Origin of the sequence: Halobacillus sp. KGW1 (assembly GCF_001592845.1) — a bacterium.
Lineage (GTDB): Bacteria > Bacillota > Bacilli > Bacillales > Halobacillaceae > Halobacillus.
Genome location: NZ_LSOC01000002.1, coordinates 1,264,286 through 1,597,475 on the forward strand (window position 1 = coordinate 1,264,286; position 333,190 = coordinate 1,597,475).

The 333,190-nt window shown below is 45.7% G+C and carries 356 protein-coding genes, 2 tRNA genes, 1 rRNA gene, 1 other RNA gene, 3 pseudogenes and 5 other annotated features; of the genes and pseudogenes, 54 read left to right on the top strand and 309 right to left on the bottom strand.

Annotated features, from left to right (window positions below):
- Window positions 1–156 precede the first annotated feature (156 nt).
- Window positions 157–1,113 (top strand): 4-hydroxy-3-methylbut-2-enyl diphosphate reductase, encoded by a 957-nt coding sequence (locus AXG56_RS07200; protein WP_008638233.1) that lies wholly within the window; start codon window positions 157–159, stop codon window positions 1,111–1,113.
- Window positions 1,114–1,248: 135 nt separating this feature from the next.
- Here AXG56_RS07200 and AXG56_RS07205 read toward each other — a convergent pair whose 3' ends face one another.
- From AXG56_RS07205 to gpr, 37 genes are all read right to left on the bottom strand, one after another.
- Window positions 1,249–2,367 (bottom strand): Nif3-like dinuclear metal center hexameric protein, encoded by a 1,119-nt coding sequence (locus AXG56_RS07205; protein ID WP_062513801.1) that lies wholly within the window; start codon window positions 2,365–2,367, stop codon window positions 1,249–1,251.
- Entirely contained in the window at window positions 2,364–3,083 is a 720-nt protein-coding gene (locus AXG56_RS07210) for a tRNA (adenine(22)-N(1))-methyltransferase TrmK (protein WP_235601472.1), read from the bottom strand. Before AXG56_RS07210 ends, AXG56_RS07205 begins: the two co-directional genes overlap by 4 nt.
- A 62-nt stretch (window positions 3,084–3,145) precedes the next feature.
- A complete protein-coding gene (gene cccA / locus AXG56_RS07215) occupies window positions 3,146–3,514 on the bottom strand; it encodes a cytochrome c550 (protein WP_062513803.1) in 369 nt (122 codons plus the stop codon).
- Between the two features lie 109 nt (window positions 3,515–3,623).
- Complete coding sequence (locus tag AXG56_RS07220) at window positions 3,624–4,160, bottom strand: hypothetical protein (RefSeq protein WP_008638242.1); 537 nt, start codon at window positions 4,158–4,160, stop codon at window positions 3,624–3,626.
- 72 nt (window positions 4,161–4,232) lie between these two features.
- On the bottom strand, window positions 4,233–5,366 hold the full coding sequence (rpoD, locus tag AXG56_RS07225) for an RNA polymerase sigma factor RpoD (protein ID WP_008638243.1): 1,134 nt from the start codon (window positions 5,364–5,366) through the stop codon (window positions 4,233–4,235).
- Between the two features lie 38 nt (window positions 5,367–5,404).
- Window positions 5,405–7,219: a DNA primase gene (dnaG, locus tag AXG56_RS07230; RefSeq protein ID WP_008638245.1), complete on the bottom strand. Its 1,815-nt coding sequence runs from the start codon at window positions 7,217–7,219 to the stop codon at window positions 5,405–5,407.
- Window positions 7,220–7,256: 37 nt separating this feature from the next.
- Entirely contained in the window at window positions 7,257–7,718 is a 462-nt protein-coding gene (locus tag AXG56_RS07235; RefSeq protein WP_008638248.1) for a DUF188 domain-containing protein, read from the bottom strand.
- Window positions 7,719–7,972: 254 nt separating this feature from the next.
- Complete coding sequence (locus tag AXG56_RS07240) at window positions 7,973–8,794, bottom strand: pyruvate, water dikinase regulatory protein (RefSeq protein ID WP_035387971.1); 822 nt, start codon at window positions 8,792–8,794, stop codon at window positions 7,973–7,975.
- 16 nt (window positions 8,795–8,810) lie between these two features.
- Window positions 8,811–9,440 carry a helix-turn-helix transcriptional regulator gene (locus AXG56_RS07245; RefSeq protein WP_026577201.1) on the bottom strand — a complete coding sequence of 210 codons (630 nt, stop codon included), beginning with the start codon at window positions 9,438–9,440 and terminating at the stop codon, window positions 8,811–8,813.
- 81 nt (window positions 9,441–9,521) lie between these two features.
- Window positions 9,522–11,609, bottom strand: coding sequence for a glycine--tRNA ligase subunit beta (gene glyS / locus AXG56_RS07250; protein WP_062513807.1), 2,088 nt, complete (start codon window positions 11,607–11,609; stop codon window positions 9,522–9,524).
- Window positions 11,602–12,489, bottom strand: coding sequence for a glycine--tRNA ligase subunit alpha (gene glyQ / locus AXG56_RS07255; RefSeq protein WP_008638258.1), 888 nt, complete (start codon window positions 12,487–12,489; stop codon window positions 11,602–11,604). Before glyQ ends, glyS begins: the two co-directional genes overlap by 8 nt.
- 283 nt (window positions 12,490–12,772) lie before the next feature.
- Window positions 12,773–13,516, bottom strand: a complete 744-nt coding sequence (gene recO, locus AXG56_RS07260) for a DNA repair protein RecO (RefSeq protein ID WP_062513809.1) — start codon at window positions 13,514–13,516, stop codon at window positions 12,773–12,775.
- Window positions 13,517–13,533: 17 nt separating this feature from the next.
- Window positions 13,534–13,686 carry a YqzL family protein gene (locus AXG56_RS19110; RefSeq protein ID WP_008638267.1) on the bottom strand — a complete coding sequence of 51 codons (153 nt, stop codon included), beginning with the start codon at window positions 13,684–13,686 and terminating at the stop codon, window positions 13,534–13,536.
- Between the two features lie 96 nt (window positions 13,687–13,782).
- A complete protein-coding gene (gene era, locus AXG56_RS07265; RefSeq protein ID WP_008638268.1) occupies window positions 13,783–14,688 on the bottom strand; it encodes a GTPase Era in 906 nt (301 codons plus the stop codon).
- Between the two features lie 72 nt (window positions 14,689–14,760).
- The gene (locus AXG56_RS07270; RefSeq protein WP_062513811.1) at window positions 14,761–15,141 is read right to left on the bottom strand and encodes a diacylglycerol kinase family protein; all 381 of its coding nucleotides are present in this window, start codon (window positions 15,139–15,141) and stop codon (window positions 14,761–14,763) included.
- Complete coding sequence (ybeY, locus tag AXG56_RS07275) at window positions 15,116–15,595, bottom strand: rRNA maturation RNase YbeY (RefSeq protein ID WP_062513813.1); 480 nt, start codon at window positions 15,593–15,595, stop codon at window positions 15,116–15,118. The genes AXG56_RS07270 and ybeY overlap by 26 nt, the downstream gene beginning before the upstream one ends.
- On the bottom strand, window positions 15,592–17,712 hold the full coding sequence (locus AXG56_RS07280) for an HD family phosphohydrolase (protein WP_062513814.1): 2,121 nt from the start codon (window positions 17,710–17,712) through the stop codon (window positions 15,592–15,594). Before AXG56_RS07280 ends, ybeY begins: the two co-directional genes overlap by 4 nt.
- 62 nt (window positions 17,713–17,774) lie before the next feature.
- Window positions 17,775–18,737 carry a PhoH family protein gene (locus AXG56_RS07285; protein ID WP_062513816.1) on the bottom strand — a complete coding sequence of 321 codons (963 nt, stop codon included), beginning with the start codon at window positions 18,735–18,737 and terminating at the stop codon, window positions 17,775–17,777.
- A 2-nt stretch (window positions 18,738–18,739) separates the two neighbouring features.
- Window positions 18,740–19,921 carry a sporulation protein YqfD gene (gene yqfD / locus AXG56_RS07290; protein ID WP_062513818.1) on the bottom strand — a complete coding sequence of 394 codons (1,182 nt, stop codon included), beginning with the start codon at window positions 19,919–19,921 and terminating at the stop codon, window positions 18,740–18,742.
- On the bottom strand, window positions 19,918–20,220 hold the full coding sequence (yqfC, locus tag AXG56_RS07295; protein WP_008638275.1) for a sporulation protein YqfC: 303 nt from the start codon (window positions 20,218–20,220) through the stop codon (window positions 19,918–19,920). Before yqfC ends, yqfD begins: the two co-directional genes overlap by 4 nt.
- 72 nt (window positions 20,221–20,292) lie before the next feature.
- Window positions 20,293–20,769 carry a hypothetical protein gene (locus AXG56_RS07300; RefSeq protein ID WP_062513820.1) on the bottom strand — a complete coding sequence of 159 codons (477 nt, stop codon included), beginning with the start codon at window positions 20,767–20,769 and terminating at the stop codon, window positions 20,293–20,295.
- A 29-nt stretch (window positions 20,770–20,798) separates the two neighbouring features.
- The gene (floA, locus tag AXG56_RS07305; protein ID WP_062514134.1) at window positions 20,799–21,773 is read right to left on the bottom strand and encodes a flotillin-like protein FloA; all 975 of its coding nucleotides are present in this window, start codon (window positions 21,771–21,773) and stop codon (window positions 20,799–20,801) included.
- A 32-nt stretch (window positions 21,774–21,805) separates the two neighbouring features.
- Window positions 21,806–23,146 (bottom strand): nodulation protein NfeD, encoded by a 1,341-nt coding sequence (locus tag AXG56_RS07310; protein WP_062513822.1) that lies wholly within the window; start codon window positions 23,144–23,146, stop codon window positions 21,806–21,808.
- A 123-nt stretch (window positions 23,147–23,269) separates the two neighbouring features.
- Complete coding sequence (locus AXG56_RS07315; protein ID WP_008638282.1) at window positions 23,270–23,716, bottom strand: GatB/YqeY domain-containing protein; 447 nt, start codon at window positions 23,714–23,716, stop codon at window positions 23,270–23,272.
- Window positions 23,717–23,736: 20 nt separating this feature from the next.
- Window positions 23,737–23,910 carry a 30S ribosomal protein S21 gene (gene rpsU, locus AXG56_RS07320; protein WP_008638284.1) on the bottom strand — a complete coding sequence of 58 codons (174 nt, stop codon included), beginning with the start codon at window positions 23,908–23,910 and terminating at the stop codon, window positions 23,737–23,739.
- 165 nt (window positions 23,911–24,075) lie between these two features.
- Window positions 24,076–24,747: a deoxyribose-phosphate aldolase gene (gene deoC / locus AXG56_RS07325; RefSeq protein WP_008638285.1), complete on the bottom strand. Its 672-nt coding sequence runs from the start codon at window positions 24,745–24,747 to the stop codon at window positions 24,076–24,078.
- 86 nt (window positions 24,748–24,833) lie between these two features.
- Complete coding sequence (locus AXG56_RS07330; protein ID WP_062513824.1) at window positions 24,834–25,586, bottom strand: 16S rRNA (uracil(1498)-N(3))-methyltransferase; 753 nt, start codon at window positions 25,584–25,586, stop codon at window positions 24,834–24,836.
- Between the two features lie 6 nt (window positions 25,587–25,592).
- A complete protein-coding gene (gene prmA, locus AXG56_RS07335) occupies window positions 25,593–26,531 on the bottom strand; it encodes a 50S ribosomal protein L11 methyltransferase (RefSeq protein ID WP_008638290.1) in 939 nt (312 codons plus the stop codon).
- A gap of 118 nt (window positions 26,532–26,649) precedes the next feature.
- On the bottom strand, window positions 26,650–27,777 hold the full coding sequence (gene dnaJ / locus AXG56_RS07340; RefSeq protein WP_026577197.1) for a molecular chaperone DnaJ: 1,128 nt from the start codon (window positions 27,775–27,777) through the stop codon (window positions 26,650–26,652).
- A 160-nt stretch (window positions 27,778–27,937) separates the two neighbouring features.
- Window positions 27,938–29,758 (bottom strand): molecular chaperone DnaK, encoded by a 1,821-nt coding sequence (dnaK, locus tag AXG56_RS07345; RefSeq protein ID WP_008638293.1) that lies wholly within the window; start codon window positions 29,756–29,758, stop codon window positions 27,938–27,940.
- A gap of 35 nt (window positions 29,759–29,793) precedes the next feature.
- Window positions 29,794–30,327 carry a nucleotide exchange factor GrpE gene (gene grpE, locus AXG56_RS07350; protein ID WP_008638295.1) on the bottom strand — a complete coding sequence of 178 codons (534 nt, stop codon included), beginning with the start codon at window positions 30,325–30,327 and terminating at the stop codon, window positions 29,794–29,796.
- Window positions 30,328–30,451: 124 nt separating this feature from the next.
- Complete coding sequence (hrcA, locus tag AXG56_RS07355) at window positions 30,452–31,474, bottom strand: heat-inducible transcriptional repressor HrcA (protein WP_008638297.1); 1,023 nt, start codon at window positions 31,472–31,474, stop codon at window positions 30,452–30,454.
- Window positions 31,475–31,573: 99 nt separating this feature from the next.
- Window positions 31,574–32,713: a radical SAM family heme chaperone HemW gene (gene hemW / locus AXG56_RS07360; protein ID WP_008638298.1), complete on the bottom strand. Its 1,140-nt coding sequence runs from the start codon at window positions 32,711–32,713 to the stop codon at window positions 31,574–31,576.
- A gap of 73 nt (window positions 32,714–32,786) precedes the next feature.
- Window positions 32,787–34,604 (bottom strand): translation elongation factor 4, encoded by a 1,818-nt coding sequence (lepA, locus tag AXG56_RS07365; protein WP_008638299.1) that lies wholly within the window; start codon window positions 34,602–34,604, stop codon window positions 32,787–32,789.
- 101 nt (window positions 34,605–34,705) lie between these two features.
- Window positions 34,706–34,990, bottom strand: coding sequence for a hypothetical protein (locus tag AXG56_RS07370; protein WP_062513826.1), 285 nt, complete (start codon window positions 34,988–34,990; stop codon window positions 34,706–34,708).
- Window positions 34,991–35,006: 16 nt separating this feature from the next.
- Complete coding sequence (gene spoIIP, locus AXG56_RS07375; RefSeq protein WP_026577195.1) at window positions 35,007–36,170, bottom strand: stage II sporulation protein P; 1,164 nt, start codon at window positions 36,168–36,170, stop codon at window positions 35,007–35,009.
- 77 nt (window positions 36,171–36,247) lie between these two features.
- The gene (gene gpr / locus AXG56_RS07380; protein ID WP_008638302.1) at window positions 36,248–37,339 is read right to left on the bottom strand and encodes a GPR endopeptidase; all 1,092 of its coding nucleotides are present in this window, start codon (window positions 37,337–37,339) and stop codon (window positions 36,248–36,250) included.
- 161 nt (window positions 37,340–37,500) lie between these two features.
- Here gpr and rpsT point away from each other — a divergent pair, with 161 nt between their 5' ends.
- Entirely contained in the window at window positions 37,501–37,761 is a 261-nt protein-coding gene (rpsT, locus tag AXG56_RS07385) for a 30S ribosomal protein S20 (protein ID WP_008638309.1), read from the top strand.
- Between the two features lie 245 nt (window positions 37,762–38,006).
- Here rpsT and holA read toward each other — a convergent pair whose 3' ends face one another.
- Entirely contained in the window at window positions 38,007–39,020 is a 1,014-nt protein-coding gene (gene holA, locus AXG56_RS07390; protein ID WP_026577193.1) for a DNA polymerase III subunit delta, read from the bottom strand.
- 343 nt (window positions 39,021–39,363) lie between these two features.
- On the opposite strand from holA, the gene AXG56_RS19115 reads away from it, so the two are divergent.
- A complete protein-coding gene (locus tag AXG56_RS19115) occupies window positions 39,364–39,498 on the top strand; it encodes a YqzM family protein (protein ID WP_008638311.1) in 135 nt (44 codons plus the stop codon).
- Between the two features lie 40 nt (window positions 39,499–39,538).
- Here AXG56_RS19115 and AXG56_RS07395 read toward each other — a convergent pair whose 3' ends face one another.
- From AXG56_RS07395 to AXG56_RS07410, 3 genes are all read right to left on the bottom strand, one after another.
- On the bottom strand, window positions 39,539–41,791 hold the full coding sequence (locus tag AXG56_RS07395) for a DNA internalization-related competence protein ComEC/Rec2 (RefSeq protein ID WP_161484899.1): 2,253 nt from the start codon (window positions 41,789–41,791) through the stop codon (window positions 39,539–39,541).
- Window positions 41,791–42,345 carry a ComE operon protein 2 gene (locus tag AXG56_RS07405; protein ID WP_008638315.1) on the bottom strand — a complete coding sequence of 185 codons (555 nt, stop codon included), beginning with the start codon at window positions 42,343–42,345 and terminating at the stop codon, window positions 41,791–41,793. Before AXG56_RS07405 ends, AXG56_RS07395 begins: the two co-directional genes overlap by 1 nt.
- Before the next feature lie 64 nt (window positions 42,346–42,409).
- Window positions 42,410–42,985, bottom strand: a complete 576-nt coding sequence (locus tag AXG56_RS07410) for a helix-hairpin-helix domain-containing protein (RefSeq protein WP_008638319.1) — start codon at window positions 42,983–42,985, stop codon at window positions 42,410–42,412.
- A gap of 76 nt (window positions 42,986–43,061) precedes the next feature.
- On the opposite strand from AXG56_RS07410, the gene comER reads away from it, so the two are divergent.
- The gene (gene comER, locus AXG56_RS07415; protein WP_008638321.1) at window positions 43,062–43,874 is read left to right on the top strand and encodes a late competence protein ComER; all 813 of its coding nucleotides are present in this window, start codon (window positions 43,062–43,064) and stop codon (window positions 43,872–43,874) included.
- 229 nt (window positions 43,875–44,103) lie between these two features.
- Here comER and AXG56_RS07420 read toward each other — a convergent pair whose 3' ends face one another.
- Genes AXG56_RS07420 through AXG56_RS07455 form a run of 8 tightly spaced genes read right to left on the bottom strand, consistent with a single transcriptional unit; the run spans window position 44,104 to window position 49,140 of the window.
- Window positions 44,104–44,826, bottom strand: coding sequence for a class I SAM-dependent methyltransferase (locus AXG56_RS07420; RefSeq protein WP_062513829.1), 723 nt, complete (start codon window positions 44,824–44,826; stop codon window positions 44,104–44,106).
- A gap of 16 nt (window positions 44,827–44,842) precedes the next feature.
- Window positions 44,843–45,196: a ribosome silencing factor gene (gene rsfS, locus AXG56_RS07425; protein ID WP_008638324.1), complete on the bottom strand. Its 354-nt coding sequence runs from the start codon at window positions 45,194–45,196 to the stop codon at window positions 44,843–44,845.
- A gap of 50 nt (window positions 45,197–45,246) precedes the next feature.
- The gene (gene yqeK / locus AXG56_RS07430) at window positions 45,247–45,807 is read right to left on the bottom strand and encodes a bis(5'-nucleosyl)-tetraphosphatase (symmetrical) YqeK (RefSeq protein ID WP_008638327.1); all 561 of its coding nucleotides are present in this window, start codon (window positions 45,805–45,807) and stop codon (window positions 45,247–45,249) included.
- A complete protein-coding gene (locus tag AXG56_RS07435; protein ID WP_026577190.1) occupies window positions 45,791–46,363 on the bottom strand; it encodes a nicotinate-nucleotide adenylyltransferase in 573 nt (190 codons plus the stop codon). The genes yqeK and AXG56_RS07435 overlap by 17 nt, the downstream gene beginning before the upstream one ends.
- 12 nt (window positions 46,364–46,375) lie before the next feature.
- Window positions 46,376–46,666, bottom strand: coding sequence for a ribosome assembly RNA-binding protein YhbY (yhbY, locus tag AXG56_RS07440; RefSeq protein WP_026577189.1), 291 nt, complete (start codon window positions 46,664–46,666; stop codon window positions 46,376–46,378).
- A 1-nt stretch (window position 46,667) separates the two neighbouring features.
- Complete coding sequence (aroE, locus tag AXG56_RS07445; RefSeq protein WP_062513831.1) at window positions 46,668–47,504, bottom strand: shikimate dehydrogenase; 837 nt, start codon at window positions 47,502–47,504, stop codon at window positions 46,668–46,670.
- Window positions 47,505–47,515: 11 nt separating this feature from the next.
- Entirely contained in the window at window positions 47,516–48,616 is a 1,101-nt protein-coding gene (gene yqeH / locus AXG56_RS07450) for a ribosome biogenesis GTPase YqeH (RefSeq protein ID WP_026577188.1), read from the bottom strand.
- Entirely contained in the window at window positions 48,616–49,140 is a 525-nt protein-coding gene (locus AXG56_RS07455; protein WP_008638337.1) for a YqeG family HAD IIIA-type phosphatase, read from the bottom strand. Before AXG56_RS07455 ends, yqeH begins: the two co-directional genes overlap by 1 nt.
- Window positions 49,141–49,482: 342 nt before the next feature.
- On the opposite strand from AXG56_RS07455, the gene AXG56_RS19120 reads away from it, so the two are divergent.
- From AXG56_RS19120 to sigK, 8 genes are all read left to right on the top strand, one after another.
- Window positions 49,483–49,635, top strand: coding sequence for a sporulation histidine kinase inhibitor Sda (locus tag AXG56_RS19120; RefSeq protein ID WP_081594838.1), 153 nt, complete (start codon window positions 49,483–49,485; stop codon window positions 49,633–49,635).
- A gap of 268 nt (window positions 49,636–49,903) precedes the next feature.
- Window positions 49,904–52,237 carry a Na+/H+ antiporter subunit A gene (locus AXG56_RS07460; RefSeq protein ID WP_008638341.1) on the top strand — a complete coding sequence of 778 codons (2,334 nt, stop codon included), beginning with the start codon at window positions 49,904–49,906 and terminating at the stop codon, window positions 52,235–52,237.
- 3 nt (window positions 52,238–52,240) lie between these two features.
- Window positions 52,241–52,579 (top strand): Na(+)/H(+) antiporter subunit C, encoded by a 339-nt coding sequence (locus AXG56_RS07465; protein ID WP_008638344.1) that lies wholly within the window; start codon window positions 52,241–52,243, stop codon window positions 52,577–52,579.
- A complete protein-coding gene (locus tag AXG56_RS07470) occupies window positions 52,572–54,056 on the top strand; it encodes a Na+/H+ antiporter subunit D (protein ID WP_008638347.1) in 1,485 nt (494 codons plus the stop codon). Before AXG56_RS07465 ends, AXG56_RS07470 begins: the two co-directional genes overlap by 8 nt.
- Window positions 54,057–54,062: 6 nt before the next feature.
- Window positions 54,063–54,539 carry a Na+/H+ antiporter subunit E gene (locus AXG56_RS07475; RefSeq protein WP_008638349.1) on the top strand — a complete coding sequence of 159 codons (477 nt, stop codon included), beginning with the start codon at window positions 54,063–54,065 and terminating at the stop codon, window positions 54,537–54,539.
- A complete protein-coding gene (locus tag AXG56_RS07480) occupies window positions 54,539–54,850 on the top strand; it encodes a Na(+)/H(+) antiporter subunit F1 (RefSeq protein ID WP_008638352.1) in 312 nt (103 codons plus the stop codon). The genes AXG56_RS07475 and AXG56_RS07480 overlap by 1 nt, the downstream gene beginning before the upstream one ends.
- Entirely contained in the window at window positions 54,831–55,217 is a 387-nt protein-coding gene (gene mnhG, locus AXG56_RS07485) for a monovalent cation/H(+) antiporter subunit G (RefSeq protein ID WP_008638354.1), read from the top strand. The genes AXG56_RS07480 and mnhG overlap by 20 nt, the downstream gene beginning before the upstream one ends.
- A 136-nt stretch (window positions 55,218–55,353) precedes the next feature.
- Window positions 55,354–56,064, top strand: coding sequence for an RNA polymerase sporulation sigma factor SigK (gene sigK, locus AXG56_RS07490; protein ID WP_008638357.1), 711 nt, complete (start codon window positions 55,354–55,356; stop codon window positions 56,062–56,064).
- A gap of 43 nt (window positions 56,065–56,107) precedes the next feature.
- On the opposite strand, the gene AXG56_RS07495 is transcribed toward sigK, so the two are convergent.
- The 20 genes from AXG56_RS07495 to AXG56_RS07585 form a co-directional block, all read right to left on the bottom strand.
- Complete coding sequence (locus AXG56_RS07495) at window positions 56,108–56,332, bottom strand: YrhC family protein (protein WP_008638358.1); 225 nt, start codon at window positions 56,330–56,332, stop codon at window positions 56,108–56,110.
- Window positions 56,333–56,400: 68 nt separating this feature from the next.
- Window positions 56,401–57,093, bottom strand: coding sequence for a 5'-methylthioadenosine/S-adenosylhomocysteine nucleosidase (gene mtnN, locus AXG56_RS07500; RefSeq protein WP_062513834.1), 693 nt, complete (start codon window positions 57,091–57,093; stop codon window positions 56,401–56,403).
- Between the two features lie 16 nt (window positions 57,094–57,109).
- On the bottom strand, window positions 57,110–57,772 hold the full coding sequence (locus AXG56_RS07505) for a YrrS family protein (RefSeq protein WP_026577185.1): 663 nt from the start codon (window positions 57,770–57,772) through the stop codon (window positions 57,110–57,112).
- A gap of 144 nt (window positions 57,773–57,916) precedes the next feature.
- Window positions 57,917–58,393, bottom strand: coding sequence for a transcription elongation factor GreA (gene greA / locus AXG56_RS07510; RefSeq protein WP_008638365.1), 477 nt, complete (start codon window positions 58,391–58,393; stop codon window positions 57,917–57,919).
- Window positions 58,394–58,548: 155 nt separating this feature from the next.
- Window positions 58,549–59,202 (bottom strand): uridine kinase, encoded by a 654-nt coding sequence (gene udk, locus AXG56_RS07515; protein WP_008638367.1) that lies wholly within the window; start codon window positions 59,200–59,202, stop codon window positions 58,549–58,551.
- 51 nt (window positions 59,203–59,253) lie between these two features.
- Window positions 59,254–59,883, bottom strand: a complete 630-nt coding sequence (locus tag AXG56_RS07520; RefSeq protein ID WP_008638369.1) for an O-methyltransferase — start codon at window positions 59,881–59,883, stop codon at window positions 59,254–59,256.
- Between the two features lie 95 nt (window positions 59,884–59,978).
- A complete protein-coding gene (gene mltG, locus AXG56_RS07525) occupies window positions 59,979–61,109 on the bottom strand; it encodes an endolytic transglycosylase MltG (protein WP_201029302.1) in 1,131 nt (376 codons plus the stop codon).
- Window positions 61,110–61,353: 244 nt separating this feature from the next.
- Window positions 61,354–61,638 carry a DUF1292 domain-containing protein gene (locus tag AXG56_RS07530; protein ID WP_008640320.1) on the bottom strand — a complete coding sequence of 95 codons (285 nt, stop codon included), beginning with the start codon at window positions 61,636–61,638 and terminating at the stop codon, window positions 61,354–61,356.
- A gap of 15 nt (window positions 61,639–61,653) precedes the next feature.
- Window positions 61,654–62,070 (bottom strand): Holliday junction resolvase RuvX, encoded by a 417-nt coding sequence (ruvX, locus tag AXG56_RS07535; RefSeq protein WP_008640319.1) that lies wholly within the window; start codon window positions 62,068–62,070, stop codon window positions 61,654–61,656.
- Window positions 62,067–62,339 (bottom strand): IreB family regulatory phosphoprotein, encoded by a 273-nt coding sequence (locus AXG56_RS07540; protein WP_008640318.1) that lies wholly within the window; start codon window positions 62,337–62,339, stop codon window positions 62,067–62,069. The genes ruvX and AXG56_RS07540 overlap by 4 nt, the downstream gene beginning before the upstream one ends.
- A 64-nt stretch (window positions 62,340–62,403) precedes the next feature.
- On the bottom strand, window positions 62,404–65,040 hold the full coding sequence (gene alaS, locus AXG56_RS07545) for an alanine--tRNA ligase (protein WP_062513837.1): 2,637 nt from the start codon (window positions 65,038–65,040) through the stop codon (window positions 62,404–62,406).
- A 362-nt stretch (window positions 65,041–65,402) separates the two neighbouring features.
- A complete protein-coding gene (locus AXG56_RS07550; RefSeq protein ID WP_062513839.1) occupies window positions 65,403–66,464 on the bottom strand; it encodes an AI-2E family transporter in 1,062 nt (353 codons plus the stop codon).
- Window positions 66,461–66,637 carry a hypothetical protein gene (locus tag AXG56_RS19640; protein WP_201029303.1) on the bottom strand — a complete coding sequence of 59 codons (177 nt, stop codon included), beginning with the start codon at window positions 66,635–66,637 and terminating at the stop codon, window positions 66,461–66,463. The genes AXG56_RS07550 and AXG56_RS19640 overlap by 4 nt, the downstream gene beginning before the upstream one ends.
- A 49-nt stretch (window positions 66,638–66,686) precedes the next feature.
- On the bottom strand, window positions 66,687–67,505 hold the full coding sequence (locus tag AXG56_RS07555) for a sugar phosphate isomerase/epimerase (protein WP_235601473.1): 819 nt from the start codon (window positions 67,503–67,505) through the stop codon (window positions 66,687–66,689).
- A gap of 13 nt (window positions 67,506–67,518) precedes the next feature.
- Window positions 67,519–69,846 carry an ATP-dependent RecD-like DNA helicase gene (locus AXG56_RS07560; protein WP_026577180.1) on the bottom strand — a complete coding sequence of 776 codons (2,328 nt, stop codon included), beginning with the start codon at window positions 69,844–69,846 and terminating at the stop codon, window positions 67,519–67,521.
- 20 nt (window positions 69,847–69,866) lie between these two features.
- Complete coding sequence (locus AXG56_RS07565) at window positions 69,867–70,586, bottom strand: tetratricopeptide repeat protein (protein ID WP_153017407.1); 720 nt, start codon at window positions 70,584–70,586, stop codon at window positions 69,867–69,869.
- 9 nt (window positions 70,587–70,595) lie between these two features.
- The gene (gene mnmA / locus AXG56_RS07570) at window positions 70,596–71,708 is read right to left on the bottom strand and encodes a tRNA 2-thiouridine(34) synthase MnmA (RefSeq protein WP_062513842.1); all 1,113 of its coding nucleotides are present in this window, start codon (window positions 71,706–71,708) and stop codon (window positions 70,596–70,598) included.
- A 15-nt stretch (window positions 71,709–71,723) separates the two neighbouring features.
- A complete protein-coding gene (locus tag AXG56_RS07575; RefSeq protein ID WP_008639509.1) occupies window positions 71,724–72,866 on the bottom strand; it encodes a cysteine desulfurase family protein in 1,143 nt (380 codons plus the stop codon).
- A 22-nt stretch (window positions 72,867–72,888) separates the two neighbouring features.
- Window positions 72,889–73,308: a cysteine metabolism transcriptional regulator CymR gene (gene cymR, locus AXG56_RS07580; protein WP_008639507.1), complete on the bottom strand. Its 420-nt coding sequence runs from the start codon at window positions 73,306–73,308 to the stop codon at window positions 72,889–72,891.
- Window positions 73,262–73,945, bottom strand: a complete 684-nt coding sequence (locus AXG56_RS07585) for a YitT family protein (protein WP_008639503.1) — start codon at window positions 73,943–73,945, stop codon at window positions 73,262–73,264. The genes cymR and AXG56_RS07585 overlap by 47 nt, the downstream gene beginning before the upstream one ends.
- A 119-nt stretch (window positions 73,946–74,064) precedes the next feature.
- Between AXG56_RS07585 and AXG56_RS07590 the strand changes: the two genes are divergently transcribed.
- Entirely contained in the window at window positions 74,065–75,342 is a 1,278-nt protein-coding gene (locus AXG56_RS07590) for a replication-associated recombination protein A (RefSeq protein WP_026577178.1), read from the top strand.
- An 82-nt stretch (window positions 75,343–75,424) separates the two neighbouring features.
- A complete protein-coding gene (locus AXG56_RS07595; RefSeq protein WP_008639500.1) occupies window positions 75,425–76,078 on the top strand; it encodes an RsfA family transcriptional regulator in 654 nt (217 codons plus the stop codon).
- Between the two features lie 89 nt (window positions 76,079–76,167).
- Here AXG56_RS07595 and ssrS read toward each other — a convergent pair.
- The 3 genes from ssrS to hisS form a co-directional block, all read right to left on the bottom strand.
- A non-coding RNA gene (gene ssrS / locus AXG56_RS07600) (6S RNA) lies at window positions 76,168–76,360 on the bottom strand.
- A 73-nt stretch (window positions 76,361–76,433) separates the two neighbouring features.
- The gene (aspS, locus tag AXG56_RS07605) at window positions 76,434–78,206 is read right to left on the bottom strand and encodes an aspartate--tRNA ligase (protein ID WP_062513844.1); all 1,773 of its coding nucleotides are present in this window, start codon (window positions 78,204–78,206) and stop codon (window positions 76,434–76,436) included.
- Window position 78,207: 1 nt separating this feature from the next.
- On the bottom strand, window positions 78,208–79,488 hold the full coding sequence (gene hisS, locus AXG56_RS07610; protein WP_008639496.1) for a histidine--tRNA ligase: 1,281 nt from the start codon (window positions 79,486–79,488) through the stop codon (window positions 78,208–78,210).
- A gap of 72 nt (window positions 79,489–79,560) precedes the next feature.
- Window positions 79,561–79,778, bottom strand: a binding site (T-box leader).
- A gap of 160 nt (window positions 79,779–79,938) precedes the next feature.
- Here hisS and AXG56_RS07615 point away from each other — a divergent pair.
- Window positions 79,939–81,438, top strand: coding sequence for an SH3 domain-containing protein (locus tag AXG56_RS07615; protein ID WP_062513846.1), 1,500 nt, complete (start codon window positions 79,939–79,941; stop codon window positions 81,436–81,438).
- A 46-nt stretch (window positions 81,439–81,484) separates the two neighbouring features.
- Here the strand turns inward: AXG56_RS07615 and dtd are convergent, their stop codons facing one another.
- The 7 genes from dtd to AXG56_RS07650 all read right to left on the bottom strand — a co-directional run bounded on the left by dtd (window position 81,485) and on the right by AXG56_RS07650 (window position 90,374).
- Window positions 81,485–81,931, bottom strand: a complete 447-nt coding sequence (dtd, locus tag AXG56_RS07620) for a D-aminoacyl-tRNA deacylase (RefSeq protein ID WP_026577174.1) — start codon at window positions 81,929–81,931, stop codon at window positions 81,485–81,487.
- A gap of 20 nt (window positions 81,932–81,951) precedes the next feature.
- Window positions 81,952–84,156, bottom strand: a complete 2,205-nt coding sequence (locus AXG56_RS07625) for a bifunctional (p)ppGpp synthetase/guanosine-3',5'-bis(diphosphate) 3'-pyrophosphohydrolase (RefSeq protein ID WP_008639490.1) — start codon at window positions 84,154–84,156, stop codon at window positions 81,952–81,954.
- Between the two features lie 138 nt (window positions 84,157–84,294).
- On the bottom strand, window positions 84,295–84,807 hold the full coding sequence (locus AXG56_RS07630) for an adenine phosphoribosyltransferase (protein WP_008639488.1): 513 nt from the start codon (window positions 84,805–84,807) through the stop codon (window positions 84,295–84,297).
- The gene (gene recJ, locus AXG56_RS07635) at window positions 84,797–87,124 is read right to left on the bottom strand and encodes a single-stranded-DNA-specific exonuclease RecJ (RefSeq protein WP_062513848.1); all 2,328 of its coding nucleotides are present in this window, start codon (window positions 87,122–87,124) and stop codon (window positions 84,797–84,799) included. The genes AXG56_RS07630 and recJ overlap by 11 nt, the downstream gene beginning before the upstream one ends.
- A 56-nt stretch (window positions 87,125–87,180) precedes the next feature.
- On the bottom strand, window positions 87,181–87,507 hold the full coding sequence (locus tag AXG56_RS07640) for a lipopolysaccharide assembly LapA domain-containing protein (RefSeq protein WP_008639483.1): 327 nt from the start codon (window positions 87,505–87,507) through the stop codon (window positions 87,181–87,183).
- A 155-nt stretch (window positions 87,508–87,662) separates the two neighbouring features.
- Window positions 87,663–89,945, bottom strand: coding sequence for a protein translocase subunit SecDF (secDF, locus tag AXG56_RS07645; RefSeq protein WP_062513850.1), 2,283 nt, complete (start codon window positions 89,943–89,945; stop codon window positions 87,663–87,665).
- Window positions 89,946–90,089: 144 nt separating this feature from the next.
- The gene (locus AXG56_RS07650) at window positions 90,090–90,374 is read right to left on the bottom strand and encodes a post-transcriptional regulator (protein WP_026577171.1); all 285 of its coding nucleotides are present in this window, start codon (window positions 90,372–90,374) and stop codon (window positions 90,090–90,092) included.
- 109 nt (window positions 90,375–90,483) lie between these two features.
- On the opposite strand from AXG56_RS07650, the gene spoVB reads away from it, so the two are divergent.
- A complete protein-coding gene (spoVB, locus tag AXG56_RS07655) occupies window positions 90,484–92,040 on the top strand; it encodes a stage V sporulation protein B (protein WP_062513852.1) in 1,557 nt (518 codons plus the stop codon).
- 37 nt (window positions 92,041–92,077) lie between these two features.
- Here spoVB and AXG56_RS07660 read toward each other — a convergent pair whose 3' ends face one another.
- Window positions 92,078–92,734, bottom strand: coding sequence for a DUF421 domain-containing protein (locus tag AXG56_RS07660; RefSeq protein ID WP_008637979.1), 657 nt, complete (start codon window positions 92,732–92,734; stop codon window positions 92,078–92,080).
- 58 nt (window positions 92,735–92,792) lie between these two features.
- The gene (locus AXG56_RS07665) at window positions 92,793–94,082 is read right to left on the bottom strand and encodes an ArsB/NhaD family transporter (RefSeq protein ID WP_008637978.1); all 1,290 of its coding nucleotides are present in this window, start codon (window positions 94,080–94,082) and stop codon (window positions 92,793–92,795) included.
- Between the two features lie 127 nt (window positions 94,083–94,209).
- Here AXG56_RS07665 and AXG56_RS07670 point away from each other — a divergent pair, with 127 nt between their 5' ends.
- Window positions 94,210–94,590, top strand: a complete 381-nt coding sequence (locus AXG56_RS07670; protein ID WP_008637977.1) for a TIGR04086 family membrane protein — start codon at window positions 94,210–94,212, stop codon at window positions 94,588–94,590.
- 53 nt (window positions 94,591–94,643) lie between these two features.
- Here the strand turns inward: AXG56_RS07670 and yajC are convergent, their stop codons facing one another.
- The 48 genes from yajC to hemA form a co-directional block, all read right to left on the bottom strand.
- Window positions 94,644–94,901 (bottom strand): preprotein translocase subunit YajC, encoded by a 258-nt coding sequence (gene yajC, locus AXG56_RS07675; RefSeq protein ID WP_008637976.1) that lies wholly within the window; start codon window positions 94,899–94,901, stop codon window positions 94,644–94,646.
- Window positions 94,902–94,916: 15 nt separating this feature from the next.
- A complete protein-coding gene (tgt, locus tag AXG56_RS07680; RefSeq protein ID WP_008637974.1) occupies window positions 94,917–96,053 on the bottom strand; it encodes a tRNA guanosine(34) transglycosylase Tgt in 1,137 nt (378 codons plus the stop codon).
- 34 nt (window positions 96,054–96,087) lie between these two features.
- Window positions 96,088–97,113, bottom strand: coding sequence for a tRNA preQ1(34) S-adenosylmethionine ribosyltransferase-isomerase QueA (gene queA, locus AXG56_RS07685; protein WP_062513854.1), 1,026 nt, complete (start codon window positions 97,111–97,113; stop codon window positions 96,088–96,090).
- 31 nt (window positions 97,114–97,144) lie between these two features.
- A complete protein-coding gene (locus tag AXG56_RS07690; RefSeq protein ID WP_008637970.1) occupies window positions 97,145–97,342 on the bottom strand; it encodes a DUF2905 domain-containing protein in 198 nt (65 codons plus the stop codon).
- Window positions 97,339–98,340, bottom strand: coding sequence for a Holliday junction branch migration DNA helicase RuvB (gene ruvB / locus AXG56_RS07695; protein ID WP_008637968.1), 1,002 nt, complete (start codon window positions 98,338–98,340; stop codon window positions 97,339–97,341). The genes AXG56_RS07690 and ruvB overlap by 4 nt, the downstream gene beginning before the upstream one ends.
- Before the next feature lie 13 nt (window positions 98,341–98,353).
- Window positions 98,354–98,971, bottom strand: a complete 618-nt coding sequence (gene ruvA, locus AXG56_RS07700; protein WP_008637967.1) for a Holliday junction branch migration protein RuvA — start codon at window positions 98,969–98,971, stop codon at window positions 98,354–98,356.
- Between the two features lie 200 nt (window positions 98,972–99,171).
- On the bottom strand, window positions 99,172–99,741 hold the full coding sequence (locus AXG56_RS07705) for a BofC C-terminal domain-containing protein (RefSeq protein WP_062513856.1): 570 nt from the start codon (window positions 99,739–99,741) through the stop codon (window positions 99,172–99,174).
- Window positions 99,742–99,819: 78 nt separating this feature from the next.
- On the bottom strand, window positions 99,820–100,572 hold the full coding sequence (locus AXG56_RS07710) for a YebC/PmpR family DNA-binding transcriptional regulator (protein WP_026577168.1): 753 nt from the start codon (window positions 100,570–100,572) through the stop codon (window positions 99,820–99,822).
- Window positions 100,573–100,650: 78 nt separating this feature from the next.
- Window positions 100,651–101,205: a YhcN/YlaJ family sporulation lipoprotein gene (locus AXG56_RS07715; protein ID WP_008637964.1), complete on the bottom strand. Its 555-nt coding sequence runs from the start codon at window positions 101,203–101,205 to the stop codon at window positions 100,651–100,653.
- Window positions 101,206–101,275: 70 nt separating this feature from the next.
- Window positions 101,276–102,013, bottom strand: coding sequence for an NAD(+) synthase (gene nadE, locus AXG56_RS07720; RefSeq protein WP_062513858.1), 738 nt, complete (start codon window positions 102,011–102,013; stop codon window positions 101,276–101,278).
- Between the two features lie 35 nt (window positions 102,014–102,048).
- Window positions 102,049–103,008, bottom strand: a complete 960-nt coding sequence (locus AXG56_RS07725; protein WP_008637960.1) for an aminoglycoside phosphotransferase family protein — start codon at window positions 103,006–103,008, stop codon at window positions 102,049–102,051.
- Window positions 102,998–103,897, bottom strand: coding sequence for a SafA/ExsA family spore coat assembly protein (safA, locus tag AXG56_RS19845; protein ID WP_062513860.1), 900 nt, complete (start codon window positions 103,895–103,897; stop codon window positions 102,998–103,000). The genes AXG56_RS07725 and safA overlap by 11 nt, the downstream gene beginning before the upstream one ends.
- Before the next feature lie 174 nt (window positions 103,898–104,071).
- Entirely contained in the window at window positions 104,072–104,947 is an 876-nt protein-coding gene (gene pheA / locus AXG56_RS07735; RefSeq protein WP_008637956.1) for a prephenate dehydratase, read from the bottom strand.
- 15 nt (window positions 104,948–104,962) lie between these two features.
- Complete coding sequence (locus AXG56_RS07740) at window positions 104,963–105,412, bottom strand: ACT domain-containing protein (RefSeq protein ID WP_008637949.1); 450 nt, start codon at window positions 105,410–105,412, stop codon at window positions 104,963–104,965.
- 14 nt (window positions 105,413–105,426) lie between these two features.
- The gene (obgE, locus tag AXG56_RS07745) at window positions 105,427–106,710 is read right to left on the bottom strand and encodes a GTPase ObgE (protein ID WP_008637947.1); all 1,284 of its coding nucleotides are present in this window, start codon (window positions 106,708–106,710) and stop codon (window positions 105,427–105,429) included.
- Window positions 106,711–106,723: 13 nt separating this feature from the next.
- The gene (locus AXG56_RS07750) at window positions 106,724–107,239 is read right to left on the bottom strand and encodes a Spo0B domain-containing protein (protein WP_008637945.1); all 516 of its coding nucleotides are present in this window, start codon (window positions 107,237–107,239) and stop codon (window positions 106,724–106,726) included.
- 154 nt (window positions 107,240–107,393) lie between these two features.
- A complete protein-coding gene (gene rpmA, locus AXG56_RS07755) occupies window positions 107,394–107,684 on the bottom strand; it encodes a 50S ribosomal protein L27 (RefSeq protein WP_026577166.1) in 291 nt (96 codons plus the stop codon).
- A 14-nt stretch (window positions 107,685–107,698) separates the two neighbouring features.
- A complete protein-coding gene (locus AXG56_RS07760; RefSeq protein ID WP_008637939.1) occupies window positions 107,699–108,028 on the bottom strand; it encodes a ribosomal-processing cysteine protease Prp in 330 nt (109 codons plus the stop codon).
- 11 nt (window positions 108,029–108,039) lie between these two features.
- Window positions 108,040–108,348, bottom strand: a complete 309-nt coding sequence (gene rplU, locus AXG56_RS07765; protein ID WP_008637938.1) for a 50S ribosomal protein L21 — start codon at window positions 108,346–108,348, stop codon at window positions 108,040–108,042.
- A 13-nt stretch (window positions 108,349–108,361) separates the two neighbouring features.
- Window positions 108,362–108,433, bottom strand: a sequence feature (ribosomal protein L21 leader region).
- Window positions 108,434–108,469: 36 nt separating this feature from the next.
- Window positions 108,470–109,900, bottom strand: a complete 1,431-nt coding sequence (locus AXG56_RS07770) for a ribonuclease E/G (protein WP_161484900.1) — start codon at window positions 109,898–109,900, stop codon at window positions 108,470–108,472.
- A gap of 17 nt (window positions 109,901–109,917) precedes the next feature.
- Complete coding sequence (locus AXG56_RS07775; protein WP_062513863.1) at window positions 109,918–110,775, bottom strand: site-2 protease family protein; 858 nt, start codon at window positions 110,773–110,775, stop codon at window positions 109,918–109,920.
- Window positions 110,762–111,532, bottom strand: a complete 771-nt coding sequence (locus AXG56_RS07780) for a M23 family metallopeptidase (protein ID WP_062513865.1) — start codon at window positions 111,530–111,532, stop codon at window positions 110,762–110,764. The genes AXG56_RS07775 and AXG56_RS07780 overlap by 14 nt, the downstream gene beginning before the upstream one ends.
- A 111-nt stretch (window positions 111,533–111,643) precedes the next feature.
- Window positions 111,644–112,441, bottom strand: coding sequence for a septum site-determining protein MinD (gene minD, locus AXG56_RS07785; protein WP_008637934.1), 798 nt, complete (start codon window positions 112,439–112,441; stop codon window positions 111,644–111,646).
- Complete coding sequence (gene minC / locus AXG56_RS07790; RefSeq protein ID WP_026577165.1) at window positions 112,434–113,120, bottom strand: septum site-determining protein MinC; 687 nt, start codon at window positions 113,118–113,120, stop codon at window positions 112,434–112,436. Before minC ends, minD begins: the two co-directional genes overlap by 8 nt.
- Before the next feature lie 35 nt (window positions 113,121–113,155).
- Complete coding sequence (gene mreD / locus AXG56_RS07795; RefSeq protein WP_008637932.1) at window positions 113,156–113,683, bottom strand: rod shape-determining protein MreD; 528 nt, start codon at window positions 113,681–113,683, stop codon at window positions 113,156–113,158.
- Window positions 113,680–114,561, bottom strand: a complete 882-nt coding sequence (gene mreC / locus AXG56_RS07800) for a rod shape-determining protein MreC (RefSeq protein WP_008637931.1) — start codon at window positions 114,559–114,561, stop codon at window positions 113,680–113,682. Before mreC ends, mreD begins: the two co-directional genes overlap by 4 nt.
- Before the next feature lie 10 nt (window positions 114,562–114,571).
- Window positions 114,572–115,612, bottom strand: coding sequence for a rod shape-determining protein (locus AXG56_RS07805; RefSeq protein WP_008637929.1), 1,041 nt, complete (start codon window positions 115,610–115,612; stop codon window positions 114,572–114,574).
- Window positions 115,613–115,776: 164 nt separating this feature from the next.
- Entirely contained in the window at window positions 115,777–116,466 is a 690-nt protein-coding gene (radC, locus tag AXG56_RS07810; RefSeq protein WP_026577163.1) for a DNA repair protein RadC, read from the bottom strand.
- 41 nt (window positions 116,467–116,507) lie between these two features.
- Window positions 116,508–117,074 (bottom strand): nucleoside triphosphate pyrophosphatase, encoded by a 567-nt coding sequence (locus AXG56_RS07815; protein WP_152413391.1) that lies wholly within the window; start codon window positions 117,072–117,074, stop codon window positions 116,508–116,510.
- Window positions 117,075–117,238: 164 nt separating this feature from the next.
- On the bottom strand, window positions 117,239–118,039 hold the full coding sequence (locus AXG56_RS07820) for an SPOR domain-containing protein (protein WP_026577161.1): 801 nt from the start codon (window positions 118,037–118,039) through the stop codon (window positions 117,239–117,241).
- 93 nt (window positions 118,040–118,132) lie between these two features.
- Window positions 118,133–118,909: a hypothetical protein gene (locus AXG56_RS07825; RefSeq protein WP_026577160.1), complete on the bottom strand. Its 777-nt coding sequence runs from the start codon at window positions 118,907–118,909 to the stop codon at window positions 118,133–118,135.
- Window positions 118,906–119,478 (bottom strand): PilN domain-containing protein, encoded by a 573-nt coding sequence (locus AXG56_RS07830; protein ID WP_062513867.1) that lies wholly within the window; start codon window positions 119,476–119,478, stop codon window positions 118,906–118,908. The genes AXG56_RS07825 and AXG56_RS07830 overlap by 4 nt, the downstream gene beginning before the upstream one ends.
- Before the next feature lie 17 nt (window positions 119,479–119,495).
- On the bottom strand, window positions 119,496–120,449 hold the full coding sequence (gene pilM / locus AXG56_RS07835; RefSeq protein WP_062513870.1) for a type IV pilus biogenesis protein PilM: 954 nt from the start codon (window positions 120,447–120,449) through the stop codon (window positions 119,496–119,498).
- A gap of 18 nt (window positions 120,450–120,467) precedes the next feature.
- Window positions 120,468–121,220, bottom strand: a complete 753-nt coding sequence (locus tag AXG56_RS07840; protein WP_008637916.1) for an A24 family peptidase — start codon at window positions 121,218–121,220, stop codon at window positions 120,468–120,470.
- A gap of 72 nt (window positions 121,221–121,292) precedes the next feature.
- The gene (locus AXG56_RS07845; RefSeq protein WP_008637915.1) at window positions 121,293–121,682 is read right to left on the bottom strand and encodes a competence type IV pilus major pilin ComGC; all 390 of its coding nucleotides are present in this window, start codon (window positions 121,680–121,682) and stop codon (window positions 121,293–121,295) included.
- Between the two features lie 134 nt (window positions 121,683–121,816).
- Window positions 121,817–123,022 (bottom strand): type II secretion system F family protein, encoded by a 1,206-nt coding sequence (locus AXG56_RS07850; RefSeq protein ID WP_008637914.1) that lies wholly within the window; start codon window positions 123,020–123,022, stop codon window positions 121,817–121,819.
- A gap of 3 nt (window positions 123,023–123,025) precedes the next feature.
- Window positions 123,026–124,066, bottom strand: coding sequence for a type IV pilus twitching motility protein PilT (locus AXG56_RS07855; RefSeq protein ID WP_062513872.1), 1,041 nt, complete (start codon window positions 124,064–124,066; stop codon window positions 123,026–123,028).
- Window positions 124,063–125,697 (bottom strand): GspE/PulE family protein, encoded by a 1,635-nt coding sequence (locus AXG56_RS07860; RefSeq protein ID WP_062513874.1) that lies wholly within the window; start codon window positions 125,695–125,697, stop codon window positions 124,063–124,065. The genes AXG56_RS07855 and AXG56_RS07860 overlap by 4 nt, the downstream gene beginning before the upstream one ends.
- Window positions 125,698–125,725: 28 nt before the next feature.
- Entirely contained in the window at window positions 125,726–127,006 is a 1,281-nt protein-coding gene (locus AXG56_RS07865) for a VanW family protein (RefSeq protein ID WP_062513876.1), read from the bottom strand.
- Between the two features lie 169 nt (window positions 127,007–127,175).
- Window positions 127,176–128,471, bottom strand: coding sequence for a folylpolyglutamate synthase/dihydrofolate synthase family protein (locus AXG56_RS07870; protein WP_062513878.1), 1,296 nt, complete (start codon window positions 128,469–128,471; stop codon window positions 127,176–127,178).
- Between the two features lie 64 nt (window positions 128,472–128,535).
- On the bottom strand, window positions 128,536–131,178 hold the full coding sequence (locus AXG56_RS07875; RefSeq protein ID WP_026577153.1) for a valine--tRNA ligase: 2,643 nt from the start codon (window positions 131,176–131,178) through the stop codon (window positions 128,536–128,538).
- 53 nt (window positions 131,179–131,231) lie between these two features.
- Window positions 131,232–131,465, bottom strand: a binding site (T-box leader).
- Window positions 131,466–131,776: 311 nt separating this feature from the next.
- On the bottom strand, window positions 131,777–132,781 hold the full coding sequence (spoVID, locus tag AXG56_RS07885) for a stage VI sporulation protein D (protein WP_062513879.1): 1,005 nt from the start codon (window positions 132,779–132,781) through the stop codon (window positions 131,777–131,779).
- A 231-nt stretch (window positions 132,782–133,012) separates the two neighbouring features.
- Window positions 133,013–134,299, bottom strand: coding sequence for a glutamate-1-semialdehyde 2,1-aminomutase (hemL, locus tag AXG56_RS07890; RefSeq protein WP_026577151.1), 1,287 nt, complete (start codon window positions 134,297–134,299; stop codon window positions 133,013–133,015).
- Window positions 134,300–134,324: 25 nt separating this feature from the next.
- Window positions 134,325–135,302 carry a porphobilinogen synthase gene (gene hemB / locus AXG56_RS07895; RefSeq protein ID WP_008635070.1) on the bottom strand — a complete coding sequence of 326 codons (978 nt, stop codon included), beginning with the start codon at window positions 135,300–135,302 and terminating at the stop codon, window positions 134,325–134,327.
- Window positions 135,303–135,304: 2 nt separating this feature from the next.
- Window positions 135,305–136,078: a uroporphyrinogen-III synthase gene (locus AXG56_RS07900; protein WP_062513881.1), complete on the bottom strand. Its 774-nt coding sequence runs from the start codon at window positions 136,076–136,078 to the stop codon at window positions 135,305–135,307.
- Window positions 136,078–137,007, bottom strand: a complete 930-nt coding sequence (hemC, locus tag AXG56_RS07905) for a hydroxymethylbilane synthase (protein WP_062513883.1) — start codon at window positions 137,005–137,007, stop codon at window positions 136,078–136,080. The genes AXG56_RS07900 and hemC overlap by 1 nt, the downstream gene beginning before the upstream one ends.
- An 18-nt stretch (window positions 137,008–137,025) precedes the next feature.
- Window positions 137,026–137,844 (bottom strand): cytochrome c biogenesis protein, encoded by an 819-nt coding sequence (locus AXG56_RS07910; RefSeq protein ID WP_008635073.1) that lies wholly within the window; start codon window positions 137,842–137,844, stop codon window positions 137,026–137,028.
- Between the two features lie 12 nt (window positions 137,845–137,856).
- Complete coding sequence (gene hemA / locus AXG56_RS07915; protein ID WP_062513884.1) at window positions 137,857–139,230, bottom strand: glutamyl-tRNA reductase; 1,374 nt, start codon at window positions 139,228–139,230, stop codon at window positions 137,857–137,859.
- Window positions 139,231–139,479: 249 nt separating this feature from the next.
- On the opposite strand from hemA, the gene AXG56_RS07920 reads away from it, so the two are divergent.
- On the top strand, window positions 139,480–139,959 hold the full coding sequence (locus tag AXG56_RS07920; RefSeq protein WP_062513885.1) for a LiaI-LiaF-like domain-containing protein: 480 nt from the start codon (window positions 139,480–139,482) through the stop codon (window positions 139,957–139,959).
- Between the two features lie 35 nt (window positions 139,960–139,994).
- Here the strand turns inward: AXG56_RS07920 and AXG56_RS07925 are convergent, their stop codons facing one another.
- The 8 genes from AXG56_RS07925 to AXG56_RS07960 form a co-directional block, all read right to left on the bottom strand.
- The gene (locus AXG56_RS07925) at window positions 139,995–140,729 is read right to left on the bottom strand and encodes an amino acid ABC transporter ATP-binding protein (RefSeq protein ID WP_026577147.1); all 735 of its coding nucleotides are present in this window, start codon (window positions 140,727–140,729) and stop codon (window positions 139,995–139,997) included.
- A 16-nt stretch (window positions 140,730–140,745) separates the two neighbouring features.
- Window positions 140,746–141,360, bottom strand: a complete 615-nt coding sequence (locus AXG56_RS07930; protein ID WP_051348872.1) for an amino acid ABC transporter permease — start codon at window positions 141,358–141,360, stop codon at window positions 140,746–140,748.
- 115 nt (window positions 141,361–141,475) lie between these two features.
- Complete coding sequence (locus AXG56_RS07935; protein WP_026577146.1) at window positions 141,476–142,291, bottom strand: transporter substrate-binding domain-containing protein; 816 nt, start codon at window positions 142,289–142,291, stop codon at window positions 141,476–141,478.
- A gap of 236 nt (window positions 142,292–142,527) precedes the next feature.
- A complete protein-coding gene (gene yihA, locus AXG56_RS07940; RefSeq protein WP_008635084.1) occupies window positions 142,528–143,115 on the bottom strand; it encodes a ribosome biogenesis GTP-binding protein YihA/YsxC in 588 nt (195 codons plus the stop codon).
- The gene (gene lon / locus AXG56_RS07945) at window positions 143,105–145,435 is read right to left on the bottom strand and encodes an endopeptidase La (protein WP_008635091.1); all 2,331 of its coding nucleotides are present in this window, start codon (window positions 145,433–145,435) and stop codon (window positions 143,105–143,107) included. The genes yihA and lon overlap by 11 nt, the downstream gene beginning before the upstream one ends.
- 276 nt (window positions 145,436–145,711) lie before the next feature.
- The gene (gene clpX, locus AXG56_RS07950) at window positions 145,712–146,989 is read right to left on the bottom strand and encodes an ATP-dependent protease ATP-binding subunit ClpX (RefSeq protein ID WP_008635093.1); all 1,278 of its coding nucleotides are present in this window, start codon (window positions 146,987–146,989) and stop codon (window positions 145,712–145,714) included.
- Window positions 146,990–147,313: 324 nt separating this feature from the next.
- Entirely contained in the window at window positions 147,314–148,600 is a 1,287-nt protein-coding gene (gene tig, locus AXG56_RS07955; protein ID WP_008635094.1) for a trigger factor, read from the bottom strand.
- A gap of 160 nt (window positions 148,601–148,760) precedes the next feature.
- Entirely contained in the window at window positions 148,761–149,741 is a 981-nt protein-coding gene (locus AXG56_RS07960; RefSeq protein ID WP_062513887.1) for a tetratricopeptide repeat protein, read from the bottom strand.
- A 358-nt stretch (window positions 149,742–150,099) separates the two neighbouring features.
- Here AXG56_RS07960 and sda point away from each other — a divergent pair, with 358 nt between their 5' ends.
- The gene (gene sda / locus AXG56_RS19125; protein ID WP_008635096.1) at window positions 150,100–150,243 is read left to right on the top strand and encodes a sporulation histidine kinase inhibitor Sda; all 144 of its coding nucleotides are present in this window, start codon (window positions 150,100–150,102) and stop codon (window positions 150,241–150,243) included.
- 96 nt (window positions 150,244–150,339) lie between these two features.
- Here sda and AXG56_RS19645 read toward each other — a convergent pair whose 3' ends face one another.
- Window positions 150,340–150,504 (bottom strand): hypothetical protein, encoded by a 165-nt coding sequence (locus AXG56_RS19645; RefSeq protein ID WP_193743873.1) that lies wholly within the window; start codon window positions 150,502–150,504, stop codon window positions 150,340–150,342.
- Between the two features lie 93 nt (window positions 150,505–150,597).
- Entirely contained in the window at window positions 150,598–150,762 is a 165-nt protein-coding gene (locus tag AXG56_RS19410) for a hypothetical protein (RefSeq protein ID WP_161484901.1), read from the bottom strand.
- Window positions 150,763–150,889: 127 nt separating this feature from the next.
- Between AXG56_RS19410 and AXG56_RS07965 the strand changes: the two genes are divergently transcribed.
- The gene (locus AXG56_RS07965; RefSeq protein ID WP_153017413.1) at window positions 150,890–151,279 is read left to right on the top strand and encodes a thiol-disulfide oxidoreductase DCC family protein; all 390 of its coding nucleotides are present in this window, start codon (window positions 150,890–150,892) and stop codon (window positions 151,277–151,279) included.
- A 178-nt stretch (window positions 151,280–151,457) separates the two neighbouring features.
- Here AXG56_RS07965 and AXG56_RS07970 read toward each other — a convergent pair whose 3' ends face one another.
- A complete protein-coding gene (locus tag AXG56_RS07970) occupies window positions 151,458–151,649 on the bottom strand; it encodes a hypothetical protein (RefSeq protein ID WP_008635098.1) in 192 nt (63 codons plus the stop codon).
- Between the two features lie 1,108 nt (window positions 151,650–152,757).
- Here AXG56_RS07970 and AXG56_RS07975 point away from each other — a divergent pair.
- Both AXG56_RS07975 and AXG56_RS07980 read left to right on the top strand, forming a co-directional pair.
- Window positions 152,758–153,348 carry a DUF4352 domain-containing protein gene (locus tag AXG56_RS07975; protein ID WP_064503476.1) on the top strand — a complete coding sequence of 197 codons (591 nt, stop codon included), beginning with the start codon at window positions 152,758–152,760 and terminating at the stop codon, window positions 153,346–153,348.
- Between the two features lie 149 nt (window positions 153,349–153,497).
- Entirely contained in the window at window positions 153,498–154,223 is a 726-nt protein-coding gene (locus AXG56_RS07980) for a DUF4145 domain-containing protein (protein WP_062513888.1), read from the top strand.
- 62 nt (window positions 154,224–154,285) lie between these two features.
- Here the strand turns inward: AXG56_RS07980 and AXG56_RS07985 are convergent, their stop codons facing one another.
- The 23 genes and pseudogenes from AXG56_RS07985 to AXG56_RS08105 all read right to left on the bottom strand — a co-directional run bounded on the left by AXG56_RS07985 (window position 154,286) and on the right by AXG56_RS08105 (window position 173,724).
- Complete coding sequence (locus tag AXG56_RS07985; protein WP_062513889.1) at window positions 154,286–155,467, bottom strand: SAP domain-containing protein; 1,182 nt, start codon at window positions 155,465–155,467, stop codon at window positions 154,286–154,288.
- A 182-nt stretch (window positions 155,468–155,649) separates the two neighbouring features.
- Window positions 155,650–156,315: a DUF4145 domain-containing protein gene (locus tag AXG56_RS07990; protein ID WP_062513891.1), complete on the bottom strand. Its 666-nt coding sequence runs from the start codon at window positions 156,313–156,315 to the stop codon at window positions 155,650–155,652.
- A 240-nt stretch (window positions 156,316–156,555) separates the two neighbouring features.
- The gene (locus AXG56_RS07995) at window positions 156,556–156,936 is read right to left on the bottom strand and encodes a hypothetical protein (RefSeq protein ID WP_153017408.1); all 381 of its coding nucleotides are present in this window, start codon (window positions 156,934–156,936) and stop codon (window positions 156,556–156,558) included.
- Between the two features lie 392 nt (window positions 156,937–157,328).
- The gene (locus AXG56_RS08000; RefSeq protein WP_062513895.1) at window positions 157,329–158,372 is read right to left on the bottom strand and encodes a hypothetical protein; all 1,044 of its coding nucleotides are present in this window, start codon (window positions 158,370–158,372) and stop codon (window positions 157,329–157,331) included.
- A gap of 1,166 nt (window positions 158,373–159,538) precedes the next feature.
- Window positions 159,539–160,530 (bottom strand): annotated as a pseudogene (locus tag AXG56_RS08010) (tyrosine-type recombinase/integrase).
- A gap of 76 nt (window positions 160,531–160,606) precedes the next feature.
- Window positions 160,607–160,680: transfer RNA gene (locus tag AXG56_RS08015), tRNA-Arg, on the bottom strand.
- Between the two features lie 18 nt (window positions 160,681–160,698).
- Window positions 160,699–160,772, bottom strand: a tRNA-Gly gene (locus AXG56_RS08020).
- A 90-nt stretch (window positions 160,773–160,862) separates the two neighbouring features.
- Complete coding sequence (locus AXG56_RS08025) at window positions 160,863–161,387, bottom strand: metallophosphoesterase (RefSeq protein ID WP_008635203.1); 525 nt, start codon at window positions 161,385–161,387, stop codon at window positions 160,863–160,865.
- A 15-nt stretch (window positions 161,388–161,402) separates the two neighbouring features.
- Window positions 161,403–161,996: an XTP/dITP diphosphatase gene (locus AXG56_RS08030; RefSeq protein ID WP_062513897.1), complete on the bottom strand. Its 594-nt coding sequence runs from the start codon at window positions 161,994–161,996 to the stop codon at window positions 161,403–161,405.
- Window positions 161,996–162,754, bottom strand: coding sequence for a ribonuclease PH (gene rph, locus AXG56_RS08035; RefSeq protein ID WP_026577131.1), 759 nt, complete (start codon window positions 162,752–162,754; stop codon window positions 161,996–161,998). Before rph ends, AXG56_RS08030 begins: the two co-directional genes overlap by 1 nt.
- A 137-nt stretch (window positions 162,755–162,891) precedes the next feature.
- Window positions 162,892–163,983, bottom strand: coding sequence for a GerMN domain-containing protein (locus tag AXG56_RS08040; RefSeq protein WP_062513898.1), 1,092 nt, complete (start codon window positions 163,981–163,983; stop codon window positions 162,892–162,894).
- 98 nt (window positions 163,984–164,081) lie between these two features.
- Complete coding sequence (gene racE, locus AXG56_RS08045; protein WP_008635209.1) at window positions 164,082–164,903, bottom strand: glutamate racemase; 822 nt, start codon at window positions 164,901–164,903, stop codon at window positions 164,082–164,084.
- A gap of 19 nt (window positions 164,904–164,922) precedes the next feature.
- Window positions 164,923–165,384: a MarR family winged helix-turn-helix transcriptional regulator gene (locus tag AXG56_RS08050; protein WP_008635210.1), complete on the bottom strand. Its 462-nt coding sequence runs from the start codon at window positions 165,382–165,384 to the stop codon at window positions 164,923–164,925.
- Window positions 165,385–165,560: 176 nt separating this feature from the next.
- Window positions 165,561–165,647 (bottom strand): annotated as a pseudogene (gene gerE / locus AXG56_RS19130) (spore germination transcription factor GerE); the annotation flags it as partial.
- Window positions 165,648–165,677: 30 nt separating this feature from the next.
- Window positions 165,678–167,213: a recombinase family protein gene (locus tag AXG56_RS08055; RefSeq protein ID WP_235601475.1), complete on the bottom strand. Its 1,536-nt coding sequence runs from the start codon at window positions 167,211–167,213 to the stop codon at window positions 165,678–165,680.
- Window positions 167,214–167,392: 179 nt separating this feature from the next.
- Complete coding sequence (locus AXG56_RS08060; RefSeq protein WP_062513900.1) at window positions 167,393–167,812, bottom strand: hypothetical protein; 420 nt, start codon at window positions 167,810–167,812, stop codon at window positions 167,393–167,395.
- A gap of 87 nt (window positions 167,813–167,899) precedes the next feature.
- Window positions 167,900–168,241, bottom strand: a complete 342-nt coding sequence (locus AXG56_RS08065; RefSeq protein ID WP_062513902.1) for a YolD-like family protein — start codon at window positions 168,239–168,241, stop codon at window positions 167,900–167,902.
- A gap of 555 nt (window positions 168,242–168,796) precedes the next feature.
- Window positions 168,797–169,105, bottom strand: coding sequence for a hypothetical protein (locus tag AXG56_RS08080; RefSeq protein ID WP_062513908.1), 309 nt, complete (start codon window positions 169,103–169,105; stop codon window positions 168,797–168,799).
- A gap of 164 nt (window positions 169,106–169,269) precedes the next feature.
- On the bottom strand, window positions 169,270–170,232 hold the full coding sequence (locus AXG56_RS08085; protein ID WP_062513910.1) for a M15 family metallopeptidase: 963 nt from the start codon (window positions 170,230–170,232) through the stop codon (window positions 169,270–169,272).
- Window positions 170,233–170,273: 41 nt separating this feature from the next.
- A complete protein-coding gene (locus AXG56_RS08090; RefSeq protein ID WP_062513912.1) occupies window positions 170,274–170,723 on the bottom strand; it encodes a holin family protein in 450 nt (149 codons plus the stop codon).
- Window positions 170,724–170,760: 37 nt separating this feature from the next.
- Complete coding sequence (locus AXG56_RS08095; RefSeq protein WP_062513913.1) at window positions 170,761–170,964, bottom strand: hypothetical protein; 204 nt, start codon at window positions 170,962–170,964, stop codon at window positions 170,761–170,763.
- A 5-nt stretch (window positions 170,965–170,969) separates the two neighbouring features.
- Complete coding sequence (locus tag AXG56_RS08100; protein WP_062513915.1) at window positions 170,970–172,829, bottom strand: phage tail protein; 1,860 nt, start codon at window positions 172,827–172,829, stop codon at window positions 170,970–170,972.
- A 37-nt stretch (window positions 172,830–172,866) separates the two neighbouring features.
- Window positions 172,867–173,724, bottom strand: a complete 858-nt coding sequence (locus AXG56_RS08105; protein ID WP_062513916.1) for a tyrosine-type recombinase/integrase — start codon at window positions 173,722–173,724, stop codon at window positions 172,867–172,869.
- 105 nt (window positions 173,725–173,829) lie between these two features.
- Between AXG56_RS08105 and AXG56_RS08110 the strand changes: the two genes are divergently transcribed.
- Window positions 173,830–174,042, top strand: a complete 213-nt coding sequence (locus tag AXG56_RS08110) for a helix-turn-helix transcriptional regulator (RefSeq protein WP_062513919.1) — start codon at window positions 173,830–173,832, stop codon at window positions 174,040–174,042.
- Between the two features lie 31 nt (window positions 174,043–174,073).
- Here the strand turns inward: AXG56_RS08110 and AXG56_RS08115 are convergent, their stop codons facing one another.
- Window positions 174,074–174,283 carry a hypothetical protein gene (locus AXG56_RS08115; protein ID WP_062513921.1) on the bottom strand — a complete coding sequence of 70 codons (210 nt, stop codon included), beginning with the start codon at window positions 174,281–174,283 and terminating at the stop codon, window positions 174,074–174,076.
- Window positions 174,284–174,447: 164 nt separating this feature from the next.
- On the opposite strand from AXG56_RS08115, the gene AXG56_RS08120 reads away from it, so the two are divergent.
- Together AXG56_RS08120 and AXG56_RS08125 are read left to right on the top strand one after the other, a co-directional pair.
- A complete protein-coding gene (locus AXG56_RS08120; protein WP_062513923.1) occupies window positions 174,448–174,879 on the top strand; it encodes a hypothetical protein in 432 nt (143 codons plus the stop codon).
- Window positions 174,869–175,135, top strand: coding sequence for a hypothetical protein (locus tag AXG56_RS08125; RefSeq protein ID WP_062513925.1), 267 nt, complete (start codon window positions 174,869–174,871; stop codon window positions 175,133–175,135). The genes AXG56_RS08120 and AXG56_RS08125 overlap by 11 nt, the downstream gene beginning before the upstream one ends.
- Window positions 175,136–175,319: 184 nt before the next feature.
- Here AXG56_RS08125 and AXG56_RS08130 read toward each other — a convergent pair whose 3' ends face one another.
- From AXG56_RS08130 to AXG56_RS08285, 38 genes are all read right to left on the bottom strand, one after another.
- Window positions 175,320–176,972, bottom strand: coding sequence for a right-handed parallel beta-helix repeat-containing protein (locus AXG56_RS08130; protein WP_062513927.1), 1,653 nt, complete (start codon window positions 176,970–176,972; stop codon window positions 175,320–175,322).
- 3 nt (window positions 176,973–176,975) lie between these two features.
- Window positions 176,976–177,410: a hypothetical protein gene (locus AXG56_RS08135; RefSeq protein WP_062513929.1), complete on the bottom strand. Its 435-nt coding sequence runs from the start codon at window positions 177,408–177,410 to the stop codon at window positions 176,976–176,978.
- A gap of 3 nt (window positions 177,411–177,413) precedes the next feature.
- On the bottom strand, window positions 177,414–177,635 hold the full coding sequence (locus tag AXG56_RS08140) for a hypothetical protein (protein WP_062513931.1): 222 nt from the start codon (window positions 177,633–177,635) through the stop codon (window positions 177,414–177,416).
- A 9-nt stretch (window positions 177,636–177,644) separates the two neighbouring features.
- Window positions 177,645–178,475, bottom strand: coding sequence for a phage tail domain-containing protein (locus AXG56_RS08145; RefSeq protein WP_062513933.1), 831 nt, complete (start codon window positions 178,473–178,475; stop codon window positions 177,645–177,647).
- 14 nt (window positions 178,476–178,489) lie between these two features.
- Window positions 178,490–180,988, bottom strand: a complete 2,499-nt coding sequence (locus AXG56_RS08150) for a hypothetical protein (RefSeq protein WP_062513935.1) — start codon at window positions 180,986–180,988, stop codon at window positions 178,490–178,492.
- A 235-nt stretch (window positions 180,989–181,223) separates the two neighbouring features.
- Window positions 181,224–181,616 carry a hypothetical protein gene (locus AXG56_RS08155; protein WP_062513937.1) on the bottom strand — a complete coding sequence of 131 codons (393 nt, stop codon included), beginning with the start codon at window positions 181,614–181,616 and terminating at the stop codon, window positions 181,224–181,226.
- A gap of 17 nt (window positions 181,617–181,633) precedes the next feature.
- Window positions 181,634–182,209: a major tail protein gene (locus AXG56_RS08160; RefSeq protein ID WP_062513939.1), complete on the bottom strand. Its 576-nt coding sequence runs from the start codon at window positions 182,207–182,209 to the stop codon at window positions 181,634–181,636.
- A gap of 1 nt (window position 182,210) precedes the next feature.
- A complete protein-coding gene (locus AXG56_RS08165) occupies window positions 182,211–182,540 on the bottom strand; it encodes a hypothetical protein (protein WP_062513941.1) in 330 nt (109 codons plus the stop codon).
- Window positions 182,537–182,884, bottom strand: coding sequence for an HK97 gp10 family phage protein (locus AXG56_RS08170; RefSeq protein ID WP_235601476.1), 348 nt, complete (start codon window positions 182,882–182,884; stop codon window positions 182,537–182,539). Before AXG56_RS08170 ends, AXG56_RS08165 begins: the two co-directional genes overlap by 4 nt.
- A complete protein-coding gene (locus AXG56_RS08175) occupies window positions 182,884–183,180 on the bottom strand; it encodes a phage head closure protein (protein ID WP_062513945.1) in 297 nt (98 codons plus the stop codon). The genes AXG56_RS08170 and AXG56_RS08175 overlap by 1 nt, the downstream gene beginning before the upstream one ends.
- Window positions 183,170–183,466, bottom strand: coding sequence for a hypothetical protein (locus AXG56_RS08180; RefSeq protein ID WP_062513947.1), 297 nt, complete (start codon window positions 183,464–183,466; stop codon window positions 183,170–183,172). Before AXG56_RS08180 ends, AXG56_RS08175 begins: the two co-directional genes overlap by 11 nt.
- Window positions 183,463–183,741, bottom strand: coding sequence for a hypothetical protein (locus AXG56_RS08185; RefSeq protein ID WP_062513950.1), 279 nt, complete (start codon window positions 183,739–183,741; stop codon window positions 183,463–183,465). Before AXG56_RS08185 ends, AXG56_RS08180 begins: the two co-directional genes overlap by 4 nt.
- A gap of 12 nt (window positions 183,742–183,753) precedes the next feature.
- Entirely contained in the window at window positions 183,754–184,938 is a 1,185-nt protein-coding gene (locus AXG56_RS08190; RefSeq protein WP_062513951.1) for a phage major capsid protein, read from the bottom strand.
- 13 nt (window positions 184,939–184,951) lie between these two features.
- Complete coding sequence (locus AXG56_RS08195; RefSeq protein WP_062513954.1) at window positions 184,952–185,542, bottom strand: HK97 family phage prohead protease; 591 nt, start codon at window positions 185,540–185,542, stop codon at window positions 184,952–184,954.
- Complete coding sequence (locus AXG56_RS08200; protein WP_062513956.1) at window positions 185,499–186,710, bottom strand: phage portal protein; 1,212 nt, start codon at window positions 186,708–186,710, stop codon at window positions 185,499–185,501. Before AXG56_RS08200 ends, AXG56_RS08195 begins: the two co-directional genes overlap by 44 nt.
- A gap of 14 nt (window positions 186,711–186,724) precedes the next feature.
- Complete coding sequence (locus AXG56_RS08205) at window positions 186,725–188,407, bottom strand: terminase large subunit (protein WP_062513958.1); 1,683 nt, start codon at window positions 188,405–188,407, stop codon at window positions 186,725–186,727.
- The gene (locus AXG56_RS08210) at window positions 188,404–188,763 is read right to left on the bottom strand and encodes a hypothetical protein (protein WP_062513960.1); all 360 of its coding nucleotides are present in this window, start codon (window positions 188,761–188,763) and stop codon (window positions 188,404–188,406) included. The genes AXG56_RS08205 and AXG56_RS08210 overlap by 4 nt, the downstream gene beginning before the upstream one ends.
- Window positions 188,764–188,863: 100 nt before the next feature.
- Window positions 188,864–189,010 (bottom strand): hypothetical protein, encoded by a 147-nt coding sequence (locus tag AXG56_RS19415; protein ID WP_161484902.1) that lies wholly within the window; start codon window positions 189,008–189,010, stop codon window positions 188,864–188,866.
- Window positions 189,010–189,309, bottom strand: coding sequence for an HNH endonuclease (locus AXG56_RS19135; RefSeq protein ID WP_082794450.1), 300 nt, complete (start codon window positions 189,307–189,309; stop codon window positions 189,010–189,012). The genes AXG56_RS19415 and AXG56_RS19135 overlap by 1 nt, the downstream gene beginning before the upstream one ends.
- 121 nt (window positions 189,310–189,430) lie before the next feature.
- Window positions 189,431–189,910 carry a hypothetical protein gene (locus tag AXG56_RS08215; RefSeq protein ID WP_062513962.1) on the bottom strand — a complete coding sequence of 160 codons (480 nt, stop codon included), beginning with the start codon at window positions 189,908–189,910 and terminating at the stop codon, window positions 189,431–189,433.
- Complete coding sequence (locus tag AXG56_RS08220) at window positions 189,879–190,475, bottom strand: DUF3990 domain-containing protein (protein ID WP_062513964.1); 597 nt, start codon at window positions 190,473–190,475, stop codon at window positions 189,879–189,881. Before AXG56_RS08220 ends, AXG56_RS08215 begins: the two co-directional genes overlap by 32 nt.
- Before the next feature lie 230 nt (window positions 190,476–190,705).
- Window positions 190,706–191,248 carry a tyrosine-type recombinase/integrase gene (locus AXG56_RS08225; RefSeq protein ID WP_062513966.1) on the bottom strand — a complete coding sequence of 181 codons (543 nt, stop codon included), beginning with the start codon at window positions 191,246–191,248 and terminating at the stop codon, window positions 190,706–190,708.
- Entirely contained in the window at window positions 191,245–191,694 is a 450-nt protein-coding gene (locus AXG56_RS08230; protein WP_062513969.1) for an ArpU family phage packaging/lysis transcriptional regulator, read from the bottom strand. The genes AXG56_RS08225 and AXG56_RS08230 overlap by 4 nt, the downstream gene beginning before the upstream one ends.
- Before the next feature lie 13 nt (window positions 191,695–191,707).
- The gene (locus AXG56_RS08235; protein WP_062513971.1) at window positions 191,708–191,893 is read right to left on the bottom strand and encodes a hypothetical protein; all 186 of its coding nucleotides are present in this window, start codon (window positions 191,891–191,893) and stop codon (window positions 191,708–191,710) included.
- A 238-nt stretch (window positions 191,894–192,131) separates the two neighbouring features.
- The gene (locus AXG56_RS08240) at window positions 192,132–192,308 is read right to left on the bottom strand and encodes a DUF3954 domain-containing protein (protein ID WP_082794457.1); all 177 of its coding nucleotides are present in this window, start codon (window positions 192,306–192,308) and stop codon (window positions 192,132–192,134) included.
- 426 nt (window positions 192,309–192,734) lie between these two features.
- Entirely contained in the window at window positions 192,735–192,920 is a 186-nt protein-coding gene (locus tag AXG56_RS08245) for a hypothetical protein (protein ID WP_062513975.1), read from the bottom strand.
- An 11-nt stretch (window positions 192,921–192,931) separates the two neighbouring features.
- Window positions 192,932–193,099: a hypothetical protein gene (locus AXG56_RS19420; RefSeq protein WP_161484903.1), complete on the bottom strand. Its 168-nt coding sequence runs from the start codon at window positions 193,097–193,099 to the stop codon at window positions 192,932–192,934.
- Window positions 193,099–193,341 (bottom strand): hypothetical protein, encoded by a 243-nt coding sequence (locus tag AXG56_RS08250; protein ID WP_062513977.1) that lies wholly within the window; start codon window positions 193,339–193,341, stop codon window positions 193,099–193,101. The genes AXG56_RS19420 and AXG56_RS08250 overlap by 1 nt, the downstream gene beginning before the upstream one ends.
- Complete coding sequence (locus AXG56_RS19425) at window positions 193,338–193,508, bottom strand: hypothetical protein (protein WP_161484904.1); 171 nt, start codon at window positions 193,506–193,508, stop codon at window positions 193,338–193,340. Before AXG56_RS19425 ends, AXG56_RS08250 begins: the two co-directional genes overlap by 4 nt.
- A gap of 11 nt (window positions 193,509–193,519) precedes the next feature.
- Window positions 193,520–194,344 (bottom strand): ATP-binding protein, encoded by an 825-nt coding sequence (locus tag AXG56_RS08255; RefSeq protein ID WP_062513979.1) that lies wholly within the window; start codon window positions 194,342–194,344, stop codon window positions 193,520–193,522.
- A gap of 15 nt (window positions 194,345–194,359) precedes the next feature.
- A complete protein-coding gene (locus AXG56_RS19140; protein WP_082794451.1) occupies window positions 194,360–195,055 on the bottom strand; it encodes a DnaD domain protein in 696 nt (231 codons plus the stop codon).
- 227 nt (window positions 195,056–195,282) lie between these two features.
- Complete coding sequence (locus tag AXG56_RS19430) at window positions 195,283–195,456, bottom strand: hypothetical protein (protein ID WP_161484905.1); 174 nt, start codon at window positions 195,454–195,456, stop codon at window positions 195,283–195,285.
- Complete coding sequence (locus tag AXG56_RS08265) at window positions 195,446–195,625, bottom strand: hypothetical protein (protein ID WP_062513981.1); 180 nt, start codon at window positions 195,623–195,625, stop codon at window positions 195,446–195,448. The genes AXG56_RS19430 and AXG56_RS08265 overlap by 11 nt, the downstream gene beginning before the upstream one ends.
- 331 nt (window positions 195,626–195,956) lie before the next feature.
- A complete protein-coding gene (locus AXG56_RS08270) occupies window positions 195,957–196,244 on the bottom strand; it encodes a hypothetical protein (RefSeq protein ID WP_062513983.1) in 288 nt (95 codons plus the stop codon).
- An 11-nt stretch (window positions 196,245–196,255) separates the two neighbouring features.
- Window positions 196,256–196,768, bottom strand: coding sequence for a helix-turn-helix transcriptional regulator (locus tag AXG56_RS08275; RefSeq protein ID WP_062513985.1), 513 nt, complete (start codon window positions 196,766–196,768; stop codon window positions 196,256–196,258).
- 77 nt (window positions 196,769–196,845) lie between these two features.
- A complete protein-coding gene (locus AXG56_RS19650) occupies window positions 196,846–196,992 on the bottom strand; it encodes a hypothetical protein (RefSeq protein ID WP_201029304.1) in 147 nt (48 codons plus the stop codon).
- A gap of 273 nt (window positions 196,993–197,265) precedes the next feature.
- Entirely contained in the window at window positions 197,266–197,856 is a 591-nt protein-coding gene (locus tag AXG56_RS08280; protein ID WP_062513987.1) for a hypothetical protein, read from the bottom strand.
- Entirely contained in the window at window positions 197,857–198,090 is a 234-nt protein-coding gene (locus AXG56_RS08285; protein ID WP_062513989.1) for a helix-turn-helix transcriptional regulator, read from the bottom strand.
- Window positions 198,091–198,252: 162 nt separating this feature from the next.
- Between AXG56_RS08285 and AXG56_RS08290 the strand changes: the two genes are divergently transcribed.
- Both AXG56_RS08290 and AXG56_RS08295 read left to right on the top strand, forming a co-directional pair.
- Window positions 198,253–198,678, top strand: coding sequence for a helix-turn-helix domain-containing protein (locus AXG56_RS08290; RefSeq protein ID WP_062513991.1), 426 nt, complete (start codon window positions 198,253–198,255; stop codon window positions 198,676–198,678).
- A 76-nt stretch (window positions 198,679–198,754) separates the two neighbouring features.
- A complete protein-coding gene (locus tag AXG56_RS08295) occupies window positions 198,755–199,729 on the top strand; it encodes a hypothetical protein (RefSeq protein WP_062513993.1) in 975 nt (324 codons plus the stop codon).
- On the opposite strand, the gene AXG56_RS19435 is transcribed toward AXG56_RS08295, so the two are convergent.
- A complete protein-coding gene (locus AXG56_RS19435; RefSeq protein ID WP_161484906.1) occupies window positions 199,707–199,877 on the bottom strand; it encodes a hypothetical protein in 171 nt (56 codons plus the stop codon). The genes AXG56_RS08295 and AXG56_RS19435 overlap by 23 nt on opposite strands.
- Before the next feature lie 249 nt (window positions 199,878–200,126).
- Between AXG56_RS19435 and AXG56_RS08300 the strand changes: the two genes are divergently transcribed.
- The 3 genes from AXG56_RS08300 to AXG56_RS08310 all read left to right on the top strand — a co-directional run bounded on the left by AXG56_RS08300 (window position 200,127) and on the right by AXG56_RS08310 (window position 201,427).
- A complete protein-coding gene (locus tag AXG56_RS08300; RefSeq protein ID WP_369815266.1) occupies window positions 200,127–200,540 on the top strand; it encodes an ImmA/IrrE family metallo-endopeptidase in 414 nt (137 codons plus the stop codon).
- 84 nt (window positions 200,541–200,624) lie between these two features.
- The gene (locus tag AXG56_RS08305; protein WP_062513996.1) at window positions 200,625–201,161 is read left to right on the top strand and encodes a hypothetical protein; all 537 of its coding nucleotides are present in this window, start codon (window positions 200,625–200,627) and stop codon (window positions 201,159–201,161) included.
- 74 nt (window positions 201,162–201,235) lie between these two features.
- A complete protein-coding gene (locus tag AXG56_RS08310) occupies window positions 201,236–201,427 on the top strand; it encodes a hypothetical protein (protein WP_062513998.1) in 192 nt (63 codons plus the stop codon).
- A 64-nt stretch (window positions 201,428–201,491) separates the two neighbouring features.
- Here the strand turns inward: AXG56_RS08310 and AXG56_RS08315 are convergent, their stop codons facing one another.
- The 6 genes from AXG56_RS08315 to AXG56_RS08340 all read right to left on the bottom strand — a co-directional run bounded on the left by AXG56_RS08315 (window position 201,492) and on the right by AXG56_RS08340 (window position 208,094).
- Entirely contained in the window at window positions 201,492–201,680 is a 189-nt protein-coding gene (locus tag AXG56_RS08315) for a LuxR C-terminal-related transcriptional regulator (protein ID WP_062514000.1), read from the bottom strand.
- Between the two features lie 94 nt (window positions 201,681–201,774).
- Window positions 201,775–202,428 (bottom strand): response regulator transcription factor, encoded by a 654-nt coding sequence (locus AXG56_RS08320; RefSeq protein WP_008635212.1) that lies wholly within the window; start codon window positions 202,426–202,428, stop codon window positions 201,775–201,777.
- The gene (locus tag AXG56_RS08325; protein WP_008635213.1) at window positions 202,425–204,749 is read right to left on the bottom strand and encodes a sensor histidine kinase; all 2,325 of its coding nucleotides are present in this window, start codon (window positions 204,747–204,749) and stop codon (window positions 202,425–202,427) included. Before AXG56_RS08325 ends, AXG56_RS08320 begins: the two co-directional genes overlap by 4 nt.
- A gap of 129 nt (window positions 204,750–204,878) precedes the next feature.
- Window positions 204,879–205,643 carry a succinate dehydrogenase iron-sulfur subunit gene (gene sdhB, locus AXG56_RS08330; RefSeq protein ID WP_008635214.1) on the bottom strand — a complete coding sequence of 255 codons (765 nt, stop codon included), beginning with the start codon at window positions 205,641–205,643 and terminating at the stop codon, window positions 204,879–204,881.
- 18 nt (window positions 205,644–205,661) lie between these two features.
- Window positions 205,662–207,413: a succinate dehydrogenase flavoprotein subunit gene (sdhA, locus tag AXG56_RS08335; protein WP_026577128.1), complete on the bottom strand. Its 1,752-nt coding sequence runs from the start codon at window positions 207,411–207,413 to the stop codon at window positions 205,662–205,664.
- 60 nt (window positions 207,414–207,473) lie between these two features.
- Window positions 207,474–208,094, bottom strand: coding sequence for a succinate dehydrogenase cytochrome b558 subunit (locus tag AXG56_RS08340; protein ID WP_008635225.1), 621 nt, complete (start codon window positions 208,092–208,094; stop codon window positions 207,474–207,476).
- Between the two features lie 323 nt (window positions 208,095–208,417).
- On the opposite strand from AXG56_RS08340, the gene AXG56_RS08345 reads away from it, so the two are divergent.
- Window positions 208,418–208,861 carry a YslB family protein gene (locus AXG56_RS08345; RefSeq protein ID WP_026577126.1) on the top strand — a complete coding sequence of 148 codons (444 nt, stop codon included), beginning with the start codon at window positions 208,418–208,420 and terminating at the stop codon, window positions 208,859–208,861.
- Between the two features lie 38 nt (window positions 208,862–208,899).
- Here AXG56_RS08345 and uvrC read toward each other — a convergent pair whose 3' ends face one another.
- The 12 genes and pseudogenes from uvrC to zapA form a co-directional block, all read right to left on the bottom strand.
- Window positions 208,900–210,687: an excinuclease ABC subunit UvrC gene (uvrC, locus tag AXG56_RS08350; RefSeq protein ID WP_008635229.1), complete on the bottom strand. Its 1,788-nt coding sequence runs from the start codon at window positions 210,685–210,687 to the stop codon at window positions 208,900–208,902.
- Between the two features lie 117 nt (window positions 210,688–210,804).
- A pseudogene (gene trxA, locus AXG56_RS08355) lies at window positions 210,805–211,128 on the bottom strand (thioredoxin); the annotation flags it as partial.
- 131 nt (window positions 211,129–211,259) lie between these two features.
- Window positions 211,260–212,240, bottom strand: a complete 981-nt coding sequence (locus AXG56_RS08360) for an electron transfer flavoprotein subunit alpha/FixB family protein (RefSeq protein WP_008635233.1) — start codon at window positions 212,238–212,240, stop codon at window positions 211,260–211,262.
- 25 nt (window positions 212,241–212,265) lie between these two features.
- Entirely contained in the window at window positions 212,266–213,039 is a 774-nt protein-coding gene (locus AXG56_RS08365; protein WP_008635234.1) for an electron transfer flavoprotein subunit beta/FixA family protein, read from the bottom strand.
- Window positions 213,040–213,057: 18 nt separating this feature from the next.
- Window positions 213,058–213,831 (bottom strand): enoyl-CoA hydratase, encoded by a 774-nt coding sequence (locus tag AXG56_RS08370; RefSeq protein WP_008635238.1) that lies wholly within the window; start codon window positions 213,829–213,831, stop codon window positions 213,058–213,060.
- 14 nt (window positions 213,832–213,845) lie between these two features.
- Entirely contained in the window at window positions 213,846–214,439 is a 594-nt protein-coding gene (locus AXG56_RS08375) for a TetR/AcrR family transcriptional regulator (protein WP_026577123.1), read from the bottom strand.
- A 97-nt stretch (window positions 214,440–214,536) separates the two neighbouring features.
- Entirely contained in the window at window positions 214,537–216,237 is a 1,701-nt protein-coding gene (locus tag AXG56_RS08380) for an AMP-binding protein (RefSeq protein ID WP_026577122.1), read from the bottom strand.
- 235 nt (window positions 216,238–216,472) lie between these two features.
- Entirely contained in the window at window positions 216,473–216,880 is a 408-nt protein-coding gene (locus AXG56_RS08385) for a DUF350 domain-containing protein (protein ID WP_008635244.1), read from the bottom strand.
- Window positions 216,881–216,907: 27 nt separating this feature from the next.
- Entirely contained in the window at window positions 216,908–219,256 is a 2,349-nt protein-coding gene (locus tag AXG56_RS08390; RefSeq protein ID WP_008635249.1) for an endonuclease MutS2, read from the bottom strand.
- 21 nt (window positions 219,257–219,277) lie between these two features.
- On the bottom strand, window positions 219,278–220,996 hold the full coding sequence (gene polX, locus AXG56_RS08395) for a DNA polymerase/3'-5' exonuclease PolX (RefSeq protein WP_062514002.1): 1,719 nt from the start codon (window positions 220,994–220,996) through the stop codon (window positions 219,278–219,280).
- Window positions 220,997–221,097: 101 nt separating this feature from the next.
- Window positions 221,098–221,640: a CvpA family protein gene (locus AXG56_RS08400; RefSeq protein ID WP_026577119.1), complete on the bottom strand. Its 543-nt coding sequence runs from the start codon at window positions 221,638–221,640 to the stop codon at window positions 221,098–221,100.
- On the bottom strand, window positions 221,633–221,920 hold the full coding sequence (gene zapA, locus AXG56_RS08405) for a cell division protein ZapA (protein ID WP_008635251.1): 288 nt from the start codon (window positions 221,918–221,920) through the stop codon (window positions 221,633–221,635). Before zapA ends, AXG56_RS08400 begins: the two co-directional genes overlap by 8 nt.
- Window positions 221,921–222,069: 149 nt before the next feature.
- Between zapA and rnhC the strand changes: the two genes are divergently transcribed.
- Window positions 222,070–223,005, top strand: coding sequence for a ribonuclease HIII (gene rnhC, locus AXG56_RS08410; protein ID WP_026577117.1), 936 nt, complete (start codon window positions 222,070–222,072; stop codon window positions 223,003–223,005).
- Window positions 223,006–223,054: 49 nt separating this feature from the next.
- Here rnhC and pheT read toward each other — a convergent pair whose 3' ends face one another.
- From pheT to AXG56_RS08425, 3 genes are all read right to left on the bottom strand, one after another.
- On the bottom strand, window positions 223,055–225,481 hold the full coding sequence (pheT, locus tag AXG56_RS08415; RefSeq protein WP_008635254.1) for a phenylalanine--tRNA ligase subunit beta: 2,427 nt from the start codon (window positions 225,479–225,481) through the stop codon (window positions 223,055–223,057).
- Window positions 225,482–225,497: 16 nt separating this feature from the next.
- The gene (gene pheS, locus AXG56_RS08420) at window positions 225,498–226,532 is read right to left on the bottom strand and encodes a phenylalanine--tRNA ligase subunit alpha (protein WP_008635255.1); all 1,035 of its coding nucleotides are present in this window, start codon (window positions 226,530–226,532) and stop codon (window positions 225,498–225,500) included.
- Window positions 226,533–226,858: 326 nt separating this feature from the next.
- Window positions 226,859–227,593 carry an RNA methyltransferase gene (locus AXG56_RS08425; RefSeq protein WP_062514004.1) on the bottom strand — a complete coding sequence of 245 codons (735 nt, stop codon included), beginning with the start codon at window positions 227,591–227,593 and terminating at the stop codon, window positions 226,859–226,861.
- A 104-nt stretch (window positions 227,594–227,697) separates the two neighbouring features.
- Between AXG56_RS08425 and sspI the strand changes: the two genes are divergently transcribed.
- Complete coding sequence (gene sspI, locus AXG56_RS08430; RefSeq protein ID WP_008635257.1) at window positions 227,698–227,913, top strand: small acid-soluble spore protein SspI; 216 nt, start codon at window positions 227,698–227,700, stop codon at window positions 227,911–227,913.
- A gap of 40 nt (window positions 227,914–227,953) precedes the next feature.
- On the opposite strand, the gene AXG56_RS08435 is transcribed toward sspI, so the two are convergent.
- The gene (locus tag AXG56_RS08435) at window positions 227,954–229,039 is read right to left on the bottom strand and encodes a M42 family metallopeptidase (RefSeq protein ID WP_062514006.1); all 1,086 of its coding nucleotides are present in this window, start codon (window positions 229,037–229,039) and stop codon (window positions 227,954–227,956) included.
- 84 nt (window positions 229,040–229,123) lie between these two features.
- Complete coding sequence (locus tag AXG56_RS08440; protein WP_062514008.1) at window positions 229,124–229,606, bottom strand: dUTP diphosphatase; 483 nt, start codon at window positions 229,604–229,606, stop codon at window positions 229,124–229,126.
- 113 nt (window positions 229,607–229,719) lie between these two features.
- Here AXG56_RS08440 and AXG56_RS08445 point away from each other — a divergent pair, with 113 nt between their 5' ends.
- The gene (locus AXG56_RS08445) at window positions 229,720–230,127 is read left to right on the top strand and encodes a hypothetical protein (protein ID WP_008635260.1); all 408 of its coding nucleotides are present in this window, start codon (window positions 229,720–229,722) and stop codon (window positions 230,125–230,127) included.
- A 103-nt stretch (window positions 230,128–230,230) separates the two neighbouring features.
- Here AXG56_RS08445 and AXG56_RS08450 read toward each other — a convergent pair whose 3' ends face one another.
- The 25 genes from AXG56_RS08450 to citZ form a co-directional block, all read right to left on the bottom strand.
- The gene (locus tag AXG56_RS08450; protein ID WP_008635262.1) at window positions 230,231–230,803 is read right to left on the bottom strand and encodes a TVP38/TMEM64 family protein; all 573 of its coding nucleotides are present in this window, start codon (window positions 230,801–230,803) and stop codon (window positions 230,231–230,233) included.
- Between the two features lie 35 nt (window positions 230,804–230,838).
- The gene (locus AXG56_RS08455) at window positions 230,839–231,120 is read right to left on the bottom strand and encodes a DUF1294 domain-containing protein (protein WP_008635263.1); all 282 of its coding nucleotides are present in this window, start codon (window positions 231,118–231,120) and stop codon (window positions 230,839–230,841) included.
- Window positions 231,121–231,197: 77 nt separating this feature from the next.
- A complete protein-coding gene (gene rplT, locus AXG56_RS08460) occupies window positions 231,198–231,554 on the bottom strand; it encodes a 50S ribosomal protein L20 (RefSeq protein WP_008635265.1) in 357 nt (118 codons plus the stop codon).
- A 32-nt stretch (window positions 231,555–231,586) separates the two neighbouring features.
- On the bottom strand, window positions 231,587–231,784 hold the full coding sequence (gene rpmI / locus AXG56_RS08465) for a 50S ribosomal protein L35 (protein WP_008635267.1): 198 nt from the start codon (window positions 231,782–231,784) through the stop codon (window positions 231,587–231,589).
- A gap of 32 nt (window positions 231,785–231,816) precedes the next feature.
- Window positions 231,817–232,320: a translation initiation factor IF-3 gene (gene infC, locus AXG56_RS08470; RefSeq protein ID WP_026577113.1), complete on the bottom strand. Its 504-nt coding sequence runs from the start codon at window positions 232,318–232,320 to the stop codon at window positions 231,817–231,819.
- Window positions 232,321–232,404: 84 nt separating this feature from the next.
- Window positions 232,405–232,525: a sequence feature (ribosomal protein L20 leader region), on the bottom strand.
- 182 nt (window positions 232,526–232,707) lie between these two features.
- Window positions 232,708–234,651: a threonine--tRNA ligase gene (gene thrS, locus AXG56_RS08475; protein ID WP_026577112.1), complete on the bottom strand. Its 1,944-nt coding sequence runs from the start codon at window positions 234,649–234,651 to the stop codon at window positions 232,708–232,710.
- 347 nt (window positions 234,652–234,998) lie between these two features.
- A complete protein-coding gene (ytxC, locus tag AXG56_RS08480) occupies window positions 234,999–235,817 on the bottom strand; it encodes a sporulation protein YtxC (protein WP_008635272.1) in 819 nt (272 codons plus the stop codon).
- 128 nt (window positions 235,818–235,945) lie between these two features.
- Window positions 235,946–236,878, bottom strand: coding sequence for a primosomal protein DnaI (gene dnaI, locus AXG56_RS08485; protein WP_008635274.1), 933 nt, complete (start codon window positions 236,876–236,878; stop codon window positions 235,946–235,948).
- Window positions 236,879–236,894: 16 nt separating this feature from the next.
- Window positions 236,895–238,250, bottom strand: coding sequence for a replication initiation and membrane attachment family protein (locus tag AXG56_RS08490; protein ID WP_026577111.1), 1,356 nt, complete (start codon window positions 238,248–238,250; stop codon window positions 236,895–236,897).
- 68 nt (window positions 238,251–238,318) lie between these two features.
- The gene (gene nrdR / locus AXG56_RS08495; RefSeq protein ID WP_008635281.1) at window positions 238,319–238,783 is read right to left on the bottom strand and encodes a transcriptional regulator NrdR; all 465 of its coding nucleotides are present in this window, start codon (window positions 238,781–238,783) and stop codon (window positions 238,319–238,321) included.
- A 38-nt stretch (window positions 238,784–238,821) separates the two neighbouring features.
- A complete protein-coding gene (locus AXG56_RS08500) occupies window positions 238,822–239,196 on the bottom strand; it encodes a hypothetical protein (protein ID WP_008635282.1) in 375 nt (124 codons plus the stop codon).
- Window positions 239,197–239,349: 153 nt separating this feature from the next.
- Window positions 239,350–239,727 (bottom strand): adenosylmethionine decarboxylase, encoded by a 378-nt coding sequence (gene speD, locus AXG56_RS08505; RefSeq protein WP_008635283.1) that lies wholly within the window; start codon window positions 239,725–239,727, stop codon window positions 239,350–239,352.
- A 246-nt stretch (window positions 239,728–239,973) separates the two neighbouring features.
- Window positions 239,974–241,008, bottom strand: coding sequence for a glyceraldehyde-3-phosphate dehydrogenase (locus AXG56_RS08510; protein WP_008635284.1), 1,035 nt, complete (start codon window positions 241,006–241,008; stop codon window positions 239,974–239,976).
- Between the two features lie 131 nt (window positions 241,009–241,139).
- Window positions 241,140–241,739 (bottom strand): dephospho-CoA kinase, encoded by a 600-nt coding sequence (gene coaE / locus AXG56_RS08515; RefSeq protein WP_008635285.1) that lies wholly within the window; start codon window positions 241,737–241,739, stop codon window positions 241,140–241,142.
- Window positions 241,740–241,795: 56 nt separating this feature from the next.
- Window positions 241,796–242,395 carry a sporulation membrane protein YtaF gene (ytaF, locus tag AXG56_RS08520; RefSeq protein ID WP_008635295.1) on the bottom strand — a complete coding sequence of 200 codons (600 nt, stop codon included), beginning with the start codon at window positions 242,393–242,395 and terminating at the stop codon, window positions 241,796–241,798.
- A gap of 48 nt (window positions 242,396–242,443) precedes the next feature.
- Complete coding sequence (gene mutM / locus AXG56_RS08525; RefSeq protein ID WP_008635297.1) at window positions 242,444–243,283, bottom strand: DNA-formamidopyrimidine glycosylase; 840 nt, start codon at window positions 243,281–243,283, stop codon at window positions 242,444–242,446.
- Window positions 243,284–243,300: 17 nt separating this feature from the next.
- On the bottom strand, window positions 243,301–245,940 hold the full coding sequence (gene polA, locus AXG56_RS08530) for a DNA polymerase I (protein WP_062514010.1): 2,640 nt from the start codon (window positions 245,938–245,940) through the stop codon (window positions 243,301–243,303).
- A 161-nt stretch (window positions 245,941–246,101) separates the two neighbouring features.
- Window positions 246,102–247,028 (bottom strand): protease modulator HflC, encoded by a 927-nt coding sequence (gene hflC / locus AXG56_RS08535; RefSeq protein WP_062514012.1) that lies wholly within the window; start codon window positions 247,026–247,028, stop codon window positions 246,102–246,104.
- Entirely contained in the window at window positions 247,025–248,008 is a 984-nt protein-coding gene (gene hflK, locus AXG56_RS08540) for an FtsH protease activity modulator HflK (RefSeq protein WP_062514014.1), read from the bottom strand. Before hflK ends, hflC begins: the two co-directional genes overlap by 4 nt.
- 196 nt (window positions 248,009–248,204) lie before the next feature.
- Complete coding sequence (gene pnpS, locus AXG56_RS08545; protein ID WP_008635303.1) at window positions 248,205–249,959, bottom strand: two-component system histidine kinase PnpS; 1,755 nt, start codon at window positions 249,957–249,959, stop codon at window positions 248,205–248,207.
- Window positions 249,960–250,655, bottom strand: coding sequence for a response regulator transcription factor (locus tag AXG56_RS08550; RefSeq protein ID WP_008635304.1), 696 nt, complete (start codon window positions 250,653–250,655; stop codon window positions 249,960–249,962). It abuts the gene before it with no gap.
- A 194-nt stretch (window positions 250,656–250,849) separates the two neighbouring features.
- Window positions 250,850–251,326: a MaoC/PaaZ C-terminal domain-containing protein gene (locus tag AXG56_RS08555; RefSeq protein WP_008635316.1), complete on the bottom strand. Its 477-nt coding sequence runs from the start codon at window positions 251,324–251,326 to the stop codon at window positions 250,850–250,852.
- 76 nt (window positions 251,327–251,402) lie between these two features.
- The gene (gene mdh, locus AXG56_RS08560; RefSeq protein WP_026577106.1) at window positions 251,403–252,341 is read right to left on the bottom strand and encodes a malate dehydrogenase; all 939 of its coding nucleotides are present in this window, start codon (window positions 252,339–252,341) and stop codon (window positions 251,403–251,405) included.
- A gap of 25 nt (window positions 252,342–252,366) precedes the next feature.
- A complete protein-coding gene (icd, locus tag AXG56_RS08565) occupies window positions 252,367–253,641 on the bottom strand; it encodes an NADP-dependent isocitrate dehydrogenase (RefSeq protein ID WP_008635318.1) in 1,275 nt (424 codons plus the stop codon).
- A 116-nt stretch (window positions 253,642–253,757) separates the two neighbouring features.
- Window positions 253,758–254,876, bottom strand: a complete 1,119-nt coding sequence (gene citZ, locus AXG56_RS08570; RefSeq protein ID WP_026577105.1) for a citrate synthase — start codon at window positions 254,874–254,876, stop codon at window positions 253,758–253,760.
- Between the two features lie 247 nt (window positions 254,877–255,123).
- On the opposite strand from citZ, the gene ytvI reads away from it, so the two are divergent.
- On the top strand, window positions 255,124–256,251 hold the full coding sequence (gene ytvI / locus AXG56_RS08575) for a sporulation integral membrane protein YtvI (RefSeq protein ID WP_026577104.1): 1,128 nt from the start codon (window positions 255,124–255,126) through the stop codon (window positions 256,249–256,251).
- An 85-nt stretch (window positions 256,252–256,336) separates the two neighbouring features.
- Here ytvI and AXG56_RS08580 read toward each other — a convergent pair whose 3' ends face one another.
- The 8 genes from AXG56_RS08580 to dnaE all read right to left on the bottom strand — a co-directional run bounded on the left by AXG56_RS08580 (window position 256,337) and on the right by dnaE (window position 267,106).
- Window positions 256,337–256,729 (bottom strand): FxsA family protein, encoded by a 393-nt coding sequence (locus AXG56_RS08580; RefSeq protein WP_008635321.1) that lies wholly within the window; start codon window positions 256,727–256,729, stop codon window positions 256,337–256,339.
- Window positions 256,730–256,834: 105 nt separating this feature from the next.
- Window positions 256,835–258,598, bottom strand: a complete 1,764-nt coding sequence (pyk, locus tag AXG56_RS08585) for a pyruvate kinase (RefSeq protein ID WP_008635323.1) — start codon at window positions 258,596–258,598, stop codon at window positions 256,835–256,837.
- A 31-nt stretch (window positions 258,599–258,629) separates the two neighbouring features.
- Complete coding sequence (pfkA, locus tag AXG56_RS08590; protein ID WP_008635324.1) at window positions 258,630–259,589, bottom strand: 6-phosphofructokinase; 960 nt, start codon at window positions 259,587–259,589, stop codon at window positions 258,630–258,632.
- 215 nt (window positions 259,590–259,804) lie between these two features.
- Window positions 259,805–260,767 (bottom strand): acetyl-CoA carboxylase carboxyl transferase subunit alpha, encoded by a 963-nt coding sequence (gene accA, locus AXG56_RS08595; RefSeq protein ID WP_062514020.1) that lies wholly within the window; start codon window positions 260,765–260,767, stop codon window positions 259,805–259,807.
- Window positions 260,764–261,624, bottom strand: coding sequence for an acetyl-CoA carboxylase, carboxyltransferase subunit beta (gene accD / locus AXG56_RS08600; protein ID WP_008635329.1), 861 nt, complete (start codon window positions 261,622–261,624; stop codon window positions 260,764–260,766). The genes accA and accD overlap by 4 nt, the downstream gene beginning before the upstream one ends.
- 98 nt (window positions 261,625–261,722) lie before the next feature.
- Window positions 261,723–262,319 (bottom strand): FadR/GntR family transcriptional regulator, encoded by a 597-nt coding sequence (locus AXG56_RS08605; RefSeq protein WP_008635331.1) that lies wholly within the window; start codon window positions 262,317–262,319, stop codon window positions 261,723–261,725.
- A gap of 80 nt (window positions 262,320–262,399) precedes the next feature.
- On the bottom strand, window positions 262,400–263,638 hold the full coding sequence (locus AXG56_RS08610) for an NADP-dependent malic enzyme (protein ID WP_008635333.1): 1,239 nt from the start codon (window positions 263,636–263,638) through the stop codon (window positions 262,400–262,402).
- 120 nt (window positions 263,639–263,758) lie between these two features.
- Window positions 263,759–267,106 (bottom strand): DNA polymerase III subunit alpha, encoded by a 3,348-nt coding sequence (gene dnaE, locus AXG56_RS08615; protein ID WP_062514022.1) that lies wholly within the window; start codon window positions 267,104–267,106, stop codon window positions 263,759–263,761.
- A 131-nt stretch (window positions 267,107–267,237) separates the two neighbouring features.
- Between dnaE and AXG56_RS08620 the strand changes: the two genes are divergently transcribed.
- Both AXG56_RS08620 and ytrI read left to right on the top strand, forming a co-directional pair.
- Window positions 267,238–267,570 carry a YtrH family sporulation protein gene (locus tag AXG56_RS08620; RefSeq protein ID WP_008635344.1) on the top strand — a complete coding sequence of 111 codons (333 nt, stop codon included), beginning with the start codon at window positions 267,238–267,240 and terminating at the stop codon, window positions 267,568–267,570.
- A complete protein-coding gene (gene ytrI, locus AXG56_RS08625) occupies window positions 267,571–268,068 on the top strand; it encodes a sporulation membrane protein YtrI (protein WP_008635346.1) in 498 nt (165 codons plus the stop codon). It begins immediately after the preceding gene.
- Window positions 268,069–268,100: 32 nt separating this feature from the next.
- On the opposite strand, the gene AXG56_RS08630 is transcribed toward ytrI, so the two are convergent.
- Complete coding sequence (locus AXG56_RS08630; protein ID WP_008635347.1) at window positions 268,101–269,060, bottom strand: bifunctional oligoribonuclease/PAP phosphatase NrnA; 960 nt, start codon at window positions 269,058–269,060, stop codon at window positions 268,101–268,103.
- Window positions 269,061–269,180: 120 nt separating this feature from the next.
- On the opposite strand from AXG56_RS08630, the gene AXG56_RS08635 reads away from it, so the two are divergent.
- A complete protein-coding gene (locus tag AXG56_RS08635; RefSeq protein ID WP_008635349.1) occupies window positions 269,181–269,483 on the top strand; it encodes a YtpI family protein in 303 nt (100 codons plus the stop codon).
- Window positions 269,484–269,517: 34 nt separating this feature from the next.
- Here AXG56_RS08635 and AXG56_RS08640 read toward each other — a convergent pair whose 3' ends face one another.
- From AXG56_RS08640 to AXG56_RS08665, 6 genes are all read right to left on the bottom strand, one after another.
- Complete coding sequence (locus tag AXG56_RS08640; RefSeq protein ID WP_008635351.1) at window positions 269,518–270,831, bottom strand: CBS domain-containing protein; 1,314 nt, start codon at window positions 270,829–270,831, stop codon at window positions 269,518–269,520.
- Window positions 270,832–271,005: 174 nt separating this feature from the next.
- Entirely contained in the window at window positions 271,006–271,686 is a 681-nt protein-coding gene (locus AXG56_RS08645) for a metal-dependent hydrolase (RefSeq protein ID WP_008635352.1), read from the bottom strand.
- Between the two features lie 127 nt (window positions 271,687–271,813).
- Entirely contained in the window at window positions 271,814–272,209 is a 396-nt protein-coding gene (locus AXG56_RS08650) for a DUF350 domain-containing protein (RefSeq protein WP_008635354.1), read from the bottom strand.
- Window positions 272,210–272,225: 16 nt separating this feature from the next.
- Window positions 272,226–272,891, bottom strand: coding sequence for a DUF4247 domain-containing protein (locus AXG56_RS08655; RefSeq protein ID WP_062514024.1), 666 nt, complete (start codon window positions 272,889–272,891; stop codon window positions 272,226–272,228).
- Window positions 272,892–272,955: 64 nt separating this feature from the next.
- On the bottom strand, window positions 272,956–273,627 hold the full coding sequence (locus AXG56_RS08660) for a PspA/IM30 family protein (protein WP_008635361.1): 672 nt from the start codon (window positions 273,625–273,627) through the stop codon (window positions 272,956–272,958).
- Window positions 273,628–273,642: 15 nt separating this feature from the next.
- Window positions 273,643–274,155 (bottom strand): DUF4178 domain-containing protein, encoded by a 513-nt coding sequence (locus AXG56_RS08665; protein WP_008635362.1) that lies wholly within the window; start codon window positions 274,153–274,155, stop codon window positions 273,643–273,645.
- 222 nt (window positions 274,156–274,377) lie between these two features.
- On the opposite strand from AXG56_RS08665, the gene AXG56_RS08670 reads away from it, so the two are divergent.
- Window positions 274,378–275,343, top strand: a complete 966-nt coding sequence (locus AXG56_RS08670; protein WP_026577100.1) for a bile acid:sodium symporter family protein — start codon at window positions 274,378–274,380, stop codon at window positions 275,341–275,343.
- Between the two features lie 41 nt (window positions 275,344–275,384).
- Here the strand turns inward: AXG56_RS08670 and ald are convergent, their stop codons facing one another.
- Together ald and AXG56_RS08680 are read right to left on the bottom strand one after the other, a co-directional pair.
- Window positions 275,385–276,503 (bottom strand): alanine dehydrogenase, encoded by a 1,119-nt coding sequence (gene ald, locus AXG56_RS08675; protein WP_026577099.1) that lies wholly within the window; start codon window positions 276,501–276,503, stop codon window positions 275,385–275,387.
- A gap of 41 nt (window positions 276,504–276,544) precedes the next feature.
- Complete coding sequence (locus AXG56_RS08680; RefSeq protein ID WP_008635379.1) at window positions 276,545–277,309, bottom strand: SDR family oxidoreductase; 765 nt, start codon at window positions 277,307–277,309, stop codon at window positions 276,545–276,547.
- A 525-nt stretch (window positions 277,310–277,834) separates the two neighbouring features.
- Between AXG56_RS08680 and AXG56_RS08685 the strand changes: the two genes are divergently transcribed.
- Window positions 277,835–278,287 (top strand): universal stress protein, encoded by a 453-nt coding sequence (locus AXG56_RS08685; RefSeq protein WP_008635381.1) that lies wholly within the window; start codon window positions 277,835–277,837, stop codon window positions 278,285–278,287.
- 35 nt (window positions 278,288–278,322) lie between these two features.
- Here AXG56_RS08685 and AXG56_RS08690 read toward each other — a convergent pair whose 3' ends face one another.
- The 4 genes from AXG56_RS08690 to AXG56_RS08705 form a co-directional block, all read right to left on the bottom strand.
- Window positions 278,323–278,835: a molybdenum cofactor biosynthesis protein B gene (locus AXG56_RS08690; RefSeq protein WP_062514026.1), complete on the bottom strand. Its 513-nt coding sequence runs from the start codon at window positions 278,833–278,835 to the stop codon at window positions 278,323–278,325.
- A 2-nt stretch (window positions 278,836–278,837) separates the two neighbouring features.
- Window positions 278,838–279,665 (bottom strand): EcsC family protein, encoded by an 828-nt coding sequence (locus tag AXG56_RS08695; protein WP_008635388.1) that lies wholly within the window; start codon window positions 279,663–279,665, stop codon window positions 278,838–278,840.
- A 104-nt stretch (window positions 279,666–279,769) separates the two neighbouring features.
- Window positions 279,770–280,957 (bottom strand): acetate kinase, encoded by a 1,188-nt coding sequence (locus tag AXG56_RS08700; RefSeq protein ID WP_026577097.1) that lies wholly within the window; start codon window positions 280,955–280,957, stop codon window positions 279,770–279,772.
- A 122-nt stretch (window positions 280,958–281,079) separates the two neighbouring features.
- Window positions 281,080–282,072: a class I SAM-dependent methyltransferase gene (locus AXG56_RS08705; RefSeq protein ID WP_008635392.1), complete on the bottom strand. Its 993-nt coding sequence runs from the start codon at window positions 282,070–282,072 to the stop codon at window positions 281,080–281,082.
- Between the two features lie 246 nt (window positions 282,073–282,318).
- Here AXG56_RS08705 and AXG56_RS08710 point away from each other — a divergent pair, with 246 nt between their 5' ends.
- Window positions 282,319–283,125 (top strand): NAD kinase, encoded by an 807-nt coding sequence (locus AXG56_RS08710; RefSeq protein WP_008635394.1) that lies wholly within the window; start codon window positions 282,319–282,321, stop codon window positions 283,123–283,125.
- A gap of 63 nt (window positions 283,126–283,188) precedes the next feature.
- Here the strand turns inward: AXG56_RS08710 and AXG56_RS08715 are convergent, their stop codons facing one another.
- The 5 genes from AXG56_RS08715 to ezrA all read right to left on the bottom strand — a co-directional run bounded on the left by AXG56_RS08715 (window position 283,189) and on the right by ezrA (window position 289,405).
- Window positions 283,189–284,775 (bottom strand): amidohydrolase, encoded by a 1,587-nt coding sequence (locus tag AXG56_RS08715; RefSeq protein WP_062514028.1) that lies wholly within the window; start codon window positions 284,773–284,775, stop codon window positions 283,189–283,191.
- 106 nt (window positions 284,776–284,881) lie between these two features.
- Complete coding sequence (gene thiI / locus AXG56_RS08720) at window positions 284,882–286,087, bottom strand: tRNA uracil 4-sulfurtransferase ThiI (protein WP_008635398.1); 1,206 nt, start codon at window positions 286,085–286,087, stop codon at window positions 284,882–284,884.
- A 6-nt stretch (window positions 286,088–286,093) separates the two neighbouring features.
- Entirely contained in the window at window positions 286,094–287,233 is a 1,140-nt protein-coding gene (locus AXG56_RS08725; RefSeq protein ID WP_008635399.1) for a cysteine desulfurase family protein, read from the bottom strand.
- Window positions 287,234–287,359: 126 nt separating this feature from the next.
- A complete protein-coding gene (locus AXG56_RS08730) occupies window positions 287,360–287,701 on the bottom strand; it encodes a hypothetical protein (RefSeq protein WP_062514030.1) in 342 nt (113 codons plus the stop codon).
- Window positions 287,702–287,713: 12 nt separating this feature from the next.
- The gene (gene ezrA / locus AXG56_RS08735; RefSeq protein ID WP_008635401.1) at window positions 287,714–289,405 is read right to left on the bottom strand and encodes a septation ring formation regulator EzrA; all 1,692 of its coding nucleotides are present in this window, start codon (window positions 289,403–289,405) and stop codon (window positions 287,714–287,716) included.
- Between the two features lie 158 nt (window positions 289,406–289,563).
- Between ezrA and hisJ the strand changes: the two genes are divergently transcribed.
- On the top strand, window positions 289,564–290,367 hold the full coding sequence (hisJ, locus tag AXG56_RS08740; RefSeq protein ID WP_062514032.1) for a histidinol-phosphatase HisJ: 804 nt from the start codon (window positions 289,564–289,566) through the stop codon (window positions 290,365–290,367).
- On the opposite strand, the gene refZ is transcribed toward hisJ, so the two are convergent.
- Window positions 290,357–290,956, bottom strand: a complete 600-nt coding sequence (gene refZ, locus AXG56_RS08745) for a forespore capture DNA-binding protein RefZ (RefSeq protein ID WP_026577094.1) — start codon at window positions 290,954–290,956, stop codon at window positions 290,357–290,359. The genes hisJ and refZ overlap by 11 nt on opposite strands.
- 123 nt (window positions 290,957–291,079) lie before the next feature.
- Here refZ and AXG56_RS08750 point away from each other — a divergent pair, with 123 nt between their 5' ends.
- A complete protein-coding gene (locus AXG56_RS08750; protein ID WP_008635418.1) occupies window positions 291,080–291,559 on the top strand; it encodes a GAF domain-containing protein in 480 nt (159 codons plus the stop codon).
- 44 nt (window positions 291,560–291,603) lie between these two features.
- Here AXG56_RS08750 and AXG56_RS08755 read toward each other — a convergent pair whose 3' ends face one another.
- Entirely contained in the window at window positions 291,604–293,484 is a 1,881-nt protein-coding gene (locus tag AXG56_RS08755) for a sensor domain-containing diguanylate cyclase (RefSeq protein WP_026577093.1), read from the bottom strand.
- Between the two features lie 366 nt (window positions 293,485–293,850).
- Between AXG56_RS08755 and rpsD the strand changes: the two genes are divergently transcribed.
- The gene (gene rpsD / locus AXG56_RS08760) at window positions 293,851–294,453 is read left to right on the top strand and encodes a 30S ribosomal protein S4 (protein ID WP_008635420.1); all 603 of its coding nucleotides are present in this window, start codon (window positions 293,851–293,853) and stop codon (window positions 294,451–294,453) included.
- Window positions 294,454–294,573: 120 nt separating this feature from the next.
- Here the strand turns inward: rpsD and tyrS are convergent, their stop codons facing one another.
- Entirely contained in the window at window positions 294,574–295,845 is a 1,272-nt protein-coding gene (gene tyrS / locus AXG56_RS08765; protein ID WP_008635421.1) for a tyrosine--tRNA ligase, read from the bottom strand.
- A gap of 75 nt (window positions 295,846–295,920) precedes the next feature.
- Window positions 295,921–296,130, bottom strand: a binding site (T-box leader).
- A gap of 124 nt (window positions 296,131–296,254) precedes the next feature.
- Here tyrS and AXG56_RS08770 point away from each other — a divergent pair.
- From AXG56_RS08770 to AXG56_RS08785, 4 genes are all read left to right on the top strand, one after another.
- Entirely contained in the window at window positions 296,255–299,248 is a 2,994-nt protein-coding gene (locus AXG56_RS08770; protein WP_062514034.1) for a transglycosylase domain-containing protein, read from the top strand.
- 129 nt (window positions 299,249–299,377) lie between these two features.
- The gene (locus AXG56_RS08775; protein WP_008635429.1) at window positions 299,378–300,025 is read left to right on the top strand and encodes a GNAT family N-acetyltransferase; all 648 of its coding nucleotides are present in this window, start codon (window positions 299,378–299,380) and stop codon (window positions 300,023–300,025) included.
- Between the two features lie 4 nt (window positions 300,026–300,029).
- Entirely contained in the window at window positions 300,030–300,677 is a 648-nt protein-coding gene (locus AXG56_RS08780) for an acetoin utilization AcuB family protein (protein ID WP_008635431.1), read from the top strand.
- Window positions 300,674–301,846 (top strand): acetoin utilization protein AcuC, encoded by a 1,173-nt coding sequence (locus tag AXG56_RS08785; protein ID WP_062514038.1) that lies wholly within the window; start codon window positions 300,674–300,676, stop codon window positions 301,844–301,846. Before AXG56_RS08780 ends, AXG56_RS08785 begins: the two co-directional genes overlap by 4 nt.
- Window positions 301,847–302,091: 245 nt before the next feature.
- On the opposite strand, the gene motS is transcribed toward AXG56_RS08785, so the two are convergent.
- From motS to AXG56_RS08855, 14 genes are all read right to left on the bottom strand, one after another.
- Window positions 302,092–302,874, bottom strand: a complete 783-nt coding sequence (gene motS / locus AXG56_RS08790; RefSeq protein WP_062514047.1) for a flagellar motor protein MotS — start codon at window positions 302,872–302,874, stop codon at window positions 302,092–302,094.
- Window positions 302,864–303,688 (bottom strand): flagellar motor protein MotP, encoded by an 825-nt coding sequence (gene motP / locus AXG56_RS08795; RefSeq protein WP_008635438.1) that lies wholly within the window; start codon window positions 303,686–303,688, stop codon window positions 302,864–302,866. Before motP ends, motS begins: the two co-directional genes overlap by 11 nt.
- A gap of 52 nt (window positions 303,689–303,740) precedes the next feature.
- Window positions 303,741–304,742, bottom strand: a complete 1,002-nt coding sequence (gene ccpA / locus AXG56_RS08800; RefSeq protein ID WP_008635440.1) for a catabolite control protein A — start codon at window positions 304,740–304,742, stop codon at window positions 303,741–303,743.
- Between the two features lie 211 nt (window positions 304,743–304,953).
- The gene (locus AXG56_RS08805; protein ID WP_026577088.1) at window positions 304,954–306,012 is read right to left on the bottom strand and encodes a bifunctional 3-deoxy-7-phosphoheptulonate synthase/chorismate mutase; all 1,059 of its coding nucleotides are present in this window, start codon (window positions 306,010–306,012) and stop codon (window positions 304,954–304,956) included.
- A gap of 211 nt (window positions 306,013–306,223) precedes the next feature.
- A complete protein-coding gene (gene ytxJ, locus AXG56_RS08810) occupies window positions 306,224–306,541 on the bottom strand; it encodes a bacillithiol system redox-active protein YtxJ (protein WP_008635442.1) in 318 nt (105 codons plus the stop codon).
- A 62-nt stretch (window positions 306,542–306,603) separates the two neighbouring features.
- Complete coding sequence (locus AXG56_RS08815; RefSeq protein WP_008635443.1) at window positions 306,604–307,029, bottom strand: YtxH domain-containing protein; 426 nt, start codon at window positions 307,027–307,029, stop codon at window positions 306,604–306,606.
- 14 nt (window positions 307,030–307,043) lie between these two features.
- Window positions 307,044–307,463 (bottom strand): DUF948 domain-containing protein, encoded by a 420-nt coding sequence (locus AXG56_RS08820; protein WP_008635444.1) that lies wholly within the window; start codon window positions 307,461–307,463, stop codon window positions 307,044–307,046.
- Between the two features lie 179 nt (window positions 307,464–307,642).
- On the bottom strand, window positions 307,643–308,938 hold the full coding sequence (murC, locus tag AXG56_RS08825) for a UDP-N-acetylmuramate--L-alanine ligase (RefSeq protein WP_008635445.1): 1,296 nt from the start codon (window positions 308,936–308,938) through the stop codon (window positions 307,643–307,645).
- A gap of 194 nt (window positions 308,939–309,132) precedes the next feature.
- Window positions 309,133–310,248, bottom strand: coding sequence for a nicotinate phosphoribosyltransferase (locus AXG56_RS08830; RefSeq protein ID WP_008635446.1), 1,116 nt, complete (start codon window positions 310,246–310,248; stop codon window positions 309,133–309,135).
- Window positions 310,249–310,354: 106 nt separating this feature from the next.
- The gene (locus AXG56_RS08835) at window positions 310,355–313,171 is read right to left on the bottom strand and encodes a DNA translocase FtsK (RefSeq protein ID WP_062514049.1); all 2,817 of its coding nucleotides are present in this window, start codon (window positions 313,169–313,171) and stop codon (window positions 310,355–310,357) included.
- Window positions 313,172–313,319: 148 nt separating this feature from the next.
- Window positions 313,320–313,925 (bottom strand): YtpR family tRNA-binding protein, encoded by a 606-nt coding sequence (gene ytpR / locus AXG56_RS08840; RefSeq protein WP_008635448.1) that lies wholly within the window; start codon window positions 313,923–313,925, stop codon window positions 313,320–313,322.
- A gap of 1 nt (window position 313,926) precedes the next feature.
- Window positions 313,927–314,742, bottom strand: coding sequence for a DUF1444 domain-containing protein (locus tag AXG56_RS08845; RefSeq protein WP_035387962.1), 816 nt, complete (start codon window positions 314,740–314,742; stop codon window positions 313,927–313,929).
- A gap of 212 nt (window positions 314,743–314,954) precedes the next feature.
- Window positions 314,955–315,272, bottom strand: a complete 318-nt coding sequence (locus AXG56_RS08850; protein ID WP_008635452.1) for a thioredoxin family protein — start codon at window positions 315,270–315,272, stop codon at window positions 314,955–314,957.
- A gap of 34 nt (window positions 315,273–315,306) precedes the next feature.
- On the bottom strand, window positions 315,307–316,335 hold the full coding sequence (locus AXG56_RS08855) for a PTS transporter subunit IIC (RefSeq protein ID WP_026577086.1): 1,029 nt from the start codon (window positions 316,333–316,335) through the stop codon (window positions 315,307–315,309).
- 197 nt (window positions 316,336–316,532) lie between these two features.
- On the opposite strand from AXG56_RS08855, the gene AXG56_RS08860 reads away from it, so the two are divergent.
- Window positions 316,533–316,973 (top strand): YtoQ family protein, encoded by a 441-nt coding sequence (locus AXG56_RS08860; RefSeq protein WP_026577085.1) that lies wholly within the window; start codon window positions 316,533–316,535, stop codon window positions 316,971–316,973.
- 35 nt (window positions 316,974–317,008) lie between these two features.
- Here AXG56_RS08860 and AXG56_RS08865 read toward each other — a convergent pair whose 3' ends face one another.
- Window positions 317,009–317,521 carry a DUF84 family protein gene (locus AXG56_RS08865; RefSeq protein ID WP_008635459.1) on the bottom strand — a complete coding sequence of 171 codons (513 nt, stop codon included), beginning with the start codon at window positions 317,519–317,521 and terminating at the stop codon, window positions 317,009–317,011.
- A 120-nt stretch (window positions 317,522–317,641) separates the two neighbouring features.
- Window positions 317,642–318,709: a M42 family metallopeptidase gene (locus tag AXG56_RS08870; protein ID WP_062514051.1), complete on the bottom strand. Its 1,068-nt coding sequence runs from the start codon at window positions 318,707–318,709 to the stop codon at window positions 317,642–317,644.
- A 152-nt stretch (window positions 318,710–318,861) separates the two neighbouring features.
- On the opposite strand from AXG56_RS08870, the gene AXG56_RS08875 reads away from it, so the two are divergent.
- Window positions 318,862–319,179, top strand: a complete 318-nt coding sequence (locus AXG56_RS08875; RefSeq protein WP_008635462.1) for a PepSY domain-containing protein — start codon at window positions 318,862–318,864, stop codon at window positions 319,177–319,179.
- A gap of 41 nt (window positions 319,180–319,220) precedes the next feature.
- On the opposite strand, the gene AXG56_RS08880 is transcribed toward AXG56_RS08875, so the two are convergent.
- Both AXG56_RS08880 and trmB read right to left on the bottom strand, forming a co-directional pair.
- A complete protein-coding gene (locus AXG56_RS08880) occupies window positions 319,221–320,081 on the bottom strand; it encodes an MBL fold metallo-hydrolase (protein ID WP_062514053.1) in 861 nt (286 codons plus the stop codon).
- A 67-nt stretch (window positions 320,082–320,148) separates the two neighbouring features.
- On the bottom strand, window positions 320,149–320,793 hold the full coding sequence (gene trmB / locus AXG56_RS08885) for a tRNA (guanosine(46)-N7)-methyltransferase TrmB (RefSeq protein WP_008635467.1): 645 nt from the start codon (window positions 320,791–320,793) through the stop codon (window positions 320,149–320,151).
- Between the two features lie 264 nt (window positions 320,794–321,057).
- Here trmB and AXG56_RS19440 point away from each other — a divergent pair, with 264 nt between their 5' ends.
- Window positions 321,058–321,228: a hypothetical protein gene (locus tag AXG56_RS19440; RefSeq protein WP_008635471.1), complete on the top strand. Its 171-nt coding sequence runs from the start codon at window positions 321,058–321,060 to the stop codon at window positions 321,226–321,228.
- Between the two features lie 83 nt (window positions 321,229–321,311).
- Here the strand turns inward: AXG56_RS19440 and AXG56_RS08890 are convergent, their stop codons facing one another.
- The 3 genes from AXG56_RS08890 to AXG56_RS08900 form a co-directional block, all read right to left on the bottom strand.
- Window positions 321,312–322,124, bottom strand: a complete 813-nt coding sequence (locus AXG56_RS08890; RefSeq protein WP_008635479.1) for a phosphotransferase family protein — start codon at window positions 322,122–322,124, stop codon at window positions 321,312–321,314.
- Window positions 322,125–322,278: 154 nt separating this feature from the next.
- Complete coding sequence (locus AXG56_RS08895) at window positions 322,279–322,548, bottom strand: diacylglycerol kinase family protein (RefSeq protein WP_062514055.1); 270 nt, start codon at window positions 322,546–322,548, stop codon at window positions 322,279–322,281.
- Window positions 322,505–323,203 carry a diacylglycerol kinase family protein gene (locus AXG56_RS08900; RefSeq protein ID WP_062514057.1) on the bottom strand — a complete coding sequence of 233 codons (699 nt, stop codon included), beginning with the start codon at window positions 323,201–323,203 and terminating at the stop codon, window positions 322,505–322,507. Before AXG56_RS08900 ends, AXG56_RS08895 begins: the two co-directional genes overlap by 44 nt.
- 86 nt (window positions 323,204–323,289) lie before the next feature.
- Between AXG56_RS08900 and AXG56_RS08905 the strand changes: the two genes are divergently transcribed.
- A complete protein-coding gene (locus AXG56_RS08905; RefSeq protein ID WP_062514059.1) occupies window positions 323,290–324,294 on the top strand; it encodes an EAL domain-containing protein in 1,005 nt (334 codons plus the stop codon).
- Here the strand turns inward: AXG56_RS08905 and AXG56_RS08910 are convergent.
- From AXG56_RS08910 to AXG56_RS08925, 4 genes are read right to left on the bottom strand one after another with little or no spacing between them, the layout of a single operon-like run.
- Window positions 324,281–325,189 carry a nuclease-related domain-containing protein gene (locus tag AXG56_RS08910; protein WP_062514061.1) on the bottom strand — a complete coding sequence of 303 codons (909 nt, stop codon included), beginning with the start codon at window positions 325,187–325,189 and terminating at the stop codon, window positions 324,281–324,283. The two genes, AXG56_RS08905 and AXG56_RS08910, sit on opposite strands and share 14 nt — an antisense overlap.
- Before the next feature lie 2 nt (window positions 325,190–325,191).
- Window positions 325,192–325,752, bottom strand: a complete 561-nt coding sequence (gene thpR / locus AXG56_RS08915; protein WP_008635487.1) for an RNA 2',3'-cyclic phosphodiesterase — start codon at window positions 325,750–325,752, stop codon at window positions 325,192–325,194.
- An 18-nt stretch (window positions 325,753–325,770) separates the two neighbouring features.
- The gene (gene pepV, locus AXG56_RS08920) at window positions 325,771–327,150 is read right to left on the bottom strand and encodes a dipeptidase PepV (protein ID WP_062514066.1); all 1,380 of its coding nucleotides are present in this window, start codon (window positions 327,148–327,150) and stop codon (window positions 325,771–325,773) included.
- A gap of 2 nt (window positions 327,151–327,152) precedes the next feature.
- Window positions 327,153–328,169, bottom strand: coding sequence for a potassium channel family protein (locus AXG56_RS08925; RefSeq protein WP_008635491.1), 1,017 nt, complete (start codon window positions 328,167–328,169; stop codon window positions 327,153–327,155).
- Between the two features lie 161 nt (window positions 328,170–328,330).
- Here AXG56_RS08925 and AXG56_RS08930 point away from each other — a divergent pair, with 161 nt between their 5' ends.
- Entirely contained in the window at window positions 328,331–328,549 is a 219-nt protein-coding gene (locus AXG56_RS08930; protein ID WP_008635493.1) for a DeoR family transcriptional regulator, read from the top strand.
- A 64-nt stretch (window positions 328,550–328,613) separates the two neighbouring features.
- Here the strand turns inward: AXG56_RS08930 and AXG56_RS08935 are convergent, their stop codons facing one another.
- A complete protein-coding gene (locus tag AXG56_RS08935) occupies window positions 328,614–329,336 on the bottom strand; it encodes a pseudouridine synthase (RefSeq protein WP_062514069.1) in 723 nt (240 codons plus the stop codon).
- Window positions 329,337–329,350: 14 nt separating this feature from the next.
- The gene (locus tag AXG56_RS08940) at window positions 329,351–330,958 is read right to left on the bottom strand and encodes a polysaccharide biosynthesis protein (protein WP_008635502.1); all 1,608 of its coding nucleotides are present in this window, start codon (window positions 330,956–330,958) and stop codon (window positions 329,351–329,353) included.
- 104 nt (window positions 330,959–331,062) lie between these two features.
- Between AXG56_RS08940 and AXG56_RS08945 the strand changes: the two genes are divergently transcribed.
- Window positions 331,063–332,325: an NAD(P)/FAD-dependent oxidoreductase gene (locus AXG56_RS08945; protein WP_008635503.1), complete on the top strand. Its 1,263-nt coding sequence runs from the start codon at window positions 331,063–331,065 to the stop codon at window positions 332,323–332,325.
- 325 nt (window positions 332,326–332,650) lie between these two features.
- On the opposite strand, the gene AXG56_RS19310 is transcribed toward AXG56_RS08945, so the two are convergent.
- Both AXG56_RS19310 and rrf read right to left on the bottom strand, forming a co-directional pair.
- Entirely contained in the window at window positions 332,651–332,920 is a 270-nt protein-coding gene (locus AXG56_RS19310; protein WP_008635505.1) for a hypothetical protein, read from the bottom strand.
- Between the two features lie 181 nt (window positions 332,921–333,101).
- A 5S ribosomal RNA gene (gene rrf / locus AXG56_RS08960) occupies window positions 333,102–333,190 on the bottom strand; the annotation flags it as partial.

The window sequence follows — 333,190 nt, forward strand, 5'->3', positions numbered from 1 at the left end:
GTAAAATGTTCCTTCCCTATTATAAGGGAGTGGGAGCCAAAATGCACGATAACGTTCTATTGCGACAACTTTCTTTGTCATCTTTCACTTTACCCTTTATAATGAAAATGGTACTTTAATAGTCACTGGATTGTATAAAGAGGAGGACGCTAACAAATGGAAGTCATTAAAATCGCCCCTCGCGGTTATTGTTATGGCGTAGTAGATGCCATGGTCATTGCACAGAATGCTGCCAAAGACCCTAATCTGCCTCGCCCTATTCATATATTAGGGATGATCGTCCACAATTCCCACGTCACGGATGCCTTCAAAGAAGAAGGAATTATCACCGTCGACGGGAAGAACCGGATGGATCTCTTGGAAGGAATCAATGAAGGCACTGTTATCTTCACGGCTCACGGAGTATCCCCGGAAGTGAAAGAGCGCGCGAAAGCGAAAGGGCTGGTCACGCTGGATGCAACCTGTCCGGACGTAACGAACACACATAATCTGATCCGTAAGAAGGTCGCTGAAGGTTATGAAATCATTTATGTCGGGAAGAAGGGACACCCGGAGCCTGAAGGAGCCATGGGCGTTGCCCCCGGAAAAGTGCATCTCGTACAGACAGAAGAAGATGTCGAAAACCTCACGCTGACACATGACAAGCTGATGATTACCAACCAGACGACGATGAGTCAATGGGATGTGTATGATGTCATGGAAAAAGCAAAAGAAAAGTATCCACAGCTCGAGAAACAACAGGAGATCTGCATGGCTACGCAAGTAAGGCAGGAGGCTGTTTCCGAACAGGCAGGAGCTGCAGATCTCACACTTGTCGTCGGTGACCCTAAGAGTAATAACTCCAACCGTCTCGCGCAGGTTTCCATGGAGAAGGCCGGGACAACCGCTTACCGGATCGCCGATGTAACGGAAATCCAGTTGGAATGGCTGGAAGGAGTAGAGAAGGTAGCCGTTACTGCCGGTGCCTCCACACCGACACCGATTACGAAAGAAGTCATTAAATTCATTGAACAATACGATAGAAATAATGAAGAAACATGGATCCGCGAATCCAAAGTGGAGCAGAAAAAGATCCTGCCCCGCGTCAAGGTTAAGAACCGCGAACGTAAATAAAGGAAAGCAGGGAGCACATCGTGCCCCCTGCTTTTTTTGTATGTTGGAGAAACATAAACCAACGCCGGTCCCTTGAATCCTGAGGACTACTTTTATGGTGCCGGACAGCTAAGGATAGATTGTTCACCCTTCTTTTTACTGGAAAGTGAACGGTTCTGTTACCGCCTCGGATACCATAATGTTCATCCCTTCATCCTTATTACACTCCTGCTCAAGGAAATCTTTAATGACCGGACAGATGAGCTTTTCGACATGGTGACCGGGATCAATGACAGCAAGCCCTATTTCCAAAGCGTCCTGCGCTGCGTGTAACGTCATATCGCCTGTTATATAGACATCTGCGCCCATGCGCTTCGCTGCATGAATGTATTTCTCTCCACTTCCTCCGAGAACAGCAACCTTTTTCACTTGCTTGTCCATTCTGCCTGTAACACGTAAAGCCGGAATCTCATAGGCAACCTTCACTTTTTCAGCGAACAGTTCCAGTGCTTCAGGAGCATCCAGCTCCCCAATCCGGCCAAGCCCATAAGAGGCACCTTCATTCAATAGTGGATAGATGTCATAGGCGACTTCCTCATAAGGATGCGCCTCTTCCATAGACCGGAGCACATCTTTGAGCTTACGCTTTTCCACAATCGTCTCCAACCGCACCTCATCGACGGTTTCCAGTTTTCCGCTTTCCCCGAGATAAGGGTCCGTACCTTCCAGAGGGAGAAAAGCTCCATGCCCTTTACTTTGGTAAGAGCAGTGGCTGTAATTGCCGATATGGCCCGCGCCGGCGGACCCCAGGGCTGCCTGGACGTTAGACGCATGTGTCTCCGGGACGAAAACAACAAGCTTTACAAGCTCTTCTTTCCCTGTTTCCATCAATGGTCTCGTGTCCTTCAACCCGAGGGCATCTGCCATCACATCGTTTACACCGCCACTTGCAATATCCAGATTGGTATGGGCGGCATAGACGGTGATATCATGTTGGATCAGTTTGCGAACGACCCGCCCCTTCGGCGTATCAAAGTTAATTTGATGAAGCTTGACGAATAGTAGCGGATGATGGGCAATAATTAAATCGACGTTCTTTTCAACGGCTTCATCCACGACGTTCTCTAACACATCCAGCGTCACCATAACGTTACGGACCGGTTTATTTAATGATCCCACCTGAAGACCGACATTATCCCAATCGTAGGCCAACGTTTTAGGTGACCACTCTTCCAACCGTTTAATAATCTGTTGTGCTGTCATGGTTGCATTCATGACCCCAATTCCTCCTTCAGCCAATCGATTTCTTGCTGCAATCGGGCTATTTTCTCTTCATCGAATCGCGCCGCCTGCTTCACCTGGCTGAGCACGTATTCCTTCTTTTGCTTTTCCTCTTTACATTTCTGTATAAACGCATCATTTCTTTCAGACAGAAGAAACGGTCCGAGCCACAATTCCTTCTCTTTGTTCGATGTATAAGGTCTTTCCGGTTCTCCTTTTTCTGCAACGAGCACTTCATAGATGTGACCGTTCTCTTCGAGTATCTGTTCTTCGATGAGCTCGTACCCGTTAGCGATGTACCAAAGGCGAAGTGCCTTAGCATCGATGTTCGGCTGTGTAATGATCCTTTCGACTGAATCAAGTTTATCTTTGCCCTGATCGAGGATATCCCGGATCAAGGGACCGCCCATTCCCGCTATCGTGATTTGTTGGATGCCGTCTTCTGGCTGGATCACTTCGAGCCCATTTCCAAGCCGAACATCAATCCGTGCCTCCAGGTTATGTGTCTGCACTTCGTCTACTGCACTTTGAAACGGTCCTTGATTTACTTCCCCGGCAACAGCACTCGCCGCTTCATCTTTAAGGCAGACATAGCAAGGCAGATAGGCATGGTCGGAACCGATATCCGCAAAGCGGGCCCCTTTCGGCAAATAGTCGGCTACAACAGCCAGACGGTCAGATAATTGGTTAACATTCATAGTTTTCTTCATTCCCTCTCTCATAAAAAGAAAAGCTTTCTGAAACAGCCCAGAAAGCTTTTCTTACCTGTTACTTATTTTTTCTCTGCCAGCCATTCGGCCAGCTGTGTAGCTTGCTCTCCGGTGTAAAGCCCAGGAGGCATCGCGGAACCTTTTCCGTTTACAATGATATCCTCAATTTCTTCAGCGGAATAGCGGCTGCCTACTTCCTGCAGGTTAGGACCTGCGCCACCGCTTAAGTCGCCTCCGTGACAGCTGGAACATTTGCTTTGGAACATCTCTTCAGGGTTAGCATCTACCGTTTCTTCTTGCTGCTCTCCGCCGCCTTCTTCTTCGTTCTGAATGGCTTCGCGTTGATTGTTACCTGCTGTGGATACAATGATCATAGCGATGATCCCCAGAACAGCAATCACTGCGAATGGAATCACAGGGTTTCTTCTCATCGGTTGCAACCTCCTTATGTATTCCCACTTATTAAATTTTTCACGTCTGTCCGACTATCTTTATTCTACTTGAAAACTGTTTCATATAAAAGAGTAAACCTGTGAAATTTTACAAATTCACAAGTACTGCGAGTAGTAAAAATCCCGCCAAACCAGAAATCGTAAGGGTTTTCACGCTGAGACGGTGTCCGATGGCTACCCAAAGAAAGCAATGAAAAGCGGCCGTCCACGCCAAACTGGATGAACCAGGGAAATAATACCCCACCGCTGTTATCGAAAGAACGAAGAAGATAAGCAGACCGACAATCAGAGGAAGCGGAAACCAAATCGATTTTCTATATTTTAACCAACCCGAATGAATCCATGCAGTGATTACAAAACTCGACAAAAGCCCTGTTTGCATTATGATTCCCATTTGAGTAAAATAAATGACAAGAAATGAAAGGGGTAACAAAATCAGGGTAACAGCTAAAAAGCTGTAGAACAGGAGACTGCTCCACTTCAGCCGGGAACCTCTTTTTTCCTCCTGACCGTCTCCCTGAGTATAGAGAGCCAACAGGAAATCACAGTACGTAGCAGGCAGTAGACGATTTTGCTTCCAGTAATGGATCTCATTGATTATGACCTTCGTACGCTCATCTCTCATAGCATCCTCCTGAAGCCAAAATAAAAACCCAGAACCCGTTTTCTGCAAGAAAAGGGTCCTGAGTCTGTGGGCTTATTCCATGAAGTCTTTCAAACGTTTGCTTCGGCTCGGATGTCTCAGCTTACGCAGAGCTTTAGCTTCGATTTGACGGATCCTTTCGCGGGTGACACCGAACACTTTCCCTACTTCTTCAAGCGTGCGTGTGCGGCCATCATCCAGACCGAAACGAAGGCGGAGGACGTTTTCCTCACGGTCCGTCAATGTGTCAAGCACGTCTTCGAGCTGCTCTTTTAATAGTTCATAGGCTGCATGGTCAGAAGGAGATGTCGCTTCCTGATCCTCAATGAAGTCTCCCAGATGAGAATCATCCTCTTCCCCGATAGGCGTTTCCAAAGATACAGGCTCCTGAGCAATCTTCAGAATCTCTCTTACTTTATCCGGGGTAAGATCCATGTCCTGTGCGATTTCTTCCGGTGTAGGCTCTCGGCCAAGATCCTGCAGAAGCTGACGCTGGACGCGAATCAATTTGTTGATCGTTTCCACCATGTGAACAGGAATACGAATCGTACGAGCCTGGTCAGCAATGGCGCGGGTAATCGCCTGTCTGATCCACCACGTTGCGTACGTGCTGAACTTGTACCCTTTTCGGTAATCAAATTTCTCAACCGCTTTGATCAGGCCCATGTTCCCTTCTTGAATGAGATCAAGGAACAGCATGCCGCGACCTACATAACGCTTGGCGATACTGACGACCAAACGAAGGTTTGCTTCCGCCAAGTCCCGCTTCGCTTCTTCATCTCCACTTTCAATCCGCTGTGCCAGACTGATTTCATCTTTAGCAGAAAGAAGGTTGACGCGCCCGATTTCTTTCAAGTACATACGGACTGGGTCATTGATTTTCACACCGGGAGGTACACTTAAATCGTTGAGGTCGAATTCCTCTTCTTTGTCGAGCTGTTTCATACTTGGATCCGATTCAGAGTCACCGATTACCTCGATTCCCTGCTCACTTAAGTGCTCGTAGAATTCATCCATCTGATCCGAATCCAATTCAAAATTGGAGAGCTTTTCAGCGATTTCCTCGTATGCAAGCACCCCTCTTTTCTTACCTATTTCCACTACCTGCTCTTTTGCCTGCTCAAGGGTCAATTCTGTCTGATTTTCCGTTTCTTTAGAACGTGATGGCTGTTGTTTCTTATTTGCCATGTGTCCCCCTCCTTCCAACAATCTATACAAACTAAAACCTAGTTGTGTTTTAAGGCTTGTTTTCTTTTAATGAGATCCATTGCAATCTGGGCTGCTTTAATTGGATCATTTTGCTGTTCTGCTTTTTTCAGTTCGGCTTCTAATCCTTTAATGTCCGTCCGATCCGTCTGTTCTGATCGTATCCTTACGATATAATCCTGGATTTCCTGATCGGAGATTTCTTCTCCGTTCGGTGCCATCGCCAGCTCAACGGCCAGATTCTTAATAGAAGGATCCTCAATTCGTTCCACAAACTGGCTGACATCTGATTCATTGCCGTCTTCATAATATGCGTAAAGATGGGTCACAATGACCTGATGATCTTCAATATTGAAAGCTCCCCCTATTTCCTCCTGAACTTTATCAGCAATATAAGGATCGTTCAACATATACGCAATCAGCTTTCTCTCCGCATTATGAAAAGCAGGAAGCAGCTTCTTCTGCACCGATGACTGTCTCGTTGTAGTGTTAGTATATCGGTTATTGCTTTCCTTATCCTTGGGAGCTTCCCTGCCCCTGATCGACTGTACTTCCTCTTTCAGCGTGTCGATCGATAATCCAAACTCCGACGCGATATCATTAAGGTAGTGCTCTCTTTCAATCGCACGGTCCAACGTGGAAATCTCTTGTAATACCTTTTCGATATAAGCAATTTGATCTCCTTCTAATTGGAGGTTATAATCGCGCCTGAGATAGCTCATCATGAACGAAATATACGTTTCGCTCGTGTCCAGCACTTCTTTCCGGAAACGTTCACCGCCGTGTTTTTGAATAAAGTCATCCGGATCAAGTCCATCGGGCACTCGGGCCACATACGTTTGACAGCCTACGCTTTTCACAAGTTTAGCCGCCTTTACGGCTGCCTCTATACCCGGCTTGTCCCCGTCATAACAGACAATAATCTGATCCACATATTTTTTGAGAAGGTTTGCCTGAGCACTTGAAATGGCAGTTCCCATGGTCGCTACACCATTATGAACCCCGGCTTGATCTGCGGAAATAACGTCCCCGAACCCTTCAAAAAGGATAACCGATTTTTCTTTTCGAATCGACGCCCTCGCCTGGTCGAAATTGTATAAGAGTCTTCCTTTGTGAAACAGTTCGGTCTCCGGGCTGTTTAAATATTTCGGCTCCTGCTTCCCAAGAGAACGGCCGGCAAATGCGACTGTCTTTCCAAGGTGATTGCGCAGGGGGAATATGACTCTCCCTCGAAAACGGTCGGCGTAATCTCCCTGATCGTTAACACTCAGCAAACCCGCCTTCACCATTGTCTGCGGATGAAAACCTTTCTTCTCAAGAAACGTGACCACAAAGTCCTTCGATTCCGGGGAGTAGCCCATTTGGTACTTTTGTATCGTCTCATCGGTAAACCCCCGATCAATCAGATACTGATAGGCTTCCCGGCCTTCTTTGGAATTCTTTAACAAATGATGATATAATTTGGTAAGCCACTTATGTGCTTCCAACATTGCTTGGGCTTCTGTACTCTTTTCGGATGGCCGCTCATTTGTCACCTGATCAGGCAGATCAATGCCGGCCTGCTCGGCGAGCTGCTTAAGCGCCTGTATAAAGCTGAAGCCCTCCATTTCCATCAGAAAGGTATAAACATTCCCTCCCTTTCCACAACCAAAGCAGTGAAATATCTGCTTATCCTGAGAAACGGAAAAAGAAGGAGTGCTTTCTCCATGAAAAGGACAAAGACCAAAGTAGTTTCTTCCTTGCTTCTTTAAGTCGATATAATTACCGATAACATCGACGATATCTATCGACTTTCTAATCTGATCGACAGTTTCTTCTGGGATATGTCCAGCCATATTATCACCATACAACTCCATTATTCTTGCTCTTCCTTCAAAATCCTTCTTGCTCTCTCAACAGCGCTGAAAAAACTTCGCGAAACTTGTCCCGGTCTTCCATTGTAAAGGAAGAAGGGCCTTTCCATCGTTTCCTCTGTTTCATCGTCTGCTGACGGAGAAACTTCTGATTCATAATATGATCGGCATCGCCTTCTCTAATCAGTTTACCTCTAGGCGTCATGACATAAACCCTTTTGGGCGTAAGCAGGACGGCCAGAGACAAGTCCTGTGTAATGACGACATCGTACTTTTTTACATGATTGAGAATGTATAAATCGACAGACTGCGATCCGTGATCTACAAACGTCCATTCCATCATCGATTTGTTCATGCTGTAATGATTGACGGTCGCGATGAATTGAGGAGTTAGTTCATACTGGCTGCATACTTCGACTATTTCATCCTGGACCGGGCAGCTGTCTGCATCCACCCATACGGTTACATTATGTTTTGGCATAGTATCAGTATTTCTACAATAAGCGGTAGAATCCTCCTAAATTACGAATGTTTTATTATTCTGAAAAGTTCACAGGGGTGTTAAGCAGCGTTCCCTGTTGGAAGATAAGGGAAAAGCGCTTCTCCCTTAAGGATTTTTACCACAAATAGATATTATAATACATTCCTCCTGTTTATGCCATGTCCAATTTTACCTAAATTCATTCTTCCCAACAAAAGTCGCGCTTAATCAAAGCGCGACTTCCTTCATCTTTACTATTGCTGAGCATCTTTGCGGAGTTTGTTCAAAATAACGTTAGCTGTCTCTTCCACTGCTTTGTTGGAAACATCGATGACCGGGCAGCCGATCCGCTCTACGATCTTGTTGAAATGATTAAGTTCCTGATTAATTCTGTCCATATTCGCATAGCTCGCCTGCGCCCCAAGACCAAGCGACTTCAGACGTTCTTTACGGATATCGTTCAGCTTCTCCGCACTGATCTTCAAGCCGATGCATTTCTCCGGATCAACCCGGAACAACTCAGAAGGAGGCTGGACTTCCGGAACAATTGGAACGTTCGCTACCTTTAAACGCTTATGAGCCAGGTATTGCGATAGCGGAGTTTTAGATGTCCTTGATACGCCGATCAAAACGATGTCCGCTTTGGTAATCCCTCTTGGATCCCTGCCGTCATCGTAACGGACGGCGAACTCTATCGCTTCCACCCGCTTGAAGTAATCTGCATCCAGTTTGTGAACAAGACCCGGTTCAAGCCGTGGTTTGATATGCAGATGGTCTTCCATTAACTCCATCATAGGTCCCATGATGTCTACACACTTAACACCCAGCTTGTCGGCTTCTTTCATAAGATGATCCCTGAATTCCGGAACAACAAGAGTGAAACCGATCATAGCGCCCTGCTCCTTTGCCTGCTGGACCGCCTCGTTAATGGTCCCCTTATCTTCTACATACGGAATGCGCTGCAAATCGAACGGTCCATCATCGAATTGGCTGAGACAGGCTTTCACGACCAATTCCGCTGTTTCACCGACGGAATCCGAGAGTACATATATCAATGGTTTATCCACGATTCCCATCCCTACCTTCCTCGACTCATAAATGTTGATCCCGGGCAAGCTCAACGAGAGCCTTCGTAATATTTGTTTTCGTCAACCTTCCGACTACGACCTGCCCACTTTCCTCGGGTGTAACGACAGGAAGTCCGTCGATCTGCTTCTCAATCAATTTTTGTGCGGCATCCAAAAGAAGGTCTTCGGGTTGACATACGGTTATATTCGGCATACGTGTCATGATGATGTGGACGGGTACAGAGGTCAAATCTTGATTGCCGATGCTTGCACGCAGCAAATCTTTCCTCGAAAGAACACCGACGAGGTGCGTGTGCTCATTGATTACGAAAAGGGTCCCTACATCTTCCAGGAACATTGTGCAGATCGCATCATATGCAGACACGTTTTCGTCGACGACAATCGGTATCGATTGGTATTCCTCTACTTTGAATTTCTTCAACTTTTCAGTGAAGAGCTCGGACCCCGTCTTGCCGGTGAAGAAGTATCCGACACGGGGCCTGGCATCCAAGTAACCGGCCATAGTCAAAATGGCCAGGTCCGGACGCAGGGTAGCCCGCGTCAAATTCAAGCGCTCCGCTATGTTCTCCCCGGTGATCGGTCCATTGTCTTTCACGATTTGTATGATTTGTTCCTGTCGATTAGATAATTCCAATCCATCACCACCCTGATCACTCAATGTGACATACTATTTACTATTATAGCTCATATTCTTCTTCGGGTAAAAGGGGGTGACTCAGAACTGCTGCTTCCACTCGATTGCATTCAAGTCTGCAAACAGATAAACATCTTCAGCAATGGCTTTCAGCATGCTTAAACGATTAAGGCGTACGTTCTTGTCTTCGGCCATGACCATGGTGTGTTCAAAGAATGCGTGAATAGGTTCAGCAAGTCCGGACAACTTATTCAGTGCATCCTCCCACTGCTCCTGTTGCAGAAGTGCCACATACGCTTCGTGTATGGATTGATGTGCTTGATGAAGTTTTTCTTCTTCCGCGTTTTCAAACAAGGCTGGATCGACTGTTCCTGCATCCTCAGCCTTTTTAGCAAGATTCAGTACACGCCCCAGTGCTTCGTGGACTGGTTTAAATGCCTGATCCTGTCTTTTCTCAACGAGGATACGTCCTTTAGCAGAAGCGGAAGGAAAGACACCGATGCCGTTTGCAAGCACCGCTTCGACGATATCCGGATCGATATGGTCTTCTCTTAACAAATACGCGGCACGAACACGGAAAAATTCGTGAAGATCTTCATGAACTTCTTCTTTCGTGCGGGTCGGCAGGCTCAGTTCTATGTAGAACTGGTGCACAAGGTCAATGAGGTTTTCCACTGGCACGTTCCACTTTCTCTCATTCAAAGTCTGTAAGATTCCAAGCGCTTGACGACGTAAGCTGTATGGGTCTTGAGAACCGGTTGGAATAATGCCGATAGAGATACTTCCGACAATGGTATCGAGTTTGTCAGCTATACTTACGATGGAGCCGATGACGCTTGCCGGCACCTCTCCATTTGCCTGACGAGGCATGTAGTGCTCATTAATTGCGACAGCAACTTCTTCCGGTTCTCCGAAGATGCGGGCGTACTTCTCCCCCATCACGCCCTGAAGTTCCGTGAACTCATCCACCATTTGTGTAACCAAGTCGAATTTGCTGATTTCTGCTGCGCGTACCGCATGTTTTCCAGTCGTTTCATCCAGGTCAAGCCACTCACTCAATTTCTTTGTAATGGCAACGATCCGCTGCACTTTATCAGCAAGCGTCCCGAGCTCTTCCTGGTAGACCATCCGGGACAGCTTCTCCATTTTCTGATCGATGCTGCCTTTTTGATCTTCCTCGTAGAAGAATTGAGCGTCTTTCAAACGGGCCTTTAGAACCTTTTCGTTCCCTCGTGCAACATTCTCTATATGCTTTTCATTCCCGTTCCTTACTCCTACGAAATAGGAGAGGAGCGTTCCTTCTTTAGAACGAACAGGGAAATATCGCTGATGCTCCTTCATAGAAGTAATCAATGCTTCTTCCGGAATGGCGAGGAATTCATCGGAGAAGCTTCCACTGAACACTGTTGGATATTCCACAAGATGGGTAACTTCATTCAACAGGTCTTCATCAATGATGAGTTTCCAGCCTTTTGATGCTTCCAAAGCTTTTAACTGACGATGGATTTCCTGTTTCCTCTCCTCGGCTGAAGCAAGAACGTTTTGATCCTTCATTATTTGTTCGTACTGGTCAGCAGAAGGGATCGTCGTCTTTCCACCGAGGAAGCGATGACCGAATGTTGTTTTACCGGCTTCTACATTCTCAATGGTGAAAGGAATGACTTCTTCTCCGAAAAGTGCTGCAATCCAGCGAATCGGGCGGACATAGCGAAGATCACGATCTCCCCAGCGCATGTTTTTCGGGAACGAGAGACTAAGGAAGACTTCACGAAACTGTTTCAGCAGTTCGAAAGTTTCCTGGCCCTCGATATACTTGTTGACATGGACATATTCCGTTCCGCCGATTTCTTTGAAGTAGATGTCATCGACACCTTTTCCCTGCCCCTTGGAAAAACCGATGGCAGCTTTCGTCCAGTTGCCTTCTTCATCCAATGCGATTTTCTTGGCCGGTCCTTTTGCTTCTTCCTCGACATCCGGCTGTTTTTCCGCTACGTCCGTAATTTGTACAGCGAGACGACGTGGGGTGGCGAAGTCTTTCACAGCCCCGTAAGGAATGCGGTTCTCTTCCAACCAAGCGATGGTCTTCTCTTTTAATTGACCGATGGCATCATCGATAAATCGTGCCGGTAATTCTTCAACTCCAAGTTCAAACAATACGGTTTTACTCATTGGTATCCTTCTCCTCCTTCAGCATCGGGAATCCGAGGCGCTCGCGTTCTTCCACATAAGTCTTGGCAATTTTCCTTGCAAGGTTACGAACTCTTGAGATGTAACCGGTACGCTCTGTCACACTGATGACTCCTTTAGCGTCAAGCAGGTTGAACGTATGGGAACACTTCAATACGTAATCATAGGCAGGGAAAACAAGGCCTTGTTCCATAATGCGCTTTGCCTCCTGCTCGTAAGTATTAAAGAGATCGAAAAGCATTTGTTCATCCGATGCTTCGAACGTATAGACCGAATGTTCATATTCCGGCTGTGTGAAAATATCTCCGACCGTAACTCCATTCGTCCATTCCAGTTCGAAAACATTCTCCTTATCCTGAATATAAGAGGCAAGTCTCTCCAAGCCATACGTAATTTCAGCAGAAACCGGGCGTGCTTCCAATCCACCGATTTGTTGGAAATAAGTGAACTGCGTAATTTCCATACCGTCGAGCCATACTTCCCAGCCCAGCCCGGCAGCTCCAAGCGTCGGGTTCTCCCAGTTATCTTCCACGAAACGGATATCGTGCTTATCCGGGTCGATACCGAGTGCGCGGAGAGAATCCAAGTAGAGTTCCTGGATATTATCCGGGGAAGGCTTCATGATCACTTGAAATTGATGGTGCTGATAAAGACGGTTCGGGTTCTTGCCGTATCGACCATCCGCAGGGCGACGTGATGGTTCCACGTATGCCACGTTCCAAGGCTCAGGTCCAAGGCTCCGGAGCAGTGTCATCGGGGACATCGTCCCTGCCCCTTTCTCTGTGTCGTATGCCTGCATGAGCAGACACCCCTGGTCGGACCAGTGTTTTTGTAATGTTAAGATCATATCTTGTATGTTCATTGTTTCCCTCCTCGAATTATAGGTAGATAAAAAAGACCCCGTCCCTATGCCTGTTTCAGGCATAGGGACGGGGTCTCCGCGGTTCCACCCTAATTGCTTTCTCCATAAGAAAGCCACTTTTAAAGAATTTGCTCCGGAACGCCTTCACCAAACCGCATGATGCCTGACTCTCACCCCCACAGGCTCGCTTTAACCAGCATTGTTCAGCTACTACTTTCCTTCAACGCAAAACGATATTTTGTATTCAAATCATACTCTACTGACTGATGTCTGTCAAATAACATCAGGAGAACTGATCAAGCTGTCTGAGGAACTTTTTTGATTTCAAAAAATAACCGCCGTATCGTTCGTAATAATCATCCATCAACTGCCTGAGCAGTTTCTTATTTTCTTCCTTCATCGTGATGGTACCCAAACGCTTGACATCCATATGTAGAAATACACGCAACAGCTTAGGCAGCGGTTCCGGCAGTCCATAGGCTTCCGGATCGCGCCCTTTACAACGAAAGCACAAGACGCCTCCTTCCACGATGGAGAAAGAGAACGGTCCTTCCTGACTGCCGCAGTGAATGCACTGATCTACGACCGGAGCAAAGCCCGCTTTCTTGAACATCTTCAGTTCGTACATCATCGAAAGGATGTTCGGATCCTTGCCTTCGTTCATCCAGGTCAGTGTCTGCAGGAGCTGTTCAAAAAGAAAAGGATCCGGCTGCTTTTCTTCCATGAGTTTGTCCGTCAATTCAGCAATATAAGAAGCGTACGCTGTTTTAACGATATCTTCGCGGATCGATCGCAGCGAAGAGAGCATTTCGCCCTGACTCATAGAACCTAATCCGGACCCCGAATGAATGAGGTACATCCCATGGATGAAAGGCTGCGTCACCGATGACATCCGGCTTTTCGGCTTTTTAGCCCCGCGCGCCATCACAGCAATTTTACCTTTTTCTCTAGTCATCAGGGTTACGACCTTATGAGTCTCCCCGTAATCGTTCGTCCGGATGACCAAGCCTTCCACTTTGTCTAACAAATGGCTCACCTGCTTCGTTAGTGTCTCCACTCATCTGTTGATAAAAATTCAGGAGAAGAAGCATGTTTCTCTTCAGACTGTTGATCTTGAGACTCCAACTCTTTCATTAACAAATACGTCTCCACGCTTCCAGTCATACTGAAAACATTCCATGAAAGTTTGTCGCGCACAAGAAACACCGCCTTTCATAATCATTGTTAAACAAATACACAATATTAGAATGCGTTCTTCTCCTTGAAACCATAAGGCTTAATTTTTTCCAAGTATCAATATTCGTCTTCCCGATAGCCGAAATCGCTGAGCTGGATCTGCTTGTTGCGCCAGTCTTTCTGCACCTTGACCCAAAGCTCCAGGAACACCTTACTGCCAAGCAGCGCTTCAATATCCTTCCTGGCACGCTTTCCGACTTCCTTCAACATACTGCCCTGCTTGCCGATGATGATGCCTTTCTGTGATTTCCGCTCTACAATGATGGCAGCCTGGATATAAACGGCATTAGAGTTTTTCCGCTTTTCAATTCCCTCGATAACCACCGCGATGGAGTGCGGAACTTCCTCTCTTGTCAGATGCAGTACTTTTTCCCTGATGAATTCACTGATAACAAAGCGCTCCGGGTGATCGGTGATTTGATCTTCCGGATAAAACTGAGGACCTTCCGGAAGATGATTCTTCAGGACGGAGACAAGGTGGTTCACATTGTTCCCCTCAAGGGCGGAAATAGGAATGATTTCTTCAAAGTCGAACATGCCTTTGTACTGCTCAATTAAAGGGAGCAATTCATCCGGATGCACCTTATCAATCTTATTGATGATCAGAAATACCGGTTGGTCGACGCGTTGGAGACGATCAATGATGAATTGGTCTCCCCGGCCGTATCCTTCCTCCGCATTGATCATAAACAAGACGGCATCCACTTCATTCAGCGTATTCTCAGCAACATTGACCATATAGTCCCCGAGACGGTGCTTCGGTTTATGGATACCGGGTGTATCAATAAATATCATTTGTGCTTCTTTATCTGTATAGACCCCTTGAATTTTGTTTCTCGTTGTTTGCGGCTTATCACTCATAATTGCGATTTTTTCCCCGATGACGCGGTTCATAAATGTCGATTTCCCGACATTCGGACGACCTACGATCGTGATGAAACCGGACTTGAAATTGTCTGTCATAGCTGTTCCTCCAATAATTACTTAAACGTTACTCTCTATATTCTACTATACATTGCCCATACTTTCATGAAGTTAGAGCAACGGAATGAGTTTCGGCAGGAAAATGATCAATCCGATCACGATCGATCCGGCGCTCGCGACGAGCACCGCACCTGCCGCTATATCTTTAACTTCCCCCACCGCAGGATGCCGCTCTGGAGCGAGATGATCCAGGATCCGTTCAATCGCGGAGTTCACCATCTCCAGTGTCATTACAAGAGCGATGATCCCCACAACAACCGCCCATTCCAAAGCGGAAATCGAGAACACAGCACCCGCGATACATACGATGGAAGCGACGGAGAGATGGATTCGAAAGTTTCGCTCAGAGTTTATGACACGAACAAGACCGTGCCAAGCATATCGAAATCCAATTCCCCGTTTCTTTTTACGACCTTTCGAGTCCGAACTCATGGAGGATTTCCTCTTGACGGCCAAACATCTTCTTCTCATCCTCAGTATTCATATGGTCATATCCCAGGAGATGCAGGAAACCGTGCAAAGCAAGGAAACCGAGCTCTCTTTCAAGGGAATGCCCATATTCTTCCGCCTGCACCTTCGCTGTATCAACAGAAATAATGATGTCTCCGAGAATCATCGGCATATTCTCATCCAGCACGTTCACTTCTTCTTCTCCTTCTCCCAATTCCTGCATAGCGAAGGAAATTACATCCGTCGGTGTATCTTTTTGTCGGTAATTTCGGTTAATCTCCTGAATTTCTTTATCATCCACGAAACTAACAGACACTTCTGCTTCCGCTTCAATTCCCTCTTTCTCTCCTGCAAAACTAATGATGCGGTGGATCAGGTCAACGAACGCTTCGTCGACGGAATTCGTTTCATCATGAAAATCAATGGTAATCATTATTTAGCCTCCCTGACTAATTGTTTCGTATCCGGATATTCAATTCTTGAATGGTAGATCCCTTGAAGCGTCTCACATATGGCATATTCCAACTTCTTAAGGTCATTAAACGTCAAATGGCTGTCGTCTAACTGCCCATCAAGCAAGCGGCTTTCCATAATGGAGCGGACGATGGAGCGAATTTTATCTGCTGTCGGATGGTCCAAAGAACGAACAGCAGCCTCAACGGAATCGCAGATATTGATAATCGCAGCTTCTTTTGTTTGAGGTTTGGGCCCCGGGTAACGGAACTCTTCCTCCTTCACGCTCTCTCTACGTTCCTGTGCCTTATGGAAGAAATATTTGAGCAGAGTCGTTCCGTGATGCTGTTCCGCAATTGCAATAATCTCGGGCGGAAAGTTTTCCTTTTCCAGCATGGCCGCTCCTGCATAAGGGTGATCGATAATGATTTCGGCACTCTCTTCCGGTTCCATATAATCATGAGGGTTCTTCATCCCCATTTGATTCTCGATAAAAAAGTGCGGTTTTACCGTTTTTCCTAAATCATGATAATAAGCAGCTACTCTTGCCAAAAGTCCGTTGGCACCAATGGACTCGCATGCCGCTTCACTTAAGTTAGCGACCATAACACTGTGATGGTACGTCCCGGGTGCTTCTATCAATATTTTCCGCAGGACCGGGTGATTGGGACTTGCCAAGGCTAACAGTTTCTGGTCGGACAGTATACCGAAACCTGTCTCGAAGAAAGGAAGGAGACCAAGGGTAAGAACCGCCGCAATCATGGCAGCAGCAAAGCCGTACCCGCAATAAAGGAGCACTTCCGACCAGGTGTATTTCTCAAAAGAAATGAATAGGAAGAACAAGATGGTACATATATTGGTGATAGCAACACCGGCACTTGCCTTCACGATGGACAACCTTTCTTTCTTCCTTGTAAGAAAGAAGATACCGGCCAACTGGGATAAGAGCAGGTACATACCGGCAGCAGCATTCAGCGTACCGGACAATTGTCCGTTGAACAATACACAGCCCATAAGCGCATAGAGGATCGCCATGACAAGAGCCAGTCTCTCCCGACAAAGGACTTTGATCAACACCGCCCCTGTCGCTGCCGGAACTAAATAAAAGATAGGCTGATCCATACTATCATAAAGACTGATCATCTTCATCAAAAAAACCATAAAGATGGATATGAGCGCCGTAATCGCCAGATGACTTAGTGAAAGGCCGTAATGATGCACAGCACGGAAACTTTCCATATACATAATCGTCCCCAAAAGAAGCGCAAAACATGCCAGTCCCAAAAACGGCAAAAGGTTTCTCTGCTCTTTCAACACACCCGTTAAACGAAGGTCTTCGTAAATATCATTGGTAATGGTTGACCCTTTTTGGACCAGCACCTCCCCTGCACGGATCATGACGGGTTCGACCTGGGAGGCTGCTGACTTAATTGCTTCTTCCGTCCTCCTCGGATCGTAAAGCGAATTTTCCACGAGCCCAAACGCTGCAATGTCGGAAACCACTTGCTTTAAAGAAGCAGGCACGCTGGAGTATTCTGCTTTGAGATGAATGTTCCGCTCGGCATCCGGCAGACCTTCCGCACGGATTCCATCTTCTAAAGCAGTATGTACGGAGGGGATAAGAAATTGTTCCGCCGTTTCCCTTTCCTCTTTGTCTGCCTGTAGCAGCGGCAGAAAAATCTCCGTCGGAAGCTCTGAAGTAATTTCATCAGAAAGAAGAGCCTGCACTTTCCTAAGCTGCTCTTCCTTCCCAGCGGCATCGTCTCCTTCAGCGCCCGTTTCTTCCACTACATCAAAAATTTCTTCGATCATGGATATCCGCTCTTCCGTTATATCCTCAGAAACCGTGTAGCGGTCATCTACCGCTCTCGTGACTTCCCTTATCTGCTGGTCCGTTTTCTGTTCGTTTTCGATCGTAATCGGGGACCGGATCGTCTCCGGAGCCGTTCCGTATTTCTCCAAATTATAGGTCTGAGTCTGTATGTTCGGTATCGCCAGTATAAAGAAAAAGGCTGCAACGACCAAGGCCAACAATCCGATGATCGGCTTCGATGTACGCCATTCGCCCTTAAAGAATCTTTCACGCATCCTATCGAACATCACGCCACTCCCTTACATAATTTTCCTTGCAGAACAGAAAATAAGACCCTTTTCTCAGGGCCTTATTTGTCTTCCCTTTCGTACGCATCTATGATCCGTTGAACGAGCGGGTGTCTGACTACATCGGATTGCTCCAGGTGGATGAATGCCGAGCCTTTCACTTTCCCTAAGCGTTCTTCCGCCACTCTTAGTCCGGACTTCACGCCTTTAGGAAGATCGACCTGGGTGATATCACCCGTTATGATCATCTTGGATCCGAATCCTAGTCGAGTCAAAAACATTTTCATTTGTTCAGGTGTCGTGTTCTGTGCTTCATCCAAAATTGCGAAAGCGTCATCCAGAGTCCGCCCGCGCATGTAGGCCAGAGGGGCAATTTCAATCGTTCCTCTATCAATGAGCCTCGCCGTGTGCTCGGCACCGAACACATCGTGCAGGGAGTCGTATAGCGGACGAAGATACGGGTCTACCTTTTCCTTCAGGTCTCCAGGCAGGAAACCTAAACTTTCGCCTGCTTCAACCGCTGGCCTTGTCAGGACAATCCGTTTAACATCTCCGTTCTTCAGTGCATTTACCGCCATGACGACAGCCAAATACGTCTTACCTGTTCCCGCAGGGCCGATACCGAAGACTAGGTCATTCTTCTTAATAGCAGCAATATAATTCCGCTGCCCAAGCGTCTTAACACGGATCGACTTACCTTTGGCGTTTTTGGTGATCTCATCTTCATATAATGCTTCAAATTGATTTATTTTCCCTTTTTTAGCAAGTTCCACCGCGTAGACAATATCACGTTCTGTTACAGTCAGTCCCTTTCTGATAATAGCGAGTACACTCATCAGGATGTCCTCTACTATCTTCACATGCTCAGCCGGGCCGGACACACGCACTTTCTCCCCACGGGTGATGATCGTCACTTTCAACTGCTCTTCAATCTGTTTTAAATTGCGGTCTTCTGTACCGAACAGAGCTAATGCTTCTGTCGTATTATCTAATTGAATGTCCATGTTCTTCAAGTCTTCTGGCATACTCAATCTCCTTGGCTTAAATACTTTGTGACTGCAATATTTTCATGTACTTTATACAATAGGATTAATTTTACTTTACCATGCTCCTCACCCAGGTGCAAAACTTTTTCCTCCTTGATTTCTGCATCTTTAGGGATCTCCTGCTGCAAGCTTCGTCTTCCCGATGCAAGACCCAGTTTCTCTAACTCATCCCTTGAGGACGCATATGCTTTCGGGTCAATAGAATAGTGATCCGTCGTCTTCATTCCAAACGGACTTTCCCAACCGAACAAGTCCCAGCCATCCCTGTGGTTCTCTTCTCGAAAATTTCCGTCCTCCCCTTTCCACCATCCCCAGAAGGGAACTTCCCACTCCCCAAGGCGGAAGTGATACTCCGACTCCACTTGACCGTCTGTAAGCGTCAGCACCTGTTTCATAGGCAGGTTCTGCTCCACTTTATACCATGTCTCTGCAATTACTTCCCCGTCCGAATGAATGACAGTTTCTTTGTCTTCTACAAGTTTTCCGGTCGCCAGCACTTGTCCTTTTTTAACGACGTCGTACACGGAAACAAGTGGACGGCCTTTCTTAATAAACGTCTCCACTATCATCCCTTTCTTTGCAGCAACCAGGTTTGAGGGACGGTTGTCCATTTTCGTATCATAGCGAGTTTTCTCCACACCATAAAGGTGATAACTCGTCCCCTGCTTCTTGACCCCTATCCAAAGCAGATCAGGTACATCATCAAGCAGCTTCTGCTGAATCTCGATTGGATCACTCATTCCGATGGTCAACTTACCCGGCTTGATTCCATAATCCTTCAAATGTGTCTCCACATCCGCTTCTAATTCCGGCGTCAGCCCGTCCACTTTGATGGACCAAAGGGTGTTAGCGAGGAGAAATATGACGACGACTGCAGCAAGGAAGGCGAAGACTAAATACAACCGCCCCAGCATTTGATTAATAAAAAACGGCAGCCCGTTTCCACCTTTAATAGATATTTTACATCGATACTTTTTCCGTAATTGACGAAGTATCTGCCAGTCTTTCAACCGGATCGTAAGGAGGACCTTCCCCTCCTCCGTGCGCTTCATATCCGATATATGGCACCCGCGTTTAACACACGCCTGCAGAAACGGCTCCATCAATGCCCCCTGAACTTCCACCGTCATCCTGCCATGAAAAAAGTCACGCTGGTTCCTCAAGTTTTCACCCCCCCGGCCGAGTCAGGCAAGAATTCCACCGACTGCAGTTCTCCTTCCAGTAGCAGCTCTTCCTTCAACATCATTTTCACGCCAAGGTCCTTACCTAAAATGCGAACCTGCCCCTTTTTATATTGAATCCTGATCTCATGATCCGAGAAATGCAGGAGGCCTGTATGATTCTCTATGTACAAATGAATCGAGCCGATCGTCGTGATCCTTGGCAAATCCAGCATGACATCAGAAGGTAAATCAAAGTAACGACCGATCCATGTACGGATATGCTGCTGCCATTTTGACATGCGCCCGCCCTCCTCTCTCTTTATTTATACGAAAAACGCACGAATTGTATCACTACAATTCGTGCGTTTCGGTTATCTTTTTCGCGGATGAGAGGAATGAGGCTTGTGTGCCCGGGGAGGACCAAGCACCTCCGCCATCAAAATTCCTTCCGCAAGCTTCTTTTTATTCCAGCTCTTCGGATTTGCAACACTAACTTCTTTGCGCCCTGTTCCTGCTGACTGCGCAGAAGTTACTTCCACCTGGGGGCCGGGACCGGACGACCGTCGCTCCGACCCGCGCATTCTCTCTCTGGATTGCTGCACTTCATTTAAGCGCTGCTGTTTCTCTTCATAGTAACGCTTCAGACGATCTTCTCCACTCGTCTTGTCTGCTTCCACCTTCTGTTCCGGCACCTTCTCAGGAGCCGGGCTGGAAGACGGCATCGGCCGGGCTGGTTTGTCTGCCTGCTGCTCTTTCTTCCCTGCTCCACTGAAAAAGCTGATGATTCCACCGATGATTGCAGCGACGACGAGGAAGTTACTGAATATCAGATCAAGAAGATCTCCCATATCCATTCTCCTTTTCGTCCATCATTGAATTATTTATCTTCACCTTCGGAATCTTCGTCAGATCCTTTGCCGAGTGTATTCCTCATATCTGTGTCGGCATTGATATTCTGATAGTTCATATAATCCATCACACCCATTTTTCCTGAACGGAGAGCCGCAGCAAGGGCTTGTGGAACTTCCGCCTCTGCTTCAACAACCTTCGCCTGCATTTCTTGAACACGGGCGCGCATTTCTTGTTCCTGGGCAATTGCCATAGCGCGGCGTTCTTCCGCTTTCGCCTGGGCAATGTTTTTATCTGCTTCCGCCTGATCGGTTTGAAGGATGGCACCGATGTTCTTCCCGATATCAATGTCTGCAATATCAATCGATAGAATTTCAAATGCAGTCCCCGCGTCCAACCCTTTGCCTAAAACATTCTGCGAAATACGATCCGGATTCTCCAGCACTTGACCATGACTGGAGCTGGAACCGATAGTAGAGACGATACCTTCACCTACACGGGCAATAACGGTATCTTCCCCTGCACCACCGACGAGGCGGTCAATGTTGGCACGCACAGTAATCCGCGCCTTCGCTTTCACTTCAATCCCGTCCATCGCTACACCGGCGATAAACGGCGTTTCAATAACTTTAGGGTTAACACTCATCTGCACAGCTTCCAGTACATCACGGCCGGCAAGATCAATGGCCGCACACCGCTCGAAGCTTAGTTCGATATTTGCACGCTGCGCTGCAATCAAGGCATTAACAACGCGGTCTACGTTACCTCCCGCCAAGTAGTGACTCTCCAACTGGTTTGTATCGACGTTTACCCCCGCTTTGTGGGCCTTGATCAACGGGTTAATGACTCTGGATGGAATAACCCTTCTCAAACGCATACCGACCAGTGTAAAGATATTGATCTTCACTCCCGCAGCCAAGGCACTGATCCACAGCATAACGGGTATAAACGTGAACAGAACTGCTAATACGATAATAATGATACCGATGATAATTAACGGCATTAATTCCTGAAGTGTCAAAATACTTCCTCCTCTTATTCGTCTGTTTTTAAGGCCCTGACAACTATTCTGGACCCTTCTGTCTTCACAACTTTCACTTTTTCTCCTATTCCGATGAAACCACCTTCCGTGACTACATCAAGCCTTTCTCCATCGAAATCAGCGGTTCCGGATGGGCGAAGCGGGGTGATGGCGCTTCCTTCCAAACCTATAAGCTCCAGCCTGCTTACCGACGACACGTATCCTTTATCACTGGAGGTGGAGTCATTTAAAATAATGTGGCGGAAAAATCCCTTTTCGAGTCCGATCGTCTTGAAAAGAATGACGGACACGATAATGGTAACAATCAGAGCAATTCCGATACTCATCGCCATGTGCCCCATATCCGCGGAGGACATCATAAGGGCGGCGACAATAGCTACAACCCCAATCACCCCGGCTATCCCTCCCGGAAGGAACAACTCCGCTATCACCAGGCCTACACCAAGAATTAACAGAATGATCGCCTCATATCCCGCAAGTCCTGCGACAATATGTCCGTAGAAGAACAGGACGAGTGCCAACGCTCCCATAATTCCAGGTATACCGAAACCAGGTGAATAAAGCTCCACTACAAGCCCTATACTTGCGATTGAAAGCAAGATCGGAATGACGACAGGATCCGTTAAAAATCTGGCCACGTTCTCTGAAAGCGTGGGGTTCTCTTCAACTATCTCTGCATCCGATAAACCAAGCGCATTCAACAGTTCATTACGATCTTCTACGATTCCTTCTGCATAACCGACTTCCTCTGCTTCTTTCGGACCCAACGTAAGGAATTCTCCTTCCGGCGCACCATAGTCGGGGAGGTCTACATTACTATCCGCCATGGCTCTTGCGTACTGTGGATCTCTTCCATTCGCTTCAGCGGCTGCCACCATAGCTGAAATCCAGGCAGACTGTGCTTTTTTGTCGGCCGCTGTCCCATCAGAATTGATTACTCCGGAAGCTCCCATCGTCGCCTGTGGTTTCATGTATATAGTATCTGCATTCAATGCTATATAAGAACCGGCTGAATACGCTCTGCTTGTGACAAATGCTGTGTTGGGAATGTCGAGATCCTGAAAGATCTCGCCGATGTCACCGGCCGCATCTACCCTTCCGCCGGGAGTATCAATTTCAAAAATGATGTGGTCGACACCGTTTTCCTCGGCATCAGACGTTACCCTTTCAAGAAAGGCTGCCATTCCCCTTTCCACCGTATCCCTTACAGGAACGATATATACAGTCTCTCCTTCACCATCTGCTTGAGTTATGATATCTCCAGGACTGATTGCTAAGTATAAGGCGAAGATAAGGATTGCCGCATAGAGCGAAACGCGAACCGATTTCTTCATTCCTCCATCACCTCCCTCCAGATAGTTTTCCCATCGTACCATTCCTATACGAACGAATGCGGTTTCAGGTTTCAAAAATATAAAAAGGCCTCTCTTACTTAATAAGAGAGGCCTTTATATTGTTTAAGATAATTGCTGAAGAACGAGTTTATTGACCTTGGTTCCGTCGGCCTTGCCCTTAACTTTAGGCATGACGGCGCTCATGACTTTACCCATGTCACTCTTGGAAGCAGCTCCTACTTCCGCAATCGCTTCATCAACGATTTGCTTGAGTTCTTCATCTGTCAGCTGTTTCGGCATATATACTTGTAAAATCTCAAGTTCACGTTCGAGTCCTTCTACAAGATCTTCACGTCCAGCTTCTCTGAATTCATGGAGGGAATCATTTCTCTGTTTTACCTCACGGGTTAAAACAGTCAATTCTTCTTCTTCAGATAATGAGTCTTTCCCCAGTTTAATCGCTTCATTCTGCATAGAAGCTCTGACCATGCGGATCGTTGACAAACGTTCCTTGTCACGTGCCTTCATGGCCGTTTTCATATCCTGGGCTAGACGGTCTGTAATAGTCATCTCTTCAACACCCTCTACAATTACTTACGCTTTCTAGCCGCCTCAGACTTTTTCTTACGGCGTACGCTAGGCTTATCGTAATATTCACGCTTACGATATTCCGCTAATGTACCACTTTTTGATACATCACGCTTAAAGCGACGAAGAGCATCTTCAAGAGACTCGTTTTTACGAACGCGAGTTGTTTTTGACATGCTAATTTCCCTCCCTCCGAAGCAAACAAAACTGTTTCTCTTGTATGGGAACCCCCCATACCTTTGACAATTATATTATAAGGAGCACATATGGTCAACTTTTTTTGCGGAATAACCGATCTTTATTACCGTTTTCTTCCACGTTAACCAGCTGCTAATCCTTGATTAGTAATCAGAGGTACCCTGTCCTCCATTAATGATGGAAATCCCGGCACTTGCACCGATCCGGGTCGCACCCGCTTCAATCATCGCTTTTGCTCCATCATAGTCGCGGACACCGCCGGATGCTTTGACACCCATTTCCGGGCCTACGGTTTTGCGCATCAGGCTGATATCTTCAACCGTTGCACCGCCGCCGGAGAAACCTGTTGATGTTTTAACATAATCAGCCTCTGCTGCTTTGGCAAGTTTGCATGCCGTTACTTTTTCTTCGTCTGTCAGAAGAGATGTTTCAATAATAACTTTTACAAGAGCTTGATCTTTGGCAGCGTTAACGACAGCTTCGATATCTTCCTGTACAAGAGCACTGTTCCCTGATTTAAGCTCTCCGATGTTAATAACCATGTCCACTTCTGTAGCACCGTTCTCGATTGCCTGCTTCGTTTCAAAAGCTTTCGTTTCTTTTGAAGTGGCTCCAAGCGGGAAACCAATAACGGTACAAACCTTCACATCTGTATCCTTCAACAGACTATAGCAATACTCGACCCAGTGTGGGTTTACACAAACAGAAGCGAAATGGTTCTCTTTCGCTTCTTCACAAATCTGAGTGATTTTTTCTTTTGGTGTATCCGGCTTCAGTTGCGTGTGGTCTATCATTTTAGCTAAGTTTTGTTCCATGGATGATTCGTCCTTTCACGGTTTAGTTGTTCGTACATCTTATTGTAGCACAGCATGAAAGCGATTCAAATATAAAAACCGCACACTTATTCCTGTTCCTCGAACAGAAAAGAAATACTGGACAAGAAGTAAAGAGGGGCTGTCTCCATACGAAGGATCCGGGGTCCTAAGCGGATAGATAAAAATCCATCCCCATCCAGCGTCTGCACTTCCTGGTCAGAAAAGCCGCCCTCGGGACCAAAGACCACGAGAACCTTCTCTCCCGGAGATGCTTCTGCCAATCGTGTGTGCAGTGCATACGAACTTCCTCTTCTTGCCTCGTCTGCGTATGCAAAAAAGCACCGGTCGAAAGCTTTTTTTCTGGTTCTTAATTCTGATAATGATACGGGTGGATAAATGTCAGGGACGTGAGACCGCTCTGACTGCTCCGCCGCTTCCTTAGCGATTTTCTCGAGCCTGTTGATTTTTTTATCCACTTTTTTATTCTCCCATTTCGCGACACAACGCTCCGCTTTAAACGGGATGAAGGCATGGGCACCGAGCTCCGTTCCTTTCTGAACAACTTGCTCAAGCTTGTCGCCTTTGCCGATTGCGGACACGATCGTCACCTGTACCGGAAGTTCCCTGTCTTCCTTCCGCCATTCACCAAACTTACATACAACGGTGTCGTCCGATATATCCGTAATTTCACAAAGAGCCGGTCCCTTATCGGGATGGATGGCTATGATTTCATCACCGGTTCCCATTCTCATCACACGCGTTATATGATGTACGTCATTACCAACTATGGTGATATGGTTATCCCGCCACTGTTCTCGATCAATGAAATATCGCTGCATCGTCCATCACTCCGGTTTTCTTGCAATAATGCTGACCCAGTCTTCCATCATGTTTGTTTCGACGATCTCAAAACCAGATTCCACCAGACGATCTCTGACCATTTCTTTCCTGGCTGAAATAATACCACATGTGATGAAATAGCCACCCGGTTTCACCACGTTATACGCGTCATCAGTAAACTTAACAATGATTTCTGCAAGGATGTTGGAAACGATCAGATCCGCTTCCCAGTCCACCCCTTGAAGAAGATCATTGACCTGAACCGTCACTTTATCATCGACCTTATTTAGAGCGGCATTATTTTTTGAGCTGGACACAGCAACGTCGTCCAAATCGTAAGCATACGCGTGTTCCGCTCCCAGAAGAATGGATGCTACGCTTAAAATGCCGGACCCTGCTCCTACATCGATCACGTTGTCTCCCGGAACAAGGTACTGTTCCAGTGCCTGAATGCTGAGAACCGTCGTTGGGTGAGTCCCCGTACCGAATGCCATTCCTGGATCCATTTCAATAATGATTTCGTCACTGGATACCGGCGTGTAGTCCTCCCACGTAGGGATAATGGTAATTTTCTCGGAAATCTTCACCGGTTTATAATATTTCTTCCACGATGTTGCCCAATCTTCTTCATGTACCTCTTGGATCGTGACTTCATTTCTCCCGATATCGATACCGAATTCGGTTAGGTTGTTAACCGAACGTTTAATGCCGTCCACGGTTTCCCCAAGAAAACTAGTCATCGGCATATAAGCTTTGACATATACTCCATCTTTCGGATAGTCATCCGGATTAAGCTCATAGATTTCTCCAAGCTTAGTCTTATATCGTTTCATATCTTCCGGATCTTCGATGACGACTCCGCTCGCTCCAGACTCATGGAGAATATTCGATACCGGTTCAACTGCTTCACTGGTCGTATGGATACAGACTTCAGACCACTTCATAGGTTCCCACCCTTTTCATTATATTGAATTCTTCTCATACAAAAAGTGCCTGTACGACAGGACAGGGAAATCCTGTCAGAAGACCCTTTAGACCTTTTCGTACAGACACGTACATCTGTTATTCTCCTTTAAACGCGCGCTTCATACGCTCGAAGAAATTCCCATGCTGCTCTTCTGTCGCTTCATTTCCACTAATATCATTGAATTCACGCAACAGTTCCTTTTGACGCTCTGTCAGGTTCTTCGGTGTGATCACTTTCATCTTGACATGCTGGTCGCCATGACCACGGCCATGAACATTCGGAGACCCTTTTTCCTTTAAGCGGAAGGTTTTTCCCGTTTGTGTACCCGCAGGCACTTTCAGCTTCACATTGCCGTGAACAGTCGGAACTTCGATTTCATCGCCAAGTGCCGCCTGTGCATACGTGAGCGGAATTTCACAGAAAATGTGATCGCCGTCTCTGCGGAAGAACTCGTGCTGCTGGACACGGATAACGACGAACAAGTCTCCTGCCGGTCCTCCATTGACACCGTCTTCGCCTTTGCCCTGAACGCGGATCTGCTGACCATCGTCAATGCCGGCAGGAATGTCGATGTGGATGGTTCTGCGTTTCTTCACACGACCATCGCCACCGCAGGTCTGGCATTTTTCTTTGACAAGGTTACCAGTCCCCTGGCAGTGATGGCAGACGCGGCGATTCACGACACGGCCGAATGGTGTATTCTGCTCCTGGTTAATTTGACCGCTTCCTTGACAATGCGGGCAGGTTTCAGGACTCGTGCCGGGCTTCGCACCGGAACCGTCGCAGGTATCACATTCTTCTTCCGTCGGAATTTGAATATCTGCACTTTTACCAAAAATCGCTTCTTCAAATTGCAGGGTCATCGTGTATTGAAGGTCCTGACCTTTTTGCGGAGCGTTCGGGTCACGACGACGACCGCCGCCGCCGAAGAACATGTCAAAGATGTCACCGAAGCCGCCGAAGTCTTCTCCTCCGCCGCCGAAACCACCAAAGCCGCCCTGATTTGGACCGGCATGGCCGAATTGATCGTATTGTGCACGTTTCTGTTGATCACTCAGCGTTTCGTAGGCTTCTTTCGCTTCCTTGAACTTATCTGATGCATTTTCTTCCTGACTGACATCAGGGTGATACTTACGTGCCAGTTTACGATAAGCTTTCTTGATTTCTTCCTTGGAGGCGTCTTTGGAAACTCCTAGAACCTCATAATAGTCACGTTTACTCACTTGTCGATCACTCTCCCGGACGCTATTACATAACGTTTATATTAACATTGAAGAAGGAGGCAGGCAAATGGTTCTCTTGCCGAAACCATCGTCCTTCCTCTTCAAGAAAAAAGCCAAAGTCAAGAAGAACCTGACTTTGACTTTTGAATTCTACCTTCTCTTACTTTTTATCGTCTTCGTTGACTTCTTCGTAATCTGCATCAACGACATCATCATCTCCAGAAGCACCCTGCGCTTCTTGAGCCTGCTGCTGCGCCTGCTCATAAAGTTTTACAGAAAGAGCCTGTACGTGCTCTTGAAGAGCTTCTTTCTTCTCTTTGATCACTTCAAGATCTTCTCCTTGAAGCGCCGTTTGAAGTTCTTCTTTCGCTGCTTCCGCTTTTTGCTTATCTTCTTCACTTACCTGCTCGCCAAGATCTTTGATAGTCTTATCTGTTGTGAAGATTAGCTGGTCTGCTTCGTTACGAAGTTCGATAGCTTCCCGCTTCTTCTTATCTTCTTCGGCGTTTTCTTCCGCTTGACGTACCATATCTTCTACTTCTTCATCAGAAAGGCCTGAAGAAGATTTAATCGTGATGGATTGCTCTTTATTGGTACCCATATCTTTCGCACGCACGTTTACAATACCGTTCGCATCGATATCAAAGCTAACTTCGATTTGCGGAACACCACGTGGTGCAGGCGGGATATCCGTCAATTGGAAACGGCCGAGTGTTTTGTTATCCTGAGCCATTTCACGTTCCCCTTGAAGGACATGAATATCAACCGCTGTCTGATTATCTGCAGCAGTAGAGAACACCTGGGAGTGGCTTGTCGGAATCGTCGTATTTCTTTCGATCAATTTCGTTGTTACTCCGCCCATTGTTTCAATACCCAGGGAAAGTGGTGTCACGTCAAGAAGAACAACGTCTTTAACATCTCCCTGCAATACGCCGCCTTGGATGGATGCACCCAGCGCAACTACCTCATCAGGGTTAACACCTTTAGACGGTTCTTTACCGATTTCTTTCTTAATGGCTTCCTGTACAGCAGGAATACGTGTGGAACCACCGACAAGAATAACTTTATCGATTTCGCTTGCGCTCATACCGGCATCTTTCATCGCTTGACGAGTCGGCTTCATAGAGCGTTCTACAAGGTCAGATGCAAGCTCTTCGAATTTTGCACGAGTCAAGTTCATTTCCAAGTGAAGTGGACCAGCTTCGCCAGCCGTAATAAACGGAAGGGAAATCTGCGTCTGAGCTACACCAGAAAGGTCTTTTTTCGCTTTTTCTGCTGCATCTTTCAGGCGTTGTTTCGCCATTTTATCTTGAGACAAATCAATGCCGTTCTCTTTCTTGAATTCAGCTACCATGTGATCGATGATAACCTGGTCGAAGTCATCTCCGCCAAGGCGGTTATCTCCGGCAGTAGAAACTACTTCAAAGGTACCTTCACCGATATCAAGGATAGAGACGTCGAATGTACCGCCACCAAGGTCGTATACAAGAATTGTTTGATCTTCATTCTCTTTGTCAATGCCGTAAGCAAGTGCTGCGGCCGTAGGCTCGTTAATAATACGCTCTACCTGAAGTCCTGCGATCTTCCCTGCATCCTTCGTTGCCTGACGCTCTGCATCGTTGAAGTATGCTGGAACAGTGATAACAGCTTTATCCACTGTTTCTCCAAGATAGTCCTCTGCATAGCTCTTGATATATTGAAGGATGATGGCAGACACTTCCTGTGGTGTGTACTCTTTGCCTTCTACTTCAACTTTGTGGTCTGTACCCATGTAACGTTTCACAGAAAGGATTGTATTCGGGTTTGTGATCGCTTGACGCTTAGCGACTTCCCCTACTTGACGTTCCCCATTTTTGAAGGCTACAGCGGATGGAGTCGTGCGGTTTCCTTCCGGGTTGGGAATAACTTTCGCTTCTCCACCTTCCATAACTGCAACACAAGAGTTTGTTGTACCTAAATCAATACCGATGATCTTACCCATTGGTTTGTGTCCTCCTTTAACATACTCTTCTAATATTATTGATTTACTTTAACCATAGACGGGCGAATAACCCTGTCTTTCAAGCGATAACCTTTTTGCAACTCTTCTACTACGACATTGGATTCGTAGTTTTCATCTTCCACCTGCATGATAGCCTGGTGCAAGTGAGGATCGAATTCTTCTCCTTCGGCAGGGATTGCTTCCACCCCTTCTTTCTCCAAAGCAGTCTTGAACTGGTTATACACCATCTTCATACCCTCAGAGAAGTTTTTGGCAGAATCTCCGTCTACTTGAACCGCCAAGGCACGTTCAAAGTTATCCAATGCCGGAATCAACTCTTCCACCAAGCTTTGGGATCTATATTTCCGATCCGCTTCTTTCTCTTTCTGAGTACGGCGGCGGAAATTATCATAATCTGCCTGCAGACGAAGCAGACGATTATTAATTTCTTCTTTCTCCTGTCGCAGTTGTTCCAGCTCGTCGTTGCTTTCTTCTACAACTTCCTGGTCTGCATCTTGTTCGTTTTCTAATTCTTTGTCATCAATGATTTCCTGTTTGTTCTCTTCCATGACTTCCACCTCCTACTTTCCATTAGCCGTTACTGACTATAACATGAATTCCTATCCATAAAAAAGCATTAGACAAAAAGAAGCGATGGGAATCATGCACCCATCTGAAGTTTTCTCACACGATTCAATACCAATCGCGGAAGGTCCTGGTCATATGCTTGGATAACACGTTCATAAGGGAAAACATTCGATTATACTCCATACGCGTAGGACCTAGCAGTGCAATCGTTCCTACTTGATCATTTCCCAAATGATAACTTGCTGTAATCAAACTGCAGTTTTGCATGCTGTCAAAAGGATTTTCCTGTCCGATTCTCACATGGATGCCCTCTGGATCAGAACGGAGGAGATCTGCCATTTCTGCCTCTTTTTCCATAGTGGCATAAAGAGAGCGGACTTTATCCAGATCCCTGAATTCAGGCTGCATGAGAATATTGGTCTTCCCTCCGATATACAGTTTGGACGGATGATCGTCAATAAGGGCAGCCCTCAAATAAGTGAAAGCTTCCTCATGCTGGGAAGTGTGTTTACGGATCAGTTCATCAATCTCTGTGAAAAGCTTCTCATGAAGCTTCACTAACGGTACACCCTGCAGCCGACTGTTCAGGATATTCATCATCTTCTCCAGATCCGCACCAGAGATTTCGGATGGAACGTTGAAAGCTCTGTGCTCCACATGGCCGGTGTCCGTGACGAGGATGGCTATAGCTGATTGTTCGGATAAAGGAACAATTTGCAGCTGCTTCAATTTCGTCTCGAATATTTCCGGCCCGAGTACAATGGAAGTGTAGTTCGTCAAATCGGAAAGTATGCTTGCCGATTTCTGAACCACCCGTTCGAATTCCATCATTTGTTCAGCGAATGCTCCCCGAATAGTGGTTATCTCTGAACCGGATAATCGAAGTGGTGACAGCAGATGATCGACGTAGAAACGGTAGCCTTTCTCGGAGGGCACTCTACCGGAAGAAGAGTGTGTCTTCTCAATAAAGCCCATTTCCTCCAAGTCGGCCATTTCATTCCGTATAGTCGCCGAGCTGAATGTCACAGAGTCCTTCTTTGATATGGACCGCGAGCCGACCGGCTGCGCAGTCGAAATGAAATCATCAACAATGACTTGCAGTATCAGCAATTGTCTATCTGTTAACATCGATGATCACCTCTGTTAGCACTCCTATACAGCGAGTGCTAAATCTAATAATAAATTATCAAAAGGACTTTCCCATGTCAACGGTTAAGCTCGGTTTTTTCAGTCATCTAATAAAAATTCCTGGAATACTTCATTGCCGAGGATGCGACCTTTTGGAGTCAGGCGGAGGTATCCTTGTTCTTCCTCCATTAACCGGCGGTCCTTCATCGCTGAAATCGCCTGCCCGAACACATCGACTATTGGCTGATCATACTTTTCTTTGAAACGTTCCACTTTTACCCCCTGCGTTTTCCTAAGGCCGAGAAACATCTCTTCTTCCATCATTTCTTTCCTCGTTATCGGTTCCTCGTGAAGGACAGGTTTCCCATTTTCCATCGCCTGCTTAACATAGGCAGGAAGCGGACGAATATTGATGGTACGCTTGCCGGGCATGTATCCATGTGCCCCGGCACCTATTCCGTAATAATAAGCATTATCCCAGTATGTCAAGTTATGCTTGCTTTCAAACCCCGGCTTTGCGAAGTTGCTGATCTCATATTGGACTGCTCCTGCATCAGCAAGCCTGCGCTGCAGCAGCTCATACATTTCAGCTTCGCGTTCCTCCGGAGCCTTGGAGAGCTTACCCTTTTTGTACCTTTGATAAAACACCGTTTTCGGTTCAATTTGCAACGAATAAGAGGAGTAATGCGGAAGCCCAAACTGCAGGGCTTCGTCAATGGTTTTATTAAAATCCTCGACCGTCTGACCCGGCAGGGCGTACATGAGGTCGATGCTTATATTCGACAACCCGCCGCTCAAAAGTCTGTCGATGTTTGTATAGACATCTTTCACTTTATGGACACGGCCGATCTTTTCCAGCATATCATCATCGAACACTTGAACACCGAGGGAAATGCGGTTGACTCCATAGGCTTTCAAGAGCCGGACTTTCTCCATATCCAAATCGCCCGGGTTCGCCTCAAATGTATATTCCTCACAACCGGCGACATCGAAATGGGCGTCGATCATTTTCAATAACTTTTCCAATTGCTGATGGTTTACCGCCGTCGGGGTCCCGCCTCCGACGAAAATGGTACGCACACTTGCCTTTCCGCTCGGAATGTATGTGTGAATCTCTTTTTCAAGAGCAATAAGATATTCATCAGCTAAACGCTCATTATAGAAAAACTTCGTAAAATCACAGTAGTGGCAGATCTGCTGGCAGAACGGGATGTGTATATAAGCGGATGATATAGTCATTGGATGTGTTTCCACCTTTCATAAGGAAAACCGCAAGAGAAAATCTCCTGCGGTTTGCTTCTTTCGCACCTTTTTAGTCTTCATTCAAATCAAGGACGGACATAAACGCTTCCTGCGGCACTTCTACAGAGCCGACCATCTTCATGCGCTTTTTCCCTTCCTTCTGTTTCTCAAGGAGCTTACGCTTCCTTGAAATGTCTCCCCCGTAACACTTGGACAAAACGTTTTTGCGCATGGCCTTGATTGTCGTACGCGCAACGACTTTGTTGCCGATAGCAGCCTGAACAGGGACTTCAAACTGTTGTCTCGGAATAAGTTTCTTCAGTTTATCGGCAATCAGCTTCCCTCGCTCATAAGCGAAGTCGCGGTGGACGATAAAGGACAAGGCATCGATTGTGTCCCCGTTAAGAAGAATATCCATCTTCACAAGGTTGGAAGAACGATAACCGATCAATTCATAGTCAAAAGATGCATAACCTTTCGTCTGGGATTTCAAGGAATCGAAGAAGTCATAAACGATTTCTGACAACGGAATCTCATAGACGACATTGACACGATTATCATCGAGATACTGCATATCCATGAAATTCCCGCGTTTTCTCTGACAGATCTCCATGACAGGACCTACGTAATCATTCGGCACCATGATGCTCGCCTTCACATAGGGCTCCTGCACTTCCTCTAATTTCTGGTTATCCGGCATCATGGATGGGTTGTCCACGTCCATTTCGGAGCCATCCGTCATGCGGACTTTATAGATAACGCTCGGAGCAGTCGTTATTAAATCGATTTTATATTCTCTTTCAATCCGTTCCTGAATGATTTCCATATGGAGCATACCAAGGAAACCACACCGGAAACCGAAACCGAGTGCCTGGGAGGTCTCCGGCTCGAACTGGAGGGAAGAATCATTCAACTCCAGACGCTCAAGTGCGTCACGGAGATCGTTGTATTTACTGGCATCCACCGGGTACATCCCGCAGAACACCATCGGGTTCATCTTTTTATATCCCGGCAGCGGATTGGCAGCAGGATTGTTGGCTAAAGTAATCGTGTCACCGACGCGGCTGTCGCCGATGTTTTTGATGGATGCAGAGAGGTACCCGACGTCCCCGACATTCAATTCTTTCAATGGCGTCGGTGTAGGGCGGAAAACACCGAGTTCATTAACTTCGAACTCTTTACCAGTAGCCATCATTTTAATCTTATCACCAAGCTTAATAGATCCTTCCCGCACACATGTGTACGCAACGACTCCACGATAAGAGTCATATAAAGAATCAAAGATAAGCGCCTTCGTCGGGTCGTTCGCATTACCTTCCGGAGCAGGAATATCCGTTACGATCCGTTCCAGAATTTCATCAATCCCGATTCCTTCTTTTGCAGAAGCGAGGATTGCATCCGACGCATCAATGCCGATAACGTCTTCGATTTCTTGTTTTATCCGTTCCGGGTCCGCACCTGGAAGGTCGATTTTGTTGATGACCGGGATAATTTCCAGATCGTTCTCCAATGCAAGGTAGACGTTTGCAAGCGTCTGCGCTTCAATCCCTTGTGCGGCATCTACTACAAGAATGGCACCTTCACAGGCAGCAAGGCTTCTTGACACTTCGTATGTAAAGTCGACGTGTCCTGGTGTATCGATTAAATGAAAGGTATAGTCAAGCCCGTCATTAGCATTATAGTTCAGCTGAACGGCATTCAGCTTAATCGTAATTCCGCGTTCCCTTTCCAGATCCATCGCATCAAGGAACTGTTCTTTCATTTCCCTTTGGGTAAGGGCGTTTGTTTTTTCTAAAATTCGGTCAGCAAGCGTCGATTTCCCGTGGTCAATATGGGCGATGATCGAAAAGTTGCGTACCCTTTCTTGTTTCGATTGTGTTGTCAACATAAATCACTCCTACTGAAATTCGGCACAAATATCTAGCTTGATTATAGCAATACAAAGGGCATTATTCAATCTAAACCATAAAGCTGTTCCCTTTTAAAGAGCTAACCGCTTTGAATGATTCCTGAAAAAACAAGAATGACAGCATGGAAACAAATCGCTACACCCTCCCCTATAGCTCCTGCAAGTTTGGCAATCCAAGGAATATCCGTCTCTTGGGGGTCGACTTCACAGGAGAGCCCGGCAGAAGAGACGGCGGACGCCGATTCTGCCTGCTCACTGGTTACGATTTTCTCTTCCGGTTCCTTAAGATTGTTACGATCGATCCCTGTCAAAGCCCCGAACAAGAAGGAAGCAGCTATCAAGATCACAGCTAATATCGCCTTCACACTAGGACCTCCTTGTTCAAGATGGTGTGTCCACTTTCTGATCTTCGAAATAATATTCACCGAACACCTCTGCCAGAATATCTGCAGACCGGTATAATTCCTCCAAGTGATTATCCACTCCTCCAAACTCAATTAAAATAGCGTTCGGGTTAAGGTCCTGGTTATACACACCGTCCACTCCTGATCCCTTCTTCGTAATTACACCACGGCTGATTCCCGGGTATTCTTTTTCGAGGCGTTGGTGGAGGGCGGAGGCAAATTTCAAGTTCTGTTCATAATTAGGGTGTTCGGCTCCGATCACGAAAGCGAACCTTGCATATTTTTTCCCTTCGATCGTCGTTGTCGTATGCTCCCCTCCGATACTGTCCCTGTGAAGATCGAAGAAATACGTGAGGCCCTTATTTTGACCGATGGCTTCCTCCACTACAGGGCGGACAGCGTCGTAAGATTGATAATACTCCAACCCTTTTTCACTTCTTATTGCTGCAACGTCCGTTTTATCTACTATGGTGCCAATCCCTTGTTTTTCAAGGCTCTCTCCAAGCCTGTCTCCGATCAGTGTAATGTTGACTTTGCCATCGTAGCTGGTTGATTCATCAGGCAGGTGAGGATAGAAAGACTCTGTATTATGCGTATGATAGATGTAAACCTTATCCTCGCCTACCGGGGTTTCCTCCTGTTCTTCCTGCTGCTGGTCCTTTCCTTGATCCTCCTCGACCACACCTTCTTCGCCCCGTTCCTTCACTTCATCCGGCGGCTCGGATTCGATCGGCAGGTTGGAAAAATCGGTTCCTTCCCCCGCTATGATAATCTGACTGTTATAAGAAGACAGGCCGGGTATCTCTCTTCCGAGCAGGCTGCGTGGATCGTTAGGAGTGAGACTGGTGAACAATTGAAAAGAAAGGGTTCCAAGCCCGGGAATCCTGTTCCCTTCCGGATGCGCTTCTTTATACGATTTGTTCTCCATCTCAAATAGATAAAGAAAAGAACTCCCTTCCAACTTAGTCGTCCATTCCTGGATTGTATCGGAATACAAACGGTAAGTCGTCTTCGCTCCTGTCAGAATTCCAATACCAATAAAGAGTAAAATCAAGACCGTGATGGAGACGATCGTCCACCTTGTTACCTGTTTCATATAGCCCGGTTCTTTCCCTTTCCACTTCTTCGGGTATTGAGACATTAAAAATCCTCTCCTCATACTCTATCTAGTAGATGGTATGAATGAGAGGGATTTAATAGAACCTGTCTCTATTGAATTTATCTGGAAAAAGATTCTGCTTCTCCATCCTCTATCCCGGCATGGAGGGCGCCGTTGATACCGGTGGCAATGACGTGAGCCATGTCCACAATGAAACTGTCCACCTCTTTCGGAGTGACCATCAAGTTGTGACCAAGAGGGGTTAGAACTTCTTTAATCAACTGCTTTTTCTCTTCATGCTCCAGCTCTCCAAACATGCCGAGGAGTGCTTTGCTCTGTTCTTCATTCGGATGGTCTTCGTCCGTCAGCGATTTTCTCTCGAATGGATTCATTGCAGGGGACAAAGCGTTAGAAGGTCTGTCTTTCTCTTTCCATTCTCTTCCGAAATGTTTCAATACATAATCAATCGTATCGTTTGTGATGGTAACCGCGTCCACAACGGTTGGTACACCAATAGATAAGACAGGAATACCGTACGTTTCCTTACTGATTTCCTTTCGTTTGTTTCCTACACCGGAACCCGGATGAATACCCGTATCAGATAATTGGATGGTAGCATTGATTCGGTTAATGGATCTGGATGCGAGAGCATCAATGACCAGCACGAAATCCGGTTTAATTTCTTCAATGATTCCGTGTACCATATCACTCGTTTCGATCCCGGTCACACCCATGACTCCCGGTGTAACGGCTGAAACAGGTCTGTATCCTTCAGAAACCGTTTCGGGATGAAGTTCGAACAGATGACTCGTTACGAGCACCTCCTCTGTGACAAGCGGTCCGAGAGCATCCGGCGTGACATTATGGTTGCCAAGACCGACAATTAAACCTCTGTCCATTTCACTAATGCCGCATTCAAGGAGCAGTTGTCTGATCTGGGCAGAAAGCGTCTTAGCCAGGCGCACCTGCATAGCCGTATCCTGCTTACGAATCGCCAGCGATTCAAGGGTGACGTAGTGCCCTGCTTTCTTTCCGATTCGATCCGCTCCTTTTTGATCAATGGTGACGTAGGTGATTTTAATATCATCCGCTTCTTCTTCTTTGACCTGAACACCATCATCATCCGTCGATGAGGGGTCATTATCTACGTTCATTTCGTGGGCTTCCAAAGCTAAATCGGTACGCAGTGTATAAGGTATTTGTTCATCCATTACGCTTCAACCTCCTTATATCCATGTTCTCCCAATGGACGGGATCCTATGCAAATCCTCCAACAGATGCATATAAGTATTGAAAAGCACGTCCCGCTCTGGTAAAATGTCTCTTGTTCGATATGAATGAGTCTTTTTGTTTTTACCTAGGAGGTGAAACTATGCCTAACATTAAATCAGCGAAAAAACGTGTACGTGTTAACAGCGATGCTCGTGCTTTGAACGCAGCTTTCAAATCTGACATGCGTACTGCTGTCAAGCGTGTTGAAACGCTTGTACAAGCGAAAGATACTGACAACGCGAAAACAGCACTTCCTACAGCTGTCAAGAAAATTGACAAAGCAGTGCAACGCGGTGCCCTTCATAAAAACACAGGAAACCGTAAGAAATCTCGCCTAACTAAATTAGTTAACGCATTATAATTAATTTGTTATTTATGACCAACACAAACGATCCTTCTTATGAACGGATCGTTTTTCTCATGAAGAAGCCCTCCCGGTATTCCGGGAGGGCTTCTTCAAACTACATATTTAAGAGAACCAGTGATTTTTTTAACTCCTACCACATAAATAAAGATCTCCCGCTTCAGCAAAAGCTGTAACAGCTATACGATGCAACCATTTCCCGGAGACGGCTGCCTTTCCCCTTAATCACAATTTCCCCTATTTTATACAGCATGACCTTGTTTGATGTTAATCATCTTATATAGGAGCATCTCAAAGGCCAGAGATTTGTCCATCATTCCCTGTTTAAGCGTATGATCCGTTTCCGCAAGCTGCTCCATTATTTGATTTAATTCCTCATTTGTGAAGAACTTCTCCCGCTTCAAAGCCATTTTAAGTACATATGGATGCGCCTTGATGTAAGATTTCATTTGGTTTTGGGCGTATCCTTTCTGCTTCAATACTTTTGCCTGGTTGATGATCCGAAACTGGGAAGCAAGAAGCGCCGTCAATGCAATAGGCTCCTCGTTCAACTTCTCCAAATCCTTATAAATACGGATCGCCCTTCCAAGGTCTCGTTCCATTACCGCATCCACCAGCTTTAATCCTGATGCTTCGGCACTGTGGGATAAGAGCTCTTCCGCCAATTCTTTGGTTACGACGCCGCCCTCCCCGACATTCAATGCGAGCTTCTCCATTTCCATTCGCAGCGCCATCAAATTTGCTCCGATTTCCTGTGTGAAAAGCTCGTGGATCGATTCCGGTACGGTAATATGTAATTCCCCGGCTAGTGTTTGAATCCATTTATCCATGTCCCACTCTTTAACCGGCTGACAAGAGATAACCTCGCCGTGCTTCTTCAGCTGCTTAAAGATTTTTTTACGTTCATCCAGTTTTTCATAAGGAGCAATCAAGATCAACACCGAGTAATCCGCGGGGTTTTCAATATAGGACAACAGCGTATCCACATCATGTTCAAAAGGCAGTTTATCCGGTTTTGCCTTTAGAAATCCGGGATGATTGGCAATGACAACTTTGCCGTCTCCGAGGAAAGGAAACGTTTCTGCATCTGTGACCGCATCCTCAATCGGTGTCTCTTCCAGATCGTATTGCGAAATATTGAATTCCTGATCTTCCTTTTTCAGTGTCTGTCCAATGATTTTATTCTTATATTCCTGAATGAGGTAGGATTCTTCTCCATATAATAAATATACCTGTGATTGTTTTACTTTGACCATAATAGTGGCTAACCTTCCTTTTATGTTTCCATTTCCATGAAAAAAAGATACGGCGACCCCTGTCGGGTGCCGGTGTCACCATTTTATGCCCGTTTCGGACATCTGTCAAAACAGTGAACCGTATCGCCGTATGTTCCATCTATATAAACGCCATTCCAAAAGCCCCGGGCGCTTTTGAAGAGGACGATGTTGTTCCTCTCTTGCGTTTAGTTTGACCGCTTCCAAAAGAATTATCTGTGACAAGTCTTGCTAGCTGTGGGAATGATTCTTGACTGTTTTCAAGGAATGTAGATTTTTTCCTTATCTTGGACTATACTGGATGTAGATAAGAGGAGGGGTAACAATGAACGAATTTAAGAACGACATACAATCTAAGACGAACGACGTCATTGATTCTGGATTAGGGTTTGTGTTTTCCTTTGTTTTCTTCTTCGTCATCTTCTTCATAGGTGTGGTATTTTCCATCCTCGGACAATGACCATTTGTGTCAGGAAGGCTGCTGTAACGGCAGTCTTTTTTTATTCTCTGCTCGCATTATACGGAAGATAGGTCCTAAATGTTCCACTTTGCCCGGAAAAAATATAGCTTACCGCTCCATGAAGGTCCGTACGGAAGATCACCGTTCCTCTCTCCTCCAGCCTCTGCGTCACTTCCTCATGGGGATGGCCGTAGCGATTATTCCGTCCGACGGAAATCCATGCATATTCCACGGATAGTTGTTCTAGAAAGGATTCGGAAGTAGATGTACGACTTCCATGATGACCAACTTTCAATACGTCCGTATGAATATCGGGATGACCGGACAGAATTTCGTCCTCTACCTCCAGCGGAACATCTCCTGTAAAAAGCCACCGCTTACCACCCATTTCGGAAGCAAGAACTAAAGAGTTATGATTCGCATCGTTCTGATCCTCATTCGGGTGAAGCACTTCAAAACGATACGATCCGATTTCCAACACGTCACCCGCTTCTATCACCTCTGTCTTATCAGCTATCGTCTCCCCTTCATAAAAAGGACTGACCACAAGCTGTCCAATCTGCATTTCTCGAAACAACGGGAAAACACTACCACTATGATCCTGATCCTCATGAGTAACAATCAACGCATCCAGCTGATGGATGCCCCGGGATTTAAGAAAAGGCAGGATAATCTGCTTGGCTGTTTCATCCCCTGCTTTTTGAAAAGTCGGCGGACCAGCTGCATCAATCATCAATACACCGCTTCTGTAGGGAAGCTCTATGATAAAAGAGTCCCCCTGGCCGACATCCAGCATGGTTACAGCACCCTTGTCAGAGAAATAAGGAATCGCACTGTATATCATCAGCACGCCCACCGCTCCACAAGCAGCCAGAAAGGCTGTAATCCGTTTCTTTTTCGACCAGCATATAACCATAAGGATGAAGCATGTGCTATAGAGCAGGATCACAGAAGAAGGAACAGCACCGATTACCCAGGGGATATCCATATAGAAAGTCACTCCTTTGGACACGTCCATAACGTTTTCATGCAACTGAAAGACAAAAGAAGAGAAGGGTCCAGCTGTTTGCGGCAGCAGAAAACTGCAGGCAAAGACGAGAAAAAGAAGTGGAATAAATACAAAAGAGAAGTAGGGAACCAAGACGGTATTCACAAATAAGGAGAGCGGCTGGAATTCGTAGAAGTAGTGTACTTGAAGGGATAGGATCGATAATTGACTGATGAGGCTGATAACGGCTGATTGGAGAACAGCATTCGAGTATTGTTTAAGAATGGGCAACGACAGAATGAGACTGAATGTAACCAGAAAGGAAAATTGAAAACCGATATGGTGGAAGTAGGAAGGATTAAGGAGAAGAAGAACGAACGCCGTCACGGACAGGAGGTCTGATAACGGAATCCGTATTTTTAAAAAGGAAAAAAGAAGAAGAACGAGTGCCATCGATCCTGCTCGGATGACCGAGGGCGCCGATCCAGCAAAAACGATATAGAAAGGCAGGAAGAACATAAGGAACAGAGAGGCTTGACGTCGTGTTGCCACCCCGCTTCGGAAAAGAACGAGATACATGCCCCCGACGGTCAATCCGACATGCAGGCCGGAAATCGCGAGAACATGAGCGAGGTTAAATTTCCGAAACCAGAACAAGGTATCCTCCGGAAGCTCCCCTGAATCCCCGAAGAGAAGCGCCCTCATCCAAGGATATAACGAAGGTTCTACCTGCTCCTCTAAAGCATCCATCATATTTTTTCTGAATTCAAACAAATAACTGAGAAAAGATCGCCCTTCACACTCCAGATCACTAGGCGAGGCAAGTGTGATTTGTTGATATATCCCTTTGGAAGCCATGTAATTCTTATAATCAAAATTACCGGGATTTCTAGCTCCTTCTATTTGTTCAACATCACCGACACCAACACACGAGGCTCCATGCGGCCAATCAGGTACTGGCCCTTCCTCCTCTTTAAACAGACGGAGAATAAATCCGGTACCATCGGAAGTTTTAATTATTGTCTGATAGGTATGGCTCGTTTCTGTTCTATTTGAGGAGAGCGTCCCTTGAAAACTCCGCGCTTTTTCCGTTTCAAAGGGAGGAGACTCATGGAGAGGGAGGTAGGACCAGCCGAGGATAAAAAAAGAGGCGAGGATAAAACACCAGTAGGTTTGTTTTCTATGGATGAACAGCCACACCACAACAAGGAAACCCATTACAAGTTGAATCGCGATGCTTTGTATAGCAGTTACCCCGCCAAGCACGAAGGCCAGGACGGGGACATGCCATATCCCCTTCCACATCATTCAGAATAACGGAAGAGTTCGTCCGCCTTTTTTCTCAAATGTTGGACGTCAGGATCTTCATAATGTTCCAGTTTGTCGAGAAGTTCAACCATGAGCTGTTGATGCTCCACGTGCATCGGCTCCCGTTCAATAGCGACTTTCTGAATGCGTACACCTGCCTGCTGAAGCATTTCGACCGCATAAGGATCATTCTTATAGTCTTCACTATAATACACAGCTTGAATACCAGCTTGAATGATGGCTTTTGTACAGTGAAGGCACGGAAAGTGAGTGACGTAAATTTCTGCATTTTCCGTTGCAACACCGAACTTGGCACATTGAAGAAGGGCGTTCATTTCTGCATGAATGGTACGTACACAATGGCCGTCCACCACATAGCACCCTTCATCGATACAATGGACACCGCCTGAGACGCTGCCGTTATATCCTCCTGCGATCATTCGTTTATCTCTAACAATGACTGCCCCGACGGCGAGCCGCTGACAAGTGCTTCGAGACTTCAGCAAGTAACTCTGGGACATGAAATATTGATTCCAAGTAATCCGTTCCATTTTATGTACTCCTCCTATTTATTCTCCTTCAGTTTACTCTCCCGAAACACCGGTCGTCAAACGATCAAGGAGCCCTTATACTGTCCCTCATATTCTCAAGGGTCTTCTCTCCTATCCCGGGTACATTCACTAGATCATCAACAGATGCAAAGGGGCCGTTCTCTTCCCTGTATTGGATGATCGCCTCAGCCTTAGAAGGACCAATTCCCGGTAGTGTCTCCATTTCCGCCGCAGTCGCTTGATTGACGGCCAGCTTCTCTCCCACCGCTGAAGCACTCGGACCGGGTACGGCCGCTTCTTCAGCAGCACTCGGTACCAAAACGACCATCTCGTCCTGGAGGATCTGTGCTAAATTCACCTGAAGCGGGTCTGCAAATTCCGTCATACCGCCCGCCTCACGAATTACATCGTCCACCCGCATTCCCGGGCGGACGACATATACGCCCGGCTTGCTCACTTCTCCCTTTACATCCACACGGAACGTTGCAGTCTCTTCTTGCTTCGCCTCTGCTTCCTCTTCGTGTTTAGCTTCCACTTTCTCTACCGCTGCCGGTGTAGGTGACGTCGATTCCCGCCAGTAAAGAAGAAGAATGATCAAGAGAGGGGCTCCCAGCCATAGGTACCTTTTCCATTTGGTCATGGCAGTGGACCTCCTTTCATATATTTGATTTTGGAGAATATGGATAATTAGATAAGGATAAAGGGAGGGATTCCATTTGAATATAGGAATCATCGGAACTGGAAACATGGGAAATCTGCTGGTAACCAGTTTTATTAGAAGTGGTGCGGTCGCAGAAAAAGACATTACCATATTCAACCGGACGCCGGCAAAAGCGGACGCATTAAAAGATCAATTCCCAACCATTCAGGTGGCGGAAAATTTAGCGGCCCTTCAGAAGAACAGCGATATCGTATTCCTTTGTGTGAAACCGCATAACTACAAGGATGTGTTGGATGCCTTAAAAGCAGGATGGAGCGAACAGCAATGCCTCATTTCCATTACAAGCCCGGTCTCTGTTTCACAGCTGGAAGAGGTGACTCCGTGTCAGGTCGCAAGAATCGTCCCTTCGATCACAAATCACGCACTGGCAGGAGTAAGTCTGTTCACATTCAGCGACAGAGTGACAGCATCCAACCGTGCTCTGTTAGAAAAATTATTTGAAAACATTTCCACGCCGATAGATATCCAAGAAGAACATATCAGAGTCTCTTCCGATATCGTTTCGTGCGGTCCAGCCTTCATCAGTTATTTACTTAGTAATTGGATTAAGGCAGCAGGAGAAGTTGCCGGCCTGCCGGAAGATAAAGCGACGGCATTGACCGAAGAAATGGTGGTGGGACTTGGAGAGCTGCTCTCCCAAAAGGTGATGACCCTTGAAGAGCTGATGGCCAAAGTGACCGTGAAGGGCGGAGTTACCGGAGAAGGACTTCAGGCGTTGGAAGACAATATAGGTCCTTTGTTTCAAAAGATGTTTGAAGCAACCCAGAAGAAGCATAAAGAGGATAAAGCAACAATTGATTTAAGCTAAATAACGTATTCGACAAAAGCTGCCTGTTTCCTGCAAAAAAAAGAGTCCGACTAAAAATCGGACTCTTTGCAGGCTGTGGAGCAACTTCAACTTCCAATCATATATGATCAACAGACTTAGCTTGCTTCACATAGAACGTTTTTTTCAGAAAAAACGCCTCAGCTAAAATTTATTAAGGCAGATGCCTCAGTGGAATAGGCCCCATTTAGAGGAGTCCCTCCTATAGATATCATTTGCTTTCCTTTTGACAAACGAACAGAAGCCTATCTCCTTCTTGTGAAGGCTGTTCACGAAAGTCGGCATAAATGCCTTTCAAAAGAAAGCCTGCAGCTTTGAGCCAGGTTGCCAAATCTTCTGTCTGGTACCCCTGTTGGTAGTGAACTTCATCAAAACGATTATACAAACCATTCGTCTGAACGAAGAACGTCAAATCATGGACGAAGCTGTTCTCTTTTTCACCAGGATCACAAAACCATACATAAGATAAATCGTCATACACTTCGGCAAATGTGGCACCTAAAAGGTCTTGTTGAATATGGTCTATAGAATGAACATCAAACAAGAATAGACCACCCTTACCAAGAGCTTCGTGAATATGGCGGAAAGAATCCTTTACCGCATCCTCTTCTGTTACGTAGTTGATAACATCACAGTAACTGATGATACAATCTGCATCATGGAAGCCACTCAAGGATGTCATATCCTGCCTATGCCAGGCAATCGGAGCCTTTGGATCCTTTTGCTGAGCAATGGTCAGCATATCGGAAGAAAGATCGATGCCCGTCATATGGTATCCACGTTTGTGAAGGCGATGGGTGATTTCACCGGTTCCACAACCCAGATCAATAATGGCTGCAGCTTTCGGATGGAATTTCTTCAGCATACGATCCGTGAATTCAACCCAGCGGTCATAAGGAGCATCCTCCATCAGACGATCATATACTTGCGCCATCTCCCTATAGCTCACTTTAACTGCCGATCCCTTCTACAGGAACAGTATCCGCATCTCCCCATAGTCTTTCGAGGTTATAATAGTGGCGTTCATCTTTATGGAAAATGTGACAAACAACGTCATTCAGATCCACCAGTATCCAACGCGCCTGCTCAAAACCTTCCATTCTTTTCACTTCGATCCCTTGCTCTTCGGCCTGGTTTTTCAATTCCCTTGCAATCGCCTGCACTTGACGTTCATTTGATCCCTCACAGATCAGAAAATAATCGGCAATCAACGATACTTCGGCCATATCTAGTACGACAATGTCGTTTGCTCTTTTTTCGTCACAGGCCTGTGCGGCCAGTGTCACTAGTTCTTTGCTTTCCAATGAGTTTCCTCCCTTAATCCTCCATAACTTTTATCCTTTAAGAATAAAAGTTAGATTAAATCATTATATGCATGAAACGTGTCCGGATAAACGGTCCTTTCCTTACTAATTAGAAATACGATGGTATTCTTCAAGGCAAGGGCACATGCTTGCTCCAGATTAGTTTCTGCAATTTCCCGCACTTCATCAACCCCGGGGAAGTTACGGCCAGGTTCTATATAATCAGCCAGAAATACGACCTTGTCTAATGGAGACATGTGTTTCTTTCCTGTGGTATGGTAAGTGATCGCCGAAAGAACCGCCTCATCTTCGAGTCCCAGCTCCTGTTCCAGCATCAATGCCCCTACAGGTCCGTGCCACAATTCGTGGTGGTAATGCAGCAGGTCTTTCGGCAGGCGCCTGTCCTGCTTAATCCAGCGCTCCATCAAGTTTCTGGGCATATACTTTGCATAATCGTGGAGGGCTGCAGCAAGCTCCGCCTGCGATTTATCCACTCCGAAACGGGAAGCAAGCTCAATCGCAGTGTCCGCCACCCTTACTGTGTGTTCATACCGCTCCGGCTTTAAATACGGTTTCACATATGCCAGCGCTTGTTCACGAGTCAGTTTCATATAGACCATACTCCTTCATGTATTGTGTGACGGATTCGGGGACTATATAGCGGATACTCTTTCCGGCAGCGACCCTCTCCCTGATCACAGTCGAAGAAATGTCTACAGATGGGATATCGACGAATTCGACGGGTATTTCATGGCTGCGTTCATACCCAGGGCGGTTCACCCCTACAAACTGGACGATATCCACCAACTCCTCAATCCTGTTCCACTTCGGCAGATGTTCTACCATGTCTCCGCCGATAATGAAATAGAAAATGACTTCCGGATACAGCCGCTTTAAATCACGCATGGTATCGACTGTATAAGACGTGCCTTCCCGCTTTCTTTCAATATCACACACTCGGAAGTCCGGATGGCCGCTGATGGCACGTTCCACCATGGCCACCCGCTTATCGGCATCCGTAGAAGCCTCTTCCTTGTGCGGTGGAATATAAGAAGGCATGAACCAAACCTCGTCGAGGCCCATTTCTTCATACACATACTCGGCCATCGTTAAGTGTCCGAGGTGGGGTGGATCGAAGGTTCCGCCGAGTATTCCAATCCTCTTCATATCTAAACTCCTTTAAGGTAGTTCGATTTGTTTGTTTTCTTCGGATTCTTTATACAAAATAATCGTGTTTCCAATCAGTTGAACGAGCTCAGCTCCTGTTGCTTCTACAATTTCGTCAGCCACCTGACGATTATCCTCAAAGCAGTTTTGGAGAATACTCACTTTAATTAACTCCCGTTTCTCCAGCGCTTCACTGATTTGAACGGTCATATTTTCATTAACACCCGCTTTACCTACTTGAAAAATAGGCTGAATCGGATGAGATATTGTTCTCAGATGCTTTTTCTGTTTACTTGTTAACATTCTATACCCCTTTCAACTTTTGTTCGAACTCTTGAAGCAGCAGCTTGGACTCGGGACTGGTCCCTGTCCAAATGGAAAATGCATAAACTGCTTGCTGCAAAAGCATTTCATGGCCAAAATGGAGACGAGCTCCCCTCTTATCTGCTTCTGCCAGCAGTTTCGTCTTCATAGGACGATAAACAATATCGCTCACAACCGTCCCTTTTGTCAAGCGTTCCATAGCTATTATAAGGCTGTCTTCCTCAGGACTCATTCCTACAGTAGTTGTCTGGATAACCAGATCATACATGCCGAGTGTCTGCTCTGCGTCCGCTAAAGTAACAGCATCTGCTTTCCCATCAAACGGCAGCTCCTTGATCAGTTTCTCCGCGCGTTCTACGGTACGGTTAGATACGTTGACCTCCTGTATCCCTTCGCGTATTAATGCTTCGAATATACCACGCGCTGCGCCGCCGCTCCCGAGAAGAAGAGCTTTTGCACTGCCGTTGAATAAATCAGGATAGCGCTGCTTCAAAGAATAGACGAATCCGATTCCGTCTGTGTTATATCCGATCCAGCCCTCTTCCGTACACTTTACCGTATTGACCGCTCCAAGGTGGCGGGCGCTCGTGTCCAAGCCGTCCAGGTGTGCTATTATTTTCTCTTTATAAGGAACGGTTACATTAAACCCGTCAAGATTTTGCGTCTTCAGCCATGCCATTCGCTCATCAAATTGTTCCGGATCTATATCATAAAGTTTATATTCGCCGTTTAAACCCTGCTGTTGCATAAGCTGGTTATGAATCCAAGGCGACAAAGAGTGTCCGACCGGATGTCCAATCAATCCTAAGTTCAACAAAGGAACCCCTCCTATATCAAAGACTCTCTTAAGGATACCTTCACACCCTCAGGAGCATACGCCTGAACGGTCACTCCGCCTTCAGGAACGGTTATCCATCCAAGACCTGAAAAGACGATATCCGTCTTATCCTCTTTGATCTTTAATGTGTGCCCTTTTAACGGCGGGAGTTTTTCCTTCGTTGCAGCATCTGGTGGAGAAAGCAGCTCTCCCAGGTGGTTCTGATACAAATCATCAGCCTTTTCCAACTTTGTCCTATGGATGGAGAGTTCATTGGAAACGTAACATATAAATGAACTTCTGGAGCCGGTCTCAAAGTCAAGTCTGGCAAGTCCACCAATGAACAATGTCTGCTCTTCGTTTAATTGGTACACCTTCGGCTTAACTTCTTTACGCGGTGTAATTAACTTTAGATCCTTATCTGATACATAATGAGCCATTTGATGACGGTGGATGACACCAGGCGTATCATAGAGTGAACTGTCATTATCCAGAGGAATATCAATAAAGCCGAGTGTTGTGCCAGGGAAATAGGAAGTTGTAATAGCGTCTTTCACTCCAGATGTATTTGAGATCAATGTATTAATAAACGTCGATTTACCAACGTTCGTCGTTCCGACCACATAAACATCTCCGCCATTTCGGTAACGGTCGATTGCCGCTGAGAGGGTCTCTATGCCTTCGTTTTTCTCCGCGGAAATTAGATAAACATCTTCGACTTCCAAACCATTCTCTCTTGCCGACCGCTTCAACCAATGTTTAACCTTACCGTGGTTGACCGACTTTGGAAGGACATCCATCTTATTACCAACAAGCAGAACCGGATTGTTACCCGTCAGACGTTTCAATCCTGGAATAAAGCTTCCGTTAAAGTCGAAGATATCAACAAGCTGGACAATTAATCCGTCTGTTGCGCTTATTTGATTAAGCATTTCCAGAAAATCATCATCCTGATATGGAACGTCCTGCACTTCATTGTAATGTTTGAGGCGGAAGCATCGTTTACAGATGATGTCTTCCCTCTCAAGGGCAGAAGCAGGCGCATAGCCTGCTTCTGCCGGATTTGTTGTCTGTATCTCTACTCCGCAACCCTGGCATTGTATCACCGCCATCATGTATCTCTCCTGTCCCATGTAATTTTTCCTTTTCTTCTCATCCAATTAAGGATTCTCCGCTCAATTTTTCGATTAAACCTCGTGAAGAAGCCGTCTGTTTCAACGATCGGTACTACCAGAATGGTATGAAGCCCGGCTGAATTACCGCCCAGTACATCCGTAAGCAGCTGATCTCCGATGACAACGACTTCGTCCTTTTTCAATCCCATTCGTTTACAAGCTTTACGGAAGGCTTTGGACAGTGGTTTTCTGGCACTGTAAATAAATTCTGCATCCAAAGGTTCCGAAAACAATTTCACACGCGCTTCCTTATTATTGGAGGCGATCATTACCTGAATTCCATGATCTCTCATCATTTGGAACCAGTTTCTGATGTCCTCTGTGGCATCCGGTACATCCCATGCAACCAAGGTATTATCCAGATCTGTAATGACTCCTTTTATCCCTTTGTTCTTCAATTCGACTGGATCGATATCAAAGACGCTCGCAACGTGCTCGCCCGGCAAAAAATTCTTTAACATATCACATACTCACTCCATCTCTTATACAACGGCAAAAAATAGTCCTTCACCATCATATACAAAAATTCGTCATGTTTCAAAAAGACTCTTGTAAAGAACAAAAATCGTTCGACAAATACTGACAACTTCAGGCTGTGGATAAGTTTATACACAGTTTCCACACAGTTACTTCTTTGTTATCACTCATTTGTGCAGACGTGTTCAAAAGTTATCTACATTTTGTTGTAGATAACTTCCATATTGTGGCGATTTTGAGGTCATGGTAAGGTAAGAATACATTAAAAATGACTCGTCGAGCCATCTACTCATTCGGGAGGTGACTGTCACATGTGTGACAGCGGTATGAAACAGTTATCTGATTCCCTACTCATACAATCTTACCACAAAGCCATTGAACTCAATCTCTCAGAAGAATTCATACAACAAATTGAAGCAGAAATGAAAAAACGGTCCCTCAACCACCGCCTCAGAAAGCAAATATCCCAAGTAGGTTAACATCAACGAGGCAGATAAAGGCAAATCCCATTGATTTTAAACTCGATCCCATCAAAGGACGGGTTTTTTTTTTATGAATTTTTATTTACGAAATGATGACTCTCTTCTTATTTAAGAGGGAATAATAAAACCATGCGTCCATTCACAACGCCCGATATACGAGAGTTGAACAAACCTGCTTTTTTTGATTACAATTGAGTGAATACTTTGTTACGATCATCCAAATCATTTGATAGATGAAACATATGTCAAGGGAGGAACAAACCACATGCTGGTGGCTGTATTATTGCCTTTTATCATTGCTATTTTCATTCCATTTCTCAGTAAATGGAAAGACAAAATCCACACAGGCTATTTTGTAACAATCGTGCCTGTCCTCATCTTCATCTTCTTCATCCGTTATATCGGATCAGGTTTTGAACCTGTTATTTCGGAGTACAGCTGGATACCATCTCTTGATATGAATATGGTCTTCCATCTGGATGGACTGAGTCTGCTCTTCGTACTTTTGATTAGTGGTATCGGTTCCCTGGTTGCTTTCTATTCCATCTTCTACTTAAGCAAGACGGAGCAACTGGGTCATTTTTATGTGTACTTTCTAATCTTTATGGGATCGATGCTTGGAGTTGTCCTTTCGGATAACGTGTTCGCCCTCTACAGTTTCTGGGAATTCACATCGCTTTCCTCATTCTTGTTGATCGGTTTCTGGAACTTTAAGAAAGAGTCCAGATATGGTGCATTAAAATCCATGCTGATCACTGTATTCGGGGGGTTAAGCCTGCTGGGTGCGCTTGTGTTCATGACGATACTTACGAATACGACGAGTATTCGCGGAATGATCGAGCAGCAGGATCTGATTTTGAACAGCGAATTTTTTCCGCTGATTTTAGTATTGCTTCTTTTGGGCGCCTTTACTAAATCCGCTCAGTTCCCTTTCCACATCTGGCTCCCGGATGCGATGGAAGCGCCGACACCTGTCAGTGCCTACCTGCACTCCGCTACGATGGTTAAGGCAGGTATTTACTTGGTGGCACGGTATTCACCGATGCTTTCTGCCAATGAGTGGTTTTTCATTATCGTATCCACAGCGGGTATTGTAACTTTGTGCTGGGGATCTTATATGGCTGTAAGACAGACAGACTTGAAGGGTATTCTGGCCTTCTCCACGATCAGCCAGCTCGGTATGATTATGGCTATGCTCGGATTCGGTACGAAAGTAGCCGTATTCGCAGCGGTATTCCATATTTTAAACCACGCGACATTTAAAGGAAGTCTATTTATGATTGCCGGTATCGTAGACCACGAAACCGGTACAAGGGACATTCGGAAACTTGGCGGCTTGATGACCTACCTGCCGATGACCGCAACGCTTGCCGTATTTGCATCCTTCTCCATGGCCGGTGTTCCTTTACCATTTTTAAACGGGTTCTATAGTAAAGAAATGTTTTTCGATGCTTCCTTGGAGCTGGAAGCTGCAACGACAGGTTTTGCAGGATTCCTCCAGATGGTTATCCCTTATTTGGCGGTTTTCGGAAGCATATTCACCTTCGTCTATTCCATGTATTTCTTCTTCGGAACATTCCGTGGCAAGGCGAAACTAGAGGAGCTTCCTAAAAAGCCGCACGAAGCACCGGTCGGGATGCTTGTATCACCATTCATTCTCGTAGCTGGCGTCATCATTATTGGTCTGTTTCCGGGGCTGATTAATGAATCGTTTATCGCCCATGCTGCAGAAGCAGTGAAAGGAACAGCCATCGAGAAAGAGATTTACTTCTGGCACGGCTTGATTCCACCATTCATTATGTCTCTTGCCGTTGTCGTATTCGGTACGATTTTAGCACTGTCCATTAAAGTATGGCAGCCGGTGTACCGCTTCCTTCCAGGGGTACTGAGTGCAAATAAAGTTTATGATGGAGCAGTCGCTCGTTTAGAGAGCTACTCCACTACAGTTACAAAAGGATACATGAACGGATCTTTGGGAAGATACGTACGTCTGATCCTATCAGCGATCATTATTGTAACGTTTGTCATGATGGCTATTACAGGAGGATTCTCCATCGACACCTCCAACCTGGCCGACATCACAGCGCCCGAAATTCTCGTCGCTGTAACAATGGTCATTGCCGCGCTTGGAACGGCGCTAACGAATAACCGGATAGCAGCGATTCTCATTCTTGGTGTCGTCGGTTACGGGTTAGCTATGCTGTTTGTCCTTTACCGTGCTCCAGACCTTGCTCTGACCCAGCTTATCGTAGAGACGGTAACAGTAGCTCTCTTCCTGCTCGTCTTCTACCATCTTCCGAAGCTTAAGAAGAAAGACGATGCATTAAGTACGAAAGTATTGAATTTAATCATTTCCATCGGATTCGGAGCGATGATGACGATGGTTGCCATCAGTTCCCACAGCAGTAAGTGGTTCGAAACCATTTCTCAATACTTCGTCGATAACTCCTATAAGCTGGGCGGGGGAGACAACATTGTCAACGTCATTCTTGTCGACTTCCGTGGACTGGATACATTATTCGAAGTGGTCGTATTAGGCATTGCTGCAATGGCGATTTTCGCATTAATCCGATTTAGAAAAGATAAGGGGGAGGAGTAATAGATGGAACTCATCATGGCCGTACTTGCCGGACTATTATTCGCAACAGGAATCTATAACCTCCTTCAAAAACAACTGTTGCGCATCATTATCGGGACCGCACTGATTTCACACGGAGCCCACCTCTTCATCCTAACCATGGGTGAACTGAAACGCGGGGCTCCACCGGTGTTGACCGAAGGAGTAGAAAATTATGCAGATCCGCTGCCGCAAGCATTAATTTTGACATCCATCGTCATAAGCTTCGGTGTCACAAGTCTACTACTCGTATTAGCTTATCGGGCCGCTAAGATCAACGGCACCGATAATATGGAGCAATTGAGGGGTAACGATTATGAGTAACTTAGCTGTACTACCTATCATCCTGCCGCTTTTAGCCGGCATTATCGTCGCATTCATCCACAAAAAGACAGCACTTGCCAGGAACATATCTAAACTATTCGCTGTCTTTAATCTTGCTGTCGTCATCTACGCCTTCTGGCAGGTAAAAAGCAACGGCACTCTCGTTCTTGAATTAGGGGATTGGCAGGCTCCGTTCGGAATTGTACTCGTCGGCGACCTGTTATCCATGACCCTTGTTTTAACAACAAACGTCGTCGCTGTCGCGTGCGTATTTTTCGCCCCGCAGTCACTCTCTGAGAAAGAAGAATCCTTTTACTTCTATACATTCTTCTTTATGCTGATTGCAGGCGTCAGCGGGGCTTTTCTTACAGGTGACTTGTTCAACCTCTTCGTATTCTTTGAAGTACTGTTGATGGCGTCTTACGGCCTCATTGTTTTAGGAAATGGAAAAGCTCAGCTTCGTGAATCCATTAAGTATGTATTGATCAACCTGTTTTCTTCCATGTTGTTCGTTACGACCATCTCTTTCCTTTACTCTGTTGTCGGAACCGTAAACATGGCTCAAATAGCAGAGCGTGTACAGGAAGTGAATCAGGATGGAATCTTGACGACAATCGGGATCCTGCTTTTCTTCGTTTTCGCAACGAAGGCAGCTGTATTCCCTCTTTACTATTGGCTGCCAAGACCTTATATTTCACCCAATCCTGTAGTATCTGCCCTTTTCGGTGCATTGCTTACAAAAGTCGGAATCTATTCGATCCTACGAACATTCACTTTGATGTTTAATCAGGAAGTTCAGCTTACCCACTCCCTGTTTATCATCCTCGCAGGTTTGACGATGATTTTCGGAGTGGTCGGAGCGCTCTCCACGAACAATGTTAAATTGATTGTCGCCTATAACATCATTCCTGCTGTTGGATTTATGTTAATGGGCATTGGAATCTTCACGGAAGTTTCCATCAGCGGAACGGTGTACTATCTGGTTCATGATATGATCATCAAGAGTGTACTCTTCCTCCTTGTCGGCGCTGTGGTTTACGTAGCAGGAACTTCCGACCTCAGAAAAATGGGAGGATTGATTCACCACTACCCTGTCCTCGGCTGGTTATTTTTTGTCGCTACCCTTGTACTTGCGGGTATCCCACCGTTCAGCGGCTTTATCGGTAAACTTCAGCTGCTGCGCGGAGGGCTTGCAGAGGAAGAAATCGGAATCGTGATCATCGCTCTGCTTTCCAGTTTGATGATCCTCTTCTCCATGATCCGCATTTTCATTCGTGGTTTTTGGGGAGAAAAAACAGATATTCCAATTCCTGAACGTAAAAAGAAAGGCACACGTATGGCTTGGCCGGCCGCCGGTCTGCTTACTCTATCCGTTCTTTTGGGAGTCGGTGCAGAATTATTCTACCCGACGATCCAGTCCATCGCCCAGTATTTGATGGATCCGCAAATCTATATTGATTCTGTGTTAAAGGAGTAGAAGCTGATGCCTTTACAAATCGTTATAAACATCATTATTGCTATCATGTGGATGTTCCTTAGTGAAACGTACAATTTCTCTTCCTTTCTTGTTGGATATATTCTCGGTATCGTTTTATTGTTCGTTCTGCGAAGGTTCATCCCTGATTCTTTCTACATGAAACGTGCCTGGAAGTTCCTTCAGCTCATCCTCTTATTCATAAGAGAATTGATTTTATCTAACATTGATATCGTCAAACACGTGTACAAGCCCAAGCTGAATGTTCAACCAGGGATTTTCGCGCTGCCGGTAGATGTCAAGACAAATTTTGAAATTACGCTGCTGGCTAATTTAATATCCCTGACACCCGGTACCCTGTCGGTCATCGTGAGCGAAGACCATACAAAAATTTATATCCATGCAATGGATATGCCGGACGTTGAGAAGTCTGTGAATGATATTAAAGAGACATTTGAACGTATGATCTTGGAGGTGACGAGATAATGGACAGCGTAGCAAGTTTCACAAAAACCCTCGTGGATATTTCGGCAACCATTGCTATTATCGCCGTTGCCGTTTCCGTCATCATGCTCCTTTATCGTGCCATCACCGGTCCTACGAACCCGGACAGGGCGGTTGCGCTTGATATTATAGGCATCAACTTGATGGCATTGGCAGGATTACTCGCCATCCTGCTTGTGACAACCAAATTTAATGATGTCGTCTTATTGATTGGGATCCTGCTGTTTATAGGTACGGTTGCCCTGGCGAAATTCCTAGAAAAGGGTGTTATCATTGAGCGGGACATGGATTAACATCATATTTGACATCATCATCTGCCTTTCACTGCTCAGCGGTGCTTTCTTCCTCATATCGGGATCCATCGGTATTTTAAGATTTCCGGACGTATATACAAGGCTGCATGCGGCCACGAAGAGTTCGACTCTGGGTGTGGCAGGTATTATGATCGGAGCATTTCTTTTCCTGTATGTGGAACACGACATCGTAAGTGGAAAATTACTGCTCGGCATCGTATTCGTACTGTTGAGCGCACCGGTTTCCGGACATATGATTTCACGTGCTGCTTACCGCAGCGGCGTCCCTTTATGGGAAAACAGCATTAAAGATGAATACGCTGAAGTTTTGAAGGAAGAACAAAAGCGGCAGATGCCGGATAAATAAAAGCTCCCCCAGCGAATATCGCTGGGGGATTTTCTTTATCATGACAACTATATTTTAAGGGGTACAAGCACAGACCTTCCCACAGGCACATAAGTATGTGATAGGCGTTTGCCTAATCCACGAGGAGGTGCATCCTGTGAGCAGTCTGATCGCTTCTATCCTATACTTTTTTAAAGAGTCCCTCTTCTTCATGTCCTACGTTAAGAACCAGGCCTTTCCGAACCCGCTGTCCTCCGAAGAAGAAGCGGAGCAGTTGAAATTGATGCAGGAAGGCAGTCATGAGGCAAGGAACAAACTAATCGAACATAACCTTCGTCTCGTTGCTCATATCGTTAAAAAATTCGAAAACACGAAAGAGGATTTCGAAGATTTAATTTCTATTGGAACGATCGGCCTTATCAAAGGAATCGAAAGCTATTCGACAGGCAAAGGAACGAAACTCGCCACCTATGCTGCGAGATGTATCGAAAATGAGATTCTAATGCACCTCAGATCGACGAAAAAGACAAATAAGGACGTTTCCCTTCAAGACCCCATCGGACACGACAAAGAGGGTAATGAGCTTAATTTGCTCGATATCCTGCAGGCGGACGTAACGGATATCGTCGAAGAAATCCAACTTCATATGGAATTAGAGAAAATCAAGGATTTTATTACTATTCTCGATGAGCGGGAAAAAGAAGTGATCATTTTCCGCTATGGATTAAATTCCACGGAAGAAAAGACTCAGAGGGAAATAGCAAAGGAACTCGGCATCTCAAGAAGTTATGTCTCTCGCATTGAAAAGAGAGCCCTTATGAAGATATTCCACGAATTCTATAAACAGAGTAAACAAGGAAAGAAATAAATAAAAGAACCGGGTCCCCAAATGAGGAACCCGGTTCATTTATTTATTTATCTGCCGACAGCCGCTGCCATTTTCTTATTTTCATAGTCATGAGGAAGGCAGTGATCAGCGCCGCGCCGATTAATGGGTACAGATACATATAGGTGGCCGTTCCATACTCATAAAGGCTGATTAAAGTTCCAATATATAAATAACTGCTGAATATCAGTAAAGTCATGATAAACCGCTTATAGTCGGCTATCTTCTTTTTCCATTCGGTAGATTCCATAAAACTTCCACCTCCTGATCTATAGATATCGTATCATATCCATATCCATTTGTCGGTGGAAATTACTGTTATTTATAAGACTGGATCATCGTCATAATCATTTGTGCCGCGTTTTCTGCCGCCTTCGGAAGGAACTCATCGAAAGAAATTGATGATTCTTTGCCGGCAATATCCGAGAGCGCACGGATGACCACAAAAGGTGTCCCGTATTTATGACAAACCTGAGCAATGGCCGCTGCTTCCATCTCTGCTGCGATCATATCCGGGAACTTCCCTCTTACAAAATCCACTCGGACGGGATCCTGCATGAAAGAATCGCCTGTAGCAATGATTCCTTTAGCTGCACGTGCATCCGTCTTAGCAATGGCTTCCATCGCTTTCTCCATTAATTGTTCATCGGCATCGAACATAGCCGGCATTCCAGGTACCTGCCCGTACGCATAATCAAAAGCGGTAACATCGACATCATGATGGGTGACGGAGGTTGATACGACGACGTCCCCCACCTCCAGATCTTTGGCAAATCCGCCCGCCGAACCTGTGTTTATAACCGCGTCTATTTCGTACTGCTCATGAAGAATCGTAGCGGACACCGCTGCATTGACCTTCCCTATCCCTGATAACAGCAATACTACCGGCACGTCGTAAAGCGTACCCTCGATATATTTACTTCCAGCCACTTCTTTCTCCGCAGTCACTTCCATTTCCGACTGCAGGCGTTCGATTTCTTCATCCATTGCACCAATAATTCCGATAGTCATATTTAAACTTCCCCTTTTAACGATTGATTTCTTTCTCTTTCAACACTTCCAGCTTCGTCGGCTTATAGCCTTGGCCGTCGACCCATTCAACAGAAACACGAAGATAGCCGGTTTCACTTTTATCCGATACAGTAGCGACCGCTTTGTTCGGACCTCCGCCGTTGCCGATCCACCAATAGATGATATCGTCTTCAGCAAGTCCTACCCCTTTTCTAATCGCCTGCTTCAACTCTTCATAGTCTTGAGAGCCTTCCTGATAGGTTATGCTGTGGTTCCCGCCTGTATCCTGCTCTGTCGGTACAGAGGACCAATCTTTCGTTACCACACGTTCTACGTTAGGATCTTCACTCTCTTCCACTTTCAATCCTTCCTCATCCTCAATAGGCTTCAGCTCTTCAAAACCTTCGAGTGAGACTTGTGTGCCTTCGCTTTCTTCTTTCTGTTTGGAATCGTCTTTGGACTTACTGGATTGCTCTTTATCCTGCTTTGCTTTCTCAATTAACGATGCCTCGGTGCTTTTCGCTTTACCGGGTTCGTCATTAGTGCTGAATACCATAACCGAGATGAATACGGCAACAACGAGGACGCCTACCCCTGATAACCACGTGACCCACTTGAAGCTGCGTCTCTTCTTCTCATTGCGCGATGAACGGGAATTCGATGTATGTTTTTCTGACATTGTCCTTCTCCTCCTTTTGACTCGTGTATATTATACATGATGTCAATGCGCCAACCAATACTTCCATGGTCCTCCCTGCTATTGCCCGGGAAATGTAGAAAAAAAAGGCAGGGAGAATAAGCCCTGCCTTTACGATTCATAGAATTATTTAACGGTAACGATCTTCACGTCTATTTCTCCACCTGGTGTAGCGACTTTGACCTGATCGCCTACTACATGTCCGATCAGACTTTGAGCCATAGGAGAATCGTTGGAGATTTTCCCTTCAAACGGATCTGCTTCTGCACTACCTACGATCGTGTATGTTTCTTCTTCACCATCAGGAAGTTCCTGGAATGTAACAGATTTACCCATTGTAACCGTATCCGGGTTTTCAGTATCGTTTTCAATGATGACAGCATTGCGGATCATGTTCTCCACCTGCGTAATACGGGCTTCAACGAAAGCCTGCTCGTCCTTCGCTGCATCGTACTCAGAGTTCTCAGACAAATCGCCGAATCCGCGGGCGATCTTGATGCGTTCCACTACTTCTTTACGACGCTCCGTGCGAAGGTGCTCCAATTCATCTTCGAGCTTCTGTTTACCTTCTTCAGTCATGTAATAGCTTTTATCTTCTGCCATGGTCGAACACTCCTTTAATACAAGAAAAAATGATAGTCCTTAATATAGGAAATGAGCAGTACACCGGTACGCTCATTTGCAAATTACTATACTTTACCCGAGGACATGATGATTTAGAACTACTATTGAAACTATGCCAGATTTCTGCCAGTATTTCAACTATTTTCTTTGCTTACCGCTTGTCCCTTTTCGTACAACACCGTTTGTATCTTCGTAGCCATCAAATCAATCGCCACGTGGTTCTGTCCGCCTTCCGGGATAATGATGTCCGCATAGCGTTTCGTCGGTTCTACAAACTGCAGATGCATCGGGCGTACAACGTTAATATATTGGTCGATGACCGAATCGAGCGTGCGGCCCCTCTCGTTGATATCCCTCATCATACGGCGGATAATGCGTACATCAGCGTCCGTATCAACGAATACTTTGATATCCATCATATCTCTTAAACGCTCATCTTCCAGGACCAGGATCCCTTCGACGATAATGACTTCCTTAGGGTCTACGTGAATCGTTTCTTCAGACCTCGTGTGTCTTGTATAATCATATACGGGCTTCTCCACAGGCTTCTGATCAATCAACTGTTCCAATTGTTCAATCAATAGATCATTGTCGAAAGCCAGCGGGTGGTCATAGTTCGTCTCCAGCCGTTCCTCAAACGGAAGGTGGCTCTGATCCTTATAATAATAATCTTGTTCTAACATCAATAACGTCTTGTCCGTAAAGCGCTGGATGATGGATTTGGTGACAGATGTCTTACCTGACCCGGTTCCTCCTGCAACGCCGATAACTACTGGTTTGTCGTGCATGCTTCTGGCTTCTCCTTTCATCCAATTCCTTGGATATCTATGACCTTTTATTTATTTCTTCTTCGTAATCGCTACTCCGTCCCCGATCGGAACAATCGTCGTATGATAGTCCGGATGACGAACCAGCCATTCATTGAAACCGCGGATCTTGCGTGCGATCTTTGCCATACGCGGACCGGCATCCGTATCGTCCGCTACATATCCCTTAAAGAGGACGTTATCGGAAATGATCATTCCGTCCTGCTTCACTAACGGGGAATAGAGATGGAAAAATTCCTCATACTTCCCTTTCGCAGCGTCGATGAACAGCATATCGAATGGTCCATGACCGCTTACCACTTCTTTCACGTCCAAAGCATCTCCATGAATGACGCGAATCTGATTTTCTTTATGCATGTTGCGAATATTGGACAGTGCCTCGTTATAACGTTCTTCATCCCTTTCGATCGTCGTAACGGTGCAGTCCGGATTAGCTTCTACCATTCTAAGCGCAGAATATCCGATCGCCGCTCCGATTTCCAGGATGGCTGTTGGTTTCTGGATCCGTATGAGCTGCATGAGAAATTCAATACCTAATGGCTCCATGATGGGAACATGATTTTCCTTGGCATACGTTTCCATTTCTTTGACAGGTCTGGAAGGCTCTGAAAGCAATGATTGTAAATATTGCTCTTGCTCCATCAAGTTTCATCCCTTCACAATAATTTTACAACCACACTATTTTAACACAAAAAAAAGAAGGAATGCGAGTGTTCCCGTCATTCCTTCTAAAAAATTCACTGGCCGGTTATATGTTCTTCTTTATATATATTATGCTGCTTCAAGGTTTCAGAATAATGAATGTCTCCATCACTGTCTGCAAGGAAGTAAAGATAATCGTTATCATTCGGTTCCGCTGCAGCTTTTAAAGAGTTTTCATTGAAATTGGATATCGGGCCGACCGGAAGTCCTTTCACCTGATACGTGTTATAAGGAGAGTCTACTTCCAAATCTTCATACAGCACTCTGTCCTTATGTTCTCCAAGGGCATAAAGGACGGTAGGATCGGTTTGCAGGGGCATTTCTTCTTCCAGTCGGTTCTGGAACACACCAGAAATCTCCTCCCTGCTTTCTGCCGTCCTTGCTTCGTTCTCAAGAAGGGATGCCATGGTTACGAGATCATGGACGTTTTCTATACCTTTTAATCCATCCACCTCATCCATATATGGAAGAACGACGGACTGGGTGCGGTCGAGCATACTCTCAATGATTTGATCAATGCTTGGGTCCTCTACATTAAAAGGATAAGTAGAAGCAAATAAGTAGCCTTCCAAAGGATAACGAATATCCTCGTTCAGGATGTCTTCCGTAAGTAAATCCGGATACTTCTCCATTAACGTCTTGACATATTCCTCGTCATTGGCCCGTTTCAGAAATTCCTCTTTTGTAAAGTCCATTTTCTCAGCATAAGCTCCCGCGATCTCTTCCAAATCCCTTCCCTCTGGAATGGTTACGGTAACTGCTGCATCCTTGACAAGCTTTCCTTCTTTCAAGGATTCAATAACTTCATCAATGCTCATGGATGAAGTGAACTGATAATCTCCAGCCTGAAAATCGGACTCATTCTTGAATTTCGTATAGAAACGGAAGATCATGCCGTTCTTGATGATATCATTCTCTTCCAATATCGATGCGATTTGCGAAGTGGAAGAACCGAGGGGGATTTCAACATTTTTCTGCTTTTCGTTTCCCGGATCCACCGGTTGAAGAGCGGAGCGGACGTACAAATAGCCCGAAAGCCCTCCAATCAACAGGATGAGGACGAGTGCCGTCAATATACCGGCTACAATCTTTCTTACGGTACTTGCTTCTTCTATTCTATTTTTCAGCTTTTTCTTATACTGTGTATTAAAGTCAGATTTAGACAACAGCCTTCCTCCTTTCATCCGGTACATTATACTATAAATTGAAAGAACCTTTCTACAAATTGCCCGGATTTTCTACAAATGCCGCCGAGACAGCTCCTTTTCAGAACCTTTATTTAAATAAACCTGCCCTTTATACATGCTGTGATTTTCAGGGAATGAGAGCCAAGGTCTCTTCACCGCCCGATCTTCTTAACAACATAAAAAAACCTGCAGCAGAGCTGCAGGCTTTTGGGCGTGACTATAATCAGGTAAGGTCTTCATCAGTCAATGTATTCAGCATTTCTTCGACCATTTCCCACTCATCTTCTGATTCGATTTGGAATAGAGCAAGATCATCCTCTTCGTTCCCTTTTTCCTCATAACGGAAAGCGAAAACTTCGACTTCGTCGCCTTCCTTCTGCTCCGCAGGGATGACGGCAATGTAGGAATGTCCGGTCTGCTCGACGTCGAACGTGAACAACACCTCAAATAGATGCTCTTCTCCGTTCTCGTCCGGTATAATGATGCGTTCTTCTTTTGCTAATGCCATATCAGACATCCTCCTTTATTGTTTCGAGTCCAAATATCCTTGTAAAATCATAACGGCAGCCATCTTATCGATGACCTTCTTCCTTTTCTTACGACTGACATCAGCGTCGATCAACACTCGTTCAGCAGCCATTGTCGTAAGTCGCTCGTCCCACAAATGGGTTTGGAGACGAAATTCCTCTTCAAGCCAAGCAGCGAATTTTTGACTGGCTTCTCCACGTGGACCGACGGTCCCGTTCATGTTCTTCGGAAAACCGACCACCGCTTCCGTCACCTCATGGTCTCTGATGACCTCGGCCAGATTGTCTTTCGCTGTGTTGAAGTCCTTCTCGTCCCATCGGAGCGTCGTAAGCCCCTGGGCGGTCCAGCCGAAGGCATCAGAAATTGCGATGCCTATCGTCTTTTCCCCCACATCTAATCCTATTTTCTTCATTCCATGCCCTCTTTATTCTCTTTGATGTAAAACTTTACCAACTCTTCGATCAGCTCATCTCTTTCGATTTTTCTGATCAGGTTTCTTGCATCCTGGTGACGAGGAATATAAGCAGGGTCTCCGGAAAGGAGGTAGCCTACGATTTGATTAATCGGGTTATACCCTTTCTCCTCCAGTGCACTGTGCACAGATAGCAGTACGGATCGGACATCTTGATCAAACGGTTCTTCCGAGAAGTTAAACCTCATCGTCTTATCCATTGAACTCATTACAGTCACCTCGCACATTTATTGTATTTACTCCATTATATACCTATTTGCAGGATTAGAAAAACTAGGCTTTCTGTCCCGCATATTCTTTGGCATACGTAAGAGCATCCGGGATTTTGGAAGCATCTTTGCCGCCTGCCTGCGCCATATCCGGACGGCCTCCGCCGCCGCCGCCGCAGATAGCAGCTGCTTCTTTAATCAATTGACCGGCATGATACCCTTCTTCTACTAAATCCTTGGATACTCCTGCAATTAATTGAACTTTCTCGCCGTTAGGTGCAGCCAGCAGAATAATGCCGGATCCAAGCTTCTGCTTCAAGTCATCCACCATGGAACGAAGGCTGTTCATATCCTTGACATCCACTTTCTTCGCAAGGACCTTCACGCCTGCTACTTCCTCTACATCATCAAGGATGCTGGAAGCTTCCAGGTTGGATAGTTTAGCGCTGAGTGAATCCTTCTCTTTCTGAAGCTCTTTCATTTCTTTATGAAGAGCATCGATCCGGTCCGGCACCTGTTCCGGCTTCGTTTTAAGAAGCGCTCCCGCTTCTCTCAGGACGTTTTCCTTTTTATTCATATACAGATAAGCATCTTTGGCAGTCACAGCTTCTATCCTGCGCGTCCCTGCACCGATACCGGATTCGGAAACGATCTTGAACAGGCCGATTTCCGCTGTGTTCTGCACGTGACAGCCGCCGCAAAGCTCAAGGCTGTAATCGCCGACTTGAACGACTCTTACAGTGTTTCCGTATTTTTCTCCGAAAAGTGCCATTGCTCCCTTTTCTTTTGCTTCTTCGATAGAGCTCAGCTCGATCGTTACAGGGATCGACTGCCACACCTTCTCGTTTACGATGGATTCAATCTGCTCCATTTCTTCGTCGGATACAGAGCCGAAATGGGAGAAGTCAAAGCGGAGGCGATCCGGTTCAACGAGGGATCCCGCCTGATTAACATGATCTCCAAGGACATCCTTCAATGCCTGATGAAGGAGATGGGTCGCTGTGTGGTTCTTGACGATAAAGGAACGGCTTCCCGGATCCACCTCGGCAACCACTTTCGTACCCTTCTCCATGGATCCTTCCCGGACGATTGCTTCGTGCATATGTTGTCCATTAGGAGCTTTCTTTACATCCGTCACTTCCAAAAGAGCCGCTTCCGAGCGCAGGAACCCTTTATCTGATACCTGACCTCCGCTTTCCGCATAGAAAGTCGTTTGATCGAGGAAGAGATACACCGTATCCCCCGCTTCGGCATGCGCAGCGAAATCTTTTCCTTTTATCATTTCAACAACCACCGCTTCTGTCCGCAGGTGATCATACCCGATAAAGGAGCTTTCCACATGGACATCTCCAAGTACTCCGTCCTGTACCTGCATGGAGTCCGTCTTCTGGCGGGCGTTGCGGGCACGCTCCCGCTGTTTCTCCATTTCTTCACGGAAACCTGCTTCATCAATGGTGAATCCAGCTTCTGCTACATATTCTTCTGTGAGCTCTTTTGGAAACCCATACGTATCATAAAGGCGGAAAACTTCCGTTCCAGGAAAGACGCTGCTTCCTTTCTCTGATTCCTGCTTCATAATAGTAGAGAGGATTTGCAGTCCGTCATTCAGCGTTTCGTGGAAACGTTCTTCTTCGGTCTTGATGACGTTTTTAATGAATGCTTCCTTCTCTTTCACTTCTGGATAGAAATCGACCATGATATTAGATACTTGCGGGACAAGTTTATACATAAACGGTTTATCGATTCCAATCTGCTTAGCAAAGCGAACCGCTCTTCTCAGCAGACGGCGCAGGACATACCCGCGTCCTTCGTTGGAAGGCAGGGCTCCATCACTGACAGCGAACGTTACGGTTCTCATGTGATCGGCGATGACTTTAAATGCTGCATCTCCATCGACACTGTCTCCATAGGCTGCTTCGGCAATTTCTTCTGTTGCTCTAATGATTGGAATAAACAAATCTGTTTCAAAGTTCGTTTCCGTCTCCTGGATGACACATACCATCCGCTCCAAGCCCATTCCTGTATCGATATTCTTCTTCGGAAGCGGTGTGTACGTATCGTCAGGGTTATGGTTGAACTGCGAGAACACAAGGTTCCAGATTTCCAAATACCGTTCATTCTCGCCGCCTGGATATAATTCCGGGTCGTTGGAGTCGCTGCCGTATTTCTCGCCGCGATCATAGAAAATTTCGGTGTTCGGTCCGCTCGGCCCTTCTCCGATGTCCCAGAAGTTCTCTTCAATTCGGATGATCCTCTCGACAGGAAGACCGATCTTTTTCTCCCAGATTTGATAAGCCTCATCATCTTCCGGATGGACAGTCACAGAGAGCTTCTCCGGATCGAAGCCGATCCATTTCTCGCTTGTTAGAAACTCCCACGCCCATTCCATAGCCTCTTCTTTGAAATAATCTCCAATAGAGAAATTCCCCAGCATTTCGAAGAAGGTATGGTGTCTTGCCGTAAAACCGACATTCTCAATATCGTTGGTTCGAATCGACTTCTGGGCATTGACGATTCTCGGGTTTTCCGGAACCACCCGTCCGTCAAAATACTTCTTCAATGTCGCTACACCACTGTTGATCCATAAAAGCGTCGGATCCTCATGAGGAACGAGGGATGCACTTGGTTCCACACGGTGGCCTTTCTCCTTGAAAAAATCAAGGAACATTTGTCGAACATCTGCGGATGTCAATTTCTTCATAACAGAAACCTCCTTGAATTATATACAATTTAGACGGTACTGGACGAAGCTTCATCTTTGACAGACACAGAAAAAACTCCCGTCTCTGCCTGATGATTCGGCAGGGACGGGAGTTTTTCCGCGGTACCACCCTGATTATAGACCTGTTGCATCTATCATCTCGAATGCTGATAACGTAGCATGAATCCGGCGGGGATTAGCCGCACTCCGGAATAGCGTTCAGCAACGATCATGGAGCACGTCTTTCAGCCAGGGACGTACCTCTCTATCCATAAACAATGTCGCTTACTCGGTTCCTTCTTCGTGTTCTTCGTCCAAATAGTCTTCGCTATGCGTAATTATAGATAACTGTCCTTCATCTGTCAATGCCCGAGCCTTCCCGCCCTGATTTCATCAACGACGACCTTGAGGCAGGTGAGGACAGGTACAGCAAGAATCATTCCTGGTATGCCGGCAAGTTCCCCACCTGCCAGGAGGGCGAGAATAATCAAAAGCGGGTGGATATGGATACTTCTCCCCATAATGTAAGGGGATAATAGATTCCCCTCCAGCACCTGAATGACAACTACGACGGCAAGAGTAAACAGCAAGGCCTGAAAAGAAACCGTCAAAGCCACAATCAGAGCCGGTCCTGCTCCTAGGAGCGGACCGAAATAAGGGATAATATTCGTGACCCCCGCGACCAATCCAAGTACGAGCGGGTATGGCAGATCGATCAGCCAGAATCCAATTGTCGCAAATACACCGACAAATAAACTGATCAACAACTGTCCTCTGATATATCCGCCAAGAGAATGATTTAACTGAATAACCAGCCTTTGTGCTTCCTGGTGCCAGCTTCGGGGCAGGAGGTGGAGAAAGGCAAGACCGATTCTTTTATAATCTTTCAGGAAATAAAACGTCATAACCGGGATGACCGCCAGCAGGATGATCATATTGAAGATGCCGCTCAAACCCGTGAATACGGCCATCAGTCTGGCGCTCAATCCTTCTTCGAAGGTTGTGATGGCTTGATCCATCTTATGGTGCATCCCATCGGGAAGTCGTTCCGTATGGGCATAGTATTCCTTCGTCCATGCCTGGTATGACGCAGCAAGATCAGGCAGTTGGTCATTAAGAAGCTTTACTTGCTCCAAAAGACGGGGATACCCCTTGTAGATGCCCCAGCTCGTAAGGGAAAAGAACAGCAGGAATATAAGCAGAATTGCAATTGCCCTCCGCACTCCAACACCTTCCAGCGTTTTCACCAGTGGATGAAGTAAAAGCGAGAGTACAAGAGCAAGAACAAATGGTAACAGCACTCGTCCAACCATTACGAGTACATGATCGTAGTATGGAAACAGCCAGGCAAGAAGCAGCAGCGTAAGCAGGATGATGAATAGTATAGAGAGACGACGCAGCCATTTGGAAGAGCGGTCCGTCATGAACCTTGCTGATAGAAAATATCATTTAGCGAGCTGAGACTGCCGTCCTCTTCGATTTGGTTGATGTTCATCTTCCCGTCCTCCATTGTCAGTTCAAGACAACAAGTCCAGCAATAATACTGGTCGTTACCGATTTTGCCCAGCTGTTTTTCTTTGCAGTTCGGACACCTCATTGGTACAAACCCCTTTTTTTACCAATCAGTATGCCCGACTCTCTCTTATTCATACATTCAGCAGATTACGTACCCATTGGATCCCCTCTTCTACCTGCTTTTCTGATGGATGTGTGTGTGGTGTATGTTCAAAAATAAAAAACTTCTCTCTTCCCTGACATAAAACCTGCAGCAAATCTTTCATGTCAAAACCTCCCTGCCACTGATGATAGTCAGGGTGAATGGGCGCCCAGAAGTATGTTTCGCGTAAAGAAGTGACATTGTGCATGTGGACCACACGAATGTATGGAAGCAGCGGTTCTATGTACGTTCTCCAGTCGTTTTTGCATGCCATCATGTAATCACCGATATCAACACAGATATCCAGAGGACTAAACGTCCGGCCAGACATAAAAAACTCATGGAGATAGCGGATGCCGTCCACGGACATGTCCTGTCCAAGCTTAGGCTCACAAACGATTGGGATATCATAGGTCTTCTGAAGTTCTGCAAGGTAGGAGATCCCTTCCTCCATCGCTTGCATCGGGCTATTGTGGCTCCCTTTAAAATAAGGGAAATGGACCAGGATGTAGGAGGCTCCCGCTTCCTTTACCATTTCGACATCGCTCTTAAACCGATTCCTTCCGTCTTTCGGATCCATGGCTACTTTTTCAATCAGGTCGTATTTGCTTCCTCCGCGAAGAAGAGGTGCATGAACGCCGAACGTGCCACCCTGTTCTTTCTGTATGCATAAAAACTGTTTCATCGATGCCCGGTCCCGAAACTCTCCGATCTCCACATGAGCGTGTCCCCATTTAAACAATTCATCGAACTTATCCGGATCCGACATGATGGTACTGCCGGACATACCAAGTGTATGACCCATCATCAATCCCGCCTTTCTACATGAAATCGTACGGGGAGAGCTGTTCCTCTTCTTCCTCTCCATTTACGTCCTGAGGTTCCTCGGACTGCAGCTTCTCTTTGAGCATGGTGTATCGGGTGTTGGTATCCGTCGTCCCGATGCCGTCCAGAAATGCTTCTTTATCTCCACAGATGATCAATGACTGCTTCGAACGAGTGATAGCCGTATAAAGTAAGTTTTTCCTGAGCATCCTCCGGTAACTTCTTACAACAGGAAGAACAACGATCGCAAACTCACTCCCCTGTGACTTGTGAATTGACGTGCAGTAGGCGTGCATGACGTTATTCAAATCCTTCTTCGGGTAGACTACCTCTTTCCCATCGAAGTCAATGACCAGCTGCTCGACACCGTCCGTATTCTCTTCTTCACGGAAAATGGCGACCACCTCTCCAATGTCCCCATTGTACACTCCGTCTTCCGGTTGGTTGACCAATTGGATCACTTTGTCCCCTTTTCTATAGGTGACGTCAAAATAAGTCAAATCCCGTTTCTGCTTATGCTTGGGATTGACCGATTCCTGAATGCTTCGATTAAGCTGATGAATCCCTACTTCTGTCCGGTACATCGGTGCCAGGACCTGAAGATCCTTCATCTCGATCCCTTTCTCCTGCGCTTTCTTCACGATGTTTGTAACGAGGTCGCTCAGCTGGTGTTCTTTAGCGGGGATGAAATTAAAATCATGCTCCTTCACAAGCGAGCGGATCGAGCAGGTATCGTTTTTGATCTCGTGCGCGAGCTGAATGATTTTCGAACCCTCTTTCTGGCGGTACACCTCCGTCAATTTAGTGGAAGGGATGACTCCTGATGCCAATAAATCCGCGAGCACCTGGCCGGGGCCGACAGACGGCAGCTGGTCTTCATCCCCGACGAGAAGCACCTGCATATTAGACGGAACAGCCCGGAACAGCTGATTCGCAAGCCAAACATCCACCATAGAGAATTCATCCACGATCAAAACATTGCCTTCCAATGGATTATTTTGATTCCTTTCAAACGAGTCGTGACCGTCCCAGCCGAGAAGACGGTGGATCGTACTCGCCGGCAGCCCTGTCGATTCGGTCATACGTTTCGCGGCACGACCGGTCGGAGCTGCTAAAACGAACGGAAACGGCTTATCACTTCCATAGTCTTCCGGATCCATAGAAAGCTCGTTCAGGCCGGCATATGTTTGGAGAATCCCTTTAATGACGGTCGTTTTCCCTGTCCCCGGTCCACCGGTAAGAATCATTAGTTTGGACTGAAGAGCTTGTTCAATCGCCTTATACTGCTCTTCTCCGTAACTGATGGCTTCCTCTTCCTCCAACTTGCCGATGAGCTTTAACAAATCCGCCTGCGTGTGTTCCGCTTCCACTTCTTCTATTTGAATGCGGTCCAAGTGCGTGCGAACCCCGTTTTCCGCAAAATAAAGCGAAGGCAGATACACACGATTTTCTTCGATGTAGACATATTTCTCTTCACCAAGATTGATGATCTGTTCAGAAAGCTGTTCAAAGGAGATGGACCCGTTCTCTCCCTGATTAAGCAGTTGTTCTACCTGTAACAGGCACTCTTCTGTCGGAAGGTACACGTGTCCCGCTCCCATGCTTTTCTGCATGATATAGAGGCAGGCAGCCCGGATCCTTGTCGGATGATCCAGAGACAGATTCTGGGCTTTGGCGATCTCATCCGCGCGATGGAAACCGAATCCTTCTACATGAAAGACGAGTTGATAAGGATCTTCCTCGATGATGGCCATCGTTTGATCTTGGAACGCCTGATAAATTTTCTGAGCAAGTTTCAAACCGAATCCATATTGGGACAGATGTACCATCACATGCTCGAATCCTTGATGCTCTTTCAGTGCGTAGTAAAGCTGCTCTGCTTTTTCTTCAGGCAGCTTCGGTACTTCCTTCAACACATCGCGATCGGAAAGGATTTTGGAAACGGCCTTCTCTCCAAGATGCTCCACGATACGCTCTGCCGTTTTCTTTCCGATTCCATGAAAGAGATCACTGGACAAATACAGAACCAACCCGTCTTTCGTTTCCGGAAGTACACGATGATACATCTGAACCTCGTACTGCTTCCCGAACTTCTTATGATTTTTAAATTCTCCATGAAAGATATACGTCTCCCCTTCTTCGAGGGGGGAGAAATGACCTTTGATCACAAGATTCTTATCATCGAAGTCTTCGTTCGTTTCTGTCACCTTGATCGAAGCGATGGAGAACTGCTCCGTCTCCTTATGGAAGATCATCCGGGCCAGTTCCCCTTTGACATAAGGGCGTTCTTCTTCCGTTTCATTAAAAAGGGATGGTTGCATCATATGCGTCGTTCTCCTTCGTTCTACTCGTTTAGCGCTTGTTCCACTTGTCCTTTGGCGTGGGCGGCAAGCATATGCTCGGGGTTTATTTCCAAGGCTTTGGAGAAGTGTTCCAAAGCTTTTTCCGCTTCTTCTTTATGAAGAGCCACCACACCAAGATTGTAATGGGCGTCACTATGCTGTTCTTCCAATTGTAGCACATGATGCATGACCTGTTCAGCCTGTTCAATCGCTCCATTTTGGGCGAGACACAGGCCGTATTGAAACTGAATATCCACATCTTCTGGAGCGAGTTCGGAAGCCGTTAACAAATATGGAAGCGCCATTTTCACTTGATCTTGATGCAGGAAGGTCAGGCCGAGCATGAAATGGACATCAGCTTCATTCAGGCCCTTCTTTATGGCAGTAAGGAACTGTGTTTGTGCCTTATTATAATCTTCCTGTTCATAATAGACATTCCCCAAACCGTAAAATGCCGTCGCTGCTGTCTCATCTAACTCTATAGCTCGATGGTAAAACCGTTCTGCCCGTTCATAGTCGTTCATATGTGTGAGCAGGTTACCAAAGTTGATATACCCCACAGGCTCTTTAGGATTTTCGTCAATTGCTTCGGTAAACAGTTTTGCGGCTTCCTCGTAATCATGGTTCTGCATGCGTTCAATTCCCTGTTTCAATTTATCCATCGTTTTTCCCCTTTCCGTTCTTTGTTTCCCATAAAAAAGCCATGTCCGTTGATGGGACATGGCCTGGTTTTATCCTACATAGGTGATGGCTGCATTTTGCTTTAATACAACATCGATAGTAGCTCCGCCGAGGCAGACATCGCCATCATACAAAACAACTGCTTGTCCTGGTGTAATTGCACGTTCCGGCTCATGGAACATGACCTTCCACGTTCCATCATCCAGCGGATATACCGTGACCGCACTGTCATCTTGACGATAACGGAATTTAGCCGTACACTCAAACGGCTCCTGAGGGACTTCCCCTCTTGTCCAATTTGCTTCAGAAGCAATCAGACCGTCGGAATACAAAGCTTCGTGATGGAAGCCCTGGCCCACATAAAGGACGTTCTTCTCTACATTCTTCCCGACAACGAACCACGGATCCCCCGCACCCCCGATGCCGAGACCTTGACGTTGTCCAAGTGTATAATACATAAGTCCGTCATGCCGGCCTTTCACTTCCCCGTCCAACGTCTCCATATTGCCGGGCTGGGCAGGCAGATACTCACTTAAGAATTCCTTGAAGTTACGTTCACCTATGAAGCAGATTCCTGTGGAATCCTTCTTCTTAGCCGTTGCAAGGCCGTGTTCTTCTGCGATTCTGCGGACTTCTTTCTTTTCCATATGTCCGAGTGGGAACAGGACTTTCTCAAGGACATCCTGAGAAAGTTGGTTAAGAAAATACGTCTGGTCTTTATTGTTATCGACACCTCGCAGCATTTCGTATGTGCCTTCGTTTTCACGCACCTGCGCGTAATGACCTGTAGCGAGATAGTCTGCACCAAGGGACATGGCATGGTCCATGAATGCTTTGAATTTAATTTCTTTGTTACACATCACATCCGGGTTCGGTGTTCTTCCTTTCTTATATTCCTCAAGGAAGTAGGTGAACACTTTATCCCAATATTGTTTCTCGAAGTTGACGGCATAGTACGGGATATCCAGCTGGTTGCAGACACGGATGACATCTTCATAGTCTTCCGTTGCTGTACATACCCCGTTCTCGTCTGTATCGTCCCAATTCTTCATAAAGATTCCTACGACATCGTAACCCTGCTCCTTTAAAAGGAGAGCGGCAACGGAGGAATCGACACCCCCGCTCATTCCTACGACGACGCGTGTATCTTTCGATTCTTTCATTACTCTCACCTTCCTTTAGACAGTCAAACGTTTAATGATTCGACTGACTCGTCTTGCTGCTTCTACTATATTTTCTTCATCGTTCGCCAAGCCGAAACTAAAACGAATCGAATTTGTGGTTCTTGGGTCATTTTTTCCGAACATTTCCGTCAGTACATGAGAAGGCTCTACGGACCCGGCAGTGCAGGCACTTCCGCTGGATGCGGCGATGCCGTCCAGATCAAAGTTTGTCAGAAGTGCTTCTACGTTCATCCCCGGAAAACTGATGTTTACGATCGATTCCACTGTCCATTCTTCCGGACTGTTCACATGGAAATCAACCGCTCCTTCTTTCAGTGTCTCTAGAAACAGCCGTTTAAATCCTGCATATTTTTCTTTCGTAGAGCTTCTCTCCGCCTGCATGATCTCCACGGCTTTCTCCAAGCCTTTGACGGCAGGGATGTTCTCTGTACCGGCACGACGCTTCCGTTCCTGTTCTCCTCCATGTTGAAGAGACTCAAGCGGCGTTCCTTCCCTGGCATATAAAAATCCGATACCCTTCGGACCATTAATTTTATGACCGGAGACAGCAAGCAGGTCTACCGGAAGCTCGGACACATCAATATCGATCAATCCATACGCCTGGACGATATCCGAATGGAACAAAGCCTGATGATCAGCTAAAAGTGCTGCTGCCTTCTCAATAGGCTGGACAGCTCCCGTCTCGTTATTGACCATCATAATCGAGACAAGAATGGTTTCTTCTCTCAATGCTTCTTCCAAATCCTTCATCCTGATGATTCCTTGTTCATCGACAGGAAGGTAAGTCACTTCAAACCCCTGCTTTTCCAAGTGTTCGACTGCATGTAATGTAGCATGATGTTCGACCGAGGTGGTAATGATATGCTTACCCTTACCGGAATTTGCTAAAGCAGATCCGATGACTGCAAGGTTATCCGCTTCCGTACCTCCACTTGTAAAGATAATCTCTTTCTCATCTGCCTGGATGCTCTTTGCAATAGTTCGTCTCGCCTCATCGAGAATCCGGCGTGCTTTCCGCCCGAATTGATGGACGCTGGACGGGTTCCCGAACACCTCTTCAAATACGGGAACCATCGTCTTGACAACATCCGGATGAACCGGTGACGTCGCAGCATGATCTAAATAGATAGGTTTCATTTCGTTCACTCCATCAAAGGTATTAAATATAGAACATATAGGCGTCCTGCGTCTGATCTTCCACGTGATCTTTCAAATCCTCAAGCGTTGTCGTATCGAGCACGTCTTTCACCGCATCCCTTACACGCTTCCATAACGCCTGTTTGGCCGGCTCTTCATTTTCAATGCCTTCGACGGGCGTAATCGGCCCTTCCAACACACGAATAACGTCTCCGGCAGTTATTTCATGTGGAGCCCTTGTCAACATGTAACCGCCATATGCCCCGCGGACACTTTTGACGAGACTTGCATTCCGCAGTGGCGCAATAAGTTGCTCCAAATAGTGCTCGGACAAATCATTATCCCTGGCAATCTGCTTGAGGGATATGGGCCCGTCCCCATACTTGCGTGCAAGTTCAATCATAATGGTCAGCCCGTAGCGGCCTTTGGTAGATATCTTCATAGGAATCACCTTTCATTATAAGAAACTGTAACCACTTCTTCGCTTGAGGAAGGGTATAACCGACAAATGTACCTAATAATAACGCGATGAATACGGTACCCAATCCTACAGGTCCGCCGAGGGCGAAACCGAGGACAGCGACTGTAATCTCAATTCCATTCCTTACGGTTGAAACTTTCCAGCCGGTGGCATTTGTAAGGAGCAGCATAAGGCTGTCCCTCGGTCCTGCACCTATCTCGGAAGATACATATACACCGACCCCGAGGGCCGTGATGAACGTACCACCGGCAAAAACGATAAGCTGGAAAAGTAAAGACTCGGGCTCAGGCAGAACCCAGTTGAAAAAATCAATAAATACGCCGATCAACACCATGTTCAACACGGTACCGATCTGCGGCAATTTCTTTTGGGCGACAGCGCTCAATAAAACAATGATAAGTCCGGCAATGATTGACCATGTCCCCACAGTTAATCCGAACTGTAAAAACAGACCATAGTGAAATACGTCCCATGGTCCGATTCCAAAGTCCTTGACTTGCATCGTCATAGAGATACCGAGGCCCAGGATGACTAATCCGATTGCGAAGAAACTCCAGCGGAGAACCGCTTCGTACTTCGTCTTTTTCTTGTTGCTCACACGTCATCCTCCTCTCTCTATTATACCAAACGCTATTATAGCATGGATGGCAACCCTCTTGCATTTTATACGGAATCATTCTACGCTTACCATTACAATGAGAAGAAGGAGACTGAACAATGAGTCAACAACCACTCGCATTCCGCATGCGTCCATCTAATATCAATGAAATTATCGGTCAGCAGCATCTGGTAGCCGAAGGTAAAACGATCCACCGCATGGTAACGGCAGGAAGACTCGCTTCGATGATCCTCTTCGGTCCGCCTGGTACAGGGAAGACGTCCATGGCAACAGCATTGGCCAAGAGCTTACGCATTCCGCATAAATTATTGAATGCTGTGACAGATAAGAAGAAAGACATGGAGATTGCTGTTGAGGAAGCCAAAATGCACGGACAGCTCGTGCTGATCCTCGATGAAGTACACCGTCTGGATAAAGCGAAGCAGGATTTTCTCCTTCCTCACCTGGAGAGTAACCGTTTAACACTGATCGGCTGCACAACGAGCAACCCATACCATTCGATCAACCCGGCAATCAGGAGCAGATGCCACCTTTTCGAACTTCATTCCTTAACAGAGGAAGATGTGAAAACCGCTCTGGAAAGGTCCATCAACGACGAAAACCAAGGACTCGGTCATATGAACATCTCTGTCACCGATCAAGCCCTTGATCATTTTGCTGCTGCGTCGAACGGGGATCTGAGGTCCGCTTTAAACGGTTTGGAGCTTGCCGCCTTTTCTACACCGGAAGACGAAGCAGAAACCGTACAGATCACGCTGGAAGTGGCGGAAGAATGCATGCAGAAAAAGAGCTTCTCTCACGATAAAGACGGGGACGCCCATTATGATGTCCTGTCCGCCTTTCAGAAATCGATACGCGGGAGTGATGTAGATGCATCCCTTCATTATTTAGGCCGTCTCATTGAAGCCGGTGATCTAGACAGTATAGCCAGACGTCTCGTGGTCATCGCCTATGAAGATATCGGTCTCGCAAACCCCCAGGCAGGGCCGCGCGCACTCGCTGCCGTAGAAGCCGCTGAACGAATCGGATTTCCCGAAGCAAGAATACCGCTGGCGGTAGCTGTAACGGAGCTTGCTCTTTCCCCGAAATCCAACAGTGCTTATAAAGCGCTGGATGCAGCTTTGGCAGATATCCGGGCCGGCAAGAGCGGGGACGTACCTGCCCACCTGAAAGACTCCCACTATAAAGGGGCACAAACGCTCGGGCGGGGAATCGACTACAAATACCCGCACAACTATGAAAACAGCTGGGTCAATCAGCAGTATCTACCAGACAAATTGAAAAACCGTACCTATTACGAAGCGAAACGGACAGGGAAATTCGAACAGGCACTGGAGCAAGTCAATAATAAAATAAAGAAACAAAAATCCACGTGAGTATAAACGGCTGCCTTGTTGGCTACACTACTATTAAATCTGACAAACTATCAGCTTACCGATAAAGTTAGGAGTGGTGTAGATGCCTAAAGTAAGGCAGGATGCCTGGTCTCATGAAGATGATTTATTATTAGCAGAAACGGTGCTTCGTCATATCCGTGAAGGAAGCACTCAGTTACGTGCCTTTGATGAAGTCGGCGACCTTTTAAACCGTACGTCTGCCGCCTGTGGTTTCCGTTGGAATGCAGAAGTACGCCAAAAGTATGAACAAGCAGTAGAACTAGCGAAGAAACAGCGGAAAGAAAAGAAACGGAATGAAGCGAAGCAGCAAGTGGAATACCCGCAGCCTTCCCGTTCTGTTCCGGAAGAGAAAGAAGTGGCCGAACACCATGCCTACACCTATACAGAACCGCTGGAACAAGCGATTCCCGGCCCACGTAAAGACGACCTTAACCTAACAGATGTTATCCGTTTCCTGGATACTCTTCAAAAAGAAACGTCCGCTTCCGGACCAGTTCAACAACAGTTGAATCAATTGGAGGCACAGAACGAAGAATTGATGGAACGGAACAATCAACTGTCACGTCAACTAGAATCGATGTCAGAGGATTACCAGGCATTGATACAGATCATGGACCGCGCAAGAAAAATGGTTCTATTCGACGAGCAGGATGCTACTTTCAAACCGCAGTTCCGAATGGAGAAGAATGGAAATCTGGAGAATGTAGCCCGCTAGGATAATAAAAAAGGCTCCGAGCATTTAAATGCCCGAAGCCTTTTTATTATGTAAAAATTCTCTCGTAAATCCTATAACACAATAAAAAAATCAATCCCAATCGTGCCGTCGCATCATGAGTTTTGAACCTGCTCCTGGCAGGTGGGTGCCCTGCTCCACATTTCTTGCGTCCTCCCATCAGTGATGGTTATGAGGCTTGCATTCCATGTGGAAACGCCAGGCTCCCGATTCAAAAATGTTAGGTCAAAACGTACATTAGAGCAACGTACACATCAGGATTGATCTCTTTAATTGTAATGTTATCTTAGCATATATCCATTAGCTAAGCAAGAAGGAAGAAACAGTTTTACTCAGCTCATTTATCCGAGCCGGATTCTTTCAGCTGCAGATGAAGTTCTTCCAATTGCTGGGTGCTTACTGCCCCTGGTGCATCTGTCAATGGATCTTGAGCAGATGCCGTTTTAGGGAATAGAATCGTGTCACGGAGATTGGTGCGTCCGGCAAGAAGCATGATGAGTCTGTCCAATCCAAAAGCGATTCCCCCGTGTGGAGGAGTCCCGTACTCTAAGGCTTCCATAAGGAATCCGAACTGTTCATCCGCTTCTTCTTTCGTGAATCCTAGTACTTCAAACATTTTTTCCTGCATTTCCTTCTGATAAATACGAAGGGAGCCGCCGCCTAGTTCGTATCCGTTCAGTACGATATCATATGCTTCCGCTTTGACGTCCTGCGGATGCCCCTGCAATCGATCCACGTCTCCGTTTTCAGGCATCGTGAACGGGTGATGGGCTGCATAGTAACGACCATCCTCTTCATCGTACTCGAACAGCGGCCAATCTGTTACCCAAAGGAAGTGGAACTTGCTTTCATCAATTAAGTTCAAGGAACGTCCCAATTTCAAGCGGAGCGCACCGAGGCTGTCTTGAACAACCGATGTTTTGTCCGCTACGAACAAAAGAAGATCTCCTTCTTCTGCTTCCAGCGCTGCGCTTAGGGCATCTGCTTCCTCATCACCAAAGAATTTGGCGATCGGCCCGTTGAACGCACCTTCTTTCACTTTTAACCAAGCAAGCCCTTTAGCGCCGTATACTTTGACGTCCTCTGTCAACTTATCAATGTCCTTGCGGGAGAAATCGTCCGTTTTTCCTTTCACATTGATTGCGCTGACTTGTCCTCCGGAAGCTACAGCACTGCTGAATACTTTGAAACCGGAATCTTTCACAAGTTCAGAGATATTGACCAGCTCCAGGCCGAAACGTGTATCCGGCTTGTCGGAACCAAAGCGCTCCATTGCTTCATCAAACGGCATGCGCAGGAAAGGCGTCTCTATATCCAATCCCTTTACTTCTTTCATGACGTGCTTCATCATGCGCTCCGTCATACTCATTATTTCATCTTTGGACATGAACGAAGTTTCGATATCGACTTGGGTGAATTCGGGCTGGCGGTCCGCTCTTAAATCTTCATCACGGAAACAGCGGGCAATCTGATAATACTTTTCAAAACCAGCCATCATCAGCATCTGTTTAAACAGCTGTGGAGATTGAGGCAGCGCATAAAACTGCCCTTCATGAACACGACTTGGAACGAGATAATCACGTGCTCCTTCCGGTGTACTCTTCGTCAACATCGGCGTTTCCATATCCAGGAACTCTTCCCCGTCCAGGAAGTTCCGGATGGCATTCGTTGTCTGAGAACGAAGACGGAAAGTATCCTGCATTTCCTTACGACGAAGATCTAAGTAGCGGTATTTCAAGCGAAGATCTTCCGATACATCCGTTTCATCTTCAATCATGAACGGTGGGGTTTTCGCTTTATTTAAAATGTTGACCTCTTGAACCGCCACTTCCACTTCTCCGGTTCCAAGATTTTTATTGACGGTTGCTGACTCACGGGCGACGACCTGTCCTTTCACTTCCAGGACGAATTCACTGCGTACTTCTTCTGCCGTCTTCAGCGCCCTCTCTGAAGTTGCCGGATTGAAGACGACTTGAACGATACCGGACCTGTCGCGGAGATCGATGAAAATCAATCCACCTAAATCTCTTCGTTTCTGTACCCATCCTTTTAACGTAACTTCCTGACCTATATGATCTTTCCTTAATTTACCGCCATTCGTTCTTTCCATGTCATTTCCCTCCAGCCAGTTTGGATTGCATATAACGGACGACTTCCTCAAGCGCTATTTCTTTCTGCTCGCCGGTCTCCATGTCTTTCACATTGATGACTTGCTTTTCCAGCTCCTGATCACCGATGACTAATACATAACGGCTCCCAAGACGATCGGCAGCTTTAAACTGCCCTTTCATTTTCTTCCCTAGATAATCTTTGTCCGCCTGTATACCGTTCAAGCGCAGCTCATTCGTAATTCGAACGGATTCCTTTTCGGCCTCTTCTCCCATAGCGACAACGAAGCAATCCATCCCCTGCTCCACCGGAAGTTCCACCCCTTCTGCATCCAACGCCATAAGAAGGCGCTCGATACTCATAGCAAAACCGATTCCGGAAGTTTCAGGACCTCCTACTTCCTGAACAAGTCCCGTGTAACGGCCTCCTCCACTGAGGGTGGTGATCGCACCGAAACCGTCAGCCTCACTCATGATTTCAAAGGCTGTATGATTATAATAATCAAGACCACGAACAAGATTCGGATCGATCACATATTCAATCCCCATAGTATCCAGGTGTCCTTTAACACGTTGGAAATAATCTTTCGAATAATCGTTTAAATAATCCAGGATGGATGGTGCCGTGGCCATCGCCGGATGATCTCTGTCCTTTTTGCAGTCCAATACGCGGAGAGGATTCTGATCTAACCGAAGTTGGCAATCCGAACATAGTTCTTCTTTGTGAGGTTCGAAGTGCTCCACCAGTGCTTGTCTGTGAGCTTCTCTGCTTTCTTTATCTCCGAGACTGTTCAAGACGAGTTTCAACGACTTCAAGCCAAGCGTCTTATAGGAGTTCAAAGCAAGGGAAAGGACTTCTGCATCTATGGCCGGGTCGTCAGAGCCGAGTGCTTCAATGCCGAACTGAACGAATTGACGCTGTCTCCCCTGCTGCGGACGCTCATAACGGAACATCGGTCCCATATAGAAGTATTTCGTCGGCTGGTTCGGAAGACCGTACACTTTGTTCTGGACGAAGGAACGCACGACGGAGGCTGTCCCTTCCGGTCTCAGTGTGATACTCCTGTCGCCTCTGTCCTGGAAGGTGTACATTTCTTTCTGTACGATATCCGTGCTGTCCCCGACACCTCTTTGAAACAACTCCGTGTGTTCGAAAATAGGTGTCCGGATTTCTTTATAATTAAAGCGTCTGCATAGTTCTGTCAGCTGTTGTTCAACAAACTGCCATTTTTCTACGACACCAGGCAAAATATCCTGGGTGCCTCGTGGGGCATTGATAGCCATGAAAATTCCTCCTTCATACGTTACAAACCATTTTTAACCATTAAAAAACCCGTCCCTTTTTCCGATATAGGAAAAAGGGACGGGTTAATACCCGCGTTGCCACCCTGATTGAAGCATGAAGCTTCCACTCAAAACAGTTAACGCCTGTGTACGTCTGTACCTACTTGGTCTTTCGATACAGCACCTAGGAAACGTCTTTCATCCGATCATAACGGGGGTGTTCTTTCAGCCTAGGGAACACCTTCTCTGTCCGCATGGGAAAGGGTTACTCTTTTCCTCAATGGTTTTACGATTCGCTTTTGAATTGATTACTATCATATAGTTTCCTTCATTCCAATGTCAAGTTATCTGTGGCAAATAATTTGTTTAAATCTATCGAAAGACGGAAGGATAATCCAATTCACTGTCGAATAATGTGTGATGTATACTTTTAACAGGAGGTGTAAGTATTTGAAGAAATGGCTATTTGTCATGGTTGTTATCCTGACAGCGGCCCTATTTCAGGGAAATGAAACTGTCTTTGCAGATCAGGCCGTCATTCAAACGGATAATATGAATGTACGATCCGGACCTGGAACCAACCATGATTCCATAGGAAAAGTCCATACCAATGAATCCTACACCATCGTCGATAAAAAAGGCGATTGGTTGAAGATCAAATGGAATGGCAAAACAGGATGGGTCGCAGCATGGCTCACAAAAGTGAAAACGGATAGTGCTTCTCCCGGAGGTACCGTCTACACCACCAAGTATGACTACTTGAGGATACGTTCCGATGCAGGTTTAAGCGGAACGATCAAAGGTCACTTGATGAAGGGGGATCAGGTACAGGCACAGGATAAGACCGGAAAATGGGTCCTTATCACTCACAGTGGAATCAAAGGCTGGGTCCACAGCGATTACCTGACGACCAAATCCGTTAAGAAAGAGTCCTCAAGCGCGACTGGTTCAAACAGCTCCGACCAAACTGTCAAAGGAAAAGTGAAGGTCGGCACGGACGTTTTGAACGTAAGGAGTCAGGGCTCCCTGCAAGGAAAAGTTTTAACCCAGATTCAAAGAGGTCAGACATATGAATACATAGGCGAACAAAATCGTTGGATTCATATTAAATGGGGAAACGGAAAGACAGGATGGGTAGCAGGGTGGCTGGTTAACAAAGTAGAGGACAACTCCAGTACGAAAGCCGATACCTCTATTACATTGTCTTATAACGGGACAAATATCCGCAGCGGTCCTTCAACAAATGACAAGATTCTTGGAAGGGCTCATAAAGGGGATCAATTCCAGGTTCTTTCCAAAGAAGGACAGTGGTACAAGATCAGCTACAGCGGAAAAACCGCCTACGTAGCCGGTTGGATTGTCGAAGAAAGCGGTAAAGAAAGCCAAACAGCAACACCAGTCTCCTCCGGCAGCCTGAACGGCAAAACTATCATGATCGATGCTGGTCACGGCGGAAGAGACCCCGGCGCTATCGGGAGAAACAACAGCTTGGAGAAAAACCTTACATTAAGCACAGCTCAAAAATTGAAGAACCAGTTGGAGAGTAAAGGGGCAAAAGTATTAATGACACGGACGAAGGATGAATATATTTCCTTGTCCATCCGTTCCTATTATGCAAAACGTTCCGACGCTGATGCATTTGTAAGCCTGCATTTAAACAGTGCGCCATCCGGAGTAACGGCGAGGGGAATCAACACGTTCTACTATCATTCGAAAGATAAGGGACTGGCTACCTCCGTACAAAACTCTGTCGTAGATTTTACCGGTTTAAACAACAGGGGAATTTTGAACGGGAACTTCCACGTACTTAGAGAGAATAATAAACCTGCCGTTTTGGTAGAATTGGGATTCATCTCTGATGCCCGCGAAGAACAGACCGTGCGCACCAATCAATACCAGGAGAAAGCAAGTCAAGGAATCACTCAAGGCCTTATCAATTATTTTAAATAAGCAAGGTCAAAAAAGCGCCGGAGCATCTAGCTCCGGCGCTTTTTCCTCATCTTTCTTTACTGTCGATAATCAAGGTTACCGGCCCGTCATTCGTAAGCTGGACATTCATCATTGCTCCGAATTCGCCTGTCTCAACCGGAATGCCCTCCTGTGTGACCATCTCATTAAAGGTTTTATATAACGGTTCTGCCAACTCCGGTTTTGCAGCACCCATAAAATTAGGTCTCCGTCCTTTGCGGCAGTCACCATATAAAGTAAATTGGGAAATCGACAACATTTTCCCCTCTACATCCATTAATGAATGATTCATCTTCCCATTCTCATCTTCGAAAATCCGGAGATAAGGAATTTTCTTCGCCAAATACCTGGCATCTTCCTCTGTATCCTCCTGAGTAACGCCCAAGAGGACGACAATTCCCTGTCCTACTTGTCCGATCGTCTCTCCAGCCACTTCCACAGAAGCTCCGGAGGTACGTTGTATAACTGCCCGCACTCCATTCACCTCATCTTCTTTTACTGCATAACACGACGCACTGTATATACTTCCTGTATCTGCTTAATCCGTTCAACAATTTTTCTTAAGTGATTCGTATTTTGTATCAAGATGGTGATATGGATCGTAGCCATCTTGTTGCGGTCCGATTTCCCGGAAACGGCTGTTATGTTCGTTTTCGTTTCGTTGACAGCCTGAAGCACTTCATTTAGAAGCCCTCTGCGATCATAGCCCCAAATTTCAAGGTCAACGTGATACTGTTTCGAATCGGTAACCGACATTTCCCATTTGACAGGAAGCAGCCTAGGCTGTGCTTCTTCCGTCTGCACATTCGGACAATCCGTCCGGTGCACAGATACACCACGGCCTTTCGTTATATATCCGATAATTTCATCACCGGGTACCGGGTTACAGCACTTGGATAATCGAACAAGGAGGTTGTCCACACCTTCCACACGTACGCCTGAATCACGCTTTCCGACTTTCGGTGGTGTTTTAATCTCCGTGGTACTAACGTCCGCAAGGGTCTGTTCCAGGTCCTGTTCCTTCTGCTGACGTTTTCTGATTTTCTCCGTCAGGCGTGTAGCTATTTGAGCTGCTGTGATTCCCTGATAACCGACAGCGGCGAACATGTCTTCCTCGTTTGCAAAGTTAAACTTCTCAGAGACACGCATCAGGTTCTCCTGTGTGTAGACGTCTTTTGGCTGGATACCGAAATTACGGATTTCTTTATCGACAAGCTCTTTCCCTTTAGCTATATTTTCATCCTTCTGCTGTTTCTTGAAGAATTGTTTAATCTTATTTTTAGCTTGGGAGGTCTGTGCTAGCTTAATCCAGTCTTTAGACGGGCCGTAGGCATGCTTGGATGTCATGACATCGACAATATCTCCTGTTTTCAATTCATAGTCAAGCGGCTCCATTTTACCGTTAACCTTCGCCCCTATTGTCTGATTGCCGACTTCCGTGTGGATGCGATAGGCAAAATCAACAGGTACAGAACCCGACGGGAGTTCAATAACATCTCCCTTCGGTGTGAACACATAAACCATATCCGAAAATAGATCGACTTTCAGAGATTCCATAAATTCTTCTGCATCATGCGTTTCATTCTGCCATTCCAGAATCTCACGGAACCAAGTCAACTTCTCTTCAAATGACTGTTCTGCCGCACTTTGTTTGCCTTCTTTGTATGCCCAGTGAGCCGCAATTCCGTATTCGGCTATCTCATGCATGTCATGTGTGCGGATCTGCACTTCCAAAGGATCGCCTTTTGGACCAATTACCGTCGTATGCAGAGACTGGTACAAGTTCGGTTTAGGCATAGCGATATAATCTTTGAACCTTCCCGGCATCGGTTTCCAACACGTATGGATGATACCTAAGACGGCATAGCAATCCTTAATGCTTTCTACGGTAATTCTAACGGCTAACAAGTCATAGATTTCGTTGAACTGCTTATTCTGCAGAACCATTTTCCTATAGATGCTGTACAAATGCTTCGGTCTTCCGTTTAAATCCGCTTGGATGTTCACATCATCCAACTGTGTCTGGATTTCGTTAATTACTTCCTCAATATAATGTTCGCGTTCATTACGCTTTTGCTTCATCAAGTGAACGATTCGATAATACTGCTGCGGGTTCAAATAACGGAGGGCCGTGTCTTCCAGCTCCCACTTAATTGTAGAAATTCCTAAACGATGCGCAAGCGGTGCAAAAATCTCCAATGTCTCATTCGAGATCCTGCGCTGCTTCTCCGCAGGGAGATGCTTCAATGTCCGCATATTATGAAGGCGGTCGGCTAGTTTGATCAGAATAACACGGATGTCCTTCGCCATCGCGACGAACATCTTCCTGTGATTCTCTGCCTGCTGCGCTTCCTTGGACTTATATTTGATTTTACCAAGCTTTGTGACTCCGTCCACCAGCATAGCCACTTCAGTGTTAAATGCATCGCCGATTTCTTCCAAGGTAATATCCGTATCCTCCACCACGTCGTGAAGAAACCCACCAGCAACAGTTTCCGGATCCATTTCCAGATTAACTAATATCCCTGCTACCTGAATCGGGTGGATAATATAAGGTTCTCCGGATTTCCTGAATTGATTGCTGTGGGCTTTCTCGGCGAATTCGTACGCACGACGAATAAATGCCAGATCTGACTCATTCAAATACTGACTTGCTTGCTCTATGACTTCTTCTGCAGTTAGAACTGTATCTTTGGCCATTCCATCACCCTAGTTTCTTTAAAACTTTCTTTATTTTCTATTTGGTATCATTATCAAAAAAAGCGCGGCTTTTGTAAAGGAAAAGCTTACTTAATTGTAAAACAAAGAGCGCCCCAACAAGGGCACTCTTTCTTTTTATTAGTATTGCATTAGCGTACAGACATCATGGCCTTTCAGCTTGCTGCGGCCGTTCAGGTAAGTAAGTTCAATTAAGAACGCACATCCCGCAACTTCTCCACCGAGCTGCTCAACAAGGTTAATCGTTGCTTCGATTGTTCCTCCTGTAGCAAGAAGGTCATCGATAATCAAGACACGCTGACCCGGTTTGATCGCATCTTTATGAATAGTCAATACGTCCTTACCATACTCGAGGCCGTAATCGACTTTGATTGTTTCACGAGGCAGTTTTCCTTCTTTACGTACCGGTGCAAAACCGATTTCGAGTGCATAAGACACAGGACAGCCTACGATAAACCCGCGTGCTTCCGGTCCTACGACGATGTCGATGTCCTTGTCTTTGGCATATTCCACGATTTCGTCAACCGCTTGTTTGAATGCAGGCCCATTATCCATAAGTGGGGTGATGTCCTTAAACTGCACTCCCTCTTTCGGCCAGTCCTGTACGATTGCGATATGTTCTTTAAAATCCATTAAATACTTCCTCCTTGACGTGCTTAGACCCTTGGTTCATATATTGGTCAAACCAATCTTTCAACTCATGATAAGTGGAATAGTAGAGCGTTTGTTCCATCTGAAGTTGTTCTTCGCGTCTGCGATAGAGCTGTGACTCTTTCAAGTCCTTCTGTGAAGGTTGTGATTCAACCGTAATAATCCCATTCTCTATTCTAACAAAGTCCAGTTCAAAAAACACCTCTGAAATAAATTCCACCATGGAACGGTCCCAGCCTTTACGGTTGGCAAGCAATTCCGTTTCTTTACGAAGATCAAAACGCCCGCGTTTTAAAAGCATACCATAAAACCATTTGAAATGATCCCTCGTCGGCCATCTCTTAAGAAAAGCGCCATCTTCAAGCTGATAACAGACATACACTTTACGCGCATCCACTATTTCTAAAACCTTTTTCAACTGATCGATTTCAGAAGGAAGATCGAGGAGCAGGAGCCCGTCCAGATGAAGCTCTTCGGTAAGATCGTTTGAACCGTATACAGGTATGTCAAACGGGGCCTTCGTCTTCTCTAGAAAACGGATAGCCGCATATGTTTCCCCTTCCGGTATATCGATGCTCTTTTCCAAATGTTTCGAGCCGCGCAGGTCAAAAAGCTGCTGCTCCTTTACAGCCAGATCCTTGACCATGACCTGCACATTTTTCCGACCGTTCCATTCATTTATCCCGAGCTCACCAACGATGTCTAAAGGGGTATGTGGAGCAATCTGCGGATACAAATTCCCCATATGAAAAGCGATCCCGTCCACCTTGGCTTTATTTTGTAGAAACTGGAACTTCAGATGATTTTTCTTGCTTCCAATCAAACGTATTTCCTTCGGCGTATGCTTCAGGTGAAACAGCGGCTTCGGGTTGCCCATACCAAAAGGACGCAACCTGTTCACTTCTTCAATCTGCTTTAATGAGATTTCTTCGATTTCCACCGTAGATTCAATATCAAGTACCTGGTGGTAGTCTTCTTCGGTCAGCTTTTCTTCTGCCTTTTGGATCAGGTCTTCCCGCAGGTTATTCACTTCTCCTGTTTCAAGAGTCATACCCGCTGCCTGCGCATGTCCACCGAAGTGAATAAATCGATCCCTGACTTCCATGCAGTTCGTAAATAAATCAAAAGCAGCGATGCTTCTTGCCGAACCTTTCGCTTGCTGCTTTTCCGGATCAATGGCAAGAACGATGGCAGGACGGTCAAATTGACGCACGAGTTTCGATGCTACAATTCCCAGGACTCCGGGGTTCCAGCCTTCCTTGGCGACGACAATAACCTTGTCTGCTTCACCTTTTTCATTCTTGACCATCGCTTCCGCTTCTTTCGCGATGGAGGCGACGATTTTCTGCCGTTCTATATTCAACTGGTTGATAAAAGCGGCGATCTCCTGCGCCTCATCCAGACTGTCTGATATCAATAAGTCCACGGCCGGTGTCGCATCTTGAAGTCGACCGACTGCATTCAAACGCGGCCCAATCGTAAAACCAATGGTTTCTTCCTCCATATCCCCCTCGATTCCACAAACCTGTCTAAGTGCCTGAATACCTGGACGAGTAGAACGGGAAATCGCTTCTAGACCGGCGGAGGCCAGAACACGATTTTCCCCTCTCAGAGGGACGAGATCGGCGATCGTACCTATGACCACCAAATCAAGGAATTCCGTCGGAAAATGCCCCAGGAGAGCTTCGGCAAATTTAAATGCGACGCCGACACCTGCCAGCTCCTGAAACGGATAGTCCGCCGAAGTCTTCGGGTGAATGATGCTGTAGGCGTCGGGCAGGCGTTCCTGCACTTCGTGGTGATCGGTAATGATCAAGTCAATGCCGAGCTCTTTTGCAAAGGCGGCCTCTTCGATAGCGGCAATGCCGGTGTCAACCGTAATGATTACCTTGAAGCCGGAATCACTCGCAAACTGGAAGGCTTCTTTATTCGGACCATATCCTTCCGTAAAACGGTTGGGAATGTAGAAATCACAGTCAGCACCCGTTTTGCGGATTGCTTCTACCATAAGAGTTGTCGACGTGACACCGTCTGCATCATAATCTCCGAAAACAAGAATCGGCTCCCCTTTTTCAACCGCTTCTTTTACACGGTTGACCGCCTTCTCCATCCCATCCATCAGGAAAGGGTCGTGAAGTTGTGTGACAGATGGGTTCAAAAATGTCCGCACATCTTCCGGTGAGACGATTCCGCGCTTCTCCAGCAGCTGTTGTGTAAGGGGGGTAATCCCCTGTACAGCCTCAATGGTTGCCGCGGCTTCTCTATATGTAAAATTCCATTTCATCTTACTTTGTATCATAAGTTCACCCCTGACCCGTCTATTATACTAGAGCGGACCAGGGGTAGCAAACCGGATTATGTGAGTTTGGAGTTTTCCTCCTGCTCATCATTTACAGCAGGATCATGGACAGGTTCATCTGTATGAGTATGGACATCAGCAGGCGCATCCAGTTGAGCGCGCAGCGACTTGTTTTCCCGTTTGAGCCTGTAATAGCGAATGGCTCCTACAGAAGCTGTTGCCAGTCCACCCAGCAGTACAGATATCAGAATAACGAGAATCAATGGTGCTTCTCCGGTGCCGAATAAATAATTGACCTGCACGGCATCCACGTTGATCACGGCGAAGATCGCAATGAGTAAAGCGAATATAAGTGCAAGGATAATGTAAGTTTGCCCTTTCACATTCCCACTCCTTTCTTTTTGTCTTTATTGATATACCCCGAACACTATAATAATAATCAAAAATGCCCGTTATCACCAGAAAGCTGCAGCTATCCTATCACAACAAGCTGAAAAAATCCCCGCCTTCAGGGCGGGGATTTTTTCTTTCTCTATTCTTAGACTTGTGGTCCATCCACTTTTTTCTTTTTCACGTAGTTAATTGGCTTTTCTTTGATGTTGCGTCCACGCCATATCAGCCACAGCTGAGAAGCAATGAACAGGGACGAATACGTACCTGCGAGCAAACCAATTACCAGCGCAAAGGAAAAATTCGTGATGGAAGAAGCACCGAAGAACAAGAGCATAACAGCCGCAAAAATAACGGTAAGTACCGTATTAATACTCCTCGTCAATGTCTGCATCAAGCTGTCGTTGACGATTTTAGCAAGTTCTTTGAAGGACTTGACCTTTTTCTTCTGCTTCAGGTTCTCTCTGATTCGGTCAAACGTAACGATTGTATCGTTGACGGAATACCCGACAATTGTCAGGATCGCCGCAATGATAGTGACGTCAAATTCAAGCCTTGTGATACTGAACAAGGCGATGATGAAGAATGCATCATGCAGCAAAGCAATGATTGCTGTGAGGGCGAAGAAAATTTCAAATCGGATAGTCACGTAAATGATAATCCCGATGGATGCATATAACACAGCAAGTGCCGCATTCTTCGCAAGCTCCTGTCCGACAACAGGAGACACCGTGCTGACGTTCGGTGTGTTCCCGTATTCTTCTTCATAGTAGGCCTGAATCTCAGACACCTTGTCTTTGCTTAGTTCCTTATCGAAACGAGCTACAGCTATTTCGTTATTATCTCCGGAAATAACGACTTTTTTCGGTGACAGATCGAATTCATCTTCCATTGTCTGTTCGATCTGTTCTGAAGAGACATTCTCGTCAGCAAGGATGGAAACCCGCGAACCACTCGTGAAGTCAATCCCCAGATTCAAGCGGAAGATCGCGATGGCTATGATTCCCGCTACTACCAGGGCAATAGAAACTGTAAAGAACCGTTTTCTTAGACCCACGAAGTCAAATTGACGTTTGGCGAACGTTGCTTCAACTTCCTGTCCATCCTCAATATTTTGAATATCCTCAGGCTTCACCCCAAACCATTTCGGTCGCTTGTTCAGGAATCTGCTCTTCACCCAGAGGCCCATAAACAGGCGTGTACCGTAAACTGCAGTGATGAAGCTGACAAGGATACTTACAATCAGCATCGTCGCAAACCCTTTGACGGAACTTGTACCGAAAATGAACAATACTGCTGCAGCAATCAAGGTAGTGATGTTGGCATCCAATATTGTGGAAAGCGATCGTTTATTCCCTGCTTTGTAGGCAGACATGAGTGATTTACCTGATTTCAATTCTTCTTTAATCCGTTCATATGTGATGATATTGGCATCGACAGCCATTCCCACCCCGAGAATCAGGGCAGCGATACCCGGTAAGGTCAGGACACCATTCATCCATTCGAACACAAGCAGAATTAAATAAATGTAAGTCGTCAATGTAATCGTTGCGATGACACCCGGGAACCGGTAATAAGCGATCATGAACAAGAAGATAACAGCTACTCCTATAAATCCGGCAAGGATCGTTTTGTTCATTGCTTGTTCCCCGAATTGAGCACCTACAGAAGTCGAGTACGTCTCTTCCAAGTTAACCGGAAGGGATCCCGCATTGAGAACATCCGCCAGCTGTTTAGCCGACTCAACAGTGAAATCACCGCTGATCATGATGGAGTTACTTCGGATCGGACCATTCTGTCTGAATGACGGAGCAGAAATATAACCAGGATCCTCTTTCCCATACTCCTCTGCAAAGGATGTATCCTCATTGTAATCAAGCCAGATGACTAATAAATCATCCGGATAAGGCGTTTCCGGATCGTCCGGTGTTTCATAAATCTCCTTGGATACATCATAGAATTTAGAAGCATCTTTCACTTTCAACGTGACAACCGGCTCGTTTGTATCCGGATTGAAGGTCTGCTGAGCACTTCCTTCCACCAAGTCCGAACCGTTTAAGTATTCTTTCCCGTCCGTGCCTCTCATAGAGAGCTGCGCGGATGTCGATAAAAGCTCCCGAGCCGTTTGTTGGTCTTCTACACCTGCAAGTTGAACACGAATCCTTCCTCCGTCTTCAATGGAGATATTCGTCTCACTGATACCTAGTGTATTGACACGCTGGTTCAATGACTCAGCAGTCGCTTCCAACACTTGATCATTGACTTCCTGGTCTTCGTTCAACGGTTCGACATCGTATAAGATTTCGAATCCTCCTTGAAGATCCAGTCCGAGTTTTATGTCTTTTGTAATTCCCGTGATGGTCGTCCCGATTGCAGCCGCTATCAACAAGACCACAAGGAAAAAGGCGACGATCCGCCCTCTTTTTACCATATATACCGCTCCTTCTACTCTGTTTCACACAGGCGGTTGTTGAACCACTTGTTATGTATTATGTATCAAAATCTGACAAATTAGAATCACTCGTTCTCCATTCTACTACTTTTTTTAAAAATGGCAACTGTACCGGAGAGCGTTTCAGGAACCTTCCAAGGCTTCGATCGAAGCAAGCAGGTCGTCGCTTTCGTATGCTTCAGCCGTCAAATAACCGGTGTATGTATGACTCGAGAGGCGAAAGATGTCCTGAACGATTTCATGAAGCCTCTTCTCCGGTTCTCCGTTCCAGACCTTCTTGATCAAGCAGTTCCAAACTTCTTCCTTTGTCGCTTGTTCATAGCCTAACAAATGCAGTTCTTCCACTTTGCTCTGCAACACCGGAGACACGCGCCTTCTCCATTCTCCGACCGTTTTCATTTGATCCATATCCATTCGCCTCTCTCCGCTATTTAATCTATTGTCATGGCTTGTCCAACCATACGCATATACTTCATTGTAGCGGAAATTCAATACTTTGAGAAGGCGGATCAATGTTATGTCTAAACAAACTTTTCTTCATGGAGCTCTCATTCTCGTAGCTGCAGGACTAATCACGAGATTGCTTGGCTTCATTAACCGGATCGTTGTAGCCAGGGTCATGGGGGCGGAAGGGGTGGGCCTTTACATGATGGCACTGCCTACACTCATTCTCGCCATTACGATCACTCAGTTCGGACTCCCCGTTGCTATCTCAAAGAGGGTATCAGAAGCGGAAGCAGGCGGAGATGAACGGAAAATCAAGCGGATTCTGGCCGTATCTCTCTCCGTAACAGGTACACTCAGTGTCTTATTCACAGTGCTGCTGTTCATCATGGCTCCCGTCATTGCCAATCACTTTCTGACGGATTCCAGAGCCCTCTATCCACTGCTTGTCGTTACACCAATCATTCCAATCATCGCTGTTTCCTCTGTAATAAGAGGCTACTTCCAAGGCCGTCAGAATATGAAACCTCAGGCGATGTCTCAAGTGATCGAACAGGTCGTGCGAATAGGTGCTGTCGTCCTTCTTACAAAACTGCTCTATCCTTACGGTGTCCAATTCGCAGCCGCAGGGGCCATGGCATCAGCTGTCCTCGGAGAACTTGCTTCTCTTTTCTATATGCTTAGACAATTCAACGTACACAAGCGGTTCCGTTTGAGGAAGACATGGAAAAGTCATATCGGTGAGGGACGAAAAACGTTGAATGAGTTGATGACCATTGCCCTTCCGACAACCGGCAGCCGATTTATTGGGTCGCTGACGTATTTCTTTGAACCCATTCTCGTCGCACAAAGTCTCGCCATTGCGGGAATCGCAGCCGTTGAATCAACGAAACAGTATGGAGAGCTTACCGGGTATGTGCTGCCGTTATTGTTCCTGCCCACCTTTTTGACGCATGCTTTGTCTATATCTCTCGTTCCGTCCATCAGTGAAGCTCAAGCTCAAGGAAAAACAGAGACGATTCAGTACCGCATCATGCAGTCCATCAGACTCTCCATAGCTTCCGGTGGTGTCATCACCATTATTTTTATGATCTTCCCCGCCGTCATTCTCATGACTATTTACGGGACAAGCAGCGCCGCTTTTATGCTGCAGTTCATGGCACCATTCTTTCTGCTGCACTATATACAAACACCTCTTCAGGCGACTCTCCAGGCACTTGATTTAGCCAAGCCGGCTATGTGGAACACACTCATAGGCTCGGTCGTAAAATTTGTCGTCCTTGTCGGTTTAAGTTCACGACCTGAATTCGGTATACACGGAGTCGCGCTGGCAATCGTTGTAGGGGTGGTCGTCGTAACCCTGCTGCACATGGCTGTATTAATCAAGTACAAAATCATCACCTTCCCTGTTTCCATGTTCCTTAAGTTTGCTGCTGTAATCGGCATCACAGGATATGCAGGAATGACCTGGAAACACGCATGGCTGGATGCCAGCAAGCCGGTCTCTCAACTCTTGACGATGGGCGTAACGCTTACTGTCTTCTACCTTTTCTTATTATTCTTCTTCCAGCTTCTCCGCGTGGAAGAGTGGAAGATGATCCCATGGAAACGATTATTCCATAAAAAATAACCGCAGCAATCGCGGTTATTTTTTTATAAACAAATTCCTATTGAAAGGCATCGTTGCTGTCAAATAAAAGCTCCCCCTGATCGTTGATCGTACATAAGGATACTTCCTCGACGGATGAAAAACCGTTCTTCTTAACCTCGTTCAAAAGCCAGCTCTTATTCTTGCGGACCGTCCTCAGTCCACTATACTGTATCAAGCCGTCAGCAATGAGAACAACAGCGTAATCGGAAGTACCATCTTTCTTCTTTTCAAAGACGGAAAGTTTTCCGGACGGTTCCAAAATAGCATAGGAAACATCCTGCACCTGCTGAATACCATGTTCTCTTAACTGCAGTAGTAAATCATTGAAATTATAACGTTGCCGTCTCATTTCATGTTCATCCACGTGACCATGCTTAATGATGATGGAGGGTTTCCCATCGAACCAGTTTCGGAAGCGTTGGTTTTTCAAAGAAAGCCAGGCACTTGCCAGTTGAATTAACAGCAGCACTCCCATTGGAACGAGGGCGTGCCATAATCCGGAATCCGGCTTTTCGATTAAAAAGACAGCGATTTCCGCAAGCATGATATAGACGACGAGGTCCATGATACTCAACTCTCCAATCTCCCGTTTACCCATGAAACGGAAGACAAGCAGAATAAGGAAATAGGTGAGCAGTGTTCGACCTATAACGGAAACGACGACGAAATCCATCGATCCACGCCCTTTCTTGTAGGTTCTCCTCTACTTAACATCACCTATTTCCCCGAATTTATGAGAGAAATGGAAGCAAATATCGCACCCATATATAAATGGATGAGATGATAAGCGACAAGAACAATACCGGCACCCCGTAAAAAGAAAACTTCAGAAAAGGAATCGGTTGATTATGACTGGCAGCAAGCCCTGCCACCACTACATTGGCAGAAGCACCCACCAAGGTCCCATTACCTCCGAGGCAGGCTCCAAGCGCCAGGGACCACCAAACAGGGTCAACATCCATCATCCCGTATCCCTGCAGCTCCTGAACGACAGGGATCATGGCAGCGACAAAAGGAATATTATCGACAACGCCGGAGAGCAGTCCGGCACTCCACAACATGACGGTCGCCGTGATCGGCATGTCTCCACCGGATATCCATACCATCCCTCTTGCCAGTTCATCGATAATTCCTACCGTCTCAAGACCTCCGACAAGCATAAAAAGTCCAATGAAGAAAAATAAAGTCACCCATTCCACCTCTTGAAAGACATGTTCCACCTCGACTTCTTTTTCAGACAGGAAGAGGAGAAGCAGGGCACCGGAAACAGCAATGGTTGTTATATCCATATGAATGAATGGATGAAGCATAAAACCTGCTATGGTAAGAACCATCACGGAGATGGATTGGATAAGCAACCGGGAAATCGTCAAGTGTTCCTTTGCATCCATCTGCATCAATTCTTCTGCCAGCGCTTTATTATAAACAAGCCCTTTCCGGAAGAGGAGAAGTATGCCGGTGATGACCACGGTGAATATGATCAATACTACTGGACCCAGATGATACAGAAACGATACGAAGCTGAAATGATCTACCGCTTGTCCGATCATGATATTCGGCGGATCTCCGATCAAGGTTGCCGTCCCCCCGATATTGGAGCTGAAGATGGTCGTAATTAAATATGGAAAAGCCGGCAGCTTTAAACGGTCCACTAATGACAATAATACCGGAACAAATAAAAGTACCGTCGTAACATTATCCAGAAAAGCGGACCCGACAGCTGTGAACAAAGCCGTCATGAATAACAGCGGGACAGGACGGCCACGGACCACCTGTGCAAGCCGAATAGCCATGTACGTAAAAATTCCAGTTTTTTTCGTGATGGAAACAAGGACCATCATCGAAAACAACAGAGCAACTGTCTCCCAATCAATGAATCCGAAAGCCTGTTCCCACTCATACACATTTGCCATCAGCAGCAAAACCCCTCCGGCAATGGCCACAAGAGCACGGTTCAATTTCTCCGTCATGATCAATACATAACTAGCCACGAATATAAGCAATGCAAGTACAGTTGTCATAGACCTTCCCCTTTACGTGGACTTTTACTTATACCTATTCATATGGAAGGGGAAATATCTACTTCTATCCCTGTATAAAACATGCATATAGATAGAAAAGACAGGCGTTATAGAGAGGAGGGATGGGATGAAGAAATTACTACAGGGAGTACTTGGGTATGGTGTCGGTTCTATCTTCCTTTTGATGATTACAGCAGCTGGTGTACTGGCTCTGCTCCTTCGCTTTACATCCATGGAATACGGCACGTTGAACCAGATTGCTCTGGTGACTGGTTTAACGATCCTCGCCGTGGGTGGAATGCTTGCCGCTTATAAAGGCGAACAAAAAGGATGGCTGTCAGGCGGGATGACGGGAGTAATATTTGTTAGTGCCATGATACTGTTTCAAATCATCTTTGAAAACACGTTAATCTCCCTGCCACAGCTTAGTTATTTCGGCGGCCTTGTCCTGGCTGCATGGCTGGGAGGCATGATCGGAGTAAACCTGCCGAGAAAAGCGGCCAGGTGAAAGAATGCATAAAAAATCCCGCTACACGGTGTGTAACGGGATTTTTTGTCTCATCAGCTGAGTTTTTCACGAACAGAAGAACGATCAAACTTAAGCTGTGTACCATCTTGAACAGTGACAACCAGCGTACCTTCATCTATAGCATGAATCGTACCGTGTAGTCCTCCAATTGTTATGATTCTATCACCCTTTTGTAAGTCCGACTGCATCTGCTGCACTTGTTTCTGTTTCTTTTGCTGCGGTCGGATCAATAGGAAATAGAAAATGACAAACATTAGAATAATCGGCAATAATCCTACTAATGTCTCCATTTATTTCCCCCCTTTCTAAAAGTTCTTTGCGTTTGGTTTGTTGAAACCATACATTTCAAAGAATTCTTCTCTAAAGTCACCGAGTCGATCTTCTCGAATGGCTTCACGCACTTGCCCCATTAAGTTTAACAGAAAATAAAGGTTATGATAAGTCGTAAGTCTGAATCCGAATGTTTCATTCGCTTTAACCAGGTGACGGATGTATGCACGGCTGTAATTCCGGCACGTATGGCAATCGCAATTCTCATCAATTGGTCGGAAATCGCGCGCATATTTAGCATTTCTCACGACCAATCGGCCTTCCGATGTCATCAATGTACCGTTCCTCGCAATCCTTGTTGGAAGGACACAGTCGAACATGTCGATTCCACGGATGGAACCGTCAATGAGCGAGTCGGGGGAGCCGACTCCCATTAAATAGCGGGGCTTCTCGGAAGGAAGCAGAGGAGTCGTAAATTCAAGTACGCGGTTCATGACGTCCTTCGGTTCCCCAACAGACAAACCTCCTACAGCGTACCCCGGGAAGTCCATAGACGTTAGATCCATCGCACTCTGCCGGCGCAGGTCTTCGTACTCTCCACCTTGGATGATTCCGAACAGCCCTTGGTCGTTAGGTCGCTTATGTGCCTCCAGACAGCGTTCCGCCCAGCGGCTTGTCCGTTCGACGGACTTTTTCATATACTCATGTTCTGCGGGATAAGGAGGGCATTCGTCGAAGGCCATCATAATATCCGCTCCCAGTGAGTTCTGAATACGCATGGCTTTCTCTGGAGAAAGGAAAAGTTTTTCTCCGCTGATATGATTGCGGAAATGGACGCCCTCTTCTTCAATTCTTCTTAAGTCACTCAGGCTGAATACCTGGAACCCGCCGGAATCTGTCAGGATAGAGCCGTCCCAGTTCATAAATTTGTGGAGGCCGCCTGCTTCTTCGACGATATCCTCCCCCGGGCGGAGCCACAGATGATACGTATTGGAAAGGATGATTTGTGCGCCCATTCTTTCCAGTTCTTCCGGACTCATCGTTTTAACGGTAGCAAGCGTCCCTACCGGCATAAACATCGGAGTTTCAAAAGAACCGTGAGGCGTGTGTACTTTCCCAAGCCGCGCCCCAGTCTGTTTACAAGTTTTTATTAATTCATAAGTGATTGCCATGTTTTCTTCCCTTTCTTACTCTTAAGATACAAAATCATGTAAGGAACATCGCGTCTCCGAAGCTGAAGAAACGATAGCGCTCTTCGACGGCTTTATGATAGGCTTCCATAACGAAATCCGTACCGGCAAATGCACTGACGAGCATAATCAATGTCGATTTAGGCAGGTGAAAATTCGTTATTAACCCGTCGATCGCCTGCAACTTCTGTGGCGGGTAAATGAAGATATCCGTCCATCCACTTGCTGCTTTGAAGTCCCCGTGGTCTCTAACTATCGTTTCAAGTGTTCGTGTCGAGGTCGTACCGACAGAAATGATACGGCCTCCCTTCGCTCTTACATTACGAAGATGCGCAGCTGTTTCTTCATTTAAACGATAAAATTCTGCATGCATATCGTGTTCTTCTATATTATCAACACTGACCGGGCGGAATGTGCCTAGTCCTACATGAAGAGTCAGATAAGCAATCTCGACTCCTTTTTCCTGAAGCTCTGTCAACAGCTCCTCTGTGAAATGGAGGCCTGCCGTCGGTGCGGCCGCAGATCCTTCTTCTTTCGCATAGACGGTTTGGTAACGTTCACGGTCGGATAACTGTTCCTTGATATAAGGAGGCAGAGGCATTTCCCCCAACGATTCCAAAACCTCAAGGAAGATCCCTTCATAATGAAACTTGACTTTACGACCGCCATGCTCCTGTATCTCCGTACATTCCGCGGCGAGCTGACCTTCGCCGAAGACGATTCGTGTCCCCAGCTTGATTTTCTTGGCAGGCTTCACAAGCACTTCCCATTCATCCGCCTCTGTCTGATGAAGAAGAAGAACTTCCACCTTGCCGCCTGTGTCCTCCCTGGCCCCATACAACCGCGCAGGAAGCACACGTGTATTGTTCAATACAAGGCAGTCTCCTTCGTTAAGATGGTCGGTAATTTTGGAAAAGCGCGTATGTTCAATAGATTGGTCCTCGCGGTTGCAAACCATCAAACGGGACGAAGAACGATCCTCCAAAGGCACTTGGGCAATCAGTTCTTCCGGCAGTTCAAAATCATATTGCTTAATATCCATGCTAATCCCCTATTCTTGCTATGTTTTTAATTCACCATTTGTTTATCAAATAGAAAAGGAAGGAAAGGACGATACTCACGACAATCGAGGTCACAATAGGAAAATAGAAGGTCATGTTTCCTTTCCTGAAGCTGATGTCTCCTGGAAGCTTGCCAAAGATACTCCACAGTAGACCGATGACGATAAACACAATCCCTATAACAATAAAGATTTTACCGAACCCAGTCAAGAGCCGGGCACCTCCCTGTTGAAGTGAGCATAAGCTTTCGGTGTCACAACCCGGCCCCTCGGCGTACGTTGGATATAACCGATTTGAAGGAGATAAGGTTCGTACACGTCTTCGATCGTCTGTGGTTCTTCCCCGATCGTAGCAGCGATTGTATCCAGCCCGACCGGACCTCCTTGAAAACCGTCCATAATTCCTTCCAAAAGCTTATGATCGATGAAATCCAGTCCTTCCGCATCCACTTGCAGCATTCGAAGAGCTTCTTTCGTCGTTTGCTTGGAAATGACGGATTCTCCCTTCACTTGCGCAATATCACGCACCCGCTTCAAGAGCCGGTTGGCGATACGCGGTGTTCCACGAGAACGCCGTGCCACTTCAGATGCCGCTTCTTTATCGATGTCCACGTGGAAAATTTCAGCCGTCCTTTCCACAATGGAGCATAACGCCTGGGTATCATAATATTCCAAGCGGCTGTGGACCCCGAAACGATCTCTCAGCGGTGCGGAGAGCAGCCCGGCCCGAGTCGTTGCTCCTACAAGCGTGAAAGGCGGGAGGTCAAGACGGACAGAACGGGCGCTCGGACCTGTACCAACGACGATATCGAGGCAAAAGTCCTCCATGGCAGGATACAGTACTTCTTCCACCGATCTCGGGAGTCGGTGAATCTCATCAATAAATAAAACATCCCCGGGTTCCAGCGAAGATAAGATAGCTGCCAAATCTCCAGCCCTTTCAATGGCAGGACCAGCAGTTGTACGGAATTGAACACCCATTTCATTGGCTATGATAGAAGCGAGCGTCGTTTTCCCCAATCCCGGCGGCCCGTACAAAAGAGCATGGTCCAGCGGTTCGTTTCTCATTCGCGCTGCCTCAATGAATATTTTCAAATTACCCTTCACCTGGTCCTGGCCGATATACTGCCTAAGCGTTTCAGGACGGAGACTCAGCTCTATATCCTGATCTACCTCCTGCTGTTCTCCAGATATCATACGATCTTCCACCAGTCATCCTCCTTCAAGCTTTCATCAATAGCTGCAGACCCTGGCGGACATAATCGTCCACACTCCCCTGCTTCGTTTTCTCCAGTTCTTTACGAACAAACTTCACTTCTTTCTCTGTATAACCGAGCGCCTTGAGTGCCTCAATAGCATCATCCAGACGTTCTCTGCGTTCTACGGAGGTCAAATCTTCTTTGTAGAACAGCGTATTTTCGTTCTCTTCATCCGGAAGCCAGACGATAAGTTTGCCTTTAAGATCAAGAATCATTTGGCGGGCTGTCTTCTTCCCGACACCGGGAAACTTAGTCAAGTACTTCTCATCTTCCTGCTCAATCGCGGATACGAATTCCGGAACACTTACCGTCCCCAGAATGGCGAGTGCGCCCTTCGGTCCAATTCCTGACACGTTCAGCAGCTGGGCAAACAACTGTTTATCCTCTTTCTTGCGGAAACCGAACAGCGATTGGTTATCTTCCCTGATGTAATGATACGTATGTACTTTCACTTCCTGATTCATTTCATCTTGAAAATGAAAGGGGTTGGCACATAAAATCTCATACCCTATCCCGTTCGTTTCTATAGTCATCGACCCTTCATCAAGCGTCGTAACGATTCCTCTGACATAACTGATCATGTAACTAATCCTCTCCAACCTTTAATAACTAATACTGTTATTGTAACATAGAAGCACATGTTCGCCCATCCTTCAAGCCTTGCAACACGGATCCTTTTCTCCGAAAAAAAAAGAGGAGACAACTTTTCACAAAAAAACGAATGCTTCCTTAATTAACAAAGGGTCGGCATTCGTTTTTTCTATAATTTCTTATGCATGGATCAGGCATGCTCTTCCTCCGTCACCCTCTGCACCACTTGTTCAAAATGGCGGAAATCTTTTATTTTTATCCCCGTCTTCAATTTATTTTTATACTTGGATTCCAGCGGCTTCACAGGTACGGGCTTGAATGATTCTATCACTTCCCCATGATCCGGAAGCCCTTGAAAGACCGCAAGCTCCCCATCCTTATTTAAACCGAAATATCCTTGGCTCTTCGTCAATGGAGAGATATCTTCCACTTGTCGTTGAAACACGATTTTCCCGACTTCCTGCTCTTCTACTGTCCAACCAGCGTATTCCGCCCAAAAATCCGGCATGGACCAGATTGTTTCTTCTTCCTGAGTCGTTTCTGTGACTCCATCCCTATAATGCTTCTTCAACACGACTATAAGTGTCAGAGGTTCCACCTGCACACGCGTCTCTTCTGTGCTGCTTTCTGACACCTTCCCGTCAATGTTTCGTTGGAAAGGATGGTCTTCTGCCTTCAAAGGTCGGTCGCTACTGTTTTCCATCCCCTGCCAGCCAACAAGAAGGAGACTGATGCCGATAGCCCACCACAAGCGTTTCATACTCGGTTCCCCCCATAAACTAAAATAACTTCCATTCCTAGTGTGTCCGGGAATGAAAGTTATTATGATAGAAAAGGGTCAGGACAATTTCGCCAGAACAGATTCATCTGCATCCAGGTTATGATAAACTTCCTGGACATCATCATTATCCTCGAGCATATCAATCAGTTTGAGCATTTTCTCTACTCCTGATTCATCAAGGTCTGTGTATGTTTCCGGTATCATCGTCACTTCATTGGTAAGAAATTGGTATCCGCTGTCCTTTAGGGCATCTTTGACAGTTGAGAACGACTCCGGCGCAGTATATATTTCAAACCGGTCTTCATATGTTTCCATTTCTTCCGCTCCGGCTTCGATCGCTTCCAACATCATGTCTTCTTCATCTGCATCTGTCAAAGAACGATCAATCACTAAATAACCAGAACGTTGAAACATAAAGGAAACACATCCATTTTCACCGAGGTTCCCATCATTTTTGTTGAACGCATGTCGTACATCCGCCGCCGTGCGATTCTTATTATCTGTCAATACTTTCACCATAACCGCCACACCACCAGGGCCGTAGCCTTCATACGTATATTCTTCATAATGGACGCCATCCAGGTCCCCTGTAGCTTTCTTGATGGCACGATCAACGTTATCTTTGGGCATGTTGTTGGCACGTGCTTTATCCATAGCTAAGCGTAGAGGCGGGTTCGTCTCAGGATCTCCGCCTCCCTGCTTGGCAGCCATAAATATTTCCCGGGCCAGTTTCATGAACAGTTTGCCGCGTTTTGCGTCCTGCGCCCCTTTGCGATGCTTAATGTTACTCCATTTTGAATGACCAGCCATGGACATTCTCCTCTCCCATGCAAATCTTTTCCTTTATAAATATATCATAATCCCCAAAATGCTTGAAAGTCTGCCGAATTAGTTCTGATTAAAGAAACTTTGGAAGCGGTTTTTCCACTTATCCGGCATGTCAGACGCTTTTAATCTGGAATTTAAATCTTTCATGTGATCCCAGTTATTGTTGTTCGTATATATCGTGACTTTCTTATCTGAAACCTCTGCTACTTTCTCTTCAATTTTGTCCGGTATCGATTGATTTCTCCGGTCATAAGGGTTAATCATGACAGCGACGTACATACGGTCATCGGTTGAAAACGCCTGGGCCATGGTCACTTCATCCAGCTCATTGACCTTTTCGACGACACGCATCGCATCTTCGTTATTGAAGTCGTTATCGTGGGAACGATTTGTTTCTTGATATTTGGACTGCCGGAACTCTTCGTCTGCCGTCCGCTTGAAGTAGCTGTCTTTCCCTGTAGGGATCTTTCCTCTTCGCTCGGTTCCTTCGTCTGCTTGATATTCCATCGGTTCATAAATGGACTCTTTCGGTTCGGGAACCGTTTCTTCCTTTCCTGTCTGGCAGGCTGCGAGCACCCCCGGTATGAGGATGAAGACGATGAATAATTTCCACATAAAAACATTCTCCTTTTTCCCTTACTATGGGTCCAAGAAGAATGTTTTAATCTGACAATATTCGCCAAGCTTATTGAGGCGGTGCAGGCGGCAGCTGACGCTTATGAGCGGAACGTTTGTGTAAAGCTTCAATGATTTGACGGTCTTTCTCAGGGATTTCTTCCCCCTTCAAGTGACGATCGATCATCTCATAGCTGGTTCCCATTTCATTTTCGTCTGTCTGTCCTTCCCATAGGCCGGCACTCGGCTGTTTATGGATGACTTCTTTCGGAACTCCAAGGTATTCTGCCATTTCCCGGACTTCTCCTTTTGTCAAGTTCACAAGTGGAACGAGGTCTACCCCGCCGTCCCCGAACTTAGTGAAGTAACCTGTGTACCATTCGGCAGCATTGTCTGTTCCTACAACAAGGTATTTGTGGTTTGTAGCAACTGTGTAAAGCGTACTCATTCTCAAACGGGCACGAAGGTTGGCATCTGCGAGCTGGGATTGCTCTTCATTCCACTGCCCCTCGCTCTCCAGCTGTTCTTTAATGGTGGAGAACATGACATTATGCGTTTCGGTCAAGTCTACGACGATGGAAGACAGGTCGCATGCATCAATTACGCTCTGGGCATGCGTTTGATCGTCCGATTGGCTCTTACAAGGCATAATTACGCCTAAAGAGCGTTCAGGAAAGGCTTTCTTGATTAGGTTGGCAACAACTGCAGAGTCGATTCCTCCACTTACCCCGACAAGCAAACCTTCTACATTTGCTTTTTCTACTTGTTCCTGCAACCATGCTACGATTTGATTTACTTTTTGTTCCACCGGATTGTTCATCCTTTCACACATATGATATACAATCATAGCATATGTTCTGCATATCGGACAAACATCTTTCTACTTTCCCAGGCTTTTTCCAGCTTCCGCATCGGCCGCTGCATCGTCGATCCTTCCCTCACACCGCTTCTGTACCCGTAAAGCCATTCGCGCAGCAGGTCAGCAGGAACGAGGACCCCTTTCCACCAGATTTCCTTCTCCTTCACATGCGGGAAGTAAGAAATCAATGCTGTACGGTCTTTTTCTAAACAGGGGAGAAAGCGTTGAGCTAATTGAATGTGGTCGTATAAATGGGGTCCGGTATGAAGAAGATCGAAATCGATCAATTTGATCTGCTTATCCTTTGTCACCATGAAATTATGGTGGGCGACATCTCCATGCAGCCATTCATGATGATTCCACGCCCGTTCTTCGATTTCCCCCCATGGATGTTCAGAAAAATCCTCCAGGCGCTGCAGCATGGAAGAACGAATTTCTTCATACATATGTTTCTTTCCTAAATCAAGGAAGGTGTCTCTCGTCTCTTCAAATTGTTCCAGACGCCGCTCCCATTTGACGTAAAGCGGGTCTTTGGGAACCGAAAGCACCCCGATCCCTTTCGTAGTTCGGTGGAAATGGTGAAGGATGCGTACTGCCTGCTTACGGTCATGGTGCTTGTTGAAATCTGCGTGGTGTCCGTTCACATGTTCAAAAAGCGCCCACTCACATCCAAGCCTTCCTTTCGTTTCTTTTCTATCGGGAAACGGCACCGGACGCGCTGCTATTCTGTAAGCGTAATTCCAATGCTTAAAAAATTCCAGCTGCTGGTCAATGACACGGGGCCTGCGATACCCTTTCAAGATGAACGATTGATCCTTGTAGTTGACCTGGTACACTTTTGGTTTAATATGCCGCTCGAAAGTGATCGGCAGACCTTCCTCTGCCTGGAGCCAATGAAAAAGGCGATCCGTATATGAATCGCCCTTCCTCTTGTCAGCTCTCATCTAAATCATCTTCCCGCCAAGGTTGCTGATAACCCGGCCACATCGGCTGCCCCCAGCCCTGCTGTCCCTGCGGCATATATGGTCCTTGTTGACCCCAACCAGGATAACCCTGCTGCCAGCCCCCGTGATGGTACGGCATCGGTGCGCCATAGCCCATCTGTCCTTGCGGCAGTGACTGGCCGCCCCCACAGCCACAGCCACCGGACTGTGTACCGGGACTCATCATGTTATTGGACTCTTCTTCCCACATCTGCTGCTGCATTGGCATGTGCATCGGCATCGGCTGCTGCATTGGCATTGGCTGCTGCATCGGCAGGTGCATCGGCATCATGACCGGATGCGGAGGACAGCAATAGAAGTCGGTATGAACGAGTTGGGGACCCTGTGGAGGGCAATACGGCTGCTGTGGCATAGGTGCCGGTACGAACTGTTCCCCTTTCACTTCCGGAGCCTTCACTTCTTCCGGAGACTCTTCCTCTTTCGGCTGCGGCGCGGGCATCTGCGGCAGGTGGAAGGTCGTATAATAATTTTGCATCTGCTGATCGATGCTCGGCATGGTGATCGGCATATTCATGTTAATTGGCTGCATCGGCATCATCGGTTTTTCCATGACACCCTTGACCGGTTTTTTCTCATCTTCCTTCATTGCCGGCGGAGGAGAAGGCATCGGCATTTCCTTCTTCGGTGCAGGCGCTGGAGCCATTTGCTGCTTGGGTGCTTCCTTTTTCACCTGCTTCGTACCTTGAGGGACTTTGATCTTCATACCCGGCATGATCATATCAGGATTGGATAGCTGGGTATTTACGGATTTCAACTCTTCAAAGTTAACCCCATATTTCTTGGCAATGTTCCAGAGTGTATCTCCTTTTTGTACAATGTGAATTCTCACATCTGCAACTCCCTTCCTGTCAATCTAAAAAACGATAAGACAATAATAGCTCAATAACACTCTATGCAAGACAACCCGAAAGATTGATGAAAAAGCCTACAATAAATTCGAAAAAAATATAAACAAACCCCCGGAACCCTATGTTTATAGGATTCCGGGGGTTTGTGTTTTTTTTTATGCTTTTTGTACCGGAGTAGGAATGTCCAACTGATAGGTCGGATAGGTCCCAAGAACGCGAAGCTGACAGCCTAACGCTTCCAACTCTGCCTGCACACCTGGAAACAGCACCTGATCGTAAGGCTGATCCACATCTATCAGGAAGAAATAGTTGCCGAGCCCGGTCTTCATCGGACGGGATTCGATCTTGGATAAGTTCATCTTCCTCCAAGCAAAGGCAGCAAGCACCTGATGGAGCGCCCCTACATAATCTTTCGGCAGTGTTACCATCACTGTCGTCTTATGGCTTGACACCGGATGGTCCTTCACTTTCAGCGTATGCGGCGTCTTCTGGACGACGGCAAAACGGGTATGGTTATTATCATAATCATGGATATCCGAAGCCAGCATCCGCAGACCATTCTGTTCAGCAGCCAGATGATTGGCAATCGCTGCAACCCCGGGACCGATTTCAGAAACCATTTCAGCCGCTCTGCCCGTGGAAGTTGTCGATTCCAATTGCGCATCCGGATAATGGCTGTGCAGATATTGGTGACACTGGGCAATGGCATGACTGTGTGAATACACTTTTTCAATTTCCTGCCCGTGATGATCAGGATGGACAAGCAGGTGTTGTTTGATCGGCACCGTAAGCTCTGCAATAATCGATTGATCCACTTGGTGGACCAGGTAATCGATCGTCAAATGCACCGATCCCTCGATAGCATTTTCCAACGGTACGACTGCTGTCGCTATCTCTCCCTTTTCAACGGCATCCAGACAGGAGGGAATGGTTTCAAAACTTACATACGTCCCTCCATCAAACATAGCGTCCACGGCCATTTTCGTAAATGTTCCTTTAGGTCCTAAGTATCCGATCCGTTGTTCCGACATGATTTCCCCTCCAAATTATGCTCCCGAACTGAGAATCTCTACACGATCCACAAAGTCCAGCTTATGCAGTTGCTGCAGTAATTTCTCAATTGATCCTGTCATTCCTGACGTATTCAGGGACAACGTGACGTTTGCTTTCCCCTGTAACGGAATCGTCTGATGGATCGTCAAAACGTTACAACCTGACCTCGCTACGATCATCAGCAGATCAGAAAGTGTCCCTTTCCTGTCTTCTAAATGGAAGAACAACGTGATCATCTGTTCTTTGACCATTGCCTGAAAAGGGAACACGGCATCTCTATATTTGTAAAAAGCGCTTCTGGAAAGTCCCACCTTCTGGACGGCATCGAAAATCGACTCCACTTTCCCCCGCTCCAGCAGGGCTTTCGCATCAATCGTTTTCTTCATCGCTTCCGGGAGGATGTCACTACGGACTAAATAAAACTTCTCATTATAATCCGCCATCGGCTCTGCCTCCCTTAATCGACGAATTCAAATTCGTAGTCAAGCAGACGGACAGTATCTCCGTTCTCCGCACCACGTTTACGCAATTCTTCATCTACCCCCATGCTCCGCATTTGACGCGCGAATCGGTTGATCGACTGATCACGCGAGAAGTCGGTCCTGCGGAACAGGGATTCAATTTTATCGCCATACAATACGTATGCTCCGTCATCATCACGACGGACTTTGAACGCTGCTTCTTCTTTCTCGTACTTATAGATCACACGCTCGTCGACTTCTTCAATCTCTTCTTCCTGCTTAGGAATCTGATCTAATTTGTCGGCGACTGCATAAAGAAGCTCCTCTAACCCTTCTCTCGTTACCGTAGATATGGAATAAATGTCTGCTTCCGTATCACCCAGCTGCTCTTTAAAAGCCTCTAGGTTCTCCGCAGATTCCGGCATATCCATCTTGTTTGCCACGATGATTTGCGGGCGGTTTTCCAATCGTTTATCATACGACGACAATTCATTGTTAATCGTCACATAATCGTCATATGGGTCCCGTCCTTCCACGCCGGACATGTCAATGACATGCAGAAGCAGACGAGTCCGTTCGACATGACGAAGGAACTGATGGCCAAGGCCTACTCCCTCGTGCGCCCCTTCAATCAGACCAGGAAGATCGGCAAGAACGAAACTACGATGATCCTGACTCTCCACGACACCTAAGTTTGGAGACAGCGTCGTAAAGTGATAATCGGCAATTTTCGGTTTTGCTGCCGTCACTACGGAAAGGAAGGTGGATTTCCCGACACTTGGGAACCCGACAAGACCGACGTCAGCAAGAAGCTTCAGCTCAACGATGACATCTAATTCCTGGCCCTGCTCTCCATTTTCAGCAATTTCCGGTGCAGGGTTGCGTGCCGTAGCGAATCGGGCATTCCCACGCCCTCCCCGGCCTCCTTTAGCGATGACTGAGCGCTGCTTATGTTCCGTTAAATCGGCGATCACCTTGCCTGTTTCTGCTACTTTAACCGTTGTTCCAGGAGGCACACTCACGACGAGCGGCTCCGCATTCTTGCCGTGCTGTTTCTGGTTCATACCGTTTTGTCCGCGGGTCGCCTTGAAATGGTGCTGATACCGGAAGTCCATTAATGTATTGAGTCCTTCATCCACTTCAAATACGACATCTCCACCGTTTCCGCCGTCACCGCCGGCAGGACCGCCCATTGGAACGTACTTTTCACGTCTGTATGCGACGAGACCGTTCCCTCCGTCGCCACCTTTAACGAATACTTTGACCTGATCGACAAACATTCTATTCACCTCTTCATTCTATCGTCATTTCGATAGAAAGTTCTTTGTTATCAAATAATGTTACGATGAACCCTTCATGATTCAGCTTCTGCTTTAAATCGTCCCCGTTAATGAAAGGTCCTTCCCATTCCCAACTCAATCCTAAAGCATTCTGGCCGCCCACATAAATCGTAAGCACCCCTTCATACAACTCACCCGGTACTGTATGCTCGTCCATGAGCTGTATCATCCGTATCCCATAAGCGGTCAACCTCTGATCATGACGGGATAAATCAACATCGTCCACAAAGGAGAATTTCACTCGATAGGAATCGTGCGTCCAATTGAACGTCAACAGCCAGATGGAGAATGCTCCTGCATGACTATTTAACAACTTCCGCTCCTCTTCCGCCTCTTCCTTCACTTCTTCAATCTGTTCCATAAGTTTGTCCTGCTTTCCGAGAGACGCATACCCATGGATCAATTGAATTTGATTCATCCAGTCATGACGCTTATGCCTCAACACGGTAATGATATCCTGTTCTCCCATCCTGTCAGCTCCTCGTTCACCCATAATAATAAAAAGTATAGCAAAAATCCAAGGAAACCTAAACAGCCCTCGAAGCGCATGGCAAACAATATAGAAAAAGCCGCGCTTATGCGAAAAGCAAAGCGCGGCTTTTGTGCTGCAGGATCGTATTCAGTTACGCTTCCTGTTGTACAGGATAGACGCTGACTTTCTTACGGTCACGTCCGTAACGTTCGAATTTAACAACACCGTCCACTTTTGCGAACAACGTGTCGTCACCACCGCGGCCGACGTTTGCACCAGGGTAGATCTTCGTACCGCGTTGACGGTAAAGGATAGAACCACCTGTTACAGTTTGTCCGTCTGCACGTTTAGCTCCAAGACGTTTAGACTCGGAATCACGGCCGTTCTTTGTACTACCTACACCCTTCTTCTGGGCGAAAAACTGCAAATCAAGACGTAGCATGAGTCTTCACCTCCTTATCGATGGGATATTTTAATATATTGAGCGTACTCATTTTCAATGGTTTCCAATGAAACCAACATGCCTTCCAAAAGCGTTTGGGCTTTAGAATGAACGGATTCATCCATATTCCCGGGAAGGGTGATCTTTAAGTATCCACCTTCTCCGCCTTGTTCGACAGCAGGTTCGAATTCACACAGACTGATGACTGCATTCACTGCACCAAAGGTAACAGCAGAAACAGCTGCACATACGAGATCATGGCCATAAGGACCACTCTCTGCATGACCGGATACTTCAAATCCGGTAATCGAGCCGTGCGAGCGAAACATCGATACATGTATCATCAGGACGATCCTTACGCGTTGATGTCTTCAACGATAAGTTTCGTGTATGGCTGACGATGACCTTGTTTGCGCTTGTAGTTCTTCTTCGGCTTGTATTTGAATACAGTGATTTTCTTTTGACGACCTTGTTTTTCAACTTTAGCCGTTACAGAAGCACCGTCAACGTAAGGAGCTCCCACTTTCGTGTCATCTCCGCCTACGAAAAGAACTTTGTCAAAAGTAACAGATTCACCAGCTTCTACGTCCATTTTCTCAACGAAGATCTCCTGGCCTTTCTCCACTTTCACTTGCTTGCCACCAGTTTCAATAATTGCGTACATACTTGCACCTCCTCGATTTACTCAGACTCGCCATTCAGGTACCGGAAATCGGTTTAAAACCTGTTCTGCGCGGTTGTAGCATCGAAGTGCTACTTGAATAACAAAACAATGTTACCACAGATCAAAACAAGTTGTCAACATGATATCCGCGGCGCTGAACAGCATCCCGGATCATGTTTAAAGACCCTTCAAGCTCTATTTGATAGTGAAGAATTTGGGAATCCTCCCTAACAAACAGCTCCTGTGGAATTTTACTAGAAATCGCCCCGGAAAGCAATCGTTTTTTTTCATTATGGAAAAGAGGATTCACTACAAGGAGCTTCGCCTCCGTGCCGTCTCCCTTGGAATCGATTAGCTCCCGCTCCAGACGATAGACGGCAGTCTCCATCGTGAACGATGGTGATTGCTGTTCAGCAAGAAGGTCCGGCAGTCTCACACCTTCTCTCTTCCTTGTCATTTCCAAGAGTCCGAGCTTCGTCAACCCGAGCACCGTTGTATGGACCGGGTCGTACCGAAGCGCCTTTTTCATTTCCGCGATCAGTCGTGCGTTGGATTTCTGATCTTTCATAGAAAGGAAGTCGACGATGATGATCCCGGACAGATTACGGAGACGGATCTGCCGTTGAATTTCCGGGACCGCTTCAAGATTGACCTGAAGCGCCTGGGAATTGGAGAAAGCGCGACCTTTGAATGTAGAGCTGTTTACATCAATAATCACCATTGCTTCCGTCTGATTAATATTAAGACGGGTCCCGTTTCCGATTTCCACCTTATCTGATAGCATTTGCTGCTGCAGAAGATCCAACGAAACAGGCAGCTCTTCGGATAAATTTCTGCTCCAGCGGATGAGAGGAGATAAAGATGGATACCGTTCCCTTGCCTCTTTGGCAGGCGTTCCGCTGTCGAAGACGATCTCCTTGATAGAAGTGACGGGGAATTTTCGCAGCAGTTGATCCGGAATCAGACTTTCCTGAAACAGTTTTCCCGATTTGTCCGTCCTCCCATTTAAAACGGACTCCCATTTCCTGCGCAGGTGACAAAGCTCCTCACAAACGTCATTCACTGCCGCCTCGGCCGCTCCAGTACGGACAATCACCCCTTCTCCATCTTCTATTTGATGAAGGACAGGGCCTTCCAGCCTTGCCCGATCTTCCTCTTTCAGTTTGCGTGAGAACACCACTTTTCCACCGAAAGGCTGATAAATGAGGTTCAGGCCCGGGATGGTTACATCCGCTGTTACCTGCGGCCCTTTCTCGCCAAGGGGCTCTTTTATCACTTGGACAATCAGGGATTCCCCTTCCCTAAGAACCGATTGAATGTTCTCTCCAGACCTCGGAATGGATTCCCTTCTTAGAAATCCACTCTTTTCTTCGCCGATATCAAGAAAGGCGGCCTGTAACCCTTGATCAACCTTTCTAACTTTAGCTGCATATAAAGAACCCGCGAGCGCTTCCGCTCCGGGCCGGTCCAGGACATATTCCTGAATAACGCCGTTTTCTATGACAACGGCGGACTTTTCCGTCGTTTCTGTATGTAGCACGAGCTTTCTCATGATTGTTCCATCCCTTTTCATAATGCAATTTTGCGAACGTCCCCCAATCGCAGGTCGGTTTTCTTTTCGTCAAAAAAGACCCGGAAACACTCTTGTTCATCTACTATATATAATTGGGATGGCTGTTTCAAGACGTATTTGTAGCGACGGTTAGCCCGGACATTCTTCAACACATCCCGTACAAGCGTATCAGAATCCGCCTTCCTGTATGTTGTCTTCAAGTACGTTCTGTTTTGAGATGCGCAGTACAACAAATACCGCATCTGGGTGTAGGAGCGGCGTTTCCACTCCAAGCCGTTTTCAACAATGAGAAAAGAGGCAAGCAGAATGGCAGAGAGAGTCCAACGCCCTTCCATAAACAGCCAAAGAAAGGCTAGAATCAAAACCGTACAGGAGAGTAGAATCGTAAAGGCAAGGCTTTGCCGGAACGACCAAACCTGGGTTGCTGCATAGAAGCAGATTTTCCCCCCGTCCAACGGCCAGACAGGAAGAAGATTAAAAAGCAGGATCACTCCGTTATACAGGAGAGCTTTTTCCAGAAGCGGATGAGGGCCGACCAAATTTTCCAGACCAATTAAGAGTCCCGCGATCCATACATGCTGCAGAGGACCAGACAGTATCACGAGCATCTGCTCGCGAAAAGGCCTTGTATTATGTTCTTCACTTACTACAGCTCCGCCGAAAAGCCAAATCTCCATTTTCGTCACCCTCCAGCCACAGCGGCGGGCGGCGGTGAAGTGTCCGAGTTCATGAATAAACACAATGGTGAAAAGAACGACAAATTCATAAATCGCACCGGTCAAAAGTGCCGATCCAGCCAGGAGAAAAAACAGGGGGTGCACGTGGATCGTGTCTTTCAAATTAAGACCCTTCATTCACTTGGATCACCTCAGCCGGATCGAGGAACTGATCGTCTTTCTCCACCGCAAAAAAGAATTCAGCTGCTGATTCTCCCGCCTCTGCCTCGACTGACCCCAAACCTTTCTGCGCCTTAACATTTTCATAGAGATGAACGTCAATGCTTGATAAATAGCCGTATGTTGTTTTCGTACCATCCTCATGCTGCAAGGTCACTGTATTTCCTGTATCCTCGTCTTTCCCTGCAAAAATGACCGTACCCGCACGAACCGCTTTCACCTGGGAATCATTCTCTGTCCTCATAATAATCCCCTTTCCATCATTTTGAAAAGACGTGGTTACCGTCCCGCTTACAGGCATAGCCAGTGGTTCTTTCCCACCATCCTCCACAGGCTGAATAACCTGCAGCGGATCACCGAAACGCTCACTATACCACGCACTGACGCTTGCAAATGGGAACTCTTCCTGCATCTGACTGACAGCCCATTCTCCGGGGCCGCTTAACACTGGTAATTCCGTGTTCTTACCAAGAGCGACAACACCGAATAACAGAACGGCGAACAGCATTTGCAGACCGAGCCGGCTTGTCCCCTTCGACCCAGAGGGTTCTTCCCTTCCATACGTACTGCTTGTTACAAGTGGTGGATATCCATGCACCTCTTCATCTCCAGGCGGGGCCACCCACTTTTTCGGTGGCACAGACCCGCTGCTGTACAGTTTCTTTTTCTTTCTTCCCGCTATGTCTCTTCGTATATCACGAATGTCTCTTTTCACAAAACAAACCCCTCTCCAAGGACCCTTTTTACCATTCTATGGGACAAGGAGTGGTAATATTTATTTTTCCAAAAAAAAGCTGCCACACATGGTGTGTGGCAGCTTTTGCAGTTAAGCGCGTATTCCAAAGAACCGCTTCACTTTGGCGAATACGCCCTGCGTTTCTTCCAGATTCATCAGGGGAACCGTTTCCCCAAGGATGCGCCGGGCGATATTGCGATAAGCGAGAGAAGCTTTGGAATTCGGCTTCATTGCAACAGGCTCTCCGCTGTTGGAGGCTTTGATGACCGCATCATCATCGATCACGATACCGACAAGATCAATGGACAGGACATTGACGATTTCATCGACGTCCAGCATTTCTCCATTTTTCATCATGTGGTTACGAATCCGGTTAATGATCAATCGGGGTGATTCCATGTCTTCCTGTTCCAACAACCCGATGATTCGGTCGGCGTCACGGACACTCGCTTTTTCCGGAGTCGTTACGACGATCGCTTTATCCGCACCGGCCACAGCGTTCTTGTATCCCTGTTCGATTCCTGCCGGGCAGTCGATGACAACATAGTCATAATCCTGCTTTAATTCATCGACGATCGCTTTGATCCCCTCAGGAGTGACCTCCGATTTGTCGGAGGTCTGCGCTGCAGGCAGCAGATGCAGACAATCGAACCGTTTGTCCGTTATCAACGCCTGTTTTGTTTTGCAACGCTCATTAACAACATCGACAATGTCGTAGATGATACGGTTCTCAAGTCCCATGACAACATCCAAGTTTCTTAGACCAATATCCGTATCCACCAGACAGACCTTCTTATTCTGCAAGGCGAGTGCAGTACCAAGATTAGCTGTCGTCGTTGTCTTTCCGACTCCTCCCTTGCCAGAGGTTATGACTATCGCTTCACCCATCAATCATTCTCCTTTCAAAACTAACGAGATCCGGCCGCCGCTTCAAAACTTCCTGAAGGCGGTCGATCCGAATCTTACCGAGCGCTTCGTCAATGAAGCCGCATTCCATATAGACCCCTTCCGACTCATAATCCGGTGAACGGCTGACCTGATCCGCTATCCGGAGCTGGTTGGGCTGCATATAGGAAGCAGCGATCACCGCGCCCGTATTTCCTTCAAACCCTGCGTGGGCGATTCCTCGCAGCCGCCCCAGGACGAAAATGTTACCTGTCGCATTGATTTGTCCACCAGGGTTAACATCCCCCACCAACAGCAAGTCTCCCCGGACTTCAATGACTTGTCCGGATCTTACCGTTCTTGCCATTGGTGTCATGTCGGTATTTTCTTTCCATTCTAATGCTTCCTGCTTGGTCAAGATGTCCGATTCAATCCGTTCGACTACAAGGTTCTGTTTCTCTCTGACCACTTCAGCCAAAAGTTTTTTCTGCTCCTCATCCAAATACCGCTTCCCTAACTGGATGGTGACACGAATCATTGGCTGGTCTTCGGTAATACCGTTCATAGAGAGCTTTTCTTTTAATTCAGAGAGAATGGTATCAAACGTACACTGATCATCTAAGCGCAGTGTTAATCCATCTCTCGTCCCTTTTATCATGATTATCTGACCATTCGCCGTCATGGCTTTCACCTCAAACCTTAGACATATCCGACACTTCAAGCATTATTTATTTCTTCTCCCCACGTATAGACACGCTCTTTCAAAAGCGGATACAGAAGGATGAAGAAGATCATATTCGCCGCCAGGGTAGGCAGAAGACGCAGAAGTAGATAATCTCCCCAGCCCATGGATGTGATCTGGACGAAAGAATACACGACGTACAGAATCGTATCGCAAAGAGCTACTCCGACAACTGCCAAAATAGAAGCGGCGAAAAAATTCGCATGCACCAGTTTATTTAATCCGTGGACGATATAAATGACAAGCGTATAAGTAATCATATATACACCGAGCACACCCGTATATACGACGTCCATCAAAAGGCCGAAAACCAGGCCGTACCATACCGCATGATACGTGTCATCCTTGTCATAGAAAATGGTGACAAGAAAAAGGAATATCAGAATCCAATGAGGTGTCATCAATAAATCCGAATAGACGAGCTTAGCCGGAAGCAGACTCATCGCCATTCCCTGCATCACCAGCAGAAACAAACAAATAAGCGGGATGTAGTAACGGCTCATGATTCCTCTTCCTCACTCTGGCTCTGTGTATTGATCGTCTCTGCCGTACGATCCACGATCATTACGTGACTGATATCGAATAAATCTGCGAAAGGCTCCACGTAGGCTGTTTTCGTAAGGCCGTACTGGTCGTTGACCACCTTCTCCACCGTACCGATGCGCAGATTACTCGGGAACACTCCACCGAGACCGGAGGAAATTACTGTATCGCCTTCCTCCAGCTTCTCATCCATCTTAATCCCCTCCAGCAGCAGCTGTCCGGTTTCATCATCGAAGCCTTCAATAAGGCCGAATGCCTCATCTTCTCCTTCGCGGACGACCCATGCGGAAATCTTATTTGACCGATCGAACCCGCTTAAAAGCTGGACAGTGGAATGGAAAGCTCCTGCAGACTTCACTTTTCCGACCAATCCATCACTCGTCATTACGGCCATATCTTTCTTAATTCCGTCCTCTTCTCCTTTATTGATTGTCATCTGCTCGAACCACCGGTCCGAACTTCTTGCGATGACCGTTGCCTGAATCGGAGAATAATCGCTCAGACTCTCCGTTTTATCCAGTGTTTCCCGGAGGTCGGTAATTTCACTTTCCAGACGCTGGTTCTCCTGGATGACTCCTTTGTACTCATCCAGCCTTGCTTTTAACACCTGGTTTTGTTCGTAGACACCGAACATATCTTTAACGTTCTCGACCGTATTATCAACGAGGCTTACCGGTTTATGGAAGACCGTCTGCACCCACCCAATGGTATCCTGGAGAAATTTCTCCGGCGTGCTTAAAGAATCGCGATCACGGATGGAGAATCCGATCAGCGCCACGAGAACGATAAATCCTACTAAAACAATCATCAGTCTTTTTCTACGGAATAACGAAGGCATTGGATATCAACTACTCCATCTTAGCCCGGCTGGCCACGTTCGGCTGAGAACGGAAATGCTGGATGTATTCCAATGATTTACCGGTTCCGATTGCTACGCAATCCAGCGGTTCATCCGCTATGAATACCGGCATGTTCGTTTCTTCACTGATGACTGTATCGATTTGTTTAAGCAGGGCGCCGCCTCCCGTAAGGACAATTCCCCGTTCCATAATATCCGCTGCAAGTTCCGGCGGCGTCTTCTCGAGCGTATTCTTCACCGTTTCGATGATCGCATCGACGGTATCCTTCATGGCAGCAACAACCTCGGCATTCTGGATCGTAATCGTTTTAGGAAGACCAGTCAGAAGGTCACGGCCCCGGATATCCATTTCGTCGACTTCTTTGACTTCTCCTGCGCCGCCCAGCTCCATCTTTACTTCTTCCGCCGTACGTTCCCCGATCATGAGGTTGTACTTCTTGCGGACATGCTGGATGATGCTGTCGTCCATTTCATCCCCGGCAACCCGGATCGACTGGCTGGTCACGATTCCACCAAGTGAAATGATCGCCACTTCCGTCGTTCCACCACCGATATCGACGACCATGCTTCCCGTCGGTTCCCAAACAGGGAGTCCGGCACCGATGGCTGCAGCAAACGGCTCAGCAATCGGATAAGCTTCTTTCGCTCCGGCCTGTTTCGTAGCGTCGATAACTGCCCGTTCTTCGACCATCGTTATACCGGACGGGACACAAACCATAATGTTCGGTTTACTGGCAAAAGAAGAGCGCGTCTTTAGAGCCTTCTTAATATAATATTTCATCATTTGAGCTGTCGTATCATAATCAGCAATGACTCCGTCCTTCATTGGACGAATGACATTTATGTAACCGGGAGTCCGACCAATCATGTTCCTTGCATCGTTACCGACCGCTTCGATATCGCCTGTTTGAGCATTTTTTGCTACCACAGACGGCTCCCTCACTATGACGCCTTTGTTCTTCATAAAAACCAGCGTATTAGCGGTTCCTAAATCAATACCTAAATCTTGAGAGAAGCCAAAAATCCCCAATAATATCTTCCTTTCTAAAATCCCGCTTTTTGATCAGGCGGGGTTAAGCAATCCCGAATTTTTCGATTAGAAGAAGCGCCAATTGCGTAGGAATGCTCCTATGAATTGGCGCCTTACGTTTCCATCTATTCAATTATACGAAAAATCAACAAAAATAGATAGTGTTAGAGATAGCCTTTTTCTTTCAAACTAATAAATTTGCGATCCCCTATAACCAAATGATCCAGCAATTCTATTCCGATCATTTTTCCGCATTCTTTCAGTCTTCTTGTCACCTGAATATCTTCCTGTGAAGGGGTGGGATCTCCGGAGGGATGATTGTGGGCACAGATGATGGAGGCGGCAGAGCGCTTGACCGCTTCCTTATAGACTTCCCTCGGGTGCACAATGGAGGCATTCAAACTTCCGATGAAGACTGTTTGTCTGTGGATCACCTGATTCTTCGTGTTCAGAAAAAGGCAGATAAAATGTTCCTGCTTTAAATCTCTCATTTCTTCCATGATAAAGTCTGCCCCGTCTTCAGGACTGCGAATCATGTAACGCTCCACAGGCTTCATTTGATGAAGACGTCTTCCTAATTCAATGGCAGACATCAACATCACCGCTTTTGCCGAACCTATCCCCCGGATCGCTGTCAGCTCCTCGATGGTTGCATCTTTCAGGAGCAGGATCCCTTCGAAATGAACAAGGAGGCGGCCGGCAAGTTCCATAACAGACTCCTGCTTCGTACCGCTCCCGAGCATGATCGCAAGCAGCTCCTGATTAGACAGACGTCCAGCACCGAGCTGCATCAACCTCTCCCTCGGCCTCTCCTCTTTGGGGACATCCTTGATTAAAATACTTGTACGGGTCAATGTCACCGCTCCTTCTTCTCCTCATTCCCCATGAAAGAGAGTCAGGGCCTTCTGATTCCCAGCTGCTCCAATGCACGTACAACCCTTGCTATTGGCAGACCGACGACGTTGTAAAAATCCCCTTCGAGCTTTTCGACAAGCAGCGAGCCTTTCCCCTGAATACCGTATCCTCCCGCTTTATCCAGCCATTCTCCGGTTCGGATATACCATTCCACATCCTCTGGACTCAGCTTCAGGAAAGTGACGCTTGTCGAAATAAAGAAGCTTCTGCATCCATCTTCCCCTCTCAAGCAAACACCGGTGTAAACCTGATGAGTTCCGCCGCTCAGCTGTCTCAGATAACGGCGTGCTTCTTCTTCATTCCGGGGCTTGCCGAGAATCTCTCCCTGATCGGCAACGACCGTATCTGCGGTAAGCAGCACTTCTCCATGCTTCCGCTCTAATGCTTCCCCTTTCTTTTCCGCCAGATAGACGACTGCTTCTTCGGGCCGCATCCCCGGCTCCAACGACTCATCCACCTCAGATGTCCGGATAGAGAAATCATAGCCGGCGAGTTCCAAGAGCTGCTTCCGCCTCGGAGAGCCTGAACCTAATACCAAAGAAGGCACAGCTGTCACAACCTTTCTCCACATGGGGTTATGTATCATTCTACAAAATTTCCTTCCTGCTCCGTGCTTCGTAAACGCGAGGATTTCCCTTTTCCACCGTAAGAAAAAAGAAGTATCCCCTTAAAGAATACCTCTTTCTCTCCACTTGTCAGTGAGCATAACACTTATTCTAATGCACGTGCTACTTTCAACCAATTCACATCCGCGTCGTCCTGGGATTCCCAGCCCTGTAACGCCTCCGTTAAGGGGCTCCCTTTCTCTGAATTATCCAACAAGCCGCTGCGCTCGGACTCTGTCAGCTCGTTCAATGTGTGATTCCGCAGATCGGCTTCTAATTCTTCAGGGACAGGCTTGTCCGTTTGGACGACAAACGGTTTCACATACGTATCCACGCTCTTCTCTGAAAGTTTGGCAGCGATCGCATCGGCATCCGCTTTGGTTGCAGCAGAACCGACGAATAAAAAGAACTGTCCGTCCCGCTCCCAAATGACAGAAGGAACATGGATGGCATTCAATCGGCTCTTCCACTCTTCTGCTTTGCCTTCGGTTGAGAAGGCGCCTGCTTGGACGATGTATGCCTCAAACGTCCCTCCTCCTCCTGATGCAGCATCCGGCTGTTTGTCCCCAGCGACTTCTACGGCCGGACCAGGGCCATTCGCAGCCTGACCGGCTCCTGCTTCCGAGGGACCACTTTCCGTAAGAGACACAAACACCCTTAAAAGGACAAAACCGATGCCGAGACTGACAACCAAAGCAACAAGCAGCGTCGCTGCTATATGGCGGACAGGGAAGGAGAAAAGCTTTTTCTTTGCAGGCAGATGATAAACCGTTGTCCTTTCCCCGCTGTTGTCCTCTTCCTCTTTTACTGCGGCCGCCTGTTCCACCTGGGTTCGGACGACTTCCTTCTTCCATTCATTATTCTCATCATTGCGAAAGGAAATGGAGATTTTCTTTTTCGAGTCCATGGATTTGATCACTCCTGCAAGGTTTGTCCCAACCCTACCACAGGAAAAATGAAAAGATAGCTGAATTTTGTCAACCGATCATCGACAAATTTATCACTGGGCTTCCCCGGTTTCATCCAATAATTCAATTTCTTCCATCGCTGCTTCCCCTTCTTCCCCATGCTCTATGGAAAAAGGTACGCTTTTGCCGGAACGTGCTTCGTATTGATAGCGGGGCGCTTCATTAACAAGCTCCTCATAGAGCGGTTGGTAATAACTCTCTATAACCATGGAATAAGACAAAGGACCGCCCGGATCCGGTCTTTCATATTTAATGGCTTCTATCTGGATCACGCGCTTCGCCTCGCGCAGGGATTCCAAGAAATCCATCATATCCGGATAGGAAAGAGAAGTAACGTCGACAGAAAATCGGATCGTGCGCAGCCCCTCTATGGCTTTGACTGCGGTATTGTCTGACTGGTCTTCTGGTTCTAAAGAGACCGCCTCTTCCTCCACATCCGTTTCAACACCTTCTTCCTCCTCACCCGGTTCCTCTTCTTCTTTCTCTAAGGTTTCCAATTTCGTGATCATGCTGCCGCTCGCTGCTTCCGCTTTTTCCAATTCTAACAAAAGCTGATCGATCAACGGGATGACGGGGAGCTGCTGTTGGATCGTTCTTGAGGAGCGCAGAGACTCTGATTCCAATTTTTCCTTCTTTGATTTCATTGCGTCCAACACAGCTGTCTCTTCCGCTAATAAAGTTGCTGCTGCTTTCGCTTCCGTCTTAGCGGGACTTACGAGGAGACGGTAGCCAGTGACAAGGACGGCAGAAGTAAGCAAACAGCAGACGATGACTAGATAAAGAACCGATCGTGACCATTCGACCTTCACTGCTCATTCCCTCCTTGTTTCCTCACTTCTTCCACATCCAGTTTGATTATGTAGGTCGCTGTGTAACTGCTGTACACTCCGGAAAGCGTGGTTTCCCCTTCCGGTGTCACCATTTCGACAAGATCCACTTGCAGAACAAGATCCGATCGCTTGAGCTCATCCAAATACTGTGCCGCTTCCTGGATTGTATCGAGCACAGCTTCTATCTGGATTTCTGAAGAACCTTCCAAGGTGAACGACTGGAATGTCCCACGCTCTGGAAGGGCGGCCGACAACTCTTGCAAAACAAGTATGGCCGGTACAACGGCCTCGTTGAGCTGTTGAAGAGATTTTTGTAGCTGTTCCCGTTCCTGTCCTTCCCCGTCTAAAAAATCTTGAAAGGGCTGCTGCTCTTCCTGAGTGGACGTACTTTTTCCTGCCAACGCATCCGCTTCCTCCATCAGCTTGTTTTTTTGAATAAAGAAAGCACCCAAAACAACACTGATCAGGAGGAATGTGCTGATGCAGACCATCCACGGAAGCATGTTACGCCGTTCTTTTTCCTCCAACAGGTTAATGTTTATCGACATTCAATCCCTCTCCCGCTTTACTGTCTCCATGACAAACCGAGTACATCCGCTTCCACGCCCGGGTACGCTTCATCGCCGCACCAGCGCTCTGCTTTCACATTCCGCTCTGTCAATAAATCCACAGCGCGATCCTTATCCGGCCAATCTCCCGTGATCATGACTTTTGATACGCCGGCCTCATCATTCATGACGGAATAACGATAAAACGCCATCACTCTCTCTATTTCATTGACCTGATCCATCGTGTGCCTGGAGGGCTCCGCAGGATCCTCCCCGGACCACGAGTAACATCCATTCGTCTTTTCCCATTGCTCGAAAGACAGCGGACAGGTGGTATGGTTATGTACGACTGGTGCACCATCGCGAAAGACGGTCAGCACACAGCCGTCGATATTCCAATCCGCCAGAAGGAGATGTTCCCCTTCTTCATTGGACATCGATTGAAGGTAGGCGCGGTGAATCGCCAGTGCGCTGATATCCGCCACCACCGGTTTTAAACCGGTCCGTTCGAATAAACGGCTCATCTCTTCCATCTGAATTTCTGGGTAGGCGAAGATGACTATTGTCTTTTTCCCATCCTCATCTTCTCTAATCATAGCGAAATCGAAGCTCGGGTTATCAAAGGGCAGGTGCAGCGTGTCCCCGACCTGCATATATAAATAGCCTTTTATTTCTTCTTCTTTTACTTCTGCCGGGATATCCAACATACGGATCACGACAGAATGATCCGGCACAGTGAAGTAGAGCTGTTTCTTCTTCCATTCTCTCTCCTCCACCAAACTTCCCACGATCCGGAAGAGCTCTTCCGGATCCTGCAGCCTTCCATCAGCCCATACCCCTTTAGGAATGGGAATTTCCCCGGCTTCCACTAGATCCTCTTTTCCTCCTGCCGACTTACTATGAAGAAAACGGATGACGTGGGTTTTAATAATAAAATGAATCCGTCCGGACTGTTTTATTAGTGAGAACATACATAACGACTCCTATCCTTACAACATTTTGAAATAAGCATCCATCATCTGCTGCCCGTAAAAGTAGACAATCAAAGCCGCAGCCATGATCGAAGGCCCGAATGGAACCGGCTGTTTCCGGTTAACGACGCCGATCCCTATGAGGGAGAGGCTTACGACGGTTCCGATCAAGGAAGCAAGAAAAAGCGTCAAAACCATCGCTTTCATACCGAGAAAAAGACCTAAAACACCGAGAAGCTTCATGTCTCCCGCCCCCATGCCGCCCTTGCTGACTACAATAATGACGAACACAATACCGCTTCCCGTCAAAGCACCAAGAAGCGAGTCATACCAGGGATCGAGCGGAAAGGCGATTCGATACAGGAAGAAGACACCTGTAAAGAAGAGCAGCAGACGGTTCGGGATAAGCATATATTTGAAATCCCCGATGCTGACAATAACAGCAAGCGAAATCAACAAGAGAGCACCTGTGAATTCAACCGTTAATCCATAGTGAACATAGGCAATAAAAAACAACGCTCCCGTTATAAGCTCGACTGCGGGATAAAGGAAGGAAACAGGACGGCCGCAGTGCCTGCATCTGCCCTTAGCGATTACGTAGGATAAGACAGGGATCAAATCCCGGGGTTCGAGCTGCGTGCCGCAATCGGGGCAGGCGGAGCGTCCTTGTACGAAGGGAATGTGTTTGGGGAGGCGGATTCCCACGACGTTGTAAAACGAGCCGAGAATCGTACCGGTTAAGAATATATAGAGGGGTAGAATGACATGCATGGTTTGGTCTCCTCGATTAATATAATTAAGGAGGGTCCCGAATTTAGGGACCCTTAACATTAAATTTTAAAATTATTCGTTAGATAAGTCAGATTTTGTTTTACCTTCTACATATTTGTCCAAGGTAACCTCGAATACACCATCTGAATTTTTCTCAACTTTAGTCGTTACGTATGGCTTTCCTGTAACAGGATCTTGAGGGACAGAATCTAAATAACCGGCCTCATACAATTTACTTGCATCCGTTGGAAATGTAAACTCTCCATTCACTTCCGCAATACGAGAAGCCTCCAAAAGCGCAAGGGCATTCGAGTCATGTGCATCGTCCTTCGTATCAGCCAGCAGATTCCCAATAGCCGGTACGGCAATCAGTGCAATAATTCCTAAAATGACGATGACGGCCAGCAGTTCAATTAACGTGAAACCTTTCTCATTCTTCAACAAACGTTTCCACTTTTTCATCTTCTCTCTCCTTCAAATGATAGTAAGGTAGTTACTAATACAAGATAGTTCTTTTTTCATTAGCAAAATGACCTATGTTCATTATAAAGGATAAAAGGATTTACGACTAGCACTTTTTTACCGATCCAACATACTCAGCGAATGTTCTCGAACGCGGAGAACATCGGGATGGCGATTGATGCGACGATACTTCCTACCACAATGGATAAAAACAGAATCATCACAGGTTCTATCAGCGTCTTCAATCGTTCTGTCGCGTATTCCAGTTCTGAGTCGTAGAACTCTGCTACTTTGGCGAGCATATAGTCAAGCGACCCCGTTTCCTCCCCGATGGCGATCATTTGAGCGACGAGAGGCGGAAACACAGGAGACTCCTTCAAGGGACGGGACAAGGTTTCCCCCTGCTCCAGAGATTGGAAGCTGTCCTCGATCGCCTTTTCAATTACTTTATTTTCCACAACCTTCCGGGTAATCTCGAGCGACTTCAGGATGGGAACGGAACTGTTCATCAAAGAACTGAGGGTGCTCGTCATCCGCACGAGAGCAGCCTTTTTTAGTAACGGACCGAAAACCGGCACGCGAAGTTTCCACGCGTCTAATGTATAGCTTACTTTCGGGCTTCGACGGATAAGTGCCTGATAAAGAACGACGGCAAGTGCAGGGACAAGGATCAAGATATACCAAAATCTCTCCACCATTCCACTTGCTTGAAGTGTAAACTTCGTCATGGCAGGGAGATCTCCACCAATACTTAAAAACATATCCGCAAACCGTGGAACGACGAATGTCAGCAGAAAGAGGATGATCAAGAAGGAAACACCACCGACGATGGAAGGATATAACAAGGCGGAAATGATTTTCTGGCGTGTATCGAACTGCTTCTCATAGTAAACAGCCAATCTCTCCAAAATCTCCTCCAGGTTTCCACCCGCTTCTCCCGCACGGATCAATTGGACGAACAAGTTCGGAAATACTTTTGGATGAAGAGCAGAAGCTTCCGAGAAGGCCCTTCCACTCTCCAAATGACCTGAAACGTCCCGAAGCGCCTCTCCAAGCTTCCGGCTGTTCGTTTGCTGGGCCAGTATTCTCGTCGATTCCAAAAGGGAGATCCCTGCTTTGATCAAAGTGGCGAACTGCCGGAGGAAAATCACGAAGTCTTTCTGCTTCACAGCCCTCCCTATATGGATGTCGTAAAGCAGTGGGTTGGTGGATGCCTTGATGTCTTTGATGACGACCCCGTCCGTTTTCAATCTCGACACCGCTTCGTTTTTTGTTTCTGCTCGTATTTTCCCTCTGATTTTCCCGGCGATCGTTCGGCCTTCATACGAATAGTAGGGCATGAATTAAACGCCCCCTTCTTTCAGGAATGGAGCCGCATCCCTCTCATCAATCACTTTCTTGCCAAGAAGCTCCAAAATAGACATTTCCAGCGTCTGCATCCGGTTCGCTCTGGACGTCTGCAGTACATTCTTAATTTGATGAATCTTTGCGTTTCTAATTAAATTCTTAATGGCAGGTGTATTGATCAACACTTCTGCGGCTGCACGGCGCCCTTTCCTGTCCATTGTTTGGAACAGCCGCTGCGAAACGATTGCCTGCAGGACGTTCGCAAGCTGGACCCTTACCTGCCCCTGCTGTGCCGGTGGAAAAACATCGATGATCCTGTCAATCGTATCCGGTGCGTTTGTAGTATGCAGCGTACCCAAAACGAGGTGACCGGTTTCTGCTGCGGTCAGAGCTGTCGAAATGGTTTCGTAATCCCGGAGTTCCCCAACTAAGATGACGTCCGGATCCTGCCTTAAACACGCGCGGAGACCATTCGCGAAATTTCGTGTATCGAAACCAATTTCCCGCTGATCAACGATCGAGTTCTTGTGATTATGCGTGTACTCGATCGGATCCTCCAGTGTAATGATATGCTTTTTACCGGTTTGATTAATATGGTCGACCATCGATGCAAGTGTGGTCGACTTCCCCGACCCGGTCGGCCCGGTCACGAGCACGAGCCCCTGAGGAAACATGCTGATATCTTTCAACACGTCGGGCATGTGCAGTTCGCTGATGGTCGGAATGTTACGGGGCACGATTCGGACGGCAAGGGACAGACAATTGCGCTGATAGAAAATATTGATCCGGAACCGGGACACACCGGCAATGCCGTAAGAAACGTCCACTTCTCTCACTTTCCTCAACTGCTCCAAAAGAACGTCGGACAGGATCGCTTCTGCCATCGCTTCTGTATCTTCCGGCCTCACCTTCTCTTCTCCGAACCGCTGCAGTTCTCCATGGATCCGGAAAATCGGAGGGACTCCCACCGTCATGTGAATATCAGATGCACCATAGCTGTTCGCAAGTGTCAATAACTCATCCAATTGTTCCTTCATTGCCCATCCCTCCCTCCATATGCTTTTGCGACTCGGAGAACCTCTTCCAGTGTCGTCATCCCCTGCTGCGCCTTCAAAAGTCCGTCATCCAAAAGAAACATCATGCCTGCGTCCCTCACATAGCGCTGAACATCCTCCATACTCTTGTGCTGCATCATTAAACTTCGAATTTCATCATCAATGACAAGCACCTCCTGGATGGCCATCCGCCCTCTGTAGCCGGAATTCTGGCAGCTGTTACAGCCGGCGCCTTTGTATATTTGATCCACCTGAAGCCCGCGTTTCCGAAAATGATTTCTCTCCATCTCACTTGGCGTATACGCCTGTCTGCAATCCCGGCATATCCTTCTTACAAGCCTTTGAGCCACAACCCCTGATAAAGAGGATACGACTAAATACGGTTCGATTCCCATATCAAACAGGCGGGGAATGGCCGATATGGAGCTGTTCGTATGAAGCGTGCTAAGAACGAGATGACCGGTCAACGATGCGCGCACGGCAATTTCTGCTGTTTCGGAATCGCGGATCTCTCCGACCATGACGATGTTCGGATCCTGGCGAAGAATCGAACGCAGGCCTTCCGAAAACGTCAACCCGACCTTGGTATGGACCTGCACCTGATTGAGCCCCTCAATCTGGTACTCTACCGGATCTTCCACCGTTATAATATTGACATTCTCCGTATTAAGACGGTTTAAAGAAGCATAGAGGGTAGAGGATTTTCCAGAACCAGTAGGGCCGGTGATCAACAGCAGACCCGAGGGTTGTTGAATTAAGTCGAGGTACTTATCTCTATTGACGGGATGGAAACCGAGTTCATCGATTCCGCCGAGCGTATTCGCCAAATCCAAAATTCGAATGACGACCTTCTCCCCAAACACTGTCGGGAGAATCGAGATTCGCAAATCTACCGTTCCGTGGTCGACCTTCGTCTTGATCCGTCCGTCCTGGGGCAGACGTGTTTCTGTAATATTCATGTCCGCCATGATTTTCACACGGGCAGTCAAACTGTTTTGATGACTTTTCGGCAGCGTACGCTCCGTCCTCAATACGCCGTCAATCCGGTACCGGATCAACACCTTTGATTCCTGTGGATCGATATGTATATCGCTCGCTTTCATCTGCACTCCTGCCTGGAGCAGCTGATCCACCAGTCGGATGGCAGGAGCTTCCCCGTCCTTTTCTTCCTCAAGGTCGGAATCGCTCAAATTATAATGACGGTTCACCGCCTGAATGATTTCATACTTCGTGGCAATGACCGGCGAAATCTGAAACCCTGTCGATATTTTCATGTCATCGATGGAGTAGTAGTCCATGGGATCCGCCATTGCAACCGTTAATTCTCTACCCTTACGCTGAATGGGAACAAGCAGATTACGAAGGGCAAAGTCCTTATCCACGATAGAGATAACTTGGGAATCAACAGGAAAGTGAAAAAGGGAAACCTTCGGAATGCCCAGTTGGAATTCCAATACTTCGATCAACTGTTGTTCCGTCACATACCCTTTCTCCACCAATACGTCTCCGAGCTTTTGGTCTGCTTGCTTTTCTTTCAGGGCTTCTTCTATTTGAGCTTCCTCAATGACACCTGCTTCTTTCAACAGATCACCAAGCCGCTTCCTTCTTGTCATCTTATCCTCACCTTCACTTTACGTTCCATCATTTCTTCTCCCACTCCTGCACATTTTCCCACACATCCACTTCTCCTGGTCCGACAGGATTGGAAGCTTTCGTACCATCCAGGGACGGGTGCTTCACGACTTCGGAATCCACTTGTGCTTCCTCTTCCAACTCGTTCAGCACGACAAAACTGGAATGCACCTCCACCCCAGGGACAGGAGGATAATAATCTTCCGTTAAGAGCTCCTCATCACCGTTAAGGGACGCACGGTCTTCCCGCCATATCTCTGCGCTTTCCCCATCCTTTCCCTGCTGCACCACTTCCACCTGCCCGGGTTCCAACAAGGTGGAATACTCGACAATCGCTTTCGGCGGTACGGTGCCTGCCGATCGGACATAAATCTGATAATCTGAGCCTGTCGGGTAGCCGGTCCAGGACACCTCGAATCCAGAAGACGTCTCCTCCCAGTTCAATATGTAGTCATGAGAATAAGGGTTATACAGCTTCAGGTCCTGCTTGTCCTTTAGATTCACACCTGCCTCCATGCCAATTTCAGCAAATGCCGGTCTCCTTTGGCTGATGTGTCTTTCCTCCACATCAAACCCAGCTTTCAGACTCGCACCGTAGATGGCTGTTGCCGCCATATTCAGCGCTTGTTCATCATATACACCTTCCTCAAACAACAAATCAAGCATGGAGAATGTCTCCCCATTTTCCATTTCTGTATGATCGAACAGCTTTCTCATTCGCTCCATATCCACCTCTGCCGGTACGTTCATCGTCTGGCTTCCAATCGATTCATAGAGTTCTTCATTCTCCTGATCAAGAAAATGATAGGCGTCGTATTCCAAAGAATCTTCCGGGAGGGAAGCAGCATCCTCTTTTACAACGTCACGCAGCATCTTTTCTGAGAGTGAATCTCTTAATTCGCTGTCCATCTCTTCTTCCAATGGATCAAAAAAACGTTCGGAGAGTACAACGACCAGACCGTTATCAGACCCTTGGACCGCCTCCTCCAATGTTTCCTCCACATCAAACGTCACTTCTTCCGTATCCAGAACAATACGTTTTCCTGATGCTGATAACGTAACGGCTGTTTCATCCCGCCATTCCTCTATGTTGTCTGCTAAGATTTTTTCCGCTTCTTTCCTGTTCTTGCCGGCCAGAGATATAGAAGCGACCGTCGTATTTTCCGCGTAGTTGCCTCCCCCGGTTACAAAAGTGAAAGCCTTTGCCGCCTCCTGGGTGGTGAGGAAGAGCAGAAATATACCGATCGTTAAAACAAGCACCAGTTTCCAAGCGGTTTTCTTATGCACCATATCTATTCAACGCTCCTTGTCAGCCACTTATCAAATGAATCTTTTTTACCACCAAATTATATCTTATAAACCGACATTTGTCGCACTGTAACCTTAACAAATGAGCATAAAGCATCACAAAAACCAGAAAAGCTGGACTCCCTCATAGAGGAAGCCCAGGCGTTTTCAGTCACTTCTTCATTTTTGATTTAAAGTATGCTCTAACGTCCGAGATAAAGTATAAGGATCCCGTTATTAACAACACACTCTTATCATCCAACTGCTGCTCGGCGAGCCTCAACGCTTCCTGTAAGTTTTCCGCAGGTAGCGTCGGTTTAATTGGGGAGAGAGAAGCAAGGTCTTCTTCCTGCAAGGCTCTCGGAAAGTCAAAGCTGGTCACGACTGCGAAATCGACTACTTCTTTCAATTGATTCATCATCTTTATAACCGGCTTGTCTTCCAAAGCTGCATAAACGAGAACAACCGACCGTCCCCTGTAATGTTCTTTCACTGTATCCACGAGAGCCTTGGTCCCTTCTTCGTTATGAGCCCCGTCAATAATAGTGAGCGGCTGATTCCGGACCGTTTCGAAGCGTGCCGGCCATGTCGTTTGTTCCAATCCACTCCTATAATGCCTGCGGTCGATGGCATCTCCCGCCTGCTTTAAACTCTCCATTGTCTGGAGGGCGACCGATGCGTTCTCCACCTGATGGTGCCCTTTCATTCTACTGAGAAGAAGTTCCGATTCATACGCACCCGACCGGAATATAAAGGTTTCCCCTTCCGGTGTACTTGCCTCATGTGTGACGTGAAAATGCGTAGTTAAAGAGAATAACGGTGCTTTTTGACTCGTTGCTTCTTCAAGGATGACTTCCATTGCCTCGGGCTGTTTAACTGCTGTCACGACCGGGACCTTCTGCTTGATGATCCCCGCCTTTTCACCAGCTATCTCCCTTACTGTCGAACCGAGGATATTCATATGGTCATGTCCGATATTTGTGATGACAGAAACGATGGGATGAAGAATATTCGTCGAATCATACCGTCCACCAAGTCCCGTTTCCACGACGGCATAATCGATCGGCTGCTCGTCAAAGTAGATCATCGCCATAGCAGTTATGATCTCAAACTCTGTCGGTTCTCCTAAAGGGGTTTCCTTCAAAGACTCAGCAAGCGGACGTATCCGATCCACAAGGCGTGCAATCACCGCATCAGAAACCGGCTCCCCGTTCAGGCTGATACGCTCATTGAATCTTTCGATATAAGGAGAAGTGAAGGTTCCCACCGTGTATCCTTGTGCTTGGAGGAGATTCCTCAGAAAGGAAACGGTCGAGCCTTTGCCGTTTGTACCGGCGACGTGAATCGCTTTAAAGCCCTTCTCCGGATGGCCGAGGCGTTCCATCATCCAATCCATGCGCTTCAAACCCGGCTTCACTTTGAACTTCTCTCTCGAATGAATCCAATCCAAAGCTTCTTGATAATTCATAGCTGTCTTCCCTACCTTCAAAAAGGGGAGCGTATTCCTAAAGAATACACTCCCTTTCCATTGTTTATGCTTTCAATTCCTTAATTCTCGCTTCGACTTTTGCACGTTTATCCAAATAGTCGGTTTCTTTCTTCCGTTCTTCTTCGACAACCTGTTCCGGCGCTTTTTTGACAAAACCTTCATTGGACAATTTCTTCTGGACGCGGGTGACTTCCTGATCCCACTTCTTCCATTCATTCTCCAAACGCTTGATCTCGTCCTCGATATTGATTAAACCTGCAAGCGGCAGATAAAGTTCCGCTCCGGTAACAACCGCTGACATGGCTTTTTCAGGTGCCTGAAGATCTGTCGAAATTTCAAGCTCGCTTGGATTACAGAAACGTTCCAGGTAGGCACGGTTCTTCTCAAGCTCATCAACGACAGCTTGATCTTTCGCCTGAATCATCAACTGAATTTCTTTAGACATCGGCGTATCCACTTCGGAGCGGATATTCCGCACGGATCGGATAATGGAAACGAGACGCTCCATTTCCGCCACTGCTTCTTCGTTATGGAAGTCATCCCGGACTACCGGCCAGGACGCCTGCGTGATGGACTCTCCTTGGTGCGGAAGATGCTGCCAAATTTCCTCTGTAATGAAAGGCATGAACGGATGAAGCATACGCATCGTTTGATCAAGCGTGTAAGCCAAGATCGAACGGGTCGTATGAATTCTCGCCTCGTCTTCTCCGTATAACGGCAGCTTCGCCATTTCAATGTACCAGTCACAGAAGTCATCCCAGATGAAGTTATACAGGTGACGTCCTGCTTCTCCGAACTCATACTTATCGATGTTCGTCGTCACCTGCTCAATCGTCTGATTCAAACGAGTCAGAATCCACTGATCGGCAACGGATTTCTTCCCGGACAAATCAATGTCCTCAAACGTTAAATCTCCCATATTCATGAGCGCAAAGCGGGAGGCGTTCCAAATCTTGTTGGCGAAGTTCCACGTTGATTCCACCTTCTCCCAGTGGAAGCGCAGATCCTGCCCCGGAGAAGAGCCGGTAGATAGGAAGTAACGCAGCGAATCCGCGCCATACTTCTCAATGACATCCATCGGATCGACACCGTTTCCGAGGGACTTACTCATTTTCCGTCCATCAGCATCACGGACAAGACCGTGGATAAGAACGTCGTCAAACGGACGCTTCCCTGTGAATTCAAGCGACTGGAAGATCATCCGGCTTACCCAGAATCCGATGATGTCATAACCGGTAACAAGAACGTTCGTCGGGAAGTAGCGCTTATAATCTTCACTGTCCTCATCCGGCCAGCCCATTGTGGAAAACGGCCACAGAGCGGAAGAGAACCATGTATCGAGGACATCTTCTTCCTGCTTCCAATTTTCCTCATCTGCCGGTGCTTCTTTGCCGACATACACTTCCCCGGTTTCTTTATGGTACCAGGCTGGAATGCGGTGTCCCCACCACAATTGACGGGAAATACACCAATCACGCGTATTTTCCATCCAGTGCAGGTACGGCTTCTCGAATCGTTCCGGCACGAATGCTACTCGATCGTCTCCTTTTTGAAGATCGACGGAAGCTTCTGCGAGAGGCTTCATGTCAACGAACCACTGGGTGGAAAGATACGGTTCAACTACTGCTCCGCTCCGTTCCGAATGGCCGACAGAATGCATGTGCTCTTCAATCTCGAAGAGAACGCCGGATTCCTGAAGGTCCTTGACAATCTGCTTCCGGCACTCGAAACGATCCATCCCTTGATACTTACCGGCGTTGTGATTCATTGTTCCGTCTTCATTCATGACAAGAATGCGTTCAAGGTTATGGCGGTTGCCGATTTCAAAATCATTTGGATCGTGGGCCGGTGTGATTTTCACCGCTCCTGATCCGAATTCCATATCGACATAATCGTCTCCGACAATTTCAATTTCCCTTCCAACGATAGGAAGGATCGCTTTTTTGCCGATCAAATGTTTGTAACGATCATCTTCCGGATGAACGGCAATGGCTGTGTCTCCAAGCATGGTTTCCGGGCGTGTCGTTGCGATTTCAATCGAACCTTCTTCGCCCTTCAGCGGATAACGCATATGATAGAACGCGCCCTGGACATCTTTATATTCCACTTCAATATCGGAAAGAGCTGTTTGTGTCGCAGGGTCCCAGTTGATGATGTACTCCCCGCGGTAAATGAGACCTTTCTCATAAAGCTTGACGAATACTTCCTTAACCGCTTTTGAAAGACCTTCATCCAAAGTGAAACGCTCTCTTGAATAGTCCAAACCGAGGCCGAGTTTCTCCCACTGGGCGCGGATGAATTTTGCATATTCATGCTTCCACTCCCAGGACTTTTCCAGGAACTTCTCCCGTCCTAAATCATGACGATTGATTCCTTCTTCCCGAAGTTTGGCATCGACTTTCGCCTGTGTCGCAATGCCCGCGTGATCCATTCCCGGCAGCCAAAGGACGTCATATCCCTGCATCCGCTTCACACGGCTTAAAATATCCTGCAATGTCGTATCCCACGCATGGCCAAGGTGCAGTTTCCCTGTGACGTTCGGCGGCGGGATGACAATAGTATAAGGCTCCTTCTCTTTATCTCCTGTTGCTTCAAAAAACTTGCCGTCCACCCAGTACTGATACCGGTCTTTTTCAATTGCTGCCGGATCGTACTTTGTCGGCATCGAAAGATCTTGTTGATCCATTCCGATCTTCCTCCTTCTATTCTCTTTGTATAAAATAAAAACCCCTCCGTCCAAAAAAGGACGGAGGGGATTCATTCCGTGGTACCACCTTCATTTACAGGAAAACAACATACTCTTCCTGTACACTCGACTGACATAACGGCTTCTAACCGGCTTCTCCTACTCTTTGGTTCAAAGAAGCTGCATCAAGGGCGACCTTCCATCAACAGGGTTCCTGGAAAACTCTCACCGAATGTTTTCCTCTCTTTAGGAATTGTTCATGTACTCTTCCCTATCTAAGCATTTCACGTATAAAGGTTATATAACATATTGTATATAGAAAACAATGCTTTAGTCAACCTGTAACAAAAAAAATGAGCGTCCGCCCATTCCATGGTGGGAAAACGCTCAAAAAAAGTATGGAGGTGTTCCTCTTCAGCCGCTTATATAGGTACCGTCTGCCGATCTGGTGCAGAAACTGGCTGTATGTTCTCGAGAAATGCTTACTGCCGATCGTCATCTTTCAAACCATCCGAATGATCATTTTCCCGACGACGTTCGATATTTTCCTGTTCGGTTTTTTATTGGGGCTTTTTCTTGCTTTCAAATACAAATGGATTTAGCTCGGAATATATACAATTTGACCCGGAGACACATCCTCTGTATGTTCATTCACCCGCTCCAGCTGTTTCACCGTTACACCATACTTCTCAGCGATTGACGAAAGTGTCTCCTCTTCTTGTGCAATATACATCTTCATTTGTGTGTACGTATCTTCCCTATTCGGAAATAGGTGTTTGAAAATCTGTTTAATTCCGTCCATTCCGCCCGGCGCTTTTTGTTCCTGTTCTTCCGAAGAAGACGTCTGCGATTCTTCCACACTGACCTCTACTTCCTCCCAATCGACGATCGTCTCCATTGAAGGCTCGGCCTCGTCACCTGCAGGTGGTGTTTCCGATGCCGGAGCTGTATGACCAAAAAATTCCGGGAAGCTCTGTGACTTTTTGTACGTCCACCGTCCATCACTGGATGAACTCGGTTTATCATCCACCGATTCCTGTTGCTGGTCGAACTGAAAAACAGGAGCTTCGCGTTCCGGGAAAATCGGAATATCCTGGGCTTTATCTTCAGGGAAGTTGACCGGCCCAACCCTTGCAGATTCGTCAAAGGATTCCGCATTCGCAGCCCCTTTATCCTTTTCTTCGATGCCGTTGATATTAATGTGGGCATGCAGGCGAAGCTGACGTGTGGCTGGTAGTTCATAATCGAAACTTTCAATATCGATGAGAACATCCTCTAAATTCGATACTCTCTCTAATGGTACCGTTATTTCTACCGGGAATTGGTGACGGAATTCATACGCATCCCCTTCGACCGGCGCGACATGATCCATAATCCTCACCGAGTTCGTGAATGCTGCATCCTCGGGATCCCCCGTGTTTCCTGTCGGGATATATTCTCCCGCAAGTTCCACCGTCCCCTTCAACCGGACGACATCTCCCAGCTCTTCAATGGATATCTCAGGTTCTAAGGAGATACCAATCAGCTCTCGTACTCCCTGTCCCTCCTTGAACCAAATCGATTCATCTAAATAAAAGGAAAATACATTTTGTTTGTTCTGCAATGTCAGGTCCCCTCCCTAAGGTAATAAACACGATTCTCTTTTATCACCATATGCGACAGGAGCAGATATATACATAAGAGCTGAAAAGCAGAAAAAGGCCGAACAGCTGAAAAACTCCAGCCTCCAACGAATGCGGTTAATCAGGAGACTCCCAGTACGCTCCTCTTGACCAGCACTTTTTCCACAAAAACAAAAGCGTACGGGAAGGACCCGTACGCTTTTGTATAATAGTCACTTAAGACCGGCGAATACTTTTTCTGCGGCCTGTATCGTTTTCTCGATATCCTCATCCGTATGCTTCGTCGATAAGAACATTCCTTCAAACTGCGAAGGCGGGAGATAAATTCCTTCTTGGACCATCCCCTGAAAATATTTCTTAAACAATGCTAAATCCGACCGGTTGGCCGTTTCGAAATTAGTCACCGGCTCGTTCGTAAAGAAGAATCCAACCATGGATCCCGCTCGATTAACCGTCAATGGAACGCCGTGCGTTTCCGCTGCATGAAGAAAACCTTCCACCAATCGGTCTACTTTGTGGTTAATAGACGTATAGGATTCTTCCGTCAGAGCGGAAAGCGTCTCAAATCCGGCCGTCATAGCAAGTGGGTTCCCGGAAAGTGTTCCGGCCTGATAAATATCACCAACTGGAGCGACACGCTCCATGATTTCCCGCTTTCCACCGTAAGCCCCCACAGGAAGGCCTCCTCCGATCACTTTACCGAGGGTAGTCATGTCAGGAGTGACGTCGAAGTGCCCTTGAGCGCTGTGATAACCAACACGGAACCCTGTCATCACTTCGTCAAAGATAAGAACCGTGCCGTTGGCTTCTGTCAACTGACGCAGAGATTTAAGGAATGCTTCCGTCGGCGGTACGACACCCATATTCCCGGATACCGGTTCGATGATGACGGCAGCGAGATCTTCTCCGTATTGTTCGAAAACGTAACGAACGCTTTCCAAATCGTTATAGGGGACCGTAATCGTATTCTGAGCAATCGACTCCGGAACTCCCGGGGAATCAGGCAGACCGAGCGTAGCAACACCGGAACCTGCTTTGATAAGCAGGGAATCCCCGTGTCCGTGATAATTCCCTTCAAATTTAAGAATTTTATCACGGCCGGTATAGCCTCTGGCTACACGCAGCGCGCTCATCGTCGCTTCTGTACCGGAGTTCACCATCCGAAGCATTTCAATGGATGGTACACGTTCAATGACAAGCTCCGCAAGCTTGTTCTCCATTCTGGTAGGTGCCCCGAAGCTTGTCCCGTGTGCCGTCACCTTCGTTAAGGCTTCCGTCACTTTAGGGTCTGCATGGCCAAGAATGAGCGGACCGAAACTAAGTACGTAATCGATATATTCATTTCCATCGATATCCACAAGTTTCGACCCTTCCCCTCTTTCCATAAAAATCGGGTCCATATCTACGGATTTGAACGCACGGACAGGGGAGTTGACCCCGCCGGGCATTAAATCTACTGCTTTATCGTACGCCTGCTTGGATTGATCAAAATTCCTCATAATCTGCACCCTTTCTTCTATTCTTTTATTGGTTCAGCCACTTCGCTGCATCTTTGGCAAAATAGGTGATGATCAGATCCGCACCTGCGCGTTTCATGGACAACAGCTTCTCCATAACGATCTCCTGCTCATTAACCCAGCCGTTCTGGGCAGCTGCTTTGATCATGGAATATTCCCCGCTGACATTGTAGGCGACCAGCGGAAGACGGAAACGATCTTTCACTTCTCTCATAATATCCAAGTAAGCAAGAGCCGGCTTGACGATGAGGAAGTCTGCTCCCTCTTCTACATCGGATTCCGCTTCACGCAGCGCTTCCAAACGGTTGGCAGGATCCATCTGATACGCCCGACGGTCGCCGAATTGTGGTGTGCTGTGAGCGGCGTCACGGAAAGGACCATAGAAGGCAGATGCATATTTAACAGCATAGGACATCACAGGAATGTGATGGAAACCAGCTTCATCCAGACCCGCACGGATGGCAGCGACAAACCCGTCCATCATATTGGAAGGTGCGATAATATCCGCTCCGGCTTCCGCCTGTGTCACTGCGGTTTGCGTCAGGTACTTCAGCGATTCGTCATTGATTATTTCCCCGTCGCGAACAACGCCGCAGTGGCCGTGGTCGGTATATTGACAGAGACAGGTATCCGCGATGACCGTGAGCTCCGGCACCTCTTCCTTGATCTGACGGATTGCCTGCTGGACGATTCCATGCTCATGGAAAGCCTGTGTTCCGACCTCATCTTTCTCCTTCGGTACGCCGAACACGATGACCGACCGGATACCCAGATTCACGAGTTCCTGCATCTCTTCCGTAAGGTAATCTAGAGAGACCTGGTGGACACCAGGCATGGAAGCCACTGGATTTTTGATGTTTTCTCCTTCCACAACGAAAATCGGATAGATCAGATCATCCGTACTGAGCTTCGTTTCACGCACGAGCGCTCTCATAGAGTCTGTGCGGCGCAGACGACGGTGTCGTTTAAATGTTGTTTCTTTCATAATTATCGTTTCCCTTCGCTAGAAAAGTACTGAACGATGCGTTCAATCATGGATTCAATGGTGTAATTCTCTGGTGTACAGATATTTGTAAAACCGAAGCGCGCTGCCGCATCTGCTGTTGTTGGGCCGATGCAGAAACAGGGAAGCTTCCGTCCTTTATTTTCCGAATCACTGACAGCAGTATGATAGGCCTTGACGGTAGAGGGGCTGGTAAAAGTCAAAGCATCAAGGCGCCCCTCCTCAAGCCAAGCCGCTATATGCCGCTTGTGATCGTCCACTAGTAGCGTATCATACACGGTCATCGAATGAAAAAACACCTGCTCAGCTTTGAAATATGCAGGGAGAACATCTCTCGATAAATTACCTCTTATGTACAAAATTTTTCCCGGTTCCGGAAAAGCTTCGAGAAATTCTCCTCCCATTACTTCCGCACGGTATTCCGTTGGAACGAAATCGGCCTTGTACCCGAATTGTTTCAGCTGCTGCTCCGTCTTCTTCCCGACGATTGCAAACCTGAGTTCCGGAGGGACCGTCCTTTCTTGTTTTCTCAAAAGCTCGAAAAAAAACTTCACGCCATTAGAGCTCGTCATAAAAACCCAAGAATAGTCGTGAAGTTCATGCAGAAGGTGGGAACTGCTTTTTGTATCTTTCAATTGGAAGGTAAGAAGAGGGGCATGATAAGCCACTCCCCCCTGCTTTTCAATGTGCTTGATGAAACGCTGCGCCTGGGATTTTCCTCTTGTAACGAGGATGCCTTTCCCTTCCAGCGGTTTCATTACTGCTCATACTCCTCTTTCGCTTTATCAACGATTTCCTGAGCACCCCTGTCCTTCAAGCGCGCAGCAGCTTCCGCTCCTACAGACACGGGATCAGTTCCCGAAACCGTTTCATGAAGGATCGTCGTGCCGTCAGGGCTTCCCACGAGAGCAGTCAGTACGATTTCGTCTGCTTTTCTATAAGCATAACCCCCAATAGGTACTTGGCAGCCCCCGTTTAAATCATGAAGAAATTTACGTTCCGCTGTGACGGTGGACGAGGTATATTCATGATTCAGCTTCATCAAATAGTCTCTCAGCTCCTTGTCATCCTCCCGGCATTGGATGGCAAGCGCCCCCTGACCGACGGCAGGTACACAAACCTCCGGCTCTAAGTATTCGGTGACCACATCGTCATCCCACCCCATCCGCTTTAAGCCTGCGGCTGCGAGAATGATGGCATCGTAATCCTCTTCGTGAAGTTTTTTTAATCGGGTATCGATATTTCCCCGGATCCATTTGATTTCCAAATCAGGACGGACGGCTTTGATTTGGGAACCGCGTCGCAGACTGCTCGTCCCAACGACCGCTCCTGTCGGCAGGTCCTTCAGAGCAACATTTCCGACAGAAACGAAGGCGTCGCGGTGGTCTTCCCTAATCGGAACGGACGCTACGACAAGCCCTTCCGCGACAACAGCCGGCATGTCTTTCATACTGTGGACGGCCATATCGATGTCTCCGTCATACATGGCCTGTTCGATTTCTTTAATGAACAGCCCTTTTCCTCCCACTTTGGAAAGCGTAACATCCAGGACTCGATCCCCTTTAGTTGAAATCCTTTTGATTTCAAACTCATAACCCGGATCGATTTGTTTCAATTGTTCAATCACCCATTCCGTCTGGGTGATCGCTAATTTACTTTTACGTGAACCAATGACGATTTTTCGCACAAGACAGCCTCCTCATAACTAGAAATGAAAATTAGATAAAGAACCGAACAGAAAGAAATTAATTAAAAGAAATAGAAAAGCGGCGGTATTGAAGATCGAAATCACTCGTCCCTGATACCCCTTTACGACTCTTAAGAACAAATAGACGATATAGACACTCAGCACAAGGAAAGATCCGAGCGTCTTCGAATCATACCAGTAGAAGACATCAGGGGAGACATACCCCCAAACCACCCCGAGAATAATGGCGATCAAAAGGAGCGGTACTCCGAGTATAACAGCCACATAAGAGAACTGATCCAATTTCGTCAAATCACCGAGTCGGAAAAGCTTCGCATTCCATTTCTTTCTTTTCAGCAGACGGTATTGAAGTAAATACATCATGGAAAAAATAAAGGATAATGTGAAGAACCCATAGGATATGATGGCAAGACTGATGTGAATGACGAGCAGTTCATTGACAAGCCCGACCCCGTTGTTTCCAAGAACACTCTGTGCCCGTGTGGAAAGGTGAATGATCATAATGAGAAATCCTACTACATTCGTGAAAAACACGAGAAAGTCCATCCGGAACAGCCGGTTGATTATCAAAGAGAACGTCACAAGAATCCAGGTGTAGAAATACAGTCCATCGTACACTGTCATAATAGGGAAGTTGTCCTTGATCAGAATCTGTGCCAACAGGAAAAAGGTTTGCAAACCCCAGACCATACTAAGTAACCAGAAGGCGATGCGGTTCGCCCTCCGGTTCGTCTGTACAAAATCGATGAAATATCCGATGAGACTAAGCCCGTACAAGAAAAGGATGAGTTCATAAACCCATTTGAATTCTAGCATTGGATGTCCACCTTAAGATTTAACCATGGAGCTTAAAAATGCGATCGGGTTTGCCGTTTCCGGATGATGCTTCACCGTTGCGTTATTCTTTTTTTCCTGTTTTTCTACCTCTTTTTCCACTTGTTCTTCTATACCGAATATCTGCGTGAACAAGCGTAGAGAATCCTCTGCATCAGGCTTGGCAGCAATCTCCTTGGCCTGAGAAATCGGTTCTTTCAGCATTTGGTTGATAATGCTCTTCGTATGCTTGTTCAACACTTTCCGTTCCCGATCTGTCAATTCCGGCATCTTCCGTTCTATACTCTTCATCGTTTCTGCCTGAATATCCAGAGCCTTCGTCCGTAGTGCTGAAATGACCGGTACAACTCCGATCGTTTGCAGCCATTCTTTAAACTCGACGATTTCTGCTTCCACCATCAGTTCGATCTCTTCAGCCGCCTGTTTCCTTAATGCAAGGTTGGCGTCAACGATTCCCTGCAGGTCATCAATATCATACAGGAATACACTCTCCAACGACTCCATAGCAGGATCAAGATCCCGTGGTACAGCGATATCCACGAAAAACAACGGCTTCCCTTTCCTCTGCTTGTGGATCGGCTCCATCTGATTCCTGGTGATGACGTATTCTGTTGCACCAGTAGAGCTGATAACGATATCCGCATCTGTCAGTACTTCCTCCAACTGATCCATCGTCTTCGCTTCCCCGTTAAACTGGTCGGCGACCGCCTCTGCTTTGGATAGTGTTCTGTTTAACACAGACACCTTACGAGCACCGGAACCGTGAAGATTCTTAGCAGCCAGTTCTCCCATCTTGCCGGCACCAAGAATAACGATATGTTTATGAACAAGGTCCCCGAAAATCTTTCTAGCCAGCTCTACGGCCGCATAGCTGACTGAGACAGCGTTTTCACCGATCTCTGTCTCTTTATGCGCCTTCTTCGCCATTGTAACAGCCTGTTTAAATAATTGATTAAAGATCGTCCCTGTTGAACCCGCCTCTTGAGCACGCAGGAAAGCCTGCTTCATTTGACCGAGAATCTGTGTTTCACCGAGCACCATCGAATCCAGTCCTGCGGTAACCCTGAGCAGATGCTCGACCGCCCCGTCCGTTTCGTAAATGGAAAGAAACGGTGAAAATTCGTCTTTATCGATTCGGAACCAATCAGCAAGGAATTGCTTAATATAATAACGCCCTGTATGGAGCTGATCCACCACGGCATAGATTTCCGTCCGGTTACACGTTGAAATAATAACATTCTCCAACACACTTTTTTGTGTGTTGAGCTGTGTCATCGCTTCTTCCAGCCGATCCTCCGAAAAAGTAAGCTTCTCTCGAATTTCCACAGGGGCTGTTCTATAATTAAGACCGATAGCTAAAATATGCATTTCATCTACCCCCATTAGCGTTCAAAACTTCTCACATATCCTGTATTATAGCACAAAACCTCGACGGTTTTCCGCATCAAATATGAACAGATTTTGAATCTGCTGTGATACGATAAAAAAGTAGTCCATTTATAAAGTATGAGTATTACTTTAGAAATATTATAATTTATAACCCATTTGTAATATAGCAAAATAATATAGACAGTGCAAAGATCTTCGCTTATATTTTCAGCAAGGATGTGATTAATTTTGACGAAACAAAATTCTTTAATCGGGTTTCTATTCATCGGCTTTGGTGTTTATTTTTTACTACGCCACCTCAATATTCCCGAACTGATCCCTTTTTACTCATGGTCATCCCTGCTTGTCATCATCGGTATCGCCCTGCTCTTACATAGTTATGTGGCAAAAGACTATTCCAACCTGTTCACAGGAGCATTAGTGACTGGACTTGGGGTTCACTTCACCCTTCAGGCGCATACCAGCTTCTGGATCGATCACTGGGCGGTGTACCTATGGATCATCGGGATTTCCTTTCTCCTTTATTACTCTAAAACGAAGCGCGGATTGATCCCGGCAATCGTCTGCATCACCATTGGTCTCTTTGCTGTTTTCACACCGGGAAATCCTGCCTGGTCTCTCTGGGTCCAAAGGATTGTTAATGTTCTGGAAAGATTCTGGCCGGTAGTGCTGATTGCATACGGAATGTACGTCATCAGAAAAAAATAAATGAAAGGCGCGGGATCACAGCCCCGCGCCTTTGTTCATAGTATGGAACTTAAAAATGCCTGCGTACGTTCTTCTTTAGGCGATTCAAAAATCTCTGCAGGTGTTCCTGATTCTACGATTTTCCCGTCATGCATATAGACGACCCGATCGGCCACTTCCCGGGCAAATCCCATTTCATGCGTCACAACTACCATGGTCATTCCTTCCTGTGCCAATGCCTTCATGGTCTGCAGCACTTCACCGACAAGCTCCGGATCCAGCGCGGAGGTAGGTTCATCAAAAAGCATGATCTCCGGCTTCATAGCGAGTGCCCGTGCTATAGCCACCCGCTGCTTCTGCCCTCCGGACAAACGGGACGGATAATCCTCCGCTTTCTCAGAAAGGCCGACCTTCTCCAAAAGCTCCAATCCTACCTGCTTGGCTTCTGCTTTCGGCATCCCTTTCACTTGAATCGGTGCTTCTATAACGTTACCGAGTACTGTCTTATGGGGAAACAGATTAAAGTGTTGAAATACCATCCCCACCTGCTGCCTGACTTTGTTCAAATCTTCTTTCTTCGGATCAATCTGCTTTCCTTTAATGAATAATTCCCCATCATTTTTCATCTCCAGGAAGTTTAAACATCGGAGCAGTGTACTCTTTCCTGATCCGCTCGCCCCGATCAGCACGACTACTTCCCTTTCCTTCACATGAAAATCTATATCCTTCAGAACATGATTGTCCCCGAATGATTTATTTAATTTCTCCACTTGAATCATATGTTCCGTCATTCAACATCCTCCTCTATCAATCACTGACCGCCAATTTTTTCTCAATCAAACTGACCAGCATCGTCAGAATGAAGACGAGAATTAAGTACCATACCGCACTTACGAGCAGCCACGTCATATAGTCAAACGTGTTCGCCCCTTCTGTCGTGGCAACGGCGAATATTTCCGAAACCCCGATGAATGCGGCCAATGATGAGTCTTTCAACCCAATGATAAACTGATTTCCAAGCGGAGGCAATGCACGACGGAGGGCTTGCGGCAAAATAATTCGTCTCATCGTTAACACGCCGCTCATTCCAAGGGAACGTCCAGCTTCCGTCTGCCCTTTCCCGATCGATTGGATAGCACCCCGGAATATTTCTGCTATGTATGCACCATTATGGAAAGCGAGACCGAGCGCAACCGACCAGAAACCGCTGATCATCCATATTTCCGTCAACCCATAGTAGAATACAAAGATTTGTACGATAAGCGGAGTACCGCGAACAATATAAATATAGATGTTTGCGATCCACTCAAGTACTTTAACGCCTGAAATTTTCATAAATGCAAACAATAATCCGATAAAGACCGCAATGAAGATGGAGACAGCCGTCAAAGCAAGCGTCATCTGCGCTGCTTCAAAGAACATGCCTCTGCTTTCCAACAATGATTCCCAAAAATTCACGTCATCCACTCCTATTCACGAGGTAAAAAAGAGTACGCTTACGCGCACTCTTTTGCCCCTTCGCTCTTTAACCGGGACCTCACTCAGGGGCTGTTGTAATATCTTCCCCGAAGTATTCCTCACTGATTTCCGTAAGGGTTCCATTTTCTCGAAGCGTCTCCAGTGCTGCATTGATTTCTTCCAACAACGCCTCGTTCTCTTTCGAAACGGCGACGGCTTGCTCACTACGTTCAATCAACTCTTTCGCTTCAATATCGAGTCCTTCACCCTGGGCCTCTTTTCCCGTAAGGAAATCCGTGATGACCGCATCATGTCTGCCTTTAGCTAAGGATTGAAGAGCAACGACATCACTGTCATACGTTTTGATATTATCGGTTACTTCCTCTGCGAAAGGAGCATAAGTAGATCCTTTGGAAACAGCGACCTCCATCCCCTCCAGGTCTTGAAGCGTCTCTACATCACTATCCGGTCGTGTGAACACTTGAGCTCCGGAGTAATAGTAAGGAGTGGAGAAGCTGACTTCCTGCTGCCGTTCCTCCGTAATGGTGTGACTGGCGACAGCTGCGTCGAAACGTCCGGTTTTCACACCTTCCACAATGCTTGCAAACTTTTGCTTCTGTGGGCTTGGTTCTAAGCCCAGCTCCTCTGCGATTGCATTGGCGACGTCAATATCAAATCCTGATAATTCCCCGCCCTCCGTCATACTGAACGGACGGAATTCACCGGAGGCTGCAAAGGTGAACTTCCCATCCTCAACTAATTCAAATTCGCTGCCTGCTTCAGAATCTCCCCCGGAATCCCCGGATGATTCTTCCTCTTCTTCTCCGCCTCCGCAAGCGGTTAGTACTAAAACAAGCAGGACACTGAATAAAAGCAATCCCCAACGTTTCTGCATTTACCTGACTCCCCTTCCGACTCGAACATAGTATAAATCATTGCGGTAAATTAAAGTATATAGAAAAAACAGACTTTTCCCAAAATTTATAAAACGGGAAAGAATGGCAATTTCTAGTCCCTGCACCTATATAAGGACCAAATACCTAATCACACCTAGGAATACGCTCATATCCTTCCCTATCCTGTTAAATACACAAAAAAGCCCGCTCCATAAGATGGAGCGGGCTACTTCCCTTAACTGTTTAAGTGAGAAAGCATAATCCTCCAAGCGACGTCTTTTCCTTCGCCTGTTTCCGAAGAGAATGGAATAAGAGCGTCCTCTTCTTTCATTCCAAGCACTTCACGGATAAGCTTGAACTGCTTCGTTCTTTGACCTTTTTTAATTTTGTCCAACTTCGTCGCGACCACCATGACCGGCAGGCCGAAATGTTTCAAGTAGTCGTACATCAGTTGATCATCTTCCGTAGGCTTGTGACGGACGTCGATCACGAGCGCGGTCGCTTTCAATTGCTCCCGCTCTGCAAAGTATTCCTCCATCATTTCTCCCCATTTGGCGCGCTCCTTCTTGGATACCTTTGCATATCCGTATCCAGGCACATCGACAAAATGAAATTGATCATTGATGATGTAGAAATTCAACGTCTGCGTTTTCCCAGGCTTGGAGGAAGTCCTCGCAAGGTTCTTCCTTTGGATCATCCGGTTGATGAAAGAAGATTTCCCTACATTGGACCTGCCTGCAAGTGCGATTTCAGGAATGAAATCTTTCGGGTACTGTTTCTTGCTCGCTGCACTGATGACAATATCTGCGGTATTAACCTTCATGTATATCCTCCACTAACGCTTGTTCTAGGACTTGATCTAAATGCTTGACCGGTACAAAAGTCAATCCTTCCCGGATACTTGCCGGGATATCTTCCAAGTCTTTTTTATTTTCATCCGGAATGATGATCTTTGTCAAGCCGGCTCTGTGTGCACTCAGTGATTTTTCTTTCAGGCCACCGATCGGCAGCACACGGCCGCGGAGGGTGATTTCTCCGGTCATTCCTACTTCTTTACGGACGGGCCTTCCCGTCAAAGCAGAAACAAGGGCGGTTGCCATCGTGATGCCGGCAGAAGGGCCGTCTTTCGGGGTTGCGCCTTCCGGAACGTGGATGTGAATATCGTTTTTCTCAACGAATTCTGGATCGATCTTCAGCTCCTCAGCACGTGAACGAATATAGCTGAAAGCTGCCTGAGCAGATTCTTTCATGACATCCCCGAGCTTTCCTGTCAAAGTGAGGTTGCCCTTTCCAGGATACAGGGAAACTTCGATCGACAACGTGTCTCCTCCTGCTGTCGTATACGCAAGACCTGTAGCTGCACCGATCTGATCTTCCAACTCTGCCCGTCCATAACGGAATTTCGGGCGCCCAAGCAGTTCTTCCAGCTGCTTCTCGGTCACGACGACCCGTTGCTTTTCACCGGAAACTATGATCTTCGCTGCCTTTCTGCACAAGCTTGCAAGCTCTCTTTCCAATCCTCGCACGCCAGCTTCTCTAGTGTAACGGCGAATTAACTTAAGCAGGGCGTCGTCCCGTACCTGCATCTGTCCTTTCTTCAAACCGTTCTCCTTCACCTGCTTCGGCAGTAAGTGATCCTTTGCAATGTGAAGCTTTTCCACCTCTGTATAGCCTGCAATCGTAATGATTTCCATACGGTCGCGCAGCGGACCAGGGATATTGGAAATGTTGTTGGCTGTTGCGATAAACATAACTTTCGACAGGTCATAATTTTCTTCAATGAAATGATCACTGAAAGTCCCGTTTTGTTCCGGATCCAGTACTTCCAGCATGGCAGATGAAGGGTCCCCACGAAAATCACTGGCCATTTTATCAATTTCATCAAGCAGAAATACTGGATTGACCGTTTCTGCACGTTTCATACCTTGAATGATTCGTCCGGGCATAGCACCGATATACGTTCTCCGGTGGCCTCTGATTTCTGCTTCGTCCCGGACGCCTCCGAGAGAGATGCGGACGAATTTCCGGTTGATGGAGCGTGCTATTGATTTTGCGAGAGACGTTTTCCCTACACCGGGTGGTCCGGCAAGACACAAAATCGGCCCTTTGATCGTCTGTGTCAATTTCTGGACAGCTAAATACTCGAGCACCCGCTCCTTCACTTTCTCCAGCCCATAGTGGTCCTCATCCAGTACCTCTTCGGCATGATTGACATCTAAGTTATCTTCCGTCTCCTCCGACCAGGGTAGAGAAACGAGCCATTCGATATAATTCCGGATGACAGAGCTTTCTGCAGAGCTTTGAGGTATTTTCTCATAACGCCCAAGCTCCTTATAAGCGACCTCTTCCACCCGCTCCGGCATAGCAGCCTTCTCGATTTTTTCTTTGAGCTGGGCAACCTCTCCGGTTTTCCCATCCTTATCGCCAAGCTCACTTTGGATCGCCTTCATCTGCTCACGGAGATAATACTCTTTCTGCGTTTTCTCCATCGACTTCTTCACACGTTGACCGATCTTCTTCTCTATTTGAAGAACTTCCCGTTCATTCCCGATAATTTCAATCAACTTCTTCAGACGTTCCTTAACATTCCGCGTTTCCAGAACGGCTTGTTTATCTTTCAGCTTGATTGGAAGATGAGAAGAAACCATGTCAGCGAGATGACTCGGATCATCGATGTCAGAAACGGTGTTGAACGTCTCCTGGCTCACTTTCTTCGACACTTTGACGTACTTTTCAAATTGATCCATCAGCGTACGCATCAATGCTTCTTCCTCATTGCGATCCGCATGCTCATCATCAATAACGGTGATCTCCGCCTGATAAAACGAATCGTCATCCCGAATTTCTTCTATACCTGCCCGGTAGAGCCCTTCTACAAGAACACGATTCGTACCGTTTGGCAGCTTGACCATCTGCTTCACACGCGCTACCGTTCCGATCGTATAAAGGTCACTTTCTGCCGGTTCATCTATATTCACTTCTTTTTGGGAAACGAGAAATATTTCATTATCATCCATCATCGATTGTTCCAATGCCTGAACAGACTTCTCCCGACCTACGTCAAGATGAAGAACCATGGATGGGTAGACAAGCAACCCTCTCAATGGAAGAAGAGGGATCTGTTTTCTTTGTTTGTCAGTCATTACTTGCACCTCCAGTTAATGCAAATAGGTAGTTTAATCATATATAAATGTATGTGGAAAGTAAATGAAACGGAACCGTTCAAACCAACACGGAAACCCCCTGTCATGGAGTGGCGAGGGGTTTCTTATATGGTATCCATATTATAAGCAGTAACAAAGCTTTCATGCTTGGAAGAAAAGGCCCGCTTGCAAAAGAGGAACCCACAAAAGAGAAGCCGTGCTACAACGTTAAGTAGCACGGCTCTCATCCATTAAAGAATGTCAAAAGAAGGCGGATCAAGCGCTCTCTTTCGGGGATTCTTTATTCTCATCTTCGACAGTTCCATCCGTCAAAACAAGCTTAGGACGACCGTTCTTCGCTGTCACCGTTTCTTTCGTGATGATACATTTCTCAATGTCGTCACGGGAAGGCAGCTCATACATCACGTCCAGCATAATTCCTTCAATGATGGAGCGCAGCCCACGGGCGCCCGTTTTACGTTCGATGGCAAGACGAGCAATTTCACGAAGCGCGTCTTCTTCCATCTCCAGCTCTACATGGTCGATTTGGAACAGTTTCTGGTACTGTTTGACCAGCGCATTTTTCGGTTTTGTTAAGATTTCTACAAGCGCCTCTTCATCCAAATGCTCGAGACTTCCAATTACCGGAAGACGACCGATGAATTCCGGAATCAAGCCATAGCTTAACAGATCTTCAGGCAGAACTTTTGTAAGCAGTTCTTTCTTCTCTGATTCATCTGTCGCCTGCTCCGATCCGAATCCGATGACTTTACGTCCAAGGCGACGCTTTATGATCTGATCGATTCCATCGAAAGCTCCACCTACGATGAACAATACGTTCGTCGTATCGATCTGAATAAATTCTTGATGAGGGTGCTTACGTCCTCCTTGAGGCGGTACACTGGCCTGTGTTCCTTCAAGGATTTTCAGCAGTGCCTGCTGGACACCTTCCCCGGAGACATCTCTCGTAATGGAAGGGTTTTCGGATTTACGGGCTACTTTATCGATCTCATCAATATAAATGATGCCCTTCTCCGCTTTTTCCACATCATAGTCTGCAGCCTGAATCAGTTTAAGAAGAATGTTTTCTACATCTTCCCCTACGTAACCAGCTTCTGTCAGTGATGTAGCATCCGCAATCGCGAATGGCACGTTCAGAATGCGGGCAAGCGTCTGTGCCAGCAATGTTTTACCGCTACCTGTCGGCCCGAGCATGAGAATGTTACTCTTCGCAAGCTCTACTTCATCATTCTTAACACCTGCATTGATCCGCTTGTAGTGGTTATAAACGGCAACGGACAGGTTTTTCTTAGCCTGATCCTGACCAATAACATAGTCATTAAGGATCTCACGAATTTCCTGTGGTTTCGGAACTTCTTTGAATTCTACTTCTTCTTCGTTGCCCAGTTCCTCTTCCACGATTTCCGTGCAAAGTTCGATACATTCGTCACATATATATACACCAGGCCCAGCGACTAGTTTACGAACCTGCTCCTGACTCTTACCGCAGAAAGAACATTTCAATTGTCCTTTTTCATCGTTAAATTTAAACATACGTTTCACCCCTTCATAAAATGACGCAATCGCGACTGAAGTTCATTAGTACGACGTCTACGTTTCCGCTCTTTTGCTCATCATACCAAATTAACTCCAAACAAAAAAGCAATACCTTTCAGAGGTGTGCGATCCACTCATAGCACCACCCTCATTATGTAGATATGGGACAGATAAGTCAAACGATAGAGTACATTTACTATTGTATGTAAAAACAGAGAGAAGTATCAATCATCTTCTCCACAATGTGATACGCCTATACCTGTTTCCCAGATATATATGAGAAGACAAGGCACTTACGATGCACCTTGTCTTCTCAGTTTATTATTCTGCTTTGCTATTTGCAACTAGAACGTCGATCGCTTTACGGACTTTCAAGTCTTCTTTAATCATATCTGTGCTGCCGCCGAGCATTTGAGTAAGCTGAGCAACATCTGTCTGATACATAGAAGCCATGTTTTCCAATTCAGCGTTCACGTCTTCTTCTGTCGGTTCAACGTTTTCTGCATTAGCAATCGCTTCAAGCGTCAAGTTCGTTTTCACTCGTTTCGCAGCATCCTCTTTCATCTGCTCACGAAGTGCATCTTCGTCCTGACCAGTGAACTGGAAGTACATGTCTTTCGTCATGCCCTGCATTTGAAGACGCTGTTCGAATTCCTGAACCATGCGGTCAAGTTCTGTATCAACCATTGCATCAGGGATTTCAACTTCTGCATTTTCAGATGCTTTGTTCACAAGTGTTTCACGCTTATTGTTTTCTGCTTCTGTTTTCTTCTGCTCTTCCAGACGCTCGCGTGTTTTTGTTTTTAGTTCTTCTAGAGATTCGACATCTTCATCGACATCTTTAGCGAACTCGTCATCAAGCTCAGGAAGTTCCTTCGCTTTGATTTCGTGAATTTTAACTTTGAAAGTAGCCGCTTTACCAGCAAGATCCTCTGCATGGTATTCTTCAGGGAATGTAACTTCCACTTCTGCTTCTTCGCCGGCTTTCTTACCTTCCAACTGCTCTTCGAAGCCTGGGATGAAGGAACCAGAACCGATTTCAAGAGAATAGTTCTCTGCTTGGCCGCCTTCGAAAGCTTCTCCGTCAACGAATCCTTCGAAGTCCATAACGACTGTATCGCCGTTTGCTACTTCGCCTTCTTCTTTAACGACAAGCTCAGCCTGACGCTCCTGCAGTTGAGTCAATTCGTTCTGAACATCCTCATCTGTTACTTCTGTATTCACTTCTTCCACTTCAAGGCCTTTGTAGTCGCCAAGCTTCACTTCAGGCTTCACAGTAACTTCCGCTGTGAAAATAACGTCCTGGCCTTTTTCCAGCTGTTTTACATCTACTTCCGGACGATCGACAGGCTCGATACCCGCTTCATCTACAGCTTCTGCGTATGCTTTTGGAAGAACAATATCAAGAGCATCTTGATAAAGGGACTCCACACCGAAGCGTTGTTCAAACAGCTTACGTGGTACTTTACCTTTACGGAATCCAGGTACCTGTACCTGTTTAACTACTTTTTTGAAGGCTTGGTCAAGTGCTTGATCGAACTCACTTGCCGGTACTTCTACTGTTAGTGTACCTTGGTTGCCTTCTTGCTTTTCCCATTTTACTGACATAAAAAATTCCCTCCAACATCTATTCATTCATTTTCGTCCAGAGGACGATGGTTTAATGATTCTATGACTCTGAATACATACGAATCTCGTTTGCAACCACTACATTATAACATAATCCCCCTGGCTTTCAAGGAGGGACTGTTCGGTTAGCGGGTGTTTTTCATTCCCCTGCAATCATCATATAGTGCTGTTCGCAAATCTCCACTTCTTCCTTGTACTTGGCAACGTCCTCCGAAGAGTATTGCGGTTCGTAAGGAAGCTGTAGGTACTCGTGTCCAAGCTGCTTCAGCGCCTCCACCAACAGAACCACTTCCTCCTCATCCGGGAAAAACGGATAACGGACATAGCAGTAATGAAAAAGCAGTTTATTGATCATCTCATACATGGATGGATTATTCTGCTCTACCTGACCAAGACGCATCTGGATCTGTTTAATGATGTAATCCGAGTGCAGTTGTGTCAATTCAGCCGGAACTATTTTCATTTCCTGACCGAACTTCACCACTGTCATTTCCTTGTCCACTTCTTCATCACGGAACCATTCAATAACCGCTGACTTTATGACAGGATGGACAGACTCATTCTGCAATACCGGCTCAACTTCTTCTATATAAGGAGCAGACGGCTGGTTCTTCATTTGCTCCATGACTTGCCATTGCTTATGTATATCCTCATTTTCCATTGCGGATCGAAAATCTTCCATAAGACTGCTGCCTATTTCCTTCTGTTGATCTTCCAACAGTTTACCACTCACTTCATACATCTGCCAGAGCTGTGTGCGGCTTTGATGCGGAATGTCTTCTGCTTCAAATACTTCATCCAGTAGATCCACGATCTCCTGATACCTGCTGCTCTGGAACAGGACTGTTATATAAATATGTAGATAGTGGTAGTACTGGTCATGTTCTTCTTTCATTAACTGATGACATAACGATTCGGCATCATCGAACTTTCCGAGCTCGATCCAGCTCATTAACAACCCTGTATTAATGTCATGAGAAGCTACGCCATATTCCGCAAGCGGTTCAAAGGCTTCCGCCGCTTCCTCGTAACGCTTGTCTTTCAGAGCTTCCATACCAACTCGTTCCAACGCTGTTTTCCATTTGGGAAACATTACTAGATTCCCGTTCTTATTGTCCATAAGGCACCCTTCCCTGGAATTCATACTTCCCCTCAGTCTTTCCTTAATCCGTATGTTTCAAACCTGTTTTTCATACCATCCATGAACCTGTTTAGTAATACTATCGGATAAAGAAGAGAAACTCAAAGAAACCGATCGAAAAATGTGACTGACTTTCCTTTATCATACGGCTTATGAGAAGACATGACAAAAGCAGACACTCCTCTCCATGCGTCCACAATTTTATTTCAAGATAATATCTCAATATGTATAAACCTTTCCGAAAATAAGACTAAAGACTCATGATGATTCCGTTTTTTTTGTTAGAATAAGTAAATGTGAATAAAAAAACACCGAATTAAATCATTTAAGGAGCTGTATGGTTTTGTCACTGCTAGATGATCAAACATTATTAGAGACGTATTTGGAGTCCGTGAAACTTCAATTAGATGATGAATTCCTGCACCTCGTCACACAGGAAATTGACAAGCGTTCTATCGAATTGCCCGTACAAGCAAATTAACATACACGAATACACACCAAACGTCATTCCTCCCCGGCAGGAAATGGCGTTTTTTAGATGAAAAATTAGGCAGGTATTAATACCTGCCTGATTCTTTTACTGATAAGAGTTGGAACCGTTCTGCATTTGTCCGGACATTTTGCTGAGCGTCGGTATGACCTTCTGCAGCTGTCCCGCCTGACCTGTCATCATGCTGTACGTAGCTGCTCCGATACCGATTGATGCAATAACCGGAAGCCACTGGACATTTTTCTTCTCCATTACGATCACTCCTCTAATCATTCGGCCTGAGGCCACTCTTAATATCCCTCGTCCTTCAGGATAAACACGAGTAAAAATCCGAGTAATCTGCCGTTATTTCCCTTTGAACAACTTCCATATCAGTAAGAACGGCCAGAATATAAGCCATGCCAGCATGTAGAACATATATACGGTCTGCTCTTCTTTACCGGAATGAACAGGCTCCCGTTGAAAGAAGCAGAAAAACGTACCAATAAGAACATAGGCTAATGCCATCACCGCAAATCACTCCTCTCATGCATAAGGTATGAGGAACAGACAGCGAGTGACTCCACTCCAAAAGCAAGGTAAGAATTTTTTGCGCATGGCATATGGGTTCCGTGTTACACTGATCATAGAAGGAGGGATTGCTATGATCGTTCTATTTGACGGGGACTGTAACTTCTGTGACCAAAGCGTCCAATTCATTATTAAACGGGATACTAAAGCTCACTTTCGATTCGCATCCCAGCAGAGTGATACCGGCCGTCGATTGATGGCTGAACATAACGTAAGCGAGGATTTGGACAGTCTGATCTTGATCGACGGCAGTAAAGCATTCGATCAATCGGGAGCGGCGCTGCGTATCGCTGGTAAATTGAATGGCGGGTGGAAGTTAGCCTATGGCCTGCTTCTCATTCCGAAGCCGCTGCGGGATCTCGTTTACAAGTATATCGCCAAAAATCGTTACCGCTGGTTCGGAAAGAAAGAAGCATGCACCATCCCTTCTCCGGAAATTCGACAGCGTTTTCTATGACATCCAATCGTCCAGAGCCATCCACTATTCCCAACAGGTACGTTGCTATATAAAAATAATTACAGGACGTACGGGATAACCATTTTCATAGGGCTATTGTCCGCCAATCATAGCCGCAAAAAATAAAAAAACGAACGATGCTTCCTTAAAAAGGAAAGCATCGTTCGTTTTTTAAGTATTACGCTTCACTGATCATCATCAACAAGTAACTTCCCGCCCACAGAAGATAAGCAAGTTGGACGGTCACATACATGATTCGCTCGTAAAACGTAAACCCTCTTTTCTTCTTGATCCGACGGAGATGTAAATAGAAAGCAAAGCCGCAGAGGAGAAATAATAATACCCCCAGCTGATTGATACTCTCGAGCATTTCAACACACCCTTTCTTATCTCTGCAGCTCTCAAATCATTGTATAGACAGGGATGTTGCGCGGTTTCCCCATAAAATCCACCCGCACCTTTATGCTAATGTCCATATAAGGGAAATGAAAAAAATTTGCCGGTGATGCTCATGTAGATCATTCCCCACCATTTCCTGCCATAACGTAAGTAATACCTGTAACCAAAGGAAAAGACGGCGGCCATAGAGAGCATGCCGTAAACGGCCGGATGGAAACGGAAGGGTTCTACTCGTCCTCTCAACTATCTAGGCGGACATATACCCTACAAAAGCCAGGACACCTAACCAATCCATCATTTTGTCCAACATCTTACCTCATCTTTCTTTCGCATGGTGTTCATAAAAAGAACAGGAAAGTCTCTCCTGCCGCAATGGCGTTCGCCCCTCGCGATTCAGCCAAATATTACCTACTCATTAAAAGAATAACATGAAAACTTTTGGGTTTAAATGGATGAAAGAAGGCAAGCTGCTGGTCCGTTCAGTGATTTAATGAACGATGACGAGCAGGAACGCTCGGGTCTCAATCCTTGAGTATTTCATATCCATTTACCACTTTACATTTCATGCATAGACTAAACACTTAGATACAAGGGGGTGCTGTTAAGTCAAACATGTGAGCAATAATTTTACAGAAAGGCATTTAAAATGGTAAAGGAGAGCTCCGCCCCTTTACCTCTCTTATTAGGAAACGTTATTGTTTCTTTTTTGATGATTATATTTCGTCCCAAATACTGACAACATTAAAAAACGCTGAATCCCTTGTCCAGCAAAGGTTTCAGCGTTTTTTTCGTTAGCGTCCCAGGAGAGATTCGAACTTCCGACCGCTCAAAACCGGGCATGTAGTACCCGTTAGCCTGTCCGTTGGTTGATACTTTCATCTAGCGAACTCAAATGGTTTACACAATTTTACCATTGAACCGTTCATCCAGGCAAATGAAAGCTCGAAAAATCCGAGCATGTAGATTTAACCGGTAAAAATTAGTCTCGAAATGAAAATTCTTCTGGTAAAAGTATGGTAAAAATACCTCACATTGTATATTATGGGAGTTGAATTCCAATACATAAGGGGGAGATAAGTATGAAGAAATTATTCAAAATGGGATGTCTCGGTTTCATCGGTATTATCGCCATAATAGTGATTTTCAGCTTAGTAGGCGGGGGAGACGATGAAACAGCGTCCACTAACGATGGCAATAATGATGCAGAGAGTTCCGGAGAAACAGGCGGGGAAGAAGCCGAAGAGACCTCATACGGCATCGGTGACAAAGTCGAGGTTGGCGCAATGACGTACACAATTAACGAGAAGAGTACGGCAGAACAAGTCGGCCCTAGCGCGTTACCAGAAGAAGCTAACGGAAAATACGTTGTCCTCAACATTACAGTGAAGAACAACGGAGACGAAGCTGTGACTGTTGACGGTTCGTACTTCAAGTTAAAACAAGACAGCAAAACGTTCGAAGCTGATTCCGCGGCTAGTATGTCAGCAAACCAGGGCGAAGACGGCACGATCCAAAACTCGTTCTTCCTCGAGCAGCTTAACCCTAGTTCCGAAATGTCCGGTAAGGTCGTATTCGACGTAGCTCCGGAAATTGCGGACTCTGAAAATCTATCGGTTGAAGCGCAGGAAGGTATCTTTGGAAGCGTTACGGAGACAATCAAATTACAATAGGAAGAAACACGGAAAAAACGGCGGGGGGGGGCAATTATACCCTTGCCGTTTTTTAGGCAAGCTTAATTAAGTTAATGTTATATGATATTTGCAAGCAAACAATCTATTTCAATGTATAATTATAATAGAACTTATCGGGAGGTATATCAATGAAGTATGTTAGTCCAACTTTAAATGAACGTTCATATAATTGCCCAAGATGCGGTACTTTATGTCCGCAAAACCATTTTGTAATATGGAAATCTAAAGACGATAAAAATGACACATTGGATTTATCGGTTAGTAAAGAAAAAATTGTTACGTCTGGACAATTTTTCAGGCCCCCAAGTCCAGTGTCTCCTGGAAAACCTTCTCCTCTTGAATGGCACTTAGTTATAAGCGTGTGTACCGAGTGCGAAAAATATACTGTTTGGGAAAATAGAAACGTTATATTCCCGGAAAGTAATACTCTTCCCACACCTGCCGAGGATATGCCTAATGACATATGTGAAATCTATGAGGAGGCAACAGGAGTTTACAAACATTCGAAAAGAGCTTCCGCAGCGTTACTGCGTTTAGCGATAGAACACCTGTTAATAAACCACCTCGATGTTCCTAAAAACAGCATTAACAAAATGATAGGGGATTTAGTCGAGAAAAATGACCTTCCACCTTATGTACAACAAGGTTTAGATACCTTAAGATACTACGGCAATAAAGGGATTCATTTTGGAGAAATCGCTGACCTTGATGATGAAGAAAAAGTTACATTTCTTTTCACCCTGATAAATTTACTAATAGAAGAGTTAATAACGAAACCGAAAACTATTGAAAAATTTTATGATGAATTACCTGAATCATTTAGGGAGCAAGTAACAAGTAGAGACAAGAATTAACACAGCCCCGCCTTAATAGGCGGGAGTTATCCTTTTATATAATGTTTGGATAACCCCGTGTATCACCGTCCATATTTTTCGTCGTCTAGGTCGATAGGAAAACTTAACCCGTATTTCTTACGGAACTCTGCTTCGCTCAGTTCATTAGTTAAACGTTGGTACGTGTTCAATAGCAAATCCTCTATCTCTTCTTGATCGTTAGCCATCGAAAGCATAAGGCAACGGAAACATTCGTATTCGGTTAGATAGTGAAACTCTAACTCTCGCCTAACCCGACTCCATGTATAATCGAAATGTTCACGAAGGCCAACTTCGTCTATTTCTAATTTCTCCGTTAGCCCTTTAACAGAGCGCCCCATCGGTTGAGGGATCATAGTGTATTTCGGATTCTCTAAGTACCTACTGTTTTGTAAGCCGCTAGTATCGAAAATGAATACCCTTATATAATGAAATAACGCGGTTTCGTATTTCTTTTCTCGTTCTAATTGTATCGCTTTGTTTAGAATAACGTTTCGCATTAATCCGTAGTCCCGTTTTTCTGCGTGATCCATATACGCTTGCTGAAACAAAGCCCACGAGATATCCCCGTTACCAGGTTTATAATCGAGCTTATTAACGTGACGGATAGCGTTGGGTACGTTATAAGCGCCGTCTTTCGAATCATTACGATGAGCCGGAACGATATAGTAGTATTCCTCGAGCGTCTTGCGGCCCTTTTCCGTTATTTTCAATGTTAAGTTATCGCCAACCAACGCCTTGACCTCTGAATCCGAAAAGTTTTCCGCTATTCGCGTAATCAGATCCGCCTTTTTACCGCTAACTTTCACTTCCTTCGCCTTCAACACCTCTTTCAACTCTGGAACTTTAAACGATCCTAGCGACTCAACCGGGCTTGCTTCCGAAACATAGCCGTCCTTTATCAACTTTTTCAACGACTTTTTCGGAGTAATACCGTATGTCCTTTCGTAATATCGAGGAAACGTAGCGTTTTCGGTTTTCCCGGAGATCCAATTGATTAACAAGACTTCGCCTGGTAACACCCCGTTAGAAAGTTTCTTCGTAAGGATCGGATCAATTTCGAAGTGATTATCGTTGAAGCTCTCCCTTGTTACCTCGATGCTAGTTTTTATCGATGACTTTGTCGGCCGTTTAGGAGTCTGTCTAGTCGAGTTTCGATTTCTTTCGCTTTGCTTCGGTTTATTCGCTACTTTGAATGCTTTCAAGAATGAATCAAAAAAACCCATCCATAATCAACCTTTCTCAATTGTAATACTTAAAGGAACCCCAGGTTGAAACTTCAAACCTATATTGTCCTAAAATCCCGGAATTGACCTTTCCGAATTTAAATGCCCTGTCCTTGGAATTATTTTATTGGACAAAAAGAGAACCTCTATGAATAGGTTCTCAGATTGAGTTATTTATTAAATTACAATTGGTTCTTTAATGCATTTTGCACGTTTGAAATCTTTTTAGGCAACACATAAAGGTAATTAATAATTATTCTCGTAAATTCAATCATATTGTTTACGGTTTTAATATCAAAATCAACATCATCGCCGTGTGCAGCTTTATTCCCTTCAGTTTTGAGAGAATCAGCAATACTATCTATCACTAACGGGATTACACCATCATCAGCCATTTTTTTTAATTTCTTCCCTAACATTCCATCGTTATAACCCTTTTCTTTACAAATCATTTCTAGGGTTCTTCTTAAGCCAATCAAACTAAAAGAGCGATCAATATTCTTTACTTTAATCGACGACAAATAGCTATTATAAATTTTTTCAGGAATGTAAGAAGCATTTTCGTGCTCTATATTCGGGTATAAAAGCCTCCCAAATAACTCTATCTCAGATTCCCCAGTCTCTTGAAAATAGCGCTCTTCTCCACTTGTGAATTCTGCTCTATATATAGAAACGTTCATACATTCATTACACCTTAACACATAGATAAAATCATAAAAATCAAACATGTGAGGCTCGTCTTCTGTACCAAGGTTTTCTTTATAACTATTGTCAACTTTACTTAGCATTTTTAGTGATTTCTTTTCCCCGCAGTGATAACAATATCGCAAGTCATTTTTATTATTCATACTTATTCTCCCTTTTTCCTATATCTATTAATTACATATATAATAGATTATATAACCACTCCGTATAGCGTGTGTACTTACAACTCTACCATCCTTCTTACTGTCTCTTTAACTCTAAGAGCTCCAACGTTGCGCAAACGTCTCTACGTATACAGAACTATTACGTCAGTTACTTATCCTTTACACTTGCCCCTCCCGTCATTTATGGCTGCAGCGGTACAATCGAGGGCTTTGCGTTACTTACATTGACTTCGCATTAACTCGACGTCCTCGTTTGATCGTCCGTAACTGTCGGTATTCCATATCAACGTTAGGCGGCAACTGATCCGCGATCTTTCCGGCTAACCAATCGAGGTTGCTAACGTCCTGTGCCGAGTTGATCAGCTTTCGTCCCTTAACGTTGCTATCGAATTTCTCGTTCTTAGCGTCCACCTGCGACAATAGCTCCGGCAAGTTACTTTGTATTGCCGTTTTCTCCGCGTCGCTTAGGTATCCGATGTCCTGACTCGCCTTATTAATCGCCCGGTTAAGTTCCGCAACGTTGCTTGCAGATACGATGTCGAGGCTTACGCGATTCGCCACTTGTTCTGCCGTTTGCTTGTCGCCCTGGCTGAGGTTCACCGTTGCCCTCGCTGACTTCGCCCGGGCTTCGGCCTGTAACTCTTCACGTTTCGCTTTCCATTCCGATTGAAGACTCGACCGGACACCCCTTAATATTTCCGGAAGTGCTCGCCTGGTGAACGCAGCGCCCAACTAATACGTGTATAGGTCGTGGTCCCACTTGCCATATATGTGTAACCTCGTTACCCTTGCGTTCACCTCTCGTTTCTCTCCATCAAGTAATACAACCGAGGTTTTTCCTATATATTGTTTTCTTCATAGATACATATCCATCCAATGACCCTAGCTCAATTACACGTCAACTCTCTTAGTTACCTCAGGACTTCGCAGATTCTAAACCTTTTATTTCCCAAAGCTTTTCTACACTTCACTTCGCAAGTATCAATCAAACTTCAATTATTAAGCTTTTGTACGTAATCTATATAGCTATATTCTTCCCTATTTTTCCAATCACACAAAAAACCTTCTAAATCAAAATTACCATCTATGTCATCACATAATTTAACTACAGTTTCAAAATTATCACCATAAAAACTTATATAACCCACAAGGGATTTCCCCACTTGATTGATGAAAAGTTTATGAGCTTCTTTTGGAGATACTATTTTGGAGGTTTTAGTCTCTTTGCCGGTCAAAATTGCAAAATTATTCTCTCCACCATTAACAATCCAATCTCGGATAGGATCAAAACACGAATTTAAAACAAAATCCCGACCTTTAACCAAAGTAAGGTAGTTAAAGATAATTTTCCCGCATACTCTAAAAAAACTATCATCAAACTCTAACGTTTGGTGAACCTTTACTTGATGTGAACCATACTTTGGAGTTTCCTTGTTGAATGGAGCTTGTTGAATTATCTTATCTATATATTCGTCAATTTGGGGTTTTAAGTCTTCATTGCTTAGCGCTACATACCATTTACTTCTATGAAACCCAAGAATAATCTCATCCTTACTTATCCGGGCATCTTCAATTAATATATATTTGCCATTGTATTTGCTCAAATTCTTCACGAAGCTTGCAATTTGCTTACCCGCATCACCAAAAGACTGGTCAGATTTAAAGTGACAAAGTCCATTTATATCAATTATTATCTGCGGAATTGTGTAAGGGTTCCCTAAGGTAAGATAACCTAAATTAAAGCTATTTAGATCTTCTCCACTCATTATACTAATTGACCCCTCTGTGGCTTTTTTTGGATTTAATTTCCCCCTCTTTCCCGGACCTTTAAACTGCCGTGGAAGAGATAACAGAGAGTGCCTCATAAATGGTAGTTCCATTTTGGAAAACATATTATTAAAATCATCACTTACGTATTGCATAGGAAGTTTCCTTATGCCTCCTATACCAGCCGGGAATATGTGCTCCTCTGATGAAAATGACACATCAGGCTCTGACTTCTTTAAATAAATACAAAAGTTCACCTTTTCATCCAACGTAAGGCCCCCGTTTCAATACAGATTACTTACCGATTACACTTATCAGAAAATCGATATTCATACAATTACCAAATCATGGATTTATCAATATACTCCAAGCTTAGCATAAGACGTTTTAAATAAACAGATATCCAAGATCAAATCAATCCAAGTCTTTGTGATACTTCCTGCTGTTAACAACATAAACACAGCAAGAATATTTTAAAATGTTATGTTAACAGTAGACTGCGACCATACGTTTCCAGAATAAACTCCTACTAACCTTGCACCAAGCCGAATATAAATAACCGTATAAATCTCGAACTTTCCCGTTCTTATATCGCCTCATCACGGCATAAAACGCATTTATATATTCTTCTTGATCCTCAGCGTTAATGTCGCGATCAATAGTTGCTTTTGCTCTGTATAACGTTCCAATCGTTTTATATAGATCATCTGCGTTAAAAAACGGAGATAGCGCGTCATATAGCTTCTTGGGAATTGAGTTTTTAAGCGATAGAGGGTGATTCAAAGGTTTCGAGTCCGTATCGAATGTATTATTAGATATAAAACGATTATGTATTGTTTCTTTTGGCGATTTTACGACGTTTCCCTTGTCCTCCCGTGCTTTCTCGGTGACTTCGCGGTCTGACAAACAGGCTGTCACAAACGGCTGAATTACGATAATATTCGCCCCTGATCCCCCAGATTTTATACGGATGGTAGAAATACGTTCGATGATACCGAGTTCCTCGAGTTTGCTCAGAGTCCGTTGGATCGTCCGAACAGATTTTTGTACACCTTCCGCAATTGTATTCGCTTTTAGGTGTGCTGCACCCGAATACTTTACGGAATACCTAGAAATAAAACGAAGTATTTCCCGGTTGCTCGCTGTTAATCGTCATGGTTAGCAAGCTCATGTTGCTTAACGTGGTAGTTTAGTTCTTGCGTCGAATCGAACGTCTTATAGTCGTCTAAATATATCGTCATTCTAATGTGCCTCCCCGAGTGAGACGCAAAAACCAAACGTACGTTTGGTTAGATGGACACACTTATCCAATTTGACAATTTCCCGTTTTTTCGATATGCTTTATGTAGGCTAACGGTGCATATCGTCGACGTGTGGCAAGTCCATACTCCCGGCGGTTGCGCCTTTTTTTGTGTACAAAACTGTTTACATACGGTTATAAATAGTTTCGTAGGCTTTCGGCTACCTCTCGCTTGTCTAAGTGCAAATAACGAGTCGTAACTGCTATGTCACTATGGCCAAGTGCCTTCGAGATCAGAGCAACATTCGCCCCCTTGTCCAACAGCTTCTTCGCGAATCCTCGGCGGAGTGCGTGAGGGCTGATATTCTTCAACCCGTAATCCTTCGAATACCTCGCTAGTCTTTTCGTTATATTATTGTTTGTCGGACTAGTAACGACCTTTTGACCGTTTTTCGTGAGAAATAAGAGGTCGTTATTCGTTTTACTTTCCTTACGAACTAACTCGTTTTGCTCGAGCAATATCGGCAACAATTTCTTTAATGTCCCGTCGAATGGAAGGTAAATCGATTGGTGATTCTTCAATATCCCACCGTCTAGCTCCAGGGTCTGCGACTCTAAATCGACGTGTTTTTCTCGTAGCTGCGCAAGAGTTCCAAGTCTCACTCCCGTTTGATACATAACAAGGACGGCTACTGCGTCTCTCAACTGTATAAACTTCGTGAGATCCAATAGCGAGAGAAGTACGCCTATCTCTCTGTCAGTTGCGCCTTCTTTGACCGGGCTATCGACTTTTATACGGATGTTTCGCCAATAGTTGGACATATAATCCACCCGTGGTCAAAACAACGGCTTAGAAACGCTTTGAGACACTTTAATCGGGTTAGTTTCGTTTCGTTGCTTACGTTCATGGAAGAGAGCCATTCGTAAATGTGGTTGGCGGTTACTTCGCTGAGGTTCGATACCTTGATAACTTTAGCGAAGTGCGTGGTGTGGCGTTCGTAGTCATCAAGCGTTCTTTGACGGAGACCTGACGCCTCCATTTGCCGTAGAACGGACTTTAACGCTTGTAAGATGGTTAACTCGTGGTTACGTGAGGGTTGCGTGGGCGTCCGGTCTACCTCGGGGTAGACGAACTGTAAATCGGATAAATCTTGACGGACATGTAACGAATCCTTGCGTTTGGTCATAGAAAAAGCCTCCTAACACGTTAGGTTGACCGGTTCATCGACCGTATCATCCAACGCATTAGAAGGCGTTTGTTAGCGTCCCAGGAGAGATTCGAACTCCCGACCCACAGCTTAGAAGGCTGTTGCTCTATCCAGCTGAGCTACTGGGACACAAGATTAAAATATGTATGGAGCGGGTGAAGGGAATCGAACCCTCATCATCAGCTTGGAAGGCTGAGGTTTTACCACTAAACTACACCCGCAGGTTATGTATTTTTTCGCCTCCATCAGAAGCGGACAAGAATTATTATATAAGGAATTTGGCTGAAAGTCAACAGGTTACAGCAAAGAAATTAATTCTTTGCTGTAAGGTCTGTTGAAAGAACCAATCCGTCCATTTTCTCCCCGTTCACATGATAGAACTGAAGGGTAGCTTCGGCCGGGTCATCCCATTCAAGGAGAGCATATGTCGGCTCTTCCCGATCTCTTGGAAGCCTTGCGCTTCCCGGGTTGATCAGGAGGACACCATCGACGACTTCCGCTCCCGCTATATGGGAGTGCCCGAAACAGGCGACCTGTGCTTCGTTTTCCTGCGCCTTGTACTTAAGAGGCATCAACGTCGTTTTCACCTGATGCAGATGGCCGTGCGTCACATAAAAAGTAACGTCTCCGACTGTTAACACTTGTTCATTTTCCATTTCCGGTTCAAAATCACAGTTTCCTTTAGCATAATAGAAGCCGTTCAACGTTTCTGATCCATAAGCGAGCTCTGAGTCGCCGCAATGGATCATCGCATCTGCGTCTTTATGCCTTGCTTTGATGACCTGAACTTCCTGTTCCAGTCCGTGGCTGTCGCTCATGATTAACACTTTAGGCACGCTGATCTCTCCCTTTTATGCCTCTTTCTCAAGCCATGCTTCCAACTGTTTGATAGCATGGTGTCTGTGGCTGATTGCGTTTTTTTCATCCGCGGTATGCTGTGCCATCGTTCGATCGGCGTTTTCCGGAATGAAAACCGGATCGTATCCGAATCCATTGGTCCCTTGTGGCGATTCCGCTATTCTACCTTCACAAGTGCCGCGCTTCGTAAACGTATCTTGTCCCGGAAGGGCGACTGCTACGGCACAGACGAAACGGGCTGTACGCTGATGGGATGGCGTATCGCCGAGCTCCCGGAGCAGCTTCTCCATGTTTTTTTTATCATCTTTCTCTAATCCAGCATATCTCGCTGAGTAAACCCCAGGCTCTCCGTCGAGTGCATCGACCTCAAGACCGGAGTCATCGGAGACGACGGGAATATTCCACTCTTTCATCATAGCTTCTGCCTTGATTATTGCGTTCTCTTCGAATGTCGTACCGGTCTCTTCAATATCAGGAGCATAATCAAAGTCAAGCAGAGACTTTACTGAAATGCCGTATTTCGAAAACATCTGCTTGAACTCCTGGGCTTTCCCTTCGTTCTTTGTCGCTATCAACAATTCTTTCATTATTTTGCCGCTCCGGATTTGTTACTGATAGTTTCCGCCCATTCTCCAATCGCTTCTTCCTGAAGGACGATTAAGTCAGAAACGCCTTTTTCGGCAAGAGAAAGCATCTTCTGCAGCTGCTGCATGGAGAAAGTAGCTTCTTCTCCCGTACCTTGAAGCTCCACAAATTCGCCTTTGCCTGTCATGATGACGTTCATATCGACTTGGGCTTTACTATCCTCTTCATAGCACAAATCAAGGATTTCCTTCCCGTCAGGCAGGACACCTACAGAAATCGCGGTCAGAAAGTCCGTAATCGGAAGCTCTTTCAGCGTCCCCTTCTTCACAAGTTTGCCTAAAGCAAGGACAACCGCTACAAAGGCTCCTGTGATGGAAGCTGTCCTAGTCCCGCCGTCCGCCTGGATGACATCACAGTCCACCCAAATGGTCCGCTCCCCAATCTTGTCCAAGTCGACAACGGCACGCAGGGAACGACCGATCAAACGCTGAATCTCCATCGTACGGCCGGAGACTTTACCTTTAGAAGATTCGCGGATGTTACGCTGCTCGGTAGCTCTTGGCAGCATGGCATATTCCGCTGTAATCCAGCCCTTTCCTTGACCACGTAAAAAAGGAGGTACACGATCCTCAACGCTGGCATTACAAATGACTTTCGTATCTCCAAAACTGATCAGCACCGAACCCTCCGGATGCTTCACATAGTCTGTCTCAATTGTTACGGTTCTCAATTCATTCACTTCTCGATGATCACTTCTCATCGATATCGACCTCCTTTTTCTTCACCATTATCCTTGCCCATCTTAACACATATTACCGCCGCCCGATAGTTCTAGCTAAATGTAAAAAGCGCACCAAAAGTTCGAACTTTCGGAACGCTTCTTATCTTGTCGGCTTTCTACAATTCCTCTGCCCCGCTGATATCAGAACGGGAGACCGGCTCGGCAAGTGGCTGCCCGGATTCGGTGATCACCTGCTCTGCTCCATCCACGTGAACCTCAACCGATTCTACATCCTTAAGCTCTGTCAGACTCATGACGAGACTTGCCAAAGCTTCGTCGGATAAAGATGGGTTGTCCTCGCCGCTCAGCAGTTTTTCATTAAAGGACACGGCGAGCACCCCGTTACTTAATTTCGAACTGACCATCTCCGCACCGTCATTAAACGGGTTCATGAGGGAAGTTCCCAGCTCAGGACCGTTCAGAAGCGCTTGTACCATTGCGGCATAATCATCATCGTTCTTCTCGATGCGCGTCGTGACCGGAACGTGGTAGACCTGATCTCCGTTTTGTGCCGGGAAGTAAACGGTGACTGCTTCGGAATTCATGATATCTGTGTTGACACCGATATGATTATTGATCCCGTCGGAACGGGAGACTCCTTCCGAAATCGGAGTCCCGTTGACAGGCATTTCTGTAAGCTCATGGCCGTTAACCCACAGCTTGATCCGATCGACACCTTCGAACTGAGTCAACGTGTACGTCATGGCTTGAAGGATCTTCTCTTCATCCTGTGCTTCATAATTCTTAAAGTCCTCGGATACGTCAACGACCAAGGTACCATCCTCCTGAGCATTTACTCCAAGTATCTCCGTCCCTGCGGGCAGGACAGCTTGGAATCCATTCGGAAGCAGGTTTGTAACCGGTCCGTCTTTAACCATATATTCCAAAGCCTGAGTCGCCACTTCCTTCGAGGCAGGAAGCTCTAACGTCTGTGGGGCGACCATGCCATTGGCATCCATCAAGTACAATTCCCTTTCTACCGTAGAAGCTGATTCCTCCTCTGTACTTTCCCCTTCTTCGGCTCCTTCTTCTTCGCCTTCTGCTGCCGGTTCTTCACTCTCAGCAGACGGCGTTGTCGTAACCGCCTCTTCCGGAGCATCCATCTTCTCCATTGATTGTTCCCCTTCAAAAAGGCAGCCGGAGAGCAGCCCTGTACACATTAATAATAGAAGCGCGATCCATAATGATTTGTATCTGTATTTCTTCATAGCTTTCCCTCCCGAGATAGTTTGTACTACCATATATACGAGCACCTGGAGGGTTTAGACCAGATAAATTTTCATACAAATATAAAAAAACCCTGCCCTCAATAGGCAGAGTTTTGAACATGTTCCAATTCTACAGTTTTCAGCACCTGTACCGGCTCATCAAACCAACTGTTCGCCACTACACGGAATTTCTCGATGTCACCGGTAGAGTAGAATTCGTGGACCGGCTGATGGTCCTCCGTCTCCAGCGCTTTTTGATAAGACAGGATCAGGCTTGCCTCCCGGGCGGTTTCCTCCCCAGAACTGATTACCTGGATATGGTTGCCCATCTCCCGTTGAACCAGATCCTTGATCAAAGGATAATGGGTGCAGCCGAGAATGAGCGTATCTATATGATTCATCTCCTTCAACGGCTTGAGGGTGTTGGAAACGATCCCTTCCGCTTCAGGACCGGACAAGATACCATCTTCCACCATGGGTACAAACGGAGGGCAGGCGAGGTCATTCACTCGGATCGAGCGATCAATCGCCTTAAGAGCGTTCGGGTATGCACGGCTTTGAATGGTTCCTTCTGTCCCGATGACGCCGATCCGTTTATTCTGACTGACTTTGATAGCTGCCCGGGCGCCCGGCTCAATGACACCAAGCACAGGTATAGACAATTCTTCTTGCAGCTCCTTGAGCGTATACGCAGTCGCCGTGTTACAGGCGATCACAAGCATTTTAATGTTTTTGCTCAAAAGATAGTTGACCATCTGCCATGTGAACGCACGCACCTCTTCTTCTGAACGCGGTCCGTACGGGCAGCGCTTCGTATCCCCTAGATAGACAAACGTTTCTCTGGGCAGCTGTCTCATCAATTCCCGCGCCACCGTCAACCCGCCTACGCCGGAATCGATCACCCCTATCGGTCGTTTCATTGTTTCATCCCTCTTTTTCTCATTGTTGTCCCTCGTGCTCTGTCTCTTTCATTTCGGCATGCAGAACATGCAGCAGCCGATTCAGCGTCTCTACATCTTCTACCGGTACGTCTTTCAGTACATCTTCCAGATAGTTTTGACGTTTGGCAATTACTTCATGAATAATTTCCTCGCCTTTGGACTGCACGTGAATCCGGACTACCCTGCGGTCCTTCGTGTCCCGCACCCGTTCGACAAGCCCGTTCTTCTCCATCCTGTCCACTAAATCCGTCGTCGTACTACACGCCAGATGAATATAGTTGGAGAGCTCACCGATCGTCATATCCCCCTTCTCCAACAGCCACTGCAGTGCAACAAACTGCGGGGCTGTGATCGGGTAATGATTCAGGATTTCCCGTCCTCTTTGCTTGATGATTCCGGATATGTATCTTAACTCTTTCTCTATATCTGCCACTATAGACGTCTGTTGTCTGTTAGACACAATCAGCACCCCTAACGAAAATACTTAATAAACTCCATTTTCACTCGTATTGGAGAAAAATTCAACATAAATGTTCCTTTTAAACAAAAAACCCTTTCAGGTATCAGTATAGTGACTATACCTGAAAGGACTCCGTACACCTCAAATAATCCCGCCACAACTTTCTATTATGGAGATTATAATTCCAGTTCACCCATCCGCAACAGCTCTACGACTGCCTGCGAGCGACCTTTGACCCCCAATTTCTGCATGGCATTTGAAATGCGTACCTATTGCAAACCGCCATTGCAGATTTATAACGAAGAACCGTCTATGCGGTAACTAATTTCGATCTCCCCGTTTGGAGCGATAATAATGCTATCGATAATTTCTTTGAATATCCTGGTTAAGTCCTGCTCTCGATCATTCAACGATCCGAATGCCGTTTTAATGCTATTAATCTGAACTTTGTTGCTCTCCATATTATCATACATAAAAATATCGTCGTTCAGCTTATCGATTTCATTCTCAAAGTTTTTCCGGCGTTGCATGTAGTCATCTTTTTCAAGCATTTCGTTTAAGTACATATCAACTAAGCGAGCTTGCTTTTTTTCTAACTGTTGCAGCTGCACTCTCAGCAATTTTGCCTTTTCTTCATTATTCTTACCTAAGTTGTTTTCCAATTCCAGCTCGATGCTGTTCCACTTAGCCACAAGTGTGTTAAGGATGAACTCCCGGAAATCCTCATAAGTAATTGGGGTATGATTCACACAAGCTGCCTTACCGCCACGTCGATAGGCACTACACTTAAGATAACGCCAGGTTGTTTTATGGCCATCACTCTTTCGTTTTTTATACGACACCATCGTCACCATGTTGGAGCCGCACTCACTGCATTTCATAAGTCCTCGGAATTCATTCCACTTAGCTATTTTTGTATTGTACCTGGTTACATCCTTGTTATTTGCTTGAGACCATTGTTGCTTGGATATGATTCCAGGGTGATGGTCCTCAAAGACGGTCCACTTTTCTCTCGGATTTACAATCTGCTTTTTCTTGCCATCCACTTTAATAGTAGTGTACTTATTTAGAATGAACATCCCGCAGAAGACAGGGTTTTTAATTATTCTTTGAACAGAAGTCACTCCCCAATAGGAGGACTCTTTCGGTGGAACAACTGTACCGTTTTCCACACCTTCATTTAATTTATGGGTGATTGCTTTGAACCCGTAATTATCTTCGGTGTACCAGTCAAAAATCCTTTTGATCACTTTGGATTCTTCCTCATTAATCACTAACTTCTGATTAATCCGATCATAACCGAACGGGACCTTTCCTATATGATCTCCACGACGGACTTTAGCAGCAAGGGAAGCACTAATGGAAACTGACAATGTTTTAGGGTATTGCGCTGCAAACATGGAGTACATCTCGAATTTCATATCGTTCTTGCCCTCTAAATGACTATCATAATTTTCTTCCATTGTAACAACTCGAACGCCGTGGCCAATCAGTACCTCTTTTATTTCAAGCGCGTCCTTCAAATCCCGAGCAAGGCGGTGGATCGATTTGAAAACAACCATTTTGATTTCACGATTCCGCGCTTTCTGTAGTATCAGCTGCATGGCTTTCCTCTCTAGAAAATAAGTACCACTTAAGCCATCGTCCTTAAGTACAGCTTCTTCCTGCCAAGAATAGTGGTTTTGCTCAAGCCAATACCTGCATATATCAATCTGGTTTGGAACCGAATCTTTCTGTTCGTCTTTGTCCGTACTAACACGTACATATACTAAATAAGGATATTCGTCATATTTAACTTTCTCCTGGTGGTTCTCTCCGTATATGTTCAATTTTGTTACCCTCCTCACTACCATTAATATTAATGAAGGAACTTGTATAATCACATTACTCCAGCGATACATTTAAACAAACCCACACAACGAACATATGTTCTAATTTTATAATGATCTGCTCTCTCTTACAACTAAAAAAATCCCCTCCACCCGAATGGGTAGAGGGGATTCACTTTTTACATTGACTCAAGTGCTGCCTTGTATTCTTCATATTTTTCTTCTGATAACTCTCCATTGATCTGAATCAGTATGTTCTCATGATCTGCAGTCCAAGAAAAGAACATTGCGCTCTCTTCTCCTAAGGAATCATAATACTCCTTCATCTCATTCAGATCTTTTTGATTATCGTAAGAAAAAATTCTACCGCCAGAGTCCTCTCCTAGTGAAGGAATCAAGAAGCGCTTTGCTTCTTCCGCCTTCATCGGGGCCATACCGTAATCATCTTTTGTCATCTCTGTTACGTCTTCAGCTTCCAATCCCTCTTCGTTAAACTTATCGATTACGTCATCGATTGCAATAGAATCCGAACCACTCCCAGAGCTGCACGCAACTAATACAGATAATAGCAAAAACACACTTAAAATAACCTTCTTCATGAACCTTCCCCCCACTATATGTAATAGGTATTATGTAACGAGTATAAACCAGTTTCCATAATTATGTAAGAGGATAATGAATACAATTCAAACTATATATACATCCGTAATTTTATCAAAATCAAGAGTAATGCGATGTTCCCCCTTTATTTCGGTGAATGAAACCTTCTGAGTGTAAGGGTCAATTTTTATAACCTTCACTTTCATGGTCGATAAATCAAATCCGTTATGATAAGTAACTTCCAAAGGGAGATGATCACTCATTGATTGCTGGAGTTTAAATCCTATCTCCTCCAGTTGTTGCTCATCCAATATCGGTTTTTCAACCCTTTCATCTTCTTTCCATACCTGCTTAATCATCTCCACGTGCTCTGGTAACATAAGCGACGTCCATTTGATCGTGCCTCGATCCCTGTTTCGATTATCCATTAGCTACATCCTTTCTACGTTGGTGCGGATACGCTGATAGTATACTGTCTTTTTTAAAGGACCTGACTTGTCTGCGGTGATAACAATAAGCAACAATGTGGCTTTCTCGGATATACCTCACACGAATTATTCGTTGCGTCATGCTTCCCATGCCATCGACATAAATCATTTCAAGAAGTTCTTTAGAATGCAGTGACCGTTTAAATAAACTATCCATTTAAACACCCCTTTACACGAACGTTTGTTCTGTTATTATGTATAATATCACATTACGGCATATTGTAAACTGGGAAAAGGAGGTATTTCACATAAAAACATTTAAAGACCTGGAAATAGCTATACTTTATAATGGTGATACCGCAAAGAAAATTCTGCTCAATGAAATATGGGTTAGTAAACTTACTAGAGCTCATCCTTTTTTAGATGTATATGGGGATCCGGCACTTCTGACTATGGAGTTTATGGGAGTTCCAATTGAATTCAATGAAAAAGTGAAAGACTTCATGATTAAATATTAAGAGGCAGCTACTATTGAATAAAGTAGCTGCCTCTCTTTTATGCCTTTTGAGTAGAATCACTATACCACTTTAATGCTCTCGGTGCTGTAGTATCCCAGATACCTACATCAATGGCCGTCTTTACGCGTTCAACGTATTTTCTCGTAAGGGTATCTAGCTTGTGGAATTCAGATCTGTAGATTTTACGTAGTGGGCTTCTGTATTCATGGGGTATTGAACCATCGGGGTCATAACTTAGAAGTATAATACGATCGCGGTTGTTGTTTATTGTGAGAAATACAGTTATGTTGCAATTTACAGGGTAAGCAAGAGGGTATCCAAACCCGGAATCCATAACAACTTTCATTACTTTTCACCTCCTCCTAAACACCTATTCGATATTCATATCTAAATTTCCTTTATGAACATAAAAAAAGTCCTGACCGCTTAAGCCAGGACTTTTTATCTCTCTTTTGTCTCTCGAATCATCCACATTATAACATTAAATATATTCTTAATGTACTAAACTTTTCACACCAAATTAAAATACTTTACCACATTTTGAGCTGTCTCTTCAGCGTTTCTTCCGGAAAGATCAACAACTTTACCTGCACCTACTTTGATACCAGCCTTGCCGCCACCTACGATATAAATAGTATCCTCAGCAAACACTTTGGCATCCTCAGCATTGGATCGAAATTTAATGACTCCATCATTACGAACCACCGCTTTATAGGCACTCACCGCGTCTATAGCTGCATTACAAATGAAAATGTTTTTCTCCATATGTTTCTCCTCCTTTGTTTTTCCCTCAGATTCTGTTACCACTTTTCCGTTTTTTAACGACTTTTGAGTGTTCGGCCCAAAATAACCATCGGCGGATAATCCGGCATCCTTTTGAAACTGTTTGAGTGCTTTCTCAGTCCCAGGACCGAAAAGCGCATCTGTAGAAATATCGTAACCGGCTTTTCGCAGCTGCAATTGCATCTGGAATACTTCCCATCCAGAATGACCTTCCTGTGTCACACCTTCGTTTAAAAGGTGTCGAGCTCGTTTTCCTGCTTTTAGATCACGCCAACCGTACCCACCGGACAAATCAATGTGCGGATAATCCTTAAAGCTGGACCAATCTCCTCCCCAAGTAAATCCTAAAGACTTAGCTATCTGAGCTACCCTACGCCAATCTCTATTAACTGTCCATACAGCAGAAGAACCGGATGTGTTCGTTAGGAAGTAATCGACGGCCAAACCGTAGTTGTGGACCGATTGCCCTGCTTTAGCATTCGTAACGATATTCCCACTTGTACTACGGCCCTGATTGTACAGACGGGTTTGTTCAGCGTTGGATCGATAACCGGAACTGATTTGAACATTGATTCCTTCGATGTAAGCGCGATGAATGATATACCTAACCTTGTCCTTTAAAGCGGGATGGACAGCTCCCATATTCTTAACGGAGCGATTCCATAAAGTTGATTCGCTTACTCTAACCATAGTCAAAACCCCTTTAGTTTTAGTCTTATATCCGTTCTCCTTCAAGCTCCTCTGTCTTGTTTATAAGAACTGTCCCTGAATGCCTCGATTGCTTTTTGCAATGGCGTCGGGACAGGCATCCCCATTTTTCCTAGATTTTCTGTGATGCTGATGAACTCGTTTACGAGATAATATAGAATTGTGGCTGCCATAACACTGATCTGAAATTCTCCAATTGCCAATGGCTGGCCGATCTGCTCCAGGTAAACGTTGTCGATTGTATGTGCGATGGCAACCAAGCCAAAAATCATAATTTTCTTGGGAATACCCCAAAACCCCACTCGCGCGTTTAACTTACCCTCATATCCAGCTGCAACGACCCCTGTCACATAATCAAACGTTACGAAAAAGATAAGCGCCCCCAATAAAACGCTCCACTCTCCAAAAAGATAAGACAGCACGACTGCAGCTCCCATCGTGATTGTTTTTGCTGAGTTAATAATCATATCCATACTTGACCTCCTTTAAATTTGGGCATAAAAAATACGCCTACTCGGCGCTTTGTTTAGGTACAAGGGACGGTTTAAATCCATCTAAATGTACTTTATATTCATGTAATGACAAGGCCACCTCCTTATCAACTAGAAAAAAGAAGTCATATGGATCTTCTGCCACTATGTTCTTACCGCTGTAATCTCCAGTTATGTTACCGGCTGAATCAACGTTTACAAACGCTTGCCATAAATCCTCCATTACTATCACCCTTCCAGCCAGGCCTTTAAGAGGCGTCCTTTGGCTCGATCTCCTGGATTAGTGTTAATCCTCATGTAAATTCCGCGTTGGGAACCGTCGGGAACTCCCAAATCTATTGTTATCGTTATCGGATTTTCTGTTGCTTCTGATTCGCTTGTCCAATATCTTGATGCTTGCCCTAACAAATCCCCGCCGTTACCTATTTCATGTAGGGATATCCTTCCGCCAGCCCCGTCATCACAAAAGACTACGACCCGGAACTTTACATAACGGGACTGATGCTTAAAAAAGAAAGCGTCGCAGTCTTGCGGTGTACTAAATGTCGTTGTGTAATAATAGCTCTGAATGCTAACGTTTCCTGATGTGAAAGGTGGCGATGTCGGTTGCAGAGCAAATTCGTTTTCGAGGGTCCCGTCATTAATGACCGTGTAGCCGTCTGGCCGGGTGATCTTAATGGCCCCATGTTTTATATCCAGCAGTCCTGGTGATAAATCCACACGCCTTTGAGGATTGTTTGCATCGATAGCACTTAAAGCATTGCCATCCCAGTAGAAGAGCTGATCGTCTCCAACAATTTTAATGTTATTCGTGTGGATAGCTCCGGCCGTTAGCAAGTTTGTATTGATACCTAGATAAGTAATCGCATTTTCAAAAGATTCACCACCATCCACACTAACTCCTAACCCTGCCGAATTAAAAATGACTAATCGATTTGGGTCGGTAGGATCTCTTGCGATGATACCAGGCCCGAACTCGAGCTCTGTCTGAGCCGACTGCAGCGCCTGCGTGGCTCTTTTTACCGCAGCGTCCATCGCGTTGTAGGGTAACTGTTTACGGCCAGCAAGTATGTCATCCACGTTGGAGATAACGGACCTCATATTGGATTGGTGTCGATCTACAAGGGAGGAGGACCCCAGGGTAATAGAGAAGTCGATAACGCTCCCTTGCCAGTCATATGTGATATTCATACTTTGTACACGGACCTCCGCGTCGAGGTTAATGCGTTCATCCATCAGGAATACACGATCCCCTAACATCGGCTGCGCAAGCTCATACCCTTGATCCCTCAAATCATGAACATCTGCGGTCACGCTGATCTGGAGACTGTTATCAACTAACTCCTTGAGTGCTGCATCCATCGTAGCTGTTTGGGTCACCCGCCCGTCATAGATTGGAGGAGCATGGCGCTCGCCGATGATATCAGTTAAAGGTGAGCGATATTCTCTTATCAGCCCCGCCTCTGCTTCTTCACCGTCTTCATAATCTCCAAATCCTTTGGCATACGTGTAGAGGGCAGATGCATCAATTTCTTTAGATATGTTGGATGCATTGAGCTTGTAGCGATACATAAATGATGTATCCCGGCCGATCTCCGTCTCCAGATAGACAACATTCCCTTCTAACCGGAATTCTGCCTTATATCGATTAATCCCATCCTGGAACATCTCCAGTCTGGTAGATCCTTTCCCTAGTCCATCCCACTGGATAGCAGCAAAAGCATCCACAATGACTACTTCAAAGCCTGTATCCGCGAATACCAGATTGAAAAACTCCAGGGCCGTCATGTGTTCGTTATATTCTTCGTATATACGAAGTCGATCGAACGTGTCAAAAAAGAGAGGTATAGCCTTGATCTGTACAGTAGGGAGCTCACCCTTGCCTTGCGGTTTGGCATAGATGATTTTGTAGTCTACATCGTTATGATCGACTATCTCCCACATCTCCGACAAATCGTTAATAAAATGCCTATTCACGATCGTAGGCATGACTGTACTGGACAGCTCATGGTTTCCGTTCTTTTCGGAAGATATGGATATGGTGGCCTGCACAGGGTACTCATTGCCCTCCAGATCTCTGATATACATTGCATCACCTCCAATAAAAAAGAGCCCCCTGAGGACTCTAAAAGTATTTCTTATATAACTGCCTTCTTCGCTCCCCAGAAAGCTCTGCGTATATTCTGGTCGTTTCGAGCTTGCTGTGACCAAGGAAAGACTGGATGACTTCCAGTGGTGCGTCATTATTCAAAAGATGAGTAGCGTAAGAGTGACGCAGCTTATGTGGATAAACGTTCTCAATTCCTGCACGTTTGGCTATCCTTTTCACCACGTATCTTAGTTGCGCAATACTCATGGACCTGGGTTGTCCCCCTTCTGACTTATAGCGACGTTCTGTAACAAATAAACTGGTGTTATTGTCCTGACGCTCCTTTAAATACTTGCGTAACCAAATGGCACACTTTATAGAGAAATATACTTCTCTTTCCTTGTCCCCCTTACCAAGCACAATCATAGATCGATGCTCCCAGTTGATTGCGTTTAAGGTAAGACGTTCAATTTCTCCTATCCGGCACCCAGTAGTGAAAAACACTTCAATGATCGCGTGTTCTAAAGGAGTTTCACATGCTTCCCTAATGGTTTCAATAGCTTCTTCATTCATGGCCTTAGGTATTCGTTTCCCCATCTTAGGCTCTCGGAGCTTTGCTGCAGGATTACCTACAATGTATCCTTCGTTCATCGCCCATTTAAAGATAGCTTTGAAATACTTCATCCGATTGGCAATGGAAGAAGGTTTTAACCGACCGGCATCTTTGGAAAGATACGCTTTGATCATCTTGAAATCCACTTCATCAAGCTCCAAATCACCTACATGCTCTATAAAGAGTCGTGACTGTAATCTGTAGGATTTCAACGTATAAGGCGAATACCCCTCAAGCTGCCGATCCTGTTCATACAACGTCCACGCTTCTGATAATTTCATAAATCCCAACCCCTTGTTACGAATATCGTTACAAACAATATACACTGTTACAAAAATCGTGTCAATATGTTATGTTATTCGTAACAACCTAAAGGAGAGGTATCTATGCAAGTAAACATAAAACTGAACAGCGTCCTTGAAGAAAGAAAAATATCGGCAAGAGAACTCTCAAGAATGACGGGGGTGCGCCATCCCTCTATCAGCGACATGTGTAACAACTCCATTAAACAGCTGCCTCTCGCAAGCCTTGCGAAAATTTGTGAAGCATTGGATTGTGACATACCTGATATTTTGGAACTTAAAAAGGAGCCTTCCTAATTGGATAGGCTCCTTTTTATTTTTATAAGTTTCACCGAAGCGAAGCATCTATCTGTAAAATAGCTTTTTGAATTACTGCTTCACGATCTTTACCCGACTCAAATTGTTTATGATTATCATTAGCATCAATTCTTATTGCATGAACACGATAATCATCACCATCTTTCCAAATGTCGAATGCGTACACATTATCATGGATTTCATAAATCAATCGTTCAGGCTTGTAGATTCTTGTTTTCATAAAAACACCCCCTTTCATCGAAAACTAATTCGACAAAAGGAGATATTTTCCTGCAAATACACATATATTAAACAACATTTGATAGAATAGTTATGTCGACAGAGGGAAAGTATTATCCCTATTGATAGATTGTATATTATTACAAATTGCAAAGGAGAGTTACTGTGTTCAAAACTACATTAAAATCCGGTGATGCAGAAATCATCGATAGCAATAGTGTTTTATCTTTTGTTCCAGACGTTAAGGAAAGTAGAGTTAAGCCAAAAGAACTTATACCCGCACCGATTGAAGTAAATATATCTTACTTTGAGGATTTTCTACTTAAATTAATTTTTCAATTTGATAAAAATAGTTATCTTAAAGGCTCTTCCTGGAAGTCAGAAGCGAATAATGATAATAAAACAATTACGATTACTATAACAAATTTGCAAAATATGAATCAAAAACACACCATAGATACGTTAGGAACTCAAGAACTTGCTAAGTTAGAAGATGGAGGGAAGCTGTATCTTTCCTTTTCTGTTAAAGAAATTTCTTATGGTGTTAACCTAACCTATACTCTCTTTTATGTTGAGGGAGGAAAAAATGAGAGTTGATCTTAATGACAAAACAGAGACTCACGAAATTCCTCTTGAGCACAAAAAACTTGAAGCTGGTATATTCGGCAAACTTTTTGGAACTGGTAACAACGCAGCGAGTAACATAGCGGGTCTTATTGTTTTGGGTTTACTTGCAATAATTCTTTGGTTAATTGGATTTAAAACAACTGAAGAATCAGAACCTATATTAAAAACATTAACACCGATCCTCACCTTAACCTTAGGTTATTTATTCGGAAAGCATACTCAATAAGTTTGTTCTCTTATGATAAAACCGAGTAACAAGCCAAAAAGAAAAGACAAAATTACATATACAGACATTACTTAACCCTCTTCCTACTACTCACTAACATAAAAGTGAGTAGTTTTTTATATAAAAAACACCTTAAGCTAAGGTGTTTTTTCGTTTGCAATATTCAACTGACGACATCCGTACCTTAAATTCTATTGCCGGCGGTCGTTATAGTTCCTGTGCCAAGCGCCTTCAGATTGCTTGTTTTACCGGCATCGTACAAATCATTGTTTGTTATAAAGTTGCCTGTTGTATTAATTGTGCTAAAAATTCCATTTCTAGGTTTGTTGGTTTCTTCACCTTGTCTGCAAGTGTTATTTTGTACATTATTATAGTTAGATGAACCATCTAATACAATGTTGTCGAAAGTATTATCTGTCTTTTGACCATTGCTATGGCAATAATTGTTAGTAATTTGATTGCTGGATGAACCATTCAAAATAATCCCATATTCCTTGTTTCTTCTGGCAGTACAAGATGTTATCGAATTGTTACTGACCCCCGAAAGAGATATCCCGCTTTTAGTGTTAAACCCGGATATTGCATTTGTTATGGTGTTTTTATCAGCACCGCTAGCCAAAAAGATTCCGTGTTGTACACTACCGTTAGTAATAATGTTACTTAGTACATTATCTGATGCGTTTGCCAGTTGAACACCATTTGTGCCGCTCTCTATAACCGTCACACCGTTTACGTTGTTTTGACTCCCACCGATAATGTAAAAACCAGCTTGCGCCGGCCTGATTATCATTACCCCGTCGATATTGTTGTAATTCGCCGCTAATTCCACTCCGAGGTAAGCAGGTTCAAAAACAGTATTATTGTTGAATGTGTTAAATTTCGCCCCACCTAACAAACCGATGCCGATGCCATCTCCATCTTCTGTTCCGTCCGGTTTATAAACGTAGTTATCCGAGTAAACATTTTCGAATGCCCCTACGCCTATTGCTTTCAAACCATAAGCGGACGGATACTTAATAATGTTATTAGATACAATGTTTCTAGGAGCGTCATGTGTGATGATTCCCGCATGATTGGAATTCAGACACACGTTTCCGTGAATCAAGTTTTCTTCCGCTAAATAATCAAAAATATTATCCCACCCGCTTGATGCTTGTATATTATGACCGCAAACTTCTTCCGTGGATTGGATGCAGATGTTATTCGTTATTTTGTTACGTTTCGATCCGTAACGAATCCCTATGTTTTCATATCTAACCGGATGTACTTCGTTCCCGTCCACGTGGCACTCGATGGCAGCGAAAAGGAGAATACCGTAGAATCTTCTTCGATTAACCAAGGTGGCTTCAATGCCGAAGGGAAGTCGTTCCACTAAGCATCGTTTAACACTTGAATGAGAACAATTTTTAAGGAGTATTCCCGCAACTGCTTGATCTAGCGCCAAATTTCTCTGTCCGTCTACATGAGCGCCATAAATATGAACATTTTTTCCGTCAACTTGATTTTTGTTTGTAATTACAGCTTCTAACACTCCTCCATCTTGTGTTTCAAAAAAATCTTCGTATCCCTTCAAATGATGGTTTTCTGGAATTAATAATTTTCCGTTTTCTCTCGGGAAAACAACGGTTGTATTGTCCGGTATTTCTAATGTTGTACTAATCACATATCCTTTCGCGGACGGGAAAACGATAACATTCCCTTTATTATCGTCGATTATTTTCTGTAATGCAGATGAATCGTCCGTTACTCCATCGCCCTTCACTCCATATGCTTTCAAATTAGGGTGAAATCCGTTTAAAGGACTTGGAGTTGGTGGGTGAATTAATTTAATTTCCATATTCTAAAACCTCCTTGCGAGCAGCATAATTCTATAATTATGAGGGACGGTGTCATTATTTTTCACTCTAAATTGCAAGATTGTGACACCCAATTCGAATGATTCTGTTAAAAATTTATTTGATGACCCAGAAAATACTTCTATCGAACCGTAATAAGCGCCCGAATTCTCTTTAGGGTCAACAGACACTTCAAAAGAGTGTGATGAATCAGTTGTGCCTAACACCGTGAGTTTAGAAAATTGAGAAATGTCTGTTCTATTTTGTGAGCTTTGAGTAATTGTTTGTCCTGGTTCGACTGTTACATTGTTAAAAATCAGTATTTCTTTAACGTTACTCCCCGTTAGTTGAGTAAGCACATTTCCGTTTTCATCTACATTCACCGGCCGTGCATTCCCCTGCGGATCCCGTCCGCCCATCCTCATAAATTGATCTGCCATCGTCTATACCTCCCATGCGGCACCCTCAGTTGTGAGGGTCGCAAGAATATCCGCTAAACCATCAAGCGCTTGATTTGCCTTGTTACCTGCAGCTGTTGCGGCACCTAATGCTTGTGTGGCCTGCTCTTTCGCATCTGTATTGCTTGTATATAACTCTATAAAGTTTTCATTCACCGAATTTCGGTTTTCTCTATCCCACCAAGGAGATATCTCTTTCCTTGCCATGCAATCACCTCACAAGTAATAAAATCTAAAGTCAAAGTCAACTTCGGCGTTGATCACACCTGTAAGTTCAAACTCATTCCATCCTGGATCCAAATAGATAAACTGCCGGTTCGTCTGTCTTAGATATTGCAGGCCATCTCTAGTGACAACAGGCCCCTCTATCTCAACAACAGCGCTGGGTCCTACACTTTCGTGCACTCGAAAAACAGATCCGTTTGTGGTGTTTTTAAGCTGCAGGTATTCCGTAGAATAAGATGTGTTGGATATCGTGATCTTAAGCTCCTTATTAAACGGATGGACCGTTACATCCCCCGCGTTGTAGACGCTAAAAGAGGTGGAGTTAAAGGCATAAGTCAGATCCTCTGCGACAAGGCCCATTCCATACCCCCATAGCTCATCCTCCGCATTGACGCCGTTTGCCGTAATGTCAGCTGTTTTTCCGATCGAATGTGCATACGGCAATCGATTAATGTCCAGCTGGACCCGGGCTTCAGCCATACGTTGCGTGAGCCTTTCAGGAATAAATGATGTGTTTACGGATACCCCATAGACCTTACCTGGCTGATGCTTTTCCGCAACGTATAAGTTAGGGTGCCGATAAAAAAGACTGTTGAGGGCATCCCTCAGCAGTCTGTAATCTTGTGTATCATAGGACAACATGCCGACTTTGAGTTCGATTGGCCGAGACACGTCTGTATGTCCGCGTTTTATAATTCCATCATCACCCTCTATCCGATCGGACAGCATCTCCCTTTCCAGCGACGAAACATAAATGTCGAGGGGGATCATGCCCTTGGGTAAGTCAATTTTGTTGTAGTTTTTGTCATAGAGTATAAACACGAGTGTCCCCCTCTTTAAAAGTATTTCCCTAGATCATTGATGGCGTTTTGACCATTGACGGCAGCTGTTACTTTTTCCGAGCCAATATATACGTCTGTATCCTTCCTCAATAGTTGCATGAGTAGTTGATTCTGTTCTTGCATTATCGCTACTAAATCGCTGTTACCTCCAGATTGATTACCACTACTCCCTGTCACCGGATTTGCCGGACTGGAAGACTTGTTCTTTTTCTTTGGAATAGTCGCTTCGACCATCTTATTGGATGCCCGATTGACGCGGTCCTTCATCGAGTCGATCCCGAGCGCCAACCCTTCACCCGTATATTCCCCGAATCGACGGAAAACCCTTGATGGTGACTTGATGCCAAGCAGGTTCTTCGCCCCTTGGATGGCGTCACCAACGACTCCTTTAACGGAATCCACCAAGTCGTCAGCCATACTCGATACTCCACCAGTAATTCCTTTTATAATGTTACTTCCTATGTCTGCCCACTCGACGTCGCCGAATGCATCAAAAATGGCTGCTACAATCTCAGGTATAGCAGCTACTAAATCAGGGATAGTCTTGATTAATCCTTCAATCAAGGAAAGCAGGATTTCTACACCAGCTGCAATGATCTCCGGCAATTGAGCCAGCAACGCGCCGGCCAGCTCTATAATGAGCGTAATTGCCGTTTGCAATAGACTCGGTAAAACATCGAGAATCCCCTGTATCAGTGCTTGCAAAAGCTGGACACCTGACTGCACAATCATAGGTAAATTGGAAACGATTGTATTAAGAACTTGAACTACCAAGTTAAGCGCAGTAGATGCTAGGGTTGGAAGCAAACTCATAATTCCCTGGACCAAAGATTGGAGCAATTGCATCCCTGCTTGAATTATCGATGGTAAATTAGAGACAATCGCTTGTACCAAGGTGTTGATAAGAGTAAGTACCATCTCTGCTATTTGAGGTAAAGCCTGGATAACCCCATTGATGACCGCTTGCAAAATCTGAATTCCCGCCTGAATAATCATTGGGAGATTTTCAAGGATAATCGTTACAATGTTTGTAATCTGCAAGAGTATTGCCTCTAGTAGCGCGGGTCCGTGCTGTAGAATTCCATTGATCAATGCAGTAAGCAACTGGACTCCAAGTTGTAATATGGTAGGCAAAAATTCCATTGTCATCGCTGATTGTTGCTGCAGGAGTTGGATCCATGTCTCAAATAACAAAGGAGCGTTTTCAATGAGCGCTGTCGCCAAGGTCTGTAGAATATTAAATGCAGATTGTGCTATCAACGGTAAATTCGTGATGATTCCATTTACAATGGTGGTCAATATTCCGCCAGCATCTTGGGCTATCTTTTCAATTAGTGCTCCTAACCCTTGGCCGAGGGTATCAAAGCTTTTCACCAGTTCAAAGTTCCCGTTTATCCATTCGATGACGGAAGTAAGGAAGTTTTTTACCATTGTCACCAGCGGAGTAAGATAGATGGCGAATTCGGCAAGTGCTGCTGTTAAGTTCTGCTGCGCCTCTTGTTGCGCAACTAGCTCTGGATTTAGCTTTTGGTAGTCAGCATAAACACTACTTAGCCCGAGCGCTGATAGCTCCTGCAAGGCATAGTTTGCTGCATTCCCTTTCGCTTGCGCATCCGCCAATCCAGCATTGAATGTATCAAGATTGACCCCACTCCGCTCAAGTAATTCCGCAAACGGGCCAATAGCTTGTCCGGTTGCAAGCGTCTCCTGCAACCCGTCTGCAATCCCCTCTGTTTTCAGAGTGTCGGAAAAGCGAATGGCGGCCCCGTTAATTTCGTCCAATGCCTGTGCCATCTGCGCCTCTGTCAGATCGGTGGCCATTAAGTTGGAGACCGTTTCAACCGCGCTGTCCATTTCTCCGGAAACTCCGGCAACCTTCTGAGCATATTCTTCCATAACAGCAGGGTCGAATCCTAAGTTTGTAGCGTTGGTGTTAAGACGGGCAACGATTCTATTGTAGTCTTCCATATTCCCTACAAGTCCTGCGATAGCTGCTCCACCTAAGGCGCCGGCTGCTGTGGCCGCAGCTCCTAGAGACTTACCAAGCCCTTTTACCGAAGATGACGCCTTCTTCGCATCACGATCAATGTCCTTAATGTCGCCACTTACTTTTGAAAGATTTCCGCCCTTACCAGCAGCTTTTAAACGCTTCTGGAATTTGCCTACTTCTGCCTCTGCAAATTGGACCTCTCTTTTAAAAGCCCTGTATTCTTCTTCCCCAATCTTCCCGGATTTAAATTGTGCCTCTACCTGCTTTTGAGCGGTCTTTAATTGATCCAGCTTCTTTGTGCTGTTCTGCACTTGCTTCGCTAACAGTTTCTGCTTTTGAGCGACAGCCTCCGTATTCCCCGGGTCAAATTTTAAAAGCCTTTCCACGTCTTTAAGTTCTTTGTTCAGCTTCGCACTTTGACTGTTTACACCCTTCAGTGCTTTATCTAATCCGGTCGTTTCCCCGTTTAGCTCAATCGTAATTCCTTTTATGCGCTTTGCCATTTCATCACCCGACTTTCAAGCGCAAAATAAAAAGCCACGGACAAGCGACTTGATCAGAATGCATCAAAGTCTGCTTGCGTGGCTTTTCGTGTTTTATGCTTCTTATCTTTCTTCTTGGAATCGTTCTGCTCGATATACTCCTCAATGAAGTCCAGACACGATCCAAACGTCATATCGTCCATTTCCTGTTTTGTCAGACCTGCTGACTTACAGATGTATAAAAAGGATTCAGTGGTTAACGGCTCGTCAGTCCCGCTGCCAGAGCCATCTGTGACTTTTTTGCCGGGGCAGACGTCTGGAAGCTCTTGATCAGCATATCCTGAACTTGCGGGAAAATTTCACCTAATGGGAACACCTCGAAACCATCCAGCCAGTCGATTTGATCAGGAATCGAACGGTCAGCAGTTTTGGCCATTGACCATAAAATGTTGTAAAAGAGATCAAAGTCAATCAGGTGCATGTCCTCAATTCCGAATTTACCTTTATTCTTAAACTTTTCCTGCAACGGGGCCAAATTAGCGATGTCGTGAAAAAAGTCCCTTCCAATCTGGTTTTTATAAATTAATGGTGTCGCTGCCGTGGATCGGAACTTCACTTGTTGCCCATCAATTTCAATTGTTTTCTCCATACTCCATCATCCTCCTTTTATGCTGCTGGGGCTGGTTCATAAACATTCGTGTACCAATCATTGTAAACAGCTTCCGGTGTGCCGGCGGTCGTAGAAACCTTGACGTAGGAATCACTCGTCCTTGGTTTAGCTAAAAACGTAAATTCAGTCGTCGCCGGTTCCACGGAGTCCGTCTTGGTAGATGACCCCATATTGGGTCGAGTAACACTGCAATAGTAAAGAAGATGTCTCGTTCCCTTTTGATCTCCATCAAACTCAAACATCAGGGCGATATGTTTAGGCTTGGCATCCTGCTTTTCGATAAGGACGGAATCGCTCTCATCCAATGTTTCATCCAATACTTCTTGTCGAAACTTATCCGTTAGACGGGCAATTGTAAGAGTACCGTTATATCCTTGGTTGTTTGCCTCGGAATAAAAAAGCTTATTATCCGCAAAAAATTCACCCATATCTCCACGAGCTTCCAAAGAAAGCTCTACACTACCAGGTAATTTAGAAGGCGTTCCATAAGTTACATCTCCAGTTTCATCGTCGACACTTACCACTGCATAGTGGGCATTTTTCAATCCAAACGTGACTTTGTTTTCAGCCATCCTATATCACTCCAATTTCATATGTTTTCTGGAACAGTTGCTCGCTGTCTATATAAACTTGATAAGCATCATATGGTATATCATTGTCATCAAAAAGACCCTCCAGCACTTCTTCTGCTTGAGGGTCTTTATTGCTTGTGTACAGCTCTACGTTTACGTTTTGCACCTTCGTATAAACTCGATTGTCCGCAATAAAATTGTCAGTTTCCGGCGTTATATACACGATAAACGGAGGTGCAAGCGCCGGAGAATCTTTCGTGTTCTTAAAATGGGAGTGAGCAACAGGATATCCTGTCTCTTTCAATAGAGCGACCAGCTCATAGATCGTCATCCCCGAATCACCTTCTCAGTTCTTTGCGTAAAGGCGTCGATCGCTTCTTCTTCCGCCGGCCTAATATGCGGAATTCCGCCTACCCGACCACCGTTCACTTTTGCATGTCCTTTTTCCAACAGGTGCGTCAGTTGGTAGTCCGTTCTGTTATGGACGACATAGCCATCCTTCGTTTTCTTGGCGGCCCACCCTTTCGCATAATCTCCTGTAGCTCCGACGGGACTCGTTTTTCTCAATCTTTGAGCCGTTTCACCTGCTGTTTTCTTCTGCGCTTCCTGCAGTCCCTCTTTCACTTCATCCGTATATTCAGATAAAGCTTGAGCGATTTCTTTACCAATGTCCATCATCCCACATCCTTCTCGCAAGTGAGACGGACTTTATCTCCCTTTTGCTGTGTCCTTGTCACTTGATAAATGACTCCCTCAAACTTTATGCGATCTTCTTCGTCATATTCAAAGCTATAAACTTCAAACTGCTTGGAGGGTTTAAGGCCCTGCGCTAAAGCGTTATAAAATTCTTCTTGCCCCACACCCAGTTGATTGGCATAAACCTTCCGCTCGATCGACGTCTCGACAGGATTGCCAAGCTCATCATATTCCACGGTGGATCCGATCAAATAAATAACTTCATTATGCCTCACCAGTGCTCACCTCTTTGTAATCCCCATACAAACACAAATGCTGTTTGAGCATCACGTAAGAATCGTGGAATCGCACGGCCTCCGGATTGTCATATCCAAAGTTAGCCTTACAGTAGGTAACAATCGCGCGCTCAATTAATGCATCGCCATCATCCTCCGCTTTTGCTGGAGAAACACCCGCCTGAATCAAATCCAGACGGGCAGCTGCAATCAGTCCTTCTATTTCTGACAAGATGCCAGGATCATCCGTGCTCACCCGGAGCGCGGGTTTAACTTTATCAATCATTCATCTTCACCAGCGTCCAGTTTAGCCTGGGTGATTTCTGCTTCTTCTTTGCCCCGTACCTTATCCCCGTTGGAGAGCTCGAAGTACCCGCCGCCCGCGTGCTTAGGAAACTCCTTTTCACCCTCCGGAGGCTGCTTGCTCTTTTCCTCCAAGAAGCCTTTCTCCATCAAAAAAGCGACACGTTCCTCGTTTTCGCTCGAGTACGTCTCGCCTTTGCTATATGGTTTCAAACCGTCTTCTTTGTCACGGAAAGCATGCTTCACATAATAGTTCATTTAATTTCCCCCTTATGCTGCTGGAGCTTTCTTAAGGACAACTAACGAGTTCTTATCCACCACTTTACCGTCGACAACCATGATCGCTTTTGTAACCATGTCATCCGTCTCGTGATCTTCGTATTTCTTGACGCCCATTTGGTAGTTGGTATTCAGGATATAATCCTGGAAATTGAACAAGAAAGCAAAGGGATCTCCATCTGTGACGCTCTCAAAGCTTCCAAGGTAATTGCAAAGAATGACCGGACGCCCAAGTAGGATGCGCTCTGGACGTCCATTGATGCCATAATTCGTCCGCCCGATTGGCTGACCAGCATCATCCGTCATAGCAGCAAATGTCATGAATGTCTTTTTCGTCATGACCCATACAGCGCTTGATTCATATTCCAACGGAAGGGCGCCTTCTGCATCCGTCAATGTTTTATACTCCACTTTCGACACATCCAGGGATTGGTCCGTTACTGGTGTCTCTTCTAAAATACCTTTCGGTTTGCCAAGCCCGTCTCCGGAGATGATTGCTTGCTCAATAGCTTTCGTCATCGCCTCTACGACGTTATTAATAAGTTGCGATTCAAAGACCGGCAAGGCCATCGTATCAACTTCAAGCGAAACAGCAACTGCGCAACGTAGCTTGTGGTAAGCAAATGTGATTTTCCCTGTAGGTTTCTTCTGTTTATCACTGCCCGAACCTTCAGCGACCCAAGAAGCGACCGGCTTGACAGACGAAGTTGGTACAGTAACGCCGCCCTTGATGGACGTCCGAGTTACCAAAGGCAAAATCATGCCTGTTGCTTCCAACTTCTCCACGATACGGTTCAAAACTGTTTCAGGAATGACGGAGCCGACATCTGTAGTCTTGCTTACTGCATCCGCTCGTAATTCTGTCGGAATGTCTTCACCGCGAAGCACATAGTTCATGAAAGCGTTACGGTACTCTTCCGAATTCGTTCCTTGTTCTCCACGTTGCTCCTGTCCAGCATTAAACGTCTCAATGCTGCGCGTTTGGGTCTTACCCTGCTCGATCTCACCCGTCTCATTCATCAGACGTTCACGGGTCTGGAGATCTTCCAATTCTTGATTCAGTTCCCGGACTTCTTTTTCCAGTTCCTTCAAATCCAAATCTTTGCTTCGCTTTTCATCTTTCAATAGTTCGTTGATTTCTGCTTTCCGTTTCAAAATTTCTTTAATTCTCTCCATCTAAAAATCCCCCTTATAAGTTGTTTAATAAATAGACTCTTGCTCGATCCTGCTCATAACTTTCTCGCAACTCTTCTGCGTGCTGCCTCACGGGATCAAACCCTCTAGCACTCACTTCCGAATCCGGATAAGCAGGAAACGCCACTGCGCTGACTTCGAGCAACTTGGCTTTCGTCACTGTTCGTAGCATCAAATCATCGTCCGGTTCCTCAACGTCGTCTGCTTCCGATCTAAACCCGAAGCTAACCCCGTCCACATCCCCACGCTTAATCGACTTGTACGTATCATCGCCCAGGGTAGTGTCCGGCAAATCAAGCTCAAACCGCAACCCGATTGAGTCTTCCTGCAGGCGCAGCGTATTATTCTTCGTTCGCCCTAACACTTTCGATGTGTCATGAGACCATAAAAAACGCTGATCGTCTTTTTGCAACGAATCAGCGAAAGCTCCTTGTTTAAATTGTTCTCTGAACTTCCGATAGTACCCGAGCACATGAGATTTCTTTTCCCACTTAACCGCGTACCCGGTCAACGTCTTCGAGCCATCTTCATTCTCCCGGATTTCAATCTTCTGAGTCGTCAGCTCCCTCAGTTCCGTCTTGTCCATCCTTCTCACCCCCTTTAACTTCTGCCGTGTCGAGCCTGCGAATCGGTTTGTCTCCACCTTCGACTGGCGCAAGATTCATGATTTTCCGCCATTCATTCGGAGTTAATGCTCCACGATCAACCATCTTCTCTAGTCCTAACTTTGTTGCCATCGAAGCATACTGGAGACTGATCGACTCAAACACGATACTGTTCCCATGACCTCTTTCGGTCCTACTGAATATTTTTCTTGTAAATTCATTCGCCAATTGCATGGCGACCGGTTCAATGACGGATTCATAGTAGGCGTTCCACTCGTCTTCACTGTACTTACTTTGTACAATTTGATGATTCGTGTTAAAAAAGTCGTAAAAACGTTCGGTCGTATTCTTCATCTGTTCTTCGTTCGGTACATACGTTTTAGGATCCACTTGTTTGGCATCCGCCTTGGCATCTACCGCGGCCGCTCCGACCGTCTTGCTATCACTGGAAAGAAAGTCATTTACAAATCGCTCAGTTTCTTTGGTTATATCCTCCGGTCGGAGTGTCTGATTGAATTTCAGCAACCACCGGATCACGTTCGAGTTTTTGATTGCTTTTATAATCCCCTGATCGATCGTTGTAACAATATCCATCAGATCAATAAGTGCTTCTTGCGGATTGTCCCCGAACAGATTGTGTTTGTTAAAATCTTGTCTCAAGTGAATGATATCTACATAAGGAGCAAGCATTTTCGTTCCATCTTCAAAATAAAAACGCAGATACATGTCCCCCAATGGACCTTCTAACATCTCCACTTCCAAAGCTGGGACCGGGTAAATCTCCTTCGGTGCAAATGTCTCTTCATCCCGCTTTATTAATGCGAATGCGTTATTATTCAGCTCCAGTTGGATGGCTAACTTCTCCTGCAGCATTTGTCCACTCATCAAAGGGTTGGGATCTTTCAGCAGCATCTTAATATTCGGATCCGGACTATTAACAAAACCATTCTTATTATCCCGAATGTGTTTCCCCATCAACTTTCCGATCGCCCTTGCCTTCGGTCGAATGCAGGCTCTAACGATATCGCTTTTAAATATCGTCCCGTTCCAGGAGTAAAATCCTTCCCCGATATCATTGATCATTTTGTATTTGTAAACCTCTTGAGGCTTGCCTGCCTTTTTACCGAACATAAAATCAAAGATTCCTATTTCCTACACCCCCTTTAAATCATCGCTAAATACTCTTCCAAATGCCGTTCGTACACAACATAGGCATCCAGCAAACTAGCCATACCGTCAATCCGACGCTTACTGTTGTTGCCCTTAATTGGCTGAATGTTTCCGTTCTTGTCTTCCTCGTAAGACACATTAGACAGACACCATTTAAGGATAGGATTATTGTTATAGACGATTCTCTTATTTTCCAAGTCAGCCCCCAGCGATTTCATTGGTGCCGATAACGTCTTTTTACCTTGGATGACAGCCTCGGCGCTATCCTTCCCAAAATGATTCTGCAGTTCTTCCACCAGATAGGTGGCGCTCCAAGCATCGTAACCGATCCATGGGATGTATAGGTCCTTTTCCTGCTGCATCTCAACAAACCACTTAGTAACATCACGGTAATGTACCTTATTTCCTTCACTCAGACGCATATACCCCTGCTCCACCCATTTGTCATAAGGGATCCGGTCTTCCTCCGTCCTTTTTTCAATTAAGTCAGCTGGAAGCCAGTACATCTGCTCGACATAAATGCTTTCATCATTTGGAACCATAAAAATAACCGTGGCACATGTTAAATCGGTGGTGGAAGCTAAGTCCACTCCGCCGATTCCATACCGCGGTTTGAGTTCTTCAATATTAAACTTGTCCATATTGTTAAGCTGGTCGAACGTCAACCATGCTTCGCCATTTGTCTCCCTGATGTTGAAGTCTTTACACACCAAGTTTTTAACAAGCATTGAATTCGCTTTTGCCTTGTTGACTTTCTGTTTAAGTGATTCTACTTTTTTAATGGTTCCGAGCCCTGGGTTTGCCTTCTTCCAGGTCTTCTCATCGGTCCATTCTTTTCGGGCATCCAGCTCATAAATGATAGGCAGCAGCCGTTCATTTTTATAACCTTCTGGATCATCATAACCGTTAATTACCATTTCACATTCATCATATAGCCGATCAAAAACCGACTCTCGAACGGTTCCCGCTGTCGATGTAATAAAGATTAATGGATTATCCCTACTGGAGGTACCATCTACAACTACATCGTACATGTTCATATCTTTCCAAGCGTGTACTTCATCAAATGTAGCACCATGAACGTTCAACCCATCAATTGTTTCAGAATCGCGCCCCAATGGTTTAAATGTTCCGTCGTTGAATTCAGAAACCATCTCCGAAACTAATGGTTTGATTCGCTTTCTAAGGACCGGCGACTTCTTGACCATGCGCTTGGCTTCCAACCAGATGATTTTCGCCTGGTCCTTTTTTGTGGCCACCGCATAGATTTCAGGACCTAACTCCCCGTCAGCAATCTGCAAATACAAAGCAACGGCTGCAGCTATCGTCGATTTCCCATTTTTCCGGGCGACAATCAGAACGGACTCCTGATATTTCCTTGTACCATCCAACTTATGAACAATGCCGAACATCGCTGCTATTAAAGCAAGTTGCCATAATTCAAGGATAAACGGCTTTCCGCCCATCTTACCTTTTGAATGCTTGCAAAAACGCTCAATAAATTCGATTGCGTGACCGGCTTTCTCTGGATCATACTCCCATTCGCAATCTTCTTTTTCGATAATGTCTTCTACCAGGTGCTTATATACTTTTATGACTTTTTTCGAAGCTACTTCTTCTCCCGACTGTAACTTTTCATGGTATTCAATGATTGGATTGTTTTTTAAATAGGTCATCGACGTTCCATGAATTCATCGAATCCATCATCTTTTACTTGAGCTTCTTCTTTCGGGAGAATGTTAAACAGCTTTTCGACAGCTGATGTATAGCGATTGATCATTGTATTGTAAGATCGCTGAGCAGGATTCTCTACATACATACTCTGGGATCCTTGCGTGAATTTATAAGTCGGACCTTTCCGTTGAATATCATCTTCCAGTATTTCAAGCGTAATCGTCATAAAAGCGACTCGCTCAATCAATCTCTCCGCAACTTTCTTCTTCTCTTCCGAAATATCCTTAAATAATTCAAGGAGCTTTTTCTTTTCTTCGTCTATCTTCTTGATCTGGGTCTTCTGCGCCGGCTTTGCCATTTTGCGGAACCCCCCCTTACGTAGAATGACCTGTGCGTTAAAGTTTTGTCCCCCTCTCGGTGCCCCATATGGGTCCCTCGAAGAATTAATAGGGGGGAGTCTAGTGCTGTTGTTTCTGCAACTTCATGCAGAAGATATAGAATTTGCCGAGCGCAGTTTCCAGTTCCTCCTCATCTTCTCTTTCATAGGCATCAATGATGTCATCTAAAATGTTTTTCATCTTTACAAACAAATCAATACCTTCCATCATGATCTACTCCTTATTAAGTTACCGTCTTCATCGAACATGACATCACCTCTTGTCACCTCATGCTGCTGATGGTGCTCACGGTTGTGACAGTCTTGGCAAAGCAGCTCCAGGTTGTCATGATTAAGCGTCACGTTTGGATCATTGATGTTCGCCGGTGTTATGTACACAATATGGTGTACGATCCTTCCCGGTGCTGGACACCGCTCACATAACCCGTGCTGGGATAAGTAGTAAGATCGTCTACACTTGCGCCACGCTTTAGATTGATAAAACCATTTGGCATAAGCTTTAGACATATATAACACCTCAAAAAAAGACACCTAAGTTTAGGTGTCTTAAAAGTTCTATATATATAATCATAACTGATTTAAAAGGACATTAACTGACCAAAACCTGTCAATAATCTGCCATTCTTTTTTATTTCTTCTTGGTAAATCGGGGTTCCCCTCTTTTCAACCTATTCAAGCTTGTTGCGGGTCTACTTCCAAAACCTCTGTTTTGCGTATGGCGTGTTTTTTTTGGTCTATTTCTTATATTATTTCTTCCATTTTCAATTACTACTGAAGGAATATACGATTGGCTTGTATGCTTATTCACGTCTTGAAGAACTTTATATGGTATTATCTGATTTCCACCATATCCTTTTTTGACAAATTCAACACCATCATCTTCATCAAATGATCTTATATGACGAAGCCATACTTTTACGTCCTCTTTCTTTAGACTGTGGTTGTAAATTCTGTCTGCAAGTTGTTTTGGAGGAACATCTTCTTCCATTGCATCTATGATTTGCATATATTTAAAGAGTACCTCTTCAGCTTCTTTGCTTGAAAAGTAATCCTTAAGCGAATCTAAAATATCCTGTTTATAATAGCTCAGCGTCTTGGATTCCCTCATATAACCACCCCCCTTTATTAGTGCAAGTATACGTCCCTTCAACTGTTAAAAAATCCTTGGCTATATCTTCTTTACAAAAAACTAGTTGATCGTCAAAATCTTGGATGCACTTTCCATCGTTACCTCTAATCAATTTCTCATATAACCAATCTATGCTTTTTTCTTCTCTTCTACATTCTGAAATAACTCCCTCTATTCGATTATCGGCTAGTGGACCAAAAACAATCTCTTTGAGATCACGTTTTCTTTTCACTCTATACTCATGTATTAATTGAGCCCAATCAAATGACACCCCTAAGAAGACATCATTATTTAGCCTTTCAATTTCTAACCTTTTACATTTAAATTGGATGACACATGGGTTAGAGTAATGATTAATATCTAGCTTAGAGTTACGAATAGCAAACTTTTTCGCTTGTTTTAAAGAAGAAGTTGTATAGAAAGCCGGACCAAAATCCTTCTCATCTAACCAAAAATTCTTATTGATAAATCCAGTTTTTGTCTTCATTTTTTTTAGAGCCTCAGAATTAGTTCCGTGATATAAAACATCAGGCATACAAATCATATTTTAATCATCCTCCATAGAAAAAACTTATAAATAATAAATTTGGATTATTATAACTATATCTTTATTCTATAAAGCACAATAAAGTCCTTCTTTACTGATACATAACACATAGAGTGTTGCACTCGCCTATTCGCCATAAGCCCCGGTATATAAGCCCGCAGGGCTGTTCTTTAAACGAGTGCACGCAACACCTATTTATGTTGTAGTAATAGCAAAAAATAAAAAAGTTAAATCCTGTATTTGTCCATGGCCTTGTCCAGCGCATCCTGATTGATGCCGATATAGCGTAAGGTGATGTGCTGATCGCTGTGGTTAAATATCTCCTGCAGCATGGCTATGTTCTTCGTCTGCTTATAAAAGTGGTAGCCGAACGTCTTCCTCAATGTGTGTGTGCCTATCTCCTTCAAATTCACTCTCTCTGCAGCTTCTCGTAGAATGCGGTAGGCAGTCGATCGGTCTATAGCTTTATTCTCTCCCTGCCGACTCTTTATGACAAATTCCCCATCTTCTAACTTCTTCGCATAAGGAATAATTTCCTTTTTTATATAGCCAGGTATTTTAATTCGCTTGGCCTTGGTCGTCTTGGTCTCTTTGATTTGTATATGAGACTTGAGCAAATCTTCTTTCTTTAGCTTCAGAATATCGGATATACGGAGACCGGTGCTTATCCCTAGAAGAAACATGATGTAGTCCCGTTCTCGCTTCCCTTTCAAGTATTCCTTCATCTTCTCGACCTTTACGATGTCCCTTATCGGCTGTACGTAATTCATGCTGTCACCTCCTCTTTGTAGACTTCAATACGTAGGATGAACGCCAGCTTATAAAAGGCCCTGGACTTGACCCGGTAGTAATGTCTTTCACTGAATCCCAGCTCGTTATAAGCGATATAGTCGAGCATGTCTTCTTCCTCCATATAGCGTTTAACAATGACGGAGCGCTCTTTATGAGCCAATCGGTTTACGGCACGCCTTATCTTCTCCACGTACCTTCTTCTTTCCTCGTCTTTATCAATCCGATCAATAGCTGTGCTTTCTGTTGATGAGTGAAATTGATTGTTGTTGGAGGGCGGAGTGATTTTGAAGGATGAAGTGATATTTGGTGCAATCTCGGCCGGGTCCATCAGCAGGTAGATATGATATTTCTCCAGTGCAGCTTCAACGTTTTTCCTCGTTTTCTCTCGATCGATTTCTGGTAAGTTAAAATTCAATTGCCCCATGTGACCACTCCTTTTATTTTTGTTTGATAGCTCCACCGCGTCCACGTTGGTATGTAGGACGGTGCATCCCCATAAGGTCTTCTAAATCTTGCTGACTGAATTGTTCTGCAGGTCTCTCCTTCTTGCTCTTAGGATGCGGCGTATTCATACCATTCTTCTTTTTATATGCTTTAAGTTGATTGCGAAACTGCTGACTCATCCAACCACCCTCTCCAAATAAAAAGAGCACCAATTACAGCTGCATCGCTTGCAACTCGTAATCAGTGCTCTCGGTTTTTCCGATAAGCTTATTCAGTTCTTTCTAGATTTATTTTCCGATATTGAAGAACAGAGACAGAAACCCTTTCATCGGGATCCATATAACGTACCAGGTGATGAGTAATGAGCTCTGGATCAACTTCAAGGAACTATTTAATGCAGCCATTGATATCTCCTCCTTAGAATTTGAAGGTTTCTTCCACCTTCCCGTGACAGGGCTTGCCTCCCTGCCAGTTGATCGTCAAAGCTCCATATCCTTTTACAGGAGCTGGGGCTTCGACCATCAAACCATCTTTTACTACGTACACACCATTTTTCATCAAATCTATTTCTGCAATCATGTCTTGATTCTTCATATCTGCCAATGTATAAGCCCCCTTGAAATATGCTATAATGAGATTGTCAGATTTCATCGTAGCCGGGGCTTATGCTCTGGTTTTTTTATATTTTCTTAACCTTCCAACCAAGCTTTTGGAACTCTTGAATTTGTTTAGGACTCATTGGCTGATAAACATAAACATCATGGCCATCTTCGACTTTAAAAAGGTATTACCATTTTTCTTTCTGCACTTTTCATTTCCCCTCAGCCCATTTTAAAACTATCCATCCAAGTACAAAGAAAACAACCTGTGATCAGATCCATCACGTTTCCCCCTCTTCCTCCGGTGTAATAACTCCCTGTCCCGAACACTTATTACAGACTTCCTTTGTTAGAGCCTTTTTCTTGCCTGTCCCATTACATAAATCACATATAAGGAGATGCTTGGGTAAAATCAATGAATTCATTTCAGTTCCCTCGCCTTCCTACACTCCATATTAATGTTGATCTGCTCCAGCTCTGTAAGAGTCATTTCTTGTGTTCGCTTACCGACACGATCTTCCGTATATCCCATTATCCAAAGTTTGTGAATGAGCTGCCTTCTTCTTTCTTCCACACCTGCACTCAGCCGGGTAGGATGTAGATTCATAGATATACCTCCTAGAACCATTTATTTTGATCGCTGGTGACATCGACTTCCAACGCCCGTGCCATCGCTAGCTTCCTCACCAGCTCGCCATAAGACAAATCTTCCGTATCTTCAAATCCAAGCTCATTCAACTGCTCAATGACATGCTGCGTTTTAAAATCCAATTCACTCGCCTTCATCAAATTCTCCTTCCGAAAGGCCTTTTGATCTTTCCGAGTCGTGCAAGGTGGAACAAAGCTAAAAAGATTTCGTCTGCAGGTCGCTGTTGTTTAAATTTGATCTGTTCGATGTCAATGCCAGCTTCCCAGTCCTCCCTGATCTCTTCAAGCTGCCCCTTAGGGAAACCGAATTCGAGATTATCCAAGATGATTACATTCTCGCCTGTTTTCGGGAGGAAGGTGTCTTTCCTCAATGTCTTCACGCGCTTTCCTCCTTCAATCGTGCTAGTTCTGCTTTAATTCTTTGAATCTCCTTTTTAGATCGTTCTTGTGCAGCTAACCGGCAAGGTTCATTCGGGCAAGGAATCACGTATGTAATGGAGTTCTCATAGTTGTAATATTTCCCGCGCCCACGGCATGTTTCACACATTGGCTTCCCTCCTAAAATTCTTGTATTCTCCTGTCGCGGCCTTCCACTTTAATAGATTTAGCACCAGACATCATTCGAGATATAATACGACCACCTTGGATAGCACCATATTTTCGCTCCATTTCCTCAGAACCATAGTTTGTCGTGAAGATGGTCGGCTTGTCCTCCCGGAGCTCAACCACTTTGAGTATTTGTTCCGAAGCCCATGTCTCATGATCATCTTTGCGATTGTGGTATTCTGCTCCTATCTCGTCGAAAACCAGCAAGTCCAGTTTTTCAATCATCGAAAAGATGGTAATTTCATCAATGCCTTTATTGTCCTGGTAGGTGCTCTTAATTAGTCTCAATAGATCATCACTGGAGATAAACATAGTGGCATATCCGTTTCTTCTGAGTGCTGCACCTGTAGCATAAGCCAGATGGCTTTTACCTAGTCCCATCGACCCCTTAAGAATTAATGAATGGTGTTCTGTTTTACCAAAGTCACGGATATATTCAGCGACCGCCATGCGCATATTCCTTTCGGTCTCCGTTTCCGCCTTGTATTCCGATACAGTCTTACCTCGGATTTTACTAGGTACTCTCTCATATCTAGTTGAGAATCCCGCGACTTTTCTTGTTTCAAGGTCCTCGATTTTGGGCAACGACTTCCGGATCTCGTTCGTTTGGCAATTCAGACAATCCGATACCTCATGTACTTCGCCATCGGCATCAATCCGTTGCATAATTGGTATTTGTTTTTCACAAGTTTCACAAGTGCGTGTACCAATCTGCTTAATGCCTTTCAAGTTCAGTCTTGTCATGTTATTCCTCATTGCCTCTGCTGCACTATTCATGAAGATAACTCCTTTCTAGAAGACTCCTCCGTAACGACTTTGTGAAGGCGCCTTAGGAGTGCCATATTTCTTCTTTCGCTTTTCAAATTCGTCATCATCCTTTGAAACTTCTTCAAGCGTTGCAAGCCCTTTTCTGTACCAGTCTTTCAAAATGCCAATCGCAAAGCTGAAATTCTTGCTTTCGTTCTGCGCTCTGCGCATTGCCTCGATCACCAGGTCATCTCCAAGGTCATCCGTGTAGCTCGCCAGCATATGCTGATCACGTCCACTCGGTACTCCCCATATTTCCTGATATGTGGTGTAAGAGCTGGCTTTGTTTCGTTTCTGTTTCGTTTCGTTTAGTTTAATTAATGCGGAACGACCTCCGGCACTATCTCCGGAACGACCCTCGGCACGAACTGCGGCACGAACTGCGGAATTTTTTTCCGTAGCTTCAAATGGAACGATGTTATAGATAGGTGCTCGTCCACCTTTCCGGGAAATAAAATCAACACGGCCTTTCTGTTTTAACTCATTCCTGACTTTCCGTAAGGTGCGATCAGTCAACCCTGTCTTCACTTGCAGCACCGATTCAGCTACCGTAAATGTTTCTGCCCATCCAGCTTTATTATTTATGTGCATCAGTGCGTACCATAAGTTAATCGCTGATGGAGACAGTTCATTTATTTCGAGCCAATCATAAAATGCATTCATCTCTTTGATGTAGTTCACTATTCGCCCCTCCTTTCGATTATCGCGTGCATACGTTCAATCCTTACAAGCTCCCACCCTGGATGCGTATTCCGGATATAACCGCCTACATATCGCTTCAACAGCCTTCTTGGTTCTTTATTAGCTCGGGACATCCACAAGTAATGGTGTGGGATGGAGACCCTTCTTTTCCTGACTTCCAGCGCGATCCTCCCCAATCATCTTCCAATGTGATAAAATGAAGAAAATCAATCGAAAAAGTCACCGATAAATATTCGGATGTCTTTTTCTCTCATGGACCCGGCGATTTCGTTCGCGATCTCCTTGCAGCTGTTTACTCCCTTGGACAGGATCAGCTCGCGGTGGATCGTCTCGAAGTCGCCTTTTCCTTTTGGTGTGCAAAACTCAACCTCAAACACCATGTTTCAGCGCCTCGCTTTCTTTCCTTACGACTACAGCAACCTCAAAATCAAAATCTGCTGCACCTCCACAGTGCGGACACATGGAAGGGTCTTCATCGACTCGGACGAAAAACGTCCGTTCGCACAGCTCACTTATACAGGTGTACTGATCCATTGCTTTTTCCTTCACCTCTTTTACCTCCTAACTGATGCCAGCGCATCGTTGAGAACAGGAACGGCGGATAACGCGTTCTTCATTAGAATGGAGGAGGATTCCGTTCCTGTCCTCAACGACAGGCTGACCTGTCGCCTATGACCTTGCTTCAACTCAGGAAAGCATGGTATAGTGGGTTTACCAATAAATTTCACCTTTAGTCATCTGGACGGCCATCCAGGTGGCTTTTCTTTGTTTACAGACTATTTTTACTAAGTGGCCCTTCATTATCTTCCCTCCCTATCCACTTATCATGGAATGGCACATAAAGATGAGTGCACCTACAAAAAGAATCAAGTATGCAAAATCAAGAGCTTCTAATTGCCTCATTTTCATACCTCCTGACAACAGAGCATAAGACGCCTTCCCAATACAATTTCTTTGAGATAGCAAGTAGCTCTCCCTGCCGTTCTTTCTTCATTTTCATTTCTTCTAGTGCAGACACGCTGCGTTGGATATCCAAGCAAGTGTTCATTACGCCAGGCATGTCCATTTCCGCCGTTTGCATTCTCAATTGCTGGTGTAGATCCTTCAAGCAGTTCATCTCTCTTGCAACATGCCTTAGATCACTGATTAAAAACTGGTCAATATTCATTTCCATCCTCCTTATTCAATCCAACCTTTGGCGGTCCAAACCGGCTTTCTTTTCTTCACACGTTCCTTGATTGATATCTTGTACTGCCTGCCCAGGATCGCCTTCAAGTTACCCAGTGCCATCTCGGCATCCAATATTTCATCAATCGCTTCTGCGATACGCTCTTTTTCTTCTGCGGTCGTTTCATTCGGCGGTTTGATTAAGCTGACTTGGTTAAGTATGTCTACGACTTCCTGCACCTCCTGGATGGCGAACTCCTCTAGACTTAGTCGGTGCCATTCTAAAGACTTTCCGTTTAAGCGCTGCGCTGTATATCCTCCGGAGAATTCACTAATAATGCTCATCGCGTAAACCGGATCATCGTATGTTTGCAGCGACTCCTGCGCCACGTCTTCCTGGAACGTCCTCCGTCCCGATTCATAATGGGAAACAGATTGTTTGCTGATGTTCAAATCGTGGGCGACGGCAGCCTGTGTAAGTCCAAGTGATTCCCTCAATTCTTTTAATGCTTGTCCAGCATTCACGGGTGAAGCCCCCTTTGTTTTGTATTTTGCATCCGGTTCTTAAATACACGGCCACAAGATAAAGTTAAAATATGGAATCATTTCATCAGCTTTTCGATCGTGTTGTTGTGATCGAAATAAGGCGCCAGCGCTTTTTCAAAGGCTTCCTTCGCCGGGATCGTCCCGAACCGTTCATTGACGAGCACCAATGGAGACTTCTTTTTCGTCTGGCCTTTCTTAGCCATAGCATCACCTCACTTCATGTATATGGTGTCGAGCGCATGGGACAAACCATGAATTTTGCATACGTTCCTCTTCTTTATCTAGTAAACTGGTACTAGTAAAGGAGGTGTGCAAAATGTCTGGACAAAATTTCGAATTTGATTTTCATGACCAAATTTCTCGTAAGCTAGAAAGTGAGCGAGAAAATATAACGGATCTTGCCAAAGAAACTTTTCACAGCTTGAACGAAAATTCCGATTGGGCTGTAGAGGATTTCATAACTAAAGTTATAGAGATCAACTCTCGAATGACGGCTGACGTCCTTCAGCAATATCATCAAGAGCTCTTTCATGAGCTTCTAGAGATAGCCCGTAAGATTTGAACAAGAACCTTTCCCATCGCCGGAAGACATCTATATCTTCAGGTGGAGTCCTATCCGGTGGATAGATGGAATACCAAACGCTCTCTAACCTTGTTCTTTCTCTTTGTTCTCTAAGCAGCTTTTTATTTTTGTACAATTGATATGCTTCAGCATCTGTTGCAGCAGGTGCTGAAAGTATCTTTTGGAGCTTAGTAGAGTCCATTACGACAGATAGTTTCTTTCCAGCCTGAAGCGCTACTGCCTGGCTGATCGAGGTGTCGAGTAAATCAGCAATATGTCGTGGAGCCATATGCTTGATTTGTATCGGTTCTTTATCGCTGCGCTCTAACCTTTGGATTTGCTTGAAGATTTGACTGTAATCATCATTAGTCGCCTCCAATGCTTTAATGAGCGATAATTTTATTTCAGCCAAAGACTTACTGATCATGTCACGCATCTGCTTGATTTCATCTCGCTTCTTTTCAACATCTGTTGCAGCAGATACTGTATTCTTTTCTTTACTCAATCAGATCACCTCCTTCCTCAATTGTCGCTTTTCGCTACAATTAACTTCAAAAAAAAGCGACCATTCGAATGATAGGACGTTAGCTATGTTTTTCGCTACTTTGACACTGGGATTGCGCTTGCCATTTTCTATTTGAGTATAATAAGCCCTCTCAATACTGGCGCTCTGGGCAACCTGAAGCTGAGTAAGCTTCATGCTCTTCCTTTTGTTAATTAACCACACTCTTTGACTCATATTATCACCACCTTTGTAGCGTTTCGCGACTTCTTAATCTTATCATAATGTAGCATAACGCTACTGTCAATACATATTTGCGCTTTTTCGCTACATTTCTTTCAATGTATCTATTCGCTACATTATAATTAAAGATAATTAATTGTTTAGGATGTGCTTTCCATGATAGGGAAAAGAATAAAATACCTCCGCCAAACCCAAAAACTAACTCAATCAGAGATAGCTGAGAAGTTAAATATCACACGGGGTACTTATGCACATTATGAAGTAGACAAGCGTAGACCTGATTACGATACTCTTCAAAAAATTGCAGACTACTATAATGTTACTACCGATTATCTGTTAGGTCGGACCGATCAGCCAAACTTGGACAAGCCGACCGAGTACTCTTTCGACCCGCTTAAAGAGCTCAACAAGCTTTTCGAGAAGTATGATGTCCAGGATGCAGGGTTCTGGGATATAGAGAAGTGGAAAGAGATGGGGCCGGATGAGCTCCGCCGCATGGATGAATACTTCGAATTCTTATACAACAAGAGCAAAAATAAACAGCATAAAACTGATGATTACGAGGAAGCTGATGATATTTGAGTAATCACAAGAAAATAAACACGTCTGGGGACGTGTTTATTTTTATCAAATTTAGCTTTATTAGGAGGCAATAACCATGAGAGAGATACTTTATTTGGATACAGACTTCTTACATTCATTTTTAGCTCAAACGAATGGAGGACTTCCCACTGATTACACGAACGAGTTTGAAGAGTCTTCATTTGAAAACTTAGAACAAATGCAGGGCCATCAGTCAAAAAATTTTACAGAGTTAGAAGGGAAAAGTGGCAAGTTTAGTATACCCACTATAGTGGAAACACCTGAAGGCGGTATAAAACTGCATTTCGAACCAGGAAAGTATAGTGCTGAAAAGACTTTTTGGCAAGAATCTGATGTAGGCAGGGAATTAATATCAAAAAAATTACATGATAACTCTTTAATTGAGTTCGAAAGATATTTAGAAGAAAATTCCTCACTTACACAATTAACTGTTATAGACGACGAAAAAGGTTACGTTTTAATAGAATCAAGTTTTGAACTGATAGATCTTAACACTTTTGAAATCGCATTCTCTGAAGGTATGGTAGATATGCAAGTGAAGGAAATGAAAAGCTTGAAGGACAATGAACTCACTGAGATAAACCAAGACTCTAAACTTACATCTAAAGAACAAAAACAACAAAGAGACGAAGTAAATAAGATTTTCAATGCAGAATCTAAAAAAGTATCTGAAGAATTCACAGAATACAGAGAAATTTTAGGAATGCTAAAAAAGTTTATGCCCTCAAATGTATTCATAAAAACCACGAACGCAATTGCACCTTTGAAGGAAAATTTTCTAAGGGAAAACAGAAATATGATGCTTTTTAAATATGGTAATAGATATGACGGAGCAAAAGTTAAGGTTCTCGCAAAAATAACTCGTAAATTAGAAAAAAAAGGAGAACCTAATTCGTTTAATGAGAAAGATGCTATAAGAGAAAGTATAGAAGTGTTTAAAGGGGCGACAGATGAAATGCTAATTGAGCATCTAAATCTGGTTCAGAATGGAGATTTTGTAGTGAATCCTATTGCTGTTTATTTCGAATAATTTTTCTCATTTTTGAGCGCTTTTCGAGGCGCTCTTTTGCTTTGTTTATGTCCTTAGAAATTTTGTTATGAAAATCCAAGCTAGAATCCTGCTCTTTTTCCATAAGATCAAATCCCTTTTTTATAAAGTTGTTTACTCTTTTATTCATTGGCAGACAACTCCTCTTAATCTAGCACTTTGATTTATTATAAAATTTTTTTTGCATTTTTTAAAGTATCTTTTGTATTCTAATTGAAAACGGGAACAATTGTTCGTATAATTATTATAGAGGACGGTGATTATCTTGTATTTTCCTACTTACAATACTACACATTTGGAAGACTGGGTTACCAACTGGTACATACGAATGCGAATAAGTAACCCTAATCAACTGAAAGCTGTAACGATAGCAAGAAAAATGGACATATTTCTCCACCGGAAACCCATATCTCCCAGCTACCTCATACATGGAAGATATAAAGGGATCACCCTAGACGCCCGCGAAGACAAGCTGGTACAGAAGGAACAGTTTTATCATGAACTTGGACATATCCTCCGACACGTAGGCATCCAGTCCATGATGCCTGACGCCTTTCGAGAGCTTCAAGAGAGGGACGCACGACACTTTACCCTTTATGCAGCACTTCCGTATCACATGGTCTCTAAATACGATTTAAGCGATCCTCATATTATTGAGCGGTGGGTGAATGATTTTAAAGTCACCCACAAACTCTGTGTGGATAGAATAAATATCATTAAAAACCGTAGCTTAAAATATGAATGTCATGAAAGTCTTGACAAAACAACCCTCTTAAAGCAGATTTACGGATAGTACTTTCCCAAGTTACATCCCCTACAAGTTAATATTTGTTTATGGTAGCATTTTATTTGTCGAAAGAAATTGTAAAATTTCGACTTGGTAAACAGAACAAAGGAGGAATTCATTATTTTTGTTAGAAAAAAATTCACTGTTGTGGCTTTAGCAGTGGGTCTTGCAGCTGGAGTTGGTTTTTCAACTAATGTGGTAGCAGCTGAGGAGATTACAAAAGAAAGTATTAACACAAACAAGGATGTATCAGTAAAAAAAATAAGTGATGGAGCTATTGTTTCTCCCGATGCAAATGCGCACCACCCAGGCCCTGTAGGTACTGTAGATTGGCACACAGACCGAGTAATCCGTTCCAGTATTTCAAGAGATCATAATGGAGTGACTTTTACTACAACACTTCTTCTTGGTATAGCTAGAATGCCAATTCCTGCAGCAATAGATTTGGCTAACTCGGCTACGCAGTTAGGTTATAAAAATTTATGGTACACAAAGTTCAAACAAAGAGGAATTGACAGAAGTACAGGAGCTGAATACACTAGAGATCTTACATATTGGTACAAAGATAATTTACGTACCAAATTAATTGATGTAACTAAGAGCGAGCCAAGAAGATATATGTATTAACCGATAAACATTACCTTTAAAATTATTATATTATTAAGTATAATTAATATAATCAACCATTTAGGAGGGTTAGCATGAGTTTAAACAAAAAGCTAATAATCATCCAGATAATTGTTTCTGCTACCCTATTATCTGCATTAATAATAGTATTTAGCAATGGGAAAATGGCGTACGTTTATCCGCTAATGGCGCTAGGTTTTGTTTTACTTATTATTCAAAGTAGGATACAAGGAAAGATTAAAAGAGCACAAAAAAGCAATCAGTAGCAATAAAACGAAAAGCCCTGGCAATTGCCAGGGCTTTTCGTTTTATTATTTAGAAAACAACTACTTAATCATTAACAACAGATGGTTTGCAAAAGGTACTCATAGCATTTGAAATGTGATTCCGCACAGTCTTCTCTGAAATGAAGAGCTCTTTTGCGATCTCCCTAGTCGTTTTATCCTGCACCAGAAGCTCGAAAACTTCTCGCTCCCGCTTGGTAAGAATTTGTGTTGGCCGATAGCCGTCCTCCTTCACAAGCGTACCCCTCCTTGTTGTCTCTGAGCTGAGCGAGGGGAATTATTTAGTCAATGTTATCGTATGAGGCATAAGGTTGCCCTGTGCTTCGCTTTCAAGATTTAGTCACAAGCCCGAGTTCCTGCGCTTTGAAGAGGGCTTCTGTACGGGATCTTACATTCAGCTTATTGAAAATCCCGGTAAGCGTGTATTCCACACTCCGCTGTGACATATGCAGCAGCTGGGCAATCTCACGGTTCGTTAAGCCGGATGCCACTTCCTTAAGAATCGACTGTTCTTTCTCATTTAAGGAGAGGCCGTTATTCTTCTCTTTCTCCTCCGCATTTCCACTGACGCTTGCTTCTGAGCGGCGCAGCTGTTTAAAGAGATGAAGGGGAATAACGACTTCATCTCTTGCGGCGCATCGAATAGCGGTCAACAGCTGCTCACTTGTCGCGGTTTTGCTTACAAAACCGTTAATGTCTGCTTCGACCAGCATATTGAAGTGTGTGCTCAAGTCGAACCCTGTATAGATGAGAAGCTTGATGTCCGGGTAGTTATTGCGTATTTTTTTCGCGAGTTCAATACCATTTATGCCGGGCATGTATAAATCCAGCAAAGCGATATCATAATCGTTTTCTTCCATAATGGAAAGAACCATTTCATTATCGTGGGTGACATCCACGACAAGATCTCCTTCTTGTTCCAGCATTGCTTTCGTCCCGGCTCCAACAGCCGGGTGGTCATCTACAATTAATACTTGCTTCATACATGGACCTCCTTGCTCGCCGTACAAGGAAAAGTAACAATTGTTTTAAATCCTTCCCCAGGCGATGTTTCTATCGATAAGTTTCCGTTTAAACCATTTACCCGCTGTTCAATTCCCGATAGGCCGATATGGGAAAATAAATCCCGTTGAACCGAGTAGTCCATCCCTCTACCGTTATCAGAATATAAAAGCATTACATGATCCTCGTTACTGGACAGCGACAGTTTTACGATCTTCGCATCGGAATGTTTCATCGCATTTGTCAACAGTTCCTGTACAATTCGGAAGATTGCCAGAATCCGCTCCTGATCCAATTCAGCGTCGAAACGCTCATGCGCAAAATACACCGTGAAATTAGAGCGGAGCTGATATTGCTGAATCAGATTTTTCAAGGATTGTACAAGTCCAAGCTCTTCTATGAAAGCAGGACGGAGCTCGTTGCATGTTTCTCTAATTAAATGAATGCTGTCAAGGAGTGACTCCTTATACATCAGCAGTTCTGAATGAAGACTCTTTGGAAGGTCTTTTCGCTGACTGATCAAATCGTCCATGCGCCGATATAAGTACAGCTGCTCCTGAAGAACCGTATCGTGCAGGTCAATGGAAAGCTGCTTCCTCTGATTTTCTGCGATCGTGAAAAGAAGTCGAGAAAGCCACGTTGGATACTTCTGTGTCTGATCGCTTCTCAGTTTGCGTAACTCCTTTACAAGATCCTCAATCAGGCTCATGTTCTGAATAGCGATGTTCGCATTATAGGAAATCGTCTGAAGGTACGTCTTCTCATCTCTGTTCAAGGATGTGTAGTCCTTCTTCCCTTTACACCACATCATCGTGACCTTATCCATGGTGTAACCTACGACGAACCCGAAGCCCTTATCCGTCTCGATAATGGAACCGATATCGTAAGAATAGTCTTGGTAATGGTTATCAAAATGATCAATGATATCCTGCGGAATGGGGTCATACACACAATAGACTTTTCTTCTATTATGTTTGGAATAGAAGTACATTTCCCGGACGTTCAGGACATTCTTTACCTCTTCGCGCATCACCCTCATCAGATCGACCGCGTTGGACTGTTCCTTCATATCCTGCGCCATCCGGTGCATACTTTCCTGGTAACTGTATCGTGCTGAGAACATATAGGGCTGCAGCCGGAAATCCAGAACTTCTTTGATGGATAAGAAAATGATAAGCACGATGTGATAAGAAAGATAAATTTGAACGTTCGTTACAATGGACATTTCCGCCTGTACAAAGAAGTTTGTTGCTGTTGTCAACAGAAGACTGGGAAGGGCCGATAACAGGGAATAGTACCGCACCCTGCTTATGACGAAATTGATATCAATCAGCCGCTCCCTCGTCACTAAGTATAGAAACGTTACAGGAAGTGCAAGCAGAAACATCGCCGCCAATTCCAACGAAATAACTTTGACGCCGAATACCAGCGCTGGAAGGAGATAAAGAGCTATATATGGACCGAAAGCGATGGTGATACCGATGGCCATGTACTTGAATATTGGTGCTTCCGGGAAGTCTCTGTGAATATAGAGCCCCCTGAAAACGATCAAGAACAGAACAATATATAGACCAAGCAGAAGATACGGCGGGACAGGATCAAACCATCCCGGGTAATCACGACGCATTAAAAAGAAACTTTCCGCAAGAGATACTGCTAAGACAAGCACGTATAAGCAGTAAACTACCTTCTTGGAAAACCAGGTTATTTTTAATTCTTTAAAGTAGTTATAAATAAATTGCATCAACATAACGGGAGCCGCCAGAAACAGGCTCGTGTTGAGAAAAAGACTGTACAAGTCATCCCGGACTGCCCCGCTGTTGCTGATGTATCCAGTGGCGATGGCCAAAAAGAACAAAATCAATTGCTTGGCTGAAAAGCGTTCCGGCACCCGTTTATGAACTAAATAAGAGATTCCTAATATAAATACAAAGAAAACAGCGGGAAGAATAATATATAAAGCCCAGTGCCACGGACTCGAGTGATCAATATGGTCGTATTGAATCTCCTCGCCTTGATATTGAACGGTGAAAGAAGAGGCCATCTCCACTTCATGGAACATGTTGACCGACCGGTGCTCTCCCGGATCCTTACCGTCAACAGAAAGCAGCTCTGCCCCTTCAGGAACCTGATGCTTGTCCCCCCAGCTGCCGCTCTGCACATCTGTCGTCACCCAGGTCCCGTCTTTAAATTCAACATCGATCCCGAGAAACGGCTGCGTGATGGATAATAAGATTAAGTAACAGGCAGATATAAGGAAGAACGCTAAGATTATCCACTGCTGCCATTTGAATTTCTGCAAGAAGACTCACCCTTTAACTAAAGTCAATCATTCCTATTATACTATCGATCTATCGACCATCAACCCCACGAACCCTCTTAGAGTCAAAAACCCCCTCCAGCCTGAGAAGACCGAAGGGGGTTTTTCCGCTTATATGCGTTTGTCACTTCCAAAGAAGCTCTTAAAGGATTCGATTGCTGTATCGCGGTTAAGTGCTGCGATGGATGTCGTCAAAGGGATCCCTTTCGGACAAGCCTGCACACAGTTCTGCGCATTACCGCAGCCCATTAAGCCTTCTTCATCCATGATCGTCTGCAGTCGCTCGCTCTTATTCAACTCTCCAGTTGGGTGGGAGTTAAATAGACGCACCTGCGATAGAGGAGCAGGACCAATGAAATCTGATTTGCTGTTAACGTTCGGACAAGCCTCCAAGCAGACACCACATGTCATACACTTGGATAGTTCGTAAGCCCATTGGCGTTTGCTTTCCGGCATCCTCGGTCCCGGACCAAGGTCGTACGTTCCATCAATAGGGATCCAGGCTTTCACTTTTTTCAGTGAGTCGAACATACGGGAACGATCGACAGCAAGGTCTCTATTGATCGGGAACGTGGACATCGGCTGCAGGCGGATCGGCTGTTCCAGCTGATCGACAAGCGCCGTACACGATTGACGCGGCGTGCCGTTGATGACCATGGAGCAGGCGCCGCAGACTTCTTCCAGGCAGCCCATATCCCAATAGACAGGCGTCGTCTTTTCGCCATCCGCATTTACGGGGTTACGACGAATTTCCATGAGAGCAGAGATGACGTTCATATTCTGACGGTATGGCACCTCAAACTTCTCTTCGTATGACGGCTCATCCGGATGATCCTGGCGGGTAATAATCAACGTAATCGTTTTATTTTCACTCATCATCCATGACCTCCTTTATTATTTACTCTTCGAATAGTCTCGTTTACGAGGTTCAATCAGGGATGTATCTACTTTGTCATAACGGAAGACCGGTTTATTGTTTTCCTTATCGTAGCTGGCGACGGTCGTCTTCAACCATTCTTCATCATTACGTTCCGGGTAATCAGGCTTGTAATGGGCGCCGCGGCTTTCGTTACGGTTATAAGCTCCCTGGGTAATAACACGGGCCAACTGCAGCATATTCCACAGCTGACGGGTAAACATAGCTCCCTGGTTACTCCACCTGGAAGTATCATTGATGTTGATCCGCTTGTATCGTTCCATCAATTCGACAATCTTCTCATCTGTTTTCAGAAGCTTGTCATTTTGACGAACCACAGTCACGTTATCCGTCATCCATTCCCCTAGTTCTTTATGAAGCTGGTAGGCGTTCTCATCGCCGTCCATCTTCAGAATTTCATCGAATTTCTCCTGTTCTTCCTTCACTTTCGCGTCAAAGAGCGTGGAAGACATATCATCAGCAAGCTTCTCCAGCCCGTCCAAATATTTCACTGCGTTCGGTCCTGCGACCATGCCGCCATAAATAGAAGAAAGCAGAGAGTTTGCCCCAAGTCGGTTTCCACCGTGCTGCGTGTAATCACATTCTCCAGCAGCAAAAATACCAGGAATGTTTGTCATTTGGTCATAGTCGACCCACATACCACCCATGGAATAGTGAACGGCAGGGAAGATCTTCATCGGTACTTTACGAGGATCTTCGCCTACGAACTTCTCATAAATTTCGATGATCCCTCCCAATTTGACATCCAATTCTTTTGGATCTTTATGGGATAGGTCCAGGTACACCATGTTTTCACCGTTAATACCAAGCTTCTGGTTGACACATACATCGAAAATTTCACGGGTTGCAATATCACGCGGCACCAAGTTTCCATAGGCCGGGTATTTCTCTTCAAGGAAATACCAAGGTTCGCCATCCTTATACGTCCAAACACGGCCGCCTTCCCCGCGGGCAGACTCACTCATCAGTCGGAGTTTATCATCGCCGGGGATCGCTGTCGGGTGAATCTGAATGAACTCACCGTTTGCATAATCGACACCCTGCTGGTAAAGAGCTGCTGCAGCTGAACCAGTATTAATGACAGAGTTCGTCGATTTACCGAAAATGATTCCAGGACCTCCGGTAGCCATGATGACAGCATCAGAAGGAAACGCCTTTATTTCATGGGAGCTGAGGTTTTGACCGATGACACCTCTGCCGACACCCGAATCATCGATAATGGCGGAAAGAAATTCCCAATTCTCATATTTTGTTACAAGGCCGTTTACTTCGTGTCTACGGACTTGTTCATCCAACGCATATAACAGCTGCTGCCCCGTTGTTGCACCGGCGAACGCTGTACGGTGGTGCTGTGTTCCCCCGAAGCGGCGGAAATCAAGCAGTCCTTCCGGTGTACGGTTGAACATGACACCCATACGATCGAGCAGGTGGATGATCCCAGGCGCCGCTTCACACATAGCCTTAACAGGCGGTTGGTTGGCAAGGAAGTCCCCTCCGTAAACCGTATCGTCAAAGTGTTCCCAAGGAGAGTCCCCTTCTCCTTTTGTGTTAACCGCCCCGTTGATACCGCCCTGGGCACAGACAGAGTGAGAACGTTTAACAGGAACGATCGAGAGCAAATCCACGTGAACCCCTTGTTCAGCTGCTTTAATTGTTGCCATTAGGCCGGCAAGTCCTCCACCGACAACAACAATATTTTTATTAGTCATGATTGAAGCTCACTCCCTTGAATACTATAAATCGATCAAAGTTATGTTTCTATAAATCTATTATATTCCGTATGCGAATTGAATCAGTGTACGTACACCTACGTAAGAAATCGCCAGGAAGACGATGATGCTTACATAAGTCATGATCTTTTGAGAGCGTGGAGAAACAGTGATTCCCCAGCTGACAAAGAAGGACCATAGACCGTTAGAGAAGTGGAAAGTAGTTGAAACCACCCCTACTATGTAGAACCAGAAGAAGAACGGTTCAGTAAGGATACTCTCCATCAGTTGATAGTTCAGATCCGCCCAGCCAAAGCCGATGGCAATTCTTGTTTCCCATACGTGCCACGCAATGAAAATGAGCGTAATAATTCCTGTAATCCGCTGAAAGATGAACATCCAGTTTCTGAAATAACTGAAATTGGAGATGTTACTCGTAGCTGTGAATGCAATATACACCCCATAAATAGAGTGGAAAAGTAGTGGTAAAAAGATAATGAAAATCTCCAGTACATAACGATATGGCAGACTCTCCATAAAGTGAGCCGCCGCGTTGAATGCTTCTGGACCACGTGTTGCAAAATAGTTCACAGTCAAGTGTTGGATCAAAAAGATCCCGATCGGTACTACTCCTAGCAGTGAATGCAGTCTTCGATTGACGTATCCGCGTGTTCCCGCCATATTTACCCCCCTCAGATGATAACTGATTGAAAATGAACATTATTCAGACAGTTAAGCGCTTTAATAACGCTTAAAAAAATAATAGGAAAAGCCCCAAATTCCCAAGTTGTCTGACCAATGTGCAATTTGTGACAAGTTCATTGTACTTCTATCCTTTATTAGCGTCAAGAAAGCTAATCCATATATTGCTCAAAAAAACACATTTATTTCCTATTCCCTTCATATCCCTTCTTTTTGTTCACTTTTTTGCCATCGCCCCCGTAAAAATACAGAAAGGATATTGCGGACTTTTTCGTTTCGAGTGATAATGAGGGTAGAAAGGAATGAGCGTTTTGAAAGAATCTACGAAGTTAACAACGAGCAACATTTCATCGCTTGTAGGCACAGGGGCCGGATTCGACCTGATGCGGTACTACACCTTACCGGATTTCTTAGGGAAAGACGCCCCTTACCTTCTCTACTACATGGGTAAAAACATGGCAAGACAAACAGAAATGGAAACCTTTGATGAACTTTATGAATTTTTCCAGTACATGGGATGGGGAGAACTTGTTCTCATTCACGATAAGAAGAAAGAAATGCTGTTTCATTTGAAGGGCCACATCATTGAGAAGCGCCTTCATCAAAAGCTGTTCCCCGTCGACTTTCGTTTGGAGTGCGGCTTCTTATCAGAAATGATCCAAGCGATCGCAGGCGATACATACGAGTGTTTTGAAGAATTGGATAAAAAACAAAATTTGGTGGAAATAAAGGCGCTGAAAGGCTGAAGGTACTTAACTCCGACCATAAAAAGAAGAACCAGCTGTCATTCAGCTGGTTCTTCTTCATTTAAATGGTCAAGAATCGTCTGCGCGACCGGTTCGGGTACACCGAGCTTCGTAATTTCAGTCGGGTCCGCTTCTTTAATGGCCTGTATAGATTTAAAATGACGGAGCAGAAGCCGTCTGCGTTTTTCCCCTACGCCGGGGATGCTGTCCAATTCCGACTGGATCGCTCCTTTTCCGCGCAGCTGGCGGTGAAAAGAAATAGCAAAACGGTGCACTTCATCCTGAATTCTTTGGACAAGGTAAAACTCCTGCGATTTCCGGTCAAGATCTATCGGGACAGGCGGTTCTCCATAAAGAAGTTCACTCGTCTTGTGTTTATCGTCCTTCGCCAACCCGCAGAGCGGGACGTCAAGACCCAGCTCATTCTCCAGGACGTCAAGAGCCGCTGTCATCTGCCCTTTCCCGCCGTCCACAACAATAAGATCCGGGAGAGGGAGATTCTCTTTAAGAACCCGCGTATATCTTCTTCGAATGACCTCCCGCATGGTCTCATAATCATCCGGCCCTTTTACGTCTCTTACCTTATACTTTCTGTATTCCTTCTTATTCGGCTTTCCATCAATAAATACGACCATCGCAGACACCGGATCCGCTCCTTGGATGTTCGAGTTATCGAAAGCTTCTATCCGGTGCGGCGTTTCGATATGCAGATGGCTGCCCAACGACTCCACGGCTTTAATTGTCCGCTCTTCATCACGCTCAATCAAGGCGAACTTCTCCTCTAAAGAAATCTGGGCGTTCTTCCTGGCGAGTTCCACCAGTTCCTTCTTACGCCCCCGCATCGGAATATGGACTTTCGTATCCAACGCTCCTTCCAGAACATTCACATCCGTAGCCACAGGGACCAACACCTGCTTCGGATACGGATGATTTTGATGGAGATAAAATCGTCCGATATAGCTGAGGAACGTCTCTTCCGGGTCGTCAAAAAATGGAAAAAGAGCGACGTCTCTTTCAATAAGCTTCCCTTGACGTACGAAGAATACCTGAACACACATCCATCCTTTATCCACAGCATAACCAAAAATGTCTCTGTCTACTTGATCGTTCATCGTCATTTTCTGCTGTTCCATGACCGATTCAATATGTTCGATTTGATCCCTTAACTCCTTCGCACGCTCAAAGTCCAGCGCTTCCGAAGCCTGAAGCATCTTGTTCTTCAGGTCTTTCTTGATCTCTTTATGTCCTCCGCTCAGGAAAGAGGTGATGCTCTGTACGATGTCTTCATTTGTTTCCTTGGAAACAGGAAATTCACAGGGGCCGAGACACTGATGCATGTGGTAATACAAACAAACACGGTCCGGCATCGTATTGCACTTCCTAAGAGGATACAGTCGATCAAGAAGCTTCTTCGTTTCACGAGCGGCAATAACGTTCGGGTACGGTCCGAAATACTTCCCTTTATCCTTCTTCACGTTTCTCGTGACAATGAGGCGAGGATGACGTTCTCCTGTTACTTTCAAGTATGGATAGGTTTTATCATCCTTCAACAGGACATTGTACTTGGGGTCGTACTTCTTAATTAAGTTCATCTCGAGAATTAGGGCTTCAATTTCAGAAGTCGTTACAATATACTCAAAGTTTACAATTTCCCGCACCAGCCTCTGGGTCTTCCCGTCATGAGCGCCGGTAAAATAAGAGCGTACGCGGTTTTTTAAAACTTTGGATTTCCCCACATAAATAACGGTATCGTTCTTATCTTTCATCAAATAGCAGCCGGGTTGGTCGGGCAGAACGGCCAGTTTCTCTTTAATAATTGAATTCATACACGTTCACCCCATCCCTTCAAGAAGTTATATATTGAAAATACCACAATGGCAGGAAATTATGCATGTTAAAAGCCGCGCTGCTGAGCAGCGCGGCTTGAAAGGAATGGTATCCCCTTATGCGTGTTTCGAAACCAATTCAGCTAGAGCTTCCTTAGGTTGGAATCCGATTACTTGATCAACGACTTGACCGTCTTTGAACAGAAGCAGTGTCGGAATACTCATAACACCGAATTTGCCGGCTGTTTCTTGGTTTTCATCCACGTCAAGTTTGACGATTTTCACTTTGTCGCTCATTTCAGCGTCCAATTCTTCAAGGACAGGAGCGATCATTTTACATGGACCGCACCATGGTGCCCAGAAGTCTGCAAGAACAAGTCCTTGACTTGTTTCTTCGGTGAAGTTTTGGTCAGTTGCTTTTACAATTGCCATACAATAATTCCTCCTCGACCTTTTAAGTCTGTTTAGAGTATATCACTATCTATTTTTAGTGACTAACAATTTGTTTATACCTTATTTAAACATGTATGAAAGCCGAAGCCAAATATTTGGCTTCGGCTTCTAAGTTCAGCTTATGCATTCACTTTTATTTGTTTCACTTCTTCAATCAATTTTGGTACGACATCAAAAAGATCTCCGACAATCCCGTAATCCGCGACGTTGAAAATATTCGCTTCCGGATCTTTGTTGATTGCGACTATGATTTTAGAGTTCGACATACCGGCAAGGTGCTGGATCGCTCCTGAAATTCCGCAGGCAATGTACAAATCAGGCGTAACGACTTTTCCGGTCTGACCGATTTGGAGGGAGTAATCACAGTATCCTGCATCACACGCTCCACGGGAAGCTCCCACTGTCCCGCCAAGGACTTCTGCAAGCTTCTCTAATGGTTCAAATCCTTCCGCACTCTTCACGCCTCTGCCTCCGGCCACAATCACTTTCGCCTCTGATAGATCGACACCGTCTGAAGATTTGCGAATAACATCTTTAATGATTGTACGAATGTTAGAGATCTCTACATCTTTCGTGGAGACGTCCCCGGTCAGAGAATCGTCACGGGTCAGAGCTGGTATGTTGTTAGGACGGATCGTTGCAAAAATGAGACCCTCCGTGATTTTTTTCTTTTCAAAAGCTTTTCCGGAATAGATGGGACGGGTGAAAATCGTTTCTCCACCTTCCACGACGACCTCCGTCGCATCAGATACAAGACCGGAACCCAGTTTGCTTGCCAGTTTCGGCGCAAGGTCTTTTCCTACTGCCGTATGACCAAGGACGATCCCGTCTGGCGATTCATCCTGAATGACTTGATGGACTGCCTGACCGTGCCCGTCAGATGTATACGTTTTCAATTCTGGGTTTGAAATAGTGATGACCCTCGCTGCACCATGATAAACCATTTCCTGTCCCATCGCTTCGAGGTTACCATCACCGCACAAAACTCCGACGACTTCTCCACCGTCGCTGATCAAATGAGCAGCCGCGATCGCTTCGAACGTGACATTACGCAGGCTTCCTTCTCTTGCTTCTCCGATTACCAGTACCTTCTTACTCATAACCATTCTCCTCTCCCTTCTCTATTTACAGTACTTTCGCTTCTGTTTTCAGTAAGGAAACAAGTTCTTTCACCTGTTCATCCACTTCACCTTCAAGAACTTTACCTGCTTCTTTCTCAGGAGGAAGGTATATTTCCACCGTCTTTGTTTTCGCCTCTACATCGTCTTCTTCCAGATCCAAGTCATCCAACTCCAGTTCCTCGAGTGGTTTTTTCTTGGCCTTCATAATACCCGGGAGAGAGGGATAACGAGGTTCGTTAAGCCCTTGCTGACAGGTGACAAGAAGTGGCAGAGACGTTTCGACTTTTTCCACATCTCCCTCAACATCGCGTTCGATTTGGACCGTCGTGCCATCGATTTCTATATTTGTAATCGTCGTTACACAAGGGATATCCAGTCTTTCCGCTAAGCGGGGACCGACTTGCCCACTGGCTTCATCGATCGCAACATTTCCACCTAAGATGATATCCACGTTTTTATCTTCAAAGAAGGCTTCTAATATCTTCACGGTCGTAAAAGCATCCCCGTCTTCCAGATCATCCTCCGTATTGATCAATACAGCTTTATCCGCTCCCATTGCAAGTGCTGTACGAAGCTGTTTCTCGGACTCTTCTTCCCCGATCGTCACGACCGTCACTTCTCCCCCGTGAGCGTCGCGGAGGGTGATCGCTTCCTCAACGGCATACTCATCATAGGGGTTGATGATAAATTCCGCACCGTCCTCCTGGATGGCTCCGTTTTTAACTGCTATTTTCTCTTCCGTATCAAACGTCCTCTTCAACAACACGTAAATATTCATCCTTCATACCCTCCAGTACTATTGATCTCGGAACGCAGGGTTCCGTTTTTCGATAAACGCTTGAATTCCCTCTTTGGCGTCCTCATTGCCGAACACGGCACCGAATGCCTCTGCTTCTGCCCTTACGCCTTCTTCCAAACGGGAGGTGTGGGCATAAGGAATCAACTTCATGACCTGATGGATGCCGGGGCCGCTCTTAGCAGCTATCTTCGCAGCAAGCTTTTCAGCCTGTGCGTGCAGCTCTTCTACAGGATAGCTGTGGTTGGCGAGACCAAGCCGGACAGCATCCTCCCCCGAAATCGGGGTCCCTGTAAGTATCATTTCATAAGCCTTTGCCACTCCTACATAACGCGGAAGACGCTGCGTCCCTGCGAAACCGGGCAGAATCCCGAGATTCATTTCAGGAAGACCAAGCTTGGCATCCGAAGAAACGACCCGGATGTGACAAGCCATGGCAAGTTCAAGCCCGCCTCCCAAGGCAGCCCCGTGAATGACGGCGATGACTGGAATGTGGAACTTCTCAATCCGGTCGAAGAGCTGCTGTCCTCTGCCGGCAAGCGCCTCATAGTCGGACGCCCCCTGTAAAGAGGTGAATTCTTTAATATCCGCGCCCGCTGAGAAGAACTTCCCTTCCCCTTTCAAGAGGATTGCTTTTACGGATTTGTCTGCTTCTATTTCGTTCAACTGTTGTTCTAAATCCTTTAAAATTGCGGATGATAAGGCGTTCGCAGGGGGACTTTCTATAGTGACCTCCGCAACATTACCTTTGACTTTACATGCCAGTGTGGACAAAGCGATTCGCTCCTTTATGATGAATGATTACGGGTCAACCCACGAATGATCAAGCTATGGACTTCTTCCGCCTGGTCTGCTATGTTATAGCGCTGCTCGTTCATTACCCAATTTGTCACCGTCTCATCCATCGTTCCGAAAATCATCTGACGAACGAGACGGCGGTCCAAATCGCTCCGGAACAGCTTTTCCTCTACACCTTCTTCCACGATCTGATCGATGACATCCAAATATCTTTTCAATACCTGGTTGATCTTCAACCGCAGGTCTTTGTTGGATTGTCTCAACTCCAATTGTGTGACGACCGCAAGATGGTGGTCCGCTGCCAGCTGCTCATAATGTGTTTCGATCAACGTTAAGAGCTTCTCTTCCGCTGACTGCTTCGAGGTTGTTTCCTGCTCGATCCTTTCGATGAATTGCCCCATCTTTTCCTGAAACAAAGAAACGAGAATATCCTCTTTGTTTTTGAAATAAAGATAGATGGTTCCATCTGCCACTCCTGCTTTTTTGGCTATCTTTGATACCTGTGAGGAATGGTAGCCATTTTCAGCAATGACTTCGACTGCTGCATCTATAATTTGTTTGAACTTTGGTTTGTCTTTCTTCATGAATATCTCCTGCCCATCTTCACTGAAAATGAATGAATCATCATTCATCTATTATTCTACATACAGGAGAATATTCTGTCAACTTTCTTCGAGAAATTTACTGGATGCTCTCTGCATCCTCATATTTCTGCCGCTCCTCTTCCACTAACGACCGCCTCAGTATTTTACCTACAGCCGTCTTGGGAAGTTCCTCCCGGAATTCATAGAGCCTCGGTACTTTATAAGCGGCAATATTTTTTCTGCAGTATTCATTTAATTCTTCTTCCGTGATGTCGCTTCCTTGTTTTTTCACGATAAAAGCTTTGACCGTCTCTCCTCTGTAAGGGTCCGGCACACCGACAACGACTGCCTCCTGAATCTCCGAATGCTCATAAAGTACCTCTTCGACTTCTCTTGGATAGATGTTATAACCTCCGGCAATGATCATATCCTTTTTCCGATCAACAATGTAGAAATATCCGTCCTCGTTCATGTACCCCATGTCACCTGTCCGGAACCAACCGTCCTCGCTCAACACCTGAGCTGTTTCCTCCGGCTTATTCCAGTACCCTTTCATCACCTGCGGTCCTTTGACGGCGATTTCTCCTATTTCACCAAAAGGAGCTTCCACATCAGACTCCATTTGAATAATTTTGGCATCTGTATCCGGCCAAGGGATTCCTACACTTCCACTCACCCGTTTGCCCCAAATCAAGTTGGAGTGTGTCGTCGGTGACGTTTCCGTCAAACCATACCCTTCGACAAGCTTACCTCCGGTAACCGCCTCGAAACGTTCCTGTACTTCCACTGGAAGCGGCGCAGACCCGCTGATACACGCTTCAATAGAAGAAAGATCATATTTCTGCAGATTCGGATGATTGAGAAGAGCGATATAGATAGTAGGCGCTCCGGGGAATAAAGTAGGCTTTCTTTTTTCAATCACTTTCAGCACGTCTTCTGCTTCAAACTTCGGCATCAGAATGATTTCATTAGCCATCATGACAGAAAGGTTCATGACAGAGGTCATCCCGTACACATGAAAAAAAGGAAGTATTGCAAGAACAGACTCTTTCCCTTCTTCACATTTATACAGCCATTTCTGTGCCATTTGAGTATTAACTACCAAATTGTAATGGGTGAGCATGACACCTTTCGGAAACCCTGTCGTTCCTCCTGTGTACTGCAGCAGCGCCAAATCTTCCACGGCATCCACGTCCACCGCTTTGAAGGAATGGTTCTTCTTCAGCACGCCGGGCCACAAATGAGTATCCATCGACTGCTCCGGCTTTACCAATACTTGATACTGCCGCTTTTGGATGAACGGATAGATTTTATTTTTCGGGAAGGGGAGATAATCCTTTATACCGGTCACAAGGATATGTTCCAGCGAAGTCTCCGCTTTTACATTTGCGGCTTTAGGGTACAGAATATCGAGGCAGATGATCATTTTCGCCCCGGAATCCTTCAATTGATATTCCAGCTCTCTTTCCATATACAGCGGGTTTGTCTGTACTACAATTCCTCCTGCCATCAGTACCGCATAGTAAGATATGACCGACTGTGGACAGTTGGGGAGCATGATCGAAACCCTATCCCCCTTCTCCAAACCAAGATATTGGAGATACCCGGCCACGGTGACAGCCTGTTCGTAGACTTCCTGATACGTCATTTCCTTCCCCATAAAATAAAGCGCTTTCTTTTCTCCGTGACGTTCGGCGCTTTCTTTCAAATAATCGTGGATCGGACGCTTATCGTAATCGATTTGGACAGGGACCTCCGGCGGATAATATTGATGCCAAGGACGCTGAAAGGTTGTCATACGTAAATGCCTCCCTTATTTAGGTCTTCTACTCCATTATAACTATTCAACCGGGACATTTGAAATATAATTTCTAATTTTGAAAATATTTCAAACGACATTTTTCGCACAAAACTGTAAAAAAAGCTCTTCTGTTAAGAAGAGCTTTCATAAGATGAAGAAAAGGACACCAATAAGTAAAAATAATGCAGCTACGACCAACAATATTCTCGCCAGCGTTTCCATGGCTTCCCCCTTAAATGATATTCGCACCAATGACGTAGGAAAGTCCGACAGAAATGACAAGGGAGATAAATCCTACCGCACGGTTATCCTCTTCAATTTCCCGATCGATTTTAAAAGAGGGAGTGAGAAACTCAAAGATGAAGTAGCCGAATAACAGAAGAACGAAGCCGTAAAGGCCCCACCCCATCGTCATCAGCAAGGAGTCATTATGCTGGATGGAGAAGCGGAAGATATTCGCCACTCCGAATATCTTACCCCCTGTAGCCATTGCCACGGCCATATTCCCCTTTTTTATCTCTTTCCAATTATTATAGGATGTTACTGCTTCGAATACCGCCATGGAAACGACCAGACAGAGAACGACGACGCTGTATCTGGCTGCGGTTTCCACAAGCGTAATTTCCCAAAAACCATCCATTCTTCCTGCTCCTTTCTCTACTGAAGTTTAACGGAGCTCCAAGACGGTGACCCCGCTGCCTCCTTCGTTCATGCCTCCGGCACGGTGTCCGGAAATACTACGATGGTTCTTTGCGAAATTCTGAACACCGGTACGCAGCGCCCCTGTTCCTTTTCCGTGAATAATGGACACCGTCGGATATCCGGCGAGAAGCGCGTCGTCGATATACTTCTCCAGACGATTAAGAGCATCTTCATACCTTTCCCCGCGCAAATCGAGTTCCGCTTTCACATGGAAGCTCTTCCCTTTGACCGTTGCCATCGGTTTTTCTTTATACGGTTCTTTGGCTTTGACGAATTCCAAGTCTTTTTGTTTTGCTTTTACCTTCATAACGCCTACTTGTACCTGATACTCATTCTTGCCTGTCTTTTCAACGATGGTACCTTGTTGGTTGAGGGTAAGAAGTTTGACTTCATCCCCAGGCTGTAATTCCTTCTGCGTCTGCTTAGGCTTGGCAGGCTGTGCCTTAGGTTTCTTGCTTGTAAGTTCCGGTTGTGCCTCTTCGAACATCTTGCGGGCTTCAATCCATTCATGTTCTTTCATACCTGCCTGGGACTTCATGTTGCGGATTACACTAACGATTTCCTCGGCTTCTTCTTTCGCCTTCCTAATCGCCTTCTCCGCCTTCGCTTCGGCTTTCTCATAAAGCTTCTCCCGTTGTTGTTCAAACTGGTTCCACTTAACCTGAAGCTCGTTACGAAGCTTCTCTGCTTCCTCCAGCATCTGCTCTGCTTCTTCGTAATCTTTTTCTGCTCCCCGTTTGGATTCTTCCAAGGAGGCAATCATGTTCTCGACGCTCTGAGAATCGACACCGACATGCCCCTTGGCATCATCGATGATGGATTCATCCAGTCCGAGTCTTCTGGAAATCTCAAATGCATTACTGCGCCCCGGGACGCCGATCAAAAGACGGTACGTCGGTTTCAATGTTTGAATGTCAAATTCTACGGATGCATTGATGACACCAGGGCGATTATAACCATATGCTTTCAATTCCGGGTAGTGGGTCGTTGCAATAACCCGGGCATCTCTTCTTACGACTTCATCCAAAATGGACATGGCAAGAGCGGCACCTTCCTGAGGGTCCGTCCCCGCACCCAGCTCGTCAAACAGAACGAGCGAACGGTGGTCGACACGATTCAGGATGTCAACAATATTCGTCATGTGGGAAGAAAAGGTGGATAGACTTTGTTCTATGGACTGTTCATCCCCAATGTCAGCGAACACTTCATCAAACACAGCCAGCTCACAGCCATCCAAAGCCGGCACCTGTAAACCGGATTGAGCCATCAAGGTAAATAATCCGACCAGTTTAAGCGTTACGGTTTTACCACCGGTGTTTGGTCCTGTGATGACGATGGACGTATAATCCTCTCCAAGTTCTACATCGTTCGGAACGACTTCTTCGGCTGGAATGAGCGGGTGTCGGGCCTGTTTCATCTTAATGATGCCCTTATCGTTCATTTTTGGCATGGACGCTTTCATACTTGCACCGAGTTTAGCCCGGGCGAACATAAAGTCGATATCCCCAAGGATTGTCACGTTTTCATAGAGTGGACTATTGTACTCCGCGATGGTCTGGGACAACTCTTTCAAGATGCGTTCCACTTCATTCTTTTCCTGTACCCGTGCTTCCTGGAGCTGATTGTTCAAATCGACTACCGTCTGGGGTTCAATGAACAAGGTGGCTCCTGATGAAGACTGGTCGTGTACAATACCACCTATCGATCCTCTATATTCCTGCTTTACGGGCAGGACATAGCGTTCATTTCGGATGGTAATGATGGAATCGGACAACATTTTGGACTTAGACCTGGTGAAAGACTCCATTCTCTCCCGTACGCGGCTTTCATTCGTACGGATTTTAGAACGAATGGTACGGAGTTTATCCGAAGCTCCGTCCATCACCTTTCCATTTTCATCAATGCAGTGTCTGATCTCATCTTCCAATTCTTTCATCGGGTCAATACCTAGGACCATTTCCCGAAGGATCGGCATTTCCGGTTCTTCCATTTCTTCTACGAAGCGTTTGAGCTGACGACCGCCGTAAATGGTACTGGCAATATCCAAGCACTCGGTGGCGCTGAGTATCCCACCGATCGTGGTCCGTTTCAAACTCGGTTTAATATCAAAAATTCCCCCTAAAGGAATATGTCCTTTCAAGCGCAGGACCTGTGCCGCTTCATCTGTTTCCTGCTGCTTCACCAGCACCTCTCCCAAATCGGAAGAGGGTTTAAGAGCGGCAGTCTTCTCTTTTCCAAGCGAGGAAGCCGCTTTACCGCTCAATTGATCAATAATTTTTTTGAATTCCAGTGTACGGAGAATTCGTTCATTCATGCATTACCGTCTCCTTTATTGCTACTGATGGATGTTCCATTTATCCATCAACTGTTGTTTCGTCCATGTATTCATTACTGTATCCTTCCTGAGCCAGCCCTTACGCGCCGCACCTACCCCGATCCTCATATGATCCAGCATCGGATAGCTGTGGGCATCCGTGTTGATGGCAATACTCGCACCTGCTTCCTGCGCTTTCATCAACCACTCCCAGCTTAAATCAAGCCGGTTCGGATTAGCATTTAACTCAAGAATGGTTCCGGTCTCCACCGCGCCTTTAATCAATGCATCCAAATCTACAGCATACCCATCCCGCCGGCCGATCAGCCTGCCTGTCGGGTGGGCAATCATATGAACGTTAGGGTTCTCAAGCGCTGCCCACATCCGTTTCATAATGTCATCTGCCGATTGAGAAAAGCTGGAGTGAATGGAAGCGATGACGAAATCCATTTCCTGCAAAAACTCATCCGGGAAATCCAGGCTACCATCGGGAAGGATATCCATCTCTACTCCTGCAAAAATATGAAAGTCTTCCATTTCGGCATTGATCTTATTTATTTCTTCCCTCTGCAGCCTCAGTCTTTCCTCATCAAGGCCGTTGGCTACTTTCAAATACTTGGAGTGATCGGTGATGGAAATATACTCGTATCCTTTGGAACGGGCCTTTTCGGCCATCTCTTTGATCGATTGAGCACCATCGCTCCAAGTCGAGTGCATATGGAGATCCCCACGGATATCGGATAACTCAATAAGATCAACGGGCTCTTTAAAGCGCTCTACTTCTCCGTAATTCTCTCTGACTTCCGGCGGTATGAAATGAAGACCAAAGTGACGGAAGAACTCTTCTTCGCTTTCGAACGTTTGGATTTCCCCGCTTTCAGCATTCTCTATGCCATATTCACTGATCTTTTCGTTCCTTGTTTTGGCGAGCTGTCTCATGGCCACATTATGATCCTTCGACCCTGTAAAATGATGCAGGGTCGTAACGAATTCATCAGGAGCAACAATGCGGAAATCGATGCCGATGTCATATCCTTCATGGACGACAATCGATACTTTCGTTTCGCCGGAAGCGATAACTTCTTTGATGTCCGGATAAGCGAGAAGCTCGTCTCTCGTAGCTGCAGGGTCTTCAGAAGCGATGATAAAATCAAGATCCTTAATCGTCTCTCTCATCCTCCTGAGGCTCCCTGCTCTGGAATAACGATGGAAAGTATTTGCACTCGCAAGAAATGCTTCAATTTTCTCAGCCAGCGGCAGCATGACGGCAACAGGGAGACGCTCAGGTCGGGAATGAGCGTCTTCTAATGCCTTCAGCATCTTCTCGGCAGATTTCTTACCGAAGCCTTCCAATGCCTCCACCTTTCCGCTTTCCAACGCTTCCTTCAGAGATTCTGCATCCGTTACGCCCAATTGTTGATAGAGCTTGGCCAGTTTCTTTCCACCGAGTCCCTGTAGGTTTAAAAGAGGGACAAGGCCTGCCGGCACTTCCGCCTGAAGCTGCTGCAGCGTTTCCGAGGTTTCAGCCGCCACATACTCATCAATAACGGCAGCTGTGCCTTTCCCGATCCCTTTCATTTTCGTAAAATCATCTATTTCACTTAAAGAGCGATCATCGCGCTCTAATGCCTGAGCGGCTTTACGGTAAGCGGAAATCTTGAAAGGGTTCTCCCCTTTCAGTTCCAGATAGACGGCAATCGTCTCCAGTAATTTGATGACTTGCTTCTTATCGACGGCCATTCCAACCACTCCTTGTTCCTATAATCTTTATTTCTGAATAAAAAAACCGCCATGATCGAAATCATAGCGGCTCCACCTGCATCTCCTCTAAACACGTCTCATCAGCCGGCTACACGGTCGATCCACAGTGTTTTCAACTGATCGGAAAACACTGGTGTATGTTCTATAATCAGCTGCCCAAGTATCGAGCTGTCCAACGCGTTCTGGACACCTGCTGCGGGAACGAGTGCGGCTATATACAATACAATGAAAAGAATCACGTAGTTCTCGACAAAACCGAGGATTCCGCCTAATAACGTATTAATGGAACTCAATATCGGAAGTTCGGAGACGAAGTCCAGCATGGAAGCGATAATATGAAGAATAATCTTTGCTCCGAAGAATAGGATGGCAAAGGCTATCGCATTGTAAAATGCCTGTTCAAGGGGAAGATCGTTCAAAAACACGGCCCATGAAGAGTCCGCCGGCAGTTCCGGATAAGGAACCCATAGTGTCAGCTTAGGCGCAAGGTCATCATAGTAAATGACAGCAACAACGAAAGCTACCACAAAACCGATTAAATGAAATAATTGCAATATGAAGCCTCTCTTGAGCCCGGTTATGACTCCGATCAGCAATAGAAATAGTATAAGTAAATCAATCATTGTCCTTCTCTTCCTCTATCTTATCAATATAGTTCATGAGTTCTGTACACTCATCTTTCAGCTTTATATACTCATTCATTGTGTTGACAGCGGTCAAAACGGCCAGCTTTGCTGTATCTAGACTAGGGTTTGCTTCATGGATTTCACGCATTTTCTGGTCCACAAGACTAGATACCATACGGATATGATGGGGCTCTTCATGACCAACTATAGTGTAAGATCTCCTGTTGATCTCCACTGTAATTCTTTTTTTCTCTTGGTCTGACTGCGACACATTCATACCCCCTAGTTTCTCTCAATCCTAAACTTTATATTAACATGAAGGCTGACAATTAGGAAACCAATATACATGTTTTTCACAAATGTTCTCTTTTTCCAATCCCTTTGCTATACTGTTCCTATCCTAGAAGTAACAGAAAGGAATGCCTTATGCCCCAAGTCGTACTAAAAGTAACCTCTACCAAAATAGAAGAGATGAAAGCTCATTATAGAAGCCAGAAGAAAGCGACACCTGCCAATGCCGTTTTTGCTGCTAAAACAAGCGCATGCACCATCACCGCTTATCGATCAGGAAAAGTATTATTCCAGGGAAGCAGACCTGAGGAGGAAGCTTCCAAGTGGGGATCTCCCATTACCTCAAGTGCACCTTCCAAAAAAGCCGGGGCAGGCAGACATGCGTATCACCCGGAAGAAAGCCTCTTCACCAGTTCCCATATCGGATCGGACGAAGCGGGTACCGGCGATTATTTCGGACCGATCACCGTAGCAGCTGCCTATGTCACAGCAGAGCAGGTTCCACAACTGAAGGCGATTGGAGTAAAGGACTCCAAACACTTATCCGATCCACAGATTACTGAACTGGCCAAAGACATCGTCCAGATGAAGATTCCCTACAGTCTTCTGCGACTACCAAACAAACGGTATAATCAATGGCAGCGAAGAGGTTGGAGTCAGGGCAAAATGAAAACCATGCTTCACCACCAGGCTCTGGACAAGCTCCTGAAAAAAATAGCACCGGTAAGGCCGCATGGAATTCTTATCGACCAGTTTTCTGAGCCGCATGTGTACCAAAAGCATTTGAAGAGTGAGAACTTTACGCTTCAGGATAATGTTTATTTCATGACGAAAGCAGAAAGCTATTCCATCGCCGTTGCAGCGGCATCGATCCTTGCAAGGTCCGCATTCGTTAAAGCAATGAACACTTTAGAATTCGATACCGGTCTACCGATACCGAAAGGAGCTTCTTCCAAAGTCGATCAGGCCGCCGCGGCCGTTATCGAGGCTTATGGAGAAGAAAAGCTGGAAGAATTAGCGAAGGTGCACTTCGCCAACACGCAGAAAGCGAAAAAACTAGTCCGTCCATAAATTAAAAGAGGAACCTCCGGAAAGGAGGTTCCTCTTTTCTTCTATTATATTATCCACGCAGTTCAGCCTGATGCTGATCTTTTACAGCAGCAAGGATCTTCTCGTGTGCTGTTTCTACTTCCTCGTCCTTCAACGTACGGACTGGATCAAGGTAAAGCAGATTGAAGGCAAGTGATTTCTTCCCTTCTTCCAGGTGTTCTCCCTGATATACGTCAAATACTTGAACATTCTGAACGAGAGGATATCCCGCCTGCTCAATGGTAGCTTGTATGTCACCGGCAAACACTTCTTCGTCCACGACGAGAGCAATATCCCTTGATACTGACGGATGTCTTGGAATAGCACGGAACGTCTCTTCTTTTTCATACTGCTCAAACAGTGCCTCTAAGTTAATATCGAAGACGAACGTCTCTTTTAATCCAAGCTCTTTTTGGAGCTTCGGATGAATTTGTCCTATGAAACCGACAGTATTCCCACCACAGCGGATGACAGCGGTTCTCCCTGGGTGGAGATCCTCAAGTTTTGCTTTTTCATAAGTGAAAGATATACCCAGCAGATTGCTCAACCCTTCCACCATTCCTTTTGCAACAAAGAAGTCGGCCGCTTTCTTTTCCTGCTGCCATGGATGAACCAGCCATTGGCCTGTCAAAGCTCCGGAAGCGCGGAGCACTTCATCCGGCTGTTTCGTCACTTTCTCTTCCTCAGTAACAAACACTGTCCCGACTTCATAGTAAGCAATATTTTCCTGTTTTCTCGCTACGTTGTAGGAAAGAGACTCCAGTAATTCCGGAAGCAGACTTAAACGCAGGGATCCATGATCTTCACTCATCGGCATAGCCAGGTCTACGGAACCCTTCGCCTTTGCCTTAATCTCCGGACTTACCAATTGATGCACTTTATTCTTATGTGTCAGGGAGTACGTGATCGTCTCATGCAGACCGGCACCTTGCAGGTACGCTTTCACTTTACGTTTAAGCGCTTGACGAGTTGTCAATCCGCCTGCCTGAGATGCGCCTTGCGGCAGCGTGTACGGAAGGTTGTCATAACCATAAATACGAGCAACTTCCTCAAGAATATCCTCGAAGGACGTGATGTCTCCTCGTCTTGTAGGAACAGAGATTGTAAATACTTCCTCTTTCTGCTCGTAGCCGAATTGAAGACGGCGAAGAATGTCTGCGATTTCCCCGGCGGATATTTCCGTACCTAAACGGGCGTTGATACGATCTGTTTCTATGGTTACTTGTTTCTCGGATTTGTCGAGTTCATCAAAACGGACCACTCCGTCCAGTACCGTCCCCCCAGCATATTCGGCAAGAAGTTCACATGCACGTTTCCCTGCACGTTCCACGCGGTTGGGATCGACACCTTTCTCGAAACGGCTGCTGGACTCGCTTCTTAATCCGTGATCTTTGGATGCCTGACGCACAACAGCCGGAGCGAAGTAGGCGGCCTCCAAAAGAATCGTCGTTGTATCATCCTGGACCTCGGAATGCGCACCACCCATGACTCCTGCGATGGCATGCGGCTTGGATCCATTCGTAATGACAAGGTGGCCGGCACTCAATTCGCGCTCCTGGCCATCCAGCGTTTCTATCGTTTCTCCTTCTTCTGCACGACGAGTCACGATTTCTTTCGATCCGAAACGATCATAATCGAAGGCGTGAAGGGGCTGCCCGTATTCCATCAAGACATAGTTCGTAATATCGACAACGTTATTAATAGGACGTATGCCTGCCGCAGTCAAACGATTACGCATCCAGAGCGGGGAAGGCCCCACTGTCACATCCTTAATTACAAACGCACCGTAATACGGGTTTGCTTCCTGATCCTCTACCTTTACAGAAATGTAGTCGGATGCTTTCTCATCCGATGTCTCCACGTGCTCTTCTGCTAATTGGTATTCACCGTCAATGGCTGCTGCTACCTCGTAGGCAACACCGGCCATGCTCATTGCATCCGCCCGGTTCGGAGTCAAACCGAGTTCGATGATCAGATCGTCGAGATTTAAAAGGGAAACAGCGTCCGCTCCCACTTCTGCATCTTCTGGAAACACAAATATTCCGTCCACATACTCCTTCGGTACGTCTTTCTCATCCACACCAAGTTCCTGAAGCGAACAGATCATACCATTGGAGACTTCTCCGCGCAGTTTAGTTTTTTTGATTTTAAAATTACCCGGCAGAACAGCTCCCGGAGCAGCCACCGCTACTTTCTGACCTTCTCCAATGTTTGGAGCTCCGCAGACAATTTGAAGCGTTTCTTCTCCTACATCCACCTGACAAAGGTTAAGTTTATCCGCATTCGGATGCTGTAGGCAGGATTGCACGTGTCCGACAACCACACCGGTGACATTTTCGGCTACCGGCTCCACGCTTTCCACTTCAATTCCTGTTTTCGTTATAATTTCAGCCAGCTCTTCAGGCTTATACGCGCTGACATCAATATATTCTTGTAACCAATTTAGTGATACGAGCATGATTCAGTTCCTCCCCTTATGCTTTATGATACTGCTCAATAAATCGAATATCGTTTGTGTAGAAGTGACGGATATCGTCTACTCCGTATTTCAGCATGGCAATTCGCTCCGGTCCCATACCGAATGCAAATCCGGAATATTCTTTCGGATCGTATCCAGCCATCTCCAGAACGTTCGGGTGAACCATTCCACCTCCGAGAATTTCGATCCAGCCGGTTCCTTTACAAACGGAACAACCATTACCCCCGCACACTTTACAGGAAATATCCATTTCCACAGAGGGTTCTGTGAATGGGAAGAAGCTTGGACGTAGGCGGATTTCACGGTCGGAACCGAACATCTGCTTGGCAAATGCGTTCAGGACACCTTTCAAGTCACTCATGCGCACATCTTTATCGACAAGAAGTCCTTCAATCTGAGTAAATTGGTGAGAGTGTGTCGCATCGTCCGTATCACGACGGTACACTTTCCCCGGACAGATCATTTTGACCGGTTCGTTACCGTTTTTTGCCCCCATTGTACGAGCCTGTACAGGAGAAGTGTGGGTTCGCATCAGCAGCTCTTCCGTCACATAGAAGGAATCCTGCATATCGCGTGCCGGGTGCCCCTTCGGAAGATTCAAGGCTTCGAAATTGTAGTAATCCGTCTCCACTTCTGGACCTTCTTTAATTTCAAATCCCATCCCAATAAATAAATCCTCGATTTCTTCAACGATGCTTGTAAGCAGATGAGGACCTCCGACTTGGACAGGTCGTCCCGGAAGCGTCACATCAATACTCTCTTCTTCCAGCTGTTTCTCAAGCGCTTCGTCCTCCAGTTTCGTTTGTTTCGTTTCAATTGCCGCAGCAATGTTCTCACGGACATCATTCGCTAGCTGTCCGATGACCGGACGTTCTTCTTTGGATAGTTTCCCCATTCCTCGCAGCACTTCTGTGATCGGGCCTTTCTTACCTAAGTACTCGACACGGATATCTTTCAACCCTTGGACAGCTTCTGCAGCATCTACTTTCTGCAAAGCTTCCTGCTTCAACTGTTCTAAACGTTCCTTCATGACTCCAACTCCTCCTTATGAATAAAAATAAAAAAGCCTCCTCCCTGTAAAAAGGGACGAGACTTGTATGGTTGTTTCGCGGTACCACCCTTGTTGACACATTCTATGTGCCCACTTCGATTACAATAACGGACTTGGCATCCGGACCATTAAAGGTCAAGCTCCAGAGTGAAATTTCAATGAATGACACGTTGGGAACACTTACAGTCCAGGGCGTTCCCTCCCTCTTAACGATTTACATTCACCTACTAGGCTCTTTCTACGCTTATTAAACATATTTCATTCAACTGAATATATTATAGTCAAAGATGAGCGTTCATGCAAGTTCAGCTTTGCAGGTGATACATCAAAACAGCACCGGCTACGGCTACATTTAATGACTCAGCCCGGCCGTAAATTGGAATGTAGACTTTCTTCTCGGACTGCTCCAGTAAGTGCTCTGCAATTCCCTGGCCCTCGTTTCCGACCAGCAGCGCCACTCGATCCGGGGTCTTCATATCCTTATAGGGCTTTGCTTCCTGCAGAGCCGCTGCCCAGATCTCGACACCTTCCGCTTTTAATTCATCCATAAACTCTGTAAGTTCACCAGTCAGGATGGGAAGATGAAAAATAGATCCCTGCGTTGCACGGATGACCTTATCGTTGAACGGATCCACTGATCCTGTTCCTAACAAAACCTGATCAAACCCGGCCGCGTCTGCCGTTCGAATCAACGTTCCGATATTACCCGGGTCCTGGACTGCATCAATCATGAGGGTCCTTTTCGCTGGAAGGAATTCGTACGTTTTTTGTTCGACAACCGCCGCAATGCCTTGTGGTGTTTCCGTTTCCGCAACCGCAGCAAATACCTGTGCGTCTACTTCTGTCACCTTGATTTCGGGCGGTGCTGTAAAGTCTGTTCCTTCACGTCTTATGAGTTCAAGGACTGTCCAATCACTTGCAAGGACTTCCTCCACCAGATGATGTCCTTCCACCAGGAATTGACCTGTCTGTTTTCTATATTTACGCTTATGCAGCTTTTTCCATTCTTTCACTTTGGTGTTTTGTACCGAAGTCAGCATGTTATTCCCTCATTTACATGTTATTTCTCAACTATCATACATAGCAAAGGCCGGGTTGGTCAAACTAAGGTGGAATATTACGCATAAGCAAGGAGGATGTTACGATGAATTTGGATTTGAGAAGAGCTATTCTGTCCAATGTGACCGGCCACAGTGCAGAGCAGCTGGAAGCGACGATCGATGATGCCATGCAAAAAGGCGAAGAGAAGACGTTACCAGGCCTTGGCGTTTTCTTCGAGACGCTTTGGAGAGAGTCTGATGAACAAGAAAGACAGGAAATTCTGGACACGCTTGAGCAAGGGTTAAGACAGACGAATTAATAAGAAAGCCAACCTGAAAATCAGGTTGGCTTTCTTCCCTTTACTGGAAGGTAATGTCTTTTACTTTATCTGCATCTAATCCTTTGATCACTTCCACGATTAAACGCACAGCATTCTCGAAGTCATCTCTATGGAGCATAGCAGCATGAGAATGGATATAACGTGTCGCAATCGTGATGGACAACGCAGGTACACCGTTGTGGCTCAAGTGAATGGAACCGGAATCCGTCCCCCCGCCGGGCATAGAGTCAAATTGATACGGGATGTTGTGTGCGTCTGCAGTATCTGTCACGAAGTCACGCAAACCTTTATGAGAAACCATGGAGGCATCATAAAGAATGATCTGTGGGCCGTCTCCCATTTTACTTGCAGCTTCTTTATCTGATACACCTGGTGTATCGCCGGCAATACCGACATCGACACCGAAAGCAATATCAGGATTGATCATATTGGCAGAAGTACGGGCGCCTCGAAGCCCTACTTCCTCCTGAACTGTCCCGACACCATAGACGATGTTCGGATGCTTTTGCCCTTTCAACTGCTTAAGTACGTCAATCGCTATGGCACATCCGATACGGTTGTCCCATGCTTTAGCAAGGAGCATCTTCTCGTTCTTCATTTGGGTGAATTCAAAATATGGAACAACAGAATCCCCCGGCTTGACACCGAACTCTTCTGCTTCCTCCCTGCTGGATGCACCGATATCAATGAACATATCCTTCAAATCAACAGCTTTCTTACGCTGTTCTGCAGGAAGAATATGAGGCGGCTTGGAGCCGATGATCCCCGTCAGATCGCCTTTACGAGTCATGATTGTCACACGTTGTGCGAGCATAACCTGACTCCACCAGCCTCCCACAGTCTGAAAATAGATATATCCATGATCGTCAATCCGGGTGACCATAAAGCCCACTTCATCCAAGTGACCAGCCACCATGATACTCGGGCCTTTTTTATTTCCGACTTTCTTGGCAACGAGGCTGCCAAGATTGTCCGTGAATACTTCGTCTGCGTATGGTGTGATATAACGTTTCATCACATCGCGAGCTTCACGTTCGTTTCCGGGCACACCTTTGGCATCTGTCAAATCCTTAAGCATATTCAACGTTTCATCTCTTTTAGACATATGTACTGCATCCTCCTTTACTCATTCCAACCATATTATAACCTCTTTGAAGCGATTTCACAAAAAATTGCGTCTATTATACCTTTAATATCCTTCGTCCTGACGTTGGTAATTCACTTCATTTTTTGATAGATAGGCGTGAAACCATTCTTCCTCCGTCAAGCCGATGGTCGCTGCCAGCTGTAAATACCCAAGGAACAGTGCGTGATAGGATTGTTTGTCCTTCTGTTCCCGAAACTCTTCCACCGCTTTATATACATTAAGAAACGCCTCGGTTTCCGTTTCACGGCAAACATAGGCACCCGGCTCAAAATGAAAGCCTGAATCGAGGCCGAGCGACAGCAGAAAATGTATTCCGTCTACATACTCTTCCAAGATGACCTCTTTTTCACTAGGTCCTTTACTACTCCAGAATTTGAAGCACCTGGTTTCATTCGCGAGTTCCCCGATTTCCACTAGCAGGGCAAGGATTTTTTCCTCTGTTTTTGTCCCTTGTTTAATGTCGTGCTGGTCTTCAATATATTGATCCAACGCTCGCTGCATGTCATACAATCGATTCCATTCCATTAAAATTCTCCTCTACTCAAAAATTGTCTTCAATAAATGTATCATTTTTTGAAACAAAAGGACATGCACAATCGTATGGTAGCTATGATGCTATATATAGGGAGTCGATACACATGATTATCATCCTGTTCCGCTTGTTATTATTGGTCGCTATCGCCTTCATCCTTTATACAGCCTACAAGTTCCTCATCAACCCACGAAGGAAACTAGACACCGCTAAAGATAAAAAACAGTTCTACTTCCATGACAATAAAGAAAATTCCAAGGAAAATTTTCTACTTACATGGAAAGGGTTGGTTTTCGAAGGTGAAAAGTACCTGGGGGCAACCGAAGATGCATTTGAAGTCGTCAACATCAGCGTCAGCGCACATCATCCGGAACGGCTGCAAGGACTCGACCGGGAGGATATCTATTTCATGGAGAAGGAAATCCTCATACGGTACCCGTACGCCACTATTGAATGGAAGTATCCGATGAACCGCCTTATTCTAAGCCGTTGGAACGATGACGAACAGCTCTAAGAGCTCGATACAGCGTCTCCAACCAAAAGAATCCGACCAGGAATGGTCGGATTTTTCACATGGGAGAGAAAGAACTTCCTGCATGCTGATATTCCATGAATTCTTAAGGTGCCGGCTGAAAGAAGTCACGCCAGAGCACCACTTCGTATTTCTTCCTGATCAAGAAAGTGAGGCCGATCAGGGCGCCGGAAAAAATAATCATCATTGGAAGAGACAACAAAGTGATCCATTGACCTACCGATGTATAAACCACTGCCAGCGGAAAATTTGCAAACAGCGAGGATTTCGTATATTCCTTGAAATCCGAACTGATTTCCAAGAGACAGTAGGATAGTAGATGAAAATGAATAAACGGGACAAGTCGAAGAACCGCCACCTGCTTTACCGAAAGGTTGGTTTGTTTCTTCAGCCATTTCTCCTTCACACGTTTAAGTTTCTTCAATCCTGATGGTAAGATGCGGATCATCTTGTAAAAAACCAGACTGGATAACATTGTCCCGATCACGGAATAAGCGGTGCCGGCAATTGGTCCGAATAGTACCCCGCCTGTGATGCATACAAGCATAACAGGCAGAAATAAGAATGGACGCAGTAAATGAATACCGATGAATAAGAGCGGTGCCCAAGCTTCCTGCTGCTCCAACCATGCCAATACGGATGTTGTTATCTCGCCCATTTCATCCCCCCTGTCTACATATTATGACAGGAGAATCAAAGGTAGAACTTACCGATGAGATAGCCCGCTCCCGCAATGTGAAGAAGGGACAGGAAAGGAAGGCCGAACGCGAATGCCCGGTGTTTCGTCTTATGTCTGAACACGTTCATTCCTGCCCAGCCGCCAAGTGCACCGCCAAGGACTGCTAGTAACCAAATGGTACGCTCCCGGGTCCTCCATGCCTGCTTCACTGCTCTCTTCTTATCCGACCCCATTAAAAGAAACAGCCAGATACTCATGCTCCCCCAAACGATAAATAAAGCACCCAGAAAACCCATAGAATGTACCCCCTTTATCTTTTTATATAAAAAAAGTCATTTCCTACCGAACGGAAATGACTCTTCTGCAATCTTTTTTATTTAAGTGCTGCTTTTGCCTGCTCTGCAAGTGCAGAGAAAGCTTGAGCATCGTTGATAGCTAGATCAGCAAGCATCTTACGGTTCATTTCGATACCCGCAAGTTTCAAACCGTGCATTAGACGGCTGTAAGAAATATCGTTCAAGCGAGCCGCAGCGTTAATACGTGCGATCCAAAGCTTACGGAAGTCGCGTTTCTTCTGACGACGGTCACGGTAAGCGTACTGACCGGATTTCATTACTTGTTGCTTAGCTGTTTTGAATAGTGCGTGTTTAGAACCATAATAACCTTTTGCTAGTTTAAGGACACGGTTACGACGTTGACGTGTCACTGTTCCACCTTTAACTCGTGGCATAATAATCCCTCCTGATTAAATCGATATCGTTATTAGTCTTTTGGAAGCATGTGCTTGATGCGGCGATAATCTCCAGCAGAAACCAATGCATCTTTACGTAGCTTACGCTTTTGTTTCGTAGATTTGTTTGCGAACAAGTGGCTAGTGTAAGCGTGAGAACGTTTCACCTTACCTGTTCCGGTTTTTTTGAAGCGTTTTTGAGAACCTTTATGGGTTTTCATTTTTGGCATGTGAATTTCCTCCTTTTACTTGATACACATACTTACTTCTCGCCTAGAGGAGCAAGCATTAAGAACATACTGCGACCTTCCATTTTAGGCTTGGTCTCAACTTGGGCAATATCTTTGCACTCTTCGGCAAGGCGTTCGAGTACTTTCTGTCCAAGTTCTTTGTGTGTGATTGCACGACCGCGGAAACGGACAGATGCTTTCACTTTGTCACCTTTTTCGAGGAACTTGCGTGCGTTACGCAGTTTCGTGTTAAAGTCATGGTCTTCGATCCCAGGGCTGAGACGAACTTCCTTGACTTTGATGACGGTTTGTTTCTTACGAGCTTCTTTTTCTTTCTTCTGCTGCTCGAAGCGATACTTTCCGTAGTCCATCACTCGGCAAACCGGAGGCTTCGCATTTGGCGCCACCATAACGAGATCAAGATTTGCATTTGCAGCAATATCCAGGGCTTCGTTACGGGATTTAACTCCAAGCTGCTCCCCATTCACATCGATCAGACGAACTTCACGGGCACGGATTTTTTCATTAACGTTCATGTTATCCTTGCTAATATCGAGCCACCTCCAACATATTTTAGAAAACTTATATGAGATCTGTCATCGACAAGAGATTTCCTGTTGCAAATAAAAAAAGTGTCGGCACATACTGCACCCACACGTCTCCTAATAAATCAAAGGAATAGTGACCTGCCAACTGCTTACGCGTCGATCAGGTGAGAAGCGGGTGCTTCTACTTGTCTCTAGATCCGTTCATTCAGTTACCTAAATAATAATAGCATGCCTGATGGTACATGTCAACACCTAACGAGGTGTCTTCATGACTACCTTTCCTAGGATAAGGGAAAGACGAGGAAAAATCAAGAGCTTTTTCCCATCTGGAAAGGAAGAAGAGACCGGAAGCAGACACTTCCGATCTCTTTGGCATTACTTACGGAGCAGTTTTTGATCGATTTCGTTACGAATTTCAGATTTGAACTGCTCCAGTGGTTTCGTTTCTGAATTCTGTTGGCCGTATCGGCGAACGTTCACTGCATTCTCTTCCATCTCACGGTCTCCGACAACAAGCTGGAACGGAATTTTCTGCATTTGTGCTTCTCTTATCTTATATCCGATCTTCTCATTGCGCTCATCCACCTCGACACGAATGCCGGCTTCACGGAGTTCATCCTCAAGCTTCTTAGAATATTCCAGATGCGCATCTGCAGAAACCGGAATGATTTTCGCCTGAACAGGAGCAAGCCAGGTTGGGAAGACACCTTTGTATTCCTCAATAAGGAAAGCAACGAAGCGCTCCATCGTGGATACGACTCCACGGTGAATAACGACAGGACGGTGATCCGCTCCATCTTCCCCTACATACGTAAGGTCAAAGCGCTCAGGGAGGTGGAAGTCCAGCTGAACCGTTGACAGCGTCTCATCCTTGCCGAGAGCTGTTTTCACTTGGACATCAAGCTTCGGACCATAGAAAGCAGCTTCTCCTTCTGCTTCCACATACTCAAGTTCCATGTCTTCCATTGTTTCTTTCAGCATCGCCTGTGCTTTTTCCCACATAGCGTCGTTGTCAACATACTTCTCTTTGTCTTCTGGATCTCTATAGGACAAGCGGAAGTAATAATCTTCAATACCGAAATCGCGGTACACTTCCTGGACGAGTCGAACGACACGCATGAATTCATCTTTCAACTGGTCAGGTCTTGCAAAGATATGGGCATCATTCAACGTCATCGCACGAACACGTTGAAGGCCGGCAAGAGCTCCAGACATCTCATAGCGGTGCATCGTACCAAGCTCCGCAATACGTACCGGCAGATTCCGGTAACTATGAAGCTGATTCTTGTAAACCATCATATGGTGCGGACAGTTCATCGGGCGGAGAACGAGGTCTTCATTGTCCATTTCCATTGTCGGGAACATATCGTCCTGATAGTGGTCCCAGTGACCGCTCGTTTTATACAAATCTACACTTCCAAGCACCGGCGTATAGACGTGATCGTAACCGAGTCGTTCTTCAGTATCCACGATATAACGTTCGATTGTGCGACGAATGGTGGAACCTTTAGGAAGCCACATCGGCAAACCTTGTCCGACTTTCTGATTGATTGTGAAAATCTCCAGCTCTTTCCCCAACTTACGGTGGTCACGCTCTTTCGCTTCCTCAAGCATCTTTAAGTGCTCATCGAGGTGCGCCTTTTTCTCAAAAGCAGTCCCGTAAATACGCTGGAGCATCTGGTTATCACTGTTCCCGCGCCAGTAAGCTCCTGAAATGCTCAACAGCTTAAACACTTTGATTTTGCTCGTCTGCGGAACGTGGACCCCGCGGCACAAATCGAAGAATTCCCCTTGCTGATAAAGGGTAACCTGCTCTCCTTCCGGAATAGCGTCGATCAGTTCCAATTTAAGGTCATCACCAATCTCTTTAAACTTCTCGATTGCTTCTTCTCTGGATACCTCAATGCGCTCAATTTCCAGGTTCTCATCAATGATTTTTTGCATTTCTTTCTCAATCTTAGGCAGATCTTCCGGCGTCAGCGATTCTTCCATATCGATATCATAGTAAAAACCGTTCTCAATCACAGGGCCTACACCGAACTTCACATCCCCATAAATGCGCTTGATCGCCTGCGCCATCAAGTGAGCTGTGGAGTGACGCATGATTTCAATGCCTTCCTGGTTTTTATAAGTCAGAATCTCAATGGATCCATCCTGATTTATCGGACGTCGCAGATCATAAGGTTCTCCATCTAATTTGACAGCCAGCGCCTGTTTCTTCAACCCCGGTGAAATAGACTGGGCAATTGCTTCCCCTGTAGTTCCTTGTTCAAATTCCTTTACGTTACCATCTGGAAATTTCATTTGAATTGTTGCCATTTCCCAACACTCCTTCTATACTTTCTTCCTTGCAGACAAATCAAAAAACGCTTATCCCTCGGCAAAATAAGCCAAGGGACAAGCGTTAGCACTCGTGGTTCCACCCTAGTTTCCGCTTCCGTCCAGGACGTACGCGGCTCGTTCGTCATCCTTAACGCGGATCAAACGCTGCCCATTACTAAAAACTGTTCACAGGCAGAGCTCGGAGGTGGTAAACAATGTAGCCGTCAGGAAGGAGCTTCCAGCCTATAGGCCCCTCTCTCTGGTCATGCGTCACTAATCGCTCGTGTCCTCTTCCATGCTGATTTATTAATATGTAGGTATTATATCCGTTAACAAAGAGGAAATCAAGCGTTGTCGAATGGAAAGTTCGATTTCGGTTTCCAAGATGCTTTTTCTTCAAAAATATTCATCAAGAGCTCCAGGTTGGAATCCTGCGATCGATCTGAATATATGATCAACTGTTCAGGGGCATGAACAAGAGCGGTCGTGACCGGCCACTTGATTGGGAGTTCTGAAATGGATGCATCCGGATATTGTTTCTTGTATAGCGTTGTTTCCGAATCCCGGACAGGATTTCCTTCATCATGGTAATAAACCAGTCCGCCATCATCCAGGAGATGAAGCAGTTGGACACCGGTATCTTTATGGTGGACACGCTGCCGCCAGGAATCGAGCATCAACTGATAGGACTCCTCCTGCTTGTACTCGTCAATGATTTTACCCGTGTATTCAATAACAGACTCATGAACGTTTTCTAAACAGGCAGCAGCCATCTCATCAAATTCCACGTACGTCCGCCCGGCCAAATAATCCTGGATGAAGGCGCGCAGATAGTGATAAACGGGCGGAAGCTTTACACCTGCCGGGGGATGCGCTTCAAAGTCCTGTCCGATCTCGAGCATGCGGTGTATCTCTTCCATATCTTCGTAATGGTAACGATGCTTCAGGACTCCTTCCATCCAACCAAGCATCTTCCTTTTCCTTATGACCTGAAGAAAAGAACGGATTGCCTCGACGTAAGCCTTGCCGTTCAGAGAGGCGTTGACCAACTCGACTTCATAGAATTCATTGTACTCCTTGAACAACCACAACCTCTGCTCCGTGACAATTGCATTATAAAAGATAACCGCTTCCGCGCGATTAGAAAAGTGAATGCCAAACACCAAGATTCCCCCTCATCCCGACTTTCCGATACGGTATTAGAAGGCGCCTGCGACGCCGTCTATTCCTTGTTATGTTTATGTCAGTCCAGAAGAAATCATGCCATTTCCATCTTCATCTTTCCTCATCGTTACCCTCTTCGGTTCCGGCCGGTCACTAACACACTCTCGCTGAGCTGGCGAATTCGTTCGGTAATCCGCTTCGCCTTCACTTGATCTACATCGCCGCGATTGGATGTCATCAAGACTTTCTCCAACTCATCGATCGTGTAGTTCGATGTGAAGAACACAGGAAGTCTCTCCATCATTCGGTAATGAAGAATACTCCCCAATACTTCGTCCCGGAACCATGCTGATTGTGATTCTGCACCAATGTCATCTAACATTAATACGGGGGTTTCTTTAAACGCATTGATTTTATCATTGATGGAATCGTCCTTTATAGACGCTTTCATCTCTCTGACGAATTCCGGCATGTAGATGACCATGGATGGAATATGCTTTTCGCTCAATTCATTGGCTATAGCTCCGAGAAAATACGTTTTCCCGACACCGAAAGGTCCATGAAAATACAACCCTTTGCTCGGAAGCTCTTCAGAAAGACTTTCAATATAACGGACCGTTTGTTCCACTGCCGCACTGCGGTCGGGGTCTTGAAGATCCAGTCTTGAAAGAGAGGCTTCCAAGATCTCCCTCGGCATGTGAAGACTCCGGACAAGTGACTTTTGCTGTTCATGCTCTTCCCGCTTCCTTTGTCGGCTGCACTTATCGTAAGCAAGCTTCACTTCCTGGCCATCTACTTCCACACGCGGCACGTATCCAGGGAGAATATTAATACACGCTTCACGTGACGGACACTTTTCACAGTTTTTCGATTGGGACTGGTACTCATAGAGCTTAATGAGATTCTTCTCCATGCTCTTCTCCGTCAACTCCGGATGGTGTTCTATCAGCTGCCGTACATCTTCCGACTGGAGCACTTCTTCTTTCATTTTGTTCATTCGATCTTGAAAGGTTTTATTGTTTCTCATCCATTTCTTCAATGATTTCTGGATCGGTTCCATTCTGCCACCTCCTCATTCATCCGTTCTCTCTGCTTGTCAACTTCCTTATACGTGCAGCGATATCATCCGTATCCACGTTAACCGAAGCAGAAACTTTCTCACCGGATCCTGCGTCCTTGTTGAACCAAGCCGGAATGACTTCTTCTTTCGTATTCACACGTCTCTGTGACTTCTGCTGACCCCACTGCTGATACTTCTGATGCTCAGCCTTAGCAAGATTCATCGCCTGACGCACAGTAGTCACGTTTTTCCGTGCCCAGTGCCCGGCTATTTTCTGCAAATAAGACTTGGACAATTTCATATCTGTTTTCAAAAGCACGTAGTGAACAAGAACATTCATGACCCCGGGGTTGATTCCCTGCTCTGTCATGACGTCCCGAATCAGCTTCAAATCCTGGTCAGATGCCCTGTTGCCCTGAGAAAGGTCTTCAAGAAGTTCCCTTGGTGATTTCCTTTCAAGCATGGCAATAAACTGATCTTCTTTACTCACACTTTCTTCCGCTCCTGTGTCCTGTGTTTTTTCTCGAGCATCTATATTAGACTGCTTCTTCGGGACAGGCTTTTCCTTCAGAAAATCATGACAGGCGGCTTTAAATTCTTCTTCTACGAGATAATGATTTTCATCAATCGCCCACGTCACGGCTTTTTCAATGTCGATCGTTGATAAATCATACAGCGTGGCTAGCTGAAGAATTAACTTTCTATTCCGTCCTGTAAGAATCTGTTCACTCGGATACATCCGTTTCTTTAGAGCATGATGGAGCCAGTCGAAATCCACTTTCGTTTGGGACGTCACAGGCCCTCGGCTCTCTTTCTGATTCTGCTTATCCGCAAGGGAGGTGGTCTCGGCCTGTACGGTCTCAAGCATTTTCGCATGAAATACCTGATCGAAAGTTGCAGTGACTTCTCCAAAACCATCCAGAACGTACTCTTTGCAGATGAGCCGTTCTTTTAAGTTTTCATATTTGCGCTGTCCGATTTCATGGTAAAGCAGAAGGGAGAGCATATCATCCATGAAGAATTCCTCCGCAGAGAAGGGAGGATACAGGTAATACATGTATTCGGCATGAGCCCCTTCCCCTTCTGCCTGGAAAGAACGCAGAAGGCCGATTGCCTCCAGCTTCTTCCTGGCTTCATAGATCTTATCCAATGGCGCAGACAGATAGCCCATCAACGTGTGGTGGGTCTGTACTTGTTCTGCAGCATTCATTTCAGACTCCGATAATAAAATCTGATATAAAGAAATCGCCAGACGACCGACGATCGGTTGATACAAATGGGATAACGAACGATGAAAATTCCTCGGCAGCTCCCCCCGCTTCACAACTCGAAAACCATCTACCGGGAGTAACTTCCCTATCGAATGATTCATCTTCCGCACCTCCTTCTTCCTTTCATATTACCCGGTTTCCCTTGAAAAAGAAAATGAGCCAATGCGGCTCATTTGTCATCTTCGTGTTTTATTAAATCCTTCAGTTCATCAATAAAAACATTGATGTCCTTAAATTGTCGATAGACGGATGCGAAACGGACATAAGAGACTTCGTCAATTCCAGAAAGACGCCCCATGACCATTTCTCCTATATCTTTACTCAACACTTCCGAGACGCCGCGGTTCCTGAGTTCTTTCTCGATGTCCAGTGTCACACCTTCCAGTTCCTCGACCGCAACCGGGCGCTTCTCACAAGCTCTGATCAAGCCCCGCATCAATTTCTCTCTACTGAATTCTTCTCTTGTGCCTTCTTTTTTCACTACAATCAAAGGAACTTCTTCAATTCGTTCAAACGTGGTAAAGCGGAAGTCACACTGTTCACATTCTCTCCGCCTGCGTATGGCCTGGCCATCCTCAATCGGCCGCGAATCAAGCACCTTCGTACTCTTGTAGTGGCAATTAGGGCATTTCAAAATTGATCAACTCCACATCGTCTTCGTTTCCACATCGCTTATGATGGATCGACAGGCTGAAATTGGCTGTCCAACTGCTTATACAACGAAACAATGGTGTTCCGACTGTATCCGAAATCAACGGGTCCACCGGAATCCGTTGTTACGGAAAAATCAACAGCGGTACGGAAAGGACGGACCATAATGATAGTCACAACAATGAAAGCACGCCTTTTCCCTTTATATTTAATCGTAAGTTCGCCGCGTTCCTTCGAGGATGCTACAATCTGCGAGGGTGCGGGAAACAGTTCTTCCACGGCACGGAAAACGTCATCACGCTTTGCTTTATAATAGTGTGTGACAAGTTCTTCATCCTTATGCTGTTCACTGGTTTCTGAGTGATTACTGATATATCTTGATATAAATGCTTTCACTTATCTGGCCCCTTCAATCCATTCGACATGATCTTCCATCATTTTAACATGATTCTTCAAAATAAGAAATAACAGTTACCAAAGGAGAGTTGACCCCATACAAAAAAGCCGCACAGACTTCTCTGCGCGGCTTGATTTACTGCGTTTCTCTTTTTAAAGGGCGCGAGATTCCTGTACTTCCACAGGTCCCATCCCTCTCGGCACTTCCACGGTTTCATTCTTCCCTGCTTCCAGTGCTTCAACGATGTAGTGGGCTGCAACGTTCGGATCAATACGGTCGCCGCACGTGTAGACATCGATACTTGCATATCCATGCTCCGGAAAACTGTGAATCGTCAAGTGCGATTCGGAAATGATGACCACTCCGCTCACCCCGTGTGGAGCGAACTTATGAAAAGCGACCTCTCTTACTTCTGCTCCCGCTTTCAAAGCAGCATCAACAAAAACCTGCTCTATATACGACATATCATTCAATTTCTCTTCATTACAATCCCATAGTTCAGCAATTACGTGTCTTCCCATTGTATCCATATTAAGGATCCCCCTTTGTACATTAACTTCTTCCCCTCTGAAATAACAGTCATGCACTACCATGGGGGAAAGTTAGTCCTGAGAGGTCCTAACCCTTTGAGTAGACATGAAAACATAAGAAATTCAGAAGTTCAAAAGAAAGTATATATGGTTTACCCGTAATTTGCAAGATTTATTTCAAATATAGCAAACCATAGTCACCGGGTCCTAGTATACGATACATTCGGGATGCTTTCTAGTGCTTTCTCAAGACACGCGGACCGCTTTCTCCTGCTGCATCATATTCCCGACATATTTAGCAAGGTCAACAACCCGGCAGGAGTATCCCCACTCATTGTCATACCAAGCCAGCACCTTCACTTTACGCTCTTCGATCACCTGGGTGGACAATCCATCGATGATCGCAGAAGAAGGGGACGTCGTATAATCTATGGAAACGAGCGGCTCCTCATTAAATTCCAAGATTCCTTTCATTTCATACCTTGCCATACCAGCAAACGCCTCATTCACTTCTTCTCTCGTCACATCGCGTTTCACATCAACGACGAGATCAACAAGGGATACATTTGGAGTAGGCACCCGCAGCGCCATTCCGTTCAGTTTCCCCCGCATGCTCGGGATCACTTCTCCCAATGCTTTTGCAGCCCCTGTCGAAGTCGGGATAATTGACTGTGTACAGCCCCGGGCGCGGCGGAGGTCCTTATGTGGATTATCCAGGTTCTTCTGATCGTTTGTAAAAGAGTGAACAGTAGTCATCAAGCCGTTGACGATACCAAATTGGTCTTCCAATACTTTTACAACAGGAGCAAGACAGTTGGTCGTACAAGAAGCATTGGACAGGACGTGATGCTGTTCCGGTACATAACTATCTTCATTTACTCCCATAACAATCGTAGCATCTACTTCTTTACCGGGAGCTGTTATGATGACTTTTTTTGCTCCTGCTTCGATATGTTGGGACGCTTCATCCTTCGTTTTGAATTTGCCGGTAGCCTCAATGACAATATCGACACCCAGTTCATCCCACGGCAGCTCATGCGGATCTCGTGTTGAACACAAGCGAATGACCTTCCCATCGACGACAAGATTCCCTTCCGCCGCTTGGATTTTGCCTTCAAATCGACCGTGAACACTATCATATTTCAGCATATGAGCAATGGTTTCAGCTGGATAACAGGCGTTTACAGCCACCAATTCTACAGAATTATCGATGACAGCCTTTCTAAAAACCATACGGCCAATTCTTCCCAACCCATTAATGGCAATCTTTGTTTTTCCCATGTTCCAGCCCCCTATATATGATATACTTTTTAACCCTTTTCACAGAAACAGTATAACATATTGCAAGCGCTTTTACATAAAAGAGTGCATTTTTTCACAAAAAAATAACACGTCGGAATCCCGACGTGTTATTATACGATGTTCCACCTTTGAAGTATGTCTTTTAATTGGTCGAAGCTTTGCTCGACAGATCCATTATTATCAATGACCGCATCGGCAAGAGCCGCTTTTTTCTTTACCGGGATTTGGGAAGCAATTCTTGCTTCTGCATCCTCACTGGTCGACTGATCACGTTCCATCAAACGTCGGAGCTGCGTTTCTTCCTCTACATAAACGACTAACGTCTTCTCGACATAATCCGTCAGCTTGCTTTCAAAAAGTAACGGGATGTCCAATACAACAGCACGGTGTCCTTCTTCCTTATAGCATTCCCGTTGACGAACCATTTCTTTTCTCACTTCAGGGTGAACGATGCCGTTTAATTCCTTACGCTTTTCTTCATTGGAGAAGACAACGCCCCCGAGTTTCTTACGGTCAATCGTCCTGTCCTCCAACAAAATATCAGAGCCGAATGCTTCAACAATACGTGTGTATGCAGCTTCACCAGGTTCCACCACTTTCCTCGATATCACATCGGCATCTACAACCGGGATACCCAATTCTTTAAACATAGCAGAGATAGTGCTTTTACCGCTGGCTATACTGCCGGTTAATCCGATGACAACAGTCATGACACGCCCCCCTTTATGTATAGAGAAGAGACATGGCTCTCCTCTTATTCCAACACTCATGAAAGTTTAATTAAGCCGATGATAATGAGCAGGACGCCCGGCAGGATGGATATACTCTCCACTTTCTCACTTAAATGTCTGCCGCTCCATATACCGCCTGCCAGCATGAGAAACGTAGCCAGTGTAATAAACAACGACGTCATTAGTGTAGGCATCCCGATCATAGCTCCGCTTACTCCCGCTCCGATAGAGTCCAGGGACAAGGCGATACCCAAGAGAAAGACTTCTTTCCCCCGGATACCCCCGGAATGATCCACATCTGCCGCGACGGGATCATTCAGTACCTCCGCCGGCTTAAACCATGAATCATCTTCCTTCTGCGGCTTCCTCTTCTTAAAAAACTGCCAAAGAAAGAATATACCTATGAAAATCAGGGCTGATGCTCCCGTTTTCTCCGCCACTTCCGGTGAGACATAAGCGATCAGCAAATGCCCGAAATAGGAGGAGAGCAAAAACACAACACCGGACAAACAAGCGATCGATAGGACAGCTCTCTTTGCAATGGTTACTTTCTTCAAACCTAATACACAGCCGATTCCAAAGCTGTCGATGCTGACTGCTGTCACAAACAAAAAAATGAACAAACCGATACTCAAGGTAAATCACCCTCCTGCTACACAGGATATGGGTTCACAGACCTGAGGTTACTCGGAGACAACCAGCCGCTGGCAATTTGGGCATATATGGGTGCCGCGACCGCTCACCTTCCGCTTCTCAATAGGCGTCCCGCACTCCACACAATCCTCGTCCTGTTTTCCATAGACACGCAGCTTCTGTTGGAACATACCGATCTCCCCCTGGCTGTTCAAGTAGGAGCGAATGGTGGTACCCCCCTGTTCGATCGCCTCGAGAATAACAGCAATACTCGCCTCGCGTACTTTTGCAGCTTCCTCTCGTGTCAACGTGTTCGCTATTCTCTCCGGATGGACTTTGGCGCGGAAGAGTGCCTCATCCACATAAATGTTGCCGAGCCCCGCTACGATGGATTGATCCAAGAGAACGGCCTTCATGTTACGGGACGTCTTCATAAGTTTCATATAGAAGTAATCCAAAGTGAATGCTTCCTCAAATGGATCAGGTCCAAGCTGTACTAACGGCTTCACCGAAGACTCTTCCCCTTTTCGAAACGCATGCATCGTGCCAAACTTCCTCACATCGTTATAACGGAGTTCCGTGCCGTCCGTGAAGTGGAAAATGACGTGCGTATGTTTAGGCTTCTCCATCGAGGATTCATAGACACCGAATTTCCCTTCCATTCTCAGGTGGGAAACGAGAGAGAGGTCATCCAGTTGAAAAATCAAAAACTTCCCCTTTCGCTCGATATCCCTGATCGTCTGCCCTCTCAGAAGACGATCAAATTCCTTTGGATCCTGCGGATGTTTGATGATGTTCCCCCAATAGACGGATACGGAGGCGATTTCTTTTCCAATGGCGAGATGGTGGAGCGTTCTCCTGACCGTCTCTACTTCCGGTAGTTCTGGCATTCTTTCATTCTCCTCACTTACTTTGCATCGTACCAAGTATCTCCGTAAGAGGAATCCACCTTCAAAGGTACATCCAGTTCCACGGTGCTTTCCATGACGGAGGCTACTAAATCCTGCAGTTTCTCAATTTCTTCTTTCGGTGCTTCAATGATCAATTCATCATGTACCTGTAATAACACTTTCGCCTCCAGTTTTTCTTCTACGAGGCGTTTTTCCAAATCGACCATCGCCTTCTTGATGATATCGGCTGCGCTCCCCTGGATCGGGGTGTTCATAGCAGTCCGCTCGGCAAACCCGCGTTTATTGAAGTTACGACTCTTAATGTCAGGAAGGTAACGTCTCCGGTTCATGAACGTCTTCACGTACCCGGTATCCTTAGCCTCACGAACCGATTCATCCATATAGGATTTGACGCCTGGATAGGATTCGAAATATTTATCAATAAACGCCTGAGCTTCCTTCCTCGTGATGCCAAGGCTCTGAGACAAGCCGTAATCACTGATTCCATAAACGATTCCGAAATTGACCGCCTTCGCCTGTCTCCTCATATTACTCGTAACTTCTTCCGGCGCAACTCCAAACACTTCACTAGCCGTTTGTGTATGAATATCCTCGCCCCCACGGAACGCCTCAATCAACTTTTCGTCCTGGGCAATATGAGCAAGAACACGCAGTTCAATTTGGGAATAGTCACTTGCGAACATCACCCATCCTTCTTCTGAAGGGATGAAGGCCTGACGGATTTTCCGTCCTTCTGCCAGGCGGATTGGAATGTTCTGAAGGTTTGGATCCGTCGAGCTCAACCGACCTGTTTGTGTGAGAGCTTGATTAAAGCGGGTATGAATTTTGTGTGTATCCTTGTGAACAACCTTCAGAAGGCCTTCGATATAGGTCGATTTCAACTTCCTTAATTGACGATTCAACAATATTTTCGTAATGATTGGATGCTTGTCTTCCAACTGCTCCAATACATCCGCCGAAGTGGAATACCCCGTTTTCGTTTTCTTAATGACGGGAAGTTCGAGCTTTTCGAACAGAATAGGGCCGAGCTGTTTAGGCGAATTGAGGTTAAACGGCTCACCGGCAAGTTCATAAATTTCTTCCTCCACCTTGTTCAAGCGTGCCTCCAGTTCTTCTCCCATCTCTTCCAAACGACCAACATCCACACGGACACCTCTGTGTTCCATTCTGCCAAGGATCAGCGCAAGCGGCATTTCCAAATCATTGTAGAGGTTAAACTGTTCATTTTGGACGAGCTGATCCTCCATTTTACTCTTCATATGGTATAGGGCAGATGCTTTCCTGCTGATATGTTCGTAGAACGTACGATCTTCATCCGGACGCTTCAGCTTCGCACCCTTTCCGTACACTTCTTCATCATAGTTCACTTCCGCCTCCCCAAGTCTGTGTGCGACAGCCGGGATGTCGTGATTGTTCTCAGAAGGATTGATCAAATAAGAAGCTAAAAGTAAATCGAAGGTAATTCCTTTCAATTCAATTCCATACCGAAGCATCGCTACAAGCGTTCTCTTGGCATCGAACACCCATTTCTCCCGTGCGTCATCCTCAGCCCATTTTTTGAAGACCGGGGATTTAACCGCCTGCTCGAGAGTCAGGACATATTTCTTCTCCTCATTGACTATAGCAATGGCCTCTATGGGAGCCGTGTGATAATTCTCGTAAAGCATTTCCACCACAAGCGCTTCCCTGCCCGTAAACATTTCTTCTTTCAGCTCTTCTATCACTTCCACTTCTATATCGGGAAGTTCCGTCTTCGCTTCGGATTCTCCTTCTTCCCCTTGAATGCGGGAAAGCAGGGATTGAAATCCAAGGTCTTTAAAGAAGTTACTGACTGCTTGGGAGGGATATCCCTCATACGCAATATCCTTAAGACCCACTTCAATCGGCGCTTGTCTCTCAATCGTCACAAGCTGCTTACTCATGAAAGCTTCTTCCTTATTGTCCTCCAATTTTTCTTTCAGCTTCTTCCCGCTCACCTGATCTATGTTCTCATACAGGTTCTCGAGCGTTTCAAACTGCTTCAACAACTTGACCGCTGTTTTTTCACCGACACCCGGTACTCCGGGGATATTATCAGAGCTGTCTCCCATAAGCGCTTTTAAATCAATGATCTGATCAGGTCTGACCTCCATTTTGTCCAGAAGGAAAGAAGGCGTATATGTATCGACATTTGTAATCCCCTTCTTCGTAAGACGGACCGTAATCTGTTCGTTGACCAATTGCAGCAGGTCTTTGTCACCGGAAATGACTTGGACATCCATTCCCTTCTCGCCGGCTTCTGTGGCAAGCGTACCGATGATATCATCCGCCTCATAATTTTGCAGCTGGTAACTGTGAACCCCGAATGTCTCGAGCAGTTCTTTCAGTACAGGAAACTGTTCCGAGAGCTCCGGCGGTGTCTTCTGACGGCCGCCCTTGTATTCTTTATACGTAGCATGGCGGAAAGTGGTCTTCCCTGCATCAAATGCAACAAGTAAATGATCCGGTTTATCTTCTTCCAGTATTTTTAGCAGCATCGTCGTAAAACCATAGACAGCGTTCGTATAAACTCCCTTATCATTGTTCAGTAAAGGGAGAGCGAAGAATGCCCGGTAAGCTATACTATTTCCATCAATTAAAATGACCTTCTCAGCCATGAACTCACTCCTATTCTTAAAAACGGCGATCCGGGATCACAGGGGGCGACGTCATTCGTCCTGTCATCTCCATCCTATGTTACCCCATGAGCATGAATAAAACGCCTTTTTCTTCATTCTACCATGATTACAGCAGAGAAGAAAAAGACGCCACCTTCCTGTTATTCGATATAACCCTGCAAGAGATCGGTATAAGGAGAATCCTGAGGGAGAATAATCGTCGTTTCTCCATCAATTGTCGTTTCATAGGATTCAAGGGTTCGGTAGAGTCGGTAAAACTCAGGGTCTTTGGAGAAAGATTCATTGTAAACAGCCGCTGCCTGCTGCTCTCCTTCCGAACGGATTTTCTCTGCATTTGCTCTGGCTGTCGACAACATCTCCTGTACTTCCCTGTCGACTTCCGCCCTGATTCTGCTCTTATCCGCTTCCCCCTCCGACAAATACTGTTGCGCTATCTTTTCTCTGTCCGTAATCATTTGGTTGAAGACAGCTGCTTCATTCGATTCGGGAAGATCCGACCGTTTAATCCGGACGTCGTCCACGACAATTCCATAGTTGTCACGAGCCAGATATTCATTTACTTTCGATGTAATTTCATCATTGAGCACACCTCGGGAACTCTCTTCTTCGTTAATAATTTCCGAAAAGTCCATCTTTCCAAGCTCCGAGCGGACAATGGAGAAGATGAACTCACCCATTCTTGCTTCCGCACCGATTACCGTCCTGGCATTGGCAATCATTCTCTCCGGATCTTCAATGCTCCAAACGGCGTAATTGTCGATGATCATACGCTTTTTATCCAATGTGGTAATCTCTTTCTCTTCTACGTCGTACACCATCTTCTTCTTTGACAATGTCGATACTTCCTGAACGAAAGGAACCTTGAATTTGAGTCCGGGTGTTTCATGGATCTTCACAATATCACCAAATTGCCGGACTACTTTGTACTCCCCTTCCTTCGCAATAACAACAGAGCTTATTCCTGTTAAGAGAAGAAAGATGATGACAAGCAGAGCAACCCCCGCCTTCGCGTATTTCCTTATATCTCTATTCTTCGTCTTCTTTTTTTCAAATATATCGTCCGTCAAGATGCACCCTCCTCTTCAGACTGATCCGCTTCCGGACTTTGCTCCTGCTTTTTCTCCTGTTGGACAGACCCATCAAGGACCGGTTGCTGCTGTATCGGCAAATACTTCATGGTATCCCCATCGTCGTTCATAATATATACGTTCGCGTCCGGTAATACACTTTCCAACGTCTCCATGACCAGCCGGTCTTTGGTGATATTTTCGTGACTTTCATACTCCGATAATAAAGCCTCGAACCTGGAAACGGCCCCGTTTGCATTTTGGATTCGTTCTACCTTATCCCCTTCGGCACGTTGAATAATTGCATCTTTCTCCCCGAGCGCTTCCTCTCTCATCTGATTGGCATACTTCTCCGCTTCGTTGACTTTGCTTTGTTTTTGTTCTCTGGCATCTGTAACTTTCGTGAAAGCTTCTCTCACTTCTTCATTCGGCAGATCCACCTCCTGCAGACGGACATCAATGATCGAGATGCCGACATCGTATTGATCCATCAAGGAAACGAGATTTTCACGCACTTGGTTCTCAATCTCGGCTTTCCCGGAAGTAAGCGCCTCATCAATTTGGCTGCTTCCGATTACCCCTCTTAACGAAGAAGAGGTGGCATTGAAAAGTACCTGCTCCGGATCTTCGGACGCGAATAAGTACCCAGTGGGCTCGGTAATCTTCCATTGAACGACAAGGTCTGCCTGTACGATCATGTCATCCCCTGTAATCATCGTAACTTTATCTGCCTCTTCTCCATCATTAAAACCGAAGTCCAGACTGAACGTTTCCTTCGATAATTTTTCGACCTCTTGTATCGGCCACGGCATCTTGAAATGAAGTCCTGGTTCGATGACCCCTTCTTCCGCCTTACCGAAGGTTAAAACGACCGCCTGCTCCGACTCATCCACCGTGTACCACGTAGTAATAAGTACAAGAATTAATAGACATCCGGCCAGTCCGAGACCAACCCATGTATAGAACTGCTTCATACTCATCCGGAATCCCCCTCACCTATGTATATTTTAGTTACGTTTTTGTTACAAAAAGGTTTCAAAACTAGTATATTTTTACCAAAAATCACAAAAAAAAGCAGAAGCGAGGGAAGCTTCTGCTTAAAAGAGAAAACACCTTGGATGAAAGGGTTTCACTGGTATTATATCTAGATATTGTTAAAGTAATCTTATGCTTGTATTAATTTTCCGTAAACTTCTTCGGTATTTCTACATAAAAAGTCGTTCCTTCATCGACAGCACTTTCCACGCGGATATTTCCACGATGAGCTTCAATAATATGCTTCACAATGGCAAGCCCGAGACCGGTCCCCCCGGAATTTCTGCTTCTTGCTTTATCCACCCGGTAAAACCTTTCGAAAATCCGCGATATTTCCGACTCAGGAATTCCCACACCCGTATCCGATATAATTACGGTGACGGATTCCTCCTGCTCCTCCACGGAAAGTGCTACCCGGCCGCCTTCTGGTGTGTAGTTGACAGCATTGGTGATCAGATTCATAAATACTTGCTTAAGCCGGCTTGAATCACCTTCGATGAGAACTCCGTCTTTCCAATCCATAGATAAAATGTTCCCTTTTCTTCCAGCATGCTGTTCGACAATCGGACCTAAGTCCTGGAACAGCCGACCGACATCTACCTGTTCAATATTCAAGTGAAAGTCTTCGCGTTCGAGCTTAGAAAGGTCCAATAAGTCTTGGATCAAGGACTGCAGCCGGCCACTTTCCTTCAGGATAATCCTCAAAAACTGCTCCAGCATCTGCTCATCTTTCATCGCTCCATCTAAAAGGGTCTCCGAAAATCCACGAATGGATGTAATCGGAGTTTTCAGTTCATGAGAGACATTGGCTACGAAGTCCTTCCTTGTCTGTTCTAACTGCTTTAAGTCTGTTATATCATGGAAGACAAGAACGACACCCTTCCATTTCTGGTCCTCACTCAAAATTGGTGCACCGGTAACCTCCAAGTGCTTTCTGCTTATGTTAACCGGAAGAACGAAGGTCTCTCTCACGGTTTCTTCAAACATATATACACGCTGCACCGTTTCATGTATCGCCGTATATGGGATCGCATCATGGTACAGGTAGCCTACATATTGCTGTTTTTCACCACCGAAAGTTTCAAGGAACGCACGATTCTGCAAAAGAATATAGCCTTTTTCGTCTATCAGCACTAAGCCGTTCCCCATGTGATTGATAACAGCCTCCAGCTGATTTTCCTGCATGCCTTTCGTCTGGTTCACTTCTTGAAGATTGCGGGCAAGGATATTGATTGCCTGACTAAGTTCTCCCGCTTCACCGAAGTAACCTTCATATGTTCGAGCCCGGTAATCCCCTTTAGCCAGCTTTTTCGCAGCAGTAGTGGCCGCCCTTATCGGCCGAACATACTTACCAAACACATTAAATCCTATGATAAAGATGACCAAGAGGCCGAGAAACATCGTACAGCTGATCAGGAGCCATATATTCCGTGTAATGCTTGATAATGAATCGACTGGTGAAAGCAGCACGAGTGTGCCTTCCAAGTTGCTTACTTCAATAGTAGTAGGGTAGAAGAAAACATCCCCTATCAGACGACCGCTGTTGCTTATTTCTCCATTTGAAGGAACAGCTGAAAGAATCTTTTCCTTCTCCGCATTGGAAATAGAGTCTACGGCGTCAACGGTATCGATAATAATCTCCTCTGACTCATCCAGAAAGACGATGCCGGTGTCTAATTGTGAACTGAATTCTTCCAACTCATCCCGAGATACCTCACTATTTTCTGTAAAGCTCTCCAAATACGTTACAAAATAGCGGCTCTCCACTTCCACCCTGTCTTCCAGAATATTGACGAAGTATCCCCTGGTCAACTGAGCCAGCAACACGCCTAAACCGATCATGACGATGACAATTAAAATCGCATACGTCAAAAGCGGACGAGTACTGGAGGACATTTACTTCGGTTCCTCCATTTTATAGCCGAGCCCGCGGATGGTTTTAATATAGACCGGCTTTTTCGTATCCGGCTCAATTTTCTCTCTCAGATGACTCACATGGACATCAACGATCCGTGTATCTCCCGCAAAATCGTAATTCCAAACAGAACGTAACAGCTGATCTCTCGACAAAACTCTGCCCAGATTCTTAGCCAGGTGCAGAAGTAGTTCAAATTCTTTAGGTGTACACGTCAATGCTTCCCCGTTCATAGTCGCTTCGTATTGTTCAGGGTAGATTGATAAGCTGCCTACCTTTATTTCATCATATACCTGGGTTGGTGTATCCCTGTCCATCCTTCTTAAAATTGCTTTTATTCGGGCAACTACTTCCCGCGGACTGAATGGCTTCGTCAAGTAATCATCCGCCCCGAGTTCCAGTCCCAGGACTTTATCAAACTCATCATCTTTGGCCGTCAGCATAAGGATTGGTGTTTGTACCTGCTTTTGCCTCAGCTGCTTGCAAACTTCCATCCCATCCATACCCGGCAGCATGATATCCAGAACTATAAAGTCGAACGCCGTATTCGATGCTTTTTCCAAAGCTTCGGTACCGGAGTAAGCAACCTCCGTCACATAACCGGCCTGCTCTATGTTATATTTCAATAAAGTCACAATCGATTCTTCATCATCCACTATCAATATTTTTTGTTCCAAAACCCTCACCCCAACCAGCATTTTTCTTCATCATACAACGAAGTTTACATTTTGAATACAGATCCTTACAAACTTTACTTAATCTTAATATACTCTTTGACGCCTTTTATACTCAAAAAGAAAAAGCAGCCGTGTAAAGGCTGCTTTTTCTGTCTTGATGAGAATAGCAAGACACCGTTTCCTTTTTCCTATTCTCAATAAAAATTTTCTAAAGACGTGGCATTCATAGAATGTGGTTCAGAAGGGGGGCGGACGACAAGCGAACCTTTGACGACTTCCTCCCCGTCCGTATCGTATCCATTCACGTGAAGCGTTATCGCTTCGCTGCGTTTGTCGATTTCCGTAATTTCTAATTGGAAGCGTACATCCGCATAATGGTAGACCGGTTTCGGATATTCGATGGAGTGACTAAGAATGTGGCTTCCAGGCCCGGGAAGGTGCATGGAAACAATCGACGATACCATACCAAACAGCATCACAGCAGGTACAATCGGTTGTTTGAACGGTGTTTGTGAGGCATAATCGTGCTGAACATATAAAGGGTTGGCGTCGTCGGTCAAGCCGAGGTATATCAACAAATCACGGTCTTCGATAGTAAAGGCGGCATTGTAGCGCTCCCCTACTTTTAGATCCTGAAGTTTCTTTCCAAGCTTTCTCTTTTTACCAAGCATCAGCAAACCTCCTCGTAAGCGTTTTCTTTAATGGGTAAAAAAAGGATCCGAGGGTTGGCCTCGAATCCCTTTGTGTTTATTCTAATACATTCAGCACACTTTTAACAGAATCCGCAGATTTATCAAGCTGCTGCTTTTCCTCATCCGTCAGTTCAAGTTCAAGAATTTCCTCAATCCCATTTCCTCCAAGGATAGTAGGAACACCAAGGTAGATACCGTCGTATCCATACTCTCCTTCAAGGTAAGCAATGGACGGAAGAATTCTTCGCTGATCTTTCAAGATAGCTTCTGCCATTTGCACCAAGGATGCGGCTGGAGCATAATAGGCACTGCCGTTTCCGAGCAGGCCGACGATTTCTCCCCCGCCTTTGCGCGTCCGTTCAACGATGGCATCCAAGCGCTCTTTCGAAATCAATTTTTCAAGCGGAATACCTCCGGCGAAAGAATATCGAATCATCGGGACCATATCATCCCCATGACCCCCAAGGACAAAGCCGGTAATGTCCTTGATGGACACGTTCAGCTCTTCCGCTACGAATGTACGGAAACGGGCAGTATCCAGCACACCCGACTGACCAATGACCCGGTTCTTAGGAAATCCTGCTTCCTGAAAGACGGAATAAGTCATAGCATCGACCGGATTGGTCAAAACGACGATAAAGCAATCCGGGGAATGCGCCACGATTTCCTTAGTGACGCTTTTCATTATCTTGGCATTCGTGCTGACAAGATCATCACGACTCATGCCCGGTTTGCGGGCAATTCCTGCGGTGATGATAACAAGGTCAGAACCTTTCGTGTCCTCATAATTGGAGGTACCCGTAATGTCGGCATCAAACCCCTGAACCGGACTGGCTTCCAGCATATCCAACGCTTTTCCTTTCGTCGGATCTTCCATATCGGGGATATCCACGATGACGACATCACCCAGTTCTTTCTGCGCGAGCATCAAGGCTGTCGTCGCGCCGGTGAATCCCGCACCTATCACAGATATTTTATTTCTACGAATGGCCATAACGATCCCCTTCCTTTATGAGAGATTAACCCATATTCTTGATAAGCTCATCACCAAATGCAGAGCACTTCACTTCTGTAGCGCCATCCATCATACGTGCAAAGTCATACGTGACAACTTTGCTTGCAATCGTCTTATCCATAGACTTGGTAATCAAATCAGCCGCTTCTCTCCAGCCAAGGTGCTCAAGCATAAGAACACCAGACAGGATGACAGAAGACGGGTTCACTTTGTCCAAACCGGCATACTTAGGGGCTGTCCCGTGAGTCGCTTCAAAAATAGCATGTCCTGTTTCGAAGTTGATATTAGCTCCAGGTGCGATTCCGATACCGCCAACCTGAGCAGCAAGTGCATCAGAGATGTAGTCACCGTTCAAGTTCATAGTCGCTACGACATCAAACTCTTTCGGACGCGTAAGGATCTGCTGAAGGAAGATGTCTGCAATGGCATCTTTCACAATGATTTTACCTTCTGCTTCGGCAGCTTCCTGGGCTTTGTTGGCAGCTTCTTTGCCATCTTTCTCCACAATACGGTCATACTCAGCCCAAGTGAATACTTTATCAGCATACTCTTCTTCTGCTACTTCGTATCCCCAAGCTTTAAATGCACCTTCTGTGAACTTCATGATGTTTCCTTTGTGCACAAGTGTGACGCTCTTACGTCCTTCGTTCAATGCATAATCAATCGCTGCACGGACCAGACGCTTCGTACCTTCTTCCGATACCGGCTTGATACCGATTCCGGACGTTTCAGGGAAACGAATTTTATGTACACCCATCTCATTCTGAAGGAATTCGATGACTTTCTTCACTTCTGGAGAACCTTTCTGCCATTCAATTCCTGCATAAATATCTTCCGTATTTTCACGGAAAATAGCCATGTCTGTATCTTCCGGACGTTTCACTGGAGATGGTACTCCTTCAAAGTAGCGGACAGGGCGAAGACATGTGAATAAATCAAGTTCTTGACGAAGTGCTACGTTCAAGGAACGGATTCCGCCTCCGATTGGTGTAGTTAATGGACCTTTAATGGCAATTTTATAATCACGAATCGTTTCCAGCGTTTCAGCAGGAAGCCATTCGCCCGTGTTATCAAATGCTTTCTGACCAGCAAGAACTTCTTTCCATTCAATAGACTTCTCACCGTTGTACGCTTTATCTACTGCAGCTTCAATTACACGGCTGGCTGCTGCCCAAATATCCGGTCCGATGCCGTCTCCTTCGATGAATGGGATTACTGGTGTGTTTGGTACGTTCAAAGTTCCGTCTTGTTCTACTGAAATTTTTTGTGCTTGTGTCAAAATAAACCCTCCTAAAAATTTGTAACAATTTATGGATGGATCATCCATTTCTATCATACGTTAAATTAAGTTGAATAAAAAGTAGCGGGAGGCCGGTATTTAACCGGCATGCCTGATTATCTCTCTGCAATCGGAGTGTACGTTTGTCCTTTAGGACCGGTATATTCCGCGCGAGGACGGATCAAGCGGTTGTTGGAGTATTGCTCCAAAATATGTGCAAGCCATCCGGATACACGGCTTACAGCAAAGATCGGTGTGAAGATATCATGATCGATACCGAGGCTGTGGTAGACAGATGCAGAGTAAAAGTCTACGTTTGCAGGCAGGCCTTTGTTCTCCTTGATATATTCTTCAATTTTAATAGACATGTCATAGTATTTGGATTGACCGGTCAATTCAGTTAATTCCCGGGACATTTCCTTCAAATGTTTGGCACGAGGGTCTCCGGAGCGATACACGCGGTGTCCCATACCCATGATCTTTTCTTTGTTGGCAAGCTTCTCTTCAATGGCAGGAATGGCATTCTCAACACTGCCGATCTCTGTAAGCATCTTCATGACACGCTCGTTAGCTCCGCCGTGAAGAGGACCTTTAAGTGCACCAATGGCAGCTGTTACGCCTGAATAAACATCAGAGAGAGTAGCCACACACACTCGTGCAGTGAAAGTGGACGCGTTCAATTCATGGTCGGCATGAAGCACCAACGCTTTATTAAATGCGGTAACTTCCAACTCCTCGGGTTCTTTTGCGTTCAGCATATAAAGAAAGTTCCCTGCAAAACTGAGGTCTTTTCTAGGGGAGACAGGTTCCTGGCCGTTACGGATGCGTGAGAACGCGGTCACGACTGTAGGGATTCTTGCCTGGAGGCGGAGCGCTTTACGATTGTTCGCTTCCTCTTCCATGACGTCAGATTCAGGATCGAATAGTCCAAGCATCGATACAGCAGTACGAAGAGCTGCCATAGGATGAACCGTTGATAGATCATACGATTTAAGATGGTCAACGATCTCGGATGGAATATCCATGTTAGAGATCAGTTCTGATTTAAATGCATCTAATTCTTCTTGTTTCGGAAGCTTTTTGTTCCAAAGAAGATAAATAACTTCTTCAAAGCTGGAGTTATTCGCTAAATCATCGATATCATAGCCGACGTATGTCAACTTATCATCGATGATGGAACTGATGGAAGATTCCGTTGCGGTAATTCCTTCAAGACCTTTGGTTGATGATGACATATAATCTCTCCTTTTAAAAAAATTCCACTTGTCGAAAAGACAAGAAAACGCTTAAATTACTGTTGTCCCCTATGATTGGAAATCAACCCCAAGGCTAATTATAAAGTATTCTGAAGAGAATGTGAATTGAAACCGTTTAATTTGAAGGAATTTATCGAAATTTTATTCTTCATTTTATGGATAATTATGTAACAAAAAGGCTGAATTCCTCTGTATAACGGGTGTAGAGGAAGATTTAGGGAAAGGAGTGTTTTCTATTCGAAATCAGACTTTTCTCCTTGGTTTTATCCGATTCATCGTCGTCCTTCTTCTTGCTTCCGGGTTTGTGTACGTGACAACTTTCGTCTGGACATACTTATACCCCTTCCTGTTTGCAGTCCTGCTGTCCATAATACTACGCCCGTTCATCCTTCTCCTTCAAAGGAGACTTAGATTACCACGTGCTGCAGCGGTTCTGATTGTACTTGCCCTTGTAGGAAGTTTAGCGGCAAGCCTTGTTGCCTTGGTCATCGCCGAATTGATTAAAGGGATGCAGTACATCGCAGCCGGATTGCCGGAGTATTTCCATTTATTCTCTACTTATCTGACAGGCAAAGCCGTTCAATTATCCAAACAAATCATCGGTTCCTTCGAATCCCTTACCGGAAATTTGAATATGGATCAGCAGTTGAGTTTGAATACCTACTTGGATACCGTTCAGGAAAAGGTTACAGAGGGAGGGTTGACGGTCCTTAATGAGATTTTGGAAAGCCTGGGCGTATTATTAACAAGTCTCCCCACCTCTATCGCCATGGTCTTTATTACGTTTCTGGCAACTTTCTTCTTATGTAAAGATTGGGAAACCATCAGAACAGCTGTCTATACATGTACCCCCCCGGTACTCACCGCCAAGGCCTTTGCTTTTCGTAAAGAGTGGCACTATACTTGGACCGGGCTGATCAAAGCTCAATGTACACTTGTCCTAATATCGTCTGTTCTCACAGGTATTGGACTAACCATCATCGGTGCTCCCTATGTTTTACCGATTACAATCTTCACTGCTTTTGTAGACTTCATTCCTTACATTGGTACAGGTGTCGTTTTTCTCCCTTGGATCATCTTTCAGTTCTTCACAGGTTCCTATGGAATGACCATCGGTTTGATCATTGTCTACATGGTGGTCATTATTACAAGACAGGTACTTGAGCCGAAGCTCCTCGGCGATCACTTCGGCGTGCCTCCCATAATTTTATTAGCTGCGATGTTCACAGGTTTCCAACTCTTTGGAGGGTATGGAATCATATTGAGTCCGCTGGTTCTAATGATCGTACAGACCTTGAATAAAACAGGACTGACTAAGGAAATAACCGCATTCATTAAAGGAGATAGACCTTGAATTTTTTCTTATAAAAAAACGGACGCCGGCAGCTTCTAAAAACACACTGCACAAACGTCCGAATATATATTTCAAAACTATGCTGTTATCGTCTGTATATCGTTACGGTACCTTTTTGAAGTGCTTTTTGAATCGCACCTCGGATGATGTGCTTGATCGGCCCTCTCGTCACGGGAAGCAGTAGACCGAAACCTGCTGCATCCGTAATAAAGCCGGGCGTTAACAAAAAAGCTGCGCCGATAAGAATACAAGCCCCGTCTAACAAGGCATCCTGAGGCATCTGACCTCTCGACATGGAAGTCTGGACGTTCCGGATCGTTTCAAGGCCCTGCTTTCTTGCAAGCCAGGCCCCAACGACACCTGTAGAGATGATAAGCAGAATGATCCACCAAGGTCCGATATAGCTGCCTGCCCAAACGAATAATCCGATTTCCAGTGCAGGAACAATTATTATTAATAGAAATAACCAACGAAACATAGGATCCTTCCCTTCTTCCCGACTTATACTTCTATTATACCGGGAATGATCTCCTCTATAAAAAGAAAAGGCAGAGAAGGTGTCTTCTCTGCCTTTATCTTCCTTTTACAGGACGCTTGCATGTCCTTCGTAAATGTCCCCGCGGGAACTGTCAATTGTAATATCAGAGCCATCTTTGATGATGTTCAATGCGTCTTGAACACCAACGATGACAGGAATGCCCAAGCTCAAGCCGACAACCGCTGCATGGGAAGTCAAACCACCTTCAAGGGTAACGATTCCTGCTGCTTTTTCTATAGCAGGCATCATATCTTTATCTGTACCATGAGTAACGAGGATATCGCCGTCTTCTACACGATCCAAAGCTTCTTTGGCATTGTTGGCTACGACAGCACGGCCATAGGCACTTTTCTGTCCTACACCCTGCCCTTTGACGAGAACGTCACCGATAACATGAACCTTCATCAAGTTCGTCGTACCACTTTCACCAACAGGCACACCGCCGGTGATGACAACGCGATCTCCGCGAGATGCAAGACCGGAGGCCAGGCTGTTTTCAACAGCTACATCAAGCATTTCGTCTGTGGAATAAGCACGGGATCCCATGACGCCATACACGCCCCAGACAAGAGATAGCTTACGGTGTACTTTTTCATCAGAAGTAATGGCTACAATCGGTGCTTTCGGACGGTATTTAGAAATCATACGAGCAGTATGGCCACTCTCCGTCGGTGTGACGATTGCAGCTGCATCCAAATTAATGGCTGTGTGTGTAACCGACTGACTGATCGCATCCGTGATCGTCATGTCACTGTGCTTGGAACGCTCTTGAAGCAGTTGGAAATGGTTAAGCGCCGTTTCCGTTTTGCTTGCGATATTGTGCATCGTCTGCACAGCTTCTACAGGGTAGTCACCGGCAGCTGTTTCGCCAGAAAGCATGATTGCATCCGTACCATCGAAAATGGCGTTAGCTACGTCAGAAGCTTCTGCACGTGTCGGGCGAGGGTTACGCTGCATAGAGTCAAGCATTTGAGTAGCTGTAATGACTGGTTTACCTGCTTCATTACACTTACGAATCAGCTGTTTCTGTACAAGTGGAACATCTTCGGCTGGAATTTCCACACCTAAATCTCCACGCGCAACCATCAGACCGTCACTGACTTCAAGAATATCGTCGATGTTGTCAACACCTTCCTGGTTTTCGATCTTAGGAATGATTTGAATATGAGAAGCATCGTGCTTTTCAAGAAGCTCTCTGATTTCCAGTACGTCGGAAGCACGACGCACGAAGGATGCCGCAATAAAATCTACACCCTGCTGAATTCCAAATTCGATGTCATTAGCATCTTTTTCTGTAATTCCTGGAAGATTCACGCTGACATTCGGAACGTTTACGCCTTTTTTATTTTTAAGAAGCCCGTTGTTAAGGACAGTCGTCTTAATTTCATTGTTTTCTTTATCTATTTCTTCTACCTCTAGTTCTACCAGTCCATCATCCAAAAGGATTTTGGAACCAGGGTGAACATCGTTGATCAAGCCTGTATAAGTGACGGAAAAGCGCTCTGCATCGCCCTCAATATCCTCCATCGTCACGTAGACCGTCGCACCTTTCTCAAGGTATGCTTCGCCATCTTTAAGCGTACGGGTACGAATTTCAGGACCTTTCGTATCCAATAGGATCGCTACTGTTTTGCCTGTAGCTTTGGAAGCTTCACGGATGTTGATGATTCGTGCTCCGTGCTCATCAAAGTCACCGTGTGAAAAATTCAGACGGGCGACGTTCATACCTGCTTCCATAAGCTGAGTTAATTTCTCTACTGATTCCGATGCAGGACCGATCGTACTAACGATTTTGGTTTTTCTAAACATATTTATTTCCTCCTCAGATGCCTCTTGCAAATTATATAGATAGTTCTTTGGAAAGGCGGTACATATCCATGTCGATAACGTGCTTTTGACCTAAGATATCTACGATATCATGATCGACCAATTGGTTCTTTTGAATACCTACCATGCGGCCTGCTTTTCCTTGAAGAAGCAGATCGACAGCGTACGCCCCCAGACGACTGGCAAGAACACGGTCGGCAGCACTTGGTGCTCCTCCACGCTGCGTATGTCCAAGAACGGTCACTCGGGTCTCGAGATCGGCAGCTTCATCAATTCGTTTACCGAACTCCATTCCGCTTCCTACTCCTTCAGCCAGCAGAATGATGGAGTGTTTCTTGCCCCGCTCATGTCCACGCTTAAGACGATCGATAACATCATCGAATTCATCCTCCACTTCGGGAATAAGAATACTTTCCGCTCCGTCGGCAAGACCAGCCCAAAGGGCAAGATCTCCGGCGTCACGGCCCATGACTTCGATTACATACGTACGCTCGTGAGAAGTCGCTGTATCACGAATTTTGTCAATTGCGTCGATAATCGTATTCAGAGCCGTGTCAAAACCAATAGTAAAATCCGTTCCCGGAATATCATTATCGATTGTCCCAGGCACACCGATGCAAGGATATCCTTTTTCGGTTAATTTTTTTGCCCCCATAAAGGTACCATCACCACCGATAGCTATCAAGCCCTCAATGCCATGTTTCTTCAATTGCTCAATACCTTTCAATTGGCCTTCTTCTGTCTTAAACTCTTCACATCGGGCAGAGTACAGTTTCGTTCCACCACGTTGGATGATGTCTCCGACCGAACCGAGTTCCATCTTCTCGATGTCTCCATCAATCAGGCCCTGGTAGCCGTATTTGATGCCGTACACTTCTACTTCGTGGTAGATAGCTTTCCTTACGACCGCCCTGATCGCGGCGTTCATACCGGGAGCATCTCCTCCACTGGTAAGCACTCCAATTCTCTTCATTCTTTCATCACCTCAAAAGTTCTTAGTTCTGTCCATAAACGCACATGGAAGGAAACATCCGTCCAAACGGACATGCACAGGCTATCCTCTAGTCTATACAACTGATTGGATCATCAACAATCCGACCATATGGTAACGTTACCATTCAGTTAAGATGTGAAAAGCCGCACATACGTGCGACCTTTTACATACGGACATGTTTTTCAACCATATCATTATAAATCAAGATGAGTGTAATCGCCAATATTTTTATACTTCACAAATCTTTCCTCCAGCAGATCTTCTTCCGATTTTCTGGATAGCTCCTCCAGCTCTTGCTTGAGGACGGCTTTAATTTGCTCTGCTTGTGCAGGAATGTCACGATGGGCTCCACCCCTGACTTCCGGAACAACACCATCAATCACTTCTAATTTCTTCAAATCATAGGAGGTAATTTTCATGGATTCAGCTGCTTCCTGAGCGAGACCCGAATCCTTCCAAAGAATAGAAGAAGCGCCTTCTGGAGAAATAACGGAATAAGTAGAGTTCTCAAGCATGAAGATACGGTCACCAATTCCAAGCCCAAGTGCTCCACCGCTTCCACCTTCTCCGATGACGACACAGATGATTGGGACAGTGAAACCTGCCATTTCCATCAAGTTCCTGGCAATGGCTTCGCTCTGACCGCGCTCTTCCGCTGCTTTACCGGGATAAGCACCTTTTGTATCAATGAAAGTAATGATCGGACGGTGGAATTTATCCGCCTGTTTCATTAAGCGAAGCGCTTTACGGTAGCCTTCCGGATGCGGCATTCCGAAGTTGCGGTAGATATTCTCTTTCGTGTCCTTCCCGCGCTGGTGGCCGATTACCGTTACGGGTGTCCCATCAAATTTGGCGATCCCACCAACGATGGCCGCATCGTCTCCATACGTACGATCCCCGTGCAGCTCGATGAAGTCTGTAAACAAATGATCTATATAATCTGTCGTCGTCGGGCGCTCCGGATGACGGGCCATTTGGACACGGTCCCAGGGAGCCATGCGATCATAAACGTCGCTTTCCAACTTCTCCAGCCGCTGTTCAAGTGTATCGATTTCATCGGTCAGATCCATTTCGCTGTTCTCCGTAAGACGTTTCAGTTCAGCGATTTTTTCTCTTAATTCAATAACGGGTTTTTCAAATTCTAAAACGTGCTTCACGATTCTTCGCCTCCTGCAGAATGGATGTCCAACACAGTTGTCAGTGTTTTCCTTAAATCGTGACGGTGCACGACCTTATCCAACTGGCCATGTTCCAACAGGAATTCTGCTGTTTGGAAATCTTCCGGAAGTTTTTCCCGTATCGTCTGCTCAATAATTCTTCTGCCGGCGAAACCAATTAAGGCTCCCGGTTCTGCAAAATTATAGTCTCCGAGGGAGGCAAAACTTGCAGAAACACCACCAGTAGTCGGGTGAGTCATGACGGATATGAATAAACCTCCATCTTTATGAAGCCGCTGAAGGGCTACTGAAGTTTTCCCCATCTGCATCAGGCTTAAAACGCCTTCCTGCATTCGAGCTCCACCGGATGCCGTAAATATGACGAAAGGAATTTTTTCTTTCCGTGCCTGCTCAATGGCATTCGTTATCTTTTCACCGACGACAGAACCCATGCTTCCCATTCGGAAACGGGAGTCCATGACCGCCACAGCTGTATGGAAACCGTTAACGGATGCTTTACCGGTGACTACCGCTTCATTAAGATCGGATTTTTTGCGGTCTTTTTCCAATTTATCTTCATACTCAGGGAACCCTAAAGGGTTATTGGATATCATATGCTTGTCCCATTCAACAAAACTTCCTTCATCAAACAAATGCTCAATTCTTTCATAAGCACTGATACGGTGATGATGGTCACAGTGTGGACAAACGTTCATATTTCGATTCAGTTCTTTTCTGTAGAAGATCTTCTGGCAGTTTGGACATTTCTGCATCAGACCTTCCGGTACATCCTGCTTTGCTTCCTGTCTGGGAATGGATGCGTATCTTTTTTTCTTGCTGAATATATCTCGTAGCAAGGTGATTCCTCCTTTGGGACAAAGCTTCCTCTTTACAATATACTGAAAGTCCCTTACGTAATATCACTGATTCTGTCGAAGGGAGTTCGACAAAATCATTACCTGAATAACTTAAGAATTTCTAAGGTGTCTTTACTCCGGAGAGCCTTAAGCAGGGCCAGGTACCAATCTTCCTTGAAATGCAGGTCATGGACCGTTCGGGTGAATCCGGAAATGAATTGCCACATGGAAAGCAGCAGCGGATGTTCACACCTTTCAAACAAATAAAGGAACAGAGCTTGATGGCGGGTTTCCAGGGATTGTATGTTCAAAATTTCTTCCATCTCAGCATAATGAATATGTGTAAGCCTGTCCTTCACGAGACATAACACTTCTTTCTCCAGCATCTGCTTCGCTGTAACGAGTTCATCTTTCGTTCTCGTCTCATTGAGTAAAAAATTGGATAATAGCTCTACCATATGATAAGGACGATAAGCTCTCATGAACGTGCCTTCGCCGCGTCTGGTTTCAATCAACCCAAGGAGCTCCATCGCCCGGAAAGCTTCTCTGATCGAAGACCTTCCTACATGGAGTTGTTCGCTTAACTCCCGTTCAGACGGCAACTTATCTCCGGGGCCCAGTTTATGCTCTTCGATGTAGGTTCTCAACTGATGAAGGACACCTTCGTAGACTTTTCCATGCTGCACTCGGGTCACGTTTCACGAACACCTCTCTTTAGCTTTCCCTTAGAATTCTATGTAACAGGAGAAAAGTTTACACTTTTCTCCTGTCCAAATCAATCTTCGTCTATTAAGGTGAGTTGTCTCGTCTTGTCTGCCACCTCTTCAGGATCGACGTGATGACGGGCTACACCGGACTCCATTGCCGCCTTCGCAACAGCTGCAGCAACAGCCGGGGCAACACGCGGATCGAATGGGGCAGGGATGACGTAGTCTTCACTTAATTCATCTTCACTGACAAGGGAAGCAATGGCTTCCACAGCGGCAATCTTCATCTTCTCGTTAATTCTTGTAGCTCGCACATCCAAAGCTCCACGGAAGATTCCCGGGAAGGCCAGCACATTGTTCACCTGGTTAGGGAAATCGGAACGGCCAGTCCCGATGACACGGGCCCCGGCTTCTTTGGCATCCTCCGGCATAATTTCCGGATCAGGGTTCGCCATTGCAAAAATGATGGCATCATCATTCATACGAGAGACCATCTCTTTAGACAACAGTCCGCCAACAGATACACCAATAAACACATCGGCATCTTCCATCACTTCTTCAAGACTGCCGTCCATACGATCTTTATTCGTAATCTTAGCAATTTCATCTTTCACATCATTCATACCGTACTCACGGCCTTCATATACCGCGCCTTTAGAATCACACATAATGATATCGCGCACACCGAAATGGTAAAGCAGTTTAATAATAGCTATTCCGGCGGCTCCTGCACCATTAGCAATCACCTTGATGTCAGAGAACTTCTTGCCGGTGATTTTCAGAGCATTCACCAGTCCGGCAACGGTAACGATGGCAGTGCCGTGCTGGTCATCATGGAAAATCGGGATATTGGTTTCTTTCTTAAGACGATCTTCAATAATGAAACAGTTCGGAGCAGCTATATCTTCAAGGTTGACGCCTCCGAATGTCGGTTCCATAAGCTTAACCGTCTGCACGATTTCATCAATATCGTTCGTACTTAGACATATAGGGAACGCATCTACTCCCGCGAAGCTTTTAAATAATGCAGCTTTCCCTTCCATGACAGGAAGAGATGCTTCTGCCCCGATATTCCCCAATCCGAGCACCGCTGAACCGTCACTTACGACAGCCACCATATTCCCCTTCATGGTATAGTCATAAACTGTTTCCTTATGGTCGTAAATTTCCTTACAAGGTTCTGCTACCCCTGGAGAATACGCCAGGCTTAAGTCTTTGGAATTTCTTACAGGTACTTTAGAAGTGGTTTCCAGCTTCCCTTTGTTTACACGGTGTATATGCAGTGCTTCATCTCGCAAATTTGACACGTCGACACGCTCCCTTTAACTATTAATTGTACCGATCCAGGTGGTCAGACCACCATTAACTCCTTAATTATAACAGATGAATTTGGCGTGTAAAGAACTTCAAAACTTCGGACTGAGTTTTTAATTTTTCGTATCTTTGCTGTACTCTTTCAACGCTACGGAATCATCCCCGAAGTACCCCGTCAAGATCTCCATGCACTCAGGAGACGCAGACAGGTTGTACAATTCCCCCAACCTGTATGTCTTTCTTTCCTGTGATTTAAATATGAAGACCGGAATATTCCCCGGGAAATAGCCGGACACTTTTTTCAGTTTCTCCATTGCAATCGGTTCTGTCTCTTTGGTTACTTTAATGAACAGACGTTGCTCGGAAGCTGTCGGTTTCTCTTCGACATTGAAAACAGACGCTTCGTTGATGATCAACTGCTTTCTGCCGTTCCTTTCCTCGACTTTACCTGTAACCGTTACAAGCATCTGCTCTTGCAGCCATCGCTTTATATTACGGTAAGAATCAGGAAAAATAACCGCCTCCAGCTCTGTCGTTTCATCACCGAGCGTGGCAAATGCCATCGACTCTCCCCGTTTGGTCCTGATTTCCCTTATCGTCTCTACTACACCTGCTGTCTTGACCGTTCCTTTGATGTTAACGACCTTATTCAAAGAATTGATCCCTCTCTCCTGAAGCAGCTGCCGGTGGTGTTCCAAGGGGTGTTCTGACATATAAGTACCCAGAACTTCTTTTTCCATAGCCAAAAGTTTTAATGGAGGAAACGGGTCCACTTCTATCAGTTCCATTTCAAATTCATTTCCGAAGAAGCCGGGCTGGTCCTGGAATTCTTTAAATAACTCTCCCTGTTCCAGTGCCTGGTCGATACTTGCAAGCAGCGCCGCACGATTCTCATGGGTTTCATCAAAGGCACCCGCAAGTATTAACGACTCTATCACCCCGCGAGTGACGATCTTCGTCCGAACACGAAGACAGAAGTCATTCAAGCTGCGGAATCTTCCATTGCCTCTTTCTTCTACAACAGCCTGGGCCGCTTGATAGCCTACCCCCTTCACGGAAAGGAGGCCGATGCGGATGGCACCTTGTTCATCTTTTGCAACAATGTGACTGCGGTTGATCGAAGGAGGAAGTACCTTCAGTCCACTTTCTTTCGCCTCTCGCAAGTAAAGGGTGAGCTTATCCCTGTCACCTACATAAGAGTTGATCAGCTCTGCAAGGAAGTAAGAAGGGTAATGTGCTTTCATATACGCGAGACGATAGGATATCAGACTATAGGCGACCGCGTGACTTCGGTTAAATCCGTAGTTGGCAAATTTGACAATCCATTCGAACACCTGCCGGGCGACCGCCTCGGTGTAGCCGCGATTTCTGCATCCTTTTAGAAACTTCTCCCGTTCGTCTTCTAGTATTCCGGACTGCTTTTTACTGATTGCTCTTCGCAGTAAATCCGCCTCGCCTAAAGAATATCCGGCGACCAGTTGCGCAACCTGCATAATCTGTTCTTGATAGACAAGGACACCGTACGTCTTGTCCAGAATCCCTTTCAAATCGGGATGTGGAAGTTCCATTGCCTGGTTCCCTTGTTTCCGCGATATAAAATCCGGTATATAATCCATAGGGCCGGGCCGATAAAGAGCGTTAACAGCTACGACATCCTCGAAATGAGAGGGACGAAGACGACGCAGCACACCTTTCATTCCCTGGGATTCCAATTGGAAGACCCCGTTTGTACGTCCTTGTTCGAGCAGCTGGAACGTTTTCTCATCATCAAGCGGTATACGCTCTACAGAGAAACTGGAATCCCGGAACCGCTTTATTTTCCCCTCCATCTTCTCGATGAAGGTCAGGTTCCGCAGTCCAAGGAAGTCGATCTTCAACAATCCGACTTTTTCCAAGTCCCCCATGGCCAGCTGCGTCAATGGAATCCCGTTATGTCCGTCCATGAGTGCTGTATATTCCTGGAGCGGCCGCTCGCTGATCACAACACCTGCCGCATGGGTGGAAACGTGCCGCGGCAGCCCTTCCAACTTCGTAGCAATTTGAAAGAGTCGCTGCAATTTCGGTGAATTTCGGATGTAGTCACTCAATTCTTCTGAATCTCTCACGATTTCCGTGATCGTGGACGGTGCCGTTTTTGGTATTTGTTTTAATATGAAGGCTGCATCACTTTCATCAACCGCGAGAACTTTGAAGAGCTCCCTCAGGACACTTCGGACGGCGAATGTGCCGAACGTACAAATTTGAGCAACATGATCCGCTCCATATTTTTCAGCAACGTAGGCGATGACTTCATCCCTGCGGTGATCAGGGAAATCGATATCAATATCAGGCATAGTGATCCGTTCAGGATTCAAAAACCTTTCAAAGAGTAAATCATACTCTAACGGGTCGACTTGAGTAATATTAAGAAGATACGCCACCAATGATCCTGCTGCGGATCCACGTCCCGGGCCTGCGTGTATGCCCTGCTTCTTCGCATAAGCAAGAAAGTCCCATACAATTAGAAAATAATCGCTGAAATTCATCGATGTGATAACGGACAACTCTTTATGTAAGCGCTCTTCCGCCGCCTTGTAAGTTGCCGGGTATTTCTTTGCTAAAGCTTTTAAACAAAGTTCCTCCAGATAACGATCCGCACGGACGCCTCCAGGTGTTGGGTACGTGGGCAGAAGCTGCTGGTCGAACGAAAGTGCAAGGTTTACCCTCTCTGCAATCTCCTCCGTCGCTCTCAACACTCCCGGCCACCATTCTTGAAAATAGTTTTCCATTTCCTCCGGTTTTTTTAGATAGAAGCGCGCTCCTGCTGTTTCCCCTGAGAAGCGGGTATTCGCTTCTATAGCCTTCAAGCTTTCATATGCCGCAGCATCCTCTTTTTTCAGGTAACGGACGTCTCCAATTGCTACGACCGGGACCCCCTCCCTCTTTGACCACTCCTGGAGCGGTTGATGAAGCTGTCTTTCTTCATGAAGATCGAGATCCTGGATTGCCAAATAGAAATTATCCTCTCCTACCATATGCCGCCACCGGTTTAAGGAGTCCTTTATATGGTCAAACATACGACTGGCAATCGTCTGCGCCCAGGGGGACTGAGAGGTCAGCAGGACGACGATCAGACCGCTGCGCTTCTGTTCAAGCAGGTCCAGGGATACCGGCCGCCCTTCCAGCTGGATAGCGGAACTGAGCTGCAAAAGATTTTTATAGCCTTCGTTATTCTCTGCGAAAAGAAGGACAGGGTAGTGAAGGTCCTGATCCTCGATTCTCGTTTTAAGCCCGATTAGAGGTTTGATCCCCTTCTGCTTGCAGGCCCGGTAAAAGGAGACCGATCCACTCATCGTATTCTCATCCGTCAAAGCAAGCGATTGAAACCCCAACCTTTTTGCTTCATCTACAAGTTCGGGAATTTTCACCGTGCTTTCCATTAAGCTGAAACCGCTCTTTACATTCAAATGAGTAAAAGTCATTCACGAACACCTTCTTTCCACTAAATTATATCGATAAGAACAGGAGGATGAAAGCCTCCTGCATAATTGGACGGGCCGGGGAATATTTTTCAATATATGGATACTATTGCGTCTTTGAAATGAGGGACAAAATGGAAGATCGTCTGGTTATTTCGATGATACAGTGCTTCTTTATCGCTTTTGGAGTTATTGTAGGAGGGACAATCATCGGCAGCATCGGGAGTTATCTGACCGGAGAAGCTCCTCTTACCTCCATGTTCCGGATTGCAAAAGGGCTCAGGATATGGGCCATAGTCGCCGCTATTGGTGGAACATTCGATGCCATCAGCAATTTTGAAAAAGGGATATTCGATGGTTCTACCTTCGATATCTTCAAGCAAGTGATGATAATCGTCGCTGCCATGGGTGGAGTGAAAGCCGCTCTCCTTTTATTTGAATGGCTGCTAGGTGAAGAGGTGACGTGAATGCAGTTTCCTCCTTATCATAAAAAAAAGGAGTGGAGGCGTTTATTTGCCGGCATTGTATTAGGAGCGGTCATCGGCTATTTGTTTTTCCTTTATGTACATGGACAGCTCCAAGAAAAATATACAGAAGAATATATTGAAATGAATGCCAAGATGAACGAAATGGAAGCAAAGTATGAAGGGCTTCTAAAAAACCAGGAAGAAGATCCACAAGCGAAGCCGCTGAGCGTCAAAGACATCGCCGTATCCTACACCAATGCAAAGAAACTGAATATTGATTTGTTGACACAGCACGAATTAACAACCCTTGTTAAACAACAATTAGCGTCCATCCCCGGGAAAGATATTAAAGTCGTGGGTAGTCAAGTCGATCTGATGATCGCATCAGTGGAAAGTAAAAGTTATGCTGTTGACGACCTCTCCTATGAACTTAAGGTAGAACGCCTGGTCGTCTACGAAACCCTTTCGTTGAATCTAGAAATCATCATATCCCCATGAAAAGACAGGCAGATACAAAGAAGAGCAGCAAATCACTGCTGCTCTTCTTTGTATTGCCGGCATACGGATTCGAGCTCCGCTGCCAATTGTTCTGTTTCCTCCCAGGATGAAGCAGAAGCACCGGAAGCCATCGGATGTCCTCCGCCGTTAAATTTGGCTGCAACCCCATTTATGACAGGACCTCTGGAGCGAAGACGGACACGGATCGTATCTTCCTCTTCCACAAAGAAGGCCCATGCAAGAATACCTTCAATATCCCCGAGCAGGCCGACAAGCTGACTCGTCTCTGTGACTGTTACATCAAACTTTTTCAGTGTTTCCTTATCCAGGCGGATCGTGGAATAACCAGAAGCATGCCGTTCAAAATTTTGCAGGACATACCCTTTCAATCGAGCTACATTCAAAGGAGTTTTGTACATTTCCTTAAATAAAGCTGGTCTGTCAAAGTCAAATCGAACCAGTTCCGCCGCATAGCCGAGCGTCTTGTTTGTTGTACTGGGGAACAGGAATCGGCCGGTATCTCCGACAATCCCCGCGTATATAAGCCGGGCTGAATTGTCATTTAACCGCAGACCTTCCTCTTGATTCTCTTTATATAATTGATAAATCATTTCGGAAGTAGAGCTGGATGACGTATCAACCCACTGGATGTCGCCATATTTATCCACTTCGGGATGGTGGTCGATTTTAATAAGCGCCGCCCCGCTGTCGTATCTAGCATCGTCGATTCTCGCTTGATTGGCAGTATCACACACGATTACCAGTGCTTCCTCAAACGCTTCATCCGGAACAGCATCCATCGTTTGGAGATAGTTAAGAGACGGTTCACCCGTTCCAGTCACATAGACTTTTTTCTCCGGAAACGATTCTTTAATAATCCCGGCAAGCCCTCCTTGAGAGCCGTAAGCGTCCGGATCTGGGCGGACATGACGGTGAATAATGATGGTTTCATATTTCTTAATCTGTTCGACTATTTGTTTTGGCTTACTCATAAGCGCCTCCCTCTCTATCTTCCTCACAATTAAACCATAGATTTCCACCTGACAGGTAGCTATTCCCAACAAAAAACGCTACAATAAAGACAAATTAATCTAATCAGGAGTCGATCATGGATGATTATTTTTCCGATTCTCATATTGGTTTCCTTTGTTCTTTACCTGTACTACAAAGTGATGATATTCCGGACAAAAGACCCGCTGACCCAGGAATACTTGAACAGCAAATCCCGGGTTTTCCTCGGAAGTTTCATTTTCTTTTTCGGTATTAACCAGTATGTATTTTATCAGACCAAGCTGTCCTTGTTTATAGGAATCGTTTTTCTTCTACTCGGTATCTTTCAAACGAGACTCGGCTGGAAAGCAAGTAAACATTACCAGGCGGAATACCGAAAACATGAAACACCAACCGCCCCTTGAGCCAAGGCCGCTGTCAACATACAGCGGCTTTTTCTCATCTATCAATTAATTGGGCCATGAGCAAGGCTTTTCCAACAATTGCCTTCCCTTGGTGGACCTCTACATCCACCTTAGCGAATTTCCGACCGACTTCTAATATCTGCGGACTTATTTCAATTTCGCTATCGATCTGAACCGGTTTGATGAAATAAACGGATATATTCTCAACGACAAGGTCCCCTTTTTTATGTTTCCGAAGCAGCCTTGAGGAGGACTCTGTAATAAGCGATATAAAGACGCCATAGGACATCGTGCCGAGCTGGTTGGTCATTTGGGGTGTGACTTTTGTCTTCCACTTTACAGGCTCACCTTCTTCCGCCTGTACTTCCATACGGTTTGTGGCAAGGTCGTCGATGGTTTCACCAACCTGTGGCTGCCGTTGTATATGCTGGAGAGCCTTCAGCACGTCCTGCCTGGAGATGATTCCCTGCAGTTTCTGAGCAGCATCTACGACAGGCATCAACTCGATTCCTTCCCATACCATTACGTGAGCAGCATTGGCAAGCGATGTTTTCGGATGGACGGTCATAGGGTTCTTCGTCATCACCTTGTCAATTTTCGTATCGGCACTCTTTCCTATTACGTCTTTGGAAGTGACGATGCCGACCACTCGATTTTGAGAATCCACGACGGGGTAACGGCTGTGTTTTGTTTCTTCGTTCAGGTCATGCCAGTGATCAACGCTGTCCGTCGTCTTTAAAAACTTAGAATCCTCGTAGGCTGTATAAATATCATCCACCAATACGATTTCCTTTTTGATCAGCTGATCGTATATCGCCCTGTTGATCATCGTTGCGACGGTAAATGTATCGTAACTGGTTGAAATGACAGGCAGCTTCTTTTCATCTGCAAGCTTCTTAACCGCATCGCTCGTATCGAAACCACCGGTTACCAATACTGCAGCACCCTCCTGGACGGCCAGTTCATGAGCATTCGTACGGTTCCCCACGATAAGAAGAGACCCTGCTTCTGTGTATCGCATCATGGCTTCCAGCTTCATCGCGCCTATAACGAACTTATTTAGTGTCTTGTACAGCCCTTCTCTGCCACCAAGCACCTGACCATCTACAATATTTACAATCTCAGCAAACGTGAGCCGCTCGATGTTTTCTTTCTTTTTCTTCTCAATTCGGATTGTACCCACGCGTTCCATTGTGCTGACAAGATCCTGGTTTTCCGCTTCTTTAATTGCCCTGTATGCCGTTCCTTCACTTACGTTCAATGCTTTAGCGATTCCGCGCACGGATATTTTGCTTCCAACGGAGAGTGATTCGATGTGTTCAAGAATTTGTTCGTGCTTTGTAGCCATAACTCACCATTCTTTCTAACTGTACCAGTCATTTGTTTATTATTGTTATTATACAACTGATACAGTACTTCCGCAATTTTTCCCACAAAAATCCAAATAAAAAACCCGCTGCACAAACTTCTAACTAAAACAGCCATCTGTCCGAAAAGTCGACAGATGGCTGTTTTACGGCCTTTATATTGTAATTTCATCTCCAGGTTCAAGCACTGTTCCTTTTCCAGGTTGCACCTTGTTCGCAAAACCTTTCCCATCCTGCTCAATTAACTCAAACGTGTTGTAATGGATTGGAACGACCTGTTTTGCTTGGATCCACTCTGCTGCCGTCAACGCATCTTCCGGCCCCATGGTGAAATTATCACCGATTGGAAGAAAAGCCAAGTCGATATCATTTCTTTCACCAATCAATTTCATATCAGAAAACAAGCCGGTATCACCTGCATGGTAGATCGTTTTCCCGTCAATCGTTAATAAAATCCCCATCGGCATTCCTGTGTAAACGATCGTACCGTCTTCTTCCGTATAGGAAGAACCGTGGAAGGCTTGCGTGAACTTCACATGTCCAAAGTCGAATTCATGACCTCCGCCGATCGACATCGGATGGGTGTCGACTCCTTTATTCCCCAAATACTCTGCTAACTCAAAGGGAGCCACGATTTTAGCACCGGTGCGCTTTGCTATCTCCACCGTATCCCCGACGTGGTCGTTGTGCCCGTGCGTCAGAAGGATGACGTCTGCTTCTACTTCGTCTGCCTTTAAATCTGTATTCCCGTTCCCTGAAATAAATGGGTCGAACAGGATCGTCTTTCCATTCGCTTCAACCTTGATAACTGAATGTCCATGATAGGATACTTTCATTCTCCAACACTCCTTCACCATTATTGTTAAGTCGGATTACAGTCAGGCCTACTACCTCACGGGGGATTTTCCCTTTCTCTTTCCTTTCAAAACACCAGGGATCCCTGGGTGGAAAGTCAGCGCTCCCTTATGTAATCGAAGCTCCAATGACAAGCGCCAGTCCTATGGAGACCCCTACAGAAATGATCCCCACTGCCGTATTATTATTCTTCAACTGCGTCTCTACAGAGAACTTTCTAGTGAAAAGCTCGAATAACACATATGCGACCATTTGCAATACGACACCGAACGCTCCCCATATCAACGTATCCCATACAGTAAGGCTGTGATAAATAGCGAACGAAAGAACGATACAGATTCCGATCACTTTTCCAGCAATGGACAACGCCACTGCTTGATTTCCCTCTTTCACTTCATCCCAGTCCTTGTATTGTCTGGTCATCCATTCAAAGATGACTAACCCTATGACTACGACTGCAATGGCAATTGCAAAGTAACCCAGTGTAATTAAAAATGGCTCCATGTATATCTGCCTCCTTTTATTTCCCTACTCCGGGGCCGCCCCCGCGATTATTCGAACTTCTGATTGATCCGGCGCCGGAACCAGAATTGTAGCTTCCATAACCGCCATAACAATCTCCAGCTGCCTGACAGGAAGAACGGCGCTGATCATACCAATTATTTGAACCCAGCATCCGATTAAGAAGGTATCCGGCGAATAATCCATTGAAGAAGCTCGGTGAGTAATTATTCCTTACGAACTCATCGGAAGCTATTTCCATGGTTACAACCCCTGGTTCTTCTTCACTCTCTTGTATGATGACAAAGTCATCATCATATACGAGAACCTGTTTCCCATCCTGCCTTTCACTAATTTCCTCCGGGGGAATCGCTTCTGACAAGGCATCTGCTGTTTCCGGCAAGGATAATTGGCGGGTCGCATACACCTCTGACGTACCTCGATCCGTATTCACTACATCCAATAAAGGAAAATTGTTTCGAATCAATACTTCTGCAGACTGCGCATCCGAATTTTCAATATCTTCCAGAATTTCCGAACGATCCGGTTCTTCAGGAAGGTTCTCATAAGTACTTTCGGCAACAGACCCCGACATCCCTCTTTGTGCATCCCCGCTGTTAAAAAGATTAATAATGACAGCAAGTGCGATGATACCAATGAAGATGAGACCGGTATAATTCTTCACCCTATCTCCTCCTTTCACAAAAAACAGCCGTGCCTAACTAAGATTCAGTTAGGCACGTTCTGTCTTATTCTTTATTCATTTTACGCTTCAAGGCTTCGAGTTCGCTATCCACATTACCCTTATCATCAAGCGCTTCGAATTCATCATCAAGAGAACGGCTGGCAGATGTCATGTCATCGCTCGTTTCCGCCTCCGCCTCAAACTGCATGACCTTCTCTTCCATACGCTCAAATCCCTGACGTGATTCGTCCCCTCCGATACTGGACATCGTACGGTTCATCTTTGTCCTTGTCTTCGCCGATTCTGCACGTGCTTTCAGTGAGTCTTTCTTCAATTTCATTTCCTGATATTCTTTCTTCATGTCATCGAGCTTTTCTCTAAGCGTATTGGCATCCTGCTGCGCACGTTCCCAGGAAGCTTTCAACTGCTCTGCTTGTTCCTGGTGGTTGTTCTTATCTTCTAAAGCGCGTCGTGCCAAATCTTCGTTACCTGCTTCCAGCGCTTTTTCCGCCTGCTTCATCCGCTTATCAGCTAATGCCTGAGAGTCATCGTACTTACGCTTTAACATTTTCTCGTTCGCAATCTGCTTGGCTACAGCACTCTCGGCTTCCCGAATATCGTTCTCCATATCGCGCATGAACTGATCCAGCATTTTCACCGGGTCTTCTGCTTTATCCAACATCGCATTCAATTCCGATCCAACCACTGTTTTCACTCGCTTGAAAAATTTAAACATTCTAGTTCCTCCTTATTATTTCGAACCTGCAATAATTTTTATTTCGTATGGTTCAATATCATATCCTGCACTTGCTTCCACTTCGCTGCCCCAGGACTCCAGACTCAAGTAAGTCTCCTCATCTTCCGAAACATACTCCGCATACCTCGTCGTCCTTCCGTTTATGTTTTTACTTCTTCCTTCACCGGTGACACGCGCTTCGCCTTCCTCGTCCTTATAGAAAGTCTTCCCCTCGTGTGTCAGCTGCTTCGGGTAAGGCATTTGAACGGGCATCTGAACGGTTTCATAGATCCCCAGTTCCAATTCATCATCCATTTCAGCAGCGAGCCATTTGGTCGTATCCCCTTCGAGAAGTTGATAAGAGAACCATTCATATGATCCATCTCTATACGTGATTTTACCTACTACTTCATAGTCTGCCAAATCGTAGGTGATGATATCCCCGACCTGTATGTTTAAGACCGTTCTTTCTTCTACGCTTGATTGCTGTTTTTCTGTTTTTGAAAAAAGCCTTGAAAAGAAACCCAAATCCTCACCTCTCCTTCTTGCTTTGCTCCTGTGTACTATACGTACGAATGAACGTTTCAAAGGTTTCACTCTTTCTAAATATTTTATCGTATTTCCGTCTTTATCTAAATCAATAACTGCTCTTCATTTTTTTTTCGTTTTTTTCCCCTTCTTCAACCTTTGTTTTTTCTGAAAAGAGCGTATAATCAGAAAATATATTTCTACTTGAGGAGCTGACATTAAATGAGAGCATTAGCAAAAGCAAGTCAATTCGTAAGCAGTACCTTCGCCCTCTGGGTCGTTTTATTTGCGGCATTATCCTTTTTTCTGCCTTCCGGTTTCACATGGATCGCTCCTTATATCGTTCCGCTTCTCGGAATCATCATGTTCGGAATGGGGCTGACCCTCTCCAAAAAGGACTTTCAAGAAGTGTTCAAGCGTCCCAAAGACGTTGCCATCGGAGTCGGGGCTCAGTTTGTACTCATGCCGATCCTTGCATTCCTACTTGTAAACATTCTTCCTGTTTCTCCGGAAATTGCGGTAGGAGTCATCCTCGTCGGATGCTGTCCTGGAGGTACTTCCTCCAACGTCATGACTTATTTATCCAAGGGGGATACCGCACTTTCTGTAGCCGTCACCTCTGTATCGACGCTGCTGGCACCATTCCTGACTCCATTTTTAATCTGGGTCTTCGCAAGCCAGTGGCTGTCCGTATCGGCGTCTGACTTGTTTATATCCATTGTAAAGGTGGTACTCGTACCTATTCTGCTGGGATTGGTAGTGAAGGCTGTTTTGAAAGAGAAGGTGGAAGCGGGGGTTAAAGCACTGCCGCTCGTATCTGTCGTCAGCATCGTAGCCATTGTCGGTGCGGTCGTGAGCGTCAACCAAGCACAAATCGCTCAAACCGGAGCTGTCATTTTTGCTATTGTTTTTCTTCACAATATACTCGGGTACGCGGCAGGTTACGGGCTTGGCAAGCTGTTCCGCATGAAAGCACCTCAAAAACGCGCCATCGCTATTGAAGTCGGAATGCAGAATTCCGGACTCGGAGCATCGCTCGCAGCTGTCCACTTCAGTCCACTTGCAGCTGTACCTAGTGCCATCTTCAGCGTATGGCATAACATTTCCGGACCGATCATTGCGACGATTTTTCGGAAACAACAAGAGAAGAAAGAGACAAAGGCGGAGAACTTTCACAAATCAGCGTAAAAAAAGAAGCAGGGAATGGTAAATTCCCTGCTTCTTTTTTATTATGCATGCAATAGATCCTCTGGCGGCGTATACTCCAACCCCTGGGAGTCAGCTACGGCTTTATAAGTAAGATATCCATCCACTGTATGCAGGCCCTTCTTCAACGCTTCATTCTCTCTCAAGGCCTGCAAATATCCCTTACCTGCCAGTTGGAGCGCATAGGGAACCGTGACGTTCGTCAACCCGATTGTAGATGTTCTGGGAACTGCTCCAGGCATGTTCGCAACGGCATAATGCAGCACGCCGTGCTTTAGATAGGTTGGATCGTCATGTGTCGTAATTCGATCCGTCGTCGCGAAAATACCACCTTGGTCGATAGCTACATCAACGATTACCGACCCTTCCGGCATCGCCTTAACCATTTCCTCCGTTACCAGCTTAGGGGCTTTCGCTCCGGGAATTAATACAGCTCCAATGACTAAATCGGACACTGCCAGGGATTCCTGGATGTTCAGTGGATTGGACATGAGTGTCTGAATTGAATCCCCGAATATATCATCCAATTGGCGAAGGCGCTCGGGATTGACATCAATAATGGTTACATCCGCTCCCAGACCAAGGGCGATTTTGGCAGCATTCGTGCCGACTACGCCTCCTCCGATAACCGTCACCCGGCCCCTTGGGACTCCTGGTATTCCACTTAAGAGAATGCCCTTGCCTCCGTGGGATTTCTCAAGAAACTGAGCACCGATTTGGGAAGCCATTCTTCCTGCAACCTCACTCATCGGAGTCAGTAAAGGGAGGGAGCCGTTTGCAAGCTGGACAGTCTCGTAAGCGATGGAAATGACCTTGCTGTCCATTAAAGCACGAGTCAGCTCCGGTTCCGGCGCCAAATGCAGGTAGGTGAACAAGATAAGGCCTTCCCTGAAATAATGATACTCTGCAGGCAGAGGCTCTTTCACCTTCATCACCATTTCCTGATCCCATGCTTCTTTTGCAGACGGGACGATCGTCGCACCTGCTTCCTGGAACTGTTCATCCGTGAAGCTTGAGCCATACCCTGCTCCTGTCTCGACGTAAACGTCGTGACCCGCTCCTGTCAAACTGACGACACCAGCAGGAGTCATTGCAATCCGGTTCTCATTATTCTTCGTCTCTTTTGGTATTCCGATCTTCATAAAGATCGAACCTCCTGTCTAAATTAAATACTTCCCCTTTCTTACCGATGTCGGTGAATGACATCTAAACCACCAGTCACTTCGTAAATGGATCCTGTAATCATATCTGAATCTTCCCTGCAGAGAAAATCAATGGTTCTGGCTATATCTTCTCCTGTACCCGGTCTGCCGATCGGTGTTTCTTCGTCCGAAACTTTCCTGCTTTCTTTTATAGAAGCTTCCTTCCATTCTCCCACAATGTTACCGGGACAAATCATATTGGATGTGATGCCGTATTCCGCTTCTTCAAAGGCGATGGTCTTTGTTAAAGAAACAAGTCCGACTTTTGCTGCAGCAAATGCAGAACGATAAATCCACCCAGATGCTGCATTCGCACCTTGAAAACCATAATTTATAATTCGACCGAATCCTTGATTCCTCATGTGCGGAACCGCTTCTTTCATCAAATAGAAGACAGCATCAAGATTCCCTCTGATCATAGCATCCCACTCTGCCTCTGAATAATCCATCAATTTCTTTCGCTCAAAAATATATGGACCTGCATTATTGATTAGAAAATCGATTCTTCCGAATTGACTAAACGCTTCCTGAATAACAGACTTTACATCTTCTTTATGCGTAACATCAGCACGAATCAGTTGTATTCTCTCTTCCCATTCTTTAAAGTCATTCCGTAACGATTCGGCTTTTTCTGTGTCATTTAAATAAGTGACTGTCACACTATGACCGTTCTCCAGCATCTTTTCTGTGACTTTCCGCCCTAACCCTTTCGTTCCTGCTGTAATGACTGCATGTCTCCTAACCATATTCCTTCCTCCTCTTCCGTCAAAACGTTCTATGTAAGCCATTTATATGACTTCGACTCAGGGGATGAGTAAAATGTTTGTGAACCCTGATCGCACTGCTTACAGAGTTCTTTCCAGCAGGGGATATCTTTTGCGGGGCACCTTACCTTTAACAGGTGCTTACCTTTTACTTTACTATAAATACCCCCATCCCATCATTGTTAATGCTTCCGAGCAGGTTGAAATTTCTCTTTCCTACTCTGTACCCTTTTGCTGACAGAGATAAATCCCCCGCAACTAAAGTGCGGGGGATTGTTTCTGTTTATTTACCTTTTCTACCCGATTGATACGTTTCATTAAGTGGCGCCGTCTCTTCCTGCTGTCTTTCATTCTCGCGTTCCAATGGATTGATCGGTTTTTTCTTCACCTTTATCACCTCGGTAAATAATGTTCGCAAAATTCACATTTTTATACATGGAAGAATGGTCTAGAGAAGCTTCCTGCGTGATATAATGAAAATAATTACAAGGAAGGGGGCATCAAGGCATGACGTTTGAATATAAAGATATTGTGGTTGCAGTGGATGGATCGGAAACGGCAGAGGTGGCATTCAAAAAAGCGATCGACATCGCAAATAGGAATGATGCAAATCTCGTTTTGTCCCATGTTGTAGATACAAGGGCTTTTGCGACTGTGGAGGCCTATGACAGATCATTGGCGATCCGAGCAGAAAAGTATGCTTCCGAGCTTTTGGAAGAATATCGGGAAAAAGCATTGAAATCCGGTGTAACCAATGTAGTCGTCCATATTGAATACGGATCACCAAAGGTGAAGATTGCCAAAGATGTCGCTCCCAAATTTCATGCGGACTTAATTATATGCGGCGCTACAGGATTGAATGCCATGGAAAGGTTTTTCATCGGTAGTGTTTCCGAACATATTACTCGGTATGCAAAATGTGACGTACTGGTGGTACGGGCAGATGAAGATAAAAAATAGACAAAAGAGACCGGTAGTAGACCGGTCTCTTTTCCTTATGTATCTTTCTTCAACTCATTTACCACGTGATTTAACTCAGGAAGAATCAGGCGTTCCATTGCAAGCTTCACAGCACCTGTCGAACCAGGCATCGCAAAGACCGCTGTTCGCTTGATAACTCCCGCCGTTGCACGGGACAAGATGGCGGCGGAACCGATATCATCCGTAAAGCTGAGCATCCGGAATATCTCTCCGAATCCCGGCATCCCCTTATCAAGCAATCCATCCACGACCTCCACCGTCACATCGCGCCCGGCAATTCCGGTCCCCCCGTTCAAAAGAATGACATCGACGGAAGCCTCTTCCACGCCTTTATGAATCCAGGAAGCGATCGCTCCTTTTTCATCCTTCACGATTCCATAGTCAGAAGTAACATGTCCTGCCTCTTCCAGTCCTTTCATGATCAACTTCCCACTTTTATCCGTTCGCTCATCTCTCGTATCACTTACGGTGAGCACAAGGCAACGGATAGATTCTTCCGTTTTTCTCCTATGGTCATGTACCGCCATCTTCAATCCTCCTCCTTCTCCAGAATAAATCTGTATTGATAGAACTTCATCGCAAACTCCGTCACCTGCTTCGTCAAGTGAAAATTGGAATATGCGCCGATTGCGATACTGATGAACGGAAGACCCTGGATCAGCTTTTTACGGAACATGAGGATGAACAAGGACTTAAAACATTGTTTTAACGGCTGCTCCAGCCATCCCTCATCCGTCAGGCTGTCATTTCCCTCGTAAATGTAAGGATGTCCCTTGCTTTTTATTTCTTTCACAAGATCGTCCCAGGCGGCCGCCTTCAACCGTTTGGGCAGCGTGGCTGCATGGAAGACCTTAAGGGAGACCATCATTTCATACGGATGATTCATTTCATGACCGAATGTCAATCCAATTAATTGAACCGCCCGAAGGTTCATGAACATCATGAGTGGATAATCCACTCCTAAAAAAAGCCATCCCCCGGTCCCGGTCAACCCACCTTGCGCGAAAGAATAAAAACGGCCTCGTGTCGTTTGCTGTTCAGCGATATACGTCAGCTGGTCAACGGTAAGCCGCTCCTTCATGTCAGAAACGCGTTCAATATTTTCATCGAATACACGCCCCACGGTCAGAATGCGCTCCCTCGCTTCATGCTGATAAGAGGTACCTTGAAGAAAGGCATGCGTGTGAAAGAACCAAGTATCCAGCTGCGTAAAGAACTTCCTGCGCACAACCGGATTCAGCGATAAGAAGCTCTGACGGATCCACTCGTCATAGATACTCTCAAAATCATTAGGTTGATATTGTTCATATTGGGCAAGCCAACTATCCAGTTCAGAAGAAATTCGGTTATAGGACACGACGACACCCCCTGTATTTTCACTACTTTCCATTTATTGTAGACCTAAAGGATAAAAAAAAGCAACGGCTCTTCTAGTCATAGAAGGACCGTTGCGAAAAAACATTATAGACCTTTTTCAACCGTGTCACGTGCAATCATGACTTCCTCGTTCGTAGGAATGACCATGACTTTTACTGGTGAGTGTGGATAGTTAACGAAAGCTTCCGAACGTGTCTGGTTTAAGGATGGATCCCAGTATACGCCCATGAATTCCAGCCCTTTCAGGATACGTTCGCGCATCGTAATACTATTTTCTCCAACACCGGCAGTGAAAATGATTCCGTCTACTCCATGCATACGCGCAGCGTAAGAGCCGATATATTTATGGATACGGGTAACGAATACTTCCAGCGCCATTTCTGCACGCTCGTCTCCTGCATTCGCACGCTTCTCCACATCACGAAGGTCGCTGGATACACCGGAAAGTCCCAGCAGGCCACTTTCCTTGTTCAGGACGTTCATGACTTCATCCGCAGTTTTACCTGTCTTTTCCATAATAAACGGAATCAAGGCAGGGTCGATGTTACCGGAACGCGTTCCCATCGTCACCCCTGCAAGCGGAGTGAAGCCCATAGATGTATCGATGGATTTCCCGCCTTCGATAGCGGCAATACTTGCCCCGTTACCTAAGTGACAGGAAAGCAGGCGAAGTTCCTCAACAGGACGACCGATCATCTCTGCGGCACGCTCGGATACGTATTTGTGAGAAGTTCCATGGAACCCGTACTTACGAATGCCGTAATCTTCATAGTATTCGTAAGGAAGGCTGTAAAGGAACGATTGCTCCGGCATAGACTGGTGGAACGCCGTATCGAATACAGCTACGTGAGGCACGTTTGGAAGTACTTCACGGAACGCCTTAATCCCCGTCAGGTTTGCCGGGTTATGAAGTGGAGCCAAATCAGAAATATCTTCAATTTCCTTAACGATTTCATCTGTGATCAGAATGGACTCGTTAAAACGCTCTCCACCGTGAACAACTCGGTGACCAACACCGTTAATTTCATCCAATGATTTAATGATACCGTTGGCTGTCAATTTATTTAGAAGAATCTTAACTGCTTCTTCGTGGTCAGGAATATTCGTGACCGTTTTATCTTTTTCCCCATTGAATTCAATAGAGAAAATCGCATCATCCAGCCCGATACGTTCAACAAGGCCGACAGTGATGACTTTCTCTTCAGGCATTTCAATCAATTGGAACTTCAATGATGAGCTACCTGCGTTAATAGCAAGAATGTTATTACTCAATGTTGCTCAACCCCTTAAATTTAGGTTCGTAACTTTCTACCATTACTATTTAATCACCCGATCCTGCCAATTTCAAGGCGGTTACGTGATGATAACGTTTACTTCATATATTCATTATTTTCTCACAATTCTCCGGCTTTATAAGCATCAAACCACCCGTTCATCTGAGAGAGGATATCCGCCATGGCGTTCGGATTCTTGAAGGAAGGCAGCTTCGCAAGCAATGCCTGCTTCGGTGCTTTGGTTTCTTTCCCTTTCTTCTGAAGAATAAGGATGCTCTTTCCGTGTTTTTCGTCTTTGAATAAGGAATCAGACAGTTGCAGCATCCCGACGATATGGGCATGTTCACGCAGATAGGCGTTCAGGGATTTGGACTGATCGCTGTCAAACAGGAAGTTTGGAACGATGAACATGAGATAGCCGCCGTCTTTTGTATAGCTCATTCCCTGCTCGATAAATAGGTGATGGGCATAGGAATGGCCCTCCTCCGCTTGGAGTTCGAACCTTTCTGCGTTAACATCATCCGGATAATATCCGACAGGCAGATCTGCTAACACAAGATCGACCGGTTCCATTAAGAAAGGTTTGAGACTGTCCTGGTGGAAAAACTCAATTTCATTCTCCTGAAGGTTGGCATTAGCGACAGCCAGTTGGACCAATGTAGGATCCACTTCACTGGCATAAGCCGTCAAAGGCATACCGAGCTGATTCATGACGGATGTAAGAAGGTTCCCGCTCCCTGCGGCCGGGTCAAACAGCTTTAATGCTTCTTCCCCATCAAATAACTTTGTAGCAAGGTACCCGAGGAACATTGCTACAGAGTCAGGGGTAATTAAATGCTGCTGCTGGGTAGCACCTTTCATCCCTTTCAAAATGGCTAGTTGGACCGCTTTGCGGACTTCCTCTTTTTCAAAATCCTCTTTTTTCACCTTCACCAATTCATTGGTAAGAAAGGTTTGCAGACTGTCCCCCATATCATCGAAGGGTTTGCCATTGAAAAGGACGTCCATTGTTTCCGCAATGGCTTCAAGGTACGTAATGTTCATATCTTCAGAAATGGTCGTAGCCGTATCATCTACCCATTGAAACAGTTTCTCCACTTGTGCTTGCTTCATCATCATTCTCCTTAACTATCAAGAGTTTTCACAGAAAATCGGCGCACCTTCTTTCAACGATCGAGAAAAGTGCGCCTCCCTTCTACCAACGTATCCACTTTCATGGTTGTCTATATCAACCATATCGAAATATGGCCGGCAATTCAACAACGAGAAACTTTACGGATTTGCGCGAAAATTGTGTACGTTTTCAAGAATGAAATGATAAAATATAGGCAAGGTTACTACATAGAAGGAGGAAGTTCCATGACTGATCAAAGAAGAAATCTCTATTTTTATTATCATAAAAAGGAAGAATTAACAGATAAACTGGAGAAACTGTTCCAGTTGGCGAGAGACAACGCCTTTCATATCGTGGAAGATTCCAAAGACGCCAACATCATCATTTCTGTCGGGGGAGACGGCAATTTCCTTCAGGCGGTCAGGAAAACGGGCTTCCGTCAGGATTGTCTTTATGTAGGGATTCGTACGAAGAGCGAAGCTGGTTTGTACTGTGACTTTCACATCGACGATCACGACGAAATGATTGCTTCTATGAAGAACTCGGAAGTAGAAGTAAGAAGGTTTCCTCTCATTGAAACGACCGTCAATGATGAATCGACGTTCCTTTGCCTCAATGAGTGCAGCGTACGTTCCACACTTATTAAATCGATTGTTATTGATGTTCACATCGACGATCTACACTTTGAAACATTTCGAGGAGACGGGCTGATCATCGCTACCCCTACCGGCAGTACAGGATACAATAAATCGACAAAAGGAGCGGTCGTCGATCCGAAACTTCCCTGTTTCCAAATCAGCGAGCTTGCTTCTTTAAACAACAACCGCTACCGCACCTTAGGCTCCTCATTTATCCTCAGCGGGGAAAGAACCTTGCGGCTGGATGTACGCCAGGACGGGAACGATTTTCCGATTATCGGCATGGACAACGAAGCATTCTCGATTCGCAACATCCAAGACATTACCGTAAGTTTAAGCGATAAAGTTGTTAAAACAGTGAAACTGAAAAATAATACCTATTGGGACCGCGTCAAACGCACGTTCCTAGATTGACCAAAGAAAAAAGAACGATCAGAAATCCCTGATCGTTCTTTTCTTATCTGTCGATTTTTTTCGTCACCTTTGATACATGATCTCCCCGTCAACGACCGTCATCATTACGTTCGCGTCCGCCAACTCATGCGGTTTCAATGCGAACAGGTCTCTATCAAGAATGGTGAAATCCGCTACAAAACCCTTCGCAATCATTCCCTGACTATTTTCTTTATGAATGGCCTGGGCACTGCCCTTCGTATATAAAGAGACCGCTTCATATACAGATAGCCTTTCTTCGGTTTGATAAACCTCGTGATCATAAGTCGCGCGGCGATCCACTGCTGCTCGAATCCCAAGCAAGGGGTTGATCTCTTCAATCGGTGCATCCGAGCCGCCGGCACATTTGATTCCTGCATCAATCAAGGTCTTCCAAGCATACGAAGTCTTCATACGCAGGTTTCCAAGACGATCGATCACCCACGGAAAGTCCGAGGAAACGAAAGTCGGTTGTAAATCAAGGACGACATTCAATGACTTCATCTTCTCAATGATTGCAGCATCTAAAATTTGAGCATGGATAATCCGATCTCTTTCTCCTGTCTTCAGCGGGTTACGCGCAATAGCGTCGACTACAGCTTCCACAGCTCCGTCCCCGATAGCGTGAACGGCAACAGGCATGGACCGCTTTCTTGCTTCTGCCACCAATCCATCCAACTCTTGTTCCGAATGGATGGCTACTCCGTAATTTCCGGGATCATCTACGTACTCTTCCTTGAGCCATGCCGTTCTGCCACCGAGAGCACCGTCTGAAAAGATCTTCAACGCACCAAGCTCCACGAAGTCTGTCCCTTTTTTAAAGCCGAGATTCTCTTCATCCACCTGTTCAATGACGCCGTGATGAATAAGCAGGTGAGCGCGGAATTTTGTTTCTTCCCCATCGATAACGTGAAGGAAAGCATCGAACGTTCTACGGAAGCCTCCGTAATAGTTCAAATCTTCACTGTGACCACCAACCAGACCATTCGCATGCATATCACTTACAGCAAGCTGTGTTGCCTTCTTTAAATATTCAGGGCTGACTGCAGGCATAGCTCCTTTAATCAGCTCCTGCGCTTGATCGTGAAAATACCCGGTCGCCTTTCCGTCCTTATCCCGGACGATGACACCCCCCTGAGGATCAGGAGTCTTGTCATCGACGCCGGCCGTATCCATGGCATACGAATTAGCAAGTAACGCATGCCTGCAAACACGCGTTAACATGATCGGGTGATCCGAAGAAACCTCATCCAGCTCGTCTCTATGTATAATTCGTTTGTCTTCCCACTGGTTTTCGTTCCAACCATCACCGATGATCCATTCTCCTGCCGGTACCTGCTCCGAGTGAAGCTTCAACGCTTGCTTCACTTCTTCCGCCGACTTCATAAATGAAAGATCAAGCCGCATTAACCTTTCCCCGTGACCGATAATATGAAGGTGGCTGTCCGTGAATCCAGGATACATCACCGCACCTTTCAAATCGTGCTCTGTCTCAATCTTGTCTTGATACGATCCATAAAGATCCTGCGTATCGCCAGCTGCAACGATAACGCCATTATGACTAATAACGGCTTCCACCCATTCGCCTTCTTGTTCCATCGTATAGATTTTCCCACCATACCAAAGTTCCATCAGATCACTCCTCCTGTTCTATTACTATCTATATCGTCCCGGAAGAAAACGAGAACTCCCCCTTATAATAACCCCCGCTTTACAGAAGCGGGGGAAGGTGCAGAGGTCAAAATAGTTCATCGAATTCTTCCAATTCCTCATGCTTATATTGAGCTGTATCTATGACATAAGACTCGGTGAGGGCTTTCTCAATATCCTCTGTGAAGTCGACATTCGATTCATAATAATTCGCCTTCTGGCGATTCGGTTTCGTCTTTGGTGCTTTCGGTACAAAGACGGTACAACAATCTTCAAATGGACGGATGGAGATATCATACGTGCCTATTTTTCGTGCAATGTCTATGATTTCGAGTTTGTCCATCGCTACGAGCGGACGAATAACAGGATAATTCGTCACCTCATTAATAGCACTCATGCTTTCCATCGTCTGACTCGCGACCTGACCAAGACTCTCTCCTGTCGTGATAGAAAGAATATTATTCTGCTCGGCCACCCTCTCACTGATCCGCATCATCATTCTACGCATGATTGTCATACTGTATCCTTGTGGCATCTCGCGTTGAATTTTCTGTTGGATAGCAGTGAAAGGAATCACATGTATCTTGATGTTTGTCCCGAATTTGGATAGTTCCTGTGCAAGTTCAATCACTTTTTGTTTAGCTCGATCACTGGTATATGGAGGGGAGTGGAAATGAATCGCGTCGATAGCTACTCCACGCTTCATCGTCAGGTACCCGGAAACCGGGCTGTCAATTCCTCCAGACAGCATCAACAAACTTTTCCCTGTCGTTCCTACAGGCAAACCTCCAGCCCCAGGATACACCTGGGCTGTAATATACGCTCCTTCATGGCGGACTTCTACTTTAATATCCACATCCGGGTCTCGCACATCCACGGTGACACCTTCTGTATTTCTTAGAATATGACCACCCAGGAGCGGATTAAGCTCCTGAGAGGGAATCGGAAAGGTCTTATCCGTCCTTTTGGATGAGATCTTGAATGTACTCGCATTTTCTGCATCTTGGAAAGCAAGGAGGACAGCTTCTTTTAACTGTTCTTCATCCTTCTCGACTTTCACGGCGAAACTTAAGCTGTGGATGCCGAACACCTGTTGACAGGCCTGCATCACTTCCTGGGGGTCAGCACCGTTCAATAGAACATACATACGCCCCTGCGTCTTCTCTATTCTAGTCACACGAAAATCTTTCAACTTGCTGATTAAATTCCTTTGGAGCTTCTGTTCAAATGCCCGCTTGTTCTTTCCTTTTAACGCCATCTCTCCGTACCGAATCATAATCCGATCAAAGTTCATGGATGCTCACCTCATCGTTGCTTTTAATTTATCTATCGTAGTAAATAATGCTGTCAAAAACGTTTCCACTTCCTGCAATGTATTCAAATAACTTAAACTTACCCGTAAAGCCGATGTCGTCCGTTCATAATCCATGTTGCACGCTTTTAACACCGCACTAACGTCCGGCTGCTTGGAAGAACAGGCTGACTTAGTGGATATAAATATATCCTGTTCGCCGAGAGCATGGATCACTACTTCCGGCTTGAATCCCGGGATGGAGAAATTAATAATGTGTGGAGCGCCATCCTCCGGGGAATTCACCTTGCAGTCATCCCTTTTGGAGAGCTCATTAACGATCTTCGTTCTCAACAAGGAAAGCCGTTCCGATTTACTGTCCCGGTCTTCCATCAACAATCTTAATGCCTTTACAAAGGATACGATTCCTGGAAGGTTCTCGGTTCCAGCCCGGAATTCCACCTCCTGACTCCCACCATGGAGGAGTGGAAAGAGAGTGACATGACTCCTCACCACAAGGGCACCGGTCCCTTTCAAACCATGGATCTTATGTCCGGAAACCGTACAAAGGTCAATCCCCCATTGCTGTATAGGCATATCTACCTTGCCCAGCCCCTGAACATGATCGACGTGGAAGAACGTTTTCGGACGATCCTTAAGCAAGGCTCCTATTTCTTTTATCGGCTGCACTGTTCCAAGCTCATTGTTCACAGACATAATACTGACTAGAATTGTATCGGACCGCAGGCTCTCTTTCAGTTCCTGCACGTTAACCTTCCCGTCCCGCCCTACATTTATATAAGTAACGTCAAAACCCAAAGATTCCAAGGAACGGAATGCTTCCAATACAGAAGGGTGTTCAACCTTCGAAGTGACCAGGTGTCTTCCACGAGCCTGGTGTTGAAGCGCTATACCTTTGACCGCCATATTGTTGCCTTCCGTGCCGCCTGAAGTGAAAACAACTTCGTTCTCACCTATTCCCAGGAGAGAAGCGGCCTGCTTCCTGGAATGATGGAGCAGACGTTCGGTTTCACTACCAAAACGGTGGACAGAGGACGGATTAGCGTAGTATTGATCTGCTACTTTCCGATAACTATCCAATACATCCGGCAGTGGATGAGTAGTCGCGCTATTGTCTAAATAAATCATGGGAATTGACTCCTTTTTATCAAATTGCAGTCCATAATTGTACCATAATCTCAGGGTAATGAAAACCGCTGCACCGTATCATCCCATCACCACAAAATAAAAGCACCCGCTTCAGCAGGTGCTTCGTCAACTGTTATCTGCAACAGAAACTTGCAGTTCCAATGAGTTCAATACTGTATCGATACTGACCTTACCGTCTTTCTGCATATCTTCTGTCCACTCTTTCGTGAGCATCTGTTTTCCGAGAACGGTGTTGTGCTCGACCGCCTCCTCGCCGGAACTTACATACCGCCGGGCAAGCTCTTGAGAGCTGACCGCTTTATCCTTCATTTGCGGTGCATGCATGCTGTGATTGCTCGCTGTCCTATCATCTGCGCTTTCAGGCATCCAAAGATAAACAGCCAGAACACCGAACCAAACGAGGCACATTCCGACGCCCAGTCCGGCAGCCAACCACTTCTCTTTCATAGGCTCCACATCCTAAACCATCACTTCTTCTTCCGCGTCGATTTTAGCCATTGCCTGAGGATCGACCTCTTTCACTGCTCTCGCAGCCTCGTTCAAAGCTTCTTCGTAATGATACGTTCGGAACTTCTCCTCCGCTTCCAGCAGCTTGGCAGCGAGGAGCGGGTATTTGCTTCTGTAGCGGTTGCCGTATTGAATCACACGTTCAGCCAATGCAGCTTTCTCCATCACCGACTCGGCATCTTCATTTAATCGTTCTGTCATCTGGACTGCCTCCTCCAGCTTCTCAAGAACGAGCGGCATATCCAACGGCTGTTGTTCAAGATTCAGAAAGACCTCATCGATCTTCTCACTTGCAGCCTTCATATCTGCATAAATAGACGTCGGTATTCCAGGTATATTGCTCCGCTTCAAGCGTCGATGTGTCTCCAGGAGCAGATCTTCCATCCTGCCGAGTTTCTGCTTCGCCTCACGTTCATCTTTACGAAGCGTTTGGACCCGTTCATCAAAGGATTCATGCTGCTCTTTCAACTCCTTCAACTGCTCCTGAACCTGCTTCAACTCATCACGAAGTTCAACGAAAGCTGTTTCCCCGTCATCCCTCTTATAATCAATGCTCATCATCTTCTTAGCAAGCTGACTAAAAGCATGCTTCAGCCCGCGATATGTTTCCGTATCTCCATCTTCCAGCTGGTAAGTTGTCTGCATCTCATCCAGCTCACTTTCGGTGGAAACGATGACTCGTTCTAGGTCTTCCAGCTGATTTTTAAGGGGAAGGAACTGCTTCTCTACATGGTGATGTGCTACCGCTTCACTTTCCAAAAGCTGATACATCTCTTGAATTCTTGATTCTATCTCTACAACCGTTTCTTCTACACCTGACTGGTCTGCTTGCTCCATTTTCACTAACTTGTCCGCGAGAAGGCTCTCATAGTCGTGGACTTCCGGGAGAAAATCGAAATGTTCAATTCGATATCCATCGGCTTTCATATCTTCCATTCCACTCTTCAATTCTTTCAACTGCCCCGGAAGTTCCGTCTTTACCTTCTTAAAACGATCCGGGAAGGATTCAACATCTTCCTGAAGTGCGGAAATCTCTTCACGCGCACTTTGCACGAGAGCGTTTGCCTCCAAATAATTCCCTTGTTCCGTTAAACGCTCGAACTCAGCTAATTTTTCTTTAAGAGCATCGACACGCTCTTCAAAGATCCGTACAGCCTTTCCGTACTGGTGCCTGTTTTGAATCAGGATTTTCGTCAGCTCTTTTAATTCCGGTTCAATCGCTTCAATCTCCTGCCTGCTCTGTTTCTCTGAGTCAAGGAGATTTTCCAGTTCCTGCAGCATACCGTCGATATCTTCCTCGACAGAGATCAGCTTCCTCTCCGTCTGCTGAATGGTCGTTTTCACTTTTCTGTACCGATAGCGGTCAGCAGCTTCCTCGGCATCAAAAAGGTCTTCTTCCAAGCTTGGCAGTTCTACGGTGAGGATCCGATCCCAGCGCTCGCGCCACGCTTCGAACTTCTCCTGCGTTTCACCGGAGAGGTTCAAGTTCTTAACCTTGGACAACTCTTCGCTCACTCGACGGTTCATGATTTCCATCTTCCAACTCTCCAGGCGATCTACTTCATCATAGACTCTTTTCCGCCAGATCATCCCTATGATGAAAAATGCCACTAGTAGTAATATAGCCCCTATGACGAACTTCATAAATAGCCTCCTTACCCTGACTGTACAACGGATTAATTACGTTCCGATATATGTTTTTATTGTTTATAATGATACCATGTAAATCAACTTTTTGGCTAAATTATTTCAAAAATATCTACTTATTGACAAAAAATTCTATCACAAAGGAGAAACCACTTATGAAAGATGGACATATTCACTCCCCTTACTGCCCTCACGGTACATCTGACAGCTTAAAAATGTACGTGGAGCAGGCAATCGAACTAGGCTATCAATCCATGACATTCACGGAACACGCCCCTCTCCCCGCTACCTTCCAGGATCCTGTTCCGGAAAAAGACAGCGGTATGAAATTGGAAGATTTAGAGGCCTATTTACATGCGGTTGATGTAGTGAAAAATGAATACAGTGGAGATATACTGGTGCAAAAGGGGCTGGAAATCGATTATATAAAAGGGCATGAGTCAGAAACGACAGCTCTGCTGGATACGTACGGACCTTCTCTTGATGACAGCATATTATCCGTCCACTTCCTCAAAGGCAGTCAAGGTTGGTACTGTATTGATTACAGTCCGGAAATGTTTCAAGAAGCCGTTAAGGACTTCGGAGATCTCCAACAGCTGTATGTGGCATACAACCAGCGTTTGATTGATTCTGTAAGGGCTGATTTAGGGCCATGGAAGCCCGGACGAATCGGTCATATGACGTTGGTGAAAAAGTTTCAGGAGCTGTATCCCGCCCCTGAAGGATGGGAAACTCTGTCTTCCCACGTTCTACATGCTGTTAAAGATTGCGCCATGACGCTTGACTATAACGGTGCCGGGTTGAAAAAGGCCCATTGCAAAGAGACCTATCCGCCGGTGGAGATCGCAAGAAAGGCCTATGCTATGGGAATACCTCTTATATATGGATCTGACGCACACCAAGCCGCTGCTCTCGGCCAGGGACTGTCGGACATTTCAACCCAGCTTCTTACACGTTAGAGATCATCTGGACGGACTTACGTTCTTCCATAAGCTCACTATACACACGGACGAAGTGGTCGATAGAAGCTTCTGTAATGAACGGGTCTTTAAACTCCTGCGGCATCATAAAGGGAGCATTTAATAAACCCTTCCACTGAAGGAGGCAGATTTTTTCCTTAAAAGTGATGTCCATTTGTGAGCTCTTGCTGAATAAAAGCTGGCTGAACAAATGGTTTTCCTTCGCAAGATACGTCACAAGCATCTCCCGTGCAAATACAGTATTCAACGATAATTCTCTGTACAGCAAACAAGATAGTTGATAATGGGATTGCTTATAATGTAGAATTTTTTTCACTAATTCATTCATGTTATTCTCAGCAGCAGAGGGCTGCTCGCTTTCCAGCATTTCCAAGTAAGGTTCGAAATAACTGACGGCGAGAGATTCAAACAGACCTTGTTTACTTTTGAAGTAATAATGGATTAACGAGACATTGACATCGGCCGCCTTGGCTATATCGCGTACAGAGGTGCCATGGAAACCGTTGCTGTAGAAAAGACGGCAAGCGACATCTAAGACTTTGTCACGAGTTACATTCTGTCGGTTCATTGCTTTTCCCCCTCTGGGAATAAATTCTCCACCTTTGTGGTTATTCCTGCCGGTAATCGTGCACCAAATCCCGACAGATCGCTCCTTGATTTTGTCGAATCTATTGAATATGGAGGTAATATTGTGTTTCAAACATCTATGTACACTGGAACGAAGCAGGAAAATTATGATCTATTAAACAAACAATTAAAAGCATTAATTGAGGATGAATCCGACGCAATTGCCAACTTAGCCAATGCTTCTTCTCTTCTCAACCAATTCCTTGAGGATGTGAACTGGGTTGGATTTTACCTGTGGAAAGAGGACCAACTTGTATTAGGGCCGTTCCAAGGCCTTCCTGCCTGTGTCAGAATTCCGGCGGCCAAAGGGGTCTGCGGGACTGCTGTATCCGAAGGCAAAGTGCAGCGAATCGCTGACGTCCATGCTTTCCCTGGTCATATCGCTTGTGATGCCGCCTCCCGTTCTGAGATCGTTGTTCCTATTTACAAAGATGGGGAGGTCTATGGGGTCCTTGATATAGACAGCCCGTCTGAAGACAGATTTGATGAAGTGGACGAAGAGAAGTTAACAAACTTTGTTGAAACACTTCAACAGTTCCTTTAATGAATAAGAAGAAAAGCCGCCGTAACAGGCGGCTTTTCTTTGTATCATGGTTGGATATGCTGATGAATGATCACGTTTTTCCCCATTTCCTTCCCCTTATACAAAGCAGCATCGGCTACTTGGACTAACTGCTTCTGCCCAGGAGCTTGACCGCTTTTCTTCCACGAAGCAATTCCGCACGAAACCGTCACGGATGGACGCGTATGCTCTTCCACTTCCACTCTGATCGTTTCTGCATAATCATAGGCTTCCTGAGCAGTCAAATCCGGAACATACAAAGCCAACTCTTCTCCGCCCCATCTGGCAGCCACACCGACGTCAGCTGTGCAGCGCTTAATGATTCTCGCCACTTGACAGATCACCTCATCCCCGATCTGATGGCCGTAGGTATCGTTAACCGCTTTAAAATCGTCAATGTCAAATAAAAGGAAGTGTCCGCTGTCATCCTTCTCTATATGTGCTGCTACTTTTTGGTCCAAGTGGATTCTTGAACTTAATTTCGTTAAATAATCCGTAACGACCGTCTGCTCCAGTTCTTCCCGAAGAATAGAATTCGCAAAAGCTAGTGTGGAATGATGGACAAGCGATTTCAACAGTTTGAACGACTCGAAAGAAAATATACATGGTTCCCTGTGCATGACGACGGCGAGCCCGCTGATGTGATCGTGGTCTGTCATCGGAACAGCCATTACTGATCGGAAATCTGAGGAAATGGGGGTGTTCATCGTTGTTACATCACTGATGAATAAAGGACCACTCTCTTCCACCATGACACGTTCGACTTCCTCAAGGAAATCCTGCGGGTCATTCATGGTAAAATAGCTGGAACTGCCCTCAAGCACCTGATAGCCTCCCCCTTCAAGGAAAGTAGCAAATCCCACTTCATCCGCCTGGAAAGAGGATTCAATTTCTTCTGATATATAAGAGATTTTCTCATTCAATCGGATATTGGAATTCAATTTTTTGGAGGTGGCGTTGATTAATTTCAAGTCATTATTCAGCTTACGTGACTGTTGATAAAGCTTCGCATTCTCCAGAGCGTTCCCTGCCGTATTTGCAATCAATAAAAAGAATTCAATGTCTTTCTTTGGAAAATACAGATAGTCAGGAGCTGCTACCTGCAGCACTCCATACACCCCCTGCTTGCCCTTCAGGGGAGCATAAAGAAAAGAACGTCCCTCCTGCAGCCGGTCTTCTATTTGAAGTTCGCCTGTCAGATACGCCTGCGTGCTTGCCTCTGAACCGGCTTCCTTATCGTAACGCAGTTCCTGTACGGGAAGGTCGGACTTGGTCGTATAATCCTGGGAAAGCAGCAGGTTATAAGAGAATTCCGGATATACTTTTCGCAGGGTAGCGACAATCTCACTGAGAACTCCGTCCGTATCAATGGAAGAATGAAAATGGGAGGTTACTTTATACAGCAGTTCGTATTTACAACGTTCTTCATAAACCTCATAGTAATCCTCGACCTGCTTCAGGCATTTCAGTACCTCTCCGGACAACCGCTCTTCCCGTTTCCGTTCCGGCATTCCAGCCCCCCGCACTCCGATTACGATAAAACCATGGAGGTGATCTTCTGTTTGCAAAGGAATGATGGAGAAGGAAAACTCCGGTTCGGATACAACCCATTCCGCAAGAAATTCCCTGGATTTCATTTGCCCGTCCTCATCTTCCACCTCTTCCTTGGAAAAATCCGTTCGTATCGCAAGCGGCTCTGCATTCGGTTCTACATGAAGGCGATAACGGCCTTTCCAGTCATCCCAATAATAAATTGCTCCATAATCCGCACGCAAAAATCGTTTCATCTCTCCAGCCATTGCCTGGACAAACCGCTCAAAGGTTTTGGCTTTACCAGCAACGGCCATTTGAAACAACCGGCTCTGCAACGGAATCAATTGATCATCCAACTGTGAATCAATTATCATTTAAGTTCACCTTACTTCCTCCGAATGTATTAGTTATATTTTACCACTACTTTTATCACAATAAATAGTTTGAGTGCGCAAATTTCAAATGTTTTCCTATCCTCGCATAAATCTCTCCTCATACGGTCCGTAATTCAGCGATATCCTCTTGACTTCCTGTCGAAATAAAATTATAATGGTCGTTGTGTAAAATAAATGGCAGCCTATGTGAACCGTCATTGTTATCATTTTGTTCCTCTACTACGAGGTGCATCGCGTAACTCTCTGCTGCTGGGGCGAAGGTGCATGAAAACATAATGAGCAGTGGAACGAGGGACACACTGTTTTTATTTTATGCAAAATAAAATAAAAAAGGAGGAAATTCCTATGGCACGATATACAGGTCCAACCTGGAAAAAATCACGTCGCTATGGCATTTCTTTAAGCGGAACTGGTAAGGAGCTAGAAAAGCGCCCTTACGCTCCTGGACAACACGGTCCAAACCAACGTAGAAAAATATCTGAATACGGTCTTCAACTTCAAGAGAAGCAGAAGCTTCGTTTCATGTACGGCTTGACTGAGCGTCAATTCCGCCGCATGTTCGAAGAGGCTGGTAACATGAAAGGGATCCACGGTGAAAACTTCATGATCCTTCTTGAATCCCGTTTAGATAACCTTGTGTACCGTCTCGGTCTTGCTCGTACACGCAACCAAGCGCGTCAGCTTGTAACTCACGGTCACGTTGTTGTTGATGGTGGTCGCGTTGATATCCCATCTTACCGCGTAGCTCCTGGTCAAGTGATCACACTTCGCGAAAAATCTCAAAAGCTTAACGTTGTCGAAGAGGCTATCGAAGTGAACAACTTCGTACCAGAATATCTTACTTTCGACGCGGACAAGCGTGAAGGAACTTACACTCGCTTCCCTGAGCGTTCTGAGCTTCCTTCTGAAATCAACGAAGCACTTATCGTTGAATTCTACTCCCGTTAATAGATTAACGGATACCAAAAAGAGCAGCACCGGATTTCCGGCGCTGCTCTTTTTTATACCCTAAACTCCCCGCCTTTTAGTGAAAAAAACTCCCGACCTGACGGCCGGGAGTTTCATCATTTATCCTTCGAAACGGATTAAGAAATATTTCTTCTTCCCGCGGCGGATAATCGTAAATTTGTCTTCGATACGATCCGCTTCCCCGATCGCATGCTTCAAATCCTGGTTACGCTCTCCATTAATATAAATCGCACCGTTACCGATATCTTCACGTGCCTGACGCTTGGAAGAAGCGATGCCCGCATCCACAAGCAAATCAAGAAGCTGCGGATCTTTAACCTCAGAAGTGTAGGCAGGTACATCCTTGAATCCCTGCTCGATTTCTGTACCAGTCAACGCTTTGATATCTCCGCTGAACAAAGCTTCGGTAATACGCTCTGCCTGCTTCAATGCCTCTTCGTCATGAACGAGCTTCGTCACTTCTTCTGCTAGGCGGCGCTGAGCCGTGCGCTTCTCCGGGTGCTCCTGCACTTCTTTCTCCAGTTCTGCAATTTCATCCATAGACAGGAAAGTGAAAGATTTCAAGAAACGGATTACATCGCGATCATCACTGTTGATCCAGAACTGGTAAAACTCGTAAGGGCTCGTTTTCTTCGGATCCAGCCAAACAGCTCCACCAGCCGTCTTCCCGAACTTCGTCCCGTCCGCCTTTGTCATCAACGGAATCGTCAATCCGTAAGCTTCTATCTCCTTCTCTCCGGCAGCTGTACGACGGAGCAGTTCCAGTCCTGCAGTAATGTTGCCCCACTGATCGCTGCCTCCGACCTGTAATGTGACATTCTCTTTCTCATGAAGCACTTTAAAGTCAAGAGATTGCAGTATCATGTAGGTGAACTCCGTGAAACTGATGCCGTTTTCGATTCTGGACTCTACGGAATCTTTGGCAAGCATGTAGTTGATTCCGAAATGCTTCCCTGTGTCACGAAGGAAATCAATAATGGAAATTTGAGCAAGCCATTCATGATTGTTGCGAGCAACAGCTGCGTTCTCCCCTTCATCAAAGTTAAGAATCTTCGCAAGCTGATTTTTGATAGATTCGCTGTAACCGAGAACGACTTCCTCACTGTTCAATTGACGCTCTGTCGAACGACCGCTCGGGTCTCCGATCATACCTGTCCCCCCACCGACAAGAGCGATTGGGCGGTGTCCCGCCTGCTGGAATCGCTTCAGCGTCAAGATCGGAAGCAGGTGACCGATATGAAGGGAATCAGCTGTCGGGTCAAACCCGGTGTACAACGTCACCTGTTTCTCTTCCAAATGCTTTTTCAAACCTTCTTCATCCGTAATCTGATTGATCAGTCCACGGTTTTGTAAATCCTGTAACAAATCCATAGTGTTTCCTCCATTCTCCTACTGTGGCTGCGTGGGGCGCTTACGTCGGAAAACACAAAAAAGACCTCTCCCCAAAAAAGGGACGAGGTCTTATCGCGGTACCACCCTTGTTGCACAACAACAGCTGTGCCACTTGTATCCATAACGGCTGTTCACCGTCTCCTGATTCACACCAGGAGATGCTCCGGATCGTAATTCAACAAACAAGTATACACTGACTTTCACCGACCGTCAGCTCTCTGCAGCAGGGACTTGCTGTTTACTTCAATCGTTCCACGCGCTTCTATTCAACTATGTTCTCTATTTTTATCATATCGTCATGAAAAATGCAACTGCACCTTCGAGCGAATGATGTCCTAAGATGACGGGGTGTGTTATAATATGGGTGGATTTTTTAGGAGGTATTATTATGTCTGATAACCCAAAGAAAGGTCGAAATAGAAAGAGTTTCCGTACCCTGTGGGAAGAAGGAGCCATCCAGAAGAAGACCAGGATCACTTATGATGTCGTTTGGAACGTCATCCTGTTCTTCATCATCATCGGTGTCGTAGGCTTATTCTTCGCAGGAGGCGTCGGTGCCGGATATTTCGCTTCTCTCGTCAAAGACGAGCCGTTGAGAAGCAAGGCCGACATGACGGATACGATTTATAACTATGCCGAAACCTCGACGATGTTTTTCAACGATGAGTCGGAAATCGGTGATGTCAGCTCCGATTTGTATAGAGAAGAAGTCTCCCTCGATCAAGTCAGCGATCATTTGAAGAACGCGATCATTGCAACAGAGGACGAAAACTTCAACCTACATAAAGGAGTTGTCCCAAAATCTGTCATGCGCGCGATCGTCCAGGAAGTGACTAATTCCTCTGTCAAAACCGGTGGAAGTACATTGACCCAGCAGCTTGTGAAAAACCAGATCCTGACAAACGAAGTTTCCTTCGAGCGGAAAGCAAAGGAAATGGTACTCGCTCTGCGCCTGGAGAAATTTATGAATAAGGACGACATCCTGGAGGCCTATCTGAACATTGTCCCGTTCGGAAGAAATGCAAACGGGCAGAACATCGCAGGCATCCAGACAGCCGCTCAAGGTATATTCGGCATTAATGCGGATGAACTGTCGCTCGCCCAGTCCGCTTATATTGCCGGGATGCCGCAATCCCCTTTCGCGTATACACCGTTTTATAATGATGGATCGATTAAAGAAGAAGAGCTGCTTCAACCCGGCATCAACCGGATGCATGAAGTGCTCGAGCGGATGCTTGACGGTGGATATATCACCAAAGAGGAATACGACAAGGCGATGGCTTTCGAAATAAGTGGGGAGACATTGGCCGAACCTAAGACAACAGCCAACAGCGCCTACCCTGCCATCAACCAGGAAATTCAGAAACGGGCAAAAGAGAAAATTAAAGCTTATCTGTTGAAACAGAACGGCCATACAGAGAAAGATTTGAAGGAAGACGAAGCACTTGCCCAGGAATATGAAGAGCTTGCGGAACGCGAGCTGAGCTCGGGCGGGTACAAGATTCATACGACGATTGACAAAGAAGTCTATGAATCTATGCAAAAAGTACGGGATGCATACACAAAATCCAATTGGCCATGGGGAAAAAAGACGGTCTATAACGAAAAAGGAGAGCCGTACAAGATAGACAGCCCTTTACAGCTCGGAAGCATCATCATCGAAAATTCAACCGGGAAGATTTACGGCTTCATCGGCGGCTATGATTTCGATGAGAACCCTTATAATCACGCCACCCAGGCACGGAGATCGAACGGTAGTACGATGAAACCTCTTCTTGTTTATGGTCCAAGTTTCGACACGGGAGCCGCCCAGCCCGGCTCCGTCATTGCCGATGTACCATACACCTATAGAGATCAGCCGGGTAAAGAGGTACGGAACTTCTCCCGTGGGCATAAAGGCTTTGTTTCAGCAAGGTATGCACTTGCCCAGTCTTATAACGTACCAGCTGTCAAGCAATACAACGAAATAAGAAATATAAACCCGGTGAAGAATTACTTAGATAAAATGGGTATGAAAGAGCACTTGGCTGAAGGAGACTACAGCAACGAGTCCATGGCCCTTGGTGGACTTACACATGGCATCACCGTCGAAGACAACGTCAACGCCTACGCCACGTTCGGAAACATGGGTAAATTCGTAGATGCCTATATGATCGAAAAAATCGAGAAAAAAGACGGCGACGTCATTTATCAGCATAAGAAGCAGGAAACCGACGTCTTCAGCCCGCAGGCCGCTTACCTGACGATCGACGTCATGCGCGATGTCCTCGACTACGGTACCGGATCACGCGTCAAAGGATTGATACAGAACCGTGGCGTTGACTGGGCCGGTAAAACGGGTACTTCCCAGGCGACAAAAGACTCGTGGTTTGTCGCGACCAATCCGAACGTAACCGTGGGCATGTGGACAGGATTTGCTGAAGGCAATATGCAGGGGATGAATTACAACCAGCGGACGCAAGGATTATGGGCCGACGTCGTCAACGCCGCTTCGGAAGTCGATCCGGAGCTGATGATTCCGAAAGATAACTTCCAAAGCCCGGGCGGACTTGTAACGAGATCCTATTGCGCAACATCTGGGCTTCTCACCTCTGATCTTTGTTCTTCCGTCGGACTCGCTGCCTCTGATCTTTATGATGCAGACTACGCACCGACGAAAACAGACGACAGCCTCGTGAGCGGCAATTTCGTCCGCGTGAAAGGCAATTTGGTTCAAGCTGGACCGAATACTCCAAAAGAGTTCATTCTTGACGGCGGCGGAGTCACACTCAGCCCGGAATTTTTGAAGGAGAATGGATACACAAGCCCTGCCGTATTACGGGCATTGATTCCGAATAACGCCAAATGGAACAAAGTCGGGCTTCCGTCTTCCGATGCCATCGGTTCGACGAAATCCTCGATTGATAACGACGGGAAGGCGCCAAGTGCGCCCGGGTCCGTTTCCGTAAGTGGATCAACCCTGAACTGGCAGGCTTCCGGAAGCAGCGATGTCGTGGGGTACCGTGTTTACACGGCTGCCTCCCCCGGCGGATCCTTTTCTCTCATCGGAAGCACAGCTTCCACCTCCTATAAATTTTCCGGAGACGGCGTCTACGCCGTGAAGGCAGTGGATTATTTCGGACAAGAGTCCTCCCTATCTTCTCCGGTAACCGTTGGAAACCCCGGCGCGGAACCAGAGCCGGAGCCGAAGCAGGAAACCGAAGAGAGTGAACCGCAGAACGAAGAACCTGCTGAGCAGGAAGAGAATGATTCATCCGAAGAATCACCGGCAGAAGCAGATACGGAGAACACGGAAGAAGCTGCTGCGGACGAAGAAACACAAGAAGAAACAGAAGATGCTCCTCCAGAAGAGAATCAGGAGGAAGAGACACCGGAAGAATAAGGATATGGAACGAAAAGGGAGCTCTCTCCATAGGAGGAGAGCTCCCTTTTTGGTTTCCAATTTAAAAGTTATACTTTTCATGTATAATGAAGACAACAAGATTCTATTAATTTTTCAGGTGGTGACGGAATGAACCATGAAAAAACCTATTATCGTGAAACGATCGATACGGAGGAAGGTCCCGTGATCGTGGAAGGCCCCCTTTCTTCTCTGGACTTGTCGTCCTATACCTTCCACGAACAGCTGACCGCTTTCCGCCCCGCTCAGAAGCAGTTTGAAGCAGTCAAAGAAATCGCAGATTTTGACGAAGGCCGAATCATCATTGCCAGACACAACGACATCATCGTCGGGTATGTTACATACCTTCACCCCGATCCTCTGGAACGCTGGTCGGAAGGTGGCATGGAGGACCTGATAGAACTGGGTGCGATCGAAGTCATCCCCTCCTTTCGAGGTTACAGGGTTGGCTCCAGACTGCTTAAAGTTTCCATGATGGACTCGTATATGGAGAACTACATCATCATCAGTACCGAATATTACTGGCACTGGGATTTAAAAGGAACCGGCCTCAATATTTGGGACTACCGAAAAGTGATGGAAAAGATGATGGCCGCAGGAGGTTTGACCCCCGCCCCGACCGACGATCCCGAGATCATTTCCCACCCGGCCAATTGTTTAATGGTAAAGGTAGGAAGGAACGTTCCCGAAGCTTCTATAGAAGCCTTCGATCGTCTCCGTTTCTTAGCAAGACATCAATACCGCCAGATGAGGAGGTAGCTGTATGTTAGTAGAAGAAATAATGAAAAAAGAGGTTATTACGCTCCCCCCTTCCGAAACGATTGAAAAGGCGATGAAACTGCTCCATCAGCATCATATCCGCCATCTTCCAATCGTGGACGAAGAGAATAAGGTGATCGGCATTGTGTCAGATCGCGATGTCCGCGATGCCAGTCCTTCCATTTTCGACGAAGACAGCAATCCCCAGGAATGGAAGAAGCCGATCCATACAATCATGACATCACCGGTAACGACGGTTCACCCCCTTGATTTCGTCGAAGAGACGGCCTCCATCTTTTATGAGCAGGAGATCGCTTGTGTTCCTGTAACGAGAGATGATAAGCTCGTAGGCATTGTCACAGAAAAAGACATGCTGTATACAATGATTCAACTGACCGGTACGAATGTGCAAAGCTCCCAAATAGAGATTAAAGTCATCAACAAGCCTGGGATCCTGCCGCAGGTGATGGCGGTATTCGGAAAGCGAAAAGTGAACATCAGTTCCGTCCTGATTTATCCGTATAAGCCCGACTCTTCTTATAAAGTAATTGTCGTCCGCATCCAGACGATGAATCCCCTTCCAACCATCGAAGATTTGACGAAAGAAGGCTACGATGTCCTGTGGCCTAAATTACCGGGGATGTCTGTATGAGCTGCCATGCCGGATTTGTGTATTCGGACGATTTCACTACCTACCATTTCCGTGAGGACCATCCCTTCAATCAATTACGGGTGGTTATGACCAAGGATCTGTTGGAGAACATGGATGCATTGAAATCAACGGATATTATCCAACCGCGGATGGCTACAGAAGAAGAGCTGGCGCTCGCGCACAGTAAATCCTATATACAGGCTGTCAAGAAAGCCGGTGAAGGAAGACTCGGAGATGAAGAGGGTTTGGAATACGGCATAGGCACAGAGGACACACCTATTTTCCAGGGAATGCACGACGCCTCCCGCCTGTTGGTTGGAAGTACATTGTCCGCCATCGACGCTGTTATGGAAGGACGGGTCCAGCACGCTTTGAACCTTGGAGGCGGTCTCCATCACGGCTTTGAGCGGAAAGCTTCCGGCTTTTGCATTTATAATGACGGAGCTGTCGGCATTAAGTACCTGCGTCAAAAATACGATTGCAAAGTGCTGTATGTCGATACCGACGCCCACCACGGAGATGGGGTGCAGTGGGCTTTTTACGACGATCCAAATGTGTGTACGTTCTCGATCCATGAAACGGGGCGGTACCTGTTTCCAGGCACAGGGAATGTGAACGAACGCGGACTGAAGGAAGGATACGGTTACTCCTTTAACCTACCCATCGATGCTTTCACAGAAGACGAATCATTCTTAACTAATTATGAATCCGCTTTCAGAGAAATTGTTGATTACTTCCGACCAGACGTCATTGTTACGCAGAATGGGGCAGACGCCCATTTCCTCGACCCTCTTACGCATTTATGTTCAACGATGAAAACCTATGAAACCATTCCAAAGCTGGCCCATGAGCTCGCACATGAATTTTGCGACGGGAAGTGGATTGCCCTTGGCGGAGGAGGCTACGATATTTGGCGTGTTGTTCCACGAGCATGGTCCCAGTTATGGCGGATCATGCAGGAGGGACAGCCCTTTCACGGGGACATCCCGGAAGCGTGGGTTACCCAATGGCAGAAGAAAGCTCCCGTTTCCCTGCCTTACACTTGGCACGATCCTGCCGGCGGATACAAGCCGATTCCGCGCAAACAGGAAATCACCGAAAAAAATGCCAAGCTGCTTGAAAAAATGTTACAGCTCATTCATAACCAGAAAAAATACAATCCATCCTAGAAGGAACAAGAAAGGCCCCTAATTATTAATAGGGGCCTTTCTTCTGGATGCCGGGAAACTTGAGCCCGAAAGAAAATTAATGCGGATAAAACCCCATGGATACATAGGGATAAGCTCTATCTTACATAAGGGATGCAAAACCGTTCCGCTTGCTGAAGATGACTTCTTCAGATGCAAGGGGCGGATGGTCAGTCGGATGCCATTATAAAAACAAAAAGCCACTACAAAAGTAGCGGCCCGGGAAGTCAATTACTGCCTTCATATTCAGGATCCAGTATGACAATTTCGACACGGCGGTTCTTACTCCAGTTCGCCTCTGAATCATTCGGAGCAATCGGCCTCGTTTCTCCATAGGCGACCGCAGTGAACCTCTTCGGATCCAGCGTCTCGGTTTGATCCAGCAGGTACCGTATCACACTGCTGGCTCTCGCTCCGGAGAGTTCCCAATTGGAAGGGTAACGGAAGGAAGAAATTTGTCTGTTATCCGTATGCCCCTCGACTTTGACAAAGTTCGGAATGTTGTCAAGCAGCGTACCAACCTTCGAAAGAAACGGCTTGGCGCCATCCAGCACCTCGGCACTACTCGTCTCGAACAGCAGTTGTTCTTCCAAAACGAGTACCACCCCCCGCTCTGTCTGAGTAGCGGATATGATATCACCTAGTTCATTCTCTTCTATATACTCATCCACTTCTGCTTTCAATTCTTCCAGGTCTTCCGTTTCGGCATCCTTCTTCTCTTCCTTGTCCTGTTCTTTATCATTATCAGGCAGTTCGTACTCATTGTTCTTTTCTCCATTTTCCTGCGCTTTCGCCTGTTCCGTCGGGTAGTCATTCTCCACTGCCGACGGATAGAAGTCGAAGATCATCCGATTACGGAATGATTCCGCAAGCGCTTCGAATTTGACGAGGTTGATCTGCGACATGGAAAAAAGCAGGACGAAGAAGACAAGGATTAATGTAATCATGTCTGCATATGTAGTCATCCACTGGGGGGCTCCCCCCTGCTTCTTCTTCCTGTTACGCTTCATTAGCAGCTTCTCCCATAGATTCCGCCTGCTTCTCTTCTTCTACATAACGCTTGTCCTCGTCAGAAAGAAAAGCGCTCAGCTTTTCTTCCAGTACTTTCGGATTTTGCCCGGACTGTACTCCAATGACGCCTTCAATAACCACCTGTTTCATGAAGAGCTCCTGATCCGTACGGTTTTCCAGCTTTCCAGCCATTGGGATAAACACAAGATTCGACAACAGTGTTCCATAAAAAGTGGTCAATAAGGCAACGGCCATCTGAGGCCCGAGTGTTGCAGGATTGGACAGGCTCTGCAGCATGAGTACAAGACCGATCAGAGTCCCGATCATTCCCCAGGCAGGAGCATACTCCCCCGCCTTCTCAATGATTGCCCGACCTCGATAATGGCGCTCCTCCACTGCATTGATTTCGGCCTTCATGATATCTGTGATGACCTCAGGCTCGATTCCGTCCACAGCAAGAAGAATGCCTTTCTTAATGAAAGGATCATCCACTTCGTCGAGCTCTGCTTCCAACGCAAGCAGTCCTTCTCGTCGCGCCCTTTCTGATAATCGAACAAATAAGCTGATCAGTTCCCTCAGGTTCCTATCATGCTGTTTAAATGCCTCTTTCATCACACGGAAGGTGAGTTTCACCTCACCTACGTTAAAGTTGACCATTAACGCAGCGATCAAACCGCCGATAACGATGATGATGGAAGAAGCTTGTATAAATGATGTGACCCCGCTGAATCCTGCACTGGACATAATACCGAACATTACCATGATGAATCCAATAGTAATTCCGATCGGAGTCATTAAATCTTTTTTTGTCATGCCAATCTCTCCTCAGTTCGGAAAAAGTACCGTAATACTTTTAATATCGGTACTATTTCGACTGAGTTGAGTTTCTTTCAATAATTCGGTGTGGCAAAATGACGTTCTGCTCTTCCACTTCTTCTTTATTCATTAGTTTCGTCAACAGGCGCATAGCAACGGCACCGATATCATACATCGGCTGAACAACGGTGGAGAGCGTCGGACGGACCATTGTAGCAAGGCGCGTGTTATCAAAGCCAAAGATCTCCATATCTTCCGGTACACGAAGTCCTTTGTCCTGAGCACCGTGAATCACTCCAAGAGCCATTTCATCAGAGGAGACAAAAACCGCTGTCGGATGATTGTCCATTTCCATCATTTGATCGACTGCTTCCAGTCCGGAATCATAGGAGTAATCCCCCGTGATAATAAGATCTTCCGCTTTGTCAGCTCCGCTTTCCTTCATGGCGCGCTTGTACCCTTCCAGTTTCTGCGTATTAATAATCGTCTCTTCCGGCCCAGAGATAAATGCGACACGATCGTGATCGTGGCTTAACAGTAATTTGGTTGCATCATAGGCAGCTTCTTCATAATTGATGTTGACAGCTGGAGTTTCCATCGATTCATCGACCGTCGCAGCCAACGTAATCGGTACAGAAGACGTCTTGAATTCACGGATATGATCTTCTGTAATATTACCGCCCATGAAAATCAGGCCGTCCACTTGCTTTCCGAGCATAGCGTTGATGAGGTTAAGTTCCTTATCTTTGTTTTGATCGGAATTACTCAAAATAATATTATAGTTGTACATAGTGGCAATATCTTCGATTCCACGCGCAAGCTCGGCAAAGAAAATACTGGAAATATCAGGAATGATAACTCCGACCGTCGTCGTTTTCTTACTTGCTAGTCCACGGGCTACTGCGTTCGGACGATAGCCCAGACGTTCGATCGCTTCATGTACTTTCTTTCTTGTTGCCGGCTTAACATTCGGATTTCCATTGACCACCCGTGATACGGTCGCCATGGAAACATTGGCTTCTCTCGCTACGTCATATATCGTTACATTCATCTTGCTTCCTCCTTATGAAATCCCTTCGATCCATTTATTCAATAGAACAATCATACGATAAATCGCTTACCTGCGCAATATTCGTGTACTTTCTACAAATATTGTACCCTTAACATTATAACGAATTGCACATTTGCTGCAAAAGTTCTTTTTTATTTATCTCAAAAAAAAGAAGCCAGGCTGAACGATCAGCCTAACTTCTCAGAAAAGCTTATTTGGTTAACTCTTCCATGAAGGTACGGAAAGTAGGAATATCCATCTGCTGGGCTGAATCGGAAAGTGCAACAGCCGGGTCCGGGTGAACTTCGGCCATCACTCCGTCTGCCCCGATCGCCAAGGCCGCTTTCGCTGTCGGAAGAAGCAAGTCTCTTCTGCCTGTGGAGTGCGTAACATCGACCATGACAGGAAGGTGTGTCTCCTGCTTCAGAATTGGAACGGCCGAGATATCAAGCGTGTTTCTCGTCGCTTTCTCATACGTTCGGATTCCGCGCTCACATAGGATGATGTTTTCGTTCCCTCTTGAGATAATGTATTCGGCTGCGTTGATGAATTCAGAAATGGTAGCGGAAAGACCGCGTTTTAGAAGAACCGGTTTATTGACAGAACCCGCCGCTTTCAATAATTCGAAGTTCTGCATGTTTCGTGCACCGATTTGAATCACATCAAGGTAGTCAAGCGCCTCTTCCAAGTCTCCCGGATTGACGATTTCACTGACGACAGCCAAGCCCTGCTCGGAAGCGGCCTGCTTAAGAATCTTCAGACCTTCTATACCAAGACCCTGGAAATCGTATGGCGACGTCCTCGGTTTGAATGCTCCGCCGCGAAGAAGTTTCAATCCTTGGTCTTTAACAGCCTTCGCTACTTCCGATACTTGCTCGTAACTTTCAACCGCACATGGCCCCATAATGAAATGCGGGTTGCCATCACCGATTTTTTCTCCATTGATCGTTACAATTGTATCTTCCGGCTTTTTCTTACGGGATACAAGCAGCGCTTTCCGGTGATCGTCTTCCTGAAGCTCCAGTGCCGCTTTAAAGATTTCTTTGAATAGATGAACGACCGTGGAATCTTCGAACGGTCCGTCATTATGTTGGGAGAGTTGGTCGAGCATCGCTCTTTCCCTCACTGGATCAAAGCGGTTCATGCCCTGCTGTTCTTTAATCTGGCCAATTTCCTTTACCAGATCACCGCGTTTATTGATTAAATTCAGAAGCTGCAAATTAACGTCGTCTAATTGACTACGCAGCTGATCAAGATTTTGATTACTCATTTCTTTCTCCCCCTAGCATGAATTTTAAAATAATTTGTAATTTAATATAATAATTAAGGGCAATTATAGCTGACTTTTTCACTATTGTCACCCCCATTAAGGGCTTTCACTTGATATTTGTAGAAAAAGTTGGATTTTACCTGGAGAGGACCGTCCGAAAATACCCATAAAAAGAACGCGCCGGTGAATTATGGCACGTTCTTGAATACTTTTATGCGTGGGACAGGCGTTCCTCGGTGATCGACCCATGGCTGGCATCCCAAACGGCTTCTCCTTCTTTAAAAAAGATAGCTTGGGGAGACTGGTGGCGGATGGAGAACTGCTCCGCTACATAGTTGGATAACGGCCGCGCCGTCTGCACGTATAAGGTATAACATGGGTACTCGGATCTTTCTGCGAACCTGTCATATTGTCCCTTCGCATTTGCACTGATCGGACAGGTCAAACTATGCTTCAACAAAAAGAAGGAACCCGCTTCTTTTCGAATCTTCTCAAACTCGTCCATTGTCTCAATGATGTTCTCTTCCATGTGTTTACGACCTCCTGAAATAAAAACGATGGGAGCGGTTCCCCGCACCCATCGTCTCCTTATTATAGGTTGGTAGATGTAGCAGAATCCTGCTGTTTCTCCAGTTCTTTTGCAGCTTCTTCAATAGCTTCCGCCACTTCCTGAGCTGCTCTTTCCGCTTCATCTTCTTCACTGGTACGCAGACCCTTCACTTTATCCTTCACTTTACCACCAAGTTCCTGTGATCTTTCCGACACAGACTTGGAAAGTGTAGAGGATGTCTGGACAGCGCGGTCTTTCCACTCTCCACTTTTCTCATAGGCGACGTCTTTCCATTCGCCGGCACGTTCTCTCCACTCGCTAGAGCTATGATTGATGTCCTCGCGCAATTCACGTCCGGATTTCGGAGCAAGAAGTAAGGCGACAGCCGCACCGACAAGCCCCCCGATCAGTGAGCCCAGTACGAAGTCTTTGCCGCTTCCGTTGCTTTGTGATTTGTTTTGATTCATCATCAATTCCTCCTTTAAGATTTAAGATCCTCTTTCTTGGCTTTCTTCCACAAATTGATGGCTACATGCCCCCACTTCATGGCTTGAGCCGCCGAATCCGTATTCTCATTTGCAGATTTGTTCAAACCTTTGGAGAAGGAACGGATCGAATGGTTGAATTCCTGCACCGTGTCGCCGATACCTTTAACACCGTCAACAAGCGTATTCAGCTTCTGGGATTTCTCACCGACGTCTTCCGCCAACTTATTTGTTTTATTCAATAAGGCAGTCGTCTCCATGGTGATGCCTTCCATCTGCTTCTCTACCCCTTCAAGGGTGTCAGCCACGTTGTTCATCGTCCTGCGAACAGCTGTCAGCGTTCTCGCTAAGAATATGACAAGAACGGCAAATGCAACTGCTGCAATCAACGCAGCAATGTAAAGAATAATAATCATTCCCCCTGCACACTCCTTCTTATGTAATCGACACAGTCCCGTATATACCCTAAAGCGTATACAGGTAAACGTGAAGGTTACGTTAATTGGACATATTCGATATCATAACCGAAAATTCCTTTTTTATTTATATTTTATGTAAAAAACGTGCGGCTTTCATGGAACGCCGCACGTTTTTATCACTTCGTTTCCTGCTCGTAAGCTTCCTGGAACTTCTGAATATCCCCAGCACCCATGAATAGAAGAACCCCGTCTTCATATTCTTTAAGCTGCTGTGTTTCATCAAGCTGCAGCGTTTTTGCTCCTGGAATCAATTCCTGCAAATCAGTGATGGACAATTTGCCCTCATTCTCTCTGGCAGATCCAAAAATATCACAAAGAAATACATGGTCTGCTTCCTTCAGGCTGTCCGCGAATTCGTTCAAGAACGTCTTTGTACGTGTGAACGTATGCGGCTGGAAAATCGCGACGACCGGGCGTTCTCCGTATTTCTTTCTGGCCGATTCGATCGTAGCATTGATTTCAATCGGATGATGCGCATAATCATCGACGAGAACCTGCCTATTCCACTGCTTTTCTTGGAAGCGGCGCTTCACTCCGCCGAATGTCGCCAGCTTCTTGATCTGTTCCGGCTGCATATCTTCATAATGACAGAGTGCAATGACACTAAGTGCATTTAATACGGTATGATTTCCAAACTGCGGAATGGTGAATGTGTCGTAGTAGTTGTTTCTGACAAACACATCAAAGGTCGTGCCTTCTGCACTTTCCTGAATATTCTGAGCTTGAAAATCATTCGTATCAGCAAGTCCATAATAGAGGACAGGAACGTTTGCCTGGATATGCTGAAGGTGTTCATCATCTCCACAGGCAATGATTCCTTTCTTGACTTGTTTAGCCATTTGCTGGAACGCTTGAAACACGTCTTCAATGCTGGTGAAATAATCAGGATGATCAAAGTCGATGTTTGTCATGATGGCATAATCAGGCTCATAGGATAAGAAGTGTCTGCGGTACTCACAGGCTTCAAATGCGAAATATTTACTTTCCTCGTGCCCTCTTCCAGTCCCGTCACCGATCAAGTAGGAAGTGGGATAATTTTCTGTAAGCACGTGGGCAAGCAGACCGGTTGTGGACGTCTTACCATGCGCGCCTGTAACAGCGATGCTCGTATATTTCCCGATCCATTCCCCAAGGAAATCGTGGTACCGATAGAACGGCAGCCCCTGGGCCTTTGCCTCCTGTATTTCTTCATGATCTTCGCCGAATGCATTCCCTGCAATGATCGTGAGGCCTTCCTTGATGTTGTTTCTTGTAAAAGGCATGATTTCTATATTCTTTGCTTCTAATGCGTCTTGTGTAAAGAATCGTTTCTCAACGTCTGATCCTTGAACCTTCTCACCAGAATCATGAAGAATCTGTGCAAGCGAACTCATTCCTGTTCCTTTGATACCAATGAAATGGTAAGTTGTCATAAACAAGAACCTCCAAAATAAAGTGGGTCACTTTAAGTATAGTATATGTAACTTGTAAAAATCTGCGATTTCGCTTCCAGTTACATCTGTTAATCTTTGCGCTTTCTTATCTTACCACGTTCCGAAGCGAAGAAAAAGTGGGGAAGACAAAATCAAAAGGCACAAACGTTGAACGTTCGTGCCCACCCATATCCTCACTGGTCATCCCCAATAAATTCCACGCGTTCCAACCTGGAATTCGGCTTATATCTGCGTCCTTCTTTCGCCTCAGGTTTGCCGTTTATGATGACATTATCACCAGTGAAACCAATATTGATTTTAAGAAGGCTCCCGCCTACACCGTACATATCGACTGGAACTTCCTGCTCTTCGAATGCTTTGATCCGCTCCTTCGTAAACCCGCCGCTTACGACGATTTTCACATGACGATATCCCTCCTGGTCAAGAGCTCGTCTTAGTGCAAAAATCAATTCGGGATTCACTCCCCTGGGATCAAAGGTACCCATAAGGTGCTGGTTTCTCAAGAAGTATTTATCCACAAGATTCCTGGATGTATCGAGGCGCACCCCTTTCAATTCTTCTCCGAATTCCCGCGCTACTTTCAAGGAGTCTGAAATGACGTCATTATTATAATCGACAAGCGCCATCAGCTGATCGTCAGGAAACTGTTCGTGGTAAGCTTTCGTAGCCGCAACGACATCCCCCTGAAACATCTGAATCAATGCATGAGGCATCGTCCCCATGCCCTCTTTCCCCCACCATTCGTTCATGGCATGGGTTGCTTGAGCTGTCGATCCGCCGATAAAAGCAGAATAACCGTCACCAGATTGCTGGGTGAAATGATCATCCCTGTCTCCCATGAAGATGATCGGCTTCTGCTTCCCTGATGTACGGGCTGCTTTTACGACATTGTACACGTTCGTCGCAACAGATGTACGCCTGGCAAGAATCCCATCAATCATCCCTTCCAGAAAGCCGAAATATTGATAAGGACCTGTAACCGTCAACACCGTTTCATAAGGTACGATCTTATCCCCGTCCTTCAAAGAGTGGATCTCCAGTTCCTCTGGATGATCGGCAAACGTATGGATAAGAGCAATCACTTCATCCGTCCCGCATAAGACGGCATGGTCTTTCTGGAAAAACTGCATCGTCACCTGGTTTTCCGGAAGATGATTTTCTACAATATCCCTGGTCTTCAGGAAATAGACGGCTGAAAACCATCCCTCTCCGGCTCGTTCATCAAACTTGAATGTCTTGTTCGTCAGTCGGCTGATCTCGCCATTCAACTTGCGTGAAATTTCTTTCATGACTTTACTCCTTAAACATTAGGTCGTTTGTATCTTGAAAAATACATTCTTAGACCATCATATATAATTGAGAAGTAATACACAAGCCTTTCCTTCCAAGCTGGTATCACTCCATCATTTCGTCGATCTGCTGCCTCGTCAATAAAATGTCTCTCGGCTTGCTTCCTTTTTGTTCAGAAATAATCCCGTATGTTTCCATTTGATCAATCAGTCTGGCAGCACGGTTATACCCGACTTTAAATCGTCGCTGGATGAGTGAAGCGCTCGCACCGTTCTGTTCGACAACAAAGGAAACAGCTTCATCAAACAGCTCATCCGTGTCCTCTTCCGATGCCACCTGCTGGATCAGTTCATCCTGATGGAACAAATACTGCGGTGGAGCCACCTTTTTGACGTAGGCAGTCACGCGTTCAATTTCGTCATCGGAAACGAAAGCCCCCTGTATTCGCAATGGCTGGCCCGAACCGTTTTCAACGAACAGCATATCTCCCTTACCCAGCAGTTTTTCCGCTCCGGAAGAGTCGATGATTGTTCTGGAATCGACTTGAGATGAAACACTGAAAGCAATTCTTGTCGGTATATTTGCTTTGATTAATCCTGTAATAACATCCACAGAAGGACGCTGCGTGGCAAGAAGCAGATGAATTCCACATGCCCTTGCCTTTTGGGCGATTCTGCAGATCGCATCCTCGACATCCTGCGGGGACATCATCATGAGGTCGGCAAGCTCATCGATGACAATGACCAGATACGGCATCTTCTCTGATTTACGCCCTTGCTTCATGATTTTATCATTATAGCGTTCCACATCCCGAACGCCTTCCTTCACGAATTTCTCATATCGCTCTTCCATCTCTTTCACTGCCCATTTCAAAGCAGTTGTTGCTGCCTTCACATCCGTGATCACAGGGGAGACAAGGTGCGGAAGATCATTGTATGGTGCGAGCTCCACCATCTTTGGATCAATCAGCATGAACTTAACATCCTCATGGTGGGCTTTATATAATAAACTGATCAAAATCGTGTTGATACATACACTCTTTCCTGAACCAGTCGCTCCCGCAATGAGTCCGTGCGGCATTTTCTTCAAATTGGTCACGATGGAATCACCACCGATATCGAGACCGAGACCAACCGCAAGCGGTGATGGATCTTCCTGGAAAGCTTCTGATTCAAAAATTTCCTGGAGTCCCACCATCTGAGAGCGTTTATTAGGTACTTCGATTCCAACCGCCTGTTTACCCGGAATAGGGGCTTCGATACGAATATCTTTCGCCGCCATGCTTAATTTAATGTCATCAGCGAGGTTGGTTATTTTGCTTACTTTCACACCCGGCTCCGGCTGCACTTCAAATCTGGTAACCGTCGGGCCTTTCATTGCATTGACGACGTTTGCGCGTACATGGAAATGACGCAGCGTTGTTTCCAATAGCTCCATCTGTTCTTTAATCCAGCTGTCATCATCTGAAGTAGGACGGACCGGATCCTCCAGCAGATGAAGAGGAGTAACGTATTCTTCTCTTACATGTCCGGGTTTATCATTCGTTTCCTGTGGAAGAGAATCTTGTTTCATTTCTCGATTCGATTCCACTTTCCGTTCCTCTTCCTTCAATTCTACTTTCTTGTTCTGAGGCGGTACCGGCTGATGATCCCGGGTCCTTTTGTCTCTAGGAGTCATTAATACGTTGAATGGCACACGCCGCTTCGGCTTCTCCTCGACAGGCTTTTCATCGGACACTTCCACGGCTTCATGATCTTCAGGCTTGTCCTCAGAAAAGTTTTCATCCTCTTCCGTCATGGAAGGAATGGTGGACTCAGGCGTTTCTGCTATTGAGTTATCCTCTGTTTCCACTCGATCTACAAGCTCTTCTTCTGTAATCATTTCCTCTTCCCGTATCCGTGATGAATCGCCCTCATAAACCTCTTCTTCATCATGACTGACAGGTAGGTCTGCTTCTGACACGGAGTCCTGATAAGAAGGGGCGGGGTCCTCCAACGGCTGTTCCACATCTTCATCTGCACCTTCTTCCGTCTCAGGCACTTCCTCTTCATCCAACATCAGCAGACCCGTGAAAGGTTCCTCCGGTTCCCTGTCTATAAGTGGTTCGGATTCGTGCGCTTCCAACGGATCGTTTTCCTTCGAGTCTACCTCTTCTGAGCGTGCTGGAGTCTCTACTTGTGACGGCTCATCGGAAGCCTCATCGAACCCCTGTACTGCTTTCTGAAACGATTCCATATCGTCCCCACGTGCCGCTTCTTCTTGAGGAGTCTCGAGTTCCAAGGAGGCTGCTTCTTCCACGTTACTTTTTTCTTTTATCTCTTCATCCGCAAGCTCTTCCACGGTAGGGAGCTGGTTTTCTGATTCTGTCACCGGTCTCTGAGGCTCCGGTTCATCCATCCGAATCCTCATACGTTTTCTTAACTCCTGCCATTGCTTCTCGTCATAGGAGTTAGTATAGAACCCTTTCTGCTGCTCTTCTTCTACTGCATACTCCAGTGTTTCCAAGCCCTTCGTCATTTGTCTGGCCTGGTACCCATAGATCGGCGACGGCACATCTGTAGGAGTAAACGGTACCGATGTTGTTTCCGGCAGTTCCTGTTCTTCCTCCTGTTTTCGCTGCTTTCTTCGCACAGGTTCTTCCTGTTTCTTCTGTTCCCCAAAAGGACGCTGCCTTCTGACAGGACGGTTCTCTAATGGTTTTTCTTCCTCCTCCACCGATGCGGAGGGATGTTTTGGACGATCCGGAATGACAGGAAAACGAAACTCCCCCTGTTTTGGATAACGATACGTCATCTTCGTCCTTGCATTGACTTCCTGGCGTTCATTCGTAAATCGTTCGTCTTTATTATGTAACGGCTTCTTCTCTTCTGCCTCATCATTTTCAAACCATTTTTTCATTTTGCTTTTAATGTCTTTCCACATTACGTTCCCTCTCTTTTCAAAAGCATGATTATCCCTATTTTAACAGGTTTACAGCATGTATTGCTTTACATTCCCTTTAAAAATGACTTTTGAATCAAAAAAAGCAAAGCAGCTAGGCTACTTTGCTTAAATTCGACATGTGCTTCCATTAAACTTCAAAAGTCTGACCGACTTCGTAATGGTCCTCCAGCACTAGAATGCCTTTTTCTTTCGGAGCGTCCGGCAGATCCAGCTCTTTGGCGGAACAAATCATACCGGAAGAAGGAACTCCTCTCAACTTAGCGTCTTTAATCTTCATTCCGCTTGGCATCGTCGCTCCTACTTTAGCAACGACCACTTTTTGACCCTCTGCTACGTTTGGGGCACCACAGACAATTTGAAGCGTCTCTTCTCCTACATCCACTTGGCAGACGCTTAACTTGTCCGCATTCTCATGGGGTGCCTTCTCTTTCACAAATCCGACAACGAATTTCGGGGATAGATCGAAATTGAGGACGTCGTTCAATTGGTTTTTCGTGAAAAGATCTTTAATCGGGGCAAGCATCTCTTCGGTAAGTCTGATCTTTCCCTGACCTTCAAGGTTGAAGTATTCCGAAGCGTTGAATATATTGTAGCCTAAAAGCGATCCGTCCCTTTTGTCCGTGATCTTCACCACATCTCCAAATGCTTCCTGTTTGATTTCTTCGCGATCTCCCTCTTTAACAGGGATGATCAGAACATCTCCGATTCCTTGACGATTGTAAAATACGTGCATATTAATCTTCCTTTCGGTCTCGTTTCGGTTTCTTCTGCGCCAGGATAAAAATCGGCTCCAGTTCTTTATCCTCATATAAGAAGGACAGGGAAGTGACAGGAACCGTTCCTTCCGCAAAGAATTTCATAGCCATCTGAGCTAATATATCATAACCCTCGGGGTTTTGGACATCCGCAAAAATAATGACGTCCTGATGCGGGATGCTGATAGCAAGCTCTCCCTTACATTCGGCTTTCAGTTTTTCGAGTAGTGCTTCATTGAGAATTCGGCTGGCATCGTAGCCGTCACGTGCGGAATGGAAGTAAAAATCATTGCCATAGACGGTATCCTTCTTCATCTCCACCGGCAGGGAGCGAACATTAAATCCCGCCACTTCCTTGATCCGATCGAGAGACCATCCTTCTTCTTGCAGCATGTCTTCATCAATCAGCTTATAGGACTTACCCAAATCCAGTGCATAATAGATTCTTGTCTCCGCTGTGTGTTCCGCATATACAAGCTGCTTTCCCTTGTCCTCTGTAGGGAAGGAAGCCGCTCGGATGACTGGATAGATCTGCTTCTCTTTCCCGGAGAGCGTATGTTCTTCATTCATGACCCGGAGGGCTTCCTGAACATGATCTTCCAACTCGTCAAGAGCTTCCTCTCCGCGCTGCTGGAATTTAGCAATGACGTTCGGGAGAGTGATGGTAATGCCCTTACCGGTTTCTGCCCATTCTACACGAAACGTATCTTTATCCCTGTTAAAGACCGTCTTCCATTCTGCATGATTTAAGCGTTCTTCCAATTTTTTCTTCAATTTAATACTTGTCATCTTCATAATATTTCCTCCTTCTACACTGGAAGAAATCGACGTTTCTTCGAATTTCACTGCCTCTTATTATACACACAAAAAAGCATTAATAAAAAGGAAACGGTAAAGTGATCCATCACAAAACGTTTCGCCTTATGCTGTCTATTTTTCACCGTGCCCCTCAACAAGTAAAAACGGACGTGTTTCTGTAAAACACGTCCGTTTGTTTGTCCTATGAATTATCTGCTTACTTGTATGAGAAAGTCCTCAATCTCTTCTTGAGATTTACGATCTTTGCTGACGAACCTTCCTACTTCTTCCCCATCACGGAAAGCAAGGAAACTCGGAATTCCGAAGACATCGTTTTCGGCGCAGACGTGGATGAATTGATCACGGTCTACGTAAACGAAGGTCCAATCAGCATATTTTTCTTCCAATTCCGGAAGAAACGGTTCAATTACCCGACAGTCCGGACACCAGTCTGCAGAAAACAGCAGGATAACCGGTTTCTCTTCTATCAAATCTTTCAATTGTTGATCAGATTCTAATGTAATCATTGTGGAACACCTCCGATGCTATTTTAGCACACGTTCACTCATAATCAATCGTCATGTCTCCCGGCTTGATCCACCCTTTCCTCCGGAAGGCGATGGCAATAATATAGCTGATCAAAGCCGGACCGATCAGGTGAAGGAAGAGGATCATGCCAAAAACACTCCAGGAGAATCCCATCGTTTCGAATGTCATGATTTGACCTACAAAGCCGCTTGTTCCCATTCCAGCCCCTGCTGCATTATTTTCCATTGTAAGCCATACGGTTGCCACAGGTGCCAGCACAGCACCAGCGATCGTTGGAGGAAGAAGGATCAGCGGATGTTTTACAATGTTCGCTACTTGAAGCATCGACGTTCCGATTCCCTGAGCAAGCGCTCCTCCTATGCCGTTATCTCGATAACTGATGGTCGCGAACCCGATCATCTGGGCAGCGCAGCCCACGGTCGCCGCTCCGGCTGCTACGCCATCGAGTGACAGCATAAGGGCAATGGCAAGGCTGGAAATCGGAGCCGTCAATGCCAGGCCCATCAAGACAGCGACAACGATTCCCATCCATAACGGCTGCTGCTGCGTTGCCCAATTGATGACTTCTCCTAGCCCCGTCATAAAACCACCGATCGGAGCTCCGATCCAAGAGCCGACCATAAATCCGATAACGATCGTGATGAACGGCGTGAGAATAATATCAATTTTCGTTTCTTTGCTTACTAGTTTACCGAATTCTGTGGCAGCGAGAGCAGCGATATAGCTCCCCGCCGGACCGCCGGCCTCCGCCCCGGCCGCTCCGCTGAACAAAGCTGCAAAAATGACTAAAGGAGGTGCTTTTAATCCATAGGCAATCGCCGCTCCGATCGCACCTCCCCATATCTTCGTATCCATCGCAAGCGTCCCCATTTCTATAAACGACTGCGAAAGGGGACCAAGACTTGTTTGTTCACCAAGCGTCTTGATAATTAATCCGATGATCAAGGATGAAAACAACCCAAGTGCCATATAGCTGAGGGCGGTTATCAAATATGATTGAACCGATATATGTACTCCTTTTCTTGTTAGAAAATCTTTCACTGCCATCCCTCCCGTATGATTCCGCCCTTTATCATACAATTTTTATTTACATGTGTAAATACACCAGTATGAAGTATTTTGTACCACATCCTAGTATGAGCTTACGGCAGGGAGTTATTCCACGAAGCTGCCATACTGGACAGAATACGTTTTCTTTCGCATACTGGTTAGAAAGGTATAAAATGGGAGGAGATAAAATGGAGTTAACCGTTTACTTAGCGGGACAGATTCATGACGACTGGCGCCTTCAATTGAAAAAGAAAGCAGAGGAAAAAGGGCTGCCGATTCACTTCGTAGGACCACAGGAAAACCACGATCGTTCTGATGATATCGGAGAAGCCATACTCGGAAAGCAGCCGGACAAACTGTACCGGGATGACGCAGCTTCCAGCGTGAACAACTTCCGCACACAGGTTCTCTTGAACAAATCAGACGCCGTCATTGCATTATTCGGTGAATCGTACAAACAATGGAATACGGCTATGGATGCAAGTGCAGCGATCCATCTGCAGAAACCACTGATCCTTATTCGCCCTGAGTCGTTAATACACCCATTGAAGGAACTCTCGAATAAAGCAGATGTGACGGTCGAAACCATGGAAGAGGCTTTAGAAGTTCTCGCCTACGTGTACGAATAAAAAAAGCGCGGAGCCATTCGGCATCCGCGCTTTTTTTATTTGTTCATCTGTCTGTCGTATTCCCACTGCCCCTTCAAAAGTTTCACTACGTGGGTGAACATTTCGGCACGATCGATGATCCCATTTGTAAAAATGCCGACAGCCCCTTCATTTTTTCGGACCTCGTGCTTATCTGCATATACATCCATCAGTTCGCCCAGTTCTTTTCCTCTTTCCAGGCCGGCTTTAATTTCTTCCGGAAGCATGATTCTGGCACCGCTCGCGGTGTATACATTCTCTTTCTCATCTACGAGCGCTCCCCAATTACAAAGATAGAGATCATCCTCGATTTCCATCACGCCGCCTTCAAGGCCGATGCCGAGGTCTGCTTTATTCTGGGAGGCACATTCTCGGGCACGATTAATGGCACCTTCCAATGTCTCTTCATCAGAAAAAGGCTGAGCAGCCACTTTAGACTCTACGTCGATTCCCACGATTTCCATCTCCGGAAATATGCGTTTAACCGATTCTACTTTCGTTGGATTCTTTGATCCTACATATATTTTCACGTTAGATACACCTTTCATTTTCTCTGATTAGCTTATTCTTTACGTTTCATACTTTTTTGCTATCCTATTCTAGCACAAAGTCACGCAGGCTGAAATCAGCACGCGTGACTTTAAAGAAACTCAGCCATTTTGTTTTATTTGGTCCAGCGTATTCTGATCTGTAGAGCGTACGAGCTTCACAATCAACTCTTTTGCTGCTGCGTAATCATCCACGTGAATGATGGACGAGGAAGTATGAATGTATCGGGAGCATATTCCGACGACAGCAGAAGGGACTCCATTATTAGACATGTGGACCCTGCCGGCATCCGTTCCACCTTGGGAAATAAAGTATTGATACGGAATATCGTTCGTTTCCGCTGTATCCAAAATGAAATCTCGCATACCTTTATGAGTAATCATTGTCCGGTCGAAAATACGGAGAAGCGCCCCTTTACCAAGTTGACCGAATTCTTTCTTATCTCCGCTCATATCGTTTGCAGGAGAAGCATCCAGCGCATAGAAAATATCCGGATTGATCATATTGGCAGCAACTTGAGCTCCCCTCAGACCGACTTCTTCCTGGACCGTAGCGCCAGAGTATAATTTGTTTGGAAGCTTTTCCCCCTGCAGTTCTTTTAACAGCTCAATGGACAAACCACATCCGTACCGGTTATCCCATGCTTTCGCCATGATCTTCTTCTCATTAGCCATAGGAGTAAAAGGACAGATCGGTACAATCGGCTGGCCCGGTTTGATGCCGATTTTCTCCGCGTCTTCCCTGTCATCCGCACCGATGTCGATCATCATATTTTTTACTTCCATCGGCCGCTTCCTTTGTTCCGGTGTGAGATTGTGAGGAGGAATAGAGCCGATAACTCCGACTACCGGTCCCTTGTCGGTAATGATTTGGACACGCTGTGCCAGCATTACCTGGTTCCACCAACCTCCGAGCGGCTGGAACCGAAGCATCCCATTACCCGTGATTTGAGTTACCATGAATCCTACTTCATCCATATGACCTGCAACCATTACGGTCGGGCCTTCGCCTTCTTTGACACCAAAAACGCCGCCCAAGTTGTCCTGAACGATAGAATCTGAATATTTACCCAGCTCCTCTTTCATAAATGAACGTACAAGATGTTCGTTCCCCGGTGCACCAGGGAGCTCTGTCAATGTCTTAAAAAGAGTGCGTGTTTCTTGATTCATATGTACCTCTCCTTTTTATCCTTCTGCTCTTATTTTACCGGAATTTTGAAACCGTTTCTACAAATCCGCCACAGGAGCATAGTTTTGTTTTACTTTTATCGGGAATATTTAGTATACTGGGTAGCAGAAATCAGTTATGAGGTGATTAACAAATGAACTGGAAAAAAGTTGCAATAGCTGCCGGTGTAGGAGCATTGGCTGGCTACGTAATCAAAGAACAAGTAAGCAATAGTCAAGGTGTCACACCAGAGAAAGCTTTGAAAATCGCCAAGGAAGCATTTAAGAAACAGGGACCTATCAGTGGTTCATGGGTGTACATGCAGCCGGAAGAACTGAACAAAAACGGCATCCACTATGATGTGTACCGTGGAGGTATCGCAAAGAACAAAGACGGCGAAACATCGCAGTTTGAGTTCTACATCGATACGGAAACCGGTACGATCGTAGATGTCGCAGAAACTACTGCTTAATCCAGGGAAGACCTTCGGCCGTCAGGCGGAAGGTCTTTTTTCTACTTTTGGTATTCATGCCTGCTCTTCTTCTCTACTTCCTCGGTTACTTTCCCTTCTTCGTCGAAACGCAGTGCACGATAAATGGCATCATGATAAAAGATATACCACGCTTGTTTCCCATATCCATACTTCATCCACTTCTCTTTCTCATGAACAGAGGTCACCGGGTAATCGTCATAGGCGAGCGCCCACAACACGTTTTGGTGTGCATGCGTCGGCATAAGGTCTGCCATATGCAGAAAACATACTTCCCCCTCTTCATAAAGGAGGATGGAGTGTCCGTCGCTATGCCCGCTCGTATGGATGAACCGTAGACCCGGAACGATTTGCAGCTCCTTCTCAAATGTATGTACCAAATGCTGGACTGGTTCCCAATTCGCTTCCCAATACGTATTTTTGGAGCGCATGTTCGGATTCCGCATTTCCTCCCATTCCACTTCACTCGTATAAATAACCGCATTCGGGAACGTGGGGACTAGTTCTTCTTTCTCCCAAGAGGTAAGCCCACAGGCATGATCAAAGTGCAGGTGTGTCATCAGAACTACGTCTATGTCACCGCAAGTGAGGCCCATTTCCTCTAATGAGCTCCGGATGTTTGATTCCTGAAATACACCATAATTTCGTTTTTGTTTATCCGTAAGCTTTCCCTTACCGATACCGGAATCAATCAACATCCGCTTACCGTCGATTTCCAACAAAATCGGGTCGGTCCTCAATTCAATCTGATTGTTTTCGTTCACGGGATACTTGCGACTCCACAAAGGCTTCGGTACTACACCAAACATTGCGCCGCCGTCCATATGGGTGACGCCGCCGTCGAGCCACGTCAATTTAGCACGGCCGATTTCCATCGTTTCCATCCAACACCCCTCCAACTATAAAGATAGCTCTAGTCTATCATATAGACCAGAGCTATTGTAAACGGTATCAACCGAGGAATCTAGCCGTGCATCTGTAAATAGGCTGTCCTTTGGCTGCAAACTTCTCTTCATATTCTGTTGTCACATTGAGAGGATCTTCATCGGCGTGAAGATCGACGGATACATCTTCCAAAGTCATCCCGAATTCGGAAAAGCTGATCAAGGAATATTCAAACAGCCCTCTATTATCCGTTTTCAACGTCAAACGGCCTTCCTCAACCAACACTTCTTTGTATTGTTCAAGAAACGTATGGAACGTCAGACGACGCTTTTCATGCTTATTCTTCGGCCAAGGGTCAGAGAAGTTCAAATAAATATGATCCACTTCCCCTTTATCGAAAAGTTCCCGCAAATCCTTTGCATTTTCATTAACCATTCGTACATTCGTCGTTTCGGCAGCCAGCACTTTCTTCACTGCACCTACGATGACACTTTTAACGAACTCCAAACCTACGAAGTTTACTTCCGGATGCTGTTTCCCCATTCCGGCAATAAACTGGCCTTTCCCTGATCCTATTTCTAAATGGAGCGGTTGTTCAGGGTTCTGAAACAACTCTTTCCATTTTCCTTTGTTATCAAATGGGTGTTGAACGACAACTTCATCATGTTCTCTGAGAAAGTCGTCCGCCCACGGTTTATTTCTTAAACGCATGTATGGTATTCCTCCTTCTTATCGTTAGTATGGTACCACGAAGAGTGCAAAATTTAAAACTTTTTTATGATTTGCAAGCGAAGACGTGAAAACACGAACATGAGGGAAGAAATAGCAAGAGAAGGGTGCTATTTCCCCTACATGCAGGACCACGTACAGATAGTGCTGTTTATGAAGGATTGGCATACTTTCATTGTAAACGCTTTCTGATTTATGCTTAATATCGTGTGAGACACTAATAAGCAGGAAGGATGATCAATTCACATGCTTGTAAAAGCGATGGAACTGGCGGTTTTAGCCGCATTCTCTGTACTGTTTGCAGGATACGCACTATTCATTTACCCATTGGAGAAACTAAAAGAAGTTACCAGCTCAGAAGTAAAAGCGAAAAAGCTTAAATATACACCACAAACGACTGAAAAAACCGTTGCCTGAGGCAACGGTTTTTCTTTGTCTGGTATGGATATAAAGAATAAAATCAGCTTGCAAAGACAGGACGTTGTCTCAACAAGCTGTATTCATAGAATTTCATGTTTTTTCATAATCCTTTTCAGTTTATCCAACCGAACCATCGCTTCATCGTATTCCCCGCGCATCTGGTGCCATTGAATAAAGGACAGAGACTGAGATACGGAGTACCATTTCATTCGCTGGTACATATGATCATCCAGTTCTGTACCATAATGCTTCAACCACATGTCCCACTGATCTTCCGGAATGTAGTTGTACAACAGCATGCCAAGATCGAGAGCAGGGTCGGCGACCATAGCGTTGTCCCAATCAATTAAATAAAGACGATCATCCGAAGACAGCAACCAATTGTTATGATTCGTATCACAATGGCATACCACATGCTTATGATATTCCACTTCTTGGACATGTTTGTCTAGGAACCTGATGGCGTGATGAATTTCAATTCTCGGATCGACCTGATCCAACACCTTTTGGTTTTCTTTAAGATCCTTCAAAATTTCTGCAGGGGTCAATGGATGCTTCCCGAGCCTCATCAACATATCCAACATTTCTGAAGAATGATGGATTTTGCTCAGCAATGCGGCAACTCGAGGATGCTTCATTTCTTCCGTCTTCAATTCCCTGCCTTCCAGCCACTCTTGAGCTGTTATGACATCGCCATTCTCCAACCGTTTGGTCCAAACAAGCTTGGGCACAATTCCTTCAGCAGACAACACGGCCAGGAAAGGAGAAGAATTACGTTTCAGAAACAACCGTTTCCCTTCTGTCTGAGCATAATAAGCTTCACCCGTTGAGCCGCCGGCTGGTGTTACGGTCCAATTACTACCAAGTATATGTTCCAACCAATTCACCTTCAATTCCTCAAATCCTCTTGTGATTGAATCACGTCATTGTTTCTGAATCTATTATATCGTACTTTAGTAACGATCCAAAATTAATTTTCATCCGTTTTTGAGCGTGTACCTTAGAATAGATTAACCCATAATTCTGTCTAGTTTCAAGGAATATCTTTTAATCGCCTGCAATCATCGATTTTGATGGCGCTTTCTCAATTGTACAGGTGTACGTTTCACCAGCCTGGCCATCCACTTGAAAAGGCACAGCAGCCCGGGAAGTTATTTTTACTCGTTTAGCCTTGATCAGGTGGACCTCCTTGATTCTTGCATGCCATCCTGTAAAAACGCTGAAAAAGAGCACAGCCAATTTCCTTTTTGATATGGGATCGAGGATCAGCAGCTCAAACTCTCCTTTGGTTAAATCTGCGTGCGGCGCTATCTTCATCCCCCCCTCCAAAATATGGATGATTGGCAATCGTCAGCATCATGATCTCCCGCCCCGGGTAAAAGACGCCGTCGATATCCAGGTCTACCTTAATCGGTGCTGAATTTCTAATCGATGCAAGTAAAGCTGCAGGATAGGTCAGAGAGGAAAACAATCTTCGTTTTCCTTTATTGCGTGATTTTGTGACCCTTCCTGCAATCCTACCGTCAAGTCCGAACCCGATACTATTAAGAAACAAGCGGGTACCATTTCTTTTTCTCCCATGAAGGTCATAACACCCCAAACGGAGCTGGTGAATTCTGGGACGACGGATCATATTACGGAACAAAGGCAGACCACGCTCCCTTAAGCCCAGCCCTCTTGCAAAATCATTCCCTGTCCCCGCAGGCAGGAAGCAGATCGGAATAGAGGGATAACTGCGCGCTCCGTTTACGACCTCATGTAAGGTACCATCTCCACCCAGCACGATGATGGATGATAACGTATCTTGATAGATTTCCGTTACCTGCCTCGCTATACGTTCTGCATGTCCTTCCTCTTGTGTGAAGAAGGCACGGCAATTTTCAGCTTTGTAGGAATGGTCCCTCTGGATCCTCCTATACATCTTGGCCGCTTTCCCTTTCCCGGCAACCGGATTCACGATAATGATATTCATAGGACATTTCTCCTGATTTTTAAGTCGTATAATTATGCAGCTGATTACTATTCTATTATAATATTAATTAGAAAGGAGGAGTTCCAATGGCTAAAGATTGCACGTACTGTGGTACAACAGTCACCATTCCTGACAACGGCGCCTTAATCATTCGAGCCCATTCGGAATTGTCCCGTCGCGGTGTACCCGCTGATGAGGGAGTACATATTATTCCCTACCAAAACAGAGAAAACCTGCAAGACATCCTTGCAGACCTCCTGTCCAAGGGGGTGAAGGAGGAAGAATGGATCCATCTGTCTTCTGGTTCCATGGCTCAAACATTCCCGATCACGATCGAGCACCTCTTTGCGAGGCTTTGTCAACCGGAGCTTGAAAGCTTGATTCATCAAGGTGATTTTGAGGCACACCTCCAGCCGATCCTCAATATGAAGGACAGCAGCATTTTTGGATATGAGGCTCTGCTTAGGACGAAAGGAAGGCAAGTAAATCCCGGTGAACTCTTTGATTACGCTGCACGTTCAGGACTTCAGTCTATGCTGGATCAAAAAGCCCGGCGTGCTGCTGTTCAAGCCAAGGCAGAGCATTTACAGCCGGGGCAGCACATCTTCATCAATTTCCTTCCATCTACTATTTATGTACCGGAATTTTGTTTAAAGCATACTTTTCAAATAGTGGAGGAATTTTCTATCGATCCGGCAGACCTTGTTTTTGAAGTAGTGGAAACAGAAAAAATTACGGATGTTCGGCACCTGAAAGGTATTTTGGATACGTACAAATCATCCGGTATGCGTGTAGCTCTCGATGATGTGGGGGCAGGATACAGCACAATAGAAATGCTTTCTCTACTACAACCCGACATCGTGAAAATCGATCGTTCCTACATTAATGGATGTGCCGGGGATCCAATCAAACAACAGTTTTTATTTGAAGTACTGCAGCGTGCGGACAAGCTTGGAATTGACGTGCTTGCGGAAGGAATCGAAACCGTAGAGGAGTGGAACTGGCTGCAGAGCCAGGGAGTCGGGTACGGTCAAGGATTTTACATTGATAAACCGCGCCCCGTTCCGTCAAAAGAACTCATTCTTCCCTAGACTCTTCTTCGTCTACATCCCATTCCGGCCGTTTCACGGAAGATGTGCGGCAATGGTACAGCAGTGCTTCCGCAGCCTTTAGCTGGTCGTGCTTGAATGGTGACGTTGTATTTCTTTTGTCTTCCAGCCAGTGTGCGTAGCGTTCTCTACCTATGTAATCTGTTTGGAATGGTTCTTTCACTCCGGAGAACGTCCATTGCGGTGCAAGCACCACTTTTCGAAAAGGAAGATGGATATTATATTTCTTCCAAACACTTTTCACATAGGTTTCCGACCGTCTTAATGACAAAAGCGGGTTCATGATTTTGCGCTGCTTTCCATTCTCTTCGACATACCAAGCTTTTTCAGCACTCGGGTAAACCGTTTCACCCGGAATGGCGGAAAGGTCATAAATCAATTCGACCCCGTGTGGTCCGATCAACAAAGGCTCGATTTCCATCTGAGCCTTTTTGATCGTTACAATCGGTCTGTACATAAGGAGATATGTATCCGGGAGCCGCTGCAAGTAAAACTTCAGCCGCTCATCCTCCCGGTACTCTGGCGCAAGAAAGGATCTCTCCACCAGGGTTTTGGAAGCCCAAGTCAATTGGAGAGAGAATAAACCATCCAAAAACTGCTGCTTCCTTTCTGCCATACTGACGGGACTTTCTTCCACTTCCGGTCTATGGTCTGGTTTTTCTTCTTCTTTTCTCATCCATCGTCTCCAGAAAGGTGAACGCAGTGGTTCCGTGTCTTCCAGAGATGCTGCCTCTATCCCCGTGTCTTTTGCATGCAGAAATTCGTGTCTTGCTTTTTCCCACTGCTCTTTCTTTAATTGGATATATTTCGTCGGGTATTGAAAGATGTTTCGCTGGTATCTTGAAATGTAGTCCTGTAATTTAATCAACTGTGCCATAGTTACTCCTTTATCCGTAATGGAATAGCGGCAATACATTCGTATTTCGGCTTCTGTTCCGGATGGATCTTATACACATTTACTCGTTCCACCATCATTTCTAAACGTTCTTGCAAAATGCCCGGTTCTGCTCCCTCTTCCAGCAGCGGTGATTTTCCTTCTGCCTGTTTCTTAGCAAGGGTGATATGCGGATAATACTTGCGGTTTTCATTGGGAAATCCCTGGCTCTTTCCACATTCCTCCACGAGTGATTTCATCTCTTCTAAAGAGGCTGGCAAGGATACTTCTGCATGAAATACCCGCGGCTTTACAGGATTACCGAAAAAACCTGCAGGACCGATTTGAAGAGGAAAAGGAGCCGGCCAATGTCGATGAAGCAAGTCAGAAAGCAAGGATTCTATTCTTTCATCGGAGCATCCTCCAAGAAACTTTAATGTAATATGGAAATCTTCTACCTCCGTCCAGACTTTATACTCCATGTGCTGCTTTAGCTCCTCCTGCATGGATACAAGCTCCTGACGTATAGGTTCACTTACGGGAATTCCGATAAAGTAATGGTTCACCGCTCCTCCTCCATTCTCTTATTTCGTTAGCTCATACAGGCTTGCTGCGTATATTTCCATTGCCCTTACCATATCAGCAATTCGGACATGTTCATCTTTCTGATGGGCAGTATCCGGGCTGTCATGGAACATAGCACCAAACGCGACTGCTGACTCCATCGTACGTGCATAAGTAGCTCCGCCAATTGATTGCACAGACGCTTCTTCACCGGTCACCCGGTTATAAACGGAAAGCAGTGTCGTAACAAAGGGGTGATCCTTCTCCAGGTGAATAGCGGGAAGATGATCATAAATACGCAATTTCCCTTCGTGTCTCCGAGCAGCTTCTTCCAATTTCCCGACGATTTGCTCATAATTTCCTGTCACCGGGTACCTGAGATTGAATCCAACTTGACATGCTTGACTTTCCCATTGAATAGACCCCAGATTACTGGTCAAGGCACCGGAAGCTTCATCCGACTGGGACACTCCCAGTCCTTCTCCATTTGTTGCATGGAATGTGCTGTGCAGGTAGTCGATCAATTGACGTTGAATTTCCGGCAGCTCTTCCGTCTGCAGAAAAGCCAGGAGACGGATGATGGCATTATTCCCTGTTTCCGGTCTGCTGGCATGGGCAGCTTGTCCATAGAGGGTCAAATGTATTTCGTCCCCGCCATGCTCTACTTTCCCCTCCAACGTTTGATCTTCCAAATAACGCTGGAACCGATCGGCCACCTCTTCCTCTGCCTTTACGCGCACAACTGCGTCCTCAGGTACCATATTTAATCGGTCGCCTCCTGTCAAGGAGACTATTTTTACAGCAGCACTTGATTCTCCTTCATGCACCGGGATTGTCAAATAAGCATCAAGCAGCCCTTTTTCTGCGTGAATGACAGGAAAAGATGCATCCGGAGTAAAACCTGTTCCGGGCATCTCTTCTTTCTTGAAATAGTGGGTAATTCCCTGCCAATCCCGTTCTTCATCCGTACCGAGAATGAGCCGTATCCGCTTATTTGGTTCAAAGCCTTTATCCTTAAGCATCTTCATGGCGATATAGGCGGCCATGACGGGACCTTTGTCATCCTGAGCTCCCCTGGCGTACAGATTTCCGTCTTTCACTACAGGGTTGAACGGTTCTGTGGACCAGCCTTCTCCGGCAGGAACGACATCCAGATGACCTAATATTCCTATTAACTCTTCCCCGTCCCCGAACTCTATATGACCTGCCTGGCCATCTACTTGTTTTGTCGCAAAACCATCCTGCTCTGCAATTTCCAGCATTTTCTGAAGTGCATCGTTGATCGGTTTTCCATACGGATATTCTTCACTCTCTTCATAGACACTCGGAATAGCCAACAGTTGTTTGGCCTTTTCAATAAACTCCTGCTCGTACATTTCGCTCCATAATTTGAAATCCATACTTATTCCCCTTTTGTAATGATGTGATTATATGTTTTTTTGTCGCAGACTACATAGAGTTCAGCATCTTCCGGCAGTTCCTGCTCCAGCTTACGATTAATTGCCAGGTCGTTTCTATCTGCAATCAGGGTTGCCCCTTCATTAAGCAAAGCTTCAAATGCATCGCGGTACTTTTTCCAATTGGAACGGACAGGCACATGAAACAAATCTTCGCCTACAGACCTTCGGAGCAATTGTCCATATATACCCGTGACCCCTTTGCGAAAAGCTGAACGCACAGCGAGAGAAGAAATCATTTCGTTTGACACGATGAACTCATCGACGTCCGCGTGTTTGAAATTAGGGATGTGTTTTTCATCCATCACTTCCACAATGGTATGGACGTGGGTGGATATCGATTCGATGGAAGAAGCGATCAGGAGCGTCTTCCCGTCTGCGGTTTGCTTGTCAGCCTGTTCATCAGCAAAGACAATGACGGCTTTGGCATAAGGAACATTGGCTTTCTGCAGTGTTGCAAGATCCGAAGCGTCCCCTTTTATGTAATGAATGTTCTCCGCGAGAACAGGTGCTGCGTTCAGTTGATCAATGAGGACGATCTCACATATTTCATCCGTATCCAGCATCTCTTTGACGGCATATTTTGCTTTTGAAGACCAACCGATAATGACGAAATGTCCCTTTTCTTTATACACAATATTCCCCTCCAAACGTTTTTTTCTGAAAACAGCAAGGCCGTCGATTATTTTTCCAATAACAATACCGATAAGTCCAATCCCGATCACATATAATAGGATAGCGATAAGTCTACCCGCGACAGTCACTGGATAAAAGTCACCGTAACCTACTGTCGTCACCGTTGTCATTACCCACCAGAAACCATCAAATAATGTCGGAAAGGTATCACTTTCCACAAGAACGATTAGAATGGTAGATAAGATAATGAGCAGGGCACTCGCACCAAACAATATGTAATTATTAATATGAACCATTTTCCTAAAGAACTTTCTTAACAGATACATCAAGCTTTCCTCCTATCTTAAATGTTCTGTAAATCCTTGTGAACGAAAGGTTAAGAAACGATTTATCGCTGGAACATTCGCATTTATTGTTGTAAAATGTAAACAAGTTCAGAGATTCACTAGCACCACAAGTTCCATAAAAACGAATAAGGAGTGGTTTTTTGAATCAACCATCATCCCGCATGCTCAACCGTATCAAGGCTGTCTACCTTTACATTAGAGACAGAGGTACAGTTACGACAAATGAGTTAGCAGATGAGTTCGGTATAACCGATCGTACGATGCAAAGAGACCTGAGCGTTTTGGAATACAACGGATTAGTTTCTAGTCCTCACCGTGGAAAGTGGACAATCACTGAAAAGAGAGTTAAAATATCCTGAACATAAAATGACTATATAGATGACACCCGGAAACTGGTTTCCGGGTGTTTTTTTGAATTACTTATTAATTTTGCTTCGTAATGTTCTGCAGATAATGGATCTCTTCCTCTGTCAGCTCCCGGTACTCACCGAGCTCCAGTTCTTCATCGAGAGCAAGTTCCCCCATGCGTATCCGCTTCAAATAAGTCACTTTCTTACCAACGGATTCGAACATCCTTTTCACTTGATGAAATTTCCCCTCCGTAATCGTCAGTTCGATTTCAGAAGTTGGACCGGCTGTGATAATGTTCAACTCGCCGGGTTTCGTATGGTATCCATCATCAAGTAGAACACCTTGGGCGAACCTACGGACATCCTCATCCGTCACTTCCCCTTCTATCACGGCGAAGTACGTTTTCCCTACGTCTTTCTTCGGTGAAGTAAGACGGTGGTTCAAATGCCCATCGTTAGTAATGAGCAAGAGGCCTTCCGTGTCTTTATCCAGGCGACCTACAGGAAACGGATCGAATACTTGATCCTCCGGCTGGAGAATATCGATCACAGTCATATCATGAGCATCTTCCGTAGCCGATATAAGGTCCCCCGGCTTGTTCATCATCAAATAGATGAATTCCCGGTATTCCACAGGCTCTCCCATGACCGTCACCTGGTCTATATCAGGATCGACGTGTGCTTTCGGGCTTTTCTCGGGCTCCCCGTTCACCCGTACATTCGATCCTTTCAAAAGCGCCTTGACCTCTTTTCTCGTTCCGTATCCCATGTTCGCCAGCAATTTATCAATTCTCACGTAAAAACTCCTTCTTACCTGCGTTTTAGAAATTTATCAAGGAAGCGGACTCTGCCCCCAAGAATTCGTTCGAGCAATGTTGTTTTATAAGCCATCCACAAATATGCGATACCACCGATGCCTATACTGAAGAGTAAGACGATCATCGCATGAAGTCTGTTTTCCGTAGGATCAAGAAACAGACTGAACAGCCATTTCACAGCGATCACCACGAAAGCCATAAGCACTGTTAAAATCAGCACCAGCAGCGTCCGTTTAAACAGCTGACGAAAGTCGAATTCGATCGTCGTGAAAATACGCCAGAAGTTTAGAACGACAGCGGCAGCAACGCCGATGCCTGTTGCTACGATGGCACCTTTTGCGCCCATTAGCTGGATGAGCCACCAGTTTAAGGCGATTTTCAGCATAATGCCTGTTCCAAGACTGACGACCGCGAAATTCTGCTTATTAATTCCCTGCAGAATGGATGAAGTGACCGTGTAAAGTGCCAGGAACAGTCCAACAGGAGCATACCAGCGAAGCAAGTCTCCGCGATAGGTAACCTCATCAACGCCGTAAAATGTTCCGTATGCTTCCAATGCTACGACGGAAAGCCCGACAACAGCAGGGATGATCAACAAAGCGACGATCTGTAATGCCTGATTGATCTGATGATTTAACCGGTTCATTTCATTTTTAGTAAACGCCTGGGTGATGGCGGGCAAGAGAGCAAGGGACAAGCCAAGACCAAGCGTCACCGGAATCATGATCAGCTTATGACTAAGGAAGTTGATTATAGAGAATGCATTATTGTATGCTTCTCCAGAAGCCCGGATCGCCTTCTCCATCGTAAACTGGTCGACTAGCTGATAAAGTGGTGTCGCGATACCGACAAGAATAAACGGTCCCGCATAACTAAATAATTCTTTGAACATTTCTTTATTGGACAAGCCGCTTGTGTACTCCTGTGCTTCCAGCTGGCGGTCCAAATACGGCTTACGCTTCCTCCAGTAGAGATACAGCACAAGGCAGGACGCAAGACCACCAATGAATGCAGCGAAAGTAGCGAAGCCCACGGCTCTAGGCATCGGACCCTGCATCAGCTGCATAATAACAAAGACAGAGCCGAGAAGGAAGACAATCCGTACAATCTGCTCGACCACCTGTGATACGGCCGTCGGTGCCATGGATTCATATCCTTGGAAGAACCCTCTGGTAATACTCATCGGTGGAATAACTAACAGAGCAAAACTGACCATTTGAATGACCATAGTAGCCTGGCCAAGTCTCTCTGACTCTTCTCCGATGGTCCATACAGCGACTTGTTCAGCCGAGAAGAACAACATGAGGAAAGCCAGGACACCGGTAATGGACATAAGCGTCATTCCGGCTTTCAGCATTCTTCTTCCCGTTTCATAATCACCTAACGAATTGTATTTAGAAACAAATTTAGAAACGGCGACAGGAACGCCCATACTTGATAAACTAAGAAGGATACTGTAAGGGACATAAGCGATGGAAAACAAGTCGGTCCCTTCCGTACCTACCATATTTTCAAACGGGACGGTATAGATCATACCAAGAAACTTCGATAAGAATGTTCCTGCTGTCAACAAAATGGTACCTTTAAGAATCTTCGACATAATTACCTTTTCACCTTCAATTTTATTGTAGAATCGACCTCATCTATTTTATCATAGATAATGGACAAACAAGGAATGATTGAACAAAAGAAAGGAAGACATTCATGAGTTATCAAGTTACCGTCATCGGCGGAGGACCATCTGGGCTGATGGCGGCTATCGCTGCAGCTGAACAGGGTGTGAAAACACTTTTGATCGATAAGGGAAGAAAACTGGGCACGAAGCTTGCTATATCCGGAGGAGGACGCTGTAATGTTACGAACCGGCTTCCGGAAGAAGAAGTGATTAAGCATATTCCGGGAAATGGAAAATTCTTATACAGTCCTTTTTCCGTCTTTAACAATCACGATATCATCGATTTTTTTGAAGGCTTAGGAGTAGCATTAAAAGAAGAAGATCACGGACGGATGTTTCCTGTAAGTAATAAAGCCAAGGATGTCGTCCAGGCATTATTGAACAGATTGGACGAGTTGGGCGTGGAAGTACGTAAAGAAACACCTGTGGAGGCCATCCATTATGGGGAAGAATCTCATCAAGTTCTTTTGAAATCCAAAGAAAAGATTGAAACAAAGGGACTGATCCTTGCTGTAGGTGGAAAAGCTGTCCCGCATACCGGTTCCACAGGGGACGGATACGCATGGGCGAAGAAAGCCGGCCACACCATTACGACTCTGTTCCCGACCGAAGTCCCTTTACTATCCAAGGATGCTTTTATTAAATCAAAAACACTTCAAGGATTGTCGCTAAGAGACCCGGCCGTCTCCGTTCTCAATAGCAAAGGAAAGAACATCGTTACTCACAAAATGGATATGCTCTTTACCCATTTCGGCATTTCCGGGCCGGCAGTTCTTAGGTGCTCCCAATATGTAGTCAAAGAATTAATGAAAGGGAACAAATCCGTTACGGTTGAAATTGACGCGCTCCCGGAAGAAAAAGAAGAACAAATCATTCAACAGCTTCAGAAGGAAACGAAAGATCAGGCAAAGAAAACCTTCCGAAATGTTGTAAAAGGGATGGTACCGGAGCGATTCCTTGATTATGTTATGGCTCAGGCGGACATCTCTCAAGAAGAAAAAGCCGCAAATATATCGAACCAGCAGCTTCGTTCCTTTGTCGGGTTGCTGAAGCATTTTCAAGTAAATGTTTATGATTCCCAGCCATTAGAGAAGGCATTTGTTACAGGTGGTGGAGTATCCATTAAAGAAATTGTCCCTAACACGATGCAGTCCAAACTTATGCATGGTTTGTATTTCTGCGGGGAAATCTTAGATATCCACGGCTATACAGGGGGATACAACATAACGTCTGCAATGGTTACAGGCCGTGTAGCGGGCATGCACGCCGCCTGGGAAGCAATGGGTTCATAAAAAATCGCGGAAAGGCACTATAAGCCTTTCCGCGATTTTCTTTGATTATATTCTTTTTCACGGCCTAATTCCTTATTGATAAGCTCCTGCATACCATCCCTGTCCTCTTTCTCAACAACAGGGTCATGTTCATCCCAATCTACTATATAGACGATATAGAATCTGCGTATTCTTCTGAAATATACCGTTGAGTTTGGAAATCGATCAAAGTAGCCGCGAACCATCTTTCTTCCGGAATAGCTCCATCTTACTAAATTGATAATTACCCCTCCGAACGTACATTCTCATCCAGAATTATACCGCGTTTCTGCGAGGTCATCAACCGTCACCAAATAAATACTAATCCCATGTATGCAAAAAGCACACCACTAACCAAATAGAGATACCCGTAAGCCTTTAATCGATCAAGCCTTGTTGTTACTCCAAATACACCAAGAATACACAACCAAATCGTTATAACAATAAATAGAAGGTGCTGCGATTCACTTATTGATTTTTGTTGTGAGAGAAGATAAAAACCGATGGGGATGAGAACCAATGCCCATAAATACTTCCAATTCCAATAGGTATTTCTTTTCCGCTCTAATTGTACCACTGGTCACACTCCCTGTTCTTCCATTATTTTTTCCTTTATTGTACCACATATATCCAACGTTTCTAGTCCATGCAGGATGGGAGGTTATCAATGACGGTAGAATGAAAGCATATTACAGGAATTATGAAAATAGCAAACAAAAAAAGTTTGCAACAGAAATACTGCTGCAAACTTTTAAGTGATGTGGCGACGTCCTACTCTCACGGGGATCTACCCGACTACCATCGGCGCTGAAGAGCTTAACTGCTGTGTTCGGCATGGGAACAGGTG

Excerpts from the sequence above, each read along its gene's own strand:
- AXG56_RS07200 (WP_008638233.1), top strand. The coding sequence starts at position 157 with ATGGAAGTCATTAAAATCGCCCCTCGCGGTTATTGTTATGGCGTAGTA.
- AXG56_RS07205 (WP_062513801.1), bottom strand. The coding sequence starts at position 2,367 with ATGAATGCAACCATGACAGCACAACAGATTATTAAACGGTTGGAAGAG.
- AXG56_RS07210 (WP_235601472.1), bottom strand. The coding sequence starts at position 3,083 with ATGAAGAAAACTATGAATGTTAACCAATTATCTGACCGTCTGGCTGTT.
- cccA (WP_062513803.1), bottom strand. The coding sequence starts at position 3,514 with ATGAGAAGAAACCCTGTGATTCCATTCGCAGTGATTGCTGTTCTGGGG.
- AXG56_RS07220 (WP_008638242.1), bottom strand. The coding sequence starts at position 4,160 with ATGAGAGATGAGCGTACGAAGGTCATAATCAATGAGATCCATTACTGG.
- rpoD (WP_008638243.1), bottom strand. The coding sequence starts at position 5,366 with ATGGCAAATAAGAAACAACAGCCATCACGTTCTAAAGAAACGGAAAAT.
- dnaG (WP_008638245.1), bottom strand. The coding sequence starts at position 7,219 with ATGGCTGGACATATCCCAGAAGAAACTGTCGATCAGATTAGAAAGTCG.
- AXG56_RS07235 (WP_008638248.1), bottom strand. The coding sequence starts at position 7,718 with ATGCCAAAACATAATGTAACCGTATGGGTGGATGCAGACAGCTGCCCG.
- AXG56_RS07240 (WP_035387971.1), bottom strand. The coding sequence starts at position 8,794 with ATGGGAATCGTGGATAAACCATTGATATATGTACTCTCGGATTCCGTC.
- glyS (WP_062513807.1), bottom strand. The coding sequence starts at position 11,609 with ATGAGTAAAACCGTATTGTTTGAACTTGGAGTTGAAGAATTACCGGCA.
- glyQ (WP_008638258.1), bottom strand. The coding sequence starts at position 12,489 with ATGAACATACAAGATATGATCTTAACATTACAAAAACACTGGTCCGAC.
- era (WP_008638268.1), bottom strand. The coding sequence starts at position 14,688 with ATGACAGACAATTTCAAGTCCGGTTTCATCACGATCGTAGGTCGTCCG.
- AXG56_RS07270 (WP_062513811.1), bottom strand. The coding sequence starts at position 15,141 with ATGAGTTCGGACTCGAAAGGTCGTAAAAAGAAACGGGGAATTGGATTT.
- AXG56_RS07280 (WP_062513814.1), bottom strand. The coding sequence starts at position 17,712 with ATGTTCGATAGGATGCGTGAAAGATTCTTTAAGGGCGAATGGCGTACA.
- AXG56_RS07285 (WP_062513816.1), bottom strand. The coding sequence starts at position 18,737 with ATGCCAGAAGACTTGAAGAACATGGACATTCAATTAGATAATACGACA.
- yqfC (WP_008638275.1), bottom strand. The coding sequence starts at position 20,220 with ATGTCAAAATGGCAGCAGCATATCCGTACATGGATCGGTCGTTACTTT.
- AXG56_RS07300 (WP_062513820.1), bottom strand. The coding sequence starts at position 20,769 with ATGGGAGATCTTCTTGATCTGATATTCAGTAACTTCCTCGTCGTCGCT.
- floA (WP_062514134.1), bottom strand. The coding sequence starts at position 21,773 with ATGCCGTTAATTATCATCGGTATCATTATTATCGTATTAGCAGTTCTG.
- AXG56_RS07310 (WP_062513822.1), bottom strand. The coding sequence starts at position 23,146 with ATGAAGAAATCGGTTCGCGTTTCGCTCTATGCGGCAATCCTTATCTTC.
- AXG56_RS07315 (WP_008638282.1), bottom strand. The coding sequence starts at position 23,716 with ATGACTATTACAGACCGTCTAGCCCAGGATATGAAAACGGCCATGAAG.
- rpsU (WP_008638284.1), bottom strand. The coding sequence starts at position 23,910 with ATGTCAAAAACAACTCGCGTTCGTAAAAACGAGTCTCTTGAAGATGCT.
- deoC (WP_008638285.1), bottom strand. The coding sequence starts at position 24,747 with ATGGAACAAAACTTAGCTAAAATGATAGACCACACGCAACTGAAGCCG.
- AXG56_RS07330 (WP_062513824.1), bottom strand. The coding sequence starts at position 25,586 with ATGCAGCGATATTTCATTGATCGAGAACAGTGGCGGGATAACCATATC.
- prmA (WP_008638290.1), bottom strand. The coding sequence starts at position 26,531 with ATGAAGTGGTCTGAAGTCTGTATCCATACGACCAGTGAAGCAGTTGAA.
- dnaK (WP_008638293.1), bottom strand. The coding sequence starts at position 29,758 with ATGGGTAAGATCATCGGTATTGATTTAGGTACAACAAACTCTTGTGTT.
- grpE (WP_008638295.1), bottom strand. The coding sequence starts at position 30,327 with ATGGAAGAGAACAAACAGGAAATCATTGATGACAAAGAATTAGAAAAC.
- hrcA (WP_008638297.1), bottom strand. The coding sequence starts at position 31,474 with ATGTTAACAGATAGACAATTGCTGATACTGCAAGTCATTGTTGATGAT.
- hemW (WP_008638298.1), bottom strand. The coding sequence starts at position 32,713 with ATGACTATATCATCCGCTTATATACACATCCCGTTCTGCCAGCAGATC.
- lepA (WP_008638299.1), bottom strand. The coding sequence starts at position 34,604 with ATGTTGACAACACAATCGAAACAAGAAAGGGTACGCAACTTTTCGATC.
- spoIIP (WP_026577195.1), bottom strand. The coding sequence starts at position 36,170 with ATGTCTCAATACCCGAAGAAGTGGAAAGGGAAAGAACCGGGCTATATG.
- gpr (WP_008638302.1), bottom strand. The coding sequence starts at position 37,339 with ATGGATGAACAAATACCTTATACACTGCGTACCGATTTAGCTTTGGAA.
- rpsT (WP_008638309.1), top strand. The coding sequence starts at position 37,501 with ATGCCTAACATTAAATCAGCGAAAAAACGTGTACGTGTTAACAGCGAT.
- holA (WP_026577193.1), bottom strand. The coding sequence starts at position 39,020 with ATGGTCAAAGTAAAACAATCACAGGTATATTTATTATATGGAGAAGAA.
- AXG56_RS19115 (WP_008638311.1), top strand. The coding sequence starts at position 39,364 with ATGAACGAATTTAAGAACGACATACAATCTAAGACGAACGACGTCATT.
- AXG56_RS07395 (WP_161484899.1), bottom strand. The coding sequence starts at position 41,791 with ATGTGGAAGGGGATATGGCATGTCCCCGTCCTGGCCTTCGTGCTTGGC.
- AXG56_RS07405 (WP_008638315.1), bottom strand. The coding sequence starts at position 42,345 with ATGGAACGGATTACTTGGAATCAATATTTCATGTCCCAGAGTTACTTG.
- AXG56_RS07410 (WP_008638319.1), bottom strand. The coding sequence starts at position 42,985 with ATGACCAAATGGAAAAGGTACCTATGGCTGGGAGCCCCTCTCTTGATC.
- AXG56_RS07420 (WP_062513829.1), bottom strand. The coding sequence starts at position 44,826 with ATGGCGCAAGTATATGATCGTCTGATGGAGGATGCTCCTTATGACCGC.
- yqeK (WP_008638327.1), bottom strand. The coding sequence starts at position 45,807 with ATGAAACTGACTCGTGAACAAGCGCTGGCATATGTGAAACCGTATTTA.
- AXG56_RS07435 (WP_026577190.1), bottom strand. The coding sequence starts at position 46,363 with ATGAAGAGGATTGGAATACTCGGCGGAACCTTCGATCCACCCCACCTC.
- yhbY (WP_026577189.1), bottom strand. The coding sequence starts at position 46,666 with ATGTTAACAAGTAAACAGAAAAAGCATCTGAGAACAATATCTCATCCG.
- yqeH (WP_026577188.1), bottom strand. The coding sequence starts at position 48,616 with ATGGCGGTGATACAATGCCAGGGTTGCGGAGTAGAGATACAGACAACA.
- AXG56_RS07455 (WP_008638337.1), bottom strand. The coding sequence starts at position 49,140 with ATGTTAAAGAATTTTTTGCCGGGCGAGCACGTTGCGAGCGTCTTTGAT.
- AXG56_RS19120 (WP_081594838.1), top strand. The coding sequence starts at position 49,483 with ATGAAACAGTTATCTGATTCCCTACTCATACAATCTTACCACAAAGCC.
- AXG56_RS07460 (WP_008638341.1), top strand. The coding sequence starts at position 49,904 with ATGCTGGTGGCTGTATTATTGCCTTTTATCATTGCTATTTTCATTCCA.
- AXG56_RS07465 (WP_008638344.1), top strand. The coding sequence starts at position 52,241 with ATGGAACTCATCATGGCCGTACTTGCCGGACTATTATTCGCAACAGGA.
- AXG56_RS07470 (WP_008638347.1), top strand. The coding sequence starts at position 52,572 with ATGAGTAACTTAGCTGTACTACCTATCATCCTGCCGCTTTTAGCCGGC.
- AXG56_RS07475 (WP_008638349.1), top strand. The coding sequence starts at position 54,063 with ATGCCTTTACAAATCGTTATAAACATCATTATTGCTATCATGTGGATG.
- AXG56_RS07480 (WP_008638352.1), top strand. The coding sequence starts at position 54,539 with ATGGACAGCGTAGCAAGTTTCACAAAAACCCTCGTGGATATTTCGGCA.
- AXG56_RS07495 (WP_008638358.1), bottom strand. The coding sequence starts at position 56,332 with ATGGAATCTACCGAATGGAAAAAGAAGATAGCCGACTATAAGCGGTTT.
- mtnN (WP_062513834.1), bottom strand. The coding sequence starts at position 57,093 with ATGACTATCGGAATTATTGGTGCAATGGATGAAGAAATCGAACGCCTG.
- AXG56_RS07505 (WP_026577185.1), bottom strand. The coding sequence starts at position 57,772 with ATGTCAGAAAAACATACATCGAATTCCCGTTCATCGCGCAATGAGAAG.
- greA (WP_008638365.1), bottom strand. The coding sequence starts at position 58,393 with ATGGCAGAAGATAAAAGCTATTACATGACTGAAGAAGGTAAACAGAAG.
- udk (WP_008638367.1), bottom strand. The coding sequence starts at position 59,202 with ATGCACGACAAACCAGTAGTTATCGGCGTTGCAGGAGGAACCGGGTCA.
- AXG56_RS07520 (WP_008638369.1), bottom strand. The coding sequence starts at position 59,883 with ATGGAGCAAGAGCAATATTTACAATCATTGCTTTCAGAGCCTTCCAGA.
- AXG56_RS07530 (WP_008640320.1), bottom strand. The coding sequence starts at position 61,638 with ATGGCATTAGCAAAAGAAGAACGCATCATTATACCGGACGAGAACGGA.
- ruvX (WP_008640319.1), bottom strand. The coding sequence starts at position 62,070 with ATGAAGAAAATAGGATTAGATGTGGGGGAAAAGACGATAGGCATCGCA.
- AXG56_RS07540 (WP_008640318.1), bottom strand. The coding sequence starts at position 62,339 with ATGAGTTCAATGGATAAGACGATGAGGTTTAACTTCTCGGAAGAACCG.
- alaS (WP_062513837.1), bottom strand. The coding sequence starts at position 65,040 with ATGAAGAAATTGACATCCGCAGATGTTCGACAAATGTTCCTTGATTTT.
- AXG56_RS07550 (WP_062513839.1), bottom strand. The coding sequence starts at position 66,464 with ATGACGGACCGCTCTTCCAAATGGCTGCGTCGTCTCTCTATACTATTC.
- AXG56_RS19640 (WP_201029303.1), bottom strand. The coding sequence starts at position 66,637 with ATGAGGTGTCCGAACTGCAAAGAAAAACAGCTGGGCAAAATCGGTAAC.
- AXG56_RS07555 (WP_235601473.1), bottom strand. The coding sequence starts at position 67,505 with ATGATGGGTCATACACTTGGTATGTCCGGCAGTACCATCATGTCGGAT.
- AXG56_RS07560 (WP_026577180.1), bottom strand. The coding sequence starts at position 69,846 with ATGATGCAACCATCCCTTTTTAATGAAACGGAAGAAGAACGCCCTTAT.
- AXG56_RS07565 (WP_153017407.1), bottom strand. The coding sequence starts at position 70,586 with ATGTCCCATCAACGGACATGGCTTTTTTATGGGAAACAAAGAACGGAA.
- mnmA (WP_062513842.1), bottom strand. The coding sequence starts at position 71,708 with ATGAAAGAATCGAAAGATACACGCGTCGTCGTAGGAATGAGCGGGGGT.
- AXG56_RS07575 (WP_008639509.1), bottom strand. The coding sequence starts at position 72,866 with ATGAAACCTATCTATTTAGATCATGCTGCGACGTCACCGGTTCATCCG.
- cymR (WP_008639507.1), bottom strand. The coding sequence starts at position 73,308 with ATGAAGATATCTACCAAAGGCCGCTACGGGCTGACCATTATGATTGAA.
- AXG56_RS07590 (WP_026577178.1), top strand. The coding sequence starts at position 74,065 with ATGAGTCAACAACCACTCGCATTCCGCATGCGTCCATCTAATATCAAT.
- AXG56_RS07595 (WP_008639500.1), top strand. The coding sequence starts at position 75,425 with ATGCCTAAAGTAAGGCAGGATGCCTGGTCTCATGAAGATGATTTATTA.
- aspS (WP_062513844.1), bottom strand. The coding sequence starts at position 78,206 with ATGGAAAGAACGAATGGCGGTAAATTAAGGAAAGATCATATAGGTCAG.
- hisS (WP_008639496.1), bottom strand. The coding sequence starts at position 79,488 with ATGGCTATCAATGCCCCACGAGGCACCCAGGATATTTTGCCTGGTGTC.
- AXG56_RS07625 (WP_008639490.1), bottom strand. The coding sequence starts at position 84,156 with ATGGCCAAAGATACAGTTCTAACTGCAGAAGAAGTCATAGAGCAAGCA.
- AXG56_RS07630 (WP_008639488.1), bottom strand. The coding sequence starts at position 84,807 with ATGGATTTTAAAGAACATATCGCAATCGTACAGGACTGGCCGAAAGAG.
- recJ (WP_062513848.1), bottom strand. The coding sequence starts at position 87,124 with ATGATACAAAGTAAGATGAAATGGAATTTTACATATAGAGAAGCCGCG.
- secDF (WP_062513850.1), bottom strand. The coding sequence starts at position 89,945 with ATGGTAAAAAGAGGGCGGATCGTCGCCTTTTTCCTTGTGGTCTTGTTG.
- AXG56_RS07650 (WP_026577171.1), bottom strand. The coding sequence starts at position 90,374 with ATGGATCAAATGAAAACGGTCGGAGAATGGAGAAGGCGCGTGTCTCCG.
- spoVB (WP_062513852.1), top strand. The coding sequence starts at position 90,484 with ATGTCTAAACAAACTTTTCTTCATGGAGCTCTCATTCTCGTAGCTGCA.
- AXG56_RS07660 (WP_008637979.1), bottom strand. The coding sequence starts at position 92,734 with ATGGATTTCGTCGTCGTTTCCGTTATAGGTCGAACACTGCTCACCTAT.
- AXG56_RS07665 (WP_008637978.1), bottom strand. The coding sequence starts at position 94,082 with ATGACAACTGTACTTGCATTGCTTATATTCGTGGCTAGTTATGTATTG.
- AXG56_RS07670 (WP_008637977.1), top strand. The coding sequence starts at position 94,210 with ATGAAGAAATTACTACAGGGAGTACTTGGGTATGGTGTCGGTTCTATC.
- yajC (WP_008637976.1), bottom strand. The coding sequence starts at position 94,901 with ATGGAGACATTAGTAGGATTATTGCCGATTATTCTAATGTTTGTCATT.
- tgt (WP_008637974.1), bottom strand. The coding sequence starts at position 96,053 with ATGGCAATCACTTATGAATTAATAAAAACTTGTAAACAGACTGGGGCG.
- queA (WP_062513854.1), bottom strand. The coding sequence starts at position 97,113 with ATGGATATTAAGCAATATGATTTTGAACTGCCGGAAGAACTGATTGCC.
- ruvA (WP_008637967.1), bottom strand. The coding sequence starts at position 98,971 with ATGATCAGTTATGTCAGAGGAATCGTTACGACGCTTGATGAAGGGTCG.
- AXG56_RS07705 (WP_062513856.1), bottom strand. The coding sequence starts at position 99,741 with ATGAAACGCTTGTGGTGGGCTATCGGCATCAGTCTCCTTCTTGTTGGC.
- AXG56_RS07710 (WP_026577168.1), bottom strand. The coding sequence starts at position 100,572 with ATGGCTGGTCATTCAAAATGGAGTAACATTAAGCATCGCAAAGGGGCG.
- AXG56_RS07715 (WP_008637964.1), bottom strand. The coding sequence starts at position 101,205 with ATGTGGAAATTATTCATCGTCTTCATCCTCATACCGGGGGTGCTCGCA.
- AXG56_RS07725 (WP_008637960.1), bottom strand. The coding sequence starts at position 103,008 with ATGAGAGCTGACAAGAGGAAGGGCGATTCATATACGGATCGCCTTTTT.
- pheA (WP_008637956.1), bottom strand. The coding sequence starts at position 104,947 with ATGTCGGAACAACGGATCGGATACTTAGGACCTAAAGGAACATTTACG.
- AXG56_RS07740 (WP_008637949.1), bottom strand. The coding sequence starts at position 105,412 with ATGGCGGATTATAATGAGAAGTTTTATTTAGTCCGTAGTGACATCCTC.
- obgE (WP_008637947.1), bottom strand. The coding sequence starts at position 106,710 with ATGTTTGTCGATCAGGTCAAAGTATTCGTTAAAGGTGGCGACGGAGGG.
- AXG56_RS07750 (WP_008637945.1), bottom strand. The coding sequence starts at position 107,239 with ATGGGAGAACAGGATATCATTACCGTGTTGAGGCATAAGCGTCATGAC.
- rpmA (WP_026577166.1), bottom strand. The coding sequence starts at position 107,684 with ATGCTACGTCTTGATTTGCAGTTTTTCGCCCAGAAGAAGGGTGTAGGT.
- AXG56_RS07760 (WP_008637939.1), bottom strand. The coding sequence starts at position 108,028 with ATGATACATGTATCGATGTTTCGCTCGCACGGCTCGATTACCGGATTT.
- rplU (WP_008637938.1), bottom strand. The coding sequence starts at position 108,348 with ATGTACGCAATTATTGAAACTGGTGGCAAGCAAGTGAAAGTGGAGAAA.
- AXG56_RS07770 (WP_161484900.1), bottom strand. The coding sequence starts at position 109,900 with ATGAGAAAGCTCGTGCTACATACAGAAACGACGGAAAAGTCCGCCGTT.
- AXG56_RS07775 (WP_062513863.1), bottom strand. The coding sequence starts at position 110,775 with ATGAAGGGTCTTAATTTGAAAGACACGATCCACGTGCACCCCCTGTTT.
- minD (WP_008637934.1), bottom strand. The coding sequence starts at position 112,441 with ATGGGTGAAGCGATAGTCATAACCTCTGGCAAGGGAGGAGTCGGAAAG.
- minC (WP_026577165.1), bottom strand. The coding sequence starts at position 113,120 with ATGACGGCGAATGGTCAGATAATCATGATAAAAGGGACGAGAGATGGA.
- mreD (WP_008637932.1), bottom strand. The coding sequence starts at position 113,683 with ATGAGCCGTTACTACATCCCGCTTATTTGTTTGTTTCTGCTGGTGATG.
- mreC (WP_008637931.1), bottom strand. The coding sequence starts at position 114,561 with ATGCCTTCGTTATTCCGTAGAAAAAGACTGATGATTGTTTTAGTAGGA.
- AXG56_RS07820 (WP_026577161.1), bottom strand. The coding sequence starts at position 118,039 with ATGGACTCGAAAAAGAAAATCTCCATTTCCTTTCGCAATGATGAGAAT.
- AXG56_RS07830 (WP_062513867.1), bottom strand. The coding sequence starts at position 119,478 with ATGTCGATAAACATTAACCTGTTGGAGGAAAAAGAACGGCGTAACATG.
- pilM (WP_062513870.1), bottom strand. The coding sequence starts at position 120,449 with ATGTTCTCACTAATAAAACAGTCCGGACGGATTCATTTTATTATTAAA.
- AXG56_RS07840 (WP_008637916.1), bottom strand. The coding sequence starts at position 121,220 with ATGCATGTCATTCTACCCCTCTATATATTCTTAACCGGTACGATTCTC.
- AXG56_RS07845 (WP_008637915.1), bottom strand. The coding sequence starts at position 121,682 with ATGAAAAAGTGGAAACGTTTGTTGAAGAATGAGAAAGGTTTCACGTTA.
- AXG56_RS07850 (WP_008637914.1), bottom strand. The coding sequence starts at position 123,022 with ATGCCCTACTATTCGTATGAAGGCCGAACGATCGCCGGGAAAATCAGA.
- AXG56_RS07855 (WP_062513872.1), bottom strand. The coding sequence starts at position 124,066 with ATGAAGGAACAATTGGATGAGTTATTGACACTTGCGAACAGCTATGGT.
- AXG56_RS07860 (WP_062513874.1), bottom strand. The coding sequence starts at position 125,697 with ATGACAAGAAGGAAGCGGCTTGGTGATCTGTTGAAAGAAGCAGGTGTC.
- AXG56_RS07865 (WP_062513876.1), bottom strand. The coding sequence starts at position 127,006 with ATGGTGCATAAGAAAACCGCTTGGAAACTGGTGCTTGTTTTAACGATC.
- AXG56_RS07870 (WP_062513878.1), bottom strand. The coding sequence starts at position 128,471 with ATGAATTATCAAGAAGCTTTGGATTGGATTCATTCGAGAGAGAAGTTC.
- AXG56_RS07875 (WP_026577153.1), bottom strand. The coding sequence starts at position 131,178 with ATGGATCAACAAGATCTTTCGATGCCGACAAAGTACGATCCGGCAGCA.
- hemL (WP_026577151.1), bottom strand. The coding sequence starts at position 134,299 with ATGAGGAATTTTGATCAATCCAAGCAGGCGTACGATAAAGCAGTAGAT.
- hemB (WP_008635070.1), bottom strand. The coding sequence starts at position 135,302 with ATGAAAGAAACAACATTTAAACGACACCGTCGTCTGCGCCGCACAGAC.
- AXG56_RS07900 (WP_062513881.1), bottom strand. The coding sequence starts at position 136,078 with ATGAAACCGCTGGAAGGGAAAGGCATCCTCGTTACAAGAGGAAAATCC.
- AXG56_RS07910 (WP_008635073.1), bottom strand. The coding sequence starts at position 137,844 with ATGCTAGAATTCAAATGGGTTTATGAACTCATCCTTTTCTTGTACGGG.
- hemA (WP_062513884.1), bottom strand. The coding sequence starts at position 139,230 with ATGCATATTTTAGCTATCGGTCTTAATTATAGAACAGCCCCTGTGGAA.
- AXG56_RS07925 (WP_026577147.1), bottom strand. The coding sequence starts at position 140,729 with ATGACGGAACATATGATTCAAGTGGAGAAATTAAATAAATCATTCGGG.
- AXG56_RS07930 (WP_051348872.1), bottom strand. The coding sequence starts at position 141,360 with ATGTTCTTTGAAGCAGCGCAGATGACGCTTGCTTTGACGGCTGTCTCC.
- AXG56_RS07935 (WP_026577146.1), bottom strand. The coding sequence starts at position 142,291 with ATGCAGAAACGTTGGGGATTGCTTTTATTCAGTGTCCTGCTTGTTTTA.
- yihA (WP_008635084.1), bottom strand. The coding sequence starts at position 143,115 with ATGAAGGTTAATACCGCAGATATTGTCATCAGTGCAGCGAGCAAGAAA.
- lon (WP_008635091.1), bottom strand. The coding sequence starts at position 145,435 with ATGACTGACAAACAAAGAAAACAGATCCCTCTTCTTCCATTGAGAGGG.
- clpX (WP_008635093.1), bottom strand. The coding sequence starts at position 146,989 with ATGTTTAAATTTAACGATGAAAAAGGACAATTGAAATGTTCTTTCTGC.
- tig (WP_008635094.1), bottom strand. The coding sequence starts at position 148,600 with ATGTCAGTAAAATGGGAAAAGCAAGAAGGCAACCAAGGTACACTAACA.
- AXG56_RS07960 (WP_062513887.1), bottom strand. The coding sequence starts at position 149,741 with ATGGACAATAAGAACGGGAATCTAGTAATGTTTCCCAAATGGAAAACA.
- sda (WP_008635096.1), top strand. The coding sequence starts at position 150,100 with ATGGTTTTGTCACTGCTAGATGATCAAACATTATTAGAGACGTATTTG.
- AXG56_RS19645 (WP_193743873.1), bottom strand. The coding sequence starts at position 150,504 with ATGGAGAAGAAAAATGTCCAGTGGCTTCCGGTTATTGCATCAATCGGT.
- AXG56_RS07970 (WP_008635098.1), bottom strand. The coding sequence starts at position 151,649 with ATGCTCGAGAGTATCAATCAGCTGGGGGTATTATTATTTCTCCTCTGC.
- AXG56_RS07975 (WP_064503476.1), top strand. The coding sequence starts at position 152,758 with ATGAAGAAATTATTCAAAATGGGATGTCTCGGTTTCATCGGTATTATC.
- AXG56_RS07980 (WP_062513888.1), top strand. The coding sequence starts at position 153,498 with ATGAAGTATGTTAGTCCAACTTTAAATGAACGTTCATATAATTGCCCA.
- AXG56_RS07985 (WP_062513889.1), bottom strand. The coding sequence starts at position 155,467 with ATGGGTTTTTTTGATTCATTCTTGAAAGCATTCAAAGTAGCGAATAAA.
- AXG56_RS07990 (WP_062513891.1), bottom strand. The coding sequence starts at position 156,315 with ATGAATAATAAAAATGACTTGCGATATTGTTATCACTGCGGGGAAAAG.
- AXG56_RS08030 (WP_062513897.1), bottom strand. The coding sequence starts at position 161,996 with ATGAAAGAATTGTTGATAGCGACAAAGAACGAAGGGAAAGCCCAGGAG.
- rph (WP_026577131.1), bottom strand. The coding sequence starts at position 162,754 with ATGAGAAGTGATCATCGAGAAGTGAATGAATTGAGAACCGTAACAATT.
- AXG56_RS08040 (WP_062513898.1), bottom strand. The coding sequence starts at position 163,983 with ATGAAGAAATACAGATACAAATCATTATGGATCGCGCTTCTATTATTA.
- racE (WP_008635209.1), bottom strand. The coding sequence starts at position 164,903 with ATGAAACGACCGATAGGGGTGATCGATTCCGGCGTAGGCGGGTTGACG.
- AXG56_RS08060 (WP_062513900.1), bottom strand. The coding sequence starts at position 167,812 with ATGAAGAAGGTTATTTTAAGTGTGTTTTTGCTATTATCTGTATTAGTT.
- AXG56_RS08065 (WP_062513902.1), bottom strand. The coding sequence starts at position 168,241 with ATGGATAATCGAAACAGGGATCGAGGCACGATCAAATGGACGTCGCTT.
- AXG56_RS08080 (WP_062513908.1), bottom strand. The coding sequence starts at position 169,105 with ATGAAAGTTGTTATGGATTCCGGGTTTGGATACCCTCTTGCTTACCCT.
- AXG56_RS08085 (WP_062513910.1), bottom strand. The coding sequence starts at position 170,232 with ATGGTTAGAGTAAGCGAATCAACTTTATGGAATCGCTCCGTTAAGAAT.
- AXG56_RS08090 (WP_062513912.1), bottom strand. The coding sequence starts at position 170,723 with ATGGATATGATTATTAACTCAGCAAAAACAATCACGATGGGAGCTGCA.
- AXG56_RS08095 (WP_062513913.1), bottom strand. The coding sequence starts at position 170,964 with ATGGAGGATTTATGGCAAGCGTTTGTAAACGTTGATTCAGCCGGTAAC.
- AXG56_RS08100 (WP_062513915.1), bottom strand. The coding sequence starts at position 172,829 with ATGTATATCAGAGATCTGGAGGGCAATGAGTACCCTGTGCAGGCCACC.
- AXG56_RS08105 (WP_062513916.1), bottom strand. The coding sequence starts at position 173,724 with ATGAAATTATCAGAAGCGTGGACGTTGTATGAACAGGATCGGCAGCTT.
- AXG56_RS08110 (WP_062513919.1), top strand. The coding sequence starts at position 173,830 with ATGCAAGTAAACATAAAACTGAACAGCGTCCTTGAAGAAAGAAAAATA.
- AXG56_RS08115 (WP_062513921.1), bottom strand. The coding sequence starts at position 174,283 with ATGAAAACAAGAATCTACAAGCCTGAACGATTGATTTATGAAATCCAT.
- AXG56_RS08125 (WP_062513925.1), top strand. The coding sequence starts at position 174,869 with ATGAGAGTTGATCTTAATGACAAAACAGAGACTCACGAAATTCCTCTT.
- AXG56_RS08130 (WP_062513927.1), bottom strand. The coding sequence starts at position 176,972 with ATGGAAATTAAATTAATTCACCCACCAACTCCAAGTCCTTTAAACGGA.
- AXG56_RS08135 (WP_062513929.1), bottom strand. The coding sequence starts at position 177,410 with ATGGCAGATCAATTTATGAGGATGGGCGGACGGGATCCGCAGGGGAAT.
- AXG56_RS08140 (WP_062513931.1), bottom strand. The coding sequence starts at position 177,635 with ATGGCAAGGAAAGAGATATCTCCTTGGTGGGATAGAGAAAACCGAAAT.
- AXG56_RS08150 (WP_062513935.1), bottom strand. The coding sequence starts at position 180,988 with ATGGCAAAGCGCATAAAAGGAATTACGATTGAGCTAAACGGGGAAACG.
- AXG56_RS08155 (WP_062513937.1), bottom strand. The coding sequence starts at position 181,616 with ATGGAGAAAACAATTGAAATTGATGGGCAACAAGTGAAGTTCCGATCC.
- AXG56_RS08160 (WP_062513939.1), bottom strand. The coding sequence starts at position 182,209 with ATGGCTGAAAACAAAGTCACGTTTGGATTGAAAAATGCCCACTATGCA.
- AXG56_RS08165 (WP_062513941.1), bottom strand. The coding sequence starts at position 182,540 with ATGACGATCTATGAGCTGGTCGCTCTATTGAAAGAGACAGGATATCCT.
- AXG56_RS08170 (WP_235601476.1), bottom strand. The coding sequence starts at position 182,884 with ATGGACATTGGTAAAGAAATCGCTCAAGCTTTATCTGAATATACGGAT.
- AXG56_RS08180 (WP_062513947.1), bottom strand. The coding sequence starts at position 183,466 with ATGATTGATAAAGTTAAACCCGCGCTCCGGGTGAGCACGGATGATCCT.
- AXG56_RS08185 (WP_062513950.1), bottom strand. The coding sequence starts at position 183,741 with ATGAACTATTATGTGAAGCATGCTTTCCGTGACAAAGAAGACGGTTTG.
- AXG56_RS08190 (WP_062513951.1), bottom strand. The coding sequence starts at position 184,938 with ATGGAGAGAATTAAAGAAATTTTGAAACGGAAAGCAGAAATCAACGAA.
- AXG56_RS08195 (WP_062513954.1), bottom strand. The coding sequence starts at position 185,542 with ATGGACAAGACGGAACTGAGGGAGCTGACGACTCAGAAGATTGAAATC.
- AXG56_RS08205 (WP_062513958.1), bottom strand. The coding sequence starts at position 188,407 with ATGACCTATTTAAAAAACAATCCAATCATTGAATACCATGAAAAGTTA.
- AXG56_RS08210 (WP_062513960.1), bottom strand. The coding sequence starts at position 188,763 with ATGGCAAAGCCGGCGCAGAAGACCCAGATCAAGAAGATAGACGAAGAA.
- AXG56_RS19415 (WP_161484902.1), bottom strand. The coding sequence starts at position 189,010 with ATGGAAGGTATTGATTTGTTTGTAAAGATGAAAAACATTTTAGATGAC.
- AXG56_RS19135 (WP_082794450.1), bottom strand. The coding sequence starts at position 189,309 with ATGTCTAAAGCTTATGCCAAATGGTTTTATCAATCTAAAGCGTGGCGC.
- AXG56_RS08215 (WP_062513962.1), bottom strand. The coding sequence starts at position 189,910 with ATGAGGGAATCCAAGACGCTGAGCTATTATAAACAGGATATTTTAGAT.
- AXG56_RS08220 (WP_062513964.1), bottom strand. The coding sequence starts at position 190,475 with ATGATTTGTATGCCTGATGTTTTATATCACGGAACTAATTCTGAGGCT.
- AXG56_RS08225 (WP_062513966.1), bottom strand. The coding sequence starts at position 191,248 with ATGAATTACGTACAGCCGATAAGGGACATCGTAAAGGTCGAGAAGATG.
- AXG56_RS08230 (WP_062513969.1), bottom strand. The coding sequence starts at position 191,694 with ATGGGGCAATTGAATTTTAACTTACCAGAAATCGATCGAGAGAAAACG.
- AXG56_RS08235 (WP_062513971.1), bottom strand. The coding sequence starts at position 191,893 with ATGAGTCAGCAGTTTCGCAATCAACTTAAAGCATATAAAAAGAAGAAT.
- AXG56_RS08240 (WP_082794457.1), bottom strand. The coding sequence starts at position 192,308 with ATGAAGAATCAAGACATGATTGCAGAAATAGATTTGATGAAAAATGGT.
- AXG56_RS08245 (WP_062513975.1), bottom strand. The coding sequence starts at position 192,920 with ATGAATCTACATCCTACCCGGCTGAGTGCAGGTGTGGAAGAAAGAAGA.
- AXG56_RS19420 (WP_161484903.1), bottom strand. The coding sequence starts at position 193,099 with ATGAAGGCGAGTGAATTGGATTTTAAAACGCAGCATGTCATTGAGCAG.
- AXG56_RS19425 (WP_161484904.1), bottom strand. The coding sequence starts at position 193,508 with ATGTGTGAAACATGCCGTGGGCGCGGGAAATATTACAACTATGAGAAC.
- AXG56_RS08255 (WP_062513979.1), bottom strand. The coding sequence starts at position 194,344 with ATGAATAGTGCAGCAGAGGCAATGAGGAATAACATGACAAGACTGAAC.
- AXG56_RS19430 (WP_161484905.1), bottom strand. The coding sequence starts at position 195,456 with ATGGTGTTTGAGGTTGAGTTTTGCACACCAAAAGGAAAAGGCGACTTC.
- AXG56_RS08270 (WP_062513983.1), bottom strand. The coding sequence starts at position 196,244 with ATGAATATTGACCAGTTTTTAATCAGTGATCTAAGGCATGTTGCAAGA.
- AXG56_RS19650 (WP_201029304.1), bottom strand. The coding sequence starts at position 196,992 with ATGGCTAAGAAAGGCCAGACGAAAAAGAAGTCTCCATTGGTGCTCGTC.
- AXG56_RS08285 (WP_062513989.1), bottom strand. The coding sequence starts at position 198,090 with ATGAGTCAAAGAGTGTGGTTAATTAACAAAAGGAAGAGCATGAAGCTT.
- AXG56_RS08290 (WP_062513991.1), top strand. The coding sequence starts at position 198,253 with ATGATAGGGAAAAGAATAAAATACCTCCGCCAAACCCAAAAACTAACT.
- AXG56_RS08295 (WP_062513993.1), top strand. The coding sequence starts at position 198,755 with ATGAGAGAGATACTTTATTTGGATACAGACTTCTTACATTCATTTTTA.
- AXG56_RS19435 (WP_161484906.1), bottom strand. The coding sequence starts at position 199,877 with ATGAATAAAAGAGTAAACAACTTTATAAAAAAGGGATTTGATCTTATG.
- AXG56_RS08300 (WP_369815266.1), top strand. The coding sequence starts at position 200,127 with ATGGACATATTTCTCCACCGGAAACCCATATCTCCCAGCTACCTCATA.
- AXG56_RS08310 (WP_062513998.1), top strand. The coding sequence starts at position 201,236 with ATGAGTTTAAACAAAAAGCTAATAATCATCCAGATAATTGTTTCTGCT.
- AXG56_RS08320 (WP_008635212.1), bottom strand. The coding sequence starts at position 202,428 with ATGAAGCAAGTATTAATTGTAGATGACCACCCGGCTGTTGGAGCCGGG.
- sdhB (WP_008635214.1), bottom strand. The coding sequence starts at position 205,643 with ATGAGTGAAAATAAAACGATTACGTTGATTATTACCCGCCAGGATCAT.
- sdhA (WP_026577128.1), bottom strand. The coding sequence starts at position 207,413 with ATGACTAATAAAAATATTGTTGTTGTCGGTGGAGGACTTGCCGGCCTA.
- AXG56_RS08340 (WP_008635225.1), bottom strand. The coding sequence starts at position 208,094 with ATGGCGGGAACACGCGGATACGTCAATCGAAGACTGCATTCACTGCTA.
- AXG56_RS08345 (WP_026577126.1), top strand. The coding sequence starts at position 208,418 with ATGAGCGTTTTGAAAGAATCTACGAAGTTAACAACGAGCAACATTTCA.
- uvrC (WP_008635229.1), bottom strand. The coding sequence starts at position 210,687 with ATGAATTCAATTATTAAAGAGAAACTGGCCGTTCTGCCCGACCAACCC.
- AXG56_RS08360 (WP_008635233.1), bottom strand. The coding sequence starts at position 212,240 with ATGAGTAAGAAGGTACTGGTAATCGGAGAAGCAAGAGAAGGAAGCCTG.
- AXG56_RS08365 (WP_008635234.1), bottom strand. The coding sequence starts at position 213,039 with ATGAATATTTACGTGTTGTTGAAGAGGACGTTTGATACGGAAGAGAAA.
- AXG56_RS08375 (WP_026577123.1), bottom strand. The coding sequence starts at position 214,439 with ATGAAGAAAGACAAACCAAAGTTCAAACAAATTATAGATGCAGCAGTC.
- AXG56_RS08380 (WP_026577122.1), bottom strand. The coding sequence starts at position 216,237 with ATGACAACCTTTCAGCGTCCTTGGCATCAATATTATCCGCCGGAGGTC.
- AXG56_RS08385 (WP_008635244.1), bottom strand. The coding sequence starts at position 216,880 with ATGGATGGTTTTTGGGAAATTACGCTTGTGGAAACCGCAGCCAGATAC.
- AXG56_RS08390 (WP_008635249.1), bottom strand. The coding sequence starts at position 219,256 with ATGAATGAACGAATTCTCCGTACACTGGAATTCAAAAAAATTATTGAT.
- polX (WP_062514002.1), bottom strand. The coding sequence starts at position 220,996 with ATGGCCGTCGATAAGAAGCAAGTCATCAAATTACTGGAGACGATTGCC.
- AXG56_RS08400 (WP_026577119.1), bottom strand. The coding sequence starts at position 221,640 with ATGATTGATTTACTTATACTATTTCTATTGCTGATCGGAGTCATAACC.
- zapA (WP_008635251.1), bottom strand. The coding sequence starts at position 221,920 with ATGAATGTGTCGCAGTCAGACCAAGAGAAAAAAAGAATTACAGTGGAG.
- rnhC (WP_026577117.1), top strand. The coding sequence starts at position 222,070 with ATGCCCCAAGTCGTACTAAAAGTAACCTCTACCAAAATAGAAGAGATG.
- pheT (WP_008635254.1), bottom strand. The coding sequence starts at position 225,481 with ATGCTCGTATCACTAAATTGGTTACAAGAATATATTGATGTCAGCGCG.
- pheS (WP_008635255.1), bottom strand. The coding sequence starts at position 226,532 with ATGAAGGAACGTTTAGAACAGTTGAAGCAGGAAGCTTTGCAGAAAGTA.
- AXG56_RS08425 (WP_062514004.1), bottom strand. The coding sequence starts at position 227,593 with ATGCTGACTTCGGTACAAAACACCAAAGTGAAAGAATGGAAAAAGCTG.
- sspI (WP_008635257.1), top strand. The coding sequence starts at position 227,698 with ATGAATTTGGATTTGAGAAGAGCTATTCTGTCCAATGTGACCGGCCAC.
- AXG56_RS08435 (WP_062514006.1), bottom strand. The coding sequence starts at position 229,039 with ATGTCTAAAAGAGATGAAACGTTGAATATGCTTAAGGATTTGACAGAT.
- AXG56_RS08440 (WP_062514008.1), bottom strand. The coding sequence starts at position 229,606 with ATGGAATGGAATCGATTGTATGACATGCAGCGAGCGTTGGATCAATAT.
- AXG56_RS08445 (WP_008635260.1), top strand. The coding sequence starts at position 229,720 with ATGATTATCATCCTGTTCCGCTTGTTATTATTGGTCGCTATCGCCTTC.
- AXG56_RS08450 (WP_008635262.1), bottom strand. The coding sequence starts at position 230,803 with ATGGGCGAGATAACAACATCCGTATTGGCATGGTTGGAGCAGCAGGAA.
- AXG56_RS08455 (WP_008635263.1), bottom strand. The coding sequence starts at position 231,120 with ATGGGTTTTCTGGGTGCTTTATTTATCGTTTGGGGGAGCATGAGTATC.
- rplT (WP_008635265.1), bottom strand. The coding sequence starts at position 231,554 with ATGCCACGAGTTAAAGGTGGAACAGTGACACGTCAACGTCGTAACCGT.
- rpmI (WP_008635267.1), bottom strand. The coding sequence starts at position 231,784 with ATGCCAAAAATGAAAACCCATAAAGGTTCTCAAAAACGCTTCAAAAAA.
- infC (WP_026577113.1), bottom strand. The coding sequence starts at position 232,320 with ATGAACGTTAATGAAAAAATCCGTGCCCGTGAAGTTCGTCTGATCGAT.
- thrS (WP_026577112.1), bottom strand. The coding sequence starts at position 234,651 with ATGGCAACAATTCAAATGAAATTTCCAGATGGTAACGTAAAGGAATTT.
- dnaI (WP_008635274.1), bottom strand. The coding sequence starts at position 236,878 with ATGGAACCGATCCAGAAATCATTGAAGAAATGGATGAGAAACAATAAA.
- AXG56_RS08490 (WP_026577111.1), bottom strand. The coding sequence starts at position 238,250 with ATGAATCATTCGATAGGGAAGTTACTCCCGGTAGATGGTTTTCGAGTT.
- speD (WP_008635283.1), bottom strand. The coding sequence starts at position 239,727 with ATGGATACAATGGGAAGACACGTAATTGCTGAACTATGGGATTGTAAT.
- AXG56_RS08510 (WP_008635284.1), bottom strand. The coding sequence starts at position 241,008 with ATGGGAAAAACAAAGATTGCCATTAATGGGTTGGGAAGAATTGGCCGT.
- coaE (WP_008635285.1), bottom strand. The coding sequence starts at position 241,739 with ATGACTGTTGTCATCGGATTAACCGGCAGTATAGCCAGCGGTAAAAGC.
- mutM (WP_008635297.1), bottom strand. The coding sequence starts at position 243,283 with ATGCCAGAACTACCGGAAGTAGAGACGGTCAGGAGAACGCTCCACCAT.
- polA (WP_062514010.1), bottom strand. The coding sequence starts at position 245,940 with ATGGCTGAGAAGGTCATTTTAATTGATGGAAATAGTATAGCTTACCGG.
- hflK (WP_062514014.1), bottom strand. The coding sequence starts at position 248,008 with ATGAGTATGAAGCAGTTCTATACATGGGTTGGTCTCGGACTGGCCGGA.
- pnpS (WP_008635303.1), bottom strand. The coding sequence starts at position 249,959 with ATGTCCTCCAGTACTCGTCCGCTTTTGACGTATGCGATTTTAATTGTC.
- AXG56_RS08555 (WP_008635316.1), bottom strand. The coding sequence starts at position 251,326 with ATGCTTGGTAAAAAGAGAAAGCTTGGAAAGAAACTTCAGGATCTAAAA.
- mdh (WP_026577106.1), bottom strand. The coding sequence starts at position 252,341 with ATGGCCATTCGTAGAAATAAAATATCTGTGATAGGTGCGGGATTCACC.
- citZ (WP_026577105.1), bottom strand. The coding sequence starts at position 254,876 with ATGTCATCATCAACCAAAGGTCTTGAAGGAATTACCGCAACGGAATCT.
- AXG56_RS08580 (WP_008635321.1), bottom strand. The coding sequence starts at position 256,729 with ATGTTTCGTTGGTTATTTCTATTAATAATAATTGTTCCTGCACTGGAA.
- pyk (WP_008635323.1), bottom strand. The coding sequence starts at position 258,598 with ATGTTTAGAAAAACCAAAATCGTTAGTACGATCGGTCCTGCATCGGAA.
- pfkA (WP_008635324.1), bottom strand. The coding sequence starts at position 259,589 with ATGAAGAGAATTGGAGTGCTTACCAGTGGAGGAGATGCTCCCGGTATG.
- dnaE (WP_062514022.1), bottom strand. The coding sequence starts at position 267,106 with ATGACTTTTACTCATTTGAATGTAAAGAGCGGTTTCAGCTTAATGGAA.
- AXG56_RS08620 (WP_008635344.1), top strand. The coding sequence starts at position 267,238 with ATGGAAGATCGTCTGGTTATTTCGATGATACAGTGCTTCTTTATCGCT.
- ytrI (WP_008635346.1), top strand. The coding sequence starts at position 267,571 with ATGCAGTTTCCTCCTTATCATAAAAAAAAGGAGTGGAGGCGTTTATTT.
- AXG56_RS08630 (WP_008635347.1), bottom strand. The coding sequence starts at position 269,060 with ATGAGTAAGCCAAAACAAATAGTCGAACAGATTAAGAAATATGAAACC.
- AXG56_RS08635 (WP_008635349.1), top strand. The coding sequence starts at position 269,181 with ATGATTATTTTTCCGATTCTCATATTGGTTTCCTTTGTTCTTTACCTG.
- AXG56_RS08640 (WP_008635351.1), bottom strand. The coding sequence starts at position 270,831 with ATGGCTACAAAGCACGAACAAATTCTTGAACACATCGAATCACTCTCC.
- AXG56_RS08645 (WP_008635352.1), bottom strand. The coding sequence starts at position 271,686 with ATGAAAGTATCCTATCATGGACATTCAGTTATCAAGGTTGAAGCGAAT.
- AXG56_RS08650 (WP_008635354.1), bottom strand. The coding sequence starts at position 272,209 with ATGGAGCCATTTTTAATTACACTGGGTTACTTTGCAATTGCCATTGCA.
- AXG56_RS08660 (WP_008635361.1), bottom strand. The coding sequence starts at position 273,627 with ATGTTTAAATTTTTCAAGCGAGTGAAAACAGTGGTTGGATCGGAATTG.
- AXG56_RS08670 (WP_026577100.1), top strand. The coding sequence starts at position 274,378 with ATGAGAGCATTAGCAAAAGCAAGTCAATTCGTAAGCAGTACCTTCGCC.
- ald (WP_026577099.1), bottom strand. The coding sequence starts at position 276,503 with ATGAAGATCGGAATACCAAAAGAGACGAAGAATAATGAGAACCGGATT.
- AXG56_RS08680 (WP_008635379.1), bottom strand. The coding sequence starts at position 277,309 with ATGGTTAGGAGACATGCAGTCATTACAGCAGGAACGAAAGGGTTAGGG.
- AXG56_RS08685 (WP_008635381.1), top strand. The coding sequence starts at position 277,835 with ATGACGTTTGAATATAAAGATATTGTGGTTGCAGTGGATGGATCGGAA.
- AXG56_RS08690 (WP_062514026.1), bottom strand. The coding sequence starts at position 278,835 with ATGGCGGTACATGACCATAGGAGAAAAACGGAAGAATCTATCCGTTGC.
- AXG56_RS08705 (WP_008635392.1), bottom strand. The coding sequence starts at position 282,072 with ATGAAGCAAGCACAAGTGGAGAAACTGTTTCAATGGGTAGATGATACG.
- AXG56_RS08710 (WP_008635394.1), top strand. The coding sequence starts at position 282,319 with ATGACTGATCAAAGAAGAAATCTCTATTTTTATTATCATAAAAAGGAA.
- AXG56_RS08715 (WP_062514028.1), bottom strand. The coding sequence starts at position 284,775 with ATGGAACTTTGGTATGGTGGGAAAATCTATACGATGGAACAAGAAGGC.
- thiI (WP_008635398.1), bottom strand. The coding sequence starts at position 286,087 with ATGAACTTTGATCGGATTATGATTCGGTACGGAGAGATGGCGTTAAAA.
- AXG56_RS08725 (WP_008635399.1), bottom strand. The coding sequence starts at position 287,233 with ATGATTTATTTAGACAATAGCGCGACTACTCATCCACTGCCGGATGTA.
- AXG56_RS08730 (WP_062514030.1), bottom strand. The coding sequence starts at position 287,701 with ATGAAAGAGAAGTGGTTGGCTGCCGGACTGGGCGTCGGAATGTGCCTC.
- ezrA (WP_008635401.1), bottom strand. The coding sequence starts at position 289,405 with ATGAAGTTCGTCATAGGGGCTATATTACTACTAGTGGCATTTTTCATC.
- hisJ (WP_062514032.1), top strand. The coding sequence starts at position 289,564 with ATGAAAGATGGACATATTCACTCCCCTTACTGCCCTCACGGTACATCT.
- refZ (WP_026577094.1), bottom strand. The coding sequence starts at position 290,956 with ATGAACCGACAGAATGTAACTCGTGACAAAGTCTTAGATGTCGCTTGC.
- AXG56_RS08755 (WP_026577093.1), bottom strand. The coding sequence starts at position 293,484 with ATGATAATTGATTCACAGTTGGATGATCAATTGATTCCGTTGCAGAGC.
- rpsD (WP_008635420.1), top strand. The coding sequence starts at position 293,851 with ATGGCACGATATACAGGTCCAACCTGGAAAAAATCACGTCGCTATGGC.
- tyrS (WP_008635421.1), bottom strand. The coding sequence starts at position 295,845 with ATGGATTTGTTACAGGATTTACAAAACCGTGGACTGATCAATCAGATT.
- AXG56_RS08770 (WP_062514034.1), top strand. The coding sequence starts at position 296,255 with ATGTCTGATAACCCAAAGAAAGGTCGAAATAGAAAGAGTTTCCGTACC.
- AXG56_RS08775 (WP_008635429.1), top strand. The coding sequence starts at position 299,378 with ATGAACCATGAAAAAACCTATTATCGTGAAACGATCGATACGGAGGAA.
- AXG56_RS08780 (WP_008635431.1), top strand. The coding sequence starts at position 300,030 with ATGTTAGTAGAAGAAATAATGAAAAAAGAGGTTATTACGCTCCCCCCT.
- AXG56_RS08785 (WP_062514038.1), top strand. The coding sequence starts at position 300,674 with ATGAGCTGCCATGCCGGATTTGTGTATTCGGACGATTTCACTACCTAC.
- motS (WP_062514047.1), bottom strand. The coding sequence starts at position 302,874 with ATGAAGCGTAACAGGAAGAAGAAGCAGGGGGGAGCCCCCCAGTGGATG.
- motP (WP_008635438.1), bottom strand. The coding sequence starts at position 303,688 with ATGACAAAAAAAGATTTAATGACTCCGATCGGAATTACTATTGGATTC.
- ccpA (WP_008635440.1), bottom strand. The coding sequence starts at position 304,742 with ATGAATGTAACGATATATGACGTAGCGAGAGAAGCCAATGTTTCCATG.
- AXG56_RS08805 (WP_026577088.1), bottom strand. The coding sequence starts at position 306,012 with ATGAGTAATCAAAATCTTGATCAGCTGCGTAGTCAATTAGACGACGTT.
- ytxJ (WP_008635442.1), bottom strand. The coding sequence starts at position 306,541 with ATGGAAGAGAACATCATTGAGACAATGGACGAGTTTGAGAAGATTCGA.
- AXG56_RS08815 (WP_008635443.1), bottom strand. The coding sequence starts at position 307,029 with ATGAATCAAAACAAATCACAAAGCAACGGAAGCGGCAAAGACTTCGTA.
- AXG56_RS08820 (WP_008635444.1), bottom strand. The coding sequence starts at position 307,463 with ATGATTATTATTCTTTACATTGCTGCGTTGATTGCAGCAGTTGCATTT.
- murC (WP_008635445.1), bottom strand. The coding sequence starts at position 308,938 with ATGACAACTTACCATTTCATTGGTATCAAAGGAACAGGAATGAGTTCG.
- AXG56_RS08830 (WP_008635446.1), bottom strand. The coding sequence starts at position 310,248 with ATGAAAGAAATTTCACGCAAGTTGAATGGCGAGATCAGCCGACTGACG.
- AXG56_RS08835 (WP_062514049.1), bottom strand. The coding sequence starts at position 313,171 with ATGTGGAAAGACATTAAAAGCAAAATGAAAAAATGGTTTGAAAATGAT.
- ytpR (WP_008635448.1), bottom strand. The coding sequence starts at position 313,925 with ATGCACGTATTTTACAATCGTCAAGGAATCGGAGATGTTCTGATCATC.
- AXG56_RS08845 (WP_035387962.1), bottom strand. The coding sequence starts at position 314,742 with ATGAAGATGACAAGTATTAAATTGAAGAAAAAATTGGAAGAACGCTTA.
- AXG56_RS08850 (WP_008635452.1), bottom strand. The coding sequence starts at position 315,272 with ATGATTACATTAGAATCTGATCAACAATTGAAAGATTTGATAGAAGAG.
- AXG56_RS08860 (WP_026577085.1), top strand. The coding sequence starts at position 316,533 with ATGGAGTTAACCGTTTACTTAGCGGGACAGATTCATGACGACTGGCGC.
- AXG56_RS08870 (WP_062514051.1), bottom strand. The coding sequence starts at position 318,709 with ATGAATCAAGAAACACGCACTCTTTTTAAGACATTGACAGAGCTCCCT.
- AXG56_RS08875 (WP_008635462.1), top strand. The coding sequence starts at position 318,862 with ATGAACTGGAAAAAAGTTGCAATAGCTGCCGGTGTAGGAGCATTGGCT.
- AXG56_RS08880 (WP_062514053.1), bottom strand. The coding sequence starts at position 320,081 with ATGGAAACGATGGAAATCGGCCGTGCTAAATTGACGTGGCTCGACGGC.
- trmB (WP_008635467.1), bottom strand. The coding sequence starts at position 320,793 with ATGCGTTTAAGAAATAAACCGTGGGCGGACGACTTTCTCAGAGAACAT.
- AXG56_RS19440 (WP_008635471.1), top strand. The coding sequence starts at position 321,058 with ATGCTTGTAAAAGCGATGGAACTGGCGGTTTTAGCCGCATTCTCTGTA.
- AXG56_RS08895 (WP_062514055.1), bottom strand. The coding sequence starts at position 322,548 with ATGAAGATAGCGCCGCACGCAGATTTAACCAAAGGAGAGTTTGAGCTG.
- AXG56_RS08900 (WP_062514057.1), bottom strand. The coding sequence starts at position 323,203 with ATGAATATCATTATCGTGAATCCGGTTGCCGGGAAAGGGAAAGCGGCC.
- AXG56_RS08905 (WP_062514059.1), top strand. The coding sequence starts at position 323,290 with ATGGCTAAAGATTGCACGTACTGTGGTACAACAGTCACCATTCCTGAC.
- AXG56_RS08910 (WP_062514061.1), bottom strand. The coding sequence starts at position 325,189 with ATGGCACAGTTGATTAAATTACAGGACTACATTTCAAGATACCAGCGA.
- pepV (WP_062514066.1), bottom strand. The coding sequence starts at position 327,150 with ATGGATTTCAAATTATGGAGCGAAATGTACGAGCAGGAGTTTATTGAA.
- AXG56_RS08925 (WP_008635491.1), bottom strand. The coding sequence starts at position 328,169 with ATGTATCTGTTAAGAAAGTTCTTTAGGAAAATGGTTCATATTAATAAT.
- AXG56_RS08940 (WP_008635502.1), bottom strand. The coding sequence starts at position 330,958 with ATGTCGAAGATTCTTAAAGGTACCATTTTGTTGACAGCAGGAACATTC.
- AXG56_RS08945 (WP_008635503.1), top strand. The coding sequence starts at position 331,063 with ATGAGTTATCAAGTTACCGTCATCGGCGGAGGACCATCTGGGCTGATG.